The organism is Cellulomonas taurus (genome assembly GCF_012931845.1).
GTDB classification, from domain to species: Bacteria; Actinomycetota; Actinomycetes; order Actinomycetales; family Cellulomonadaceae; genus Cellulomonas; species Cellulomonas taurus.
On the sequence record NZ_CP051884.1, the window covers coordinates 742514 to 1203886 of the forward strand.

Here is a 461373-nt window from a genome sequence, read left to right on the forward strand (position 1 = left end):
GTGCGCTCCTGGTCATCGCCAGCATCGCGGTGGACTTCATCTACGCGGCCCTCGACCCCCGGATTCGAGTGAACTCATGAGCATCAACCCCCCGATCGAGCCGACCGGAGGCGCGGGCGCCCCGGTCGACCCCGCCGAGAGCGTCGAGAACGCGATCGAGCTCAAGGAGGTCGAGGGCCTCTCGCAGGGCCGCATCGTCCTGCGCAGGTTCCTCCGCCACCGCGGCGCGATGATCTCCTCCGTCGTGCTGGTCCTGATCATCCTGCTGGTGACCACGTCCATCGGCTGGGGCCCGATCCCGGGCTGGTGGACCTACGGCTACCGCGACCTGGACACCATCGTGAACGCCGGTGGCGCGCCGACGATGGGCTTCAAGGACGGTGGCTTCGTCTTCGGACAGCACCCGTTCGGCCAGGACAACATCGGGCACGACGGTTTCGCCATGGTCATGCGCGGCACCCAGCAGTCGCTGACCGTGATGTTCGTGATCGGCCTGCTCTCCACCGTGATCGGCGTGATCATCGGTGCGCTGGCCGGGTACTTCCGCGGGTGGCTGGACGGCCTGCTGATGCGGCTCACCGACATGTTCATCACCATCCCGGTGATCATGGTCGGCTCGATCCTCGGTGTGCTGGTCGGTGGCGCGAGCCCGTGGTCGCTGGCCATCGCCCTGTCGCTGGTCTCCTGGATGAACATGGCCCGTCTGGTGCGTGGTCAGTTCCTCGCCCTGCGCGAGCGCGAGTTCGTCGACGCGGCCCGAGTGGCCGGGGCGAGCGACTTCCGGATCATGTTCAAGCACATGCTCCCGAACGCCGTCGGCGTGATCATCGTCAACGCCACCCTGCTGATGGCGTCCGCGATCCTGCTGGAGACCGCGCTGTCCTACCTGGGCTTCGGCATCAACAGCCCCGAGGTCTCCTTGGGGCAGCTGATCAACGAGTACCAGACGGCCTTCGCCACCCGGCCCTGGCTGTTCTGGTGGCCGGGTCTGTTCATCGTGATCATCGCGCTCTGCGTGAACTTCATCGGTGACGGTCTGCGCGACGCCTTCGACCCGCGTCAGCGTCGCATCCCGACCGCTCGTGCGCTGGCCAAGGCCGACCGCCGCAAGCAGCGCGCCGAGCAGCGGGCCGCGGCGAAGGCCTGAGGCTCCGGATGTCAGAGCGCCAGCGCGAGCACGCTGGCCGCGATCAGCACCACGATCGCGGCCAGCGTGCCGACGTGCCAGCGAACCCGGGGGCGCTCACGCTCCAGTCGGGCATCGTCGAGCACGCCGGCGTCGCGCAGCGCCTCCCAGCGCGCACGGACCAGCAGGGCCGCCTGGCCCGAACCGGTGGACGCCAGATCACCAGCCTGGACAGTGCCGCCGGAGCCGTAGGTCGAGGAGGGCAGGTCGCGCATGTCGGCGGGACCCGCCATCCGGACCTGGACGCGACCGGGAGCGGGAGCGGCCCACGCGGCGTACTGCCCGTAGGGCGTGTGCAGGGTCAGCGCGAAGCGGGTGTCGATCCGCTGGACCGCCGGCCAGGGCAGTTCGATGGTGCGGGTCACGTTGCGCAGCTCCACGGCTGCCGGGGTGACGATCACCGCCGGACGCCAGTAGGTCGCCCACGCGGCAGTGCCGAGCAGTGCCAGCAGCGGGAGCCAGCGCAGGGTCAGCCCGGCGTCGGCCACCAGACCGGAGACGGCTCCGCCCACGCAGAGCACGATCACCACCACAGCCAGTACCCGGCCGAACACCGGTCGGAACACCACCACATCTGCCGAGCTGTCAGCCGCACTCATGCGGCCATCGTCGCAGACCGGCCGGACATCAAGACGCTGGGAGCCCGCCTGACCGGCGGACACCACGTGACACGGAAGGATCACCACCGTGACCACTGACACCACTGCTGCCGGGGTTCCCGCGCAGCCGGCCGCCAAGGCCCCGATCCTCGAGGTGCGGGACCTGTCGGTCGAGTTCTTCGTGGACGGCGAGTGGTTCCCCGCCGCGATCGACGTCAACTACGACGTGCGTCCGGGTGAGGTCCTCGCCATCGTGGGTGAGTCCGGCTCCGGCAAGACCCAGTCGTCGATGTCGCTGATCGGCCTGCTGCCCGCGAACGGTCGTGCCTCCGGCTCGGCGAAGCTCGCCGGCAAGGAGCTGCTCGGGCTGAACCACAAGCAGCTGTCCAGCGTGCGCGGCAAGGAGGTCGCGGTCATCTTCCAGGAGCCGATGACCGCCCTGAACCCGGTGTACACGATCGGCTTCCAGATCGCCGAGACCCTCCGGGTGCACTTCGAGATGTCCCCGAAGCAGGCCCGGGCGCGTGCGATCGAGCTGCTGAGCATGGTCGACATCCCGGACCCCGAGGGTTCGGTCGACAAGTATCCGCACCAGCTGTCCGGTGGTCAGCGTCAGCGCGCGATGATCGCCCAGGCGCTGGCCTGCGACCCGAAGCTGCTGATCGCCGACGAGCCGACCACCGCGCTCGACGTGACCGTGCAGGCCGAGATCCTCAAGCTGATGCGCGACCTGCGGAACCGGATCGACTCCGGGATCGTGCTGATCACCCACGACATGGGTGTGGTCGCGGACCTGTCCGACCGCGTGATGGTGATGAAGAACGGGCGCGTCGTCGAGGCGGGCACCTCCGACACCATCTTCAACCACCCCGAGCACCCGTACACCCGGCAGCTGCTGGACGCGGTGCCGCACCTGGGGTCGGAGACTTACGCCGCCCAGGGTCTGCACGGTGAGCACCCGGTCGCGGAGGACGAGGGCACGGTGCACGTCACCGAGCCGCCGCGCACGGAGGCCAAGGTCTTCACCGAGTTCGCGCTCGAGGCCAAGGACCTGATCATCGAGTACCCCGGCCGCGGTCGGGTGCCGGCGTTCCGGGCGATCAACGGCCTGGACCTGACCATCGGCAAGGGCGAGGTCGTCGGCCTGGTCGGCGAGTCGGGTTCCGGCAAGACCACCGTCGGTCGTGCGGCCGTCGGTCTGCTGCCGGTCGCCGGTGGTTCGCTGAAGATCAACGGCGTCGAGCTGGCCGGCGTGAAGGCCAAGGACCTGCGCGCCGTGCGTCAGGACGTCTCGATCGTCTTCCAGGACCCGGGCTCCTCGCTGAACCCGCGGATGCCGATCGGCGAGTCCATCGGTGAGCCGCTGAAGCTGCACAAGATCGCCGACGGGGCCGAGCTGAACAAGCGGGTCGAGGACCTGCTGGACCAGGTGCACCTGCCCCGGGCGATGCGGAACCGCTACCCGCACGAGCTCTCCGGCGGTCAGCGTCAGCGCGTGGGCATCGCCCGTGCGCTGGCCCTGTCGCCGAAGCTGCTGATCGCCGACGAGCCCACCTCGGCGCTGGACGTGTCGGTGCAGGCCCGCGTGCTGGAGCTGTTCCAGCAGCTGCAGGCCGAGTACGGCTTCGCCTGCCTGTTCATCAGCCACGACCTCGCCGTCGTGGAGATCCTGTCCAACCGGATCGCGGTGCTCAACCACGGTGACCTGGTCGAGATCGGCTCCCGGCAGCAGATCCTGCGCGAGCCGAAGGAGCTGTACACCCAGCGCCTGCTGGCCGCGGTGCCGGTGCCGAACCCGGCCGAGCAGAAGCTGCGCCGCGAGACCCGCGACCGTCTGCTGGAGCAGGCTGCCGATGAGGCAGCCGGTCGCGACCGCGGCCTGAGCTCGGCCGCTGCCACCAGTGCCTCCCAGGAGTCCGAGGACAGCCACGACACCGACCGTGGACGCGGATACAACGGCCCGCGACCCGGGCAGGCTTGATACCTGACCTGCACTGACACCGATGCGGTGCGGAGCGTGACGAACGCCTCCGCACCGCATCGGTGCGTCTGCGCGTAGAATTGATCGGCGCTCGACGACGCTGCGCCCCCCACACCCCTCTTCCGGATCGGAAACCTCTATGTCCGTGCCCTCCGGCACCAGCGTGCGCGGCGACCTGCGTAACGTCGCCATCGTCGCCCACGTCGACCACGGCAAGACCACCCTCGTGGACGCCATGCTCTGGCAGGGCGGTGCCTTCGGCGCGCACGCCCACGTCGACGAGCGGGCGATGGACTCCGGTGACCTGGAGCGCGAGAAGGGCATCACGATCCTCGCGAAGAACACCGCCATCCGGTACTCCGGTCCGGCCGCGGTGGCCGCGGGTCAGGCCGACGGCATCACGATCAACGTGATCGACACCCCGGGTCACGCCGACTTCGGTGGCGAGGTCGAGCGCGGTCTGTCGATGGTCGACGGTGTGGTGCTGCTGGTGGACGCCTCCGAGGGGCCGCTGCCGCAGACCCGGTTCGTGCTGCGCAAGGCGCTGGCCGCCAAGCTGCCGGTGATCCTGGTGGTGAACAAGGTCGACCGCCCCGACTCCCGGATCTCCGAGGTGGTGGGCGAGGCGACCGACCTGCTGCTCGGCCTGGCGTCCGACCTGCACGACGAGGTCGAGGACCTGGACCTGGACGCGATCCTGGACGTGCCGGTGGTCTACGCCGCCGCCAAGGCCGGCCGTGCGTCGCTGAACCAGCCCGCCGACGGCGGCCTGCCGGACAGCGAGAACCTGGAGCCGCTGTTCGCGACCATCCTGGAGAAGATCCCGGCGCCGACCTACACCGAGGGCGCTCCGCTGCAGGCGCACGTGACGAACCTGGACGCCTCGCCGTTCCTGGGTCGTCTGGCGCTGCTGCGCATCTTCAACGGCACCCTGACCAAGGGCCAGACGGTCGCCTGGGCGCGGGCCGACGGCACCATGCAGAACGTGCGGATCACCGAGCTGCTGGAGACCAAGGGCCTGGAGCGGGTCCCCACCGACCAGGCGGGCCCCGGTGACATCGTCGCCGTCGCCGGCATCGAGGACATCACCATCGGTGAGACCCTGACCGACCCGAACAACCCGCAGCCGCTGCCGCTGATCACCGTGGACGACCCGGCGATCTCGATGACGATCGGGATCAACACCTCGCCGCTGGCGGGCAAGGGTGGCAAGGGCCACAAGGTCACGGCGCGCCAGGTGAAGGACCGCCTGGACAAGGAGCTGATCGGCAACGTCTCGCTCCGCGTGCTGCCCACCGAGCGGCCGGACGCCTGGGAGGTGCAGGGCCGTGGTGAGCTGGCGCTGGCCATCCTGGTCGAGCAGATGCGCCGCGAGGGCTTCGAGCTGACCGTCGGCAAGCCGCAGGTGGTCACCAAGAAGATCGACGGCAAGGTGCACGAGCCGGTCGAGCGGATGACCATCGACGTCCCCGAGGAGTACCTCGGCGCCGTGACGCAGCTCCTGGCCCAGCGCAAGGGCCGGATGGAGACCATGTCGAACCACGGCACCGGCTGGGTGCGGATGGAGTTCCTGGTCCCGGCCCGTGGCCTGATCGGTTTCCGGACCCGGTTCCTCACCGACACCCGAGGCACCGGTATCGCCTCGTCGCTCGCCGAGGGCTACGAGCCGTGGGCCGGCCCGATCGAGACCCGGGTCGCCGGTTCGCTGGTCGCCGACCGTGCCGGTGTGGTGACGCCGTTCGCGATGATCAACCTGCAGGAGCGCGGCAGCTTCTTCGTCGACCCCACGCAGGAGGTCTACGAGGGCATGATCGTCGGCGAGAACTCCCGTGCGGAGGACATGGACGTCAACATCACCAAGGAGAAGAAGCTCACCAACATGCGGTCGGCCACCGCCGACAACTTCGAGAACCTGGTGCCGCCGCGGCACCTGACCCTCGAGGAGTCGCTGGAGTTCGCGCGTGAGGACGAGTGCGTCGAGGTCACCCCCGAGGTGGTCCGGATCCGCAAGGTGGTGCTCGACCAGTCCGAGCGCGCCCGGATCACCGCGCGCAACAAGAAGTCCTGACCCGTGCAGAGCGCCCGAGGCGGGCTCGTGGCGGTGCATGCGCACCCCGATGACGAGACCCTGACCTCGGGCGCTCTGCTGTCCAGCGCGGTGCGCGCCGGTCGACCGGCGACCGTGGTCACCTGTACCCGGGGCGAGCGCGGTGAGGTGATCGGTGCCGCGCAGCACGCGCTGGAGGGTGACGGCCCCGCCCTCGGTCGCCACCGTCAGACCGAGATCGCCGCGGCGATGACGGCGCTCGGCGGGGTGGACCAGGTGTTCCTGGACGCGCTGCCCGGCCCGGCGACCCGGTACGTCGACTCCGGGATGGCCTGGGTCGAGGGGCTGTCCCACGCCGGGGCCGCCGCCGAGCTGCCCCCGGGGGCGTTGGTCGCCGCGGAGCTGGACGAGACCGCCGGGCGACTCGCGACCTGGCTCGCCGTGCGTGCTCCGGACTTGCTGGTCACCTACGAGCCGGGTGGCGGATACGGGCACCCCGACCACATCCGGACGCACCAGATCGTGCTGCGGGCGGTCGAGCTGCTCGGTGACGATGCCCCCGCGCTCGCCTTCGCGGTGTCGTCGGCGCAGGAGCTGCGTGCTGCCTACCGTGCGCTGGCGAACGATCCGACGGTCGCCGCGCTGATCGACGCGCACCGTGACCCCGCGCTGGTCGCCACCCGGGAGGGTCCGTTGACCTTGCCGGACGGCACCCTGCCGGTGATGGCACGGGAAACGGTGCCGCCCGGCTTCGCGGTCCCGGTCGCGCCCGTGCGCGCGCAGGTGCTCGCCGCCCTGGCCGCACACGCCACGCAGGTGCAGGCGGTCACCGCGCTCGACCTGCCCGAGGCGCTGGGCTGCTACGCGCTGTCCAACGGCGCACTGGCCCCGGTGCTCCCGGTGGAGCGGTACCAGTGGGCGGACCCTGCGCGCACCGTTCCACAGCCGTACGCCGTAGCCTGACCCGCGTGCGCGTACTCCTCCGCCTGCTGGGCGTTCTGGTGATCGGTGTCGTTATCGCGGTCGCCGGGACCGTGATGCACCGGTCGAGTCAGCCCTGGGGCCTGGTGCTGGCGCTCGCCCTGGTCTTCACCTCCGGGGTGGGGGTGCGTGCCGCCCTCGGCCGAGCAGCGACCCTGTTCTACCTCGCGGTGCTGCTGCTGACCCTCGGCGGGCTGTCCCGGTACGGTCCGGGCGGTGACGTGCTGATCCCCGGCGGCGACCACTGGGGCTGGTACTGGCTCGGCGGGGCGAGCGCGGTGATCCTGCTGGTCCTGGCGCTCCCCGGCTCCTGGTTCAGCGACCGACCCCTGCGCCGTCGAGTCACCGGATGACCGTCGACCCGGAGCAGTTCCGGTCGGCGATGGCCCGATTGCCGGGCGGTGTCGGCGTGGTCTCCACCCGGTGGCGGGACGCGGACCACGCGGCGACGGTGTCCGCGCTGATGTCGGTGTCGCTCGAACCGCCCATCGTGCTGGTCAGCCTGCACGCCGACAGCCGGATCCGGGACGCACTGGACCAGGTCGACGGGTGGGCGGTCAGCGTCCTCGCCGACGACCAGGCACCGACCGCCGACTGGTTGGCGTCGCCCGGTCGGCCGGTGATCGGACAACTCGCGCGGGTCCCGCACCACCGGGCGCCGGAATCAGGGGCCGCGTGGGTGGACGGTGCCGCGGCCTGGCTGGATTGCCGCACCCGGGAGATCGTCCCCGCGGGCGATCACGACCTGGTGCTCGGCGACGTGGTGGCAGTGCGGGAGGGCAGGTCGGAGGCCGGAGGCCTGGTGCATCTGCGCCGGCGCGTGCATCCGGTGCGGTGATTGGGAGCAATTCGCTCGAATCGCACCGGTGGTCGTGGAATGCGAAGGCTCCTGTCGGAATGCGCCCGTAGAATCGGCGACTGTGCCCGCAGCTGCGGGCCACACCTGTGCGAGAGGACCAGCAGATGGGCCAGGGGACATCGGAGGGCACCGTGCCGGAGGACAACACCCCCGACACCGGGCGGGACGAGGCGGACGACGCCCGTACCGCCGGCCCGGACGCCCCGACGCCGGTTGAGGCGGACACCGCCACCCGGCAGACCCCGGTGGTCCCGGAGGGCGACGACGGCGCCGTGTCGGACGAGGGTGACGACCGCGCTGGGTTGGCCGAGGATGACGACGCCGCTGCGTCGACCGAGGGTGACGACGGCGCAACCGAGGCGGTGGACGGAGACCGGGCGGCCGCGGAGAACGGACCGGTGGGCGACGACGTGACCGGCAGCGACGGCGGTCCCGCCACTGACGACGCACCAGCCACCGACAGCGGTCCCGCCACTGACGACTCGAGCGGCACCGACGGCGGTCCCGCCACTGACGACTCGACCGGCACCGACGGCGGCCCCTCCGCAGATGACACGCCCGCCGCCGACGGACCCGCTCCGGACCGCGCCACCGTCACGGACGATGCGCCTGCGGGCGACGACGCGCCCGATGGCCACAGCCGACCGTCCCGAGACAGCGGGCCCGCCGACCAGGTGCCCAGCGACGACCCCGCGCCGGTGATCGCCCGGTCCGACGCCGATGTGGCCGAACCGGACACCCCGTCGCCGTCCGCTGCGACCGCTCAGCCCACGAAGTCGGGTGCGGACGCCGCACCGGCGAGCGCCGAATCCGCTGCCGCCGCGCCGGGGGTCTCCGCGACCACGACGCCCACCGACGGCGTCCCGCGCACCCGCGCCTCCGCTGTGGACCCGGCGAACGACCCGCGTGCCCGCGCGGTCGCGACCCTGACCGCCGCCGCAGCCGCGGCAGCCGCCGCGGAGGACGCCCGGATGGCGGCCGCGTCCGAGCGCGCAGCCACGGCGCAGGGTGCGGCGCCGGTCGTCGACGACGCGACGGCGGGCACCCAACCCCCCACCGACACCGACGGACCCTCCGCCGAACGCATTCCGGTCGCCGAGCGCACCCCGCTCGCTGCCGCCGCACCGTCCCCGGCGGACGTCACGGCACCCACGCAGCGGATCGCCTCGACGGACCCCGCGGCTCAGGACAGCGGCGCGCAGCCGGTCGCTGGACAGTCCGACGCGACCACTGTCCTCCCGGCTGTCCCCGGTTCGACCCCGACCGCCGCCGGGACACCGGGCGACGGCACCCCGGCCGCCGCGGTGGCCGGTCACCCGGAGGAGGGTTCCCCGCTGGACGTCTTCGAGTCGGAGCCGGACCGGAAGCGTCGCTGGTGGCGTCCGGTGCTGATCGTGGCCGGTGTCGTGGTCGTGCTGGCCGGGGCCTATGTCGGCGGTGCCTACGCATTGGCCGAGCGGGTGCCGCGCGGGACCACCGTGGCCGGGATCGAGGTCGGCGGGATGTCCGCCGACGACGCCCGGGCCGCGCTGACCGAGGGGCTGGCCGAGCGCTCGTCGCAGCCGATCACCGTCACCGCCCGTGAGGTGAGCGGCACGGTGGACCCGGCCGCCGCCGGGCTCACCTTCGACGTGGACGCGACCGTCGACTCCCTGACCGGGATCGACCTGAGCCCGCAGCGGATGTGGCGACACCTGACCGGCGGCACCGAGGAGACTCCGGTCACCGAGGTGGACGACACCAAGCTGACCGCCGCCGTCGAGGACCTGTCCGGTGCGCTGACCCTGGCACCGGTGGACGGGTCGGTGGTCTTCGTGGACGGCAAGCCGCAGGGTGTAGCCGCCGTCGACGGGTGGTCGCTGGACACCGAGGGTGCCCGGGACACGCTGGCCGACGGCTGGCTGACCGAGGCGCTGCCGATCGAGCTGCCGAGCGACACCGTGGCACCGACCATCACCCAGGACGAGGTCGACCGGGTGGTGCGGGATGTGGCGAGTGCCGTGGTCTCCGGCCCGGTGACCGTGACGGTCGCGGACCAGTCGGCGGAGCTGCCGGTCGACGTCCTGACGGGGGCGGCGAGCTTCGTGCCGCAGGGCGCCGAGCTGGTGTTGACGATGGACGGGGCCGCCCTGGTCGACCAGGTGGTCGACCGGACGTCGAACCTGTTGACCACCGCCGCCGACGCGACGTTCGAGTTCGCCGACGGGGCACCGACGATCGTGCCCGGCACACCGGGGACCACCCTGGATCCGGCTGCCCTGGCCACGGCCGTGGCCACTGCCGCCGCCAGCACCTCGGATCGGACCGCGCCGGTGGAGCTGGTCGAGTCGGACCCGTCGCAGAGCACGGAGGCCCTCCAGGCGCTCGGCGTCACGACGGCGGTGTCGGAGTTCTCCACCCCGTTGACCAGTGAGCCGAAGCGCACCCAGAACATCACCGCCGGGGCCGCCGCGATCAACGGCACCCTGATCCGGCCGGGGGAGACCTTCTCCCTGACCGAGGCGCTCGGACCGATCGACTCCGCGCACGGCTTCGTGCAGGCGGGGGCGATCGTGAACGGCGAGCACTCCGACGCCTGGGGCGGTGGGCTGTCCCAGCTGTCCACCACCACCTTCAACGCCGCCTTCGAGGCCGGCATGGAGGATGTCGAGCACCAGCCGCACTCAGAGTGGTTCACCCGCTACCCGGCCGGTCGGGAGGCGACCCTCTACACCGGGTCGATCGACATGAAGTGGAAGAACACCACGCCCTACGGAGTGCTGGTGCAGGCCTATGTCGCGGACGGCAAGACCTGGGTCCGGCTGTGGAGCACCCCGTACTACGAGGTGGCGATCACCTCCGGCGCGAAGACCAATGTGGTGTCGCCGACGACGGTCTACAACACCTCGCCGACCTGTTCCGCGTCCTCGGCGGGCAACCCCGGGTTCAGCATCACCGTGACCCGGACTGTCTCCCTCAACGGGCAGGTGCAGGACACCGACAACCTGTCCTGGCGGTACAAGCCGCAGAACAAGGTGGTCTGCGGTCCGGACCCCGCGACCGCGGCACCCCCGGCGGGCTGAGCCGGGTCCGGCGCGGACGCAGGGCCCGGCCGAGGGCGGACCCGGTCGGGTCGAATCGGATCGGGTCGAATCGGGTCGGCGGAGGCCGACTCAGCGGCGTGGCCGGGGGACGAGCTTGCCGATGGCGATCTCGGACCCCGGCACCCGCACGTCGCCGTGCCGCCGGGTGCGGAGCAGGACACCGTCGTCGTCCACCGCGAGCAGGTCGCCCACCACGTCGGTGAACAGGTGGCTGTCACCCGCCGGGAGTCGGCGTCGGACCATCGCCCTCGACCCCACCGGCCAGGTGCGCCAGAGGTCCTCGGCCATGGTCGTCTCCTCGCCGCGTCGTGAACCGTGCCGGTGAGCGATACTAGGCCGAGCTGACCTGAACGAACGTGCGACCGCCCGGCTGTCGAGGGCGTGTGGAGGACAAGTCGTGACCTATGTGATCGCCCAGCCCTGTGTGGATGTCAAGGACAAGGCCTGCATCGAGGAATGCCCGGTCGACTGCATCTACGAGGGCAAGCGCTCGCTCTACATCCACCCGGACGAGTGCGTGGACTGTGGCGCGTGCGAGCCGGTGTGCCCGGTGGAGGCGATCTACTACGAGGACGACGTCCCGGAGCAGTGGTCCGAGTACTACAAGGCCAACGTCGAGTTCTTCGACGGGATCGGCTCGCCCGGGGGCGCCGCCAAGATGGGCCAGATCGAGAAGGACCACCCGGTGATCGCCACCCTTCCGCTGCAGGTGCACGGCGACTGATGGGTCTGTTCACCGCCGCCCTGCCGGACTTCCCCTGGGACACCCTGACCCCGTTCGCCGAGCGCGCCCGCGCGCACCCGGACGGCATCGTCGACCTGTCGGTGGGGACCCCGGTCGACCCGACGCCGGAGCTGGTGCGGCGTGCCCTGGCCGAGGCGGCCGACTCGCCGGGCTACCCGCAGACCTGGGGCACCCCCGCGCTGCGCTCGGCGGTGACCGACTGGTTCGCGCGTCGTCGTGGCGTGCCGGGGCTGGACCCGGCCGGGGTGTTGCCCACGGTCGGATCCAAGGAGATGGTCGCGCTGCTGCCGGCGCTGCTGGGTCTCGGCGACGGCGACCTGGTGCTGCACCCGGCCGCCGCGTACCCGACCTACGACGTCGGCGCGCGACTGGCCGGTGCGACGCCGGTGCCGACCAGCGACCCGGTGGCGGTGCTCACCGGTCCGGAGGGGCCGCGGGTCCGGCTGGTCTGGCTGAACTCGCCGGGCAACCCGGACGGCAGCGTGCTGGGCGTGGACCAGCTGCGCGCCGTGGTGGAGGCGGCCCGAGCCGTCGGCGCCGTGGTGGCCTCCGACGAGTGCTACGCCGAGCTGCCCTGGGCCGCGCCGTGGGTCACCGACGGCGTGCCGAGTCTGCTGGACCCCCGGGTCTGCGGCGGCGACCACGGTGGCCTGCTGGTGCTCTACTCGCTGTCCAAGCAGTCGAACCTGGCCGGGTACCGGGCGGCCTTCGCCGCGGGCGACCCGGAGCTGATCGCCGGTCTGCTGGCCACCCGCAAGCACGCCGGGATGATCGTGCCGGGGCCGGTGCAGGCCGCGATGACCGTGGCCCTGGGCGACGACACGCATGTCGCCGAGCAGCGCGAGCGGTACCGGAGCCGCCGGGACACGCTGCTGCCCGCACTGACCGCCGCCGGCTACCGGCTGGAGGGCTCGGAGGCCGGGCTGTACCTGTGGGTGACCGCCGACGACGACTGCTGGGTGACCGTCGAACGACTGGCCGAGCGGGGCATCCTGGTCGCGCCGGGATCGTTCTACGGCGCGCCACGGCATGTGCGGGTGGCGCTCACCGGCACCGACGAGCGGATCGCGACCGCCGCGGAGCGCCTGACCAGCATGTGAGGCGGGTCACACCACCCGGTCTCGCCTCGGGATGGTCGCGGCCCCACACGTCACGTACGGTGCTGGCGGGCCGTCACCCGGCCACCGGGCGAGGCGCCGCAACGTAGCCGCAGCCGTACCCCGCTCCGGGCGATCTGATCGTCGCCCGACCACCCCGCCCGAGGAGGAGCGCCATGTCCGACCCCACGACCGTGCAGTTGTCCGTGGACGGCAGCACCCGCGAGCTGCCGGTGGTCCCGGCCACGGAGGGCAACTCCGGCATCGAGGTGTCGTCGCTGCTGCGCGACACCGGCCTGGTCACCGTGGACCCCGGGTTCATGAACACCGCGTCCTGCGAGTCGCAGATCACCTACATCGACGGCGATGCCGGGATCCTGCGCTACCGCGGGTACCCGATCGACCAGCTGGCGGAGAACTCCTCCTTCCTGGAGGTCGCGTATCTGCTGTTCAACGGCGAACTGCCCAGCGCCGACGAGCTGGAGAACTTCGTCGAGCGGGTGAACCGGCACACCTTCGTGCACGAGAACTTCCGCACCTTCATGGGCACCTTCCCCTCGGGTGCGCACCCGATGGCCGTGATGAGCTCCGCGATCAACGCGCTGGCGACCTTCTACCCGGAGTCGCTGGACCCGTTCGACCAGGAGGCGGTGGAGCTGGCCACCGTGCTGCTGCTCGCCAAGACTCGGACCATCACGTCCTATCTGCACCGCACCTCCCGGGGTGAGCCGCTGCTCTACCCGGACTACTCCCGCGGCTACGTCGAGGACTTCCTGCGGATGACCTTCGCGGTGCCGTACCAGCAGTACGACGTCGACCCGACCGTCGTGCGCGCGCTGGACAAGCTGCTGATCCTGCACGCCGACCACGAGCAGAACTGCTCCACCAGCACGGTCCGTCAGGTCGGGTCGGCGCACGCCAACCTGTACGCCTCGGTCGCGGCCGGGATCAACGCGCTCTCCGGCCCGTTGCACGGTGGGGCGAACGAGTCGGTGCTCCGGATGCTGGCCGAGATCAAGGCCAACGGCGGCGACGCGACCGACTTCATGCGGCGGGTCAAGGACAAGGAGCAGGGCGTCCGGCTGATGGGCTTCGGCCACCGGGTCTACAAGAACTACGACCCGCGCGCCGCCATCGTGAAGGAGAGCGCCGACGCCGTGCTCTCCGCCCTGGGCAAGGACGACGAGCTGCTGGACATCGCCCGGACGCTGGAGGAGATCGCGCTCAACGACGACTACTTCGTCTCGCGCAAGCTCTACCCGAACGTCGACTTCTACACCGGCCTGATCTACAAGGCGATGGGCTTCGACTCCTCGATGTTCACGCCGCTGTTCGCCCTTGGCCGGATGCCCGGCTGGATCGCGCAGTGGCGGGAGATGATGCTCGACCCGAAGACCAAGATCGGTCGTCCGCGCCAGGTCTACACCGGCTCCGGCGAGCGCGACTACCGGGACGTCTCGGACCGCTGACCGGCCAGGGTGACCGCGACCGTCCCGTCCGCCACGGGCGCGGCGGCGGTCACCCAGCCGTCGGCCTCCCGATCCCAGAGCTGGTCGCCGACCTGTACGTCGACCACCTGCTGATCGGCCGCCACCGCGACGGCCCACTGGGCCACTGCCCACCCCGAGCGGGCGGGGTCGCCCCCGGAGGCGGTGGTCAGGGCGTCGGTGGACAGCAGCATCCGGCTGCCGTCACCGGTGCCGTCGACGGTGGCGACCACCGCGCTGCCGAAGTCGCGTTGCACCCGCTGGCCGAAGGTCTCCGGCGAGCCCGGTCCGTCGGTGGGGGACAGGTCGCAGGTGAGGGCGGCGGTCGACCATCCGGTGAGGGCCGAGGCCCACGCCCGGGCGCGCGGCTCGTGCTGGGCGTAGGCGTCCGGGAAGCCCGAGCGCTGCACCGCCTGGGCGGCCTCGGTCACCTCCATCTCGGTGTAGCCGCTGACGTCGGCCAGGCCCTCGTAGAACTTCCCGGTCGCGTACACCGGGTCCATGATCTGCTCGACGGTGCCCCAGCCCTGCGACGGTCGCTGTTGGAACAGCCCGATCGAGTCGCGGTCGCCGTAGTCGATGTTGATCAGCCGGGACTCCTGCAGCGCGGTGGCCAGGCCGATGGTGGCGGCACGGGCCGGCATGCCGCGCTCCATCGACGTGACGGCGATCAGCGCCGCGTTGTCGGCCTGCGCCGTCGACAGCTCCCACGAGGTGCCGTCGTTCACGGCCACGCACCGGTTGCTCGCGGTGTCGGCGGTGCTCGCCTGCCGGATCAGCCACAGCCCGGCTGCGACCGCCGCGACCAGCAGCACCAGGGCGGTCAGCCCCGCACAGCCCAGCCGGTTGCCGCGTCGGGACATCAGTTCGCGTGCAGGGCGGCGTTCAGGGTGATGCCGGTGCCGGAGCGTGCGACGACCTCGACGCCACCGGTCAGCGAGTTGCGGCGGAACAGCAGCCCGTTCACCCCGGACAGCTCGCGGGCCTTCACCACGGTGCCCGCCGCGTCGCCACCGACGAGGGTCACCTTGGTGCCGGCTGTGACGTAGAGGCCGGCCTCGATCACGCAGTCGTCGCCCAGGGCGATGCCCAGACCGGCGTTCGCGCCCAGCAGGGACCGCTCACCGATCGAGACGACCTCGCGCCCGCCGCCGGACAGCGTGCCCATGATCGACGCGCCGCCACCGATGTCCGACCCCTCGCCGACCACCACACCGGCGGAGATCCGACCCTCCACCATCGAGGTGCCGAGCGTCCCGGCGTTGAAGTTCACGAAGCCCTCGTGCATGACGGTGGTGCCCGGTGCCAGGTGGGCACCCAGCCGCACCCGGTCGGCGTCGGCGATCCGGACCCCGGTGGGCAGCACGTAGTCGACCATCCGCGGGAACTTGTCCACGCCGAAGACGGTGATCCGCTGGCCCGAGACCAGGTGCCGGGCGCGGACCTCCTCGAAGCGGTCCACCGCGCAGGGCCCGCGGTCGGTCCACACCACGTTGGGCAGCACCCCGAAGATGCCGTCCAGGTTCAGGCCGTGCGGCTGCACCAGACGGTGGGAGAGCAGGTGCAGGCGCAGGTAGGCGTCGGCGGTGCTCGTGGGGGCGGTGTCCAGGTCGATCACGGTGCGCACCAGCTCGATCCGGACGCCGCGCAGCGGGTCCTCGCCCTCCGCGGCACGGAAGGCGGGCGCCACGGCGTCGTCCTGGGGCTCACCGAGTGTCGGCTCGGGGTACCAGCTGTCCAGCACACTGCCGTCGGCAGCGATCGTGGCAAGGCCCCAGCCCCAGGCGGTTCGCATCGCGGTCATGACCGAAAGCCTACGGTGCGGTCGGACTAGGGTCGGGGACCATGACTGCCGTCCTGGACCTGAACGCCGATCTGACGACGCTGACCGCGCAACTGTGCGACCTCCGCTCGGTCAGCGGCGAGGAGCGGGCGTTGGCGGACGCGATCGAGACCGCGCTGCGCGCGCTGCCGCACCTGACAGTCGACCGCGACGGCGACGCGGTGGTCGCCCGGACCGAGCTGGGTCGCAAGAGCCGGGTCGTGATCGCCGGGCACATCGACACGGTCCCGGTCGCCGACAACCTGCCCACCCGGGTGGAGCAGGGCGTGCTGTGGGGTCGCGGCACGGTGGACATGAAAGGTGGCGTGGCGGTGCAGCTCGCCCTCGCCGCCGAGCTCGTGGCCCCCAGCCGCGACCTGACCTGGGTTTTCTACGACCACGAGGAGGTCGACGCCTCGCTGAACGGTCTGGGCCGGATCGCCCGGAACCACCCGGAGTGGCTGGCCGCGGACTTCGCTGTGCTGTGCGAACCCTCAGACGGGGGCATCGAAGGGGGCTGCAACGGCACCCTGCGGGCCGAGGTCGAGGTGCCCGGGATCGCCGCGCACTCCGCCCGCGCCTGGACCGGCCGCAACGCGATCCACGACACCGCCGAGGTGCTGAACCGCCTGGCCGCCTACACCCCGGCCGAGGTCGAGGTGGATGGTCTGGTCTACCGCGAGGGGATGAACGCGGTGCTCATCTCCGGCGGCGTCGCCACCAACGTGATCCCCGACCGCACCGTGGTCACCGTGAACTACCGGTTCGCGCCCGCCCGCTCGGTCGACGAGGCCGAGGCGCACGTCCGGGAGCTGTTCGACGGCTTCACGGTGCGGATCACCGACTCGGCCGCCGGCGCCCGCCCGGGGCTGGACGACCCGATCGCCGCCGACTTCGCCGCCGCCGTGCTGGCGGTCACCGGTGGGGTGCCCGCCCCCAAGTACGGCTGGACCGACGTGGCGCGGTTCTCCGCCCTGGGCATCCCGGCGGTGAACTTCGGCCCGGGCGACCCGCTGCTCGCGCACAAGGACGACGAACGTGTGCCGGTCGAGCAGCTGGGCCAGTGCCGGGACGCGCTGCGGGAGTGGCTGACCCGCTGAGGTCCGACCCGTACAGTCGGGCCCATGAGCGACGACGGCATCTCCGTCCCCGGTACCGGCTACCGCAAGGGTCCGGTGCTGCTGCGCCGGGACCAGATCCCGACCACCACCACGGATCAGCGTCTGCTGGCGGGCGGTGACGGCGCGAACTGGCTGCACGGCGACCCCTGGCGGGTGATGCGGATCCAGAGCGAGTTCGTCGAGGGCTTCGGTGCCCTGGCGGAGGTCGGTCCCGCGGTCAGCGTCTTCGGCTCGGCGCGGGTCAAGCCGGAACACCCCGACTTCGCCCTCGCCGAGGAGGTCGGCCGCCGGTTGGTCGAGGCCGGTTACGCGGTGATCACCGGCGGCGGCCCGGGCATCATGGCCGGCGCGAACAAGGGCGCCTCCGAGGCCGGTGGGCTGTCCATCGGGCTGGGGATCGAACTGCCCTTCGAGCACGGGATGAACCCCTGGGTCGACCTCGGGGTCAACTTCCGCTACTTCTTCGCCCGGAAGACCATGTTCGTGAAGTACGCCGAGGGCTTCATCGTGCTGCCCGGTGGCTTCGGCACCTTCGACGAGTTGTTCGAGGCCCTGACCCTGGTGCAGACGCACAAGGTCGTCGAGTTCCCGATCGTGCTGGTCGGCACCGACTACTGGCGGGGCCTGCTGGACTGGGCGCGGGGACCGGTGCTGGAGCGCGGCATGATCTCCGAGGCCGACCTGGCGCTGATCCGGCTGGTGGACGACCCGGCGGAGGCGGTGCAGATCGTCGCCGACCGCGGGGTGGAGCTGCGGGCCGCCGAACAGGCGGTGCGGGAGGAGCAGGAGAGCGAGCAGGACGCGGCCGCCGACGCCGCGTACACCGCGGAATGACCGGAGTCGACCTGGTGCTCCGCGGCCGGCGCTTCGGCCCGGAGCACCCCGTGGTGATGGCCGTGGTGAACCGCACCCCGGACTCGTTCTACGCCGCCGCCCGCTACGACGACGCCGGGGCCGACGACGCGGTCGCCCGGGCCGCGGACGAGGGCGCCGACCTGGTGGACCTCGGCGGGGTGCGGGCCGGGCGCGGGCCGGAGGTCACCGTCGCCGAGGAGATCGCCCGGGTGGTGCCGTTGGTCGCACGGGTCCGTCGTCGCCACCCGGACCTGCTGGTCAGCGTGGACACCTGGCGCGCCGAGGTGGCCCGGGCCGCCGCCGACGCCGGGGCCGATCTGTTGAACGACACCTGGGCCGGGCACGACCCGGAACTGGTCGAGGTCGCCGCCGAGCTGGGTCTGGGGGTGGTCTGCTCGCACACCGGCGGGCTGCCACCGCGCACCGATCCGTTCCGGGTCGTCTACCCGCTGCCCGCCGACGCGCCCGCGGGCACCGACCCGCTGGACGGCGTGCTGCTCGACGTGCTGGACACCCTGCGGACCGCCGCCGCCCGGGCGGTGTCCCTCGGGGTGCCCCGGGAGTCGGTGCTGGTCGACCCGACCCACGACTTCGGCAAGAACACCTGGCACTCCCTGCACCTGGTGCGCCGGACCGCGGCGCTGGTCGAGTTGGGCCACCCGGTGCTGGTGGCACTGTCCCGCAAGGACTTCGTCGGGGAGACGCTGGACCTGCCGCCCGAGGACCGGTTGGAGGGCACCCTGGCGGCGACGGCGCTCGCCGCCTGGCACGGCGCACGGGTGTTCCGGGCCCACGACGTCCGCGCCACCCGCCGCACGGTGGACATGGTGGCCTCGATCCGGGGTGACCGGCCGCCCGCCCGCGCGATGCGGGGTCTGGTGTGAACAGGGCTGCGCTGGGGGACCTGCTGTGAACGGCTCGGCACTGGATCCCCGTCGCTGGCCGTGGTGGGTGCAGTGCCTGGCCGTCTACGCCGCCGCCCGGCTGTTCTCCGGGATCGCGTTGGTCGTGGTCGCGGGACACCAAGCGGCGAACGGGTGGACCGGCGAGCACCCGAGCTACACCGACTACACCGGGCTGATGTGGGACGCGACCTGGTACCGCCAGATCGCCGAGACCGGCTACCCGGACACGCTCCCGGTCGGCACCGACGGCCAGGTGGTCCAGAACGCCTGGGCGTTCTTCCCGTTGTTCCCGATGCTGTGTCGCGCGGTGATGGCGGTGACCGGTGGGTCGTGGGCGGTGGTCTCCTCGACCCTGGCGCTGCTGCTCGGTGCCGCCGCGATGCCGGTGATCCATCGCCTGATCGAGCGGGGTGCACCCCGGGCGGTGGCCGCGCGTCCGGGCCTGCCGCTGGCGACCGTGCTGCTGGTCAGCGTGTTCCCGACGTCGGTGGTGCTCCAGGTCGGGTACACGGAGTCGCTGGCACTGCTGCTGATCGCGCTCACCCTGCTGGCCGTCGTCACCCGGCACTACGGCTGGGCGACGGCCGGGGTGCTGGCCCTGGGGCTGACCCGGGCGGTGGCGCTGCCGATCGCCGCCGTGGTGCTGGTGCACGCCTGGTCGCGGTGGCGCGAGCACCGGTCGCTGCCCCGTCCCGCCTGGCTGTGGTTGGCGGGATTGACGCTCGCCTCGGCGGTCTCCGGGGTGCTGTGGCCGCTGATCTGCGGCTGGGTGACCGGCGTGCCGGATGCCTACCTGCAGACCCAGGGCGCGTGGCGGGGGAGTCGGCACATCGCCCCCTTCGGCGCCTGGGGGTACATCCTGCCGTTCTGGTTCCACGACGCCTGGCCGCTGGTCGCGGTGGGCATCCTGGTCCTGCTGGCGGTGGTGCTGCTCGCACCGTCCACCCGGCGGTTGGGTGGTGAGCTGTGGGCCTGGGGTGCCGCCTATCCGCTGTACATCGGTGCCGCGATCGAACCGGGCAGCAGCCTGGCCCGGTTCCTGCTGCTCGCGTTCCCGCTGGGCGCCGCCACGGTGGGGGTGCTGAGCCGCCCGCGGTGGGCGGCCCGGGTGTGGACCGGCGCGGTCGTGGTCGTGATGCTCGGACTGCAACTGGTGTGGTTGTGGCAGATCTGGCGGTTCGTCCCACCCTCCGGGTGGCCGCCGTGAGGGTGGCCGTGGGCCGCTGACCGGCGATGACCCCGCACCTAGTCGGTGCCGTGAACTAGACTGCTCCCAGGTACAACCACGATCAGAAGGAGTGCCACGCATGGCCGCGATGAAGCCCAGGACTGGTGATGGTCCCCTCGAGGTGACCAAGGAGGGGCGTGGCATCGTCATGCGGGTTCCGCTGGAGGGCGGCGGCCGACTGGTCGTCGAGCTGAACGCCACCGAGGCGCAGGAGCTGGGCGAGGCCCTCACCTCCGTCGTCAGCTGACGACCCACCGCATGGCTCGCACCCCCACGCACTCTGTGCGGATCGGACGCCCGGTGCCCGCGATCTCGCTGGCACCGGGCTCGTTCGCGTCCTCGGCCCTGCTCGATGCGCAGGACGTGGACGCCGTCACCGTCCCGGTGGCTCCGGCCGCCCCGGACGACACCGACCTCCAGCCCCGGCAGGGCACCGCGGAGGCGGCCGCCCGCTACGGCATCGACCTGGCCGAGCTCGCCGAGCGCGCGCACCTGACCGGGTCCGCCGGTGAGGCCTGGACCCTGCTGCTGCCCCGGCCGGTGGGCAGCGGGAGCGCCGCACTGCCCTGGCAGTCGTTGCCGCGCCGGGTCGTCCTGGTCGGCGTGGGCGACTCCTCCCCGCTGGCCATGCGCCGCGCCGGTGCCGCCCTGGCCCGGGCCACCCGTGGCCTGCGCCGGGTGCTCACGACGGTCGGGACCGAGTCGCCGGAGTCGGTGCGGGCCCTCGCCGAGGGCTACCTGCTGGCCAACTACCGCGTGCAGCGGATCGGCGCGCCGGTCCCGGCGCGGGAGTTGCCCGCCGGCGAGCTGGTGCTGGTCGGTCGGGACGACGACGCCACCGCCGATGCGCTGGACACCGCCGTGCGCGGCTCCACCGCCACCTGGCTGGTCCGGGACCTGGCGAACACCCCGTCGAACATCAAGAACCCGGAGTGGATGGCCGATCGGGCCGCCGAGCTGGGTCAGGCGGCCGGGCTGACGGTCACGGTCCGGGGGCCCAAGGAACTGGCGGCGCAGGGCTTCGGCGGCATCCTGGCCGTCGGTGCCGGTTCCGCCTCCTCGCCCCGACTGGTCACCGTGGAGTACCGGCCGGAGCACGCGACCGGACGCCACGTCGTGGTGGTCGGCAAGGGCATCACCTACGACACCGGTGGGATCTCGATCAAGCCCCGCGAGGCGATGGTCACGATGAAGACCGACATGGCCGGGGCCGCGGTGGCGCTGGCTACCGTCCTCGCGGCCGCCGACGCCGGTCTGCCGCACCGGGTGACGGCGGTGCTGCCGCTGGCCGAGAACCACTTCGGTGCCGCCAGCTTCCGTCCGGCCGACGTGCTGCGGATGTACGGCGGGCGCACGGTCGAGGTGGCGAACACCGACGCCGAGGGCCGCCTGGTGCTGGGGGACGCGCTGGCCTTCGCCGACGCCACCCTGGACCCGGACGTGCTGATCGACGTGGCGACCCTGACCGGCGCTGCCAGCATCGGGTTGGGCAAGCAGCACGCTGCCCTGTACGGGACGGATCGGCCGCTGGTGGACGCACTGACCGCGGCCGCCGACATCAGCGGCGAGCCCGCCTGGGAGATGCCGCTGGTCGCCGACTACACCGACGCCACCCACTCGGACGTCGCGGACCTGCGGCACGTCGCGCAGGACCTGAAGTACGGCGCCGGGTCGATCACCGCGGCACTGTTCCTGCGGGAGTTCGTCGGCTCGCGTGCCTGGGCCCACCTGGACATCGCCGGTCCGGGTCGCTCGCCCGCGGACAAGCACGAGCTCACCGAGGGTGCCACCGGCTACGGCGCGCGCCTCCTGCTCAGCTACCTGAGCGCACTGCGGTAGGCGCTGGTTCGGCGGTCCGGTCTCAGCGCCGGACCGCCACCAGCAGCCCGTCGCCCACCGGCAGCAGGCTGACGATCAGGTCGTCGTCGTCGCGCACGATCCGGCCGGTCTCCCGCACCAGGGTGGTCGCCTCGTCCCGCCGGGCGGGGTCGGCGACCCGGTCGTGCCACAGCGCGTCGTCCACGGCCAGCACGCCGCCGGGGCGCAGCAGCCGGACCGCCTGCCGGACATAGGCCGGGTAGTTCTCGATGTCGGCGTCCACGAACACCAGGTCGTAGGCGGCGTCGGTCAGCCGGGGCAGCACGTCCAGCGCGCGGCCGGAGATGGTCCGGGTGCGGGCGGGCCGGATGCCCTCCTCGGCGAACGCCTGCTTCGCCGCCCGCTGGTGCTCCACCTCCACGTCGATGGTGGTCAGCACGCCGTCGGCGGGCATCCCGCGCAGCAATCGCAGCGACGAGACGCCGGCACCGGTGCCCAGTTCGACCACCGCTCGTGCCTTCGAGGCCGCTGCCAACATGCTCAGCGCCGCCCCCGTGCCCGGAGCAACCGCGGTGCAGCCCAGTTCCGCCGCCCGTTCCCGCGCACGCAGCAGGGTGTCGTCCTCCGGCACGAAGCCCTCGGCGTAGACCCAGCTCCCGGCCTTGTCGGTGGCGATGGTGCCCTCCTGGATGCGATGCGGTTGATAGCGCTGCTCAGCCTAGTGCCCGGGAACTTCTCCGCCTTCGTTCACGTTGGCATGGAACACTGGTTCTCCGGCCCGCATCGCGTGGGTCGCTGATACGAAGGACGTCGATTGGCCACTTCGGCACCCGACACGGACTGGCAGCCGCCGAGCTGGGAGTCCATCGTGCGCGAGCACTCGGCGCGCGTGTACCGCCTGGCCTACCGCCTCACCGGCAACCGGCAGGACGCCGAGGACCTCACCCAGGAGACCTTCATCCGGGTGTTCCGCTCGCTGTCCAACTACACCCCCGGCACCTTCGAGGGCTGGCTGCACCGCATCACGACCAACCTGTTCCTGGACACCGCCCGGCGCAAGCAGCGGATCCGGATGGACGCGATGGGGGAGGAGTCCGACCGGTTCCCGGCGGCCGAGGGCCTCGACCGACCGGAACGGGCCTTCGAGCACGAGAACCTGGACGTCGACATCCAGGCGGCGTTGGACGAACTGCCGCCGGACTACCGCGCCGCGGTGGTGCTGTGCGACATCGAGGGCCTCTCCTACGAGGAGATCGCGGTGACCCTCGGCATCAAGCTCGGCACCGTGCGGTCCCGGATCCACCGTGCGCGTGCCCGCCTGCGGGTGTCGCTGGAGCACCGTGCGCCCCGCGCCGTCGAGGCGGTCGAGCCGGCCGAGGCGGTCGTGCGGTGAGCGCGCACCTCGGGGACCTGGTCAGCGCCGTCGTCGACGGTCAGCTCAGCCCCGCCGCGAACGAGCGGGCGCTCTCGCACGTCGCCGGGTGCCAGCGCTGTGCGACCGAGCTCGCCGACGCCCGGCGGGCGCGACAGCTGATGGCCCAGGTGTGCGACGTCCGCCCGGACGGCGACCTGACCGCCCGTCTGCTGGCGCTCGGCTGTGCGCCGGGCGGATTCGCGCCGCCCTCGTCACCGCGGCCGGAGGCGGCACCGGCGCGCCGGGTGTCGACGTCGACCCATCGTGCGCTGACCGGGGAGATCGCCCCGCCCCGCCGTGGCCTGCGCGTCCTGGTCGGGTCGGTGACCGGGGTCGGGGTGGTCGCCGTCGGGCTGTTCGTGCTCGGTGGCCGCCCGGTCGCCGTCACCCCGTCCGCGCAGCCGCAGGAGGCGTTGTCCCTGCTGGGGCAGACCGAGGTCGCCGCGACCACCGTCTCGGCCGCCAGCACCGAGGGCTCCAGCACCGAGGAGTACCTGCGGTGGATCCGGCAGTCCGGCTGGACCTCCCCGACCGAGATCCCGGCGGGCTGGTCGGTCACCTCGGTCAGGTTGCAGGACGGCGGTGAGACCCTGCGGGTCGGCCTGAGCGGTCCGCTGGGCGAGTTGGTGGTCACCGAGCAGCACGGGCAGCTCGACGCCGCCGCGCTGGTCGGTGCCGATCAGCTCACCCTGGACGACCGCACCGTCTACCTGCTGTCACGTGCACCGTGGCACCTGGCCTGGCAGGACGGCGACACCGTGGTCGAGGTGGTGTCGGCCGACGACGGCGCGTCGGCGACCGAGGTGGTGTCGGCCTTCCCGGGCAACGGTTACGACGACGGGGTGCCCGCACGGTTGACCCGTGGCTGGGACACCCTGGCCGCCGCCGTCTCGTTGCCCTGACACCGGGCGCTCCCGCTCGGTCGGTTCGGCGGGTAGCCTGGCCAGATGTTCGGGATCAATGGCGGCGAGTTCCTCGTGATCTTGCTCGTCGCCGTGATCGTGATCGGCCCCACCCGGCTGCCGAAGTACGCGGAGCAGCTGGCGCGCCTGACCAAGCAGGCCCGGCACTTCCTGCAGGACGCGCGGACCAAGGTCGACGAAGAGCTCGGCGAGGACGTCAAGGACATCGACTGGGCGGCCCTCGACCCGCGCCGCTACGACCCGCGCCGGATCGTGCGTGACGCCCTGCTCGACCCCGAACCGGTGCGGCCCGCTACAGCCGGTGCTGCCGGTGCTGCCGCCGTCGGCGGTGCCGCCTCCGCCTCGACCGCCTCCACCTCGGTGGCGGCCCCGGCGATCACCCGCGCCCCCTTCGACGACGAGGCGACCTAAGCCTCCTCGACCTCCCCCTCCCCTCCGACAAGCAAGAATGGACCCATGGCTCCAGGTATGCCGCGCATCTTCTCCGGGATGCAGCCCACCAGCGATTCCCTCCACCTCGGCAACTACCTGGGCGCGCTCACCCAGTGGGTGGCCCTGCAGGACTCCTACGACCCGATCTACTGCGTGGTCGACCTGCACGCGCTCACCGTGGCCCCGGATCCCGCGGTGCTGCGCGAGCGCACCCGGCGCACCGCCGCGCAGTACCTGGCGGCGGGTGTCGACCCGGAGCGGTCCATCCTCTTCGTGCAGTCGCACGTGGCCCAGCACGCCGAGCTGGCCTGGTTGCTGTCCTGCCAGACCGGGTTCGGCGAGGCCGGTCGGATGACCCAGTTCAAGGACAAGTCCAGCAAGTACGGTGCCGAGGGCACCACCGTCGGTCTGTTCACCTACCCGATCCTGATGGCGGCGGACATCCTGCTCTACGACACCGCCTTGGTGCCGGTGGGCGAGGACCAGCGCCAGCACCTGGAGCTGACCCGCGACCTGGCCCAGCGGCTGAACTCTCGGTTCGGCGAGGGCACGGCCGTGGTCCCCGAGGCGCACATCGTCAAGGCGACCGCGAAGATCTACGACCTGCAGGACCCGACGTCGAAGATGAGCAAGTCGTCCTCGAGCGCGAACGGCATCATCGAGCTGCTCGACCCGCCGAAGACGGTCGCCAAGCGCATCCGCTCGGCGGTGACCGACGCCGGCTCGGAGATCCGTTACGACCGGGAGAACCAGCCCGGGATCGCGAATCTGCTCAGCATCTACTCGGCGCTCACCGGTCGTGAGATCGACGCGATCGTCGCCGACTACGCGGGCAAGGGCTACGGCCACCTCAAGGTGGACCTCGCCGACGTGGTGGTCGACTTCCTGACCCCGTTCCAGGAGCGGGTGAACCACTACCTGTCCGATCCGGCACAGCTGGACGCGGTGCTGGCGGACGGAGCCGACAAGGCGGCGGAGATCGCCGCGCCGGTGTTGCGGCGGATCGCGGACCGCTTCGGGCTGCTCCCGCGCCGGACGGCATGACCGACCACACGCAGGCGATCCCGATCGTCCGCCGCGACCCGGGCACGCTCCGGATCGGGGTGGCGGTCGGGATCCCCGAGCCGTGGGCGACCGCCCTGCACGACGCCCGGGCGCGGGTGGGTGACCCGGCGGCCGACCTGATCGCGCCGCACATCACCCTGCTCGGGCCCACCACGGTGCGCGAGGACGAGCTGCCCGCTGTGCACGAGCACCTGGCCCGGGTCGCCGCGAGCCAGGGGCCGTTCGTGGTGCACCTGCGCGGCACCGCGAGCTTCCGACCGGTGTCACCGGTGGTGTTCGTCCAGGTCGCCGAGGGGATCGCCGCCTGCGAGGCACTCGAGGGACGGATCCGGACCGGCGTGCTGGCCCAGGAGCTGCGGTTCCACTACCACCCGCACGTGACGATCGCGCACGACGTGCCGGACCCGGCGCTCGACCAGGCATTCGCGGAGCTGGCCGACTTCGACGCCCGGTTCCCGGTGACCGACATCCAGGTCTACGAACACGGCGACGACGGCCGGTGGCGGGTGCTGGCAGCACACCCGCTCGCCCCCGGCGACCAGCCCGTTCGGGATGCCGGGGAACCCGCCGACTCCTAGGGTCACCTGCATGAGTCCGGCGGCAGAACCACGAGGATCGGGGCAGATTCACGCGAAGGTGGCCGGCCGTGCCGACACCGCCGCCGGTGATCGTAAGGACGTCGGTGCCCGGACCTATCCCGGCGGCATCGGCGGCGTCGTGGCCCGGGTGCAGGCACTCCTGGCCTGGTGGCAGCGGACCCGGCCGGCGCGGGCCAACGCGCGCTTCGGCGAGGCGGGTGGCGGTGTGCTCACCGGCGGCATCGCCTATGCGGCGCTGTTCTCCGTCTTCGCCGGGCTCACCATTGGCTACACCGTCTTCATGGCGGTGCTCGGCGGGAACGAGAGCCTGCGGCAGAGCGTGCTCGACGCCATCGACGCGAATCTGCCCGGGCTGGTGGACACCGGCGGCGACTCCTCCGGACTGATCGACCCGGAGTCCCTGCAGTTCAGCGCCGGACTGGGGCTGGCGTCGATCATCGCGTTCGTGGTGCTGCTGATGTCGGCGATCTCCGCGATGGCGGCGCTGCGCACGGCGGTGCGCGCGATGTTCGGCGAGCCGGCCTCCGGCGGTGAGAACGCGGTCCTGGACAAGGCGCGACAGCTCGGTGCCTTCGTCGGTCTCGGAGTGGCGATCCTGCTCTCGGCGGTGCTCGGCATCGCCACCACCACCGCCGCCGACTGGCTGCTCGGCCTGGTCGGGCTGGAGGACTCCACCGCCGGGGCGATCACCGTCCGGGTGTTGGGCATCCTGGTCGCCTTCGTGGTGGACGCGGCGACGTTCTGCCTGATCGTGGTGCTGCTGGCCGGGATCCGACCGCCGTGGAAGGACCTGCGCGGCGGCGCGATCATCGCCGGGATCGGACTCGGCGTCGTCCGGGTGCTCGGCACGTCGGTGGTGGCCGGGTCGGCGAGCAAGAACGCGCTGCTGACCTCCTTCGCCTTGATCGTGACGCTGCTGGTCTGGATGAACCTGATCTCCCGCATCGTCCTGCTCGCCGCCGCCTGGACCGCCGACCCGCCCGCCCCCGACGACGAGGCCTGATCGGCGCGCACCCCGCACCGCTCCCGGCATGTGCCCGCCGGCTCGGCCAGGCCCGGCCCCGCTCACCCAAGGCTCGGCCATCGGCGCCGAGGCTACGGAAAGCGACGCTTGACGACTGCTGGAGCGTCGTTTTCCGTAGCCTCGGCGTGGGGCGTGGGGCGTGGGGCGTGGGGCGTGGGGCGTGGGGCGTGGGGCGTGGGGCGTGGGGCGTGGGGCGTGGGGCGTGGGGCGTGGGGCGTGGGGCCTGGGGCCTGGGGGTCAGGGGGCGGCGCGCCAGAGGTGGGTGACGGCGTAGGAGCGCCAGGGTGCCCACTCCGCTGCGCGGGCGGTGAGAGCCCGGTGGGCGGCCCCGCGGGGGAGTGCCGGGTCGAGGACACCGTGCGCGCGGGCGGAGGTGAGGAGCGCGGCGTCGCCCGGCAGCCAGACATCGGGATCCCCGAGCACCCGCATGGCCACATAGGCGGCGGTCCACGGCCCGATCCCGGGGCGCTCGACCAGGGCTGCGGCCAAGGGCGTGGTGTCCGCGCCGACGTCCACCTGGAGTGAGCCGTCGGCGAGCGCGGCGGCGGTGTCTCGGATCGTGGTGATCGATCGGCCCGGCAGCCTCAGCGGACGGTCCGGGTCGAGCTGTGTGCCCGGAGCCGGGATGCCCGCGGCGACCTGCGCGGCGGTCGGGAACAGTCGATCCAACCCGGCGAAGGAACTGACCACCGGCGTGCCGATCAGGTCGGTCAGTCGGCTCAGGTGTCCGCGCGCGGCGGCGACGCTGATCTGCTGCCCGACCAGGGCGCGGACCACGAGTTCGTGCGGGTCGACGGCACCGGGTACCCGGATGCCCGGGGTGGCGGCGACCAGCGGCGCGAGGGCCGGGTCGGCGGACAGGGCGGCGTCGATCGCGACCGGGTCCGCATCCAGGTCAAGGAGTCGGCGGATCCGGGTGGTGGCGACGGCGACGTCGGCGAGCGAGGTGAGCTCCAGGACTGCCCGAAGTCGCCAGCCGCTCGGAGTGCGCTCGGCGGTCACCTCGGCCGCGCCCGGACCATGGGGCAGCGACAGGGTGCGGGCGTAGCGCAGCACACCGCCGTGCGGCTGTCCGGTGGATGCGCGCGGGGCCGATGCGGGCGTGGTCGAGCCCTCCGCTGCCGAGCGGGTCGCTGTCGGCCCCAGGTCGACCGATTCCACACCCGCGACCGCGCGCGCGGCGAGGAAGCCGAACACCCCGGGCGCGTCGTACGGCTGTCGTACCGGCAGCGCGATGGTGAGCCCGACGGTGGGGGCGGTGCCGTTCCGGCGCTCGCGCAGCGCGCGGGGTGTGGTGTCGAAGACCTCCCGCACCGTGTCGTTGAACTGCCGCACCGACCCGAATCCGGCGGCGAAGGCGACATCCGCCAGCTTCAGATCCGTGCCGACGATCAGGCTGCGGGCGGTCTGGGCGCGTCGGGCCCGGGCCAGCGCCCCCGGTCCGGCGCCGAGTTCGGCGGTCAGGGTGCGGCCGAGTTGCCGCACCGAGTACCCGAGACGGGCCGCGAGCCCGTCGACGCCCTCGCGGTCCACCACCCCGTCCGCGATCAGGCGCATCGCCCGGCCGGCCAGGTCGCGGCGCAGGTCCCACTCCGGGGTGCCGGGGGCCGCCTCGGGCAGACACCGCTTGCAGGCCCGGAACCCGGCCTCGTGCGCGGCGGCGGACGTGAGGTAGAAGCTGACGTTCTCCCGGCGCGGGGTGCGCGCCGGGCAGGACGGGCGGCAGTAGATGCCGGTGGAGGACACCGCGGTGAAGAACTGGCCGTCGAACCGGGCGTCCCGGGCGTCGATGGCGCGGTACCACCGGTCGAAGCGGGGATCTCCGGGAACACAACGGGCGAGGGTCACCTCGGTAGTGTGACCCTCGCCCGGCGCTGGTTCTCGCGGGATTCGGACATCAGAACGCGCGGGTGATCATCGCGCGCTTGACCTCCTGGATCGCCTTGGTGACCTCGATGCCCCGCGGGCAGGCCTCGGTGCAGTTGAAGGTGGTCCGGCAGCGCCAGACGCCCTCCTTGTCGTTGAGGATCTCCAGGCGCTGCGCGCCACCCTCGTCGCGGCTGTCGAAGATGAACCGGTGCGCGTTGACGATGGCCGCCGGGCCGAAGTACTGCCCGTCGGTCCAGAACACCGGGCACGAGCTGGTGCACGCGGCGCACAGGATGCACTTGGTGGTGTCGTCGAACCGCGCCCGCTCCTCCGGCGACTGGATGCGCTCGCGGGAGGGCTGGTGCCCGGTGGTGACCAGGAACGGCATGATCTCGCGGTAGGAGGCGAAGAACGGCTCCATGTCGACGACCAGGTCCTTGATCACCGGCAGGCCCTTGATCGGCTCCACGGTGATCGGCTTGCTCGGGTCCAGGTCCTTGAGCAGCGCCTTGCAGGCGAGGCGGTTGCGGCCGTTGATGCGCATCGCGTCCGACCCGCAGACGCCGTGCGCGCAGGACCTGCGGAAGGTGACCGACCCGTCCAGCTCCCACTTGATGGTGTGCAGGGCGTCCAGCAGCCGGTCGGTGCCGTGGGCGGTCACCGTGAAGTCCTGCCAGTACGGCTCGTCGCCGTGCGTCTCCGGGGTGTAGCGGCGGATCCGCAGCGTGACCTGGAAGGAGGGGATCTCGGCGGGCTTGGCCTCCGCCTGCGGCTGATCGAGGGTGGCAGTCATGTCAGTACTTCCGCTCCATCGGCTGGTACACGGTGGTGATGACGGGCTTGGTGCCGAGCAGGACGCTGGGCCGGTCGGCCGGGAACTCCGGGATCTCCTCGCCGGACGGCGCGGGGGCCACCGGGTCGTCGATGTGGGCACCGGCCGGTCGGCGGTAGGCCATCGTGTGCTCCATGAACTCGGCGTCGTTCCGGTCCGGGTAGTCCTCCCGGAAGTGCCCACCGCGGGACTCGCGCCGGTTCAGCGCGCCCACGACGACGACCTCGGACAGGTCCAGCAGGAAGCCGAGCTCCAGCGCCTCGATCAGGTCGGTGTTGAACGCCTTGCCCTTGTCCTGCACCGAGACCCGGGCGTAGCGGTCCTGCAGCGCGTGGATGTCGGAGAGGGCCTGGCGCAGGGACTCGGCGGTGCGGAACACCTGCGCGTTGGTGTCCATCGTCTGCTGCAGCTCGCGGCGGACGTCGGCGACCCGCTCGCCCTTCGGCCGGGCGCGCATCTCCTCCAGCTCGGCCACCGTCGCGGACTCCGGGTTCTCCGGCAGCTCGACCCAGGGTGCGGTCATGGCGTACTCGGCGGCCGAGGTCCCGGCCCGCTTGCCGAAGACGTTGATGTCCAGCAGCGAGTTGGTGCCCAGTCGGTTGGAGCCGTGCACGGAGACGCAGGCCACCTCACCGGCGGCGTAGAGGCCACGGACCACGTCCCGCGGGTTGCGCAGCACCTCGCCGTCGACGTTGGTCGGCACCCCGCCCATGGCGTAGTGCGCGGTCGGGTAGACCGGGACCGGCTCGGTGTAGGGCTCGATCCCCAGATAGGTGCGGGCGAACTCGGTGATGTCCGGCAGCTTGGCGTCGATGTGCGCCGGGTCCAGGTGGGTCAGGTCGAGCAGCACGTAGTCCTTGTTCGGACCGGCGCCGCGACCCTCGCGCACCTCGTTCGCCATCGACCGCGCCACGATGTCGCGCGGTGCCAGGTCCTTGATGGTCGGGGCGTAGCGCTCCATGAAGCGTTCGCCGTCCGCGTTGCGGAGGATGCCGCCCTCACCGCGGGCCGCCTCGGAGAGCAGGATGCCGAGCCCCGCCAGGCCGGTCGGGTGGAACTGGAAGAACTCCATGTCCTCCAGCGGCAGCCCGCGACGGTAGGCGATCGCCATCCCGTCGCCGGTCAGGGTGTGGGCGTTCGACGTGGTCTTGTAGATCTTCCCCGCGCCACCGGTGGCGAGGACGACCGACTTGGCGCGGAAGACGTGGATCTCCCCGGTGGCCAGCTCGTAGGCGACGACCCCGGCGACCGCGACCTCCTCGCCGTCCGCGACGTCACTCTGCCCGCGCTGCTCGCCGGACAGGTCGCGGTTCATCAGCAGGTCGAGGACGTAGAACTCGTTGAAGAACTGCACGTCCTGCTTCACGCACTGCTGGTACAGGGTCTGCAGGATCATGTGGCCGGTGCGGTCGGCGGCGTAGCAGGCACGACGGACCGGGGCCTCGCCGTGGTTGCGGGTGTGCCCGCCGAAGCGGCGCTGGTCGATCCGGCCCTCCGGGGTGCGGTTGAAGGGCAGCCCCATCCGCTCCAGGTCGAGCACCGCGTCGACGGCCTCCTTCGCCATGATCTCGGCGGCGTCCTGGTCGACCAGGTAGTCCCCGCCCTTCACGGTGTCGAAGGTGTGCCACTCCGGGTTGTCGTCCTCCACATTGCCGAGGGCGGCGCACATGCCGCCCTGCGCGGCACCGGTGTGCGACCGGGTGGGGTACAGCTTCGAGATCACCGCGGTGCGGGTGCGGGCCGAGGACTCCAGGGCCGCACGCATCCCGGCACCGCCGGCTCCGACGATGACGACGTCGTACTGGTGGATCTGCATCGGGGGCGATGCCTTTCTGTTCGACTCTGTTCGACGTGCGGGTGGTCAGGCCGTGCAGAACGACGGCAGCAGGTCCGCCGGGCTGTTCACCGGGCACGGGTCGAAGGTGAAGATCACCAGGGTGCCGAGCACCACGACGACGGTGAACGCGGTGTAGAGCGCGAGCTTGAGGGCCAGGCGAGTGCCGTTCCGCTCGGCGTAGTCGTTGATGATCGTCCGGACGCCGTTGGTGCCGTGGATCATCGCCAGCCAGAGCATCAGCAGGTCCCAGATCTGCCAGAACGGGGATGCCCACTTGCCGGCGACGAAGCCGAAGTCGATCGCGCTGATCCCGTCACCGGCGACCAGGTTCACGAACAGGTGCCCGAAGATCAGCACCAGCAGCACGACGCCGGAGGCGCGCATGAACACCCAGCCGTAGAGCTCCCAGTTGCCGCGGGTCGTGCGGCGCGAGGGACGGGCGACCGGCGAGTTCGGGGCGGAGATGGTGCTGCTCATGGTCACTCGCCTCCGAAGACGTGCATCAGGTGCCGGGGCAGGAAGCCGGCCATCGTGACGACGAACAGGCCGACCACCACCCAGAGCATCACGCGCTGGTACTTCGGACCCTTGGCCCAGAAGTCCACCAGGATGATCCGGATCCCGTTGAAGGCGTGGAAGACGATCGCCGCGACCAGACCCGCCTCACCGAGGCCCATGATCGGGTTCTTGTAGGTGCCGATCACGTCGTTGTACGCCTCGGGGGAGACCCGGACCAGCGAGGTGTCCAGGACGTGCACCAGCAGGAAGAAGAAGATCAGCACGCCGGTGATCCGGTGGGCGACCCAGGACCACATGCCCTCACGGCCCCGGTAGAGGGTGCCTGCTGGCTTGCGTCGTGGTTTCTTCGTGGTCTGCGTGGGTGACGCTGACGCAGTAGACACGGAATGCCTCCTGGGCGGTTCGGGACTGCGGTGTCCGGTGGGAGCACTCTAGGCATCGTCCGCCGTAGGGGTGACACCGGGGGGCCCGATCGGGCCGAGTGTGACGAACCGCACATCAGCGCTGGGACCCAAGTCCCGGGACGCCGGCCGCTGGTGGACCGGCCGCTAGCCTGTCCGGCATGGCTGAGATCCCCGGTTTCCACGCTGTCATTCCCGCGGGCGGCGCGGGTACCCGGCTGTGGCCGCTGTCCCGGCAGGGGGCACCCAAGTTCCTGCACGACCTGACCGGCACCGGGCGCACCCTGCTGCAGGGCACCGTCGACCGCCTGACCCCCCTCGCAGGCCCGGGTGGGGTGCTGGTGGTGACCGGTCGGCGGCACGTCGAGGCGGTCGCGGAGCAGCTCCCGGAGCTGTCGGACGCCCAGGTGATCGCCGAACCGTCGCCGCGCGACTCGATGGCGGCGATCGGATTGGCCGCGGCGGTGCTGGCCGAGCGGCACGGGCCCGAGGTGGTGCTGGGCTCCTTCGCCGCCGACCACGTGATCGGCGAGCTGCCCCGGTTCGAGGCAGCCGTCCGCTCCGGGGTCGAGGCCGCCCGCGCCGGGTACGTCGTGACGATCGGGATCGAGGCCACCGAACCGTCCACCGCCTTCGGCTACATCCACGCCGGGCAGCCGCTCGGGGTGGACGGTGCGACCGATGCCCGCCACGTGGTCGCCTTCACCGAGAAGCCGGATGCCGAGACCGCCGCCGACTACCTGGCCACCGGCGAGTACTGGTGGAACGCCGGGATGTTCATCGTCGCCGCCGGGGTGCTGCTGGACCACCTCGCCACCCAGCTGCCGCCGCTGGCCGCCGGTCTGCGCTGGATCGCCGGGGTGTGGGACGACCCCGCGCAGCGGGACGCCGTGCTGGCCGAGGTGTGGCCCACCCTGACCAAGATCGCCATCGACCACGCGATCGCCGAGCCGGTGGCCGCCGCCGGGGGAGTGGCCGTGGTCCCCGGCGACTTCAGCTGGGACGACGTCGGCGACTTCGCCTCGCTGGCACCGCTGCTCGCCCCGGTCGGTCAGCCGGACGACGGTGCCCGCACCCTCGGTGACGACGCCCTGGTGCAGCGGCTCGACGCGCCCGGTGCGTTGGTGCTCACCGGGCAGCGCACCGTGACCGTGCTCGGAGTGCCGGACGCCGTGGTGGTGGACACCCCGGACGCGGTGCTGGTGACCACCCGGGCACACGCCCAGCAGGTGAAGGGCGCGGTCGACGGCTGGCGGGCCCGGGGACGCGACGACCTGCTCTGACGTGCAACGCTGGGTACTGTCGGTCGGGTGATGGTCGACGCTTCCCGAGTGCAGGAGCTGGTCGGATCGCTCTCCGACGAGCTGATCGCGATCCGGCGGGACATCCATGCCCACCCGGAACTGGGCCGCACCGAACAGCGCACCACGCGGGTCGTCGCCGAGCGGCTGCGGCAGGCGGGCCTGGAGCCGCGGCTGCTGCCCGGCACCGGACTGGTCTGCGACATCGGCCCCAACCCGGTGACCACCGGGCGGCGCTGGATCGGGCTGCGAGCCGACCTGGACGCGCTGCCGGTGCCCGAGACCACTGGCCTGCCGTTCGCCTCCACCGTGGCGAACGTGGCGCACGCCTGCGGTCACGACGTGCACACCGTCGCCGTGCTCGGCGCCGGGCTGGTGCTCGCCGCCCTGCACGCCGAGGGGCTGCTGCCGACCGGGGTACGGCTGGTGTTCCAGCCCGCCGAGGAGGTCCAGCCCGGCGGTGCGCTCGACGTGCTCGCGGCCGGTGGTCTGGACGGCGTCGGCCGGATCTTCGCGGTGCACTGCGACCCGAAGGTGGACGTCGGCCAGATCGGCAGCCGGATCGGTCCGATCACCTCGGCCTCCGACGAGGTCACCGTCCAGCTGACCGGCCCGGGTGGGCACACCTCGCGCCCCCACCTGACCGGCGACGTGGTCTACGCCCTGGGTCAGGTGATCACCCAGGTGCCGGCGATCATCGGTCGCCGGCTCGACCCGCGCTCCGGGGTGAACCTCACCTGGGGTGCCGTGCAGGCGGGTCAGGCGCACAACGCGATCCCGTCCTCAGGGTCGGTGCGGGGAACCCTGCGCTGTCTGGAGGTGCGTGCCTGGGAGCGCGCGTCCCAGGTGTTCCACGAGGCGGTGGAGCAGGTGGTCGCGCCCTACGGCGTCACGGTGGAGATCCGGCACCAGCGCGGCGTCCCGCCGGTGGAGAACGACGAGCGTGCCGTCGCGGTGATCGAGGCGGCGGCACGGGACGTGCTCGGTGCCGAGTCGGTGCAGCTGACCGAGCAGTCGCTCGGCGGCGAGGACTTCGCCTGGTACCTGACCAAGGTGCCCGGCGCGATGGCCAGGCTGGGCACCCGCACCCCGGGCGGCCGGTCCTACGACATCCACCAGGGGAATCTGGTGATCGACGAGCGAGCCATCGCCGCCGGTGCATCGTTGCTGGCCAGGACCGCACTGCTGGCGGGACGGGTCTGAACGGCGGCACCCGAACGGCGCAGCCCAACATTCCAAGTCCGTAACGGAACCGGGTGAGGTACGCCTCGGTAACACCAGCGTTACCTGGCGCTGGCTAGGGTGCTCCCGAAGCCGGACGAACCACCCGGACCGAGGGCAATGGCGCCCGCGGCCCGGGTGCACCTCGCGGGCCGGCGCTTACCCAAGAGCAGGAGTGCAGTGTGAAGAACATCGTTCGTGCGGCCGCCCTCGGCGGGGCCGTCGCCCTCGCCCTGGCTGCCTGTGGCAGCGCCCCCGAGGAGTCCGGTTCGACCGGCGGCTCGGACAACGCGGCGTCCGACTTCAAGGCCTGCATGGTCTCGGACTCGGGTGGCTTCGAGGACAAGTCGTTCAACCAGTCCGGTGGCGAGGGCCTGGACCGCGCGGGTGACGAGCTCGGCGTCGAGGTCGTCAAGGTGGAGTCCTCCGCCGAGACCGACTTCGGCCCGAACGTCGACCAGCTGGTCGCGCAGGACTGCAACCTGATCATCGGCGTCGGCTTCCTGCTCGCCGACACCCTGACCGAGGCCGCCGCCGCGAACCCGGACATCGAGTTCGCCCTGGTCGACTCCGGTTTCAACGAGGAGTCGGACAACGCCAAGCCGCTGCTGTTCAACACGCAGGAGGCCGCGTACCTGGCCGGCTACGTCGCCGCCGGCACCTCGACCACCGGCACCGTCGCCACCTTCGGTGGCATCTCGATCCCGTCCGTGACCATCTTCATGGACGGCTTCGCCGACGGTGTCGCCAAGTACAACGAGGACAACAGCGCCGACGTCCAGCTGCTCGGCTGGGACAAGGAGGCCCAGACCGGCTCCTTCACCGGTGACTTCGAGGACCAGACCAAGGGCCAGAACCTGGCCAAGGGCTTCATCGACCAGGGCGCCGACGTGATCATGCCGGTCGCCGGCCCGGTGGGCCTGGGTGCCGCCGCCGCCGCGAAGGAGGCCGGCAACGTCGCCATCGTGGGTGTCGACGCCGACTGGTTCGAGACCTCGCCCGACTACTCCAATGTCATCCTCACCTCGGTGATGAAGGAGATCGGCCAGGCGGTCTACGACACCGTCTCCGAGGCTGCCGACGGCAACTTCTCCTCCGAGCCGTACGTCGGCACCCTGGAGAACAAGGGCCTCGGGCTGGCGCCGTTCCACGACTACGACTCCAAGGTTCCGGCCGAGGTGAAGACCGCCGTGGAGGACCTGCAGCAGCAGATCATCTCCGGTGACCTGGTCGTGGAGTCCCCCAGCCAGAACTGACGTCACTCGAACGGCGGCCCGGGCAGGGGTTACTGCCCGGGCCGCCGTCGTGATGGCACCCTCGCGCGGGCTAGTCTGCGCGGGACGATTCGACGACGATCGAGGAGCAGGCCCACCGTGAAGCTGGAGCTGCGCGGGATCACCAAGCGTTTTGGGACGCTGGTGGCCAACGACCACATCGACCTGGTGGTCGAACCCGGTGAGATCCACGCCCTGCTGGGTGAGAACGGTGCCGGGAAGTCCACCCTGATGAACGTGCTCTACGGGTTCTACGACCCGGACGAGGGCGAGATCCTGGTGGACGACCAGCCGGTGGAGTTCGCCGGGCCCGGCGACGCGATGGCCGCGGGGATCGGCATGGTGCACCAGCACTTCATGCTGGTGCCGGTGTTCACGGTCGCGGAGAACGTGGTGCTCGGCTACGAGCCGACCAAGAGCGCCGGGCTGATCGACCTGCCGGAGGCGCGCCGCCGGGTGAAGGAGATCTCCGACCGGTTCGGCTTCGACGTCGACCCGGACGCGATGGTCGAGGACCTGCCGGTGGGCGCCCAGCAGCGGGTGGAGATCATCAAGGCGCTGTCCCGGGACGCGAAGGTGCTGATCCTGGACGAGCCGACCGCGGTCCTCACCCCGCAGGAGACCGACGAGCTGATCGCGATCATGCGCCAGCTCAAGGCCGCGGGCACCTCGATCGTGTTCATCACGCACAAGCTGCGCGAGGTGCGTGCGGTCGCCGACCGGATCACGGTCATCCGGCGCGGCAAGGTGGTCGGCTCCGCCGACCCGCAGTCGGCCGAGACCGAACTGGCGTCCCTGATGGTCGGCCGCTCGGTGTCCCTCGGGGTGGACCGCGCACCGGCACAGCCCGGCGAGGTCGCCCTCCAGGTGCGCGACCTGAGCGTGCTCGACGACGCGGGCGTGCGCCAGGTGGACGCGATCTCCTTCGACGTGGCCCGGGGCGAGATCGTCGCCATCGCCGGTGTGCAGGGCAACGGCCAGACCGAGCTGACCGAGGTCATCCTGGGTCTGCAGCCGGCGCTGGCCGGATCGGTCCGGCTGGACGGCAAGGAACTGCTCGGCCGCTCGGTCAAGCAGGTGCTCACCGCCGGGGTCGGCTTCGTGCCCGAGGACCGGACCGAGGACGGCATCGTCGCCGAGTTCTCGGTCGCGGAGAACCTGATCCTCGACCTGTACGACACCCCGGCGTTCGCGAAGGGCATCTCGCTGGACCCGGCGAAGGTGCGCGCGAACGCCGAGCAGCGCACGGTCGAGTTCGACGTCCGCACCCCGTCGATCGAGGCACCGGCCGGCACGCTGTCCGGCGGTAACCAGCAGAAGGTCGTCCTGGCCCGGGAAATGTCCCGGCCGTTGCGGCTGCTGATCGCCTCCCAGCCCACGCGTGGTCTGGACGTCGGCTCGATCGAGTTCGTGCACAAGCGGATCGTGGCGGAGCGTGATTCCGGGACCCCCGTGATCATCGTCTCCACCGAGCTGGACGAGGTCCTGGACCTGGCCGACCGGATCGTGGTCATGTACCGCGGTCGGATCGTCGGCACGGTGCCCGGAGGTACCGACCGGGACGTGCTCGGCCTGATGATGGCCGGCGTTCCGCAGGAGGAGGCCGTGAAGCAGGCAGCCTCGCATCACACGGTGCTCGGCGAGGCCGACATCGTCGCCGAGAAGGAGAGCGAGTGAACGCCGCACCCGACGTCCCCGCCACGGACGCGAAGGACGAGCGGCTCGAGCCGCGACTCCAGGGCGCCCTGCGGGAGATGCTGACCAGCAACTGGCTGGTCACCGTCGCCGCCCTGCTGCTGGCCCTGGTGGTCTCGGCGGTGCTGATCGCCGCCGCCGACGAGGACGTGCACACCACCGCGGGCTACCTGTTCGCGCGGCCCGCCGACTTCCTGTCCGCGGTCTGGGACTCGGTGTGGGGCGCCTACGTGGCCCTGTTCCAGGGCGCGATCGTCGACCCGACCGCCGCGACCTTCACCAAGGCGATCCGGCCGCTCACCGAGACGATGACCTGGTCGGTGCCGCTGATCCTGGCCGGTCTCGGTCTGTCCGTGGGCTTCCGCGCCGGACTGTTCAACATCGGTGCACAGGGCCAGATCATCCTGGGCGCGATCTTCGGCGGGTACATCGGCTTCGCCTTCGGGCTGCCGCCGGTGCTGCACCTGCTGCTCGCGATCATCGCCGCCGCCCTCGGTGGGGCGATCTGGGCCGGGATCGCCGGTTTCCTCAAGGCGCGCACCGGCGCGAACGAGGTGATCGTGACGATCATGCTGAACAACATCGCGGTCTACCTGGTCGCGTACCTGTTGACGCTGACCGCGTTCAAGCGTCCGGGCAGCAACAACCCGCAGTCGCCGGCGATCGAGGGCACCGCGGTGTACCCGCAGCTGCTCGGTGACGGCTTCCGCCTGCACGCCGGGTTCCTCCTGGCGATCCTGGCCACGGTGTTCGTCTGGTGGCTGATGGACCGCTCGACCCTGGGCTTCCAGTTCCGGGCCGTGGGTGCCAACCCGTCGGCCGCTCGCACCGCGGGCATCAACATCAACCGGATCTACCTGCTGGTGATGCTGACCTCCGGTGCGCTGGCCGGTCTGGCCGGTTCCGCCCAGGTGCTCGGCACCGAGAAGGTGCTCACCGCCGGTGTCGCCGCGTCCTTCGGCTTCGACGCCATCACCGTCGCCCTGCTCGGCCGGTCCAAGCCGCTGGGCACGTTCCTGGCCGGTCTGCTCTTCGGCGCGCTGCGTGCCGGTGGCTTCGCGATGCAGGCCCGGACCGGCACCCCGATCGACATCGTGCTGGTCGTGCAGTCCCTGGTCGTGCTGTTCATCGCCGCGCCGCCGCTGGTCCGGGCGGTGTTCCGACTGCCGAGCCCGGGTCGTCGCAAGCAGGTCAGCCCCACCCCCGCGCCCGTCACCAAGGAGGCCGCCGCGTGAGCGCCGTGACCGCACCCGCCCCGGCTGCTTCGGCACGCTCGGCGGCCCAGCCGTTGCCGCCGATCTCGTACAAGGGCCCGATCGCCTACGTCGTGATCGCGCTGCTCGCCCTGATCGCCTTCGGCATCGTGCCCGCCTCCGGCAAGAAGACCGGCTTCACGGTGTCCACCGCCACCGACTTCTTCCAGATCGACCGGTTCGACGTGCCGAGCAAGTCGACCGCGATCGTGCTCTGCCTGATCGCCCTCGCCCTCGGTGGCCTGAGCGCCTGGTACGCCCGCAACCGCCGCAAGGCCGGGGTGTGGCTGCCCGCCGTCTACGCCGTGGCACTGGTGCTCGCCCTGCTGGTCTGGGCGGTCGCCGGCAAGAGCTCGCCGCTGCCGCTGACCGGTCTGCTGCAGGGCGCGCTGTTCCTCGCGGTGCCGCTGGTCTTCGGTTCGCTCGCCGGTGTGCTGTGCGAGCGGTCCGGCATCATCAACATCGCGATCGAGGGCCAGCTGCTGGCCGGCGCGTTCCTGGCGGCGGTGGTCGCCACCCTGACCCAGTCCGCGTACCTCGGTCTGCTCGCGGCGCCGATCGCCGGTGCCCTGGTCTCGGCGCTGCTGGTCGCCTTCGCGGTGAAGTACGTCGTGGACCAGATCATCGTCGGCGTCGTGCTGAACGTGCTGGTCGTCGGGGTGACCAGCTACCTGTTCTCCACCGTGCTCAAGGTGAACGCCAGCACGCTGAACACGCCGCCGCGGCTGCCGACGCTGCCGATCCCGGTGCTGAGCGAGATCCCGGTGTTGGGGCCGGTGCTGTTCCGGCAGACCGCGCTGGTCTACATCATGTACGTGGTCGTGATCGTGCTGCAGATCCTGCTGTTCCGCTCCAAGTGGGGCCTGCGTCTGCGCGCCGTCGGGGAGCACCCGAAGGCCGCCGACACCGTGGGCATCAAGGTCAACCGGACCCGGATCCGCAACACCCTGCTGGGTGGCGCGGTCGCCGGTCTGGGCGGGGCGTTCTTCACGGTGGCGAACGGTCTCGCGTTCAACAAGGAGATGACCGCCGGCAAGGGGTACATCGCCCTGGCCGCGATGATCCTCGGTCGGTGGAGCCCCAAGGGTGCCCTGGCCGCCGCGTTGCTCTTCGGCTTCGCCGACAGCCTGCAGCAGGCATTCGGGATCATCGGCACCTCGATCCCCAGCCAGCTGATGCTGATGCTGCCCTACCTGGTCACCATCTTCGCGGTCGCCGGTCTGGTCGGGAAGGTGCGAGCCCCGGCCTCCGAGGGCATCGCCTACGTGAAGTGAGGAACGACATGACCGACACCATCGACTGGGACGGCCTGCGCGCCGCCGCCACCGAGGCCATGCGGCACGCCTATGTCCCGTACTCGACGTTCCCGGTCGGCGTCGCCGCCCTGGTGGACGACGGCCGGGTCGTCACCGGCTGCAATGTGGAGAACGCGTCCTACGGCCTGACCCTGTGCGCCGAGTGCGCGCTGGTCTCCGGCCTGCACCTGTCGGGTGGCGGGCGGCTCGTCGCCTTCACCTGCGTCGACGGTCAGGGCAACACGCTGATGCCCTGCGGCCGCTGCCGTCAGCTCCTGTGGGAGCACGGTGGCGCCGACCTGGTGCTGGACACCGTCAGCGGATTCAAGACCATGCGCGAGGTCCTGCCGGATGCTTTCGGCCCGGACGACCTCGTCGAACGGAAGGTGCAGGCGTGACCGAGAGCTTCGACGCCGTCGACGTCATCGTCGCCAAGCGGGACGGCCACCGGCTGTCCGACGCCCAGATCGACTGGGTGATCGACGCGTACACCCGCGGGGTGGTGGCCGAGGAGCAGATGTCCGCCCTCAACATGGCCATCCTGCTGAACGGGATGGACCGCGCCGAGATCGCCCGGTGGACTGCGGCGATGATCGCCTCCGGCGAGCGGATGGACTTCTCCGGTCTGCGCCGGCCCACCGCCGACAAGCACTCCACCGGTGGGGTCGGCGACAAGATCACCCTGCCGTTGGCCCCGCTGGTCGCGGTCTTCGACGTCGCCGTCCCGCAGCTGTCCGGTCGCGGCCTCGGCCACACCGGCGGCACCCTGGACAAGCTGGAGTCGATCCCGGGCTGGCGCGCGGCGCTGTCCAACGAGGAGATGATGGCCCAGCTGGACGACGTGGGCGCCGTGATCTGTCAGGCCGGTTCCGGTCTGGCACCGGCCGACCGCAAGCTCTACGCCCTCCGGGATGTCACCGGCACCGTCGAGGCCATCCCGCTGATCGCCTCCTCGATCATGAGCAAGAAGATCGCCGAGGGCACCGGCGCGCTGGTGCTGGACGTCAAGGTCGGCTCCGGTGCGTTCATGAAGAACGTGGACCGGGCGCGCGAGCTGGCCCGCACCATGGTCGACCTGGGCACGGACGCCGGTGTCACCACCGTCGCCCTGCTGACCGACATGGACACCCCGCTCGGACTCACGGCGGGCAACGCCCTGGAGGTCCGCGAGTCCCTGGAGGTGCTCGCGGGTGGCGGCCCCACCGATGTGGTGGAGCTGACCGTGGCGCTGGCCCGGGAGATGCTGACCGCCGCCGGGAAGCCGGACGCCGACCCCGCCGCGGCGCTGGCCGACGGTCGAGCGATGGACGCCTGGCGCCGGATGATCGAGGCCCAGGGCGGCGACGCCGACGCGGAGCTGCCGGTGGCACAGCACACCGAGCAGATCCTGGCCCCGGCCGACGGCACCCTCAGCCGCCTGGACGCCTACGCGGTGGGCATCGCCGCCTGGCGACTGGGTGCCGGTCGTGCCCGCAAGGAGGACCCGGTGCAGGCAGGTGCCGGCGTCGAGCTGCACGCCAAGCCGGGCGACACCGTGCGGGCGGGACAGCCGTTGATGACCCTGCACACCGACACCCCGGAGCGGTTCGCGCGGGCGACCGAGGCGCTGGCCGACGCGGTGGACGTGACCGACGGTGCGTACCAGCCGACCCCGCTGGTGATCGACCGGATCGTCGCGGGCTGATTCCCGCGCAGCACGGATGAAGGGCCGGACACCGCGTGGTGTCCGGCCCTTCGGTCATGCCGGGCCCAGTTCCTGGAACACGGTCAGTTGCAGACCCGCCGGGGCGTCCAGCCGGGAGTTGAGCGACCGCCAGGGCGTCTCGCGGGGCGCGGCGACCAGCTCGGCACCGGCATCGGTCAGGCGCCGCGTGGTCCCCTCCGCGTCGGTCACCTCCAGTGCCACCCGGAGCCGGGCACTCGGCCGGCCCTCCGCCTCCACCTGGTCGATCATCGCCACCTGCTGGGGGTTGGCGAGTTCCAGGGTCGCGCGTCCGGCGTCGAGGATCGTCACCTGCGCACCTCCGTCGCCCTGGAAGGCTGCCTGTTCCGGCATCCCGAGCACATCGCGGTAGAAGGTCAGGGCCGCCTCGTAGTCCTCCGCGTGCACGACGAGTCGAAGCTGTCGGACCGGGTTCGGTGTGGTCATCCCCGCAGCATCGCCCGAGGCTCGACCGTCCACAAGGGCCGCGTCCCGCCGTGGTCCCCAGGAGGTCGGACCCGGCCTGGCGAGGAGCGCGCGGTCGCGCCACGATGGAGGGGACCCAGCAGCCCGAGCGAGGGAGGATCCCATGAGCACGATCCCCGGCCACGAGTCCTGGCGGGACGCCGGTCTGACCGGCCCCGAGGTGACCGACCTGCCCGAGGTGGAGCCGTCCGAGGACCTGAGCGACGAGGGCGTGTACCGCCCGGGCGACCCGCGTCCGGACCTCGACGACCGGGCGAACCCGGCCGACGTGGCTGAGCAGCTGGTCGAGGTGCCGGAGGACGAGGAGGAGGGCTACTCGATCTGATGCCAGGTCGGTGCTCCGGGACCAGTACCGTTGCGGCATGACCCCGGAGCAGATCGCCGCGCTGCCCAAGGTCGTCCTGCACGATCACCTCGACGGCGGGCTGCGGCCCGCGACGGTGGCTGAGCTGGCGGCCAGGAACGGCCACCACTTGCCGGTGGACGACCCCGACGAGCTGGCCGACTGGTTCTACCGGCAGGCGACCTCGGGCAGCCTGGAGGCGTACATCGCCACCTTCGAGCACACCCTGGCCGTCATGCAGGACACCGAGGGACTGACCCGGGCTGCCCGGGAGGCGGTGCTGGACCTGGCAGCCGACGGGGTGGTCTACGCCGAGCAGCGGTTCGCCCCCGAGCAGCACCAGCGCGGCGGCCTCACCCTGCAGCAGGTGGTGGACGCCGTGCGGGCCGGTGTGGCCGAGGGGGAGGCCGAGGCCCGTGCCGCAGGCCGGGAGATCCGCACGAATCTGCTCCTGTGCGCGATGCGGCAGACCGACCGTGCCGAGGAGGTCGCCGCCCTGGCACTGGCGAACCGCGACCGGGGAGTGGTCGGCTTCGACATCGCCGGGCCGGAGGCCGGGTACCCGGCGCAGGGCATGGGGGCGACCTTCGCCCGGCTCCGCGCCGCGCGGTTCCCCGTGACCGTGCACGCCGGTGAGGCGGCAGGCGCCGAGTCGGTGGACCAGGCGGTGGAGGTCGGCGCGCTGCGGCTCGGCCACGGGGTCCGGCTCACCGAGGACCTGCACGACGACGGCTCGGGCGGCACCCGGCTGGGTCGGCTCGCGCACTGGGTGCGGGACCGCCGGATCGCGCTGGAGGTCTGTCCCACCTCGAACCTGCAGACCGGTGCCGCCACCTCGATCGCCGAGCACCCGGTGACCCGGTTGCTCCGGCTCGGCTTCGCGGTCACCGTCAACACCGACAACCGGCTGCAGTCCCGCACCAGCATGACCACCGAGCTGCACCGCCTGGTCGAGGACGCGGGCTGGACCCGCGACGACCTGCTTGCGGTCACCCTCACCGCCGCACGACACGCGTTCTGCCACCAGGACGAGCGCGAGGACCTGATCCGCCGGGTGATCGCGCCCGGCTTCTCCACCTCCGAAGGAAGGCACCGATCATGACCGCCTCGTTGGACGCCGCCGGGCTGGCGCAGTTCGTCGACCACACCCTGCTCAAGCCGGAGGCCACCCGCGCCGACGTCGAGGCGCTGATCGCGGAGGGCGTCGAGCTCGGCGTCTACTCGGTCTGCATCTCGCCGTCCTTCCTCCCGGTGGACGCGAAGGGGCTGAAGGTCGCCACCGTGTGTGGCTTCCCCTCCGGCAAGCACCACTCGGACGTCAAGGCCGCCGAGGCCGCCCGGTCGGTGGCCGACGGCGCCGACGAGGTCGACATGGTGATCGACGTCGGTGCTGCCAAGGCGGGCGAGTTCGCCGCCGTGCAGGCCGACATCGCCGCGGTGCGGGCGGCTGCCCCGGCTCCGACCGTGCTCAAGGTCATCATCGAGTCCGCCGCCCTCACCGACCACGAGATCGTCGAGGTCTGCCGGGCCGCCGAGGCCGCGGGGGCCGACTTCGTGAAGACCTCCACCGGGTTCCACCCCAGCGGCGGCGCCAGCGTGCACGCCGTCGAGGTGATGGCCGCGACCGTCGGTGGACGACTCGGGGTCAAGGCCAGCGGCGGGGTGCGTACCGCCGCCGACGCGCTCGCGATGATCGAGGCCGGCGCGACCCGGCTGGGGCTGTCCGGCACCGCCGCGGTGCTGTCCGGCTTCGAGGCCGACGGCGGCTACTGAGTCCTGACACCCGGCCGCACGCACGAACGCCCCCCGATCCGCGAGGATCGGGGGGCGTTCTGCTGTCGATCAGAGGCCGAGGGCGTCCGCCACGTCCGCGCGCACCCGGTCCAGCCGGTCCCGGGCTGCGGTGCGGGCCTCGCCCACGGTCTCGAACGGGGCCGTCGCCTCCACCGGCAGCACCACCTCCAGGTAGCACTTCACCTTGGGCTCGGTGCCGGAGGGCCGGACGATCACCCGGGTGTCGTCCTGCGCCAGCAGCAGGATGCCGTCGGTCGGCGGCAGGCCGTCGTAGCCCTCGGCCAGGTCGATCACCGACGTGACCGGCGATCCGGCGAGCAGCACCGGCGGGTGCTCCCGCAACCGGGCCATCACCTCCGGGATCTTCGCCAGGTCGGTGAACCGGGCCGACAGCTGATCGGTCAGGTGCAGGCCGTGCTGCCGGGCCAGGTCGTCCAGCACGTCGACGATCCCGCGACCCTCGGTCTTCAGCCGTGCGGCCAGACCGGCGAGCAGCAGGGCGGCGGAGATGCCGTCCTTGTCCCGCACCCCGGCCGGGTTCACGCAGTAGCCCAGCGCCTCCTCGTAGCCGTAGACCAGGCCCTCCACCCGGGAGATCCACTTGAAGCCGGTCAGGGTCTGCACGTGCGCCAACCCGGCACCCTCCGCGATCCGCGACAGCAGCCGCGAGGACACGATCGAGTTCGCCAGGACCCCGCCGCTTACACCGGCCGAGCGCTCGGCGGCGACCGTGCCGAGCAGAGCGCCCACCTCGTCCCCGTGCAGCATCCGCCAGCCGTCGGAGGCGGCGGCACCGGGGCCGGTGTGCGTGCGCCGACGCGGGTCGACGAAGGCGGCACCACAGCGGTCGGCGTCCGGGTCCAGGGCGATCACCAGGTCGGCGTCCAGCTCGGCCGCCAGGGCCACCGCCAGATCGATCGCCCCCGGCTCCTCCGGGTTCGGGAAGGCGACGGTGGGGAAGTCCGGGTCGGGCTCCGCCTGCAACGGCACCAGGTGCAGGTCGGTGAAGCCCGCGGCGGTCAGCACCTGCCGCGCGGTCTCGCCACCGACACCGTGCATCGGGGTGAGCACGATCCGCAGGTCCTTCGCCATGGCGGCGTCCACCCGCGGGTCGGCCAGCGCCCCCACCGCCGCGCGGTAGTCGTCGTGGATCCGCTGGTCCAGCTGGGTCCACCCGTCGGCGGCGCGCGGGACAGCCGAGACCGACGGCACCCGGGCGATCTCCGCGGCGATCGCCGCGTCCATCGGCGACACGATCTGGGCGCCCTGACCGGCGTCCCGCACCACCCGGCCACCGAGGTAGACCTTGTACCCGTTGTCCTGCGGCGGGTTGTGGCTGGCGGTGACCATCACCCCCGCGTCGGCGTTCAGGTGCCGGACGGCGAAAGCCAGCACCGGGGTCGGCAGCTGCGGCGGGAGCATCAGCACCTCGATGCCGACGGCCGTCAGCACCGCGGCGGTGTCCCGCGCGAAGTCGGCCGACCCGTGCCGGGCGTCGTGGCCCACGACCACCCGGGGGGCGGGGGTCACCCCGTCCAGCTCACCGAGCAGATAGGCACCCAGGCCGGAGGCGGCGCGGATCACCACGGCGCGGTTCATCCGGTTCGGACCGCCGCCGATCGCACCGCGCAGCCCGGCGGTGCCGAACTGCAGCAGGCCGAGGAAGCGGTCGGCCAGGTCCTGCCGGGCCCGCTCGGCGTGGGTGGCGGCGGACTCCTGCTCCAGCGGGGAACCCTCGTCGGTGGGCGCCTCGGCGCGGGCGAGCAGCGCGGTCAGCTCCGCCGCCGTCCGGGGGTCCGGGTCGTCCGCGATCCAGGTGCGCACCTCGTCGGCGAGCTGGTCCCACGTCTTCTGGACGGTCATGTTCTTCAGGTCCCCTTGGTCGGCGATGCTCAGATGTAGGTGACGATCTCGGCCAGCAGCTTGCTGATCCGCGGCCCGGCGGCGCGACCGGCCTCCAGCACCTCCTCGTGGGAGAGCTTGTCGGCGCTGATGCCGGCGGCCAGGTTCGTCACCAGGGAGATGCCGAGCACCTCCATCCCGGCGTGCCGGGCGGCGATCGCCTCGATGGTGGTGGACATGCCGACCAGCGAACCACCGAGCACGCCGGCCATCTTCACCTCGGCCGGGGTCTCGTAGTGCGGGCCGCGGAACTGCACGTAGACGCCCTCGTCCAGCGAGGGGTCCACCTGGTGCGCGACATCCCGCAGTCGCTGGCTGTACAGGTCGGTCAGGTCGACGAAGGTCGCGCCCTCCAGCGGGGACACGGTCGTCAGGTTGATGTGGTCGTTGATCAGCACCGGGGTGCCGGGCGTCCAGTTCGGGTTCAGCCCGCCGCAGCCGTTGGTCAGCACCACGGTCGAGCAGCCGGCGGCCGCCGCGGTCCGCACCCCGTGCACCACCCGGCGCACGCCCTTGCCCTCGTACAGGTGGGTGCGCGAACCGAGCACCAGCGCGTGCTTCGCGGTCTCCGAGTCCCCGGCGATCTTGATCGACCGGATCGTGCCGACGTGGCCGACCACCGCGGGCTTCGCGAAGCCGGGCACCTCGTGCGCCGGGATCTCGGCCACCGTCTCGCCCAGCAGGTCGGCGGCGCCGCCCCAGCCGGATCCCAGCACCAGGGCGATGTCGTGCCGCTCCACCCCGGTCAGCTCGGCGAGGGCCGTGGCGGCCTCCGCGGCGATCTGCATCGGGTCAGCGGTCAGGTCGTCCAGGCGGGCGTCGTCGGCCATCGGGGGGTCCTCCGGGGGAGTGTTCGGCAGCGTGTGCAGGCAACACTCGAGACTACTCGGCATGATGGGTCCGTGACACAGCCGCCGCAGCAGCCCCCCGCGCCCGTGGTCCACGACGACGACCGCCCCCCGCAGCAGGTGGTCGTGATCGGTGGTGGACCCGGCGGCTACGAGGCGGCGTTGGTCGCCCGCCGACTCGGCGCCCAGGTGACAGTCGTCGAACGCTCCGGACTCGGCGGCGCCGCCGTCCTCACCGACGTGGTGCCGTCCAAGACCCTGATCGCCACCGCCGAGTGGATGACCATCGCCGAACGCGCCCCCGAACTCGGCATCCGGGTCGACGTCCCGGCCGGCACCGAGGAGGGCCCGGTCGCCGCGGGGGAGCGACGCCACTCCATCGACATGGCCCAGGTCAACTCCCGGGTCCGCGACCTGGCAGCCGCCCAGTCCCGGGACATCCTCACCCGCCTGGAACGCGAAGGCGTCGAGGTCATCACCGGCCACGGTCGCCTGGCCGGACCGGACCGGGTGGAGGTCGACGGCCGCACCCTGAGTGCCGACGCCGTGCTGCTCGCCACCGGCGCCACCCCGCGCACCCTCCCCGATGCCCAGCCGGACGGTGAACGCATCCTCACCTGGACCCAGCTGTACGGGCTCGACGCGCTGCCCGAGCGCCTGATCGTGGTCGGCTCAGGAGTCACCGGTGCCGAGTTCGCCGGGGCCTACGTCTCCCTCGGGTCCCAGGTGGTGCTGGTGTCCAGCCGCGACCGGGTGCTGCCCGGCGAGGACGCCGACGCCGCCGAGATGCTGGAGGAGGTGTTCCGCTCCCGTGGCATGGAGGTGGTGCCGCGCTCCCGCGCCGTCGCCGCCGAACGCACCGCCGACGGGGTGCTCGTCACCCTGGCCGACGGGCGGCAGATCGAGGGCTCGCACGTCCTGCTCGCCGTCGGGTCGGTGCCGAACAGCGCCGACCTCGGCCTGGACACCGCCGGAGTGCGGGTCGGTAAGGGCGGACACATCGAGGTCGACAAGGTCTCCCGCACCGCCGCGCGGGGCGTCTACGCCGCCGGGGACGTCACCGGTGTACTGCCGCTGGCCTCGGTCGCCGCCATGCAGGGCCGGATCGCGATGTCGCACGCCCTCGGCGACGCCGTCAGCCCGCTGTCGCTGCGCTCGGTGGCCGCCAACATCTTCACCGCTCCGGAGATCGCCACCGTCGGCGGCAGCGAGGTGTCGCTCACCGCGCGCGGTGCGCACTTCGTGACCAACACCCTGCCGTTGGCCCGCAACCCGCGCGCCAAGATGCTCGGCGTCCGGGACGGATTCGTGAAGCTGTTCGCGCACCCGGTGTCCGGCACCGTGCTCGGCGGGGTCGTGGTCGCGCCCCGGGCCAGCGAACTGATCTTCCCGATCACGCTGGCCGTGGCCCACGGGCTGACGGTGGACGACGTGGCATCGGCGTTCACGGTGTACCCGTCGCTGTCCGGGTCGATCGCGGAGGTGGCGCGGGTGTTGCACCACCCGGAGGAGTAGGGAACCGAGGTTGTAGAGCCGAGCTACGAGTAGTGCCCGATGGGTGCGTGCTCGCGCCAGTCGGTGAAGTGCTGCACGGTGGCCGCCGATGGGTCGCAGTCGACGCCGTAGACCGGATGGTTGTCGCGTGCCCACAGGGCGGGCGGGTCGAGACCGAGGTCGGTGAGGCGAGCGATCTCAGCCTCCGTCAATGGGCTGAGGGTGGTATCGACGATGAGGCCCTGCCGCTGGGCGCTGACGTACTTCCGTGGCTCACCGGTGTCCTTGCTCACTTCGTCGGTCGTGTAGCTGCAATAGCGCACCACGGTTGAACCGTCGGATTCGTCTGTCACCGACAGGATGACCCTCGGGGCGGGCCCGGTTGCGACCCACTGATAGCTGTCGTGAGTGGGACGGTGATCGAGTCCGCGTGCAGGGTCGAAGTACTGGGTGAACTGGGCGAACTCCCGAGTGTCGGTCAGGGCAGCCCATGCCCCGATCATGCTGGTCGTGCGCAGGACCTGCACGGCGGGGTGGTCCTCGAACGGGGCTGTGGCATCCAGGGCCGGTTCGAGCGGGGCGATGTCCGCGACCGGGTACGGCGGGCCCGTGGGCGAAGGCTCAGCTGTCGTGTCATCGGTGCACGCAGCCAGCACGAGCGCGGCGATCACGGCCACGACGGTGAGCGCTCGTCGCCCCCCGCGCGGTGGAAGGGGCCGGGTCATGAGTAGTGCCCGATGGGTGCGTGCTCGCGCCAGTCGGTGAAGTGCTGCACGGTGGCCGCCGATGGGTCGCAGTCACCGGTGACGGTCTGGTTGTCGCGCACCCACAGGGCTGGCGGCTCGAGACCGAGGTCATTCAGGCGCGCGATCTCCTCGTCGGTGAGGGGGCTGAGGGTGGTATCGACCAGGAGACCTCGCTGCTGGGCACTGATGTAGTCGCGTGGTTCACCGGTGTCTTTGCTGACCTCGCCGGTGGTGTACCCGCACGAACGCACCACGGTTGAACCGTCGGCATCATCGGTCACCGACAGGATGACCCGGGGCTCGGGGCCGATGGCGACCCAACGGTAGTCCCGAGGGGCGGGATGGAGGTCCGGCTCTCGCGCGGGGTCGAAGTACTGGGTGTACTGGGCGAACTCCCTGGTGTCGGTCAGCGTCGACCACGCCCAGATGGTGTTGGTGGTGCGCATGATCTGCACGGCGGGGTGGTCCTCGAATGGTGCTGTGGTGTCCAGGGCTGGTTCGAGTGGGGTGATGTCCGCGACCGGGTAGGGCGGGCCGGTGGGTGTGGGGTCGGCGGTCGTGTCGTTGGTGCACGCGGCCAGGACCAGAGCGGCGGCGAGCGTGAGGGCGGCCAGGGCCCGTGCTCGGGTGCGGGTGGTCATGGCATATCTCCCCGGTTCACCGAGTGGTGCCTCCCGTTGTCGTCGATGGTGGTGACGTCGTACATGTCGTCGGTGGTGGGGCTGTTGAGCGCGGTGGCCTTGTCTCCGTACTCGGTCATCGCCGCTTCCATCAGGGTCTGGGCGGTGGTGGGGTAGGCGGGGTCGATCTGCTGCCACGGGCCGACCAGTCCTTGGTCGAGGGCGTTCTGCAGGGTGGCGTGCCCTCGGTCGATCCCGGCCTGCTCGGTGATGTCTCCGGTGGCGGATTCGCGGATGGCGGTGATCTCCTCCGGGGAGAGCATGTCGCCCCAGTGGTCTTGGGCCAGCAGGTCGAGGTTCCCGGCGGCGATGTCGATCAGCCAGTCCACGGCTGCTGAGCCCGTGCTGACCCCGGGGATGATCCCGATGATTCGCATCATGGTGTCCAGGTCCTGACGGGACTGGGCGTCGAGGGCTTCGGCGTGGTGGGCTGCCTCGGCGGTACAGGACGCCTGGGTGAGTCCGTACACGCCGCCCACACCGCGCAGCAGCTTCTCGGCCGTGGCCTGATCGGGGTGACCCGCCCCGGTGACGTGTGCGAACACCTGTTGTCCGTAGTCACCGACGCCCGCACCGATCGCCCCCAGCGCGGCCAGGTCAGTGGTCGCGATGCCCAACAGCCGCGACAGGTTCCCCAACGGCACCCCGAACGCCGGGACCTCCACCAACCGGCCATCGATCAACACAGTCGCGACGTCCCGTCCGTTCTCCCCAGCCTTGTACGCGACATTCCCGCCCAGCGTGGCGGCGATCTCTGGCACGAAGGTGGCCAGTGCTTGGGCGATGTCGAGTTGGGCGGGGCTGGACATGGTCCCGACCTGCAGGTGCTCGTTCCCGCCGAGCCGTTCGGTGGCCAGGGCAGCGAACTGCACGATCTCGGTCCACGTCTTACCCAGTGGGTCTTGGGCGCGCGCCTGAACACCCTCGGGACTGTTGACGATCGCGTCGATCAGCGCCGCCGGCCCTTCGAACCCGTCATCCTCCCAGTCGTAGCGCCCGAACCAGTAGTCACTGACCCCGCCCGCGCCCAGCAGGTCCAACGCTTGACCGGGGATGGCCGTCAGTTGGTCGAAGATCGCGCCCATCAAGGTCGGCACCGACCCGCCGAGGTTCCGGCGCACCTCGGCGTCGTAGTCGGCGCGGGTGTACCCGTAGAAGTCGATGGTCGGCAGTGAGGCCCGGGTGATCAGCGCGAACCGCTCGGGGTCATCGGCCCGGATCTGCTCGACCCGGGTGAACGCGCCCACGGCGACCTGGGGGTTCAGTCCGGGGGTCCCCAGCAGGGACGGGACGATCATCGAGCGGGCGTAGCCGTCCATGGTGTCCACCAGGCCGGTGCCCCAGCCCTGCGCGGTCGGGGCGTCCCAGGTGGTCGACGCGGTGGCCAGCCCCACACCGAGCAGCCCGGAGAGCGTCGCGGCACTGACCCCGCCGCGGAATGCGTGGTGCAGATCGTCGGCGGTGGCGAACTCGGCCATGAAGCCGGTCAGACCCTCGGGTCCCAGCCCGTCGTAGAACCGGGCCATCACCTCATCATCGGCGGAGTACATCATCAGGAACTGCGCGACCAGGTCGTAGTCGGCAGCTGTGCGCTGGTCGGTGTCGATCCGGTCCAGCAGGTCGTCGACCACGTCGTCGACATCCCGCGCCGACCCACCGGGCCGGTAGGCGATCTGGGTCCACGCGGTGGCACCCGGTCCCGGAGCTGTCTGCAAGGCGGCGATGATCCGCGCGTCCAGCGCCCGGCGCCGCTCCCCGAGCTCCTCCAGCAGTCGTTCCTGGAACCGGACGGCGGTCCGCGCCTCAGCTGTCTCTCGCTCCAGGGACGCCGCCCGGAGGTGACCCGCGGAATCGGCGAGGTCCACCGTCGAGCGAGCCGACGTCAGCTGCGCCTGATACGCGACCACTTCCTGCTCCGCGTTGCTCAACCGCCACCGGATCGCATCGCCTTCCTCTTGCAGCAGGAACAGCCCGTTGGCGTAGTCGAGCAGCGCCTGCGACACCCGCGCCCACCCCTGCGCCGTGGCCTCGGCCAGCTGCTCGGCTGACTGGCAGGACAGCAGCATCGCCTGCGCGCCCTGACCGGCCCACACCTGATCGCTCACCCGGCCCCGCGCAGCACCAGCGATCTGACGACGCTCCAGCACCTCGGCCGCGACATCCTCGAGCTGCCACCCGGCGCTCCGCACCACCGACACATCACCCCGGTCCGGGAACCGCTCTCCCCCGCTCACGACCCGGCACCCGCCAACGCCGCATCCGCCTGCTGCATCACCGCGACAGCCGCACGCGCCTGAGCACCCAACCCGGTCCAACTCTCAGCCAGGTTCGACTGCTGGTCGTACACCATCGTGAACGCCTGCCCGAACGCCTCCGCGACACCGGCCGACCCGCACGCACCGATCCCGGGACGCAGCACCGACATCCCCATCCCGGCCCGGGACAGCTCACCCGCCACCGCTGTCATCTCGCCCGAGTCCAGCACCAGCTCGCCCACGACACGCCCTCCTGCCTGCGCACTGAATCGGCTCAACGCGCGCGAGGAAGCTATCGCCGCACGGTCGGTGATGGGCGCTGAACAGCAGGAATTGAGTACGCGACGAGTGGATTTGAGTGGTGCTACTCAGTGACCCCTACCACCACGGCCCGGTGGTCCGAGCTGGCGTCGTCCAGCACGGTGGCCGCACTGAACGAGACCCCGCGCCCGAACACCCAGTCGATCCGCACCTGCGGGTCCACGCTGGGGTAGGTGCGTGCGTCCGGATCACCGGCGTCGTCGACGGCGCTGGTCCAGCCCTGGTCGAGCAGCAGCTCGGGTTCAGCCCACCCCGGTTCGGCGTTGAAATCGCCGGCGATCACCTGCGGCCCGTCCTCGGGGAGGGCCGCGAGCAGGGTGTCCAGCTGCGCGAGCCGGGTGTCGGTGTTCCGGTCCCGGTGTTGCAGGTGCACGCTGGTGACGCGCACGGAGGTGCCGTCGTCGGTGGTGACCAGCGCGGTCAGGGCGGAGCGCTGCTGCGGCCCGTCGCCGTAGGGCAGCTCGATCACCTGGACGTCGGTGAGCGGGGTGCGGGACAGCAGGACGTTGCCGAACTGGCGGTCGGCGGCCGGGGCGAAGGCGACGTGCATGTCGAGGCGTTCGGCGAGCCAGGTCGCCATGTCGGCGCCGCCGCCGAGCACCCAGCCACGGGAGACCTCCTGCAGGGCGACCACATCGGGCTGCTGCGCCTCGATGGTGCGCGCGATCTGCTCCAGGTCGACCCGGGTGTCCGGGGCGACGCCGTAGTGCAGGTTCCAGTCCATGATCCGCAGGCCGTCGTCCTGGGTGACGGTGACGTCCGGCGCCCAGGGCCGCCACCAGCCGACCAGGAGCAGCAGCACCGAGGGCAGCACCAGCAGGCGCAGGGCGTTGGCCCGCAGCGGCGGGGCGACCGGGCCTTCGCCGGTGGAGGGGTCGATGCCGGGGGTGGTGCGCCGCAGACCGGAGAGGGCGAGCAGGACGGCACCGGCGACCACGATCCAGGCGTTGTCGATGCCGAGCGGGAGGTCGTAGTCGAGCAGGTAGACCAGCAGGATCACGACCAGGAGGCCGCCGACCCCGGAGGTGGCGATGGCGGTGCGGGCGATGCCGGGGGGTGCCGGGCGCCGGGTGCTGAGCGACCCGGCGAGCACCACGCCGGTGGCGATCTGGGCGAGGCCGGCGGCGATCAGCGCCACCACATCCGGCAGCATGAACGCCAAGGCGATCAGGATCGGCAGGGCGACGGCGCAGAGCACGCGGATCACCGGGGTCAGGACGTCGGGGACCAGCAACACCCAGACGGTCCCGGCCGCGGCGAGGATCAGGACGGCGGCGGCGGGCACCAGGGCGACCCCGGACTGCGCGGCGACGAAGGCCGGATTGGCCAGCACCATCAGGATCAGGGCCAGCGCGGGGCCGAGCGCCCAGGTCCGGCGGGGTCGGCCCTCGGAGGTCTCGGCTCGGGTGAGCACGCCCAGACCGATCGCCGGGAGCACCAGGAGCAGTGCCCACGCGATGCCGCTGAGCCCTGGGTGCCACAGCGGATCCCAGGTGCGCAGGACGGTCTGGATCCCCACCGAGAGTCCCACGCCGAGCAGGATGCCGATCGCGGCCTGTCGACCCCCGGCGGTGCGGCCGGAGGCGCGGGCGACGGTGAGCACCAGGGCGGTGACCGCCAGCGCGGCGGTGAGCAGCCCGGCGACGACGCGCGCCTGGTCGGTGAGCAGCTGCGCGGCGAGCCGGGCGATGCCGGCGGCGGTGACCGCGACCAGCACGGCGGAGCCGCGGGTGGCGCGGAGCCAGAGCGCGGCGAACAGTCCCGGTGCCAGCAGGTAGGTGCCCACCGCGGTGAGCGCGACCGGCAGGGTGCCGACGGCGAACGCGCGGTCCAGCACCGGCCCGGAGGCCCGGATCGCGTCGATGGCCAGCAGGGTGACCAGCGCGACCAGGCCGACCCGGGTGGCGATCCCGGCGTCGGGCGGTTGAGTCGAATCGACCTCGGGTGTGCTCACCGGAGCAACCTACCGTCGGCTCAGGCGAGCAGGTCCTCGATCCGCTGCCGGAGTGCGGGCCAGGCGGTGCCGAAGGCGGGCAGCAGCGGGCGCTGCTCGACCTGGTCCAGCGGCACCCAGCGGATCTCGGCGCTCTCCGCATCGGTGGGACGCACGTCGAGGTCCGCCACCGTCAGCACGGCGAGCACGGTGGTGTAGCTCCAGTCGACGTGGTCGAGCACCCGCTCATCGACGACTTGGACGACGGTGGGGTCGATCCCGGCTTCCTCGGCGGCCTCCCGCAGGGCACCCTGGGCGGCGGACTCCTGCGGTTCGCGCGCACCGCCCGGGATGCCCCAGGTGCCGCCCTGGTGGGTCCACTCCGACCGGTGTTGCAGCACCACGGCCGGTTCCGGTCCCGGGCGCACCAGCAGCAGACCGGCGGCGCCGTGCAGCCCCCAGTGCCGGTGGCCGCAGCGGCAGTCCACCCAGCCGTCGCCGGGTCGAGGGGTCATGCGATGTCGCAGATCACCGCGCCGGCACCCACGGTCGCACCGACCGCCGCGCTCAACCCGGAGACGGTGCCGGCCTTGTGCGCGACCAGCTGCTGCTCCATCTTCATCGCCTCCAGGACGACGATCAGGTCACCCTCGGCGACCTCGGCGCCGTCGGCGACCGCGACCTTCACGATGGTGCCCTGCATCGGCGAGGTGAGGCTGGTGCCGGAGACGCCGGCGGCGGCCCGGGCACCGGAGCGGCGCGCTGCCGGACGCTTCGGTGCGGCGCGGCGACCGGCGCGGGCGGCCAGCGCGGCGGGCAGCACGACCTCCAGCCGCTTGCCGCCGACCTCGACGACGACCCGCTCCAGCTCGGTCGGTTCGTCCTCCTCCTCGGACGCGGTGCCGGTGGTCGGCGCTGCCTCGGCGAGGGCCGCGAGCTGGTCGACGAACTCGGTCTCGATCCACCGGGTGTGCACGCTGAACGGCGTGCCCTCGTCGGCGGGCACGAAGGCCTCGGAGTCCATCACCGCGCGGTGGAAGGGCAGCACGGTCGGGATGCCGGCCACCTCCATCTCGGCCAGGGCGCGGCGGGCGCGCTGGGCGGCCTGGGCGCGGGTGGCACCGGTGACGACCAGCTTGCCGATCATCGAGTCGAAGGCACCGGAGACGGAGTCGCCCTCGATCACGCCGAAGTCGGCGCGCACCCCCGGGCCGCTGGGCAGCCGCAGCGTGCTGATCCGGCCGGGCGACGGCAGGAAGTTCGCCGCCGGGTCCTCACCGTTGATCCGGAACTCGAAGGAGTGGCCGCGGGTCTCGACGTGGTCGTAGCCCAGGGGCTCACCGGCGGCGATCCGGAACTGCTCGCGCACCAGGTCGATGCCGCTGATCTCCTCGGTGACCGGGTGCTCGACCTGCAGGCGGGTGTTGACCTCCAGGAAGGAGATGGTGCCGTCCACCGCGACCAGGAACTCGCAGGTCCCGGCGCCGACGTAGCCGGCCTCGCGCAGGATCGCCTGGGAGGACTCGACCAGGCGGGCGCGCTGGTCGTCGGTCAGGTAGGGCGCGGGCGCCTCCTCGACCAGCTTCTGGTGCCGGCGCTGCAGGGAGCAGTCACGGGTGGAGACCACGACGACGGTGCCGTGCTCGTCGGCGAGGCACTGGGTCTCCACGTGCCGGGGCCGGTCGAGGTACCGCTCCACGAAGCACTCGCCGCGGCCGAAGGCGGCGGTGGCCTCCCGGACGGCGGAGTCGTAGAGCTCGTCGATCTCCTCCGAGGTGCGGGCGACCTTGAGGCCACGACCGCCACCGCCGAAGGCGGCCTTGATGGCGACCGGCAGGCCGTGTTCGGCGACGAAGGCGTGCACCTCGGCCGCCCCGGAGACCGGGTCCGGGGTCCCGGCGACCAGCGGGGCACCGGCGCGCTGGGCGATGTGCCGGGCGCTCACCTTGTCACCGAGCGACATGATCGCGGCGGGGGGCGGCCCGATCCAGGTCAGACCCGCGTCGATCACCGCCTGCGCGAACTCCGCGTTCTCGGACAGGAAGCCGTAGCCGGGGTGCACGGCGTCGGCACCGGAACGGCGGGCGACGTCCAGCAGCTTCGCGATGTCCAGGTAGGTCTCGGCCGCGCGGGCGCCGTCCAACGCGTACGCCTCGTCGGCCAGACGCACGTGCTGCGCCTCGCGGTCGGGGTCGGCGTAGACGGCGACGGAGGCGAGGCCGGCGTCACGGCAGGCACGGGCGACACGGACGGCGATCTCACCACGGTTGGCGATCAGCACCTTGGAGATACGGGGCACGGCTCACGGTAACGCGCGCCCACCCCCGGAGGGCGACCCGGCGCGGCACCGGTGACGAACTCTGGCAGAACCGTCCAAGTGCCCCCGGACCCGCCTTGTCGGATTCCTCAGCTGACGTGGTTCCACAGGTCGGTGATGGACAGTCCGAGCCGCCCGAGCAGCTCGCGCAGCAGCGGCAGGCTGAGCCCGACCACCCCGTGATGGTCGCCCTCGATGCCGGTGACGAACGCCCCGCCGAGCCCGTCGACGGTGAAGGCCCCGGCGACGTGCAGCGGCTCACCGGTGGCGACGTAGGCGGTGATCTCGGCGTCGGAGACCTCGGCGAAGTGCACCGTGGTCGAACTGGTGGCACCGAGCTGGGTCTCACCGCGGATCAGCCAGTGCCCGGTGTGCAGCACCGCCGACCTGCCGCGCATCTCCTGCCAGCGCCGGACCGCGTCGGCGGCGTCGACCGGCTTGCCGAGGACCTGGCCGCCCAGCTCCAGCATCGAGTCGCAGCCCAGCACCAGGGCGTCCGGGTACCCGGCGGCCACGTCGCGGGCCTTGGCCCGGGCCAGCAGCAGGACGGCCTCGGCCGGGGCGACCTGTCCGGCGGCCGCCAGCACGGCGGGCTCGTCCACGGCGGAGACGGCGACGGTGGGGTCGATCCCTGCGGACCGCAGGGTGGCGCGGCGGGCGGGGGAGGCGGAGGCGAGCAGCAGGTCCACGCGGCGAGCCTAGGCGCAGTCAGGACATTCGTCCGGCGCGTGCGGGCCGAGCGATCCGCCACGATTGTCCGGGATTCCCCAGGGGAGGGTGCGACCATGACCGCTGTGACCGACGACGAGCTGACCGACGACCGGCCCGAGGCCCTGATCGTCGACGACGACCCCGCCTCCGAGAGCCGCTACCGCTGGCGCCGCCGGACCGCGATCGAGATGGCGATCTCCGGCGCGATCGGCCTGTTCACGTCCTTCGTGCTGTCGATCGAGGCGTGGCGGATCGCCAAGGACCCGGACACGGTCCTCGGCTGCGACCTGAACGCCGTCATCTCCTGCGGGACGGTCGCCAAGACCTGGCAGGCGAACCTGCTCGGCTTCCCGAACGCCTTCCTCGGGATCGCCTTCGAGGTCGTGGTGATCACCATCGCGGTCGCCGCCATCGGCCGGGTGCGCTTCCCGCGCTGGTTCATGCTCGGCACGCAGCTGCTCTACACGATCGCGCTGTTCTTCGCGTACTGGCTGTTCCTGCAGGCCTACTTCGTCATCGGGGTGCTCTGCCCGTGGTGCTTGCTGATCACGGTGACCACCACGCTGGTGTTCGCCGGGCTGACCCGGTGGAACATCCGGGACGGGCACCTGCGGATCGGCCAGTGGGCGCGGGACCTGGTCGCGGCCGGAACCGACTGGTACCTCACCATCGCGTGGCTGGTGCTGTTCGCGGCGATGGTCCTGTTCAAGTACGGGCCGTCGCTGATCGGTTGACACATGACGAAGCCCCCACCGGATCGGCCGGTGGGGGCTTCGTCATGTCCGGCACTCAGGCCAGGGTGTCCCGCAGCACGTCCAGCGGCAGCGCGCCGAGGTTCAGCGCCCGCTCGTGGAAGCTGCGCAGGTCGAAGGCGGCACCCTCGCGGGCGGCCACCGCGTCCCGGGTCTGCTCCCAGATCCGCTGGCCGATCTTGTAGGACGGTGCCTGGCCCGGCCAGCCCAGGTAGCGGTTCAGCTCGAACCGGATGAAGCCCTCGTCCATGTTCACGTTGGCCTTGAGGAACTCCCACGCCTTGTCGGCGTCCCAGGTGCCGCCACCCCACTCGGCGGGGGCGGGCAGACCCAGGTGCACGCCGAGGTCGAGGACGACGCGAGCGGCGCGCATCCGCTGGCCGTCCAGCATGCCGAGCCGGTCACCGGCGTCGTCCAGGAAGCCGAGGTCGGCCATCAGGCGCTCGGAGTACAGCGCCCAGCCCTCGCCGTGGCCGGAGACCCAGCAGGCCAGCCGACGCCAGGAGTTCAGCTGCTCGCGCTGGTACACCGCCTGGGCGATCTGCAGGTGATGCCCCGGCACGCCCTCGTGGTAGACGGTGGTCTTCTCCCGCCAGGTGTTGAAGGTGGTGACGCCCGGCGGCACCGACCACCACATCCGACCGGGACGGCTGAAGTCGTCGCTCGGGCCGGTGTAGTAGATGCCGCCGTTCTGGGTCGGGGCGATCATGCACTCGATGGCGTGCAGCGGCTCGGCGATGGTGAAGTGCGTGCCGTCCAGGGCGGTGATCGCCTCGTCGGCGGTGCGCTGCATCCACTCCTGCAGCGCGGCGGTGCCCTCCAGGCGGCGGGCCGGGTCGGCGTCCAGGGCGGCGACCGCCTGCTCGACGGTGGCACCCGGTCCGGCGATCTCGGCGGCGACCTGCTCCTGCTCGGCGACCACCCGGGCCAGTTCCTCCAGGCCCCACTGGTAGGTCTCCTCCAGGTCCACGGTGGCACCGACGAAGTAGCGGGACCAGAGCGCGTAGCGGTCGCGGCCGACGGCGTCCTGCTCGGGTGCCTGGGCGGCCAGCTCGTCCTTGAGGAACGACGCCAGCTCGGCGTACGCCCCCCGGGCGGCCTTGGCTCCCTGGTCGAGGGCACCGGCCAGCGCCGCGTCCTGGGCCACGGCGGCGTGGGCCTGCTCGCCGTCGATGTACTGGGTGAAGAAGGAGGTGGCCGGGTTCGCCAGCTCCTCGGCCTGCTCGATGGCCTCGCGCACCTGGCGGATGGCCGGGACGTCGCCCCGGGCGGCGGCGGCGCGCAGCGACTCGACGTACCCGGCGGCCGCCTGCGGCACCCCGGACAGTCGACGGGCGATGGTCGCCCAGGCCTCGGTGCCCTCGGTGGGCATCAGGTCGAAGACGTCGCGCATGCCCTGCACCGGGGAGGCGATGTTGTTCAGCTCGCGCTGCAGCTCACCGGCCTCGTGCAGCTCCAGCTCCAGGCCGAGGCGTTCGCGCATCGCGGCGAGCGTCACCGTGTCGGTGTCGTCGGCGGGGGTGGCGGCGTCCAGCTCGCGCAGCGTCTGCCGGGCGGCGTCGGCGCGGGCCTGGAGCCCGGCCGGGGAGTGGTCGGTCATCTCGTCGTCGTGGCCCGGGATGCCGAGGGCGGTGGCACCCTCCGGGTCGAGGGCGGCGAGGGTCTGGACGTAGGCGTCGGCGATCCGGTCGATCGCTGTCTGGGGACGAGGGTTCACCCGTCCGACTTTAACGCCCGCTCCACCGCCAGGCGGTCGGACCCGGCTGCCACCGGCCACGGCCGCCCCGGAGCGAGCGCGACCGGTCCGACCAGGCACTGGGCGTCACCGGCTCCGGCTCCGGATCGGCGCCGCCGGCGCTCGCGGCGACCAGTCCGGCGACCAGGGCGGCGAGTTCGACGTCGTCCGGCGTGCCGCGCACCACGCGCACGTGCGGCAGGTCGGTCATCGGTCGCCGTCCTCGTCGGTGTCGTCGTCCTCGTCGTCGAAGCCCACCGGGCCACCGCGGGCGCTGCCCCACTCCTGGACGGTGAACCCGGCCTCGATCAGCCGCTCGACCAGGTCGGCACCGCCGTCGTCGATCAGCCCGAGGGCCGCCTCCGCGGTCTGGTCGGTCGGCTCCGGCGGCAGCCCGATCACGAAGCCGAGGTGGAACTCGTCCACGGACACCCGGCGGTCGGGGTCGTGCGAGACCGGCTCGTCGCCCTCCCAGATCATCCCGGTCAGCTCCGGGTGCAAGCCGAGCTGCTGGTGCAGCAGGTCGTAGAGCTGGGCGTTCAGCCCACCGACCTCGGTCTCCAGCGCGAGCACCCGGGGGTCCTCGTCCGCCTCGGTGGAGCCGAACTCGGCGCGGACCCCGACGGCGGTGTCCACATAGCTGTGCAGGCGGGCCGCCAGCTGGTCCACCAGGTGGTGGAACTGTGCGGCGTCGACCCCGGACAGCGGGCTCTGGTCGTGGGACTCGGTCACAGCGGGATGTTCCCGTGCTTCTTGGCGGGCAGCTCGGCGCGCTTGGTGCGCAGCAGTCGCAGCGAGCGCACGATCTGCGACCGGGTGTCGGCGGGGGCGATCACCGCGTCCACGTAGCCGCGGTCGGCGGCGTCCCAGGGATTCACGATGGCCTCCTCGTACTCGCTGGTGAGGCGGGCCCGCTCGGCCTCGACGTCACCGCCGGCCTCGGCGACCTGCTTCAGTGCGCCACGCTGGAGGATGTTCACCGCACCACCTGCCCCCATCACGGCGATCTGCGCGGTCGGCCAGGCGAGGTTCACGTCGGCGCCGAGCTGCTTGGACCCCATCACGATGTACGCGCCACCGTACGCCTTGCGGGTGATGACGGTGACCAGCGGGACGGTGGCCTCCGCGTAGGCGTAGATCAGCTTCGCGCCGCGGCGGATGATGCCGTTCCACTCCTGGTCGGTGCCGGGCAGGAAGCCGGGCACGTCGACGAAGGTCAGCACCGGGATGTTGAAGGCGTCGCAGGTGCGCACGAACCGGGCCGCCTTCTCCGCGGCGTCGATGTCCAGGGTCCCGGCCATGGTGAGCGGCTGGTTGGCGACGATGCCGACCGAATGGCCCTCGACCCGGCCGAAGCCGATCAGCACGTTGCGGGCGAACAGCGGCTGCACCTCCAGCAGCTCGCCCTCGTCCAGCACGTGCTCGACCACGGTGCGCATGTCGTAGGGCTGGTTGTCCGAGTCCGGGATCAGGGTGTCCAGTTCCCGGTCGGCGTCGGTGACCTCGGTGGCGTCGTCGGCGTCCTCCACCGGCCAGGCGGGCGGGTCGGAGAGGTTGTTCTGCGGCAGGTAGCCGACCAGCTGGCGCACGTAGTCCAGCGCGTCGTCCTCGTCGTGAGCCAGGTAGTGCGCGACGCCGGACCGGGTGTTGTGGGTGGTCGCGCCGCCCAGTTCCTCGAAGCCGACGTCCTCACCGGTGACGGCGCGGATGACGTCCGGGCCGGTGATGAACATGTTCGAGGTGCCGTCGGCCATCACGATGAAGTCGGTCAGCGCGGGGGAGTAGACGGCGCCGCCCGCCGACGGGCCGAGGATCAGGCTGATCTGCGGGATCACCCCGGAGGCGGCCACGTTCCGGCGGAAGATCTCGGCGAACTGGGTCAGTCCGGCCACGCCCTCCTGGATCCGGGCGCCACCGCCGTCCGAGATGCCGATCAGCGGGACCCCGGTGCGGAGCGCCAGGTCCATCACCTTGGTGATCTTCTGGCCGTGCACCTCGCCCAGGCTGCCGCCGAAGACGGTGAAGTCCTGGGAGTAGACGGCGACCGGCCGACCGTCGACGGTGCCGTGGCCGACGACCACGCCGTCGCCGGGGATCCGCTTGGCGTCCAGGCCGAAGTTCGTCGACCGGTGCCGCACGAAGGCGTCGATCTCGGTGAACGACCCCGGGTCGAGCAGCGACTCGATCCGCTCCCGGGCGGTGCGCTTGCCCCGGGCGTGCTGCTTGGCGGCGGCGGTCTCCTCCGGCTCGGTCACCGCCCGGCGCTGTCGGTCGGCGAGGTCGGCCAGCTTGGCGGCGGTGCCGCGTGGCACGGGGTGCGTCATGGGCGCGGTGGGCTCGGTCACCCGCACGAGAGTAGTTCGACCTCGGTCGTCGGTCAGTGCGTTCCCGATGCAGGGCTGACCGGACCGACCTGTGGGATTGCCACAATGAGCAGCATGACCGGGTCGCCTGCCACGCGCACACCACTGGACACCGCCGCGCTGACCGCGCGGCTGGCACCGACGATCACCGGCGGCCTCGTGCTGCGGGACGAGGCCGGGTCGACCAACACCGAGCTGCGCGAGCTGCTGCGCGACCGACCGTGGACCGGGCCGGTGTTGCTGAGCGTCGAACACCAGCAGGCGGGACGCGGGCGGGCCGGGCACGGCTGGCAGACCCCGCGCGGTGCGGCGCTGACCCTCTCCCTCGCGGTGCGGCCGGAGCGCGAGCGCGCCGACTGGGGTTGGTTGCCGCTGCTCACCGGGTTGGCGGTGGCCCGCGGCATCGAGGAGGTGGCCGGATTGCGGGCGGGGATCAAGTGGCCGAACGACGTCCTGCTGCCCGCCACGGAGTCGGTGCCGGGCTGGGGGCCGTGGCGCAAGGCGGTCGGCATCCTGACCGAGGCGGCCGGGGACGCGCTGATCGTCGGGATCGGGATCAATGTCGACCAGGACACCGCCGAGCTGCCGGTGCCGCACGCCGGGTCGCTGCGCACGGCGGGCGTCGTCGGCGTGGACCGCACGGCCCTGCTGATCGCGGTCGTCCAGCAGGTGATGTCCCTGGTCGCCGCGCCCCGCGACCCGGCTGCCGAGCATCAGGTGCGCGAGCGCTGCGTGACCCTGGGCCTGGAGATCGAGGCCGAGCGGCCCGGGGGTGATCGGCTCACCGGCCGCGCCACCGGGATCGCCGCCGACGGCTCCCTGCTGGTGGAGACCCCGACCGGCACCGCGTCGCTCAGCGCGGGTGACCTGCGTCACGTCCGCCCGCGCGGTGAACTAGGCTCCACCGCGTGACCGACGCTACGACCTCCACCCAACGGGCCGCTCGGCTGGATGCCGCGTTGCTCGGGGGCCAGCGCACCCTCACCCTGCGTGACCTGGCCGAGCGCTCCGGTGTCGAGCTGGACCTGGTCCGGCTGTACTGGCGCACCCTGGGGCTGCCGCACCCCGACGCCGACGACGTGGCGTTCACCGACGCCGACGCCGAGGCGGTGGAGCGCACGATGGCGCTGCTGCGGGACGGCAAGGTCGATCAGCACACGATGATCTCCCTGACCCGTGCGCTGGGGCACACCGGCGACCGGCTCGCGCTGTGGCAGGTCGAGGCGCTGGTCGAGGACATGGCGACCCGGCGCGGGCTGGACGACCCGGCGGCCCGGCGCGCGGTGCTGGACGAGCTGGACGAGCTGGCCCCGGTGCTGGTGGATCAGCTGGTGCACTCCTACCGCCGACAGCTGGCGTCGATCGCGAGCCGGTACGCGGTGGAGTTCGCCGACGGCGGGACGGGGGAGACCGATCCGACCGCGCTGCCGCTGGCCCGGGCGGTCGGCTTCGCGGACATGGTGTCCTTCACCCGGCGCACCGCCGGGCTCGGGTCCACCGACCTGTCGGACTTCGTGCAGCGCTTCGAGACGGTGGTCCGGGACGTGGTGACGGCGACCGGCGGGCGGGTGGTGAAGACCATCGGCGACGCGGTGCTGTTCGTGGCCGACGACATCCGCACCGGCGCCACGGTGGCGACCGAACTGGCCCGGGTGCTCGGCGGTGACCTGGACGTGGAGCGGGAGCGGGCGGTCGGCGGTCTGGCCGAGGGTGCTCGCGGTGTCACGCCGGTCCGGGTGAGCGTGGTGTGGGGCCGGGTGCTCTCCCGGTTCGGTGACGTGTTCGGGCCGTCGGTGAACGTGGCGGCGCGGCTGACCGACATCGCCGAACCGTCCACGGTGCTGACGGACCCGGCGACCGCGCGGCTGCTGGCGGGCGAGCCGGGGATGCGGCTCACCGAGCTGCCGGAGCGCGAGCTGGCGGGCATCGGCCGGATGGCACCGGTCCGGGTCGAATCGATTCGCTGACCCCCTGGACGCCGTGGGACCATGGCGGACGAGATGAACTCCCACACCCCCGTCAGTCGGAACACCGCCAAGTACGTCCTCATGCTCGGTGTGATGACCGCCCTCCCGGCGATCTCCACCGACATCTACCTGCCCTCCCTGCCGGATGTGGCCCGCGACCTGCACACCAGCGGGACGATGGCGCAGCTCACCATCACCTGCATGATGGTCGGCGGCGCGGTCGGCCAGCTGGTGGTCGGCCCGCTGTCCGACCGCTTCGGCCGCCGGCTCCCGGTGCTGGTCGGGGTGGCGCTGCACGTGCTGACCTCGGTGCTGTGCGCGATCTCCCCGGCGATCGTGCCGCTGATCGTGCTCCGGGCGGCCCAGGGCTTCTTCAACGCCTCGGCCACGGTGGTCGCGATGGCGGTGATCCGGGACCGGTTCGTCGGGCCGGACGCCTCCCGGCTGCTGTCCCGGCTGATGTTGGTGATCGGGGTGGCGCCGCTGTTCGCCCCCTCGGTCGGCGGGCTGATCGCCGGGCAGTGGGGATGGCGGGCGGTCTTCGGCGCGCTCGCGCTCTACGGCGTGGTGCTGTGGTTCGTCGTGCTGGCCCGGCTGCCGGAGACCCTGCCGGCCGAGCGCCGGATCGGGTCGGTGGGCGGTGCCTGGCGCGGCTACCGGGTGCTGGTCCGGGACCGGCACTTCGTGGCGCTGGCCGTGATGCCCGGCCTGGGCCAGGCGGTGCTGATGAGCTACGTGGTCGGATCGCCGTTCGTGCTGCGCGAGGGCTTCGACCTGAGCGCCAACCAGTTCGCGCTGATCTTCGCGGTGAACGGGCTGGGCCTGGTCGGTGGCGCGCAGATCAACGCGGCCCTGGTGCGCAAGGTCGCGCCGATCCGGATCATCCGCGCGGCGCTGCCCGCCTGCGTCGCCCTCACGGCGGTGCTGCTCGCCCTGGTGCTGACGGACGTCGGCGGGCTGTTCGGCCTGCTGGCGGTGCTGTTCCTGCTGCTGACGGTGCTGAACTTCATCCCGCCGAACGCCTCGGCGATCGCGCTGTCCCGGCACGGTGAGCGCGCCGGGACCGCTGCCGCCTTCATCGGTGCCTGCCAGGCGGGGGTGGCCGGTCTGGTCAGCCCGCTGGTCGGTCTGCTCGGTGAGGACGCCCCGGCGATGGGCACGGTGATGTTCGGCGCGGCGGTCACCGCGCTGTTGGTGCTCGCGCTGGCGACCCCGGCGTACCGGCGGGGCGGCTGGTCGCACGCGGTCTAGCGCGACCGCCCGGCGTGCGCCTCGGGTCGCCTGGTGCCGGTCAGTCCAGCGGCAAGACGAAGTGGTGCGAGGAGATGTGCAGCCGCTCGCGCAGGTAGAACCGGTGGGCGTCGAACCGCTGGACGCCGGAGTCCAGGTCGAGGCGGGTGCAGCCGAGCGCGCGGCCACGACGGGCGAGCTCACCGAGCAGCGCCGAGCCGTAACCGCGGGACCGGGCGTCGGCGGCCGTGCTGAGGTCGTCGACGTAGAGCTTGCGCAGGGCGTGCGTGTTCGCCAGCACCCGCCACCCGGCCACCGCGCGCACCGCCCCGTCGTCGACCGCGGCGGTGAAGCGCAACCCCTGCGGCGTGCCCTCGGCCAGCACCTGCTCCAGCTGCTCGGCGGTCAGCTCCGGCCGCAGCTCCTGCAACACCGGCAGCGCCTCGGACCACAGCGGGTGCCCGGCGGGGAGGTCGACGAAGGTGGTCATGGCCGCAACTCTGCCAGGCGACGCACCGCCTCGTGCAGCACCGCCTCCTGCTTGACGTAGGTGAACCGCACCGCCGACCGGAGCAGGCCGGGGGCCCGGGTGAACGCGCTGACCGGGACGCCGACCACCCCGGCGCGCTCCGGCAGCTCCCGGCTGAACACCGCGGCGTCGTCCACCCCGAGCGGGGCGGCGTCGGCGATCACGAAGTAGGTGCCCCGGGCCGGGACCACGGTGAACCCGGCATCCGCGAGTCCGGCGCTGAGCAGGTCACGGCGGGCCGCCAACGACGCGGTCAGGCCGGCGATCCAGCCGGAATCCGGATCGGTGAGCGTCTCCAGGGCGAGGGCGTGCGCGATCGCGGGCTGGAAGGGGGCGCCGGTGGTGAAGGTGAGGAACTGCTTGACGGTCCGCACGGCGTCGACCAGGGCCGCCGGTCCGGTGAGCCAGCCGATCTTCCACCCGGTGAAGGAGAACGTCTTGCCCGCCGAGGACACGGTCAGCGTGCGCTCGGCGGCTCCGGGCAGGGTCGCGACCGGGATGTGCCGCAGTCCGTCGTAGACCAGGTGCTCGTAGACCTCGTCGGTGAGGATCAGCGCGTCGTGCCGGTGCGCGGCCGCGACCACCCGACGCAGTTCCTCGGCGGTCAGGACGGCGCCGGTCGGATTGTGCGGGGTGTTCACCAGGATGATCCGGGTGCGGTCGGTGACCGCGGCGTCCAGCTCGTCCGGGTCCAGGCGGAACCCGTCCGCGGTCGCCCGCAACGGCACCGTGGTGTGCCGGGCACCGGCCAGCGCGATCACCGCGGCGTAGGAGTCGTAGAACGGCTCGAGGGTGAGCACCTCGTCACCCGGTCCGGCCAGCGCGAGGATGCTCGCCGCCAGCGCCTCGGTGGCACCGGTGGTGATCAGCACCTCGCGGTCCGGGTCGACATGCAGGCCGTAGTGCCGCTCCTGGTGCGAGGCGACCGCCGCGCGCAGCTCCGGGATGCCGGGGCCGGGCGGGTACTGGTTGGCCCCGGCGGCGATCGCCTCGGCGGCCACCCGCTTGACCGACTCCGGGCCGTCCACATCCGGGAAGCCCTGGCCGAGGTTGATCGCCCCGGTGCGGGCGGCGAGGGCGGACATCTCGGCGAAGATCGTGGCGCGGGGCGTGCCGTCGTCGCCGAGCAGGCCGGTGGCGTGGGCGACGTCGCGCCAGCGCCCGGAGGGCAGGTCGTGGGTGCTCATCCCCGCCGAGGGTAGCCGGTCACAGCCCCGCGGCCGCGAGCAGTCCGATCAGCACCAGGATCAGGATCGACGACCACGCGCACACCACCCACCAGGCGGCGTGCTGCCGCTTGCGGAGGGTGGTGCGATGGGTCGCCATACCCCACGGATCGGCAGGACGGTGCCGAGCGACAAGGATTCCGCGCGGGCGATTCTCAGTTCTGCGCCGACTGCACGTCCCCGGCGACCTGTTCCAGCTTGTCGGAGAGCGCCTGCAGGGCCTCGGCGGTCGCGCCGTCCACCGATCCGGCGGCGGCGTCCAGCGCGCTGCGAGCCTCCTCCAGGTCGGTCTGGGCCTGGGCGAGCTGGTCCTGGGCGGCGGCGGAACCATCGGCCGCGGCGGCGTCCACGGCGGCATCGGCCTCGTCCAGGGCGGTCCCGGCGCGGGTCACCGCGTCCTGGGCGGCGGCGGTGGTGCCGCTGACCCGCTCCCGGGCGTCGTTGAGGGTGGCACCGGCGTCGTCGATGGCGGCGGCCGCCCGGTCGGCGAGCTCACCGAGCTGATCCACGGTGGCACCGGCGGATTCGACGGCCGACTGGGCCTGGTCCACGGCGTCCCGGGCCTCGGCGCAGCCCACCAGGAGCAGGCCGGCCAGCGGCAGGACGGTCAGGGCGAGGGCGGCAGGGGTGCGTCGCATGGCGTCAGTGTGACATCCCGCCCTGGGCAGGACCTGGGACGCAGCAGTGCCCCGTCCGCTTGCCGCAGCGGACGGGGCACTGGTCGTCGGGTCACCGTGGGCGACCCGTGGTCGGACGACTCACTCGGCGGCGGGGGCCACCTTGCGGGCCTTCACCTCCTCGACCGAGGTGCCGTAGTACGCGGCGGTCATGATGTCCTTCATGTCCTCGCGCATCGGCATCCGCGGGTTGGCCGGGGCGCACTGGTCCTCGTAGGCACCCATCGCCACCTCGTCCAGGCGGGACAGGAAGTCCTGCTCGTCCACGCCCTGGGCCTGGAAGGAGTTCGGGATGCCGACCTTGGCCCGCAGCGCCTCGATGGCCAGGGCGTAGGACTCGACGCCCTGCTCCGGGGTCTCGGCCGGCAGGCCCAGCATCTGGGCGATCTGCTGGAACCGCTCCGGGGCGACGTAGTGCTCGTACTTCGGCCAGCTGGTGAGCTTGGTCGGGATCTGGCCGTTGTACCGGATCACGTGCGGCAGCAGGGTCGCGTTGGTCCGGCCGTGCACCAGGTGGAAGGTGGAGCCGATCACGTGGGCCATCGCGTGCACGATCCCGAGGAACGCGTTGCCGAAGGCCATCCCGGCGATGGTGCCGGCGTTGTGCATCTTCTCCCGGGCCGCCTTGGTCTCCGGGTCGGCCGGGTCGCCGTTCACCGACTGGGCCAGGTTGTCGAAGATCAGCCGGATCGCCTGCAGCGCCATGCCGTCGGTGAAGTCGTTGGCGTAGACCGCGACGAATGCCTCGGTGGCGTGGGTCAGGGCGTCGAAGCCGGAGTCCGCCGCCAGCGAGCGCGGCATCTTCGAGGTGAGCACCGGGTCGATGATCGCCACGGTCGGGGTCAGGGCGTAGTCGGCCAGCGGGTACTTCTTGCCCGCCTCCGGGTCGGAGATCACCGCGAACGGGGTGACCTCGGCGCCGGTGCCCGAGGTGGTCGGGATGCAGACCAGCTTGGCCAGGTCACCGAGCACCGGGAACTTGAACGCCCGCTTGCGGACGTCGAAGAACTTCTGCTTGAGGTCGCTGAACACGATCTCCGGGTGCTCGTACAGCAGCCACATCACCTTGGCGGCGTCCATCGGGGAGCCACCGCCGAGGGCGATGATCGTGTCCGGGCGGAAGTGCCGCATCTGGGCGGCGCCTGCCTGCACGGTCTGCACGGAGGGCTCCGGCTCGACCTGGTCGATGATCTGGACCGAGACCTTGTTGGACCGGCGGTTCAGCACGTCGAGCACCTTGTCGACGAAGCCGAGGGTGGTCATCGTGGAGTCGGTGACGATGGTGACGCGCTCGACGTCGGCCATGTCGGAGAGGTAACGGATCGCGTTCGGCTCGAAGTACGTCTTGGCCGGGACCTTGAACCACTGCAAGTTGTTGTTCCTCCGGCCCACTCGCTTGATGTTCACCAGGTTGATCGCCGACACGTTGTTCGACACCGAGTTGTGGCCGTAGGAGCCGCAGCCCAGGGTCAGCGACGGGATGAAGGCGTTGTAGATGTCGCCGATGCCGCCCAGCGACGACGGGGCGTTGCAGATCACGCGGATCGCCTTGACCCGGCGGCCGTACTCGACGGTCAGGGCCTCGTCCTGGGTGTGGATCGCGGCCGAGTGACCCAGGCCGTCGAACTCGACCATCTGCTCGGCGAGCTGGATGCCCTGCTCGGTGCTGGTGGCGCGCAGCACGGCGAGCACCGGGCACAGCTTCTCCCGGGTGAGCGGCTCGTGCGGGCCGACCCCGGTGACCTCGGCCAGGATGATCGAGGTGTCGGCCGGGACGGTGAAGCCCGCCTGCTCGGCGATCCACTGCGGGGACTTGCCGACCACGGTCGGGTTCAGCTTGGCGTCGGCGCAGTTCTTGCCCTTGGCCTCGACCCCGAAGATGAACTTCTCCAGCAGCGCCTTCTCCTTCTTGGAGACCCGGTAGGCGTGCAGCACGGCGAACTCGGCCAGTGCGGTGTCGTAGATCTCGTCGTCGATGATGACGGCCTGCTCGGAGGCGCAGATCATGCCGTTGTCGAAGGACTTGCTCAGCACCACGTCGTTGACGGCGCGCTTCAGCTTGGCCGACTTCTCGATGTAGGCCGGGACGTTGCCGGCGCCGACACCCAGGGCGGGCTTGCCGCAGGAGTACGCCGCCTTCACCATCGCGTTGCCGCCGGTGGCCAGGATGGTGGAGACCCCGGGGTGGTTCATCAGGGTGCTGGTGGCCTCCATCGACGGCGCCTCGACCCACTGGATGCAGTGCTCGGGGGCGCCGGCGGCGATCGCCGCGTCCCGGACGACCTTCGCCGCCGCCACCGACGACTGCTGCGCGTTCGGGTGGAAGGCGAAGATGATCGGGTTGCGGGTCTTCAGCGCGATCAGCGACTTGAAGATCGCGGTGGAGGTCGGGTTGGTCACCGGGGTCATGGCGCAGATGACGCCGACCGGCTCGGCGATCTCGGTGATGCCGTTGATCTCGTCCTCGTTGATCACGCCGACGGTCTTGAGGGCGGACATCGAGTTGGTGACGTGCTCGCAGGCGAAGATGTTCTTGACGGCCTTGTCCTCGAAGACGCCGCGTCCGGTCTCCTGGACGGCGAGCTCGGCGAGGTGGCCGTGCTGGTCGAGGGCGGCGACGGCTGCCTTCTTCACCAGGCGGTCGACGTCCTCCTGAGTGAAACGTGCGTACTCCGCCAGTGCCTTGGTGGCGCCTGCGACCAGCTGGTCGATGGCAGCGGCGACGCCGGTGTCAGTGCTCGTGGTGGTGGTCACGCGGGACTCCCGGGTGTATCCGATGGAATGGGGTGAGGGCGACGGTGACCTCGTGAGAACGAGACTACGTGACTGCATTCACAAAGTCTGGGTCACACGTCCCACGGACCTTGGGCCCGGGCGCGCTGTCCGGTTCGGGCGCTATGCGCAGACGGCTAGATCCGGTTGATCGGCGCGGCGTCCAGTGATTCGTCCTCCAGGTCCAGTTCGCGCAGCACCTGGCGGATCACCACCTCGTCGACGTGCCCGGCGTCGCGCTCCTCGATCAGCACCGCGCGCTGGGCGGCGACCACGTCCCGGCGCAGGTCCTGCAGGGCTCGGCTGCGGTCGGTGCTGACCTTGGCCAGATCCTCGTCGCTGGCGATCGTCGGGTCGAGCATCACGACGGTGGCCCGCTCACGGCGGGCGATGCCCTCGGCCAGCCCCCGGGTCAGCACGGTGGCGCGGGCGGCCCCGAGGGTCGGTTCCCACCGGCGGCGCCGCTCCTCGATCACCTGCTGGGCGGCGCGGCCGGTGGCCATCCGCAGCTGGGCCTCCTGGGCACGGTCCCGGACGGCGTCCTCGGACCGCACCCCGAGCAGCCGGATCAGCCAGGGCAGGCTCAGGCCCTGCAGCAGCAGGGTGCCGATCGCGATGCTGTAGGCGACCAGCTGCAGGGTCGCCCGGTCGGGGAAGTCCGTGGCATCGGCGACGGCGGGGATCGCCGCGGCCGCGGCCAGGGTGACCACCCCGCGCATCCCGGCCCAGGACACCACCGCGGACTCCTTCACCGAGAGCGAGTCCGAGGTCTCCCGGTGTGATCCGGGCAGGCGCAGGTTGTCCACCCAGGTGGTGGCGAAGACGTACAGCGGCCGGACCAGGAGCACGGTGCCGAACACCGCGACGGCCAGTACCAGGGCGGGGCGCAGGCCCTCGTTCGACGCGCGCACGTCGGCGATCAGCCAGGGCAGCTGCACCCCGATCAGGGCGAAGGTGAAGGACTCCAGCAGCAGGTCCAGGGTCTCCCAGATCGGGTCCTGCACCAGCCGGGTCGCGTACCCGGCGCGCGGGGCGGTGTGGCCGAGGTAGAGCCCGGCGGCGACCACCGCCAGGACGCCGGAGCCCCCCAGGTGCTCGGCGCCCCAGTAGCAGGCGAACGGGGTGAGCAGCGCGACCGTGGACGACACCACCGAGTCGTCGAAGCGCAGCCGCAGGGCGTGCACCACCCCGCCGATCACCAGGCCGAGCGAGACGCCGACCAGCACCGCCAGCGCGAAGGTCTCCAGCCCGGCCGACCAGGCCCAGGCGCCGGAGGCGACCCCGGCCAGCGCCACCTTGTACAGGGTGAGCGAGGTGGCGTCGTTGATCAGGCTCTCGCCGGACAGCACCGTCATCAGCCGACGCGGCAGACCCAGCTTGCGTCCCACCGCCGTCGCGGCCACCGCATCCGGCGGGGCGACCACGGCGCCGAGCACCAGGGCGGCGGCGAACGGCAGTTCCGGCACCAGTGCCCAGGCGACGAAGGCGACCGCCACCGCCGACACCACTACCAGGCCGACCCCGAGCCGGACGATCGAGTTCAGCGACCGCCGCATGTCCTGGTACGACGACGACCGGGCCGCCGAGAACAGCAGCGGCGGCAGGACGAACTCCAGGATCAGCTCGGGGTCGATGTCGTACTCGGGCACGCCGGGGATCGCCGAGACCACCAGACCGGCAGCGACCAGCACCAGGGGCGCGGGCCACCCCTTGCGACGGCAGATCGCGGTGATCATGACGGCCCCGGCGATCAGGGCGAAGATCTGGGCGCGGTCCATCGGCCGACTGTAGGCCGACGGGGCTGTGCTCAGGCTGAGGCGTCAGCTCCCCGGCGGTGTGACGGCGATGGCCGGGTGGTCCGGCACGCTGGCGGTGATGACCGTGCCGTCGGCGCGGCGGCTGCCCTCGATGTCCCGCACCGTCGGCGTGCCGATCAGGCGCGGGGCCGGTGCCAGGGCGATGGTGACCGGCTCGCCGGCGCGGACGGTGACCGGACGGTCCCGCACCACGAGGTTCGCCTGGTCGCCGTCCTCCACGGTGAGCCGCAGCTCGGTGTGCCGGACGTCGACCCGCACCCGGGTGCCGCGGATCGTGATCCGGAAGGTCAACCCGTCCCACACCTCGGGCAGTCGCGGGTCGAGGGAGATGACGCCGCCATGGTCCCGCATGCCGCCGAAGCCGCAGGCCAGTGCGCTCCACACCCCACCCAGAGAGGCGACGTGCACCCCGTCCGAGGTGTTGTGGTGCAGGTCGGCCAGGTCCACGTAGGCGGCCGAGGTGAAGTACCGCAGCGCGAGCTCCTGGTAGCCGACCTCGGAGGCGATGATCGACTGGACGACCGCTGACAGCGTGGAGTCACCGGTGGTCAGCGGGTCGTAGTAGTCGAAGTCGGCCAGCTTCTGCTCCGCGGTGAACTGGTCGCCCTGGAGGAAGAGCGCCAGCACGACGTCGGCCTGCTTGAGCACTTGGAACCGGTAGATCACCAGCGGGTGGTAGTAGAGCAGCAGCGGGCGCTTGGACGGGTCGGTGTTCGCCAGGTCCCACAGTTCCTTCTCCAGGAACTGGGCGTCCTGCGGGTGGATGCCGAGCCGGTCGTCGAAGGGGATCGCCATCCGCTCGGCGGCCCGGGCGAACTCGTCCAGCTCGTCCTGGGTCAGGTGCAGCCGCTCCATCAGCGCCGCGTGCGAGCCCGGGTCGTCCTGGGCCAGCCGGGTCACCGCGTCCACGGCGGCGCGCAGGTTCGCCCGGGCCATCACGTTGGTGAACAGGTTGTCGTTCACCACGGTGGTGTACTCGTCCGGGCCGGTCACGCCGTGGATGTGGAAGCTGCTGTCACCGTTGTGCCCGCGCCAGAAGCCCAGATCGGCCCACATCCGCGCGGTCTCCACCAGGATGTCGACCGCCTCGCGGGCCAGGAAGCCCTCGTCCCCGGTCGCGGCGACGTACTGCTTGACGGCATGGGCGATGTCCGCGTCGATGTGGTACTGCGCGGTCCCGGCGGCGTAGTAGGCGCTGGCCTCCTCGCCGTTGATCGTCCGCCACGGGAACAGCGCGCCGTTCTGGTTCAGCTCGGCGGCCCGCTTCCGGGCGTCGTCCAGCATCGTGTACCGGAACCGCAGGGCGTTCCGGGCGATCCGCGGCGAGGTGTAGGTCAGGAACGGCAGGACGTAGATCTCGGTGTCCCAGAAGTAGTGACCCGAATAGCCGGAACCGGTCAGGCCCTTGGCCGGGATGCCGTTGCCCTCGGCGCGGGCGGTGGCCTGCGCGATCTGGAACAGGTTCCACCGGACCGCCTGCTGCAGCTCGGGCTGACCGGGCACCTCGACGTCGCTGCGCGCCCAGAAGTCGTCCAGCCAGCACCGCTGCTCGGCGAACTGCTGCTCGATGCCCTCGGCCTGCACCCGGTCCAGGGTGCGACGGCAGCGGTCGACCAGCTCCTTCGCCGGGACGCCCCGCGAGGAGTGGTAGGTCACCGCCTTGGTGATGGTGACGGTCTGCCCCTGCTTGGCGTCGATCCGGTAGACGTGCTTGGCCAGGTCCTCCTCCACCATCGTCCGCTCCTCGAAGGAGTTCTCGGTCTCGATGGTGTGATCGGCGGCCACGGCGAGGGTCATGCCGGAGTCGGCGACCCGGTAGCCCAGCACGTAGCGACCGTCCTTGGCCCAGTGCAGGCTCGGCACCAGCACCCGGTCGGCGAGCGTCTCGGCCTTGCGCGGGTCGAAGCCCTCACCCATCGCGGCGGCGCGCACGTGGTACTCGTCCTGGCCGTCCTGCCGGTTGAGCATCTGGCTGGAGACCACGATCGGGGCGTCGGCGTCCAGCAGGGTGACCTCGTAGGTCATCACCGCCAGGTGCCGTTCGGTGAAGGAGACCATGCGGCGGCTGCGCACCCGGACCGTCTTGCCCGAGGGGGTCTGCCAGATCAGCTCACGCCGCAGCACCCCGTCCCGGAAGTCCAGGGTGCGCTCGTACTGGTGCAGGTCGGCGACGGTGAGCAGCAGCGGCTCGTCGTCGACGTACAGCCGCAGGACCTTGGCGTCCGGCACGTTGACGATGGTCTGGCCCACCCGGGCGAAGCCGTAGGCCTCCTCGGCGTGCCGGATCGGCCAGGTCTCGTGGAAGCCGTTGATGAAGGTGCCGTGGGCGAAGGAGTCGCGGCCCTCCTCGACGTTGCCGCGCATGCCGAGGTACCCGTTGGCCACCGCGAACAGGGTCTCGGTGCGGCCCAGGTCGCCGGCGTCGTAACGGGTCTCGCGCAGGCCCCAGGCATCCGGCGGGAACCGGTGCCGATCGATGGGGTCGGGGGTGAACAGGGAGGAGGGGTTCACAGGGAGGTGCTTCCTTCGAGCAGTTCGGCCAGGTCGTCGACCACCAGGTCGGCGCCGTGTGCGATCAGGGTCTCGGCCCCGGCGCCCCGGTCCACTCCGACCACCAGGCCGAAGTCGCCGGCCCGGCCGGAGGCGACCCCGGACTCCGCGTCCTCGACCACGACGGCCTGGGCGGCCGGCACGCCGAGCTGGGCGGCGGCATCCAGGTAGGTGTCGGGGGCGGGCTTGCCGGGCAGGTGCCGTGCGGCGGCGACCAGGCCGTCGACCACCACCGGGAACCGGTCGGTCAGACCGGCGGCTGCCAGCACCGGCACCGCGTTGCGGGAGGAGGACACCACGGCGACCCGTCGGCCGTCGGCGATCAGCGCGTCCACCAGGGCGACCGAGCCCGGGTACGGGGTCACGCCCTCGGTGCGCAGCACCTCGGTGAACACCGCGTTCTTCCGGTTGCCCAGACCGCACACGGTCTCCGCCTCCGGAGCGTCGGTCGGGTCGCCCCAGGGCAGGTCGATGCCTCGGCTGGTCAGCAGGCTGCGCACCCCGTCGTACCGGGGCTTGCCGTCGATGAACGCGAAGTAGTCGGCGTCGGAGTAGGGGGCGACGCCGTGCTGGTCGAGCACCGGGGTGAACAACCGGGCCCAGGCATGCATGTGCACGACGGCGGTCGGGGTCAGCACACCGTCCAGGTCGAACAGGACGGCGGTCATGCCGTCGAGGGTGCTGCTCGGGCGCGCGGTGGTAGGGGACACGATGCTCCAGGGCGGGTCACGGGCAGGGGGGCGAGAGCACCGGTCGAGCCGGTGGTATCACCAGTCTGGCGGCTGCGTCGGCGCTGTCAACGTGGCGAAACGCTCACCGGACTAGGGTGAACGCCATGACGTGGCTGACGGCGCCCGCGCATCATCGCTGGCTGGAGTCCGAGACCGACCGGTTGCTCGCCTTCGGGCGTGGGGCCGCCGACCCCGCCGGAGGTTTCACCCGGCTCGACGACGACGGGTCGCCGCAGGGCGGTCCGGCCGAGCTGTGGATCACCTGTCGGATGACCCATGTGTATGCCCTCGGCACCCTGCTCGGTCGGCCCGGCTGCGCGCCGCTGGTCGACCACGGGCTGGCAGCGCTCACCGGACTGTTCCGGGACGCCGAGCACGGCGGCTGGTTCACCGAGGCGGGGCCGGACGGGCCGACGGACGACGCCAAGGGCGCGTACCCGCACGCCTTCGTGGTGCTGGCATCGGCCTCGGCGACCGCGGCCGGGCGGCCCGGTGCGGCGGAGCTGCTGCGCGAGGCGCTCACCGTCTCCGAGCAGCGGTTCTGGGACGAGGAGGCCGGGATGGTCGTCGAGTCCTGGGACCGGTCGTTCAGCACCCTCGACCCCTACCGCGGGGTGAACGCCACCATGCACACCGTGGAGGCGTACCTGGCGGCCGCCGACGTGACCGGCGAGCGGATCTGGCTGGACCGGGCCGTCCGGATGATCACCCGGGTGGTGCACGACTTCGCGCGCGGGAACTCCTGGCGGATCCCCGAGCACTTCGACACCGACTGGAACGCCGACCTGGAGTACAACGCCGACACCCCGGCACACCCGTTCCGGCCCTACGGCGCCACCATCGGGCACTGGCTGGAGTGGGCCCGGCTCACCCTGCACGCCCGCGCGGCGATCACCGCTGCCGGGGTGGTCGCGCCGGCCTGGATGCTGGACGACGCGATCGCGCTGTTCGACGCCGCCGTGCGCGAGGGCTGGGACGTCGACGGCGCGCCGGGCTTCGTGTACACCGTGGACTGGTCCGGGCAGCCGGTGGTGCGCGAGCGGATGCACTGGGTGGTCGCTGAGGGGATCGCCGCTGCGGCCGCGCTGCACGCCGCCACCGGGGACGCGCGCTTCGAGCGGTGGTACGCCACCTGGTGGGACTACGCGGAGGAGTTCCTGATCGACCGGGTCGGCGGGTCCTGGTGGCACGAGCTGGGCACCGACAACCGGGTGTCCCGGACCGTATGGGCGGGCAAGGCGGACCTGTACCACGCGGTGCAGGCGACGCTGATCCCGCGGCTGCCGCTGACGCCGGTGCTGGCGCCGGCGCTGGAGCGGGGGTTGCTGGACTGACGGGCGCGCCCGGGCGATCCCGGGTGAACGACAGTCGGTCGGTGCGCCGGTCCCGGGCGACGGCCCTACAGTCGGCGGGTGCTGAGTGTGTTGCGTCGGGTGCCCTGGTGGGCGGTGGCCGTGGTCGTGGCGGCCGGGTTGCTGGTCAGTGGGCTGCTGCCGGGGTCGGACGCGGAGGCGCTCGCGGGGCGGGTGCTGCCGGTGCTGGGCTTCGTGGCGGCGCTGACGATCGTCGCCGAGTGCTGCGCGGTGGCGGGGCTGTTCGATGCGGCGACCGACGGTGCGGCGCGGTTGGCCCGGGGGCGACGCTGGGCGCTGTGGGCGCTGCTGGTGCTGGTGGCGGTCGCCTCGACGGTGGTGTTGTCGTTGGACACGACGGCGGTGCTGCTGACCCCGTTGGCGATCCGGGCCGGGCGCCGGGTGGGCGGTGGCGACGAGCGGACGGCGGTGTTCTACGCCCTGACCGTGGTGGCGCTGGCGAACACGGCGTCGCTGCTGCTGCCGGTGTCGAACCTGACCAATCTGCTGGCCGATCACCGGTTCGCGGCGGCGGGGGTGAGCTACCTCGGGGTGATGTGGCTGCCGGCGCTGGTGGTGGTCGCGGTGACCGTGGTGGTGTTGGCGGTCCGGGGCCGGGACCGGTTGCGCGGCGGGTTCGAGGCCGGGGAGCGGTACGTGCCGCCGGACCGGGTGCTGCTGGGTGTGACGGCGGCGGTGGTCGGCGTGATGGCGGTCGGCTTCGTCGCCGGGCTGCCGGTGTGGGCGGTGGCCGGGATCGCGGCGGTGGCGCTGCTGGTGGTGGGTGCCTGGCGGCGCGGCGGGCTGCCGACCCCGGTCGGACAGCTGGTGCCGTGGCGGATGCTGCTGGTGGTCGGCGGGCTGTTCGTCGCGGTGGAGACGGCGCAGGTGCGCGGGCTGGGTGACTGGGTGGCGGGGCTGGCGCCGGACGGGACCGGCACCGGGCCGCTGCTGGTGCTGGCGGGGCTGGCGACCGGGGCGGCGAACCTGCTGAACAACCTGCCGGGCTACCTGGTGGTGGAACCGGCGGCGGGCGGCGATCCGACCCGGTTGGCGGCGGTGCTGATCGGGGTGGGGGCCGGGCCGTTGCTCACCCCGTGGGCGTCGCTGGCGACGGTGCTGTGGTGGCAGCGGTGCCGTCGGATGCTGACCCATGTGCCGGTGCGCGGGCTGCTGGTGCAAGGGCTGTGGCTGGCGCCGCTGTGCGTGCTGGCCGGGGTGCTGGTGCTCGGCTGAGCCCTAGGCGCTCGGCTTCTTGGGTCGGGCGCGGACGTGCATCCGCTCGCCCTGCGGGCCGAACAGGGCGAGGGTCTCGGTCGGGGTGGTGAGCGCGTTGTCGATCAGGTGCGGAGTGCGGGTGTCGAATTCGGCGACCTCACCGGGGCCGAGCGTGATGTCGTGGTCGCCGAGCCGCAGCCGGATCGCGCCGGAGAGCACGTAGAGCCATTCATACCCCTCGTGCACCCGCAGCTCCCGCGGCGGTGCGGCCGGGTCGGCGCCGGGCATGATCATCTTGTACGCCTGCACCCCGCCCGGGCGGCGGGTGAGCGGCAGGAACGTGACGCCGTGCCGCACGGTGGGGCGTGGATGGACCCGCGGGTCGCCGGTGTCGGCGTCGGGCACCAGGTCGTCGAGCGGGACCTGGTGGGCGCGGGCCAGGGGAAGCAGCAGCTCCAGGGTGGGTCGGCGCTGCCCCGACTCCAGCCGGGACAGCGTGCTGACCGAGATGCCGGTGGTCGCGGACAGGTCGGCCAGGGTCGCGCCCGCGCTCTGCCGGAGGGCGCGCAGCCGGGGGCCGACCCCGTCCAGGATCGGGGTGTCGTCGTCGGTCACCCGCCCAGTTTGCCGAACCGGCAACAGATGTTGTCAAGCGGACGCTTCGGGCGGGACGCTCCAGGTCCACGACGAACGGAGCGAGAGATGCACGAGGTGGACGTCCTGGTGATCGGGGGCGGCGCGGCCGGGCTGAGCGGTGCGCTGACCCTGGGGCGGGCCCGACGGTCGGTGCTGGTGGTGGACGCCGGGGAACCGCGCAACGCCCCGGCGGCGCACATGCACGGCTTCCTGGGGCACGACGGGCTGCCCCCGGCCGACCTGCTGGCGCGCGGTCGCGCCGAGGTCGAGGGCTACGGGGTGCGGCTGCATCACGGGCGGGTGACGGCGGCTGTGCCAGAGGGCAACGGCTTCCTCGCCACCCTGGACGGCGGGGCCGAGGTCCGGGCTCGCCGGGTGCTGGTCGCCACCGGGCTGGTCGACGAGCTGCCGGAGGTCGACGGCTTGCGCGCTCGCTGGGGCCGGGACGTGGTGCACTGCCCGTACTGCCACGGCTGGGAGGTGCGCGACCGGCGGATCGTGCTGCTCGGCTCGATGCACCAGGCACTGCTCTGGCGGAACTGGACCGCCGCGCTGACCTGGGTCACCCCGACCACCCCCGAGGCCGACGACCGGGCGAAGCTCGCGGCGCTGGGGATCACCGTCGTCGAGGATGCCCCGGCCGAGGTGCTGGTCGAGGCGGATGCGGTCACCGGGATCCGGTTGGCCTCCGGTCGGGTGCTGGAGGCCGAGGTGATCGCCACCGGTGCGCCGATGCGCCCGCGTCTGGACGGACTCGACGGGCTGGGACTGGTCGCCGAGGAGGGGCCGTTCCCCGGATCGAGCTTCCTGCCGACCGGTGATCGCGGCCAGACGGTGGTGCCGGGGGTGCGTGCGGCGGGCAACGTGACCGACCTCAGTGCGCAGGTGGTGGTCGCGGCAGCCGAAGGGCAGATGGCCGCGGCGATGCTGAACATGGAGCTGATCGAGGAGGACACCACCCGCGCGATGCACCGTCCGCCCACCGGCCGGGACTACTGGGAGGACCGGTACGCCGGAACCGAGCGGGTCTGGTCCGGGCGGCCGAACCGGGTGCTGGAGACCGAGGCGGCGACCCTGACCCCGGGAACCGCCGCGGACATCGGTGCCGGCGAGGGCGGGGACGCGGTGTGGCTGGCGACGCGCGGCTGGGACGTGACGGCGGTCGACATCGCGCAGGGCGCCCTGGACAAGGTGGCGGCGCTCGCGGCCGAGCAGGGCGTGGCGGTCCGCACCGAGCGCGCCGATGTCGGGGAATGGGACGACGGACGGCGCTACGACCTGGTGACCTCGCACTTCCTGCACCCGGAGCCCGGTATCCGGGACGACCTGTTCCGCCGGATGGCCGCGGCGGTGGCACCGGGGGGCACGCTGCTGATCGTCGGCCATCACCCGCACGACCGGCACCTGCGGGACGGCCTGGGCGCTCTGGAGGACTGGTTCGTCACCGCGGAGCAGGTGGCGGCGCTGCTGGATCCGGACGAGTGGCAGATCGAGGTCGCCGAGTCACGGCCCCGGACGGAGGAGCACGCGGGCCGTCAGCACGAGGTGGCCGATGCCGTGCTGCGGGCGCGCCGCCGGGGCTGACATGCTGGCGGGATGAGCGAGGACCTGAGCCGCCTGGTGGCGGAGGTGGAAGCACAGGAGCGCGAGCTGCGGTTCGCGACCTTCACGAATGACGACGCCTGGGAGCTGGGCTGCCTGCTGGTCGCCCTCGCCGCCGGGCGGCAGCTGGCGGTCACGGTGGACATCCGCCGCGGCCGTCAGCAGCTGTTCCACGCCGCACGGCCGGGCACGACCCCGGACAACGACAGCTGGATCGAGCGCAAGACCCGGGTGGTGGAACGCTTCGGCACCTCCTCCTTCCTGGCCGGTCTCCGGCACCGGGCGGCGGGGACCACCTTCGCGGAGAAGCAGGGGCTGTCGGTGCAGGAGTACGCGGCGCACGGCGGGGCGTTCCCGGTGCACGTCGAGGGGGTCGGCGTCGTCGGCGTGGTCACGGTCTCTGGGCTGCCGCAGGCGGAGGACCACGCGCTGGTGGTGGAGGCGGTCCGCCGGTTCCTGGACGGCTGAGCCGTTCCCGACGGGTGTCCCGCCCGGACGGGTGTGCTGCCAGGACGGTGGGCTGCCCGCGCCGGGATGCGAGGCGCCGCGCTCCGGCGCACAGTCGACAGGGACACCCGAAGGAGGCTCACCATGCCGGAACGCGATCCCGGTCCCAGCGTCAAGGACAAGGAGCTCTACGAGGAGCTCCGGGACGAGGGGAACAGCAAGGAGAAGTCGGCCCGGATCGCCAACGCCGCCGCGGCGCGAGGACGCAGCGACGTGGGCAAGAAGGGCGGCGAGTCCGGGTCCTACGACGACTGGACGGTCGACGACCTGCGCAAGCGGGCGGCCGAACTGGACATCGAGGGCCGTTCGGAGATGAAGAAGGACGAGCTGATCGAGGCACTGCGCTCGCACTGAGCGCAACGACGACGGCCCGGCCCCGCGGTGGATGCGGGGTCGGGCCGTCGTCGTGTCGGACTCAGTGCTCGTGGTCCTCGTGGTCGTGGTCCTCGTGGTCGGCCCCGTGCGCGGCGCCCTCGCCGGTGGCGACGGTCAGCTCGTTCGGGGTGACCGACAGGTCGGTGGTGTTCCAGACCTCGCCGGTGAGCACATCGACGGCCAGCAGTCGGTCGTTCGCCGGGTCGGTGATGTAGGCGGTGCCCTCGTGCACCCGGATCGCCGGGCGCGGCTCCTGCCAATTCTCCGGCTCCTCCCACGCGTCCAGCACCGGCATGGATCGGACCAGGGTGCCGGTCTCCGGGTCGATCACGTGCAGGTTGCCGTCGGTGCCGAGCACCAGGGCCTCACCGTCGTCGCCGCGGGCCAGCGAGCGGAAGGTGTAGGAGGACGGCAGGTCGACCAGGGTCAGGGCCGCCGTTCGGGTGTCGATCAGGCTGACCCGGGTCGGGCGCTCCAGCTCGGCGTCCGGGTCGGACTTGTAGTCGCCGAGCACGACCGGGGACTCCTCGGAGCCGGCCTGGTTGCCGATCCGGCCGTAGGCGTCCGGGCTGGTGACCTTGGTGATCTGCCCGTCGGCGACCACCAGGGCGCCGTCCTCGCAGCCGATCACCACGGTCTCCTCGGCGGCCATCGCCTCACCGTGCACGCCGGGGCACTGGTCGTTCACGGCGGTCTCGATGCCGTCGGCGGCCAGCAGTCGGATGCCGGTGCGGGCGTCCTCGTCGCCCTCGGAGACCACGACGCTGCCGTCGTGCAGTTCCACCGCGACGCCGTGGTGCGCCTCGGGGGTGGTGAACTCGCGCCGCTCGGCGTCGGGATCGGCGATCGCCGCGGAGTCGACGACGGTGACCTGGCCGGTGCCGTCGTCGAACAGGGCGGTCCGGCCCTCGTGCACGACGACGTGGCCGGGGGTCTCGGCGCTGTAGGTGAGGTCGGTGAGGGTCGGGTCGGCGGTGAAGAAGTGCGAGTGGTCGCCGTGTGCCTGACCCCAGGTCCCGGCGTCGAGCACCTGGAAGCCTCCCGCGGTGGACACCAGCACGTGCCGACCGTCGCCGGCCGGGTTGACCCGGTTGAAGCCGTCCAGCTCCAGGTCGGCGACCAGGTCCAGGGTGGTGGCGTCGAGGACCTGGATGCCGCCGTCGTAGGTGAGGACCAGGCGCGGCTTGAGGCTGGCCGACTCCTGCGCGGTGGCGGTCGGCTCGGGGGTGGTGGTCGCGGCGGCGGTCGTGGTGTCGTCGGACTGTCCGCAGGCGGCCAGCAGCAGGGCGGCGGTGAGGCCGGCGCCGAGGGCGGCGAAGGGTCGGGTGCGGGTGTTCATGGTTGAGGGCGCGGACGGGCCGCGCCGACTCCTTCCCAGGTGGGTCGATGTGGTGGGAAGGAACTTAGCACGTAATGAGAATCATTCCAGCTAGTCGCCGGCGCGGACTGATCCACCCCTGCGGCGGGTGGCCGCGTTCGCTCATCGGTCGGTGGCCAGTGGCTGGTCAGTCCTGCGGCGTGAGCGCGTAGTACGCCCGATCCCGGTACACCAGCGGCTCGGCCTCCGGGCGGGTGGCATGGTCCAGCGCTCGCACCGAGACCAGGAAGCTGGTGCCCACCGGGGTGCGCTGCACCACCCGTCCCCGCACCCAGGACTGCACGCCGTCCAGCACCGGCTCACCGGTGGGCAGCTGCGACCAGCCACCCTCGGCGAACCTGTCCACCCCCCGGGCGGCGAACCTGCCGGAGAGCGCCGCCTGGTCGTGCGCCAGGAAGCTCACCACCAGGGTCTTCGCCCGGGACAGCGCGGGCCAGGACGAGGAGCCGGAGTCGATGCTGAACGCCAGCAGCGGCGGGGACGCCGAGACCGAGATGACCGAGGTGGCGGTGAAGCCGACCGGACCGGCGTCGTCCAGCAGTGTCACCACGGCGACCCCGGCGGCGTGCTGCCGGAACACCGTCTTGTACTGCTCCGGGGTGAGCTGCGGCTCGTCCTGCTCGATCAGGTCGGCCTCCAGCTGGTGCAGGGTGGTCATCGGATCGCCTCCACGGTCACGGTCCGGCGCAGCGCCGGTTCCTCGGTCGCCCACCAGGCGGCGAGCTGGTCGTCGATGGCGGTCAGCTGTCCGGCGGTGACCACCAGGGAACGGGTGGGCACGATCGCCCCCAGCTCGACCAGCACCGGGCGCAGGTGGGCCTCGCCGACCAGGGCGTGGCCCGGGTCGCCGGGCACCACCAGCGGGACGGCGACGACCCCGGCGAGGCCACGGGGGCCGTAGAGGTCGAGGAACGCCTTGAGCAGTCCGGTGAAGGACGCCTTGTGCACCGGGGTGGCGACGACCAGGACCCCCGCGTCGGCGGCGCTGCGTAGGGCGACGTCGGCACGGGGGTGCTCGGCGGCGAACAAGTCGGCGGCCAGGCCGCTGAGGTCGATCGAGTCGCCCGGTGTCAGGTCGAGGCGGTTGGCGAGGAAGGCGGCGGTGGTGTCGGCGGCACCGGCGGTGCGCGAGCCGGGGCGGGGATTGCCGATCAGGGTGACGACGGTGGTCATGGTTCGGTCCTCTCAGATCGCCTTGCCGGGGTTGAGCACCCCGGCCGGGTCGAGTGCGTCCTTGATCCGGTGCAGGGTGGTGCGGGCGACCGGGTCCAGCTCGTCGGCCAGCCAGCGGCGCTTCAGGACGCCGATCCCGTGTTCGCCGCTGAGAGTGCCGCCGAGGCGCAGCGCCAGCGCCACGATGGCGTCCACGGTCTCCTGCACCCGAGGGGTGACGGCCCCGTCGTCGGTGAGCACCAGGGGGTGGATCACCCCGGCGCCGGCATGGGCGAAGGTGAACACCGGGACCCCGGTGCTGTCGGAGATCGCGGCGATCCCGGCCAGCGTCTCGGCGAGTGCTGTCCGGGGCACCGAGACGTCCTCGATCAGCACCCGCCCGAGTCGTTGCACCGCGGGCAGCGCACCCCGGCGGGTCGCGATCAGGCGCTCGGAGCGAGCGGGGTCGTCGGTGATGTCCACCCGCACCGCCGTGGGCCGGATCCGGTCGGCGAGGGCGGCGGCCTCGGCGAGGGCGGAGGGTCCTTCCAACTGGATCAGCAGGAAGGCGGCTCCGTCGGTGGCCAGCACCGGGTCCACGGCGGCCAGCGTGGCGCCGTCCAGCAGCTCCAAGGTGTCCGCGGCCGGGATGGTCAGCGCGGCCGCGGCGGCGGTGGCGACATCGGGGAACAGGGCGGCGACGGTGGCGGTGGACACCGGCAGCGGTTGCAGCCGGACGGTGGCCCGGACCACGATCCCGAGCGTCCCCTCCGAACCCACGAACAGGGAGGTCAGGTCGTATCCGGTGACGCTGCGCGGCCCGGCGGTGCCGGTGCGCAGCAGCTCGCCGTCGGCCAGCACCACGTCCAGGCCCAGCACCGCCTCCCGGGTGCCGCCGTGCCGGGCGCAGCGCAGCCCGCCGGCATTGGTGGCGATGGTGCCGCCGATGCTGGCGATGGCGACGCTGCCCGGGTCCGGGGCGTAGCGCAGGCCGTGGGCGGCGGCGGCCCGGTCCAGGTCGGCCACGATCACCCCGGGCTGCACCACGGCGGTGCGGGTGACCGGGTCGATCGACTCGATGGCGTCCAGCCCCGACAGATCCAGCACGACCTGCCCGGCGGTGGCCGAGGCGCCCCCGGTCAGGCCGGTCCCGGCGCCGCGCGGCACCACGGTGACCCGCTCGGCGGTGGCCCAGCGCAGCACCGCCTGCACCTCGGCGATGCTGCCCGGGCGGACCACCGCATCCGGCGGCGTTCCCGGTGACCAGCCGGACCTGTCGCTGTGCGCGGCGGTGCGGGCGGCGACCGACCGGTCCGTGGGGGCGAGGTCGTCCAGGGTGACCGTCATGCCGGGCGCACCACGGTCGACCCGGAGCGCAGGCGCTCCAGGAACAGGATCACGGTGGCGGCGACCGAGCGGTGCTGGACGTCGTTGAGCACGTCGTGCAACCCGTCGGTGACCACGGTGACCTCCGCGCCGAGCCCTGCCAACACCGGCAGCGCGTCGGCGGCCGGGCTGATCGGATCGGCGGCCCCGTGCACCGCCAGGGTCGGCACGCCCAGCACGCCCGGGGTGACCGGCGCGATCGGCAGCACGAGGGTGTCGGCGCTGCCGCCGAGACCTCGTCGGGCGCTGCGGGCCAGCACGCCGCGGTGGTTCGGGCAGGCGGTGCGGGCGGCGATCTCGGTCTCCCAGCTGCCGCCCCAGGCCTGACCCAGCGGACCGGGGACCACCGGCAGCCCGGCCAGGACCACAGCATCGGCGGCCGCACCGGAGCGGACCAGCTCGACGGCGGTGAGCGCACCGGCGTCCACCCCCACCAGGACGCGGGGCCCGGGCAGGGTGTGGTCGGCCAGCAGTGCGGCGGCCGTGGCCGGGGCGCTCGGGTCGTCGTCCACCGCGATCACCCGGTAGGCGTCCGCGGCGATCCGGCTGCCGAAGCGCTGGTACACCTCCGGGGTCTCGCCCCGGCCGACCACCAGGATCAGGGTGCCGCGGGGTGCGAGGTGTTCCGGCTCGGACCAGGTGCGGATGGCGGCGGCGGTGGGGGTGGTGGGATCGGTGACGGTCATCGCAGGGCCTCCTCGGCCGTGGGGTGGGGTCCCAGGACGACGGGACGGGTGGGATCGGCGGACCAGGCGGACCAGGAGCCGGGGTAGAGCACCGGGTCGAACCCGGCGACGGTGAGCGCGAGCGCCTGATGGGCGGCGGTGACCCCGGAGCCGCAGTAGACCCCGGCCGGGCTGCCGGGCCGGGCACCGAGGGCGCTGAACCGGGCGGCCAGCTCGGCGACCGGTCGGAAGGTGCCGTCGGCGGTGACGTTCGCTGCGGTGGGGGCGCTCACCGCACCGGGGATGTGTCCGGCCCGGGGGTCGATCGGCTCGGACTCCCCGCGGTAGCGCTCGGCCGCCCGGGCGTCCAGCAGCAGTGCCGCCTGCACCGCACCGTCGGCGTCCAGGGTGGGCAGGTGCCCGGCACTGAGGGTGACGTCGCCGGGCAACGGGGCCGGATCGTCCTGGCTCACCGCCAGCCCGGCGGCGCGCCACGCGGCGAGTCCGCCGTCGAGCAGGCGCACGTCGGCGACCCCGGCCCAGCGCAGCAGCCACCAGGCCCGGGCGGCTGACTGCCCGGCGTTGTCGTCGTAGACCACCACGGTGTCCCCGGTCCGCAGACCCCAGCGGCGGGCCGCCGCCTGCAGGTCCTCGATGGCGGGCAGCGGGTGGCGTCCGGCGTGCGACGGCGGGGCCGCGAGCTCGGTGTCCAGGTCGACGTAGACCGCCCCGGGCAGGTGGCCCGCCCGGTAGGCCGGTCGGCCGTCCGGCACCGGGAGGGTCCAGCGGACGTCGAGCAGCCGGACCGGCGCACCGGAACCGAGCAGGCGGTCGAGTGCGACGGCGTCGATCAGGTGGTCAGTGGTCATGGACGGTGCTCCTGGTGAGAGTGGTGAAGAAGAGCTCGAGGGCGCCGAGCGCGGCGGCTTCCAGGTCGACGTCCAGCCCGCGGCGCACCGCCAGATGGATCGCGGCGACCCCCAGCGGCGGCAGGTCGGTGCGCTCCACCAACCCGGCGGGCACCGCCCCGGCGCTGGGCAGCACCGCCACCCCGAGTCCGGCCCGGGCGGCGGCCATCACGCCCTCCAGGCTGGTGGACTCGGCCGCCAGCAGGACCCGACGGCCGGCCTCGCCGAGTTCGGTCATCGCCCGCCGCCGCATGCCGCACGGCTCGGAGTAGGCGACCAGCGGGACGGTGTCGTCCAGGGACAGCCCCGGCCGGGCGAACCAGCGCAGCGGCAGGGTGCCGACCGGGCGGCCCGGTGTCTGCGGACCGAGGGCGAGCAGCACCGCCACGTCGATGGAGCCACGGTCGATCGCCTCGGCCATCTGGGTCGAGCGGTCGATGCTGAACTGCACCGGCCGGTCCGGGTAGGCGTCCTTGAGCGCGGTGAGCAGTCCGGGCAGCACCTGGTCGGCGGCGGTCTCGGTGGAGCCGATCACCACGGTGCGCCGACCGGCGGCGTCCAGCCGGGCCAGGGCGTCGTCGTGCACCGCGAGGATGCGTCGTGCCTCGGCCAGCAGGCGCTCGCCGGCCGGGGTGAACCGGGTGCCACGGCCCTGCCGTTCGACCAGGGGGGTGTGCAGCCGCCGTTCCAGGCTGCGCACGTGCTGGCTCACGGTGGGCTGACTCAGGTGCAGCGCGACCGCCGCCCGGCCGAAGCCACCGCAGTCGGCGATGGCGACGAAGGAACGCAGCTGCACCAGGTCGAGGGCGGCGGTCATCGGGTCACCGCCAGGCGGCCCGGCACCGCGTCCAGCAGGTCGCGGGTCCGGTCGTGCCGCGGCGCGGTGAACACCTCCGCCGTCGGGCCCGACTCCACCAACCGGCCGCGGTGCAGCACGGCGACCCGGTGGGCGACCTGGGCCACCACCGCCAGGTCGTGCGAGACCAGCAGGTAGGACACCCCGAGGTCGCGTTGCAGTTCGGCCAGCAGATCGAGGATCTGCGCCTGCACCGACACGTCGAGGGCCGACACCGGTTCGTCCAGCAGCAGGATCTCCGGGTCCAGTGCCAGTGCCCGGGCGATGGCGACCCGCTGCCGCTGCCCACCGGAGAGTTCGGCCGGCAGCCGGGACAGGGCGTCCGAGGGCAACCCGACCCGCTCGATCAGCTCGGCCGCCCGGGTGCCGCGCGAGCGGCGGTCGCCGATCCCGAAGGACACCAGCGGTTCGGCCACCGACTCGGCCACGGTGAACCGTGGGTCCAGGGCGGCGAACGGGTTCTGGTGCACCAGCTGGATCCGGCGGCGCAGCGGTCGCCACTGCTTCCACCCGGCGTCGGTGAGGTCCTGCCCGTCCAGCTCGATCCGACCGGCGGTCAGCCGCTGGAGACCCAGGGCCACCCGCAGGGCCGTGGTCTTGCCGGAACCCGACTCACCGACCACCGCCAGGGTGCGGCCGCGCTGCACCGCCAGGTCCACCCCGTCCAGCACCCGGCCCGAGCCGGGGAAGTCGACGGTGGCCCCGGTGAGCCGAAGCACCTCGGGGGCCGGGTCGTCGGCCCGGAGCCGGAAGCCGCGCAGACCGGGTGCCGCGGCGATCAGCCGGCGGGTGTACGGCTCCTGCGGGCGTTCGACCACGGTGGCGGTAGGCCCGTGCTCCACCACCCGACCGTCCTGCATCACCACGATCCGGTCCGCCCGGTCGGCGGCCATCGCCAGGTCGTGGGTGATGATCAGCAGCGCGGTGCCGGTGTCCCGGACCTGTCCGGTGAGGTGGTCCAGGATCCGGCGCTGCACCGTCACGTCCAGCGCGGAGGTCGGTTCGTCGGCGACCACCAGGCGTGGCTTGCCGGCCAGGGCGAGGGCGATCAGCACCCGCTGCCGCAGCCCGCCGGACAGTTCGTGCGGGTACTGCCGGGCACGCAGCTCGGGATCGTCCACCCCGGCCTCGTGCAGCAGCTGCAGTACCTCCACCTGGGCCGCCCGTCGCGGGACCCCGCGCAGGCGCACCGCCTCGGCCAGCTGGCTGCCGACCCGGCGGGTCGGGTCCAGGCCGACCATCGGGTCCTGCGGCACCAGACCGACCACCCGGCCGCGCAGCCCCCGGCGCACCCGCTCACCGGCATGCGTCACGTCCAGGCCGTCGACCTCGATGCGGCCGCCGGTGATCCGACCGGCGGCGGGCAGCAGCCCGAGCAGCGCGGCGGCGGTGGTGGTCTTGCCGGAGCCGGATTCGCCGACCACCGCCAGCACCTCGCCGGGGGCGATGTCGAGCGAGACACCCCGGACGGCGGGGGCGTGCTGGCCGTAGGTGACCTCCAGCCCGGTGAGCCGGGCGACGGCGGTCATCGGCCGACCTCCTCGACCGTGCGGGCCAGGTGGTTCAACGCCAGGACCAGCAGGCCGACGAACAGGCCCGGCAGCAGGCTCAGCCACGGGCTGGTCACTAGGTAGTTCCGCCCGGCGGAGATCAGCGTCCCCCACTCGGCGGCCGGCGGCTCGGCCCCGAACCCGAGGAAGGACAGCGCCGCCACCGCGATGATCGCCGCGCCGAAGTCCAGCACCGCGAGCACCGCCACCGGGCCCCAGGAGTTCGGCAGCACATGCCGCAGCAGCACCCGGCCCCAGGAGCCGCCGCCGGTGCGGGCCGCCTCCACGTAGGGCAGCGTCTTGACCCGCAGCACCTCGGCGCGGGTGGTGCGGGCGAAGCCCGGGATGATCCCGACCCCGACCGCCACCGCGACCGGCACGGTGCCGAAGCCGACGGCCGTCACGATGGCCAGGGCGAGCAGCAGACCGGGGATGGCGAGCAGCACGTCCACCGCCCGCATCACCAGGGCGTCCACCCAGCCGCCGACGAACCCGCTGAGCACCCCGAGGCCGAGTCCGCCGACCAGCGCGATGCCGATCGCCAGCGCGGTGGCCTGGATGGTGAGCGCCCCGCCGTGCAGCACCCGGGAGAACAGGTCGCGGCCCAGCTCGTCGGTGCCGAACAGGTGGGCGGCACTCGGCGGCAGCAGCTTGTCGGCCGGTGCCGTCGCATAGGGGTCGGCCGAGGTGAACCAGGTCGGCGCCAGGGCCGACAGGATCACGAAGCCGGTGAACGCCAGCGCGATCAGGAAGCCGGGCCGGCGCAGCAGCGCCCGCGCGGTGGCCCGGCGTCGGGCCGCCCGGCCGGTGGTGCCGCGGGCGGGCAGGTCGACCACCGGTGCGGCGGTGGCGACCCGGGGCTGGGTGAGGGTTGTCATCGTGACCTCGCGATCCGGGGGTCGAGCAGCGGGTAGAGCAGGTCGACCAGCAGGTTCACCAGCACGAAGGCGGCGGCCGCCAGCACGACGATCGCCTGCACCACGGGGACGTCCTGGTTCAGCACCGACTCCTGGGCGAGGGTGCCCACCCCCTGCCGGGCGAACACCGTCTCGGTGACGATCGCGCCGGTGACGGTGCCGCCGACCAGCAGACCGAGGATGGTCAGGGTGGGCAGGGCGGCATTGCGCAGCGCGTGCCGCCCGATCACCGCCGCCCGGCTCAATCCGGTGGCGGTGGCGGTGGTGATGTACGGCTCGGCCAGCGTGTCGGTGAGGCTGCGGGTGAGCACCTGGGCGAAGGCGGCACCGGTCGGGATCGCCATCGTGACGGCGGGCAGGATCAACGCCTGCGGGCCCGCCGACCCGGTGGACGGCAGCCAGCCGAGGCTGAAGGCGAAGACCTGGATCAGCAGCAGGCCGATCCAGAACGACGGGAACGCCACCCCGGCGGACGGCAACCGGGTCAGCAGCAGGCGCAGCGGCGACCACCGGACGGAGGCGGCCAGCCAGGCGACCAGTACCCCGCCGCCGAGCGCGATCAGGATCGCCAGGCCGGAGAGTTGCAGCGTGCCGGGCAGGCGCTGGGCGATCAGCTCGGTGACCGGGATGCCCTTGGTGGTGGAGGTGCCCAGATCGCCGTGCAGTGCCCCGGTGAGCATCGACCAGTACTGCCCGAGCACCGGCTGGTCCAGGCCGTACCGTGCCTGGGCCTCGGCGAGCTGGGCCGGGGTGAGCGAGTCCAGCTCGACGTTGTTGGCCGACAGCACCATCGCCAGCGGGTCGCTGGGCAGCAGCCAGAGGATGGCGAAGGTGACGGTGTAGGCGGCCCACAGCACGCCGACCGCTTGCAGCACCCGGCCGGTGATGTACCCGGCCGGGCCCCAGCGCAGGGACCTGACCCGGGGCGGGGCCAGGACCGCCGCGGCGGTCACGGGGTGATCCAGGTGCCGGCGAAGTCCCCGAAGGACTCCGAGGTGAACCGGAAACCGTGCACCGCGGCCGACACGCCGGCGGTCTGCACCCGCTCGAAGGTCGGGAACGCCAGCGCGTGGTCCAGGTAGTACTGCTGGAGCTCGGCGTAGACCTCGGCCCGGGCGGTGGTGTCCAGCGTGGTGGTGCCCTGGTCCAGGAGTGCCTGCACCTCGGTGGTCTGCTCCGGGGTCAGGGCGTTCACCGCCTGGGCCTGCGATCCGGCGTACCGGGCGTCGATGATCCACTGGATCACACCCGGGTCGGCGCGGGTGTAGTAGGTGCTGATCAGGTCGTAGTCACCGGCTGCCAGCACCTCGGAGCGCTGGGCCTGGGTGATCACGTTCAGTTCCAGGTCGATGCCGACCGCCTTGAGCTGGTCCTGGATCAGCTGGTCGCCGGCGGAGAACTGGGCGATCACCGGCGTCGAGAGGGTCAACTTCTGACCGTCCTTGTGCCGGTAGCCGTCGTCCCCGAGCGTCCAGCCCGCCTCGTCCAGCAGCTCGGCGGCACCGTCGGCGTCGTAGGCCAGGTCGTCGCCGTGGTCCTGGTAGGCCGGGGTGGTGGTGTCGTAGATGCTGGTCACCGACGGGTACTCGGTGCCGAAGATGGTCGAGGCGTAGCTGTCCCGGTCGATCGCCTGCTGCAGCGCGTGCCGGACCCGCTCGTCGGCCAGGATCTTGCCGTCCGCGACATTCGGGTAGTAGTTGTTCGCCGGGCCGGGCAGCGACCGACTGACCACCGTGTCACCGGAGGACTGGATCAGGGCGGTGTCGTTCTCGCTGATCGGGTTGCGCGGCCAGGCGATGTCGATGGCGTCCGAGGTGAGCTGACCCACCCGCACGCTGTCCTCCGCCACGTAGGTGAAGGTGATGCCGTCCAGGTACGCCTCGCCGGTGTTCTCCCGCAGCTCGGAGCCCCAGGCGTAGCCGTCCCGCTTGGTCAGCACCGTGCTCTGGCCGGGGGAGTAGCTGTCCAGCACGAAGGGCCCGGAACCGACCACGTCCCCGAGGCAGCGCTCCTCCGGGGTCGCCTGGTACGACGAGGCGGCCAGGATCGCCAGGTTGGTGGTCGAGGTGCCCTGCAAGAAGGCGGAGTTCGGGGTGCTGAAGTGCACCACCACCGTGTCGTCGTCCACCACCTCGGTGGAGTCGTAACCGGCCAGGTACACCGCGCCGTAGGCGGTCGGCAGCTGCTCCAGGGTGGCGGCACCGGAGTCGAACGCCAGCTTCACCGACTCGGCGGTGAACGCGGTGCCGTCGGAGAACGTCACGTCGTCGCGCAGGTCGAAGGTGTAGGACAGCCCGTCGTCGGCGACCTCCCAGTCGGTCGCCAGCCACGGCACCAGCTCGCCGGTCTCCGGGTCCTGGTCGGTCAGCGAGTCGGCGAAGTTCCTGATCACCGTGCGGTGCTCGATCCAGTAGGTCTGGAACGGGTCGACGCAGGCGAAGGCGGCGTTGTCCGGGAAGAACGCGACGTCGAGGGTGCCACCGGAGACCGGGTCGCCGGTCGGGCTCTGGCCGCTGTCGGCCGCCCCGGCGGTGGAGCAGGCGGACAGGGCGACGACGAGGGCGAGGGTGGGCAGCGCCGGGCGCAGGGTGCGGGTCATCGGGTGTCCTCAGGGGGTCTCGGAGAGCAGGCGGCGGCCGGTGGCGAGCAGCGCGGCGTCCTCCTGCGGCGGGTGGACGCGGCTGGCGAGCACGTCGCGCAGGTGTCGCTCCAGCGGGTGGTGGCGGGTCAGGGCGGGATTGCCCAGGGCGGCGACGGCGGTCTGCACCGCCTCGATGGCGCTGCGGGTGGCGAGCACCTTGGCCAGACCGAACCGGGCGGCGACGGCGGGGTCCCCGGCATCGGCCCGGGCCGCCAGGCCGAGCAGCAGTTCCTCGGCCTGGACCAGCAGCGCTTCGACCTGACCGGCGGTCTGCTGGATGTGCTCGGTGGTGGCGATCGGCCGGCCCAGCGAGGTCGGCACCCGGTCCCGGGCGAACCGGTGCAGGAACGACTGGGCGGCCCGGCCGACCCCGACGTACAGCGCGGGCAGGCCGAGCGCGATCACGCCGGGGAAGTCCTGCCGGGCGAGCTGGGACCGCGGGACGCCCCGGAAGTGGTCCAGCGGCAGCCGCACATCGGTGTAGTGCACGTCGTGGGTGCTGGTGGCGCGCTGACCCAGGTGGTCCCAGGTGCGCTCGACCCGGACCCCCGGGTCGTCACCGGGGACGACGGCGTGCGCCAGCTCCGGTTCGCCGGACGGACCGTCGTGGTCGACCGCCCACACCAGGTGGTAGGCGAGGCCCTCCGAGCCGGTGGCGAACCCCTTGCGGCCGGACAGCAGCCAGCCGTCGCCGTCCCGCCGGATCGTGGTCGCGGGCAGGCCGCCCCGGGCGGGTGCGCCCCACTCGGGTTCGGCGCGGACGGCGTTCAGCAGCACCGGGGCGTCCACCGAGCGGGTGACCACCTCGCGGTACAGCGGCTCCGGCCACCAGGGTGCGCGGTCCTGGGCCGCGTGCTGGCCGACGGTCATCGCGACGATCAGCGCCACCGCCGGATCGCCGGCACCGAGGGCCTCGAACACCCGCACCGCGTCCACCGCCGACAGGCCCGGTCCGCCGTAGCGGCGGCCGATGCCCAGGGTGAGCAGCCCGGCGTCGTGCACGGTGTGGATGCCCGCCCACGGGAACTCGGCGGTCCGGTCGTGCTGCTCGGCGGTGGTGGCCAGGGCGGCCGTGACCTCGGCCAGTGCCGCATCCGACAGGTCGGGCAGTGCGGGCGCCTCGACGGTCATGCCGACACCGCCACGGACTCCAGCGGCGGCTGGGCGACGACCTGGCCGCGCTCGCCGGTCGCCTCCCGGTGGGCCAGTTCCTCGCGCACCAGCGGGATCAGGTAGCGGCCGTAGTCGATGGCGTCGTTCAGGTTGTCGTAGCCCCGGATCGAGATCAGGTCGGCACCCAGATCGACGTAGTCCAGGATCGCGGCCGCCACGGTCTCCGGGGTGCCCACCAGGGCGGTGGAGGCGCCGCGTGCCCCGGTGGCGCTCGCGGTGGGTGTCCACAGCGCGCGGTCGTGCCGGTCACCCCGGGCGGCGATGTCCAACAGCCGCTGCGAACCGACGTTCGCCGGTGCCTGACCCGACGACTTCTGCACCCACAGCCCGGACCGGCCGCCGTCCTGCAGGATCGACAGGATGCGCTCGGCCTTCTCCCAGGCGAGTTCCTCGGTCGGCGCGATGATCGGCCGGAAGGTGACCCAGGTGCGCGGGGTGTCGGTGCGGCCCGCCGCCCGGGCGGCGTCGGCGATCCGGTCGATCTGCTGCTGGGTGTCCGCCAGCGGTTCGCCCCACAGCCCGAAGATGTCGGCCAGCGCGCCGCCCTGGGCGTAGGCCTCCGCCGAGGACCCGCCCACCGACACCGGGATGGTGCCGTGCACCGGCCGCACCCGGGAGACGAAGTCCTCGAAGGAGTAGTACGTCCCCGCGTGGTCGAAGGGCTCGGTCTCGGTCCACACCCGGCGCAGGATCCGGATGTACTCCTCCTGCCGGGCGTAGCGCTCGACCTTGGTCAGCCGGTCGCCCTCGCGGGCCTGCTCGTGGTCGTCGCCCCCGGCGATGAAGTGCACCACCGCGCGGCCGTCGGACAGCTGGTCCAGGGTGGCCAGGGCCTTGGCGGCGACCGTCGGGTAGATCGTGTTCGGCCGCAGCGCCACGATCGGACGCAGATGCTCGGTGACCTGCGTGAACGCGGCGGCGATGGTGAACGGGTCGTGGCCCGAGGAGCCGTAGGGCACCAACGAGTAGTCGAAGCCGCCCTCCTCCAGGATCCGGGCGTACCGACGCAGGTAGGTGGGGTCGATCGCGCTGTCGCGGCGACCGTTGACCTCGTTGGCGGGGTTGACGTTGATGGCGGAGATGAACTCAACGGGCATGGCTGTCCTCCGGGACATGGGTGCACGGGGGTGCACGGTGGGCGCAGGTGAGTGCACGGCAGGGCGCACGCGGGCAAGGGCGTGCAGGGGGAACTCCGGCCAAGGGATCGACCCGGGGGCGGGATGCGGCGAGGACGGCCCGAGCGGGCGTCAGGCAGGCAGGCGCATGGGGCTCACGGGCCCCACGGCAGGACGGTCAGCGACGACGCGTCAGCGACAACAACACAGGCGCGCGGCGACCGTGCCGGAACAACGACCGAACACCGGTGCGCTCAGCGCCCGGTGTGCGAGGGGTCGGTTCCTTGTCATGTCGGACACGCTAGGCGCGACGGTGCGCGGGCGTCCAACAGTGTTTTGCCATCTGGACCGATCGGCGTTCTTGATCGGTGGGACGGAAGTGTCCGTCAGGCGGTCATTCGACCGGGCCGCCACGGGCGCCCAGCATGTCGTGCAGGACGGTCAGCTCCTTCTTCTGGAACGTGACGATCCCGTTCGCCAGGTCCCTGACCTGCGGCATCCGGGCGTGGTCGACGGCGTACTCGGCCATCTCCACGCCGCCCTCGTGGTGCGGGATCATCAGCTGGAGGAACAGCCGGTCGGCCTCGGCACCGTCGGCCGCGGTCAGTCGGGCCAGATCGTCGGACGACACCCAGCCGGGCATGTCGGCGTAGGAGCCGGTCGCCGCCGAGGCGTGCCCGTGCTCGCCGGCGGTCATCCAGGCCATCGGCGCGGCGCTGCTCGCGGCCGGCAGCGCCCAGGTGCTGAGCCACCCGGCCATCTGGCCGATCTGGTTCTGCTGGGTGAGCAGGATGTCCAGCGCGACGGTCCGGACCTCCTCGTCGGTGGACCGGTCCCGGACCAGCACCGCCAACTGCACCGCCTGGGCGTGATGCGCCTGCATGTCCCGGGCGAAGCCGACGTCCACCGACCCCTCGGCGGGGACCGCCAGCGCCGGCTGCCGGGCGAACAGGGCGCCGACCAGGGCACCCACCGCCAGGGTGGCCACCAGCAGGACGGCGATCACACCCCGGCGGGGCAGGCTGGGGGACGTCACGCAGGCACACCCACGCCGTTGGAGCAGGGCGCGCCGACCTCGGCCAGCTCGGGGTTCAGCAGGTACTTCTGCAGGAAGGTGGGCAGGCGCGGGTCGGAGGCGTCGTCGACCTTGAGCTGGTAGCCCCAGGCGCTGATCGCGATCGGCGAGTCCATGTCCTCGAACGGGCTGACCACGACGTACGACTGGCCCTCCGCCATCGCCTGCAGGGTCTTCACCTGGTCGGCGGGCAGGTCGGGGGAGTAGGTGATCCAGACCGCGCCGTGCTCCAGGGCGTGCACCGCGTTCTCGTTCGGGACCGGTTCGGTGTAGACGCCGCAGTTCAGCCAGGCGGCGTTGTGGTCACCCCCGGCGGGCGGGGTCTGCGGGTAGTCGACCGTGGTGCTGACGTGGTTGAAGGTCAGACCTTCGATCACCTCGACCCCGTCGATGTCCCGCTCGACCGCGGCGTTCTGGGCGGCCTGCTCGCGGCCGGCGTCCCAGATCACCGCGATGCTCACCCCGATCAGGCCCAGGACCAGGACCCCGGCGATGGAGCCGAACAGCCAGGTGCGACGGTTCTTCGCGCGCTGCTGCTCGGCACGGATGGCGGCCAGGCGTTCCTGGCGCTCGGCCGCTGTGGGTCGGCGGTCGGGCATGGCGTCTCCTCGAGATCGGGGGGTGCGTCCACCGAGGGTACTTGAAACATCAACGATCCGACAGCCCCGGATGCGCGTCCGCCCGCACGCACGCTCGCCCGCACCTGCACCCGCCCACGCCCGGACTTGCACGACCCGCAACCACGAACCCGCAACCGCCCGCACCCGCACGCACCGCACGGCACATGCACCCGAACTCGCACGCACCCGGACTCGCACGCACCCGGACTCGCACGCACCCGCAGCGCCGAGGCTACTGAAATCGACGCTCCCAGCTGGGGCTACGCGTCGGTTTCAGTAGCCTCGCGCTCGACCGGCCTCGCGTCCGACCGGCTTCGCGTCCGACCGGCTTCGTGCCCGACCGCGACCGAGGGGGCGGCTCCCGGGTGGGATGCGCGCGCTCGGTCGCGGTCGGCGGGTCAGGCGTTCCGGCGGCGGGTGAGGGCCACGGCCAGGGCGGCCACGCCGGCGAGCAGCCCGAGCCCGCCCAGCCAGCGGCCGAGGGTGTCCGGCGTCGCCCCGGCCGTGGTGCCGGTGGACACCGGGGCGGCGGTCGGCTCGTCGTCCGCGGCATCCTCCGCGGCACCGTCCTCGGCGACCGCCGCGGTGGTGGTGAACTCCGGCGCCGGGTTCTCCGGCTCGGTGCCGTCGGTGCTCACCTCGTCCCAGTCGACGACCGAGCCGTCGCTGTAGGCCTGGTGGGTGGGCAGTACCAGGTCGACGCCCTCCTCCGGCAGCGGTCCGGTCGAGATCTCGAACTGCTGGAACTCGCCGTCGCCGATCCCGCCGTCGGTGGCGGTCCACACCACCTGCAACGGTGCCTGGGTGAGGGTGGCACCGTTGACCTCGACCGGCTCGGGCAGGGCGCCGTCGACGACCTCGGCGGTCCAGCCGGGGGTGGGCTGCACCGAGACGTAGGTCAGCGGGGTGTCGGTGGGCAGGTCGACGGTGACGCCGACGGTGTTGGCGTCCGCCGACTCGTTCGGCACCCGGACGGTGAGCACGGCGTAGCCGCCGGCGGCGGTGGTGTCCGGGGTGATGTGCACATGGGCGGACGCCACCGTGGCGGTGAGGGCGATGACGGCGCCGGTCGCGGCGGTGGTGGCGAGCAGGCGGGCGGTGCGGTGCGTGGTCATGAGGGTCCTTCGAGGGTGGGCCGCGGCATCGCGGCGGGAACGGGCGTCGGTCGGCGTGGACCCGGGCGCGGAGCCGACCCGGACGCGCACAGTTCGGCGCGGACGGGTGGTGCGGATGGGTCCCGGACCGCTGGCGGGGTCACGGGGGTGCGGCAGTGCGCTCTGGCGTCGAGGGCGGCAGCCGACGATCGGGTATTGCCACCGGGAGAAGCCGTGCGCCGCTCAGGCCGCGCCGTGCACGCGGGGTGGTCCGCGCAATCCCTGCGCGCCGGTCGACCACACCGCGATCGTCCGTCGCGGCGCGGATGGCACGGCGCCGACCGGACGGTGCGCGATCGGCGCGGTGCCGCCGAGCAGGGGCAGCAGCGCCAGCCAGCGTCGGTGCAGCCCGAGCAGGCCGCGCTCGACCGCGAGCAGCAGGGCGACCGTCAGCCCGGCGGCGATCAGGTGCGCCGCGAGCATCAGCCCGTGGTCGGCGGTAGCGGCGGAGGCGTGCTCCGGCATCAGGGTGCGGAGCACGGCGGGGTGATGGCCGCTGCCGGGGGTGATCGACGTCGGACCGGACAGCCAGGTGCTGCCGTGGTGCAGCCCGAGCTGGGCGGCGACCGCGAGCGGCAGCAGCGTCCGGGCGCGCAGCCGGCGCCGGGCGAGGGCGGCGGAACCGATCAGCACGGGCACCCCGAGCAGGGTGAGAGCCGCCGGTCCGGGGATCGCGCCCCCGGCCAGACTGTGACCGGCCAGGGCGAGGGCGGTGACCGTGCTGGCCACCGCGAGCAGTCGCCAGCCGCGCAGAACGGCGTCGGCTGCGGTGGTCATGGCGGGACGGTACCCCGCGAGCGGGACCTACGTCCCGGAGTCGAAGGCCCCGGCCACCGGTGACAACGCGCGGTCCAGTACCTCGGGCAGGCTGGTGCGGGCGGCTCCGGCGCGGGACCAATCCTGGACGGCGGCGATCAGCGCACCCGCCCATGCCGTCCCCGCGACCCGGGCGTGCAACGGATCCAGTCGGGTCGCGGCGGCGGCCAGGGCATCGGCGACGGTGAGGGTGCGGCGGGCGGCGGCCACCCGGAGCTCGTCGCCGAGTCCCATCGCGTCGCCCTGGGTGAAGGCGAGGGCCACATGGTCGGCGGGCAGGTCCCGCGCCAACCGGAGCAGGGCGACGCGGGGGTCGGCGCCGGAGCCGAGGTCGGCGCGCAGGCGGTCGGCCAGGTCGTCGAAGCTCGCCCACAGCAGATCGCTCTTGCCGCCGAAGTAGTTGAAGAAGCTGGAGCGGCTGACCCCGGCCCGGCGGGTGATGTCGGCGACCGACGTGGCGGCGTAGCCCTGCTCCAGGAACAGCTCGCCGGCCGCTTCCTCCAACATGGCGCGGGAGGAGGCGTGCGGCCGGCCAGCTCGTCGTGTGGGGATCGTCACGGCAACCATGCTAGTCAGCCCGGCTATTGTTGGACTCAGTTCAACAACGCGCCGACCTGGGCCCTCCGCCCGACCCGGCCCGACCCCGACCAGCTGAAAGTGGGACCCCGGTGGCCCGTCAGTCGCTCGTTGCCCTCGCCCTCGCACCGGTGCTGCTGGTGGCCGCCTGTTCGGGCGGGTCCACCGACAGCGCCAGCCCGCAGGACGGCGGCACCCTGACCTACGCCACCGGCGACGCCGAGCCGACCTGCCTGGACCCGCACGTCGGCGGCAACTACCCGCAGGCGCTGATCAGCACCCAGTACCTCGAGCCACTGGTCGGCCGGGCCGCCGACGGCACGATCCTGCCCTGGCTGGCCCGCGACTGGCAGGTGAGCGACGACGGTCTGACCTGGGACTTCACCCTCGCCGACGGGGTGACCTTCACCGACGGCACGCCCTTCGACGCCGAGGCGGTGCGGGTGAACATCGAGCACCTGCAGGACCCGGACACCGGATCGTCCACCGGCTACCTCGCGGTGCAGAAGGTCGCGTCGGTGGAGGCCGTGGACGCCACCCACGCCCGGTTCCACCTCACCGAACCGGACTCGGCGCTGCTGGAGTCCCTCAGCCAGCAGTGGACGGCCATCGAGTCGCCGACCGGGATCGAGCGCGGCACCGACGCCAACTGCGCCGCCCCGGTGGGCACCGGGCCGTTCGTGGTGGAGAGCTGGACGCCGCAGCAGCAGGTCGAGCTGGTCCGCAACGACGACTACGCCGGGCTGGACCCGGAGGCCGACCACGACGGTGCCGCCTACCTGGACCGGATCGTGTGGCGGTTCATCCCGGACGCCGCGACCCGGTACGCCGCGCTGCGCTCCGGTGAGGTGCAGATGATCGACAACCCGCAGCCGGATGCCGTGAAGGCCGCGGGCCAGGGCGGGGACATCACCCTGATCGACGCCCCACGACCCGGTGCCTCGAACCGGATCGAGCTGAACGCCGCCCAGGCGCCCTTCGACGACATCCGGGTGCGCGAGGCCTTCGTGCGCGCCGCCGACGTCGACGCCGGGATCGAGACCCTGTTCGCCGGGACCGTGCAGCGCTCCTCCTCGGCGCTGTCCAGCGTGGAGCCGGACGTCTACTCCGACCCGGACCTGTTCACCGCCGACCTCGACCGTGCGAACGACCTGCTCGACCAGGCGGGATGGACCGAGCGGGACGCCGACGGCTACCGGACCAAGGACGGCGCGCGGCTCACGGTGCGGTTCCCGGTGAGCACCAACCAGTCGGTGGCGGCCGAGCAGTCGCTCTTCGAGCAGATCCAGGCCGGTGCCAAGCAGGCGGGCTTCGACGTGGTGCTCACCCCGCTGGACCTGTCCGGCTGGTACGCGGCGCTCGGCGCACACGAGTACGAGGCGGTCTCCGCGCCGTACACCAAGGTCGGCCCGGACGTGCTGCGGATCCTCTATCACTCCGACGGCACGGTGCCCGCTCCCAGCGGCTACTTCGCGAACCACGCGCAGCTGAAGGACCCGGCGCTGGACGACCTGCTGGACCGGGCCGTGGCGACCGCCGACCCGGACGAGCGCGCCGACCTCTACCAGCAGGCGCAGACGATCATCCTGGACAGTTACACGGTGCTGCCGTTGTACGACCAGCTGAACCGGTTCCTGGTCCGGGACGCCGAGGGGGTGCGCACCCTGAACACGGTGTCGACGCCGACCTTCCTCGACGCCCGCGTCCTGTCCTGACCCGTGCTGGTCGGGGTGCTGCGCTGGCTGCTGGCCAGGATCGGGTCGGCGCTGCTGGTCGCCTGGGTGGTCGCCACCGTGGTGTTCTTCGCGCTGCGGGCGGCCGGGGGCGACCCGACCGAGGCGATCCTCGGCGGCCCCGGGTCGCAGGCGGGGCCGGAGGCGGTGGCGGCCGCCCGGGCCGAGTACGGGCTGGACCGGCCGCTGGTGGTGCAGTACCTGAACCAGCTCTGGCGGGTGCTGACCTTCGACCTGGGCGACTCCTACGCCCGCCGGATGCCGGTGGCCGAGCTGCTACGGGAGCAACTGCCCGGCACCTTCCTGCTCGCGGTCGTGGCGCTCGCCCTCGCCTGGGTGCTCGCGTTGGGGATCGCCACCGCGACCAGCAGCGCCCGGCCGTGGGTGGGCGGGCTGCTGCGCGGGGTGGAGGTCGTCGCCGCGGTGGTCCCGCATTTCTGGCTGGGCGCTGTGCTGATCCTGCTGTTCTCCACCACGCTGGGCTGGTTCCCGGCGACCAGTGCGGGCAGCGACCCCGCCGGGCTGGTGCTGCCGACCGTGACGCTGGCGGTGCCGGTCGCGGGGTTCCTCGGCCAGCTCATCCACGACTCGGTGGCCGAGGCGGAGGCAGCCCCCTTCGCGGTCTCCGCACGCGCCCGAGGTGGCTCCGCGATCGGGGTGCTGTGGCGGCACAGCCTGCGGCACGGGGTGCTGCCGGCGGTGTCGCTCTCCGGCTGGGCGTTCGGGTCGTTGCTGTCCGGCGCCGTGGTGGTGGAGACCCTGTTCGGCCGGCCGGGCCTGGGTCGACTGCTGCTGGACGCCACCCTGAGCCGGGACGTGCCGGTGGTGATCGGTGCGGTGCTGGTGGTCGCTCTGGCGTATGTGGTCGTGATGGCGATCGTGGACCTGATCGAACGGGCACTGGACCCGCGCGGCAGCACCCCGACGGCGGTGGTGCTGTGAACGGCAAGGTCGGCACCGCGGTCGCCGCGGTGATCGTCGGACTGATCCTGCTCGCCGTGGTGTGGCCCTCGCTGCTCGCCCCCGGCGACCCGACCGCCATCGACCCGCTGGCGGCCTTCACCGCGCCCGGTCCGGGTCACTGGCTGGGCACCGACGAATCCGGCCGCGGCCTGTGGACCCGGGTGGTGCACGGCGCCGCCGCGTCGGTGGGGATCGGCGCCGCCGCGACCGGGATCGGGGTCGGCGCGGGACTGGTGCTCGGGCTGGCGGCCGGGCTGGGCCCGCGCTGGCTGGACGCCGCGATCGGCCGGGTGATCGAGGTGCTGTTCGCGCTGCCGACCCTGGTGCTCGCGCTGCTGCTGGTCGCGGTGCAGGGGGCCGGTGTGCGGTCGTCGGTGCTGGCCGTCGGCGTGGCCACCGCACCCGGCTACGCCCGGATCCTGCGCGCCCGGGTGCGGACGGTAGCGGCCTCGGGCTACGTGGAAGCGGCCCGGATCGAGGGCCACGGCAGGGGCCGGGTGCTGCTGCGGCACATCCTGCCGAACACCCTCTGGCCGCTGGTCTCGGTGGCGACCCTGGGCGTCGGGCAGGCGGTGGTCTGGGTGTGCGCACTGAGCTTCCTCGGCCTCGGGGCGCTGCCGCCGTCGCCGGAATGGGGCGCGATGCTGAACGCGGGCCGGCTGTACCTCGACAGCGCCTGGTGGCTGACCGTGGTGCCCGGCACCGCGATCACGCTGACCGCCGCGTCCCTCACGGTGCTGGGCCGACGGATCGGGCGGGTGGCGGGATGACGACAGCGGACCCGACGGACGTGCTGGACGTCCGCGGCCTGCGGGTCGCCTTCGACCGACCGGTGCTGCGTGGCGTCGACCTGCGGATCGCCCCGGGGGAGTGCGTGGCGGTGGTCGGTGGCTCCGGTGCCGGGAAGTCGGTGCTGGCCCGGGCGCTGCTCGGCCTGGAAGCGGCACACTCCGAGGGCATCACCCTGCTCGGCCGTGACGCCCGGCGGTTCTCCGCGCGGCAGTGGCGGGCGGCGCGCGGCCGGGACGTGGGGCTGGTGCTACAGGACGCCCTGGGCTCTCTGGACCCGCTGCGCACGGTGGGCGCGGAGGTGGGCGAGGCACTGACCATCCGTCGCCCCGGTGCCGCCCGACCCACCGCGAAGCAGCGCGCCGACCGGGTGCAGGACCTGCTGCGCCGGGTCGGACTGCCGGACCCGGAGCTGCGCGCGCGCCAACGGTCGGGGCAGCTGTCCGGCGGGATGCGACAGCGGGCCCTGATCGCGGCGGCCCTGTCCGCGGCACCGCCGCTGCTGATCGCCGACGAACCGACCACCGCCCTCGACGCCACCGTCGCCGCACGGGTGCTCGACCTGCTGGCCGATCTGCGCGACGGCGGCACCGCGATCCTGCTGATCAGCCACGACCTCGGGGCGGTCGCCCGGGTCGCCGACCGGGTGCTCGTGCTGGACGAGGGGGTCGTGGTCGAGTCCGGGACGGTGGCCGAGGTGGTGGACGCGCCCCGGCACGAGGTGACCCGACGCCTGGTCGCCGCCGCCCGACTGCCGGAGGGACCCGGTCCGATGCCACCGCCCGGCGCGCCGGTGCTAGTCGGTCGCGGCCTGCGCCGGGTCTTCTCCCTGCCCGGGGGCGCTGCCGTGACCGCGGCGGACGACGTGGACGTGGAGCTGCGCGCCGGAGAAGCGATCGGGCTGGTCGGCGAGTCCGGGTCGGGCAAGACCACCCTCGCCCGGTTGCTGCTCGCCGCCGACGCCCCCGATGCCGGGACGGTGGAGTTGGACGGTGCCGCCTGGTCCACGGCGTCGGAGGCACAGCGCCGCGGGCGACGGACGGCGATCCGCTGGGTGCCGCAGGACCCGCTCGGCTCGATGGACCCCCGGCTCACGGTGCGCGGGGTGCTCCGCGACGCCGGGGCCACCGATGTCGCCGCCCTGCTGCGCACCGTGCACCTGGACCCGGCGCTGGCCGACCGGCGGCCGCGCACCCTGTCGGGCGGGCAGCGCCAGCGGGTCGCCATCGCCCGGGCGCTCGCGGCCGACCCCCGGGTGCTGATCCTGGACGAGCCGGTGTCGGCGCTCGACGTTCAGGTGCAGGCGGCAGTGCTGGATCTGCTGGTGGAGCTGCGCCGGGACACCGGCCTGGCGCTGGTGCTGGTGTCGCACGACCTCGGGGTGATCCGCCGGGTGTGCGACCGGGTGCTGGTGATGAGCGGGGGCCGGGTGGTGGAGTCCGGGCCGGTGGGCGCCGTCTTCGACCGGCCCGAGCACTCAGTGACCCGTGAGCTGCTCGCCGCGCGGGGGGTATCGACCGAGCGTCGCGGCTGATCACCACTCACATCTCGGCCCTCGACCACTCAATTCCCGCCCGGCCCGGCCCGGACCACCCCTCGGCCCGGCACGATCGAACGCATGAGCAGGCAAGGGATGCAGGGGATGTGGGGGCGGGGGGTCCGGGTGGTCGCGCTGGTCGGTGTGTCGCTGCTGGCGGGTGGGGTGGCCACCGCCGCGGCGGCGGTGGGTGTGGTCGAGCCACCGGTGCCCGGCGCGGTGGAGGTGACGACGGTGCCGACCGCGGAACCGTTGTCGGCCGGTGCCGAGCCGGGGACCGGTGAGTCCGGAGCGGCTGAACCGGGGACCGCTGAGTCCGGCACCGCTGAGTCCGGCACCGCTGAGTCCGGCACCGTAGAGTCCCGCACCGCCGAGTCCGGCACGCCCGAGTTCGGGACCGCCGATCCCAGCGAGACGGTCGATCCCGCCGGGAATGCCGCCTCGAGCGGGGCGGACACGCCGATGAGCGAGCCGCCGATGGTAGGGAGCACCTGGTACGCCGTCGTCCTGGGTGAGACCAGGATCGTGGACTGGTCCGAGCTGGCCAGCCAGCTCTACCCCGATGCCGGGCCGTGGACCCTGGTGGGGGTGAGCCAGCCGGAGGTCGGCACCATGGCGGTGGACTTGACCACCGGCATCGTCTCCTACACCGCCCCGGACGCCATGCCGGAGATCAGCGGAGCGTTCACGATCACCGTCCGCGACGCCAGCGGCCAGGAGCTCGAGATCGTCTGTTCCCTGGACCTGTTCCGCCCGACCGTGGCCGGGACCACCACGCAGGTGACCGCCGCCGGAGTCCCGATCACCTTCGGCTACGTGCCGGTCGACCAGCGGCCGATCCCGGACCTGACCATCGCCTCGGCCATCCCGGACGCGGCAGTCGACGACACCCGACCACGGGAGCTGGCAGCGCTGACCAGCTACCTTCCGGACCGATTCGTGGCGGTCGGTCCGATCGACCCGGCGCAGGGCACGGCGCTCCTGGACACCGCGACCGACCAGGTGACCTTCACCCCGGCGACCGGATTCATCGGGGCGGCGGAGTTCTCCGCCACGGTCGGCGGGCCCGGGGGCGAGGCGACCGAGACGATCCGGGTCGACGTGCTGCATCCGCTCAGCGACACCACCCTGCGGCTCACCACATCGGAGGCCGCCGCGGTGGACATCGACGCAGTCACCGCGGCCGGAGGCGCCGACCGGGCCTTCGCCGGTGACTGGTCGGCCGCGCAGCACGGCACCCTCGCCATGGCGCTGCCGCTGCACGGATTGCGGTACACCCCGGACCCGGGTTTCACCGGCGTGGACACCCTCACCGTCACGGTTGCCGACGACGCCGGGCAGAGCGCCACGGTCACCGTGCGGGTGCAGGTCGGTGAGTTGGCGCGCACCGGGGTCCCGGCAGGTTCGGTGCTGAGTGCCGCGGGGGGCACGCTGCTGCTCGGTCTGGGGCTGGTGGTGCTCCGGCGGCGGACCGCCACTGCCTGATCGCCGAGCGGGTCCACCTTGGTCGGCCGCAGGGCATCCGCAGGCGGAGGCCGAAGGGGCGCCCTGCCGGCCGCTCGGCTGAGGCCGGGTGAGCGCCGGGTCTGGATCGTCGTGTCCGCGCGGAGACCCGTCGCTGAGCGGACCCAACCTTTCAGTCTCCCCGTGCGTCTTCCTCTGTGACGCGGCAGTGAGCCGCGCGAGGCACGCCGGCTGCCGCACCGGCACAGATGAAGGGGAACTCTCATGCGAGGGTCGATGAGGACCGGTCGGGGGCTCCGGATCGCGGCTGCGACCGGGGTGTTGGTGCTCGGAACAGGTGGCCTGACTGCGATGGCGGCCGAGCCGGGTGCGGCGGATGCGGACGCCTCGGTGGTGGTGACCGGCCCGGAGCCGCGTGACGGCGGGGCCGGGGTCACGGACCCGGCAGCGCCGTCCAGCCCGCGGGACGGTGCGGCGGCCCCGGGCGTCGCGCCCGAGCCGGAGGCCGGATCGGCGTCGGGCCCAGGGTCGTCGGTCACCCCGGCGCCTGACACCGCGCCAGCACCTGAGACCGCATTCGAGACCGCGCCGGCACCCGAGACAGCACCCGAGACCGCGCCGGCGCCGGATGCCACGCCGGGCGCCACGCCCGGGTCGGGGACCACGCCCGCTGCCGACGGCATGACCGAACCGGCGGCGGGCGATCTGGACGAACCGGACCCCGACGCCCAGGATGACGTCCCGTGGGGAGTGCTGGAGCAGCAGGTAGCCGCCGGTGCGAGCATCACGCTCGATTACCGGTCGGTGCTGGACGTCGATCTCCCGGCCGGAACCGTGCCGGTGCCGGGGGTGAGCGCCTATCCGATGGAAGGCGACCTGTCGATCCAGGGCGAGACGGTCACGTACACCGCCGCCACCTATCCGACCCTCACCGCACTGGACTTCCTGCTGCACGTCGATGTGGGCGGGGAGCGTTACCTGGTCGAGGTCATGCTCCAGGTGGCTCCGGCGCTGGAGGCCCCGGCGCTCTGGGGGGCGACGGCTCCGGGATTCCCGGTGACCTTCGACCTGGCGACCCAGTTCGACGTGGACCCGAGCAGCTCGTTGTTCCCGGCGCGGATCGTGGCGATCGACCCGATCGCCGCCACGGTGGGCACCGCGGAGATCGCCGCGGACGGGCAGTCGATCCGCTTCAGCCAGAACGATCACGCCCGGGGGTACTTCACCTTCGGCTACACCCTGGAGGACGGGCAGGGACGTCGGACGACCGGCACGGTCAACGCCCTGCGCCTGCCCACGCTGACCCCTGCCCGGGTCGACCTGCGCACGACGGTGGATCAGCCGGTCACGGTGTCGGCGGTCGAGGCAGCCGGGGGCGAACCCGTCTACAGCTACCAGCGGACCGGTCAGATCAGCGACGCGGGTGGTGCGGTGCGTTCGGTCGACGTCCGCACGCTGTCGTACACACCTCCGGCCGGGTTCGTCGGCACCGACACCTTCCGAGTCGATGTCGTCGACGGCATCGGGCAGGTGGCCCGGGTGGACGTGGTGGTGACGGTCGAGGCGCCCGCACAGGCCCCGGTGCCGCCGCAGGTCCCGGTCCCGCCGGTCGCTGCGGAGCCGGTGGTCGCCATGGCGGGGACCAGCAGCCTCGCCACCACCGGCGCCGACCCGGCGGGCGGCCTGCTCGCGGTGGTCGCCAGCGTGGTCGGCGGGGCCGGTCTGCTGGCCTTGCGTCGCCGACTGACCCGCCGAGGCTGAGCCGGAGGGTCCGGCCGGAACCCCGGTTCGACCGTCAGGGTCGACCGGCGACGATCCGGCAGTTCCCGTCGCCGGGGGTGGCGGTCACGCGATGAGCGCGTCCACCGCCTCCGGCGACAGCACGTGGTCGACGGCCATCGCGCTGGCCCCGAGGATGCCGACCTGGGACCGCGCCTGCGAGGTCACGATCCGCAGGTGCTGGGTGGCCAGCGGCAGGGTGCGGGAGTAGACCACCTCGCGGATGCCGGCGATCAGGTGTTCCCCGGCCTCGGCCAGGATGCCGCCGATCACGATCATCTGCGGGTTGAGCAGGCTGACGCAGGCGGCGAGCACCGCGCCGATCTCCCGCCCCGCCTGGCGCACCGCCCGGCTGGCCGCCAGATCACCGGCGCGGACCAGCGCGACGACGTCGGCGCCGCTGCGGGCGCTCAGACCCTGGCGGGTGAGGGAGTCGGCGACCGCCTGACCGGAGGCCACCGCCTCCAGGCAGCCGACGTTGCCGCAGCGGCAGGGCACCCCTTCGGCACCGGGGACGGCGATGTGGCCGATGTCCCCGGCCGTGCCCTGGGCGCCACGGCGTAGGTCGCCGTCGCAGATGACGCCGGAGCCGATGCCGGTGGCGACCTTGACGAACAGCAGGTCGTCCACCTCCGGCCAGGCGGTGCGGTGCTCGCCGAGGGCCATCAGGTTGACGTCGTTGTCGACCAGCACCGGGACGTGCAGCTGGGCGGCGAGGATGCCGGGCACGTCGACGTCGTCCCAGGCGGGCATGATCGGCGGGTTGATCGGACGGCCGGTGGAGTGCTCGACCGGTCCGGGCAGGCCGACGCCGACTCCGGCGAGGTCGCTCAGGTCGCGTCCCTGGTCGGCGAGGAGCTGGTGTGCGCTGGACACCACCCAGTCCAGGACCACCTGCGGGCCCTCGGCGATGGCCAGGGTGGCGTCGGTCTCGGCGAGCACGGTGCTGGACAGGTCGGTGATCGCGGCGCGGGCGTGGGTGGCACCGAGCTCGACGGCCAGCACGACCTTGGCGGTCGGGGCGAAAGCGAAGGTGGTGGGTGGGCGTCCACCGGTGGAGCTGGCCTCACCGGCGGGGGCGATCAGTCCCGCGGACATCAGCAGATCGACCCGGGCGGCGATGGTGGACCGCGCCTGCCCGGTGGCACCGGCGAGGTCGGCACGGGTCCGGGGACGACCGTCCCGGAGGAGTTGGAACAGCTCACCGGCCCCGGTGTGCCGCTGGGGGAGCTTCACGACGTCCTGCACCCGGCTAGTGAACCACGAAGTCCAGGACCGGAAGTCAGCTTTCGTCGAACCTGTGCGGAACTTGTGCTTGGCAAGTGGCAAAAGGTCCCGTACGGTCCTGGTTGTCCGACTTCGTCACACTTCGACTGCCAGTCACGGCCGCAATGACGCGCGCTGTCACCTCGCCGGACCCATGAACGCCTCAAGACCTGGGGCGAACTCCCTCCCGCTTCTGTCGGTCACGATCACATAACGTGCCGACCAGCTTCCAACTTTTGATTGACAGCCGACAGAACTCTGGTCAGGATCACCACATGGTCAACGCCGACCCCCAGCCGCTGCTCCAGATGCGCGGCATCGTCAAGGAATTCCCGGGTGCCCGGGCGCTCGACGGAGTGGACCTGGAGGTCCTCCCCGGAGAGGTGCACTGCCTGCTCGGGCAGAACGGCGCCGGGAAATCCACCCTGATCAAGATCCTCGCCGGTGCGCACCAGCCCACCGACGGCACCGTGCTGGTCGACGGGCAGCCCGTCACCATCACCACTCCGGTCGCCGCCCTCTCCCTCGGCATCGCCACCATGTACCAGGAACTGGACGTGGTCGGCGGGCTGACGGTGGCCGAGAACATCTACCTCGGGCACGAGCTCGCCACCGCCGGGGTGCAGCGTCGCCGCGAGGCCCGCCAGCGCACCCGCGAGCTGCTGCGCCGGCTCGGGCACGCCGAGCTGTCGCCCAACCGGGAGGTCGGCACCCTGTCGGCCGCCGCCCAGCAGGTGGTGTCGATGGCCCGGGCACTGTCCCACGACGCCCGCGTCATCATCATGGACGAGCCGTCCGCGGTCTTGGACTCGGACGAGGTGCAGAACCTGTTCCGGGTGGTGCGCGAGCTGACCGCCGCCGGGGTCGCCATCGTCTACATCTCGCACCGGATGGAGGAGATCCGCGCGATCGGCGACCGGATCACCGTGCTGAAGGACGGTCGCACCGTCGCCGCCAACCTGCCGGTGGCCGAGACCCCGACCGCCGACCTGATCCGCCTGATGACCGGCCGCAGCGTCGAGTACGCCTTCCCGGCGGCACCCCCGGCCGACCCCGCCGCCCCGGTGGTGCTGGACGTGACCGACCTCGCGCTGCGCGGGACCTTCCGCGATGTCAGCTTCCAGGTGCGGGCCGGGGAGATCGTCGGGCTCGCCGGACTGGTCGGCTCGGGTCGCTCCGAGATCCTGGAGACCATCTACGGGGCGCGCAAGGCCAGCGCCGGGACGGTGACCGTCGGTGACACCCGACTGCGCGCCGGGTCGGTCGGCGCCGCGGTGAAGGCCGGGATCGGACTGGCCCCCGAGGAACGCAAGAGCCAGGGTCTGCTGTTGGACGAGCCGGTCTACCGCAACATCACGCTGTCCACCTTCGGTCGCTTCGCCAACGGCGGGCTGCTGAACGAGAAGGCCGAGCGGGACGCGGCACAGGAGCAGGCCGAGTCGCTGGACCTGCGCCCCACCGGCGTCGACCGGGCGATCCGCACCCTGTCCGGCGGCAACCAGCAGAAGGCGATGCTGGCCCGCTGGCTGGTGCACGGCTGCCGGGTGCTGCTGCTGGACGAACCGACCCGGGGTGTCGACGTCGGTGCCCGGGCCGAGATCTACGCCCTGGTGCGCCGACTGGCCGATTCCGGGGCCGCCGTCGTGGTGGTCTCCAGCGAGATCCCGGAGGTGCTCGGTCTGGCCGACCGGGTGCTGGTGGTGTCCGAGGGCCGGGTGGTGCACACCGGGCCGACCGATCAGATCGACGAGCACGCCGTGCTCGACATGGTGATGGAAGGAAGTGCGGCGTGAGCCACCAGACCGCAGCGGCGCCGCCGGCGCCCAACGAGCAGGCCCGGGTCGAGAAGCAGGCAGCGGTCAAGTCCCGCTACTCCTTCGGCGGCGCCGGGACCCGGAACATCGGACTGATCATCGCCCTGGTGGTGCTGTTCGTGATCGGGTACGCCACCTCCGGCACCCGGTTCGCCAGCCTGGACAACCTCACGGTGATCGTCTCCACCGCCTCGATCATCGGGGTGCTGAGCATCGGGATGACCTTCGTGATCACGGCGGGTGGCATCGACCTGTCGGTGGGATCGGTGCTCGGACTGGCATCGGTGTGGGCGACCACGCTCGCCACGCAGACCATGGCCGGGCAGTACGGCTGGATCGTGATGGTCGGCTGCGCGCTGCTGGTCGGCGTCGGTGCCGGTCTGATCAACGGTGTGCTGATCGCCTACGGGAAGGTGGTCGCCTTCATCGCGACCCTGGCCATGCTGGTCGCCGCCCGCGGCCTCGCCGAGCTGATCGCCCAGCGCCGCACCCAGCTGGTGAACGTCGACAGCTTCAACTCCACCTTCAAGGGTGACCTGCTCGGGGTGCCGAAGATCGTCTGGATCTTCGCCCTGGTCGCGGTCGCCGGGTGGTTCCTGCTCAACCGCACCACCTTCGGTCGCCGCACGGTGGCGGTGGGGGGCAACCCGGAGGCGGCGCGCCTGGCCGGCATCCCGGTCAAGCGGCACACCATGATGCTGTACGCCCTGGCTGGTCTCGCCGCCGGGATCGCCGCGGTGATGATGCTGGCCCGCACCGGTGCCGGGTCCTCCACCAACGGTCAGCTGTACGAGCTGGACGCCATCGCCGCGGTGGTGGTCGGCGGCACGCTGCTGGTCGGTGGTCGCGGCACCATCGTCGGCACCGTGCTCGGTGTGCTGATCTTCGCCACCCTGACCAACCTGTTCGTGCAGAACAACCTGGACTCCTCGGTGCAGTCGGTGGCCAAGGGGGCGATCATCATCGCCGCCGTCCTCCTGCAGCAGCGCTTCGTCTCCCGCGGCCGAGCGGGCTAACCCCCAGCAACCCCACCCCACCCCCACCCCCGGTCGAGGTCGGCAGTTCCCGCCCGAGGTCGGCAGTTCGCCCACCCGCGGACGGCCGGAAGTGCCGACTTCGCGCCAGCCCCCGTCCCTGCTCAGGTTCGTCACCGCGCTACCCACCCCTGCCCTGATACCTGGAATCAAAGGAGATTTCATGTCCATCCGACGTTTGATCCCGTTGGCCGCCGTTGCCGGTCTGGCACTGGTCGGCTGCACGTCGAACACCCCGGCCGAGAACAACGACGGCACGGGCAACACCGGCACTTCGGCCAACCAGGCGGTCTCCGACAACGACGAGCCGGGGGACACGGTGGTCATCGGGTTCTCCGCCCCGGCCGCGGACCACGGCTGGATGGGTGCGATCACCACCGCTGCCCAGGCCGAGGCCGAGCAGTACGAGGACGTCGAGCTCCGGGTCGCGGAGGGCACCAACGACGTCAACCTGCAGATCAGCCAGATCGAGCAGTTCATCAACGACGACGTCGACGCGATCGTGCTGCTGCCCTTCGACGGCGGTGCGCTCACCGATGTGGCGACCAAGGCGATGGAGGCCGGGATCCCGGTCATCAACGTCGACCGCGAGTTCTCCAGCCCGTTCGCCTCCCGGAGCACCGTGCTGGGCGACAACTACGGCATGGGGGTCAGCGCCGGCACCTACGTCTGCGAGCAGCTCGGCGACCAGCCGGACGCCGTGGTGGCCGAGATCGCCGGGATCGACTCGCTGCCGCTGACCCAGGACCGCTCGCAGGGCTTCGCGGATGCGCTGGACGGCTGCGGGCTGGAGGTCGCCAACCGGGTGGCCGCCGACTTCACCGTCCAGGGCGGCGAGCAGGCGGCGGCGAACCTGCTGCAGGCGGCGCCGGAGATCGACGCGATCTGGAACCACGACGACGACCAGGGTGTCGGCGTCCTGGCGGCGATCGAGAACGCCGGGCGGGACGAGTTCTTCCTGGTCGGCGGCGCCGGCTCCGCGAACATGATGCGGGAGATCCAGGACCCGGAGTCGGTGGTCAAGGCCACGGTCATCTACCCCTCCACCCAGGCGGCCGACGGGATCAAGCTGGCCCGCCTGGTGGCCCATGGTGACCGGTCCCTGAGTGACCTGGCCTCGTTCAGCGTGCCGCGCACGGTGCAGCTGTTTGCCCCGGTCGTCACCGAGGACAACGTCGACGACTACATCGACTCGGCCTTCGAGTCCTGAGCTGGTGACCCGGGCCGGGGAGGGACCGGCCCGGGTCACCGACCACGGAAGGAGCCCGTCGATGAACGAGGCACGCACACTCGGTGTGGGGATGATCGGCTACGCCTTCATGGGCGCCGCGCACTCTCAGGCATGGCGCACCGCCCCCCGGTTCTTCGACCTGCCGCTCGCCCCGCGGATGCGGGTGCTGGCAGGACGTGACCCGGGTGGGGTCAAGGCAGCCGCCGAACGACTCGGCTGGGAGCAGACGGTCACCGGCTGGTCCGAGCTGATCGAGCGGGACGACGTGGACCTGGTGGACATCTGCACCCCCGGCCACACGCACGCCGAGATCGCGATCGCCGCGCTGGACGCGGGCAAGCACGTGCTGTGCGAGAAGCCGCTGGCCAACACGCTCGCGGAGGCCGAGGCGATGGTCGCCGCCGCCGAGCGGGCAGCCGCCCGTGGGGTCAGGTCGATGGTGGGCTTCACCTACCGTCGGGTGCCCGCGGTGCAGTTGGCCCGGCAGCTGGTCGACGACGGACGACTGGGCGACCTGCGCCACGTGCGGGTGCAGTACCTGCAGGACTGGCTGACCGACCCGGAGGCGCCCCTCACCTGGCGACTGGACAAGCAGTTGGCCGGATCGGGTGCCCTCGGTGACATCGGCTCGCACGCGGTGGACCTGGCGCAGTTCATCACCGGAGAGCGGGTGACCGGGGTGGCGGCGACGCTGGAGACCTTCGTGACCGAACGCCCCTACCCGGCGGGCGGGCCGTCCGGTGGGCTGGTGAGCGCCGCCGGTGACACCCGCGGCCCGGTGACGGTGGACGACGCGGCGGTGTTCCTCGGTCGGCTCACCGGAGGGGCGCTGGGCGTCTTCGAGGCCACCCGGTTCGCCACCGGCCGCAAGAACGCACTGCGGATCGAGGTCAACGGGTCGCGTGGTTCGCTGGCCTTCGACTTCGAGGACATGAACGTGCTGCAGTTCCTCGACGCCGAGGACGACGTGCAGGGCTTCCGCCGGGTGCAGGTCACCGAACCGGAGCACCCGTACGTCGCCGCCTGGTGGCCGGCCGGCCACGGGCTGGGCTACGAGCACGCCTTCACCCACCAGGTCGTCGATCTGGTGGACGCGATCTCCGCCGGCACCGACCCGGCACCGTCCTTCGCGGACGGGCTGGCGGTGCAGCGGGTGCTGGACGCGGTGGAGCGTTCAGCCGCCGACGACAGTCGCTGGACGACTGTCTGACCTGACTCCCGAGGAACACCACAACGACGTGGAAGGAGAGGGCGTTCGTTCCCTGTCATGACGAGGTCGGGTGCCGTTGCCGCTGCACGGATCCGGACCCGACCCCGGTGATAAGACCCCCTGAGGAGCTGCATCACCCATGAAGGATATCCAGCCGCGCACTCATCGCGGCAGACGACCGATCGCCGCGGTGCTGGCGACGGTCCTGGCGGGGACGGCGTTCGCGCTGATCAGTGCCCCCGCGCAAGCCCACGATGGCGTGGACCACGGTGCCGAGCCGGGTGCGGAAGCTGCACTCGATTGGACCAATTACGAGAAGGTGACGCTGACCAAGGACGTCGGCGAGCCGATCGATCTGGCGGTGCTGCCCGATGGTCGAGTGCTGCACACCGCCCGCAACGGTGACGTCCGGCTGACCGACCCGGGCACCGGTGTCACCACGATCGTCAACAGCATCCCGGTGTACGCCAACTCCGAGGACGGCCTGCAGTCCATCGGGATCGACCCGGACTTCGAGGAGAACGGCTGGGTGTACCTGGTGTACGCCCCGCCCGGGAACACCCCCGCCGGGAACGCCCCGAACACCCTGCCTGCCGGTGCCGACGAGTCCTACTGGGACCAGTGGGTCGGCGTGAACCGGCTGTCCCGGTTCCAGTGGACGGGTGAGGCACTGGACCTGAGCAGCGAGCAGAAGATCCTGGACGTCGAGGTGCAGCGCGGTCAGTGCTGCCACGTCGGCGCCGACTTCGACTGGGACGCCGACGGGAACCTGTACCTGGGCACCGGCGACAACACCCCGGCCGGGACCCCGGGTGCCAACGGCTTCGCGCCGAACAATGACGCCCCGGGGATGAACCCGGGCTTCGACTCCCGCCGTGGCGCCGGGAACACCAACGACCTGCGCGGCAAGATCCTGCGGATCCACGTCGAGGAGGACGGCAGCTACACGATCCCGGAGGGGAACCTCTTCCCGGAGGGCACCGAGGGCACCCGCCCGGAGATCTTCGTGATGGGCGTGCGCAACCCGTTCAAGCTGGACGTGGACCCGCAGACCAACTCGCTGTCCTGGGGTGACTACGGTCCGGACGCGACCAAGGCCGCCGCGGCGACCGCCGGTCGTGGCCCGATGGGTCTGGTGGAGTGGAACGTCACCAGCCTGGACGAGCCGCACAACTCCGGCTGGCCGTTCGTCACCGGTGACAACTTCGCTTACAACGACTGGGACTTCGCCACCGGCACTCCGGGGGCGTTCTTCGACCCGGAGAACCTGGTCAACGACTCGCGCTGGAACACCGGTCTGACCGAGCTGCCGCCGGCCAAGCCCGCCACGCTGTACTACGGCGACGAGCCGGGCGACCAGCCGTGGGACGAGCTGGTCACCTTCGGCACCGGCAACGGCCAGGGCCCGATGGGCGGGCCGGTCTACCACTACGACCCCGACGCAGGGGAGTCCGCGTGGCCGGAGTACTGGGACAAGAAGGCCTTCTTCGGTGAGTTCTCCCAGGACTACATCGCCGCCTTCACTGTGGACTGGGACACCTTCGAGGTGACCCACATCGAGGACGTCACCCCGAACGCGGAGATCGGCTCGGCGGACTTCCCGCCGATCGACAACCCGATGGACATCGAGTTCGGTCCGGACGGCGCGATGTACGTGCTCGACTACGGTGACGGCTTCTTCCGGGCCAACCCGGACGCCGGGCTGTACCGGATCTCCTACGCCGAGGGGAACAAGTCGCCGCGGGCCGCCTTCACGGCCACGCCGAACTCCTCCTCCGCCGCACCGCTCGAGGTCGAGTTCGACGCCTCGGACTCCGCGGACCCGGAGGGTGAGGCCCTCACCTACCAGTGGGACTTCGACGGGAACGGGACCTGGGACGCCGAGGGCGTCTCCGCGTCGTACACCTACACCGAGCTGGGCCTGTACACCGCCCGGCTGCGGGTGACCGACCCGCAGGGCAAGTTCGCGCTGACCAGCCACCCGATCTCGGTCGGGAACCAGGCACCCGAGGTCACCCTCGACTACCCGGCGAACGGCGGGTTCTTCGACTGGGGGCAGGCCGTCCCGTTCAAGGTGACGACCACCGACGCCGAGGACGGCGCCGAGACGGTGTGCAGCCGGGTGTCCTGGACCTACGGTCTGGGCCACGACGAGCACGCCCACCCGGAGAGCTCCGGCACCGGTTGCCAGGGTGCCTTCGCCACCGACCCGAACTCCCCGGAGCACGGGCCCGGCGCGCTGCTGTACGGCGCCGTGGTGGTCAACTACACCGACAACGGGGCGAACGGGGTCCCGGCCGCCCGCGGTGAGGCCACCGCCCGGCTGAACCCGAAGACCCAGGAGCTGGAGCACGGGGTCAAGAAGGGCGTCACCGTCTACGGCGACGCCTCGGCCTCCGGTGGCAACGCGATCCGTGGCCTCGGCAACGGGGACTCGGTGACCTTCACCCCGGTGAACTTCACCGGGATCACCGGCGCCGTGGTCCGGGCGAACGGCGGCGGTGAGATCCAGCTGCGCTGGGGCACCGCCGACGCCGCGCCCTTCGCCACCGCGACCATTCCCGCCGCCGCCGGGTGGCAGGACGTGGAGATCGCCTTCACCGCCCCCGAGGGCACCGGCGACCTGGTGGTCACCAGCGCCGACGAGCTGGCGGTGGACTCGATCACCATGGTGGGGGCGGGCGTCGCCGATGTCACCGCACCGACCGTGGCGCACACCCTCACCCCGGCGGAGCCGACCGGTGTGGGTGGCGTGTTCACCGAGCCGGTCCGGTTCGCCGTCCAGCCCACCGACGACGGTGCGATCCGTTCGGTGGAGTACAGCCGGGACGGTGGCGCCACCTGGATCGCCCTGGCCGCCAACCAGCAGTACGGCGTGACCTTCGGCGAGAACGGGGCCTACGACCTGCGGTACCGGGCGACCGACACCGCGGGCAATGTCTCCGAGCTGGGCCAGGTCGCCTTCACCGTCGACCTGGACGCGCCGCAGGAGCCGACCGTCGACACCACCCTGGCGGCCACCGTGCCGGCATCGCGGGTCGGCTTCGGCAGCCCGGGTGTGGTGAACGTGTCGGTCACCGCCGGGGAGCAAGCCCCCGACGGCGAGGTCGCGGTGCTGCTCGGTGAGACCGAGGTCGGCCGGGCACCGCTGGGTGCCGACGGCACGGCTGCCGTGCCGCTGGCCGCCGACCTCGCGGTGGGCAGCCACACCCTGCGGGTGGTGTACGCGGGCGGCGAGGTCTTCAAGCCGTCCGAGTCCACCGTGCGGCTGACCGTCGCCCGCACCACCTCACTCGTCACCGCCACGGCCCCGCAGGTGAAGCCCGCGGTCGCCGCCAAGGTGTCGGTGCAGGTGGCGTCGGCGACCGGGATCGTCCCGGCCGGCGACGTGACGGTCACGGTCAAGCGGAACAACGCCACGGTGGCCACGGCCGCCGGGACCCTCGACGCCGCCGGCGCGAGCGTCGTCACCCTCGGGAAGCTCCCGGAGGGCACCTACCAGGTCCAGGTCGCCTACAGCGGCTCGGCCGGTATCGCAGCGAGCACCACGAGCACCACCCTCACTGTCCGCAGCTAGTGGTCCCGTGGGGCCGGGCACGCGGCCCGGCCCCACGGCACCCCGCGAGTCTCGAAGGAGAGACATGCACCAGCACGAGACACTCCCGGCACGGCCCATGAGCCGTCGCTCGGTGATGAAGGCCCTCGCCGCATCCACCGTGGCCGTCGGCGTGGGCACCGCCCTCGGTGCGCAGTCCGCCGGGGCGCTCACCCCGACCGCCGCCGCCCCCGGTCGTGGCGGCAGCAAGCTCGTCCCGGCCAACCGGATCGGCATCCAGCTGTACACCGTGCGGGACAAGGTGGCCTCGGTCGGCTTCCGCACCGTGTTCGAGCAGCTGTCCGCGATGGGCTACTCGGAGATCGAGTTCGCCGGGTACACCCAGGGCAACGTCGGCCCGATCACCCCGCAGGAGATCCGCACCCTGCTGGACGACAACGGACTGCGCGCCGTCGGCAGCCACGTCAGCACCAGCCTGCTGCGCACCGACCTGGCCAACCAGATCGACATCGCGCACACCCTCGGCACGCCGCACCTGGGCACCGGGAACGCCCCGACCAACGACGCCACCAAGGAGGGCTACCTCGCGGCGGCCGAGGAGTGGAACGGGTGGGGCGAGCAGGTCAGCGCCGCCGGACTGAAGCTCTACCAGCACAACCACGACGGCGAGTTCCGCTTCGACCCGGTCGACCCCTCGGTCCGGCTCTACGACGTGTTCTACGACAACACCGACCCGAACCTGGTGTTCCTGGAGATGGACATCTACTGGGCCTACGTCGGCCAGCACAAGTACCCCGGGTTCGAGCCGATCGACTACATCCTGCGCAACCCGCGGCGCTACCCGCTGCTGCACCTGAAGGACGGCAAGGCCAACGAGGCCAGCGGCAACGGCTACGACATCATCGAATTCGGTGCCGGTGACCTGCCGTACCAGTCCTTCCTGTCCCAGCTGCGCACCCGTGGCCAGCACTTCGGCCTGTACGAGCAGGACAACGCCGCCACCACCGCGGTGCCGCCCAACCCGCTCGACTCCTTCGGCAACGCCGACCGGAGCTACGACGCCATCGCCGGGCTCCGCGGCTGAGGCGGGGAGAGGAAGCCATGAAGCGCATGTGGAAGATCCCGGCCGTGCTGGTCGGGACGTTCGCCCTCACCGCGGTCGGCATCCCGATCGCCCAGGCCGCCGGGACCGACTGCACCACCGACCTCGGCGACCAGACCGTCACCGGTGACCTGGTGGTCCCGGCCGGTGCCGACTGCACCCTCGGCGGCGCGACCGTCGAGGGGTCGGTGATCGTCGAGGCCGGTGGCTGGCTGGACGCGACATCGGCCACCATCACCGGGGACGTGCTCGCCACCGATCCCTACGGGGTGCTGATCGACGGCACCACCGTCGGCGGTGACATCAGCGTCTACGCCACCGACACCCGGGTCGGCTTCCTCTACCTCAACGACCTGGAGGTGGCCGGTTCGGTCGCCACCGGAGGCGTGGACGTGGAGATCACCGACTCCCAGATCACCGGCGGCGTGCTGGCCCAGGCGCCGACCTACGTCGATCTGGTCCGCACCGGCGTGGACGATGACGTGTCGATCGCCGACGCGGACTTCGGCGCGCTGGTCGCCGGGGCGGTGGTCGGCGGCAACCTGTCGGTGACCGGGTCCTCCCGTGACGTGCTGATCGGCGCCAACGCCGACGGCTCGGCGGCCGCGTGGGGCAACACCGTCGGCGGGAACCTGGTGCTGAGCGGCAACACCGCGAATCTGCGGGTCGCCCAGTCCACCGTCTACGGCGCGATCACCCTGGACGGCAACGACCCGGCCGCCGCCTTCGGCCCCGGGATCACCGCCGGATCGGTCGACGGCGACTTCACCGGCGAGCAGCCGGGCGAGGCGGTCGCCGGTGACCAGGCCATCGCGGTCACCGTGCCGGAGCAGCGGGCGGGTGAGCTGACCTGGTCGCTGGAGGGCGGCAACGGCCTGGTGAACCTCGGGGTCGCCGAGGAACTCCAGGACCGGTACCAGGCCACCGGCGAGATCGTGCCGGTCCGGGTGCAGGACACCCGGGCGGGTGACCCGGTGTGGTCGATCACCGCGCAGGTCTCCGACTTCCAGGCCGGGGGCCAGGCGCTGTCCTCCTCCTTCCTGGGCTGGACCCCGCAGGTCCTGGAGAACGCGGGCGACGCGGTGGCCGGTGCGCCGGTGCCGAGCGCCCTGGAGGGTGGCGGCGAGGGCCTGTCGGTCGCCCGCACGCTGGCCTCCGCCGAGGAGGGTCACGGCCGTGGCTCGTCGCTGGTCGGTGCCGACCTCGACCTGCAGCTGCCGCTGGACGCCCCGTCGGGCACCTACACCGCGACGCTCACGCTCACCGCGCTGAGCTGACCGGCACGCCGTCGTCCCGCCCGGTCCTCATCCCGGGCGGGACGGCGGCCCCCACCCCCGCCCACTCCCTCATCAGGCGGTTGCCATGTTCACCAGCTCCACCCGCGGCCACGACGACGTGACCGCTCCGCTCCCACTCCCACGTCCGTCGAGCACCGCCGTGCGCGTCGTGCTCCGGGCCCTGATCCTCACCCTCACCCTGGTGCTCGCGGGCATCTTCGCCTTCGCCCCGCGCGCCGACGCCGCCACCGATCCGCAGCAGGTGTCCTGGGGTGTCCGTCCAGCCAACACCGTGCACGGCACCGACCGGCCCAACTTCGCCTACCGGCTGCCGCCCGGGGGCACGGTGCAGGACGCGATCGTCGTCACCAACCGGGGCGGCGAGCCGCTCAGCCTGGACGTCTACGCCGCCGATGGCTTCCTGACCTCGGACGGCACGCTGGACCTGGTCGCGGCGGGCGAGCAGTCCGAGGCGGTCGGCGCCTGGACCGTCGCCGCGGGCAGCCCGGTCACCGTCCCGCCGAACGAGTCGGTGGAGGTGCCCTTCACCCTCACCGTCCCGGCCGACGCACAGCCCGGCGACTACGCCGGTGGGGTGGTCTCCACCCTGCGCGTGGAGAACGCCGAGGGCGTCACCGTCGACCGCCGCCTCGGCTCCCGGGTGCACCTGCGGGTGACCGGTGACCTCACCCCCGCACTGACCGTCGACGACGTGCAGGTGCAGTACCTCAGCGCCGGCGCCAACCCGCTGACCCCGGGCACCGCGACCGTGAGCTTCGCGGTGACCAACACCGGCAACGCCCGGATCGCGCCGGGGGAGACCGTGACCGTCGGCGGTCCCTTCGGCTGGGGCAGCACCCCGGCCGCACAGGTCGACCTGCCGGAGCTGATCCCCGGCGCCACCGTGCAGCGCACCGCCACCCTGGAGGACGTCTGGCCGCTGGTGCTCGCCACCGCCGAGATCAGCGTCGGCGGCACCGTGGTCGCCCTGCCCGGTGGAGACGCCGAGCGGGTCGCCGTGCCGACCGCCTCCGCCTCCGCGAATGCCTGGGCGGTGCCCTGGACTCAGATCGCCGGCCTGCTGCTGCTGGTCGCGCTGATCGTGTGGCGGGCCGGGGCCGGACGCCGGCGCAAGGCAGCCCAGCAGCGCGCGGTCGACGCCGCCGTCGCCGACGCGCTGCGCACCGCTTGACCCATCGCTGCAAAGGAGAAGACATGCGACCGATCACCCTGTTCACCGGCCAGTGGGCCGACCTGCCGTTCGAGAAGGTGGCCGAGCTGGCCGCCGGGTGGGGCTACGACGGTCTGGAGATCGCCTGCTGGGGCGACCACCTGGACCCCTGGCGCTGGGACGACGAGGAGTACGTGCAGTCCCGCCGCGACATCCTGGACCGGCACGGGCTGAAGGTGTGGGCGATCTCGAACCACCTCAAGGGCCAGGCGGTCTGCGACGACCCGATCGACCAGCGGCACCAGGACATGCTCTCGCCCCGGGTGTGGGGCGACGGCGACCCGGAGGGCGTCCGCCAGCGGGCAGCGGAGGAGATGCAGCACACCGCCCGGCTGGCCGCCAAGCTCGGGGTCGACACAGTGGTCGGCTTCACCGGCTCGGCGATCTGGAAGTACGTGGCGATGTTCCCGCCGGTCCGCGCCGAGACCATCGAGGCCGGGTACCAGGACTTCGCGGACCGGTGGAACCCGATCCTGGACGTCTTCGACGAGGTCGGCGTCCGCTTCGCCCACGAGGTGCACCCGAGCGAGATCGCCTACGACTACTGGACCACCGTGCGCACCCTGGAGGCGATCGGCCACCGGGAGGCCTTCGGCCTGAACTGGGACCCGAGCCACATGGTCTGGCAGGACCTGGACCCGATCGGCTTCCTGATCGACTTCGCCGACCGGATCTACCACGTCGACTGCAAGGACACCCGCAAGCGGATGACCAACGGCCGCAACGGGCGGCTCGGCTCGCACCTGCCCTGGGCCGACCCGCGCCGCGGCTGGGACTTCATCTCCACCGGACACGGCGACGTGCCGTGGGAGGACGCCTTCCGCACCCTGAACGCCATCGGCTACGACGGCCCGATCTCGGTGGAGTGGGAGGACGCCGGGATGGACCGCCTGCTCGGTGCGCCGCAGGCACTGGAGTTCGTGCGGTCGCTGGCCTTCGACGCCCCCGACGCGGCCTTCGACTCCGCGTTCTCCACCCGGGAGGAGGCGTGAGCACCGGCCTGTGGCTGATCGGCGCGCGCGGCTCGGTCGCCACCACCGCGGTGCTCGGCCTGGCCGCGATCGCCCGTGGTCACGCCGGCGCCGAGGGCTGCGTCACCAGCGGCTGGCCCGGCCTGGTGGACTTCGCCGACATCGTGGTCGGTGGTCATGACGTCAGCCACGTGTCGCTGACCAAGCGCGCCGAGACCCTGGTGGACGCCGGGATGATCCCCGCCGCGCTGCTGGCCGCCAGCCACGACGACCTGGAACTGGCCGACGCCGAGGTCCGCCCCGGCTACGCCACCCTGCCGCCCGGGCACAGCCAGCAGCAGGAAGCGGAGCGGCTCGCGGCCGACATCGTGGACTTCCGCGACCGCCACGGCCTGGAGCGGGTGGTGGTGGTCGATCTGTCGTCCACCGAGCCGCCGCAGGACATCGATGACGTGGACGTCGAGCAGCTGACCGAACCGGACCGGGTGCTGCTGCCCCCGTCGTCGGTCGCCGCCTGGGCAGCGCTGATCGCGGGCAGCCCCTACGCCTGCTTCACCCCGTCCACCGGGATGCGACCGCTGCTGGAGCTGGCCCGCGAGGCCGGGGTGCCGGTGGCCGGGCAGGACGGCAAGACCGGGCAGACCTGGCTGCGCACGGTGCTGGCCCCCGCGTTCACCGACCGTGGTCTGCGGGTGCTGTCCTGGGCCGGGGCGAACCTGCTCGGCGGCGGGGACGGTGCCACCCTGGCCGACCCGGAGGCGGTGCGCTCCAAGCTGGCCTCCAAGACCCGGGGGCTGCGCGACCTGACCGGCTCCGACGTCACGCCGTTGCACATCGACAACGTCCCGGACCTGGGCGACATCAAGGTGGCCTGGGACCACGTGCACGTGCAGGGCTTCCTCGGCTCCCGGATCACACTGCAGACCACGTGGAGCGCCTACGACTCCATGCTGGCGGCGCCGATGGTGCTGGACCTGACCCGGTTGCTGGCCCTGGCCGACCGGGCCGGGATCGGTGGCGTGGTGCCGGAGCTCGGGTTCTTCTTCAAGGACCCGTGGGGCAGCGACACCCACGGCGCCGCCGAGCAGGCCGACGCCCTGCGCGCCTGGGCGGAGCGGACGGCGGCCCCCCTGTGACCCCCACCCCCCACCCCACCCCCACCCACCCCCCCGCCCCAGGTCGGCAGTTCCCGCCCAGATCGGCAGTCCGCGCCCGAGGTCGGCAGTCCGCCACCTCGGATCGGGCCGGAACTGCCGACCTCGCGACCGTCGCCGACTACCTGGAACTGGTGCGGGCACCGGCGGTGCTGACGGTGCTGGGCGACACGGTGGCGGGGGGCTCTGCGGCGGGGCACGCGTGGACGCCGCGGCGCGCGGTGCTGCCGGTGGCGTCGGCGTGCCTCTACTCGGGGGGCATGGCGCTGAACGACTGGGCGGACCGGGAGCTGGACGCGGCCGAACGCCCGGAGCGGCCGATCCCCTCGGGCCGGATCACTCCGGAGCGGGCGCTGGCGGTCGCCGGGGGACTGGGCGTCGCGGGTCTGGCGCTCGCCGCCGTCGGCGGGGGTCGGCGGTCCCTGGCCGTCGCCGTCCCGCTGGCGGCCGGGGTGTGGCTCTACGACGCCGTGCTGAAGGACAGCCCGGCCGGTCCGGTCGCGATGGCCGCCTGCCGCGGTCTGGACGTGCTGATGGGCGCCGGGGTGGGTCGGCTGCGCGCCGCCGCCTCGGCTGCCGCCACCATCGCGGCGCACACCGCCGGGGTCACCTGGCTGTCCCGCGGCGAGGTGCACGGCACCAGCACCGGGGTGGCGGGCGCGGCCCTGGCGACCACGGCCACCGTCGCCGCCGCCACGCTGCTGGGACCCACGATCCCCGCCCATCTCACCAGCGCTGCCGCCCCGGCCCAGGCCACTGGCTCCGGCCGCGCCCGCTCGGCGGCCCGGCGCCCCGCCACCACCCCCGCACTGGCGGCGGCCGCCCTCGCCACCGCCGCCTACCTCGCCACCGTCCTTCCGCCGCAGCGCGCGGCCGTGCGTACCCCTGGTGCCGCCCAGGCCCGCACCGCCACCGGCGCGGGCATCCGGGCGATGATCCCGCTGCAAGCAGCCTGGGCTGCCCGCTCCGGGTCGCCGGTCGCCGCCGCACTCGTCGGGCTGGTCGGCGTCGCAGGGGTAGCGCTGCGTCGTGGCCGCCGGACGGTGAGCGAGACATGACCTGGACCCTCGGCTACGGCACCAACGGCCTCGGCGACCACCCGCTGCCGCAGGCTCTCGACCTGATCGCGGAGACCGGCTACGGCGCCGTCGCCCTGACCCTCGGCTTCCCGCACCTGGACCCCTGGGCCGAACCGGACGAGCTGCATCGGGTGCATCGGCGGGTGGACGCCCTCGGCCTGACCCTGGTGATCGAGACCGGCACCCGGTTCCTGCTCGACCCCCGGCGCAAGCACGCCCCGGCGCTGGTCGACGCGGAGGCGGACGCCCGGGTGGCCTACCTGCGGCGCGCGGTGCAGGTCGCCGAGGAACTCGGGGCGGACACCGTGCAGTTCTTCTCCGGTGTGCTCACCCCGGGCGACGACGCGGCGGCCGCCCGCGACCGGCTGCTGCACCGCCTCGGATCCCTGGTGGACGTCGCCGACCGGCACGGGATCCGGCTCGCCCTGGAACCCGAGCCCGGGATGGTGGTGGAGACGGTCGCGGACGCGCTGGCGATCCGGGCGGCCCTCGGCGACCCGACGGCGCTGGGCCTGACCGTCGACATCGGGCACTGCCTGGTGGTCGAGTCCGGGGGAGTGGCCGGGGCGCTCGCCGCCGCCGCGCCCGCCCTGGCGCACGTCCAGATCGACGACATGCCGAGCAGCCACCACGAGCATCGGCCCTTCGGTGACGGCGACCTCGACCTGCCCGCCGCCCTGATCGCCCTGGACGCCACGGGCTACACCGGCGTGGTCTCGGTCGAGCTGCCCCGGCACTCCTGGGACGCACCCCACCTGCTGCGGCACAGCCACGACGCCATCGCCCGCGCCCGTCCCTCAACCCCCACCCAAGGAGCAGCCATGACGTCGACGACGCCGTCCCCGGCCAGCACCGCCCCACCGGGCAGCATCTCCCGCACCGATCCCACCCCGCCGGTGGTCGCCGCCGCCCTGGCCCCGCCCACCGATTGGCTCGCGGAGGCGATCGGGGTCGTCCACCAGGACCCGCGTCGCCTCGGCGCGCCGTTCGCCCTCGCGGCCCGTCGGGTCGGCCGCGACGCCCTGCGTGCGGACCACGACCCCGGTGGCGTGGTGTTCGGCACCGTCGCCGACGCCGCCCGGGCCGCCCTGGTGGTCGCGGCCGTGCCCGCTGCGGACACCGGCTCGGCGCGCCGCCCCGACCCGCACACCGGCGGTGTCGACCTGGTCGACACCCTGCGCACCCTCTACCAGCAGGGCGACACCGGCGAGCGCCGGGGCGTGCTGCGCGGCCTGGACGCCCTCACCGTGGTGGACGCCCTGTCGCCGGAGCTGATCGCGCTGGGCCAGGAGCTGGCCGCCGACGCCCTGCGCACCAACGACCCGTCGCTGGTCGCCGCCGCCACCGGCCCGTTCGCCGCCGCTCACCTGGACCAGCACACCTGGCGGCACGCGGCGGTGAAGCTGGTGTTCCAGCAGGTCAGCCTGGACGCCGTGGCGGGACTGGCCGATCGCGCCGATGCCGAACTCGCCCGGATGGCCGGTGACCTCGCCGCCGAGCGTCGCGCCGCCGGGCGCCCCGTCCCCGACGACCTCGCCCGGATCGCCGGGCAGCAGAAGGAGTCCTGATGCGCATCCTCGACCCGCACATCCACATGACCAGCCGCACCACCGACGACTACGAGGCGCTGTACGCCGCCGGCGTCCGGGCCGTGGTCGAACCGGCGTTCTGGCTCGGCCAGCCCCGGACCAGCGTCGGTTCCTTCGTTGACTACTTCGACGCGCTGATCGGCTGGGAACGGTTCCGGGCCGCCCAGTTCGGCATCCGGCACCACGCGACCATCGGCCTGAACCCCAAGGAGGCGAACGACCCGCGCTGCCGCGAGGTGCTCGAGGTCATCCCGCGTTACCTGACCAAGGAGGGCGTGGTCGCAGTCGGCGAGCTGGGCTACGACGCGATGACCCCGCAGGAGGACCAGGTCTTCGCCGCCCAGCTCGCGATGGCCCTGGACGCCGATCTGCCCGCGCTGGTGCACACCCCGCACCGGGACAAGCTGGCCGGGACGCGGCGCACCCTGGACGTGGTGCGCGAGGCCGGGCTGACCCCGGACCGGGTGCTGGTCGACCACCTGAACGAGACGACGGTCGGGCTGGTCCGGGACGCCGGTGCCTGGGCCGGGTTCTCGATCTACCCGGACACCAAGATGGACGAGGTGCGGATGGTCGCCATCCTGCGCGAGTACGGCCTGGACCGGATGATCGTGAACTCCGCCGCCGACTGGGGGCGCTCCGACCCGCTGAAGACCTGGCGCACCGGCGTCACCATGCTGGAGGCCGGGTTCACCGAGGACGAGGTGGACCAGGTGCTCTGGCGCAATCCGGTGGAGTTCTTCGGGGCGAACCTGATCCTGGACCCGGTGCCCGGCTTCATCGCCGGACAGGCCCCCGCACCCGCCGAGTTCGCCGGGTCCTCTGTGCTGCGCGGCGTCCGGGCATGAGGGGGCAGTCGATGTTGCTGTCCTACTGCACCAACGTGCACCCGGCGGAGGACCTGGACGGCGTGATCGCCCAGCTCGAACGCTATGCCGGGCCGGTGCGCCGCGCGGCGGGCCTGGACACCCTCGGCGTGGGGCTGTGGCTGCCCGCCACCCTGGCGCACCGGTTGGACGAGTCGACCGCCGACCGCCAGCGGCTGCGCACCGTGCTGGCCGAGCAGGGGCTGACCGTGCACACCCTGAACGCGTTCCCCTACGGCGGCTTCCACGCCGAGGTGGTCAAACTCGCCGTCTACACCCCGACCTGGGCCGATCCCGCTCGCGCCGACTACACGCTGGCCTGCGCCCGGGTGCTGGCCGACCTGCTGCCGGAGGGCGTCGCCGGGTCGATCTCCACCCTGCCGCTCGGCTGGCGGGACGGGTGGACCGCCGACCACGATGCGCTGGCCACCGCCGCCCTGTCCCGGGTCGCCACCGAGCTGCGCCGGTTGCCCCGCACCGTCCGGCTGGCGGTCGAACCCGAGCCGGGCTGCATCCTGGACACCGTCGACGACGTGGTCGACTGGCTGGCGGCCCGGACCGACCTCATCGACCCGGAACACGTCGGGATCTGCCTGGACACCTGCCACCTGGCGACCAGCTTCGCCGACCCGGTGCAGGCGGTGCGCCGGATCCGGGACGCCGGACTGCGGGTGGTGAAGGTGCAGGCGTCGGCGGCACTGCAGGTCGACGACCCGGCCGACCCGGTGGCCCGCGCCGCCGTCGCCCGGTTCGCCGAACCGCGCTATCTGCACCAGACCCGCGAGCAGGGACCTGAGGGCGTCCTCCGGGTGGACGACCTGCCGGAGGCATTGGACACCCTGCCCGCCACCGGACCGTGGCGGGTGCACGTGCACGTCCCGCTGCACGCCCGGCCCGCCGCCCCGCTGTCCGCCACCACCGAGGTGCTGCGCACGGCGGTCGGTGCCGTGGCCCGCACCCCGCACGGCGACGAGGCCCACCTGGACGTGGAGACCTACACCTGGGCGGTGCTGCCCGACGACCTGGCCGCCCGCGCCGAGTCCGACCTGGTCGCCGGGATCGCCGCCGAGCTGCGCTGGGCGGTCACCCACCTGCTGCCCGCCGATCTGTGGTCGGCCGACCGCCCCACCCGCCCGCTCGCTGACCTGCCCACCCGCCCGCTCGCCGACTCGCCCGCCGACCTGCCAGGCTCCCCGCCCCAGGTGCCGGAGGCACCGGCCGACACTCGTTCCGTCCGGAGGTCCGCATGAAGCCCGTCCTGCTGCTCGACGTCGTCGGGCTGACCCCCCGGGCACTGCGCCAGATGCCCCGCCTGAGCCGCCTGGCCTCGACCGGGTGGCAGGCACGCCTGGACACCGTCCTGCCCGCCGTGACCTGCTCGGTGCAGTCGACGATGCTCACCGGACTCGCCCCCGCCCAGCACGGCGCGGTCGGCAACGGGTGGTACTTCCGCGACCTGGGCGAGGTGCACCTGTGGCGGCAGCACAACCGGTTGATCACGGGGGAGAAGCTCTGGGAGACCGCCCGCCGCCTCGACCCCGACTACACCGCCGCCAACATCTGCTGGTGGTACGCGATGGGCATGACCACCGACGTCACGGTCACCCCGCGCCCGATCTACCACGCCGACGGGCGCAAGTCCCCGGACGCGTACATCCGTCCGCCCGCACTGCACGACGAGCTGACCGACCGCCTGGGGGACTTCCCGCTGTTCACCTACTGGGGGCCGACCGCCTCGATCACCTCCACCCGGTGGATCGTGGACGCCACCCGGCATCTGCTCGCCACCCGCACCGACGCGCTGACCATGGCCTACCTGCCGCACCTCGACTACGACCTGCAACGCTTCGGGCCGCTCGACCCCCGGGCCGATGCCGCCGCCGCCGACCTCGACGCCGCCCTGGGCCCGCTGCTGGACGACGCCGAGGCCCGCGGCATCACGGTCATGGTGGTCTCCGAGTACGGCATCGAACCCGCCACCACCCCGGTCGACGTCAACCGCGTGCTCCGCTCGGCCGGGCTGCTGGAGGTCTACGTCCAGGATGGCCGCGAGCAACTGGACCCGTGGACCTCCCGGGCGTTCGCGGTCGCCGACCACCAGGTGGCGCACGTCTACGTCCGGGACCCGGATGATCTGCCGCGGGTCGGCGCGCTGCTGCGCGACCTGCCCGGGGTCGATCTGGCGCTCGACCGGCAGGCCCAGGCAACCTTCGGGCTCGACCACCCCAACGCGGGCGAACTGGTCCTGGTCGCCGAGCCGAGTGCGTGGTTCACCTACTACTTCTGGCTGGACGACGACCGGGCGCCCGACTACGCCCGGGGTGTGGACATCCACCGCAAGCCCGGCTACGACCCGGCGGAGCTGTTTTTCGACCCGGCCGACCGCCTCGCCAAGGCCCGCGCCGGACTCAACCTGGTCCGCAAGAAGCTCGGGCTGCGCTACGCCATGTCCACCACCCCACTGGACCCGACGTGCGTGCGCGGCACCCACGGCCGGTTGCCGGAGTCGCCCACGGATGCGCCGGTCGTCCTGTGCTCCGACCCGGACCTGTCCACCGCCGATGCCGTCCCCGCCGCCGCGATCAAGTCCCTGGTCCTGCAACTCCAGGGCCTGGCCGCACGAGTCTGACCCCACGCGCCCCCCATCCACCCCGCCGCCCCGCACCCGCCGCCCCGCACCCGCCGCCCCGCCGAGGTCGGCACTCCACGCCCGAGGTCGGCACTCCGCCCACCCGCTGGTGGCGCGAGGTGCCGACCTCGGCCCGCCTCGGCCCGCCTAGGCCTGTAACGGATTCGGCCCGAATCCACGGATCGGGCCGGTGGTTTCGTCCGGATTCGTCCGATGATGTAACGCCCCTTGTCGACCCCTGTTTCGCCTGGTTAACGTCCTGGGAATCCCCGGCTGCCGCACAGGTTCCCGGGCATCCCCCTGCGACGAAGGAGTCGATGTGGCGTACCGCCCCTGCCCACCGAGATGGACGCGCTGGTTGCCCGCCACGCTGGCAGCCCTGGCCCTGACCGGCACCGGGCTGGCCCTCCCCGCCACCGCTGACGACACCCTCCCACCCGCTTCGACGGCGGCCCCCGCCACCCCGGCGGGCACCACCGCGACCCCCGCCGAGGCCACCCCAGCCGACCCGGCCGCCGCCCCCGCCGAGGACACCGAGGCGGACCCGGCCGCCGCCCCCGACCCCACGGAGGCAGCACCCGAGCGGACCGACCCGGCACCCACCGACCGCACCGCCGGCCCCGACCGCGCCACCGCCGCCGCGCTCACCGTGGTCGCCGCCGGCGACTTCCAGCAGCAACTCGGCTGCTCCGGCGACTGGGACCCGTCCTGCCTGGACACCGCCCTCGCCCCCATCGCCGACACCGTCTACCAGCTGACCACCGACGCCCTGACGGCGGGCAGCTACCAGACCAAGGCGGTCGTGGAACGCGACTGGTCCCGCTCCTACCCGGCCAGCAACCTCGGCTTCGACGTGCCCCGCGACGGCGCGCTCGTGGTCATGACGCTCGACCTCAGTAGTGGGGAGTTCGCCGTGGACGTGGAGGGTGCGGTGGCCGGATCCGGCGCGACCGCGTACTGGCTGGACGCCACCACCGTCGCGGTGCCGCCGAGCATCGGGTCCGCCGACGGCTGGCAGCTGCACACCGCCCCGACCGGCGGCATCGCGGTCGCCGAGGCCGGGGTCACCCTGCCCGCCGACGGCCGGAGCATCCCGCTGACCGCCCGCGCCGAGCCGATCCCGGCCGGGACCCCGCGCACCGCCGGTTACCGCGCCCTGACCCTGCCGGACGGCCTGGACACCGCGGCGCTGCTCACCGGCGAACTGCGGCTGACCCACACCGGCGACGACGGCATCGACTACGCCACCGGCCTGCAACTCGCCGGGGTGATCGACAGCCTGTTCACCGTCGCCGCCGACATCCCGCTCGGCGTCACCTGGGCGGCCGGGTCACCGACCCTGCGGCTGTGGGCACCCACCGCGAAGACCGTCACCCTCGACCTGGCCAGCGGTCGGCAGCCGATGACCCGGGCCGTCGACGGCACCTGGTCGGTCACCGGTGACCCGTCCTGGGCCGGGCAGACCTACCGCTACGACGTCGAGGTCTACGTCCCGAGCACCGGGGCGGTGGAGCACAACCTGGTCACCGACCCGTACGCGGTGGCGCTCACCCTCAACTCCGAGCGCTCGGTGCTGGTCGATCTGGCCGACCCGGCCTTCCAGCCGGCCATCTGGACGGACACCGCGGCCCCGGTGGTCGAGAACCCGGTGGACCACACCATCTACGAGCTGCACGTCCGCGATTTCTCGATCAACGACGCCACCGTGCCGGAGTCCGAGCGCGGCACCTACCGGGCCTTCACCGAGTCCGGGTCGGACGGCATGCGCCACCTGCGCGACCTGGCCGAGGCCGGGCTGACCACCGTGCACCTGCTGCCGACCTTCGACATCGCCTCGATCGAGGAGGACCGCAGCAAGCAGGCGACCACCGGTGACCTGTCCGGCTTCGCGCCGGACTCCACCGAGCAGCAGGACGCGGTGAACGCGATCAAGGACGCCGACGCCTTCAACTGGGGCTACGACCCGTTCCACTTCTTCGCCCCGGAGGGTTCCTACGCGACCACCGGGAACCAGGACGGCGGCGCCCGGGTGGCCGAGTTCCGCTCGATGGTCGGCGGACTGCACGACGCCGGGCTCCAGGTCGTCCTGGACCAGGTTTTCAACCACACCGCCGCCGCCGGGCAGGACCCGAAGTCGGTGCTGGACCGGGTGGTGCCCGGCTACTACCACCGCCTGACCCCGACCGGCGCGATCGAGACCTCGACCTGCTGCCAGAACCTCGCCACCGAGAACGCGATGGCCGAGCGGCTGATGGTCGACTCCGTGGTCACCTGGGCGCGCGACTACCGGGTGGACGGCTTCCGCTTCGACCTGATGGGGCACCACTCCCGCGCGAACATGGAAGCGGTCCGAGCGGCGCTGGACGAGCTCACCCTGGCCGAGGACGGCGTGGACGGTGCCTCGATCTACCTCTACGGCGAGGGCTGGGACTTCGGTGAGGTGAGCGGCAACGCGCTGTTCACCCAGGCCACCCAGGGCCAGCTCGACGGCACCGGGATCGGCACCTTCTCCGACCGGCTGCGCGACGCCGTGCGCGGCGGCAGCCCGGTGAACGGCGGGTCGCTGTTCGAGCAGGGCTTCGGCACCGGTCTGGCGACCGACCCGAACGGTCGCCCGGCCCAGCTCGACGACCCCGGCACGGTGAACGACGGCTCGGCGGATGAGTTCGCCGATCTGGCGCACGCCACCGACCTGGTCCGACTGGGCTTGGCGGGCAACCTGCGCCAGTTCAGCTTCACCACCGCCGACGGCACGCTGCGCACCGGTGAGCAGATCGACTACAACGGCTCGCCCGCCGGGTACGCCGAGTCGCCGGAGGAGGTGGTGTCCTACGTCGACGCGCACGACAACGAGACCCTGTTCGACGTCCTGACCACCAAGCTGCCCGCCGAACTGCCGATGGCCGAGCGGGTGCGGATGAACACGCTCTCGCTCGCCACCGCGACCCTGTCCCAGTCGGTCAGCTTCTGGCACGCCGGCACCGACCTGCTGCGCAGCAAGTCCCTGGACCGCGACTCCTACAACTCCGGCGACCACTTCAACGCGGTGGACTGGACGGGTCAGGGCAACAACTTCGGCGTCGGACTGCCTCCGGCGGAGAAGAACCAGGAGTTCTGGCCGGTGCAGGGACCGCTGCTCGCCGACGCCGCGCTGGCCCCGGCACCGCAGGACATCGCCGCTGCCACCGCCGCCGCCCAGGACCTGCTCCGGCTGCGGCACTCCACCCCGTTGTTCCGACTCGGCGACGCCGCCCAGATCGAGGCGAAGCTGTCCTTCCCCGGCTCCGGCCCGGACGCCACCCCCGGCGTGATCGTGATGCGGGTGGACGACACCGTCGGCACCGAGGTCGACCCGGCGCTGGACGGCCTGCTGGTCGTCTTCAACACCACCGGCGCCCCGGTGACCGAGACGGTGGACGGTCTGGCCGGGCACGTCCTCACCCTGTCCGACGTCCAGGCATCCGGTGCCGACGGCCGGGTGCGGGACACCGCCTGGGACCCGGCCACCGGCACCGTCACCGTGCCGGCCCGGACGGTCGCCGTCCTCACCGAGGCCCAGGGCGCCACGCTGCCCACCCTGGTGCTGTCGGCCGGGGAGGTCCGTGCCGGTGAGTCCCTCACCGTGACCGGTGCCGGCTTCGCGGCGGGGGAGCCGGTGCAGCTCTGGTTGAACTCCGAGCCGGTCCAGCTGTCCACCGTGACCGCCGACGCGGCCGGGTCGTTCAGCGCCCCGGTGACCATCCCGGCCGATACCGCTCCCGGCGCACACACGCTGCGTGCGCTCGCGGGGCCGGTCGAGGCGAGTGCCGCACTGACGGTGCTGGCGGCGGCCCCGGTGGTCGCACCCCCGGACCCGGGATTGACGGACGGTCCTGCTGCCGGATCGGGCACGGGGTCGACCCCCCGTGGGTCGGGTGCGCTCGCCACCACCGGCGCGGGTGTCCTCGGCCTGCTGCTCGCGGCCGGTGCCCTGCTCGGCGCGGGCCTGATCGTCCGCCGACTCCGGGCGGTCTGAACCGCGGTTCGGGCCTCGCCGGCCCCGCGCCGCACTCTCGCGGAAGGCGGACGCGTGCACGCTTCCCGACTCAGGGAGCGTGCACGCGTCCGCTCTCGATGCGGGACCGCGGGCGGTTCGGGGGCGGCGCCTGGGTCAGATGCGGACCAGCATCTTCCCGGTGTTCGCGCCGTTCATCATGGCGATGAACGCGTCCACGGTGTGGTCGATGCCGTCGACCACCGTCTCGTCGTAGGTGAGCTCGCCCGCGGTGAACCAGGGGGCCACCCGCTGCTGGAACTCGGAGGCCAGGTGCAGGTACGACCCCAGGGTGAAGCCCTCCAGTCGCAGGCCACGGGTGATCAGGTTGCTCATGTTGTCCGGTCCGGCCGCCCGCTCGGTGGCGTTGTACCGGGAGATCGCGCCGCACAGCGCGGCCCGGCCGCCGGTGTTGAACACGTCCAGCGCCGCCTCCAGGTGGTCGCCGCCGACGTTGTCGAAGAACACGTCGATGCCCTCCGGTGCGGCCGCGGCGAGCTGGCCGCGCACGTCACCGTCCTTGTAGTTGAACGCCGCGTCGTAGCCGTACTTCTCGGTCAGCAGCGCGACCTTCTCCGGCGACCCGGCCGAGCCGATCACCCGGGAGGCGCCCAGCAGGCGGGCGAGCTGACCGGTGGCGGTGCCGACCGCCCCGGCAGCACCGGAGACGAACACGGTGTCGCCCTCGCGCAGCCCGGCGACAGCCGTCAGGCCGACATAGGCGGTCATCCCGGTCATGCCGAGGATGTGCAGGTGCACCGACAGCGGCGCGTCGCCCAGCTCCGGCACCGCGCGGAACTCGGTGGCCGGGCCCTGGGCCAGGTCCGACCAGCCCTGCTGGTGCAGCACCGGGGTGCCCACCGGCAGGTCGGCGCTGGTGCTCTCGACCACGCGGCCGACGGCGCCGCCGGTGATCCGCTCACCGATCTGGTACGGCGCCACGTAGCTGCGCGCGTCGCTCATCCGGCCGCGCATGTACGGGTCCACCGACACGAACTCGTTCGCGACCCGGACCTCACCCGGTGCCAGCGCGGGCAGCTCGGCGGTCTCGACGCGGAAGTCGTCGGGGGTTGGCCAGCCGGAGGGGCGCTGGGCGAGGGTGATCTGGGTGCGGGTGGACGACGTCATGCGTACTCCAAGCTAGAATTCTGGACTGATCGGTACACAATAAGCAGATCCCGACGCCAGGAGCACACCGTGGGCAGACCCCAGACCTTCGACCACGACACCGTGGTGCGGGCCGCCCGGGACGTGTTCTGGCAGGTCGGCTACGAGGGCGCCTCGCTCAGCGAGCTGGAATCCGCCACCGGCCTGAAGCGATCCAGCCTCTATCACGCCTTCGGTTCCAAGCGGGGGCTCTTCGACGCCGCCGTGGAGCACTACCTGGACCAGGTGGTCCGGCCCCGGCTGACCGGCCTGCACCCCGACGCGGCGCCCGATGCCCTGCTCGACTACCTCCGGGGCCTGCGCTCGGCGATCCTCGACGACCCGCTCCGGGGGGCGCGCGGATGCCTGCTGATCGGTGTCGCCGGTGCTGCGATCGGCACCGACCGCGCCGTCGCCGAGGTGGTGACCCGCTACCGCGCGGAACTGCGTACGGCGATCGGGCACGGGATGGACGCCCGACTGCCCGGCCATACGCCCGCCGACCGGCACCGCCTCGCCGAGGTCTGCACCGGGCTGGTGGTCGCCGCCCTCGCCCTGGCCCGCACCGACCCGGTCGGCAGTGCCGATCAACTGGACGTCGCCGCCGACCTGATCGGCACCGAACTGCCCTAGCCCGCCGCACCGGCACCAACACCCCGCAGGCGCGCGCCGACAGCCCGCTCACTCCCCGGGCAGGGACGGACGCAGCGCGCCGACCCGGGCGCCGACGAACCGCACCGTGAGCACCCCGACGACCGCCTGCGCCGCGAGCAGCCCGACCAGCACCAGCAGCTGGACCTGCGCCGCCACGGCCGGTGAGGCCCCACCCAGCAGCAACCCGACGAACGCCCCCGGCAGCGTCACCAGTCCGGCGCTGCGGGTCTGGTCGATCCCCGGCACCAGAGCCCAGCGCACCGCCTGCCGCGCCTGCTCGGCCACCGCCCGACCGGGACCGGCTCCCAACGCGATCCAGCCTTCGACCTCGGCCCACTGGGTGCGTGCGTCCTCGCGCAGTCGGCCTCCGGACACCGCCGCCGCCGACATCGCGCCGCCGATCATCTGCGCGGTGAACGGCAGCACGGTGGACGCCTCGGCGGCGAGCGCCCCACTGCTCAGCACCACCGCGACGGTCAGCCCCGCCCCGGCGCTGATCGCCAGCACCAGCCACCCGAGCACGCCGCGCCCCAGACCGATCCGCCGGGCGGCGGTGAACGCCGCCGCCAGCACCATCACCGGCAGGTAGACGGCGATCCCGGCCGGATGCCGGAAGATCCACGCGATCACCAGCGCGACCAGCACCAGCTGCACCGCTGCCCGGGCGGCCGCCCACAGCGTGTCCCGGCCCACGGGCACCCGACCGATCCGGGTCGCCGCCAGGAAGACCGCCAGCAGCGCGGCGGCGGCCAGGACGGTGCGCAGCGTCTCGGCCCAGGTCACCACCGCACGTTAGCCGAGGGGGGCGGTCGACCCCCGTCGGACCAGCGTCGTGTCCAGCCGGACGTGGTTCGCCGCCGGGCGCTCGTCCAGCAGGGCGAGCAGCAGGGTGACCGCCTCCGCCCCGAGGCGCTGGATCGGCTGCCGCACGGTGGTCAGCGGCGGAACCGCCCCGGCCGCCTCCGGCACGTCGTCGAAGCCGACCACCGACAGGTCCTCCGGCACCCGGAGTCCGGCCGCCTGGGCGACCTCCATCGCGGCGATCGCGGAGATGTCGTTCGCGGCGAACACCGCCGTCGGTCGGTCGTCCAGGGCCAGCAGCTCGGACATCGGCGCCCGGGTGGCCTCGGAGCGGTAGTCGCCGACCCGGATCAGCGCGGGGTCCACGGTCAGTCCGGCCGCGGCCATCGCCTCGCGGTACCCGGTCTCGCGCAGGTGTGAGGATTCCAGGTCGGGCCGCCCGGCCAGGAAGGCGATCCGGCGGTGTCCGAGGCCGATCAGGTGCTCGGTGGCCAGCCGTGCGCCGGTGAGGTTGTCCGAGTCGACGGTGGGCAGCCCGGTCGGGCCGGTGTGCGGGTCGACGGCGACCACGGGCACCTGGGCGTCCACGTCGACCACCGAGGGGGTCACCAGCACGGCGCCGTCGATCAGGGTGCCGCTGAGCCGGGACAGATAGCGCCGTTCCCAGCCCGGCCCGCTGCTCGCGCCGGTGTAGGCCAGCAGCTCGTAACCGGCGTCGGACACCGCCGCCGCCGCGCCCTTGAGGATCTCGGTGCTGAACGGCTCGAACTCGGCGACGAGGATCCCGATCACGTGCGTGCGGTGCGACCGCAACGACCGCGCCACCAGGCTGGATTCGTAGCCGAGATCGTCGATCACCTGCTGCACCCGGGTCGAGGTGGCCTGCGCCACGCCGTACCGGCCGTTGATCACCTTGGACACGGTCGCCACCGAGACGTCGGCGGCCCGCGCCACATCCGTGATCGTCACTCGACGGGTCATAGACCGCAGCGTACCCGGTTGCGAAAACGTTATCGATAACGGTTGACATGCCGCGAGCGCCCCTGCCACTGTTGCGGCGCAACCGGGTCGAGGACGACATGGGGGTCAGGCCCGCAACCGCACTGGTCAACTCAACGAAGAGGACGATCTGATGATTGCTCGTAAAGCGATGGCCGCATCCGCCGCCGTCCTGGCCGGACTGCTCGCGCTGACCGCTTGTGGCGGCGGCTCGGACAACGGCTCCGACGGCTCCGACGGCGGGGACGTCTCGATGACGTTCTGGCACAACTCGACCACCGGTGACGGCAAGGCCTACTGGGAGGACATGGTCGCCCAGTTCGAGAAGGCCAACCCCGGCGTCACCATCGACGTCCAGGCGATCCAGAACGAGGACATGGACGGCAAGCTGCAGACCGCCCTGAACTCGGGCGACGCACCGGACATCTTCATGGCCCGTGGTGGCGGCAAGCTCGCCGACGTGGTCGAGGCCGGACAGGTCAAGGACCTCACCGACCTGGTCTCCGACGACGTGAAGTCCGAGCTCGGCGATGCGGCGTTCAACGCGTTCAGCGTCGACGACAAGGTCTACGGCATGCCGGTCGCCGTGCTGCCCGGTGGCATCTACTACTCCAAGGACCTGTTCGCCCAGGCCGGGATCACCGAGACCCCGAAGACGATGGACGAGCTGAGCGAGGCGGTCACCAAGCTCAAGGCGGCCGGGATCGACCCGATCGCCCTGGGCGCCAAGGACGCCTGGCCGGCCGCGCACTGGTACTACTTCTTCGCCCTGCGGGAGTGCGGCAAGGACACGCTGACCGACTCCGCCAAGTCCAAGGACTTCTCGGACGACTGCTGGACCAAGGCAGGGGAGGACCTGGCCGACTTCGCCGGGACCGAGCCGTTCAACAACGGCTTCCTGACCACCACCGCGCAGCAGGGCGCCGGATCCTCGGCCGGTCTGCTGGCCAACCACCAGGCGGCGATGGAGCTGATGGGTGCCTGGGAGCCCGGCGTGGTCGCCTCGCTGACCCCGGACGAGCAGCCGCTGGCCGACCTCGGCTGGTTCCCGTTCCCGGCCGTCGACGGTGGCAAGGGCGGTGAGGGCGCGATGATGGGCGGCGTCGACGGGTACTCCTGCTCGGTGAACGCTCCGGACGCGTGCGCGGACTTCCTGAACTTCGTGCTCAGCAAGGAGAACCAGGAGGGGTACGCGGACGCGTTCCAGACGCTGCCCGCCAACAAGGAGGCGCAGAGCGTCGTCACCACCCCGGCGCTGCAGGACGTGCTGGCCGCCTACAACGACGCCCCGTACGTCGAGGTCTGGCTGGACACCCTCTACGGCCAGAACGTCGGCAACGCGCTGAACACCGGCGTGGTCGACCTGCTGGCGGGCAAGGGTGACGCGCAGGGCATCGTCGACGCGGTCAGCGCAGCCGCAGCGAAGGAATGACGACGCTGACGCAGGGCACCCGGGCCGGGGTCACGGCGACCCCGGCCCGGCGTCGCCGGTCCGCCGACTGGCGCAAGCGTGCGGAGATCACCCTGCTCTCCGGCCCCGCGATCGCGATCTTCGTCGCCTTCGTGATCTTCCCGGTCATCATGGCCGCGTACTACGGCTTCTTCAGCTGGAAGGGCTACGGCGTCCCGACCGACTTCGTGGGCCTGAAGAACTACCTCACGATCCTCAAGGACCCGACCTTCCACGACGCGTTGAAGCACAACGGCTTCATCGTGATCATGTCGCTGATCCTGCAGGGCCCGGCGGCGGTGCTGCTCGCCCTGCTGCTGAACCAGAAGCTGCGCGGTCGCAGCCTGGTCCGGGTCCTGATCTTCGTGCCCTACGTGGTCTCCGAGGTCATCGTCGGCACCGGCTGGAGCCTGATGCTGGCGACCAACGGCGCGGTCAACGACCTGCTGACCAAGATCGGCCTCGGCTCCTGGACCACCGACTGGTTGTCGAACCCGAGCATCGCGATCTGGTCGCTCATGCTCATCATCAGCTGGAAGTACATCGGCTTCGCGGTGATCCTCTTCCTGGCCGGCTTGCAGTCCATCCCGGAGGAACTGTCCGAGGCCGCCGCCATCGACGGTGCCTCCTACTGGCAGACCCAGCGCCGGATCACCCTGCCGCTGCTCGGACCCACCCTGCGGATCTGGGCCTTCCTGTCCATCATCGGCTCGCTGCAGCTGTTCGACCTGGTCTACATCATCTGGGGCCAGTACGTGGCGTCCACCGCCGGCACCTCGACCATGGCGACCTACATGGTGACCAACGGTCGTAACTCCGGGAACTACGGCTACGGCAACGCGGTCGCCGTGGTGCTGTTCCTGATCTCGCTGGTGATCGCGCTGACCTACCAGCGCTACGTGCTCCGCCGGGACACCGCGGGCGCCATAACCGAGGGGAAGAAGTGATGGCGGCGATCACGATGGGCCGACTGCCCCGCACCACGGCGCGCGGTCCGGTGAGCAAGGTCAATCCGCTGGTGTACGTGGTGGCGTGGCTGTTCGTGGGCCTGTGCATCGCCCCGGTGGTGTACATCATCCTGGGCGGTTTCCGCACCAACTCGGAGATCACCCAGGACCCGTCCGGGCTGCCGACCAGCTGGCGCCTGACCAACTTCTCCGAGGTGCTCGGCTCCTCCGGCTTCTGGCAGCAGGTGGGCAACTCCACCATCGCCGGGCTGGGCACCACCGCCGGGGTCGTCGTCCTCGCCCTGATGGTCAGCTACGTGCTGGCCCGGTACCGGTTCGCCGGGCGCGGGGCGATGTACGCGCTGTTCGCCGCCGGGCTGATGTTCCCGATGACCGTGGCGATCACTCCGCTGTACATCCTGATCAAGAACCTCGGCCTGATGAACTCGCTCGCCGGGATCATCCTGCCGCAGATCGCCTTCGCCCTGCCGCAGGCGGTCATCATCCTGGTGCCGTTCCTGGCCGCCATCCCCAAGGAGCTGGAGGAGGCGGCCGCCATCGACGGCGCGAGCCGACTCGGCTTCTTCTTCCGGATGGTGCTGCCGCTGTCGGTGCCCGGTGTGGTGACCGTCGGCATCCTCGCCTTCGTGGCGAGCTGGAACAGCTACATGCTGCCGCTGTTCATCCTGAACGACTCCTCGGCGTTCACCCTGCCGCTCGGTGTGCAGGCATTCGCCTCCGAGTACTCGGTGGACACCGCACGCGTGCTGGCCTTCACCTCGTTGTCGATGATCCCCGCGCTGATCTTCTTCTCGCTGTTCGAACGCCGGATCGTCGGTGGCCTGACCGGCGCCGTGAAGGGCTGATGTACCCATGACACAGAACGAACCGTCCGTACCCGCGACGCCCGCGATGCCGGTGGTCTCCGCCCGGGTCCGCGATCTGCTGGACCAGATGACGCTGGAGGAGAAGCTCGCCCAGATCGTCGGGTACTGGCTGGACCAGAACGGCACCGTCGCCCCGATGCAGTCCGAGATGGCCTCCGGGCAGCAGGCATCCAGCGAGCTCACCGACATCACCCGGCACGGCATCGGCCACTACACCCGGGTCTACGGCACCCGGCCGGTGGATCCGGTCGAACGCGCGTCCTGGCTGTGGACCGAGCAGCGCCGGCTGAAGTCGGAGACCCGGCTCGGCATCCCGGCCCTGGTGCACGAGGAGTGCCTGACCGGCCTGGCCGCCTGGCAGGCGGCGACCTACCCGACGCCATTGGCCTGGGGCGCCAGCTTCGACCCGGAGCTGGTCGAGCGCGCCGGGCACCTGATCGGCGAGTCGATGCGGCGCCTCGGGGTGCACCAGGGACTCGCCCCGGTGCTGGACGTGATCCGGGACCCGCGCTGGGGCCGGGTGGACGAGTGCATCGCCGAGGACCCGTACCTGGTCGGTACGGTCGGCACCGCCTACGTCCGCGGCATGCAGGACGCCGGAGTGCACGCCACCCTCAAGCACTTCGTCGGCTACTCCTACTCGCACGCGGGCCGCAATCACGCGCCGGTGAGCGTCGGGAAGCGCGAGGTGGCCGACGTGCTGCTGCCCCCGTTCGAGATGGCGGTCCGCGACGGTGGTGCCCGCTCGGTGATGAACGCCTACGTCGACCTGGACGGGTTGCCGATGGCGGCCTCGGACGAGTACCTGACCGGCGTGCTGCGCGACGGGTGGGGCTTCGACGGTGTGGTGGTCGCCGACTACTTCGCGGTCGCCTTCCTGGAGGTCATGCACCGCGTGGCCGCCGATCGCGGCGAGGCGGCCGAGCTCGCTCTCACCGCGGGCATCGACGTCGAGCTGCCCACCGGTGACGCCTACCTCACCCCGCTGGCGGACCGGATCCGCGCCGGACTGACCGATGTCGCGATCGTCGACCGGGCGGTGCTGCGGGTGCTGGCGCAGAAGGAGGAGCTGGGGCTGCTGGACCCGGAGGCCTACGCCGACGAGCCGCCGACCAGCATCGACCTGGACGACGCCGCGCACCGGGAGCTGGCCCGCCGCCTGGCGGAGGAGTCGGTGGTGCTGCTCAGCAACGACGGTGTCCTCCCGCTGCGCACCCGGCGGGTCGCGGTGATCGGTCCCAACGCCGACCGGTCCGACGCCCTGATGGGCTGCTACGCCTTCGCGAACCACGTGCTGCCGATGTACCCGGAGGTGCCGATCGGCATCGACGCCCCCTCGGTGGCCGAGTCGCTGCGCCGCGCGGGCTTCGACCTCACCCTGGTCGAGGGCTGCACGGTCGAGGGGGAGGAGACCGACGGCTTCCCGGCAGCGGTCGCCGCCGCCGAGGCCGCCGAGGTGGCCGTGGTGGTCGTCGGCGACCAGGCAGGGCTCTTCGGTCGCGGCACCGTGGGCGAGGGCAACGACGCCGAGTCGCTGGACCTGCCCGGCGTGCAGCGCCGCCTGGTCGAGGAGCTGGTCGCCACCGGCACCCCGGTCGTCCTGGTGCTGCTCACCGGCCGTCCCTACGTGCTCGACTGGGCGCTGGGCGACGGACCGGTGCCGGCCGCCGTGCTCCAGGCGTTCTTCCCCGGCGAGGGCGGCGGTCTGGCCATCGCCGACATCCTCACCGGTGCGGTGAACCCCTCCGGCCGGCTGCCGGTCAGCCTGCCCCGGTCCGCGGGCGCGCAGCCGTTCAGCTACCTGCACCCGGTGCTCGGTGGGCCGTCCGACGTCACCTCCGCGGACTCCACCCCGGTGCGGCCGTTCGGCTTCGGCCTGTCGTACACCTCGTTCACGCACACCGACCTGGTGGTGGACAGCGAGGTGGACGCCGGCGGGGTGTTCCACGCCGAGGTCACGGTCACCAACACCGGTGATCTGGCGGGGGAGGACGTGGTGCAGCTCTACGGCAACGACCTGCACGCTTCCGTCGTCCGGCCGGTGGTCCAGCTGCTCGGCTACCACCGGGTGGCGCTGCAGCCCGGTGAGTCGGCGCGGCTGCGGTTCGCGGTGCCCACCGCGCGCTTCGCGTTCAGCGACCGGTCGATGACCCGGATCGTCGAGCCCGGGGACGTGCAGGTCTGGGTCGGTGACCACGCCGCGGCTTCCGGTGGCGGCACCGACGCGGCACGGGACACCACGTCCGGCACGATCACCAACCAGCGCGCGACGGTGGCCCGGGTGGTGCCGGGCACCGCCACCGAGCGGGCAGTCCTGGCGATCACCGGCACGGTGCACCCGGTCACGGCGGCCGACGGTCGACTGGTCGAGGTGACCCGGCTCGACGTCCCCGCGCGGGCATGACGGCGATCGGCAACCCGGTCCTGGCAGGCTGCTTCCCCGACCCGAGCGTGTGCCGGGTCGGGGAGTGGTTCTACCTGGTCAACTCGACCTTCGAGTACCTGCCCGGGTTGCCGATCCACCGCAGCCGCGACCTGCTGCACTGGGAGCCGGTCGGGCACGCGGTCACCGACCAGATCGACTTGTCCGGCCTCCCCTCCTCCCGGGGGCTCTACGCCCCGACCCTGCGCCACCACGACGGCCGGTTCTGGTTGGTCTGCACGGCGGTCGACGCGGGCGGCCACTTCCTGCTCACCGCCGACGACGCGGCCGGTCCGTGGTCCGACCCGGTGTGGCTGGACGGCGAGGGCATCGACCCGTCGCTGTTCTTCGACGACGACGGCCGGATCTGGTTCCACGCCACCCGGCCCGCCGCCGACCCCGAGTGGCCCGGCCAGACCGAGATCTGGCTGCGCGAGCTCGTCGACGGAGCGCTGGTCGGACCCGAGCACGTGCTCTGGACCGGAGCGCTCCGCGGCGCCGTCTGGGCCGAGGGCCCGCACCTCTACCGGATCGACGGTCGCTACTACCTGCTCGCCGCCGAGGGTGGCACCGAGTTCCACCACGCCGTGACCGTCGCTCGCGCCGACGCGGTCACCGGCCCCTACCTCGGCGACCCGGCGAATCCGGTGCTCACCCATCGGCACCTCGGCCGGTCGGTGGACGTGGCGGCGGTCGGACACGCCGATCTGGTGCAGGCGGCCGACGGGTCGTGGTGGGCGCTGCTGCTCGGCGTGCGGCCCTACGGCGGCTTCCACCACAACCTCGGCCGCGAGACCTTCCTGGTCCCGGTCACCTGGGAGGACGCCTGGCCCGTCTTCGCCCCCGGCCAGGGCCGCGTCCCCACCACCCCGACCACCCCCACCACCCCCACCCCCACCCCCGCCCCCGCCCCCACCGTCGAGGTCGGTACTTCCGCCCCGAGGTCGACACTTCGCCACCAGGATCCGGTGCCGAACTGCCGACCTCGGCCCCGCGACGGGGGCGGTGCGCCGGGTGGCGGTGTGCCGGGGGGTGGGGGGATGGGTGGGGTGGTTGGTTCTGCCGACCTTGGGTGGTGCGCGCCGCGTCATCTGCCGACCGATCTCGCCATCCCGGATGGTGACGGCTGGCTGCTCCCGGTCCGTGACACCACCCTCGCCGACACCGCCCCCAGCTCGTTCCTGGGTGTGCGGCAGCGGCACATCGACTGCGAGGTCGTCGTCAGCGTCGCCGCCGACCTCGCGCCCGGCGCCCACGGCCACCCGTCGCCTGGCGACCCGGCGACGGACCCGGCGCTGGACCCGGCGCTGGATTTCGACACCTGGGTGGGCCTGGCCGTCCGGCAGTCGGAATCCGATCACCTCACCCTGCTGACCAACGGGGTCGAGACCCGCGCGACCCTCACCCGATCGGGCCGGGCGACGCCGCTGGGCACCGGGCCGGCCGGCACCACCCTCGCCCTGCGCACCCACGGCCAGGACTACACCCTGCTGGTCGACGGCACCGAGGTCGCCACCGCCGACGGTCGCAGCCTGGACTCGGTCAGCGCGGGCGGGTTCCTGGGCCTGTGGATCGGCCCCTACACCACCGGCCGACCCGACCGCGATCCGGTGCGGGTGGTCTGCCACTACAGACCGATCGGTAGGGATTCGGCGCCGGCAGGCTAGACTCCCCGGTGATGACTGGGAACCCCGCACGCAGCCGGATCATCTTCCTCGATGTGGACGGCACCTTCGCCGACCACGGTGACGTGCCCCCGGGTCATGTCGCCGCGGTCCGCGCCGCCCGTGCCGCCGGACACCGGGTGCTGCTGTGCACCGGTCGTCCCAAGTCGATGCTCCCCGAGCGCATCCTCGCCGCCGGATTCGACGGCATCGTGGCCAGCGCCGGCGGCTACGTCGAGGTGGACGGCGAGCTGATCGCCGACCGCCGCTTCCCGGACGAGGTCGCCACCCGCGCGGTGCAGGTGCTGGCCCGACACGATGCCGCTTACGTGCTCGAGGCACCGGGCGCGCTCTACGGCCCGCCGGACGTCCGCGAGCGGTTGCAGGAGGCGTGGTCGGCCCGGCTGGCGGCGGACCCGGACGAGTCCCGGCACGACGGGCCCCTGGACATCCTGGACAACCTCACCACCGACGCGGACCTGTCCGCTGTCTCCTTCGCCAAGATCACCTGCTTCTCCGCCGACGTGCCGGTCGCCCAGCTCGCGCAGGAGATGGGCCCGGAGATCACCGCCCTGCCGAGCTCGATCCCGGGTCTGGGTGACGGCGCGGGGGAGATCTTCGTCGCCGCGGTGGACAAGTCGATCGGTATCCGGGACGTCATCGCCCACCTGGGCGTCCCGCGCGAGGCCACCATCGCCTGCGGGGACGGACTGAACGACCTGGAGATGATCGAGTACGCCGGGATCGGGGTCGCCATCGACGACGGTCACCCGGACGTGATCGCCGCCGCCGACCGTACGGCGCCGAGCCCGCGGCACGAGGGCCTGGTGACGGCCTTCGTGGACCTGGGCCTGATCGACGGGATCTGAGCCGGGACCGACCCGCCGGGGTCGGTCCCGCTCCACCGCGGATCAGCCGCGCGGCACCAGGTAGGACCGGCCGTCCGGCCCGACCACCCGGACGAAGTCGTCCTGCAACGCCTGATCGCGCTCGCGGTCCTCGTCCGGGATGTCCCGGTCCGGCGCCAGCGGGTCGCCGACCTGCGCCGGGCCCAGCACGCTCAACAGTGCCCGGGTCCTGCCGTCCTCGGCCTGTCCGATCACACCCATGACTACCTCCCGTGACTCGATCGCACCAGCCTAGGTGATCGGGTGAAACCCGTGGCGGGTCCCTCATCGTCGCAGGTGAGGCACCCGATGGGAGAGGGGACATGACCACCGCCCTCGACCCCACCCCGGCGCTGCCGCCGGTCTACTGGGACGCCGCCGTCGACCAGCTCGCCCTGCTGGCCGACTCCGACGCGGGCGCGTGTGTCCGGCTCGCCGACGAGCTGCTGCCGGCCGCGGCGGCGCAGCGCGCCGGAGGTGCCGAACTCCGGCTGCGCTACTACGCGGCGGTCGCCCATCAGGCGCTCGGCGACGACCAGCGGGCGATGGCTCAGGCGTCCCGGGCCGCGCAGCTGGCGGCGGAGCGCGGCGCACTGGTCTGGCAGTCGCGCGCGCTCGCCCGGCAGGGCCAGGTGCATCACGACCTGGGTCAGCTGGAGGACGCGGTCGACCTGCTGACCCGGGCTGCCGAACTGCGACGCGAGGCGGAGGACACCGCGGGCACCGCGGACGTGCTCACCATCCTCGGCACCGTCTACACCTCGATGCCGCATTTCGCCCCGCAGGCCGCCGGTGTGCTCACCCAGGCCCGCCGGTTGTGGCTCGCCGCCGGTGACCCGGACCGGGCCTCCATCGCGTTGGCGCACCTGGCCCGCACCTTCGTGGAGTCGAGCCGTCGGCTGCTGCTGGACAACCCGCGCGGGGCGAAGGCCGCCGCTCGTCGCGCGTTGGCCCTGGCACTGGAGTCGGTGGACGAGGCCGACGCCGCGGGGCTGAGTCGCACCAGTGTCGACGCCCGGCTGACCACCGCCGTCGCACACCAGCTCGCCGGGGACGCCGCCTCCGCCGCGGATGTGCTGGACGCCGCCGAGGACATGCTCGACCGGTTCCCGTCCACTCAGCAGCTGCTCACCCTGCGCCGGATCCGCGCCGACCTGCTGCTGTCCATCGGGGCGTCCGCGGAGGCGGTGCTCGAAGCCCGGTCGGCGATGACCCTGCTGGACGAGCTGACCCGGCCCGCCGAACGGATGGAACTGCTGCGGGTGCTGGCCGACAGCCACGAGGACCTGGGGCAGATCCCGGAGGCCTTCACCGCGCTGCGGGAACTGCACCAGCTGACGGTCCGACTCGGTGACGCCCAGGCGGGTCGCCGCGCCGCGCTGCTCGGCGCCCGGATGGAGATCGAGCAGGCGGAACGCCAGGCCGAGGCCGAACGCCGTCGCTCCGAGGCGCTGGAGGAGCGCAATGCCGCCCTCGCGCACCAGGCGACCCACGACGGGCTGACCGGCCTGGCCAACCGCCGTGCGCTGGATGCCGAACTGGCACAGCGGGCCGCCGACTGCGCGCCCTTCACCCTGGCGCTGGTGGACATCGACCACTTCAAGCGGGTCAACGACACCTGGTCGCACCAGGTCGGCGACGCAGTGCTGGTCCGGGTGGCGGACGTGCTGCGCCGTGCCCTGCGCAGCGGCGACCGGGCGACCCGTTACGGCGGCGAGGAGTTCGCGGTGGTGCTGGAGGGCCAGCCGCCGGTCGAGGTCTGCGAACGGCTGCGCGCGACGGTGGCAGCGCTGCGCTGGGACGACCTGATGCCGGGTGCACGCCTCACGGTCAGCATCGGTGTCGCCTGTCGCCGCCCGGACGAGCCGATCGCCGAGCTCCTGGCCCGGGCCGACGCCGCGCTCTACCGGGCGAAGGCGGACGGCCGCGACCGGGTGTGCCCCGCCGCCTGAGTCTGCGCCGCCGGGACAGCTGCCCGGCGGACTCGATCCGGCCGGCGTCAGCTCCGCCGCGTCACGATCGCCCGGACCGCGACCCGCGCGACCCGGCGCAGCACCAGCCCGACCAGCGCCGCCACCCCCGCGATCGCCAGCACCCGGCCGTCCGTCGGATCCAGTTGGAACATCCGCTGCCCGAGCGGGATCACCACCACGGCGGTCATCGCGCCGATCATCGCCACCAGGAGACCGACCTTCCACGGCCGCAGCGGCCGGGCGACGTCGATCAGGATGTCGAAGGCCACCACCACCAGCGCGAGGAACGCGGCGGTCGCGGTCAGTACGGCGGTCCCGGTCCCGGTGCCGATCACCGAGCGGGCCACCGCGTAGCCGCCGTACGCGGCGACCGCCACCGCCAGGCCGCCGGGGATCGCAGCGGTCAGGACCCGGCCGACGAAGCCGTCCCGGGCGGGCTCGCGGTTCGGCGCGAGGGCCAGCACCGCCGCGGGGATCCCGATGGTAAACCAGGCGATCAGGGTGATGTGCCGGGGCAGCAGCGGGAACGGCACCGCGGTGACCGCCACCACCAGGGCGAGCAGCACCGAGTACACCGTCTTGGACAGGAACAGGGTGGCGACCCGTTCGATGTTCGCCACCACCCGGCGACCTTCGGCCACCACGTGCGGCAGCGTCGCGAAGGACGAGTCCAGCAGCACCAACCGGGAGACCGCCCGCGCGGCCGGGCTGCCGCTGCCCATCGCGACGCCGACATCCGCCTCCTTCATCGCCAGCACGTCGTTCACGCCGTCGCCGGTCATCGCCACCGTGTGCCCCTGGGCGGTCAGGGCGCGCACCAGTTCCCGCTTCTGATCGGGACGCACCCGGCCGAAGACGGTCGACTCCTCGGCCACCCGGCCCAGTGCCTGGTCGTCGGTCGGCAGGTCGCGGCCGTCCACGGTGTGCTCGGTCGGCAACCCGACCTGGGCGGCCACCGCGCCGACGGCCACCGGTGCGTCACCGGAGATCACCTTCAGCGTCACGCCCTGCTCGGTGAAGAAGCGCAGCGTGTCGGCCGCCTCCGGTCGGACCCGCTGGTCCAGCACCACCAGGGCGACAGCGTGCAGGTCACCCGGCAGCGTGTGGTCCGTCAGGGGTTGCGCCGACCGGGCCAGGGCGAGCACCCGCCGGCCCTGTGCCGATTCCTCCGCCGCCCGATCCAGCGCCGGGTGCCCGGGCAGGACCACGTCCGGTCCGCCGACCACCCAGGTCGTCGTCGCCGTCTGCGCCGCGGCCCAGCGCCGGGCCGAGGAGAACGGCACCCGGGCCTGGGTCGGTGCGGGATTCGGGTCGGTCGCCTCCAGGATCGCCTGCATGCTCGCGTTCGGCCGGTTCTCGCCCGCCCCGATCAAGGCCAGGGCCGCGCGGGCGTCGGCGTCGTCGCCGTCCAGCACCACCAGCTCCCGGACCCGCATCCCGTCCTCGGTCAGCGTCCCGGTCTTGTCCAGGCAGACCACATCCACCCGGGCCAGCGCCTCCATCGCGGGCAGATCCTGAACCAGGCACTGGCGCTGCCCGAGCCGGATCACGCCGACCGCCATCGCCACACTGGTCATCAGCACCAGACCCTCCGGCACCATCGGCACCAGCGCCGCCACCATCCCGCGCAGCGCGTCGCTCCACGGCAGGTCGGTCTGGGTCAGCTGGTTCCAGATCATCAGCGCGCCGACCGGGATCAGCACCCAGGTCAGGTATTTCAGGATGGTGTCGATCCCGGCGCGCAGACCGGAGGACGGCGCCGAGTAGGCCGCCGCCTCCCGGGCCAGCTGCGCGGCATAGGCGTCCGCACCGACTCGGGTCGCCCACAGCCGACCGCTGCCCGCCACCACGACGCTGCCGGACAGCAGCCGGGAGCCGACCGCCGGGGCCAGGGCGTCCGACTCCCCGGTCAGCAGCGACTCGTCGACCTCCAGGCCGGCGCTGGCCAGCAGTTCGCCGTCCACCGGCACCTGGTCACCGGCCGCCACCTCGACCACGTCGTCGACCACGATCTCGGCCGGGTCGAGCTGCACGGCGCCCTCGGCCCGGCACACCGTGACCGTCGAGGCGTTCAGGATCGCCAGCCGGTCCAGCGTTCGCTTGGCCCGGATCTCCTGCACCATCCCGACCGCGCTGTTCACCACGATCAGCAGGCCGAACAGCCCGTCGAACCAGTGCCCGGTCGAGGCGACGACTCCGAACAGGATGAAGTAGATCGCGTTGACCCGGGTGAACACATTCGCCACCACGATGTCGCGCGCGCTGCGGCTGGTGACGCGTTCGACCCGGTTCACCGCACCCCGGGCGACCCGGTCGGCGACTTCGCTGCTGGTCAACGGCTGCTGCACCGGGCCAGCCTAGACAGGTCAGCTGTCGGCGGCGGCGGCGCTCTCGACCAGGGTGAACACGCTCGCCGGGCTGGACGGGTCGGCCGCCACCGTCACGCCACCCTCCGGGTCGGACACCAGGTAGCCGTTCTCGTTGGAGATGTTCACCTGCTCCGGCTGATCGAGCTCCCCGAGCCGCAGCCACTGTCCGGCATCGGCCGGGTCGCACGGGTTCACCGACACCACGTCGGCGCCCGGAAGGGTCAGGCACATCTCCTGGTCGTCGGTGGTCGCGCTGGACACCAGCTGCACCATCCCGTCGGTGCCACCGGAGGCGATCGTCCAGGTGCTGGGCACCTCGGACACCGACGGGTCGTCCACCGTGGTGACGGCGCCCTCGGCGGTGGTCACCAGCCAGGTCGCCTCGTAGGTCTGGATGTCGTAGGCGGTGTCCTGCTCGCTGCCGCCGGTCGGCGTCGAGGTCGCCGTCGACTGCGGCGTGGTTCCCTCCGTGTCGGCCGGTGCCGGGTACACATCGGTCGCGCTGTCATCGTCGTCGGCCGGGCCGCACGCGGCCAGCGACAGGACGGCGGCGGCAAGGGTGGCGGTGATCACATGTGCGGTACGCATCCATCGAACGTACTGGGGCTGAGCAGGGATGCAACAGGGCACGGGACGACGAAGGCCCGGCATCAGTCGATGCCGGGCCTCATGCGCGGGTGCCCTCGATAGGATTCGAACCTACGACCTTCTGCTCCGGAGGCAGACGCTCTATCCACTGAGCTACGAGGGCGGAACGAGGCATGACACTACCAGCACGTCAGGGGTCCTCGTGTCACTCCTCGCCGAGCAGCCCGGACAGGTAGTCGGAGGTCTCGTTCACCGCTGTGGCCACGTCGCCGCGGACGATCGCGTCGACCAGCCCGTCGTGGTTGTCGCCGTCCTGCAGCACCTGAGCGAAGTTGAACCGGATGTTCTCCGAGATCGCGTCGATCAGGCTCTCGTACAGCGACAGCAGCACCGGGTTGCGGGCCGCGCGGGCGATCGCGCGGTGCAGGGCCAGATCGGCGGAGACCATCCGGTCCAGGGCGTGCGCCGCGTACGCCTCGGCACGGGCCTCCCGCAGCGCGGTGATCGAGGCGACGTCCGAGGTGGTGCGGCGCTTGGCGGCCAGGCGCGCCGCCTCCACCTCCAGCGACCGGCGGACCTCGACCACGTCGCGCTGCCGGGCGTCCGCGATCTGCCGGGAGAAGGTCACCGCCAGCTCGGAGGCGCTGAGCACGTAGGTGCCCGAACCCTGGCGGCGCTCGACCAGACCCGAGTGCACCAGGGACTGCACCGCCTCGCGCACCGTGTTCCGACCGACCCCCAGCAGCTCGACCAGGGCGGGCTCGGCGGGGATGCGGGTGCCGACCGGCCACTCACCGGTGGAGATCCGCTCCCGGAGCTGGGCCACCGTCGAGTCGATCAAACCGGTGCGACGCATCATGCGGGTACTCTCCCAGGTCAGGTGTGCGGCGATTCAACACGACGGCCGCCCCCAGCCGCCACCTTGAGCCAGATCCCGGAGCATCGATGAGCACGCAACCCGAGCTGCGTCCGTGGCGTGGGCGGTTCGTGGTCCTGATCGGCGTGCTGCTGGTCGCCCTGAACCTGCGGATCGCCGTCGCGTCGGTGTCGCCGATCCTGGAGCTGGTCCGAGCGGACGTCGCGCTGTCGGCCACCCAGGCCGGGCTGCTCGGCACCATCCCGGTCGCCTCCTTCGCCGTCTTCGGCGCGCTGACCCCGCTGCTGGCCCGCCGGGTCGGTCTGGAACCGCTGCTGATCGCCGCGATGGCACTGTCGGCGGCGGGGGAGATCGTCCGGTCCACCGCGCACTCCTCCACCGGGTTCCTGGTGTGGACCCTGGTCGCGCTGGCCGGGATGGGGATGGGCAACGTCCTGCTGCCCCCGCTGGTGAAGCGGTACTTCCCGGATCGGGTCGGCGTGGTGACCTCGGCGTACTCGGTCACCCTGAGCGTGAGCACCGCCCTGCCCGCCGCCGTCGTGGTGCCGGTGGCCGACCGGGTGGGCTGGCGTCCGGCGCTGTCGATCTGGGCGGCGGTCGGCATCCTGGCGGCGCTGCCGTGGTTGGTCGTGGTGATCCGCTCGGCGGCCACCCGCGCCGAACTGTCCGGGCTGCTGCGCCGTGGCCCGGCCACCACCCCCGCGCTGACCAGTCGGCACCGCTCGGGCGGCCGGGTGTACCGCAGTCCGCTGGCCTGGGGGATGGGCGTCACCTTCGCGATGAACTCCCTGGGGTCCTACGCGATGTTCGCCTGGCTGCCGCAGATCCTGATCGACTCGGGCACCTCGCCGCACTCGGCGGGGACCTGGCTGAGCATCTACGCGATCCTCGGTCTGCCGCCCGCGCTGATCGCCCCGATCGCCGCCACCAAGATGCGCAACCCGATCGGCATGGTGATCTTCTTCGTCGCGTGCTGGCTGTTCAGCTACATCGGGCTGCTGGTGCACCCGTCCGGGCCGGTGTGGCTCTGGGTGTTGGTCGGCGGCCTCGGGCCGGGTGCCTTCCCGCTGCTGCTGGCGCTGATCAACCTGCGCACCCGCACCTCGGCCGGTGCCGCCTCGCTGTCCGGCTTCACCCAGGGGATCGGGTACGCGATCGCCGCGGTCGGGCCGCTGCTGATCGGGGTGCTCTACGACGCCACCGGCGAGTGGACCTGGCCGCTGATCTTCCTGATCGGCACCCTGGTCGTCCTGCTCGCCGGCGCGGTGGTCGCCTGCCGCCCGGTGTTCCTCGAGGACTCCTGGGCGCCGAAGCCGCACGAAACGGCGTGATCGCACCGGATATCCTGCTCCGGTGACTCCCGCTGAACTCTCCGCCTCCCTGCACGCCGCCCTCACCGCGGCGGTGGCCGACGGCACCTTCGCCCTGGCCACCGACGACCTGCCCGACACCGTGCACGTGGAGCGACCCCGGCAGCGCGAGCACGGCGACTGGGCGACCAACGTCGCGCTGCAGCTCGCCAAGAAGGCCGGGATGAACCCGCGGGCGTTCGCCGAGGAGCTGACCCGTCGGCTGGCCGAGGTGCCGGGCATCGCCAAGGTCGACATCGCCGGACCGGGCTTCCTCAACATCACCCTGGACGCCGCCGCCGCCGGTGAGCTGGCCCGCTCCATCGTGGACGCCGGTGCCGCCTACGGTCGCAGCGAGAGCCAGGCCGGTCAGAAGGTGAACCTGGAGTTCGTCTCCGCCAACCCGACCGGACCGATCCACATCGGCGGCGCGCGCTGGGCGGCGGTCGGCGACAGCCTGGCGCGGATCCTCACCGCGGCCGGCGCCGACGTCACCCGCGAGTACTACTTCAACGACCACGGCGCGCAGATCGACCGCTTCGCCCGGTCGCTGCTGGCCCGCGCCCAGGGCCAGGAGGCGCCGGAGGACGGCTACGGCGGTCAGTACATCCAGGACATCGCCGACCGGGTGATCGCCGACGAGCTCGCCGCCGGGCACACCGACCCGCGCGAACTGCCGGACGACCAGGCGCAGGAGGTCTTCCGCGCCCGCGGCGTCGACCTGATGTTCGACGAGATCAAGAAGGCGCTGCACGACTTCGGCGTCGACTTCGACGTCTACTTCCACGAGGACTCCCTGCACGAGTCCGGCGCCGTCGACCGTGCGGTGACCCGCCTGCGCGAGCTGGGCCACATCTTCGAGTCCGACGGCGCGATCTGGCTGCGGACCACCGACTTCGGTGACGACAAGGACCGGGTGATCGTGAAGTCGGACGGGGAGGCCGCGTACATCGCGGGCGACCTGGCCTACTACCTGGACAAGCGCGAGCGGGGCTTCGACCGGGCGATCATGATGCTCGGCGCGGACCACCACGGGTACATCGGCCGGATGATGGCGGCCTGCGCCGCCTTCGGCGACACCCCGGGGGTCAACCTGGAGATCCTGATCGGCCAGATGGTCAACCTGGTCAAGGACGGGCAGCCGGTGCGGATGTCCAAGCGGGCCGGCACCGTCGTCGCGCTCGACGACCTGGTCGAGGCGGTCGGTGTCGACGCCGCGCGCTACTCCCTCGCGCGGTCGTCGGTGGACTCCAGCATCGACCTGGACCTGGACCTGCTGTCCACCGCCACCAACGAGAACCCGGTGTTCTACGTCCAGTACGCCCACTCCCGCACCGCCAGCGTGGGCCGCAACGCGGCCGAGGCCGGGGTGCGCCGGGAGGACGGCTTCGACGCCGCGCTGCTCGACCACCCGGCGGAGTCCTCGCTGCTCGGGCTGCTGGCCGAGTTCCCGCGGGTGATCGCCCAGGCGGCCGAGCTGCGCGAGCCGCACCGGGTGGCCCGCTACCTGGAGACCGTCGCCGGTGGCTACCACAAGTGGTACGACCAGAAGCGGCGCGTGGTCCCCTTCGGCGACGAGCAGGTCTCCGACGAGCACCGCACCCGGCTGTGGCTGAACGACGCCACCCGCCAGGTGCTCGCCAACGGTCTGGACCTGCTCGGCGTCTCCGCTCCGGAGCGGATGTGACCGCGGGTCTCGGCCTGCCCTGGCCCGCCTCGGCGGTCCGTGGACAGGACGGGGCCGTCTCGGTCGCCGGGATCGACCTGCGCGAGCTGGCGGCGAGCCACGGCACCCCGGCGTACGTGCTGGACGAGGACGACTTCCGCACCCGCGCCCGCACCCTGCGCACCGCCTTCGAGGCGGCGTTCGGGGAGGTCGACATCTACTACGCGGGCAAGGCATTCCTGTCGGTCGCGGTCGCCCGCTGGGCGCACGAGGAGGGGCTGCGGGTGGACACCTCCACCGGCGGCGAGCTCGCCGTGGCCCTCCGGGCGGGGCTGCCCGGCAGCGACATCGGGCTGCACGGCAACAACAAGTCGGACACCGAGCTGGTGCGGGCACTGGACGCCGGAGTCGGCCGGATCATCGTCGACTCCCTGCCCGAGCTGGACCGGATCGCCGCGCTGGTCCGCGAGCGTGGCGGCGACCCCGCCCCGGTGATGATCCGCGTCACCACCGGGGTGCACGCCGGTGGGCACGAGTTCATCTCCACCGCCCACGAGGACCAGAAGTTCGGGCTGTCCATCGCCGGGGACGACTCGCCCGCCCTGACCGCCCTGCTGCGTGCGGTCGAGCTGCCCGAACTGCGCCTGCTCGGCATCCACTCGCACATCGGGTCGCAGATCCTCGATCCCGAGGGTTTCACCGTCGCCGCCCGGGCGGTCCTCGCCCTGCGCGCCGAACTGGCCGCCCGCACCGGCGTCCTGGTGCCCGAGGTCGATCTGGGTGGTGGCTTCGGCATCGCCTACCTGCCGGGCGAGGTGCCGTTGGATCCGGAGCGGATGGCGAAGGACATCGCCGCCGCCGTCACCGACGCCTGCGCCGAGCTGGGCACCCCCGCCCCCCGGCTGTCCTTCGAGCCGGGCCGGACCATCGTCGGCCCCACCACCCTGACGCTCTACCGGGTCGGCACCGTGAAGCCGGTCCGGATCGACGACGGACGGGTCCGCACCTATGTCTCCGTCGACGGCGGGATGAGCGACAACATCCGTCCGGCGCTCTACGGCGCGCACTACACCGCCGCGCTGATGAACCGCCCCGGCTCCGCCGACACCATGCTCGCCCGGGTGGTCGGCAAGCACTGCGAGAGCGGGGACATCGTGGTGCACGAGGTCCAACTCCCGGTCGACACCCGCGCCGGAGACCTCCTAGCGGTCGCGGCCACCGGCGCCTACGGCCGATCGATGGCGTCCAACTACAACCACGTGCCCCGGCCCCCGGTGGTCGCCGTGCGCGAGGGTGCTGCCCGGGTGCTGATCCGACGCGAGACCGAAGAGGACCTGTTGGGCCTCGACCTCGGTTGATATCATCTCCTATCACGGAGGAGGTGCACCATGCCCGAGCCAGTGGACCCGGCGCTCGATCCCGGGGTGGACGGCGCGCTGTTCGACTACCTGCAGGACGTCGACGACTACGTCGCACGGCTCCGCGCCGAGGCGAACCGCGCGCTCACCCGAGCCGTCCGGCAGGCATCGACGTTCGGCTGGAGCCAGCGCAGGATCGCGGCGGCGGTCGGACGCAGTCAGCCCGAGGTCGCCCGGCTGCTGCGGGCGAACCCACCGGTGCTGGTGGACTACGCGGTGGGCGATCCGCACGGCATCGATCCCGCGGACGAGGGGACGCGCGCCCGCCAGCAGGCCGATGAAGACGTCCCGGAGGCCACCGCGGCCGAAGGGCCGCCTGGTGCGGATACCGCCCCGGCTGCGCTTGTGGCTCCCGCAGTCGAGGCCGCTGCTACCGCAGGTCCGGACGGCGCGGCCATCGCGGCTCCGGCTCGGGTGCGACGCCGCCCCAGCAGCACTCTCACCTGGGTGCTGCGGGACAAGCGCGAGCAGATCGTGCGGATCGCCGAGGCGCACGGCGCCAGTAACGTCCGGGTGTTCGGGTCGGTGGCGCGAGGCGAGGACGACAACGACTCGGACATCGACCTTCTCTTCGACTACGGCCCGACGATGGGGTTGTTCGAGGTCTCCGGGTTGAAGTTGCAGCTGGAGGAGGAGCTCGGGCGACCGGTCGACGTGGCGAACGCTCGCTCGCTGTGGCCGCGGATCGCTCGCAAGGCGTTGGCCGAGGCGGTGCCGCTGTGAGCCGGAACCCGGTCGACAACCTCGGCCTGACGCTCGACCACCTCGCCGTCCTGGAGCAGTACTTGGACGGGAGTGACCTCAGTGCATCGATGACGTTCGACGCCGTGTGCATGCGCCTCTCGGCCGCCATCGAGGCGCTGTCGCGGGTTCCAGCGGAATGGCTGGTCGCGGAGTTCGGCGCGGAGTGGCCGCGCATCCGCGCTACCCGGAATGCCATCGCGCACGTGTGCGACGAGGTGGACGAGACACAGATCCACCGGGTGGTCTCCTTCGCGCTACCCCGATTTACCGCGGGCGTCTGCAACCTGGTCGACCGCCACGCCCCCGGCCTCAGACCCGAGCTCCCGTAACCCGCCCGCCCACGCTGTGGATACCCGCCTCGACCGCCACCCGGCCCCCCTATCCTGGGCGACGGCCACTCGTGCCCGCACCGGACCAGCGCGACCCCGGTCGGCGCGGACCCGGCTCGGCCCGATCTGAACGGAGACCCGGTGACTGCTCAGTACCCGCCCGCCGCCGCACCCGACCGCACCCCGGTGCGGGTCGCCCTGCTCGGCTGTGGGGTGGTGGGCACCGAGGTGGTGCGGCTGCTGACCACGCAGGCCGACGACCTCGCGGCCCGGGTCGGCGCGCCGCTGCACCTGGTCGGGATCGCGGTCCGGAACACGGCGACGCCGCGCGACCCCGTGGTGGACCCGGCGCTGGTGACCGAGGACGCCGAGTCCCTGGTGGACGCCGCGGACGTCGTGGTCGAGGTGGTCGGCGGCATCGAACCTGCCCGCAGCCTGCTGCTGCGTGCGATCCGGGGCGGCGCCTCGGTGGTCACCGCGAACAAGGCGCTCCTGGCCGAGGACGGTCCGACCCTGTACGCGGCCGCGGACGCCGCCGGGGTCGACGTGTACTTCGAGGCGGCCGTCGCCGGGGCGATCCCGCTGGTCCGACCGGTGCGGGAGTCGCTGACCGGCGACCGGGTGCGCCGGGTGCTCGGCATCGTGAACGGCACCACCAACTTCGTCCTCGACCGGATGGCCTCCGACGGCCTGGACTTCGACGCCGCGGTGGCCGAGGCGCAGCAGCTCGGGTACGCCGAGGCCGATCCGACCGCCGATGTCGAGGGGTACGACGCCGCGGCGAAGGCCGCGATCCTGGCGTCCCTGGCATTCCACACCCGGGTGTCCCTCGCCGACGTCGACCGGCAGGGCATCACCGCCGTCACCGCCGAGGACGTCGCCTGGGCCGCCCGGACCGGCCACGTGGTCAAGCTGCTCGCCATCGCCGAGCACCGCCCCGCCGACGGTGACGGTCCCGAGGGCGTGCAGGTGCGGGTGCACCCGGCCCTGGTGCCGACCGCGCACCCGTTGGCGGGGGTGCGGGGTGCGTTCAACGCGGTCTTCGTCGAGGCGGAGGCGGCTGGGGAGCTGATGTTCTACGGCCGCGGCGCCGGGGGTGCGCCGACCGCGTCGGCGGTGCTCGGTGACCTGGTGTCCGCCGCCCGGCACCGGGTGCACGGTGGCCGCGGCCCGGCCGAGTCGTTCTACGCGGACCTGCCGGTGCTCCCGGCCCGCTCCGCCCGCACCCGGTACCAGATCCGGATCGACGTCACCGACCGCCCCGGGGTGCTGGCGCAGGTGGCCACCGTGCTCGCCGAGCACGGGGTGTCGATCGAGGCGGTCCGGCAGAGTGCCGAGCCCGCCGAGGCAGGCCGTGCCACGCTGGCCCGGCTGGTGATCACCACACATGAGGCGACCGAGGCCGCGCTGTCGGCCACCGTCGCCGCGATCGCCGAGCACGACTCCGTGCGCGAGGTCGTGTCCGTCCTGAGGGTTGAGGGAGTCTGATGGCACAGCAGTGGCGTGGCGTGATCGCGGAGTACGCCGACCGGTTGCCGGCGCATGTGCGCGAGCGCGTGATCACCCTGGGGGAGGGCGGCACGCCGCTGGTCCCGGCCCTGGCGCTGTCGCAGCTCACCGGCGCCGAGGTCTGGGTCAAGGTCGAGGGCATGAACCCGACCGGGTCGTTCAAGGACCGCGGCATGACCACCGCGATGTCCGCCGCCGCCGGTCGAGGAGCGAAGGCGGTCGTCTGCGCGTCCACCGGCAACACCTCCGCCTCGGCCGCCGCCTACGCCACCCACGCCGGGATGCTGTGCGCGGTGCTGGTGCCGGACGGCAAGATCGCGATGGGCAAGCTGAGCCAGGCAGTCGCGCACGGCGCCCGGCTGCTGCAGGTGGACGGGAACTTCGACGACTGCCTGATCGCCGCCCGCAAGCTGGCCGAGGCGTACCCGGTGGAGCTGGTCAACTCGGTGAACCCGGACCGGATCGAGGGCCAGAAGACCGGTGCCTTCGAGGTGGTCGACGCCCTCGGCGACGCGCCGGACATCCACGCGCTGCCGGTGGGGAACGCCGGGAACATCACTGCGTACTGGAAGGGCTACCGCGAGTACGCCGGGCTGGACGCCGGTGCCGATCTCCCGGCCGTGGCCACCCGGACGCCGCAGATGTGGGGTTTCCAGGCCGCCGGCGCCGCCCCGATCGTGGCCGGGTACCCGATCACCGAGCCGGAGACCATCGCCACCGCGATCCGGATCGGCAACCCGGCGTCCTGGGCGCAGGCCGAGCAGGCGCGGGACGTCTCCGGTGGTCTGATCGAGGCCGTGAGCGACGAGCAGATCCTGCAGGCGCACCGCATCCTGTCCTCGCAGGTCGGGGTGTTCGTCGAGCCGGCCTCCGCCGCCGGGGTCGCCGGGGTGCTGGCCGCCGCCGAGCAGGGTCGGGTCCCCGCCGGTGCCCGGATCGTCATCACGGTCACCGGTCACGGCCTGAAGGACCCGCAGTGGGCGCTGCGCACCGCGGACGGCACCGAGGTCGAGACCGTGCGGGTGCGGCCGGACGTGATGGAGATCGCCGCCGCCCTGGATCTCGGCTGAGGCCCTCGATGCGACTGGGAGCTGACCGGGCCCGGGTGCGGGTGCCGGCGACGAGCGCCAACCTCGGCCCGGGATTCGACACCGCCGGGATGGCCCTGGGGCTGTACGACGACGTCGAGGTGCGGGCGCTGGGGGCCTCCGAGGTGCAGGTGGATGTGGTCGGCGAAGGGGCGGACGACCTCCCGACCGGAGCCGATCACCTGGTGGTGCGGGCGCTGCACCATGCACTGGACCACGTCGGTGCGCCGCGCACCGGGGTGCACCTGGTGTGCCGGAACCGGATCCCGCACGGCCGCGGCCTGGGATCGTCGGCGGCCGCGGTGGTCGCCGGTCTGCTCGCCGCCCGTGCGCTGGTCGCCGAGCCGGAGGCATTGGACGACGACGTGGTGCTGCGCCTGGCCACCGAGCTGGAGGGGCACCCGGACAACGCCGCCCCGGCACTGCTCGGCGGCGCCACCCTGGCCTGGTCCGAGGGGCAGGCCGTGCGGGCCACCCGGATCGACGTGCACCCGACCGTGGTCCCGATCGCGGTCGTCCCGCCGAGCCGCCTGTCCACCAGCCATGCGCGCGGCGTGCTGCCCGCCGAGGTCGCGCACGGGGACGCCGCGTGGCAGGCGGGCCGGGCGGCGCTGCTGGTCGAGGCGCTGGGCCGGCGACCGGAGCTGCTGTTCGACGCCACCGGTGACCGGCTGCACCAGCAGCAGCGCCGGTCGGTGATGCCGGAGTCGTTGGCGTTGGTCGACGCGCTGCGTGCGCACGGGGTGCCCGCCGTGGTCTCGGGTGCCGGGCCGACGGTGCTGGTGTTCGGGCGTACCGCCGCCGGTGACGAACGACCGGTGGATCACCGGGTGACCGACGCCGATCGGGCCCTGGACGAGGTCTTCGGGGGCGCGATGGGTGGCTGGCGGATCCTGCGGCTGGGCCTGAGCGACGACGGCGCCCTCTGGCGACGGCTGCCCTGAAAACCCGCGGTGCTATGCTCGCGCTGTTCCCCGGACATCGTCCGACGGACCCCACCGATTCTCTCCCGGCAATCTGCTGCCGCAGGAGGGGTGGGACACCGCGTGCCACGGCCGGGAACATCACGCCCCACATACCGCGTCGCCCCTGACGTGTGCTGTGCGGCCTTCCGTTGCGATCCGCCCCGAGTGAGGTGGACGCCGACCGTGTCCCAGAGGCGGACACCGGTCCTGACGAGGGGGAAGGGTCCTTCGTGACAGACACCATCGAGTCCGCGTCGAGCGCACGCTCCGGCGGCTCCATCTCCGGCCTGCGGGTGCCGGAGCTCAAGGCACTGGCGGCCCAGCTGGGCGTCAAGGGTGCGTCCAAGATGGCCAAGAGCGACCTGGTCGCCGCCATCCAGTCCCGATCCGGTGGCGGCGACGGTGCCGCTGCCCGGAGCGCGAAGGCTGCCGCGCCGCAGCAGTCCGCCGAGTCGGCCCCGAGCCAGGCGGCTGCCCCGTCGTCGAACGACGCATCCGGACAGCAGGGGACCGGTCCCGCCCCGAAGCGCAGCCGCCGGGCCACCCGCCCCGCCGACGCCCCGGCCACCGAGGACTCCGCCGCGCCGCAGGAGACCGGCCGCGGAGCCGGGTCGAAGCGGTCGGCCGCCGCGACCCAGGACGCTCCGTCCCAGCAGGACGCCCTCGCCGGGCTCGAGGCGGCCCTCGACCGGCAGCAGGGCACCCACGGTCAGAACGCCGGCACCGAGGGTGGCGAGCGTCGCTCCCGCCGTGCGGGCCGGGGCACCGGCGCACCGGTGATCGACGTGACCCTGCCGGAGGGACCGACCGGTGGCGACCGTCGTGACCGCCAGGACCGCGGCGCCGAGGACGGCGAGCAGCGCGGCCAGCGCCAGCGGCGGCAGGGCGACCAGTCCCCGCGCGACGGCCAGCAGCGCGACAGCCAGAACGACGGCCAGGGCAACCAGGGCCAGTCGAACCAGGGTCGCAACCCGAACAACGCGCCGGGTGGCGATGACGACGACGAGCGCGGTGGCCGTCGTCGCCGGTCCCGTGACCGGTACCGCGACCGCGACCGCACCAAGCGCAACCGCCGTGGCGGAGGCGGCCAGGACTCCTACGACGAGGTCGAGCTGACCGAGGACGACGTGCTGGTCCCGGTGGCCGGCATCCTCGACGTGCTGGAGAGCTACGCCTTCATCCGGACGTCCGGCTACCTGCCGGGTTCCGGGGACGTCTACCTGCCGCTCGGTCAGGTGCGCAAGTCCGGCCTGCGCCGCGGTGACGCGATCACCGGCGCCGTCCGCGCCCCCCGCGAGGGGGAGCAGCCGCAGCAGCAGAACAACCGACCGAACAAGGCGAACGCCCTGGTCCGGCTGGACACCGTCAACGGCATGTCCCCGGAGCTGGCCAAGCAGCGGCCGGAGTTCAGCAAGCTGACCCCGCTGTACCCGCAGGACCGGTTGCGGCTCGAGCACGACCAGACGCACATCACCCCGCGGGTGATCGACATCGTCGCGCCGATCGGCAAGGGCCAGCGCGGTCTGATCGTGGCGCCGCCGAAGGCCGGCAAGACGATCATCATGCAGCAGATCGCCAACGCGATCACCGCGAACAACCCCGAGGTCCACCTCATGGTCGTGCTCGTCGACGAGCGCCCCGAGGAGGTCACCGACATGGAGCGGACGGTCAAGGGTGAGGTCATCGCCTCGACCTTCGACCGCCCCGCCTCGGACCACACCATGGTCGCGGAGCTGGCCATCGAGCGCGCCAAGCGCCTGGTCGAGCTGGGCCAGGACGTGGTCGTGCTGCTGGACTCGCTGACCCGCCTGTCCCGGGCGTACAACCTGGCGGCCCCGGCCTCCGGGCGCATCCTGTCCGGTGGTGTGGACGCCTCGGCGCTCTACCCGCCCAAGCGGTTCTTCGGCGCTGCCCGCAACATCGAGAACGGTGGCTCGCTCACCATCCTGGCCTCCGCCCTGGTGGAGACCGGTTCCAAGATGGACGAGGTCATCTTCGAGGAGTTCAAGGGCACCGGGAACATGGAGCTGCGGCTCTCCCGGTCGCTGGCCGACAAGCGGATCTTCCCGGCGGTCGACGTGAACGCCTCCGGCACCCGGCGCGAGGAGATCCTGATCGCTCCGGACGAGCTGAAGATCATCTGGAAGCTGCGCCGCGTGATGGGGGCGCTTGACCAGCAGCAGGCGATCGAGCTGCTGCTCGGCAAGCTGCGCGAGACCAAGTCCAACGTGGAGTTCCTGCTCCAGGTGCAGAAGACGACACCGAGCGCGAACGGCAAGTCCGAGGACTGACCTGCGACGACGGAACGGCGGTGGCCCCTCGGGTCACCGCCGTTCCGTCGTTCAGTGCCGGCGCCGGGCCGCCAGCGCCTCGTCGTACCAGGCGAGTGTCCGCTCGGTGATCGCCCCGGCCTCGAACCGCTGCGCCGCCGCCCGCTGGGCGGGCACCACCGCCGACCGGCCGGCCGGGTCGTCCAGCCACCGCCCCAGCAGCCGCGCGAACGCCGTCGTGTCGCGCGGGTCGACCAGCTGCGACTCCAGCCCGGCCATCGTGGTCCGGTAGCCCGGGTTGTCCCCGGCGATCACCACACCGGTCGCGGTCGCCTGGGCCTCGACCACCGAGATGCCGAAGCTCTCCCCGCCGAGCGAGGGCAGCACCACCAGATCGGCGCCGGCGAGCAGGGCGTCCTTGTCCTCTTCGGCGACGAACCCGGGGAAGTCCACCCGGTCGCCGATCCCCTCCTGCTCCGCCGCTGCGCGCAGGTCGTCCAGCAGCGGCCCGCGACCGGCCAGAGTGAGCGTCCACGGCCGCTCCGGGTCGCCGCGATGCAGCGCACCCGCTGCGGCGATCAGCTCCCGGGGGCCCTTCCGCTCCACCAGTCGACCCAGGAACACCAGGCGCGGCACGGTCGCGGGGGTGACCGCCACCGGCTCGGGCAGCTCGACCGGCGCTCCGATCACCGGCACCGGACGGTGATAGGCGCCCTCCGCCGACTCCTGCGCCGCCTCGGAGAGCGCCGACAGCGCGTCGAACCGCCGCAACCGGGAACGTTCCAGGCCGCCGAGCGCCCGGATACCCCACCGGGTGAGGGCGTCCTGCGGGTAGATCATGAACTGGCCGACCACCGCCGTCCGGGGCCCGGCCGCCGACACCAGCTGTCCGGCCAGGAACGGGCTGTACGGCATCGCCACGTGCAGCACGTCCAGATCCAGCCGGTTCAGCAGCGCCCGGGCTGCGGACCGACGCAGCGGCAGCGGGGTGCCGAGCCGGTTGCCGTTGAACTTCACCGCCACGGTGCGGGACAGCACGTGCAGGTGCGGCAGATCCGTGCGCTCAGTCGCCGACGTCAGGTAGTGCACCTCGTGCCCGAGCGCCGTCAGCCGCCGCCCCAGGGTCAGGATGATCTGTTGCACCCCGTCCGGTCGGTCCAACCCGTCGTCGATGGCCAGACCGATCCGCAGCATGGCCGCCATCGTAGGACGTGCCGAGGTCAGGCAGCCGCCTCGTGCACTCCGTCGGCCTGCATCGTGCGGGTGCCGCAGGTGATCGCGTGCGCTGTGTCCGCGGCGTCCTGGCCGCCGGTCACGGTGTCGGTGGTCCCGGCCGCGGCGACCGTGCCGGTCAGCGTGATCTGGGTCCGGGTGATCGAGCCGTCCACATCGTTCAGCCCGACCAGGTCGGGCTCGCCGTCGCCGGTGATGTCCACGCAGCCCACCCCGGTGCCGTTCCCGGCGAAGCCCTGGTCGAACTGCCACGGCTTGCCCTCGGCGTCGGTCACGTCCACCAGCCCGCAGTCCTGGACCATCAGCAGGTCGGCCACCCGGTTGTCGGAGAGCAGCACCAGGGCCGGGTCGGTGGCGGCGGGGCGCAGCGCGAACGCGGAGGCCCCGGCCGGGCCCGCCAGGTCGATCGGGTGGGTGAAGGTCGCGCCGGAGGCGGTGGTCACGCCCAGGGTGCGGGCGGCCCCGTCGTCGTCGATCCAGAGCTGGTCGTCGGCGCCGTCACCGTCCAGGTCGATGGTCGTGATCGCCTGCGCGGTGGCGGGCACCCCGTCGCCGCCGGGCGCGCAGCCGATGGTGGTGGCCGTCGGGCTCGGAGAGGTGGCCGCCGGGGTGCTGGGTGCGACAGGCGGCTCGGAGGTGGTGCCGGTGGCGTCGCCGCCGCCGGAGCAGGCACTGAGCAGCAGGATCCCGGTCAGGGCGACGGTCAGGTGCACACGACTCATGCCGTCGACGCTAGGACCAGCGGAGCGATCGCGCCCGGCGGGAAGATTTCACCACCCGGCGCTGTTCTGGCATCATGTTCCGTCGGTCTGCGGTTCACGTGCGCACCCCGCGTACGACCCGGAGACACTCTGACTAGGAGAGCACCCCATGAAGTCTGGTATCCACCCCGAGTACGTGGTGACCACGGTGACCTGCACCTGTGGCAACACCTTCACCACCCGCTCCACCGAGACCTCCGGCGAGATCCGCGCCGACGTCTGCAGCGCCTGCCACCCGTTCTACACCGGCAAGCAGAAGATCCTCGACACCGGTGGCCGCGTGGCCCGGTTCGAGGCTCGCTACGGCAAGCGCTCCAACTGACGACCCTGGCGCCGGTGATCACCTCCGTGGTCACCGGCGCTTGTCATGTCCGGACCCGGGAGTGCAGATGAGTGAGTCCTTCGCGGCAGCGCGACCGATGCTGGACGAGCACGCCCGGATCGAGCAGCAGCTCGCCGACCCGGCGGTGCACGCGGACCCGGTCGAGGCGCGCCGCCTGGGCCGCCGCTACGCCGAGCTGGGCCGGGTGGCCGCCGCCTACCGCGAGTGGTCCGCCGCCGAGCAGGACCGCGCCGACGCCACCGAGCTCGCCGAGGTGGACCCGGCCTTCGCCGCCGAGCTGCCCACACTGACCGAGGCCGCCGCCCACGCCGCCGACCGGCTGCGCCGGGTGCTGGTGCCCCGCGACCCGGACGACGCCCGCGACGTGATCCTGGAGATCAAGGCCGGTGAGGGCGGCGAGGAGTCGGCGCTGTTCGCCGGCGACCTGCTGCGGATGTACCTGCGGTTCGCCGAGCAGCGCGGGTGGAAGACCGAGGTGCTGGAGTCCACCGGTTCCGACCTGGGCGGCTACAAGGACGTCCAGGTCGCGATCAAGGCGCGCGGCACCGTCACCGACCCGGCCGAGGGGGTCTGGGCGGCGCTGAAGTACGAGGGCGGCGTGCACCGGGTCCAGCGGGTCCCGGTGACCGAGTCGCAGGGCCGCATCCACACCTCCGCCGCCGGGGTCCTGGTCTTCCCCGAGGTGGAGGATCCGGGTGAGGTGGAGATCGACCCGAACGACCTGCGGATCGACGTGTACCGCTCCTCCGGCCCCGGTGGTCAGTCGGTGAACACCACCGACTCGGCCGTGCGGATCACCCACCTGCCCACCGGCATCGTGGTGTCGATGCAGAACGAGAAGTCGCAGCTGCAGAACCGGGAGCAGGCGATGCGGGTGCTGCGCGCCCGACTGCTCGCCGCCCAGCAGGAGGCCGCTGCCGCCGCCGCGAGCGAGGCGCGCCGGTCCCAGGTGCGCACGGTGGACCGCTCCGAGCGGATCCGCACCTACAACTTCCCGGAGAACCGGATCGCCGATCACCGCACCGGTTACAAGGCCTACAACCTGGACGCGGTGCTGGACGGTGATCTGGCCCCGGTGATCCAGTCCGCGATCGACGCCGACGAGGCGGCCCGGCTGGCGTCCGCGGCGGAGCAGGCATGACCGCCCCCACCCTGCGTGCCCTGGTCGACGGGGCCACCGCCCTGCTGGACGAGGCGGGCGTCGGCTCGCCGCGGCACGACGCGCTGGCCCTGGCGGCGCACGTGCTCGACCTGCCGCGGGTCGACCTGGTCCTCCCGCCGCCGGTGCCCGAGGGCTTCGCGGCCGAGTACGCGGCGGTGGTGGACCGGCGGCGGCTCCGCGAGCCGTTGCAGCACATCGTCGGCAGCACCGTCTTCCGCTACCTCACCATGCTGGTCGAGCCCGGGGTGTTCGTGCCCCGGCCGGAGACCGAGACGGTCGCCCAGGTGGCCGTGGACGAGGCGGCGCGGCTGACCGTGCTCGGCCAGGACCCGATCGTGGTCGACCTGTGCTGCGGCGCCGGGGGGATCGCCCTGTCGGTGGCGACCGAGGTGCCGGGCAGCCGGGTGACGGCGGTCGACGCCTCCCCGGCGGCCGTCGACCTGACCGGGCGCAACGCGGCGCTTGCCGGTGCCGAGCTGACCGTGCTGACCGGTGACGTGCGCGACCCGGAGCTGTTGGCGGAGCTGGACCACCGGGTGGACGTGCTGGTGTCCAACCCGCCGTACATCCCGCCGGACGCGGTGCCGGTCGACCCCGAGGTGCGTGACCACGACCCGGACCTCGCCCTGTACGGCGGGGGAGCGGACGGTCTGGACGTGCCCCGGGCGGTGATCGCCGCGGCGGCCCGACTGCTGGTGCCCGGCGGGCTGCTGGTGATGGAACACGCCGAGGTGCAGGACGCCCAGGCGCGGGCCGCTGCCATCGAGTGCGGCGGATTCGAGGACGTGCGCACGGTGGCCGATCTGACCGGTCGGCCCCGGATGCTGGTCGCCCGGCGTTCGACCGTCGTGGGCGAGCCGTCCCCGGCATCCAGCCCGACGTGACAGACTCCCATCCCGTGAGTGCCGATTCGATTCTGGACGCCACCGACCCTGCTGCCTGGGGACCGGCGATCGACGCGGCGGTGCACACCGTGTCCCGCGGCGGACTGATCGTGCTGCCCACCGACACCGTGTACGGCATCGGCGCGGACGCCTTCACCCCGGAGGCGGTCGCCGCGCTGCTGGCCGCCAAGGGCCGGGGACGCCAGCAGCCGCCGCCGGTGCTGATGCCGGACGTCGCCACGCTGGACGGCCTCGCCACCTCGGTGCATCCGGCCGTGCGCGACCTGGCCGCCGCGTTCTGGCCCGGGGGCCTCACGATCATCGTCCGCGCGCAGCCCTCCCTGATCTGGGACCTGGGCGAGACGCACGGCACCGTGGCCCTGCGGGTGCCCGACCACCCGGCCGCGCTGGCCCTGCTGCGTCGCACCGGCCCGCTGGCGGTGTCCTCGGCGAATAAGACCGGACAGCCGTCGGCGCTGAACGTCGCCGACGCGCACGAGCAGCTCGGCGACGCGGTCCAGGTCTACCTGGACGGTGGCCCGACCCCCGGTGGGGTGGCCTCGACGATCATCGACGCGACCGGCGACGACCTCACCGTGGTCCGCCAGGGCGCGATCAGCATGGAGGACCTCCGGGCGGTGGCCCCGGTGGAAGGCGACGCCGGCCGGTGAGGGTCTACGTCCTCCTGCTGCTGGTCGCGGCGGCGTCCACCTACCTGCTGACGCCGCTCGCCCGGTGGTGCGCCCTGCGTTGGGGCGCGATCACCGCGGTGCGTTCCCGGGACGTGCACACCATCCCGACGCCCCGACTGGGTGGGATGGCGATGCTGGCCGGGATGTTGGTCGCCCTCGCCTTCGCCACCCAGATGCGGTTCCTGGCGGACGTCTTCGTCAACCCCCGCCCGGTCCTCGGGGTGATCGCCGCGGCGATCATGGTCTGCCTGCTCGGGATCGCCGACGACATCTGGGACCTGGACTGGATCACCAAACTGGTCGGTCAGGTGCTCGCCGCGCTGATGATGGCCTCCCAGGGGTTGCAGCTGTACCAGCTGCCGATCGGCGGCGTCGTGCTCGGCTCCAGTCGCCTGTGGCTGGTGCTCACCGTCCTGACGGTGGTGGTCGCGATGAACGCGGTGAACTTCGTCGACGGGCTCGACGGGCTGGCCGCCGGGCTGATCGCGATCGGCGGCGCCGGGTTCTTCCTCTACTCCTACTGGCTCACGGTCAGCGCCGGATCCACCAGCTACGCCAGCCTCGCGACCCTGATCATGGCGTTGCTGGTCGGGGCGTGCCTCGGCTTCCTGCCGCACAACTTCCACCCCGCGCGGATCTTCATGGGCGACTCCGGCTCGATGCTGATCGGGCTGATGATCGCGGCCGCCGCGATCCGGGTCACCGGGCAGATCGACACCGGCACCCTGCCGCGGCAGTCGTTCCCGGCGTTCCTGCCGATCCTGCTGCCGGTGGCGGTGCTGATCCTGCCGCTGCTCGACATGGGCATGGCGGTGATCCGGCGGGTCGGCTCCGGCAAGTCGCCCTTCCACCCGGACCGGATGCACCTGCACCACCGGATGCTCGCGCTCGGCCACAGCCACCGGCGCGCGGTGATCATCCTCTACGTCTGGACCGCCGTGTTCACCGGCACCGCCGTCGCGCTGGTGTGGTTCTCCACCACCGCCGTGCTGATCGGCATGGGCGTCGGGATCGTGGTGGCCCTGTTGCTCACCCTCGGCCCGCTGCGTGGTTCGCGCGGCACCCCCGGTGACCCGGACGTCACCGCCGACGACCCCGGCCCCGACCGGCCGACACCGCTGGCCCGCACCGCCCTGAGCGCCGACGGCACGCGGCCCTGAGTCGCCTCCCGACCCACCCCACCCCTGAGCACCCGAGGACCCAGCCGTGAGCACCGACGCCACCCAGCCCGAGCCGAACGGCACCGACCCCGAGTCCGTCGCCGCGGCACCGGACGCCGGGCAGCAGCCGGTCCCAGCACAGCAGACCGCCGAGCAGCGGCGCGCGGCGCGGGAGCGGGAGATCCTGGCCGCCACGGCCGCGCCGCAGACCGCGCCGGTGTTCCGCACCGCGCTGCGCGACACCCTCCTGCTGACCGGTGCCCTGGTGGTGCTCGGCGGCGGGATCGGCCTGGCGGTGGCCGGGACCCCCGGACTGTGGGGTGCGCTGATCGGCGCCGGTCTGGCCCTGGTCTTCTCCGGTGCCACGCCGCTGTCCATGCTGCTGACCGCCGGGTCCACCGTGCAGCGAATGACCGCCGTGGTGATGGTGACCTGGCTGGTCAAGGTGCTGCTGGTGATCGTGGTGCTGGTCGTGCTGCGCGGCCTCGACTTCTACGACCACCGGGTGTTCGGCATCGTCCTGCTGGTGGGTGTAGCCGCGTCGGCACTTCTCGATTACCGTGCAGTCGTGCGTCATCGCGTGCCCTACGTCACGCCCGATTCGCCCAACTCTGAGCAGATGTGATGTACGAGTCATCCTGTGAGTTAGGCTGCACGACGTCCGACAGCCACTACGGTGCCGGCTGCGCCCCTTTGACCCCAGGAGCCTGAACCTTTGTTCAACCTCGTGCCTTCAATGTTGTCCGCCGCGGGGGACGAGTCCGGCTTCCACGTGCCCACGATCGCGGAGTTCTTCCCCGACGCGATCCTGTTCGGAGGGACCCCCTTCGAGCTGAACCGGATCATGATGGTCCGGATCATCGCGGCGATCGTGCTGTGCGGGCTGTTCCTGCTCGCCGCGCGTCGGGTGCGGTTGGTGCCGGGCCGTGGGCAGAACATCGCCGAGCTGGCACTCGACTTCGTCCGCGTCCAGATCGCCGAGGAGATCCTCGGCAAGCAGGGCGGCCGCAAGTACCTGCCGCTGCTGACCATCCTGTTCTTCACCGTGCTGGCGATGAACATCACCGGCGTCATCCCCGGCCTGAACATCGCCGGTAGCTCGGTGATCGGCCTGCCGCTGGTCCTCGCGATCATCAGCTGGATCGCCTTCATCATCGCGGGCATCAAGGCCCACGGCGTGACCGGCTACCTCAAGGAGTCGCTGTTCCCGGCCGGTGTCCCGTGGCCGGTGTACATCATCCTGACGCCGATCGAGCTCATCTCGACGTTCATCCTGCGGCCCGCCACGCTGACCATCCGTCTGCTGGTGAACATGATCTCCGGCCACCTGCTGCTGGTGCTGTGCTTCGCCGCGACGAACTTCCTGTTCTTCGAGGCGGCCTCGGCCCTCAAGGCGGTGGGTGTCGTCACCTTCGCCGCCGGCCTGGCGTTCACCCTGTTCGAGATCTTCATCGCCGCCCTGCAGGCGTACATCTTCACCCTGCTCAGCGCGGTGTACATCCAGCTGTCGGAGTCGCACCACTGATCCGACCGCGCCTCACCCCCGAGGACAACCGGCCTCGGCCGGTCCCGTAGTGCCTGTCCCGACCCGGGACATCAACGGAAGGAAACATGATCGTGGAGATCACCGGAGACCTCGCCACCATCGGCTACGGCCTGGCTGCCATCGGCCCCGGCATCGGTCTGGGCATCATGGTCGCGAAGACCCAGGAGGCGACCGCTCGCCAGCCCGAGATCGCGGGTCTGCTGCGGACCAACATGTTCATCGCGCTGGGTGCCATCGAGGCCCTGGCCCTGATCGGCTTCGTCGCCGGCTTCGTCTTCTGATCTGATGCACGCCTTCGTCACAGCCGCCGAGGAGTCGACGCACAGCGTCCTGCTCCCGGCGACCTACGACATCGTCTGGTCCCTGGTGGTCACGGCGATCATCGCCGCGGTCTTCATCAAGGTCCTGCCGAAGTTCCTCAAGGTGCTCGACGAGCGCACCGCGAAGATCGAGGGCGGCCTGGAGAGCGCGGAAGAGGCGCAGGCCGAGGCCCAGCAGCTGCTGGACGAGTACAAGCAGCAGCTGGCCGACGCCCGTGCCGAGGCGGCGCGCATCCGCGAGGACGCGCGCACCGAGGGTGGTGCCATCGTGGCGGAGCTGCGGGCGAAGGCCCAGGCCGACGCCGCACGCATCGTCGAGACCGCCCAGCGCCAGATCGAGGCCGAGCGTCAGCAGGCAGCCGAGTCGCTGCGTCAGGACGTCGGCGAGCTGGCGGTCGAGCTGGCATCCCGGATCGTCGGGGAGTCGCTGGCCGACCAGGCCCGCCAGTCCCGCGTGGTCGACCGCTTCCTCGAGGAGCTCGAGACCGAGACCGCGGTCGTCGACCCGTCCAGCACGGCGGCTGAGCGCTGATGCGCGCGGCGAGCCAGGCATCCCTGACGGCGGCTGCCGAGCGTTTCGAGACGCTCTGGCAGCAGGTCGGCGCGGACGCGGCCCAGCTGGGCGCCCAGGTGTTGGCCGTCGCGGACGTGGTCCGTGCCAACGGTCAGCTCCGTCGCGCGCTCACCGACCCGGCCGCCCCCGGTGAGGCCAAGGCCGCACTGGTGACGACCCTGCTGGGCTCGTCGACCGACGGCCGCGTGGTCGACCTGCTCGCCGGTGTGGTCCGTTCGCGCTGGTCGCACGAGTCCGATCTCGCCGAGGCGCTCGAACAGCTCGGCCGTGAGGCAGTGCTGGCCGGGGCCGAGGCGGAGGGGGTGCTCGACACCGTCGAGGAAGACCTGTTCCGCACGCAGCGGTTCCTGGTCGCGCAGCGGGACGTCCGGGAGGCGCTCGTCGCCCGGGTGACCAACGCCGCTGCACGCGAGGAGCTGATCCGGCAGTTGTTCGGCCCCGCGGTGCACCCGCTGACGCTGATGCTGCTGGAGCGGATCACGCACCAGATCGATCGCGCCGGTTCGGTGTCGGCCGTCGGCGCTCTCGCGGACGCCGCCGCGCAGCGCCGGTCGCGCACCGTCGCCGTCGTCACCAGTTCCACCCCGCTCACACGGGAGCAGGAGGACCGACTGCGGTCGGGCCTCGCCCGTGCCTACGGCCGCCAGGTACAGCTGAACATCACCGTGGACCCGTCGGTCCTCGGCGGGATGCGTGTGCAGGTCGGTCCGGACGTCATCGACGGCACCGTGTCGGCGCGAGTCGCCGACGCCCGCCGCCGTCTGGCCGGATGACCCGGCGCAACCAAGACTTGACCGGTCGCACCCGCGCATCGGTCTCGACAGGAGAGAACAATGGCTGAGCTGACCATCGGGCCGGACCAGATCAAGGCTGCGCTCGACAGCTTCGTGAAGTCCTACGAGCCCACCGCCGCCGCCTCTGAGGAGGTCGGCCGCGTCACCCTGGCCGCCGACGGCATCGCGCAGGTCGAGGGCCTGCCGGGTGTGATGGCCAACGAACTGCTCCGGTTCGCCGACGGCACGCTCGGCCTGGCCCAGAACCTGGACGTCCGCGAGATCGGCGTCGTGATCCTGGGTGAGTTCTCCGGGATCGAGGAGGGCCAGGAGGTCCGTCGGACCGGCGAGGTCCTCTCGGTGCCGGTGGGCTCGGGCTTCCTCGGCCGCGTGGTGGACCCGCTGGGTCAGCCGATCGACGGCCTGGGCGAGATCGAGGCCGAGGGTCGCCGTGCGCTGGAGCTGCAGGCACCGGGCGTGATGGCGCGTAAGTCGGTGCACGAGCCGCTGCAGACCGGCATCAAGGCGATCGACACCATGATCCCGATCGGCCGTGGCCAGCGTCAGCTGATCATCGGTGACCGCCAGACCGGCAAAACGGCGATCGCGATCGACACGATCATCAACCAGAAGGCGAACTGGGAGACCGGCGACCCGACCAAGCAGGTGCGCTGCATCTACGTCGCCATCGGCCAGAAGGGTTCGACCATCGCCGCCGTGCGTGGCGCCCTGGAGGACGCCGGTGCGCTGGAGTACACCACCATCGTGGCCGCTCCCGCCTCGGACCCGGCCGGGTTCAAGTACCTGGCGCCGTACACCGGTTCGGCCATCGGCCAGCACTGGATGTACGAGGGCAAGCACGTTCTGATCGTCTTCGACGACCTGTCGAAGCAGGCCGAGGCCTACCGTGCCGTGTCGCTGCTGCTGCGTCGTCCGCCGGGCCGCGAGGCGTACCCGGGTGACGTCTTCTACCTGCACTCCCGTCTGCTGGAGCGTTGCGCGAAGCTGTCGGACGAGCTCGGTGCCGGTTCGATGACCGGTCTGCCGGTGATCGAGACCAAGGCGAACGACGTCTCGGCCTACATCCCGACCAACGTCATCTCCATCACCGACGGTCAGATCTTCCTGCAGTCGGATCTGTTCAACGCGGACCAGCGCCCGGCGGTCGACGTCGGTATCTCGGTCTCCCGTGTCGGTGGTGACGCGCAGATCAAGGCGATGAAGAAGGTCTCCGGCACGCTGAAGCTGGACCTCGCGCAGTACCGGTCCCTGGAGGCGTTCGCGATGTTCGCCTCCGACCTGGACGCGGCTTCCCGCGCCCAGCTGACCCGTGGCGCCCGGCTGATGGAGCTGCTCAAGCAGCCGCAGTACTCCCCGTACCCGGCCGAGGAGCAGGTCGCCTCGGTGTGGGCCGGCACCAAGGGCAAGCTGGACGACGTCCCGGTCGCGGACGTCGCCCGCTTCGAGTCCGAGCTGCTGGACCACCTGCGCCGCAACACCGACGTGCTCTCCACGATCATCTCCACCGGCAAGCTGGAGGAGGACACCGAGGACGCCCTGGCGGCCGCGGTCGAGGAGTTCCGCAACGGCTTCCTCAAGGGCGACGGCACTCCGCTGGTGGGTGGCGACGACGAGGAGTCCGAGACGCCGGTCGAGCAGGAGCAGATCGTTCGTCAGAAGAAGGGCTGAGCATGGCCGGACAGCAGCGGGTCTACCGCCAGCGGATCAGGTCGACCCAGTCTCTGAAGAAGATGTTCCGCGCCCAGGAGCTGATCGCCGCCTCGCGGATCGGTCGCGCCCGGGACCGGATGGCAGCCGCCAGCCCCTACGCCACGGCCATCACCAAGGCGGTGTCGGCGGTGGCGACCCACTCGGACGTGCGGCACCCGCTCCTGGCGGAGCGCCGTGACACCAACCGGGTCGCGGTGCTGCTCATCGCCTCGGACCGCGGCATGGCGGGCGCCTATTCGGCGAGCGTCATCCGCGAGGCCGAGGCGCTGATCGAGCGGTTGCAGGGTGAGGGCAAGGAGGTCGCGCTCTACGTCTCCGGGCGGCGGGCCGAGGCCTTCTACACCTTCCGGCACCGCGAGCTCGCGGCGTCCTGGACCGGTCAGTCGGACGCGCCGACCGCGGACCTCGCCGAGGAGATCGCCGGCCGACTGCTGGCGGACTTCGCGGCCCCCGCGGACGAGGGCGGGGTGGGCGAGCTGCACATCGTGTCCACCCGGTTCCAGAACATGGTGAGCCAGCGTCCCCAGGTGATCCGGATGCTCCCGCTGGAGGTCGTGGACGGCGTCGTCGAGCACGACTCCGGCGAGACCCTCCCGCTCTACGAGTTCGAGCCGAGTGCGGAGGAGGTGCTGGACGCGCTGCTGCCGCGGTACGTCCGGACCCGGATCTACTCCTGCCTGCTGCACGCGGCGGCCTCGGAGCTGGCTTCCCGGCAGCGTGCGATGCACACCGCCACGGAGAACGCCGAGGACCTGATCCGCATGTACACCCGACTGGCCAACCAGGCCCGTCAGTCCGAGATCACCCAGGAGATCAGCGAGATCGTGTCGGGCGCCGACGCGCTCGCCTCCTGATCTCGACAGATTCCGCAGACAGAGACATCCCCACGCCGCCGCACGCGGCGGCAAAGCAAAGTGAGGCAGACATGACCGCCACCACCGTCGACGCGAAGGACACGGCCGCCGCGCCGGGCGTGGGCCGCGTCGCACGCGTGATCGGGCCCGTCGTGGACATCGAGTTCCCTGCGGACCAGATCCCGGAGATGTACAACGCGCTGACCGTCGACATCGACATGTCCGGTCAGGGCGAGGGCGAGAGCTCGTTCACCATGACCCTCGAGGTCGCCCAGCACCTGGGTGACTCCCTGATCCGGGCCATCGCGCTGAAGCCGACCGACGGCCTGGTCCGTGGCGCCAAGGTCACCGACACCGGCGCGCCGATCAGCGTGCCGGTCGGCGACATCACCAAGGGCCACGTGTTCAACGTGACCGGTGAGGTGCTCAACCTGGCCGAGGGCGAGAAGCTCGAGATCACCGAGCGCTGGCCGATCCACCGCAAGCCGCCGGCCTTCGACCAGCTCGAGTCGAAGACGACGATGTTCGAGACCGGCATCAAGGTCATCGACCTGCTCACCCCGTACGTCCAGGGTGGGAAGATCGGCCTCTTCGGTGGTGCCGGTGTGGGCAAGACCGTGCTGATCCAGGAGATGATCCAGCGCGTCGCCCAGGACCACGGTGGTGTGTCGGTGTTCGCCGGTGTCGGCGAGCGCACCCGTGAGGGCAACGACCTGATCGGTGAGATGGAGGAGGCCGGGGTCTTCGACAAGACCGCCCTGGTCTTCGGCCAGATGGACGAGCCGCCGGGCACCCGTCTGCGGGTGGCCCTGTCCGCTCTGACCATGGCGGAGTACTTCCGCGATGTGCAGAAGCAGGACGTGCTGCTCTTCATCGACAACATCTTCCGGTTCACCCAGGCGGGGTCCGAGGTCTCGACCCTGCTCGGCCGGATGCCCTCCGCGGTGGGCTACCAGCCGAACCTGGCGGACGAGATGGGTCAGCTGCAGGAGCGCATCACCTCGACCCGTGGTCACTCGATCACCTCGCTGCAGGCGATCTACGTTCCGGCCGACGACTACACCGACCCGGCTCCGGCGACCACCTTCGCCCACCTGGACGCGACCACCGAGCTCTCCCGTGAGATCGCCTCGCGTGGTCTGTACCCGGCCGTGGACCCGCTGGCCTCGACCAGCCGGATCCTCGACCCGCGGTACGTCGGCCAGGAGCACTACGACGTGGCCACCCAGGTGAAGTCGATCCTGCAGCGCAACAAGGAGCTGCAGGACATCATCGCCATCCTCGGTGTCGACGAGCTGTCGGAGGAGGACAAGACCGTCGTGGCCCGCGCCCGCCGGATCCAGCAGTTCCTCTCCCAGAACACCTACATGGCCGAGAAGTTCACCGGTGTGGTCGGTTCGACCGTGCCGGTGGCCGAGACGGTCGAGGCGTTCAAGAAGATCGCGGCCGGCGAGTTCGACCACATCGCCGAGCAGGCGTTCTTCAACATCGGTGGTCTGGAGGACCTGGAGCGCAACTGGGCCCGGATCCAGAAGGAGTACGGCGTCTGATGGCCAAGCAGCTGGAGGTCGACCTGGTCGGCACCGACGGGACCATCTGGTCCGGTGCCGCCCGGTCGGTCAGCGCGCCCGCGTCGGACGGCGAGATCGGCATCCTGCCCGGTCACACCCCGGTGCTCTCCGTGCTCGCGCACGGCCGGGTCCGGGTGACCGTCGAGGGCGCCGCCTCGGGTTCCGATCTGTCGTGGGTCGTCGAGGGCGGCTTCCTGTCCGTCGACGACGACCAGGTCACGGTGGTGGTGGACGGGCTCGACGAGTCCGCCACCCCGGCCGCCTGATCCACCCGTGCACGGGGTCGGCTGGCTGCTCGCGCTGCTGGTGCTGGCCGCTCTCGTCGCGGTGGCCGGCGTGGCGCTGTCCCGCTGGCACACCCTGACCCGTCGGGTGGGTTCCTTCTCCTGTGCACTGCGCGCCGGGGGCCGTCAGGTCCCCGGCGTCGCGCATTACGGGGCGCGCAGCCTGTACTGGTTCAAGCTCCGCTCGCTGTCCTTCCGGGCCACCCGCACCTGGACCCGCTCCGGGCTGAGCGTGCTCGAACGCACGCCGGTGCACCCCGACCGCCCGGGGTCGCCGTTGATGGTGCGCTGCCGGGTCGCGGGCGGGCCGGTCGGTCTGGAGGAGCAGGTGGAGCTGGTGATGTCCCGCGAGGCCTACGCTGGTCTGACCTCCTGGCTGGAGGCCGGACCCTCCGCCCCGCACCTGGTGATCTGAGTAAGGAAGTCCATGCGTCTGCTCGTCGCCCGCTGTGCCGCCCGGTACAGCGGCCGCCTGAACGCCCACCTGCCGCTGGCCACCCGGCTGGTGGTGGTCAAGGCCGACGGTTCGGTGCTGCTGCACTCCGACGGCGGGTCGTACAAGCCGCTGAACTGGATGAGCCCGCCGTGCACGCTGCGGACCGCCCCCGCCGAGGGTGAGGCGGTGGAGCGCGGCGTCGAGCAGGTGTGGACGGTGCAGCACACCAAGAGCGACGACCGCCTGGTGATCGAGATCCACGAGGTGCTGCACGACTCCGAACACGACCTCGGTGTCGACCCGGGTCTGATCAAGGACGGGGTCGAAGCACACCTGCAGGAACTGATGGCCGCCCAGATCGAGGTGCTCGGCACCGGGCACACCCTGGTGCGCCGGGAGTACCCGACCGCCATCGGGCCGGTCGACATCCTGGCCAAGGACCCCGGCGGCGGCACGATCGCCGTCGAGATCAAGCGCCGCGGCGACATCGACGGCGTGGAGCAGCTCACCCGCTACCTCGAGCTGCTGAACCGGGACCCGCTGCTGGCCCCGGTGCGGGGCGTGTTCGCCGCACAGGAGATCAAGCCGCAGGCCCGGGTGCTGGCCACCGACCGGGGGATCAGCTGCCTGGTGCTGGACTACGACGCGATGCGCGGCGTCGACGACGTGGACTCCCGGTTGTTCTGACCTGCACACCCGTGACCTCCGGCCATGGCCCCGCGCCGACCGGTGGGGCCACAATGGCACGGTGAGCGAGCACACCCCGACAGTCCTGCGTGGCGAGGTCGTCACCCCCACCGAGGTCATCACCGACGGCGTCGTGGTGCTGACCGGCGACGTGATCGCCTGGGTCGGACCGGTGACGGCGCTGCCCAGCCAGTGGCGGGACGACCTGCCGGACGACCCGACGCCGGGCACCACGGTGCTGCCCGGCCTGATCGACATCCACGACCACGGCGGCGGCGGGGAATCGTTCCCGGACGCCACCAGCGTCGAGCAGGCCAGGACCGCCGCCCGCGAGCACCTGCGGCACGGCACCACCGGTCTGGTCGCGTCCCTGGTCACCGCGCCCCGGGACGTGCTGCTGGCCCGCGCGGCGCTGCTGGCGGACCTGGTCGACGGCGGTGACCTGATCGGCATCCACGCCGAGGGCCCGTTCCTGTCGGCGGACCGGTGCGGCGCGCAGAACCCCGGCGACATGCTCACCGGCGACCCGGAGCTGGTGGCCGAACTCTCGGCGGCCGCCCGTGGCCACCTGGTCACCATGACCATCGCCCCCGAGGTGCCCGGCGTCGCGGACGGTGGCCCCGGCCGCCCGGACGCGATCGCCGCCCTGGTCGCCGCCGGCACCGTGCCCTCCATCGGGCACACCGACGCGCACGCCCCCGTGGTGGAGGCCGCGATCGAACGCGGCCGCGCCCTGCTGGCCGGCGGTGCTCGGGCCGAGGCCGTCGGTGGCGGAGCGCAGCCCGGCCGCTCGCCGCGCCTGACCGCGACCCACCTGTTCAACGGCATGCGCCCCCTGCACCACCGCGACCCAGGACCGATCGCCGCCTGTCTGGCCGCGGCTGCCCGGGGCGATCTGGTGGTCGAGCTGATCGGTGACGGCACCCACCTGGATCCGCACACCGTCCGCAGCATCTTCGACCTGGTCGGGCCGGAGCAGATCATGCTGGTCACCGATGCGATGGCGGCTGCCGGGATGCCGGACGGTGACTATCGACTCGGGCCGATGGCGGTCCGGGTCGGCGGGGGAGTGGCCCGGCTGATCGAGGCCGACGGCAGCGCGGGGGCGATCGCCGGTGGCACCGCGCACCTGATCGACGTCGTGCGCGCCACCGTGGACGCCGGGGTCGGGCTGCTCGCCGCGGTCCGGTCCGCCGCCACCACCCCGGCGGCGGTGCTGGGCCGGGCGGACCTGGGAGCGCTGATCGCCGGTCGGCGGGGCGACGTCCTGGTCACCGACGCGGAGCTGGCGCCGGTCGCGGTGTACCGGGCCGGGGTGTTGGTCGAGGACTGACCCGGCAGCCTGACCCGCTCAGGCGTCGGCCGGCGAGGGAACGTCCCGGCCGTGGACGCACCGGTCCGCTGACTCGCGCCCGAGCACGATCAGTGCGGCACACCCCGTGGCGCCGGCGATGATCGCTGCCAGTAGCCACGTGGCCCGGGACGCCCCGAGCGTTGACTGCAGCCACGGCGCGGCCAGATACCCGAACGGGATGAGTCCGAACGATCCCACGTAGTCGAAAGACGAGACCCGGCCCAAGATGTCCGCGGGTACGCCGGTCTGCAGGGCGGTCGTCCACCAGATGCCGGCAAGGTCGAGAGCCGCGCCCGCGATCCCGGCTGTCACCATCAGGATGGGGAGAGAGGCGTTCGACGCCACTGCCGTCAGCGGCACCACGGTGACCGACTGGGCCAGGACGGACGCGACGGTGAGGTTCCTCGGCTTCCATCGCAACCCAGCGACGGACCCGAGCAGGTAGCCGACGGCCATCGTCGACCCCACGAGCCCCCATGAGCGGGACGTGCCACCGTTCGCCACGACAGTCGCCGGTGCGAGCACCCCGAAGCCCGCGGTCCACGCGAGCAGGGCGAGCGAGAATGCGGGGATGCACACCAGCAACCAGGTGCGTCGGCGGACTTCGCGCCAGCCTGCCGCGAGCTGCCGCCACGTCCCCGAACTCGTCGCTGCCGAACCGACGATCGGGACCGTCATCAGCACCAACGTCGAGATCAGTGCACTCGCCGAGTCGATGGCGATGACCCAACCCGAACCGGCCGCAGCGACGACCAGACCTCCCGCGGCCGGGCCGATGACCGAGCTCGCGTTGCGGACGACCCGCATGAGTGCCTGTGCCGGTTGAATCAAGTCAGCCGGGACGAGCGCCGGCGTGGTGGCGTAGATGGATGAGGCTGCCAGCGCCTGCGCGGAACCCAGGACGAGCACGGCGCACACCAGGAGGACGAGCGTGGCGTGATCGGTCAACAGCGCCGCCGCGACGCAAGCCTGCACTGCGGCGCCGACCGCGCTGCAGATGACCATGATCGTTCGACGGTGGTAGCGATCGGCGAACACACCCCCGATCAACCCGAACACCACCGACGGTAGGGCGCGCGCACCGAGGAGCGTTCCGGCGCCTCCGATCCCGTAGTCCGATCCCAACATCGCGAAGAGCAATGCGACCGTGGTGCCGGCCGAGCCCCACCACACCAACGCTTGAGCCGCGAAGAAGCGCATGAACGCTCGGTGGGCGGCCAGCGCGCGCAGATCGGTGATCATCACACCTCCCGTGAAGATCGGAGGGGTGGGCCCTCGCGGATGTATGCCCACCCCTCCGGTGCGTTCGGCTGCGGTCAGACGATGGCTACCGGCGTCTCGCGTCCGAGCCCCGCGTACTCGGTGGTATCGACCAGGCCGGCACCGGCGAACGCCCGGCGACGGATGCCGCAGGCGAGACACTCTCCGCAGTGGGTCGTGGAGCCCTCGGTGCACGACCACGTGGCCGCCAGATCGACGCCGAGCTCGACGCCACGCGCGAACACCTCGGACTTCTCCATGCCGAGCATCGGTGTCAGGACGGCGAAGTCCTCGCCGAGATCGATCGAGATCGCGCGGGAGAGCGTCGCGAAGAACTCCGCGCAGTTGTCGCGGAACATGGTGTCGCCCTTGTGTACGCCGTAGTACAAGGTGCGAGCGCCCATCGAAGCGGCCACCGAGGCGACAATGCTCAGTGCGACCCCCGAGCCGAACGGCTCGGTGACACGGCACATCATCGGGGCGCGCAGGACGGCGGGGAGGGGCTTCCGGTAGATGTCCCGCAGGCCCTGCGACAAGTCGATGGTGTGCAGCTCCGCGCCGACGGCGGCCGCCTGCGCGGCGGCGCGCGGTGCGTCCGCGGGGGACTCGAGCTCGCCGAGATTCAAGTGGATCGGGAGCGGACGCTCTCCGCGGGCGTACAGATCGTGCAGGAGCACCGCGGAATCGGGGCCTCCGGAGACGAGGACAGCGCTGTGCGACATCGAGCTTCCCTTCTTCACTCGTGGGTGTGACAGGCAGTCACGCTAGATGTCACTCGTTTGGCGCAATGGGACCTCGGCCTCTGGCGCTGGTGGCGGCACTCCCGGAGCACTCTCGGAGAAGCCGGAAGCCTCGGTCGGCGTGGTGCTGTCGCGACGGCGGCGGTTCGCGGCGAAGTCGAACCGTTTCGCCTACCGGACTGCGTCGTACCGCTCCACGCCGCTCAGTCCGTTATCGAAGCGTTTCCGCGCAGCGCTGGACCTCGGATAAATTCGGCGGCTAGAGTAACGCCGCGCGAAGCGCTTCGACTCTCCAACGACGGAGGGCCGTGCCGTCGAGGATGAGGGCAGTGACGTGGTGGTGACGATGCAGGACGTGGCGCGGCACGCGGGTGTCGCCCTGTCCACCGTCTCGGCCACCCTGACCGCCGCCCGACCGGTCTCCGCGGACACCCGCGCCCGGGTCGAGGCATCGATGGCGGTCCTCGGGTACCGGCCCAATGCGCTCGCCCGAGGTCTGGCCACCAAGCGCAGCCGGGTGCTCGCGCTGGCCTTCCCGATGGGACCGGCCGGGCTGTCCCGCACGTCGGCCGAGTTCGTGCTGGGAGCCACCGAGGCCGCTCAGGATCGTGGTTACCAGCTGGTGCTCTGGCCCTTCGCAGCTGACGCCGCCGGGGCGCTGCTGGACGTCGCGCGGCAGGGGCTGGCGGACGGTGTGCTGCTGATGGAGGTCGGGCTCGCCGATCCGCGGGTGTCGGCGCTGCTGGCGGCAGGGATCCCGCTGACGTTGATCGGCCGCACCGCGCAGGACGGCCTGCCGGTGGTGGATGTCGATTTCGACGCCACCCTGACGGCCGCGGTGCAGCACCTGGCCGGTCTCGGCCACCGCCGGATCGCGCTGGTCAACCACGACGCGCACCGGGTCGCCGACGGTCACGGGCCCACGGTGCGGGCGGGCCGCGCCTTCCATCGGGTGAGCGCGTCGCTCGGGCTCGATGTCCGGGAGCTGTTCGCGGCGGAGTCGGTGGCCGGTGGCCGCCTCGCCGCCGAGGACCTGCTCGACGTGCCCGAGGCGCCGACCGCCGTGATCGTGATGAACGAGGAGGCGGCGTTCGGGCTGGCCGCCGAGTTCGCCGCCCGCGGTGTGCGCATCCCGGCCGATCTGTCGGTGGCCGCGGTGGTCTCCACCCCCGCGGTCGCCGGGCAGACGGTGCCGCCCCTGACCACCTGGCACGCGCCGGGCGCCGACCTCGGCCGGGCAGGGGTCGACACCCTGCTGACCGTGCTGGACACCGGCGAGGTGCCGGAACCGGTGCTGATCGGCTGCGGGCTGGTCGACCTCGGCAGCACCGGCCCGGCCACCGGACCCGCGCACGCACCCCAGACCCCCGGTGAGTCACCGGCGCACGACAACCCAGCAGTCACTCGATGAGGAGGAACGACGTGAAGTCTCAGCGCACCCGGTACGTGGCCGGCGCGATGGCGCTCGCCCTGCCCCTGGCCCTGGCGGCCTGTGGTGGCGACAACGGTGGCGGTGGTGGGGGCTCCGACGCCGACACGCTCACTGTCTGGCACTACGAGAACGACGAGTCGGCGATGGGGCAGGCATGGGCCCGCGCCATCGAGATCTTCGAGGACGAGCACCCGGACGTCACGGTCAAGGTCGAGAACCAGACCTTCGAGCAGATCCAGAAGAACGCCTCGATCTTCCTCACCGGCGACGACGTGCCGGACGTGATGGAGTACAACAAGGGCAACGCCACCGCCGGTCAGCTCGCCTCGCAGGGGCTGATCAGCCCGCTGACCGACGAGGCCGAGTCGCGCGGCTGGGACCAGAAGCTGCCCGCCTCGATCCAGACCACCGGGATGTACGACGAGCAGGGTCTGATGGGCTCGGGCGACTGGTTCGGCGTCGCCAACTACGGCGAGTTCGTGGGCAACTACTACAACGACGACATGTTCGCCGCGAACGGCATCGAGATCCCGACCGACTTCGACTCCTTCGAGGCGGCGCTCGCCGCGTTCAAGGACAAGGGCATCACGCCGCTGGCCGAGGCCGGATCGGAGTACCCGATGGGCCAGCTCTGGTACGAGCTGGTGCTGCACTACGGCGACCGCGACCTGGTCGACGACTACCAGCTGTTCAGCAACGACGTCGACTTCCACGACCAGGCGTTCACCCAGGCCACCGAGAAGCTGGACGAGTGGATCAAGGCGGGTTACATCGCCTCGGACTCCGCTGCCCTGACCGCCGAGGACATGGGCGTCTCCTTCATCAACGGGACCTACCCGATCATGGTGTCCGGCTCCTGGTGGTTCGGTCGCCTCAACGAGGAGATCCCGTTCCAGTGGAGCCAGGGGCTGTTCCCGGGCAACGACCTGCACCCGGGCTCCTCCGGCAACCTCTGGGTGGTCCCGGAGAACGCGGCAAACAAGGACCTCGCCTACGACTTCATCGACATCACCCTGAGCGATGAGGTGCAGGAGATCCTCGGCCAGGCCGGTGGTCTGCCGGTGGCCGCCCCCGACTCGTTGGACATCACCGACGAGAAGACCAAGGCGATGACCGACAACTTCACCGAGATCCTCGACGAGGACGGTCTGGCCTTCTACCCGGACTGGCCGGTGGCCGGCTTCTACGACGTGCTGGTCTCGGAGATGCAGTCGCTGATCAACCAGTCGAAGACCCCGGACCAGGTGCTCGACGCGCTGTCCAGCGCCTACGAGCAGGGGAAGACGGACCTGCTCGAGGGCTGATCCGCTCCGCCGGCCCCGTCGTCGCTGGCGGCGGGGCCGGTTCCGCTCCCACACCCCCACCCCCTGCGGAGATCTGATGTCCACCACGACCGCCACCCCGCGCCGACGGAAGAACCGTGGCCGGTGGGGTTATCTGCCCTACCTGCTGCCGGGTCTGATCGGCTTCACCGTCATCATCCTGATCCCGTTCGGGATGAACATCTACTACTCCCTGCACAAGTGGAAGGGCGGCAACGCCCCCATGCGCTGGTACGGCCTGGGCAACTACGCCGACCTGATGCGGGACGAGCAGTTCTGGACCTCGTTCAAGAACTCGATCGCCATGATCGGCGCCATGGTGATCGTGCCGACCGTCGTGGGTCTGCTGCTCGCCACCGTGCTCTTCGACGTGCTCGGCAAGCGGTTCGGCCCCCGGGTGGCGTCCACCCTGCGCGCGCTGTACTACCTGCCGCAGATCCTCCCGGTCGCGGTGGCCGGTGTGCTGTGGAACTGGATCCTCAACTCCCAGACCGGCGCGGTCAACGTCATCCTGCGCGGGATCGGTCTGGACAACCCGCCGAACTGGCTCGGCTCGACCGACACCGCGCTGCCCAGCGTGATGCTGGTGCTGATCTGGATCCAGATCGGCTACCCGGTGGTCATCTTCATGTCCGCGTTGCAGCGGGTGGACCCCGAGCTGTACGAGGCCGCCGAGCTGGACGGTGCCGGGTGGTGGCACCGGTTCCGGGCGATCACCCTGCCGCAGATCAAGCCGGAGACCTTCGTCATCACCCTGACCTGCACGGTCGCGGCGCTGAAGGTCTTCGGACCGATCTACGTGCTCACCCGCGGCGGCCCGGAGAGCTCCACCCTGGTGCCGAGCTACTACTCGTACCTGAACTTCTTCGACAAGTCGAAGGTCGGCTACGGCGCCGCGATCGCGAACGTCCTGACGTTGCTGATCATCCTGGTCGCCGTCGTCATCATGGTGTTGCAGGCCCGCAGCGCCCGTCGTGAGGAGGAGGGGCACTGATGGCCACCCAGATCGAGACGCTGCCCGGCACCGGATCCGGGGTCGGCGCCGGCAAGCTCCCGCGCAAGCCCAGGACCCGCGACCTGGACCGTCGGCACCGTCGTGGCGCCGCACGCTGGTTCGTGCTGGCGGCGGCGATCATCGTCGCGGTGTTGATGATGATCCCGTTCGTCATCATGGTGCTGAACGCCTTCAAGTCGCCCGCCGACTACTCCACCAACGGACCGCTGAGCATTCCGCAGGAGCTCTACACCGACGGCCTGGTCAACTTCTGGGAGCGGGTCAACTTCCCGCAGAAGCTGCTGAACTCGGTGTGGATCTCGGGTTTCGTGGCGATCTTCGCGGTGTTCGTCTCCCTGTTGAGCGCCTATGCGCTGGGCGTGGGCAGGATCAAGGGCCGGATGTCGATCGTCACCCTGTTCCTGCTGGCGAACATGCTTCCGCAGGAGGTGCTGGTCTACCCGCTGTTCCAGATGGCCCAGCGGGTCGGGCTGAGCAACAACCAGTGGTCGATCATCATCATCTTCACGGTGATCCAGGCGGCGTTCGGCACCTATCTGCTGTCGTCGGTGCTCGGCACGTTCCCGAAGGCGTTGCTGGAGGCGTCGGCGCTGGACGGGGCGGGGAGGTGGCGCACGCTGTGGAGCGTGGTCTTCCCCGTGGTGCGGCCGACCATGTCCGTCCTGGTGATCTTCTTCTTCATCTGGACCTGGAACGAGTTCTTCATCCCGCTGGTCATGCTGACCACCAATGCGACCCAGACCATCCCGGTGGCGCTGGCATCGCTGCAGGGCGACCGGATGATGGACGCGCCGACGACCAATGCCGGTGCGCTGGTGTCGATGATCCCCGCGATCATCTTCTTCATCCTGTTCCAGCGGACCCTGACCCGGGGGATCACCGCGGGTGCCGTGAAGTGAGCTGATCGGTCGCGGGGGGAACGGGGCGGGTGCCGGAGGGTGCCCGCCCCGTCGCGCGTTCGGGTGCGGGTCGGCCGTGGCGCGCCCAGCCCCGCGCCCCATGTCCGGAGTTGCGCGGTCGTGTCCGCACCTGAGCGCATGGGGGTTGTCACACCTGGCGCACAGCCCGTAAGGTCACCCCAGCGAGACCGTCGAAGCGCTTGCGCGTCGAGGGCAGTGACGACCTCCCCCGCGGTGGTCCCGCGGTGCCGAGGAACCGAGCACATCGCGGTGCCACGCCTAAGTCGACACTCCCTGGTCGCACAATTTCGCACACGCAAGATCGAAGCGCTTCGCCGACTCGCCCAGGTGAACAGCGCCCCGGCTGTCACCCCACCCCCCGGTGGCTTCAGAGAGGAACGCCAACGATGGCACGTGGAAGCAAGAAGCGGCTGCTCGCGGCAGCAGCGACGGTCGGTGCGCTGAGCCTGGCGGTGACCGCCTGCTCCAGTGGTGGCGACGACGGCGGCTCCGGCTCCGCGGGCGAGCCGGTCACCCTCCAGTTCTGGGGCTGGGTCCCCGGCCTGGAGGACACCGTCGCCGAGTGGAACGCCGCGCATCCCGACATCCAGATCGACTTCTTCCGGATGACCGGCGACGACGGCGACAAGATCCCGGCGGCCATCGACGCGGGGACCGCCCCCGACATCGTGCAGATGTCCAGCCACTCGTTGCCGGGCCACATCATCAACGACCGGCTGACGGATATCACCGAGTACGCGGGTGACCTGGCCGACGAGTTCACCCCGTCCTCCTGGGGCACCGTGGTCTTCGACGACGCGGTGTACGCGATCCCGCAGGACTCCGGCCCCACGGGCCTGCTCTACCGCACCGACATCTTCGCCCAGTACGGCATCGAGGTGCCGACCACCTGGGACGAGTACCTGGACGCCGCCCGCGCCCTGCACGCGGCGAACCCCGAGGTGTACATCGCCCAGTTCTCCCCGAACGAGACGGGGTTCTGGATCCAGACCGTCTGGCAGAACTCCGGCTCCTGGTACGGCATCGACGGCGACTCCTGGCAGGTCAGCGTCAACGACGAGGCCAGCATGGAGGTCGCCGAGGTGTGGCAGACCCTGCTGGACGAGGACCTGGTCAAGACCGTCGAGATGTGGACCCCCGAGTACTGGGCCGAGGTCAACGCGGGCACCATCGCCACCATCAACTACGGCGCCTGGTTCCCCGCCCTGCTGAAGGAGAGCGCCGCCGGCCTGTCCGGTCAGTGGGGGATCGCCCCCACTCCGACCTTCGCCGGTTCCGACGCCGCCGGTGAGTCCGGTGGCTCGGTGAACGTCGTGCCGCGCGGCACCGAGCACGTCGAGCAGGCGGTCGAGTTCATCAGCTGGCTGAACGCCACCGAGGAGGGCACCAGCCACCTGATCGACGGGGGTGTCTTCCCCTCCGCGACCGTCGGACAGGAGAACAGCGACCTGCTGGTCGAGGACGAGTTCTTCGGCGGTGCGGTCGCCAACCAGGTCTTCGCCGACGCGGCCGTCACGGTGCCCGACTCCTGGGTGGACGGGCCGACCTACGACCTGACCCAGGACGCGTTGAAGGACGCCTTCGCCCAGGTCGCCAACGGGCAGCTCACCTTCGCCGAGGCGCTGGACCAGGTGCAGGCCAAGACGGTGAAGGACCTGAAGGACATGGGTCTCGAGGTGCAGGGGTGAGTTCCACCACCTCGGCCACCTCGGCCAGCGCGGCTCTCCGCTCCCGGCGCCCCCGTGGTGCCCGGAGCGGGGGGCTGCGGGCCGCGCCCTACTTGTTCATCGCGCCGTTCGTCGCGCTGTTCCTGGTGTTCCTGGTGCTGCCGATCGTGATCGCGGTCTACAAGAGCTTCTTCGCCGTGCAGCGCTCGGGGCTCGGCTTCGGCGGTGGGGAGGAGGCGTTCGTCGGCCTGGACAACTACGTGCAGGCATTCGGGAACGCGGAGTTCCTGCGCTCCTTCGGCCGCGTCCTGGTCTTCGGTGCCGTGCAGGTCCCGGTGATGCTGCTGATCGCGCTGGCGCTCGCCCTGCTGTTCGACTCCGCGATGGTCCGGGGTAAGAAGTTCTTCCAGCTCGCCGTGTTCCTGCCGTACGCCGTGCCGTCGGTGGTCGCCGCGCTGATCTGGGGCTTCCTCTACCAGCCCAAGGTCAGCCCGATCGTGGAGCTGCTGCGTGGGATGGGGGTCGACCCGCAGTTCCTGGCCCCCGGGACGGTGATGTGGTCGCTGGTCAACGTGGTGATCTGGTCGGTGACTGGCGTCAACATGATCATCATCTTCAGCTCGCTGCAGACCGTCCCGCGCGAGATGTACGAGGCGGCACGGATCGACGGCGCCAGCGAATGGCGGCTGGCCTGGCAGATCAAGGTGCCGATGATCATGCCCGCCGTGCTGCTCACGACGCTGTTCTCGATCATCGGGACGCTGCAGCTGTTCAACGAGCCGATGACCCTGCGGTCGATCACCTCGAACATCTCCGGCTCCTACACGCCGAACATGGCGATCTACCAGACCACCACCCTGGGCGGGAACCTCAACCTCGGTTCCGCGATGGCCGTGCTGCTCGGGATCGCGACCATGATCCTGTCCATCGCGCTGTCCGCCGCCTCCAACCGGAAGAAGGGCGGTGCGCGATGACCGCCCCGACCGTCGTCAGCGGCCGGCCCGCCGCGACCACCCCCGGCAAGCCGACCAGGCTGCGCACCACCGCCGAGGGCGAACGGCCCAGCCGGGCAGCCCGGGCGATCGGCTGGGCGGTGATGATCGTGACCGCCGCGTACTTCCTGGTCCCGGTCTACTGGCTGATCGTCGCCTCCACCAAGAGCACCGGCGACCTGTTCTCCACCCCGGGGTTCTGGTTCGCCGACCTGCACCTGTTCCAGAACCTGGCCGATCTGACGGCCCGGGACGGCGGCATCTTCTGGCGTTGGCTCGGCAACTCGGTGATCTACTCCGGTGTCGGCTCGATCCTGATGACGTTCATCTGCGTCATCACGGGCTACGCGCTGGCCGTCTACCGGTTCCGGGGGCGGTCGGTCGTGCTCGGCGCGGTGCTCGGATCGATGCTGGTCCCGCAGACGGTGCTCGCCCAGCCGATCTACGTCCTGCTGGTCGAGATCGGCCTGAACAACACCATGCTCGGTGTGCTGCTGCCGCAGCTGGTCTACCCGTTCGGGGTGATGCTCGGCTTCGTGTTCGCCGGTTCCGCGGTGCCGGGGGAGATCCTGGAGGCCGCCCGACTGGACGGCGCGAGCGAGTGGCGGATCTTCCGGTCCATCGCCTCGCGCCTGCTCAGCTCGGGTTCGGTCACGATCCTGCTGTTCGCGTTCATCGGCTCCTGGAACAGCTACATGCTGCCGCTGCTGGTGCTCACCGACACCCGGTTGCAGCCGGTCACCGTCGGCCTGTCCGGCTGGAGTCAGGCGGCCATCACGATCCCGGGTCTGCAGACCCTGGTGATCATCGGTGCCCTGGTGTCGATCGTCCCGATCATCGTCATCTTCATCTCGCTGCAACGGTTCTGGCGTTCGGGCCTGGCCGCGGGCGGCGTGCGGTTCTGAGGTGACGACCGATCGTCCCGGGCGGGAGCTGCTGTACCGCCGACCGAGCTCCGGTTGGCTGGACGGGCTCCCGCTCGGGAACGGTCGGACCGGCGCGATGGTGCAGGCATCGGCCGATCGGCTCCACCTCAGCCTGAACGACGTCACGGCGTGGTCCGGCGGGGTGGGGTCGGCGACCCGACGAGGCGCGATCACCGCCGAGCGGGCGGCGGCAGCGCGTGCCGAGGCGGCCGCGCTCTGGGACCAGGGGCGGATCGTCGCCGCCGAGCGCGCGCTCGCGGCGCTGCAGCAGGACTACGTGCAGGCGTTCATGCCGTTCGCCGACCTGGTGCTGCGGATCGACGGGGTGGACGGGCCGCTCACGCGCCGCCTCCGGCTCCGGGACGGCGAACACGTGGTCGTCGCCGGGGGGATCACCCAGCGCACGCTGGTCTCCGCCGTCGACGGGATCCTGCTGCACCGGCTCACCGCGGACCGGCCGGTGGAGATCGACCTGTCGCTCGGCACGCGGCTCGGCGATCCGCGGGTGACGGCGTCGGCCGACGGCGCGGTGCTCACCCTGGCGCTGCCCGCCGACGTGGCCCCCGGTCACGAGCCGACCGAACCGGCGCTGCGCTGGCGGGTGCCGGGTGTGCAGCCGCTGACCGGGGCGCTCGCGGTCTCCTGGCGGCACGACGGGCGGCTGGACGATGGCCAGTGCGACGGGCCCTCGCACGACGGGTGTCCCCGGCTGCGCTTCACCGGGGTGCGGCACCTGGAACTGCGCCTGGCCACCGCCACCGACTTCGACGGCATCGGCCGACCGCCCCGGGGCAGTGCCACCGAGCGGGCGACATCGGTGCTGGCCGGCGCCGCGGCGCTCGACGCCGACACGCTGCACGGCCGACATCTGGCGGATCACCGCGCGCTGATGGACCGCTTCCGCCTGGACCTCGGCCCCGCCACCCATGCCGGGTGCCCCGCCGCCCCCGATCCGCGACCCGTCTGCCGCGACCCGCGCCCCGGCCCGGACGCCCCGCGCTCCGCCCCTGACCCGGACGCCCGGGGCCGAGCAACCGACCCGGGGTCGGCCGCCCTCGACACCGACGAGCGCGTCCTGGCCGCTCACGCCCACCCGGACGGCCCGCTCACCGCCGACCCCGACCTGCTGGCGCTGCTGGTCGACTACGGCCGCTACCTGGTGATCGCCTCCTCGCGACCCGGCGGGCTGCCCGCCACCCTGCAAGGGCTGTGGAACGCCGACCCCCGCCCGCCGTGGTCCAGCGCCTACACCCTGAACATCAACACCGAGATGAACCTCTGGGCGGCAGGTCCCACCGACCTCGCGTTCACCGCCGATCCGGTGCTCGACCTGGTCGAGGCGCTCGCCGACCGGGGGGCCGACACCGCCCGGCGGCTGTACGGCGCTCGCGGCTGGGTCGCGCACCACAACACCGACGCCTGGGCGAACACGCTGCCGACGGCGGGCGACGCATCCTGGGCGCTCTGGCCGATGGGTGGGGTCTGGCTGGTGCGGCAACTGGACGAGCTGCGCCGACTCGACGCGGTCGACGACGCCTGGTGCCGACGGTTGTGGCCGGTGGCGGTGGGGGCGACCGAGTTCGCCCTCGACCTGCTCACCGAGCGACCCGACGGCAGCCTGGCGACCTGGCCCTCGACCTCACCGGAGAACACGTTCGCCACCGACGCCGGTCCGGCGGCGCTGACCCGGGGCACCGGGATGGACCGTGTCCTCTTGCACGAGCTCGCCGCCTCGGTGCGCGGACTCGCCGACCGCCTGGCCCTGACCCACCCCGTCCTCGACGAGCTGGACGTCGCGTTGCCCCGGGTTCCCGGGCCTCGGGTCGCGGCCGACGGCACCGTCCTGGAATGGGACACCGACCGACCGGCGACCGAGCCCCGGCACCGGCACCTGTCGCACCTGATGTTCGCCTACCCCGGCGCCGGACCGGGGGAGCACGCGGCGGCGGTCGCGGCCACCCTGGACCAGCGGGGCGACGACTCCACCGGCTGGTCGGTGGTCTGGAAGGCGGCGGTCCGGGCGCGGCTCGGCGACGGCGACCGTGCCGGGACCCTGCTTGCCCTGGCGCTGCGTCCCGCCTGGGACGCCGAGCGGGGTCCGCATGCCGGTGGGTTGTACCGCAACCTGCTCGCCGCGCACCCGCCGTTCCAGATCGACGGCAACCTGGGGCTGCCCGCCGTGGTCGCCGACCTGCTCGCCAGCGGGGTCGACGGCACCGTGCATCTGCTCCCCGCGCTCCCTGTGGCGCTCGCGGACGCCGGTGCGGTCGGGGGGCTGGTGGTGCATCCGGGGATCGTGGTGGACCTGCGCTGGTCGCAGGGGCGGCCGACCGCCGTCTCGCTGACGGCCCGGTCGGATCGATCGTCGGGGCATCGCCTGGTCCGCTGGCGGGATCGTCGCTGGCTGGTGCAGTTGACGCCGGGGGTCCGGACATCCGTCCCGCTCTGATATCGACATCGTTCTCCACGGCTTGGTACAGTCGAACAGACGCAATCGAAGCGCTTCGATATCGGAGCCCGAACCCGAGGCAATGACGCACGGTGCACCCTGATACCCCTCGCCGGAACGCCCGGAACGCCTTCAGCACCCTGGTGCGGGAGCGCGGCCTGCTGTACGGCGGCGACTACAACCCCGAACAATGGCCCGCCGAGGTATGGCCGGAGGACGTCGCGCTGATGTCCGCCGCCGGGGTCAACCTGGTCACGGTCGGCGTGTTCTCCTGGGGGCGACTGGAGCCGCAGCCCGGCGAATGGAACCTGGGCTGGTTGGACCAGGTGCTCGACCTGCTCGCCGCCGCCGGGATCGCCGTCGACCTCGCCACACCGTCGGCCTCCGCGCCACCGTGGCTCGCCGTCGACCACCCGGAGACTTCGGCGGTGAACCAGGACGGGGTGCGGATGAGCCACGGCTCGCGCAACCACTTCTGTCCCACCTCCCCGGTGTACCGGGAGCACGTCCTGCGCATCGTCCGGGTGCTGGCCGAGCGCTACGCCGACCACCCGGCGCTGGCGATGTGGCATGTCGGGAACGAGTTCGGCCAGGTCTGCTACTGCGATCTGTGCGCCGATGCCTTCCGCGCCTGGTTGCAGCGGCGCTACGGCGGTCTCGACGAGCTGAACCGGGCCTGGGGCACCGCGTTCTGGTCGCAGCACCACGGTCGCTGGTCGGAGGTGATCCCGCCGCGCAGGGCGCCCTACCTGCACAATCCGACCCAGGAGCTGGACTACCGGCGGTTCGCGTCCGACCAGCTGCGCGATCTCTACCGGGTCCAGGCCGAGCTGCTCCGGGACGCGACCCCCGCCGTCCCGGTGACCACCAACTTCATGGGCTTCTTCCCGCTGGTGGACTACCAGAGCTGGACCGACGACCTCGATGTGGTCGCCGACGACTGGTACGCCGACCCCGCCGACCCGCGCAGCCCGGCCCGCGCCGCGCTGACCCACGACCTGATGCGCTCGCTCGGCGACGGCCGCCCCTGGGTGCTGATGGAGCAGGCCACCAGTGCTGTCAACTGGCGACCGCACAACCTGCCCCGATCGGCCGGGACCATGCTGGTGGACTCGGTGCGGGCGGTCGCCCACGGCGCCGACGCGATCTGCTACTTCCAGTGGCGGGCGTCGCTGGCCGGGGCCGAGCGCTTCCACTCCGCGATGCTCCCGCACGCGGGGCCGGACACCGACCTGCACCGCGCGGTGATCGAGCAGGGAGACGTGCTGCGGCGGCTGCGCCCGGTCGCCGGCACCCGGGTGGAGGCCCGCGCGGCGCTGGTCTTCGACTGGAGCTCCTGGTGGGCGGGCCGCGCACCCGGCAGCCCCAGCGACCGGATGGACGCGGTCGACCGTCTGCTCGACGCGTACGAGCCGCTGTGGCGTGCCGGTGTCGCGGTGGACGTGGTGCCGCCCGGTGCCGATCTGGACGGCTACTCCCTGGTCGTCGTCCCCGGGCTGTACCTGGTGTCCGACCAGGACGCGGCGAACCTGGCGCGGGTGCCGGAGCGTGGGGGAGTGCTGCTGGTCGGACCGTTCTCCGCCGTCGCCGACCCGGATGCGCACATCCGCGCCGGGCGGTTCCCCGGTCCCTGGACCGAGGTGCTCGGGGTGAGCGGAGAGCAGCATCGCCCGTTGCCCGAGGTCGGGGTCGAGGTGCGCAGCGAGCTGATCGGCGACTTCACCGCGCACACCTGGTCCGAGCTGCTGCGCGCCGACGACGCCGACGTGCTGGCCCGTTACGCCGGTGCCGGACTCGCCGGCCGCCCCGCCCTCACCCGACGCACCCACCCCGGCGGCGGCAGCGCCTGGTACCTGTCCACCGTGCCGCCCGCCGACGCGCTGAACCGGATCGTGCTGGCGGCCGCCGAGGCCGCCGGGCTGCGGGCACCGGTGGACTGCCCGCCGGAGGTCGAGGCGATCCGGCGCGGTGACGTGCTGTTCCTGCTCAACCACGGCACGCGGCCGCGCACTGTCCGTCTGCCGTACCCGGCCACCGACCTGATCGGTGGCACCCGCACCACCGGCGACCTCGTGCTGCCCGCCGAGTCCGCCGCCGCCATGATCGAGGAGGATCGATGAAGTTCACCGACGGCTACTGGATGACCCGACCAGGTGTGAGCCTGCTCAAGCCGGTCGGCGTGGACGAGGTGGTGGCCGGCGACGGCTCGCTCACCGTCTACGCCGCCAGCGCGCCGCTCACCAAGCGGGGCGACACCCTCAACCGGCCGCTGATCACCATCACGCTGGACTCCCCGGCCGAGGGTGTCCTGGGTGTCACCGTCGAGCACTTCCGCGGCGCGAACGATCCCGGACCGCACTTCGAGCTGACCGGCTCCGGCGGCCCGGTCGCGAAGGTCGACGTCCCCGCGACCGGCCCGGCCACCCTCGCCACCGGCAACCTCACCGCCACCGTCGCCACCGAGGGCGGCTGGTCCCTGGACATCGCCGTCGACGGCCGCCGGGTCACCGGGTCGGACGCGCGCGGCCTGGCGATCGTCAACGCGGACGGCACCCCCTACGTCCGCGAGCAGCTCGACCTGGGCGTCCGCGAGCACGTCTACGGCCTGGGCGAGCGGTTCACCGCCTTCGTGAAGAACTCGCAGACCGTCGATGTCTGGAACGCCGACGGCGGCACCTCCTCCGAGCAGGCCTACAAGAACGTGCCCTTCCTGCTCTCCGACAAGGGCTACGGCGTCTTCGTCGACCACCCGGAGCACGTCTCCTTCGAGATCGGCTCGGAGGCGGTGTCGCGCACCCAGTTCAGCGTCGCCGGCCAGCGGCTGCGCTACTACGTGATCGCCGGGCCGGATCCGAAGGACGTGCTGCGCCGGTACACCGCGCTGACCGGGCGACCGGCTGCCGTGCCGGACTGGTCCTACGGGTTGTGGCTGTCCACCTCCTTCACCACGTCCTACGACGAGGGCACCGTGATGTCCTTCATCGACGGCATGGCCGAGCGTGGGCTGCCGTTGAGCGTCTTCCACTTCGACTGCTTCTGGATGCGGCAGTTCCACTGGAGCGACTTCGTGTGGGACCCGGCGACCTTCCCGGACCCGGAGGGGCTGCTGCGCCGGCTGCACGAGCGCGACCTCAAGGTCTGCGTGTGGATCAACCCGTACATCGCCCAGCGCAGCCACCTGTTCGACGAGGGTCGCGAGCTCGGGTACCTGGTGAAGAACCCGGACGGCTCGGTCTGGCAGTGGGACATGTGGCAGGCGGGGATGGCCCTGGTCGACTTCACCAACCCGGAGGCGGTCGCCTGGTACCAGGGCAAGCTGCGCACCCTGCTCGACATGGGGGTCGACTGCTTCAAGACCGACTTCGGCGAGCGGATCCCGACCGACGTCCGCTGGCACGACGGCGGCGACCCGCAGGCGATGCACAACTACTACACCCAGCTCTACAACAAGGCGGTCTTCGACCTGCTGGTCGCCGAGCGCGGCGAGGGCGAGGCCGTGCTGTTCGCCCGGTCGGCGACCGCCGGTGGTCAGCAGTTCCCGGTGCACTGGGGTGGTGACTGCGAGTCGACCTTCGTGTCGATGGCCGAGTCGCTGCGCGGCGGCCTGTCTCTGTCGATGAGCGGCTTCGGCTACTGGTCGCACGACATCGGGGGCTTCGAGGGCACCCCGGACCCGGCGGTGTTCAAGCGCTGGCTCGCCTTCGGTCTGCTGTCCAGTCACTCCCGGCTGCACGGCTCCGACTCCTACCGGGTGCCGTGGGCCTTCGACGACGAGGCGGTCGAGGTCACTCGCCGGTTCACCGAGCTCAAGCTGTCCCTGATGCCGTACCTGGCCCGGGTCGGCCGCACCGCGCACACCGAGGGCCTGCCGGTGATGCGACCCATGGTGCTCGAGTTCCCGGCGGATCCGGCCACGGCCACCGTGGACACCCAGTACATGCTGGGCGAGAGCCTGCTGGTCGCCCCGGTGTTCTCCGCCGACGGCGAGGTGGACGTCTACGTGCCGGAGGGCACTTGGACCAGCCTGATCGACGGCAGCCGGATCACCGGACCGCGTTGGCACCGCCAGCGGCACGACTTCCTGTCGGTGCCGTTGCTGGTCCGACCGGACTCGGTGCTGCCGGTGGGTGCCCGGACCGACCGGCCGGACTACGACCACGCCGACGGTGTCACGCTGCGGCTGTTCGACCTGGTCGACGGGCACGCGTCCACCACCACCGTCGGCCAGGTGTCGTTCCGGGTCACCCGGACCGGCGACACCATCACGGCGACCGCCACCGGTGCCACCGCCCCGTGGTCGATCCAGCTCGGCGACCGGGTCGTGGCCGCCGAGGGCGACACCGCCACCCTGGCGATCTGACCCGCGTCGGCCGCACTCCCGCGACCCCGGGGAGTGCGGCCGACCCGCCTCCGCCCACCCGCCTCTGCGTCGAAGTCGGCACTCCGCGCCCGTCGACCCGGCTCCACCCACTCGCCTCTGCGTCGAAGTCGGCACTCCGCGCCCGTCGAGGCCGGGCGAACTGCCGACCTCGGGCGCGAACTGCCGACCTCGGGCGCGAACTGCCGACCTCGCGTGGTGACCTGCCGACCGCCCCGCCCCTGGGCGCCTGGGGGCGGCTCCGCCCACCCCGGCCCGGCTCCGCCCACTCGTGGCTGCGTCGAAGTCGGCACTCCGCGCCGATCGAGGCCCGGCGAACTGCCGACCTCGGGCGCGAACTGCCGACCTCGGGCCCGAATTGCCGACCGCGCCCGCGCCTGCGCGCCGGGGGCGTCAGACCGCCGGTGCCGACACCGATCCGCGGTCGGTGACCTCCGGGGACACCAGCCGGGTGGTGGACAGCGCGTCCCCCTCCAACTGGGCCATCGCCATCTCCAGCGCCACCCGACCGATGTCCTCGCCCGGGACATCGATGCCGGTGAGCGGCTGGGGCAGGCCGGTGCCGGTGTCGGCGGCGCCGATCGCCACCACGGAGATGTCCTCCGGGACGCGCACCCCGCGCCGCTCCAGCGCGGACATCACCCCGGGCAACGCCAACTCGTTGTGCACCACCAGACCGGTCACGCCGGGTGTCTCGTCCAGCACCCGCTCCAACGCCACCACGCCACCGGCGAAGTTCGGCTCGCAGGGCAGCATCGTCAGCTCGGCGCCGCGCAGCTCGGCCTCCTCGGCGACCCCGGCCCGCATCCGGATCGCGTAGTTCGCCCGGCGGTCGATCCGTTCCTGCGATGCCCCGATCAGGGCGATCCTGTGGTGTCCGGCATCGGTCAGGGTCCGGACGGCCGAGCGCCCGGCGGCGGTGAAGTCCAGGTCCACGCAGCACAACCCGCTCGGGTCGGAGGGCACGCCGATCAGCACCGACGGCTGCTTCAGGGACCGCAGGGCCGGCAGTCGCTCGTCCTCCGCCTCGACGTCCATCACGATGATCGCGTCCGCCATCGACGACGACGCCACCCGGTCCACCCCGTTGCTGTCGTCCTGGGTGAGCAGCAGCACGTCGTGGTCGTGCGAGCGGGCGGCCGTCACCACGCCGCCGACGAACTGCATGATGATCTGGACGTTGATCCCCGGCCGGAACGGCACCATCAGCGCGATGATGTTGCTCCGGCTGGACGCGAGCGCCCGCGCCCCGGCGTGCGGCCGGTAGCCGAGTTCACGGATGGTGCGCTCCACCCGCTCCCGGGTCCGGGGCGAGATCGGTCGCTTGCCACTGAGCACGTAGCTCACCGTCGAGGCCGAAACCCCTGCGGCCTTCGCCACGTCGTCGATCGTCGCCATGACGCTCACCCTAGTGCGCGCCGAAGCGGTTCGATCCCTGCTTCCCGGCCGCGGGTGCCCCCAGCGGCGGCGATCCGTCGAAGCCGCCGTCGAACGGGGTTAGCGGGAGCGTTCCCATCGCGGTATCGTATCGTTTCGACAAGCGCCGACACCGTCGTCTGCACCGGCCAGCCCCGCGTGCCGTCGACCGGATCCCGATCGACCGAAGGACTCGCATGCCCGCCACCCGCCCGTCCGGCCGCCAGTTCCCCGCCGACTTCGTCTGGGGCTCCGCCACCGCCTCGTACCAGATCGAGGGCGCCGCCACCGAGGGTGGTCGCGGTCCGTCGATCTGGGATACCTTCGCCACCGTCCCGGGCGCCGTGCTCAACGGTGACACCGGCCTGGTCGCCGACGACCACTACCACCGCGTCCCCGAGGACGTCGCCCTGATGCAGGAGATCGGGCTGGAGGCCTACCGGTTCTCGATCTCCTGGCCGCGGGTCCAGCCCACCGGGTCGGGGGAGTGGAACGAGGAGGGCATCGCGTTCTACGTCGACCTGGTCGACCGCCTGCTGGCCGCCGGGATCAACCCGGTCGTCACCCTCTACCACTGGGACCTGCCGCAGCCGCTGGAGGACGAGGGCGGCTGGACCAACCGGCGCACCGCGTACCTGTTCGCCGACTACGCCCGCAAGATGGCCGAGGTCCTCGGCGACAAGATCGAGATCTGGACCACCCTGAACGAGCCGTGGTGCTCGGCCTACCTCGGCTACGCCTCCGGGGTGCACGCCCCGGGTCGCCAGGACCAGGCAGCCTCCCTGGCGGCGGTGCACCACCTCAACCTGGCGCACGGTCTGGCGTCCACCGCCATCCGCGAGGTGCTGGGCGAGGACGCCACGGTCTCGATCACGCTCAACCTGCACGTCACCCGGGCCGACAGCGACGCCGCCGAGGACCTGGCGGCGCGGCACAAGATCGACCTGATCGCCAACGAGGTCTTCCTGCAGCCGATCCTCGAGGGCCGCTACCCGGAGGAGATCTTCGCCCAGACCGCGGCGGTCTCCGACTGGTCCTTCGTCCAGGACGGCGACCTGGAACTGATCCACCAGCCGCTCAGCCTGCTCGGCGTGAACTACTACTCCACCGGTCGGGTGCGCAAGCTGCACGGCGAGCCGAAGGTCGGCGACGGCAGCCCGGGCGTCGACGGTCACAAGTCCTCGGTCGTGAGCACCTGGGTCGGTGCCGAGGACGTCGAGTGGCTGCCCCAGCCCGGTCCGCACACCGCGATGGGCTGGAACCAGGAGCCGCAGGGTCTGACCGACCTGCTGGTCTCCCTGCACCAGCGTTACCCCGAGCTGCCGATGGCCATCACCGAGAACGGCGCCGCCTTCGCCGACCAGGTCTCCGCGGACGGCCGGGTGCACGACGAGGACCGGGTCAGCTACCTGCACGACCACATCGACGCCGTGGGTGCCGCGATGGACCAGGGTGCCGACGTGCGCGGGTACTTCGTCTGGTCCCTGTTCGACAACTTCGAGTGGGCCTACGGCTACGACCGCCGGTTCGGCATCGTGCGGGTCGACTACGACACGCTGGAGCGGATCCCCAAGGACTCCGCGTACTGGTACAGCGAGCTGATCCGCACCGGCACCATCGCCCCGGTCGAGACCGCGCCGCAGCTGGGCTGAGCCCGACCGACCGGCACCCCCGCCCCCGCACGTCGGGCGCGGGGGTGCCGTGCCATGGGTGAGGATGGGACGGTGCCACGTTCACGTCGATCCGGTAAGCGGCCGTACAACGCCGAGCACGTCCCGCTCGACCTCGACCGGGTCGGCGGTATCCGGCGGGCCGAGTCCGGCCCGGACGGGGAGTGGACCACCCAGCGGGTGCGCGGCTCGGACCGCACCTTCCGCTGCCCGGGCTGCGACCAGCTGATCGCCACCGGCACCGCGCACGTGGTCGCCTGGCAGGCGGACAGCATCCTCGGCGACGCCGCTGCCCTCGACAATCGGCGGCACTGGCACACCTCCTGCTGGGAGGCCCGGCACCGCCGCCGACCCACCCGCTGACCGGCGGGTCGAGCCGCGGACCCGCGCGTACCCTCGGAGTCGATGAGCACCGAGATCCGATCCCTGACCGTCCTGCCCGCGCATCGGGAGGACATCGAGCTGCACACCGCCGACGGCCTGACCCTGGTCGGCGAACTCGCCCGGCCCGCGAACCCCGACGGCAGCCCGCGCACCCCCGCCGCCACCCTGGTGACGCTGCACCCGCTGCCGACCCACGGCGGCTACATGGACTCGCACGTGCTGCGGAAGGCGTCCTGGCGGCTCCCGGCGCTGGCCGACATCGCGGTGCTCCGGTTCAACACCCGGGGCACCAGCAGCCCGCGCGGCACCAGCGAGGGCAGCTTCGACGAGGGCCGCGCCGAGCGCTTCGACGTGCACGCGGCCATCGAGTTCGCCGAGTTCCACGACCTGCCGAACCCGTGGCTGGTCGGCTGGTCCTTCGGCACCGAGCTCACCCTGATGCACGGCCTGGACCCGCTGGTCCGCGGCGCGATCCTGCTCTCCCCGCCGCTGCACCGGGCCACCGACGCCGACCTCGACGCCTGGGACGCCGACGGCCGACCGCTGACCGCCCTGGTCCCCGAGCACGACGACTACCTGCGGCCCGAGGAGGCCCGGCGACGTTTCGCCCAGGTGCACCAGGCCGAGATCGTCGGAGTCGACGGGGCTAAGCACCTGTGGGTCGGCGAGCCGTACGTCCGCCGGGTCCTGAACGAGATCGTCGCGCGGGTCCGGCCCGGTTTCCCGACCCCGCTGCCGACCACCTGGGACGGCCCCTCCGAGCAGGCCGATCCCGACCCGCGACCCGAGGACGCCTGATGGTCACCGTCGTCCCGCACGTCCTGCGACCCGGCGTCGCGGGGCACACCCCGTTGGTCCTGCTGCACGCCTTCCCGGTCGACTCCCGGATGTGGTCCGCCGTCGGTCGGCTGATCACCGCCGGCACCCCGGTGATCGCCATCGACCTGCCCGGCATGGGCGCCGCCCCGGCACCGGATGCAGCACCCGCGCTGGAAGCGGCCGCGGACGCGGTCGCCGCGTTGCTGTCCGGGGCCGCACCGACCGAGTCCGCGGACCCAGACCGTCCCACTGACTCGGCCCCTACCGCCGACCCGGCCCGGCCTGAGGTGCCAGCAGGTCCCGCCGTGGTCGCCGGGCTGTCGATGGGCGGGTACGTCGCCCTCGCCCTGGCCGAGCGCCACCCCGAGCTGGTCGCCGCCCTCGCCCTGCTGGACACCAAGGCGGTCGCCGACACCCCGGAGGCAGCCGCCAACCGTCGCCGGATCGCGGACGAGGCCGAGCGCACCGGCAGCGTCGACCCGGTGCGCCCGATGGTGGACGCCGTGCTCGGCGACACCACCCGCGCCACCCGCCCGGACCTGGTCCGGCAGCTCGCCGGCTGGATCGACGAGCAGCACCCGGCCGGCATCGCCTGGTCCCAGCGCGCGATGGCCGCCCGGCCCGACCGCAGCCACGTGCTGCGCGGGTGGACCCGGCCCGCCCTGGTCCTGGTCGGCGCCGAGGACGGCCCGACTCCGCCGGAGCAGGCAGCCGCGATGGCCGGCCTGCTGGGCATCGAGCCGGTCGTGATCCCCGCCGCCGGTCACCTGACGGCGATCGAGCAGCCCACGGCGGTCGCGCAGGCACTCACCACCCTGCTGATCCGCGCGGACCGCTAGCGCACGCCGCCGGTCGTCTGGGCGTCAGCCCTCGCCCAGCACCCGAGCCAGTGCCAGCGGCAGGTCCAAGGACTCGCCGTCCTTGCCCCCGGCGCCGATGACGAGCGGCGGGTCCTGCGGCGTCACGCTCACCCCGCGCCACCGGGCTGTCAGCGACCCCGGCACGGTGAGCACGTAGAACTCGCCGTCCGTGCCCACGGCGACCGTGCGGTCACGCCGCAGGTACCAGCCCGCCAACCCGGTGCGGAACGAGCCGCGTCCGCCGTACCCCTGCGCGCGCAGCGGCTCCGGTGCCACGCCCCGCTCGCGGGCCGTCACCAGGAACTCGTGGATCAGCGCCCGGGCGCGGTCCGACTCGGCGCGTTGCCGGGCGACCAACGCCGCCTCGTGCGCCGCGGCCGCCTCCCGGCGCTGATCCCGCCAGTCGGCGGCCGCGGGCCCGGTCACTTCTGCTCGACCTCGCCGTCGGCGCGCTGCTCGGCCGGAGTCGCCTCGGCGCTCGTGTCACCGTCGGCCGAGCCGGTTCCGGTGCCGGCGTCGCTCCCGGCTGCATCGGCAGCAGTGGTCGCCTCGACGTCGGCCGGGGTGCTTCCGGTGCCGGAGTCGTTCCCGGTCGGTGCCGCCGTGGTCCCTGCGTCCGCACCGGTCGACCCGGTGTCCGGGGTGCCCGAAGCGCCGTCGGTCGTCGACTCCACCTCCGTCGCGGCACCGCCCGCAGCCTTCTTCGGCCCGGCGGCCGAGACCGGTGCCGGTCGCGCCTTCGCCTTCGCCGGGGTGCGCCCGGACTTGCCCGCGGCAGGCGTCGCCTCGCGCTCGAACTTGGCCTGCGCCTTGTCCGCCCGCTCCAGGGTCTGCCGGTTCGGCACCGGGTCCGAGCCGAGCAGGTTCCGCAGCTCGTCCAGGTACGTGGTGATCGACTCGCGCTGGCGGTTGAGGTCCTCGACCTGCCGCTGAGCGGTGGTCCGCTCCCGCTCGGCCTCACTCATCGACTCGGACAGCGTCTTCTCGGCGTGCTCACGGGCCTCGGCGACCACCCGGTCGGCGTTCTGCCGGGCGTTCGACAGCAGCTCCTTGGCCTGGTTCTGCGAGTCGAGCCGCACCTTCTCGGCCTGCTCCAGCGCCTTCGCCACCCGCTGCTCGGCGGCGGCGGCGTGCGCCTCGGCGTCGGAGACCAGCTTCTCGGTCTCGGCGCGAGCGACGGCGTGCCGCTCGGCGTCCGCGCGCTCGGCCTCCTCGCGCTGGGTGGCGATCGTCAGCTCCGCGTCGGCGAGCGCCTGTCGGGCCTGCTGCTGCATCGCCTCGGCCTCGGTCCGGGCCGCCGTGGTCAGCTCCTCGGCCTGGCGCGCCGCCTCGGTCAGCTGGCGCTCGACCTGCAACCGGGTCTGCTCGCGCAGTTCGTCGGTCTCACGCTGGGTGGTGGCGCGCAGCTCCGCGGCGGCGCGCTCGGTGTTCTCCCGCAGCTCGGTGGTCTCGCGCTGGGTGTTCTCCCGCAGCTCGTCCGTCTCCCGCTGGGCGGCGTCCCGCAGCTCGCTGGTCTCCCGCTCGGCGGTGGCCCGGAGGTCGGCCGCGTACTGCTCCGCCTCCGCGCGCTGGGTGGTGGTCTCGTGCGTCACCCGGTCGCGCAGTTCCGTGGTCTCCCGCTCCACGGAGGCGCGCAGCTCGGCGACGTACTGCTCGGCCTCGGTACGCACCGCGGCGAGCTCCTGTTCGGCCTGCTGACGGGTGGCGGCGATCTCCTCGGCGACCTGTGCCCGCAACTCGGCGGTCTCCCGGTCGGCGGTGGCCCGCACGAACCCGGAGTACTGGTCGGCCTCGGCCCGGACCGCGCTGGTCTCGGCGGCGACCTTCTGCTGCAGCTCGGTGGCGGACCGCTCGGCGGCGGAGCGCACCTGGTCGGCGTAGGCGGCTGCCTCGGCGCGGACCCGGTTCACCTCCTCGCCCGTGGTGCGGCGCAGTTCGGCTGCCTCGGCTGCGGCCGACGACCGCTGCTCGGCGGCCCAGCGCTCGGTCTCGGTGCGCAGCTCGGCGATCTCGGCCGCGGTCTGTCGGCGCAGCTCGGTGGTCTCGGCCTCGGTCCGTCGACGCAGTTCGGCGGTGTCCGTCTCAGCCTGCTGACGCTGGGCGGAGGTCTCGGCCTCGGCGAGCTGCCGCTGCGCGGAGGTGTCGGCGTCGGCGCGCTGGCGCAGGTCCTGGGCGTAGTGCTCCGCCTCGGCACGCAGTGCGGAGGTCTCCGCCTCGGTGGTGGTCCGCAGCTGCTCGGCCGCCTGCTCGGTGCTGATCCGCAGTTCGGTGGTCTCGCGCTCCACGGTCGCCCGCAGGGTGCCCAGCTCGCGTTCCAGGCTGGCGCGGCGCTCGCTCGCCTCGGTGGCCTGCGCGGTCTGGATCCGGGCCGCCTCGCGCTCGGCGGAACCCACCATCTCCTCGGCCCGTCGCTGGGCCGCGGTCAGGACGCTTTCCGCCTCGGCGTGCGCGGTGGTGCGCTCCTCGGTGGCCTCACGCTTAGCGGTGGCGATCAGCTCGGCGACCTCGTTCTCCGCGCGGGCCCGGAGCTGACCGGCGGCGAGCCGAGCGCGGGCCAGCGCGTCGGAGGCCTGCGCGTTGGCCTGCTGCACGACGTCCGACGACTGCTCCTCCGCCGACCGCAGCAGCATCTCGATCCGCGATCCCAGACCCGAGTACGTCGGCCGCTCGGCCTCGCGCAGCTGACGGTGCGCCTCGGAGAGCTCCCCGGAGATCTGCAGCACCCGCTCGTCCAGCGATGACACCTGCGAGCGGGCCTCGCCGAGTGCGCGTTCCAGCTCGTTCATCCGGGTGTCGACCTGCTCGCGGTCGTAACCACGGAAGTTGACGACCGGGAACAGCATGCGGTCCTCTGGCACGGAAGATCCTCCTGGGGGCATGGCAGCGATGGCTCCCGACGATCGGGAGGGACGCGCGGCTGCGGCCACGGCCGACGTCCGCCAGCCAGGGTATCGGGCGGGAGCGGTCGGCTGGCAGGGGGCCCGCGTCACCCCGGGTGCCGTGGTGAGCACCCGAAGTGTCCGGATGCTGCTCAGCTGCCTATCCTGTGGCGTCACGTCAGGAAGGAAGATGCGTGCTTCAGCGACTCATCGCGGCCCTGCTCGGGCTGCTGGGCCTGGCCGCCGCGGCTCTCGGTATCGCCTCGGCGACCGCGTGGCGCGCGGACGACCCTCTGATCGCCACCGCCACCGCCGACACCCCGATCCTGGTCACCGAGCCCGGGGTGCTGGAGGTCGCCGGTGAGCCGGTGACGGTCACCGTCCGTGCGTCCGGTTCGCCGGTCGTCCTGGCGGTCGGCCGCGACACCGACGTGGCCGGGTGGGTCGGCGACGACCCGCACCAGCTGGTCACCGGGCTCGCCGACTGGCACGACCTGGCGCTGCAGGACGCCGACGCCGACGCCGCCCCGAACCCCTCGGCCACCGCCGACCCCAGCGGGTCTCCGGCAGCCGCCGAGGCCAGCGAGCCCGCGGCACAGCCCTCGCCGTCCGCCTCGGCCGACGGCGCCGACCCGCAGACGACCGCCGCGGCCGACCCGACCGGTTCCGACATGTGGGTGACCGAGGTGACCGGCGACGGCTCGGCGACCCTGGAGTGGACGGCACCGCCGGACGGTCGCTGGTCCCTGCTCGCGGTCAGCCTTGGCGACACCGCGCCGACGCTCGAACTGTCCTGGCCGCAGGAGGTGACCACGCCGTGGCTGTGGCCGGGCGTCGCCGCCGGTGTGCTGCTGCTGGCGATCGCGGCGATCCTGGCGATCAGGATCCGGCGCTCGCGGACCGGTGCCGACTGGCACGACGTCAGCACCGGCATGATCGCGGTGGTGACGCCGCAGACCGCCGACGGCACTCCGCTGGCCGTGACCGGCCCCCCGACGACCGGCACCATCCCGCTGATCGACCCGACCACGGGACTGCCGCTCACCCGCCGCCAGATCCGGGAGGCCGAGGCCGCGGCTGCCGCGGCCCGGCGTGGTCGGCGCGGTGCCACCGGCGCCGTGCCTCTGGTCACCGGAACGATCCCGACCGTCCCCGCTCCCGCTCCCGTCGCCCCGAGCGAGACGGCGGACGGCAGTCGCACCCCGGAGACGCCAGCTTCGACCACCGGCTCCCCCTCGGACCCCGCCTCGCCGTCCGCGGCGACCCCGTCCTCGCGGACGCCGGATTCCTCGACGGCGGGGGAGCCGACCACGGCCACTCCGTCCCCGCAGACCCCGGTTCCTTCGACGGCAGGGGAGCCGACCACCGCGACCCCCTCGGACAGCCACCAGGGCACCGAGGACAAGCCCCGACGGACCCTCTTCGGCCGTCGCCGCGCGAACCGCGCCGAGCAGACCGCGGACGTTCCGGTGGTCTCGGACCGCGATCGCCCGGCCTCCGGCTCGGCTCCGCAGGAGCCGTCCTCGCCCACCACCGGCGCCACTGCCTGGACGCCGACGCCGCCGACGGTCGCCCCGTCGACTGCGCCCACGGCCGCCCCGTCGTCCGCGACGACCGACCGCCCCGCCGCCGACGGACGACACCCGGCTCCGCCGTCGACGAATCCCGCCACCACCGGGACGACGCCGACCCCGGACACCGCCGGACCGGCATCCCCCGCCACGGCGAGCCCCGCGCCCGCCGCGCATCAACCCTCCGGCGCGCAGCATCACCCAGCCGCCGGTGCGGGCGTCACGACGACTCCGGACGTGTCGACGCCCGCCGCGTCGGGGAACGCACCGACCGAGGGATCGCCCTCGCCCACCGACGGACCCACCGAGGGACGCACCGACGCCGAATCCGGCCGACGTGGCTTCGCCGACCGCCTGCCGTGGCGTCGTCAGCGCGAGCAGCAAGCGGCCGCCCCGGCGGGGTCGACCGGCCCGACCGGCAGCGAGCGCGACCCCGACGCCCCGCACTCCTCCGACGACGACGTCCCCGCGGTCCCGGGCGTCGACGAGGACGACGACAGCATGTCGACCACCCAGCGCGCGGACTCCTGGCGTCGGATGTGGGGCTTCCCGGCGGATGCCGAGCCCGACGGTTCCGGAGCCGCACAGCCCGAAGCCGACACCACCGACCGGGAGGAGGACCGATGAGCGCCCGCCGTCGCCACGGAGCCGTCGCTCTCGCACTCGCCGCCGTGATCGCGCTGGCCGGGTGCGCCAACCCGGTGCCCGAGCCGCAGCCCGAGGCCGTGCCCGCCCAGGCACCCCCGGTCCTCGACCAGACCCAGTCCGCCGACATCCTGGCGCAGGTGGGCGAGGTGCTGGCCGCCGGTGACACGGCGCTCGACCCGAGCGGGCTGAGCGCGCGCCTCAGCGGTCCGGCCCTCGCCATCCGCGCCGCCGAGTACACCCGCGCCAAGGCCACCGACGGACAGCGCCCGCCGATCACCATCCCGACGAACGCGCAGACCACGATCACGCCGGACACCACCTCGTGGCCGCGCACCCAGATGGTCGTCACCGAACAGCCGGCCGACCTCCAGGCACCGCTGCTGCTGGTGCTGATCCAGGAGTCCCCGCGCGACGACTACCACCTGTGGGGATGGGCGCGGCTCGGTGAGGGTGTCCAGATGCCCGCCACCGCCGAACCCGAGACCGGCAGCCCGATGCCGACACCGGACGACGCCTCGCTGCTGGTCACCCCGCAGGACGTGGTCGGTCAGTTCGCGGATGTGCTCACCAACGGTGACGCCTCGCCGTATGCCGCCACCTTCGGCACCAGCTTCTTCCGCACCGCGATCGAGTCCGCGCGGGCGCAGACGGTCCAGAGCCTGCAGGCGGTGGCGACGGTGAGCGAGACCGTCTCACCGGAGGCCGGTGCGGTGACCGCGTTGGGCACCGTCGACGGGGGAGCGATCGTGGTCGGTCAGATGACCACCGTGACCACCGCGACCCTCAGCCAGGGCAGCATCACCCTGAACGACCCGCTGGACGCGGCGTTGGCCGGCAAGGACAGCGTGAGCCAGAACCTGGTCCGCACCTGGACCGATGTCGTCGCCTTCTACGTGCCGCCGGCGGGCAGCGACACCGGTGTGCAGGTGCTGGCAGCCGAGCACGCCCGGACCGCCGTCACCGGCGAGTGACCTTCCACAGCAGAGCAGGAGCGAGAGCAGCATGAGCCAGAACCCGGCCGGGGACCCCCGGTTCAACATGCGGGGTGCGGTCGACCTGTCGAGCCTGGCCCGTCCGGCCACCCCGGCACCCGGCAGCCCCGGTGGCCTTCCGGCACCCGGCCCGTGGGTGGTGGACGTCGACACCGAGGGCTTCCCCGCGCTGGTCCAGTCGTCCACCGGTCACCCGGTGATCGTGCTGTTGTGGGCGTCCTGGAGCGAGGCCAGCACGGCCCTGGCCACGACCCTCGGCACACTGATCGGGGAGTACGGCGGCCGTCTGCAGCTCGCGCGGATCGACGCCGACGCCAACCCGCAGGTGGCAGCGGCCTTCCAGAGCCAGTCGGTGCCCACCGTGGTCGCGGTGCTCGCGGGGCAGCCGCTGCCGCTGTTCCAGGGCGCACCCGACGCGGCCCAGATCAAGGACGTGCTGGACCAGGTGCTCCAAGCCGCGGAGGCCAACGGCATCACCGGTTCCGCGCCGGGCGGCGAGGGTGCCCCGGCCACCGCGCCCGAACCGGAGGAGCCGCCGCTGCCCCCGCTGCACCAGGCGGCGTACGACGCCATCGAGGCCGACGACTTCCCGGCCGCGACCGCCGCCTACGAGCAGGCCCTGCGAGAGAACCCCAAGGACGACCTGGCACGGGCGGGACTGGCGCAGGTCGGTCTGCTCACCAGGACCCGTGGTGTCGACCTCGCCGCCGTGCGCAAGGCGGCCGCCGACGCCCCGACCGACATCGACGCGCAGCTCGCCGTGGCAGACGTGGACGTGCTCGGCGGTCAGATCGAGGACGCCTTCGCGCGCCTGATCGACACGATCCGCACCACCTTCGGCCCCGACCGGGAGCGACTGCGCACCCGGTTGGTCGACCTGTTCGAGGTGGTCGGCGCCGACGACCCGCGGGTGCAGGACGCGCGACGCGCCCTCGCGAGCGCACTGTACTGAGCCGCCCTGCACGCCCCTGCTGGTTCCGCGCGGAACCAGCAGGGGCGTCGTCGTATCCGGACGCTGACCTGCGGCTGTGTGGTCGCCGTCACCCCGGACCAGGTTGACTCTCCGTCCGGGCGCTGCGTAATGTTCTCGACGTCGCCCGGCAGGGAGGAACGGACACCGAGTCAGATCGGTGGCTGGTCCCCGCGGGTGGCCACCCCCTCGGTAAGTCCTCGGGAGCTTCGGCTGCCGGTCAGGGTCGTGCCGGGATGGATTCCGCTGGTTCGGAACGGTCCACACGGACTTGACCGGCTGGGGCGGGTCCGCTAAGTTTGAACGGTTGCCTCCGGTCAGGCGCTCGCAAGAGCGGTGAGGGATGCGCGTCTGTTCTTTGAGAACTCAACAGTGTGCCTAAGTAGTTGATGCCAAATGGCTCGGCTTGCTTGGAGTCTACTACCAGCATGGTGGTGGGTGAAGGGTGGTCGAAACTTTTGGTTGATATGCATGATCCGGACCCCGTCCGGGTTGTGTTATACAGCCGAATCTGATTGGTGCCACATTCGTCAGCGTGTGTGGTGCCGCTTTGTGTGTCGGTTGCTCGCTGCCTTCGGGTGGTGGGTGCCAATGAGACATTCACGGAGAGTTTGATTCTGGCTCAGGACGAACGCTGGCGGCGTGCTTAACACATGCAAGTCGAACGGTGAAGCCCAGCTTGCTGGGTGGATCAGTGGCGAACGGGTGAGTAACACGTGAGTAACCTGCCTCTGACTCTGGGATAAGCCTTGGAAACGGGGTCTAATACTGGATACGAGACGCTCGGGCATCCGAAGTGTCTGGAAAGATTTATCGGTCAGAGATGGACTCGCGGCCTATCAGCTTGTTGGTGGGGTAATGGCCTACCAAGGCGACGACGGGTAGCCGGCCTGAGAGGGCGACCGGCCACACTGGGACTGAGACACGGCCCAGACTCCTACGGGAGGCAGCAGTGGGGAATATTGCACAATGGGCGCAAGCCTGATGCAGCGACGCCGCGTGAGGGATGACGGCCTTCGGGTTGTAAACCTCTTTCAGCAGGGAAGAAGCGAAAGTGACGGTACCTGCAGAAGAAGCGCCGGCTAACTACGTGCCAGCAGCCGCGGTAATACGTAGGGCGCAAGCGTTGTCCGGAATTATTGGGCGTAAAGAGCTCGTAGGCGGTTTGTCGCGTCTGGTGTGAAAACTCAAGGCTCAACCTTGAGCTTGCATCGGGTACGGGCAGACTAGAGTGCGGTAGGGGAGACTGGAATTCCTGGTGTAGCGGTGGAATGCGCAGATATCAGGAGGAACACCGATGGCGAAGGCAGGTCTCTGGGCCGCAACTGACGCTGAGGAGCGAAAGCATGGGGAGCGAACAGGATTAGATACCCTGGTAGTCCATGCCGTAAACGTTGGGCACTAGGTGTGGGGCTCATTCCACGAGTTCCGTGCCGCAGCAAACGCATTAAGTGCCCCGCCTGGGGAGTACGGCCGCAAGGCTAAAACTCAAAGAAATTGACGGGGGCCCGCACAAGCGGCGGAGCATGCGGATTAATTCGATGCAACGCGAAGAACCTTACCAAGGCTTGACATACACCGGAAACTTCCAGAGATGGTTGCCCCGCAAGGTCGGTGTACAGGTGGTGCATGGTTGTCGTCAGCTCGTGTCGTGAGATGTTGGGTTAAGTCCCGCAACGAGCGCAACCCTCGTCCTATGTTGCCAGCGGGTTATGCCGGGGACTCATAGGAGACTGCCGGGGTCAACTCGGAGGAAGGTGGGGATGACGTCAAATCATCATGCCCCTTATGTCTTGGGCTTCACGCATGCTACAATGGCCGGTACAAAGGGCTGCGATACCGCGAGGTGGAGCGAATCCCAAAAAGCCGGTCTCAGTTCGGATTGGGGTCTGCAACTCGACCCCATGAAGTCGGAGTCGCTAGTAATCGCAGATCAGCAACGCTGCGGTGAATACGTTCCCGGGCCTTGTACACACCGCCCGTCAAGTCACGAAAGTCGGTAACACCCGAAGCCGGTGGCCCAACCCTTGTGGGGGGAGCCGTCGAAGGTGGGACTGGCGATTGGGACTAAGTCGTAACAAGGTAGCCGTACCGGAAGGTGCGGCTGGATCACCTCCTTTCTAAGGAGCATCTGGCACCCGCGAAGGTGGGTGTTCAGGGGCCATGCCCAGGCCGTACGTGTCTGGGGTGGTGCTCATGGGTGGAACATCAACTGCGGTCACTGTTTCGTGGCTGGCGTCTAGTACAACTCCTGTGGGGGTGTGGAACGAGGCTGGTGATGGGGTGGTGGCCTTGGGCGCACTGTTGGGTCCTGAGGGAACAGCCCGCGAGGGTGGTGACTTCAGTACGGGCCTGGTTGACCGTGTCAAACCGTTCACACTGTTGGTGTGGGTAGGTGCGGGTTGTATCTGGGGATCGTTCGTTGTTTGAGAACTGCACAGTGGACGCGAGCATCTTTGTATGTCTTTGTGGTCAAGTTTTTAAGGGCACAGGGTGAATGCCTTGGCACTAGGAGCCGAAGAAGGACGTTGTAGCCTGCGATAAGCCTCGGGGAGTTGGCAAACGAACCGTGATCCGAGGATTTCCGAATGGGGAAACCCCGCACGAGTCATGTCGTGTGACCTGCACCTGAATATATAGGGTGTGTGGAGGGAACGCCGGGAAGTGAAACATCTCAGTACCGGCAGGAAGAGATATTCCGTGAGTAGTGGCGAGCGAAAGCGGATGAGGCCAAACCGTATGCGTGTGATAGCCGGCAGGCGTTGCGTATGCGGGGTTGTGGGACCTTTCGGGTTGTTCTGCCGAGCAACCAAGGAGTTACAAAGTCGTGTCATAGTCGAAGGGCATTGAAAGGCCCGGCACAGAGGGTGGTACCCCCGTAGACGAAATGGCATGGCCTCCTGAAGGGGATCCCAAGTAGCACGGGGCCCGAGAAATCCCGTGTGAATCTGGCAAGACCACTTGCTAAGCCTAAATACTACCTAGTGACCGATAGCGGACAAGTACCGTGAGGGAAAGGTGAAAAGTACCCCGGGAGGGGAGTGAAATAGTACCTGAAACCGTGTGCCTACAATCCGTTGGAGCCTCCTTAGCAGGGGTGACAGCGTGCCTTTTGAAGAATGAGCCTGCGAGTTAGTGGTACGTGGCGAGGTTAACCCGTGTGGGGAAGCCGTAGCGAAAGCGAGTCCGAATAGGGCGATCATAGTCGCGTGCTCTAGACCCGAAGCGAAGTGATCTAGCCATGGGCAGGTTGAAGCGCGGGTAAGACCGCGTGGAGGACCGAACCCACTTGGGTTGAAAACCGAGGGGATGACCTGTGGTTAGGGGTGAAAGGCCAATCAAACTTCGTGATAGCTGGTTCTCCCCGAAATGCATTTAGGTGCAGCCTCGCGTGTTTCTTGCCGGAGGTAGAGCTACTGGATAGCCGATGGGCCCTACCAGGTTACTGACGTTAGCCAAACTCCGAATGCCGGTAAGTGAGAGCGCGGGAGTGAGACTGCGGGGGATAAGCTCCGTAGTCGAGAGGGAAACAGCCCAGACCACCAGCTAAGGCCCCTAAGCGTGTGCTAAGTGGGAAAGGATGTGGAGTTGCACAGACAACCAGGAGGTTGGCTTAGAAGCAGCCACCCTTGAAAGAGTGCGTAATAGCTCACTGGTCAAGTGATTCCGCGCCGACAATGTAGCGGGGCTCAAGTACACCGCCGAAGCTGTGGCATTCACACATACTGCTAGGCCTTCGTGGTCCAGGCGTGTGGATGGGTAGGGGAGCGTCGTGTGGCGGGTGAAGCTGCGGGGTAACCCAGTGGTGGACGCTACACGAGTGAGAATGCAGGCATGAGTAGCGAATGACGGGTGAGAAACCCGTCCGCCGAATGACCAAGGGTTCCAGGGCCAGGCTAATCCGCCCTGGGTAAGTCGGGACCTAAGGCGAGGCCGACAGGCGTAGTCGATGGACAACGGGTTGATATTCCCGTACCGGCGAAGAACCGCCCATACCGAGCCCGGTGATGCTAAACGCCCGAGCCCGCACATCGACCACTTCGGTGGTCACCGTGTGGGGGAGCGCGTGACCCGATCCGGTAGTAGGTAAGCGTATTAACAGGAGTGACGCAGGAAGGTAGCCCAGCGTGGCGATGGTTGTCCACGTCCAAGGTCGTAGGGCGAGTGGTAGGCAAATCCGCCACTCACATAGCCTGAGAACTGATGGTGACAGCGTATGCTGGAAGAGGGTGATCCTATGCTGCCGAGAAAAGCTTCGACGCGAGGTTCTAGCCGCCCGTACCCTAAACCGACTCAGGTGGTCAGGTAGAGAATACTAAGGCGATCGAGTGAATCGTGGTTAAGGAACTCGGCAAAATGCCCCCGTAACTTCGGGAGAAGGGGGGCCTGAAGCGTGAACCGACTTGCTTGGGGAGCGTGGAGGGCCGCAGAGACCAGGGGGAAGCGACTGTTTACTAAAAACACAGGTCCGTGCGAAGTCGCAAGACGATGTATACGGACTGACGCCTGCCCGGTGCTGGAAGGTTAAGAGGACGGGTTAGCCGTAAGGCGAAGCTCAGAATTTAAGCCCCAGTAAACGGCGGTGGTAACTATAACCATCCTAAGGTAGCGAAATTCCTTGTCGGGTAAGTTCCGACCTGCACGAATGGCGTAACGACTTCCCCGCTGTCTCAACCGCGAACTCGGCGAAATTGCACTACGAGTAAAGATGCTCGTTACGCGCAGCAGGACGGAAAGACCCCGGGACCTTTACTATAGCTTGGTATTGGTGTTCGGTGCGGCTTGTGTAGGATAGGTGGGAGACTGTGAAGCGGGCACGCCAGTGTTCGTGGAGTCAACGTTGAAATACCACTCTGGTCGCTCTGGATATCTAACCTCGGTCCGTAATCCGGATCAGGGACAGTGCCTGGTGGGTAGTTTAACTGGGGCGGTTGCCTCCTAAAATGTAACGGAGGCGCTCAAAGGTTCCCTCAGCCTGGTTGGCAATCAGGTGGCGAGTGCAAGTGCACAAGGGAGCTTGACTGTGAGACTGACAGGTCGAGCAGGGACGAAAGTCGGAACTAGTGATCCGGCGGTGGCTTGTGGAAGCGCCGTCGCTCAACGGATAAAAGGTACCCCGGGGATAACAGGCTGATCTTGCCCAAGAGTCCATATCGACGGCATGGTTTGGCACCTCGATGTCGGCTCGTCGCATCCTGGGGCTGGAGTAGGTCCCAAGGGTTGGGCTGTTCGCCCATTAAAGCGGTACGCGAGCTGGGTTTAGAACGTCGTGAGACAGTTCGGTCCCTATCCGCTGCGCGCGCAGGAAACTTGAGAAGGGCTGTCCCTAGTACGAGAGGACCGGGACGGACGAACCTCTGGTGTGCCAGTTGTTCCGCCAGGAGCACGGCTGGTTAGCTACGTTCGGAAGGGATAACCGCTGAAAGCATCTAAGCGGGAAGCCTGCTTCAAGATGAGGTTTCCATGCCCCTTGTGGGTGAGAGGCTCCCAGCTAGACCACTGGGTAGATAGGCCGGATGTGGAAGGCAGGACTAACGACTGCCGCAGCTGACCGGTACTAATAAGCCGACAACTTCACCACAACATCATTGCTACGCGTCCACTGTGCGGTTCCCGAACCGCGAACACCCCTGACCCGACCGGGTTGCAGGAGAGGTGTTTGATAGTTCGATAGAGTTACGGCGGTCATAGCGAGGGGGAAACGCCCGGTCCCATTCCGAACCCGGAAGCTAAGCCCCTCAGCGCCGATGGTACTGCACTCGCCAGGGTGTGGGAGAGTAGGACGCCGCCGGACATCTTTCCACGAAAGGCCATCCCCATCAGGGGATGGCCTTTCGTCGTATCTGGGCACCTGTCGGGTCGAGAGCCGGCACCCGGCAGAGCGCACCGCCCGGCGGTAGCTGGGCGGTCTGTGGTTGTGGCTGGCCGGGCGCACTGGGCCGCGGCTGTCCGCTCGGCCTTACTGTGCGGCGCGAGGCGGCTGCGCCCCACGGGGTGCGAGCGGTGCGGCGGACGTGGTCGGTCAATCGAAGTACCGGCTTGTCAGCGTTGGGTCATGCATTGGGGAGCCGTGGGTGCGGCGCGCGAGCTCCGGGCGTGGCTCGGTCTCGTGCGGAGCTTCGGGCCGAGGGGTGGTGGGCCGTGACGGCTGGTGTGCTGCCGCGTCCGATCGATGGCTGTTCCCCTGCGCGTCGTGCCGCGTGAGTCCGTGGCCTTCGGGTGCGTCCTGCGGGGATCGGCCTGCCCGCAGATGCCGTTGACTCGCGGCTGCATGGTTTCTGGCGCAAAGTACGGCCACCGGCCACCGGTCACCGCCCGCCTCCGCGGGGGCCGGGGCGCCGGGCTGTCACGTGGGTCCGGTGGGGAGCCGCCGCGGTCGCGGGCCACACGAAGCCGCCCACCCCCGGCGGGGATGGGCGGCTTCGGAGGCGGGGCGGCGACGCTGCGCAGAGCCTCCCGGTTCAGGCGGGGGTGAGGAAGAGGACGCCGAGCGGCGGCACGCGCAGCACAGTGGAGAACGCGCGACCGTGGTACGGCTCGGGGCGGGCCTCGACCTGGCCGAGATTGCCGACACCGGATCCGCCGTACTCGGTGGCGTCGGTGTTCAACGCTTCGGTCCAGGTGCCGCCCTGGGGGAGCGCGAGCCGGTAGCCCTCGTGCGGGACACCGGAGAAGTTGACCACCACGGCCACCACGTCGCCCTTGTCGTCGCGCCGGAGATAGGCCAGCACGTTGTGGTCGGCGTCGTTGGCATCGATCCACTCGAAGCCCTGCGGTGAGTGATCGAGTGCCCAGAGCGCGGGATGGCGACGGTAGAGGGCGTTCAGGTCACGGACGACCGCCTGGACACCGCGGTGCTCGGGGTGGTCGAGCAGGTACCAGTCGAGGGAGCGGGATTCGGCCCACTCGGTGCCCTGCGCGAACTCGGTGCCCATGAACAGCAGTTGCTTGCCGGGATGGGACCACTGGTAACCGAGCAGCGCCCGGACACCGGCGCGCTGTTGCCAGTCGTCCCCGGGCATCTTGCGCATGATCGATCCCTTGCCGTGCACGACCTCGTCGTGGGACAGCGGCAGGACGAAGTGCTCGGAGAAGGCGTACACCAGTGAGAACGTGGCTTCGTGGTGGTGGTAGCGACGGTTGATCGGCTGCTCCGCCAGGTAGCGGAGCGTGTCGTTCATCCAGCCCATGTTCCACTTGAGACCGAAGCCGAGTCCGCCGTTGTCGGTGGGCGCGGTGACGCCGGGCCAGGCGGTGGACTCCTCGGCGATCATCATGACGCCGGGGGTGCGGCGGTAGGCGGTGGCGTTGGCCTCCTGCAGGAAGGCGATCGCCTCCAGGTTCTCGCGTCCGCCGTGCACGTTCGGGCGCCACTGCCCGGGCTCGCGGGAGTAGTCGAGGTAGAGCATGGACGCGACGGCATCGACGCGCAGACCGTCGGCGTGGAACTCCTCCAGCCAGTAGGTGGCGTTGGCGACCAGGAAGTTCCGCACCTCGCTGCGACCGAAGTCGAAGACGTAGGTGCCCCAGTCGAGCTGCTCGCCGCGCATCGGGTCGGGGTGCTCGTAGAGCGGGGTGCCGTCGAACCGGGCCAACGCCCACTCGTCCTTGGGGAAGTGCGCTGGGACCCAGTCGATGATCACCCCGATGCCGGCCTGATGCAGGGTGTCGACCAGGTGGCGGAAGTCGTTCGGGTGCCCGAAGCGGGAGGTCGGCGCGTAGTACGAGGTGACCTGGTAGCCCCAGGAGCCGCCGAACGGGTGCTCGGCCACCGGAAGGAACTCGACGTGCGTGAAGCCCATCTCGACCACGTACTCGGTGAGCTGGGTCGCCAGGTCGCGGTAGGACAGGCCCTTGCGCCAGGACCCGAGGTGCACCTCGTAGATGCTGACCGGTCCGGCGTGCGGGTCGGTGGCGGCTCGGCGGGCGAGCCATGCGTCGTCGGACCAGGTGTACTCGGACTCCACGACCACGGAGGCGGTCGACGGCGGCACCTCGGTGCCCTTGGCGAGCGGGTCGGCCTTCTGGCGGGCGTGGCCGTCCGGGCCGATCACCTCGAACTTGTACCGGGCACCGGCGCCGACGCCGGGGACGAACAGCTCCCACACCCCGGAGCTGCCGAGGGACCGCATGGCGTGGGAGGCGCCCTGCCAGTGGTTGAAGTCGCCGACCACCCGGACGGCGCGGGCGTTGGGTGCCCAGACCGCGAAGGCGGTGCCGTCGACCGGGCCCAGCGCTCCGGGGTAGTGCTGGACGTTGGCGCCGAGCACCTGCCACAGCTGCTCGTGCCGACCCTCGGAGATCAGGTGCCGGTCGAGCTCGCCGATGGTGGGCAGGAAGCGGTACGGGTCGTCGACGGTGCTGGTGTCGGCACCGTAGGTGACCTCGATCCGGTAGTCCGGCACGTCGCTGTCCGGCAGCACGGCGGTCCAGATCCCGTCCTGCTCGTGCTCGGCCGGGGTGCGCCCGGTCGGGGTGACGATCACCACCGCGTCGGCGAGCGGGCGCAGGGTCCGCACCACCACGCCATTCGGGGTGCGGTGCGGCCCGAGGACGGCGTGGGGCTCATGGTGGGTCCCGGCCGCGACGGCGCGCAGCGTGTCCGGGTCGACGGTGACGGGCGACGGTCCGCGGCTCATGGACCTACCCAACCACCACCGGGGCATTCGTGCAGCGACTAGGGCCCCGGCGGCGGCCGGACGGGTGCGTCAGGCGAGCAGGCGCTCGATGCCGTGCAGCGGGATCGGCAGCCAGTCGGGGCGGTTGCGCGCCTCGTAGACCGCCTCGTACAGCGCCTTGTCGAGCTCCAGGGTGCGCAGCAGCACGGCGGCGAGCGCCGGGTCGAGGACGGAGGACTCGGCGGTGTAGCCGGCCCAGAACGCCTCCCGGGCGACCCGGGTCCAGGCATCGGGTGCGCTGCCGACGGCGGCGGCGTAGTCGAAGGAGCGCAGCATCCCGGCGGCGTCGCGCAGCGGCTGGTCGGGACGGGTGCGCTCGGACATCGGCCGCAGTGGTTCGCCCTCGAAGTCCAGGACGTACCAGGTGTCGTCGCCGCGCAGCACCTGACCCAGGTGCAGGTCACCGTGGACGCGCTGCCGATCGGGCAGCCCGGTGAGGATCCGCACCCGGTCGGCGAGCGAGTGCACCGCCTCCCGGTATTCGGCGAGCTGGGGGACGATGCCCGCGGCCCAGGCATAGCGCTCGGTCAGGGACCGGGCCAGGTCGTGGGCGGCCGGTGACCCGTGCTCGGCGGCGGAGCCGTGCTCCGGCACCTCGGCGTCCAGCTCGGGGTCGCGGACGGTGGTCCCGGGGCCGACGCCGGTGGGGTCGCTCGGGTCGGGGTGCGCGGGGGAGTGCGCACGGGAGTGCGTCGGGGCGTCGGTCGGATCGGGGTCCCGGGTGGCGTCGTCGTCGTCGACCGGGAGGGCCTTGGCCAGTGCGACGTGCATCTGGGCGATCACCTCGCCGAGTTCCCGGGACAGGTCGGCGAAGGACTCACCGCGACCGGCCACCTCGCAGGCGAGCTCGAAGCCGTCCTGAGCACCGGGGACGAAGGCGCTGAGCACCTCGAGGTGGCCGTGCACCACGCCCTGTCGGTCCGGCCACCGGGCCGACATCCAGGCCAGCGGTCGGGGCACGTGCTCCCACCCGACCCGGGCCAGGGCGCGCGGGACGTCGACGTCCGGGTTCTCGCCCGCGGACAGGCCGCGGAACACCTTGAGCATGGCGGTGCGTCCGCCGGGGCCGGCCCCGGGCAGGATCACCGAGGTGTTCGACTGCTCACCGGAGATCACCCGCGGGTCGCCGAGCTGGTCGGAGCGCACCGGGGAATCCGGGTCGGACTCGGCGTCGGCCAGCCAGGCGCGCAGGAACGCGGGGTCACCGGCACCGTCCCGGACCCGGGTGCCGTCCGGCAGGGTGCCGACCAGCAGGGCCGGGTCGTCGGGGGCGTCCGGACTGTCCACCGCCGGGCGCAAGGTGAGCGGCACCTGGAGCACCGACTCACCGGAGCCGGACTCGACCCGGAGCAGCAGCACCCGGACATCGGCCTCTGCCTGCGGGTCCGCCAGGCTGGTGCCGCCCAGGGCGCTCACCCGGGCGTCGGTCCCCTTGGCCGGGAACCACCGGCGGTGCGGCAGCCAGGGACCCAGGAGCGCCGCCAACGCGTCGTCGCGCGGCTCGTGCGATACCTGTCGGTCGGACATCACTGCACCGCCAGCCAGTAGAAGTCGCGCGACCCGAGGGTCAGGGTCAGGGTCCCGTCCTCGGACACCGCGGGGAAGTCGCCGCCACCGAAGACGTCCCGCAGGGTGCGGCCGGCCAGGGCGGGGGCGGTGATCGTCGCCGACCGGGCGGTGGACGCGAGGTTGGCCACCACCAACAGCCGCTGGTGACCGTCGTCCCGGGTGAAGGCGAGCACTGCCTCGTTGTCGGCTGCCACCGCCTGGTAGTCGCCGCGGCCCAGGGCGGGGTAGCGGCGGCGCACGGCGAGCATGCCGCGCACCCAGTGCAGCAGCGAGGTGCTCTGGGCGAGCTGCGCCTCGACGTTCACGTTGTTGTAGTGGTGCACCAACGACTGGTTCACCGGCAGGTACAGCTTGCCGGGGTCGGCGGTGGAGAACCCGGCGTTCCGGTCCGGGGTCCACTGCATCGGGGTGCGGACGGCGTCCCGGTCGGGCAGCCAGATGTTGTCGCCCATGCCGATCTCGTCGCCGTAGTACAGGCAGGGGCTGCCGGGCAGGGAGAGCAGCAGCGAGTGGGCGAGTTCGATCTCCTTGCGCGAGTCGTCCAGCAGGGGCGCGAGCCGACGGCGGATGCCGATGTTCGCGCGCATCCGGGAGTCCGGCGCGTACCAGCCGTACATCGAGGCGCGCTCCTCGGTGGAGACCATCTCCAGGGTGAGCTCGTCGTGGTTGCGCAGGAAGGTGCTCCACTGGGCACCGGCGGGGATCCGGGGGGTGTCGGCCAGGATGTCGACGATGGCGGTGGCCCGCTGGTCGCGCAGGGCGTAGAAGATCCGCGGCATCACGGGGAAGTGGAAGCACATGTGGCACTCGGGCTCGGCCTCGGTGCCGAAGTACTCGACCACGTCCTCCGGCCACTGGTTCGCCTCGGCCAGCATGATCCGGCCGGGGAACTCCTCGTCGATCGCCGCCCGCAGCCGGCGCAGGAACTGGTGCGTCTCCTGCAGGTTCTCCCCGTTGGTGCCGTCCCGTTCGAACAGGTACGGCACCGCGTCCAGGCGGAAGCCGTCCACCCCGAGCCGGAGCCAGAACCGGGCGACGTCGATCATCGCCTCGGCGACCCGGGGGTTGTCGAAGTTCAGATCGGGCTGGTGGCTGAAGAACCGGTGCCAGAAGTACTGCCGGCGCACCGGGTCGAAGGTCCAGTTCGAGGACTCGGTGTCCACGAAGATGATCCGGGCGTCCGGGTAGCGGGTGTTGTCGTCGCTCCAGACGTAGAAGTCGCCGTAGGGGCCGTCCGGGTCGGAGCGGGACGCCTGGAACCACGGGTGCTGGTCGCTGGTGTGGTTCATCACCAGGTCGACCACCACCCGGATGCCCCGGTCGTGCGCCGCCTGGATCAGTGCGGTGAAGTCCTCGATGCTGCCGTACTGCGAGGCCACGGCGGTGAAGTCTGCGACGTCGTAACCGCCGTCCCGCAGGGGCGAGGGGAAGAACGGCGGCAGCCACAGGCAGTCGACGCCCAGCCAGTGCAGGTAGTCCAGGCGCTCGGTCAGCCCGCGCAGGTCACCGGACCCGGCGCCGGAGGAGTCGGAGAACGACCGGATCATCACCTCGTAGAACACCGCGGTGCGGTACCACTCCGGGTCGTCGGACAGCCCGCTGACCTCGGTGCGTTCCGGCACCTCGGGCTGGCGGCGGGGCGGCAGCGCGGAGATCGCGATCGCCTGGGTGCTCGGCGCGCCCGAGTCGGAGGCCGGGGCCACCCTCACACCCGCTCGACCTGGATGACGTGCGCCACCCGCTGGTAGGGATCGAGCCGGACCCAGGGGTGGGCGTCCCAGGCGTAGACCTCCTGGGAGAGCACGTCGTGGGCCACGAACCGGGACTCGGCGTCGGTGATGCCGAGTGCGTGCAGGTCGAGGTCCAGGGTGCCGTCGTGCGCGCCGTGCGGGTCGAGGTTGACCACCACCAGCACGGTGTCGGCGCGCCCGGTGGGGGACAGGTCGGCGGGCAGGTGTCGGGAGAAGGCCAGCAGGTTCGGGTCGCTGGTCGGGTGCACGGTGAGATTGCGCAGCTGGCGCAGGGCCGGGTGCGCGCGTCGGATCGTGTTGAGGTCGCGCAGCAGGGCGGCGATGCCGATCGGCTCGGCCTGCGACCAGTCCCGCGGCTTGAACTCGTACTTCTCGTTGTCGATCTGCTCCTCGACACCGGGGCGGGGAACGTCCTCGACCAGCTCGTAGCCGGTGTAGATCCCCCAGGTCGGGGAGCCGAGGGCTGCCAGCACCGCGCGGATCGCGAAGCCGGCGGCGCCGCCGGTCTGCATGAACGGGGTGAGGATGTCGTGGGTGGTCGGCCAGAAGCTCGGCCGCATCCAGGAACCGTGCTCGCCGGAGACCTCGGTGAGGTACTCGGCCAGCTCCTCCTTGGTGTTGCGCCAGGTGAAGTAGGTGTACGACTGGTGGAAGCCGATCCGGGCCAGGTTGAGCATCATGGCCGGACGGGTGAACGCCTCGGAGAGGAAGACCACCTCGGGGTGGGCGGCCCGGATGTCGGCGAGCAGGCGCTCCCAGAAGCTCAGCGGCTTGGTGTGCGGGTTGTCCACCCGGAAGGCGGTCACGCCGTGGTCGATCCACACCTGCAGGACGGCCCGGACGGCGGCGTAGATGCCCTCCGGGTCGTTGTCGAAGTTCAGCGGGTAGATGTCCTGGTACTTCTTCGGCGGGTTCTCGGCGTAGGCGATGGTGCCGTCCAGCCGGGTGGTGAACCACTCCGGGTGCTCGGTGACCCAGGGGTGGTCGGGGGAGCACTGCAGCGCCAGGTCGAGGGCGATCTCCATCCCCAGGTCCTTGGCCCGCGCGACGAACGCGTCGAAGTCCTCGAAGGTGCCCAGGGTGGGGTCGATGGCGTCGTGACCGCCGTCGGGCGACCCGATGGCGTAGGGCGAACCCGGGTCGCCGGGGCGGGTCTCGAGGGTGTTGTTGCGGCCCTTGCGGTGGGTGGTGCCGATCGGGTGGATCGGGGTCAGGTAGACCACGTCGAAGCCGAGGTCGGCGATCCGGGGCAGGTCCTCCGCGGCGGTGCGCAGGGTGCCGGAGCTCCACGCGCCGGTGGCCTCGTCATAACGGGCGCCGATCGAGCGCGGGAAGATCTCGTACCAGGCGCCGGACAGGGCCAGGGTGCGGTCGACCACCAGCGGGTAGGTCGGCGAGGCGCTGAGCAGCTCGCGCACCGGGTGCTCGGCCAGCACGGCGCGCACGGCGTCGGTCAACCCGGCAGCGAGGCGGGCCTGGGCCGGTCGGGCACCGTCACGCAGCGCGGTCGCGGCATCGGTCAGGGTGGTCGCGGCGGCACCGACCAGCGGCTCGGCCGCGCGTTCCAGCAGCCGGGCGCCCTCCGCGAGCATCAGCTCGACGTCGACCCCGGCCTCCACCTTCAGCGGCGCGCCATGCGACCAGGTGCCGTACGGGTCGGACCAGCCCTCGACCCGGAATCCCCAGCGACCCGGCCGGTCCGGGACCAGCCGTGCCTCGTAGCGGTCCAGGCCCGGGGCGATGTCGACCATCAGGGCCTTCGCGTGGTCACGGCCGTCCGGGTCGACCAGGACGGCGGTGGCGGCCACGGCGTCGTGCCCCTCGCGGAACACGGTGGCCTGGATCGGCACCGCCTCGCCGACCGCCGCCTTCGCGGGCCAGCGTCCGGCCTCCACCACGGGGGAGACGTCCACCACCGGGATCCTGCCCATCGGGGGCTGCCCGAGGACGGCGGCCGGTGCGGTGTTCTTGGCCGCGGGGGCGCGGCGGGATCGGCGAGGGGCCGGAGTCGTCGAGGTCACATCCGCGAACCTATCCACTGGTCGGGGTGCTGGGCATCCGGTGGCGCGAATTCATCTGAAGGCCCTGGTCGTGACCCAGGTCACCTGCGTAGGGTGAATCGGGTGAGAGCGATCCGTCGATTCACCGTCCGCACCTCCCTGCCCGCCGCGCTCGCCGATCTGGACGAGCTGGCGCACAATCTCCGCTGGTCCTGGCATGCGCCGACCCGCGACCTGTTCGCCCGCATCGACCCGGAGGTCTGGGCCCAGGTGCACGGCGATCCGGTGGCCCTGCTCGGCGCACTCGCCCCCGAACGCCTGGCCGAGCTGGCGGCCGATCCGGCCGTGGTCACCGCCGTCAGGTCCGCCGCCGCCGATCTGCGCGAGTACGTGACCGAGCCGCGCTGGTACCAGCGGCGGCAGGAGAGCGAGAACCTGCCCAGCTCGATCGGCTACTTCTCGCCCGAGTTCGGGATCACCGCCGTGCTGCCGCAGTACTCCGGCGGCCTCGGCATCCTGGCCGGTGACCACCTCAAGAGCGCCTCCGACCTGGGGGTGCCCATCATCGGCGTCGGGCTGCTCTACGGCGCCGGGTACTTCCGGCAGGCGCTGACCCGGGACGGCTGGCAGGTGGAGAGCTACCCGGTGCTGGACCCGGACGGGATGCCGCTGACCCTGCTGCGCGAGGCCGACGGCACCGCCGCGACGGTGCGGATCGCGCTGCCGGGCGACCGGACCCTGCACGCGCACATCTGGGTGGCGACCGTCGGCCGGGTGCCGCTGCTGCTGCTCGACTCCGACGTGCCCGAGAACGACGAGCAGGCCCGCAAGGTCACCGACCGGCTGTACGGCGGCGGCGGCGAGTACCGGTTGCAGCAGGAGCTGCTGCTCGGCGTGGGCGGTGTGCGTGCGCTGCGGGTGTGGTCCCGACTGAGCGGCGCACCGGCGCCGGAGGTCTACCACACCAACGAGGGCCACGCCGGGTTCCTCGGGGTGGAGCGGATCCGGGAACTGGTCACCGGCGCCGGGCTCGGCTTCGACGAGGCACTGGAGGCGGTGCGGGCGGCGACGGTGTTCACCACGCACACCCCGGTGCCCGCCGGGATCGACCGGTTCGAGGCCGGGCTGGTCGGGCAGTACTTCGGTGGCGCGCACGCCGACGCCGGGGTGCCGGTGGACCGGGTGCTGGCGCTGGGTGCCGAGGACTACCCGGGCGGCGACCCGCTGATGTTCAACATGGCGGTGATGGGTCTGCGGCTGGGCGGTCGGGCCAACGGCGTCTCGCTGCTGCACGGCGAGGTCTCCCGCGGGATGTTCGACGGGCTGTGGCCGGGCTTCGACGACTCCGAGGTGCCGATCACCTCGGTGACCAACGGGGTGCACGCGCCGACCTGGGTCGACCGGCGACTGAGCGACCTGGCGGCCGAACGCCTGACCGAGGACGACGACTGGCTGCGCCCGGACGCGATCAGCGACGCCGAGCTGTGGGGGGTGCGGCACACCCTCCGCGAGGCGCTGGTGACCGAGGCGCGGCGTCGGGTCCGCAAGTCCTGGGGCGAGCGTGGTGCCAGCCCGGCCGAGCTCGGCTGGGTGGACGGGGTGCTCGACCCGGATGTGCTGACCATCGGCTTCGCCCGGCGGGTGCCGACCTACAAGCGGCTCACCCTGATGCTGCGCGACCCGGAGCGACTGACCCGGCTGCTCACCGACCCGGAGCGGCCGATCCAGCTGGTGATCGCGGGCAAGTCGCACCCGGCGGACGAGCAGGGCAAGCGGCTGATCCAGCAGCTGGTGCGGTTCGCCGACCAGGCCGACGTCCGGCACCGGATCGTCTTCCTGCCGAACTACGACATCGCGATGGCCCAGTCCCTGTACCCGGGCTGCGACGTATGGCTGAACAACCCGCTGCGCCCGTTGGAGGCCTGTGGCACCTCCGGGATGAAGGCGGCCCTGAACGGCGGGCTGAACCTGTCGATCCTGGACGGCTGGTGGGACGAGTGGTTCGACGGCGAGAACGGTTGGGCGATCCCGACCGCGGACGGGGTGGAGGACGCCGACCACCGGGACGACCTGGAGGCGGCGGCGCTCTACGACCTGATCGAGAACCAGGTCGCCCCCCGGTTCTACGACCGTGACGCGCACGGGCTGCCGCAGCGCTGGTTGGCGATGGTCCGGCACACCCTGGCCACACTCGGCCCGAAGGTGCAGGCGACCCGGATGGTCGCCGAGTACGTCGACCGGCTGTACGCCCCTGCAGCGGCCGCCGGGCGGGAGCTGGCGGCGGCCGACCTGACCGGTGCCCGCGAACTCGCGGCCTGGAAGAGTCGGGTGCGCGCCGGCTGGCAGGGCGTCCGGGTGGACCACGTCGAGTCCGCCGGCCTCGGCGAGGTGCCGCAGGTCGGCGACACCCTGCACGTGCGGGCCTACGTCTCCCTGGGCGACCTGGACCCGACGGACGTCGAGGTGCAGGTGGTGCACGGGCGGGTGTCGGAGAGCGACGAGCTGGACGCGTTCAGCACCGACCCGCTGACCCTGACCGAGAGCTACGAGGCCGGGCGGCACGCCTTCGCCGGCGACGTGACGCTGGAGGCGTCCGGGCCGTTCGGGTACAGCGTGCGGGTGGTGCCGCGGCACGCCGGGCTGAGCTCGGTGGCGGAGATCGGCCTGGTGGCGAACGCCTAACCGACGTACAGCCGCAGGCTCAGCGGTTCCATCACCTCGTCCCCCGGGGTGGCCTCGTCCGGGTGCTCCCACACGGAGTCCCAGGCGAGTCGCCAGTCGGCCCCGGGGGCGAGGGCCACCTGCTGCGGTTCCAGCGCGCCGTTCAGCACCAGGAGCGCCTGGTCGTCGCCGCTGATCCGCAGCATCTGGAGCGTGCGGAGGTCGCCGTCGTGCCAGCGGTCGTGGGTGAACGGCTCGCCCTGCGGGTCGAACCAGGACAGGTCCGGGCGGTCCAGCGGTCGGCCGGTGTAGAACCGCTCACCGCGCAACGCCGGATGCGTGCGGCGCAGGGCCGTCAGATGCCGGGTGGTGGCCAGCAGGTCCTGCCGCCACGGTGCCAGCTCCCAGGGCAGCCAGGACAGGTCGCCGTCCTGGCAGTAGGCGTTGTTGTTGCCCTGCTGGGTGCGGCCCATCTCGTCCCCGGCGGTGAGCATCGGGGTCCCGGCGGACAGCAGCAGGGTGCCGAGCAGGTTGCGGATGGACCGGCGCCGGATCGGCAGGATGTCAGCGGCGACGGCGGTGGCCTCCACCGGGCCCTCGATGCCGTGGTTCCAGGAGCGGTTGTCGTCGGTGCCGTCCCGGTTCTGCTCGCCGTTGGCCTCGTTGTGCTTGTGCTCGTAGGCGACCAGGTCGGCCAGGGTGAAGCCGTCGTGCGCGGTGACGTAGTTGACGCTCGCCCGGGTGCCCCGGCGCAGCTGGGGATCGGAGTGCCCGAACAGGTCCACCGAGCCGGACAGTCGGGTCGCCAGGTCACGGACCCGGTGACCGGCGTCGCCATGCGTGGCCCGGGCCGGGTCGGCGAGCCAGAACGACCGCGCCGAGTTCCGGAACTTGTCGTTCCATTCCGACCAGGGCACCGGGAACTGGCCGGTCCGCCAGCCACCGGGGCCGATGTCCCACGGCTCGGCGATCAGCTTCACGTCCTGCAGCGCCGGGTCGGTGGCGGTGGCGACCAGGAACGGGTGGTCGGGGTCGAAGCCGCCGTGTCCCCGGGCGAGGGTCACGGCCAGGTCGAAGCGGAAGCCGTCCACCCCGACCTGCTGGACCCAGTGCCGCAACGAGTCCAGGGCGAGGCGGACCACCTCGGTCCGCCGGAAGTCCAGGGTGTTGCCGCAGCCGGTGACGTCCGCCAGCGCGGCCGGGTGCGCGCCGTCGTGCAGGTAGTAGACCGCCGAGTCCAGCCCGCGCAGGCTCAGGTGCTGACCACCCAGCCCGCCCTCCGGCGTGTGGTTGTAGACCACGTCCAGCAGCACCTCGATCCCGGCCTCGTGCAGGCGGTGGATCGCGGTGCGCAGCTCGGCCAGCACGGCGGCTGGTCCGGCCGCCCGGGCGGCCGCCGATGCCCAGCGCGGGTCCGGCGCGAAGAAGCCGAGCGTGTTGTAGCCCCAGTAGTTGGTCATCCCGCGCGAGACCAGGTGCGGTTCGGGCGCGCAGGCCTGGAGCGGCAGCAGTTCGACGGCGGTCACACCCAGGCGGTGCAGGTGCTGGATCAGCGCCGGGTGGCCGAGGGCGGCGTAGGTGCCGCGCTCGTCGGCCGGGATCTCCGGGTGCCGGGCGGTCAGGCCGCGGACGTGCGCCTCGTAGATCACCGTGTCCGACCATGGGACGTGCGGCCGGTTGGTGGTCGGGTCGGCCGCGTCGTCCTGGTCGAGGTCGAGCACGACGCCGTAGGGCACGTGCCCCGCCGAGTCCCGGTCGTCGGCCGGCCCGTAGGGGTCGCCGTCCTCCACCCGGTGCCCGTAGGTCTCCGGGCCGTACCCGAGCTCACCGGTCAGCCCCACCGCGTACGGGTCGACCAGCAGCTTGGCCGGGTTGTAGCGCAGACCGTTCACCGGGTCCCACGGTCCGTGGGCACGCAGTCCGTAGCGCTGACCGGCCCGGATGCCGGGCACCCGGGCGAAGAACACGCCGAGTTCCGGACCCTCGAGCCGGATCCGGCGCTCGGTGCCCGCGTCGTCGAACAGGCACAGGTCGATGGCGTCGGCGTGCGGGGCGAGCACGGCGACCTCGACGCCGTCCTCGACCACGTGCACGCCGAGTCGGGTGGGGGTGGGGGCGCTCACGGGTCCATTCTGCTGCCTGTCGCGGGCGGGTAACGTTCACCGGGTGAAGATCGTGGTGTGCGTCAAGCATGTGCCCGACATCCAGGCCGATCGTGAACTGGGTCCCGACCACCGTGTGGTCCGGACCGGCGGGGACGGGACGATCAACGAGCTGGACGAGAACGCGTTGGAGGCGGCGGCCCAGATCGCCGAGGGCAGCGACGAGGACGTCGAGGTCGTGGTGATCACCGTCGGACCGGACGACGCCGAGGACGCCGCCCGGCGCGGGTTGCAGCTGGGCGCCGACGCCGGGGTGCACGTGCTCGACGACGACATCGCCGGGTCGGACGTGTTCGCCACCGCGCGGGTGCTGGCGGCGGCGATCCGGCGGGTGGGGGACGTGGACCTGGTGCTGACCGGGATGGCCGGGCTGGACGGCCTGACCTCGCTGCTGCCCGCCACCCTGGCCGATCTGCTGGACCTGCCCGCGCTGACCCTGGCGGCGGAGGTGACGGTCGCCGACGGTGAGGTCACGGTGCGCCGCGACCTGGACCACGCCACCGAGGTGCTGGCCGCGCCGCTGCCCGCCCTGGTGTCGGTCACCGATCGGGCCAACGAGCCGCGCTACCCGAACTTCCAGGCGATCATGGCCGCGCGCAAGAAGCCGGTGGAGACCATCGCGCTCGCCGACCTGGGCCTGGAGCCGGGCGAGGTCGGGGCCGCCGGGTCGCGGACCGCGGTGCTGACCGCCGCGCCGCGGCCGCCGCGCGAGGACCGGGTGCTGGTCACCGGGGGAGCCGATGCGGGGCGGGAGCTGGCAGCGTGGTTGGTCGAGCAGGGTCTGGTGCGGGAGGACGTGCGATGAGCGAGGTTCTGGTCCTGCTGGACCACACCGAGGACGGCGACCTGCGTCCGGCGGCCCTGGAGGCGGTCACCGCCGGACGGGCGCTCGGCGACGTGCAGGCGGTGTGGATCGGTGAGCGGATGTCCGCCGACGTGCCGGAGCAGCTCGGCCGGTACGGGGCGAGCGTGCTGCACCGGGTGCGGGTGACCGACGCCGACGCCCGACTGACGGCGGTGCAGGGTGCTGCCCTGGTCGCGGTCGCGACGCACGACGTGGTGCTGGGCACGTCGAGCTTCGTCGGCAAGGAGGTTGCCGCGCACCTGGCGGTGGCCACCGGCGCGGGCGTGGTCTCGGACGCGACCGCGGTCCGGCGGGACGACTCCGGCCGGATCGTCGCGGACAAGACGGTGCTCGCCGGGACCTGGACCACGCAGTGCGCGGTGCTGACCAGCCCGGCGATCGTCCTGCTCAAGGCGGGCGCCGTGGTCGCGGAGCCGGTGGACGGTCCGGCGGCGACGGTGCGGGAGCACACCGTGTCGGCGGCGGCCGCGAGCCGTGGCATCCGCGTGGTCGAGCACACCCCGACCGCCGCCTCCGACCGGCCGGACCTCGGGTCGGCGGATGTGGTGGTGGTCGGCGGGCGGGGCACCGACGGCGACTTCGGCCCGTTGGAGGAGCTCGCGGACGTCCTGGGCGGCGCGGTGGGGGCCACCCGGGTCGCCACCGACGAGGGCTGGATCGGGCACGAGGCGCAGATCGGCCAGACCGGGGTCACCGTGACGCCGCGGCTGTACATCGGCGCCGGGGTCTCCGGCGCGGTGCACCACCGGGGCGGCATGCAGGCATCCGGCACGATCGTCGCGATCAACCCGGACCCGGAGGCACCGATCTTCGAGATCGCCGACTACGGGATCGTGGGGGACCTGTTCGAGGTGCTGCCGGCGGTCAGTGCCGAGCTGCGGGCCCGGCGAGGCTGAGCCTCAGCCCAGGTCGCGCAGCCAGAGGAGCGCCTGCTCGGCCTGGGCCTGCTGGAACCGGCGCAGGTTCGGGATGCCGGGCGGCGGGGGCTGCAACGCCCCGTGGGTGAAGTACCCGGCCAGCCCGGCGACCGCCGCCCGCAGCCGTTCCGGCTCCAGCCCGGCGGACATCGGCTGGGCCCAGAAGATCTCCTGCGGTCTGCCACCGCCCTGCATCGCGATGCTGGGCACCATGAAGGCCAGGTCCGCCCAGGCGGCACCGACGCTGGCGTGCGGCCAGTCGATCAGGGCGACGTGCTCGACGTCGATCATCACGTTGTCCGCCCGCAGGTCGCCGTGCACCAGCCGGTCGCCCACCAGCGCGGCGGTGGCGTCCTCGGACCAGGTGCACAGGGTGTCCAGGTGCGCGCGCAGCCACTCGCCGGTGCCCTCCGCCCAGTCGGCGGTGCGGTCGAGGGCGCTGCCCGGGCCCTCGGCCAGGGTGTGCCAGCCCCGGAAGTCGGCGGCGAAGTGCTCATCCGTGGCCGGCAGCCGGTGACCGGGCAGCGGCGTCGCCTCGGACAGCACGGCCATCGCCTCCAACACCCGGCGGAGCTCGGCCGGGCGCCAGGGCAGCAACGGCGGGCGACCGGTGGCGACCTCGAAGCCGAGCAGCACCCAGTCGCCGTCGTCGTCGTGCCAGAGCAGCCGGGGCGCGGGCACCTGGGCCGGGATGGCCTGTGCGGCGCGCACCTCGGCCCGGGCCAGCTCGGGCGACTGCGGGTTCTGTTCGGGGGAGACCGCCTTGACGAACACCCCGCGACCGTCGGCGAGTTCGAGCACCGCGGCGAAGCCGGGGCTGAAGCCGGTGGTGGCGCTCATCTCGGCGGTGACCTGCGCGCCGGCCAGCTCCTGGATCCGGGTGCGGACGCCGCGCGGCAGGTCGCGCCAGTCCAGGCGTTGCCCGCTGAAGGCCAGCGGGGCCGGGGTTGGCGTCGTCGCGTCGTCGGCACTCACGCGCACATCCTGCCAAACCCGTTCGTAGACTCGTGGCGTGAACGCGTATCTGGACCATGCGGCGACCACGCCGATGACCCCGGAGGCGGTGGCGGCGCTGACCGCACACCTGGCCGCCGGGAACCCGTCATCGCTGCACACCGCCGGTCGGGCGGCCCGCCGGGTGGTCGAGGAATCGCGGGAGCGCCTGGCGGCGGCGGTCGGCGCGCGTCCGTCCGAGGTCATCTTCACCAGCGGCGGCACGGAGGCCGACAACCTGGCGATCAAGGGTGTCTACACCGCTCGGCAGGCCGCTGACCAGCAACGACGCCGGATCATCGTGTCGTCGGTCGAACACCACGCTGTGCTCGACCCGGCCGAGTGGCTGGCCGCGCACGAGGGGGCCGAGCTGGTGTTCCTCGGGGTGGACGGCGAGGGCAGGGTCGACCCGGCGGAGCTGGCGGCCGAGCTCGCGGCCCACGGCGAGCGCACGGCGCTGGTGTCGGTGATGTGGGCGAACAACGAGGTCGGCACGGTGCAGCCGGTGACCGAGATCACCCGGATCGCGGCGGCGCACGGGGTGCCGGTGCACTCCGACGCGGTGCAGGCGGTCGGCCAGCTGCCCGTCGACTTCGCCGCCTCCGGCCTGGACGCGCTGACACTGACCGGGCACAAGCTGGGCGGCCCGGTCGGTGCCGGGGCGCTGCTGGCCCGGCGCGGACTGGACCTCACCCCGGTGCTGCACGGTGGCGGGCAGGAGCGCGGGGTGCGCTCGGGCACGCTGGACGTGGCCGGGATCGCCTCGTTGGCGGTGGCGGTGGAGCAGGCGGTGGCCGAGCGCGAGCAGACCGCGGCACGGCTCGCGGCACTGCGGGACCGGCTGGTCGCCGGGGTGCTGGCGGCCGTCCCGGATGCCGTGCCGCGGGGTGCGACCGGGGCCGACCGGCTGCCGGGCAACGCCCACCTCACCTTCCCCGGCTGCGAGGGCGATTCGCTGCTGTTCCTGCTGGACAGCGCGGGGGTCGAGTGCTCGACCGGATCAGCCTGCCAGGCCGGGGTGCCGCAGCCCTCGCACGTGCTGCTGGCGATGGGGCTGGACGAGCCGACGGCACGGGGTGCGCTGCGGTTCAGCCTGGGCCGGACCTCGACCGAGGAGGACGTGACGGCGCTGCTGGAGGCGCTGCCGGGTGTGGTGCAGCGGGCGCGGGCCGCCGGACTGGTGGGGGTGCGCTGATGCGGGTGCTGGCGGCGTTGTCCGGTGGTGTCGACTCGGCGGTGGCCGCCGCACGCGCCGTCGACGCCGGGCACGAGGTGGTCGGGGTGCACATGGCGCTCTCCCGGAACCGGGCGCAGATGCGGACCGGGTCCCGGGGCTGCTGCTCGATCGAGGACGCCGGTGACGCCCGGCGCGCGGCGGACGTGCTCGGCATCCCGTACTACGTCTGGGACCTGTCCGAGCGGTTCGAGGACACCGTGATCGCGGACTTCCTGTCCGAGTACGAGGCGGGGCGTACCCCGAATCCGTGTGTGCGCTGCAACGAGCACATCAAGTTCGACGCGCTGCTGGACAAGGCGCTGGCGCTGGGCTTCGACGCGGTGTGCACCGGTCACTACGCCCGGGCCGGGGTCGACGACGCGGGTCTGCCCCTGCTGCGCCGGTCGGTGGACCCGCTCAAGGACCAGTCGTACGTGCTCGCGGTGATGGGCCCGCAGCGGTTGGCCCGGGCGATGTTCCCGCTGGGGGAGGTGGAGTCCAAGGAGCAGGTGCGCGCCGAGGCGGCCGCCCGGGGGCTGAGCGTCTCCGCCAAGCCGGACTCCTACGACATCTGCTTCGTCGCCGACGGCGACACGCAGGGATTCCTGCGGGACCGGCTCGGCTCGCGGCCCGGGGAGATCGTCACCGCCGACGGGACCGTGCTGGGCGAGCACGACGGCGCGTACGGCTTCACGGTCGGGCAGCGCAAGGGGCTGCACATCGACCGGCCGGCGCCGGACGGCAAGCCGCGCTACGTGCTGTCCATCGAGCCGGTGCAGAACCGGGTGGTGGTCGGCTCCGCCGAGGACCTGACCGTCGGGGCGGTGGACGGCGAGGACACGGTGTGGTTCGTGCCCGCGCCGGAGGACTGGATCGACTGCCTGCTCCAAGTGCGGGCGCACGGCGGCGCGGTGCCGGTCCGGGCGTTGGCCACCGCGGACGGCGGGCTGCGGATCGAGGTGGACGACGACCGACTGCGTGGCGTCGCGCCGGGCCAGTCGGCGGTGCTCTACGACGGCGACCGGGTGTTGGGGCAGGCCACGGTGTCGGCGACCCACCCGCGCGGCGCCGCACCGACCCCGGCCGGCCCGACGGCCTTGACCGCATGAGCGTCGAGGTCTCCGGGGTCGGCCCCTGGCCGGGTGACGACCAGCTGGAAGCGCAGAGCGCGGTCACCGGCGAGATCGCCGAGACCCCCGATCCGGCGGTCGGCATGCCCTGGGCGGTCCGCCTCCCGGACCGCGGACCCGAGCACACCGGGGTCGGTGCCGGACTCGGACTGCTGCTGGACCTGCCCGCCGAACTCGGACCGCACGGCTGGCGGTTCGCCGACCGGCCCGGTCACGACGCGGCGCGTCTCGATGCAGCCCGGCGGGAGCAGGTCGACGCGCTCGCGGTCGCGGCGCACGGCTGGTCGGGGCCGTTGCTGGTGCCGGTGTGCGGCCCGCTGACCCTGGCCGGATCGGTGTACCTGGCCCGCGGCGACCGGGCGGTGGCGGACCGGGGCGCGGTCACCGAGATCGTCGAGTCACTGGCCGCCGGGATCGGCGATCACCTGGCGGCGATCGGCCGGGTGCTCCCGGAGGCCGCGCCGACGGTGCTGCTGCACGAGCCGCTGCTGGCAGCCGTGGTCGCCGGGACGCTGCCCACCTTCTCCGGCTACGCCCGGCTGCGGTCGGTGCCCGCCACGGAGGTGGCGGAGCGGCTGACCCGGGCGGTCGACCTGCTGCGGGCGGCGGGCGCGGCCCGGGTCGCCATCCACCTGGGCGCCGGGGCGACGCTGGCACCGGTGGTGCGACGCTCCGGCGCGGACGGGATCGGGGTCACGGCGTCGAGTCTGGACGAGCGGCGCTGGGAGCCGGTCGCCGAGGCGGTGGAGGCCGGACTGCGGCTGTTCGCCCAGGTCGAGCCGCCGCGGACCTCGCAGTGCGCGGGGCCGGACGTGCGCGGGGTCGCCCAGCCGGTGCTGGACGGGTGGCGGCGGGTCGGCCTGCCGAACGATCGGCTCGGGGCGGTCACGCTGCTGGCGCCCGCACCGGAGATCGGGGCACCCGAGGCGGTGCGGACGGCACGGGCCACCCTGGCGACCGTGGCGCGGGCGGCGGAGCTCGTCGCCGAACGAGCGGAGGACTGAACGTGGCGGGACGTGCGGTGCAGGACGACCCGGCCGGGACCGGACCGGCTGGTGGCGCGACCGGGGGGATGCCCGGGGCCGGGGGTGGTGCGACCGGACCGGGGTCCGACGGGGCGGCTGGTGGTGCGGTCGCGCGGGCGTCCGGCGGGGCCGCTGGTGGGCGGGGCGGGGTGTGGTCGGCGCTGCTGCTGCTGATCGGCTCCGGGCTGGCACTCGCCGGACTGCTGACCCTGATCGTGTTCTGGGTGCAGGTCGCCACCGGCTCGATGCTGACCGGTGCGGGCACCGAACAGCCCTGCGTGGCAGCGGCGGCCGCCGGGACGGACGACGCCGAGGTGACGTACGCGGTGCTGCCGGCATCGGCGGTGTGCACCTGGACGCCCTCCGGGGCGACCGAGTCCGTGCCGCTCGCCGCCGCGTCGGTGGCGGGCAGTTGGGCGGCCGGTGCGGCGGTGCTGATCGGCCTGATGGTGGTCGCCTGGGTCGGCTGGACGCGGTGGCGTCGGCGCCGTTCCGGCGAAACCGCTGGTCACCAGGGCTCTGCTACCCATCGGTCTGTCGACGGATAGGTAGCGACCCCCTCACGCTGGCGGTCATGGGAAGGGAACTCCACCACACGTTGGGTTCCTCGCTGCGGCGGATTCGGCAGGATCGTGGTCTCAGCCAGGAGCAGCTCGCGCACTCGATCGGCTACCACCGGACCTTCGTCGGGGCGGTCGAACGCGGCGAGCGGAATCTCACGCTGAGCACGGTGACCGAACTCGCGGACCGGCTCGGTGTCGGCTGGCGGGAGTTGCTGTGCGGCACCGGGGAGCCGGGTGCGGATCCGGCGGAGGGTGCCGAGTCGGGGGCTGAACGGGGCTGACCCGCCCGGCGCGGTGCGGGCGGGCGCCGCGGGTACCGGGACCGGATAGTGGACCGGCCATCGACTCGGCGCAACACCCTGTGCTACTGATAAGTATGTAGACGGATCAGTAGCGAGGCTCGACCGTTGGTCGGGTGAAGGGAGAGCTGCAGCGCCGTGTCGGCCAGGAACTGCGCCGATTCCGCGAGGAGCAGGGGTTGAGCCAGGAAGCGCTCGCCGATCGCCTGGGCGTGCACCGGACGTACATCGGCGGCGTGGAGCGCGGTGAGCGCAACCTGACGTTGCAGTCGGTGGAACAGCTCGCCGACGACCTGCAGGTGACCCCCGGGGAGTTGCTCGGATTCTCGTGAGCACGGCGGCCCGCGGCCGCGTCGCCCCGATGTCAGTGGGCCTCGTGACACTGGTCCGGGACGGGGGGCGGGCCCTCGTGATCGACCTCAGGAGGAGCCATGCACCCCACGACCCCACCCCCCTGGTTGGCCGAGGCGTGTCCACCGTGGTGCGTGGTCATGCACGAGCAGCGTGATCACGTCCGCGACCGTCGCCATGTCAGCGCCTCGCTCACCGTCCCGGTGACCGAGCTGCGCGGGATCGGGGACGCGACGACCCCCGAGGAGGACCAGGCGCTCGCCGAGGAGCTCGCCCTGTGCCTGCACCGCCGGGTGGGGTCCCGGGACACCTGGCTGTACGTCGGTGACGGACGGCACCAAGGGCTGGAACTGTCCACCGACTCGTGGGCGCGGGTGGTCCCTGCCGTGGATCGGATGGTCGCGACCGCCCTGTCCTGATCGGCGGAGGGGTGGATGTCAGCCGGTCGCGGCATGATGGCCGACGTGACTGCGACGCCGGACCCCCGCCGTGACCTGGACCCCGACGACCGGGGGCTGTCCACCGATGAGGTGGCGGCCCGCTGGGAACTGCTGGCCGACCAGGTGCGCGCGATGCGCGAGGCGTACTACGTGCAGGATTCGCCGCTGGCGGACGACGCCGCCTACGACCGACTGATGCTCCGCCTGGAGGCACTGGAGGACGCCTACGGCTACGGCGGGCCGGAGTCGCCGACCCGCACCGTCGGCGGGGCCGTCGCCAGCGGGTTCCGGTCGGTCGACCACGTCGAGCGCATGCTCTCCCTGGACAACGCGTTCTCGGCGGAGGAGATCGCCGCCTGGGCGCAGCGGGTGCACCGGGATCTGGAACTGCCGGAGGACGCCGGGCTGCACTACCTGGCCGAGTTGAAGATCGACGGCCTGGCGATCGCGCTGCTCTACGAGCGGGACGGGGACGGCCCGGCGCGGCTGGTCCGGGCCGCCACCCGTGGCGACGGCCGCACCGGCGAGGACGTCACCGCGAACATCCGCACCATCGACGTGATCCCGGCCGAACTCGGCGGCGACCCGTCGACCCACCCGGAGCAGATCGAGGTACGCGGGGAGGTCTTCTTCCCGGTCGCGGAGTTCGAGAAGCTGAACGCGGCGCAGGTCGCGGCCGGGAAGGCGCCCTTCGCCAATCCCCGGAACGCCGCCGCGGGGTCGTTGCGGCAGAAGGACCCGGCGATCACCGCCAGCCGACCGTTGCGGATGTACGCCCACGGCATCGGGGCGCTGCGCTGGGGCGCGGGCAGCGGCAGCACCGGGCTGGAGCGGCAGTCCCAGATCTACGACCTGCTCGCGGAGTGGGGCGTCCCGGTCTCGCCGTACACCGAGGTGGTCTCCGGTCTGTCGGGCGTCCAGAAGATGATCGACCACTACGGCGAGCACCGGCACGACGTCGTGCACGAGATCGACGGCATCGTGGTCAAGGTGGACGAGATCGCGTTGCAGCGGCGGCTCGGCGCGACCAGCCGTGCTCCGCGCTGGGCCATCGCCTTCAAGTACCCGCCGGAGGAGGTGAACACCCGGCTGCTGTCCATCGAGGTGAATGTGGGCCGCACCGGCCGGGTCACCCCCTACGGCGTGATGGAGCCGGTCCGGGTGGCCGGATCGACCGTCTCGATGGCCACCCTGCACAACAAGGACGTGGTGGCCGCCAAGGGGGTCCAGCCCGGCGACATGGTGGTGCTGCGCAAGGCCGGGGACGTGATCCCGGAGATCGTCGGCCCGGTGGCCGCGCTCAAGGACGACGGCTACCCGCGGACCCCGTGGGTGATGCCGACGCACTGCCCTGAGTGCGGGGCGGAGCTGCGCCCGATGCGGGAGGGCGAGGTCGACCTGCGCTGCCCGAACGCGCGTACCTGCCCAGCACAGGTCCGTGGCCGGGTCGAGCACATCGGCTCGCGCGGTGCACTGGACATCGACGCGCTGGGCGAGGTGACCGCCGCCGCGCTGACGCAGCCCGTCGTGCCCGAGCGCCCGCCGCTGATCAACGAGTCGGAGCTCTTCGATCTGGTGCTGTACCCCGCCGACGCCTCGGCGGAGGACCGGCGCCGGGTGCGGGAGGCGAGCCTGGCCACCCTGATGCAGGTCGAGGTGATCGTCCGGGACGCGGAGACCGGCGAGCCGAAGGCGGACGAGGACGGGGTAGTGCGTCGGCGCGCCCCGTTCCGGCGGAATCGCACGGCCGCCGAGCGCAAGGCGTCGGGCGGGGACTACACCTACTCCAAGCAGGCCGTCACCCTGCTGGACGAGCTGGACCTGGCCAAGACCAAGCCGCTGTGGCGGGTGCTGGTCGCGCTGAGCATCCGCAACGTCGGGCCGACCGCCGCCCGGGCGCTGGCCCAGGAGTTCGGGTCGATGACCGAGCTGCGGGCCGCCCTGGCCGAGGACGACGCGGTGGCCCGGCTCAGCGAGGTCGAGGGCGTCGGCCCGACGATCGCCGAGTCGATCCGGGACTGGTTCGCCGAGGACTGGCACACCGAGATCGTCGACCGCTGGGCGCGGGCGGGCGTCGTGATGCGCGACGAGCGGGACGAGTCGGTGCCGCTGACCCTCACCGGCCTGACCGTGGTGGTGACCGGCAGCCTGGCCGGGTACAGCCGTGACCAGGCGAAGGAGGCGATCCTCGCCCACGGTGGGAAGGCCGCGGGGTCGGTGTCCAAGAAGACCGACTTCGTGGTGGTGGGGGAGAACGCCGGCACCAAGGAGGCCAAGGCCCGGGACCTGGGGCTGCGGATCCTGGACGAGGACGGGTTCACCGCCCTGCTCACCGGCGGGCCGGATGCCCTGCCGCCCGCGCCGGAGGCGGCGAACGAGGACGCGTCGGAGGGCGGCGCATGACGGGGGCGGTCCCGCCCGCCACCGCCCCGGGTCTGGCCGTCGAGCGAGACACCTGGCGACCGATCCGCACCGACCAGGTCGGTGGCTGGCTGCTCGGCTTCACCGATGGCCTGACCCGGCGTGCGAACAGCGCGGTCCCGGCGGTGCCGGGTGCGGAGCTGAGCGACGACCACCTCGCGGAGATCGAGCGGCGCTACACGGCAGCGGGTCAACCGACCGTGTTCCGGATCTGCTCCGCGGCGCCCGACGGGCTGGACGACCGGCTGGCCGCCCGGGGATACCTCGAGGGGTCGATCACCGAGGTCTGGGTCCGCGAGATCGCCGACCGACCAGGTGACAGCGCCGCGACCGACCACCGGGTCGCGGAGGCCGACCGACCGGATGCCGCGTGGCTGGACGGGTGGCTCGGGGTGAAGACCGCCGCCGCGGCCGCCGACCGGTCCGACGTCGCCACCCGTCTGCTCACCGCCAGCCCGGCTCGCTACCTGACCGCCCGGGCCGAGGACGGCGCGGTGCTCGGCGTGCTCCGGGTCGCGTTGGCCGGCGACTGGGCGGGTTTGTCCTGCCTGGCCGTCACCCCGGCGGCCCGGCGACGCGGCATCGGTCGGGCGTTGACCGTCGCGGGCCTGGACGCGGCTGCCCGCTCGGCGGCGACCAGGGCGTTCCTCCAGGTGGAGGTACACAACACGGCGGCGCTGGCGCTCTACCGGGCGCTGGCCTTCCGGCCCGCCGCGCGGTACAGCTACTGGGAGCACTGACCGCGCTCAGCTCTCGATCAACCCCCGGCGGTGCCCGATCGACACCGCCTCCGCTCGCCCGGACGCACCGAGCTTGTCCAACACCCGGGACATGTGCACCGAGACGGTCTTGGCGCTGATGTACATCCGTTCGCCGATCTGTCGGTTGCTCAGCCCGGCAGCGGCCAGGGCCAGCACCTCCGACTCGCGCGCGGTCAGCACGGACCCGGCGCCGACGGCCATCCCCGGCAGGTCGAGTCGCCCGCGCCTCGCCAGGTCGGCCACGGCGGTGACCAGCGGACCGGCGGCGATCGCCCGGGCGGTGGCCCATGCCTCGGTCGCCTCCCGCTGGGCGGCCTCGCGGTCGCCGCTGACCAGCAGTGCCTCGGCCCACCGCCACCGGGTGCGTGCCTCCTCGTAGCGGTAGCCGTAGCCGAAGGACGCGGTCGCCGTGGCCCAGGGCGTGGGGTCCCGGTCCCCGTGCAACCGGGCATGTTCGGCGTGCGCGCGGGCCAACCAGGCACGGCCCTCGGGTCCCAGTGGTCCACCGCGGGGTCGGCCGCGCTCGGCGGTGCGGTCGGCGCGCCCGAGCAGGTCGTCGCCCAGGGTGAGCCGAGCCGTCGGGTCACGTCCGGCGAGGCGGTCGAGTGCTGCCAGATCGGCGAGGGCCGCCAGCGCGAGCGCCGAGAGCCAGATGCCGCCGAGGAACACATGCGACCAGACCCGGCCGATCTCGTCGATCAGCCGCCGAGCGAGGGCGACGGCTTCCTCCGGTCGTCCCGCCCAGGTGAGCGCATCCACGGCGCAGCCGCCCGCGATCAGGGTGATCATCGTGTCCTCGTGCGGACCGTGCAGCAGGTCGAGGGCCCGTTCGACGGCGCCTGCGTCGCCCCGCGCCACCGCCGCGTACATCCGCACGCCCTCCAGGGCGGCGGTGGCGGGCACCGGGCCCGATCCCGCCGGGTCGCCGGGCGACAGGTCGCCCCGCGCGTAGCGCACGATCTCCTGGAACAGGCGCAGTTCGAGCCCGTAGGGACTCCAGCTCAGGCCGGTGCGGACCGCCAGAGCCAACCCCGCTTCGGTGACGGTCGCCGCCTCGACGAGCTCGCCGGCGTAGAACCGGTTCGCCGCGAGGTTGTAGGTGCAGCGCAGCTCGGTGCCCCGGTCACCCGACCGACGAGCCAGGTCGAGGGCGGAACGCAGCAGCTCGGCGGCCCGCTCGGGGTCGTCGACCACGAGCACCGCGAGCGAGATGAGCGCGTCGGCCTCGGCGTCGACCGCCCCGGCGGCTCGGGCCTCGGTGACCGCGGCGGCGGCGGCCGCCTCGCCCAGATCGTCCTGGTCGGCGTTCAGTGCGGCGCGGGCCCGGGTCGCGAGGACCCAGGCGCGAACGGCTCCGAGCGCGTCACCGGCATGGGCGATCGCCGCCTCGGCCCGGGTGGTCGCGGCCAGGGCGTCGTCGGCGCGTTCAGCAGCGAGCAACTGCCGGGCCAGGGCGATCTCGGCGGTCGCCATCAGTTCCGGGTCGTCGGTGACGGAGTCCACCGCCTCCCGGGCGAGCTGCACCGCCCGGGTGGTCAGGCCCGCCCGGCCACCGGCCGCGGCGGCGGTCAGCAGGAGGCGCACCCGATCGGTGCCCAGCTCGTCGGCGGCCGACGGCACGGCCGGCCAGAGCCGGAGCACGGTCTCCAGGTGCCGCAGCTCCTCGTCCGGTGCCAGGAGTCGTGCCGCCTCGGTGGCGGCCTCGCGGGCGGCCGACAGCGCCGAGCGGTCGTCCCGGGCGAGCAGCGCGTGGTGGGCGCGTTCGGCGGCAGTGCCCAGAGTCGGCTGTTCCGCGATCGCGCGCAGATAGTCCCGGTGCAACGCCACCTGTTCGCCAGGCAGCAGATCGGCGTACACCGCCTCGGCCAGCAGGGCGTGCCGGAACGCCACCCGGTCGTCCTCACCGACCAGCACGTGGTGCGCGACGGCCTCCCTCAGCGCGGCGTCCACGTCGTCGCCCGGCAGCGCCACCGCGCGCAGCAGGGGCTCGCTCACCCGCCGTCCGGCGGCCGCCGCCGTGCGTACCAGGCGCCGGGTGGCGGGTTCCAGATCCTCGACCCGGGCGCGCAGCACCTCGGCCAGGGTCTCCGGCAGCTCGGCGCCGGTGGTGCCCGCCTCAGTCAGCTCCTCGGCGAAGTACGCGTTGCCCTCCGATCGGCGTTCGATCCGGCGCAAAGCCTCCTCCGGTAGCGGCGCACCGGTCAGGGCGGTGGTGAACGCCCGCAGTTCGGCGGTGTCGAACGGGGCGAGATCGATCCGTTCCACCCGAGGATGGCGTCCGAGGTCGGCGAGCACCGGGCGCAGCGGGTGGCGTCGGTGCAGGTCGTCGGCGCGATAGGAGCCGACCAGCAGCACCGGCTCGGTCCGCAGCCGGGCGACCAGGAAGCGCAGCAGGTCCCGACTGGACGCATCCGCCCAGTGCAGGTCCTCCAGCACCACCACCAGCGGTCCGTGGGCGCGACCGGCCGCTGCGAGCAGTGCGGCGACTCCGTCGAAGAGCTGCAGGCGCTCGGCGGGTTCCTCCGGTCCGGTGCCACCGGGGAGCAACCGACCCAGGGCGGGACGTTCGGTGACGACCGCCGAGACCTCCGGCGCCGGGTCCTCGGTCAACCGCCGCAGCACCTCGACGAACGGCAGGTAGGGCAGTCCGATCCCGCCCAGGTCGATGCAGTGTCCCGTGACCACCCGGCCGCCGTCGGCGGTGACCAGGCGGGACACCTGATCCAGCAGTCGGGTCTTGCCCACCCCCGCGTCCGCGCCCAGCAGCACCAGGCCGGGCTCGCCGTCCGCCGCCCGACCGACCGCGGCGAGCAGCGAGGCGATCTCCGCCTCGCGTGCGATGAACGGCATCCGGGCCGCCGACCAACTCATGGGGTCGATGGTCGCAGCAGCCGCCGACACCTGCGGCACCGATCGGGTCACCGGCGGCGACGCCAGCGCCAGTGCAGCCCCGCGTCATGCGCCGTGTCCCGGACCACCTGCTGCCGGTAGCGCACCTCGGCATCGGGTGCCGGTCCCCAGATCAGATCCATGATCGTCCTCCTCCACTGCGCTGCCGGTCCGTCCGGCACGTTCCACCCTGCTGCTGAGGGGGTGCGGTGCGGATCGGTCGGTCGGGCCGTCCCACGGTGCGGGTCGCGGCTGAGGTGGTGCTGAGGTGGCCGCCGGTGCACGCTGAGCCGATGACGACCTCCTCGACCGCCGGGCTGCTCGCACTGGACCGTGCCGAGATGCTGCGGGCCGCCGGGGTGCGGTGGACCCCGGCCTCCGGTGACCGGTTCGTGATCCGGCAGCCCGCGATGGCCGACGAGGTGTTCACGATCAGTGAGATGACGATCGAGGCGCACGACTACCCGACCGGCACCGTGCTGGGCTTCAACGGGACCACCGAGTGGGCGGTGGACTCGGTGACCCAGGAGGACGCGGTGTGGCTGCCCCGGGAGGACCAGTTGCGCGAGCTGCTCGGCGGCACGTTCAGGTCGCTGGCCCGGTCGCTGGACGGCCGGTTCCAGGTGGTGGTCGAGCTCCCGGGGCAGCCGGAGCGGTCGTTCGTCGCCGACCGTGCGGCCGACGCCTACGGCGACGCGGTGCTGGCACTGGTCTCGGCCGCGCGGGTATGACCCCGGTGCCGGGCGTGGCACCACTAGACTCCCCGGCATGTCCTCTCTTTCTCGTGATGAGGTCGCGCGCGTCGCGGGCCTGGCGCGCATCGACCTGAAGCCGGAGGAGGTCGACCGGCTGGTCGGCGAACTCCAGGTGATCGTCGACTCGGTCGCCCGGGTCAGCGAAGTCGCCACCCCCGATGTCCCGGCCACCAGCCACCCGCTGCCGATGACGAACGTCTTCCGTGCCGACGTGCCCGAGCAGCCGCTGTCGCAGGCCGACGCGCTGTCCGGTGCGCCCGCGGCGGAGGACGGGAAGTTCCTCGTGCCGCAGATCCTCGGGGAGGAGTGATCGTGACCGCATCGTCCGACCTGACCCGACTCAGTGCCGCCGACCTGGCCGAGAAGCTGGCCGCAGGCGAGGTCTCCAGCGTGGAGGCCACCCAGGCGCACCTGGACCGGATGACCGCCGTCGAACCCGCCGTGCACGCGTTCCTGCACGTCTCGGCGGACGAGGCGTTGGCCACCGCCGCCGACATCGACACCCGCCGGGCCGCCGGGGAGCAGCTGCACCCGCTGGCCGGAGTCCCGATCGCGGTGAAGGACGTCGTCGTCACCCAGGGGCTGCCCACCACCGCCGGCTCGAAGATCCTCGAGGGCTGGGTGCCGCCGTACGACGCCACCCTGGTCGAGCGGATCAAGGCCGCCGGGCTGCCGATCCTGGGCAAGACCAACATGGACGAGTTCGCCATGGGGTCCAGCACCGAGCACTCCGCCTACGGCGACACCCACAACCCGTGGGACCTGGACCGGATCCCGGGTGGTTCCGGTGGTGGTTCGGCGGCAGCCGTCGCCGCCTTCGAGGCGCCGCTGGCGATCGGCACCGACACCGGTGGCTCGATCCGGCAGCCCGCCGCGGTCACCGGCACCGTCGGGGTGAAGCCGACCTACGGCTCGATCTCCCGTTACGGCCTGATCGCGATGGCGTCCAGCCTGGATCAGGCGGGCCCGGTCACCCGGACCGTGCTGGACTCCGCGTTGCTGCACGAGCTGATCGGCGGCCACGACCCGCGCGACTCCACCTCGATCCCGGAGCCGCTGCCGTCCCTGGTCGCCGCCGCCCGGCAGGGTGCCACCGGTGACCTGTCCGGTCTGCGGGTCGGTGTCATCACCGAGCTGCAGGGCGAGGGCTACCAGCCCGGCGTGCTGGCGCGCTTCCACGAGTCGCTGGAGCTGCTGCGCTCGGCCGGTGCCGAGATCGTCGAGGTGTCCTGCCCGCACTTCGAGTACGCGCTGGGCGCGTACTACCTGATCATGCCGTCCGAGGCGTCCAGCAACCTGGCCAAGTTCGACGGGATGCGCTTCGGTCTGCGGGTCGAGCCGGAGGACGGTCCTCTCACCGCCGAGCGCGTGATGGCCGCCACCCGTGGCCAGGGCTTCGGTGACGAGGTCAAGCGCCGGGTGATCCTGGGCACCTACGCCCTGAGCGCCGGGTACTACGACGCCTACTACGGCAGCGCCCAGAAGGTCCGCACCCTGATCCAGCGGGACTTCGCGAACGCCTTCGCCGCCGCCGACGTGCTGGTGTCGCCGACCACGCCGACCACCGCCTTCAAGCTCGGTGAGAAGCTGGACGACCCGCTGGCGATGTACCTGAACGACGTCGCGACCATCCCGGCGAACCTGGCCGGCATCCCGGGTCTGTCGCTGCCGAGCGGTCTGTCCGACGACGGCCTGCCCGCCGGGTTCCAGGTCCTCGCCCCGGCGAAGGCCGACGACCGGCTGTACCGGGTGGGCGCCGCCCTCGAGGCGCTGCTGGAGAAGTCCTGGGGCGGCTCGCTGCTGTCGCAGGCGCCTGAGCTGGAGGTGGGCAAGTGAGCGTCGTCGATCTGGTCGACTACGACGAGGCGGTCAGCCGCTTCGACCCGGTGATCGGCATCGAGGTGCACGTCGAGCTCGGCACCGCCACCAAGATGTTCGACGCCGCGCCGCAGACCTTCGGCGCTGAGCCGAACACCGCCGTCACCCCGGTGTCCCTGGGCCTGCCCGGCGCGCTGCCGGTGGTCAACGGGGTCGCCGTGGAGTACGCGATCCGGATCGGTCTCGCGCTGAACTGCGAGATCGCCGAGACCTGCCGCTTCGCCCGGAAGAACTACTTCTACCCGGACGTGCCGAAGAACTTCCAGACCTCGCAGTATGACGAGCCGATCGCCTTCGACGGGTGGATCGACGTCGAGCTGGAGGACGGCACGGTGTTCCGGGTGGACATCGAGCGGGCGCACATGGAGGAGGACGCCGGGAAGAACACCCACGTGGGTGGTTCGACCGGTCGTATCCAGGGTGCCGACCACTCGCTGGTCGACTACAACCGCGCCGGGATCCCGCTGGTGGAGATCGTCACCCGGCCGATCACCGGTGCCGGTGAACGTGCGCCGGAGGTGGCCCGCGCCTACGTGCAGACCCTCCGGGACATCTTCCGCGCGTTGGAGGTCTCCGAAGCACGCATGGAGCGCGGCAACGTCCGTGCCGACGTGAACGTGTCCCTGCGGCCGACCCCCGAGTCGCCGTTGGGCACCCGCACCGAGACCAAGAACGTGAACTCGTTCCGGTCGGTGGAGCGGGCGGTCCGGTATGAGATCAGCCGCCAGGCGGCCGTGCTGGACGAGCAGGGCACCGTCATCCAGGAGACCCGGCACTGGCACGAGGACACCGGGATCACCACCTCGGGCCGGATCAAGTCCGACGCCGAGGACTACCGGTACTTCCCGGAGCCGGATCTGGTGCCGGTCGCCCCGTCCCGGGAGTGGGTGGAGGAGATCCGGTCGAACCTGCCCGAGCTGCCCGCGGCCCGTCGTCGCCGGTTGCAGGGCGAGTGGGGCTACTCCGACCCGGAGATGCGCGACGTGATCAACGCCGGTGCGGTGGAGCTGATCGAGTCCACCGTCGCCGCGGGTTCCAGCCCGGCCGCTGCCCGCAAGTGGTGGATGGGTGAGCTGGCCCGGACCGCGAAGACCCAGGAGGTCGAGCTGGCCGAGCTGCCGATCACCCCGACGCAGATCGGGCAGCTGCAGCAGCTGGTCGACGCCGGTCGGATCAACGACAAGCTCGCCCGCCAGGTGCTGGAGGGCGTGCTGTCCGGCGAGGGCGACCCGGAGCAGGTCGTGGTGGCCCGTGGACTGGAGGTCGTCTCCGACGACGGCCCGCTGCTCGAGGCGATCGACGCGGCGCTGGCCTCGCAGCCGGACATCGCGGACAAGATCCGCTCCGGCAACCTCGGACCGGTGGGCGCGATCATCGGTGCGGTGATGAAGGCGACCCGGGGCCAGGCGGACGCCGGTCGCGTGCGCGAGCTGGTCCTGGAGCGCGTCCAGGGCTGACACGGCAGGTCGACGGCGCGGGCGGATGCATCGCCCGCGCCGTCGCCATGTCCGCGTAACACGCCGGTCCTAGCATCGACCTCGGTACCGACACAGGAGGAGTCATGGACAAGCCCACCCTCGAGGGGGAGATGGTCCGGCTGCGCCCGGTGCGGGCCGACGACGCTGCGCACATGTGGGAGATGGTGAACGACCCGGAGGCGATGCGGACCACCGGCACCACCGACACCTTCACCCGGCAGCAGATCGACCGCTGGTGCGCGACCGTCGCCGACCAGCCGGGGCGGATCGATCTGGCGATCACCGCGAACCGGTCGGACGACTTCCTGGGCGAGATCGTGCTGAACGACATCGACGACACCCTGCGCAGTGCGAACATGCGGCTGGTCATGCGCCCGGGATATCGCGGTCGCGGCTACGGGACCGAGGCGATCGAGCTGGTGCTCGGCCTGGCGTTCGACGGTATCGGCACCCACCGGGTGGAGCTGGACGTGCTCAGCATCAACGCCCGTGCGCACTCGCTGTACGAGAACATCGGTTTCCGCCACGAGGGCCGACGCCGGGACGCCTACCGCGACGGCGACGGCTGGTGCGACGCGATCATCATGTCGATGCTGGAGGACGAGTACCGCGCACTGCGCGGGGTGTGAACACGGCGAAGGGCCGACCCCATCGGGGTCGGCCCTTCGCCGATGTCAGCAGGTGCTCAGCGCAGCCACTGGTTCTTCTGGACGATCGGCAGGCGGCTCCACATCTTGCCCAGGCCCCAGGTGTCGCCGGCGTAGGTCAGGGCGACCAGGATCAGGACCAGCGCGTAGATGACGTGGTAGTCGACGAACGGGTTGGTGCCGGTGCCGCTGGCGCCGACCGGCCACTCGGCCAGCCACATCATGGCCATCACCAGGGTGCCGGAGACGGCGGCCACGCGGGTGCCGATGCCGAGCATCACGGCCAGGCCGATCGCGAGCATGCCGAGCATGAACAGCACGTCGCTGGCGGGGCTGGCGATGCCGTTGAAGAAGCCCTGCAGCGGGCCGGTGGCGGCGAAGGTCAGGAAGCCCTGCGAGGGCTTGCCGCCGTGGATCCAGGCGTCGGCCGACGCGGTGGAGAAGTTCAGACCGAAGGTCTTGTCCAGGAAGGCCCAGAGGAAGATGAAGCCGGTCGCGTAGCGCAGGACGGCCAGAGTCCGGCGAGCCGGAGCAGAGGTGAGCACGTCCTCCTGAGTACGGACGGCCGGCGTTGCGGCGACGGGGGCGGCGGCGCTGGGTGCGGTGGTGGCGGTCATGTCTCGGCTCTCCGGTTCGTTCGGTGCCATCTTTGTGATGGTTTTCCCAATGTGCTGCATCGAACGCGCGGATGTCCGGGTCGAAGGTCCCGAGGTGGTCCCGGGAGGGCGACTGATCGGGTGAGACAAGGCGACTGAGGCGATTTCCGTGGGCCGTTGGTCCCAGGAAAACGCCCAGCCGGGTCGGCGAGGGCCGGGCGGACCGGGAGAGCGGTGCTGGACGGGTAGGACCTAGTACCTATCGGCGTCGATGCTCCTGGTAGGCGTCCAACGTGGCGGCCCGCTCGGCGGCGTGATCGACCATCGGTGCCGGGTAGTCCGGGGCCGCCGACTCGGGCAGCTTCCACGGCTCGTGCACCGCCTTGCCCGGGATGTCGCGCAGCTCGGGCACCCAGCGGCGGACGTACCGACCCTCGGGGTCGTAGGTGAGTCCCTGCCGCACCGGGTTGAACACCCGGAAGTACGGCGCCGCGTCGCGTCCGGTCCCGGCCACCCACTGCCAGTTCAGCTGGTTCTGCGGCACGTCCCCGTCCACCAGCCAGGCCATGAAGTGCTCCGCGCCGCGCTGCCACCGGACGTGCAGGTCCTTGACCAGGAAGGAGGCGACCACCATCCGCACCCGGTTGTGCATCCAGCCCTCGGCCAGCAGCTGCCGCATCCCGGCGTCGACCAGGGGATAGCCGGTCCGCCCGGCGGCCCAGGTCTCCAGCGCATGGCGTTCATCGGCACCCTCGGCCCAGGAGTCCTCGGGCAGCACGGTGGTCAGCGAGGTGTCCCGGGCCGACGGACTGTGGAACAGCACATCGGCGTGGAAGTCGCGCCAAGCGATCTGACCCCGGAAGGTATCGGCGGCCACCGACCGGCGATGCGCCAGGTCGGCCAGGATGGTGCGCGGGTGGATCTCGCCCCACTTCAACGGCACCGACAGGCGCGAGGTGCTGTCCAGGTCGGGTCGGTCGCGTTCGGCCTTGTACTGCGCCAGCGGGCCGGCCAGCATCTGCGCCCACCGGTCCAGCGCCGCCTCCTCACCGGCCTCCGGCAAGGTCAGACCCTCCGGCGGCTCGGCCCGCGGCAGGTCATCGGAACGCACCCCGTCGACCAACTGCAACCGCCGCCGCGCCGCGTGCTGATCCGGGGCGGGGGAGTGCCAGCCGTGGTCCTGCCACGCGCGCCGGAACGGGGTGAACACCTTGTAGCCCTCGCCGCCCCCGGTACGCACCCGGCCCGGGGTGACCGCATAGGGCGACCCGGTGCGGATCAGCGGCACGTCCAGCGCGTCCTCCACCCGGCGGTCGCGCCCGCGGCCGGTGGGCGCCGCATCGGTGGCGATGTGCACCGCCTCCGCCTCGACCTCCGCGGCCAGCGCCGGGATCACGGCATCCGGACGGCCGTGACGGACCACCAGGTGCCCGCCGAGCTGCTCGTCCAGCGCCCGCAGGCTGCTGACCAGGTAGGCGCGCCGCGGCGTCCCGGCGGACTCCCACAGGTCCGGGTCGAGGACGAACACCGGGAGGACGTCACCGGAGTCGGCCGCCGCCATCAGGGCGGGGTTGTCGCCGATCCGCAGGTCGCGGCGGAACCAGTGCAGTGCTGTCACCGCGGTCACGGTAGCCAGCACCGACCTGGACGGCGACCCGGGCGCGGGTGAACGGGCCCGCACGAGTCGAGGCACCACCGGCCCGGGCGATGAGCCGATGATGCCTCGACGTTCGTTCCCCGGGAGCGGGTCGGCGTCCCCGGGAGTCAGCGGGCCGCCGAGCTCGTGGCTCGCGTGATCCGCGACGCCAGACTGCCCTGGGCCCGAGCCGGTCACCTAGGCCGCAAGTCCCACCGGGCGGCCCGCGCGAACCCGCCGATCACGCCACCTGGTCGGCGTGCGCGCTGATCGCGTCCCGCAGGTAGCCGGCCAGGCCGGGGGCCACCGCGTCGTAGGTCGCCGCGAACCGGGTGTCCTCGACGTACATCGCCCCCACGCAGCGGTACGTCGCGGCGTCCGGGACCCAGAACGTGCTCAGCCATGCGTGGTGCCGGGCCACCAGGGCGCGGGTGCGCTGGTCCTCGGCCGGGACCCCGCCGGTCATCAGCTCGGCCAGCTCCCGGTTCACCGCGTCGGCCTCGGCGACGTTCGCCCGGCGCTCGTCCTCGGTCATCGCCTCCCAGCGGGCGGCGCTGTGATCGACCTCGGGGCCACCCCAGCGGTCGCGGGCCTCCTGCTCGTACCGGCGGTGGTCGAATCCCTCGTACAGGGCATCGGCGGTCATGGTGGTGCCTCCTTCCAGGGCGGTGAGCGTGTCGGCGACGGTGCGCGCGAGGCGGTCCAGCTGGTCACGCTGGGCCAGCAGCCGGTCGAGGTGCGCTCGCAGCGCGGTGACCCGGTCGGTGCCGGAATCGAGCGCAACGGCGATCTCGGCCAGCGGCAGTCCCAGGTGCCGCAGCACCAGGATCTCCTGCAGGCGCAGGAGCTCCGCCGGCCCGTAACTCCGCTGGCAGCCCGACCCGATGCCGAGCGGACGCAGCAGCCCGATCGCGTCGTAATGCCGCAGCGTGCGCGAAGTCACCCCGGACAGACGGACCACCTCGCTGGTGGTCCACGGGCCGCCGTCGACGTGCACGTGCTCATCCCCCTTCGTGGTGATGTGGACGCGGATCACCGTTCCAGTTGACGCTACGTCAAGGGCAAGCGGATGTCGGTGGCCGCTGTCACCCTGGTCGCATGACCGAGCGCATCGACTCCGCCACCGCCACCCGGTACGCCGACCCGCGGCACTGGCGGGTGCTGCTGCGCACCCTGGCGGCTGCCTTCCGGCCCGCCGACTACGCCACCGGCGCGAGCTTCGCCGCCGAGGTGGCCGCGTTGGCCGAGGCCCAGCAGCACCATCCCGAGCTGACCCTGTCCTGGGGGCGGGTCGGTGTCGTGGTGACCAGCCACGACGCCGGAGGGCTGACCGTCAAGGACCTGCGGCTCGCGACCGCGATCAGCGACCTGGCCGACCGGATGGGCGTTCCGGGCGCCCCGGAGACCCTGAGCGTGCACGAGGTGGCGATCGACGCGCTGGACATCCCGTCGGTCCGGCCGTTCTGGCGTGCGGTGCTCGGCTACGTCGACGACGGGGAGGACGCGCTGGTCGATCCGACCGGTGTCTCGCCCGCGTACTGGTTCCAGCAGATGGACGAGCCCCGGCCGCAGCGCAACCGGATCCACCTGGACGTCACGGTGCCGCACGACCAGGCCCAGGCACGGGTGACCGCAGCGCTCGCGGCGGGTGGGGTGCTGGTGTCCGACCGGCGGGCACCAGCGTTCTGGGTGCTGGCCGACCCGGAGGGCAACGAGGCGTGCATCTGCACCTGGCAGGCGCGGGACTGACGCCGCGTCTCACCGGCTGGTCGATCACTGGCCGGACGGCTGTCACCAGAACCTGCGTCTGCGTCGTACCGTGACGCCATGAGTCGTCCGCTGCGCTCTCGTACCTCCACCCACGGCCGCAACATGGCCGGTGCCCGCGCCCTCTGGCGTGCGACCGGCATGGGGTCCGAGGACTTCGGCAAGCCGATCATCGCGATCGCCAACTCGTACACCCAGTTCGTCCCGGGTCACGTGCACCTCAAGGACATGGGCGACCTGGTGGCCTCGGCGATCCAGGATGCCGGGGGCGTCGCGAAGGAGTTCAACACCATCGCGGTGGACGACGGCATCGCGATGGGCCACGCCGGGATGCTCTACTCGCTGCCCAGCCGCGATCTGATCGCGGACTCGGTGGAGTACATGGTGCAGGCGCACTGCGCCGACGCGCTGGTCTGCATCTCCAACTGCGACAAGATCACCCCGGGCATGCTCAACGCGGCGCTGCGGCTGAACATCCCGGTGATCTTCGTGTCCGGCGGGCCGATGGAGGCCGGCAAGGCGGTGATCACCGACGGCGTCGCGAAGACCCCGCTGAACCTGATCAACGCGATCAACTACTCCGCCGACGACAACGTCTCCGACGAGTCGCTGGCGCGGGTGGAGGAGAACGCCTGCCCGACCTGTGGCTCCTGCTCCGGGATGTTCACCGCCAACTCGATGAACTGCCTCACCGAGGCCCTCGGCCTGTCGCTGCCGGGCAACGGCTCCACCCTGGCGACCCACACCGCCCGCCGCGAGCTGTTCCTGGAGGCCGGACGCACCATCGTCGACCTGGCGCGCCGGTACTACGACGACGAGGACGACACCGCCGCCCCCCGCGGGATCGCGACCCGCGCCGCGTTCAGCAACGCGATGGCCCTGGACGTGGCGATGGGCGGTTCGACCAACACCGTGCTGCACATCCTGGCGGCGGCGCAGGAGGCCGAGGTCGACTTCACCCTGGCGGACATCGACGCGATCAGCCGTCGGGTGCCCTGCCTGGCGAAGGTGGCGCCGAACCACCCGGATTACCACATGGAGGACGTGCACCGGGCCGGTGGCATCCCCGCGCTGCTCGGCGAACTGGACCGCGGCGGTCTGCTCGACCACGACGTGACCAGCGTGCACACCCCGACCCTGCGCGCCTGGCTGGACGACTGGGACATCCGGGGCGGCAGGGCCACCGACCGGGCGCAGGCACTGTTCCACGCCGCGCCGGGCGGGGTGCGCACCACCCAGGCGTTCTCCACCTCCAACGTCTGGGACTCCCTGGACACCGATGGCGCCGGCGGCTGCATCCGGAACGTCGAGCACGCCTACACCGTCGAGGGTGGGCTGGCGGTGCTGCGCGGCAACCTCGCCGACGACGGGGCGATCCTCAAGACCGCGGGCATCGACCCGGACGTGTTCCACTTCGTCGGGAAGGCCCTGGTCTGCGAGTCGCAGGACGAGGCGGTCGAGAAGATCCTCACCAAGCAGGTGGAGCCGGGCCACGTCGTGGTGGTCCGCTACGAGGGTCCGGCCGGTGGCCCCGGCATGCAGGAGATGCTCTACCCGACCTCCTTCATCAAGGGTCGCGGCCTGGGCAAGGTGTGCGCACTGATCACCGACGGCCGGTTCTCCGGTGGGTCGAGCGGCATCTCGGTCGGGCACATCAGCCCGGAGGCGGCCGCCGGTGGCACCATCGGGCTGATCGAGGACGGCGACGAGATCGAGATCGACGTCGAGACCCGCCTGATCCGGGTGAACGTCCCGGACGAGGTGCTGGCCGAGCGCCGCGCCAAGATGGAGGCCAGCGAGAACCCGTGGCAGCCGAAGGACCGGGACCGCTACGTCTCGCCCGCGCTCCAGGCCTACGCGGCGATGGCGACCAGCGCCGACCGCGGCGCGGTGCGTGACGTGAGCCGGATCCGCCGCTGAGCACCGACCGCGCAGGTCTCGGGACCCGCACCCGTAGCTGACCGGGCGGTTCGTGCCTAGAGTCGGCGCATGAGCCCGGACATCAAGCCGCGGTCGCGGCAGGTCACCGACGGAATCGAGGCCACCGCCTCGCGCGGCATGCTCCGCGCGGTGGGGATGGGTGACGACGACTGGGACAAGCCCCAGATCGGCGTCGCCTCGTCCTGGAACGAGATCACGCCGTGCAACCTGTCGCTGCAACGCCTGGCCCAGGCGGTCAAGGGCGGAGTGCACGCGGCCGGTGGCTACCCGCTGGAGTTCGGCACCATCTCGGTCAGCGACGGCATCTCGATGGGTCACGAGGGCATGCACTTCTCCCTGGTGAGCCGGGACATCATCGCCGACTCGGTGGAGACCGTGATGTCCGCCGAGCGGCTGGACGGCTCGGTGCTGCTGGCCGGCTGCGACAAGTCGTTGCCCGGCATGCTGATGGCCGCCGCCCGGCTCGACCTGGCGAGCGTCTTCCTCTACGCCGGATCGATCATGCCCGGCTGGGTGAAGCTGGAGGACGGCACCGAGAAGGACGTCACGCTGATCGACGCCTTCGAGGCCGTCGGCGCCTGCGCCCGTGGCCTGATGAGCACGGGCGACCTGGACCGGATCGAGCGGGCGATCTGCCCCGGTGAGGGTGCCTGCGGTGGCATGTACACCGCCAACACGATGGCGTCGGTGGCCGAGGCGATGGGCATGTCCGTGCCGGGTTCCGCCGCCCCGCCCAGCGCCGACCGCCGCCGCGACCACTTCGCGCACAAGTCCGGTGAGGCGGTGGTCGAGCTGCTGCGGCAGGGGATCACCGCCCGGCAGATCATGACCAAGGAAGCGTTCGAGAACGCGATCGCCGTGGTGATGGCCTTCGGTGGCTCGACCAACGCCGTCCTGCACCTGCTGGCCATCGCGCACGAGGCCGAGGTCGACCTCACCCTCGACGACTTCAAGCGGGTCGCGGCGAAGGTGCCGCACCTCGGCGACCTCAAGCCCTTCGGCCGGTACGTGATGAACGACGTGGACCGGATCGGCGGCGTGCCGGTGGTGATGAAGGCCCTGCTGGACGCGGGTCTGCTGCACGGCGACTGCCTCACCGTCACCGGGAAGACCGTCGCGGAGAACCTCGCCGACATCGACCCGCCGGACCCGGACGGCAAGATCCTGCGCGCACTGGACAACCCGATCCACCGCACCGGTGGCATCACCATCCTGTCCGGCAGCCTGGCGCCCGAGGGCGCCGTGGTGAAGTCGGCCGGCTTCGACTCCGACGTCTTCGAGGGCACCGCCCGGGTGTTCGAGCGCGAGCGCGCGGCCCTGGACGCCCTGGAGGACGGCACGATCACCGCGGGCGACGTCGTGGTCATCCGCTACGAGGGCCCCAAGGGTGGTCCCGGCATGCGCGAGATGCTCGCCATCACGGGTGCGATCAAGGGCGCGGGCCTGGGGAAGGACGTGCTCCTGCTCACCGACGGCCGGTTCTCCGGCGGCACCACCGGCCTGTGCGTGGGCCACATTGCCCCCGAGGCGGTTGACGGTGGTCCGATCGCCTTCGTCCGGGACGGCGACCGGATCCGGCTGGACGTGGCGAACGCGACCATCGACGTGGTTGTCGATGCCGCAGAGCTGGCGGCCCGGCGGGAGGGGTGGGCGCCGCTGACCCCGAAGTACACCCGGGGAGTACTGGCGAAGTACGCCAAGTTGGTGCAATCGGCGTCGACCGGGGCCGTGTTGATTTAGGTCTTTTAGACGATTTCGGCGCTGTTTGACAGCGTTGTTAGATTGAGCGCGAGCCGCAGCCTTTCCCTGTTCCCTGGTGAAAGGTCGGCCACGGCATGCCCACACTCGATGTCGACCTGCACTCGATGGAGTTGGCCGGTGACGTGGTGGCCTACGCGGCCTCCGACTGCGACCCGCATCGGTCCATGGTGGAGGTGGACGCCGGGGACGACCGACTGACAGCGGCGCTTCGCGCGTTCGGGGCGGACGGGGTGACGGTCGGGCGGCGGTTGCGGGACGCCAGTACGGGGGTATCCGACGGGCTGCGCGGTGCTTTGCGGGTGTATCAGGCGGCGGACGAGGCGCTGGCCCGGGCGGCTGCCGGATGACGGTCACCAGCCTGCGCGGCATCCACGCGCCGGACGACCTCCTGCCCGGGGACCTGTTCGGCCTCCAGGACACCGCCGACCGGCTGCGAGCCCAGGGTCAGCTCTACGATGTCATCGGTGACGATGTGGCCCGCGCCTGCGCGCAGGTCGAGTGGCACGGTGCAGCAGGGGAGCAGTTCCGGGCGAGTGCCACGGTGTTGCCCGCCGCGTACCAGGCGACGGCGTGGGCGCACCACCGAGCCGCCAGAGCCGTCGACGACCATGCCGAGTGTCTGGCGCACGCCCGTCGGCGCGCGGACGAGGCGATCGGGCTGTGGGAACACGGTGACCGGCTGACGGTTCAGGCCGGACTGCCGCTGCCCTCGTCCCGGGGAGACGTCGTTCCCCGGCGCCGTGGATCCACCGACACCTGTCCGGCACAGCATCGGCCCATCGTGCCCGACCCCGGTGCCCCGCTCCGGGACGAGGCGCTGATCATCGCCACCAGCGCGCAACGTCAGGTCGAGGAGTCCGCTCAGGCGGCCGCCGCCCAGATCCGGGCAGCGAGCAACGAACTGCCGCAGGACGATCCGAGCTTCTGGGACCGGGTCGGCGGCGCGTGGTCGGACGCCTGGCACGGCGCGAGCGATGTGGGTGCGGCGCTCGGCAACGCGGTGCTGTCCTTCGGGAATGCGCTGATGCAGAACCCTGATCTGGTCGGCGAGATCCTCGCCGGGTTGGCGCTGATCCAGGGCGGCATCGCGGCCGAGGGCGGTGGCCTGGTGCTCGACGCCACCGGGGTCGGCGCACCCGGCGGCGTTGCGGTCGGCGCGGCGGGATTGGCAGCGATCGCGGCGGGGGCGGGGCTGGTCGCGCATGGGATCGGGCGGGCGGCGACCGAGGCGGCGGGGGAGAGTGCCGTCGCTCCGTTGCAGGGGGCGGCGCGGGGCGCGGGGACACCGGCGACGTTGGACGCGGCGGAGGTGAGGCGGCGGGCCACTGCGGCGACGAAGGCGAGCACCGGTCGTGACGTACGGGTGGTGGAGACTGAGGACGAACTGCGGGCGCTGTACGACGAACTGAGCGTCGGTGGCAAGGATGTGACGCCCACGACGGGTGCGTACGCAAAGGACGGCAAGATGGTGCAACTGCCGGATACGACGCGCGTGGGATTGCGGGAAACATCGACCAGTGGCGGTCCGACATTGGATATAACATTCCCGAACGGAACGAAGATCAAGGTGCATATTGAACAGTGAGATGCTGAAGAATATCGAAACGGCGACCCTGCAAGTCGGCCTTGACGACTGGATTGCACTAGGAGACGTGGTGGCTGTCGCAATCTTCTACGGGGCGCCCAGGATTCCGTCGCCGGACCGGTTCGTGATGATCTCTGAGTCGTACGTCATTCCCGTGATCGCGCGCCTTGTGGGCGACGGGCTGGTACGGATCGGTGACGTGTACACGCAGGGTCGATTCGTTCGCTTCGACGGTAGCGATGAGGAAGCGCTCGCGTGGGTGGCCAAGATCTACCGCGAGAGGCAGGGTGCGTGGGATTACGCGGTGTGGATGGAACTCACTCGCAAAGGCAAGGCGCTCGCCGAATCGCTACCGACCGCCCGCTACCACATCCGCGAGAGCGACGACGACGCATGACGGAACATCTCGGTGATCTTCAGGACGAGGTTCTGATCGCGGCAGTCCAGGGAGGTCTGGATGATTGGGTCTCCCTCGGCGACCTCGAAGCGATGGCGATCTACTACGGTGCCCCGAGTGTCCCGTCGCCCTCGGGCGAACAGATGGCGCCCGAGGAATACGTGCTGCCGGTGATCGTCCATCTGCTCGAGAACGAACTGGCTCGGATCGGGGACGTGTACACCCAGGGTGAGTTCGTGCCCTACGACGGTTCCGACCAGGATGCGCTCGCCTGGATCAGCCGTCTCTACCGCGAGCACGAAGGGGTGTGGCATTGGCTGGCCTGGCTGGATCTGACTCCGGCGGGCGTGGCGCTCGCGAAGTCCCTGCCCACGGCCGCGTACCACCTGCACGAGGAGGGCGACCCCCGATGACCGCCAGCGCCCCCCGGATCGTTCGGCAGCCGGACGGCACCGTGATCGGCAAGCGCCCGTCGTCCAAGTCGGGCGGGCCGGTGGTCGACATCCGCTACCCCGACGGTCGGGTGACCCGCATCCGGGTCGAGGGCGCGAAGCCCTGACTGGCGCGCAATTCTCCCGCCGCCGCAGCTGTCGTCCCGGGTGGGTCGTGACCTGCGACTCTCGCTGCCCCGTGCGCAGCTCTCACGCGTGCGACGCTCGGCACCGACGGGCGGCGGAGTCCATCGGGTCAGCGCGGTGTCACAGCCGCGGATCGACCGGCTCCGTCTCCAACGCCAGCACCCCGAACACCGCCTCGTGCACCCGCCAGATGGGCTCGTCCGCCACGAACCGTTCCAGCGCCTCCATGCCGAGCGCGTACTCCCGCAGCGCCAGTGACCGCTTGCGGCCGAGACGCCGGGACCGCAGTCGATCCAGGTTGTCCGGTTCGAGATAATCGGGGCCGTAGATGATCCGCAGGTACTCGGCGCCGCGGACCTTGATCCCGGGCTGCACGAGCCCGTGGCCACCACGCACCTGGTTGTCGAGCGGCTTGACCACCATGCCTTCGCCACCGGCCTCGGTCAGGGTGGTCCACCAGTCGATTCCGGCGGCGACCGAGGCGTCGTCGGAGGTGTCCACCACCAGTCGCCGCGTGGTCTGCAACACGCCGGTGTCGTCGGCGGCGACCAAGCGGTCGGCGTAGGTGCGCCCCGCACTGGCGAGCAGCTGGAACGGGGCCAGATGCACACCGTCGAGTCCGTCCACCGGCCAGACGTAGCGGCGGTAGGCGGCGGTGAACGCGTTCGCGTTGTGGGCGCGGGATCGGGTGCGTTCGAGCAGCGGTGCGAGGTCGGGCACGGCGGCGGCCGCGCGGTGCAACACCTCGACTGCCACAGGCAGTGCTGCCCGCGCGGCGGCACCCACTGCTGCGTACTGGGTGCGCACGAGGTCGTGGGCCTTGACCGACCAGGGCATCAGCTCGCCGTCGAACAGCAACCACCCGGAGTCCTGCCACAGACCCGCTCGGGTGACGGCGTCACGCAGGATCGCCACCAGTGCTTCGGTCCGCTCCGGGTCGAAGAACGGTCGGCCTGTGCGGGTGTGCACGGCGCCGGTGACGCCGGTGGGCATGCCGAAAATCGTGCTGGCGGTGTCCTGGTCGCGGCAGAGCAGCACCACCGCCCGGGATCCCATGTGCTTCTCCTCGCAGATCACGGTGTCCACCCGGTCGGCACGGAACTGGTCGAAAGCGGCCGCCGGGTGCTCGAGGAGGTCGCCCGTGGTCGCTGTCGCGCACGGGCTCATGGTGGGCGGCAGGTACAGCAGCCAGCGGGGGTCGACGGCGAACCGGCTCATCACCTCCAGGGCCCCGGTCGACTGATCGGCACCGATGGTGACGCGGCCGTGCAACCGGGTCTCGATCACCCGCTTGCCGAGGACGTCCTGGATGTCCAACAGATTCGGGTCCCGGCGAGCGGGGTCGGGTGCGACCTCCTGTCCTGCGACCGGGAACGGGCGGCCGGGGTCGGCGTACACCTGCGCTGCGGCGACCTGAATCAGGTCCTTCTCCGGGTAGCGCAGCGCCGACAGATGACCACCGAAGACGCAGCCGGTGTCCAGGCACAGGGTGTTGTTCACCCAGGTCGGTACCGGGGTCGGCGTGTGGCCGTACAGCACCATCGCGCGTCCGCGGTAGTCGTCGGCCCAGGGCAGGCGAACCGGCATGCCGTACTCGTCCCGCTCGCCGGTGACGTCGCCGAACAGGGCGAAGCTGCGCACCCGACCGGAGGCGCGACCGTGGAACTGCTCGGCCAGACCGGCGTGCGCGACCACCAGGTGGCCGTCGTCCAGCACCAGGTGGGCCACGAGTCCGTCGCAGAAGTCCCGCACCTCGCGGCGGAACTCATCGGTCTCCCGGGACAGCTGGTCCAGGGTCTCCGCCAGACCATGTCCGGTCTGCACCTGCCGCCCGTCGAGTGCGCGGACCAGTTTGTGCTCGTGGTTTCCGGGCACTGCGAGCGCGTGACCCGCCCGCACCATGCCCATCACCAGGCGCAGCACACCGGGAGAGTCGGGTCCACGGTCCACCAGATCGCCGAGGAACAGCGCGCGACGCCCATCGGGGTGGCTGGCATCGACCGGACGGCCCTGGTCGTCGCGAAGCAGGGTCCACCCGAGGCGGGTCAGCAGTGCTTCCAGCTCGGTGCGGCACCCGTGCACGTCACCGATCACGTCGAGCGGCCCGTGTTCGCTTCGCCGGTCGCTGCGCAGCGGGGTTCGGACGAAGGTGGCCGCCGCCACCTCGGCCTCGTCGGTCAGATGGTGGATGTGCCGGAAGCCCTCTTTGCGCAATCCGCGCAGGCCGCGGTGCAGCTGGCTCACCTGGCGGCCGACAATGCGTGCGCCGAGCTGGCGATCGGGACGGCTGGCGTCACGCTCGAGGCAGACCCGCTCCGGGAGGTCCAGCACCACGGCGACTGGCAGTACGTCATGCGCGCGGGCCAGCGCGACCAGCGAGCGCCGGGCTTCGGGCTGCACATTCGTCGCGTCGACGACGGTCAGCAGACCCGCGTCCAGTCGCTTGCCGGCGATGTGGTGCAGGACGTCGAAGGCGGCAGCAGTGGCAGCCTGGGAGTTGATGTCGTTGGACACCAGGCCGCGACAGAAGTCGGATGACAGGACCTCGAACGGTCCGAAATGCTGCGCGGCGAAAGTGGACTTCCCGGAACCGGAGGCACCGATCAGGACGACGAGCGACAGATCGGGAATGGCCAAATCGGTCATGCTGTCGCTCCCTGGCTGCGGCTGAACACTGCCATCTGGGTGGCGGGTCCGACCTCGGGATCGTCGGGTCCGATCGGGCGGAAGTCGACGGTGTAGCCCTGGCGGTCGGCGACCGCGTGTGCCCAGTCCTGGAACTCGGCGCGAGTCCACTCGAAGCGGTGGTCGTGGTGGCGGACGTGACCAGCGGTCAGGGAGGGGTAGCGCACGTTGTGCTCGACATTCGGGGTCGTGACGATCAGGGTGCTCGGGCGGGCGTGCTCGAACACCGCGCGTTCGAAGGCACCCAGGCGCGGCGGGTCGACGTGTTCGATCACTTCCATCAGCACGCCGGTGTCGAATCCGGTGAGTCGGTCATCCCGGTAGGTCACCGATGACTGGATCAGGTCGATCCGGCGGCGTCGGGCCTCCGGCAGCGTGTCCAGGTGCAGACGTCGGGCAGCTCTCGACAGCTCGCGCGGTGCGACGTCCACCCCCAGGAGGCGGTCATACCGAGGATCGTCCAGCAACTGCGACAGCAAGCGACCCTCCCCGCAGCCCAGATCCACGACGCTGCGCGCTGACGACTCCGCCACCACCGCCAGCACCGCGTCCAGTCGGTGCCGGGCCAGGGAAGGGATTAACGGCCGATCGGGCTCCGGTTCGCCGACATCGGTGATGTCGGCATCGGCGCCATCGGACTCGGTGATGCGATCCAGCGCCGAGTCCGCCAGCGAGCTGCGGTTGGCCAGGTAACACCGTGCGATCTCCGCACGGTGAGGGTGCCCGGCGAGCCACCGCTCTCCGGCGCGCAGCAGCTTGTCGACCTCGTCCTCACCGACCCAGTAGTGCTTCGCCGAGTCCAGAGCCGGGAGCAGGACGTAGAGGTGGCTGAGGGCGTCGGCCACGCGCATCCGGCCGGACATCCGCAGGTCGACGTAGTGTGAGTCGCCCCATTCCGGCATCGCCGGGTCCAGCGGGATTGGGATGGCGGAGACCTGCCATCCGAGCGGCTCGAACAGTCGCTTCGCCGCTGCGGCACCGCCTCGGCACGGCGCCGAGGGCACATGCACGTCCAGATCCAACTCCCGTTCGGGCAGCTCCGGGCGCGCAGGGCAGCGCCCGGCGATCGCGGTGCGGAACACCCGTCCGAGGGCGACAGCGAGCATCGAGGAGGCGGCATACGGTCGGTCGTTCACATACTCGGACAAGCTGATGCCCGAGTGGCCACGGACCAGAGCGATCGGGTCCACCTCCAGCAACAGGGCGACCTCGCACCGCGTGGGTGTGGCCTCGGGGTAGAAGACGTGCGCGGTCCCGACCGACAGGTCGAACGACTGCGCCCGCGCCGGGTGCTTGTGCAGCAGGTAGCCGAGGTCGGTCGCGTCCGGTGTGGTCGACGCGAGGGTCAGGAGCATGGACGGAACCGTATCGATGCTGTCCAGGGACTTTCTGGGACGGCAGGCTCGTGCCAAGCTCGTCCGCATGAGCTTCACCGTCGAAGACGCCCCCTGGTGGACCCGTGCCACCGTCTATCAGATCTACCCCCGCTCCTTCGCCGACTCCAACGGTGACGGCATCGGCGATCTGCGCGGCATCATCGCGCACCTGGATCACCTGACGGCGCTCGGGGTGGACGTGGTGTGGCTGTCGCCGATCTATCGGTCGCCGCAGGACGACAACGGGTATGACATCAGCGACTACCAGGACGTGGACCCGAGCTTCGGCACGCTGGCGGATCTGGACGAGTTGATCGCCGCGTTGCACGGGCGCGGGATCAAGCTGGTGATGGACCTGGTGGTGAACCACACCTCGGACGAGCACCCGTGGTTCGTGGCCAGCCGGTCGAGCGCGGACGACCCGAAGCGCGACTGGTACTGGTGGCGGCCGCCGCGCCAGGGCATGGAGCTCGGGCAGCCGGGGGCGGAGCCGACCAACTGGCACTCGTTCTTCTCCGGTGGCACCTGGGAGCCGGACCCCGCGACCGGCGAGTACTACCTGCACCTGTTCAGCGTGAAGCAGCCGGATCTGAACTGGGAGAACCCGGAGGTCCGCCAGGCCGTCTACGCGATGATGCGCTGGTGGCTGGACCGCGGGGTCGACGGCTTCCGGATGGATGTCATCAACCTGATCAGCAAGGACACCGCGCTGCCCGATGGCCCGGTGATCGCCGGGGTGTGGGGCGACGGCAGTCCGCACTACACGGACGGGCCGCGGGTGCACGAGTTCCTGCAGGAGATGCACCGGGAGGTGTTCGCCGGCCGGGACGCCCAGTTGCTCACCGTGGGGGAGACGCCGGGAGTGACCCTGGAGGAGGCGCTGCGGTACACCGACCCGGCGCGGGCCGAGGTGGACATGGTGTTCCAGTTCGAGCACGTGGGGCTCGACCATGGTCCGGGCGGGAAGTTCGACCCGCGCCCGCTGCGGTTGACCGACCTCAAGGCGACCTTCGGCCGGTGGCAGACGGGTCTGGCGGAGGCCGGGTGGAACAGCCTCTACTGGGACAACCACGATCAGCCACGGGTGGTCAGCCGGTTCGGCGACGACGGGGTCTACCGCCGGGAGTCGGCGAAGGCGCTGGCGACCCTGCTGCACCTGCACCGGGGCACGCCGTACGTGTATCAGGGCGAGGAACTGGGCATGACCAACGCCCACTTCACCCGGTTCGACCAGTACCGGGACATCGAGTCGGTGCGGCACGTGGCGCAGAGTCGCGCGTTGGGCACCGCGACCGACGAACAGTTGCTGGCCGGGTTGGCGTACATGAGTAGGGACAACGCACGCACCCCGGTGCAGTGGGACGACGGCCCGCAGGCGGGCTTCACCACCGGTACCCCGTGGCTCGCGGTCAACCCGAACCACACCGAGATCAACGCGGCGGCCGAGCGGGCCGATCCGGACTCGGTGTTCCACCACTACCGGCGGCTGATCGAGCTCCGGCACCGGGACGACACCGTGGCGCTGGGTGCGTTCCGGATGCTGCTGCCGCAGGACGAGCAGGTCTACGCCTTCACCCGGACCCTCGGTGACGACAGTCTGCTGGTGGCGGTCAACGTCTCCGGCGAACCGGCGGCCGTCGACCTGGGCGACGACTGGCCGGCGGTGGACGGGTCCTGGGGCGACCTGGTGCTCGGCACCCACCCGGAGGAGGGTGCCGAGCCGACGGTGCTCCGGCCCTGGGAGGCTCGCGTCGTGCGTGCGGTGCGCTGAGTCAGGACACGGAGCGGTCGACCTCGATCACCAGCCGGGTCGGGTCGGTCAGGGTGCTGACCCGGTACGGCGCCTCGGGGTCGGTCAGGCCGAGCCAGAGGATCGCCTCGCCCTCGGTGACCCCGGAGAAGGCCGTGCCGGTGACCACGGTCCCGCCCAGGCCGGTGCTGCCGGGCTGGAGTCCGCCGGTGGGTGGGGTGGTCAGGCCTGTGATCACCACACCGAGGTAACTGTCGGCGGGCAGGTCGACCGGTGCGCCGCTGCTCGGGTCGGCTGCGGTGGCGGTGCGGGTCGTCATGGCGCCGGGGGTGCCGCTGCCGGAGAACTCGACCGTGACCACATCGGTGCCGGTCGGGGTCTCGACGGTGACCCCGGTGACGGTCAGGGCGGCGTCGGCGCTCGCGGCCGTGCTCTCGGTGCCGGACTGGCTCGCCGATGCCGATGCCGGTGCCGATGCCGGTGCCGTGGGGGTGGGATCCGGCGAGGGTGAGACGGTCGGGCGTGCGGCGGAGGTGGTCGACGGCGCGGACGCCTCGGGCTGCGAGGCGCTCCCGCACCCGGCCAGGACGACGACGGCGACGACGCCGACCGCTACCCCTGCTGATGTCTTCATCCGTCGAGCCTAGTGACGTCCATGCTCCGGAACCGTGCTCCACGATGTGAGACGGAATCGGTCGGGGCGTGACACCCGACAGCGGGGGGCGTAACGTGCCGGACATGCAGACGATCTCCCTCGTAGTACTTCCCGGGCGCGCTGGCTGAAGCCCCGAGGTCCTCGTCAGCGCGCACCCCTCGATCGGCCCTCATCGGAGGACCCGAGGGGTTTTTTGTTGCCGACGAGCCGCCGGTGACATCCCCCGCACCGCCCCCCACCGCCAGGAGAGATTGATGGTCCAGGGTCCGCACCCGGCACCGCCCCGCCGCCCGGCCGCCACGGCCGCGAGCACCGCGGAGTCCCGGCTCGCCGCCGCCCCCGCGCCGAGCTCACCCCAGCCCGTGATCACCGAGCAGGTGACCGGTGCCCAGTCGATCGTCCGCTCCCTCGAGGAGGCCGGAGCCGAGGTCGTCTTCGGCATCCCGGGCGGTGCGATCCTGCCGACCTACGACCCCCTGATGGACTCCACCCGGATCCGGCACATCCTGGTCCGGCACGAGCAGGGCGGCGGCCACGCGGCGCAGGGCTACGCGCACGCCACCGGTCGGGTCGGCGTCTGCATGGCGACCTCCGGCCCGGGTGCCACCAACCTGGTGACCCCGATCGCGGACGCGAACATGGACTCGATCCCGCTGGTGGCGATCACCGGTCAGGTCGCGGCGCCGCTGATCGGCACCGACGCCTTCCAGGAGGCGGACATCGTCGGCATCACGCTGCCGGTGACCAAGCACAACTTCCTGGTCACCGACCCGGCCGAGATCCCGCGCACCATCGCCGAGGCGTTCCACATCGCCAGCACCGGTCGTCCCGGTCCGGTGCTGGTGGACATCGCGAAGTCGGCGATGCAGGCGAACACCACCTTCTCCTGGCCGCAGCAGCTCGATCTGCCCGGCTACCACCCGGTGACCAAGCCGCACGCCAAGCAGATCCGCGAGGCCGCCCGGCTGCTGGCCACCGCCCGCCGCCCGGTGATCCTCGCCGGCGGCGGCATCATCCGCTCCGGCGCCGCCGACGCGCTGCGCCGCCTGGTGGACGCCTCCGGTGCGGCGGTGACCACCACCCTGATGGCGCGTGGCGCGCTGCCCGACACCCACCCGCAGCACCTGGGCATGCCCGGGATGCACGGCACGGTGGCCGCGGTGGCGGCGCTGCAGAAGGCCGACCTGGTGGTGGCCCTGGGCGCCCGCTTCGACGACCGGGTGACCGGCCGGTTGGACTCCTTCGCGCCGAACGCGGCCATCGTGCACGCCGACATCGACCCGGCGGAGATCGGCAAGAACAAGATCGCCGACGTGCCGATCGTCGGTGACCTGCGCGAGGTGATCGCCGACCTGCTGCCCGAGCTGGAGGCGGCACACGCCCAGCACGGCAAGCCGGACCTGGCCGCCTGGTGGCACCAGCTGGACTCCTGGCGGGAGACCTTCCCGCTGGGCTACGACGACACCGCCGACGGCCTGATGGCCCCGCAGCAGGTGATCAGTCGGATCGGTGCGATCAGTGGCCCGGAGTCGATCTTCGTCTCCGGGGTGGGTCAGCACCAGATGTGGGCGGCGCAGTTCATCCGCTACGAGCGGCCGAACTCCTGGATCAACTCCGGTGGTCTGGGCACCATGGGCTTCTCGGTCCCGGCCGCGATGGGTGCCAAGGTCGGCGACCCCGACCGCACGGTGTGGGCGATCGACGGCGACGGCTGCTTCCAGATGACCAATCAGGAGCTGGCCACCTGCACGATCAACGACATCCCGATCAAGGTCGCGGTGGTGAACAACTCCTCGCTGGGCATGGTCCGGCAGTGGCAGACCCTGTTCTACGACCAGCGGTACTCCAACACCGACCTGCACACCGGTCACGGCACCCGTCGCGTGCCGGACTTCGTGAAGCTGGCGGACGCCTACGGCGCCGTCGGGCTGCGCTGCGAGTCGCCCGCCGATCTGGACGCCACGATCAAGCGCGCGATGGAGATCGACGACCAGCCGGTGGTGGTGGACTTCACCGTCTCCCGCGACGCGATGGTCTGGCCGATGGTGGCCGCCGGTGTGAGCAACGACGACATCCAGTACGCCCGGGGCATCAGCCCGGCCTGGGACCGCGAGGACTGATCACGATGACCCGACACACCCTCTCCGTCCTGGTGGAGAACAAGCCCGGCGTGCTCACCCGCGTCGCCGGCCTGTTCGCCCGCCGATCCTTCAACATCCACTCCCTGGCGGTGGGCCCGACCGAGCACGAGGAGATCTCCCGGATCACCGTCGTGGTCGACGTGGACTCGCTCTCCCTGGAGCAGGTGACCAAGCAGCTGAACAAGCTGATCAACGTGATCAAGATTGTCGAGCTGGAGGACGCCGCCTCGGTGCAGCGCGAACTGGCCCTGATCAAGGTCCGGGCCGAGGGCGCGACGCGCACCCAGGTCCTGGAAGTGGTCGACCTGTTCCGGGCGCACGTCGTCGACGTGGTGCCGGACACCGTGACCATCGAGGCCATCGGCAGCCCCACCAAGCTGAGCGCCCTGCTCGCGGCCCTGGAGCCCTACGGTGTCCGGGAGATCGTCCAGTCCGGCATCGTGGCCATCGGCCGCGGCTCCCGGTCGATCACCGACCGCGCCCTGGAGCGGGTCAGCCGCACCGCCTGAACCTTTCATCCGAATTCCCAGCACCGAACCAGAGGAGACCCATCGTGGCCGAGCTGTTCTACGACGACGACGCCGACCTGTCCGTCATCCAGTCCAAGAAGGTCGCCGTCATCGGCTACGGCAGCCAGGGGCACGCCCACGCCCTGAACCTGCGTGACTCCGGTGTCGACGTGCGGATCGGCCTGCGCGAGGGCTCCGCCTCCGCCGCCAAGGCCGAGAACGAGGGCCTGCGGGTGCTGCCGGTCGCCGAGGCGGTCAAGGAGGCCGACGTCGTGGTGATCCTGGCGCCGGACCAGGTGCAGCGTCACCTGTACCGCGACGAGATCGCGCCGAACCTGGCCGAGGGCGCCGCCCTGGTCTTCGGCCACGGCTTCAACATCCGCTACGGCTACATCAAGCCCGAGGCCGGCCACGACATCGTGATGATCGCCCCGAAGGGCCCGGGCCACCTGGTCCGTCGTGAGTACGTCGACGGCCGTGGCGTGCCGGTGATCGTCGCGGTGGAGCAGGACGCCTCCGGTTCCGCCTGGGCGCTGGCGCTGTCCTACGCCAAGGGCATCGGTGGCCTGCGCGCCGCCGGGATCAAGACCACCTTCACCGAGGAGACCGAGACCGACCTGTTCGGTGAGCAGGCGGTCCTGTGCGGTGGTGTCTCCCAGCTGATCCAGTACGGCTTCGAGACCCTGACCGAGGCCGGTTACCAGCCGGAGGTCGCGTACTTCGAGGTGCTGCACGAGCTGAAGCTGATCGTCGACCTGATCTTCGAGGGCGGCATCACCAAGCAGCGCTGGTCGGTGTCCGACACCGCCGAGTACGGCGACTACGTCTCCGGCCCCCGGGTGATCGACCCGCGGGTGAAGGAGAACATGAAGGCGGTGCTGGCCGACATCCAGAACGGTGCCTTCGCCGAGCGCTTCATCGGCGACCAGGACGCCGGTGCGCCGGAGTTCACCGAGCTGCGGGCCAAGGGCCAGAACCACCCCATCGAGCCGGTCGGCCGCGAGCTGCGCAAGCTGTTCGCCTGGGTCAAGCCCTCCGACACCGACTACGTCGAGGGTTCGGCGGCGCGCTGAGCCACCCCCCCACAGGGGCCGCATCCCGATCCGGGGTGCGGCCCCTGTCGCGTTCTCTGCCAGGATCGGTGCCATGACCGACGACACCGCTGCCGCCGACGAGATCCTGCGCTTCTGGGAGGCCGCCCGGCACCGGGCCGGGGTGTCGCGCACCTCGGTGGTGACCGGCCTGGGGGTGAGCGGGTCGATGGTGCCGCCGACCTGGTCCTTCGGCGACAACCCGGCGCTGGCCGACCACCTGCTCGAGTTGGTGCTCAGCGGTGAGAAGACCGGCACCTCCACCGCGCTGATCGAGTTCGAGCACAACGACGAGCCGATGCCGGTGCCCGGTGATCTGCAGATCGTGCTGGATGCCGCCGGTCACCCGCGGGCGCTGCTGCGCACCACCGAGGTCACCACCGTGCCGTTCGGCGAGGTGCCGGTCGACCACGCCGTGGCGGAGGGGGAGGACGACCGCACCCTGGAGTCCTGGCGGGTGGAGCACGAGACGTACTGGCGCCGGGTGCTGGCGCCGCTGGGGGTCGAGTTCAGCACCGACCTGCCGATCGTGATGGAGCGGTTCGAGCTGCTGTACCCGCGTACCGGCGACCGATGAGGGGCGACTCGGCGCTCAGGATCGCGGTCCGGGTGCTGAGCGTGCTGCTCGGCTCCCTGTTCGTGCTCGCGGTGGTCCCGTCGGACTATCGATGGCCGGTGGCGGGGATCGGCGCGCTGGCGCTGCTCGTCACCGCCGGACTCGTGACCGGTCTGGCAGGGCGGCCGCGGTTGCTCGCGGCGAAGGTGTCCCGGCTGCGTCCGGGTGCGACGGTGATCGCCGGGATCACCACGATCGAGACCCGTGGTGACGCCCGGGTCTCCGGTGCCGTCGACCGGCGCTGGGACGAGCTGGGCGGGTCGCCGGTGGTGTTGGCGGCGCTGCCGGACCGGATCGAGGTGTGGGCGCCGGGGGAGGACCGGCCGCGCTGGGCGATCACCCGGCGACCGGACTTCCCGCCGGTGGCGGTGCTGGCCTCGATGCCGACCGGCGGCATCGCCCAGGTGCAGCCCACCCCGGCGCTGCTGATCACCGACGGGGTGTCCCGGGTGACGGTGATCCCGGTCTACTCGGGGTTCAACGCCTCGGCGCCGCACCGGGCGCAGGCCGGGGTGCAGCGCGCGCTCGGGGAGCTGGTGGGGGCATGAGGGATCCGATCCGGGTGATGCGGGTGGTCGCCGTCCTGCTCGGGGTGGTGGCGGTGGTTCGGCTGCTGTCCGTCGCGCTGGACCCGGAGCAACGCGGGATCGTGCTCGCCGCGGTGCTGTTCACCGTGCTGCTGGTCGGCGGGGTGGTCCTCGGGGTGGCGCGCCGGGTCCGCAGGCTGGCCGACCGGGTCGCCGAGCTGCGCCCGGGCGCGGTGGTGATCCCGGCCTACACCACCGCCGAGACCGCCCTGGAGGCGCGCGCCCTCGGGGTGTCGTCGCGGAAGTGGAACGACATGGGCGGCACGCCGGTGGTGCTGGCGGCCCTGCCGGATCGGGTCGAGGTCTGGGCGCGCGGTGAGGACCGGCCACGATGGTGGGTGATGCGGGTGGCCCAGTTCCCGCCGCAGGCGGTGCGCGGCTCGATCGGTGTGCGGCGGCCGCCGTCGTTGCGGGTGGTGGACGGTCACGCTCAGGTGACGGTCGCCCCGGCGTACTCGGCGGTCCGTGCGACGTTCAGCGGGTCGCAGGCCGATCTGGCCCGGGCGATGACGGAGCTGGGCGTGCCGGTGACCGGGTTCTGAATCGTCCATCATGTGAGCACCGGGTCCCGAAGAATGGGACGCGCGGCTAGGGTCAGGGGCATGGCGCAGCAGATCGACCTGGCAGTCGTCGCGGGTGACGGCATCGGCACCGAGGTGGTGGAGCAAGGGCTCCTCGCGCTGGAGGCGGCCCTCGGCGGCACCGGCCACACCCTGGCGACCACCGACTTCGACCTGGGCGCGCGGCGCTGGCACGCCACCGGCGAGACCCTCACCGACGAGGACCTCGCCGCGATCCGCACCCACGACGCGATCCTGCTCGGCGCGATCGGTGACCCGTCGGTGCCCTCCGGGGTGCTGGAGCGCGGTCTGCTGCTCAAGCTCCGGTTCGCGCTGGACCACTACGTGAACCTGCGTCCGGCCAAGCTGTTCCCCGGCGTGACCTCGCCGCTGGCGAACCCGGGCGAGATCGACTTCGTGGTGGTGCGCGAGGGCACCGAGGGCCCCTACGTCGGCAACGGCGGCGCGATCCGGCTCGGCACCCCGCACGAGGTGGCCAACGAGGTCAGCGTCAACACCGCCTTCGGCGTGGAGCGGGTCGTCCGGGACGCCTTCGCCCGCGCCGCCGCCCGGCCGCGCAAGAAGCTCACCCTGGTGCACAAGCACAACGTCCTGGTGCACGCCGGGCACCTGTGGCGGCGCACCGTCGAGGCGATCAACCCGGAGTTCCCGGACGTCACCGTCGACTACCTGCACGTGGACGCCGCGACCATCTTCCTGGTCACCGACCCGGCCCGCTTCGACGTGATCGTCACCGACAACCTGTTCGGCGACATCCTCACCGACCTGGCGGGTGCCGTGGTCGGCGGCATCGGGCTGGCCGCCTCGGCCAACATCAACCCCGATCGCACCGCGCCCAGCATGTTCGAGCCGGTGCACGGCTCCGCGCCGGACATCGCCGGTCAGGGCAAAGCCGACCCGACCGCCACCGTGCTGTCGGTGGCCCTGTTGCTGGACCACCTCGGTCTGCCGGAGGCCGCCGCCAAGGTCGAGGCGGCCGTCGCCGCCGACGTGGTGGAGCGCTCGCGAGTACGCACGACGGCCGAGGTGGGCAAGGACCTCGCCGCGCGCATCGCCGGCTGAGGTCCCGCCGAGTCCACCGTTCGGCCGTCGCCCCGGGTACCGTCATTCCGTTCCACGTGCGCGCCCGCTGAAAGGCCCTCCGATGACCAGCTCCGACCCCGCCCTCAGCACCTTCCAGGTGCTCCCCACCGACACCCCGACCACCGGCGCCGACCTCGAGGCGCTCCTCGCGGCACCCCGGTTCGGTTCGGTGTTCACCGACCACATGGCCCGGATCTCCTGGTCGCAGGACGCCGGGTGGCACGACCACCGGGTGGAGAAGTACGGCCCGCTCCAGCTCGACCCGGCGACCGCCGTGCTGCACTACGCGCAGGAGATCTTCGAGGGCCTCAAGGCGTACCGGCACGACGACGGCTCGGTGTGGACCTTCCGTCCCTGGGCCAATGCGGCCCGGTTGCAGCGCTCGGCCCGTCGGCTCGCCCTCCCCGAGCTCAGCGTCGAGGACTTCCTCGGGTCGATCGAGGCCCTGGTGCGCACCGACCTGGACTGGGTGCCCAGCGGCGAGGAGACCAGCCTCTACCTGCGGCCGTTCATGTACGCCTCCGAGCCCTTCCTCGGGGTGCGCGCCAGCCTGGAGGCCGAGTACCTGGTGATCGCCAGCCCGGTCGGCTCCTACTTCGCCGGTGGCGTCCGGCCGGTGTCGATCTGGGTCGCACAGGACTACCACCGTGCCGGCCCCGGTGGGACCGGTGACGCCAAGTGCGGTGGCAACTACGCTGCCAGTCTGCTCCCGCAGCAGGAGGCCTACGCCAAGGGCTGCGAGCAGGTCTGCTTCCTGGACGCGAAGACGAACACCCTGCTCGAGGAACTCGGCGGGATGAACGTCTTCCTGGTCCGCGCCGACGGCACCGTGGTGACCCCGCGGCTGACCGGCACCATCTTGGAGGGCGTCACCCGTTCCTCCATCCTGTCCCTGCTGTCCGACCGTGGGCACGCCATCGACGAGCGGGACGTCCCGCTGACCGAGGTCCTCACCGGACTCGCCGACGGCAGCATCGCCGAGGTCTTCGCCTGCGGCACCGCCGCCGTGGTCACCCCGATCGGTCGCCTGGCCGGTGAGGGCTTCGACCAGACGATCGGCGACGGCGAGGCGGGCCCGACCACGATGGCCATCCGCCAGCAGCTGACCGACATCCAGTACGGCCGGGCGGCCGACCCGCACGGGTGGATGCACCGGCTGGCCTGAGAACGCCCGCCCCCGCCGGGGTGTCAGGTGCGCAGGCACCGCGACACCTCGGCGGCGTCGAGAGAAGAGTGATCGTGACTGAAGTGCATGGCTGGGCGCACCCCGCGGGGGCCGGGGCGTTCGACGTCTACGACACCACGCTGCGGGACGGCGCTCAGCAGGAGGGGATGAACCTCTCCGTCGCCGACAAGCTCGCGATCGCCCCGCTGCTCGACGAGCTCGGGGTCGGGTACATCGAGGGCGGCTGGCCCGGTGCGATCCCGAAGGACACCGAGTTCTTCGCCCGCGCCGCCAAGGAGCTCCGGCTGCGCCACGCGGTGCTCGCCGCCTTCGGCTCCACCCGCAAGCCGGGTGTGCGCGCCTGGGACGACCCGCAGGTCCGGGCGCTGCTCGACTCCGAGGCGCCGGTGGTCACCCTGGTGGCCAAGAGCGACATCCGGCACGTCGAACGCGCGCTGCGCACCGACGGCGCGGAGAACCTGGCGATGATCGCGGACACCGTGGCGGCGCTGCGGTCCGAGGGCCGCCGGGTGGTGATCGACGCCGAGCACTTCTTCGACGGGTACGCCTACGACCCCGAGTACAGCCTGAGCGCCGTCCGTGCGGCGGTGGACGCCGGAGCGGAGACCGTGGTGCTGTGCGACACCAACGGCGGGATGCTGCCGACCGGTGTCTTCGCCACGGTGACCGCCGTCCGCGACCTCCTGCCCGAGGCCCGACTGGGCATCCACGCGCACAACGACTCCGGCTGCGCGGTGGCCAACAGCCTGGCGGCGGTGGAGGCCGGGGCCGTGCACCTGCAGGGCACCGTGAACGGCTACGGCGAGCGCACCGGGAACGCCGACCTGCTCGCGACGGTGGCCAACCTGGAGCTGAAGACCGGCCGCAGCGTGCTGGTCCCGCCGCCGGACGGGTCCGGTGGACTGTCCGAGCTGACCCGGATCGCGTACCAGATCAGCGAGATCACCAACATCGCGCCCTTCGCCCGTCAGCCCTATGTGGGTGCCAGCGCCTTCGCCCACAAGGCCGGGCTGCACGCGTCGGCGATCAAGGTCGACCCGGACCTGTACCAGCACATCGACCCGACGGCGGTCGGCAACGACATGCGGATGCTGGTCTCGGACATGGCCGGGCGCGCGTCGATCGAGCTCAAGGGCCGCGAGTTCGGCCTGGACCTGACCGGGCAGCACGACCTGCTCGGGCGGGTGACCCAGCGGGTCAAGGACGCCGAGGCGCAGGGCTACACCTACGACGCCGCGGACGCGTCCTTCGAGTTGCTGCTGGTCGAGGAGGTCGAGGGTCGCCGTCCGGGCTACTTCCGGGTCGAGTCCTGGCGCACGATCATCGAGCGCGCCGGTTCCCGGGGCACCGAGGCCACCGCCGAGGCGACGGTGAAGCTGCACGCCGGAGGGGAGCGGATCGTCGCCACCGGTGAGGGGAACGGTCCGGTCAACGCCCTGGACGCGGCGCTCCGGCTCGCCCTGCTGCGGGTGTACCCCGAGCTCGCCGACTTCGAGCTGATCGACTTCAAGGTCCGGATCCTCGACACCGCCCACGGCTCGGACGCCATCACCCGGGTCCTGATCGAGACCACGGACGGCAACACCGCCTGGAGCACCGTGGGGGTGGGGCCGAACCTGATCGAGGCGTCCTGGGAGGCACTGACCGACTCGGCGATCTGGGGCCTGCGGAACCGGGGGATCGCGCCGCGCTAGCTGAGCCGAACGCGTGTCGCCGCGCCGGTCACGGGCCTAGGATCGATCCCGTGCGAGGCGAGTACAAGGTTCCTGGCGGCAAGCTGGTCGCGGCGGAGGTCGAGGTCACCGACGGTGCCCTGTCCACCGTCCATCTGAGTGGAGACTTCTTCCTGGAGCCGGATGCGGCTCTGGAGGTGATCGATCGGGCGCTCACCGGTCAACCGGCCGACGCCCGGGTTCCCGACCTGACCGAGGCGATCGAGGCGGCGCTGCGCCGGGCCGAGTCGGATGGCACCCTGGACGAGCCGGTGGCGATGGTCGGCTTCACCCCGGAGTCGGTGGCGATCGCCGTGCGGCGCGCGTTGGGTCACGCCACGAGCTGGCAGGACCACACCTTCGAGGTGATCCACCCCGGACCGCTGGCGCCCGCGATGCTGGGTGCGCTGGACCAGGTGCTGACCGAGGAGCTGGCAGCCGGGCGCCGCGGGCCCACCCTGCGGTTCTGGGAGTGGAACGAGCGCGCGGTGTTCATCGGCTCGTTCCAGTCGCTGCGCAACGAGGTCGACCCGGAGGGCGTGGCCAAGCACGACGTCACCGTGGTGCGCCGAATCTCCGGTGGCGGTGCGATGTTCATGGAGGCCGGCAACTGCATCACCTTCTCCCTGGTGGTGCCCGCCTCGCTGGTCGACGGCCTGTCGTTCGAGCAGAGCTACCGCTTCCTGGACGACTGGGTGATCGGCGCGCTCGCCGAGGTGGGGGTCACCGCCACCTTCGCGGGGCTGAACGACGTGGCGTCACCGGCCGGCAAGATCGCCGGATCCGCGCAGAAGCGGCTCGCCGGCGGTGCGGTGCTGCACCACATGACGATGGCCTACGACATCGATCAGGACAAGATGCTGGAGGTGCTGCGGATCGGGCGGGAGAAGCTCTCCGACAAGGGCACCACCAGCGCGAACAAGCGGGTGGACCCGGTGCGCTCGCAGACCGGCATGGCCCGGGCCGATGTGATCGCCGCCTTCGACGCCTACTTCCGCAGCCGGTACCGCACGGTCGACTCCGAGCTGCGGCCGGAGGAGATCGCCCGCGCCGAGCAGCTGGTGACCGAGAAGTTCGGCAACCCGGAGTGGACCCACCGCGTGCCCTGACGCGCGTCCCGACGTCAGAGCAGGGCGACCAGCGCAGCGGTGAAACCCAGGGCCAGAGTGCCCGCCGCGCAGAGCGCCAGGGTCCGGCCGCCGGGGCCGGGGACCCGGCGTGGCTCGGCCGCCAGCACCGTCGCCCAGCGGGCCGCGCGGCGGTCACCCGCTCGGGTCAGCCCGACCGCCGCCAGCGCCCCCACGGCGGCCACCAGCCACACCCAGGGACCGGTCACCGGTTGCAGCAGCCGTCCGCCCGCCAGCGCACCGATCGCCAGCGACAGTCCGGTGCGCCGCCAGGCCAGCGCTGTCCGCTCCGCCTGCACCCCGGGCGGCGGGTCGGTCGCCGCGCTCATCGCAGCACGATGCCGATCAGGACCAGCGCACCCGCCAGCAGCACTCCGACCGCGAGCGGCCCGCTCAGCACCGGCGCGGGCAGCGGCCGACGCTCCCGGAGCGCACGTTCCGCCCGGGCCCAGCCGCACCACGCCTGCACCGGCGCGACGATGCCCGACACGATCAGCAGGATCGACGCCGCGAGCCGCCAGTGCGGTGCGACCGGCAGATCCAGCGCCTCCAGCGCCACACCCGCGGCGAGCAGCGCCAGCGCCGTGCGGATCCAGGCCAGGAAGGTGCGCTCATTCGCCAGGGAGAACCGCGCGTCCGGCTCCGTGCCGCGGCGGAACACAGCGCGGGGGAACCGGCGGTCGGCGGGGTCACCCGGCTCGGTGGGGTCCGGCACCGGCCGCTCCGCCGTCATCCGCGCGTCCCGAACACCGCGGTCCCGACCCGGACGATGGTGGCCCCCTCGGCCACCGCCGCCTCCAGATCCCGGCTCATCCCCATCGACAGCTCCATGGTCCCGAGCCGCTCGCCCAGCTCCCGCAGTCGGGCGAAGCCGGAGCGCACGAGTGCCTGATCGGTGCTGTTCGCGCCGATGGTCATCAGCCCGCGCAATCGCAGCCGGTCCAAGGAGCGCACGGTCTCGGCCAAGGCCAGGGTGTCACGCGGGGCCACCCCGCTCTTGGTGGGTTCGCCGGACACATTGACCTGGACGAACACGTCCAGCGTCCTGTCCAACACCGCGCAGCGCCGGTGCAGGCGCTCGGCGAGCTCGGCCGAGTCCACGCTCTGCACGCAGTCGGCCCAGCGCAGTGCGGCGTTGACCTTATTGGACTGCAGCGGCCCGATCAGGTGCAGCTCGGGTCGCAGGTCGGTCAGCTCGGGTGCCTTCGCCACCAGTTCCTGCACCCGGTTCTCGCCCAGCAGCACCGGAGGCACGGTCTCGTCGGTGGTGGCGGCGGCATCGGCCAGCAGGGCGGCGCGGACGGCGGCGGCGTCCTGGGTCTTGGTCGCGAGCAGCAGACGCACCGATCCGGTGGGTCGCCCGGCGGCGGACTCGGCGGCGGCGATCCGGTCCCGCACCCGGGCGAGACGCTCGTCCAGGCTCATCGGACGGCCCGAGCGGCTCGGAACGCGATCGGGGGAGCGGACTGTGATGCCATCGCTCAGTCCCGCGCGATCGGAGCGACGACGGCCGAGGTCATCCGCACCAGGTCGTCCGGGGACAGCTCCACGTCCAGGCCCCGACGACCGCCGGAGACGAACACCGTGTCGAACAGCCAGATCGTCTCGTCCAGGACGGTGGGGTGGGGCGTCTTCTGACCCAGCGGCGAGATGCCGCCGACGACGTACCCGGTGGCGCGTTCGGCCACGGCCGGGTCGGCCATGCTCGCCTTCTTCCCGCCGACGGCGTGCGCCAACGCCTTGAGGTCGAGCTTGCCGGTGACCGGGACCACGGCGACGGTGAGCGTGCCGTCGACGTCGGTCATCAGGGTCTTGAACACCCGCTCGGCCTCGACGCCGAGCACGGCGGCCGCCTCCAGACCGTAGCCGAGGGTGGACGCCGGATCGTGCTCGTAGGGGTGGGCGGTGTGCTCGACCCCGGCGGCGGTCAACGCGACCAGGGCCGGTGTCCCGGATGACGAGTGCTTCGCGCGGCTCACCCCACCCAGCCTACCGACGCCCCGCGGGGGGCCGGGTGCGGGCGGATCGGCCGCGGCGGAGGTCAGACCGCGAGGCCGACCAGCGCGCCGATGCCGTAGGTGATCACCATCGCCGCCGACCCACCGATCACATTGCGCAGGATCGCGCGGCCGGCGGGGGCGCCGCCGAGCCGGGCGGAGACCGCTCCGGTCAGCACCAGCGCCAGCACCACCGCCCCGAAGGTGGCCGGGATCCGCGCGGCACCCAGGGGGGCGAGCACGACCAGCAACGGGATCACGCCGCCGACCACGAAGGACAGCAGCGAGGCCAGGGCGGCGTGCCACGGGTTGGTCAGCTCCGCGTCCTCCGGCAGGGCGCCGTGGGCGCGCATGCTCCGCTCGGCGTCCCGCTGGCTGCTGACCGAGACGTACTCGCCGGCCGCCATCGACAGCGCCCCGGCGACCAGGGCGGCGACACCGGCGGCGATCAGCGCGGTGGTGCCGACCGAGGCACCGGCGACGCCGACCACGGTGGCGGCGACCGACACGATGCCGTCGTTGGCACCGAGGACTCCGGCACGCAGTTGGTTGAGGCGCTCGGCGGAGGGTGGCGGCGGGGTCGATCCGGTGCCCGGCTGCTGCGATCCGGTTCCCGCTCCGGGACGCGACGGCGTGCGCGGGCCGGAGTCGAGGGGGCGGCCGATCAGGTGCTCGGACAGAGTGCTCATACCGGTACGGTAGGCCGCGATCGGCGGCCTGTCATCGAAGGAAAACCTTGCCTGACCTGCACAAACGTAGGCCAGCCTCACCTCACGGTGGCCAGCCTCACCTCACAGTGGTCCGACGGCGAGCACCCGGAACCGCACCTCACCCGCCGCATCGGAGGCGGCCAGATCGACCACCGCGTCGATCCGCCAGTCGTGGTCGCCCTCCGGGTCGTCCAGGATCTGGCGCACCTCCCAGCGACCGGCCTTCTCCTCGACCTGGAAGTGCCGCGGCCCACGCGCCGCCGGGCCGGTGAGGATCTCGTCGTGGTCGTCGTAGAACGGGTCGAGCGCGTCGCCCCACCGGTCCTCGGTCCACGGTGCGTCGTCGGCGTCCAGGTCCCCGAGCGCCGCCAGGGCGCGGTAGTCCTCGCGGGACGCCAGGTCGACCCGGCGGAACATCGCACCGCGCACCAGCGCCCGGAACGCCCGGTGGTTGGCGGTGATCGGCGGGGGAGCGTCGTCCTCGGGCCGGGACTCGGTGACGGTGGCGTCGTCCAGGTCCTCGGGGTGGGCCAGTCGCTCCCACTCGTCCAGCAGCGAGGAGTCGGTGCCGCGCACCAGTTCGCCCAGCCACTCGATCAGGTCGCGCAGGTCCTCGGTCCGGGCGTCCTCCGGCACGATCTGACGCAGCGCCCGGAACGCGTCCGCCAGGTAGCGCAGCAGCACGCCCTCGGTGCGGTCCAGCTGGTAGAGCGAGACGTACTCGGTGAAGGTCGCCGCCCGCTCGTGCATGTCCCGGACCACCGACTTGGGCGACAGCTCGTGATCGGCGACCCACGGGTTGGTCTTCCGGTAGGTGGCGAAGGCGGCGTTCAGCAGCTCGGCCAGCGGCTGCGGGTAGCTGATCTCCTCCAATAGGGCCATCCGCTCGTCGTACTCCAGGCCGTCGGCCTTCATCTGGGCCACCGCCTCGCCCTTGGCCTTGTTGAGCTGCGCGGAGAGCACCTGGCGCGGCTCGTCCAGCGTGGCCTCGATGACGCTGACCACGTCGTGGGCGTAGCCCGGGTCCTCCATGTCCAGCAGGTCCAGGGCCGCATAGGCGAACGGCGACAGCGGCTGGTTCAGCGCGAAGCTCTGCGGGATGTCCAGGGTCAGGCGCACCGTGCGACGACCATCGGGCAGGGTCACCCGCTCGACGACCCCGGCGGTGCGCAGCGACCGGTAGATCGCGATCGCCTGGCGGACCAGCCGACCCTTGACCGCATCCGGTTCGTGGTTGTCCAGCAACAGGTGCCGCATCGCCGCCACCGGATCGCCCTCCGGGCGGGCCAGCACGTTCAGCACCATCGCGTGCGAGACGGTGAAGGAGGAGGTCAGCGGCTCGGGGTCGGCGTCGCGCAGTCGCTCGAAGGTCTTGTCGGTCCAGTTCACCGACCCGGCGGGTGCCTGCTTGCGGACGATCTTCTTCAGCTTCTTCGGGTCGTCACCGGCCTTGGCCAGCGCCCGGCGGTTCTCGATCACGTGCTCCGGCGCCAGCACCAGCACCTCGCCGACCGTGTCGTACCCGGCGCGCCCCGCCCGTCCGGCGATCTGGTGGAACTCGCGGGCGGTCAGGTGCCGCATCTTCACGCCGTCGTACTTGACCAGGCTGGTGAGCAGCACGGTGCGGATCGGCACGTTGATCCCGACCCCCAGCGTGTCGGTGCCGCAGACCACCCGCAGCAGGCCCTTCTGGGTCAGCCGCTCGACCACCCGGCGGTACTTGGGCAGCATGCCCGCGTGGTGCACGCCGACGCCGTGCCGCAGCAGACGGGACAGGGTCTTGCCGAAGCCGCTGCCGAACCGGAAGTCACCGAGCTCGTCGGCGATCGCCGCCTTCTGCTCCTTGGTGGTCAGCGTCATCGACAGCAGCGCCTGCGCCCGCTCCACCGCCTCCTTCTGGGTGAAGTGCACGATGTAGACCGGCGACCGGTGGGTGCTGACCAGTTCCTCGACCAGCTCGTGCAGCGGCTCGACCACGTAGCTGAAGGTGAGCGGCACGGGCCGTTCGGCACCGGCGACCACGGCGACGTCGGTGCCGGTGCGGCGCTCCAGGTCGTCCACGAAGAACGACACATCACCCAGGGTCGCGCTCATCAACAGGAACTGGGTGCTCGGCAGCTCCAGCAGCGGCACCTGCCACGCCCAGCCGCGCTGCGGGTCCGCGTAGAAGTGGAACTCGTCCATCACGACCTGGCCGATGTCGGCGCCTCGTCCCTGGCGCAGGGCCTGGTTCGCCAGGATCTCGGCGGTGCAGCAGATGATCGGCGCGTCCGGGTTCACCGCGGAGTCGCCGGTCATCATCCCGACGTTCGCCGATCCGAAGGCCTCCACCAGCGCGAAGAACTTCTCCGACACCAGGGCCTTGAGCGGGGCGGTGTAGTAGGTGCGTCGCCCCTGGGCCAGCGCGACGAAGTGCGCCGCGATCGCCACCAGCGACTTCCCGGACCCGGTCGGGGTGGCCAGGATGACGTGCTGACCGGTGACCAGCTCGAGGATCGCCTCCTCCTGGTGCGGGTACAGGCTCAGCCCGCGGTCCTCGGCCCAGCCGGTGAAGGCCGCCACCAGTGCATCGGGATCAGTGGGGTCGGCGGGGACGCGGTCGGCGAGGGAGAGCACCGAGTGATCCTGTCACGCCGCATAGGGTGCAGCCCATGAGCGAGGACACCCCCACGGTGGAGATGTGGACCGACGGCGCCTGCAAGGGCAACCCCGGGGTCGGCGGCTGGGGGGCGTTGCTGCGGTCGGGCAGCCACGAGCGCGAGCTGTTCGGTGGTGAGGAGCTGACCACCAACAACCGGATGGAACTCACCGCGGTGATCGAGGGGCTGCGGGCGCTGAACACGCCCTGCCAGGTCACCCTGCACGTCGACTCGCAGTACGTGATGCAGGGCGTGACCAAGTGGATCGCGGGCTGGAAGCGCAACAACTGGCGCACCGCCGACAAGAAGCCGGTCAAGAACCAGGACCTGTGGCAGGAGCTGGACGCCGAGGTCGCCCGGCACGCGATCACCTGGCAGTGGGTAAAGGGGCATGCGGGCGACCCCGGCAACGAGCGGGCCGATCAGCTCGCCAACAAGGGCGTCGACCAGATCCGGGCAGCGGGCTGAGCTGACCGGCGCACCGGACTGCCCAGTCCGGTGCGCCGGGCGTCAGCGCCGGGTCAACTGCGGCCGGGCGCCGCCTGATCGGCCGCCGGACCGACCGCCGCACTGGCGTCGACACCGGTGTCACCGGCACGGGCGGCGGCGGTCTCCACCCGCTGCTCGTCCGCGGCCTCGGTCGCCGGGTCGTCCTCGCGGCCGGGGGTCTTCATGTTGAACTTCACGATCGCCCACCGGAACAGGAAGTAGTAGACGAGCGCGTAGCCGAGGCCGATCAGGATCAGCCACAGCGGCTGCTCGGCGATCCGGAAGTTCAGCACGTAGTCGATCGCCCCGGCGGAGAACCCGAAGCCGTCCCGGATCCCGAGGGCGTTCACCAGGGCCAGCGAGGTGCCGGTCAGCACGGCGTGGATCGCGTACAGCGGGTAGGCCACGTAGACGAAGCTGAACTCCAGCGGCTCGGTGACACCGGTGACGAAGGCGACCAGCGCGGCCGAGCCCATCACACCGGCGATCACCTTGCGGTTCTTCTTCTTCGCGGTGTGCACGATGGCCAGAGCCGCGGCGGGCAGGGCGAACATCATGATCGGGAAGAAGCCGGTGGTGAAGGTACCGGCGGTCGGGTCGCCCGCCAGGAAGCGCGGGATGTCGCCGTGGGCGACCACGCCGGCCGCGTTGGTGTACTCACCGAACTGGAACCAGGGCAGCGAGTTCAGCAGGTGGTGCAGGCCGAAGGGCAGCAGCAGCCGGTTCAGGGTGCCGAAGATGAACCCACCCAGCACCGCCGATCCGGTCACCCATTCGCCGACCGAGTTGAACGCGCTGTTGAACCAGGGGTAGATCAGCGAGAAGACCACACCGATGATGACCGCGGCGCCGGCGGTGACGATCGGCACGAACCGCCGTCCGCCGAAGAACGCCAGATACGCGGGGAGCTTGATCCGGGAGTACTTCTGGAACAGCAGCGCGGCGGTCAGGCCGATCACGATGCCGCCCAGGACGCCGTAGTTGATCAGCTCCTGGGTCTCGCCCTCCGCTGGGGTGCCGAGGATCGTGGGGGAGAGCGCGTCGGTGACGCCGGTGAACACCAGGTAACCGACCAGGGCAGCGAGGCCGGTGGAACCGTCGGCCTTGCGGGCGTAACCGATCGCCACACCCAGGGCGAACAGGATCGGCAGGTTCCCGATCAGGGCGTTGCCGGCGGCGGCGAAGACGTCGGCGACCGGCTGGACCCAGGACCAGGTCCCGGCGACCCCGTCGGCGCCGAGCATGTCCGGCTGGCCGAGGCGGAGCAGGAGGGCAGCGGCGGGCAGGGAGGCGATCGGCAGCATCAGCGAGCGGCCGATGCGTTGCAGCTGGGCGAAGCCGGGGATGCTGCGCTTGCGCTTCGCTTCCGGTGCGGCCGGAGAATCGGCGGTGGTGGTGGTCATGGCACTCCTCATGGCATGCGGCGTCGCGTGCGGGTGTCCGCGGGGATGTGACCTGGCTAACTTGTCTGGACCAGTTGCGTCAGAGTGGTCTGGACCAGCAGGATGTGTCAAGACTTCGAGGAGGACCCGCAATGACGCAGCCGTCCGGGTACAAGCACCAGACCGTGCGTGCATTTCTCGCCGATCTGGCAGCTGAGCTGGGCGTCGGCGACCCGATCCCGTCTGAGCGCGCGCTGTGCGAGCGGTTCGGCGTGTCGCGGATGACGGTGCGGCAGGCGGTGGACGCGTTGGTGGCCGACGGGACGCTGCGCCGGGAGCAGGGCCGCGGCACCTTCGTCGCCCCGCGCCGGATCGACTTCGAGATGCGCCTGACCACCTTCGGCGAGGAGATGCGCTCGCGCGGGATGGAGCCGGACACCCGTGTCCTGTTCGCCGGGCAGGTCCCGGCCACCGCGACCATCGCCGAGTCGTTGCAGATCGACGCCGGCGACCCGCTGCACCACCTGGAGCGGGTGCGCAGCGCCGACGGCCTGCCGATGAGCGTCGAACGACTCTGGATCCCGGTGGCGCTGGTGCCCGAACTCCTGGACGACGGCGCGCCACCGAGTGTGTACGCCGCGCTGCGGGAGCTGGGCTGCGCGCCGTCCTGGGGCGAGGACACCCTGACCGCCGGGGAGGCCACCGAGCACGAGACCCGGTTGCTCGGCCTGGCGGTCGGCAGCCGGGTGGTCATGCGCGCCGAGCGTCGCACCTACGCCGACGCCGGTCCGTGCATGTACTCCACCGCCTCCTACCGCGGCGACCGGTACAGCGTGCTGGTCCCGCTGCGGGCACCCGGCGAGGTGCTCGTGCCACGCGCCCGCACCGACGAGCAGGTCAGCGCATGACCGCCCGTCGGCTCCGCCTCGCCCCCGACCCGCGTGAGCACAGCCAGGCCGCCGACATCCTGGCCGGACTGGGCGGGGTGGCGAACATCGTCGAGATCGAGCCGTGCACCACCCGGCTGCGCTGCCTAGTCACCGACCCGAGCCTGGTCGACGTGCCGGGCCTGCGGGCGGCCGGGACCTTCGGCGTGATGACCCAGGGTCGGGTGGTCCAGGTCGTGGTCGGCCCGCAGGTCGACACCCTGGCCTCCGACCTCGACGACCTGCTCTAGTACCTGCACCACCCACGAAGGAGACACCCATGAGCAAGGCAGCCCAGATCCTCGCGGCCCTCGGCGGCGACGACAACATCGTCGACCTGGAACCCTGCATCACCCGGCTGCGGGTGGAGGTCAATGACCCGGACCAGGTGAACGAGGCAGCGCTCAAGGCGGCCGGCGCCATCGCGGTGGTCTTCGGTGGCGACGGGGTGCAGGTGATCGTCGGCCCCGAGGCCGACACCCTGGCCTCCGACATCGAGGACCTGCGCTGATGGCCGCGCTCGCCGTGGTGGCCCCGGTGGCGGGCACCGTGGTGGCGCTCGCGGACGTCGACGACCCGGTGTTCGCGCAGGAGATCGTCGGCCCCGGGCTGGCCATCGAGCCGGACCCGGGCACCGGGGGCCGGGTGATCGCCCCGGTCGCCGGGACCGTGGTCAAGATGCACCCGCACGCCTTCGTGCTGGCCACCGACGATGGCAAGGGCGTCCTGGTCCACCTCGGGATCAACACGGTGCAGATGGGCGGCGAGGGCTTCACGCTGCACGCCACCGAGCAGGACCGGGTCGAGCCCGGGCAGCTCCTGGTGGAGTGGGACCCGGCGGCGGTGACCGCCTCCGGTCGACCCGCCGTCTGCCCGGTGATCGCCCTGGACGCCGACCCGTCGACCGTCGAACGGCTGGCCGTCCCGGGCAGCACGATCGCACCAGGGGACCCTTTGCTCACGATCGGGTGAGATCGGGCGCGAATACTGGGTGGGTGTCCTCCCTCGCTGCGCGGTTGCGCACTCTCCCGGCCCTGACCGGCGACCTCCCCGACGTCGATCCGTTCAGCCTGTCACCGGACCCGGCCACGGCGTTCGTCGACTGGTTGCAGACAGCGATCGACGTCGGGGCGCCGGAGCCGCACGCCGTGGGGGTGGCGACGGTGGACGCCACCGGGCAGCCGCGTTCGCGGGTGGTGCTGCTCACCGACGTGGTCGACGGCTGTTGGCGCTTCGCCACCGACGGACGGTCCGAGAAGGCACGGGATCTGCTGCACGACCCGCGGTGCGCGCTGACGGTGTACTGGCAGCCGCTGGGCCGTCAGGTGCGGATCGTCGGGCGTGCCGCGCAGGTGTCGGAGGCCGAGCGGCGCGCCGACTTCCTGTCCCGGTCGCCCAGCGCCCGCGCCACGCTGCTCGCCGGGGTGCCCGGTCAACCGCTGTCGTCGGTGGACGAGATGCACCACCAGGTGCGCCGCGCCCGCGACCGGGTGGACCGGGAGCCGGGGTTGGTCGCCGACGACTGGCAGGTGTGGTCGGTCCGGGCGGAGGAGGTCGAGTTCTGGCAGGGGGTGTCGGACCGGGCGCACATGCGGCTGCACTACCGCTGGGACGGGGTCAGGTGGGATCGCCGACTGGTGTCGCCCTGACCTCACCGGTGTCCGCCGCGCGCGCCGCGACCCGGTGCAGCGCCCACTCCGCCGGACCACGGCCGACGGTCGCCCGCGAGGCCCAGCAGGCGCCCACGATCACGACCATGAAGGCCAGCCACCCGCCGACCGTGGGCAGCCACACCACGTCGGGACCGAGCAGCCAGATCACCAGCAGGTGCCCGACGTAGGCCGTCAGCGCCAGCGCCCCGGTCGCCGCCAGCGGTGCGACCAGCCGGGGCAGACGCTCGGCCAGCCACAGGCACGCCACCAGGGTCAGCAGCGCGACCCCGATGTTGCCCAGCACCTCCGGCGTGCTGGAGCTGTGCGGCTCGGCGGTGATCAGCCGGCTCAGCGTCGGCCCGGCGTCCAGCACCCGGGTGAGCACCGCGGCCGACCCGTAGCCGAGCACGGTGGCCACGGCTCCGCCGATCAGCAGCGCCGCCCGGGTCCTCGGTGCCCGCAGATCCGCCCGGGTGACCGCCAGGCCCACCAGCAGATACGCGATCCAGACCAGCGCCGGGTAGTACTCGCCGATCACCAGGTCGATGATCCCGCCGCCGTTCAGCTCCGCCGTGATCCGCCCCTCCAGCAGCACCCGCAGCGCGGGTGCCAGCAGGACCACCACCCCGGCGCCGACCAGGAGGGTCGACACCCGGGTGCGCAGCAGGCAGGCGGCGACCGCGAACAACAGGGCGTAGGTCGGCAGGATCACCACCACCGGGGTGTTGAGCGCCGCCAGGGCCACCCCCACGCCGAGCAGGATGAACGCCCGGGACAGCACCTTCACCCGTGCCTGCACCCGGCGGACCCCGTCCACCGGGCGGGCGCCACCGGACATCAGGGCGACCGACACACCGGACAGCACCACGAACAGTGCGGCGGAGCGCCCGTCGGCGATCTCCAGCCACCGGCTGTCGGGTCCGACATGGGCGGTCACCATGCCCAGGACCGCCAGGCCCCGGGCCAGGTCGATCCCCTCGATGCGTCGCATGGCGTCACGGTACTGGCGCGGCACCCGGTCTCAGTGAGCAAGACACCATGTCCTACTCAGTGAGCAGCGGGCCTAGCGTGGTCCCCGTGACCACTCCTGCACCCGAGGTCTACACCCACGGACACCACGAGAGCGTGCTGCGTTCGCACCGCTGGCGCACCGCCGAGAACTCCGCCGCCTACCTGCTCCCCGCGCTGGAGCCGGGACAGCGGCTGCTCGACGTGGGTTGCGGCCCCGGCACCCTGACCATCGGCCTGGCGAGCCGGGTGGCGCCGGGTGAGGTGATCGGAGTCGACCGCTCCGACGCGGTGGTCGAGCTCGCCCGCGACGAGGCCCGCCGGGCCGGTGCGCAGAACGTGAGCTTCACCACCGGCGACGCCTATGCGCTGCCCTTCGAGGACGACAGCATGGACGTCGCCCATGCCCACCAGCTGCTGCAGCACCTCACCGACCCGGTCGCCGCCCTGCGTGAGCTGCGCCGCGTGGTGCGGCCCGGGGGACTGGTCGCGGTCCGGGACGCCGACTACGCCGGGATGACCTGGTTCCCGCAGGACCCGGCACTGGACGAATGGTCGGCGCTCTACCACGAGGTCACGCAGGCCAACGGGGCCGAGGCCGACGCCGGGCGCCGCCTGCACTCTTGGGCGCTGGAGGCGGGTTTCAGCGAAGACGCGGTCGTGCCCACCGCCGGGGTCTGGTGCTACGCCTCCGAGGAGGACCGCCGCTGGTGGTCCGGACTGTGGGCCGAGCGCTGCACGGAATCCGACTTCGCCCGTCAGGCGGTGGCCCACGGTCTGGCCGATGAGGTGGGCCTGGAACAGCTGGCGGTCGGCTGGCGGGAGTGGGGCGAGCAGCCCGGCGGCTGGTTCGCCGTGCTGCACGGCGAGGTGCTCGCGCGGGTGTGAACGTTAGGGTTGGCTCCGTGCGCATCGCGAGATTCACCACCGGAGACGACCCCCGCTACGCCATCGTCGAGGGCGAGCCCGGCCAGGAGCAGCTGGTGGTCATCACCGGCGACCCGATCTACACCCCGGTGCAGCCCACCGGTGAGCGGATCCCGCTGGGCGACGGCGTCCGGCTGCTCGCCCCGGTGATCCCGCGCTCGAAGATCGTCGGCGTCGGGCGCAACTACGCCGACCACGCCGCGGAGATGGGCAATGACGTCCCGGTGGCGCCGCTGCTGTTCTTCAAGCCGAACACCGCGGTGATCGGCCCGGACGACCCGATCGTGCTCCCGGACTGGACCGAGGAGGTCTCCTACGAGGCCGAGCTCGCGGTCGTGATCGGCAAGGTGACCAAGGACGTCACCCCGGAGAACGCCCTGCACTACGTCTTCGGCTACACGGTCGCCAACGACATCACCGCCCGGGACGCCCAGCGCACCGACGGCCAGTGGGTGCGGGCCAAGGGCTTCGACGGCGCGTGCCCGATCGGTCCGTGGGTGGTGCCCGGCCTGAACGTCGAGGACCTGGCGGTGCGCTCGCGGGTGAACGGCGACCTCAAGCAGGACGGTCGCACCTCGCAGATGATCTTCGACGTGCCCAGCTTGATCGCGTACATCTCCGAGGTGATGACGCTGCTGCCCGGCGACATCATCCTGACCGGCACCCCGGCCGGGGTGGGTCTGCTGGACTCGCGCGACGTGGTGGAGGTCGAGGTCGAGGAGATCGGCACCCTGCGCAACCCGGTGCTGCGCCGGAACTGACTAGTCTGATCGGTGTGACTGCACCGACCATTCGCGTTCGCTTCTGCCCGTCCCCGACCGGTACGCCGCACGTCGGCCTGATCCGGACCGCCCTGTTCAACTGGGCGTACGCCCGGCACACCGGCGGCACCTTCGTGTTCCGGATCGAGGACACCGACCCCGCCCGCGACTCCGAGGAGAGCTACCAGCAGCTCCTGGACGCGCTGCGCTGGCTCGGCCTGGACTGGGACGAGGGCGTCGAGGTCGGTGGCCCGCACGAGCCGTACCGGCAGTCGCAGCGGATGGATCTGTACCGCGACGTCGCGCGCCGACTGGTCGAGGGCGGGTACGCCTACGAGTCCTTCACCACGCCGGAGGAGGTCGAGGCCCGGCACCGTGCCGCCGGCCGTGACCCGAAGCTGGGCTACGACGGTTACGACCGCGACCTGACCGACGAGCAGAAGGCCGCCTACCGCGCCGAGGGCCGCGAGCCGGTGCTGCGGCTGCGGATGCCGGACGAGGACGTCACCTTCACCGACCTGGTGCGCGGCGACGTGACCTTCAAGGCCGGGTCGGTGCCCGACTACGTGATCGTCCGGGCCAACGGCCACCCGCTCTACACCCTGGTCAACCCGATCGACGACGCGCTGATGAACATCACGCACGTCCTGCGCGGCGAGGACCTGCTGTCCAGCACGCCGCGTCAGGTGGTGCTCTACCGCGCGCTGCTCGAGCTGGGCGTGGCCACCGTGATGCCGCAGTTCGGTCACCTGCCCTACGTGATGGGCGAGGGCAACAAGAAGCTGTCCAAGCGCGACCCGGAGTCCAACCTCTTCCTGCACCGGGAGCGTGGCTTCACCCCCGAGGGCCTGCTGAACTACCTGTCGCTGCTCGGCTGGTCGATCGGGCCGGACCGGGACATCTTCACCGTGCCGGAGCTGGTCGAGGCCTTCGACATCCACGACGTGAACCCCAACCCGGCGCGCTTCGACCTCAAGAAGGCCGAGGCGATCAACGCCGACCACATCCGGATGCTCGCCCCCGACGACTTCCGGACGCGCCTGGTGCCGTACCTGCACCGCGCGGGCCTGGTCCCGGCCGACTCCTACGCCGACCTGGAGCCCGCCCACCGCGAGCTGCTGGACGCCGCGGCGCCGCTGATCCAGACCCGGATCAAGCTGCTCGGCGAGGCGCCGGACATGCTGGGCTTCCTGCTCACCGCCGACGCCGACCTGGTGATCGAGGAGGACGCCCGGGCAGCGCTCAAGGGCGAGCCGGCCGCCGCCCTCGACGCCGCGATCGCCGCCCTGGAGCCGCTGACCGAGTTCACCGCCGCGGAGGTCGAGCAGGCGCTGCAGGCGGCGCTGGTGGAGGGTCTGGGCCTCAAGCCCCGGTTCGCCTTCACGCCGCTGCGGGTCGCTGTCTCCGGTCGCCGGGTGTCGCCGCCGCTCTTCGAGTCGCTGGAGCTGCTCGGCAAGGAGTCGTCGCTGGCCCGGCTCACCGCGCTGCGCGCCACCCTGTGACCGCGATCGACGGGGTCCTGTTCGACATCGACGACACGCTGGTCGACACCCGGGGCGCCTTCGCCCGGGCGTTGGCCGCGGTCGCCGAGGCGTGGCTGCCCGATCTGACGCCCGACCGGGTGCCGGAGCTGCTGGCGCACTGGCGGGCGGACGCCCACGGCCGCTACCGGCAGTACACCCGCGGGGAGGTCGGCTACGACGCGCAGCGGATGGCCCGCGCCAACGACCTGCACCGGGACTTCGGCGGCCCGCAGCTCGACGCCGTCGGGTACGCGGAGTGGAACGCGCTGTTCGAGCGCCGGTTCACCGAGTCCTGGGCGGCGCACCCCGATGCCTCGGCGGCGGTCGACGCCCTGCTGGCGGCCGGGGTGCGGGTCGGCGCGCTGTCCAACGCGGCCACCGACTACCAGGTGCGCAAACTCGCCGCCGCGGGCCTCGGTGACCGGGTGCCGATGCTGGTCGGGGTGGACACCCTGGGCTTCGGCAAGCCCGACCCCCGGGTGTTCACCGCGGCGTGCGCCCGCCTGGGCACCGATCCCGCGCGGACGGTCTACGTCGGGGACGAGCTGGACGTGGACGCCCGGGCGGCCACCGCGGCCGGGCTGCACGGGGTGTGGCTCGACCGGACCGGGACCGGCACCGCCGTGCACGCCGGAGCGGTGCTGACGGCGGGGGAGCAGGACCGGGTGATCGGGTCGCTGACCGAGCTGCCCGGGGTGTTCGGGCTGCTCTGAGGGACGCTGGCTGGTGTTCCCGAGCCTGGCCGCCTTCACGGCTCCTGACGGGCGTCGCGATGTGTGCGCCCCTGGTCCGACCCGGCGTGATCGGGCGCACAGCGGAGCCGGTTTGGTGCCGAGGCCCTCGGTCCGGTAATGTTCCCGGTCGGCAAGGCGTCCACTTCCGGCGCCGGTCCTCCTCCCTCCCGATGCTCGTCATCGCGGTGGAATGCGGGCCGGACCAGGGGAAACGCAAGCCATTGGGGTATGGTGTAATTGGCAGCACGAGTGATTCTGGTTCACTTAGTCTAGGTTCGAGTCCTGGTACCCCAGCGCGAGTCCCGCGAGAGATGCCTGACAGGGCGGATTTCGCAGGGCGAGCAAGTTGAGGTAGAGTAGTTCCCGGTCAGCCCGCAAGGACCTGATCACTTAGGCCCCCATCGTCTAGCGGCCTAGGACGCCGCCCTCTCACGGCGGTAACAGGGGTTCAAATCCCCTTGGGGGTACAGAAGAAAGGCCCGATCGCAGCAATGCGGTCGGGCCTTTCTGCTATGTCGGCAATGGACGGGTCGGTGCCCGGTGCACGCTGGGGTCGTGACCCTCCCGACCCTCTGCGGCGTGCGCGTGAGCGTCGTGCGGGCGCCGCGGAGGACGACGTTCCGGGCTGGGGTGCCTCGACTCCGACGTGGCGAAGTCCGACGGTCCGCGTCGTACGCGTCCCCGTCGTGGCGACACGGTCGTACGTGTCCTCGTCGTGCCGACACGGGCGTACGCGTCCCCGCCGTGGCGATACGGCGGCGGTCGACCTGCGGGCGGTCGACGGCTCTACTCCGACACGGCGGAACCCGACCGTGCGCGGCAGGCACGCCTGGCCGTACCGAGACGACAGAGGCCGACCACCCGTGCGGGGTGGTCGGCCTCTCGTCGCGCAGGCGCGGGTCGGTTCACTCGGCGGTGCGGCGCAGGACCTCGGTGAGGCGGTTCGCGGCGGAGACCACCGCGGCGGCGTGCAATCGACCGGGCTGGCGGGAGAGGCGTTCGACGGGCCCGGAGATGGACACCGCGGCGACGACCCGGCCGGACTGGCCGCGGACCGGTGCGGACACCGACGCCACACCGACCTCGCGCTCGGAGACCGACTGGGCCCAGCCGCGGCGCCGGACCCCGGACAGGATCGTGGCGGTGAACTTCGACCCCTGGAGGCCGCGGTGCAACCGGTCCGGCTCCTCCCAGGCGAGCAGGATCTGTGCCGCGCTCCCGGCGGTCATGGTGAGGGTGGCGCCGACCGGGATCGAGTCGCGCAGGCCGATCGGACGCTCGGCGGCGGCGACGCAGATGCGCTGGTCGCCCTGGCGGCGGTAGAGCTGGGCGCTCTCGCCGGTGTGGTCGCGCAGCGCGGTGAGCACCGGTCCGGCGGCGGCGAGCAGGCGGTCCTCGCCGGCGGCGCTGGCCAGTTCGCTGAGTCGGGGGCCGAGGACGAATCGTCCCTGCATGTCCCGGCCGACCAGGCGGTGATGCTCCAGCGCGACGGCCAGTCGGTGGGCGGTCGGTCGGGCCAGATGGGTGGCGTTGACCAGCTGCGCGAGGGTGGCGGGGCCCGCCTCGAGGGCGTTGAGCACGGCCGCGGCCTTGTCCAGAACGCCGACTCCGCTAGAGTTGTCCATAGGTCGATATTGGCGTCTCATTCGCTGAGACGCAAGTGCGACACCCGAGAAGCATCTCAGCGAGCCCCCACGCGAGAGGAACAGACATGGCAGGCACCCTGGCAGAGAAGGTGTGGGACGCCCACATCGTGCGACGAGGCACGGACGGCGCCCCGGACCTGCTCTACATCGACCTGCACCTGGTGCACGAGGTCACCAGCCCGCAGGCGTTCGAAGGTCTGCGACTGGCCGGGCGCCCGGTGCGTCGCCCCGACCTCACCATCGCCACCGAGGACCACAACACCCCGACGCTGGACATCGACCTGCCGATCGCGGACGAGACCAGCCGCACCCAGATCGACACCCTGCGCCACAACGCGCAGGAGTTCGGGGTCCGTCTGCACTCGCTCGGCGACGCCGACCAGGGGATCGTGCACCAGGTCGGTCCGCAGCTGGGCCTGACCATGCCGGGCCTGACGGTGGTCTGCGGCGACTCGCACACCTCCACGCACGGCGCCTTCGGTGCCCTGGCCTTCGGGATCGGCACCAGCGAGGTCGAGCACGTGCTGGCCACCCAGACCCTGCCGCTGGCCCCGTTCAAGACGATGGCCATCACGGTGAACGGCGCACTGCCGCTGGGGGCGACCGCCAAGGACATCATCCTCGCGGTGATCGCCAAGATCGGCACCGGCGGCGGCCAGGGCTACGTCCTGGAGTACCGCGGCGAGGCGATCCGGTCGCTGTCGATGGAAGGCCGGATGACGATCTGCAACATGTCGATCGAGGCCGGGGCCCGTGCCGGGATGATCGCTCCGGACCAGACCACCTTCGACTACCTCAAGGGCCGGCCGCACGCGCCGGAGGGCGCCGACTGGGACGCCGCCGTCGAGTACTGGTCCACGCTGCGCAGCGACGACGACGCGGTCTTCGACACCGAGGTCGTCATCGAGGCCGCCGAGCTGGAGCCCTTCGTCACCTGGGGCACCAACCCCGGTCAGGGCCTGCCGCTGTCCGGCAACGTCCCGGTGCCGGAGCAGATCGCGGACGCCAACGAGCGGGTCGCCGCCGAGCGCGCGATCGAGTACATGGGTCTGACGCCGGGCCAGCCGCTGCGGGAGATCGCGGTGGACACCGTGTTCATCGGCTCGTGCACCAATGGCCGGATCGAGGACCTGCGGGCCGCCGCCAAGCTGATGCGCGGTGCACACAAGGCCGACTCCGTGCGCGTGCTGGTGGTGCCGTCCTCCGCGCGGGTGCGGATCCAGGCCGAGGAGGAGGGTCTGGACCGGATCTTCCTCGACTTCGGCGCCGAGTGGCGCAACGCCGGTTGCTCGATGTGCCTGGGCATGAACCCGGACCAGCTGGCGCCGGGGGAGCGGTCGGCCTCCACCTCGAACCGCAACTTCGAGGGCCGGCAGGGCAAGGGCGGGCGCACCCACCTGGTGTCCCCGCTGGTCGCCGCCGCCACCGCCATCCGCGGCACGCTGTCGTCGGTCTCCGACCTCGGCGAGGGTGTCGAGGTGCCGGACGGCTCCCCGCTCACCGACCTGCAGCCCGCCTGAACCCCGATCGAATCGAGCACTGACGATGGAAAAGTTCACCCAGCACACCGGCGTCGGGGTCCCGCTGCGGCGCAGCAACGTCGACACCGACCAGATCATCCCCGCCGTGTACCTCAAGCGGGTCACCCGGACCGGGTTCGAGGACGCGCTGTTCTCCGCCTGGCGCAACGACCCGGACTTCGTGCTGAACCAGGACGCGTACCGCTCCGGTTCGGTGCTGGTCGCGGGGCCGGACTTCGGCACCGGCTCCTCGCGTGAGCACGCGGTGTGGGCGCTGAAGGACTATGGCTTCAAGGCCGTGCTGTCCTCCCGGTTCGCCGACATCTTCCGCGGCAACTCCGGCAAGCAGGGGCTGCTCGCCGCCCAGGTCGCGCAGGAGGACATCGAGCTGATCTGGAAGGTCCTGGAGACCCACCCCGGCACCGAGGTGACCGTGGACCTGGCGACCCGCACGGCCACCTGCGAGGACGTCGTGGTGCCGATCCACGTCGACGACTACACCCGCTGGCGCCTGATGGAGGGCCTGGACGACATCGGCCTGACCCTCCAGCACGAGGACGAGATCACCGCCTTCGAGCAGACCCGCGCCGCCTGGCGACCCAAGACCCTCCCGGCCAAGCACCTGCCGCCGGCCCCGGTCCGCCCGGCCCGCCCCATCGAGCTCACCCTGGGCCGCCGCCCCGCCTGACCCCGGCCCGCGCGGCCCCGGGGGCCACCCCGCTGACCCCGGGGCGGCACCCCGCGGAACCCGACAGCTGACCCGCGCAACCAGCCCCGCGGACCTCGGCCCGCCGCCCCGCGCAACCCGCCCCGCGCGCGCCTCGGCCCGCCGAGACTACGGAAACCGACGCTGAACAGACCGTTCAGCGTCGGTTTCTGTCATCTCAGTTGTCTCGGCCGTCTGAGCCATCCGGCCAGCTTGGCCACGCGGTCAGCTTGGCCATGCGGCCATGCGGCCATGCGGCCAGCTCGGCCATGCGGCCAGCTCGGCCATGCGGCCAGCTCGGCCATGCGGCCAGCTCGGCCATCTGGCCATCTGGCCATCTGGCCATCTGGCCATCTGGCCATCTGGTCAGCTCGGCCATCCGGTCATCCGGTCATCTGGATATCCGGCCAGCTCGGCCGTTCGGCCGTTCGGCCGTCTCGGCCATCCGGCCGTCGGGTCGGCCGGGCATCTCGGCCGGCTCGACGCGGGCGTTTCTGCGTGGTGCGCGTGCGTGGGGGACGGCGTGCGCGAAGATGGTCGGATGAGCGATCTGTTGTACGTGAATGGTGGCACCCCGCTGAGTGGGGAGATCACCGTGCGCGGGGCGAAGAACTTCGTCTCCAAGGCGATGGTGGCGGCGCTGCTGGGCGAGACCCCCAGTGTGCTGCGCAACGTGCCGCAGATCCGCGACGTCGGCGTGGTGACCGGGCTGCTCGAGCTGCACGGCGTGCGGGTGCAGTCCGACCCGGAGGCCGGGGTGCTCACCCTGGACCCGTCGGCGGTGGAGTCGGCCCACGTCGCCGACATCGACGCGCACGCCGGGTCGAGCCGGATCCCGATCTTGTTCTGCGGACCGCTGCTGCACCGGCTGGGCGAGGCGTTCATCCCGGATCTGGGTGGCTGCCGGATCGGCGACCGCCCGATCAACTACCACCTGGACATCCTGCGGCAGTTCGGCGCCGTGGTGGACAAGCGGGAGAACGGGATCCACATCCGCGCCCCGCGCCGCCTGCAGGGCACCAAGATCGCGCTGCCGTACCCCAGCGTCGGGGCGACCGAACAGCTGCTGCTGACGGCGGTGCGCGCCGAGGGGATCACCGAGCTGGCGAACGCCGCCATCGAGCCGGAGATCATGGACCTGATCAACGTGCTGCAGAAGATGGGCGCGATCATCTCGGTCGACACCGACCGGGTGATCCGGATCGAGGGCGTCGACCGACTCACCGGCTTCCAGCACACCGCCCTGGCCGACCGGATCGAGGCGGCGTCCTGGGCCTCCGCCGCCCTGGCGACCGGTGGGGACATCTACGTGCGCGGGGCGACCCAGCCGGAGATGACCACCTTCCTCAACACCTTCCGCAAGGTCGGCGGCGAGTTCACCATCGACGACCACGGCATCCGGTTCTTCCACCCCGGCGGCGACCTGAACTCGATCGTGCTGGAGACCGACGTCCATCCCGGGTTCATGACCGACTGGCAGCAGCCGCTGGTGGTGGCGCTGACGCAGGCCAAGGGCCTGTCGATCGTGCACGAGACGGTGTACGAGAACCGGTTCGGCTTCACGGACGCCCTGCGCGGGATGGGTGCCACCATCCAGGTCTACAAGGAGTGTCTGGGCGGTCGCCCGTGCCGGTTCGGTCAGCGGAACTTCTATCACTCGGCGGTGATCTCCGGCCCGACCCCGCTGTCCGCGGCGAACATCGAGGTGCCGGACCTGCGCGGCGGGTTCAGCCACCTGATCGCGGCGCTCACCGCCAAGGGGACCTCCCAGGTGCGCGGGATCAGCCTGATCGACCGCGGCTACGAGCGCTTCACCGAGAAGCTGACCGCCCTCGGCGCCGAGTTCGACCGGGGCTGACACCGGATCCACGCGGGGGCTGACACCGGGCCGACGGCGGGCTGACGGCGCGCTGACACCGGGCCGACGGCGGGGCTGACCGGGCCGACGGCCGGGCTGGGACCGGGCCGACGGCGGGCTGACAGCGGAGCCGCCCGGCACCCCCGGGTAGCATCCAGTCCCGTGCATCCCGCCCGATCGTCCCGTGCCTACCGCAACGTCGCCCGTGTGGCGCGGCCGCTGCTCTACGCCATCACCCGCCGTGACTGGCGGGGCGCCGAGCACCTGCCGACCGACACCGGCTTCATCGCGGCCGGGAACCACCTGAGCAACATCGACCCGCTGACCTTCGCGCACTACCTCTACGACAACGGGGTGGCACCGAAGATCCTGGCGAAGTCCTCGCTGTTCTCGGTCCCGGTGCTGGGCTGGATCCTGCGGGTCACCGGTCAGATCCCGGTGTTCCGCGGCACCTCCGACGCCGGGAAGTCCTTACAGGCCGCCGAGGTGGCGCTGGGCGAGGGGGAGTGTGTGGCGGTGTTCCCCGAGGGGACGCTGACCCGGGACCCCGACCTGTGGCCGATGCTGGCCAAGACCGGTGTCGCGCGGCTGGCGCTGGACACCCGGGTGCCGGTGATCCCGATCGCCCAGTGGGGCGCGCAGGACCTGCTGGCTCGGTACGGCAAGGTGTTCAAGCCGATCCCGCCCAAGCGGGTGGTGGTGCTGGCCGGTCCGCCGGTCGACCTCTCCGACCTGTACGACCTGCCCCGCGACGCGGCGACCCTGCGCGAGGCCACCCGCCGGGTGATGGCGGCGATCACCGCCCAGCTCGCCGAGCTACGCGGTGAGGAACCGCCGGAGGGCGTCTACGACATGCGCAAGCAGGCCCGCGGATGACCCGCGCCACCGTGCTGGGCGCCGGAGCGTGGGGGACCACCTTCGCCGCCGTGCTGGCCGACGCCGGATGCGAGGTGACGATCTGGGGACGCGACGCCGCGGTCTGCGCGCAGATCACCGCCGAGCACCGCAACGAGCGCTACCTGCCCGGGGTGGAGCTGCCCGCCGGCGTGACCGGTGAGCCGGACCTACGCCGTGCGGTCGCCGACGCCGAGGTGATCGCGGTGGCGGTGCCTGCCCAGTCGGCGCGGGCCGTCCTGGCGCCGCTGGCCGGGACCCTGGGACCGGACACGGTCGTGGTGTCGCTGATGAAGGGCGTCGAGCTGGCCACTCAGCAGCGGATGAGCCAGATGCTCGCCGAGGCGCTGGACCTGCCCGAGCACCGGGTCGCGGTGCTCTCCGGCCCGAACCTCGCCGACGAGATCGCCGTCCGGCAGCCCACCGCCACCGTGGTCGCGGCCAGCGACGAGCGCACCGCCGAGCGGGTCGCCCAGGCCTGTGCCAACCAGTACTTCCGGCCGTACACCAACGACGACGTGGTCGGCGTGGAGCTGTGCGGTGCGGTGAAGAACGTGATCGCCCTCGCGGTCGGCATCTCCCAGGGCCGCGGCTTCGGCTACAACACGATGGCCACCGTGATCACCCGCGGCCTGGTCGAGATCACCCGGCTCGGTCAGGCGCTCGGCGCCCGGGCGGAGACCTTCGGTGGGCTGGCCGGGATGGGTGACCTGATGGCGACCTGCGCCTCGCCGCAGTCGCGGAACCATCGCCTCGGCGTGCACATCGGCCAGGGGCTGACCCTGGACGAGGCGATCGTCGCCACCGGTGGCACCGCGGAAGGCGTCAAGACCTCGCGCTCGGTGCTGGACCTCGCGGAGCGGGTCGGGGTCGAGATGCCGATCACCGCCGCCGTGGTGCAGGTGCTCTACGAGGGTCTCCCGGTGGATGCCCTGGCCCCGTTGCTGCTGGAGCGCCCCCGCAAGGCCGAGGGCGCCTGACCGGTCAGCTGGTCGGCAGGCTCCGCAGCGCCCGATCCAGGTCCTGCCACAGGTCCTCGACGTCCTCGATCCCGACGCTGAGCCGGAGCAGGTCCGCCGGAACGGTCACCGACTCGGTGCCGAAACGGCGGCGGCGCTCGATGCTGGACTCCACGCCACCGAGGCTGGTCGCGGGGACCCAGAGCCGCAGGGCAGCCACCACGGCATCGGCGCCGGCCGCGCCGCCGACGGGTCGCAGCCCGATGATCGCGCCGTAGCCGGACATCTGTGCGGTGGCCCGCGCATGACCGGGATCGCCGGGCAGGCCCGGGTGCCGGACCTCGGCGACCGCGGGGTGCTCGGCCAGCCGCCGGGCGAGCTCCAGGGCGTTCGCCTGCGCCCGCTCGACCCGCAGCGCCAGCGTGCGCACCCCGCGCAGCGCCAGGTAGACCTCCGCCGGGCCGGCGATCGCGCCGTGCAGGGTCCGGTAGGCCAGCAGCCGGGCGTGCAGCTCCGGGTCGTTCGACAGCGCGGCGCCGAGCACCACGTCGGAGTGCCCGGCCAGGTACTTGGTCACCGAGTGCACCACCACATCGGCACCCAGGCCGAGCGGCCGCTGCACCAGCGGCGTGGCGAAGGTGTTGTCCACGACGGTCAGGGCGCCGACCGCACGTGCGGCGGCGATCAGCGCGGGCAGGTCGGCGACCTCCAGCATCGGGTTGGTCGGCGACTCGACCCAGAGCATCGAGGTCTCCGGGGTGAGCGCCGCCACGACCTGCTCCGTCTCGGCGATGTCGACCACCACGACCTCGACCCGGGAGCGGGTGGTCAGGTCGGCGAGGTAGCCGTGCAGCACCTGGTACGCGTGCCGGGGCACCACCACCCGGCCGCCGTGCGGGATCAGCGACAGCGCCGCCGCGATCGCCGCCATCCCGGAGCCGTAGACCAGCGCGGGCAGCTCGGCGCGCTCCAGGGCCGCCAGCGTCTCCTCGAAGGGCACCCAGGTCTCGGTGCCGCTGCGCGCGTACAGCAGCTCCGGTGCCGGACCCGGCTCGCCCTGGGACACGTAGGTCGAGGACATGACCACCGGCGGGTTCACCGGGGCGCCCTGCACGCGGGCGGGACGCCCGGCCGACACGGCGACGGTGGCGGGGGACAGCGAGCTCAGATCATGGTCGTGGCGCACGGATCGCACACTAAACCCGCCGACTCCGGTGCCGGGAGGTCGTCCCACGGATCGGTAGGCTCAGCGCCGATGTCCACTTCACCCGACCCCGTGTCCCGTCCCCGTGTCCTGATCCTGTTCGGTGGTCGCTCCGGCGAACACGCGATCAGCTGCGCCACCGCCGGTGGCGTTCTGCGCGCCATCGACCGCGAGCGGTACGACGTGCTGCCGATCGGGATCACCCCGAGCGGGCGCTGGGTCCGGGTGGCCGACGACCCCGACCTGTGGCGGATCACCGACGGCGTGCTGCCCGAGGTGATCGAGGCGCCGGAGCGGGTGCTGCTGCCGCAGGAGGCCGGTTCGCGCGAGGTCCGGGTGATCGAACCCGGGCTGCCCGCCGCCGACCTGGGGACCGTCGACGTCGTGCTGCCGCTGCTGCACGGACCGTACGGCGAGGACGGCACGCTGCAGGGCATGTTGGAACTGGCCGACGTGCGCTACGTCGGTGCCGGGGTGCTGGCCTCCGCGGTCGGGATGGACAAGCACTTCATGAAGATCGCCCTGGTCGCCGCCGGGCTGCCGGTCGGTCCGTTCGAGATGCTGCGCGGCGACGACTGGGCGACCGACAAGGCCGGTATCCGTGCCCGGGTCGAGGCCCTGGGTCTGCCGCTGTTCGTCAAGCCCGCCCGCGCCGGATCGAGCCTGGGCATCACGCGCGTCACCGACCTCGCCGAGCTGCCCGCCGCCATCGCCGAGGCGCAGCGCCACGACCCGAAGGTCGTCATCGAGGCCGGGATCGTGGGACGGGAGATCGAGTGCGCCGTCCTGGGCGGCCGCGGTGGCGCACCGGCCCGGGCCTCCCTGCCGGGCGAGATCGTGGTCACCGACGCCGAGCACACCTTCTACGACTTCGAGGCGAAGTACCTGGACGAGTCGGCGGTCTCCCTGCAGTGCCCGGCCGACCTGCCGCAGGATGTGATCGAGCGGGTGCAGGACGTCGCGGTGCGCACCTTCGAGTCGATCGACTGCGAGGGGCTGGCGCGGGTGGACGTCTTCGTGACCGAGGGCGGTGAGGTGATCGTGAACGAGATCAACACCATGCCCGGCTTCACGCCGTACTCGATGTACCCGCGGATGTGGCAGGAGTCGGGGATCGCCTACCCCGAGCTGCTGGACGAGCTGCTGCAGCTGGCCCTGGAACGCCCCACCGGCCTGCGCTGAGGGCCCGGGTCAGACGCAGGACCGGTCGGCGACCACCTTCAACACCGCGGGGACCAGCGCGTCCAGGAACGACGTCGATCGATCCGCGACCACCGCCGCCGGGACCGTGACCTCGATCGCCGGGTCGCGGCCGTAGGTCAGGAACGTCCAGTCCGAGCCGCCGGGGTTCACTGCCGGGTCGGCCATCGGAGCGGGGCTCGCGCCGGAGGTCGCCGGGTCGGAGGTCGCCGCATCGGCGGGCGCGGAGTCGGCCCGCACCAGCCAGTCGACCGTCGCCCCCGAGGCGGTCTCCAGGGTGACGCACTGTTCGGTGGTCGGCCCGGGCGGCTCCACCCCGCAGCGCAGCACCACGGCATCGTTCGCCGTACCCCAGGCGGCGGTGGCCTGGCTGGTGGTGTCCACCCGCTCCAGCCCGTCGCCGAGCGACTCGGGCAGCGCCAGGATCACGCTCGCGCACTCCGGGTCCTGAGCGTGCGGGGCCGCCTGCACCCCGACGGCGGAGGAACAACCGGCCAGGACGAGGACGCCTCCGAGTGCGAGGAGATGACGCGGGCTCATCGGGCCAGGCTAACCGCACCGACTACCGTGACCAGGGTGAACGACGCCACACCCCCGACCCGACCCGACCTGTCACCGGCTGAGGGCGCTTCCAGCCCGACCCGGCCCGGCTCGTCGTTGGGTGAGGGCGGGTCCAGCCCGACCCGGCCCGACCCGTCGCCGGGCGCTGCGGAGATCCCCCCAACCGTCGCCGACCTGGGCGAGGAGCGGTTGCTGGCCCGGATCTTCCCGATCCTGCCCGCGGGGGACAGCACGCTGCTCGGCCCCGGGGACGACGCGGCGGTGATCGCGGCACCGGACGGCAGATTCGTGGTGTCCACCGACGTGCTGGTGCAGGACCGACACTTCCGGCTCGACTGGTCCGACGGTCGTGCGGTGGGTCGCCGGGCCGCCGCGCAGAACCTGGCCGACATCGCGGCGATGGGCGCCCGGCCGACCGCGATGGTGGTCTCCCTGGTCCTGCCAGGTGAGCTGCCGGTGTCCTGGGTGACCGACCTCGCGCAGGGGCTCGCCGACCTGTGCGGCCCGGTGGGCGCGGGGGTGGTGGGCGGTGACCTGTCCGGTGGCGACGCGGTGGTGGTCGCGGTGACCGTGCACGGCGACCTGGCGGGTCGGGCACCGGTGCTCCGTTCCGGGGCGCGACCCGGTGACGTGGTCGCGCTGGCGGGAACGGTCGGCAGGTCCGCGGCGGGCTGGGCGCTGTTGAGCGACGGAGCGCTGACCGAGGCGGACGACGAGCTGATCGAGGTCTTCCGCGCCCCCCGACCACCGCTCGACGCCGGACCGCGAGCCGCCGACGCGGGGGCCACCGCGATGCTGGACGTGTCGGACGGGCTGCTGCGGGACGCCGGACGGATCGCCCGGGCCTCCGGGGTGGTGCTGGACCTGGGGCGGCCGGAGCAGGTGTTGACGGACGACCTGGCAGCGGTGGCCGGCGCCGCCCATCGACTCGGGATCGACCCGGTGGGGTGGGTGCTGACCGGGGGCGAGGACCACGGACTGCTGGCGACTTTCCCGGAGTCCACGCCGGTGCCCGCGGGGTTCCGGGTGATCGGCCGCGTGCGCTCGGCGGAATCGGCCCCGGGGGTGCTGGTCGACGGCCGTGCCCCGGGCGCCCTCAGCCCCGGATGGGACCACTTCGGCGGCTGACCGCACGGCGGGCCCGATCCGACCGGTCACCACAGGGCGATCGCCCGGCAGTGGGTGGTGCTGGCCCGTTGTCGAGGTCGGCACTTCGGGCCAGTTCCGGTGCGGCGAACTGCCGAACTCGGGCGTGGACTGCCGACTTCGGGCGTGGACTGCCGACTTCGGGCGGGGACTGCCGACTTCGGGCGCGGACTGCCGACTTGGGGCGTGGACTGCCGACTTGGGGCGCGGACTGCCGAACTCGTCGCGGGCGTCGCGGGGTGTGGCGGGCGACGCGGGCGCGCGGGCGTCGGGTGGCCGGGGCGCGGCGGGGCCGCCGGGTCGCTGCGGGGCTGGCGGGGCGCGGCGGAGTGGGCGGGGTCGCGGCGGCTCAGCCGCGGCGGTAGCGCACCTCGGGCAGCTCGGTGCCGCCGATCTCCTCCGTGCGCTCGGTGCCGTCCGGGCTGAAGCCGTGCCGACGGTAGAAGTGCCGGCTGCGCTCGTTCTGCGCCGCGGTCCACAGGGTGACCACCGTGCGCGGGGGCACCTCGGCCAGTGCCGTGCGCATCAGGTCGCGCGCGACCCCGCTGCCGATCAGCTCCGGCTCCAGGTACACCGAGTAGATCTGCAGCGTGCGGGGGTTGGCGTCCTCGTCGAGGGACGGGCCGAGGCTCAGGAACCCGACCACCGCGTCGTCGATGCTGGCGACCCAGGTGGTACCCCGGTCCGGGTGCCGCAGCTGGTTGCGCCACCACTCGGCTCGGGTGTCGGGGTCCAGGGCGTCCAGGTAGTCGTCGGGCAGCATGCCCCGGTACGCGGTCTGCCAGGAGCGGACGTGCACCCCGGCGATGGCGTCGGCATCCGTCACTGCTGCGGGACGGACGGTGTGTTCGGCGCGCTCGGTCGACATGCGCACCAGCGTGCCACAGGGGTCGGACAGCGCGAAGACCCGGGCAGGAACGAATCACACGGGCATGAACAGCACGAAGCCCGGGAGCGCATCACACGGCCCAGGACAGCACGAAGGCCCGCACCGGGAATCCGGGCGGGCCTTCGCGAAGCGTTGCGTCAGATGGCGCGCTGCACCTTGCCGGCCTTGAGGCACGAGGTGCACACGTTCATCCGCTTGGCGGTACCGGCGACCACCACGCGCACGCGCTGGATGTTCGGGTTCCAGCGGCGCTTGGTGCGGATGTGCGAGTGCGAGATGCTGTGCCCGAAGGACGGGCCCTTGGCGCAGACGTCGCAGTTGGCAGCCACGGTCTTCTCCTGAAATTCGAATGATGCGTCGTGACGGGTCGACGCATGCTGGTCGGATGGGGCGGTCCGCACCGCTGGCCGAAGGCCGGGGCGGAGCTGCCACCGTGCTCGAGCGCGACGCATCAACGAATACGCTCGGGCAACCGGGACAGACTAGCTCACCGGCGGCTCAGGTCTCAAACCCGCGCGGGTTTGGCACAGTAGCCCCGTGGCTCGCGTGCTGGACGGACAAGTGGTGCACCGGTGGCTGGTGTGCGCGGTGGACGCGCTGGCCCAGGCCAGACCGCGGATCGACGCGGTGAACGTGTTCCCGGTCGCCGACCAGGACACCGGCACCAACTGTCTGCTCACCCTGCGCGGCGCCACCGCCGAGCTCGCGGCGCTGGACCCGGCCGCCGAGACCTCCACCGTGCTCGGCGCGGCCGCTCGGGGTGCGCTGCTGGCAGCGCGCGGCAACTCGGGGATCATCCTCAGCCACTGGTTGGCCGGGCTGGTCCGGGGAGCCGACGCGGGGCTGGCGGGTGCGCTGTCCGCCGCCGCCGACTCGGCCCGGTCGGCGGTGCTGGACCCGCAGCCGGGCACGGTGCTCGACCTGGCGGCGGAGGTGGCACGTGCCGCCGACCGGACGGAGCGGGGCGGGAGCGATCGTGCGGTGCTGGCCGCTGCCATCGACGCCGGGCTGGCCGCCGTGGACGCGATCAGCGAGCGACACCCGGTGCTGCGGGACGCCCGGGTGCTGGACGCCGGTGCCTGCGCGCTCCTGGTCGTGCTGATCGCCTGGGCGGCGGCCACCGACGAGCAGTCGCCGCCGAGCGGGGTGGACCTGTCGTGGCTGCCCGCCTCACCCGCCGTCGCCCTGCCCGATCGGGACGAGACCGGCTTCGAGGTGATGGCGGTGCTGCCCGCCGGGGACGACGACGCCCTGCGTGCCGCTCTCGCCACGGTGGGTGAGGCGGTCGCGGTGGTCTCGGAGCCCGGGGAGGGCGCCGGCCGACTGCGGCAGTCCCACGTCCATGCCGAGGACCCGGCCGCCGCCCTCGCCGTGCTGCGCTCGGTGGCGGGCGACACCCCGGTGCTGGTCACGGTGCAGGCGCTCAGCGGTGTCACGGTCCCGGCCGTGGCGATCACCGGGACGCCGGAGCGGGTCGCCGAGCTGGCACGGGCGGGTGCGGTGGTGCTGGTCGCCGACGCCGCGCCGCCGCCGGTCTGGCGAACGGCACTGGAACGTGCGGTCGGGGATGCCGGGACCGGGGGCGCCCATCGCGACGACGCACTGTCCGCCGACCTGATCGCCGTGCTTCCCGGGGCGTGGGCGGACGCCTGCGCCGCGATGCCGGCCGGCGGCACGCTGATCGCGGAGGCGGACGACGACGACCGGGTGCTGGCGGTGCTGCGCTCGTTGACCGGTGGGACGGAGGCATGACCGGCCTGGAGGACGCCGTCGTCCGGCCGGGCCCTCTGCTGGGTCAGCAGATCGGCACCGTGCTGGGGGCGACCACGGGCGCGCGCCTGGCCAAACTCGACCTGCACACGGTCGGTGAGCTGCTGCGGCACTACCCACGTCGCTACGCCCGGCTCGGGGAGATGACCGACCTGGCGTCGTTGACCCCGAAGGAGCACGCCACCGTGATGGCTCGGGTGGCGCAGGCGACCGTCCGCACCACCCGCACCGGCGGCGCGATGATGAATGTGGAGATCACCGACGGCCGCAGCACGCTGGGGCTGGTGTTCTTCGCCAAGCACAAGGGGGCGCTGCGCTTCCACGAGGGCCGGTTGAAGCCGGGGGTCGAGGGGCTGTTCTCCGGTGAGGTCGGCACCGACAAGTTGAACGGCCGACCGCAGCTCGCCCACCCGTCGTACCGGCTGTTCGGCATCGACGTGGAGGACGAGGCGGCGGCGGTGGAGGAGGCCAAGCGCCCGATCCCGCTGTACCCGGCCAGCGCCCAGGTGCCGACCGAGCAGATCCAGAAGGCGGTCGGCGCGATCTTCCCCCTGCTCACCCCGGCCGACGTCCCCGACCCGCTGCCCGCCGAGCTGCTGACCCGCCGGAAGCTGCCCGAACTCCTCGGCGCCCTGCGCAGGCTGCACCAGCCGGAGAACGACGAGGAGATCCGCAGCGCCCAGGAGCGCCTGAAGTTCGAGGAAGCCTTCGTGCTGCAGGCCGAACTCGCCCGCCGCCGGTCCCGAATCGCCCGCGAGGGTGCGGTGGCCCGACCGCCGCGGGACGGCGGGATCCGTGCCGCCTTCGACGAGCGGCTGCCCTTCACCCTCACCGAGGGGCAGCTGCGGGTGGGTGCCGAGCTGTCGGCCGAGTTGGCCGGGGAGCGCCCGATGCAGCGGCTGTTGCAGGGCGAGGTCGGCTCCGGCAAGACCGTGGTGGCGTTGCGGGCCATGTTGCAGGTGGTCGACGCCGGGGGACAGGCGGCGTTGCTGGCCCCGACCGAGGTGTTGGCGGCCCAGCACGAGCGCACCCTGCGTCGGATGCTCGGTGAGTTGGCCGAGGCCGGGATGCTCGGCGGCGCGGACGACGCCACCCGGGTCACCCTGTTGACGGGTTCGCAGTCGACCGCCGTCCGCCGACAGGCGCTGGCCGAGGCCGCCTCCGGCGCTGCCGGGATCGTGGTCGGCACCCACGCCCTGCTCTCCGAGCACGTGCAGTTCGCCGACCTCGGCCTGGTGGTGGTGGACGAGCAGCACCGCTTCGGGGTGGAGCAACGCGACCTGCTGCGCGCCAAGGCCCGCACCACCCCGCACCTGCTGGTGATGACGGCGACGCCGATCCCGCGCACGGTGGCGATGACCGTCTTCGGGGATCTGGAGACCTCGATCCTGGACCAGGTGCCCGCCGGTCGCGCCGAGGTCGTCACGCACGTGGTCCCGGCCGGGAACGACCGTTGGATGCAGCGCACCTGGCAGCGCGTGCGCGAGGAGGTCGACAAGGGCGGGCGGGCCTACGTCGTCTGCGCCCGGATCGACCCGGACGCCAAGGACGGTGCCGACGGTGCTGACGGTGCGGAACTGGTCCCGGACGAGGGCCCGGCCAAACGTCCCCTGCGCGCGGTGATGGAGGTCGCCGAGCAGCTGGCGGCGTCGCCGGAGCTCGGCGGGCTGCCGGTCGGGGTGCTGCACGGCCGGATGACGCCGGAGGAGAAGGAGCGGGCGCTGGCCGACTTCGCCGACGGCACCGTGCCGGTGCTGGTGTCCACCACCGTGGTGGAGGTCGGGGTCGATGTGCCGGACGCCACCGTGATGGTGGTGCTGGATGCCGACAGGTTCGGGGTGTCCCAGCTGCACCAGCTGCGCGGCCGGATCGGCCGGGGGACCCGTCCGGGCGTCTGCCTCTTGGTCGCCGACGCGTTCCCGGGCAGCCCGGCCGACACCCGGCTGCGCTCGCTGGCCGAGACCCGGGACGGCTTCCAGCTGGCCGCGGTCGACCTGGAACTGCGCCGGGAGGGTGATGTGCTCGGTGCCGCCCAGTCCGGTGGCGCCACCTCCCTGCGCCTGCTGCGGGTGACCCGGGACGCCGACGTGATCGAGGAGGCCCGGATCGAGGCGCGGTCGGTGGTGCGGGACGATCCCGACCTGGACCGGCACCCGGATCTGCGCACGGCGATCGACCTGCTGCTGGACGGCGAACGCGAGGAGTACCTGGACCGGACCTAGGGCATGCCGGGACAGGGGGAGCACCTGCGTAGGCTGACCCCCGTGTCGAAGCCGTCTGTCATCCGCGCCGTCGATCTGCTGGTCGGATACGGCGGTGAGCCGGTCTGCGCACCGGTGTCCTTCGTCCTGCCGCCCGGCCGGGTGCTCGCCCTGGTCGGCGCCAACGGCTCCGGCAAGTCCACCGTGCTCCGCGCGGTGCTCGGCCTGATCGAACCCGCCGGCGGCAGCCTGCAGGTGCTCGGCCGGGACGTCGACGAGCGCGAGATCGGCTTCCGCACCCGGGTGTCCAGCGTGTTGGACGACGACGCCTACTTCCCGGCGCTCACCGTCGCCGAGCACCTGTACCTGACGGCGCGGGGCCACGGGGTGTCCGGCGCGGACGAGGTGGTCGGGGAACTGCTGGACGAGTTCGGTCTGGCCGAGCACGCGGACTCGCTGCCGGTCGCGCTGTCCTCGGGGCAGCGCCGCCGACTGCTGTTGGCCGCCGGACTGGTCCGCCCGCGCTCGCTGCTGGTGCTGGACGAGCCGGAGCAGCGCCTGGACGTGGCGATGCGCGACCGGCTGGCCGACCGCCTGGTCGCGGAGAAGCAGGCGGGCGGCTCGGTGCTGCTGGCCACCCACGACCCGGATCTGCTGCGCGCCTGCGCCGACCGGGCCGTGCTGATCGCCGACGACGTGTGCCGGCTGCTCAGCCCCGACGACGCCGCGGAGGCCCTGCGGCCGGGTGTGCTGTGAGCACGATCGACTCCCCGGTGATCGCCCCCGGGGACGGCATCGGTGCTGTGCCCGGCGCCCGGTCGATCCGCCGGTTCACCGCCGCGGTCGCCAAGACCAAGGCCGGTGCCAGCCTCGGCTCGGTGCTGAACGACGCCTACTACGCCGCGATCATGCTGGCGATCGGCCTCGGGGTCGCGCTCGGTGTCTCCGGTCAGCTGCGGGCATCGCTGCCGCCGCAGGACGACGCCTCGCTCGGCGACGGGATCAGCCTGCCCACCGTGGTCGCGGTCGGGGCGGTGGCACTGCTCGGTGCGGTGCTCTCCCTGGCCGGACGACTCGGTCCGGTCGGTGCCGAGGGGGCCGAAGCGACCTGGTGGCTGGGGCTGCCGGTGGACCGTCGCGGCCTGCTGCGGCCCGCCTCGCTGCGCATCCCGGTGCTCGCGGCGCTGGCCGGTGGGCTGGTGCTCGCCCTGCTGGACGGCGGGTTGCTGGCCGACCACGGGATCGGGCACGTGTTCCGGATCGGGGCGCTCGCTGCCCTGACCTGCGCCGCCGTCGTGCTGCTGGCCGGGCTGGCGCAGACCGTGCAGTTCCCGCGCCGGACCGTGGCGCTGATCGGTGACCTGGTGATCGCGCTGGCCCCGATCATGGCGCTGATCGCCGCCTTCACCGACTGGCGGCTGTCGGCGCTGCCCGACCTGCCGGTGTGGACCCTGGTGGTGTACGCGCTCGCGGTGATCGCCCTGGGCTGGTGGCAGGACCGCCGGCTCGGCCGGATCCGCGGCCGCCACCTGCGCGAGAGCGGGTCGGTCGCCTCGCAGGCAGCCGGTGCCGTGGTCTCGCTGGACTCCCGGGAGCTCGGCCGCGCCCTCTCCGAGGCGTCGGCCCGGCAGCGGCGGCGCCGGTCGCTGCGGCTGCGGCTGGTGCGGGGCCCGAAGAGCGCGATCATGGTCGCGGACCTGATGGTGTTGATCCGCTCGCCCCGGCACCTGGTGCAGCTGGTGGTCTCCGCCCTGGTCCCGGTGCTGGTGGTGGTCACCCCTCGCCTCGCGGGCGCGCTGGGTGTGGGCCTCGCGGTGCTGGTCAGCGGGTACATCGGCATGCTGGCGACCGCCGAGGGTGCGCGCCGGGCGGAGATGGCCCCGATCCTGGACCGGCTCCTGCCGATGTCCGCGCAGGCCACCCGGCGCACCCGACTGCTGGTCCCGGCGGTGGCGATGCTGCTCTGGTCCGTGGTGGCCTTCAGCGCGGTCGGCCTCTGGCACGGCGACGTGTGGAGCTGGATCGCCCTCGGTGTCGCCTCCACGCCGGTATGGGCCGGCGCGGCCCTGCGCTCGGCCTTCCGTCCGGCGCCCAACTGGCAGGGTCCGCTGGTGTCGACCCCGGCCGGCGCGCTGCCCGGTGGGGTGCTGGCGGTGCTGGCCCGGGGGCCGGATGTCGCGGTGCTCGGTCTGATCCCGGTGATCATCAGCGTGGCCCTGGGCAAGGTGCTGCTGCCGGTGCTCGCGGTGCAGCTGGTGTTCTCGCTGATCGCCTGGACCGTCGGTGCCAGCACGAACACCAAGTCGTTGATGGAGCGGATGATGGACAGCCAGGAGCAGCTGGAGAAGAAGGCCCGGTGACCAGGATCGTGGCGGGGACGCTCGGCGGCCGGACCCTGGCCGTGCCCCCGGCGGGCACCCGACCGACCTCGGAACGGGTGCGGGAGGCGCTGTTCTCCCGGCTCGACCACCTGGACGCGCTGCGGGACGCCCGGGTGCTGGACGGCTATGCCGGGTCCGGCGCCCTGGGGCTGGAGGCGATCAGTCGGGGTGCCGCCTCGGTGACCCTGGTCGAGCTCGGCCGCGCGGCGGCGGAGGTGTGCCGCCGCAATGTCGCCGACCTCGGGCTGCGGGACCGGGCGCAGGTGGTCAAGGACACCGTCGAGGCGTTCGTCGCGCGCCCGGTGACCCAGCCCTGGGACCTGGTGCTGCTCGACCCGCCCTACGACGTGCCCGCCGCGACGGTGGACGCGATCCTGCTCGCCCTGGTGCCCGCCCTGGCCGAGGACGCGGTGGTCGTGGTGGAGCGCTCCGCCCGCAGCACCGCGCCGACCTGGCCGGACGGCCTGGCCGACCTCGGCACCAAGACCTACGGCGAGACCGTGGTCCACCTGGCCGAACGGGTGGCCGACGACCCCCGACGGTAGGTTGGTCGGGTGACCATCGCCGTCTGCCCCGGTTCCTACGACCCGGTCACCCTCGGGCACCTGGACGTGTTCCGTCGTGCCCGTGCGGTGGCCGACCAGGTCGTCGTCCTGGTGGCGCACAACGCCGCCAAGCGCCCGCTGCTGTCGGTGGAGACCCGGGTCGAGCTGATCCGCGCCGCCGTCGCCGATCTGGACGGGGTGCGGGTGCAGGCCACCTCCGGGCTGCTGGCCGAGACCCTGCGCGAGCTGCGCGCCGACCTGGTGGTCAAGGGCATCCGCGGCGGTGCCGACTTCGACGCGGAGCTGCCGATGGCCCTGATGAACCGACACCTGTCCGGGGTGGAGACGGTGTTCGTCCCGGGCGACCCGGCGCTGGCACACGTGGCGTCCTCGCTGGTCAAGGACGTGGCACGGCATGGCGGTCCGATCGACGACCTCGTCCCGCCGGGGGTCGCCGACGCGGTCCGCGCGGCACTGACGGCAGGAGAGACCCGATGAGTGAGCGCACCGACAGCCTGATCGGGGTGCTGGACGCCCTGGAACAGGCGCTGACCACCGCGCGGCCGATGCCGATGTCCTCCTCGGTGCTGGTCTCCCGCGCCGAACTGCTCGCCCTGGTGCAGCAGGCCCGGGAGAGCATGCCGGCCGAGATCGGGGACGCCGAGCGGGTGCTGGCCGAGGCCGACGCCGCCCGGGAGCGCGCCCGCCAGGAGGGCGAGCGGATCGAGGCGGCGGCGCGTCGCCGCGCGGAGGAACTGGTCGGCGAGCAGTCGGTGGTGGCCCAGGCGGAGCAGCGTGCGGCGGAGATCGTCGCCGCCGCCCAGGCGAAGGCCGCGGAGCTGCGCCGGGAGGCCGACGACTACTGCGACCGTCGGCTCGCCGAGTTCGAGATCGACCTCGGCAAGGTGCTCGCCCAGGTGCAGGCGGGCCGGGCGAAACTGGCGCAGCGGCTCGACGACGGGGTGTGACGCACTCGATTCGGTAACCGGGCTCGGGTGCCGTACGCTTGGTCGCTGGTCCTGCCGATCGCAGCTGCGAGGCATTCGGGACCGAGACCCCTCACTGTAAGGACCGTGGACCGTGGAGCGCGCGACTCACCTCGATCCCCGTTCGCCGTTCGTGCTCGACACCCACGAGCTCGGCCGACGTCCGGGATCGATGCGACGTGTGCAGCGCACGGTGGCGGCTCCTGAGGATCTCGGCGCCGAGGTGATCGGTGTCCCCACCGGGACGGACGTCGAGCTGGATCTGCAGCTCGAGGCCGTGATGGAGGGGGTGTTCGTGTCCGGCTCCGCTCGGGCGCGGGCGGTCGGGGAGTGCGTGCGCTGCCTGGATGAGGTCGTCGAGGACGTCGACGTCACCCTCCAGGAGCTCTACGTGTATCCCGAGCGCGCCGCGGCCGCCACGGATGCCGGGGACGAGGAGGACGAGGACCTGCGCGAGCTGGACGGCGAACTTCTCGACGTCGAGCCCGCATTGCGGGATGCGGTGGTGATTGCGCTACCGTTCCAGCCGTTGTGTCGGGACGACTGCCCGGGGTTGTGCTCCATCTGTGGGGCCCACCTGGCTGAAGACCCGAACCACGGGCATGAGACCCTAGACCCTCGATGGGCCGCGCTCAGTGGCCTGCCGAGCACGTCTGACGACCAGAAAGAGAGCTAGCCGTGGCTGTTCCGAAGCGCAAGATGTCGCGCAGCAACACCCGTGCGCGTCGGTCGCAGTGGAAGACCACTGTCACGACGATGAGCACCTGCCCCCGTTGCAACGCGGTGACCCGGCCCCACCAGGCCTGCCCCACCTGCGGTACCTACAAGGGCCGGGTGTACGCGGACGCCATGCGGACGGAGCACGCGGGCTGATTGCCCGTCGTCGACCGTCATCCACGGTCGTCAGCACCGCATGAGCACCACCGCAGCACAACTTGCCGACCAGCTCGGGATCCACCTGGACCCCGAGCTGCTCGTGTTGTCCCTGACGCACCGCTCCTTCGCCCACGAGGCGGGTGGCATCCCCACCAACGAGCGGCTCGAGTTCCTCGGCGACACCGTCCTCGGACTGGTGGTCACCGAGGAGCTGTACCGCCGGTTCCCGGACCTGTCCGAGGGCGAACTGGCGAAGATGCGCGCCGCCTCGGTGTCCCAGCGCGCCCTGGCCCAGGTGGCCCGCGGCCTGGATCTGGGTGCCTACACGCTGCTCGGCAAGGGTGAGATCGCCACCGGCGGCCGGGAGAAGGACTCGATCCTCTCCGACACCCTGGAGGCGCTGTTCGGCGCGGTGTACCTGGCGCACGGGCTGGAGACCTCCCGGGAGCTGGTGCTGCGGCTGGTCGGCCCCACGCTGACCGCCGCCTCGCACCTGGGTGCCGGGCTGGACTGGAAGACCAGCCTGCAGGAGCTCACCGCCCACCTGGGCCTCGGTGCGCCGACCTACCAGGTGACCAGCGACGGCCCCGACCACGCGCGGGTGTTCTCCGCCGAGGTGATCGTCGCCGAGCAGGTCCGCGGCACCGGCACCGGTTCCGCCAAGAAGCTCGCCGAACAGCAGGCCGCCGAACGGGCGTGGACCACGCTGTCCGAGCAGGTCCCCAGCACCACCTGATCGAGGCGGTTCAGCATGCCCGAACTGCCCGAGGTCGAGACCGTCCGCGACGGCCTCGCCCGGCATGTGATCGGCCGTCGCGTCGCGGGGGTCGAGGTGCGCCGACCCGCCAGCGTCCGTCGACACCTGGGTGGGGCCGCCGACCTGACCGGTCGCCTGGTCGGCCGGGAGTTCACCGCCGCCGCGCGACGGGGCAAGTTCCTCTGGTTGCCGCTGGGCCACCCGGAGTCGGACGACGCCCTGCTGGCCCACCTGGGGATGAGCGGACAGCTGCTGGTCCGGGCCGATCCGAGCGAGGGCGGCGACCACCGGCACCTGCGGGTGCGGCTGCTGCTGGACGACGGCGGCACCCTGGACTTCGTCGACCAGCGCACCTTCGGCCACCTCGCGGTGGTCGACCTGGAACCGACCGCCGACGGCCGCCCGGGCGGTGCCGGCACCGACGCGGCCCTGGTGCCCGCCCCCGCCGCGCACATCGCCCGTGACCTGCTCGACCCGGCCCTGGACCGGGACGCCCTCACCCGTGCCCTGCGTCGCAAGCGCACGGTGGTCAAGCGCGCCCTGCTCGACCAGACCCTGGTCTCCGGGGTGGGCAACATCTACGCCGACGAGGGTCTGTGGCGGGCCCGGATCCACCCCGAGCACCCGACGCCGGAGTTGAGCGTCGAGCAGGCGCACCGGGTACTGGACGGGGTGGCCGAGGTGATGACCGCCGCGCTGCGCCAGGGTGGCACCAGCTTCGACGCGCTGTACGTGAACGTGAACGGCGCCAGCGGCTACTTCGACCGGTCGCTGGCGGTGTACGGCCAGGGTGGCCGGGCGTGCCCGCGTTGCGGTGCGCCGGTGGTGCGGGAGAAGTTCATGAACCGGTCGAGTCACTTCTGCCCGGTGTGCCAGCCCCGCTGAGCCGGTGCAGCAGCGGGGTGTTGACCCGCCGGGTGAAGAAGTCGATCAGCGGACCGGCGAAGAACGCCGTCATCACGGTGCCGATCCCGACCGGTCCACCCAGGACGATCGCCAGCGCGACGAAGATCAGGTCCTGCGCCACCCGGATCACCCGGTACCGGACCCGGCTCCGGTCCACCACGATGGGTGCGATCGCGTCATAGGGGGCGGTGCCGATCCCGGCGGTCATGTAGGCCGACGCCCCGGCGGTGAACAGCACGATGCCGACGACGAACAGCCCCGCCTGGGTCAGCCGGGTCGGGTCGGCGGGCACCAGGGGAGCGAGCAGCGCGCTGAACCACTGGACGAAGAAGCCGGTGAGCACCATGTTCAGCACGGTGCCCAGTCCGATGTAGCGCCGACCCCAGATCAGCACCGGCACGAACAGCAGCAGGTTCACCACGAGCTGGTAGAGCCCGAGGTCGATCCCGAGGCGGGAGCTGCCGCCGATGTTGGCGGCGGTGAACGGGTCCACCCCGACCGAGGCGCTGAGCAGGGTCGCCGATCCTGCCGCCAGCACCGCGATGCCGAGCACCGCCCAGACAGCCCGACGGACCAGATCGCCGCCGGTGGGCCGCTGCGGCCGGTCGTGCGACGTGAGATCGCGCGGCCCGCCCGTGTCCGAGGGCCGGGGGCTCGGCCCGCCCGTGTCCGGCATCAGCGCTCGACCGTGTTCCGCAACGGCTCGCCGCGGTGGAAGGCGGCGATGTTGTCGGACAGCAGGGTGTCCGCGCCGACCGGTCGGCCACCCGCGGCGTGCGGCGTGATCAGCAGGTTCGGCAGGTCCCAGAGCGGGGAGTCCGACGGCAGCGGCTCGGTGGCGGTGACGTCCAGGGCGGCCGCCGCCAGTCGTCCTTCCCGCAGGGCGTGCAGCAGGGCGCCCTCGTGCACCGTGCTGCCCCGCCCGACGTTGACGAACACGGCGTGGGCCGGCAGGCGGCGCAGCACGGTGTCGTCGACGATCCGTCGGGTGGCGGTGGTCGCGGGCAGGATGTCGATCAGCACATCGGTGCGGGGGAGCAGCTCCTGGGCCTCCTCGCGGGTGACGACCGGGTAGCCGGCCCGGTGCCCGGCGGTGGAGGCGATCCCCACCACCTGCGCCCCGAGCAGGGTCAGCGCGGGAGCCAGCCGTGCCGCGATCGACCCGAAGCCCCAGATCAGTACCCGGGCGCCGGAGAGCGACCCGAAGCCGGATCCGGCGCTGCCCGGGATCGGCTGCAGCCCGCCGATCTCGCTGGACCAGTCCCGCCGCTGCTGAGCACGGATCGCCTCCGGCAACCGGCGGGCCAGGGCGAGCAGCAGCGCGAGGGTGTGCTCGGCCACCGGACCGTCGTGCAGCCCGCGCCCGGAGCTGACCACCACCGCCGGGTCGAACCCGGCGGCCAGCACCGCATCCGGTCCGGCCGCCAACGACTGCACCCAGCGCAACCGGGTCAGGTCCCGGGCGGCCTCGGCGAGCCGGTCGGCGGGGTTGCCCCACACCACCAGGGCGTCGGCGTCGCGCAGCTCGGCGGGGATCGGTTCGCGGACGTCGTAGCGGGCCGCCCGCACCCCGTCCGGCAGGGTCGGGTCGAGCGCGATCGTGTCCGGGAGCAGCACCAACGTCATGGCAGGAGAGTGGCGCAGCCGGGTCCCGGGCGCCAGCGGCGACGGTGCGGGCTTTGGTCCCGGGTGTTGGCTACGATGACCGGGTGTCCGCCACGAACACCACCCCCGAGCCCGCCCACACCCCTGAGATCTCCGTGATGATCGTCGACGACCACGAGGTCGTGCGACGGGGTATCGCCGAGGTCGTCGAGCGCGCCGACGGCATGAAGGTCGTCGCCGAGGCGGGATCGGTGGCCGACGGCGTGCGCCGGGCCGGTCTGGTGCACCCCCAGGTGCTGCTGGTCGACCTGCAGTTGCCGGACGGCACCGGCATCGACCTGATGACCCAGGTGCGGCCGCTGCTGCCCGACGCCCGGGCGATCGTGCTGACCTCCTTCGACGATGACGACGCGCTGGCCGCCGCGCTGGAGGCCGGGGCCGCCGCCTATCTGCTCAAGAGCGTCCGCGGCGCGGAGATCACCGACGTGATCCGTGCCGTCGCCGCCGGCCGCACCCTGCTGGACGAGCGCACGGTCACCCGCCGCCGCGCCGGGCACGAGGACCCGACCGAGAACCTCACGCCGAGCGAGCTCAAGGTGCTGGACCTGATCGGCGACGGGATGTCGAACCGGGAGATCGCCGAGAAGCTGGGCGTGGCCGAGAAGACGGTGAAGAACCACATCACCTCGCTGCTGTCGAAGATGGGCCTGCAGCGTCGCACCCAGGTCGCCGCCTGGGTCGCCGCCCGCCGGCACAGCAGCTGGCGCGCGGACACCGGCCAGCACTGAGCCCGCACCCGCCGGGCGTCAGCCCAGCGGGACCTCCCAGCTCAGCAGCGTGCCCGGCCCCTCCGGCGCGGCGCCGAGGGAGAACGTCCCGCCGTGCTGCCGCGCCCGGGTGGCCAGGTTCCCGGTGCCGGAGCGCCGGTCCCGCACCGCGGGCAGTCCCAGCCCGTCGTCCCGGACCTCCACCCGGACGGTGCCGGTGGGGCCGGTGCCGGTGACGCAGACCTTCACCGACACCGACGACGCGTGGGCGTGCCGGGCGGCGTTCGCCAGGCCCTCGCGCACCACGGCGACCACGTCGTCGCTCTTGTCCGGGCCGATCCGCTCGTCCACCAGGTCGGCGATGATGTAGTCGCTGTCGGCGACGGTCTCACCGTCCATCTCCACGATCAGGGACGGGGCGAAACCGAGGCCGGTGCGGGCGAGGGACGCCTCGCGCCGGAGCCGCTCGATGATGCCGGTGGCGGCGTCCGGGTCGCGCAGCGCGTAGACGATCTGCCGGATCTGTCGCACCGAGGCGTCGACGTTGTCCAGCGCTTCCTCGACGATGCTGGTCAGCTCCGCGGGATCGACTCCCCGGGCGGAGCGGCGACGGACCGTCTCCAGCTGCATGCCGGTGGCGAACAGCTGCTGGATCGCCAGGTCGTGCAGATCGCGGGCGATCCGCTCCCGCTCGTCCAGCAGCGCCGCGACGTCCTGCGCGTGCCGGGCCTCGGCGAGCACGAACGCCAGGGCGGCCTGGGCGGCGAAGGACTCGGCCGTGGCCAGGTCATGCGGCGCGAACACCGGCGCGCCGACCCGGCGCAGCAGGATGAGCACACCGACGCCGCGGCCCGAGGTCTGCAACGGCGCGAAGATCGCCGACCCGAAGGCCCGCATCGCCGGGATCTTCACCTGCCGGGACGCCGAGATGGACTCGACCAGCATCCCGGAGCCCTCGGTCAGCACCGCCCAGGAGCTGCCGTCCCGGGGGAGGACGGCGCCGATCAGACTCTGCGCGTTGTGCCCGTCGGCCAGTTCGATCAGCAGCTCGTCGCCCACTCCTGGCAGGGCCAGGGCGGCGGCATCGGCGTCGGCGACCTCCCGGGCGGTGGCGGCGATGTGCGCCAGCGCCTCCTCCTCGTCGGCGCCGGACAGCAGCATCGTGGTGATCTCCTGGCCGGCCCGCAGCCAGTGCTCGCGGCGGGCGCCCTCGGAGTAGAGCTGCGCATTGGCGACCGCGACACCGGCGGTGGCGGCCAGCGCGATCACCGTGGTCTCGTCCTGGTCGGTGAACCCGCCGGACTTCTCCGCCAGGTACAGGTAGCCGTACACCTGATCGCGGACCCGGACCGCTGCGCCGAGGAACGACCCCATCGGCGGGTGCTCGCGCGGCCAGCCCTCGAACGCCGGGTGCTGGGTCAGGTCGGCCAGCCGCAGCACGCCGGTGTCCGGGATCCGGCTCAGGACACCCCGGGCGTGCGGCGGGTGGCCCATCATCGCGGCGAGCTGTGCGGGCACGCCAGCCTGGACGAAGGTGGTGGACTCGCCGCGGGAGTCGAGGACGTTGATCGCACCGTAGGTGGCGCCGGTCAGCTCCACGGACACCCGGACGAACCGCTCCAGCACGGTGGGCAGCTCCAGGTCCGATGCCACCGACAGCACGGCGTCCAGCAGGTCGCTCAGGTGGTCGCCGGAGTCGACACCGGAGACCACCTCGACCCGGGGCCGACCGTCGGGGTCGGTGAGGTGGATCGTCGTGGTGACGCCGTGGCCGGGGTGCCTGGTCAGGTTCTCGGTCATGCGTCGTCCTGCCCTCGTCTGGTGTGTCAGCCGGCGGCGCGGATCAGCTCGGCGGCGTGGGCCTCACGGTACTGGGGATTGTCGGCCACCAGCTGCTGGTGCGTCCCGCGTGCCGCGACCCGGCCACCGTCCAGCAGCAGCACCTCGTCCGCCGCCGCCAGGGCCGCCAGCCGGTGCGTCACCACCAGGACACCCCGGTCGTCGGTGGCCCGGCCCAGCAGGTCGCCCACCAGCCGGTCGGCGGTGCCGGGGTCGAGGTGCTCGGCGGGTTCGTCGATCAGCAGCAGCGGGGCCGGGGACAGCAGTGCCCGGGCCAGCAGCAGCCGCCGTCGTTCACCGCCGGAGACGGTGCGTGCGTCCGAGCCCAGTGCCGTCTGTACCCCGTCCGGCAGCCCGGTGAGCCAGTCGCCCAGTCCGGCGGTCCGGAGGGCCGCGCGTGCCTCGTCCTCGGTGGCCGACCCGCGGGCCACCCGGAGGTTCTCCAGCACCGTGGTCTCGAAGACGTGGGCGTCCTCGGTGGTCAGGGACAGCCGTGCCAGCCGGGCACCGGCATCGGTGGCGCTCAGCGGCACCCCGTCGAGCAGCAGGTCGCCGCCCCGTGCCGGGAGGAATCCGGCCAGGGTGAGCAGCAAGGTGGTCTTGCCGATCCCGGAGGGACCGACCACCGCCACCGATCGTCCCGGTCGCAGGTCCAGGTCCAGCCCGGTCAGCAGCGGCTCGCGGCCGGGCCAACCGATGGCGAGGTCACGGGCGATGAGGGTGGGACCGTCGCCCGCCGGGACGTCCACCGGCAGGGGCTGTTGGTCGGCGACCGGCTCCGGCGCACCGTCGGCGGCGTCGAGCAGCGCCATCAGCCGGGCGGCGGCGGTCCGGGAGCGGTGCACCTGGATCGCTGCGGCCGGCAGCACGCTGGTCGCCTCGAAGGCCGCCAGCGGGGTCAGCACCAGCACCGCGAGCTCCACCGGGGCGATCTGTCCGGCGGTGAGGGCGGGGATCCCGGTCAGGAGGGCGCCGAGCACCGCGATGCCGATCGCCAGGTTGCCCAGAGCGGCGGCCAGAGCGGCGGGCCCGGCACCGGCGTCGGTGGCGTGGGCCAGATCGGCGTCCGCGGCGCGCAGCCGGTCGAGCTCGTCCGAGGTCCGGCCCTGGACCGCCAGGGGCCCGGCATCGTCCAGGAGCCCGAGCGCGGTGGCGGCCATCCGGGAGCGGGCGTCGGCGGCGCGCTCCTCGGTGGCGCGGGCGGCCCGCTGGGCGAGCCACGGGGCGACCACACCGGCGAGCACCAGGCAGAGCGCGAGGATCGCGGCCGACACCGGCAGGAACGCCGCCATCGCGGCGACCGTGCCGACCCCGAGCACCAGCGCGACGGTGGCGGGGAGCAACCCGCGCACGACCACATCGCCCACCGCGTCCACATCCGCACCGACCCGGGCCAGCAGGTCCCCCCGGCGCACCGCGAGGGTGGCCTCCGGTCGACCGGTGGCGAGCCGCTGGTAGAGCGTGGTGCGCAGGGTGGTCATCCCGCGCAGCGCCACATCGTGCGAGACCAGGCGGTCCAGGTAGCGGAACAGGCCGCGGCCGATGCCGAACGCCCGCACCCCCACGGTGGCGACCGACAGGGTGAGCACCGGCGGCATCTGGGACGCCCGGGTGATCAGCCACGCGGACACGGCCGCCAGGGCGACGGCGCAGCCCAGGGCCAGCGTGCCGAGCAGAGCGGACAACGCGAACCGGCGACGGTCCACGTCCAGCAGGGCGACGGCGCGCCACAGCGGATCGGTGCGGCGACCGGCGCTCATCGCCGCTCCTCCGGGGTGGCGGGCGCAGCCGAGGTCGGCGACGGGGTGGCGGGCGCAGCCGAGGTCGGCGACGGGGTGGCGGGCGCAGCCGAGGTCGGCGACGGGGTGGTGGCCGACGGCGCGGGTGAGCCGGGCGCGACGGTCTCGGCGTGCACGGTCACGACGGTGTCCGCCAGCGCGATCAGCGAGGGTCGGTGGGCGACCAGCAGCACGGTGCGGCCCTCGGCGCGCAGGCGGCGCACGGTGTCCAACACCACCCGCTCACCGGCGGCATCCAGGTGCGCGGTCGGCTCGTCGAGCACCACCACCGGGGCGTCGGACAGCAGGGCCCGGGTCAGGGCCACGCGCTGGCGTTGGCCGACGCTCAGCCCGGCTCCGCCACGACCCAGGTCCGTGTCCCAGCCGTACGGCAGTCCGGCGACCACGGAGTCCAGGCCGGTCAGGGCGGCGGCCCGGTCGCGGCCGGCGGTGTCGGTGGTCGTGTCGCCCCGGACCAAGCGGTCCAGGGTCGCGGGCTCCAATACGGGACGCTGCGGCAGCCAGGCGATCTGGGACCAGTAACCGCGCTGGTCGATCTCGGCCAGCGGGTGCACGGTGCCGTCGGCGTCGATCAGCTCGGCGGACCCGGAGTCGGGGCGCAGCAGTCCGAGCAGCACCTCGATGGTGGTCGACTTCCCGCCACCGCTGGGGCCGGTGACCGCCACCGTGCTGCCCGGGGCGAGCGTCAGGTCCAGATGCGCGGGTGCGAGCTGGTCCCGGCCGGGGGCGCGCACCGTGACGTCGGTGAGTCGGATCGTGGTCGAGCGCAGGTCGGGGGCGGGACGGCTGCCGGTCGGCGGCAGGGGGGTCTCCAGCACCTCGAAGACCTGCTCGGCCGCCGCCACCCCGTCGGTGGAGGCATGGAACTGGGCACCGACCTGCCGCAGCGGCCAGTACACCTCGGGCGCCAGGATCAGCACCGCCAGCCCGTCGACCAGGGTCATGTTCCCGTAGACCAGGCGCAGGCCGATGCTGACAGCGACCAGGGCGACCGACAGGGTGGTGAGCAGTTCGAGCGCCATCCCGGAGAGGAAGGCGATCCGCAGCGTGCCCATCGTCGCCTTGCGGTGGGCGTCGCCCAGCGCCTGCACCCGGCGCGCCGGGCCGCGCTCGCGTCCGAACGCGCGCAGCGTGGCGATCCCGGCGATCAGGTCGAGCACCTGGGAGCCGAGGCGCTGCATCACCACCAGTCCGCGCTCGGAACGGCCCTGGGTGAGCTGCCCGATCAGCACCATGAAGATCGGGATCAGCGGCAGCGTGCCCGCGGCGATCACCGCGCTCAGCCAGTCGAGCCGCAGGATCACCACCAGGGTGGCCGGCGTGACGGTGGCGGACAGCACCAGCTGCGGCAAATACTTCACGAAGTAGGCGTCCAGGGCGTCCAGTCCGCGGGTGGACAGCGTGACCACCCGCGGACCGGCGCCCTCGGCCAGCCAGCGCGGACCCAGGACGGCGGCCCGGGCCACCACCTGTTCCCGCAGCTCGGCGACGGCACGGGTCGCCGAACGATGCGCGTACCGCTCCTGCACCCCGGTGGCCAGGGCGCGCAGGGCGATCACGACGGTGAGCCACCCGATCCTCGGCAGCAGCTCCGACAGCGGGGCACCGTCGTGCGCCGCCGCGGCGAGCACCTGCGCGAGCAGGATCGCCTGGGCGACGACGAGCGCCGCGGTCAGGATGCCGAGCGCGACCGTGAGGGCCAGATAGCCCCGGGCGGCCCGGGCGTAACGCAGCAGACGAGGATCGAGCGGCTTCACAGGGTGAGTGTCTCCGTCAGACCTGAGCGGTGGCGGACGGCTCGTCCTTGCGCGCGGTGACCTGCGCGAAGGTCAGGCCGGTGTGCTCCGGGATGTGCTCGGCGGAGATCCGCTTGCGGAACACCCAGTAGGTCCAGCCCTGGTAGAGCAGCACCAGCGGGGTGAGGAACCCGGCGACCCAGGTCATCACGGTGAGGGTGTACGGGGTGGAGGACGCCTCGGCGATGGTGAGCGAGTTCGCCGGGTCCAGCGCGGGCATCACGTCCGGGTACATCGACCCGAAGATCAGCACCACGGCCGCCACGATCACGACGGCGGAGGCGATGAACGCCCAGCCCTCGCGCCGCATCCGGGTGGTGACCACCACCGCGACCAGGCCCAGGGCGGCGACCACGACGGCGGCCCAGGTCCAGGCGACCGAGAAGGCCAGCTGCGCCCAGATCGCCCAGGCGGCGGCGACCACCAGGGTGACGACGGAGAGCGAGGACGCGACCTTGCCCGCCTTCTCGTGGATCTCACCGGAGGTCTTCAGTGCCAGGAAGATCGCGCCGTGCGTGACGAACAGCAGGGCGGTCGTCGCACCGCCGAGCAGGGCGAAGGGGTTGAGCAGGGCGAAGAACCCGCCGACGTACTGGTGGTTCGCGTCCAGCTCGACGCCGCGCACCAGGTTCGCGAAGGCCACGCCCCACAGGATCGCCGGGGCGTAGGAGCCGAAGACGATCGCCCGGTCCACCCACGCGCGCCAGGTGTCGGAGTTGATCTTCCCGCGCCACTCGAAGGCGACCACTCGGACGATCAGCGCCGCCAGGATCAGCAGCAGGGCCAGGTAGAAGCCGGAGAACATCGTGGCGTACCACTCCGGGAAGGCCGCGAAGGTGGCACCACCGGCGGTGAGCAGCCACACCTCGTTGCCGTCCCACACCGGGCCGATGGTGTTGATCATCACGCGACGGTTCTTGTCGTCTTTGCCGAGGAACGGCAGCAACATGCCCACGCCGAAGTCGAAGCCCTCCAGGACGAGGTAACCCGTCCACAGGACTGCGATCAGCACGAACCACAGGATCGAGAGGTCCATGTCGGTACTCCGGTCTCAGTAGGCGAACGACAGCGGCCGGTCGGCCGAGGCGGGGTCGTTCGGGTCGGGCTTGTTGTCCGGGTTGTCCGGCGAGACGTCCTTCTCCTTGTCGGCGACGCCCTCGACCGCGTAGCGCTTCATCAGGCGGAACCAGGCCACCGCGAGCACGCCGTACAGCAGGGTGAAGACGACCAGGGAGATGACCACCTCGGTGGGGGAGACCACCTCGGAGACGCCGCGCATGGTGAGCAGCCGGATCTCGTCGATGCCGCTCGGGTTCGGGGCGACCACCCAGGGCTGACGGCCCATCTCGGTGAAGATCCAGCCGAAGGCCGAGGCGAGGAACGGCGTCGGGATCGCCCAGATGCCGATCCGGGCCAGCCACGTGTTGCCGGAGACCCGGCCGTTGCGGGTGAGCCACATCGCGGTCAGGGCCAGCGCCGCCGAACCGAGGGCGAAGCCGATCATCAGACGGAACGACCAGTAGGTGATGGTCAGGTCCGGGATGTAGTTGACGTCGGTGCTGCCGTCGCCGTAGCGGGCGGTGTACTCGGCCTGCAGGTCCTCGACGCCACGCAGCTCGGAGGAGAAGTCGTTGTTCGCGAGGAAGGACAGCAGACCCGGGATCTCGATGTAGTGGGTCACGCCCTCGCAGTTGTTGGTCAGGTCGCCGATCGCCAGCAGGGAGAACGACGCGCCGTCGGTGGTGGTGCACAGTGCCTCGGCGGCGGCCATCTTGGTCGGCTGCTGCTCGAACATCAGCTGGCCCTGGGCGTGCCCGGAGATGCCCAGTCCGACACCGGCGATCAGCATGGTGATGACGCCGAGCTGCACGGCGGGGCGGTAGACCTCGCGGGCCTTCGCCTCCTGGCCCTTGCGGACCAGGCGCACCATCCACCACGCGGCGATCCCGGCGACGAAGGTGCCGGCGGTCAGGAAGGCGGCGGTGATGGTGTGCGGGAAGGCGGCCATCAGGGTGTTGTTGGTCAGCACCGCCCCGATGTCGGTCATCTCGGCGCGGCCGGTCTCCAGGTTGAACTCGGTGCCCACCGGGTGCTGCATCCAGGAGTTCGCGGCCAGGATGAAGAAGGCCGACAGGTTGGTGGCCAGCGCCACGGCCCAGATGCAGGCCAGGTGGATCTTCTTGGGCAGCTTGTCCCAGCCGAAGATCCACAGTCCGAGGAAGGTCGACTCGACGAAGAACGCCGCCAGGGCTTCCATCGCCAGGGGAGCGCCGAAGACGTCACCGACGAAGCGGGAGTACTCGGACCAGTTCATGCCGAACTGGAACTCCTGGACGATGCCGGTGGCGACGCCGATCGCGAAGTTGATCAGCATCAGCTTGCCGAAGAACTTGGTCAGCTTGAGCCAGTTCTCGTTCTGGGTCCGCACCCAGATGGTCTGCATGATCGCGACCAGGGGGGCGAGCCCGATGGTCAGCGGCACGAAGATGAAGTGGTAGACGGTGGTGACACCGAACTGCCAGCGTGCCAGGTCGAGGGCGTCCACTCTGGGGCTCCGTCCGAGGGGGTGCTGAGGGGATGGGGAGGGTCGAAAGTCCGGGGGTTCGACCCACCATGGAAGGTATTGCGCCTTCGTTCACAAGCATAGGACGTAGGTCCCCCGAGATGACACCGTGTCGGCAAGTCGTGACGTGTCGCACACGCGTGATCTAGGGCACTGTGCGATACTCGCTCCGGCAGCAGGACCTCACACAGCCTGCGCTGGACGACGAGTACGCCTGACCGGCGCGCCGAGTACGCCAGCCGCCGCCCGACCGCCCGCGTCGAGATGACCGCGGGGTGAGGGCAGGCGATGGCGCCGAGCGCACGGGGCGGGCGACCGACATCGACTTCCGTCAGCGCGGAGACGCGGATGACGACCGAACCGCCCACGGGGGCACCGGATGTGTGGCCGGGGTACCCGTGGCACCCAGGAGCACACGCACTGTGACATCCGAGAACCTCCCGAACGGCGAGAGCAGCACCGAGGCGCCCGCAGCGTCGAAGCCCGCCGCCAAGCGCCCCCGTCGCGCCACCCGTGCGGTGACCACCACCGGGGCGGCGCCCGCCAACGACGCGGCACCGGTCGCCGAGTCCACGACCCCGGCCGTGGAGCCGACCGCGGGCACCGCGGCCCCCGAGGTCGCCGCTGAGACGCCCGCCTCGGCACCCCGCCGGCGCACCCGCAAGGTGACCACGACGTCCGACGCCGGGACCGCCTCGACCACCGACGCGGCCACTGCCGCGACCCCCGACGCCCCGGCCGACGCCGCGCCGGTGAAGAAGGCCACCCGGAGCCGGAAGAAGGCCGTGGCGCCGGTCGCCGACCCGTCGACCGCCGAGGCCGCTGTCGCCGAGGCCGCTCCCGCCGAGGCCACTCCCGCCGCCGAGGCGCCGGTCGCCGACGCCGCCGCGCCGAAGAAGCGCGCCACCCGTAGCCGCAAGAAGCCGGTGGAGAGCGACATTGCCGCCGAGCCCGCCGCCCCCTCCGATGCTGCTGCGTCCGACGCCGACGCCGCTGCCTCGACCACCGCTGCCTCGACCACCGCTGCCGAGGCCCCGGCTGCCGCACCCAAGCGCCGTCGTGCGACCCGCAAGGCCGCCGCGCCGACCGACGCCGACACCCCCGCGACGGACTCGACCGGTGCCGGGTCGACCAGCGCCCGCTCCACCGGCGCCGAGTCCACTCCGGTCGAGCCGACCTCCGCCGAGTCCACCGCAGCCCAGTCCACCGGGTCCGAGACCTCGGCCGCCGAGGCCTCTGCCGAGACTCCCGCCGCCCCGGCCCGCCGCACCCGATCCCGCCGTGCGACCCGCCCGACCGCCGCTGCCGACTCCGCATCGGCGACGTCCGAGGCCGCCGACGCCGCGCGGGCGGTGCCCGCCGTCGAGCAGCAGACGGCCCCCGGTCAGTCGGTCGTCGACCCGGAGGACGCCGAGCTGGACGAGGAGTCCACCGAGGAGGAGTCCGCCGAGGTCGCCGCCGCGTCGACCGACGCCCCGCTGGACGTGCTCGCCGCGTTCTCCGGTGTGACCCCCGAGCCGCAGAAGCCCAGTGGCGGTCGCCTGGCCACCACCGCGCTGCTGTTCCAGGCCCCGGAGGCGACGCCGCGTCGCCGCCGCCGGGCCTCCGCACCCGCCGGTTCCCCGGAAGAGATCGCCGCCGCCGCGCACGCCGAGCAGCTGAACGCACCGGCCGAGTCGACCGAGCAGGACGCCGACGCCCGGACGACCGACGAGCAGACCGAGTCCACCGGCTCGACCGGCGGCAACCGCCGTGGCCGTGGTCGCCGTGGCGGTCGCAAGCGCGGCGGTCAGTCCAGCGAGTCCCAGACCACCGACGAGCAGACCACCGACGAGCGGCCCGCCGACGAGGTCGAGGACGACGCGGCGGTCGAGGCCGTCGACGAGTCCGCCGAGGACCAGACCGACGAGCGCACCGAGGGCGAGGACACGGAGGACTCCGAGGGGTCGCCGCGCCGTCGCCGCCGCCGGGGTGGCCGTGGCCGTCGCTCGCGCAGCAAGGACGGCGACGACTCCGCCGAGAACGCCGATGACGACGCCGCCGGTTCCACCGATGACGAGTCGGCTGACGACACCGACACCGAGTCCGACTCCGAGGATGAGGGCGGCAGCAGCAGCCGTCGTCGCCGTCGCCGTCGGCGGTCGTCCCGCTCGGGTGAGGGCGAGACCGCGACCAAGAGCAGCAGCCGGGACGAGGTGACCGCTCTGCGCGGGTCCACCCGCCTGGAGGCCAAGCGTCAGCGCCGCCGGGAGGGCCGGGACGCCGGTCGTCGTCGCCAGATCATCACCGAGGCCGAGTTCCTGGCCCGCCGCGAGTCGGTCGAGCGCAGCATGATCGTGCGCGAGCAGGGTGGCCGGACGCAGATCGCGGTGCTGGAGGACGGGGTGCTGGTCGAGCACTACGTCTCCAAGCAGGAGCAGGCGTCGATGGCCGGGAACGTCTACCTCGGCCGGGTGCAGAACGTGCTGCCGAGCATGGAGGCCGCGTTCATCGACGTCGGCCGCGGTCGCAACGCCGTGCTGTACGCCGGTGAGGTCAACTGGGACGCCGCCGGGGTCGAGGGCGGCAAGACCACCCGTCGGATCGAGCAGGCGCTCAAGTCCGGCGACTCGGTGCTGGTGCAGGTCACCAAGGACCCGATCGGGCACAAGGGTGCCCGCCTGACCTCGCAGATCACGCTGGCCGGTCGCTACCTGGTCTACGTGCCCGGTGGCGGCATGACCGGGATCAGCCGCAAGCTGCCCGACACCGAGCGCAGCCGTCTGAAGAAGATCCTGCGCGAGGTCGTGCCGGACTCCGCCGGCGTGATCGTGCGCACCGCCGCCGAGGGCGCCTCGGAGGAGGAGCTGCGCGCCGACGTCGTCCGGCTGCAGGCGCAGTGGGAGGCGATCGAGAAGAAGGCGAAGACCGCCTCCGCGCCGTCCCTGCTGCAGGGTGAGCCGGACATGGCGATCCGCGTCGTGCGCGACATCTTCAACGACGACTTCAGCTCGCTGGTCGTGCAGGGCGACGAGGCATGGGCGACGATCTCCGGTTACATCGGGGAGCTGGCGCCCGACCTGGTCGAGAAGATGAGCAAGTACACCGGCACCGGGGACGTGTTCCACGACCACCGGGTGGACGAGCAGCTCGCCAAGGGGATGGATCGCAAGGTGTGGCTGCCCTCGGGTGGCTCGCTGGTGATCGACCGCACCGAGGCGATGACCGTCGTCGACGTCAACACCGGCAAGTTCACCGGCGCGGGCGGCACCCTGGAGGAGACCGTCACCCGGAACAACCTGGAGGCGGCGGAGGAGATCGTCCGCCAGCTCCGGCTCCGGGACATCGGCGGCATCATCGTGATCGACTTCATCGACATGGTGCTGGAGTCCAACCGCGACCTGGTGCTGCGCCGCCTGGTCGAGTGCCTGGGCCGGGACCGCACCAAGCACCAGGTGGCCGAGGTCACCTCGCTGGGCCTGGTCCAGATGACCCGCAAGCGGGTGGGCCAGGGTCTGGTCGAGGCGTTCTCCGAGACCTGTGAGCACTGCCACGGCCGCGGCTTCATCGTGCACACCGAGCCGGTGGAGAAGAACGGCTGCGGTCAGCACCAGCACCCGGCACCGGAGAAGGACAAGGCTCCGACGGCCGAGGGCGAGTCCAAGCGGTCGCGTCGCAAGCGCGGGTCCGGTGCGGCGGCCTCGGCCCAGGCGGCGGCGGAGAAGGAGTCCGCCGTGCCGGTGCTGCCCGAGGCACGCGAGCAGGTGAACGCGACCCTGGCCACGATCGCGGCGGCCGCGGCGCACGCCCACCAGCACGACGAGGAGTCCGAGGGCACCGCGGTGGTGACCGAGGCCGTGGCCGAGACGGTCACCGAGTCCGCGGTGGAGGTGGCCGACGGTGAGCGTCCGTACCTGGACGTGTTCGCGGCGCTGGGCGAGCTGAACGGTGCCGAGAGCGCGCAGGCCGAGCCGGAGCCGGGCCTGGCCCTGAATCCGGTCGACCCGAGCGTCTTCGAGGACGGTGAGCCGATGCCGGAGAACGATCTGGCGGAGCTCGCCCAGGCCCCGGAGCAGCACGAAGAGTGATCGACGGGTACGCGGGCCCCGCGGCGGTTTGACCCCTGCCGAGCGGCCCGCGTATCCTTGAACGTCGGTGCGCTCTGGCGCGTGCCTCACCATCAGGTGGGGCAGGTCGGAGAGCGCCGTTCGTGTGTGAAGCCGTTGACTTCCCGATCCGCCGCCCTTGGCGCGTGTGGGACCGACAGGCTGCGGCACACGCCCTTGAACCTGTAGTTCGACGAGCAGAGATGAGCAGCAACGTGGTGTACGCGATCGTGAAGGCCGGCGGCCGTCAGGAGAAGGTCGCCGTTGGCGACATCGTCGTGGTCGACCGCCTCGCGGCCGGTGCCGGCGACACCGTCGAGCTGCCTGCGCTGCTGCTCGTCGACGGGGAGAAGGTGACCTCGGACGCAGCGGCGCTGGCCAAGATCACCGTGAGCGCGGAGGTCGTCCGGGACGAGCGTGGCCCGAAGATCGACATCCTGCGCTACAAGAACAAGACCGGCTACCGCCGTCGCCAGGGTCACCGCCAGGCGCTGACCCGTCTCAAGGTCACCGGCATCAAGTGACCTGCCGCGGGTTCGCCCGCGTCGTGATAAATCGGATCTAGAAAGCAGGCCTTGAGATGGCACACAAGAAGGGCGCGAGCTCCTCGCGCAACGGTCGTGACTCGAACGCTCAGCGTCTGGGCGTCAAGCGCTTCGGCGGCCAGGTCGTCGGCGCCGGTGAGATCATCGTGCGGCAGCGTGGCACCCACTTCCACCCCGGCGTGAACGTCGGTCGTGGCGGGGACGACACCCTGTTCGCCCTGGCCCCGGGTGCGGTGCAGTTCGGCACCCGCCGCGGTCGCAAGGTCATCGACGTCGTGACGGCCGACTGACCTCAGTTTCTCTGGTCGAAGGGGCGTACCGCGTCGGCGGTGCGCCCCTTCGCCATGTTTCGGCAGTATCCAGCAGGTCCCGGGGACTTCTCCCGGGAGTAGAGGAGTGAACCATGGCCGCCTTCGTCGATCGGGTGGTGCTGCACGCCAGTGGCGGAGACGGCGGCCACGGCTGTGCCTCGATCCGCCGGGAGAAGTTCAAGCCGCTGGCGGGTCCCGACGGCGGCAACGGCGGCAACGGCGGCTCGGTGATCCTGGTGGTCGACCCGCAGGTCACCACGCTGCTGGACTACCATCACTCGCCGCACCGGCACGCCCCCTCCGGTACGCAGGGCATGGGCGACTACCGCGCCGGCTCGACCGGTGCCGACCTGATCCTGCCGGTGCCGGACGGCACCGTGGTCAAGAGCCTCGACGGCGAGGTGCTGGCCGACCTGGTGGGCGTCGGGGCGACCTACACGATCGCCGAGGGCGGTCACGGTGGCCTGGGCAACATGGCGCTCGCCTCGCAGCGGCGCAAGGCGCCCGGGTTCGCGCTGCTCGGCGAGCCCGGCGACACGGCCGAGGTGGTCCTGGAGCTGAAGACCATCGCCGACGTGGCGCTGGTCGGTTACCCGAGTGCCGGCAAGTCGAGCCTGGTCGCGGCGATGTCCGCCGCCCGGCCGAAGATCGCCGACTACCCGTTCACCACCCTGGTGCCGAACCTCGGTGTGGTGCAGGCGGGCGACGCGCGCTACACCGTCGCCGACGTGCCGGGTCTGATCCCCGGCGCGAGCGAGGGGCGCGGCCTGGGCCTGGAGTTCCTGCGGCACATCGAGCGCTGCGCGGTGATCGTGCACGTGCTGGACTGCGCCACCCTGGAGTCCGACCGGGACCCGATCCGCGACCTGGACGTGATCGAGGCGGAGCTCGCCGCGTACAGCGGTGACCTGCAGATCGAGGGCGGCCGGGTGCCGCTGAACGAGCGCCCGCGCCTGATCGTGCTGAACAAGATCGATGTGCCGGACGCCCGGGACATGGCCGAGATGGTACGGCCCGAGCTGGAGGCCCGCGGTCTGCGGGTGTTCGAGATCTCCACCGCCAGCCACGAGGGTCTGCGGCCGTTGAGCTTCGCGCTGGCCGAGCTGGTCGAGCAGGCGCGCCGGGATGCCCCGGCCCCGGAGGCGGCACGCGTCGTGCTGCGGCCCAAGGCCGTCGACGCCAGCGGCTTCACCGTGACCCGTCAGCAGGACGGCGACCACGAGTTCTTCCAGGTCCGCGGTGCCAAGCCCGAGCGCTGGGTGCGGCAGACCGACTTCACCAACGACGAGGCGGTGGGCTACCTGGCCGACCGGCTCGCGCGGCTGGGTGTGGAGGACAAGCTGCTCAAGGCCGGTGCCGTCGCCGGCGCCGAGGTCGTGATCGGCGAGGGCGACCGCGCGGTGGTCTTCGACTGGGAGCCGACGCTGATGACCGGCTCGGAGCTGCTCGGCGGCCCGCGCGGCACCGACATGCGCCTGGACGACCACAGCCGGCCCACCCGCGGAGAGAAGCGCCGCGAGTACAAGGACCGGATGGACGCCAAGACCGAGGCCCGCGAGGAGCTGTGGCAGGAGCGTCAGGCCGGGCACTGGGCGGACCCGGACGAGGCCTGAGCTGTCCGGGTTCCGGATGCCGGTGACGGCCGGTCGCCCGGACGCGGGAGGATGGTGCCCGTGAGTGCCGCACCCCTGACCGATCGTCGCCTGCTGCCCGAGGTCCACCGTCTGGTGGTGAAGGTCGGATCGTCCTCGCTGACCGACGACTCCGGCAAGCTGGATCCGCGGCGGCTGCACGACCTGGTGGACGTGCTCGCGGCCCGGGTCAGCTCCGGCCACCAGGTGGTGCTGGTGTCCTCCGGCGCGATCGCCGCCGGGATGGACCCGTTGGGTCTGGCGCGGCGCCCACGCGACCTGGCGACCCAGCAGGCGGCCGCCTCGGTGGGGCAGGGCCTGCTGGTGGCGCACTACACCCGGGCCTTCGCCGACCATGGGCTGCGGGTGGGGCAGGTGCTGCTCACCGCGGACGACACGATGCGGCGCGGCCAGTACCGGAACGCGCAGCGCGCGCTGGACCGGCTGCTCGACCTCGGCATCGTGCCGATCATCAACGAGAACGACACGGTCGCCACCGACGAGATCCGGTTCGGCGACAACGACCGGCTGGCCGCGCTGGTGTCGCACCTGGTGCACGCCGACGCGATGACCCTGCTGACCGACGTCGACGGGCTCTACACCGGCCCGCCGAGCCACCCCGGGTCGCGGCGGATCACCGAGGTGCGCGGACCGAAGGACCTGGACGGGATCGACGTCACCGCCAAAGGCAGCGGGGTCGGCACTGGCGGCATGGTCACCAAGCTGGAGTCGGTGGCCATCGCGACGGCCTCCGGCATCCCGGTGGTGCTGACCTCGGCGGCGCAGGTCGCCGGAGCGCTGGCCGGCGAGGACGTCGGCACCTGGTTCGCCGCCACCGGTCGCCGCACCTCCACCCGCCTGCTGTGGCTCGCCTACGCGGCCCGCACCCGGGGTCGCCTGGTGCTGGACGACGGCGCCGTCACGGCCGTGGTCGAACGCGGGAAGTCGCTGCTGCCCGCCGGGGTCACCTCCGCCGAGGGCGACTTCCACGCCGGCGACCCGGTCGAGCTGGTGGACACCGCCGGGACGGTGATCGCGCGCGGACTCGTCGCCTACTCGGCGGAGGAGGTGCCCGACCTGCTCGGCCACTCCACCTCCGAGTTGCGGGCCGAGCTCGGCAAGGGCTACGACCGCGAGCTGGTGCACCGTGACGACCTGGTGCTGGTGCGCCGACGTCGCTGAGACGGCGCTCGTCGTCGTCGACGCCCCGGACTAGGCTGGGTGGATGACCACCACTGCCGCCCGTCCGGCCGCCGAGGTGAGCGAGCAGGTGCTCGCCGTGGCCCGCCGTGCCAAGGACGCCTCCCGTGCGCTGGCCGTCGCCACCCGAGGAACCAAGGACGCCGCCCTGCACGCGCTGGCCGACGCCCTGGTCGCCCAGTCGGCGCGGATCGTGGCCGCCAATGCCGAGGACCTGGAACGCGGACGGGCCAACGGCACGTCCGCCGGATTGCTGGACCGGCTCGCGCTGACCCCGGAGCGGATCGGTGCGATCGCCGCCGCCCTGCGCGACCTGGCGGCGCTGCCCGACCCGGTCGGCGAGGTGGTGCGCGGATCGACGCTGCCGAACGGTCTGCGGCTGCGGCAGGTCCGGGTACCGATGGGCGTGGTCGGGATGATCTACGAGGCGCGGCCGAACGTGACCGTGGACGCCGCCGGCCTCGCGCTGAAGAGTGGCAACGCCGTGATCCTGCGCGGTGGTTCCGCCGCCGCCCGGTCCAACGAGGTGATCGTGGACGTGCTGCGCGAGGCGCTGACCGCTTGCGAGCTGCCCGCCGATCTGGTGCAGTCCATCGACGCGTGGGGACGTCCGGGCGGGGTCGCCCTGATGCACGCTCGGGGGCTGGTGGACGTGCTGGTCCCGCGCGGTGGTGCCGACCTGATCCAGACGGTCGTCCGTGAGGCGACAGTGCCGGTGATCGAGACCGGGGTGGGCAACTGCCACGTGTACGTCGACGCCTCCGCCGACCCGGCGATGGCGCTGCCGATCCTGCTCAACTCCAAGACCCAGCGGGTCGGGGTGTGCAACGCCGCCGAGACGCTGCTGGTGCACCGGGACGCCGCCGCCGAGTTCCTGCCGTCAGCGCTCGCGGCGCTGGATGCGGCCGGGGTCACCGTGCACGCCGACGACGCGACCGCCGCCCTGGCACCGGCCGAGGTGACCGTGGTCCCGGCCACCGACGAGGACTGGGCGACCGAGTACCTGTCGCTGGACATCGCGGTGCGGGTGGTCGACGACCTGGACGCGGCGATCGAGCACATCCGGCGCTGGACCTCCGGGCACACCGAGGCCATCGTCACCCGGGACCTGGCGTCCTCCGAGCGGTTCGTCGCCGAGCTGGACTCGGCCGCCATCATGGTGAACGCCGCCACCCGGTTCACCGACGGGGGAGAGTTCGGGCTCGGCGCCGAGATCGGGATCTCCACCCAGAAGCTGCACGCCCGTGGCCCGATGGGGCTGGCCGAGCTGACCACCACCAAGTGGATCGTGCACGGCGACGGGCACATCCGACCCTGACCGAACGTGCGACACTGGACCATCCCGACGACCATCCCCAGGAGGACCTGTGAACACTGTGCTGCGCGCCGCTGAGGCTGCTGCCGAGCACGGGAACGAGCTGCCCTTCCCGCCCGCCGTGTTCGGGCTGGCCGGCTTCGGTGCACTGATCGCACTGCTGCTCGTCACCTACGCGTTCCGGAGCGTCGGCACCCGCCACTAAGCGGGGGCGAGGGCGACGGCATGACGCGACGACGGACCCGACTGGGCGTGATGGGTGGCACCTTCGACCCCATCCACCACGGTCACCTGGTAGCCGCCAGTGAGGTGGCAGCCCGGTTCGACCTGGACGAGGTGGTCTTCGTCCCCACCGGGGCACCGTCGTTCAAGCAGGACGTCGACGTCACGCCGGCCGAGCACCGCTACCTGATGACCGTGATCGCCACGGCATCCAACCCGAGGTTCACCGTCAGCCGGGTGGACATCGACCGACCGGGCCTGACCTACACCGTGGACACTCTGCGTGACCTCGCGGCGGAACGGCCCGACGCTGATCTGTACTTCATCACCGGCGCGGACGCCATCACCCAGATCCTCACCTGGAAGGACTCGGCGGAGCTCTTCGACCTGGCCCAGTTCGTCGCGGTCACCCGACCGGGACACCAACTGATCCTGGACGGACTGCCCACCCATCGGGTCAGCCAGTGGGAGATCCCCGCGCTGGCGATCTCGTCCACGGATGTGCGGGCCCGCGCCCAGGAGGGCCGACCGGTCTGGTACCTGGTGCCGGACGGCGTGGTCCAGTACATCGCGAAACACCACCTGTACGAAGGTCATCAGTCATGAGCACACCCGGCACCCCGCTGACCCGGCGGCAGCTGCGCGAACTCGAGGCGGCCCGGCTGGCCGCCCAGGGTGGCGCGAGCGGCACCGACGACGGACCCGCGGAGGGTCGCGGCGGCGGTGGCGCGGACGGTGCGGGGTCGGGTGCTGGCGGCGCTGGCGGTGCTGCCGGTGCCGGTGCTAAGTGGGGCGCGGCTGGGGCTCGCACGGCAGGTATGGCGCCGGGATCGGCCCGGGCTGGCGCGGCAGGTGCTGCGTCGGGGTCGGTCGGGGCTGGCACGGCAGGTGCTGCGCCGGGATCGGCTGGGGCTTCGGGTGCGGCGGGGGCTCCTGCTTCGAGGACCGGTGCTGCCGCGACCTCACGGCGGGCGCTGCGGGGTGGCCCGGTGGCGGCGCTGGGGCCGGACGGCCGGACCGCTGCCGAGCAGGGCAGCGCCCCGTACCAGGTACCCGGGATGCGCAGCGACGCCCCGGCGCGGACGCGACGGTCGATCCGGTCGACCGATGTCGGTGGCCCCGGGGTGGGTGCGGCGTCGGGTGGACCGACGGGTGCGACGTCGCCCCGTGTGGTTTCCCCGGGCGCGACCCCTCCCGGCGTGACGTCCCCGGGTGCGACGTCTCCGGGTGCGATGTCTCCCGGCGTGACCTCTTCCGGCGCAGGGAGCATCAGCGCGGCCGGACGGACCGCTGCGGCCGGGCAGACCGGTGCCCCCGGGAACGCCGGTCCGGTTCGGGCCGCTGGTGTCGCGGGTGCCGGAGCCGCGGCCGAGGCCGCACCGGGTACCCCCGGAGCGCGACCCGGTCAGCCCGCTGCTGGTGCCACCGGGCGCGGTGGCGACGCCGCGCGGGCAGTCGGCGGGTCGACGGGCGAGCCGTCGGGTGCCCCGGCGCGGGGTGCCGGGTGGGCGCCGACCGGGCTTGCCGGTGCAGGTGGCGCGGCGGCCCAGGAGGCGACCACCGGGACGGCCTCCTCGGGGACGGACGCCGGGGTGTCGCGCCCCGGGACGGCGCCGCTCGGAACGCGGGGCGTGCGGCCTGCTGGTGCTGGTCCTGCCGCCACTGGTCCTGCCGCCGCCGTGGGCGGTGCCGGGACGGGCGCGCGGGCGTGGACCCCGGCCGGGACGACGCCGAGCGACGCCGACTCGTCCCGGGGGAGTGCGCCCGGTCTCGCCACGCGGACGCCGGGTGCCACCGGCGCGGGCACACAGGGGACTGACACCCGCTCCGCTTCGGGCGCGGCCCTGGCGACCGGTGCCACTGCGGCCGGTGCCATTGCGACCGGCGCCCCTGCGACCGGCGCCCCTGCGACCGGTGCCGCCACGACCGGGAGCGACCCCGCCGCCGACGATGCCGAGACCCCCGACTGGCGCTCGCTGCTGAAGGCGATGGCCCCGCCGCCCGGTCCGGCGCAGGAGTCCGCCGAGACCGGGAGCATCCCGGTGGTGGAGGCGATGGCGGTGTCCGGCGGCGCCGCCGATGAGCTGCCGGAGCGGATCCGTCGCCCGCTGCCCTTCACCTGGTTGCAGTGGATCATCCTGATCGTGGTGTTCTTCGTGCTCGGCTTCCTGATCGTGCTGGTGGCGAAGACCGCCACCGGTGCGACGGGTGACATCACCCCGACGGTGGCGCTGGCCACCTCGTGGCTGCCACCCACCCCGCTCTGACCCCGACCTGTTGCACCGACGCCGTCCTGGCGTCCTACCCCGAGGAGACCCGTGTCGGCATCCGACCGCGCGATCGACCTGACCATCGCGGCCGCCCGCGCCGCAGCCGAGCTGAAGGCCGAGGAGATCATCGCGCTGGACGTCAGTGAGCAGCTGGTGCTCACCGACTCCTTCCTGATCGCCTCCGGTTCCAACGAGCGCCAGGTGAACGCCATCGTGGACGCGGTGGAGGAGGCGCTGCACAAGCAGGGCGCCAAGCCGCTGCGCCGCGAGGGCCGGTCCGAGGGCCGCTGGGTGCTCCTCGACTTCGGCGAGATCGTGGTGCACGTCCAGCACGCCGAGGACCGGGTGTTCTACGCCCTGGAGCGGCTGTGGAAGGACTGCCCGGTGATCGAGCTGCCCGAGGACATCCGCTCCGGCGAGGGCACCACCACCGACGAGGCAGGGGAGTGACCGCCGGGCGGGTCGTGCTCTGGCGGCACGGACGTACCGCCTGGAACGCCACCGCCCGGTTGCAGGGCCAGTCGGACATCCCGCTGGACGAGGTCGGCGAGTGGCAGGTGCGGACGGCGGCGCAGGCGCTGGCGGCCCAGCACCGCCCGGCCCGGATCGTCAGCTCGGACCTGGGCCGAGCACATGCCACGGCGCGGGCGCTGGGCGACGTGACCGGGGTGCCGGTCTCCACGGACCAGCGGCTGCGCGAGCGGTCGTTCGGGATCTGGGAGGGCATGACCGGCGACCAGATCGCCGCGGGCTGGCCGGAGGAGCAGCGGATCTGGCGAGCCGGTGGGCAGCCGGAGGGCATCGGCGCCGAGTCGCGTGCCGTGGTCCAGCGCCGGATGGTCGAGGCGGTGCAGGAGCACGCCGCGGACTTGGGTCGCGAGGACGTGCTGGTGCTGGTGTCGCACGGTGCGGCGATCGGTGCCGGGCTGACCGGGCTGCTCGGGCTGCCCGCCGAATGGCGTGGGCTGTCCGGGATGTCGAACGCGCACTGGGCCGAGGTGGTGCCGACCCGTGGTGACGCCGAGCCGGCGTGGACCGTGCAGGTGCTGAACTTCGGTCCGGTGTGGGCGTCGTCGGACTGGAATGCCGGACCGGACACCGAGGTCGAGACGCTCGACGACGAGGTCCGCGATCCGGCGTGAGGCGGGTCACCGGAGCCGATTGGTGTTTCGGCTCGTGGATCGCCTATAGTCGTACTCGCCCGCACGGCGGGTGATGAGGGAAAATCCTTCGGGATCCAGCCTCATGGGGCTGTGGCGCAGCTGGTAGCGCACCTGCATGGCATGCAGGGGGTCAGGGGTTCGAGTCCCCTCAGCTCCACCGGAAAGATCGAGAAGGGGCCCGTTCCGAGTCATCGGAACGGGCCCCTTCCGCATGTCACCCCACCGATCCGTGTTCGGTACAGCTTTCCTCTGGCGTCGAACGACGTAGCGGCCTATAGTCCACGTTGACTACTCAAGCTTGGCTACTCCACCGGGGTGCCGGGCGACTCGTTCCAGGGAGGACCGCATGCCGCACGGACCCCGGCTGACACCACTGGATGTGGCGACGCTGGCGCTGTTGGTGGAGGGCCCGACGCATCCCTACGAGCTGCATCGGGTGCTGCTCCAGCGCGGCACCGAGAAGGTGGTCAAGATGCGGGCCAGCTCGGTCTACAACTCGATCAACCGCCTGCTCCGGGACGATCTGATCCAGGTAGTGGAGGTGGACCGGGACGGCAATCGCCCCGAGCGCACGGTCTACGGGATCACCGACGCCGGGCACCAGGCGCTCTCGCTGTCCATCCAGTCGATGATCGCCGGGCCGGTGAACGAGTTCCCGGTGCTGCCCGCGGCGATCTCCCAGGCGCACCACGTGCCGAAGGAGACGGTGCTCGAGCTGCTACGTGACCGGGTCGACCGGCTGGAACAGGAGATCGCCGAGCTGCGGTCCGGCGTGGACCAGGTGGTCGCCAAACAGCTGCCCGACCGGTACTGGATCGAGTGGACCTACCAGATCGCCATCTATGAGACGGAGTCGCGCTGGATCGCGACCGTCATCGACAGGATCACCTCCGGCGACATCGCCTGGTGAATCCTCCTCAAACCCCCACTCCTCGAAGGAAACGCTATGTCTGCCACAGTGCGTCCCTGGCCTGCCCTCTGGGCATTGGTCGTGGGCTTCTTCATGATCCTGGTCGACACCACGATCGTGTCGGTCGCGAACCCGGCGATCATGGCCGGTCTGCACACCGACATCGACGCGGTGATCTGGGTGACCAGCGCCTACCTGCTGACCTACGCCGCCCCGCTGCTGGTCACCGGGCGGCTGGGTGACCGCTTCGGTCCCAAGCCGGTGTACCTGGCCGGGCTGACCCTGTTCACCCTCGCCTCGGCCGCCTGCGGTCTGTCCGGGTCGATCGGTGCGCTGATCGCCGCGCGGGCGGTGCAGGGTCTGGGCGCGGCCCTGATGACCCCGCAGACCATGGCGGTGATCACCCGGATGTTCCCGCCGGACCAGCGCGGCAAGGCGATGAGCCTGTGGGGTGCGACCGCCGGGGTGGCGACCCTGGTCGGCCCGATCCTGGGCGGCGTCCTGGTGGACGGTCTGGGCTGGGAGTGGATCTTCTTCGTCAACGTGCCGGTCGGGATCATCGCCTTCGTGCTGGCCTGGCGGCTGGTGCCGACCCTCCAGACGCACCCGCACCGGTTCGACCTGGTGGGCGTGACCCTGAGCGCGGTCGGCATGTTCCTGCTGGTGTTCGGCATCCAGGAGGGCGAGAGCTACGACTGGGGCCTGATCGGTGGCTGGCTGCCGGTCTGGGGTGTGGTCGGCGCGGGTGTCGTCGTGCTGGCGCTGTTCGTCTGGCACCAGTCGCGGATGCGCGGTGAGCCGCTGCTGCCGCTGGGGCTGTTCCGGGACCGCAACTTCGCGCTGGCGAACGGGGCGATCAGCACGCTCGGCTTCGCGGTGACCGCGATGTCGCTGCCGTTGGTCTTCTACTACCAGCTGGTGCTCGGCTTCTCCCCGACCCGGTCGGCGCTGATGCTGGTGCCGATGGCCGTGATGACCCTGCTGCTGTCGCCGGTGACCGGCCGGCTGGTGGACAGCTGGAACCCGCGCAACATCGCCCTGGCCGGGATGCTGATGCAGGCGATCGCGCTGGTCTGGTACTCGCTGTGGCTGACCCCGGATGCCGACCAGTGGGCGCGGTTGCTGCTGCCGTCGGCGCTGCTCGGGGTGGCGAACGCCTGCCTGTGGTCGCCGATCTCCTCCACCGCGACCCGCAACCTGCCGCGGGAGCTGGCCGGTGCCGGGTCCGGGGTGTTCAACACCACGCGCCAGATCGGGTCGGTGCTCGGGTCGGCTGCCATCGCCGCCCTGATCCAGGCCCGGCTGGTCGCCGCCTTCGGGGCGGAGGCGGCCGGTCAGACCGGTGCCGCCGAGGCCGCCGGTGCACTGCCGGACGCGTTGAAGGCCGGGTTCAGCGATGCGATGGCACAGTCGATCCTGCTGCCCGCCGCGCTGGCGGTGGTCGGTGCGCTGATCGTGGTCTGGTTCGCCCCGCCGAAGCGTGGCGGCCAGTGGGCCGGTGCGGCGCAGCCGGAGAGCACTACCGCGGTGCCGACGGCACGCTGATGACGGCGCCCCCGGAGCCGGCCGAGCCGACCGAGCGGGCAGAGTCGACGGAGCCGCCAGAGCCGACAGAGCGGGCGGAGTCGTCGAGCTGACGACGGGGCACGAACGACGAGGCCGGGACGATCCCTCGGGGGCGTCCCGGCCTCGTGCGCGCGGTCAGTCCTCGGAGCCGCGCCTGCCCGGTCGGACCCGGCGGTCGGCCACCGCGGCGAGGGTGGCCTCCAGGGCCGCCTGACTGCGGTCGTAGGTGCGCTGGGCGACGGCGACGAAGACGCAGTCGACCACGGTCAGCTGGGCCAGCCGTGAGGCGGTGGCACCCGAGCGGAAGGTGGTCTCGCGGGCGGCGGTCCGCAGCACGTGGTCGGCGACCCGGGCCAGCGGGGAGCGGGGGTTGTTGGTGATCGCCACGGTGGTCGCGCCGCGCTCGGAGGCGATCCGCAGCGCGTCCAGGGTGTCGATGGTGGTGCCGGTGTGGGAGATGGCGATCGCGACGTCGCCGGGGCCGACCAGCGCGGCGCTGACCAGTGCCATGTGGGCGTCCGGGAACGCGAAGGCCATCCGGCCGATCCGGTGCAGCTTCTGCTGTAGGTCGGCGGCGACGAATCCCGAGGCGCCCACCCCGTACAGGTCGACCCGGTGCGCGGTGACCAGGGTGTCGACCACGGCCTCCAGCTCGGCCACGGACAGCGAGCGGGCGGTGTCCTCCACGGCGCGGGCGTCGGCGAAGGCGATCTTCTCGATCACGGACGCCAGGTCGTCGCCGGGGGCGATGTCGCCGGTGGGCGAGGGGCCGTCGCTGTGCTCGCGGGACCCGAGCTCGGTGGCCAGCGCCATCCGGAGCTGGGGGTAGCCGCGCAGACCGAGTCGACGGCAGAACCGCACCACGGTCGCCTCCGAGGTGTCGCAGGCGGCGGCCAGGTCGGTGATGGTCAGGGTGGAGGCGCGGGCGGGATCGGCCAGCACGTAGTCGCCGACCCGGCGCATCGCGGGTTGCAGGTCGGCGAGCTGGCTACGCAGCGTGTCGGTGAGCTGATCGGTCATGTCACCGGTGATCCTGCCGTGTCGGCGGCGCCGATGGGGCGGTTCGAGGGAGCGTTTCCTCCCGGTGCGGTGGATCCGGCGTGGTCGGCGACCGGGAACGGGGTGCCGGTCAGCGCGGCGACGGCGGTGCGCACCCCCGACGGGTCGGGGCCACGATCCGGGTCGACGGCCCGATCGAGCGCCGCGCGGGCGGTGTCGGGGTCGACGTCGGCGAGCAGGGTGACCAGCGCGGTACGCACGTCCTGACCGGCGTCGAGCAGGGCGCGCTCGCAGTCCGGTGCTGGTCGACCGGTGGCCTGGACCAGCATCCGCACGGTGCGGGCCCGGAGCTTCCGGTTGGTGGCCCGGACGTCGATCATCAGGTTCGAGAACGTGCGGCCCAGCCGGACCAGGGTGGCGGTGCTGAAGGTGTTGAGCACCAGCTTCTGGGCGGTGGCGGCCTTCATCCGGGTGGAGCCGGTGACCACCTCCGGGCCGGTGTCGACCAGCACCGCCACATCCGCCAGCCGCGCCAGGGTCGCCCCCGGGTTCGCGCTCACCAGGGCGGTCCGGGCGCCGACCGCCCGGGCGTGCTCCAGCGCACCCGCGACATACGGGGTCCGGCCGCTCGCGGCGATCCCGACCACCAGATCGGTGGCTCCGATGTCCGCCACGGCGGCGGCACCGAGCGCCGGGTCGTCCTCCGCGCCCTCGACCGCGGTGACCATCGCCGAGGGCCCGCCGGCGAGGTGCGCCACGAACCACTCGGTGCCGACGCCGTAGGTCGGGGCGAGTTCGGCGGCGTCCAGCACCCCGAGCCGCCCCGAGGTCCCGGCGCCGACGTAGTGCACCCGACCCCCGGCGCGGATCGCCTGCACCGCCAGGTCGACCAGGGCGGCCAGTGGTGCCTGGACGGCGGCCACCGCCTCGGTGACGGTGCGGTCCTCGGCCGTGATCAGGCGCACCAGCTCGGCGCTGTCCAGCAGGTCGATGGTGCCGGTGCGCGGGTTGCGCTCCTCGGTCGGTGACGCCAGGGAGAGCAGCGAACGCCAGTCGTCCTCGGTGGGGCGCGATGCGTTCATGACAGGGTCCTCTCGGGGTGGTGCAGCACCAGCCGGTGTACCGGGGTGTCGGGCATCGTGGTGCGGGTCAGCGGATGGGGCGTCGGCGGGGTGAGCGAGCCGAGCGCGGCCGGGCGGCGGGCGCCGGTGGTCCGTCGGCCGCCGGGTCCGGTCGCGGTGCCGGGCAGACCGGCGACGGACAGGAACCCGAGCAGGGCGAACAGGTACGCCTCCTTGGCGTCGACCGGCAGGCCCGCCGCGTCCGAGGTGGCGACCCCCGGCAGCAGCGCCGCCAGCCGGCGCATCAGCACCGGGTGGTGCGCGCCGCCGCCGGAGACCAGCACCCGGTCGGGTCGGTACTCGGCGAGCTGATCGGCGATGGTGCGGGCGGTCAGCTCCACCAGGGTCGCGGCCAGATCGGCGCCGGTCGGGGCGTCGCTGCCGAGCGTCCGGGCGACATAGCCCGCGTCGAACAGCTCCCGGCCGCTGGAACGCGGCACCGGGCCGCGGTAGTACGGCTCGGCGAGCAACCGGTCCAGGGCCACCGGATCGACGGTCCCGGCGGCGGCGAGGGCGCCGTCCCGGTCGTACGGTTCGCCGGTCAGGTCGCGGATGGCGGCGTCCAGCAGACAGTTCCCCGGCCCGGTGTCCCAGGCGACCACCGGGTCACCGGGGCCACGCACCACGGTGGCGTTCGCGATCCCGCCGATGTTCACGGCGACCGACACGCGCTCGGGATCGGCCAGCCAGAGAGCGTCCAGCACGGACACCAGCGGTGCGCCCTGCCCGCCGGCGGCGATGTCCGCGGAACGGAAGTCGTGCACCACGGGTCGTCGGGTGGTCTCGGCGATCCAGGCGGGCTGACCGAGCTGGAGCGAGCCGAGGGCGGTGCCGTCCGGGTCGACCCAGTGGAACAGGGTCTGGCCGTGCGAGGCGACGACGTCGCTGCGGCCGTCGGCCAGGTCGGCGTCCGCTGCCCGGGCGACCGTGCCCAGGTGGCGCCCGATCAGGGTGTCCAGCGCGGCGACCTCGCCGACCCCGATCGGGGCGGGTGGCATCGCTGCCTGGATCCGTGCCCGCAGGTCGTCCGGCCACGGGTACTCGGCCTGGCCGAGCAGGGTCAGGTGCAGGGTGCCGTCGGGGTCGAGCCGGAGGTCGGCGGCGGCGGCGTCCACCGCGTCCACCGAGGTCCCGGAGGACAGGGCGAGCACGATCATCGGGTCAGCACCTCCACGGCGGCGGTCGCATTCGCCCGCCCGACGCCCCAGGTGAGCAGGACGTGTCGGGCCGTGGGCGCGGAGTCGGCGGTCCCGGCGTGCAGCACGATCGCCTCCGGGACGGCCGCCAGTACCCCGCGCAGCCGTTCCGCCTCGCCGGGGTCGGAGGCGGCATCACGGGTGATCACCAGGAGCGGCCCGGGGACGTCGGCCGGCTCGGATGCCGCGGTGGTGGCGGTGGGCCACCGATCGAGCACCGCGCGGCTCAGGTGGGTGGCGACTCGTCCGGCCGCGTGGTCGAGGCGGGTGCGCAGGTCGATCAGCAGCGGGGGAGCGGTGACGGTGACCGGGGTCGAGCCGTCGGCCCAGCGCACGGCACGGCGCGCCGCCCGCAGTCCGACCTCGGTCAACCGGGCCTCCGCCGCCGCCAGGGCGTCGGGACCGGCGATCCGACGACGCACCGCGCGGCTCTCGCATCCGAGCCGCGCGGTGCGCGCCACCGACTCGACCAGAGGTCCGGTGTCGAGTCGGCCCGAGCGAACGGCGGCCGTGACTGCCGCGTGCGCGCTGCGGTACAGGGCCTCGTCATCACGGTCGACCGTGGTGCCGAGGCAGAGCAGGTCGGCCCCGGCGAGCAGCGCGCGCACGCACGCCTCGCCGAAGCCGGGGTCCCGGGCGACCGCACCCATGTCCAGGGCGTCGGTGATCACCGGGCCGGTCAGGCCGAGATCGCGGGCGCGGGCGGTGACCGCGGGGTCCAGGGTCGCGGGCAGGTCCGAGCCGAGGGCGGGCAGCACGACGTGGCCGGTCATCAGCGCGTCGATGCCCGCCGCTACCGCAGCCTGGAACGGGGGCAGGTCGCGGCGCTCCCAGGTCGGGAGGTCGTCCGGCACCACCGGTAGCGACAGGTGCGAGTCGACGCGGGTGGCGCCGTGCCCGGGGAAGTGCTTCCCGCAGGCCGCGACCCCGGCCTCGTGCAGCCCGGCCAGGAACGCGGTGGCGTGCCGGGACACCCGCTCCGGGGTGTTGCCGAACGCGCGCACCCCGATCACCGGGTTGTCGGCCGCGGAGTTCACGTCCAGCACCGGCGCCAGATCCAGGTCGACCCCGGCGGCCGACAGCAGGTCGCCGAGCGCCCGTCCGGCCTCGCGGGTCAGCTCCGGGTCGTCGACCGCGCCGAGCGCGCCGGCCCCGGGCAGGGCGGAGCCGGTGGTGGCCTGGAGGCGGGTCACGTCGCCGCCCTCCTCGTCCACCGCGACCACCAGCCCCGCGTCGTGCAGCGAGCGGGTGAGTGCCGCGGTGGTGGCCAGGTCCGGGGTGTTGTGCGCGAACAGCACCACCCCGGCCAGCCCGTCGGCGGCGGCGTCGCGCAGCCAGTCCGGCATCCGGGTGCCGGAGAACCCGGCGAGCAGGACGCCGTTGACCAGGCGGTCCAGGTCCGCGGTCATCCCTTCACCGCCCCGGCGGCCAGCCCGGAGGTGAGGTTGCGCTGCACCAGGACGAAGAACACCAGCACCGGCACCGTGATCAGGGTCGACGCGGCCATGACCGCACCCCAGTCGGTGGCGTTCTCCCCGAAGAACTTCTGCAGTCCGACGGCGACGGTGTAGTTCGCCGAGTCGGACATGAAGGTCAGCGCGAAGATGAACTCGTTCCAGGCGGTGATGAAGCTGAACACGCTGGTGGCGACGACGCCCGGGGCGACCAGCGGCACCAGGATCGACCAGAACATCCGGCCCCAGGAGGCGCCGTCCATGTAGGCGGCCTCCTCGATCTCCTTCGGCACGGCGGCGACGAACCCGCGCAGGGTCCAGATCGCGAACGGCAGCGAGAAGGCCAGGTAGACGATGGACAGCCCGAGCAGGGAGTTGAGCATCTGCAGGGTGCGGGCCTGGAGGAACAGCGGGATGACCAGCGCCTCCAGCGGGACCATCTGCACGATCAGCACCAGGACCAGCACGGCGGTGCGGAACCGGAACCGGAACCGTGCGACGGCCACCGCGGCGAGCAGCGCCACCAGGGCGGAGACGACCACGGTCAGGCCGGCCACGACGATCGAGTTCCGCAGGTAGACGCCGAAGCCGCCGTCGTCGATCACCCGGATGAAGTTGTCCAGGGTCAGGTGGGTGGGCACCAGCTGGGCACCGCGCCGGGCGGCATTGGCGTCGAAGGCGGTGGAGATCATCCAGTACGCCGGGAAGATCGCCACCAGGATCACCGCCGCCACTCCGACCGCCTTGGCGATCCGGGCGGTCGTGTGTCGCCGGGACGGCCGGCGGGCGGTCAGGACGTCGGCGCTCACAGCTCGTCCTCCTTGAACAGGGTGCGCAGGTACACCACGGTGATGCCGAGCAGGATCAGGGTGAGCAGGACGGCGATCGCCGAGCCCATCCCGTACTTGCCCTGGGCGAAGGACTGGATGTACGACCACACGCCGAGGTTGAACACCTCTTTGTTGCCGCCGTTGCCACCGGGCATCAGGTAGATCTGGGTGAAGACCTTGAAGTCCCAGATGGTCGACAGGATGGTCACCACCGCGAACACCGGGCGCAGGACCGGCACGGTGATCGCCCGGAACCGGCGCCAGGCCCCGGCCCCGTCCATCGTGGCCGCCTCGTACAGCTCGGTCGGCACGGTCATCAATCCGGCCAGCACGGTGATCGCGACGAACGGGAAGCCGTGGTGCACCACGTTGAGGGTGGCGATGGCGTAGAAGGTGAACCGGTCGGTGAACCAGTTGGTGGTCGCCGGGTCGATCAGGCCGAGCCCGTCCAGCACCGAGGACACCAGGCCGTTCAGCGGGTCGAACAGCCAGATGAACACGTAGGTCCCGGTGACCGCCGGCACCGCCCAGGCGACCATGATCGCGGTGGAGCAGATGGTGCGCCAGGTCCGTCCCAGGGTGTTCAGGAACAGGGCGACCGCGGTGCCGAAGGTGACGGTGAGCGCGACGCAGACGGCCGCGAAGCCGACGGTGTTCGGCAGCACCACGGTCCACAGGAACCGGTCGCCGAGCACCTCCCGGTAGTTGTCCAGGCCGATGTAGTTGTCCTCGCCGGAGGCGATCTGGCGCAGTCCGTAGTCCTGGAAGGACAGCAGGACCACCCGGATCAACGGCCAGAGCAGCAGCACCGCCAGGACCGCGAGCGCGGGGGCGAGCAGCAGCCAGGGCCGCCCGCGGGTGAGGCGCCGACGCGCGCTCACCCGCGGACGTGCCGTGGGGGGAGTGGTGACGGTGGTCATCCGGCGAAGGTGGCGTTCATGTCGTCGGCGGCGGTGCTGGTGGCCTGCTCCACGGTCTGCTTGCCGGAGAGGATCGACTGCAGCATGGTCTCCACCGTCTTCTTGCCCTGGATCTGGCCGTACAGCGGGGTGACCGGCAGCGAGGCGCCGCCGTCGACCATCTGCTGCGCGAACGGCGCGACCAGCGGGTCGTCCGACTCGGCGGCTGCCTCGAGCAGCGACGCCTGACCCGGGAAGTAGTTCGCCTCGTCGGCCCAGCGCTGGGCGAACTCGCCGGTGGACATCATCTGGACGAACTCCCAGGCGAGGTCCTGCTTGTCGCTCTCGTTGAAGATGCCCAGGTGCGAGCCGCCCAGGAACGACGGCGAGATGCCCTCGTCCTGACCGGGGATCGGGAAGGCGCCGATCTTGCCCTCCAGGTCGGGGGCGTCGGTGAGGATCGTCTTCGGGGTCCAGGACCCGGTGATCATCATCGCGGCGTCGCCCTGCTCGAAGGCCTTGAGGAGGTCGGTCTCCTTCCAGGTGGTCGCGGCGGCGGTGGAGACGCCGTCCTGCAGCGCCATGTCGGTGTAGAACTCGATGCCTTCGCGCGCGGCGTCCGAGTCGATGCCCGAGGTCCAGGTGTCGCCGTCCTGCTCCGCGATCTGCCCGCCCGCGCCCCAGACGAACGGCATGACGCCGTACTGGCTGTCACCGGCGATCGGCCACGCGGTGGTGTCCGGGAAGGTCTGCTTCAGGGTGAGGGCGGCCTGGCGGAGCTCGTCCCAGGTGGTCGGCACCGCGATCCCGGCCTGCTCGAACAGGTCGGTCCGGTACACGAAGGAGCGCACGCCCGCGTACCAGGGCATGCCGTACAGCGCGCCGTCCACGGTGCCCGCTTCCTGCAGGCCGGGCACCAGGTCGTCGTCCAGGCCGGCGTCCGCTACCAGGTCGGTGAGGTCGGCGAGCGCGCCCACCTCCGCGAACTCCGGCGTCCAGGTGGTGCCGATCTCGGCGACGTCCGGCGTCGTCCCGCCCGCGATGGCGGTGGTGAACTTGTCGTGGGCGGAGGCCCAGGGCTGGAACTGCACGTCCAGCGTGGCACCGGTCTGCTCCTCGAAGGCCGTGGCGACCTCGTCGAAGAACGGATCGGCGTCCGGGTTGGTGCCCTCCATGATCCAGACCGTGAGCGTCTGGCCGGACCAGTCGCCGTCGGTGCCGGAGCTGGCGGCGGCGTCGCCACCGCCGGAGCCGCAGGCGGCCAGGGTGAGCGAGAGGCCCAGGGTGAGGGCGGCGATGGGCAGAGATGAGCGTGTCATGCTCGGACTCCTCTTCGAACCGATCGGAAGGACACGTCAGGGGGTACGCGTCCACGCCGCCGATGTCGCTCCGGCGGCCGTGGCTACGACGGTAGAGAATCTACATTGCGAGTCTGTTGCATGTAAATTACCAACATGGGTGAACGGAGACCATGCGTGGACCTCGTCCTGGGTGCGGACATCGGCGGTACGTCCACCCGCGTCGCCGTGCTGGCGGCCGACGGGCGCGTGCTCGGCACCGGTCGCTCCGCGGGCGGGAACCTGCGCTCCGTCCCCGCCGACCTGGTGCGCGAGCGGCTCGGCGAGGCGCTACGGCAGGCGGCCGCCGGGCTGCCGACCGGCGCGCGCATCGTGGCGGCGCACCTCGGGATCGCCGGTGCCGGGGGCGCGGGACGGGCGGCGGCGGAGTCGGTGGTCCGCGAGGCGTGGCCGCTCGGTGAGGTCTGGGCGGCTGCCCCGACGGTCGGTGACGACCTGTCCATCGCCTTCGCTGCCGGATCGACCGGAGGTGACGGGCTGCTGCTGCTCGCCGGGACGGGTGCCGTCGCGTGCCGGTTCGCCGCGGGGCGGCCGGTGGCCCGGGCGGACGGGCTCGGCTGGCTGCTCGGCGACCGTGGCTCGGGGGTGTGGTTCGGACTCGGGGCGCTGCGGGCGGTGGCCGGGGAGCTCGACGGCACCGGGCCGTCGACGGCGCTCACGGCGATCGTCCTGGACGAGCTGGGGCTGCGGGACGCCGACCCCCGGCAGGGCCTGATCGCGGCGGCGCACGACGTCCCGGTGGCGGCGCACGGTCGGTGGGCGCCCGCGGTGATGACGGCGGCCCGCGCCGGGGACGACGTCGCGGTCGCGCTGGTGCAGGAGGGCGTGGCCGCCCTGCTGCGGACCGCCGGGGCGATCGGATCGCAGGTCCCGGAGGTCGTCCTGGCGGGCTCGTTGCTGGTCGAGGACACGCCCGTGCGGGCCGGTGTGCTGGAGGGGTTGACCGTTCCGGCGCTGGATGCGCGCGCACCGGTGGTCGGGGCGCTGGCCCTCGCGGCCCGGGCGGCCGGCTGGCCCGAGGTCGATCGCGCCGCGCTCACCGCGGGCCTGTCGGGCGATCGCCGCACCTCCTAGAGTCGGCCCATGCCCACACCTCCCTTCGTGCTCGCGCTGCGCGAGAAGATCGGCCACGACCTGCTCTGGATGCCGGGGGTGAGCGCGGTGGTGTTCCGGGCCGCCGAGCACAGTCCCACCGGCCGGGAGCAGGTGCTGCTGGTCAAGCGTGCGGACAACGGTCAGTGGACGCCGACCACCGGGATCATCGATCCGGGGGAGGAGCCGGCGGTGGCCGGTGCCCGCGAGGTGCTGGAGGAGACCGAGGTCGAGGCGGTGGCCGAGTCCTTGGTCTGGGTGCACACGCTGCCGCCGATGCGATACCCGAACGGCGACGCGTCGCAGTACCTGGATCTCACGTTCAGGTTCCGGTGGGTGGCGGGGGAGCCGGGCCCCGGCGACGGGGAGAACTCGGCGGCCGCCTGGTACCACCTGGACGAGCTGCCGGCGATGTCGGCGGAGATGGTCGCCCGGATCGAGCACGCCCGCACCCCGGAGCTGGGCTGCCGGTTCACCGGCTGAACCCGAGGTCATCACCAGCCTGTCGAGCACGGCCGACGACTGTCCCGGTTCCGCGCGGGCGCGTGAGCAGCGGTGATGTCCGGCGCGGGCGATTCGGGCGGCTTCGGGGAGATGTCCGGTTCTAGGTTAGGGTAGCCAAACCTTCCCAGCCCGACCGGGGCTGCCCCCTGAGCGAAAGTGACCCTGTCGATGCGTGTCGCACCGATCCGCCGCCCCGCCGCCCTCGGCGCCGCTGCCCTCGTCCTCGCCCTGGCCGTGGCCGGGTGCTCCACCGCCGACGGCGGCGCAGCCGACCCCGGCACCGCCGACTCCGCCGCATCCGGCGAGGCCGGCGAGCACTCGGTCGAGCACGCCCGGGGCACCACCGAGGTGCCGGACGACCCGCAGCGGGTCGTCGTCCTCGAGCCGGTCGAGCTGGACACCGCGGTCGCGCTCGGCGTCACCCCGGTGGGGGCGGCCGTGGCCAGCAACGTCGCGGGCATCCCCGCGTACCTCGGCGTGGAGGGTGTGCAGCCGGTCGGCACCGTGCCGGAGCCGGACCTGGAGGCGATCGCCGCCCTGAAGCCCGACCTGATCCTCGGCACCGAGTCCCGGCACTCCGCGCTCTACGACCAGCTGGCCGCCATCGCCCCCACCGTGTTCATGGCGACCCAGGCCGACCCCTGGCGGGAGAACGTCCTGCTGGTCGGCGAGGCGCTGAACCAGCGCGACGCCGCCGCCGAGCTGGTGGACGGCTTCGACCAGCGGTGCGAGCAGATCGCCGCCGAGTTCGACGTGGCCGGTAAGACGGCGAACCTGATCCGGCCCCGGGACGAGACCACCCTGAGCCTGTACGGCCCGACCTCCTTCGGCGGCGGCGCGCTGGAGTGCGCCGGTCTCACCATCCCGGAGCAGGACTGGGAGGACGGGCTGCAGGCCGACCTGTCGCCGGAGAACGTGCAGCAGGCGGCCGCCGACTACGTCTTCGTCACCACGACCGACGTGAACGACCCGAGCACCATCCCGGCGGCGATCAGCCAGAACAGCGCCGTCTTCGGTTCGGTGACGCCGGTGGACACCAGCTACTGGGTCTCCGGCGTCGGGCCGAAGGGCGGCGAGCTGGTGCTCGACGACATCGAGCAGTTCCTCGCCTCGCAGCAGTGACCACCGCCGTCGCGGACCGTGCCCCGGTCCGGCCGCATCTGCGGTCGGGCTGGGGCCTCCTCGCGCTGCTGGTGCTGCTGCTGGTCGCCGTGGCACTGTCGCTGATGGTCGGGTCCAACCCGCTCGGCCCGAGCACCGTGATCGAGGCGCTGCGCGGCCACGGGTCGGCGGAGGCGGGCTACGTGGTGCACGAGCTGCGGATCCCGCGCACCCTCACCGGCCTGGTGGTCGGGGTCGCCCTGGGGGCGGCGGGCGCGCTGATCCAGGCCTTCACCCGGAACCCGCTGGCCGACCCGGGCATCCTCGGGGTCAACGCGGGTGCCGCCTTCGCCATCGCGGTCGGGGTGGCGTTCTTCGGGCTGCACAGCGCCACCGCCTTCGTGGCGCTCGCGGTGACCGGGGCACTGGTGGTGACCGTGGCGGTCTACCTGATCGGCTCGGCCGGTCGTGGTGCCGCCGACCCGATCCGGCTGGTGCTCGCCGGGGTGGCCCTGGGCGCACTGTGCTCGGGGATGACCACCGGGATGACGCTCAGCGACCCGGACGCCTTCGACCAGATGCGGTCCTGGCACGCCGGATCCCTGCTCGGCCGGGGCTTCGAGCTGCTGGTGCCGATGCTGCCCGTCGTCGGGGCGGCGCTGCTGGTCGCCTTCCTGCTCGCGCCGGGGCTCAACGCCCTGGCCCTGGGGGAGGACGTGGCCCGGGCGCAGGGCGCGAACATCCGGCTGATCCGCGGCGGGGCGGTGGCGGCGGTCACCGTGCTGGCGGCGATCGCCACCGCGCTGGCCGGGCCGATCTCCTTCGTCGGATTGATGGTGCCGCACGTCGCCCGGTGGGTGTTCGGCGTCGACCAGCGCGCCATCCTGACCGGCTCGGTGCTGCTGGCGCCGGTGATCGTGCTCTGTTCCGACGTGCTCGGCCGGGTGCTGATCGCCCCGGCGGAGATCCCGGTCGGCATCGTGACCGCGCTGGTCGGCGCCCCGGTGCTGATCGCGCTGGTGCGGCGGCGACGGGCGAGCGCGCTGTGACCGCCGTCGACGACCTGGACGTCGGCTACCGGCGGGTGACGCTGCGTGCCGCGGGGCGGAGCGTGCCGATCCGGGCCCGGTCGGTGCTGGTCGGCGTGCTGCTGGCGGCGGTGCTGGTGGTGCTCGCGGTGCTGGCCCTCGGCCTCGGGTCGTACCCGCTGTCACCCGGTGCCGTGCTGCGCGTGCTCGGTGGCGGCGGCGAGGGCATCGACCGCACGGTGGTGCTGTCCTGGCGGCTGCCGCGGACCCTGGCGGCCGTCCTGCTCGGCGGCTACCTGGCGGTGGCCGGTGCGTTGTTCCAGACCGTCACCCGCAACCCGTTGGCCAGTCCGGACATCCTCGGCATGTCCAACGGTGCGTTCACCGGCATGTTGCTGGTGACGGTGGCCGGTGCCACCGCCTGGCCGGTGGTCGCCACCGGTGCGGTGGTCGGGGGACTGGCCGCGGCGGCGCTGATCTGGCTGCTGGCCCGGCGCGGTGGGGTGCAGGGGTTCCGGCTGATCGTGGTCGGGATCGGGGTCGCGGCGCTGCTGGCGTCCCTGAACACCTGGATGCTGCTGGAGGTCGAGCTGGACACCGCCATGTTCGCCTCCGCCTGGGGAGCCGGTTCCCTGAACGGGGTGACGGCCACGCCGCTGACCGGTGCGTTGCTGTGCGGACTGCCCGTCTTGGCGGTGCTGGCGCTGCTCGGCCCCCGGTTGCGACAGCTCGACCTCGGCGACGACGTCGCCAGCGCCACCGGATCCCGCCCGGCGGTGGTGCGGACGCTGGCACTGCTGCTCGCGGTGGTGCTGGTCTGCGTCGCTACCGCGGTGATCGGCCCGGTGGCCTTCATCGCGCTCGCGGCGCCGCAGATCGCCCGCCGCCTGGCCCGCACGCCGACCCTCTCGCTCACCCTGTCCGGCCTGGTCGGCGGTGTGCTGCTGCTCGGCTCGGACCTGATCCCCCAGCATGTCCTGCCGGTCACCCTCCCGGTGGGTGTGGTGACCGTGTCGGTGGGCGGCCTGTACCTCGTGACCACCCTGATCCAGGAGATCCGCCGTCGTGTCTGAACCTCGTCCCCAGACCGCCCGACTCCGCGCCGAGGCCCTCACCCTGGGCTACGACGGCGCGCCCATCGTCGAGGACCTCACCGCGAGCATCCCGGACGGCTCCTTCACCGTGATCATCGGGCCGAACGCCTGCGGCAAGTCCACCCTGCTGCGTGCGCTCTCCCGGCTGCTGGCGCCGCGCTCGGGGCAGGTGGTGCTGGACGGCAAGGCGATCGGCAGCCTGCCCGCCAAGGAGGTCGCCCGGCGGCTCGGCCTGTTGCCGCAGACGGCGCTCGCCCCCGACGGCATCACGGTGGCGGACCTGGTCGCCCGCGGCCGGTTCCCGCACCAGGGGCTGCTCCGCCAGTGGTCGGAGACCGACCGGGACGCGGTGATCGCCGCCCTGGACGCGACCGGTACCCGGGAGCTGTCCGGCCGCCGGGTCGAGGACCTGTCCGGTGGGCAGCGGCAACGGGTCTGGGTGGCGATGGTGCTCGCCCAGCAGACCGACCTGATCCTGCTGGACGAGCCGACGACCTTCCTGGACATCGCGCACCAGGTCGAGCTGATGGAGCTGTTCGCGCACCTGAACCGGGAGGGCCGCACCGTGGTCGCCGTGCTGCACGACCTGAACCAGGCGGCCCGGTACGCCGATCACCTGATCGCGATGCGGGCGGGGGAGATCGTCGCCGCCGGGCCGCCCGCCGAGGTGGTCACCAGCGAGCTGGTCGAGCAGGTCTTCGGCCTGCCGAACGTGATCATCGCCGACCCGGTCACCGGCGGGCCGCTGGTGGTCCCGCGCGGCGTGCCGGTGCCGCAGTCGGCCGGGGTCGCCGGATGAGCGGCGAGTTCCCCTGGGAGTACCGCGCGTTCCGGGTGCGGGTCGGCGCGGTGCGTCAGCTGTCGCCCGGCTTCCTGCGGATCACCCTGACCGGTGACACCCTCCGGTTCTTCGCCCCCTGGGGTCTGGACCAGCGGATCAAGCTGGTGCTGCCGATGCCGGACGGCAGCACGCCGGACTTCGGGTTGCTGAACGAGCCGACCCCGCACCCCCGCGAGTGGTACGCGCGGTGGAAGGCGCTGCCCGCCGACCGGCGCAATGTGCTGCGCACCTACACCCCGTCGGCGATCCGGCCCGAGGCGGGCGAGATCGACGTCGACCTCTACCTGCACGAGCCCGCGGGCCCGGCCTCCCGGTGGGCGCGTGCGGCACGGCCGGGCGACGAGCTGGTGATCACCGGACCGGAGGTGCGGCTCGGGCGCACCGGTTACGGCATCCACTACGTGCCGCCCAGCCCGCCGGAGCACCTGCTGCTGATCGGCGACGAGTCGGCGCTGCCCGCGATGGCGAACATCCTGGCGGCGCACCCGACCCTGCCCGGCGATGTGCTGCTGGAGCTGACCGACCCGGCGGACGACCTACTGTCCGGGGCCGGACACCGGGCGACCGTGCACCGCTTGCAGCGCGGAGCGGTGGCGGGCGCCGCGTTGGAGCGCGCGGCACACAGCTGGGCGGCCGACCACCCCGAGCTGACCGCGCACCCCGGCCTCTATGCCTGGATCGCCGGGGAGGCGGCGGCGACCACCGCGATCCGGCGGCACCTGACCGGGACGCTCGGCGTGGACAAGGACCGGGTCGCGTTCCTCGGGTACTGGAAGCTCGGCGGCCCGCTGGTCGGCTGACCGCCACGCTCCCGGCCGGTAGGGTCGCGCGTCATGGAACTGCGCCGTTTCGCCCGCTGCGACCTGCCCGGCCTGTACCGGGTCTGCCTGCGCACCGGGGCCGTCGGACAGGACGCCACCGACCGGTACACCGACCCGGACCTGCTGGGTCACCTCTACGCCGGGGCCTACCCGACCGCCGACCCCGCCCTGAGCTGGGTGGTGCGGGACGATCGCGGTGTGGCCGGGTACCTGGTCGCCACCGCCGACTCGGCCGCCTTCGCCGCCTGGCAGGAGGAGCACTGGTGGCCCGAGTTGCGCGAGCGTTACCCGCTGCCCGGCACCGGCACCGAGGACGACCTGCGCGCGATCAGCACGATCCACGCCGGTCAGCCGCCCCGGACGGCCGTCCTCGACCGGTATCCGGCGCACCTGCACATCGACCTGCTGCCGCGCGCCCAGGGCAGCGGGATGGGCCGCCGCCTGATCGACGCCGTGGTCACCGAGCTGCGCGCGCGGGGCGTGCCGGGCCTGCACCTGGGGGTGGCCGAGGCCAACACCGGGGCGATCGCCTTCTACGATCGGGTCGGCTTCAGCACCGAGTCGCGCGACGACGCGGGCCGGTTGCTGGTGATGGACCTGACCACCGCGTAAATTCGGCGCATGGACACCGGCTACGGCGACTTCGAGTTCGAGCGGCGGTTCTTCGTGCGGGATCTGCCCGCCGAGGTGCTGGCCGAACCGGACCCGGTGCTGATCGTGCAGAGCTACTTCCTGGCGTCGGAGGGTTACGCGCTGCGGTTGCGGGTGCAAGCCGACGACGTGCGGGTGCCGCTCGGGGCGGACACCGACCCGCTGGACGTGCTGGACGAGGTCGGCGACCGCTTCGACTTCTGCGCCGTCAGCCTCAAGGGACCGATGAACACCGGCACCCGGTACGAGGCCGAGCGCGAGATCGACGTGACCGTCGGGATCGAGATGATCCGGCGCGGCGGCGACCGGCTGGTGAAGAACCGGTACGCCACCTGGTGGGGTGAGGACGGCTGGGTGATCGACGTCTTCGGTGGCGCGAACGCCCCGCTGGTGATCGCCGAGTGCGAGCGCGCCCGCCCGGTCACCGACCTGCAGATCCCGGCGTTCTGCGTCACCGAGGTGACCGACGACCCCCGGTTCGCGAACGACGGGCTGTCCGGCACGCCGTACCGCGGCTGGGCGATGACCTACGAGCGTGAGCTGGCGGCGACGGGTCCCCGGTTCCTGACCAGCTTCGGCCACAACGACATCCAGCGCTGAGCGGTCAGCGGGTCAGCACTCCACCACGTTCACCGCCAGGCCCGCCTCGCTGGTCTCCTTGTACCGGGCGGACATGTCGGCGCCGGTCTGCCGCATGGTCTCGATCACCGTGTCCAGGCTGACCACGTGCTGGCCGTCGCCGAGCAGGGCGATCCGCGCGGCGGTCAGGGCGGTCGCCGCCGCCACCGCGTTCCGCTCGATGCACGGGATCTGCACCAGGCCACCCACCGGGTCGCAGGTCAGCCCCAGGTGGTGCTCCATCGCGATCTCGGCGGCGTTCTCCACCTGACGGGGGGTGCCGCCGAGCACCGCTGTGGTCCCGGCCGCCGCCATCGCGCAGGCGGAGCCGACCTCGCCCTGGCAGCCCGCCTCGGCGCCGGAGATGGAGGCATTGGCCTTCACGATGGAGCCGATCGCCGCGGCGGTGAGCAGGAAGGTGTGCACGGTGTCCCGGTCGGCTCCGTGCTCGGCCACCAGGTAGTGCAGCACCGCGGGCAGCACCCCGGCCGCACCGTTGGTCGGCGCGGTGACCACCCGGCCACCGGCGGCGTTCTCCTCGTTGATCGCCATCGCCCACACCGCGAGGCGTTCCTCCGCCGCGACCCGCTCGCCGCGTGCGGCTCGGGCGTCGAGTGCCTGCTGGGCGGCGGCAGCGCGGCGCCGGACCCGCAGCCCGCCGGGCAGGACGCCGTCGGCGCTCACCCCCGACGCGACGCAGGCGCTCATCGCGGCCCAGATCGCGTCCAGTCCCCGGGTGGCCTCGGCCTCACCGTGCAGGGCGACCTCGTCTGCCCAGGCGATGTCGGCGATGCTCCGCCCGTCCAGGCTGTCCAGCAGCTGGGTGGCGGTGCGGTAGGTGGAGGGCACCGGGGTCGGCTCCGGCGGACGCGAACCGGCGCGCAGGATGAAGCCGCCACCGATCGACAGGTAGCAGCTGGCCCACAGTTCCTCGCCCTGCCGGGTGGCCGCCAGGGTCAGCGCGTTCGGGTGGCCCAGGTCGCGGGCGAAGGGCTCGAAGGCGACATCCGCCGCGGTGACGGTGATGCCCTCGACCTGCATCGCGCCGCCCGCGGACAGCTCGGCCCACCGCCCGTGCACCTCGGCCGGGTCGCAGGTCTCCGGCGCCAGACCCCGCAGGCCCGCCAGCACCGCGTCCGGGGTGCCGTGGCCGATGCCGGTCGCGGCCAGGGACCCGTGCAGCCGGATGTGCAGCCGGTCGGCCCGGTCGAGCAGTCCGTGGTCCCGCAGCTCGGCGACGAAGGCCGCGGCGGCCCGCATCGGCCCGACGGTGTGCGAGCTGGACGGTCCGATGCCGATGGAGAACAGCTCGAGGGCGGAGACGTAGACGCCACTCACGGTGCACCTACTTCCAGACGGTCAGGGCGAGCTGGGCAACGGTCGATGCCAGCAGGTAGGCCGAGGTGATCGACACCAGTCCGACCGGGATGATCTTCCACCCGATGGCCTTCAGCATCGGCAGGTCCTTGCCCAGGCTCAGGCCGGCGACGCTCAGCACCAGGGTACAAACGCCGAGGAAGTCGACCTGGTTCACCAGGGTCAGCAGCGGCTCCTGCACCGGCGACCAGGGGGTCGAGATCAACGCCCCCAGCGTGATGACCACGAACATCGCGCCCACCCGGCCCCGGCTGAGCTTCGACACCCAGATCCCGACCGCGACCAGGGCCGCCAGCACCAGGAATCCGCCGAGCGCACGCAGGTCCAGGTGCAGACCGACGCTGCGCGGGACGACGGCGTTCACCACGAATCCGACCAGCACCAGGACGCCGAGGGCGGTCCAGGTCGGGACGCCGACCCGGGGGGCCGCCACCACGGCGAAGGCCGGGGCGTCGGCATCGGGCCGTGTCTTCTGGCGCCGGGTGAGCACCCGGTAGTACTTCTCGGCCAGCGGGAGGGCCACGTACATCCCGACGTAGACCCCGAGCAGGCTGGTGATCACGTTCGAGGTCGCCGCCAGGGCCAGCACCTCGTCGGCCAGCTCCGGATGAGCGGTGGCGACGGCACCCGAGGCGGCGGCCATCATCGATCCGGACCCGACCCCCGACCCCATCGCCAACGCCCGCGGGTCGAAGACGTCCAGGGCGGACAGCACCGAGGCGACGACGGTGATGATGATCGCGCCGAACAGGGTGCCGAAGGCGTACATCGACAGCACGCCCCGGTACTGGGGTGAATCGGGTCCGTAGCGCTCGCTGACCATCGCGAACGCGCCTTCGCGGTCGATGGAGAAGGTCGCGCCGACCGTGGCCGGGCCCATCCGCAGCAGCACCGCGAGCGGCAGCGCCAGGGCCAGGGTGCCGAACAGGTGCCCGACCTCCTGCAACAGCAGCGCGGGGCCCGCGTCGAAGAGCATCCGGATGTTCGGCCCCATCGTGAACGAGAGCCGGGCGACCAGCAGCAGCACCGCCACGCCCATCACGGTGGCGGCGGTGGACTGCAGGTCGAGCGGGAACCGGCGCCACGGCTGCGCGCTGATCGCGCCGCCGATCAGTAGGCCGAACACCAGCGGGAGCACGGTGATCGTCGCCAGGCTGCCCACCGGGATCGACTGCGCGCCGACGAACTGCGCGGCCCCGGCGATCACCAGCACGCTGCCGGCCACGATCCACAGCCGCGGCGAGCGCCAGGTGTAGGTCAGGGGAGCGGACTCGACGGGAGCGGTGGTCCGCTGGTCGGCAGTCACGGCTGCAGGGTGGTGCGGGTGGCACCGGTCGGGCGCTCGGCCTGGCGACGCAGCAGGTCGGCGCGGACGTCGGTGTCCAGGGCGGCTCGTGCGACCGTCATCGCCAGGGCGGCGGCGCCGTCCAGGGCCGCCTGGTCGCCGGCCGGGGTGGCGGCGGCGGTGGCGAAGTCCGGCGTGTGCGGCGCGGCGTCGCTGCCGAGGATGGCGATCGTCGGGTGGATCGACGGCACCACCTGGGAGACATTGCCCATGTCGGTGGATCCGCCCCGGGTGCCGGCGGAGTCGTCGATGGTCCGACCCAGTTCGCCGAGCGCCGCGTCCCAGAACCGGGACAGGTCCGGATCGGAGGCCAACGGTGCGTAGGGATGCTCCGTCGCATCGACCGTCCACGAACACCCGGTGGCGATCGCCGCGCCCTCGAAGCAGGCCAGCACCCGTCGGTAGGTCTCACGCCACACGTCCACCGTCAGCGCGCGGACCTCGAGCTGGACCACGCTGCGGGCCGGGATGATGTTGGTGACGTCGCCACCGTGCTCGACGAAGCCGTTCACGCTGGTGCCGATCGGCAGGTGCTGACGCAGCAGGCCGATCGCGGTCAGGGCGAGGGTGGCAGCCGCCCCGGCGTTGATCCCGTGCTCCGGAGCCGCCGCGGCGTGGGAGGCGCGGCCGGTGTAGGTGATCGCCACCCGCTGCACCGCCTGGGCGGCGAAGGCGCCGGAGGGGGCGTCGATGCCGGACATGCCGTGCACCATCAGGGACAGGGTGCTGTCCTCCCAGGCACCGGCCACCAGCAGGTCGACCTTGCCCCCGCCGTGCTCCTCGGCGGGGGTCCCGAGCAGCTTGACCCGCAGCCCGAGCTCGTCGGCGAGCGGGGCCAGGGCGAGGGCCGCACCGACCCCGGCGGTCGCGATGATGTTGTGTCCGCAGGCGTGGCCGATGCCGGGCAGCGCGTCGTACTCCGCGCAGAGCGTGACCGTGAGGTCGCCGGTGCCGATCACGGCCTCGACGGCGGTGTCCAGGCCGTAGGCGCCGACCGTGGTCGCGAAGCCGTGGGCGCTCAGCAGCTCGGCGACCCGGGCGGCGGAGCGGTGCTCGGCGTAGGCGAGCTCGGGGTCGGCATGGATGGCCCGGCTGAGCGTGAGCAGCTGCTCGCGGTGCTGATCGAGCGTGCTGCGGATCCGGGTGCTGGCGTCGGCGGGGGTGAGACTCATGCCGACACTGTGGCAAGTGCTTGAATTCTCAGATGTTAACTCGCACGGATTCCGCGGAGACCGACTCCGACGGGCACGGATATGTGCCGGACCGGGTCGACATGCGGCTCCTGCATGCGTTGCAGGTGGAGCCGCGGGCGAGCTGGGCGGACCTGGCGCCGGTGGTGGACGTCGACCCGGCGAACCTGTCCCGGCGCTGGTCCCGGCTGCGTTCCGCGGGGGTGGCCTGGGTGACCGGGCTGATGGACGACGGTGAGCGGGTCGGTGGTGCCCTGGTCGAGATCGAGTGCGGCCCGGGCGACCTGCACACCACCGCCCGCGCGCTCGCGGAGCATCCCGAGGTCGCCACCCTGGACTACACCGTCGGCGGTCGGGACCTGCTGGCGACGGTGCTGGCGGACTCGCCACGCCAGGTGGCCGACTTCGTGCTCGGCCCGATGTCCCGACTGCCCGGCATCCGCGCGGCGCACACCCACCTGATCAGCGAGCGGCTCCTGGACGCCCGGCGCTGGCGGCTGCGGGAGCTCACCGCGGCCGAGGTGGCCCGGGTGCCGCGGTTCCGCCCACCCCGCGCGCGGGCCGCCCGGAGCGTGTCGCCGGAGCTGTGCGCGGTGATCCGGCGGGAACTGGCGGCGGACGGCCGGGCCAGCGCCGCGGCGATCGCCGAACGCAGCGGGTTCTCCGCCCAGCGGGTGACCGACGCCATCGCCACGCTGCGGACCGACGGGCAGCTGTACCTGCGCACCGATCTGGTCCGGGAGCTGTCCGACTGGCCGGTCTACACCTGGTACTTCCTCCAGGTCCCGGCGCCGGTGGTGGCTCAGGCCCGGGTGACCCTGGCGCAGGTGCCGGAGATCCGGTTGGCAGCGCTGTGTGCCAGTCGGTACAACCTGATCCTCGCGGTCTGGCTGCGCAGCGTGCAGGACGTGCAGGCGTTCGAGGTGGCGCTGGCCCGGGCGCTGCCGGGTGCGGTGATCGCCGACCGGTCGGTGGTGGTCCGGGTGGCCAAGCACCTCGGGCACGTGCTGGACGAGGACGGCCGGGCGACCGGGGCGGTGGTGCCCCTGGTCAATAGTTGAACACTCAACTAGTATCGGGGCATGACTTCGCTTCAGGACCGTCTCGCCGCCGACACCGCCATGGGCCCGGTCACCCTGCTGGTCGGCAATCTCGACGTGCAGCTGCACTACTACCGCGACGTGCTCGGCCTGACCGTGGTCGAGCGTCCGGACGAGCGGATCGAGGGCGTCGGGCGCCCGGACGTGGTCGTGCTCGGCCGGGGCAGCACGCCGCTGCTGGTGCTCCGCCACTTCCCGGACCTGCCGCCCACCCAGCGGTCGCAGGCCGGCCTGTTCCACACCGCCATCCTGTTCGACACCCGGGAGGACCTGGCCGCCACCCTCGCCTCGGTCGCCCACCAGGCACCGCAGTCCTACGTGGGCAGCGCCGACCACCTGGTGTCCGAGGCGTTCTACCTCACCGACCCGGAGGGCAACGGCGTCGAGCTGTACTGGGACCGGGCGCGCAGCGACTGGCAGTACGACGCCGAGGGGCATGTGGTGATGGACGCGCTGCTGCTCGACCCGAACGACTTCATGGCGCGCTACGACGGCCGCGCGGCGAACGCCGGTGGCGGTCGCCCGGTGGTGGGTCACGTGCACCTGCAGGTCGGTGACGTGCCCAGTGCCCGCTCGTTCTACGTGGACGCGCTCGGATTCGATGTGATGGCCGAGTGGCACGGGGCGCTGTTCGTGTCGGCCGGCGGGTACCACCACCACCTCGCGGTCAACACCTGGAACTCGGCTGGTGCCGGGCCGCGCGCGTCCTCGCTGGGGCTCGGCGAGGTCACGCTGACCGTGCCCGGCACCGACGACATTGGCGCGTTGCGCGAGCGGCTGGCCCACCACCGGATCGGTGTGCAGGACGACGGCGCGACCGTCGCCTTCACCGACCCCTGGTTGAACGTCGTGCGGGTGCGCACCGCCGCCTGAACCTCAGCCGCGCATCGCCTCCGCGGTGTGCGCCGGGTCGACCGGCTCGCGCGGCGGCGCCGGAGGAGTGCCGTCACCGAACGGCCGTCCGCCCAGCGACCCGCGGCCGTGCGGGGTGAGCCACCCGCTCAGATCCGGCCCGGCCGGGACGATCTGGGTCGGGTTCAGGTCCTCGTGCACCACGTAGTAGTGCTGCTTGATGTGCTCGAAGTCGATGGTGTCGCCGAAGCCCGGGGTCTGGAACAGGTCCCGGGCGTAGGCCCAGAGCACCGGCATCTCGGTCAGCTTCGCCCGGTTGCACTTGAAGTGGCCGTGGTAGACGGCGTCGAAGCGCACCAGGGTGGTGAACAGCCGGATATCGGCCTCGGTGATCGTGTCGCCGACCAGGTAGCGCTGCCCGGCCAGCCGGTCGCTCAGCAAGTCCAGGCGGCTGAACAGCCGTCGGTAGGCCCGGTCGTACGCCTCCTGCGACCCGGCGAAGCCGCAGCGGTAGACCCCGTTGTTCACATCGACGAACACCAGCCGGGCGACCTGGTCGATCTCGTCCCGCAGCGGCTCCGGGTACAGGTCCGGCGCGCCCTCGCGGTGGAAGGCGGTCCACTGGGTGGAGAAGTCCAGCGTCATCTGCGCGTAGTCGTTGGTCACCACCTGGCCGGTCGGCACGTCGACCATCGCCGGGACGGTGATGCCCCGCGGGTACTGCGGGTCGCGCTTGAAGTAGGCGTCCTGGATCCGCGGGATGCCCAGCACCGGGTCCACGCCGCCCGGATCCAGGTCGAAGGTCCAGGAGCGCACGTCGTGGGTCGGGCCGCAGATCCCCATCGAGATCGCGTCCTCCAGCCCGAGCAGCCGACGCACGATGATCGCCCGGTTCGCCCAGGGACACGCCCGGGAGACCACCAGGCGGTAGCGCCCGGCCTCGACCGGCCAGCCCTCCTCGCCGTCGACGGTGATCCGGGTGGTCAGGTAGTTCTGGTCCCGGACGAACTCGCTGCCCTGCGTGACATAGGCGCCGGCGGTGCTGTGCTCGGTCATGTCGGCATTCTCTCTGTTTACAGTGGCGGGTGCCTGTTCAGCCCCGCCCTCGTTCCGTCCTGCTCGTCATCGGCGCCCTGCTCCTGGCCGGCTGCACCGCCGACCCCGCGCCGGAGGAATCGCCCGCGCCGGTCCGGTTGAGTGCCACCGTCGCCGACCCGCGCACCTCGCCGCTGCGGATCGACACCGAGGACCCGGTCCGCACCGCGATCCGGATGAGCAAGCAGGTCTTCGGCAGTTCCTCGCTGGTCGTGCTGTCGCCCCCCGACGAGGCGAACCTCACCACCGCGGCCTCGCTCGCCGTCGCCGCCGGGGTGCCGCTGCTGGTCGACGGCGAGGCCACCGGCGACGACGATCCGCTGCCGGTGGAACTGGATCGGTTGGGGGCGACCCACGCGATCACCGTCGGGCAGGTGCGGGACGTCGACGGCGTGTCCGCGGCATCCGTGACCGACCCCGCGGCACTGCACGGGCTCCTCGACCTGGGCGAGACCCACCAGGTGACCGCCGAGTCGGTGGTCGAGGCCGTCACCGCCCTGGACCGCCCGACAACCGCTGTGCTGTCCCTGGGAACCGACCCGACGGCCGATCGATCCGGCAGCACGATCGACCCGAGTGACACGCCCGACGACTCCTGGCTGGACGAGGCGATCATCGACGTCGACATCACGGCCCCGGCGCACACCGCCGTGCTCACCGACCCACTCGCTGACGACGACCCGCTCGCCCTGATCCCGGCCATCGCCACCGCACGCGCCGCCGACATCCCGGTGGTCGAGGTGCCCGGCGGCGACCCGCGCGCCACCAGCGAGACGGTGCAGGCGCTGACCGGGGTGGTCTCCGGGTTGGCGCTCGGGCTCAGCTTCGGCAGCACCGAGCGGCTCACCCCGCGGCTGGAGTCGGCGGCCACCGGCGTGGAACTGCCCGGCGGCGGCCAACTGGTGTTCCCGCAGGGCGAGCACCTGACCGGCAAGAAGTACGTCGCGCTCTACGGCACCCCGGGCACCCCGGCACTCGGCGTGCTGGGCGAACAGGACGTGCCCGGCACCATCGCCCGCGCCGAGGAGACCGCCCGCGGCTACCGCGCGCTCACCGACGACACCGTGATCCCCACTCTGGAGATCATCGCCACCATCGCCTCCAGCGGTCCGGAGGCCGACGGCTCCTACTCCCGGCCACGCAGCATCGACGACCTGCGCCCCCTGATCGAGGCGGCCGCCGACGCCGGGCAAGCCGTGGTGATCGACCTGCAACCCGGCCGCACCGACTTCCTCACCCAGGCGCAGCAGTACGCCGAACTGCTGGCGTACCCGAACGTCGGACTCGCCCTCGACCCCGAGTGGCGGCTCAAGCCCGACCAGGTCCATCTGCGCCAGATCGGCTCGGTGAGCGTCGACGAGGTGAACCAGGTGTCCGACTGGCTCGCCCAGTTCGTCCGCGATCACGACCTGCCGCAGAAGATGTTCCTGCTGCACCAGTTCTCGCTGCGGATGATCACCGACCGCGACCGGCTGGACGTCAGCCACGACGAGCTCGCCACGATCATCCACGCCGACGGTCAGGGCTCACAGCCCGCGAAGACCGGTACCTGGAACACCCTGCGCCAGGGGGCGCCGGAGGTGCACTGGGGGTGGAAGAACTTCTACGACGAGGACCAGCCGATGCTGACCCCGGAGCAGACCTACCAGGTGTCGCCGGTGCCGGACCTGGTGACGTACCAGTAGCAGGTCAGGCGACGGCCTCCGTGCTCACACCGGCCGCGTCCGCTCGGACGTACACCCGCTGGTGCTCGGTGATCGCCGCCAGCCGGAACGGCGAGCGGCTGGTCACCGGGATCGGGTGCTCCCCGCCGTCGACCGGGTTCGCCGGGGCCACGATCCGCAGGTACTCCTCGTGGCTCACCCGCCGACGGTCGTCGATCCGGCGCTGGTGCTCGGCGGTGCGCAGGTGCTCCCGGTAGCCGGGGACCACGGTGCCGGTGAAGAACTCCCCGACGGCGCCGGACCCGTAGCTGAAGAAGCCGATCCGGTTCCCGGCCAGGTCCTCGGTGGCGTGGTCGAGCAGGGAGATCAGACCGATGTACATCGAGGCGGTGTAGCTGTTGCCGATCTGCTTGTTGTAGCGCAGCGAGTCGCCGATCTGGGCGTCCAGCACCTCGGGGTCGCGGGGGGCGCCGACGATCTTGGTCAGGTGCTGGTGGGCCTTCACCGCCATCTTGGTGAACGGCTGGTGGTAGCAGAACGTGTCGATGTCGGCGAAGCCCGGGCCGCCCTGCGCCTGCAGGTCCGCCCACGCACCGGAGAGCGAGTCGGTGTACGCCCGCAGCGAGAGCCGACCGTCCACCATCGCGGTGGTCCGGTAGTTGGGCCGCCAGAAGTCCATGATGTCGTGCGTGTTCAGGCCGGACAGCGGCTCGATCGCCACCAGGCGCGGGTCCGCGGTGATGAGCATCGCCACCGCGCCGGCGCCCTGGGTCGGCTCACCGGAGGAGCCGATGTCGTAGCGGGCCACGTCCGAGCAGATGACCAGCACCTTCTGCTCCAGGTTCCGGGCGACCAGCGCCAGGGCCATCTGCACCGCGGAGGTGCCGGAGTAGCAGGCCTGCTTCAGCTCGACCACCCGGCAGGCGGGGTTGAGGTCCAGCAGGTGGTGGACGTACACGCCCGCGGACTTCGACTGGTCGATGCCCGACTCGGTGGCCAGCAGCACGGTGCGGATCGCCGCACGGCCTGCCTCGTCCAGGTCGGCGACGATCGGCTGGGCGGCGGCCGCGGCCAACGTGACGACGTCCTCGTCCGGGGCGGCGACGCTCATCCGCTCCTGGCCCAGCCCGACGTAGTACTTCGCCGCTTCGACGCCGTGCACCGGCGCCAGGTCGGCCAGGTCCAGGTACTGGTCCGCGGTGGCGAAGGACAGGTCGTCGATGCCGAGCTGCATGCTGGGTCCTTGAGGATGTCGCTGACACCGCCGGTCGGAGGGGCCGACGGTGACCCACCCCGGTGTCCGACCGGTGCTGCGGGCCGGGCCGACTGTAGTCCGGTGGTTGAGCGCTCACCAACGGGCTTCACGACCCCCGCACGCAACCGTGACCTGGGCGTGGCCCGAGGCGGTCAGTTCTGGCCGCGCTCCAGGGTGAGGTGCGCCTGCATGAGCTCGCCGGGGTTGGTCTGCGCCGCCATTAGCGACAGCTCGCCGCAGAGCACCGTCGCCGCGCACAGCACGGCCAGCCGACGGGCGTTCGCCCCGGGCTCGCGCTCCTCGCGGCAGCCCAGCCGGGTCAGGTTCTCCTCCACGAAGTCCAGCCCCTTGCCGTTGCCGACCGAGCCGACGATCAGGTTCGGCAGCGTGCAGGAGAAGTACAGGTCGCCGTCGCGCACCTCCGCGTGGGTCAGCCCCTGCGACCCCTCGACGATGTTCGCCGCGTCCTGCCCGGTCGCCAGGTAGAACGCCAGCAGCATGTTCGCGTAGTGCGCGTTGGCCGACCGCAGGCCACCGGCGAGCATGGTGCCGATCAGGTTCTTGCGGACGTTCAGCTGGACGATCGCCTCCGGCGTGGTGTGCAGGAAGCGCTCCACGATCCGGCCCGGCAGCACGATCTCGGTCACCACGTTCTTGCCGCGGCCCAGGATGCCGTTCACCGCGGTCGCCTTCTTGTCCGAGCAGAAATTGCCCGACACCGACCCGTACCGCAGCCCCGGCACCCGGCCCAGGATGTGGTCCATCAACCGGTCCGAGGCATTGGTCACCATGTTGTGCCCGGAGGCGTCACCGGTGCTCAGCTCGAACCGCACGAACAGCAGGTTCGCCGCGATCTGCACGTGCAGGTCGATCAGGCGGGCGAACCGGCTGCTGCTCGCCACCACCTGCGCCAGCTCGTCCCGGTGCTCGGTCAGCCACTGCCATCCGGCCAGCGCCACCCCGGCGTCGTCGGCCTCGAACAGCACCGACCGGCTCATCCGCTCGTCGACCAGGGTCGCCCGGATGCCGCCCTCGACCATCGTGGACAGCCGGGCACCCCGGCGGACGCTCGGCCACAGCGGCGACTCGTAGGTCGCCAGCGGCACCTCCGACTCACCGGTCATCACGTTCCCGCTGATCCGCAGCGGTCCGACCCACTTCAGCGGGACCGGTGCGGCGGAATCGGGGGTGATGGCGGTGGACATGGGACCTCCGGGTGCGCGGGGCAGGACCGGGACAGCGTAGTCAGGCCGGCCGGACGGTCGTAGCGTGTCGCCCATGACGCGACCCATCCGCATCGGAGTCCAGCTCCAGCCCCAGCACGCCGACTACGCGCAGATCCGCGACGCGGTCCGCCGCGCGGAGGACATCGGCGTGGACGTGATCTTCAACTGGGACCACTTCTTCCCGCTCTACGGCGACCCGGACGGCAAGCACTTCGAGTGCTGGACGATGCTGGCCGCATGGGCGGAGCAGACCAGCCGGGTCGAGCTCGGCGCGCTGGTCACCTGCAACAGCTACCGCAATCCCGAGCTGCTGGCCGACATGGCGCGCACCGTGGACCACATCAGCGGTGGCCGGCTGATCCTCGGCATCGGCGCGGGCTGGTTCGAGAAGGACTACGACCAGTTCGGCTACGAGTTCGGCACCGCCGGCAGCCGGATCGCGGAACTGGGTGCCGCCCTGCCGCGGATCAAGGCGCGCCTGGCGGCGGGCAACCCGGCACCGACGCGGGAGATCCCGATCCTGATCGGTGGCGGCGGGGAGAAGAAGACCCTGCGGATCGTCGCGGAGCACGCGGAAGTGTGGCACTCGTTCGGTGACCTGGAGACCCTGACCCGCAAGAGCGGGATCCTGGACGAGCACGGGGCGGCCGTCGGGCGGGACACCGCGTCGCTGGTCGAGCGCAGTGTGGCGGTGTCGACGCCGCCGAGCGAGGACGGTCAGCCGCTGCTCGACGCCGGGGTCACCCTGTTCACGGTCGGCACCAGCGGTCCGGACTACGACCTGTCCTTGGTCGAGGAGTGGGTCGCCTGGCGCGACGCCCAGGGCTGACAGCTGCGGAGGGCCCCGGGACGCGCGTCCCGGGGCCCTCCGTCGTCTGGTGGTCAGCCCACGTCCTGGCCCGGCACCGTCGGCAGGACGAGGGTCTGGTCGATCAGGTCCTGGAGGTCGGCCAGCTGTGCGTCCGACCAGCCCGGCACCCGGGTGGCGTCGGCCCAGGCGGTGACGATCTGCGAGGCGTAGTTGTGTCCGTGCCCGTTCGGCACCGAGACGCCGAAGAACTGGTCGACGGTGACCTGCAGGAAGGTGATCCCGGGGAACCAGTGCACCCGGCCGGAGACGTCCGGGCCGCGCGGTTCGGACAGCCAGTCGGGCTGCCGGGTCAGCAGGTCCCAGCTCCACCACACCACCGGGTCGGAGGCGTGCTGGAGGTAGACGACCCGGGGTGCGTCCCACCGGCTGCCCGGCACCCCGAGGTCGGTCGGGTCGGCGGCGAAGCGCACGGTCACGCCGTCGTCGACGATCGGCTGCCATTCCGGACTGCCCGGATCGCGCCCGTCGACGATGGTTCGCCACAGGCCGGTGAAGTTCGGGGTGCCGACGTAGAGCGCGCCGTCGGTGCGGGTGGTCAGGTCGCCGACCGAGCCGAAGGCCGACTGGGCGGCATAGGACCCGAGGCTGAGGCCGTAGGAGATCAGGCGGGGCCGGTCGTCCTCGGGGAGCTGGGCCCAGCGGGCGTGCACCGCGTCGAAGAGCTCACGCCCGGCCTCGCTGGCCCGGTCGGCGTCGACCAGGAAGGACAGCCAGGACGGCAGATACGAGTACTGGATGGTCGCGACGGCGGTGTCGCCGCCCCACAGGTACTCCAGCGCGGCGAGCTGCTGCGGTTCGGTCCAGCCGGTGCCGGTGGCACCCGCGACGACCAGGACCGAGCGATCGAAGGCACCGGTGCGTTCCAGCTCCTGCACCACCAGGTCGGCGCGTGCGGCCGCGGTGTCGGCGGAGTCCAGCCCGGCGTACACCCGGATCGGCTCGGTCGCGTCCCGCCCGGTCACGTCGGCGATCTCCCGCACCGTGGGTCCACCGGCGACGAAGCTGCGGCCGTACCGCCCCAGCGACTCCCAGCTGACCACCGACTCCGGCGACCCGGAGCGCAGCGCCGACTCGGGTCGCTCGACCCCGGCCTCGGTCTGCGCGTTGGTCCCGGCGTAGACGTGATCGGAGACGGTGATGACGCCACGGAACAGCACCCCGGCGGCGAGCCAGTAGACCAGCGCGCCGACCACGACCACCCCGGCCAGCGAGGCCACCGGCGCCGGGACCCACCGGCCGAGCAGCCGGGCCACCCGCCTGGCGGCTCGCCGCAGCGCCCGGAACAGGGTGAGCAACGCCGCGAACACCAGCAGCGCGATCACCCCGACCAGGAACCCCGACGAGCGGTGCCGCTCCTCGCCGACCAGCGCGCGGACGTCGTCCTGCCAGTCGGCCCCGACCCCGACGGCGACCAGGGCGAGCAACGGCCCGATCAGGCACAACAGGTGCCAGGCGGTGCGTCGGACCCCCAGTGGTGGCATCGGGACACCGACCTTGCGCAGGATCCAGGCGATCAGCACACCCCAGCCGTAACCGATCAGCGCACCGACCCCGGCGATCGCACCCAGGTACAGCGTGGGCCGGGGGAGCAGAGACGGGGTCATCGCGGCGGCCAGGCCGAACAGTGCCCCGAGCATCCCGGCCCAGGGCAGCCGGCGTCGGCGCAGCCACTCGCCGGCACCGATCAGCGTGGTCGAGGCGAGCGTGCGCAGGGAGTCGAGGGCCACGGGTCGATGTCCTATCACGCGGCCCCCCTCTCAGCGGAGGAACGCCCGCAGGCCGCGTTCACCCCGGCGCATCGCGTGCGCGTGGGCGAACCGGAAGATCGGTGCCAGCACCCGGCCGCCGCGCACCATCCAGGGCTTGGTGGTCCGCACCCGCCAGTCGAGTTCCAGGATGCTGCCGCCGGGGGTCGGCTCGATGCCGACCAGACCGGTGCCGACCAGGTCGCCGCTGACCGCCATCGTCGCCGCACGGGGCGGGTCGGTGTCGGTGATCAGGAGCGAGAAGTGCAGGGCGTAGGCGAAGCGGGCAGGGCGCAGCGCGAACGACGCCCGGCTGCCGACATCGCCGTCCGCCTCGGGTCGTCCGTCGGCGCTCAGCCCCGGCCACCAGGCGGGCCAGTTCAGGTCGGGATCGGCGAGCACCTCCCACACCCGGTGCGGTGGCGCGGGCAGCTCCCAGCGGGTGACCAGGCGGTAGTCCGGCGGGATGGGCTGCTGCACGCTGGTCACGCTAGGCCGGAAGCAGCCCCGGCGCGCCCCGTACCCTGATCCTCGTGAGCGAGACGAGTGAGCTGACCGCCGTCGCCCAGGATTACCTCAAGGTGATCTGGACGGCGGGGGAGTGGTCGGACAGCACGGTGACCACCAAGATGATCGCCGACCGGCTCGGCGTCGGTCCGTCCACCGTCTCGGAGACCGTCCGTCGACTCGCGGACCAGGGTCTGGTCGAGCACGTCCGCTACGGCGCGATCGCGCTCACCGACGAGGGCGTCCGGCACGCGGTGCAGGTCGTCCGCCGCCATCGCCTGATCGAGACCTTCCTGGTCAGCGAGCTGGGCTACGCCTGGGACGAGGTACATGACGAGGCCGAGGTGCTGGAACACGCGGTGTCCGACCTGATGGTCGAGCGGATCGACATCCGCCTGGGGCACCCGACCCGGGACCCGCACGGCGACCCGATCCCCGCCCCGGACGGCACGGTCCCGGCGCCGCCCGCCGACATGCTCTGGGAGCTGCACGCAGGTTCCGGCACCGTGGCGCGGATCTCCGACTCCGACCCCGGTCTGCTGCGCTACCTGGCCGAGATCGGCGTGGTGCTCGACGCCCGGGTCGAGGTGGTCGAACGACGCGACTTCGCCGGGATGACCTCGGTGCGGCTGACCCCGCCCGGGGGTGAGGGACGGCTGCTGGACCTCGGTGAGCTGGCGGCCCGGGCGATCTGGGTGCTGCTCGACGGCGCGGGTGGTGACGACGGGAACGACGGCGTGGGTCGTTCGTCCCGGTAGGCTGGCCCGACCCGCACAGCGACGGCGCTCGACCGCGGCACCACCGACCGCAGGAGCGCGTGACATGTCCCCCGAGAGCACCGGCACGAGCGCCGCCGGCCCCGACAGCGCCGACGTCCTCGACCCGAACCCGATCGTGCGCCGCGCCCGGCTGCCCCTGCTGGCCCTGGCCCTGGGCGGCTTCAGCATCGGCACCACCGAGTTCGCCACGATGGGCCTGCTGCCGCTGATCAGCGACGACCTGGACGTGACGATCCCGCAGGCCGGGCACGTCATCACCGCGTACGCCCTGGGGGTGGTGGTCGGTGCACCGCTGCTGACCACCCTCGCGGCCAAGGTCGACCGGCGTCGGCTGCTGCTGGTCCTCATGCTGGCGTTCACCGTCGGCAACCTGCTGTCCGCCCTCGCGCCGACCGCCGGGTGGCTGGTGGTCGCACGCTTCGTGGCCGGACTGCCGCACGGTGCGTTCTTCGGGGTCGGCGCGGTGATGGGTGCCCATGTCGCCGGACCCGGCCGTCGGGGTCAGGCGGTCGCCACGATGATGGCCGGTCTCACCATCGCGAACGTCGTCGGGGTGCCGCTGTCCACCGTGCTCGGCCAGCTGCTCGGTTGGCGGGTCGCCTTCGTCGCGGTCGGGGTGCTCGGCGGCCTGACCCTGCTGGCGCTGTGGCGGTGGATCCCGGGACTGGCGGTGCCCGACCACGCGTCGGTGCGCTCCGAACTCGGCGCGCTGCGCAACCCCCGCCTGTGGGTCGCCGCCGGGGCCGGGGCGATCGGCTTCGGCGGGATGTTCGCCGTGTACTCCTACATCTCCCCGCTGCTGACCGACGTCACCGGGCTGGCCGAGGCGACGGTGCCGATCGTGCTGGCGCTGTTCGGCGTCGGGATGACCATCGGCACCCTGCTCGGCGGCAAGCTGGCCGACCGGTCGGTGATCCGCACCGTGCTGGTGGGCTTCGTGGCGACCATCGTCACGCTGGTGCTGATCGCGCTGCTCGGCCAGTGGGTGGTGCCCGGGGTGCTCGCGGTCGTCGCGCTCGGTGTCGCCTCCCAGGTGCTGGGTCTGGCCCTGCAATCGTGGCTGATGGACCTGTCCCCGGCCGCACCGTCGCTCGGGGCCGCGCTGTGCCACTCGGCCCTCAACGCGGGCAACGCCTTCGGTGCCTGGTCCGGCGGTCTGGTCATCGCGGCCGGGCTCGGTTACCTGGCACCGGCATGGGTCGGTGCCGGGCTGGGCGTGATCGGCTGCACGGTCGTGGCGGGCACCGTGGTCGTGGGTAGGAAGAGCGCCTCCGCTCGGTAGACTCCGGCGGGTGACCACGCCCGTTCCCCCCAGCAGCCATGACTCCACCGCGCCCGCCGAGGTGCCCTTCCGCTACACAGCGGCGCTCGCGGAGCAGATCGAGCTCAAGTGGCAGCAGGAATGGCTCGACCGGGGCACCTTCCACGCCCCGAACCCGGGCGGCGAGCTGACCGACGGCGACGGCGGGCACGCGAAGCCCGGCGCGAAGCCGTTCTTCGTGATGGACATGTTCCCGTACCCCTCGGGCGCGGGCCTGCACGTCGGCCACCCGCTGGGCTACATCGCCACCGACGTGGTCTCCCGGCACCGCCGGATGCAGGGCGACAACGTGCTGCACGCGCTGGGCTACGACGCCTTCGGCCTGCCCGCCGAGCAGTTCGCCGTGCAGACCGGTGCGCACCCGCGCACCACCACCGAGGCCAACATCGAGATCATGGCCCGGCAGCTGCGGCGGCTGGGTGTCGCCCACGACCCGCGCCGGTCCTTCGCCACCATCGACCCCGGGTACGTGCGCTGGACGCAGTGGATCTTCCTGCAGATCTTCGAGTCCTGGTACGACGAGGACGCGGTCCGCCCGGACGGTGGCCGCGGTGCCGCGCGCCCGGTGTCGACCCTGGTCGAGGCGTACGAGAACGGTCGTCCGCTGCCGGACGGCGGTTCCTGGGCCGATCTGGACGAGGTCGAGCGACGCCGGGTGGTCGACTCCCAGCGCCTGGCCTACGTCTCCGAGACCCCGGTGAACTGGTGCCCCGGACTGGGCACCGTGCTGGCGAACGAGGAGGTCACCAGCGAGGGTCGCTCCGAGCGCGGCAACTTCCCGGTGTTCCAGCGCACGCTGCGGCAGTGGAACATGCGGATCACCGCCTACGCCGACCGGCTGGCCGACGACCTGGAGTTCATCGACTGGCCGGAGAAGGTCACCGCGATGCAGCGGAACTGGATCGGTCGCTCCGAGGGTGCGCACGTGCACTTCGAGGTGACCGACGCCGACCAGCCGCTGACCGTGTTCACCACCCGGCCGGACACCCTGTTCGGCGCCACCTACGTCGTGCTGGCACCCGAGCACCCGCTGGTCGACCAGATCGTCGCCGGTGCCGGGGAGACCTGGGGCGAGGACGTGCCGGAGGTGTGGCGCGGAGGCGCCGCGACCCCGGCCGAGGCGGTCGCCGCCTACCGCCGTGAGGCCGCCGCCAAGACCGCCGTCGAGCGGCAGGCCGACGCCGGTCGCAAGACCGGGGTGTTCACCGGCGGCTACGCGCTGAACCCGGTGAACGGCGAATCGCTGCCGGTGTTCATCGCCGACTACGTGCTGATGGGTTACGGCACCGGCGCGATCATGGCGGTGCCCGGTGGCGACGCCCGTGACTTCGCGTTCGCGCAGACCTTCGAGCTGCCGGTGGTCTACACCGTGGCCACCCCGGAGGACTTCGCCGGGGACGCCGCGTGGACCGGCGACGGTGCGGTGGTGAACTCGGCGAACGAGACGCTGGACCTGAACGGCTTGTCGGTCGCCGAGGCGAAGTCGCGGATGATCGACTGGCTGGAGGCCGAGGGCGTCGGCGAGCGCACCATCACCTACCGGCTGCGCGACTGGCTGTTCAGCCGGCAGCGCTACTGGGGCGAGCCGTTCCCGATCGTCTACGACGAGAACGACCTGCCGGTGGCCCTGCCGGATTCCGCGCTGCCGGTGAACCTGCCGGAGGTCCCCGACTACGCGCCGCGCACCTTCGACCCGGAGGACGCCGACTCCTCGCCGGAGGCACCGCTGAGCCGGAACACCGACTGGGTGGAGCTGACCCTCGACCTGGGTGACGGCCCCAAGACGTACCGCCGCGACACCAACACCATGCCGAACTGGGCCGGGTCCTGCTGGTACTACCTGCACTATCTGGACCCGGAGCACCGCAGCGGCCAGGTCGTCGACCCGGAGCTGGAGCAGTACTGGATGGGCCCGGGCCACAACCCGAGCGACACCCACGGCATCGGTGGCGTCGATCTGTACGTCGGTGGCGTCGAGCACGCGGTGCTGCACCTGCTGTACGCGCGGTTCTGGCACAAGGTGCTCTACGACCTGGGCCACGTCGCCAGCCGGGAGCCGTTCTACAAGCTGTTCAACCAGGGCTACATCCAGGCGCACGCCTACACCGACGCGCGCGGTGCCTACGTCCCGGCGGCCGAGGTCGTCGAGGGTGCGGACGGCGGCTTCACCTGGAACGGCGAACCGGTCACCCAGGAGTACGGGAAGATCGGCAAGTCGCTGAAGAACGTCGTCTCCCCGGACGAGATGTACGAGGCGTACGGCGCGGACACCCTGCGGGTCTACGAGATGTCGATGGGCCCGCTGGACCTGTCGCGGCCGTGGGAGACCCGCGCGGTGGTCGGTGCCCAGCGGTTCCTGCAGCGGGTGTGGCGCAACGTGGTCTCCGAGACCAACGGTGAGCCGACCGTCACGGACGACGCGCCCACGCTGGAGACCCTGCGGGTGCTGCACCGGACCATCGCCGGGGTGGCCGAGGACATGGCGCAGATGCGGATCAACACCGCCATCGCCAAGCTCATCGTGCTGAACAACCACCTGACGTCGCTGCCGACGGTGCCGCGGTCGGTGGCCGAGCCGCTGATCCTGATGACCGCGCCGATCGCCCCGCACCTGGCCGAGGAGCTGTGGCAGCGTCTGGGCCACGAGCGGTCGCTGGGCCACGAGCCCTACCCGGCGCTCGACCCGCAGTACCTGGTCGAGGACACCGTGACCTGCGTGTTCCAGGTGCAGGGCAAGGTGCGCGGCCGTGCCGAGGTGGCCCCGGACATCTCCGAGGACGACCTGCGGGCGGCTGCCCTCGCCGACCCCAACGTGCAGCGGGCGCTGGACGGTCGTGGTGTGCGCACGGTGATCGTGCGGGCGCCCAAGCTGGTCAACGTGGTGCCGGCCTGAGCGGTCTGCCGGGGCTGATCGGACGGCTGCGACTGCCACGGCGGTCGCAGCCGGACCCGGTCGCGCCTCGGGTCGCGGTGGTCACCGACTCCACTGCCGCCCTCACCCTCGAGCAGGCCGCCGAGTGGGGGATCACCGTGGTGCCGCTGGACGTGGCGGCCGGAGACCGCCGGTTCCGCGACGGCGTCGACCTCGGACCCGCCGATCTGCTGGACCTGGTCGGCAGCGGTACCCGGGTGACCACCTCCCAGCCCGCGCCGGCCGCCTTCGCCGAGGTCTACCAGGCGCTCGCCGACCAGGGCGTGCGCGAGGTGGTGTCGGTGCACCTGTCGGGTGCGCTCTCCGGCACGGTCCGGGCCGCCGGGATCGCCGCCCAGCTGGCCCCGCTGCCGGTGCACGTCGTCGACTCGCACAGCGCCGGGCTCGGACTCGGCTTCGCCGCCCGGACCGCCGCCCGGACCGAGGGCGACGGTGCCACGGTCGCCGCCGAAGCCGCCCGGGTCGGACATTCCACCTCGGCCTGGTTCGTGGTCGACTCCCTCGACCACCTGCGCCGCGGCGGCCGGATCAGCGCGGCGGCGGCCGCCCTGGGCACGGTGCTCGGCCTGCGACCGATCCTCACCCTGCGCGACGGCCGGATCGACGTGCTGGAACGGGTCCGTACCCGACCCGCCGCCCGGGACCGCCTGGTGCACCTGGCGTTCGAGGAGGCGGCGCGACGGGGACGACCCGTCCGGGTCGCGGTGCACCACCTGGGCAACGCCGAGGTCGCCGAGGCGCTGGCCGAACGACTGCGCGACGTCGACGGTGCGGTCGAGATCCGGGTCGCCGAGGTCGGGGCGGTGCTGGGCGGCCACCTGGGTGCCGGAGCGCTGGCCGTGGTGGTGGTCGACGCCTGATCCCCGGGCGGCCGACTGTCCACAGGTCGGTCCCGGTCACCGGGGTCCCCACGGTGGGCGAGCGCGGGTGGTGGGGTCGGCTGGCGCGTTCCTAGCGTGCCGCCATGACCAGGGACGACGTGCGGCAGCGGGTGGCGAGGGCGGTGCCGACCTGGACGGTCGGTGCGGGGAACGAGGTCGTGACGGCGGCCCGCGGCGTGCCGCGGGTGCGGGACCCCGCCGCCCTGACCCGGGCCGCGCGGGCGCGATTCGGCGCAGCGGCGGCCGACGCGGCGCCGATCGCGGACGAACCACCCACTCGACGCCGCCGGGCACGACGCCGATGGTCGATCGCGCCCCGTGCGGCCGTGGTCGCCCTGCTGGTGCTGGCGACGGTCACCGGGGCGGTCACCCTGCGCTCGCTCGCGGCCACCACCGGCACCCCGGTCCGGTTCACCGAACCCGGTGGCACGTCGGCGCCACGCGCCGTCGTGCCCAGCTCCGACCCGAGCATCACCACCACAGACCCACCGCTGCTGGTGCATGTGGTCGGCCAGGTCGCCGCGCCCGGGCTGGTCGAACTCTCCGCCGGCGCCCGGGTGTCCGACGCGCTGACCGCTGCCGGTGGTCCCCTGCCGGACGCCGACCTGGCAGCCCTGAACCTCGCGGCGCCCGTCCAGGACGGTGAGCAGGTCCGGGTACCGGCACCGGGGGAGTCGGCGGCGCCGCCGGAGTCCGGCTCGGCGAGCACCGGCGGCGGCTCGACCGGCCTGATCGACATCAACCGGGCGAACGCGACCGAGTTGCAGGAGCTGCCCGGGGTGGGACCGGTGTTGGCCGATCGGATCGTCGCCGAACGGGAGGCCAGCGGTCCGTTCGCCGAGGTGGACGACCTGGACCGGGTGTCCGGGATCGGACCGGCGGTGCTGGCGAAGCTGCGCGACCGGACCACGACATGACCTCGTCCTCGACCGCCCTGCACCACGACCCGGCCGACCGCAGCCGCGTCGACCTGCGGCTGTTGCCCGCGGCGATGGTGGCGTGGCTCGGGGCGCTGCTGCTGACCCCGGGCCCCGCCTGGATCCCGCTCGTGGTGGCCGGATGCCTCGCGGGCCTGATGATCGCGGGGTGCGGGGCGCTGCGGCCTCCCGGCTCACGTCCGCGACATCCGACCGTGGCCGGTCGGCGGGCGCGTCATCGCCGCCCCGTGTCCTCCCACGGCCGCCGGGTCACCCCCACATCCCGGCCCATCTGCGGCGCCCTGCCGGGTGCGCTGCTCGCCGGTGGCGCGCTCCTGATGCTCTGCCTCAGCTGCGGCAGCCGCCTGATCGCCCGGGAGCATGGCGGCATACGCGACCTCGCAGCCGCCCACGCCACGGTCGAGCTGCGCGGCAGGGTGACCGCCAGCGCCGCGCTGAGTTCGGCCCCTGGCACGTTCCGCGTGCTGCTGGCAGTGGCCTCCTTCACGCCTGCTGACTCCCCGCCGATCGCCTCCGGTGCCGCGGTGCAGCTCTTCCTGCCGGAGCGGCTCACCCCGGGCGATCGGATCGTCCTGACGGCCCGCCTCGCCCCAGGGCGCGGTGCTCACGACCGGGCGCTCGCCACCGCACGCCCGACGGGTGAGGTGAGGGTCCGTGCTGGGCCCGATCCGGTGTCGGCGGTGCTCGCGGGGCGTCGCACCGCCCTGTCCACCGTCGCCGTCTCGCTGCCCGGCGACGCCGGTGCGCTGCTGCCCGCGGTGGCGGTGGGCGACACGGCGGCGGTCGGCGACCTCGACGCCGCGATGAAGACCGCGGGCCTGGCCCATCTCACCGCGGTCTCCGGTGCGCACTTCAGCATGGTCGGCGCAGTGGTGCTCGCAGTGGCCTCGCGGTGCGGGGTGTCCCGACGATGGCGGTGGCTTCCAGTGGGCGGCGTGAGCATCGGATTCGTGCTGCTGGTCGGCCCGGGCCCGACGGTGGTCAGGGCGGCGGTGATGGGAGCGGTCGGGGTGCTCGGGGTCGCTGTCGGCCGTCCGTCCCGGGCGGTGCCGAGCCTGCTCGCGGCGGTGCTGGTCCTGCTCATCGGTGACCCGTGGCTCGGCGCCGACCTGGGTTTCGTGCTGTCGGTGGTCGCCACGGCGGGCATCGCGACCCTGGCGGCGCCACTGGCGGATCGGTGGCAGGGACGATGGCTGCCACCCTCCGTGGCAGTGGCCCTGTCCGTCCCCGTCGCGGCACAGGCCGCGTGCGCGCCCGTGTTGCTGCTGCTCGATCCCTCGGTGTCCCTGTACGCGGTCCCAGCCAATCTGGCCGCTGCTCCGGCGGTGGAGGTCGCGACCATCGGCGGCCTGGTCAGCGCCTGCTGCGCCGGGTGGTGCCCCTGGGTCGCGGACTGGTCGGCGGCGGTCGCGGGCTCCGGCTGCTGGTGGATCGCCACGGTGGCGCGAGTCAGCGCCGGCCTGCCCGGTGCCCGGGTGGCGTGGCTGTCCGGATGGCCGGGGCTGATCGACCTCACGGTGGCCACCGCCGCCGGGCTGGCGCTCCTGCTGAGGTGTCGGCGTGGCATGGCACCCTAGGGGCGTGCCTGCTGCCTCCACCTCCCGCCGACCCGCCCGTGGCGGCTCGCGATCGGCCCCGGCCGGACCGACCTGGGACGAGGTCGAACTGGCCCCCGTGGTCCTGGTCACCGGTCCGGAGGCGCTGCTGGCCGAGCGCGCCGTGGACCGGCTGATCGGTCTGGCGCGGGACCAGGACGCCGAGGTCGAGGTGACCAGGATCGACGGGTCCGCCTACACGACCGGGGAGCTCGCGCTGGCGACCAGTCCGTCCCTGTTCGCCGAGGATCGCCTGCTGGTGGTCGAGAACGTGGAGAAGGGCACCGACGACCTGATCGCCGACGCGATCCGGTACGTGGGAGCACCCGAGTCCGACGTGGTGCTGATCCTGCGGCACGGCGGCGGTCAGCGCGGCAAGAAGCTGCTGGACACCGTCAAGCAGTCGGGCGCACCGGTGGTCAGCTGCGAGGCGATGAAGCGGGACGCCGACAAGGCCACCTTCGTCACCCAGGAGCTGCGTCGTGCCGGTCGCCGCATGGACGCCCGCGCCGTCCGAGCCCTGGTGGACGCGGTCGGCTCCGACCTGCGCGAACTGGCCGCCGCCTGTGGACAGCTGATCGCCGACACCACCGGCGTCATCGGCGTCGAGGTGGTCGAGAAGTACTACGGCGGGCGGATCGAGGCGACCGGGTTCCGGGTGGCGGATGCCGCGGTGGCGGGCTCGGCCGGCGAGGCGGTCTCCCTGCTGCGGCACGCGCTGGCAACCGGTGTGGACCCGGTACCGCTGGTCGCGGCGCTCGCCGCCCGGCTACGGATGCTCGCGAAGGTGTCGACGGTTCGTGGCCGGGGGGCCGGTGCCGAACGCGACCTCGGGCTGGCACCCTGGCAGATCGACCGCACCCGCAAGGAACTGGCGCACTGGACGCCGGAGAGCCTGGCGACCGCGATCACCGCGGTGGCCCAGGCCGACGCGGAGGTGAAGGGCGCGAGCCGAGACCCGCGGTTCGCCGTCGAGCGCGCGGTGCTCAGGATCGCCCACGCGGCTGCCCAACGCGGCTGACCGATCGACGGCTGCGTCCCAGCCCGCGCTCGCCCGCCGGGACCGGAACCGGCACTCGCCTCCCGGCCACACCAGCCGGAGCGTCGCGCAGGACCAGCTCCGTTGTCAGCGGCTCAGATCAAGCGGCCGATGTTGTCGTGATCGGGTCCGACCAGGGGCGCCGCACTGCGGTCCAGCAACAGGCACTTCTCCAACAGGTTCCCCTGGTAGAGGTCGAACCCCAGCTCCCGCGCACCGCGCAGTTCCACGCTGGACTCGACGAACTCGGCCACCAGCAACGCACCGTGCGACCGAGCCAGCTCCACCACCGGCTGACCCTCGACGTCGAGGTCGCGGGCGTCGATCTTCACGAAGTCGGCCTGGGGCAACAGCATCCGCTGATCCGGGCGGGAGACGAAGCCCGACATGGCGACCCGGAAACCGCGCTCCCGCAGGCGCCGGACACCGCGCAGGATCTCCTCGTCGATCCGGGTGGCCGCCGGGATCTCCACGACCAGGCGGTCCGGCCGTGCGGGCAGGGGCAGCGCCCCGGTCAGGAAGGCACGCGGGCAGCGGACGAACAGCCACCGCCCGTGACCCACCTCGTCGACGTCCGCCCGGCCGAAGGTCGCGCGGAGCACTGCGCTGGTCGCCCGCTCGTGCTGCAGATCGGTCCAGCCCGCCGCGTCCACCCCGTGCGTCGACTCGGAGGTGCGGAACGCCAGTTCGTAGCCGAACGGATGCAGGCGCGGGGAGAAGATGCCCTGCCGTCCGACCACCGCACGCTCCGTCGCGACGTGGGCGTGCCACTGCTGACGCAGCTGCGTCGGGAACGCTGACTCCACGTCGGCGGTGAGGAGCCGGTCGAGCTCACCCTCGGGTCGTGTCATGTCGGCTATGACAACACAGGAGAGTCGGGCGTGACACCCCAGTGCGGCAGAGGTGATGCGGCTCACCGCATGGTTGTGCGGCGGATCGCATCCGATTTCACCCGTCCGGGCGCATCGAAGCCCGCACACGAGGGGTGCTGCGGCGGTCAAGGGAAAGCTGACTCGCGGGCACGGACTCCTTGGTAGCGTGCCCGACGACCGTGGTCGAGACGCCGCCGTGACCCACTGCGACACAGGAGAACGAGAGCACCGTGAGCACCCTGGGGGAGCGTCTGCGCCAGGCGCGCCGGGCAGCGGGTCTCACCCAGGCCGACCTCACTGACCCGGGCGTGTCGGTGAGCATGGTGTCCCGGATCGAGTCGGGGTCACGGCAGCCGAGCACGGAGACGCTGCACGCCCTCGCACGACGGCTCGGCGTCAGCCCGGCGTGGTTGCGCTGGGGGCGCGCGGACGACGCTCCGGTGGACATCGCAGCGGTCACCGCACAGGCCGAGTCCGATCTGGCTCATGGTGATCCGCGGGCCGCCCTGGAACGCCTGTCGGTCGTCGACCTCTCCCAGGTGCCCGCCGAGCGACGGGCGGCCACCGCGGTCCTCCGGTCACACGCCCAGGAGCGATGTGGCGACTTCGACGGGGCGCGGGCGGGGTTGGAACCGCTCTGGCGGGACGCGGTGGCCGAGCGACGGCCGGCGGACGTGCTCGCCCTGACCCGGGGGCTGCTCTACCTCTATCTCGTCGAAGGTCGTAGCGCGGTGGCCGTCGATGTCGGGACGCGCGCGCGGGCGCTGCTGGACGACACCGATCTGGACCCGGAAGAGCTGACGCGGCTGGAGGCGACGGTCTGTTGGGCGCTGCTCGAGCGCGGCGACCGCGTGCATGCGTGGCAGCGTGCTGTCGGTCTGCACGCCTGGGCCTCCCGTGCGTGCGGGAACGGCGGGCAGGCGGTGGCCCTGTGGAATCTGTCCTCGGTCGAGGAGGCGCTCGGGCGGTACGACCTCGCCCGACGTCACATCCAGCAAGCAGTCGACCGCATGCCCGAGAGCAGGGGTGAGGACGGGCGCGATTACTTCCGCGCGCGGGAGCAGCTCGCCTGGACGCTGCTGGTCGACGGGCGCCGGGACCAGGCGGCTGCGGCGCTGGACGAGCTGTTGATCGCGCGGGACGGGCTCGACCTGGTGGGCGGGCCCGACGATCTGGTCGAGCTGGATCTCAACCAGTCCCGCGCTCACTTGTTGCTCGGGGATCTGTCGTCGGCCGAGCACTGGGCCGAGTCGGCGCTGCATCGTGGTGACCTGCCGACGGACGTCGGACGGGCCGGTGCGCTGTTGTCGCTGGCGGACGTCCGGATCGCTCGGGGCGGCCGTGTGGCGGCGGTCGAGCTCACGCGGTCGGCTCTCGACCTGCTGGTGAACGCGTCGGCCGGCCGCGAGGTGACGCGCATGCTGCGCGAGACGGGTGTCCGGCTGCTCGCGCTCGGTGAGGGCGACGGGGCGAGCGTGGCCTTCCGGCGGCTGCTGGCCGGTGTCGGCGTCACCGACGGTGTGAGCGACGCCTCAGTGGCCTAGTCAGAGCCGGGGATGACGCCTGGTCGCTTCGGCGGCTGACTTCGCCATGCCTCTGACCAGGTCCGAGACTCGGGCAGGGGCTCGGTGGCTGAGGCGGTTTCACCCGTTTAGGGCTGAAACGCCGGAGTTTCGATACCGGCTTGGCGAGTCTTGCAGGTCGTTGTCATGCTTGCGTTGACAAAAAGTCAACCCCTGTGTCGAGGAGAAGATCATGCGTCGTTCGGTGAAGGTCGTCGTCGTCACTGCTGTTGCCGTGCTGCTGTCGATCGGCGGGAGTGGGGTCGCCACCGCGGGCCCGGTCAAGCTGATGGGGAACGGTGGGTGCTGCCTGATGGTGCAGTGACCCGCCGTGCGTGCGTTCGCCCAGGCTGAGTTCTGGGCGCCTGAACGGGTGAGTCCCTCGCCGCTCGATCCAGTAACAGCTAGTCTGACTGGCATGACGACCATTGGTGACCGCGTTCGTGAGGCGCGGGTCGCGGCGGGGCTCTCCCAGACAGCGCTGGCGGGCGAGAAGCTCTCGCCGAGTTACGTGTCGCTGATCGAGTCCGGGAGGCGGGAGCCGACCGACTCGGCGCTGGCGATCCTGGCCGAGCGCCTCGGATCGACGGTCGAGTTCCTGAAATTCGGCGACGCCGGGCCGGTGGAAGCCCAGACCCGACTGGCTCTGGACTATGTCCAGCTCGACCTCGTGTCCGGCGAGTTCGCCGCCGCGCGTGACCGGTTGCTGGACCTGGACCTCGGCGCTGTGACGCGCCCGGTGCGGGTCAAGGCGTTGATCGCGCTCGCCAACGCACACGAGAAGCTGGGTCACCTGGAGCAGGCGGTCGAGGTCCTTGAGCCTCTGGTCCAGGAGCTGGACGCCGACGGGGAGATGCTGGACCTCGCGCAGACGGCGACATCCCTGGTCCGGAACTACCTGGAAAGCGGCGACCACGCCCGCGCCGCGGAGGTAGGTGACGCGGTGATGGCACGGCTCGACGCGGCAGGGTTGGCCGGCACCGACGAGTATCTGCGGCTCGGTTCGACGCTTCTGTGGGTCACCGCCTCGCGGGGGGACCTGCTGTTCGCCACGCATCGTGCCGCTGAGTTGGTGCGGGAGGCCGAGGCTGCGGGCACCAACCGCGGCCGTGGCTCGGTGTACTGGAATGCTGCGATCGTCGCCGAACAGCGCGGCGACTTCGGTCTGGCGAAGCGTTACACCGAGCGCGCCCTCGCACTGTTGGACAACGGGGAGGTCAGCCGAGAGATCCCCCGGCTGCGGATGAACTTCGCTCACCTGGTGCTGCGCGCTGACCCGGCGGACCCGATGCTGGCCCTCCAGCAGCTCGATCTGGCAGAGCCGGAGCTGAGGTTGCTCGGTTCCGAGCTGGAGTTGACCACGGTCGACATTGAGCGGTCGCGGGCTCAGGTGCTGCTGGGGAATGCGTCGGCAGCGGTCGATTACGCACGCAGTGCGCTGGATCGTCTGGCCGGTCAGACCCGACTCGAGAACGCTGACGCGCAAGTCGTCCTGGGTGATGCGTTGTACGCCCTCGGCGACAAGGAGGCGGCGGCGCGCGCGTACAGCTGGGCCGCGGAGATGCTCAGCATGATGACCGCGTCCCGGCAGTCCGCTGCGGTCTGGCGCGACCTCGGCGACCGGTTCTACGGCAGCGGCGAGACCGAGCGTGCGGCGGTCGCCTACGACCGGGCGCTGCGCGAGGCCGGCTACCCGGCGAACGTGCCCACCCCGATCCGCGAGCTCTGGACCGCCGCGATCGGCTGACCGGGAACGCACCGGCTCGTCCGAGCCGCCACGCACTCGAGGGCGTCATCCTGCAGGGGGGATGACGCCCTCGTTCCCTTCCCGCACCCGATGCGGTCCACGCCGGGCAGACGCACGAAGGGGCGCCATCCTGACCGGATGGCGCCCCTTCGTGAGGTTCAGCGTCGCGTCAGAGCGCGTGCACGGCCTTCGCCAGCGCCGACTTCTTGTTGGCGGCCTGGTTGGCGTGGATGACGCCCTTCGACACGGCCTTGTCGAGCTTCTTGGAGGCGACGGTCAGCGCGGCGGTCGCGGCGTTCTTGTCGCCACCGGCGACGGCCTCGCGCACCCGGCGGACGTAGGTCTTCAGCTCGGACTTCACGGCCTTGTTGCGCAGCCGGGCGGTCTCGTTGGTGCGGATACGCTTGATCTGGCTCTTGATGTTGGCCACGTTGTGGACTTCCTCTGGTGTTCGCCGAAGCGGTTGGACAGGTCGTAGAGGGCGCGTCCGACTCCGGGACTGGGGCGTGGGGACACCCGCGGAGAGGAATCGAACTAGTGCCCGCCGACCCGGGCGGACACGCGACTGACAAGACTACCAGGCGCCCGGGGCATCCCAGTAGTCAGCCGGACATGGGACCATGGTGCCAGTCCCATCCCGCGAAGCCGAGAGTGATCGTGTCCCCGATTCCGACGCCTGCCCAGTCCCAGCGCATCGCGCCTGCCGCGACCCCGCCGGAGCTGCTGCGCAACTTCTGCATCATCGCGCACATCGACCACGGCAAGTCCACGCTCGCCGACCGGATGCTCCAGCTGACCGGGGTGGTGGACTCGCGGGCGATGCGCGCTCAGTACCTCGACCGGATGGACATCGAGCGCGAGCGCGGCATCACGATCAAGTCGCAGGCGGTCCGGATGCCGTGGGCGGTGGCCGAGACGCCGTACGCGCTGAACATGATCGACACCCCGGGGCACGTCGACTTCACCTACGAGGTGTCCCGGTCGCTGGCGGCCTGCGAGGGTGCGGTGCTGCTCGTGGACGCGGCGCAGGGCATCGAGGCGCAGACCCTGGCGAACCTGTACCTGGCGCTGGAGAACAACCTCCAGATCATCCCGGTGCTGAACAAGATCGACCTGCCCGCCGCGCAGCCGGAGAAGTACGCCGAGGAGCTGGCGAACCTGATCGGCGGCGACCCGGCCGACTGCCTCAAGGTCTCCGGCAAGACCGGTGAGGGCGTCGAGGCGCTGCTGGACCGGATCGTCGAGCTGGTGCCCGCACCGGTGGGCAACGCCGACGCCGAGGCGCGGGCGATGATCTTCGATTCGGTGTACGACACCTACCGCGGCGTGGTCACCTACGTCCGGGTGGTCGACGGCGACCTGAACCCGCGCGAGCGGATCACCATGATGTCCACCAAGGCGTCGCACGAGCTGCTGGAGATCGGTGTGATCTCCCCGGAGCCGGTGCCGACCAAGGGGCTGGGCGTCGGCGAGGTCGGCTACCTGATCACCGGGGTGAAGGACGTCCGGCAGTCGAAGGTCGGCGACACGGTGACCAACCAGCACCGGCCGGCCGCCGAGGCGTTGGGCGGCTACTCGGACCCGAAGCCGATGGTGTTCTCCGGGCTGTACCCGATCGACGGGTCGGACTACCCGGCGCTGCGTGAGGCGCTGGACAAGCTGAAGCTGAACGACGCCGCGCTGAACTACGAGCCGGAGACCTCGGTCGCCCTGGGCTTCGGCTTCCGGGTCGGGTTCCTCGGCCTGCTGCACCTGGAGATCATCCGGGAGCGGCTGGAGCGCGAGTTCGGGCTGGACCTGATCTCCACCGCGCCGAACGTGATCTACGAGGTCACGATGGAGGACCGGTCGGAGGTGCTGGTCACCAACCCGAGCGAGTTCCCCGGCGGCAAGATCCGGGAGGTCCGCGAGCCGGTGGTGAAGGCCACGATCCTCGCGCCGACCGAGTTCGTCGGCGCGATCATGGAGCTGTGCCAGACCCGGCGCGGTGACCTGCAGGGGATGGACTACCTGTCCGAGGACCGGGTCGAGATGCGGTACACCCTGCCGCTGGCGGAGATCGTCTTCGACTTCTTCGACCAGTTGAAGTCCAAGACCCGTGGCTATGCCTCCCTGGACTACGAGCCCATCGGCGATCAGGCGGCCGACCTGGTGAAGGTCGACATCCTGCTGCAGGGCGAGCAGGTCGACGCGTTCAGCGCCATCGTGCACAAGGACAAGGCCTATGCCTACGGCGTGATGATGGCCGGCAAGCTGAAGGACCTGATCCCGCGCCAGCAGTTCGAGGTGCCGATCCAGGCGGCCATCGGCTCCCGGATCATCGCCCGCGAGACCATCCGCGCGATGCGCAAGGACGTGCTGGCCAAGTGCTACGGCGGTGACATCACCCGTAAGCGCAAGCTGCTGGAGAAGCAGAAGGAGGGCAAGAAGCGGATGAAGACCATCGGACGGGTCGACGTGCCGCAGGAGGCGTTCATCGCCGCGCTGTCCTCCGACGCGGCTCCGGCCAAGGACAAGGACGCCAAGAAGAAGTGAGTCGGGACGCTGCACGGCGACGGTTCGCCGAGCTGCACGCGCGGTCCGGGGTGTGGGCGCTGCCCAATGCCTGGGACGCCGGATCGGCGCTGCTGCTGCGGTCGGCCGGGTTCGAGGCGGTGGCGAGCACCAGTTCGGGGCTGGCGTGGTCGCTGGGCACCGAGGACCAGCGGCTCACCCGCGAGCAGCTGCTGGCCCATGTCCGGTCGGTGACGGCGGTGCTCGACCTGCCGTTCAGCGTCGACGCCGAGGACGGCTACGCACCGGACCCGGCTGGGGTCGCCGACACGGTGAGCGCGCTGGCCGAGGCCGGGGCGGCCGGGGTGTCGATCGAGGACTACGACGCCACCACCGGCACCGTGCGGGACCTGGACGTGGCGACCGAACGGCTGGCGGCGGCCATCGAGGCGGCGCATGCGGTCCCCGGTGCCCCGCTGGTGGTGACCGCGCGGTGTGAGAACCCGTTGTACGGCATCGCCGATCTGGACGACACCATCGTGCGGCTGCGGGCGTACGCGGCTGCCGGTGCCGACTGCGTCTACGCCCCGGGGCTGCGCAGCCTGACCGAGGTGCAGACCGTCGTGTCCGCCGTCTCGGTGCCGGTGAACGTGCTGGCCTGGCCGGACGGTCCGACCGTGGCCGAGCTCGGCGCGGTGGGGGTGCGCCGGGTGTCGGTGGGTGGCGCGCTGGCGTCGACCGCCTATGGTGCGCTGCTGCGAGCGGCGACCGAACTGCACGATCGGGGCACGACGACCTTCCGCGCCGGGGGGCTCACCGAGCTCGACCGCGCGGCCTTCGACCGGTGATGGCCCCCGCACTGCCGGAGGGCGAGCCGGCACCCGCGGACGGGCGGCTCCCGGAGACGGTCCGGGACGGTGCCGACGACCGCGGGTTCGGGATCTACCTGCACGTCCCGTTCTGCACGGTGCGCTGCGGGTACTGCGACTTCAACACCTACACGGCGACCGAACTGGGTGGCGGTGCGAGCCAGTCGTCCTATGCCGACACCGCGCTGGCCGAGATCGCGCTGGCCCGTGAGGTGCTGGCCGACGCCGGGCTGCCGGAGCGTGCCGTGGGCACGGTCTTCGTCGGCGGCGGGACGCCCACGGTGCTCCCCGCCCGCGACCTGGCCCGGATGCTGACCGGGGTGCGGGACGCCTGGGGACTGGCACCGGACGCCGAGGTCACCACCGAGGCCAATCCCGACTCGGTCACGCCGGAGTCGCTGGCCGAACTGGCCGCTGCCGGCTTCACCCGGGTGTCGTTCGGCATGCAGTCGGCGGTGCCCCGGGTGCTCGCGACGCTGGACCGGACGCACGACCCGCGCCGGATCCCGGACGTGGTCCGCTGGGCGCGGGACGCCGGGCTGGCGGTGTCGTTGGACCTGATCTACGGCACCCCGGGGGAGAGCCTCGACGACTGGCGGGCCAGCGTGGAGTCGGCACTGGCGACCGGGGTGGACCACATCTCGGCCTATGCGCTGGTGATCGAGCAGGGCACCCGGATGGCGGTCCAGGTGCGGCGCGGCGACCTGCCCCTGCCGGAGGAGGACGACCAGGCAGCCAAGTACGAGCTGGCCGACGACCTGTTCACCGCGGCCGGGCTGACCTGGTACGAGGTGAGCAACTGGGCGCGCACCCCGGCGGACGCCTGCCGGCACAACCTCGCCTACTGGCGCAACGACGACTGGTGGGGGATCGGCCCCGGCGCGCACAGCCACGTCGGCGGCACCCGGTGGTGGAACGTCAAGCATCCCCGGGCCTACGCGGACCGGCTGTCGTCCGGGGTGAGCCCGGCCGCCGGCCGTGAGCTGATCGAGCCGGAGAGCGCCCAGCTGGAGCGGGTGATGCTGGGTGTCCGGCTGCGCGAGGGGCTGCCGCTGTCGCTGCTGTCCGCGACCGCCAGGACCCGGGTGGCGGCGCTGGTCGCCGACGGGTTGGTCGACGGGATGGCGGCGCTGGGTCGTGGCGTGGACGTGCCGCGGGTGGTGCTGACCCGACGCGGTCGGCTGCTGGCCGACGCCGTGGTGCGTGACCTGACCGACTGAGACGTCGTTGTCGTTGTCGTCAGGGGAGCGGCGGGACGCGCCGACATCGGCCGTCGCGCCGGGCAGCCACCCGGCGCGACGACCTCGGTGTCACTTGATGAAGCGGATGCACACCGGGTAGCGGTACCAGGTGAACTTGTTCGCCGCGACGGCGGCGATGATGCCGAAGATCAGCGCCGCGACGCTCACCAGCGGCACCAGCGGGCTGAGCAGGCCGAGGGTGACGGCGGCCAGGATGCTGGTGCCGACGTAACCGATCAGCACGGTGAGCGAGAAGTTCAGCGCCTCCTTCGCCTGGTCCTCCAGGTACGGGCCGCGGCCGCGGTAGACCAGCCAGACGATCAGCGGGACGACGAAGCTGAACAGGATGGCGCCGATGTGGCTGAGGATCGCCCAGGTCTTCTCATCCTGCGGCGACAGCGGAGCACCCTGCGGGGCGCCGTACTGCTGACCCGGTGCGCCGTACTGCTGACCGGGCGCCCCGTAGGGCTGTCCGGGAGCGCCGTAGGGCTGGCCGGGCGCGCCGGACGGCTGGCCGGGCTGACCCGGTGCGCCGTGCTGCGGGTCGCCGGAGCCGGTCCACGGCTGGTCGGGCTGCGGGGGGTGCGTCATGGGTACTCCTGATCGGGGTGGGGCACGGATGGCTGCGCTGAGACAGTAGCGGGTGTCCAGTGCGTCGTCTTGACACCGTTTGTGTGGTTTCGCTTCGCTGTGCCCGCTGGGCGAATCGCGCCCGGAACGAGGAGGCCTGCGATGACTGACCCCACCGGCGCGAATCCGCCCCGCGACGACGACCCGAACGCTGCCGGACAGCAGCCGCCCTACGGCGCGCCGCATCAGCCGCAGTACGGCGCTCCCCAGCCGCCGCCCGCCGGTTCGCCCTACGGGGAGCAGCCCCCGGCCGGAGCACCCTACGGTCAGCCCTCGGGACAGCCCTATGGCCAGCCCGCCGGCCAGCCGTACGGCCAGCAGCCCTATGGCCAGGCGCAGCCGCCCTACGGCGCCGGGCAGCCGAACGCCGGCTCCGCGATCGGTGACGGTTTCAGCTGGGCGTGGAGCAAGTTCACCCAGAACGCGGGCCCGCTGATCGGCGGTCTGGCGGTCTACGGTGCCGCGTTGGCCGTCCTGGCGATCGTCTTCTTCGCGATCTTCATCGGCGGGGCGGTCGCCGCCACCGACCAGTACGGCAATGTGCGGCCCGGTGCTGCGGGGGCCGCCGTCGGCGCGTACCTGATCTTCATCGCGCTGGTGCTGCTGTTCTCGGTGTTCGTCCAGGCCGCGCTGGTCCGGGTGACGATGGAGATCGCCCAGACCGGACGCACCACCTTCGGCAGCTTCTTCCGCTTCGAGCGGCTGGGCGCCCTGGTGCTGGCGGCCCTGCTGGTCGGCATCGGCACTGCGGTCGGCACCCTGGCGTTCTACGTCGGTGCGATCGTGTTCGGGTTCTTCGCCCAGTTCACGCTGTTCTTCGTGGTCGACAAGCGCATGGGCGCGATCGACGCGATCAAGGCGAGCTTCCAGCTGGCCTACCGGAACTTCGCCACCGCCGCGCTGCTCTACCTGGTGGTGCTGGTCGCGTCCTCCATCGGCGGCTCGCTGTGCGGGATCGGTGCGCTGGTCACCACCCCGCTGGCCACGCTGGTCTCCGGCTTCGTCTTCCGTCGCCTGCACGGCGAGGGCGTCGCCGCCTGATCGGATCCACCCGGAGCGCCGTCATCCCCGCGGGGGTGGCGGCGCTCCGTCGGTCCGTCGGCGCGCTGGCGCGTCGGCCCCCGCTGGCCCCCGGTGGCCCCGTGACGCGAAGGCCCCGTCGGCGAGGTCGTGCGTTCGGGCCACGAACCGACCGGCGAAGTGCCGACTTCGGGCGCGGACTGCCGACTTCGCCCCGCTGGCGCGTTGGCCCCGTTGACCCCGGTGGCCCCCGGTGGCCCCCGGTGGCCCCGCTGGAGCCCGGTGGCCCCGTGACGCGAAGGCCCCGTCGGCGAGGTCGTGCGTTCGGGCCACGAACGGGCCGGCGAAGTGCCGACTTCGGGCGCGGACTGCCGACCTGGGGCGCGGACTGCCGACCTGGGCGCGGACTGCCGACCTGGGCGCGGACTGGCGGCTTCGGGCGGGGACTGCCGACCCGGCGCGGGGAGTGCGGACGCGACGCGGGTACCGGGGGAACGCCGCTCAGGCGGTGACGAAGTCGATCAGCTCCTCCACCCGCCCGAGCAGCGACGGCTCCAGGTCGGCGTAGGAGCGCACGCTGCGCAGGATCCGCTGCCAGGCCCGGGCGACGTCGGCCTGCTCGTCGGCCGGCCATCCCAGCTCGCGCAGGATGCCCCGCTTCCACTCGGTGCCGCGCTCGATCACCGGCCAGCGCTCCAGCCCGATCCGCTGCGGCTTCACCGCCTGCCACACGTCGACGTAGGGGTGGCCGAGCACCAGGACGGTGCCAGGCCGGACGGTGCGCAGGGCGGCGTCGGCGATCCGCTGCTCCTTGGAACCGGGCACCAGGTGATCGACCAGCACGCCCACCTTGCGCTCGGCACTGGGCGCGAAGTCCCGCAGCGCCTCCTCCAGGTTGTCCACCCCCTGGAGCAGCTCGACGACGACCCCCTCGGCGCGCAGGTCGTCGCCCCAGACCTTCTCCACCAGTTCGGCGTCGTGTTTGCCCTCGACCCAGATCCGCGACCCGCGGGCGACCCGCGCGCGCTGGTCCGGGGCGGCCAGCGACCCGGAGGCGGTGCGCTGCGGGCCGGTGGGGGTGGTGGGGCGGTGCGGCACCAGCTCGACCGGCTTGCCGTCGATCCAGAACCCCGGGCCGAGGCGGAAGGTGCGGGTCCGGCCCCGGCGGTCCTCCAGGACGACCACGTGCTCGCCGCCGGACTTCTCCACCCGGGTGATCGCCCCGACCCAGCCGGTGGTCACCTCCTCGACGACCAGACCGCGCTCCGCGGGCACCGGACGGGAGGTCGGGCGCCGGTGCGCCGACCGGGAGTCGGCGGACAGGACATCGTTGCCATAGCGGTCGTTCACGTCCGGCAGCGTAGGTGTGGGCGTCGCCGACCCGTGGTAAGACACGTCGGTGACATCCGCTGCCGCCCCTGACCTGGATCCGAACCGCTGGCGTGCCCTCGGGGTGTGTCTGGCGATCGGGTTCATCACCATGCTGGACGTCTCGATCGTGAACGTGGCGCTGCCGTCGATCGAGAACAGCCTCCACGCGTCGGCGAGCCAGCTGCAGCTGATCGTGGCCGGGTACACGCTCGCCTTCGGGCTGGTGCTGGTGCCCGCCGGACGACTCGGCGACGCCCGTGGTCGCCGACGCCTGTTCCTGATCGGCCTGACCGGCTTCGCGCTGACCAGCCTGGGAGCCGGGCTCGCGCCGTCGGATGAGGTGCTGGCGGTGATGCGCCTGTTGCAGGGTGCCAGCGCGGGCATGGTGAACCCTCAGGTCGTCGGGACGATCCAGCAGCTGTTCTCCGGGTACGAGCGGGGCAAGGCGTTCGGGTACTTCGGCGCCACCATCGGGGTCTCCACCGCGATCGGCCCGGCGCTCGGCGGGCTGATCATCCAGGCGTTCGGCGCCGAGAGCGGGTGGCGGTGGGTGTTCTTCGTCAACGTGCCGGTGGTCGCGGTGGTGCTGCCGCTGGCGCTGCGCTGGCTGCCCCGGGGCACCGGGAACGGGCGCGGGCCGGCGGCGTCGCTCACCCCGAGCGGGCGGCCGCGACTGGACGGGGTCGGGCTGGTGCTGATCGCGCTCGCGGCGACGGCGGTGATGCTGCCCTTCGTGATCACCACCGGCAGCGGTGACGACCCGACCCGGTGGTGGTGGCTGCTGGTCGGGGCGGTGATCGCGGCGGGCACCGTGCTGTGGGAACGCTCGTACCAGCGGCGGACCGGTGCGGCGGTGCTGGACCCGCGGGTGATCGGCGACCCGGCGTTCCGCAACGGCGCGCTGCTGGGGATGGCCTACTTCGCCGGGTTCACCTCGGTGTTCCTGGTGGTGACCATCTACCTGCAGCAGGTCGCCGGGTACACGCCGCTGCAGGCGGGGCTGGTCGGGATGCCGTTCGCGATCGGATCGGCGATCGCCGCCCAGCGCTCCGGGAAGCTGGTCGCCGAACGGGGCCGGGCGCTGGTGGTGATCGGACTGGCGCTGGTGCTGATCGGTCTGGCCGGGACGGACCTGGTGATCCGGATCGTCGACCCGCCCGCGGTGGCCTGGGCGGTGGCCGGCACGCAGATGATCGCGGGCGTCGGCTCCGGGCTGGTCATCTCGCCGAACCAGACCCTGACCCTGGCGAACGTGCCGGTCGAGCGGGCCGGGGTCGCCGGGTCGATGCTGCAGGTCGGTCAGCGGATCGGGTCGGCACTGGGTGTCGCGGTGGCGCTGTCCACCTTCTACTCCGGGCTGGCCGCGGGTCTGGACGGCGGACCGGCCGCCGGGCGCGCGCTGCTGGTCTCCGTGGTCCTGGTCGCTGTGGCGCTCGTGGTCGGCCTGGTCGATCTGCGGGCCCGCCGACGCCCGCAGGAGAGCGCTCGACCCGGGGCGTAGCATTGGCACTCGGTGTCCGAGAGTGCTACTTCCCGGACCCGTGTACGCACGCCCGCGACCAGGAGGAGGTGGACCATGGCCGAGGACCGCAGGCTCGACGTGCTGCGCGCGATCGTCGAGGACTACGTCGCCACCAAGGAGCCGGTCGGCTCGCGTGCCCTGGTCGAACGGCACTCGCTCGGGGTCTCCCCGGCGACCATCCGCAACGACATGGCCGCTCTGGAGGACGCCGGGCTGATCGTCCAGCCGCACACCTCCGCGGGTCGGGTGCCCACCGACAAGGGCTACCGGTTGTTCGTCGACCGCCTGGCCACCATCAAGCCGCTGTCGACCCCGGAGCGCCGGGCGATCGAGACCTTCATGCAGGACGCGGTGGACCTGGACGACGTGGTGGACCGCGCCGTGCGGCTGCTGGCCCAGCTGACCCATCAGGTCGCGGTGGTGCAGTACCCGTCGCTGCGTCGCACGGCCCTGCGGCACGTGGAGCTGGTCCCGGTGTCCGACCGCCACCTGCTGGTGGTCATCATCACCGAGCACGGCCGGGTCGAGCAGCGCACGCTGGAACTGGCCGACCCGTTGGACCTGGCGGCGGTCGCCCGGCTCCGGATGCGGCTGAACGTCGCGGCCACCGGCCGTCGACTGCCTGACCTGGACGCCGCCCTGGCCGGGATCGCCGACGAGGTGGAGCCGGAGTCGAGCGCCCTGCTGCGTGCCGTGGTCGGGGTGATCGAGGACACCCTCGCCGGGGAGAGCGAGGAGCGGGTGGTCGTCGCCGGCACCGCCAACCTGGTGCGCGGCAACACCGACGTGGCCCGCACGCTCAGCCCGGTGCTGGAGGCGCTGGAGGAGCAGGTCGTGCTGCTCCGCCTGCTCACCGACGCCGCCGAGGACGAGGGGGTGTCGGTGCGGATCGGCCGCGAGACCCGGCACGAGGGCCTGGTCGACGCCAGCCTGGTCAGCTCGGGCTACGGCGCCGACGGGGCGGCCGTCGCCCGGATCGCCTCGCTCGGCCCGCTCCGGATGGACTACCCCGGCACCATCGCCTCCGTGCGCGCCGTCGCCCGTTATCTCTCGCGCATCCTTGCCAACTGATTGAGGAAGCTCTTTACGTGAACGATTACTACGAGGTCCTGGGCGTCCCGCGCGATGCCACCGGCGAGCAGATCAAGAAGGCCTACCGCCGGCTGGCGCGGGAGTTCCACCCGGACGTCGCCGGGTCCGACAGTGCGTCGGAGGAGAAGTTCAAGGACGTCCAGCGTGCGTACGAGGTGCTGTCCAACCCGGACAAGCGCCAGATGTACGACCTCGGTCAGGACCCGACCGCCCCCGGTGGCGGCGGTGGCGGTCAGGCGGGTGGCTTCGGCTTCCAGGACATCTTCGAGACCTTCTTCGGGGCGGCCGCCGGTGGCGGGCACCGCGGTCCCATCCCGCGTGCCCGGCGCGGTCAGGACGCGCTGATCCGGCTGGACATCGACCTGGCCGAGGCCACCTTCGGCACCCACCGGCAGGTGCCGATCGACACCGCCGTGGTCTGCCCGACCTGCTCCGGCACCTGCTGCCGCCCGGGGACCTCGCCGCGCACCTGTGAGGTGTGCGGCGGTCAGGGCACCGTGCAGCGGGTCGCTCGTTCCTTCCTCGGCCAGGTGATGACCACCCAGCCGTGCGCCGCCTGCCACGGTTTCGGCACCGTGATCCCGGAGCCGTGCACCGAGTGCGCCGGTGAGGGACGGGTCCGCTCCCGCCGCACCCTGGAGGTCGACGTCCCGGCCGGTGTGGACACCGGCACCCGGATCAAGCTCACCGCCCAGGGTGAGGTCGGCCCCGCCGGTGGCCCGGCCGGTGACATCTACCTGGAGGTGCGCGAGCGGCGGCACGAGACCTTCCTGCGCGAGGGCGACGACCTGCACTGCACGCTCACCGTCCCGATGACCGCCGCCGCCCTCGGCACGGTGCTCACCCTGGACACCCTGGACGGCCCGCAGGAGGTCGACCTGCGACCGGGCACCCAGCCGCAGCAGGTCGTCACGCTGAAGAACCTGGGGGTCGGCCATCTGCACGCCGGTGGCCGCGGCGACCTGCACGTGCACGTGGAGGTCCAGGTGCCGACCGGTCTGGACGACGAGCAGGCGGCCCTGCTGCGCCAGCTGTCCGCCCTGCGCGGCGAGGAGCGGCCGGACGCCCGGTTGCAGGCGGCGAGCACCGGGGTGTTCGCCAAGCTGCGCGACAAGCTCTCGGGTCGCTGATGACCGCGCCGGTCTTCGTGACCGACCCGGGTCAGCTGGACGGCTACCACGCCGGTGACGTGTACCTGCTGCACGGTGCCGAGGGGCGGCACGCCGGGGTGGTGCAGCGCCGGACGGCCGGGGAGCGGATCGACGTGGTGGACGGTGCCGGGGTGCGCCTGGTCGGGGAGATCGCCGCGGTCGAGCCCGAGGGTGTGCGGCTCACCGTGCGGCAGCGGGTCACCGAACCGCCGTCCACGCCCCGCCTGGTGCTGGTCCAGGCCCTGGCCAAGGGTGACCGGGACGAGATGGCGATCGAGGCGGCGACCGAAGTCGGCGTGGACGCGGTGATCCCGTGGCAGGCCGAACGGTCGATCGTGATCTGGCGCGGCGACCGGGCGGCCAAGTCCCGTGCCCGCTGGTTGGCGACCGTGCGGGCCGCCGCCAAGCAGTCCCGCCGCGCCTGGGTGCCGGAGGTCGAGCCGCCGGTGGACCGCCGTGGGCTCGTCGCCCGCACCGAGGCGGTGGTCGCCGCCGGTGGCGCCGTGCTGGTGCTGCACGAGGAGGCGACGGTTCCGCTGTCGGCCGCCGCGCTCCCGGCCGAGGGCACGCCGGCGGAGGTGCTGATCGTGGTCGGTCCCGAGGGCGGCATCTCCGCGCAGGAGACAGCGGCGCTGGAGGCCGCCGGTGCCCGGACCGTGCGGCTCGGCCCGCACGTGCTGCGCACCTCCACCGCCGGGACGGTCGCGCTGAGCCTGCTGGCAGCGGGGCTCGGTCGCTGGGTCTGAACCGACGGCTCCGTTCACGGCTGCGCGACCATCACCGACGTCGGCCTGCTGGTCGGGATGAAACGCCGCCGTCGGGCGGTTGGGTCCTCGGGCGGGGTGTCACCACCGCCCGGTAAAGTTGGACATCCATCGCCCGCACCATCGAAGGAGCGCGACGGCGCAAGCCGAGCACATGGTCGAATCCACCCCGCAGTCGCAGCGTTCAGCCCACCCGTCCGCCGCCGTGCCCGCCCGGGTCGAACACCGGATCACGGTTCCCACGCAGGTGTCGATGGTGGAGCTGCTCGGGCTCCAGGACCAGGTGCTGCGCGCCATCGAGTCCGGTTTCCGCACCGTCGACCTGCACGTGCGCGGCAACGAGATCCGGATGTCCGGACCCGCGGGTGACGTGGCGCTCGCCGCCCGCCTGGTGGACGAGCTGATCGAGATGGCCGCCGCCGGTACCCCGCTGACCCCGGAGGTGGTGACCCGGTCGGTGGCGATGCTGACCGCGGGCACCGGCACCCGCCCGGCCGACGTGCTGAGCATGAACATCCTGTCCGGCCGCGGCCGCAACATCCGGCCGAAGACCACCGGGCAGAAGTCCTACGTGGACGCGATCGACCGGAACACGATCACCTTCGGCATCGGCCCGGCCGGAACCGGCAAGACCTACTTGGCGATGGCCAAGGCGGTGCAGGCGTTGCAGGCCCGGGAGATCAACCGGATCGTGCTGACCCGCCCGGCGGTCGAAGCGGGGGAGCGGCTCGGCTTCCTGCCCGGCGGGCTGTCGGAGAAGATCGACCCCTACCTGCGCCCGCTGTACGACGCTCTGCACGACATGGTGGACCCGGACTCGATCCCGCGGCTGATGGAGGCCGGGACGATCGAGGTCGCGCCGCTGGCCTACATGCGCGGGCGCACGCTCAACGACTCCTTCATCATCCTGGACGAGGCGCAGAACACCTCGGCCGAGCAGATGAAGATGTTCCTCACCCGACTCGGATACGGGTCGAAGATCGTCGTCACCGGCGACGTGACCCAGGTGGACCTGCCCTCGGGCACGCAGTCCGGTCTGCGGGTGGTGGAATCGATCCTGGCGGACGTCGACGACGTCGCGTTCTGCCGGATGTCCTCCTCCGATGTCGTCCGTCACCGCCTGGTGAGCGACATCATCGACGCCTACGCACGCTGGGACACGAACAAATGAGCATCGAGGTCAACAACGAGTCCGGGCACCCGGTCGACGAGGCGGAGTTCGCCGCGCTGGCCCGGTTCGTGCTGGACCAGATGCACGTCCACCCGCAGACCGACCTGTCCATCCTGTTCGTCGACACCGACGTGATGACGGACCTGCACGTCAAGTGGATGGACGAGCCGGGCCCGACGGACGTGCTGTCCTTCCCGATGGACGAGCTGCGGCCCGGTCGCGCGGACGAGCCGACCCCGCCCGGCCTGCTCGGTGACGTGGTGCTCTGCCCGGAGGTCGCGGTGGAGCAGGCCCGCACCGCCGGTCACTCCACGGTGGAGGAGATGCTCCTGCTCACCACGCACGGCATCCTGCACCTGCTCGGCTACGACCACGCCGAGCCGGAGGAGGAGAAGGAGATGTTCGCGCTGCAGCGACATCTCCTGCTGACCTTCCTCGCCGGGCGATGAGCGAGGTCCCGATCGGCCTGCTGGTCACACTGGCGGTGCTGGCCCTGCTGGTGGCCGCGCTGCTGTCGGCGGGCGAGGCGGCGATCCTGCGGGTCTCGCGCGGGCAGGTGGCCGACCTGGCCGCCACCCGGCACCCGGCCGCCGAGCGGATCGAGGCGCTGTGCGAGGACCGGGCACGGGTAGCCTCCTCGGCGGGCACCCTGCGACTGCTCTGCGAGATGGTCGCCGCCGTCTGCATCACCCTGGCGATCGCCGCGAGCACTTTGAGCTGGTCGGTCGAACTGGTGATCGCCGTGATCGCCTGCGCCTTCCTCACCGTCGTGCTGGCGCGGTTGAGCCCGCGGTCGGTGGGGCAGCGGCGCGCGATCTCGGTGCTGAAGCTCACCGCCCGGTCGCTGGCAGGGGTGCGCCGGGTGATCGGCCCGCTGCTGCGGATCGCCGAGCCCTCCGGTGATCTGGACGAACGCGAGCTGCGCGAGATGGTCGAGCGCGACGGCCGGGAGCCGATCGACGACGAGGAGCGCGAGATGCTGCGCTCCGTGCTCGGCCTGGGCGAGACCCTGACCCGCGAGGTGATGGTGCCGCGCACCGACATGATCACCACCGGTGAGCAGACCCCGCTGCGCAAGGTGCTGTCCCTGCTGCTGCGGTCCGGCTACTCCCGGGTGCCGGTGATCGGTGAGCAGGTGGACGACCTGCGCGGGGTGATCTACCTCAAGGACCTGGTGCGCCGGCTGGAGGAGGACCCCGCCGCCGCCGACGCCCCGGCGCTCAGCGTGGTCCGGCCCGCGGTGTTCGTGCCGGAGTCCAAGCCGGTGGACGAGCTGCTGCGCGAGCTGCAGGCCGGTGCCTCGCACATCGCGATGGTGGTGGACGAGTACGGCGGCATCGCGGGGCTGGTCACCATCGAGGATGCGCTGGAGGAGATCGTCGGCGAGCTGACCGACGAGCACGACCCGTCCGCACCGCAGGTGGAGGACCTGGGCGGCGGGACCTTCCTGGTCCCGGCCCGGCTCGGCCGCGACGAACTCGGCGAGCTGTTCGGCATCGAGGTCGAGGACGACGACGTCGACACCGCCGGTGGCCTGCTCGCCAAGTCGTTGGGCAAGGTCCCGATCCCCGGTTCGGCCGGTGAGATCCACGGGCTGCGGCTGGTGGCGCAGGGCACCGAGGGACGCCGCAAACGAGTGGCTAGGGTTCTGGTCAGTCGGGTTCCCGACGAGGAAGCGTCAGAAGATGCCGCGGAGAACGCGGTGATGAGCTCAGAAGAAAGGCCCTGATGGTGACCCATCGATCCGGCTTCGCCTGCCTGGTGGGACGGCCGAACGCCGGCAAGTCCACCCTGACCAACGCCCTGGTGGGCCAGAAGGTGGCGATCACCTCCGGTCGCCCCCAGACCACCCGGCACACCATCCGGGGCATCGTGCACCGGGAGGACGCCCAGCTGGTGCTGGTCGACACCCCGGGGCTGCACCGGCCGCGCACCCTGCTGGGCGAGCGGTTGAACTCCCTGGTCAAGGACACCCTGACCGAGGTCGACGTGATCGGCTTCTGCCTGCCCGCTGACCAGAAGGTCGGCCCCGGTGACCGGTTCATCGCCGAGCAGCTGGCCGAGCTGAGCCGCGGCCGCCGGGGCACCCCGGTGATCGCGATCGCGACCAAGGCCGACCTGGTGGGCAAGCAGCGTCTGGCCGAGCATCTGCTGGCCATCTCCGAGCTGGGCGACTGGGCGGAGATCATCCCGGTGTCCGCGCAGGACGGCTACCAGGTCGAGGAGCTGGAGCGTCTGCTCACCGGGTACCTGCCGGAGGGCCCGGCGCTCTACCCCGAGGGCGAGCTGACCGACGAGCCGGAGTCCGTCATGGTCGCCGAGCTGGTGCGTGAGGCGGCGCTGGAGGGGGTGCGGGACGAGCTGCCGCACTCGCTGGCGGTGCAGGTGGAGGAGATCCTGCCCCGTGAGGTCGGCGAGGGCGAGGCCCCGATGGTGGACGTCCGGGTCAACCTGTTCGTCGAGCGGGACTCGCAGAAGGCGATCGTCATCGGTCGTGGCGGGTCGCGGCTGCGGCAGGTGGGCACCGACGCGCGCCGGGGCATCGAGGCACTGCTCGGCACCCGGGTCTACCTCGACCTGCACGTCAAGGTGGCCAAGGACTGGCAGCGCGATCCGAAGCAGCTCGGCCGCCTGGGCTTTTGATGGCGGCACGTGACGAGTCGTCCCCGCGTCCGGGGGAGAGCCCCGGGCGTCGTCGGCGACGGCTGGTCCGCGACGCCGAACGAGAGGCGGGGGCGCATCGACCGCGGTCGGCGCGCCGGGACGCGGTCTACCGGCTGATCGGTGGCGTGCTGGCCGGGGCGATCCTGCTCGCGGTGATCGGCTCGCTGATGGGGCCGGAATGGCGACCGTTGCCGGTGACCGATCCACTGACCGTGCAATCGTCGTCCACCGCCATCGGGGACGCTCCGGAGCTGTCCCACTACGACGTGGACACCCACGTGGTGGAGGTGCAGCTGGACGGGGCGACCGTGCAGGCCAGGGTCCTGACGCCGATGGATGCGCCGGACCCGGTGCCCGCGGTGCTGTTCGTGCACGGCGCCGGGACCGGCAAGTTCGAGGACGCCTTCGTCGCGCAGGCCTACGCGCTGGCCGAGGCCGGGGTGGCGACGATGGTGCCGGACAAGCGGCTGGACACCTACTCGATGCGGCACCGCGACTACGTGGCGATGGCCCAGGACTACCTGGCGTCCTTCGACCTGCTGCGTTCGTTGCCGGAGGTCGACTCGACCCGGGTCGGGATCTACGCCGAGTCCGAGGGCGCCTGGATCGCCCCGGTGATGGCGGCCGAGCGGGCGGCGGTGGACTTCGTGGTGCTGGCCTCCGCGCCGGTGGTGCCGCCCCGGCAGCAGGCGGGCTTCGCCGTGGACCAGTACCTGCGCAACACCGGGGTGCCGGACCAGGTGTTCCGGGCCATCCCGCGTGCTGTCGGCATGCGGCTGCCCGGGGGTGGCTTCGAGTACGTGGACTTCGACGTGGCGCCGTACCTGCGGCAGACCACCCAGCCGGTGCTGATGGTCTACGGCACCGCCGACCAGTCGATGCCGATCATCCAGGGCGCCGAACAGGTGATCCGGGACATCGGCATCGCCGGGAACGGCGACTACACGCTGCGCTACTACGGCGGCGCGGACCATGGCATCCGGATCGACGGCACCGTCTCGCCCGCCTTCCTGCGGGACCTGTGCGGCTGGGTGCTCGGGCTGCCGGACACCGCCCGGGCGGCACCGCGGATCGCCGGAGCCCAGCCCGAGCAGCTGTACCTGGCCCAACCGGTGCCGCAGCCGCGCTGGCTCGGCGACGGTGATCTGTTGCTGGTGCTCATCATCGGCGCGGTCGGCGTGGCGGTGCTGCTCCCGGCGACCCGGTGGGCGGCGGTCGGCTGGCGGCACTGGCGTGGGCAGCCGGCCCTGCCCGGCCGGGACGTGCCGCTCACCCGGCGACTGACCCTGCTGAGCGCCGCCACCGTCGCGACCGTGATCGCGCTGGTCTGGTACCTGGTCTCGGTGGCCCGGCTCGCGTTGGACTACGAGCGGAACGGCTGGGTGGTGCAGGGTGGGTGGCTCGGCGTCCGGCTGCTCGGCCTGTCGGCCGTGCTGGCGGCTGTGCTGGTGATCGATCGGATGCGTACCCTGCGGCGGATCGGTCGACCGCTGGTCAACGGGGTGTTCGGACATGTGGCGGTGTGGGGGACGACGGTCGCCTGCGCCATCCTGTTGGTGGTGCTCGCCTACTGGGGCGTCTACCAGCTGGGAATCTGACCGGCGATCAGCCGGGGACGGGGGAGTGATGCGGACGACCTGGGGTTCGGCCACCGATCGCGGCCGGGTGCGCGCGTTGAACGAGGACGCGCTGCTGGCCCATCCGCCGGTGTTCCTGGTCGCCGACGGGATGGGCGGCCACGAGGCGGGTGACGTGGCCAGTCGGCTCGCGGTGGAGGAGTTCGCGCAGACCGCCGGGTTGACCAGCGTCGAGCCCGCCGACCTGCAGGGCTGCTTCCAGCGCGCCGCCGCCCGGATCCGGGGCACCTTCGAGCGCCGGGAGGGGGGCACCACGGTCGCCGGGGTGGCCCTCGCCGACCAGGACGGGGTGGCGCACTGGCTGGTGTTCAACGTCGGCGACTCGCGGGTCTACCGCTGGTCGGACCGGGAGCTGACCCAGCTCAGCGTGGACCATTCGGTGGTGCAGGAGCTGATGGACACCGGCCGACTCAGCGCCCAGGACGCCGAGCAGCACCCGGAACGCCACGTGCTGACCCGCGCGCTGGGCACCGGCAGCGACCCGGAGCCGGACTACTGGCTGCTGCCCGCTCAGCCCGGTGACCGGCTGCTGCTCTGCTCCGACGGTCTGACCAACGAGTTGACCCCGGAGCAGATCGCCCTGGTGCTGGCGGACGGATCCGACGCGTCGGAGGCGGCTGCCGCCCTGGTCCGGCTCGCCGTGCAGGCCGGTGGCCGGGACAACACCACCGCTGTGGTGGTCGATGCGCACGCCGGACCGGAGAATGCTCCCGGATGGCTCGCGTTGGCGGGGGTTCCGACCGATGGGAAGTGGGACGACAGCGTCGACGGCGCGACCATCCCGCGTCCGCGTCACCAGGTGGAGGATCGATGAGCGTGCCCGAGTACACCCCAGGCGAGTGGTTCGGGGTGGTCGCCGGCGACATGGCCGTGCTCCTGCACCCGGAGACGCCGGAGCCGGTGGTGCTCGCGGTGTGGTCCACGCTGCGCGCCCGCGAAGGACTGAGCCGACCGCTGGAGGCCCTGCTGGTCGACGGGATCAGCGGCCTGCACGCCTTCGCCGCGGCCCGGGTCTCCGGGGGAGTGCACACCGCGCTGCGGGGCGACGTGACGATCGTGACCACCCGGGACGGCGAGCGCCATCAGCGCACCGCGCCGCAGGTGGTGCTGTGGACCGAGGACAGCGACGACGCGGCGGAGCGAGTGGAGCTGCGTGCGCCGGGTGCGTCGACCGCCGGCGCGCTGCCGATCACCGAGGGCGTGGTGCGCGCGTCGTCCATCGTGCTGGACGGGACGTTGGAGGCGGAGGACGTGGCGGTGCCGCGCACTGCCGCTCCGCGCACCGCTGCCCCGGTCGGCCCGGTCGCCCCGGCCCGCCCGACGCGACCGGTGCGCCGTCGTGACCGCGAGGCGGAGCTGCCCCCGCGACCGACTCCGCCCACTCCGGCCCCGGTCTCGACTCCGGTCCCGGCCTCGGCCGCCGCCACCGAGGTCCTGCCCGCGATCCCGACGCCGAAGCCCGAGCCCGCCCCCGAGCCCGCCCCCGGGACCGGCCTCCCGCCGGTCGACGGCCCGCGCTCCTGGCCCGCCGTCGCGCCCAGCCCGCAGCCGGCGCCCACCCCGGCTCCGGCCACGCCGGTGGCCACCGCTCCGGCGCCCGCCCTGCCCGGCCCGGCCTCCGACGACGACCACGACGGCATGACGATCCTCAGCGGCGAGCTGGCCAGCATCCGGCAGAACCTGCCGTCCTGGGCGGTCTCCGACTCCGGCCAGTGGCCGTCCGCCACCTCCACCGGCTCGACGCCCACCGCGAGTGCGGGGCCGTCCACCGGTGGCACCGCGGCGGTGCCGTTGACGCCTCCGGCACCGGCCCCCGACTCCTTCCCCCGGGTGGCGCTGTCCACCGGCGTGGTCGTCCCGGTGGACGGTGTGCTGCTGATCGGTCGCGCGCCCCAGGCGGCGCGCGCGGCCGAGGGTGTCCGCACCCGGCTGGTGGCGGTGCCGAGCCCCACCCAGGACATCTCCCGGACCCACGCCGAGATCCGGGTCGAGGCCGACCGGGTGCTGGTCACCGACCTGTTCTCCACCAATGGCGTCTCGGTCTCCTCCGGCGGGCTGCCGCCGCGCAAGATCCCCGCCGGGGAGCCGGTCGCGGTGCGGCCCGGTGAGCTGGTGGACCTCGGCGACGGGATCACGTTCACGGTGGAGCCGCCTGCATGAGTCCACGGGAAGCCGCGCAGCCGCCGCGACTTCCGGGCTACACCTTCTCCCGGGTGCTCGGTGGTGGTGGTGCCGCCGACGTCTACGCCTACCAGCAGCAGCTGCCCCGGCGGGACGTGGCGATCAAGGTCCTGCTGCCCACGGTCGACGACGCCGAGCGGTCGGCCTTCGAACGCGAGGCGGACCTGACGGCACGGGTGTCGCACCACCCGTCGATCGTCACCGTCTACCAGGCGGGGGTCACCGACGACGGGCGCGAGTTCCTGGTGATGGAGCTCTGCCCGCGCGCCACCCTCGGTCAGCGCTATCGGGCCGAGCGGATCGCCATCGCGGAGGTGCTGCGGATCGGGGTGCAGCTGGCCTGCGCCGTGGAGACCATGCACCGGGCCGGGATCGTCCACCGGGACATCAAGCCCGCGAACGTGCTGTTCAACGACCTGGGTCGGCCCGTGCTGAGCGACTTCGGCATCGCCGCCCCGGTGGACGACCACGCACCGGCTGTCGGCATGTCGATCCCGTGGGCGGCCCCCGAGCTGCTGACCGCCTCGCCGCAGGCGGGTCCCCGCGCCGACGTCTACTCGCTCGGCGCGACCCTGTTCTCCGCGTTGGCGGGTCGCTCACCGTTCGAGCGCCCGGGCGGCTCCAACGAGGCCGCCGAGCTGGTGGGTCGGATCGAGCGCGGCACCCCGACGCCGATGGCCCGGGACGACCTGCCACCCCGGCTGCGGACGGTGCTGGCCCGCGCGATGGCGGTGGACCCGGCTCGTCGGCACGCCCACGCGGTGGACCTGGCGATGGACCTGCGCGCGGTGGAGGCCGACCTCGGCCTGCCGTTGACCCCCCTGGACCTGGGCGAGGACACCGCCGCCGCCACGACGGCCGCCGATCCCGACGCGACCCGGATGCGGCCGGTGCACGCGGTGTCCCCGGGCCCGGTCGCAACCCCGGTTCCCACCCCGGCGAGCCCGGTCGACCACGACGCCACCAGGATCCGCCCGGTGCACGCGGTGCCATCGGCACCACCGGGAACGGTGCCCCAGGGAACCGCTGTACCCCCGGGAACCGCTGTGCCCCCGGGAACCGCTGTGCCCCCGGGAACCACCCCGGCCGTGGACGTCCGGGTGTCCGTCGACCCCGAACCGCGACGCCGCCGCACCGGCCGCCTGGTCGCGGGCCTGGTCTCCGGTGCCGTGGTGGTCGCCGCCGTGGTCGTGGTGCTGCTGGTCACCCAGAACCCGGATCGCGGGCAGAACCGGGACGACGACCCGCTGGCGAACCCGGCACCGACCGTCGGCCTGACGGTGCCCACCCCGATCGGCCTCACCGGCACCCGGCAGGCCGACGGCAGCGCGGTCTTCAGCTGGCGCAACCCGGACCCGCAGGACGGCGACACCTACCTGTGGGGCCTGCTGCGCAGCACCGGGCAGACCCAGGTGCAGCCGGTGGACGAGCCGGGGATCGTGATCCCGGCCGCCGACCTCGCCGACATCGAGGGCCAGGTCTGCATCGAGGTCTCCGTGGTGCGCGCCGATCGTCGCGCCTCCACCACCCCGGCCGAGGGGTGCACGCAGTGAAGTGGCCCTGGGACCGCAAGCGCACCGCCTCCACCGCCGCCGTGGTGACGGTGCCCGCCGTGCTGGCCACCCTCGCGGTGGTCAACCCCGGTTTCCCGCTGGCCCAGGTCGAGCTGAACGACGGCGCGGTGTGGCTGACCGCGACCAACACTCTGCAGCTGGGCCGGTACAACGCCCAGGTCGAGGAGCTGAACGCCGGGCTGGTCGCGAAGAGCGGTGACTTCGACGTGCGGCAGGAGGGGTCGGACGTCCTGCTGGTCGAGCCGGGCACCCTGACCGTCGTCGACCCGGCCTCGGTCGCCGCCGCCGCCGAGGTGCCGGTGCCCGCCGGGTCGCAGGTGTCGATGCAGGCGGGCACGGTCGCGGTGCTGGACGCCGACGGCCAGCTGTGGGTGCGCACCCTCGCTGACCTCCCGCTGTTGCAGACCGGCACCGACCCCGCCGACGCCACCGTGGACGGTGACGCGCGGGTCGTGGTCGCCGACTCCGGAGACGCCTTCCTGGTCGCCGCGCAGACCGGTGACGTCACCCGGGTCACGCCGCACACCGGCGGCGCGTCGACCACCAGTGCCGAGACCGCGCTGGGCGGAGGCGTCGACGCGGTGACCGCGGTGGGGGACACCGTGGTCGGACTGGACGGCGACACCCTGCGCACCCCGGGCGGTTCCGCCTCCCTGGGGCTGAGCTCGCCGGTGCTGCAGCAGCCGGGCCCGCGTGCCGACACCGTGCTGGTGTCCGGCAGCAGCGGGCTGGTCGAGGCGTCGGTGGCGAACGGGTCGGTCACCGCCGAGTACCAGGCCGGGGGCGGCGGCACCCCCGCGGCGCCGGTCCGGGTGGGCGAATGCGCGCACGCCGCCTGGCCGTCGGCCCGGGACAACTACCTGATGCTGTGCGACGGCCAGGACGAACAGCTGCTCACCCTGGACGGTATGACCTCCGCCGCCACCCTGGTCTTCCGGGTCAACCGGCAGGTGGTCGCCCTGAACGAGACCCGGGACGGACGGCTCTGGCTGCCGCTGCAGGACACCGAACTGCGCGAACCCGACTGGTCGCAGGTGATCCCGGAGGAGGAGACCCAGGACGAGAGCGAGCAGGCCGACGGCGACCGCACCACCCACGAGCTGGTCGCCGAGTGCTCCACCAACAGCGCCACCCCCTCCGCGGTGGACGACGACTTCGGGGTGCGACCCGGCCGCTCGGCGATCCTGCCGGTGATCGACAACGACACCTCCTCGGACTGCGGCATCCTGGTGATCACCGAGTTCGACCCGCTGCCGGAGAGCTTCGGCACCCTGGAACCGGTCTACGGCGGCCGGGCGTTGCAGGTCCGGGTCGCCCCCGGGGCCAGCGGCAGTGCGACCTTCAGCTACTCGATCAGCGACGGTCGCGGCACCAGCTCCCCGTCCACCGCCAGCGTGACGCTCACCGTCCGGGACACCCAGAACGACCCGCCGGTGCAGGAGCGCACCGGCAGCATCCTGGTCGAACAGACCGCCAGCGCCACCTACCCCGTGCTGGCCGACTTCATCGACCCGGACGGCGACGAGCTGACCCTGGTCAGCGCCACCGCGGAGAAGGGCACCGCCCGGTTCCGGCAGGACGGCACGCTGACCTACGTCGCCGACGGCGGTGACCTGGGTCCGACGACGGTGCACGTCCTGGTGTCGGACGGGACCAACACCACCGAGGGCACCGTCGACGTGGACGTGCGCGCCGCGGGGTCGTTGGACCTGCAACTGGACCCGGTGCACGCCGAGACCTACGTGGGCCGCACGGTGGAGCTGCGCCCGCTCACCGCGGTGCGCACCCACGGTGCGGAGACGCCCCGGCTCGCCGGGGTGGACCAGGTGGGCGGCACCACCGTGACCCCGGACCTGGAGCAGGGCACGATCGCGTTCAGCGCGCCCCGCGCCGGGACCTACTACGTCTCCTTCACCATCACCGCCGCACCCCAGCAGGCGACCGGGCTGGCCCGGATCGACGTGGTGGACCCGCCCGAGACCCCGCAGCCGCCGACCGCCGTGCTGGACCGCGCCTGGCTGCCCACCGGCGGGACCATGACCGTGGCGCCGTTGGCGAACGACACCGACCCGGCCGGCGGGGTGCTCGTCGTGCAGTCGGTCAGCGCCCCGGAACAGCTGAAGGTCGCGGTGCAGAACCACGAGCTGGTGGAGGTCGCCGCGGTGGGTGCCCTCACCGAGCCGGTGGTGCTGGAGTACGTGGTGACCAACGGCAGCGCCAGCGCGGTGGGGGAGATCCTGGTCCAGCCGGTGCCCCCGGCCAGCACCTCGCAGCCGCCGGTGGTGCCCAACGCCGTGGCCGAGGTCCGCACCGGCGGGGTGGTGACCATCCCGGTGCTGGCCGACGCCTACGACCCGGACGGCGACACCATCTCCCTGGTCACGGAGTTCGCCGAGCCGCTGGGCGAGGGCCAGGGGCTGATGTTCGTCTCCGGCGACGTGCTGCGGTACCAGGCACCCGACACCGCGATGACCGTGCGTGCCACCTTCATCGTCCAGGACGCCACCGGCAACCAGACCGCCGCCACCGCCACCGTGCGGGTGCACGACTCGGACCCGGCCACCAAGGTCCCGCCCCGCCCGAAGGACGTCGTCGCCCGGGTGTTCATCGGTGACACCGTGCGGATCGCGATCCCGCTGGTCGGCATCGACGTGGACGGCGACGGCGTCAGCCTGCTCGGGGTGGACACCGCCGGCACCAAGGGCCGGGTCACCGCGGTCGGCGCCGACTGGCTGGAGTACGAGGCGCTGCCCGGCGAGTCCGGCACCGACGAGTTCACCTACGCCGTCGAGGACTGGACCGGCCAGCGCGCCGTCGGCACCGTCCGGGTGGGCATCGCCGACCGTCCCGAGGACAGCAACCGGGTGGTCGCGCGCGACGACCAGGTCACCGTGCGACCGGGGCAGCGGGTCGAAGTCCGGGTGCTGGACAACGACGTCGACCTGGCGGGCGGTGACCTGAGCGTGGACCCGGCGCTGGAGCTGCCGGAGCAGGTCGAGGCCGAGGTGCAGGGCAGCCGGATCGTGGTGGACGCGCCCGGCGCCGAGGGCACGTTCGGGATCGGGTACACGGCGGTGAACGAGCGCGGTGCCAGCAGCGGTGCGGTCCTGACGGTCCAGGTCGACGCCGACGCGGCCCTGCTGCCGCCGGTCGCCAAGGACATCGTCGTGCCGCCCGCCGACACCATCGACAAGACCGCCGTGGACGTCGACGTGCTGGAGGTCGCCCAGAACCCCAGCGGACCGATGTCCGACCTGGAGGTCTCCGTGCCGACCAGCGCGCAGGACGTGGCGACGGTGCTCGCCGACGGCACCGTGCGGGTCACCCTGGCGGACACCGCGCAGACCCTGCCCTACCGGCTGACGAACACCGCCGACGACACCGGCACCGCCACCGCGTACGCCTTCATCACCGTGCCGCCGCTCGGCTTCTTCCCGCCTCAGGTGCGCCCCCGCGCGGACGAACTGCGCGTGGCCAGTGGCGACACCCTGACCATCCCGCTCGGCGCGCAGGTGCAGGTGGCGCCCGGCCGCACCGCGCAGATCGCCGACCCGACCGCAGTCACCGCCACCCGGTCGAACGGGGGTCCGCTGGTGGTCGACGCCAGCACCCTGCAGTTCACCTCCGAGGCCGGGTACGCCGGGCCCGCGTCCATCACGGTCCCGGTCACCGACGCGACCGGCCCGGACGACGCCAACGCCCGGACCCGGACTCTCACGCTGCCGATCACCGTCTTCACCGAGGACGACTACCCGCCCACCTTCTCGCCCAGTCGGATCGAGGTCGCCCCCGGCGAGGCACCGGTGTCGGTCGACCTGCGCACCTTCACCCAGGGGGTGGAGGGATCGACCGGCGACCAGGCCTACGGCTTCCGGCTGGTCTCCGGCGCACCGGCCGGGTTCTCCGCGAGCCTGGACGGCACCCGGCTGAGCGTCTCCGCCGCCACCGGCACCGCCAAGGGCAGCGCGGGGACGATCCAACTGGAACTGAGCTACGGCCGCTCCGGCACCATGGACGTGCAGGTCGAGGTCCGGGCGATCGCCAGCACCCGCCGCCTGGCCAGCGTGCCCGACCGGGTGATCAACGACGCCGTGCAGGGACAGGACTCCGTGGTGGACGTCCTCGCCGGGGCGTACAACCCGTTCCCGGACCAGCCGCTCACCGTGATCGGTGCCAGCGTGCAGACCGCCGGGACCGGCACCGCCAGCGTCTCCGGCAGCAACGTCGTGGTCCGGCCGAATGCTGACCTGACCGGGCAGATGGTCGTGCAGGTCCGGGTGCGTGACGCCACCAACGACGCGGCCCGTGAGGTCGCGGCGACCATCTCGCTCCGGGTCCGTGGCAAGCCGGCCGCGCCCAAGGCGCCCCGGGTGGGCGCGGAGGTCCTCGATTCGCGGGCGATTCTGAGCTGGGACGCGCCAGACGCACGAGGTGAGCCGATCACGGGGTATCGAGTGACGGTGAGCCCTGGTGGACAGCAGCGCGCATGTGTTTCAACTACGTGCACGATCGACGGGCTCACGAACAACGTTGGCTATACCTTCACCGTGGCTGCGCAGAACGCAGTGGGGTGGTCTGATCCGAGCCCTGCCTCCACGGTCGTCACACCGGACGCTGTGCCGGATGCGCCGTCGCGCCCAACTCTGGTGAGAGGTGACGGCACCATCACCGCGAGGTGGGAAACGCCAGCATCCAAGGGTTCTCCCGTCGATTCGTACACCGTTACTCTGCTCGGCGGGCGGGGCGGATCAAGTACACAAACTACGTCGGGAACGTCATTCAGCTGGTCAGGGCTGCAAAACGGAACCGAATATACTGTGCAAGTTCGTGCCCACAATCGGGCTCCCCAGCCCAGTCCATGGAGCCTGGCCGCCTCAGCCACTCCGGCTGGACTGCCGGGACGACCCGCCGTGACAGCGAGTCGGGTGGACACGCCGCTCGGTGGCCAAATCACCGTCGAGTGGACGCCGGTCGACCCGAACGGATCGCAGGTTCTTGAGTATCAAGTGTCCATCAGTCCGGAAATCGGTGTTCGTTCTGTCGGGGGTGCCGAAACCGCGCTGACTTTCGATGCTGTGAATGGCACGCCCTACTCTATTTCGGTGGCAGCTCGCAACGACGTGGGTGTGGGACCGAGTGGCCAGACGACCGCAACTGCCTACGGCTCGCCTGAGAAGGTAGGTCAGCCGACGGTGCGGGTTTCGGGGGATCCAGGTTCAGGTGTTGTGCCAGAAGCGGGACAGGGTACTGCCGACATCTCATGGCCGCCCGCGAGTGGCCGAGGCTCATGGGTTCGCTATCAGGTTTCCCTCGATGCGGGAACTAATTGGCGCGACGTGAGCGGTACCTCTCTTCATCTCAATCGACTGACGGGTGGACAGACCCTCACCGTTGTGGTGCGTGCCGTAAACACCGTTGGTCCGGGTGAGTCGTCCGTCGCTACGACGGTGGTTCCCAAGACCCTCCCCGGACAGGTTGACGGGTCGCGGGTTGCTGTGCGAGCTGATGACCAGCCCGCTGGTGCTCAGCCACAGAACGCCCAGGTGAGTTGGGGATCCGTTGAGTCGGGTGACGGCTCTCCGATCACGTACGAGGTCAAGCTGACCGCGCGCAACAACGGCGCGACCACGAGCGCCGTCAGTTCCGAAACGTCAGTTGTCCTGACCGTTCCCACAGGCCTTTCAACTGACGGTGCATTGGACGTCACGATCACCGCGCGCAACGGGCTCGGCGAGACGACCCAAAAGGTCCAGCGAGACGTGCCCTGGACAGCAGCCCCCGCGCCGCAGCCCACGAGCACTGGCTGATGACCAGCCATCGACCTACCCCACCCACCACCACCCGCGACAGGAGCCGCACGCGATGACCCCCGACGAGTCGACCTGGTTCGCCCAGACCTTCGCCGCGCTCACCCGGAACGTGTCCCAGGCGGTGCTGGGCGCCGACGCCCCGGTGCGCCTGGTGCTCACCGCGATGATCGCCGAGGGGCACGTCCTGCTGGAGGACGCCCCGGGCACCGGCAAGACATCCCTGGCCAAGGCGATCGCCGCCTCGGTGCACGGCAGCCACCAGCGGATCCAGTTCACCCCCGACCTGCTGCCCAGCGACGTGACCGGCGTGACCATCTGGGATCAGGGCACCCGGCGGTTCGAGTTCCACACCGGCCCGGTCTTCACCTCCGTCCTGCTCGCGGACGAGATCAACCGTGCCTCGCCCAAGACCCAGTCGGCGCTGCTGGAGGTGATGGAGGAGGGGCACGTCACCGTGGACAAGGACACCCATCCCGTGGGCCGCCCGTTCATCGTGATCGCCACCCAGAACCCGGTGGAGCAGGCCGGGACCTATCGGCTGCCGGAGGCGCAGCTGGACCGGTTCCTGATCCGCACCTCCCTCGGCTACCCGGACCGCACGGCGACGGTGGAGATCCTGGCCGGGCAGCGGGACCGGACCGCCGCCCTGCACCCGGTGATCGGCACCGAGGACGTGGTGCGGATGGCCGATCTGGCCCAGGGTGTGCACGTCGACGGCGCGGTGCTGGACTACGTGGCCCGGCTGCTGGAGGTCACCCGCGACGACCCGCAGACCTCGCTGGGCGCCAGCGTCCGTGGCGGTCTGGCGCTGGTGCGCTGCGCCCGGGTGCTGGCCGCCGCCTCCGGCCGTGGCTATGTGGTGCCGGACGACATCAAGGAGCTGGCGATCCCGGTGCTGGCCCACCGACTCGTGCTGGACCCGGAGGCCGACTTCCTGGGCGCGACCACCCGTGACGTGGTGCAGCGGGCGCTGGACAGCACCCCGCCGCCGGTGGCCCGGGCCTGAGATGACCGGACGTTCGCGGACCCGACTGTCGGCGGTGGGCTGGGGTGCACTGGCACTCGGCCTGCCGCTGCTGGTCGTGGGTCTGTGGCAGGGCTGGGCCGAGCTGACCGCGCTGGGTGCGGTCGCCGTCGCCGCGGTGCTGGTCGCCCTCGCGACCACCCTGGGTCGACTGCCGCACCGGGTGCGCCTGGACCTGGCCGACCGGCGGGTCCGGGTGGGCGAGCGGGCGTTCGGCGGCGTGCTGGTCACCGCGCCGACCCGCCGCACCCGGGCGATCGGGCTGGAGCTCCAGGTCGGACAGGGCCGGGCCGAACTGGACGTACCGCCGCTGGCACCCGGCCAGACCCACGAGGAGCTGTTCGCGGTGCCCACCCACCGGCGCGCCGTGGTGACCGTCGGTCCGGTGCGGGCGGTCCGCGCCGACCCGCTGGGGCTGGCGGTGCGACACGCGACCACCACCGGCGCCGAGGAGTTGTTCGTGCACCCGCGGATCGTGCTGCTCACCGGCGCCGACTCCGGGCTGCTGCGCGACCTGGAGGGCGGATCGACCCGCGACCTGTCCGACTCCGACCTGGCCTTCCACGCCCTGCGCGACTACGTGGTGGGCGACGACCGGCGCTCGATCCACTGGCGCACCACCGCCCGGCGCGGAGTGCTGACCGTCAAGCAGTACGAGGACACCCGGCGCACCCAGACCGCCGTGGCCCTGTCCACCGACCCGCGCGACTACGACCGGGACGAGGACGATCTGGAGCTCGCGGTCAGCGTGCTGGCATCCCTCGGCGTCCAGGTGATGTCCGAGGAGCATCCGCTGGCGGTGCTGGCCGGCACGAACCGGGTCCGGACGACCGCGCGCCGCCCGTTCCTGGACGACTGCTCGGCGGTCGCCACCACCCCGGACGGTTCCGGCAGCAGCCTGCTCGGCCGCCGGGTGGCCCGGGAGGTGCCGGATGTCACCCTGGCGTTCCTGGTCACCGGTTCGACCACCACGGATGCCGAGCTGCGTGCCGCCGCTCGGCACGTTCCGGAGGGCACCCGCACCCTGGCGATCGGCTGCCGACCGGGCGCCGAGGTCCAGGTGCGCACCCAGCGCGGGCTGAGCCTGGTGCAGCTCGGTTCCCTGGACGACCTGCCCCGGGCGCTGCGACTGGCGGCCCGCGGATGAGCGCCCCCGTGGCACCGGCCCCGGCGCCGACCGCCGACCCGACGTCGACCCTTCGTCGTCCCCGCGCCGCCGCCGACATCGCCGTCCCGGCGCTCGCCGTGCTGGCAGCGCTCACCCCGCTGCTGCCGGTCTACGGCGGTCTGACCGTGCTCCGCCCGGTGGTCGGCGGCGTGCTGGTCGGCACGTCGCTCGCGGTCGCGATGGTGCGCTGGCGGTGGAACGGCCTGATCGGCACCGCCGTCACCCTGGCGGTCGCGGCGATCGTCGGCGGCCCGTTGGCCACCCCGGACACCACCGTCGCGGGCATCCTGCCCACCCCCGCGTCCCTGGCCCAGGTGGTGCGCGGTGCGGCGCTGGGCTGGAAGGACATGCTCACCCTGCAACCACCGCTGGGGGACGCGGGCTGGCTGTTGGTGCCGGCGTTCCTGCTCGCCCTGATCGGTGCGCTGGTCGGGGTGCGGCTGGCGTTGGCCGCCGACCGGTGGGCGCCGCTGGCCGCGATCCCGGCGCCGGTGGTGTTCGCCGTGGCCGTGCTGCTCGGCGCCCGGGATGCCGTGGCGCCCGCGATGGTCGGCGCGGTGCTCGGGCTCGGTCTGCTGCTCTGGGCGTCCTGGCGGGCGGGACGGTTCCGGTTGCGTCGACCGGCGGTCCTCGCCCTGCTCCTGGTGATCGCCCTGGCTGCCGGGATCGGTGGCGGCGCGGCGGTGCAGGCGGCGGACGACCGCTTCGTGCTGCGCGAGCGGCTGATCCCGCCCTTCGATCCCTACGACTACCCGAGCCCGCTGTCGGCCTTCCGGAACTACGTGAAGCAGGACGACACCCGCGACCTGTTCACCGTCACCGGCTTGCCCCAGGGTGGCCGGATCCGGTTGGCGACCTTCGACCGCTACGACGGCGTGGTCTGGAACGTGGCGGGGGACGGCAGCTCGCGGTCCTCCGGCCAGTTCCGCCGGGTCGGCGCGGTGGTGGACGAGACCGCCGGTTCGGTGGCCGGGGAGCGCGCGACCGTGGACTTCCGGATCGACGGGCTGACCGGTGTGTGGCTGCCCACCGTCGGCGCGGCCGAGGCGATCGACTTCGACGACGCCGCCGCCCGGTCCGAGCTGCGCTACAACGACGCCACAGGCTCCGCCGTGCTCACCGGGGGACTGACCTCCGGCACCCATTACACCGTGGACACCGTGATCCCGGCCGAACCGGACGACGACCAGATCGGCTCCGCTCCGGCCGCCGCCACCGACCTGCCCGAGCCCGACGGAGTGCCGGACGCGGTGGTCTCCGCCGCCGGTGACGCCGCCCGGGACGCCGAGACCCCGCTGGCGGTCGCCCGGGCCATCGAGCAGGAGCTGTCCGAGGGCGGCTACTTCTCGCACGGACTGACCGCCGCAGGCGACTACCCCTCGCTCTCCGGGCACGGTGCCGACCGCCTGACCAGCCTGCTCGGCGGTGACCTGATGGTCGGCGACGACGAGCAGTACGCCGCCGCGATGGCCCTGATGGCCCGGGAGATGGGTCTGCCCTCCCGGGTGGTGCTCGGCTTCGTGCCCGGCATGACCGACGACGGCGACATCACCGCCCGGGACGCGGACGAGCCGGTCACCGTCACCGGGTCCGACATCCACGCCTGGGTCGAGATCCAGTTCACCGGCTACGGCTGGATCACCTTCGACCCCACCCCGCCGGAGTCGCAGACCCCGCAGGAGGACGACCAGACCAGCCCGTCCGAGCCCGAACCGCAGGTCGCGCAGCCGCCGCCCCCTCCCGCCGACCCGGTCGACCCGCCGGACGACGACGCCGAGGACCCGCAGACCGACGACCCCTCCGACACCGGGGCGCTCACCGTCTGGCAGACCGTGCTGCTCGCGGTCGGTGCCGGATCCGGGCTGCTGGTGCTGCTCGCCGCGCCGTTCCTGGCGATCATCGCGCTCAAGGCCCGCCGTCGGCACCAGCGGCGCAACGATCCCGAACCGGTGCGCCGGGTGGTCGGCGGCTGGCAGGAGGTGCTCGACCTCGCGACCGACCTGCGGCTGAGCACCGACCCGCTCGCCACCCGCCGGGAGACGGCGCAGGCGCTGGTCGCCGCCTTCGCCACCGGCGGCACGGCGACCAGCGGGCGGAAGGCCACGGGTGCGACCGCTGAGCTTCCGGATGGCCACCGGACCGCCCGGACCGACAGCAGCGACCAGCCCGCCACCCGGCGGGCCCGTCGCGCCGAGACCCGCCCCGACGCCTGGCGTGACACCCGGCAGGACACCGCTGCCGACGCGCTCGCCCCGGCGGTGCGCGACCTCGCGGCCCAGGCGGATGCCGCGGTCTTCGGCGCCGACGACCCCACCGTCGACCAGGCCCAACGGTTCTGGGCCGACGTCGACGCCACCCTGGCCCGGATGCGGGCCGCCACCCCTCGTCGGGCACGATGGCGGGGCAGGATCACCACCCGGTCGCTGCGCGCCCGCGCCGCCGAGCGCCGCCGCCGCCGGGTGATCAGGACGAGGAGACAGCAGCGATGAGCACCGCAGCCGTGATCGGCGCACCCCCCGCCCCGGTGGGTCGGCGCGTCCTGGCCGCCCTGATCGACGGTCTCGGCACCGCACTGTGCGCCGTCCCGATCTGGCTGTCCGCCGTCACCGCCGGTCTGGACGCCCGGGGGAGCGGGGCCGCGCCGGTGCTCTCCACCGTGCCCACGCTCATCGGTGGCGGTCTGCTCCTGGTCTGGGGTGTCGTCCAATGGGTGCTGCACGGCACCAAGGGCTGGACCGTCGGCCGTCGACTCCTCGGGCTGCGGGTGGTGGACGCCCTCACAGGTCGGCCGATCGGGCTCGGTCGGGCCCTGGTACGTGCGCTGATCGTCGCCCTCGGCTCCCTCGCCTGCGGGGTGGGCCAGTGGGTGGTGCTCGCCTCCGTGTTCTGGGACCCCACCGGTCGCCGGCGCGGCTGGCACGACCGGATCGCCGAGGCGATCGTCGTCGACCTGCGCGCGGCGCCCGCCGCGGGCCGGATGGACGGCTACCGGGCGCGCCCCGCACCGAGCGGTGCGCCGTCCGGTCCCGGCCTCGGCGACCGCACGCCACCGCACCCGAACGCGGCCCCGTGGCCCAGCTCCGGGTCGGCGACCGTGCCGTCGATCCCCGCATCCCCGACACCGAGCCCGGCACGGCCATTCCCGGCCCCGTCGTCGCCCGCCCCGAGCCCGGCGTCCCCGACCGGGCAGCCCACGCCTGCGCCCGCGACCCAACCGACGCAGGCGTCCCCGGCCCCGTCGCAGGCAGCCTGGCCGCCCGCCTCGTCGATCGGCACCGGCCCGCTGTCCGGTGCCACCCCGGCCGTCCCGCGCCGCCCCGGCGACCCGGTGCCCCCGGAGCAGACCCGGTGGGCGGGCATGGTCGCCGCCGGTGGCACGATCCCCGAGCCCGGCCTGGTCCTGCCGCCCCTGCGGACCCCGTACCCGGCCACGCCGGCCCCCGACCCGCAGGCGGTCACTGCGCAGACGCCGGACCCCGACGCCCCACGCCCGGAGTCACCGGGCCCGGATGTGCCGTCCCGGGAATCGACGCCCGATGACCTCGCAGTCGGGGTTCCCCATCCAGGCGCCGCCACCGACGGCACCCCCGCGGACCGCCCGGATCTCGACCACACGGTCGACGACCTCCCCGCGTGGACCGGCCGCCCGACGCCCGCCATCCCGCACGCCACCGTCCCGCCGCGCGCCGATCAGCCCAGCGGCAGTCAGGGCCGCAGCGACCAGCCCGCCAGCCACCAGCTCCGCCCTGGCCCGGTGACCGATCCCGCGCCGAGCACCATGCGCGACACCACCCAGATCCCCACGGTCCCCGCCGCCCCCGCGATCCCCGCCATTCCCGCTGTCGGACCCACGCCCGACCCGGACGTCCCGCCGATGGACTCGTTCTGGTCCGACCCGACCCCCACCGGTTCCGCCCCGGTGCCGACCGCCGCCCAGCACGCCACCGGCGCCGCCCGTCCCGCCAGCCCCCGCGCGGGGTCGACCTCGGAGACCCCCGCCGGGTGGGCCGTCCGCCTCCCGGACGGCAGCGTCCTCGACCTCGACCCGGGTCCGGTGCTGATCGGCCGCAACCCCGCCGGGCTGGTGGGGTTGCGCACGGTGGCCGTGCAGGACCCCGGGATGTCGGTGTCCAAGACCCACCTGGTCGTCGGCGCTGACGCCGCTGGTGCCTGGGTGATGGACCGCGCGTCGACGAACGGCACCCTGGTCACGCTGCCGGACGGGGAGAAGATCGTCTGCCTGCCCGATCAGCGGGTGCGGGTCGCCCCGGGATCGGTGGTTTTCTTCGGTGACCTGTCACTGACCGTCGGCCTGGTCGACCCCGCCTGACGGCGAGTGCGACCCTCGCGGGCACGACAGTCCGGTCCGGTTGACCGCATGACGGACATCACGTGCGCCCGCACCCGCCCGGAGTATGGTGGCCGCATGCTCATGAGCGGCAGCCTCCTCCTTCGCCGCCGCGGCGGGGTCCACTAGACCGGGTCCCTCGTCGCGGCGTTCGGCATGCCCGGCTCACCCGCAGCGACCAACGAGGGACCATCTGATGAGCACGTACAGCGAAGCCACCGCCCAGCGCCCGTCCGGGATGCCGGTGCACAAGTACCGACCGTTCGCCGACCAGATCCGGGTCGAGCTGCCGGATCGCACCTGGCCCACCCGGCAGATCACCACCGCCCCGCGCTGGTGCGCCGTGGACCTGCGCGACGGGAACCAGGCCCTGATCGAGCCGATGAACGCCGCCCGGAAGCTGGCGATGTTCGAGCTGCTGGTCCAGATGGGCTACAAGGAGATCGAGGTGGGCTTCCCGTCCGCCTCGCAGACCGACTTCGACTTCGTGCGGATGCTGATCGAGGAGGACCGCATCCCGGACGACGTCGTGATCCAGGTGCTGACCCAGGCCCGTGAGCACCTGATCGAGCGCACCTACGAGGCGATCGCCGGCGCCAAGCGCGCGATCGTCCACCTGTACAACTCGACCTCGGTGCTGCAGCGCGAGGTGGTGTTCCGCAGTGACCCTGAGGGAATCATCGGGATCGCCGTTGACGGCGCGCACCTGTGCAAGAAGTACGAGGAGACCATCCCGGACACCGAGGTCTTCTACGAGTACTCGCCGGAGTCGTACACCGGCACCGAGCTGGAGTTCGCCGTCCGGATCTGCAACGCGGTGATGGACGTCTTCCAGCCCACCGAGGAGCGTCCGGTCATCATCAACCTGCCGGCCACGGTGGAGATGGCGACCCCGAACGTCTACGCCGACTCCATCGAGTGGATGAGCCGGCACCTGCACTACCGCGAGCACGTCGTGCTGTCGCTGCACCCGCACAACGACCGGGGCACCGCGGTCGCCGCGGCCGAGCTGGGTTACCTGGCGGGCGCCGACCGGATCGAGGGCTGCCTGTTCGGCAACGGGGAGCGCACCGGCAACGTCTGCCTGGTCACGCTGGGGATGAACCTGTTCAGCCAGGGCATCGACCCGCAGATCGACTTCAGCGACATCGACCACATCCGGCGCACCGTCGAGCACTGCAACCAGATGCCGGTCCCCGAGCGCCACCCCTACGGCGGCGACCTGGTGTTCACCGCGTTCTCCGGCTCGCACCAGGACGCGATCAAGAAGGGCCTGGACGCGATGGAGGTCCGGGCGACCGCCGAGGGCACCAGCGTGGACGACATCGTGTGGGCGGTGCCCTACCTGCCGATCGACCCGAAGGACCTGGGCCGCAGCTACGAGGCGATCATCCGGGTCAACTCGCAGTCCGGTAAGGGCGGCATCAGCTACCTGATGAAGTCCGAGAAGGACCTGGACCTGCCGCGTCGTCTGCAGATCGAGTTCTCCCAGGTGGTCCAGCACCACACCGACGACTCCGGCACCGAGGTCACCGCCGACGCGCTGTGGCGGATCTTCACCGATGAGTACCTGCCGGTGGACGCGGCGAGCGACCTGGCACCGTGGGGCCGGTTCGCGCTGCGCGGCACCAGCATCACCACCACCGAGGACGGCCGCGCCGACCTGACCGTCGAGCTGGTGGACAACGGCGTCGAGCGCACGGTGCACGCCGCCGGCAACGGCCCGATCGCCGCCTTCGTCGCGGCGCTGGGCGAGGTCGGGGTCCAGGTGCAGGTGCTGGACTACGCCGAGCACGCGCTGTCCGCCGGTGGCGACGCGACCGCCGCGGCCTACGTCGAGTGCGCGGTCGGCGATCAGACGCTCTGGGGTGCCGGCATCGACCCGTCGATCAGCACCGCGTCGCTGAAGGCGATCATCTCGGCGGTCAACCGCGCGCTGCGCTGATTCCCTCGCTGCAGCCGATGCGGTGACGATCCGCCACCCGGCCCCGGGGTGCTACCACCCCGGGGCCGGGTGACTTCGGCCCGGCGTCCGGGTGAAAAGGCCCAACCACCTCCCCGGAGCCGGGCGCGTTGGTCGATCCTCAAAGGCACATCAGCAGGCCGATCGGGGGAGGGGCCATGGGCAGACAGCTCGCCGTGGTGCCCGAATTCGGCCCGTTGCACGCGTTGGCCCAGGGTGGCTTCGACGCGTTGCAGCACGGGAGCCCCGAGTTGGCCGAGGCCCGGTCGCGCCGGGTCGCGGCGCTGGCGGTCGCCGCAGGTGATCACGCGACATGGCGGTACGCCCAGTTCGTGCTCGCCCGGGCGCTGGTCGCCGAGCACCGGCCGTGGGAGGCGCTGGAGGTGGTCGACGAACTCCTTGCCGTCACCCGCGACGACCCGCGGCCGTTCTGGCGCGCCAAGGCGCTCGGTGTCCGTGCCGTGGCCCTGCGGGGCACCGGGGTCGAACACGAGGTGATCGACGTGCTCGCCGAGGTCTGGGTGCTGACCGATGCCGCCGACGGCACCGTCTACAACCAGGTCTCCGCCACCGTGATGCTGGCGAACGCGCTGCGCACCGTGGAGCTGTACGAGCAGGCCGACCGGCTGCTGTCCGGGCTGTGGCGGGTGGTCCAGCCCGAGATCGTGCCGATGGTGGTGCTGGACGGTGCGCGCGCCCTGGCCGAGTGGTCGCTGCATCTGGCGCTGATCGCGGACCCGCGGGCCGGTGAGGTGCAGCAGCGGCTCGCCTCCCGGGCGATGCTGCTGCGCCGGGTCGCACCGGCCGACGACGAGCTGCAGTCGTTCGCCCTGGCCTTCGAGGCGCTGGCGACCTACCTGCTGCAGGACATCCGGGGCGCCACCGGGCTGATCGAGGCGTTGCGGCGCCGGTCGTGGCCGCGCCGGGGGAGCGTCGAGTGGCTGGTCGCGACCTTCGTGTCGGGGATGCTCGCCTGCACCGCCGCCCGGTTCGAGGAGGCCACCGAGGACCTGGAGGACCTGCGCGAGGTGGCGGCCGATCACGGTCAGGACCTGTGGACGGTGGTGGCCGACGAGGCCCTGGTGCGGATCGCCACCGAGCGGTTCGGACCGCACCCCGCCCTGGGGCACGCCCGGAGCATGTTCCGCCGGGCCGTCTCCCGGTGGGCGGCGCAGCAGGCAGACCGCTTCGAGGCGGTGCGCACCCGGATCCGGCTGCACGAGCTGCTGGCCGAACGCGACCGTGCCACCCGGCTGACCCGGGTCGACCCGCTCACCGGGGTGGGCAATCGCCGCGCGTTGCAGCAGCGGTTGGAGGGCTCGGGGCCGGTGAGCGCGATCTTCGTCGACGTGGACGACTTCAAGCTGGTCAACGAGCAGTTCTCTCATGTCACCGGCGATGCGGCACTGGTCGAACTCGGTCGGCTGCTCGGCTCGGTGGCCGGGCCGGGGGACCTGCTGGCGCGGTACGGCGGGGACGAGTTCGTGCTGATCCTGCCCGGCCGGGACGCCGATGTGGTCGAGCTGGACCGTCGGGCGGCGGATCTGGTCCGCCTGGTCCGGCAGCACGACTGGTCGGTGCTGGCCCCGGGGCTGCGGGTCACGGTGTCGGTAGGGGTCGCGGTTGCGCTCGATGCGGCGGTGGTGCTGACGGAGGCGAGCACGGCGGTGCTGACCGCCAAGCGGCTGGGCCGCGATCGGGTGACGGTCGCCGGGTTGCCGGTCTGACCTGTGCGCGTTCTGTACCGGTCCGGCGGGTGTCGCGCGCGGTGTCGGCGCCATGGCGGACAATGGTCGGGTGAGCCTCTACCGCGATGAGGCGATCGTGCTCCGCACCCACAAGCTGGGTGAGGCGGACCGGATCGTCACGCTGCTGACCCGCGGCAACGGCAAGGTCCGTGCCGTCGCCAAGGGGGTCCGGCGTACCACCTCGCGGATCGGCTCCCGGCTGGAGCCGTTCATGCACGTGGACCTGCAGCTGAGCACCGGCCGGAACCTGGACGTGGTGAGCCAGGTCGAGACGCTCGGCTCCTACGGTCGGCAGGTCAGCGAGGACTACGCCCTGTACACGGTCGGCGCGGTGATGCTGGAGACCGCCGACCGGCTGGTGGAGGCCGAGCACGAACCTGCGCTGCCGCAGTACTGGCTGTTGGTCGGTGCCGTGCGGTCGCTGGCAGGGCGCGAGCACGCCCCCGGGCTGATCCTCGACTCCTACCTGCTGCGCGCCCTCGCGATCGCCGGGTGGGCACCGAGCTTCACCGACTGCGCCCGGTGCGGCCGTCCCGGGCCGCACCACGCGTTCAACGTCGCGGCCGGTGGCGCCGTCTGCTCCACCTGCCGTCCACCCGGGTCGCCCGCCCCCGCCCCCGAGACCTTCGCGTTGCTGTCCGCGCTGATCACCGGTGACTGGTCGGTGGCGGACGCCTCCGCGGAACGGCACCGCCGCGAGGGCAACGGCCTGGTCTCCGCGTACTCACAGTTCCACCTGGAGCGTCAGCTGCGCTCCCTGCCCCTGGTCGAGAGGATCTGATGACCCCCCAGCCCCCGCCGCCGCACCCCAGTGGCGCCCGCCCGCCGGTCATCCCCTCCGCGCTGGTCCCGAAGCACGTCGCGATCGTGATGGACGGCAACGGTCGCTGGGCCAACGCCCGTGGTCTGCCCCGCACCGAGGGCCACAAGGCCGGCGAGGCGGCGCTGCTGGACGTGGTCGCCGGGGCGATCGACCTGGGGATCACGCACATCTCCGCCTACGCCTTCTCCACCGAGAACTGGTCCCGGTCGCCGGAGGAAGTGCGGTTCCTGATGGGCTTCAACCGGGACGTGATCCGCCGTCAGCGTGACACCATGCACTCCTGGGGCGTCCGGGTCCGCTGGGCCGGACGCCGGCCTCGGCTGTGGCGATCGGTGATCACCGAGCTGGAGGAGGCCGAGCGGATGACCGCCGGCAACACCACCTGCACCCTGACGATGTGCGTCAACTACGGGGGCCGGGCCGAGATCGCCGACGCCGCCCGTGCCATCGCGCAGGACGTCGCCGCCGGGCGCCTCAAGGCCGACCGCATCTCGGAGAAGACGATCGCCCGCTACCTCGACGAGCCGGACATGCCCGACGTCGACATGCTCTGGCGCACCGGTGGCGAGCAGCGCACCTCCAACTTCCTGATCTGGCAGTCCGCCTACGCGGAGATGGTGTTCACCCCCGAGCCGTGGCCCGATGTCGACCGCCGTGCGCTGTGGCGCGCGGCCGAGACCTACGCCCGACGCGACCGACGTTACGGCGGTGCCGTGGACACCCCGGAGGTCGCGGGATAACCCCTGGTGGCGGTCCGGTTCGGCCCTCTACGGTGCTGGCATGAGCATCACCGTGGGCATGATCACCATCGACTCCGCCGACGCCGCCGCGCTGTCCTCCTGGTGGGCCGACCGCCTCGGCGGTGAGGCGGTGGACGAGAGCGGCGGCAGTGGCCGCTTCTTCACCGTGGCGACCCCCGGTGGCAGCACCTTCGGTTTCCAGCAGGTCGCCGACCCCACGCCGGGCAAGAACCGACTGCACATCGACTTCACCGTCGATGACCGGGCCGCCGTGGTGGCGTCGATGCTCGCCGAGGGCGCGACCCTGGTCGCCGAGCGGGACCTGAGCGAGTTCGGCGACGACTTCGGCTGGACCGTGCTGGCCGACCCGGACGGGAACCAGTTCTGCCTGGCCCAGCACGAGGGCGCCTAAGGCAGCCGGCTGACCGACGGCGTGACCGCGCGCGGCTGAGGTCAGTTCGGCGCGGTCACGGCGTTCGCCGCGCGTCGACGCCGGACGGTCACCACCCCGGCCACCGCGGCGACCAGCAGCACCAGCACACCCACCAGCGCCCACGGCGACGCCAGGGCCAACTGCGCGGCCGCCCAGACGGCGCCCAGCCCGACGGTGCCCCAGATGAACGCCCAGGCGATCGACCCCGGGATCGAGGCCACGACGAACCGCGGGTAGGGCATCCGCACCAGACCCGAGCCGACGAAGATCGCGGTCTGGATGCCGACCGTGACGTAGGCGAAGGTGACGGCCAGCGGTCCCCAGCGGTGGATCAGGGCGAGCGCTCGCCGAGCGGTGGGGGTGGTCATCAGTCGCTGGGAGTGGGCGCGCAGGACGTGCAGGCGACCCGGCTGTGGTGGCTGGTCGGTCGGCTGGACGGTCGGGTGGTCGACCCGGTCGGCGAGGCGACCGGCGCCGGAGAACACCCCGCGCCCGAGCCAGTAGAGCAGGTGCGAGCGAGCCAGGACGATCACGAACAGGGCGCCGATCACGGCGGCGAACGGCCACCCGGCCATCCCGTACGCGGCCGCCATATCGGTCATGCGTTCATCCTACGAGTCGCGCTCTCGCGTCCAGACCGCGGGTCGACCGCCCCGATCGCCTGACGGGCGCAGATCACCAGGGGTGGCGACCGGTCAGTGCTGGTGGGCCAGGTCGAGGTCGTCCGGCAGTTCGGGATGCGGGTCGCGGTCCACGGCCGGGCGGCGACCGAACAGCGGCCGCAGCACCGCGGTCCCGGCGTACAGCGCGATGGCCAGCAGCACGATGGTGGCGCCCGGGGGGTAGTCCTCCCAGTAGGTGATCGACAGCCCGACCACGCTGACCGCGACGCCGATCCCGCTGGCGATGCCCATCGTCCGGCTGAACGACCCGGCGAACAGCTGAGCCACCGCCACCGGGACGATCATCAGCGCGGAGACCAGCAACAGACCGACCACCCGCATCGCGACCGTGACGGTCAGCGCCGACATCACCGCGACGATCATGTTGAGGAAGGTGACCGGCAGCCCGGACCCGCGTGCGAACTCCTCGTCGTGGCTGACGGCGAACAGCACCTGCCGCAGCCCGAGTCCGATCGCCAGCACCCCGACGGCCAGGCCGACCGTCCACCACAGGTCCTGGGTGGTCACGGTGGCGATGGAGCCGAACAGGTAGGACATCAGGTTGGCATTGGTGCCGCCGGCGATCTTGATCAGCAGCACACCGCCGGCGATGCCGCCGTAGAACAGCAGCGCGAGCGCCAGGTCACCGGAGGTCCGGCCCCGAGCGCGCACCCATTCGATGATGACCGACCCGATCACCGCGGCGACGACGGCGCCGGGGATCGCCAGGGTGTCGGCGGGGGACAGGCTGGCCCAGGTGCCGACCAGCCAGCCCATCGCGACCCCGGTCAGCGCCACGTGGCCGATCCCGTCGCCCATCAGGGCCAACCGGCGCTGCACCAGGAAGGTGCCGACCACCGGGGCGGCGGCGCCGACCAGGACAGCGGCGATCAGGGCGCGCTGCATGAGCGGGGAGCTGAGCATGTCGCCCAACGTGCTGATCCAGCTCACGGCAGGACCTCCATCGACAGACCGGTGCCGGACTCCGGCGGGGAGTCAGCGTGCGGGTGGGTGTGGTCGTGACCGGGTTCGGCGTGTTCGCCACGCGGGGTCGGCGGCGGACCGTCGTGCACCACCCGGCCGTGTCGCAGCACCACCGCCCGGTCGATCAGGGTGGTGAAGGATCCGATCTCGTGCAGGATCACCAGCACCGCGGTGCCTCCGGCGTGCAGGCGGCGCACCGTCTGGACGAAGGTCTCCTGAGTGGGCAGGTCGATGCCGGAGGTCGGCTCGTCCAGCACCAGCAGCTCGGGGTCGCGCACCAGCGCACGGGCGATCAGCACCCGCTGCTGCTGGCCGCCGGACATCTCCAGCACCGAGCGCTTGGCCAGGGCGGTCATCCCGACCTGCTCCAGCGCGGCCATCGCCCGGCGATGTGCGCCCCGGGGCGGCCGCAGCCGCCGACCGTGCACCAGCCCGGAGACGACGACCTCGACCGCGGTGGCCGGGATGCCGCCGCCGACCGGGAGGCGTTGCGGGACGTAGCCGACCCTCGCCCACGGCACGGCCGGACCCAGCGGCTTGCCGAGCAGGGAGACGTCTCCGGCGGTGTGCGGGGTGATGCCCAGCACGGTGCGCACCAGGGTCGACTTGCCGGAGCCGTTCGCCCCGAGCAGTGCCACGACCTCCCCGGCGCCGACGGCCAGGTCGACGCCGAACAGGATCTGCTGGCCGCCCAGGTGGACGTCGATGCCGTGCGCCTCGACGGCGGGGGTGACGGCGGGTGCGGAGTTCACGAGCACGACAATGCCGTGCGCAGCGCCTCGAGGTTGGCATCCGCGATCGAGACGTAGTCCTGCGTGTCGTCGGTCAGACCCTCGATCGGGTCCAGCACGGCGGTCTTCACGCCGAGCTCGTCGGCCAGGGTCTCGGCAACCTTCGGGCTGGCCAGCGTCTCGAAGAAGATCGTGTTCACGCCCTGGTCCTGGACCAGGGTGGAGATCTCCCGCAGGCGGGCGGGGGAGGGTTCGGCCTCGGGGTCGACGCCGGAGATACCCACCTGGGTCAGGTCGTACTGCTCGGCCAGGTACCCGAATGCCTCGTGCGTGGTGACGATCGTGCGGTCGGTGCAGGTGGCCAGGCCGTCGGTGTAGCGCTGGTCCAGGTCGGCCATCGCGTCGGCGAAGGTGGCGGCGTTGGCGGTGTACTCGTCCGCGTGCTCCGGGTCGATCTCACCCAGGGCGGAGGCGACGTCGTCGGCGACCTTCGGCAGCAGCGTCGGGTTCAACCAGAAGTGCGGGTCCTCGGAGCCGTGCTCGTGCTCGTCGCCGTCCTCGTCCGCGCTGTGCTCGGCGGTGTGCAGCGTGACGTCGTCGGCCGCGTTCACCACGTGCGCCGGCGGATTGGCGTCCACCGCCTCGTCCACCGATGCCTGGAAGTCGGACAGGTAGACCACCAGGTCCGCTCGGCCGAGCTGGTCCACCTGCGAGGGGGACAGCTCCAGGTCGTGCGGTTCGGCGCCGGGCGGGGTGAGGGAGGAGACACTGACGTGGTCGCCGCCGATCTGCTCCGCGATGTACTGCAACGGGTAGAACGAGGCCATCACCGCGATCCCGTCGCCGTCACTGCCGCCGCTGCCCCCACTGCCACTGCTGCCACCGCTCGCCGAGGAGCAGGCGGACAGGGCCAGGCCGGTGGCGGCGAGGCCCGCGGTGAGCACGAGGGCGCGGCGGGAGGTTCTCATGACATCGATTCTCATCTAGTTGAGAATCGATGTCAAAACACCAGGACGGGTAGCCTGGGGCGGAACGTCCCCGGGTCAGCCAGACGCGGGATCCTCGGCCCCTCAGGAGAGCAGTCACTGTGGCAGCACCGTCCCGTCTCGATTCCGTCGTCTCCCTCGCCAAGCGCCGCGGGTTCGTGTTCCAGAGCGGGGAGATCTACGGCGGTTCCCGCTCGGCCTGGGACTATGGGCCGCTCGGTGTGGAACTGAAGGAGAACATCAAGCGGCAGTGGTGGAAGACCGTCGTGCAGAGCCGGGACGACGTGGTCGGCCTGGACTCCGCCGTCATCCTGCCGCGCAAGGTGTGGGAGGCATCCGGGCACGTCGGCGTGTTCACCGACCCGCTGACCGAGTGCCTGTCCTGCCACAAGCGGTTCCGCGAGGACCAGATGATCGAGGAGTTCGAGGAGAAGAAGGGTCGCGCCCCGGAGGGTGGCCTGGCCGAGATCGCCTGCCCGAACTGCGGCACCCGCGGTCAGTGGACCGAGCCCCGCGACTTCAACATGATGCTCAAGACCTACCTCGGCCCGGTCGAGGACGAGTCGGGGCTGCACTACCTGCGCCCGGAGACCGCGCAGGGCATCTTCGTGAACTTCGCCAACGTGCTGACCACCTCGCGCAAGAAGCCGCCGTTCGGCATCGGCCAGATCGGCAAGTCCTTCCGCAACGAGATCACCCCGGGCAACTTCATCTTCCGCACCCGCGAGTTCGAGCAGATGGAGATGGAGTTCTTCGTCGAGCCGGGCACCGACGAGGAATGGCACCAGCACTGGATCGACGCCCGCACCGACTGGTACGTCGACCTGGGGCTGTCCCGGGAGAACCTGCGGCACTACGAGCACCCGGCCGAGAAGCTGTCGCACTACTCCAAGCGCACCGTCGACATCGAGTACCGCTTCGGGTTCTCCGGCTCCGAGTGGGGTGAGCTGGAGGGCATCGCCAACCGCACCGACTTCGACCTGAGCACCCACACCAAGCACTCCGGGCAGGACCTGTCCTACTTCGACCAGTCGAAGAACGAGCGCTGGGTGCCCTACGTCATCGAGCCGGCCGCCGGTCTGACCCGGTCGCTGATGGCCTTCCTGATCGAGGCCTACCACGAGGACGAGGCGCCGAACGCGAAGGGCGGCGTGGACAAGCGGGTCGTGCTGCGCCTGGACCCGCGGCTCGCCCCGGTGAAGGCCGCCGTGCTGCCGCTGTCCCGCAACGAGCAGCTGTCCCCGGTCGCCCGGGAGCTGGCCGCCAAGCTGCGCAAGAACTGGAACGTCGACTTCGACGACGCCGGGGCGATCGGCCGCCGCTACCGTCGCCAGGACGAGATCGGCACCCCGTTCTGCATCACCGTCGACTTCGACAGCCTGGAGGACAAGGCGGTGACCATCCGGCACCGGGACGACATGTCGCAGGAGCGGGTGCCGCTGGACCAGGTGGTGTCCTACCTGGCGACCCGGCTGATCGGCGCCTGACCCTGGCACGCTTCTGGCGGTCCGGTCCCCGGGATGTGACCCCGGTGGCCGGACCGTCGTCGTCTGCGGCCCCCGTGCCCACATCGCGCCACGACGGTCACGGGCACGGCCACTCCCACGGCTCGTCCGGCCTGCCGGACGTCCCGGTCGGCCCTCGCGCCCGTGCCGTGGTCTACGGCTCGCTGCTGGTCGCCCTGGTGGTCACCGTGATCGGCCTGATCGTGCTGTGGCCGCGCGGCGAACTGCCGGTGCTGCAGACCGCCCCCGACGGCGCGAGCTACCAGCGGATGACGGTCACCGCCGTCGACCCGGACTCCGCGGACGCCACGATCAGCGCCGAGGACGGTGCGGGGACGACCGTCACCGTCCAACTCGGCGCCGAGTACCTGGACGTGCTGCACCCCGGCGACGCGATCCGGGTGCTGGTGCTCGACCCCACGCTGACCGGCGGCACCCCGACCGCGATCTTCGTCGACCTCGTGCGCGGACCGCCGATGCTGCTGATGGCCCTGGTGCTGGGCGTGCTGGTGCTGGTGGTGGCCCGGCTGCGCGGCCTCGGGGCATTGCTCGGCCTGGCCGTGTCGGTGGTCGGCGTGCTCTGGTTCACCGTCCCGGCGCTGGCCGAGGGGCGCCCGGCGCTCGCGGTCGCCCTGGTCACCTCGGCCGCGCTGATGTTCGTACTGCTGTACCTGGCGCACGGGGTCTCCCTGCGCACCTCGACCGCGCTGCTCGGCACCCTGGGCGGGCTGCTCGCCACCGGCCTGCTCGCCGCCTGGGCCACCGGTGCCACCCATCTGACCGGGCTGAGCGGGGAGAACGCCCTGGATCTGCGCCAGCTCGCCCCGGAGGCGAATCTGCGCGGCATCCTGCTGTGCGGCATCGTGCTCGCCGGGCTGGGGGTGCTCAACGACGTCACGATTACCCAGGCAGCCGCGGTCTGGGAGATGCGCGCCCTGTCACCGGCCGCCGCACGGTGGGACCTGTTCCGCGGCGGGATGCGGGTCGGGCGGGACCACATCGCCTCCACCGTCTACACCGTGGCCTTCGCCTACCTCGGCGCCGCCCTGCCGCTGGTGATGCTGGTCGCGATGTCCGACCGGACCCTGCTGGACACCCTGACCAGCGGCGAGATCGCCGAGGAGATCGTGCGCACCCTGGTCGGGTCGATCGGCCTGGTGTTGGCGATCCCGCTCACCACGGCGGTCGCGGCGGTGCTCGTGCCAGGTCCTCAGCGTGCCGAGGTCCCCGCCGTCGGGTGAGGGTGTGCGTGTCCGGCCGGATCCCGATGCCGTCCGGTCGCGGCCCCCGGCACCCCGGCCACCACGGCGGCCACGGCGGTGGTCAGTGGCACCGCGAGCACCAGGCCGATGGACGACACGCAGGTCCGCACGATCTCCTCGGCGAACTCCCCACCGGTGAGGGTGCTCCACAGCGGCATGCCGTACAGCTGCAACAACATCAGGATCGGCAGCGCCGCCCCCGAGTAGGCGAACGCGATGGTGTACACCGTGGACGCGATGTGGTCCCGGCCGATCCGCATCCCGCCGCGGAACAGCTCTCGCCGGGTCGCCGTGGGGGAGGCGGTCCGCAGCTCCCACACCGCCGACGCCTGGGAGATCGTCACGTCGTTGAGCACCCCGAGCCCGGCCAGCACCAGCCCGCACAGGAAGATGCCGCGCAGCGAGGTGGCACCGGAGTCGCCGAGCAGCTGCGCCAGCCGGTAGCTCTCCTCCGAGTTGACGGTGCTCAGCCGCGCCCAGTGCACCGCCAGCACACCCAGGCCCGCGGTCAGCCCGAGCCCGGCCAGCGTGCCGAGCAGCGCCGTTGAGGTGCGCAGGGACACCCCGTGCGCCAGGTACAGCACCGCGGTCATGATCACGGTGGCGGCGCACAGGGCCACCAGCAGCGCCGGTCGGTCGGCGAGCAGGGCCGGCAGCACGTAGCCGCCGATCGTGACGAACGCCAGCACCAGGCCGACCAGCGCCCGTGCGCCCCGAGCCCCGGCCACGAGTACCACGGCCAGCGCGAAGGCCAAGGCGATCGCGACCAGTGGCAGGGTGCGTTGGTAGTCGTGCCAGGCCCACACCTCCGCGTCACCGTCGGTGCCGGGGTAGTGCTCCACCACGATCCGGGTCCCCGGCGTGAGCTCGCCGTCGGTCGCCGCGTTCGGCGCCCACAGCTGGATGGTCCGACCGGCCTCCGGTCCGCTGGTCACCTCGGCGGTCAGCCGCAGGCACTGCACCGACTCGGGAATGGTGCCGTCGGCCAACCGGTCCTCGGGCAGTCCCTGGCACTGCTGCTGCTCGGCGGCGGTGACCGTGGCCGAGGGGTAGTCGACGTCGACGTCGCTGAGCACCCGTCCGCCGCTCGGCGTGCTGCCGTCCGGCCAGGTGAGGGCGATGCCCAGTCCAGCGGCGAGCACCAGCGGGATCAGGATGGCGGCGACGATCAGGCTGGCACGGGTGGCACTACGGGCACTACGAGCACTACGAGCACTGCGGGCACTACGGGCACTGCGGGCACTACGGGCACTGCGAGCCGAGTTCACCCGGGCGATTGTGCCGTTTCGCCTCACCGAAGAATCGGTGGACGCGCCGAGTGGACCGGCGAGGGACAATGGGTCGGTGACCGCCCCGACCGCGACCCCCGTGCTGCCCCCGCTCCGGATCGGCAACCTGACCATCGACACCCCGGTGGAGCTGGCCCCGATGGCGGGCGTGACGAACGCCGCCTTCCGCCGACTGTGCCGCGAGGCGGGGTCCGGGCTGTACGTCGCGGAGATGGTCACCAGCCGAGCCCTGGTCGAACGGACGCCGGAGTCGATGCGGATCATCGAGCACGACCCCACCGAGACCCCGCGCTCGGTGCAGGTGTACGGCGTCGACCCCGCGACGGTCGGTGCCGCCGTGCACCTGATCGCCTCGGAGGACCGTGCCGATCACATCGACCTGAACTTCGGCTGCCCGGCCCCCAAGGTGACCCGGCGCGGCGGTGGTGCGGTGCTGCCGTGGAAGAACGAGCTGTTCCGCGCGATCCTGACCGCCGCGGTCTCGGCCGCCGCGCCCTACGGCGTGCCGGTCACGATGAAGATGCGCAAGGGCATCGACGACGACCACCTGACCTACCTGGAGGCCGGTCTGGTCGCCCAGGAGCTCGGGATCGCCGCGGTGGCCCTGCACGGCCGGACCGCCGCCCAGCACTACTCCGGTCAGGCCGACTGGGAGGCGATCGCCCGGCTCAAGGAGACGGTCACCGACATCCCGGTGCTGGGCAACGGCGACATCTGGTCCGCCGAGGACGCCGTGGAGATGGTGCGCCAGACCGGGTGCGACGGGGTGGTCGTCGGTCGTGGCTGCCAGGGTCGGCCCTGGCTGTTCGCCGATCTGCAGGCGGCGTTCAACGGGTCGGACGTCCGGATCACCCCCGGGCTGCGCGAGGTGGCGGCGACCATCCGGCGGCACGCGGAGCTGATGATCGAGCACTTCGGCGAGGAGCTGAAGGCGATGCGCGAGCTGCGCAAGCACATGGCCTGGTACTTCAAGGGCTACCCGGTCGGCGGCGTGCAGCGGCAGGGGCTGGCGATGGTGTCCACCCTCGCCGAACTGGACGACAAGCTCGGCGCCCTGGACCTGGACCAGCCGTACCCGGGTGCCGCGGCGGAGGGCCAGCGCGGGCGCGCCGGGTCGCCCAAGCGCCCGATCCTGCCCGAGGGCTGGTTGGACTCCCGCGAGCTCTCCGACGACTTCCGCCGCCACCTGCACGAGGCCGAGCTGTCCATCTCCGGCGGCTGAACCGGCCGACTCCGCCGAGGCCCCGACCGTCTCAGGCCCGACCGACTCAGGCCCGACCGACTCAGACCCGACGGACTCAGGCCCGGCGGACCCGCACTCCGGCGGCGGCGAGTGTCTCGCGGGTCAGATCGGGCGCGCCCAGCTCGGGCGACGACACCGCGGCGGCCCCGGCAGCCGAGGCCCAGCCGAGTGCGCTCGGGGTGTCCCGGCCCGCGAGCAGTCCGGCGAGCAGACCCGCCAGGAACGCGTCCCCGGCACCGTTGCTGTCGACCGGAACGGCCGGTGCCGGATCCACCTGCCACAGTCCGTCGGCATCACAGGCCAGCGCCCCCTCCGCCCCGCGCGTGCACACCGCCAGCGCGCAGCCGCGCGCCACCCGGTCGCGCAGGTAGGCCACCGGGTCGGCGAGGCGGTCGGCGCTGACCAGCACCAGGTCGGCGGCGTCGGCCCAGGGGCGTTGGAACGCCGCCAGGCCGTCGTCGTCGTGCACATCGCAGATCACCGGAGTCCCGGCGGCACGGGCCATCGCGAGCACCGGCATCGTCCACTCGGCCAGGTCGACCACCACCGCGCCGGCCGCCGCGATCTGCTCGGCGGTCGGACCCGCACCCGGCGCGGCGGTGGGCAGCTCCAGGTACACCGACAGGCGACCGCCGTCGTCGGACATCAGATTCAGATGCTGCTCACTGCGCCCGGCCACGGCGGGCCAGGCGGTGACGTCGACCGGGGCCAGCGCGGCACGGATCCGTTCAGCCGCGGCGTCCATGCCCAGCACCGTGTGCAGCCGGGTCGGCACCCCCAGTGCTGTCAGGGTCACCGCCTTGCCGGCGGAGGTGCCGCCCAGCGCGGTGCGGTGCCCGGTGGCGAACACCGTCTGCGAGCCGCCGGTCGGCAGCGTCGGCACGCGCACCAGGGTGTTCCACGACGCGGGGCCGACGACGATCACGTCACCGGCCCCGCGTCCGTGGTCGAGCAGGGTCACCCGAGGCGCAGCCAGACCGTGGTGTCACCGGCCAGCTCGGCACCCGGGGCCGGGTCGCCCGGCAGGCCGGAGGCCAGCAGCACCTGCGCGCCGTCGGGCAGCGGCACCGGGGTCGACCCGAGGTTCGCCACCACCAGCACGTCGCCGTTGCGGAAGGCGATCACCTGGTCGGTGTCGGTGTACTTCTCGGCCCAGGTCATCCCGCCCAGTCCGAGGTTCAGGTCGCGGCGCAGACGGAGGGTGGCGCGGTACAGCTCCAGGGTGGAACCGTCCTGCCCGGTCTGGACGTCGGCGGCGTAGGCCTTCCACGACTCCGGCTGGGGCAGCCAGGTCGCACCGGTGGGGGAGTAGCCCATCGCCGGGGCGTCCGCCTCCCAGGGCAGCGGGACCCGGCAGCCGTCGCGGCCGCGCTCGGCGCCGTTCGTCCGGAAGAACGCCGGGTCCTCGCGCAGTTCGTCGTCCAGGGCGGTGTGCTCTGGCAGGCCGAGCTCCTCGCCCTGGTACAGGTAGGCCGAGCCGGGCAGGCCGAGCAGCAGCAGGGTGGCAGCCCGGCCGCGGCGCAGGCCCAACTCCTCGTCCGGCTGCGGGTCGCCGTGACCGATGCCGTTCGGCCGGTCGCCGGGGGTCGGCAGGCCGAGCCGCGACGGGTGCCGGACCACGTCGTGGTTGGACAGCACCCACGTGGTCGGGGCCCCCACCGAGTCGTTCACCCGGTAGGACGCGGTGATGATCTCGCGCAGCGCCGGGGCGTTCCAGCCGGTGGCCAGGAAGGCGAAGTTGAACGCCTGGTGCATCTCGTCCGGACGGACGTAGCGCGCCAACCGGGACAGCGGGTCCACCCAGGCCTCGGCGACCAGCATCCGGTCGCCGTCGTAGGCGTCGAGGATCTTCCGCCAGGAGCGGTAGATCTCGTGCACGCCGTCCTGGTCGAACATCGGCCCTTGGTTGCCGCCGCCGCCGCTGGCGTCACCGTCGGTGCCCTCGATCATGGAGACGTGGCCGTCCCAGTCCGGCAGTCCCTCGGCCTTGACCATGCCGTGGGCCACGTCGATCCGGAAGCCGTCGACGCCCCGGTCCAGCCAGAACCGCAGCACCGACTCGAACTCGGCGCGCACCTCCGGGTTGGTCCAGTCCAGGTCGGGCTGCTTGGAGTCGAACAGGTGCAGGTACCACTGCCCGTCCGGCACCCGGGTCCAGGCCGGGCCGCCGAAGATCGACTGCCAGTTGTTCGGCGGCTCCTCGCCGTGCTCGCCCTTGCCCTCGCGGAACAGGTAGCGGGCGCGCTCCGGCGACCCCGGCTCGGACCGCAGCGCCTCCTGGAACCACACGTGCTCGTCCGAGCTGTGGTTCGGCACCATGTCCACGACGACCTTCAGACCCAGCTCGTGCGCCCGGTGCAGCAGCGCGTCGAAGTCGGCCAGGGTGCCGAACAGCGGGTCGACATCCCGGTAGTCCGACACGTCGTACCCGGCGTCGGCCTGCGGGGAGCGGTAGAACGGCGACAGCCAGACCGCGTCGATGCCGAGGGCCGCCAGGTGGTCCAGGCGCGCGGTGATACCGGGCAGGTCGCCGATGCCGTCGCCGTTCGCGTCGGCGAAGGAGCGCGGGTACACCTGGTAGATCACCGCGTCACGCCACCACTCGCCGTGGTCGGGTCCGGGTGCGTGCACGGCGAGCGTGCGGGAGTCGAGCGTGGTCACAGGGGGAGTGCCTTCCGGGTCTTCGTGACTATGGAGCGGAGCTGGTCGACCCACGGACGATCAGCTCGGGGTGGAACAACAGTTCGTTGCGGGAGGTCGGGGTGCCGGACATCTCGCTCATCAGGGCGGCGACGGCCGCGCGGCCCATCGCCTGCACCGGCTGTCGCACGGTGGTCAGCGGGGGGTCGGTGAAACCGATCAGCACCGAGTCGTCGAAGCCGACCACCGACAGGTCCTCCGGCACCCGCAGCCCGCGCTGCCGGGCGGTGCGGATCACGCCGAGCGCCATCAGGTCGGAGCCGCAGATGATCGCAGTGTGCCCGCTGTCCAGCAGCTCGTGTGCGGCGGTGGCACCGCCCTCGACGGTGAACAGGGTCGACACCACGTGCTCGGCGTCGTCGGCCACGTCCAGCCGCTCACGCAGTGCCTCGGCGAAGGCGCGCCGCTTGCGCTGGGCCGGGACGAACCGCTCCGGACCGATCGCCAGACCGATCCGGCGGTGCCCGAGGGACAGCAGGTGCCGCATCGCCTGGTCGATCGCCACCGTGTCGTCGGCGGCCACGGTGGGTGCGTCGATGCCGGGGGCGGAACCGTTCACCAGCACGATCGGCAGCCCGCGGCCGCGCAGCGCCTGATAGCGGTCGACTGGCTGCTGGGTGTCGGCGTGCAGGCCGGACAGGAAGATGATCCCGGCCACGTCGTGGTCGAGCAGGATCTCCACGTACTGGTCCTCGGTGGTGCCGCCCGGCTGCTGGGCGCACAGCAACGGCGTGAAACCGCGCTGGGTCAGCACCGACTCGATCACCTGCGCGAAGGCGGGGAACACCGGGTTGGACAGTTCGGGCACCACGAGTCCGACCAGGCCGGTGGAGCGGGGCCGCAGCTTGTCGGGTCGCTCGTAGCCGAGCAGGTCCATCGCGGTGATCACCGCCTGCCGGGCCTGCGAGGAGACTCCCGGCTTGCCGTTGAGCACCCGGGAGACGGTGGCGGTGGACACCCCGGCTTGGTCGGCGAGGTCGGTCAGGCGAGTACGCACGCCTGGCAGCGTAGAAGCCACCGGACCTCCTCGTCATCGTTGTCGATCGGTCGGTTTCCGCGCCGCCCTTGCAAGGCCTTGCAACCGATGCCTGAAAGTTACCGTAACGGCTTGCAACGGCTGTGGCAACGACGTTACGGTCCGGTACACCGAGCCAGCGCGGGTGGGATTCCAGCGCTGGACCCCCTCAACATTCGGGAGACTCACGATGCGACGGAGCATCTCCGCCGTGGCCGTCATGGCCGGCCTGGCGCTCACCCTCACTGCGTGCTCCTCCGGCGACGACACGTCGTCGGACGACTCCTCGACCGCCGCCGCGGGCGACGGCTCCAGCCTCACCATCTGGGTCGACGAGACCCGGCAGGACGCGGTCGAGGCCGCCGCAGCCGACTTCACCGCCGAGACCGGCACCAAGGTCGAGACGGTGCTGAAGAACTACGACGACATCCGCACCGACTTCATCGCCCAGGTGCCGACCGGCAAGGGCCCGGACATCACCGTCGGCGCCCACGACTGGCTCGGTGAGCTGACCAAGAACGGCGTCGTCGCCCCGATCGAGCTCGGCGACCTGGCCGACCAGTTCGAGCCGGTGTCGGTGGAGGCCTTCACCCAGGACGGTCAGGTCTACGGCCTGCCCTACGCGGTGGAGAACATCGGCCTGATCCGCAACACCGCCCTGGCCGCCGACGCGCCGACCACCTGGGACGACATGATCGCCGCCGGTCAGGCAGCGGGCACCCAGTACCCGGTGCTGATCCAGACCAGCGAGGACGGCGACCCGTACACCTACTACCCGCTGCAGACCTCCTTCGGCGCCCCGGTGTTCGAGCAGAACGAGGACGGCTCGTACAACTCCACCCTGGCGATGGGTGGCGCGAACGGTGAGGCCTTCGCCGGCTGGCTGGCCCAGCAGGGTGCCGCCGGCACGCTGGACACCGCGATCACCTACGACATCGCGCTCGAGGCGTTCAAGAACGGCCAGTCGCCGTTCATCGTCGGTGGCCCGTGGATGCTGGACTCCTTCGAGGGCATGGACCTCGCTGTCTCCGCGATCCCGTCCGCCGGTGGCCAGGAGGCGCAGCCCTTCGCCGGTGTGCAGGGCTTCTACGTCTCCGCGCAGAGCGAGAACGCGCTGCTCGCCAACGACTTCCTGCTGAACTACATGTCGACCGAGGACGCGCAGCTCGCGCTGTACGAGGCCGGCCACCGCGTCCCGGCGCTGACCGCCGCGGCCGACACCGCCTCCGAGGACCCGGTCACCGCCGGCTTCCGTGAGGTCGGGGCCACCGCCGTGCCGATGCCCTCCATCCCGGAGATGGCGTCCGTGTGGACCTACTGGGGCGTGACCGAGGCCGCGGCGATCAGCGGGTCGCAGGACCCGACCGCCGTCTGGCAGAAGATGATCTCGGACATCCAGGGCGCCATCGGCGGCTGACCTGCCTGACACGTGACCGGTGCGGGGGCGACCCCGCACCGGTCGCGCACGCTCCCCCTGCTCGTGAACCGCCCCGGAGGCACCGATGCCCACCCCTGAGTCCACCGCGGTCGCGCCCCAGCGCCGCGGCCGCGATCTCTCCCACGCCCGCGACTTCCGCCCCGGCTTCATCGTGAAGCTCGTGCTGGTCGCCCTGATCGACGCCTTCGGGGTGTACGGCATCCTGGCCGCCTGGAACCAGGAGGCGTGGGGCATCCTCACCTCGATGGTGATCCTGCTGGCGATCACCAACTGGGTGTACTTCGCCAAGAAGACCCTGCCGCTGAAGTACGTCCTGCCCGGCCTGGTGTTCCTGCTGGTCTACCAGGTGTACGTGATGGCCTACACCGGCTACGTCGCGTTCACCAACTACGGTGACGGCCACAACTCCACCAAGTCGCAGGCCGTCGAGGCGCTGCTGGTGCAGAACGAGCGCCGGGTGGAGGGCACCGAGACCTACCAGCTCACCGTGGTCGGCGACGGCGACGCCCTGGGCTTCGCGGTGCAGGACGGCGACGGCGATGTCCGGGTGGGCACCGCCGACGACCCGCTGCACGAGGTCGACGCGACCGTCGATTCCGGTCAGATCACCGCGGTGCCCGGCTACGACGTGCTGGACCGGACCACGGTCCTGGAGCGCCAGGACGAGGTGACCAGCCTGCGGGTGCCGGTCTCCGACGACCCGAACGACGGCTCGATCCGCACCCAGGACGCCCGCACCGGTTACGTCGCCGAGTCGACGCTGGTCTACGACGCCGACGCGGACACCATGACCGACACCACCACGGGCACCGTCTACACCCCGAACGACCGCGGTCAGTTCGAGGCGCAGGACGGCAGCACGCTGGCGGTCGGTTGGCGGGTGTTCGTCGGCGCGGAGAACTTCACCACCGCCTTCACCGACAGCCGGTACGCGGCGCCGTTCTGGAAGATCCTGGTCTGGACCTTCGCCTTCGCGTTCGGGTCGGTGGCGACCACCTTCCTGCTCGGCCTGTTCCTGGCCGTGGTGTTCAACGACGTGCGCCTGCGCGGCCGGAAGATCTACCGCACGCTGCTGATCCTCCCGTACGCCATCCCGGGCTTCCTCGGCGCGCTGCTGTGGGCCGGCCTGCTGAACCGCAAGTTCGGCTTCATCAACGAGGTGATCCTCGGCGGCGCGAACATCGGCTGGCTGACCGACCCGGTGCTGGCGAAACTCGCGGTGCTGGGCGTGAACCTCTGGCTCGGCTTCCCGTACATGTTCCTGATCTGCACCGGTGCGTTGCAGTCGCTGCCGGGCGACGTGATGGAAGCGGCCAAGATCGACGGCGCCAGCCCGTGGCGGGCCTTCCGCTCGGTGACCATGCCGCTGCTGCTGGTCTCCACCACCCCGCTGCTGATCAGCAGCTTCGCGTTCAACTTCAACAACTTCACGTTGATCTACATGCTGACCGGCGGTGGGCCACGGTTCTCCGACGCCTCGGTGCCGCTGGGCCACACCGACATCCTGATCTCGATGGTCTACAACATCGCCGGGGTGGACGGGAACGCGTCCAAGAACTACGGCCTGGCCAGCGCGCTGTCGATCATGATCTTCGTGATCGTCGGCGGGATCTCGGCCCTGGCCTTCCGCAAGACCCGTCAGCTGGAGGAGATCAACTGATGTCCGCGACGACTCCCGAGCACCCCAAGCTGTCATTCGGTCGCTGGACCCGGGAACTGGGCTGGCGGCACCTGATCGGCGTGATCTTCGTGGTCTACGCCGCGTTCCCGCTGGTCTACCTGGTGTCGGCGGCGCTGTCCTCCGGCGGCACGCTCACCGGCTCCAACAGCCTGTTCAGCGACGTCACCGGCTCGAACTTCAGCACCCTGTTCGACAGCACCAAGTTCTGGACCTGGCTGGGCAACTCGCTGGTCATCTCGGTGACCAGCTCGGTCGGCGCGATGCTGCTCGGCGCGGCCGCCGCCTATGCGTTCAGCCGGTTCCGGTTCCGCGGTCGTCGGTCGGGGCTGACCGGGCTGCTGATCGTGCAGATGTTCCCCCAGATGCTGGCCTTCGTGGCGATCTTCCTGCTGCTGCTCGGCCTGGGAGACGTCTTCCCGGCGCTGGGGCTGAACGGCAAGCTCGGCCTGATCGCCGTCTACCTCGGTGGCGCGCTGGGCTCGAACACCTTCCTGATGTACGGCTTCTTCAACACCATCCCGCGTGAGCTGGACGAGGCGGCCAAGATCGACGGCGCCACCCACGCGCAGATCTACTGGACGATCATCCTGCGGCTGGTCGCGCCGATCCTCGCCGTGGTCACGCTGCTGGCCTTCATCAGCACCTTCGGCGAGTTCATCGTCGCCCGGATCGTGCTGCCGGCCGAGTCGTCCTGGACGGTGGCCGTGGGGCTGTACTCGTTGGTCTCCGACCAGCTGGCCGCCAACTGGGGGGTGTTCGCCGCCGGTGCGGTGATCGCCGCGTTCCCGGTGCTCGCCCTGTTCCTGTTCCTGCAGAAGTACATCGTCGGTGGCCTGACCGCCGGCTCCGTGAAGGGCTGACCCGCCGTGCACCTGTTCCTCCCGCCGCACCACGACGGGTCGGCGCTCTACGTCCCGACCCGGACCCCGCGGCTGGGGGAGCAGGTGCCGGTGCGGCTGCGGGTCCCCGGCCCGGCACCCGAGGCGGTCTGGCTCCGGGTGGTCGAGGACGGTGAGCCCCGGGTCTACCCGGCCACGCTCACCGACACCATCGACGACGAGCACTGGTTCACCGCCCACGTCCCGATGACCAACCCGGTGACCAGCTACCGGTTCCTCCTGGTCGGCGAGCAGTACGACGGCGGGCAGGCATGGCTGAACGGCGAGGGACTGATCGCCCGGGACGTGCCCGACGCCAGCGACTTCCGGCTCACCACCACGGAGCCGGGCCCCGCCTGGGCGCGCGACGCGGTGGTCTACCAGGTGTTCCCCGACCGCTTCGCCCGCTCCGCCGCCGCCGACCAGCGCGCGACGCCGGACTGGGCGCTGCCCGCGCAGTGGGGCGACGAGCCGATCGGCGGCGGGCCGGGCACCGGCACCCAGTTCTACGGCGGCGACCTGACCGGCATCGAGGAACACCTCGACCACCTGGAACGCCTCGGCGTCACCACGCTCTACCTCACGCCGTCGTTCCCGGGCCGGTCCAACCACCGCTACGACGCCGCCACCTTCGACGCGATCGACCCGCTGCTCGGCGGGGACGACGCGCTCGCCTCGCTGGCGGACGCCGTGCACCGACGCGGGCTGCGGATCGTCGGTGACCTGACCACCAACCACACCGGCGACGCGCACGACTGGTTCACCCGCGCGCAGGACCCCGCGTCCGTCGAACGCTCCTTCTACTACTGGACCGACACCGCACCGGGCTACGTCGGCTGGCTGGGTCACGCCTCCCTGCCCAAGCTCAACCACAACGACCCGGCACTGCAGGACCGGATGGCCCGAGTCGTCACCCGCTACCTGGACGCCCCCTTCCACCTGGACGGCTGGCGGATCGACGTCGCGAACATGACCGGTCGCCAGGGCGCCGACGACCTCACCCACGAGGTCTCCCGCCGGGTGCGGTCCACGATCGAGTCGGTGCGCCCGGACGGGGTGCTGATCGCCGAGCACTTCCACGACGCCGGGGTCGACCTGACCGCCGGTGGCTGGCACGGCACCATGAACTACTCGGCCTTCACCCGACCGGTGTGGAGCTGGCTCGCCGCCGACTCCGACCTGCGCTACGTGGAGATGCCCAGCCCGATCCCGCACCGTCGCGGCCCGGCGGTGGTCGCCGCGATGCGTGACTTCGGTGCCGCCGTCCCGTGGTCGGTCACCACCCGGCAGTGGAACCTGCTCGGCTCGCACGACACCCCGCGGATCCGCACCGTGCTCGGCAGCCGGGACCGGGTCGAGGTCGCCGCCGGACTGCTGTTCACCTACCCCGGCACGCCGGTGCTGTTCGCCGGGGACGAGGGCGGCGCCGTCGGCACCAACGGCGAGCACGCCCGGGTCACCATGCCCTGGTCGCAGATCGAGGCCGGCGGCGGTCCCGACTGGGACGCCGAGACCTTCGAGGTGTACCGCTCGCTGATCGCCCTGCGCGCCGCCCACCCCGCGCTGCGGGAGGGCGGGCTGCGCTGGGTCGTGATCGAGGACGACGCGATCGGGTATCTCCGGGAGACCGCCGACGAGCGGCTGTTGGTCCTGGCGACCCGTGCGCCCTGGGCGGGGGCCGAGCTCCCCGCGTCGCTCGGCACCGCGCTGAACGTCTACGGCGGAGCCGAGCTCGGCTCCGCCCGCGCCCTGCCCACCCACGGGCCGACGTTCCAGGTGTGGACGCTGGGCTGAGCGCGTCCTCACTTAGGCTGGGACCGTGAGCAGCAGCGACCTTCCCGACGGCTACACCGAGGCTGATCGGGAGCGTTGGGTGCCGGAAGCCCCCAAGTCGCGCGCCCGCAGCCCCTTCGAGCGCGACCGCGGCCGCCTGGTGCACTCCTCCGCGCTGCGTCGGCTCGGTGCCAAGACCCAGGTGCTCGGCCCCAGCTCCGACGACTTCATCCGCACCCGCCTCACCCACACCCTGGAGGTGGCCCAGGTCGGTCGGGAGATCGGCAAGATCCTCGGCTGCGACCCGGACGTGGTGGACACCGCCTGCCTGGCGCACGACCTCGGTCACCCGCCGTTCGGGCACAACGGCGAGCGCGCGCTGGCGCACCTGTCCCGCGACATCGGCGGCTTCGAGGGCAACGCCCAGACCCTCCGGCTGCTCACCCGGCTCGAACCCAAGGTGATCACCGAGGACGGCGGCAGCGCCGGGCTCAACCTGACCCGGGCCAGCCTGGACGCCTCGGTGAAGTACCCGTGGGCGATCGGGCAGGGGCCGGTCAGCGCGACCAGCGGGCGACCGACGCACAAGTTCGGCGTCTACGCGGACGACCAGCCGGTGTTCGACTGGCTGCGCGGCGACGCCCCCGTCGGGCGCAAATGCCTGGAGGCCCAGGTGATGGACCTCGCCGACGACATCTCCTACTCGGTGCACGACGTCGAGGACGCGGTGGTCGGCGGCCGGTTCGACCTGGGGGTGCTCGGCCAGCCGGAGGAACGCGCGCGGGTCGTCGAGGCGATCCAGACCTGGTACGGCGACGCCATCGACGCGGCCGGACTCGAGGCCGCGATGGACCGCCTGGTGCGCGCCGACCTGTGGCGCACCGGATTCGACGGGTCACGTCCGGCCCTGGCCGCGCTGAAGAACACCACCAGCCAGTTGATCGGCCGGTTCGCCCGCGCCGCCCAGCTCGCCACCCGCGAGGTCTACGGCCCGGGACCCCTGACCCGGTACGCCGCCGACCTGATCGTGCCCACCGCGACCACCGCGGAGATCCTGGTGCTCAAGGGCCTGGCCGTCGCCTACGTGATGGCCCCCCGCGAACTCGAACCGCTGTACCAGCGCCAGCGCGAGATCCTCGCCGATCTGGTGCACGTCCTCGCCGACCGCGCCCCGGTCAGCCTGGAACCGCCGTTCGCCGCCGACTGGCGGGCCGCCGCCGACGACGGTGCGCGGCTGCGGGTGGTGATCGACCAGGTCGCCTCGCTCACCGACGTCTCCGCGGCCGCCTGGCACGCGCGGTTGGCGCCGCCGCCGCGGTACTGAGTGGCGACCACCTAGTTCCCACGGTCGACTACTCGGTAAACCCGACAGTCGCCACCTAGTGCCGGCTTCCTGGGCGTGAACTGACCGGAGCGCTCACCCGCGCTGACCGAACGTCCGCTGGGAGGAAACACCATGAGCACGATGAAGGCAGCAGTCGTCCACGAGTTCGCGCAGCCGCTGACCGTCGACGAGATCCCGGTCCCCACACCCGGACCGCAGCAGGCGCTGGTGAAGGTCAGGTTCTCCGGCGTGTGTCACACCGACCTGCACGCGGCGCACGGCGACTGGCCGGTGAAGCCCAGCCCGCCGTTCGTCCCCGGCCACGAGGGTGTCGGCGAGGTCGTGGCGATCGGTGACCAGGTCACCCGGGTGGCCGTCGGCGACCTGGTCGGCAACGCCTGGCTGTGGAGCGCCTGCGGCGAGTGCGAGTACTGCGAGACCGGCTGGGAGACGCTCTGCCCCCGGCAGGAGAACGGCGGGTACTCGGTGGACGGGTCGTTCGGGCAGTACATGCTGGTCGACGCCCGGTACGCACCGCTGATCCCGGCGGGGGTCGACCTGGCGGCGGTCGCCCCGATCCTGTGCGCCGGGGTCACCGTCTACAAGGGCCTCAAGCGCACCGACACCCGGCCCGGCCAGTGGGTGCTGATCTCCGGCATCGGCGGCCTCGGCCACATCGCGGTGCAGTACGCGGTGGCGATGGGGCTGCGGGTGGTCGCGGTGGACGTCGACGACGAGAAGCTGGCACTGGCCCGCACCCACGGCGCCGAGATCACCGTCAACGCCCGCACCAGCGACGACCCGGCCGCCGAGATCCAGCGGCTGACCGGGGGCGGCGTGCAGGGCGGTCTGGTCACCGCCGTCAACGGACACGCGTTCCCGCAGGCGATCGGCGCCCTGCGGCGCGGCGGCACCGTCGCCCTGGTCGGGCTGCCGCCGGAGCAGTTCCCGCTGGACATCTTCAGCACCGTGCTGCTGGGGCTGACCGTGCGCGGCTCGATCGTCGGCACCCGCAAGGACATGGCCGAGGCGGTGGACTTCTTCGCCCGCGGCAAGATCCAGCCGACCTATACCGTGCGCCCGATGTCGGACATCAATGCGATCTTCGGCGAGATGGAGCGCGGCGGGATCGACGGCCGGATCGTGATCGACCTGGACGCCTGATGCGCGACCGGCTGGGCGCCCGAGCCGGGACCGACTGCGCGCCCGAGCCAGGACCGACTGCGCGCCCGAGCCGGGACCGACTGCGCGCCTGAGCTGGGACCGACTGCGCGCCTGAGCTGGGACCGGCTGGGCGCCTGAGCTGGGACCGGCCGGGCGCCTGAGCCGGAGTCGATTGCGCGCTTGAGCCGTGACGGGCCGGCCGTCGTCCCGACCAGGGGGCGGCGGCCGTCGGGCCGTCCGGCGGCACTAGGATCGTGGCGTGGCAGGACGGATCCGGCGGGAGGACGTGGAGGCGGTCCGCGAGCGCGCCCGGATCGAGGACATCGTCGGCGAACAGGTGGCGCTGAAGACCGCCGGCGTCGGCTCGATGAAGGGCCTGTGTCCTTTCCACGACGAGCGCACCCCCTCCTTCCACGTCCGGCCCCAGGTCGGGCTGTACCACTGCTTCGGCTGCGGCGAGGGCGGCGACGTCATCGACTTCGTGCAGAAGGTCGACGGCCTGCCGTTCAGCGAGGCGGTCGAGTACCTGGCCGGGCGGGTCGGCATCCAGCTGCGGTACGAGGAGGGCGGCGGCCCGCGGCCCGGGATGGAGCCCGGCACCCGACAGCGGCTGCTGGAGGCGCACCGGGTGGCCGGTGAGTTCTTCGCCGAGCAGCTGCTCACCCCCGGCGCCGCGGCTGCCCGCGACTTCCTCGCCGGGCGCGGCTTCGACCGGTCGGCGGCCGAGCAGTTCGGCATCGGGTACGCGCCGCAGAGCTGGGACCAGCTGCTCCGGCACCTGCGCGGTCGCAGCTTCACCGAGAAGGAACTGATCGCCAGCGGGTTGATGAGCCAGGGCAACCGGGGGATCTACGACCGGTTCCGTGGTCGCCTGGTCTGGCCGATCCGCGAGGTCACCGGCGACACCGTCGGCTTCGGGGCGCGGCGGCTCTACGACGACGACCAGGGCCCCAAGTACTTGAACACCCCGGAGACGGCGCTCTACAAGAAGTCCCATGTGCTGTATGGCATCGACCTGGCCAAGCGGGAGATCGCCCGCACCAAGAAGGTCGTGGTCGTCGAGGGCTACACCGACGTGATGGCGATGCACCTGTCCGGGGTCGGCACCGCCATCGCGACCTGCGGCACCGCCTTCGGTCCGGAGCACGCGCGGATCGTGCGGCGGTTGATGGGCGACGTCGGTGACAAGGGTGCCGTCGTCTTCACCTTCGACGGCGACGAGGCCGGGCAGAAGGCGGCGATGAAGGCGCACGAGCAGCAGGGGACCCTGGGCGTGCCCGCCTACGTCGCGGTCGCCGATGAGGGCATGGACCCCTGCGACCTGCGCCAGCGCAAGGGCCCGGACGCGGTGCGCGCGCTGGTGGACTCCCCGCCGCCGCTGTTCCGGTTCGTGCTGCGCCGTCAGCTCGCCGAGTACGACCTGAGCACCGTCGAGGGCCGGGCCGGTGCGCTGCGCGAGTGTGCGCCCACGGTGGCCGGGATCCCGCGGCCGGACCTGCGCGAGGGGTACACCCGCGAGCTCGCCGGGTGGTTGGGGATGGACCTGCCCACCGTGCAGCAGGCGGTGCGGGCGGCCGGTGCCGCGGCACGGTCGGCGGCGAACGGTCGCGGCAGCCAGGACGGTCGGCCGGGAACCGACGGCCGCGGGTCCAGCGCGGATGGTCGGGGCGGGATGGACGGTCGGGGTCTGGAATCGCGCGGTCGGACCGGCCAGGCGGCTGGACCGGGCGAGCGCGGCGCGGATCCGGTGCCGGTGCTGCAGATGCCGATGCCCGACCCGCGCGACCCGGTGGCCACCACCGAGCGTCGTGCCCTGGAGGTCGTGCTCCAGCTGCCGGACCTGGTGCCGGTCGAATTCGATCAGCTCGAAGCGGAGACCTTCGGCGCACCCGCCTACCGGGCCGTGCACGCCGCGATCCGGGCCGCCGGTGGGGCGACCCGAGCCAAGGTGCTGGCCGCCGATCACGGCACCGCCGCCTGGGTGGAGGCCGTGCGCGAGCAGTCGGCGGGTCCGGTGCACTCGCTGATCACCCGACTCGCCGTCGAACCCATCCCGGAGGACCGACCGGACAAGCTGCCCGGCTACGCCCGTGGCCTGGTGATGGCGCTGGTCGAGCTGGCGCTCACCCGGCACATCGCGGACCTGCGCGGCCGGTTGCAGCGACTGGACCCCAGCGCCGAACCGGATGCCCAGCGCGAGGTGTTCCAGCAGTTGCTCGCCGCCGAGGACCAGCGGCGAGCGCTGCGGGAGAGCGCCTGAGTGGTGGCGGTGCGGGCGACGTCGGATCGCCATCGGTGCTCCGACGTGCCAGCCGTCGATCGCCACCGGCGCCGCAAACAGGCCGGCAGCCGGACCGTGACTGGTGCTGCCGACGTGCTGGCCCGGGTTGCGGCGGGACGGGCGCCGCGCGCGCACCGGGTGCGCGCCCCGGTTGTGCTCCGAGGCGCGCACCCTGTCGCTCAGTAGTCAGTCAGCGGAGCCCGCGCCCCCGGCCTCGGTGCGACGCCGACGGACCATGATGAGCGTGCTCCCGGTGACCACCAGCGCGAGTCCCACGGCCGCGCCGAGGCGGAGGGGACTGCCGGTCAGGGCGAGGAGCAGCGCGACCGGTGGCGCCGGAGCAGGGGCAGGGGCGGCCACGGTCAGCGTCTCCGAGCTGTCGCCGCAGGTCCCGGTGCTGAGCACCGTGCCGTCCGGGGCGCGGGTGGTCTCCACGAAGCCGTAGCTCCCGGTGGCGTCGACCCGGTGCCGGTCGGTGTCGCCGGTTCCGGGGCTGGTGGTGATCGTGATCGGCGCCGAGGTCCACACCAGGGTGTCGGGCGAACAGACCAGTGGCCGTCCGGCGGGGGAGCGGAACAGCGCGGCGGTGGTGGTCGCACCCTCGGGGATGTCGCCGGCCCAGCTGATCGTGTCCCACAGCTCGTCGCCCACCGTCGGTGTGTCGGAGTCGGCGTGCGCGCTGGTCGTCACCTCGGCGGGGGCGGGGACCCGGACCGTCTCGGTCTCGGCGCCGCACACCCCGCGGTGCACGACCTGCCCGGAGGGGTTCCGCAGGGTCTCGACGTAGCCGTAGGACGCGCCGGGCTCGGCGGTGACCGGTACCTCGGCGGAGATGAACGCACCCGCCTCGGTGACGGCGATCGGGTCACCCGGTGCGAGCAGCGTCTCCGGTGAGCAGATCGGCTCGTCCCCGGTCCAGTGGAACAGATCGTTGGTCAGGGTCAGCCCGCCGTCGGGAACGGTGCCGAAGACGTCGGTGGCGTCGCTGAACGTCACGCTGTCGCCCGCCGCGACGTCGCCCATCGGTTGGATCGTGGTGGTGACCCGCAGCGGTTCGTCCTCCGGCCTCGGGGGCACGACCGTGAACTGTTCGGTGGTATCGGCGACGGAGGTGGTCAGGGGACCGGTCCGGTCGTCCCCGGCGAAGACGGTGCGGGCCACGACCGTGCCCGGCAGCGGGTCGAGCACCCCGTCGCCGTCGCCGTCCCGCTCCGATGCCGGCCACCGCAGATCGGGGGAGGACAGGGTCTCGAAGCCGTTGTCGGCGTCGCGGCGCACCGTGCCGATCAACGTGGCAGCACCCTCGTCCAGCCCGGCGTCCGTCACCGGGACGTCCGTCGGGAAGAACCACACCTCGGTGAGCTCGTCCGGCCGGTCGCCGTCGAAGCCCGCGCCGCCGCCGAACGTCCCGTGATCGCTCGGGTAGCCCTCCGCCCACAGGTCGTCGACCAACCGCAGACCGCCGCCGGTGGCACGCACACTCAGGCTGGTCACCACAGTCGGGGTGTGGCGGACCGACGTCGTCTCGGCGGGCAGCCCGAAGCTGTCCTCCCACGCCTCCAAGAGCGCACGGCGTTCCACCGGGGGCATCGCCGACCGATCGACCCGCCACCGCCAGGTGAGGAAGCCCGGTGCGGTCTCGGCCAGCGCGGCCGGGTCGGCGCAGGCGCGGTAGGTGCCCGGGCCGTTCGCTGCCACCTCGACCTCGGTGACGAGGACGGCGGTCGGCGGGGTGGTCTCGCTCGTGGTCGCCGGCTGCTCGCCCGCCCACCACAGCGTCGCCGTCAGCGGGACCTCCACCGGAGTCGTGCCGATGGACAGCCACGGATAGCCCGCTGCCGGCTGCAGGTCCAGCGTGTCGCACACCGGCTCACCCGGGTCGACCACCGCGTCCTCGACCGCCGACACCCCGGTCACCCGGAACCCATGGGCCACCAAGAAGGAGACCGTCGGCCCGGTGCGCTCGGTCGGCCCGCCCGACCGGCCCGGGTGCAGAGCCAGGTTGTCCTGCCGGCTCGGGTCCATCGCCTGCAGCTCCAGCTGCGCGGTGCGCAATCCGGCGAACCGAGGCCGCACCACCACCTCACCGACACCGGTCGCCACATAGCCCAGGGTCAAGGGCCCGTCCGGTGTACTGCCGGTCCACGTGTTCGACTCGTCCGGGTCGGCCCGGTGGTTGCCGTTCAGATCGAAGACGGCGCGGTCGCTCGGCACCAGGGCGCCGGAGTCGTCGGCGGTGAGCAGCTCCACCGTCGCGTCCAGGCCGGACACCCACGCACCCGCCGCACTCACCACCCCGAGGTCGCTGATCGTGCCGTAGCGCAGATCGTGCGGGCTCACCGCCGGGGACGAGTCCCGATACGGACCCGCCTGCGCCGTCGCGGTCGCCACCATCGCCGCCGAACGCTCCCGCACCTCCACCGGTGCGGCGGCCGCCAGCAACTGCTTGGCCGCCTCGACGTCACCGCCCGCGACCACCCCGGGCACCTCCGCCCGCTGGTGCACCGTGTAGGCGATCGCCGCCTGATCCAGGGCATTGGACGGGTCGGCGAAGGTCTCGATCACCCACGCCAGCACTGGGTCGTCGTGCAGGGTCACCGACACCGGCGGCGCACCGACCCCCGGGGCCACCCACATCTGCAGGCACCACGACATCGCGGCATCCACCCCGGTGGGGACCTCGAACGCGCCCAACCAGGTCTCGCCGTAGCCCGGGATCGGGACGTGGATGCCCTGCCCCACGGTGCCCTGGGTGGCGGCCGCCCGTGGCACCGCCGGGGCGGACGCCAGCAGACCGGTCAGGAAGAGCAGCACGCCGATCAACAGGCTCAGGCGTGGCTGGCAAGGGGTTCGTGGTCGCATGGGTGTGGTCCTCCGTCGCTGGGTGCTGATGGCGGAGGAGTCAGCCAGAACCGGGTGGCGGGCGGCGAGGGGGAGAGCGGGTCGGCTGTGGACCACGGCGGCGGTGCGTCACCTGTGCACAGTCGGAGGGCGGTTGGTGGAACGGCGCCGGAAGGTGGGGCGCGGCCACAGGGTGGGGGCCCGCGCGGAGAAACAGAAGACCCCCAGCGGCCTGGGCCACTGGGGGTCGGATGCTCCCTCGACTGGACTCGAACCAGTAACCGTCCGATTAACAGTCGGATGCTCTGCCAATTGAGCTACGAGGGATCGTGCGGGCAAAACTCTAGCAGCACTCAGCCGGTGCTGATGACACCCGTGCGGGTCAGGCTCGCAGACCGGCCGCCGACCGCACCTCGCGCTCGGCGGAGTCGATCAGTGCGGCGACGCCCGGGTCGGCCAGGTCGACCTGCGGCGATCCGATCACCTGGGTGAGCAGGGCACCCGCCGGGTCGCGCCGCAGGGCGATCCGGACCGTCCCGGCACCCGGGATCTGCACGTTCTGGACGTGCACGACCGACGACTGGACGCGCTCGCGGAAGGTCTGCGTGAAGCGCGCCGGGCGCTGCTCGGCCAGCGGGAACTCCTGGGCGTGTCCGGTGACCCAGTGCACGGTGATCGCGGGGGTCTCCGGGTCGAAGCTGCCCCGGTCGACGTCGGACCAGGGGTGGGCCTCGTGCTCACCCGCGAGAGGCAGGATGTGCAGGGCGAGGCGGGTGGCGACGAGCCAGCCCTGGTCGTCGGCCAGCCTGGTCGCGGACAGGACCTTGTCGCCGGCGGGCAGATCGAGGCCGCGGCGCAGGGAGTCGGGCAGGCTGGGGCGGCGGGTGAAGAGCGGCACGGTGCCACGGTAGTCCGCTGGTGCTGAGGTGTAGGCCAGGTGGGGCTTGAACCCACGACCGACGGATTATGAGTCCGCTGCTCTGACCGGCTGAGCTACTGGCCCTTGGTGCCGAGCCAGGCTAGCGGACCCGGCACCCGTGCCGTGGCAGGTACCGGGTCCGGTGTAGTGCTCAGGCGAGGCCGTTGGGGTACCCGCCGAAGACCTGCACGCCGTAGTACCGCCCGTTGTACTGGACGACGCCGATGCCGATGTGGGTGAAGGACGGGTTCACCATGTTGGCCCGGTGCCCGGCGGATTGTTCCCACTGGGTGGCGAGGGCGGCGGGGTCGTAGCTGTTCCAGGCGATGTTCTCGCCTGCTGCCCGCCAGCCTGCCGGGATCTGGGTGCTGTAGTTCGGGTTGTGCCGGAAGTCGCCGGTGGTGGCCATCTGGGTGGCCCAGGCGGCGGCGACGGCGTCGAGGCGGGTGTTGCGGGTGAGGGCGGTGCGGCCGTCGGTGGCGCGGACGGCGTTGGTGCGTTGCAGGATCATGGCCTCGGCGGGGTCCTGGTCGACCACGGCGGGGGCGGGGGGCTGGAGTTGGCCGTTGACGTAGTGCTGGGCCTGGCCCCATCCGCTGCTGGGCCCGACGCTGCTCTGGGCGGTGGCGGGGGCGGCGAGGGCGAGGGTGAGGCCGACCAGGGTGACGGTCGTGCCGAGGGCGATGCGCTTCATCGTGGGACTCCTCACGGTTCGGTCCTGGGTGTTCCGCACCTGGTGCCAGGGGAACCCACCGCCCTGGTCGGCGCATCCGGAAGCGCGCCGACCAGGGCGGATGGGGTCAGAGCCCGAGGGTCTCCCGCAGCCAGGCGGCCTGCCGCTGCCAGTGGTGTCCGCCGCCGCCCTCGTGCTGGTTGTACGGGTAGACCTCGATGGTGGAGGGTCCGCCCCAGGCGTGGTGGGTGGCGAAGACGGTGGACGGCGGGCACACGGTGTCCAGCAGCCCGACCGAGAACAGCGACGGGGCGGTGGCCCGGGCGGCGTGGTGCAGGCCGTCGAGGTAGGACAGGGTGCGGAACACCTGCTCGACCTGGTCGCGGTGCACGGACAGGTAGCGGGGGATCTCGCCGTAGGGGTCGGTGTCGGAGACCTCGATGCCGCGGGCGATGTGGCACAGGAAGGGCACGTCGGGCATGGCGGCGGCCAGGCCCTCGACGAGTCCGGCGACGGCGACGGTGAGTCCGCCGCCCTGGGAGCCGCCGGCGACCACGATCCGGTCGTGGTCGATGCGGTCCAGGGTGCGCACGGCGTCGATGGCCCGCACGCAGTCGGTGATCAGGCGCCGGTAGTAGTGCTGCTCCGGGTCGAGGATGCCGCGGGTCATGAAGCCCGATCCGGCGGGCCCGGAGCCGTGCGGGTCGGGGGTGTCGCCGCCGCTGCCCCAGCCGGAGCCCTGGCCCCGGGAGTCGACGAACAGGTGGGCGTAGCCGCTGGCGGCCCAGGTGAGGTGCTCGTGCGGGAAGCCGCGACCGCCGCCGTAGCCGTTGTACTCGACGACGATCGGCAACGGTCCGTCGGCACCCGCCGGGCGGACCAGCCAGGCGCGCACCGGGTCACCGGCGAAGCCGGGGAAGGTCACGTCCTGCACGTCGAGCAGGCTCAGGGGACTGTCGACGGGTCGCAGGGTGACCTGCATCGGGTGCCGGCGCGCCTCGGCGAGGGTGCGGGACCAGAAGTCGTCGAAGTCCGCCGGAGCGGCGACCTCGGGTCGGTAGGCGCGGAGTTCGGACAGGGGGAGATCGACCTGGGTCATGCGGTGGCCTCGACATCGTGGCTGATGGGAACGGGTGCAGTCTGCACCAGAGGACCCTGGTCGGGGGAGTGCGTCGTGGCGACCGATCGCAGGTCGTTGGCGGTGCGCAGCACGGGGGAGCGGGTCAGTGCGGCCGGGTCCAGCTCCGCGGTGGTGCGCACGGTGAAGGTGACCGAGTCCCCGGCCGCCAGGTCGACCAGCGCCTCGTCGACCACCGCGTCGGCCGCCAGGCGGTCCGGCAGCAGGGTGACGTCGCGGGCGGTGGAGTGGGCGGTGACCTCCACCCGGTAGCCCCCGTCGATCCGGGTGGCGGTGGCGGTGACCGGGTCCGGGTCGAGGGTGGAGTCGATGTCCTCGACGTGCACGTGCAGGTGCCGGACCCCGGTGAGTTCGGCGACCAGGATCTCGGTGCGCGGGTCGGTCGGTGCGGGGATCGGCAGCCGGGTCACGGCGCGCGGGGCGACCTCGACCGGGTGCACGTCCTCGGCGAGCACGGTGCCGTCGTGGCGCTGCCGCCGCAGGTGCAGGTCACCGGTCCAGGGCCGGTCGGTGTCGTTCACCAGTACCGCGTCGGAGTCCAGCACGGTCAGCAGCCGGTCGGCGCCGGCGTTGCGCAGGGCGTACCAGAGCGGCTTGCGGCGCTCCTCGGAGTCGACGGCCGCCCAGGAGGTGACCGGCCAGCAGTCGTTGAGCTGCCAGACGATCCACCCGGCGGTGTGCGGCCAGTGCCCCCGGTAGTGGGTGACGGCGTGCTCGACGGCGCGGGCCTGGTTGAGCTGGGTGGCCCAGTGCCAGTCGGTGAAGTCGGCCGGGATCCCGAGGTGCGGTGCCAGGCCGCGGTCGAGCTTGCCGTTGCCGTCGTCGGCCTTCTGGTGGATCAGGAAGACCGGGTCGGTCTTGGGGTCGTCGCCGGTGTGCACCCAGTCGGTGAGGGTGCGCCAGGTCGGCGGGCCCTGGAAGCCGAACTCGGAGCAGAACCGTGGCGTCTCGGAGCGGTACTCGCGGTAGTCCACCCGGTTCCACACCTCCCACTGGTGGTGGCTGCCGTGGTCGGGGTCGTTCGGGTGCAGGTCAGCCCGGCCCGGCGTGAAGGGACTGTTGTCGGTGTACGGCCGGGTCGGATCGAGCTCGGCGACGATGTCGCGGAACAGCTCGACGGCGTAGTGCTCGCCCCAGGTGGCGTCACCGAGCAGCTGCTGCCAGCCCCAGTCCTGGTAGCCCCAGAGGTTCTCGTTGCCGCCGTTCCAGATCACCAGGGACGGATGCGGGGCGAGGCGCACGACGTTCTCCCGCGCTTCGGCCTCGAACTCGGCGGCCAGTGGCTGCTCCTCCGGATAGGCGGCGCAGGCGAGCAGGAAGTCCTGCCAGACCAGCAGCCCGCGCTGGTCGCAGGCGGCGTAGAAGTCCTCCGACTCGTAGATGCCGCCGCCCCAAATCCGCAGCAGGTTGAGCCGGGCGCCGAGGGCCTGGTCGAGTCGACGGTCCAGGCGCTCGCGGGTGATCCGGGTCAGGAAGTGGTCGTCGGGGATCCAGTTGGCGCCCTTGACCGCGATCGGCCGACCGTTGACGTGCAGCACGAAGCCGTCGGTCAGGTCGAGGCGGACGTTCCGGAAGCCGATCTGCCGGGTCCAGGAGTCGAGGCCGTCGCCCAGGGTGACCGTGAGGGTGTGCAGCGGGTGGTCGCCGTACCCGACCGGCCACCACAGGTCGGCGTCCGGGACCGCCAGGTGCAGGACGGTGTGCTCGTCGGTGATCTCGCCCTCGACCCGGACGCCGCAGACCTCGGCGCTGACCGGCAGCGGTGCCGCGTCGACCAGGCCGGAGCGCTCGACGGTGACGTGCACCTCGACCCGACCGGTGCCGTCGTCGTCCACGGTGATCAGCGGACGCACCTCGGCCAGGCGGGCCGTGTGCCAGCGTTCGATCCGGACCTGCTTCCACAGGCCGACGGTGCGCAGGTCCGGCCCCCAGTCCCACCCGAAGGAGCAGGCCATCTTGCGCACGAAGTTGAACGGCACCGGCCAGTACGAGTTCGGTCGGTCGCCGAGCTGTGCGCGCAGTTCGTGGGCGTAGGCGGTGGCCGAACGCAGGTCGACGGTGAGCGGGTGGGCGGTGCCGTCGGCCAGGTGGCGGACGTCCACCCGGTAGGAGCGGTGCATGTTGGCGGTGCGCAGCAGTTCGGCTCCGGCGTAGCCGACGGTGCCCACGGTATCGATGCCGTCGAATGCCAGGTCGATGCGTTCACCGGCGGCGGGCGGGTCGAGGGTCAGGTCGCGGGTGTACCGCCAGTCGGTGTGGTGGAACCAGCGCAGGTCTTCCTCGTGCGCGTCCAGGTAGGGGTCGGGGATCAGGTCGAGGGCGAGCAGGTCGGTGTGCACGCTGCCCGGGACGGTGGCCGGGACCGGGCCGGCGGTGGTGATCGCGTCCGGGACGGGCCCACCGGTGGGCGTGATCGTCCAGCCGTCGATGAGTGGGGTGTGGTGCATGGTGGCTCCTGGGGTGCGGCCGAGGTCGGCAGTGTCGGACGGCATCGGGTCGGCGAAGTGTCGACCTCGGGGCGGACGTGCCGCCCTCGGCGGGGGTGCGGGTGTGGCGGGCGGGGTCAGGTGAGCTCGGCGAGGCGGCGGTCGGGGTCGGGGGCGGCCTGGGCCAGGAGCTGGGTGTAGGCGTGCTGGGGGTGCAGGATCACGTCGTCGGCGGGGCCGCGTTCGACCACCTGCCCCTGGAACAGCACCAGGATCTCGTCGGAGAAGTGCCGCGCCGTGGCGAGGTCGTGCGTGATGTAGAGGACGCCGAGGTTCTCCTCGCGCTGCAACCGGGACAGCAGGTTGAGCACACCGAGCCGGATCGAGACGTCCAGCATGGACACCGGCTCGTCGGCGACCAGGATCCCCGGCTCGGGTGCCAGTGCCCGGGCGATGGCGACCCGCTGCCGCTGCCCGCCGGAGAGCTCGTGCGGACGACGGTCGGCGTAGTCGGTGTCGAGGCGGACCCGGCGCAGCAGGTCGAGCACCCGTTCGCGCACCTGGGCGGCGGAGAAGCCGGGGTGGTGCAGCGCCACCGGCCGGGCCAGGTGGTGACCGATGGAGTGGTACGGGTTCAGCGAGGCGAACGGGTCCTGGAAGACCATCTGCACCGCCTTGCGGTACTCGCGCAGGCCGCGGCCACGGCGGGCCACCGGACTGCCGTCCACCAGGATCTGCCCGGAGGTCGGCCGCTCCAACTGCATCAGCAGTTTGGCGATGGTCGACTTGCCGGAGCCGGACTGCCCGACCAGCGCGATGGTGCGGCCGGGTTCCAGGGTGAGGCTCACCCCGTCGACCGCCCGCAGGGTGCGCCGGGCGAGCCGGTACTCCTTGACCACGTCACGCAGTTCCAGGGTGGTCATGCCACGTCCTCCTCGGTGGGTCCGGTGCGCAGGAAGTCGCCCCGTTCGCCGGTCAGGCTGGGGAAGGAGTCGAGCAGGGTGCGGGTGTACTCGTGCTCCGGGCGGGTGTAGAGCGTGACCGCGTCGGTCAGTTCGACGACCTCACCGGCGCGCATCACCGCGATCCGGTCGCTGATCTCCAGCAGCAGCGGCAGGTCGTGGGTGATGAAGACGACGGCGAAGCCGAGTTCGGCCCGCAGCCGGGTGATCTCCCGCAGGATCTCGCGCTGGACCACCACGTCCAGGGCGGTGGTCGGCTCGTCCATGATCAGCACCTGGGGTTCCAGGGCCAGGGCCATCGCGATCATCACCCGCTGCCGCATCCCGCCGGAGAGCTCGTGCGGGTAGGCGCGCAGTCGATCGGCGTCCACCCCCACGCTCTCCAGCAGCTCGCCGCAGCGGCGTCGACGGTCGGCCTTGGACATCTGCGGGCGGTGGGTGCTGAGCACGTCGGCCAGCTGGGCCTCGATCCGCAGCACCGGGTTGAGCGAGTTCATCGCGCCCTGGAAGACCATCGCCACCTTGTCCCAGCGGAAGGCGCGCAGGTCCTCGCCGTCCAGGGTGGACAGATCGACGGCGTATCCCTCCCGGGAATGGAACACCACCCGGCCGCCGACGATGGACGCCGGGGGCTTGAGCAGTCGGGTGATGGCGTAGGCCAGGGTCGACTTGCCGCAGCCGGACTCGCCCGCCAGGCCGAGGATCTCGCCGCGGTACAGGTCGAGGGACACGTGCCTGACCGCATGGACGGGCGGGTCGACCAGGTAGTCGACGCTCACGTCCTCGATCGACAACACCGGATGCGCGCTCATACCGTCGCCTCCTCGGCGGCCGCGAGCTGGGACCGGGACATCCGCCACTTCTTGCGGGTGGCCCGGGTCTGGGCGCGCAGCTTGGGGTTGATGATCTCGTCGATGGAGAAGTTGATCAGCGACAGCGCGGCCCCGAAGACCGCCAGCAGCAGACCCGGCGGCACGAACCACCACCAGGCGCCGAGCCGGAGCGCCAGTCCGTTCTGGGCGTAGAACAGCATCGTTCCCCAGGTGAAGGACCCGGTGGCGCCCAGTCCGAGGAAGGACAGCCCTGCCTCGCCGAGGATCGCCGCGATGATCGCCAGCACGACCTGGGACGCCAGCAGCGGGATCAGGTTCGGCAGGATCTCGACCGCGAGGATCCGCCAGCGCTTCTCCCCGGCGACCCGGGCGGCCAGGACGTAGTCCCGGTTGCGCAGACTGAGCGTGTACCCACGCAGCACCCGCGCCGACCCGGCCCAGCTGGTGATCGCCAGCACGACGGCGATCAGCCAGATGCTCTTGTCCGGCACGTAGGAGCTGATCACGATCACCAGCGGCAGGCCGGGGATCACCAGCATCACGTTGCTGAACAGGCTGAAGCTCTCGTCCCACCACCCGCCGGCGAAGGTGCCGACGATGCCGAAGAACGCGCTGAGCACCAGGGTCAGCACGCCGACCACCAGACCGATGGTGAGCGAACCGCGGGTGGCGTGGGCGAGCTGGGCGAAGACGTCCTGCCCGGTCTGGGTGGTGCCGAGGACGTGCTCGCCGGACGGTCCGGTGAGCCCGATGTCGCGGACGGTGGAGGGATTGCCGACCAGCAGCGGGCCGAGCACGCCGAACAGGACGATCGCCCCGGCCAGCACGAGTCCGATGATCAGCTTCGGGGTGACGCGCAGGGTGACCCGCTTGCGGGTCTGGACGACCTGCTCCGGGGGTGCGGTGATGACAGCCATGAGTCCTCCTCAGGTGCGCGCACGGGTGCGCGGGTCGATGAGGCCGTAGAGCAGGTCGACGATCAGGTTCGCGCCGAGCACGGACAGGGTGATCACCAGGAACACGCCCTGCATCAGGGCGTAGTCGTTGCTGTTCACCGCCATCAGCAGCGCCGATCCCACGCCGGGGTAGCTGAAGACCGCCTCGGTGACGATCGACCCGGCGACCACGAAGCCGAGGGAGATCGCGAAGCCGGACACCGAGGGCAGCACGGCGTTGCGGGCGGCGTAGGCCATCCGGATCCGGGCCGGGCGCAGCCCCTTCGCCTCGGCGGTGACGATGTAGTCCTCCGACAGGGTGGACACCATCATGTTGCGCATCCCGAGCATCCAGCCGCCGATGGAGCTGATCACGATGGTCAGCGCCGGCAGGGCACCGTGCTGGATCACCGAGCCGACGAATCCCCAGCTGAGTTCCGGTCCGGCGTAGGTCCAGACGTCGTAGCCGCCGTTCAGCGGGAAGACCGACCACACGCTGCCGAACAGGAAGAGCAGCAGCAGGGCCAGCCAGAAGTAGGGCACCGACTGCAGCATCGTGGTGAACGGGATCAGGTTGTCCAGCCACGAGCCGCGCTTCCAGCCCGCGAAGGTGCCGAGCCCGACACCGATCACGAAGGACAGCACCGTCGACAGCCCGATCAGCCCCACCGTCCAGGGCAGGGTCTGGCCGATGATCTCGCCCACCCCGGCCGGGAAGTACGCCACCGAGGTGCCGAGGTCACCGGTGACCAGGGCGTGCAGGTAGTCGACGTACTGCTGCCACCAGGAGGCGGAGGAGTCGGCGCCGAGCAACGCCTCCACCGCCTCCCGGGTGGCCGGGCTGACCGGTCCCTTCGTCGCCAGTTTGGACAACATGATGTCCACCGGGTCGCCGGGCATCAGCCGCGGGATGACGAAGTTGATCGTCAGCGCCGCCCACAGTGCCACGGCGTAGAAGCCGAGTTTCTGCAGGAAGTAGCGCACGGGTCACCCCACCGGCGTGATGGTCTTCAGCACCTGGCCGTTGTCCCAGGACTTCCAGGACGCGGGCATGGCGTAGGTGTCCTCCGCCGTCGGCCAGCCGGTGGCGCGGGAGGTGTTGAACTCGGTGAGCATCGAGTTGGTGTAGATCGGGATGTACGGGAACTGCTCGGTGATCACGCTCTGGATCTGGGCGTAGGCCTCCTGCTGCACCGCCTCGTCGGAGGTGGAGCGGGCGGTCTCCAGCGCGGCGTCGACCGTCGGGTCGGAGAACCGGGACGCGTTGCCCGCGGAGGCCGACTCACCCACCGGCACCGTGTTGTCCGTCGCGTAGAACTTGTTGTAGACGAAGTACGGGTTGCTGGACGCGCCCAGGCCGATCGAGTCGAGGGACAACTGGAAGGTGCCGCCGGTCTGCGCGGCGCTCCACTCGTTCCAGGACACCTGGCTGGGCTTGAGCTCGATGCCGACATCCGCCAGCTGCTGGGTCATCGCGTCGTTCAGCGAGATGTAGTCCGACCAGCCGGTGACGGTCTGGATGGTCAGCGACAGCCGCTGGCCGTCCTTGCTGCGGATGCCGTCGGAGCCCGCGGTCCAGCCCGCGTCGTCGAGGATCTGCGCCGCGGTGTCGGTGTCGGCCGCCTGCGGGATCGACACCTGGTCGGGGTCGGCGATCCACTTCTTGTCCCGGTCCGGCAGCAGCATGGTGGGCGAGGCGGGGGCCGCGAAGCCGCCGCCGGCCAGGTTGTTCAGCTGGTCGCGGTTGAGCGCGTGGTAGATCGCCTGCCGCACCGCCGGGTCGGTCTGGGGTCCCTCGCAGCCGAGGTCGGCGTTGGCGCAGGCGACCATCACGGTGGTCAACGCCGGGGTGTTCACATAGGAGATGTCCTGGTTGCCCTTGATGATGTCCTCCAGCCCGGGCAGGAAGGCGCTCATCCAGTCCACGTCCCCGGCGACCAGCGAGGCGCTCGCGGCGTCGGCGTTGTCCAGGGAGACGTACCGGACCTGCTTCAGCTTCGGCTCGCCGCCCCAGTAGTCGGGGTTGGACTCCAGCACGTAGGACTGGGCGGAGAAGGACTTCACGGCGAAGGCGCCGGTGCCGACCGGGTCCGAGTTGACCTCGGTGGTCGGGTCGGCCACGTCCTTCCAGATGTGCTCGGGGACGATCGCCTGGTTGCCCAGCACCTGGGGCTCCTGCATGAAGGAGGTCTCCGGGAAGGTGAGCACGGCGGTGGTGTCGTCGGTGGCCTCGGCGGTGGCGGCGATGCCGCCGGTGTTCAGCGCCGGGGTCTGCTGGATCAGGTTGAAGGTGAAGGCCACGTCCTCGGCGGTGAAGGGCTCGCCGTCGGACCAGGTCACGTCGTCCCGGGTGGTGATGGTCAGCTGGGTGCCGTCGTCGTTCCAGGAGAAGTCGGTGGCCAGCAGCGGCTCGGGGTCCACGTCGGCGGCCAGGTTGTAGTAGTACAGCGGCTCGAAGATCACGCCGAGGGTGGGCTGCAACGCGGTGGTGGAGAACGGGTTGAAGTTCTCCGTGATGGTGCCGGTGGCGCCGTTGAAGATCGTGATCGACCCGTCGCCCCCGCCGGTGGAGCCGCCGCCGCCACCTCCGCCGCAGGCGGACAAGGCGAGTGTGGCGGCCGCGAGGGCTGCGGTGGCCGTGACGGCCCGGGTCGAGCGACTGAGCGTGTGCAGGAACATCGTTGGTCCTCTCCCGACAGTGGTGGGTGAGGAGATTCTTGCCCTACTAAATTTAGTACGTCAAGATACCCGCATGTCACCGACGACACGGGCCAGGGTGCTGGACCAGCTCCGCGCCACCGGCACGCTCAGCCGGGTCGAGCTCGCCGACCGGACCGGCCTGACCGCCGCCACCATCACCCATGCCGTCCGTGACCTGATCCGGGACGGGCTGGTGCACGAGGTGGGCCGGGCACGGTCGAACGGCGGGTCGCCGCGGCGACTGCTGGAGCTGGTCGCCGACGCCCGCTACGCCGTGGGGGTGCAGCTCGACCGGTGCCGGATCACCGTCGTGGTCACCGACTTCCTGGGTCGACGACTCGCCGGTGCCGTCCTGCCCGGGGTCGGGCGCGGTGAACCGGCAGCGACCCTGGCCACCCTGGCCGCCGAGGTGGAACAGGTGCTCACCGCGGCGGCGGCGCCCCGCGACCGCGTGCTCGGCGTCGGACTGGTCACCCACGGACCGCAGGACCGCCGCCGCGGCGTGATCCGCACCGCGCAGCCCACCCCGGCCTGGCGCGACTTCCCGCTGACCAGCACCCTGTCGGCGCTGCTCGGTCTGCCGGTGCTGCTGGAGAACGACGCCACCGCCGCCGCCGTGGGGGAGCAGTGGGCCGGGGACGCCGGGACCGACACCTTCGGGGTGCTGTACCTCGCCAGCGGCATCGGCGGCGGGGTGATCCTCGCCGGGGACGTCTACGGCGACGCCGCCGCGAACGTGGTCGAGGTCGGGCACATCCCGCTCGACCCGACCGGGACCGGTGCCTGCGGCTGCGGCAACATCGGCTGCACCGAACAGCTCGCGGGGCCCGCCGCCGTGGTCCGGGAGGCGATGGCGATGCCCGGTGTCGCCGACCGGCTGTCGCTCGGTGGGGACCGGGACCGGCTGCTGGACGACTTCGACGCGCTGGCCCGCGCCGCGCTGGACGGTGACCTGGCGATCCGACGGGTGCTCGACCGGGCCGCGGCGCACCTCGGAGCGGCGGCCGTCACCCTGATGAACCTCTTCGACCTGGACACCGTGGTGCTCGCCGGGCCGGGCTGCGCCGTGGCCGGTCCGCTGGTGCTGGCCGGGGCACGGCCGGTGGTCGAGCGCGGCGCGCTGGCCCGGTTGCTCCGGCCCGTGCACCTGCGGATGTCGGTCGACCCGCAATCCGTGGCGGCCGTGGGCGGTGCACTGGTGGTGCTCCGGGGATCGCGGGGCGAGGCGCTGTCCACAGCCGGGGTGACGGGGGAGTCGTCCCCAGAACCGGTGGCGGGGGAGGTCTGGGGGGCGGGGGTGGTGCCAGCATGAAACGGGGCGGCTGGCCTGCCTGCTTGCCCGACCCGCCTGCGTTGCCCGACCTGACCGTACGTCCCGATCCGACCGCATATCCCGACCCGACCACGCTGGGAGCCGTCTCGTGAGTGCCACCCCCGCCCGCCCGCACCCCACCGCCCCGGTGCTGCTCCGCCGCGACGGCGTGGCGCTGCTCCTGGACCCGCAGCCCGAGGGTCTGCCCGCCGTCCTGCACTGGGGCGCCGACCCGGGCGAGCTGTGCGACGCCGACCTGCGGGCCTGGCGGGACGCGGTGGGTCGACAGTCGCCGCCGCGCACCCTGGACGCCGCCTGGCAGGTCAACCTGCTGCCCCAGGAACAGGACGGCTGGGCCGGACGCCCCGGTGCGCAGCTGATCCGGGACGGGGTGCCGCTCAGCCCGCGGTGGTCCGAGGTGCTGATCGAGTCCGAGGGGCCCGAGGCCGCCGTGGTGCATGCCGTCGCCGACGAGCTCCGCCTGCGCATCGAGCTCGGCATCCGACCCGGCGGGCTGCTCACCCTGCGACACCGGCTCGCCCTGACTCCCGGCGCCGACGCACCGGTGGAGATCGGGTGGCTGGAACCGACCCTCCCGGTCCCCGCCCGCGCTCAGCAGCTCACCTCCTTCACCGGCCGCTGGACCCGGGAGAAGACACCGGTCACCGGCACCCTGCCCGCCGGGTCCGTGGTCCGTCAGAGCCGCCGGGGCAGGCCCGGGCACGACCACCCGTGGCTGGCGGCGCTGAGCGTCGAACCGCCGCGCTCCCGCACCGGGGAGGTCTGGGCGGTGCACCTCGGCTGGCCCGGCGACGCCAGCCTCCGCACCGACAACGGCCCGGAGTTCCCGACGTTGCTCGGTGCCGGCGAGCTGCTGCGACCGGGCGAGCTGGTCCTGCGACCCGGCCAGGCGTACACCACCCCGACCGGCTACTTCGCGTGGTCCGACCAGGGACTGGACGGCCTCAGCGCCCGGTTCCACCGCCATCTGCGCAGCCGACCGCAGCACCCGCGGCGGCCGCGACCCCTGGTGCTGAACACCTGGGAGGCCGTCTACTTCGACCACGACCCCGCCACCGTCATGCGCCTCGCCGACCGAGCGGCGGAGATCGGCGTCGAACGATTCGTGCTGGACGACGGCTGGTTCCCGGCCCGCCGCGACGACACCCGGGGGCTGGGCGACTGGACCGTCGACCGTGCCGTCTGGCCGGAGGGCCTGCGGCCGCTGGCCGACCACGTGCGCGACCTCGGGATGGAGTTCGGGCTCTGGGTCGAACCGGAGATGATCAACCTCGACTCCGACCTGGCCCGGGCGCATCCCGACTGGTTGCTGCACGACCCGGCGGCGGTGCCCGAACCCGACGGACTGTCCTGGCGTCGCCAGTGGGTGCTCGACGTCGCCCGCCCCGAGGCCTACCGCTACCTGTTCGACAGCCTGTCGGCGCTGGTCGGCGAACTGGGCATCGCGTTCCTCAAGTGGGACCACAACCGCGACCTCGTCGACGCCCGGCACGACGGCCGCCCCGGCGTGCACGCCCAGACCGAGGCCGTGCTGCGCCTGATCGGCGAACTGAAGGCCGCCCACCCCGGGCTGGAGATCGAGTCCTGCTCCTCCGGCGGTGCCCGCAGCGACCTCGGCATCCTGGAGGTCACCGACCGGGTGTGGGCATCGGACTCCAACGACGCCGTCGAACGCCAGGACATCCAACGCTGGACCGGCCTGCTGCTGCCCCCGGAACTGGTCGGCAGTCACGTCGGCCCGCCCACCGCGCACTCCTCCGGCCGCACCGTCGACCTGTCCTACCGGCTCGCCACCGCACTGATCGGATCGGCGGGCTTCGAATGGGACATCACCACCTGCCCGCCCGAGGAGGTGGACACCCTGCGCCGGTTCGGCGCCCTGTACCGCGAACTCCGGGACACGCTGCACCACGGCGAGCTGGTGCACGGCGACCTGCACGACCCGGCCTGGCGGCTCACCGGCACCGTGCTGCCCGACCAAGGGGTGTACGTCCTGGCCACCGTCGCCAGCCTCGCCGACTCCCGCCCGGAGCCCATCCGGCTGCCCGGCCTCGACCCCGACCGCCGCTACCGGCTGCGGGTCCGCGACGAGGTCGGCACGCCGCGCTGGACCCCCGGCACCCCGCCGTGGATCGCGGTGGGCGAGATCACGCTGCCGGGGCGGATGCTGACCGAGGTGGGGGTGCAGGTGCCGTGCCTGTGGCCGGTGCAGGCCCTGGTGCTGGACGCGGTGGCGGTGGACGGGCCAGCGGCCCTGTGACGACGGCCCACGATGGACCGGGGCCGCGGATCGCGCTACGCGCTCACGATGACATCCCTGCGCACACCGAGATGCTCATGCACATGGGCGCTGGGGACCCGGATTCCATGCTCGACACGATCCTGCGCACGGTGGACGACTACGCCGAGGTGGCCCGACACCTCGGCGTAGCGCAGCCGGGCCTGTGCGCGGTGAGCGTGTTCGCTCTGATCCGCGGTGTCACCCACGGTGACGTCTTCGACGCGATGCCCCAGAGACAATTCGGCGAGGCCAGCTACGGCGAGGTGCGGTCGGTCTTTCCCGTGCTGCCCACGACGATCCTGGATCCGGCCGTGCCGCAACCGGTGCGCGACCTGCAATCGGTGCACTTCGACGTCGTGCTGCCGCCACCGCCCGCGTTGATCGGGCGCCGCGCGCCGGTGGCCGACATGACAACCGTCGACCGAGCCGACCTCCGGGCGGCCCTCCGACCTGACCTGATGACGCTGATCGACCTGTTCGCGCCGCGTTACCGGAAGTACCATGGCTGAGCACTGTCATCACGGGAGGGGAGCCGCGCCGATGAGCATCGAGGCGCTACGCAGGGTGACGGTCGACTTCACGCGGTTCGGTCACGGGAGGACCGTCAGCACGCGGCTGTTCCCCGAGGAGCGCGCCCAGATCGAGGTCGGAACGCACGTGATCGTCCAAGGTGACGACGTGGAGCCGCGCGAGGCGGTCGTGACGTCTGTCCACCCTGACGGTCGCACGGTGGACCTGCAGCTGCTGGATCCTGCTGTCGTCTGACGCCCGGGCACTGTCGTCCGACCCCCGGGACCGGGCGCGTAGCTATCCGGCCACCAGCACCGGCGCGGCCCCGGTCGACCCGCGCACCACCACCCGCACCTGCGGCGCCCGCCCCGGTCGCGGCACCCGGCCGGCGGCGGTGTCCAGCAGCGCCGCGGCGCTCGCGGCGCCCAGGTCGTGCACGTCCCGGCTCACCACCGACAGCGCGGGTTCGGCGAGCCGGCACAGGTCGGAGTCGTCCCAGGCGAGCAGTGACAGAT

396 protein-coding genes, 6 tRNA genes and 3 rRNA genes (2 of these 405 only partly in view) are annotated in these 461373 nt (G+C 72.1%); 264 read left to right on the forward strand and 141 right to left on the reverse strand.

Going from position 1 to position 461373, the window contains the following annotated elements; translation table 11 throughout:
• Positions 1–80 carry the final stretch of an ABC transporter permease gene (locus HGK68_RS03400; RefSeq protein WP_169164688.1) on the forward strand. The gene continues 1537 nt to the left of window position 1, outside the view, so 80 of the gene's 1617 nt are visible here — the last part of the coding sequence; the start codon falls outside the window, past its left edge; it ends in the stop codon at positions 78–80.
• On the forward strand, positions 77–1147 hold the full coding sequence (locus HGK68_RS03405) for an ABC transporter permease (RefSeq protein WP_169164689.1): 1071 nt from the start codon (positions 77–79) through the stop codon (positions 1145–1147). Before HGK68_RS03400 ends, HGK68_RS03405 begins: the two co-directional genes overlap by 4 nt.
• An 11-nt stretch (positions 1148–1158) precedes the next feature.
• Here the strand turns inward: HGK68_RS03405 and HGK68_RS03410 are convergent, their stop codons facing one another.
• A complete protein-coding gene (locus HGK68_RS03410; RefSeq protein ID WP_169164690.1) occupies positions 1159–1785 on the reverse strand; it encodes a PH domain-containing protein in 627 nt (208 codons plus the stop codon).
• Positions 1786–1873: 88 nt separating this feature from the next.
• Between HGK68_RS03410 and HGK68_RS03415 the strand changes: the two genes are divergently transcribed.
• The 6 genes from HGK68_RS03415 (at position 1874) to HGK68_RS03440 (ending at position 10715) form a co-directional block, all read left to right on the forward strand.
• Positions 1874–3766 (forward strand): ABC transporter ATP-binding protein, encoded by a 1893-nt coding sequence (locus HGK68_RS03415; protein ID WP_169164691.1) that lies wholly within the window; start codon positions 1874–1876, stop codon positions 3764–3766.
• 139 nt (positions 3767–3905) lie between these two features.
• On the forward strand, positions 3906–5834 hold the full coding sequence (gene typA, locus HGK68_RS03420) for a translational GTPase TypA (RefSeq protein WP_169164692.1): 1929 nt from the start codon (positions 3906–3908) through the stop codon (positions 5832–5834).
• A 3-nt stretch (positions 5835–5837) separates the two neighbouring features.
• Positions 5838–6776, forward strand: a complete 939-nt coding sequence (locus tag HGK68_RS03425; RefSeq protein ID WP_169164693.1) for a PIG-L family deacetylase — start codon at positions 5838–5840, stop codon at positions 6774–6776.
• Positions 6777–6781: 5 nt separating this feature from the next.
• On the forward strand, positions 6782–7147 hold the full coding sequence (locus HGK68_RS03430) for a hypothetical protein (RefSeq protein ID WP_169164694.1): 366 nt from the start codon (positions 6782–6784) through the stop codon (positions 7145–7147).
• Positions 7144–7632 (forward strand): flavin reductase family protein, encoded by a 489-nt coding sequence (locus HGK68_RS03435; RefSeq protein ID WP_169164695.1) that lies wholly within the window; start codon positions 7144–7146, stop codon positions 7630–7632. The genes HGK68_RS03430 and HGK68_RS03435 overlap by 4 nt, the downstream gene beginning before the upstream one ends.
• Positions 7633–7757: 125 nt before the next feature.
• Positions 7758–10715, forward strand: coding sequence for a VanW family protein (locus HGK68_RS03440; RefSeq protein ID WP_169164696.1), 2958 nt, complete (start codon positions 7758–7760; stop codon positions 10713–10715).
• A gap of 90 nt (positions 10716–10805) precedes the next feature.
• Here the strand turns inward: HGK68_RS03440 and HGK68_RS03445 are convergent, their stop codons facing one another.
• Positions 10806–11024: a putative acetyltransferase gene (locus tag HGK68_RS03445; protein WP_169164697.1), complete on the reverse strand. Its 219-nt coding sequence runs from the start codon at positions 11022–11024 to the stop codon at positions 10806–10808.
• A 109-nt stretch (positions 11025–11133) separates the two neighbouring features.
• On the opposite strand from HGK68_RS03445, the gene fdxA reads away from it, so the two are divergent.
• The 3 genes from fdxA (at position 11134) to HGK68_RS03455 (ending at position 14047) form a co-directional block, all read left to right on the forward strand.
• Entirely contained in the window at positions 11134–11460 is a 327-nt protein-coding gene (gene fdxA, locus HGK68_RS15915; protein ID WP_206155792.1) for a ferredoxin, read from the forward strand.
• A complete protein-coding gene (dapC, locus tag HGK68_RS03450; protein WP_206155793.1) occupies positions 11460–12581 on the forward strand; it encodes a succinyldiaminopimelate transaminase in 1122 nt (373 codons plus the stop codon). The genes fdxA and dapC overlap by 1 nt, the downstream gene beginning before the upstream one ends.
• 173 nt (positions 12582–12754) lie before the next feature.
• Positions 12755–14047, forward strand: a complete 1293-nt coding sequence (locus HGK68_RS03455) for a citrate synthase (RefSeq protein ID WP_169164699.1) — start codon at positions 12755–12757, stop codon at positions 14045–14047.
• Here HGK68_RS03455 and HGK68_RS03460 read toward each other — a convergent pair.
• Positions 14023–14928 (reverse strand): hypothetical protein, encoded by a 906-nt coding sequence (locus HGK68_RS03460; protein ID WP_169164700.1) that lies wholly within the window; start codon positions 14926–14928, stop codon positions 14023–14025. The genes HGK68_RS03455 and HGK68_RS03460 overlap by 25 nt on opposite strands.
• On the reverse strand, positions 14928–15869 hold the full coding sequence (gene dapD / locus HGK68_RS03465) for a 2,3,4,5-tetrahydropyridine-2,6-dicarboxylate N-succinyltransferase (RefSeq protein ID WP_169164701.1): 942 nt from the start codon (positions 15867–15869) through the stop codon (positions 14928–14930). Before dapD ends, HGK68_RS03460 begins: the two co-directional genes overlap by 1 nt.
• 41 nt (positions 15870–15910) lie before the next feature.
• Here dapD and dapE point away from each other — a divergent pair, with 41 nt between their 5' ends.
• The 6 genes from dapE (at position 15911) to HGK68_RS03495 (ending at position 21835) form a co-directional block, all read left to right on the forward strand.
• Positions 15911–16987, forward strand: coding sequence for a succinyl-diaminopimelate desuccinylase (dapE, locus tag HGK68_RS03470; protein WP_169164702.1), 1077 nt, complete (start codon positions 15911–15913; stop codon positions 16985–16987).
• 24 nt (positions 16988–17011) lie between these two features.
• Positions 17012–17842, forward strand: a complete 831-nt coding sequence (locus HGK68_RS03475) for an LOG family protein (protein ID WP_169164703.1) — start codon at positions 17012–17014, stop codon at positions 17840–17842.
• Complete coding sequence (gene folP, locus HGK68_RS03480; RefSeq protein WP_169164704.1) at positions 17839–18747, forward strand: dihydropteroate synthase; 909 nt, start codon at positions 17839–17841, stop codon at positions 18745–18747. Before HGK68_RS03475 ends, folP begins: the two co-directional genes overlap by 4 nt.
• 25 nt (positions 18748–18772) lie before the next feature.
• A complete protein-coding gene (locus HGK68_RS03485) occupies positions 18773–19975 on the forward strand; it encodes a hypothetical protein (protein ID WP_169164705.1) in 1203 nt (400 codons plus the stop codon).
• Positions 19976–20075: 100 nt separating this feature from the next.
• The gene (locus HGK68_RS03490) at positions 20076–20243 is read left to right on the forward strand and encodes a DUF3117 domain-containing protein (protein WP_082812748.1); all 168 of its coding nucleotides are present in this window, start codon (positions 20076–20078) and stop codon (positions 20241–20243) included.
• Between the two features lie 11 nt (positions 20244–20254).
• Positions 20255–21835: a leucyl aminopeptidase family protein gene (locus HGK68_RS03495; protein WP_169164706.1), complete on the forward strand. Its 1581-nt coding sequence runs from the start codon at positions 20255–20257 to the stop codon at positions 21833–21835.
• A 22-nt stretch (positions 21836–21857) separates the two neighbouring features.
• Here the strand turns inward: HGK68_RS03495 and HGK68_RS03500 are convergent, their stop codons facing one another.
• A complete protein-coding gene (locus HGK68_RS03500; RefSeq protein ID WP_169166925.1) occupies positions 21858–22490 on the reverse strand; it encodes an O-methyltransferase in 633 nt (210 codons plus the stop codon).
• A gap of 138 nt (positions 22491–22628) precedes the next feature.
• On the opposite strand from HGK68_RS03500, the gene sigE reads away from it, so the two are divergent.
• Genes sigE through HGK68_RS03530 form a run of 6 tightly spaced genes read left to right on the forward strand, consistent with a single transcriptional unit; the run spans position 22629 to position 27250 of the window.
• On the forward strand, positions 22629–23207 hold the full coding sequence (sigE, locus tag HGK68_RS03505; RefSeq protein WP_169164707.1) for an RNA polymerase sigma factor SigE: 579 nt from the start codon (positions 22629–22631) through the stop codon (positions 23205–23207).
• On the forward strand, positions 23204–24130 hold the full coding sequence (locus tag HGK68_RS03510; RefSeq protein ID WP_169164708.1) for an anti-sigma factor family protein: 927 nt from the start codon (positions 23204–23206) through the stop codon (positions 24128–24130). The genes sigE and HGK68_RS03510 overlap by 4 nt, the downstream gene beginning before the upstream one ends.
• A gap of 45 nt (positions 24131–24175) precedes the next feature.
• Positions 24176–24562, forward strand: coding sequence for a twin-arginine translocase TatA/TatE family subunit (locus HGK68_RS03515; protein ID WP_169164709.1), 387 nt, complete (start codon positions 24176–24178; stop codon positions 24560–24562).
• Positions 24563–24607: 45 nt separating this feature from the next.
• A complete protein-coding gene (gene trpS, locus HGK68_RS03520) occupies positions 24608–25627 on the forward strand; it encodes a tryptophan--tRNA ligase (RefSeq protein ID WP_169164710.1) in 1020 nt (339 codons plus the stop codon).
• Positions 25624–26226: a 2'-5' RNA ligase family protein gene (locus tag HGK68_RS03525; protein WP_169164711.1), complete on the forward strand. Its 603-nt coding sequence runs from the start codon at positions 25624–25626 to the stop codon at positions 26224–26226. The genes trpS and HGK68_RS03525 overlap by 4 nt, the downstream gene beginning before the upstream one ends.
• Positions 26227–26284: 58 nt before the next feature.
• Entirely contained in the window at positions 26285–27250 is a 966-nt protein-coding gene (locus HGK68_RS03530) for a YihY/virulence factor BrkB family protein (protein WP_246260556.1), read from the forward strand.
• 258 nt (positions 27251–27508) lie between these two features.
• Here the strand turns inward: HGK68_RS03530 and HGK68_RS03535 are convergent, their stop codons facing one another.
• From HGK68_RS03535 to sdhC, 5 genes are read right to left on the reverse strand one after another with little or no spacing between them, the layout of a single operon-like run.
• Positions 27509–29119, reverse strand: coding sequence for an AlkA N-terminal domain-containing protein (locus HGK68_RS03535; RefSeq protein ID WP_169164713.1), 1611 nt, complete (start codon positions 29117–29119; stop codon positions 27509–27511).
• 49 nt (positions 29120–29168) lie between these two features.
• Positions 29169–29933: a succinate dehydrogenase iron-sulfur subunit gene (locus HGK68_RS03540; protein ID WP_169164714.1), complete on the reverse strand. Its 765-nt coding sequence runs from the start codon at positions 29931–29933 to the stop codon at positions 29169–29171.
• 1 nt (position 29934) lies between these two features.
• The gene (gene sdhA, locus HGK68_RS03545) at positions 29935–31788 is read right to left on the reverse strand and encodes a succinate dehydrogenase flavoprotein subunit (protein WP_169164715.1); all 1854 of its coding nucleotides are present in this window, start codon (positions 31786–31788) and stop codon (positions 29935–29937) included.
• A 45-nt stretch (positions 31789–31833) separates the two neighbouring features.
• Positions 31834–32286, reverse strand: a complete 453-nt coding sequence (locus tag HGK68_RS03550) for a succinate dehydrogenase hydrophobic membrane anchor subunit (protein ID WP_169164716.1) — start codon at positions 32284–32286, stop codon at positions 31834–31836.
• A 2-nt stretch (positions 32287–32288) separates the two neighbouring features.
• Entirely contained in the window at positions 32289–32624 is a 336-nt protein-coding gene (gene sdhC, locus HGK68_RS03555; protein ID WP_246260558.1) for a succinate dehydrogenase, cytochrome b556 subunit, read from the reverse strand.
• Between the two features lie 266 nt (positions 32625–32890).
• On the opposite strand from sdhC, the gene HGK68_RS03560 reads away from it, so the two are divergent.
• From HGK68_RS03560 to HGK68_RS03595, 8 genes are all read left to right on the forward strand, one after another.
• Positions 32891–34012, forward strand: coding sequence for a mannose-1-phosphate guanylyltransferase (locus HGK68_RS03560; protein ID WP_169164718.1), 1122 nt, complete (start codon positions 32891–32893; stop codon positions 34010–34012).
• 30 nt (positions 34013–34042) lie between these two features.
• The gene (locus tag HGK68_RS03565; protein ID WP_169166926.1) at positions 34043–35233 is read left to right on the forward strand and encodes an amidohydrolase; all 1191 of its coding nucleotides are present in this window, start codon (positions 34043–34045) and stop codon (positions 35231–35233) included.
• A gap of 200 nt (positions 35234–35433) precedes the next feature.
• Positions 35434–36507 carry a BMP family lipoprotein gene (locus tag HGK68_RS03570; RefSeq protein WP_169164719.1) on the forward strand — a complete coding sequence of 358 codons (1074 nt, stop codon included), beginning with the start codon at positions 35434–35436 and terminating at the stop codon, positions 36505–36507.
• Positions 36508–36624: 117 nt separating this feature from the next.
• Positions 36625–38202 carry an ABC transporter ATP-binding protein gene (locus HGK68_RS03575; RefSeq protein WP_169164720.1) on the forward strand — a complete coding sequence of 526 codons (1578 nt, stop codon included), beginning with the start codon at positions 36625–36627 and terminating at the stop codon, positions 38200–38202.
• On the forward strand, positions 38199–39455 hold the full coding sequence (locus HGK68_RS03580) for an ABC transporter permease (RefSeq protein WP_425483661.1): 1257 nt from the start codon (positions 38199–38201) through the stop codon (positions 39453–39455). Before HGK68_RS03575 ends, HGK68_RS03580 begins: the two co-directional genes overlap by 4 nt.
• On the forward strand, positions 39452–40747 hold the full coding sequence (locus HGK68_RS03585) for an ABC transporter permease (RefSeq protein WP_169164721.1): 1296 nt from the start codon (positions 39452–39454) through the stop codon (positions 40745–40747). The genes HGK68_RS03580 and HGK68_RS03585 overlap by 4 nt, the downstream gene beginning before the upstream one ends.
• A gap of 8 nt (positions 40748–40755) precedes the next feature.
• Complete coding sequence (locus tag HGK68_RS03590; protein ID WP_169164722.1) at positions 40756–41166, forward strand: cytidine deaminase; 411 nt, start codon at positions 40756–40758, stop codon at positions 41164–41166.
• The gene (locus HGK68_RS03595; RefSeq protein ID WP_169164723.1) at positions 41163–42452 is read left to right on the forward strand and encodes a thymidine phosphorylase; all 1290 of its coding nucleotides are present in this window, start codon (positions 41163–41165) and stop codon (positions 42450–42452) included. The genes HGK68_RS03590 and HGK68_RS03595 overlap by 4 nt, the downstream gene beginning before the upstream one ends.
• 54 nt (positions 42453–42506) lie before the next feature.
• Here the strand turns inward: HGK68_RS03595 and HGK68_RS03600 are convergent, their stop codons facing one another.
• Positions 42507–42917, reverse strand: coding sequence for a VOC family protein (locus HGK68_RS03600; protein ID WP_169164724.1), 411 nt, complete (start codon positions 42915–42917; stop codon positions 42507–42509).
• Between the two features lie 142 nt (positions 42918–43059).
• On the opposite strand from HGK68_RS03600, the gene HGK68_RS03605 reads away from it, so the two are divergent.
• Genes HGK68_RS03605 through deoC form a run of 3 tightly spaced genes read left to right on the forward strand, consistent with a single transcriptional unit; the run spans position 43060 to position 45072 of the window.
• Complete coding sequence (locus tag HGK68_RS03605; RefSeq protein WP_169164725.1) at positions 43060–43281, forward strand: hypothetical protein; 222 nt, start codon at positions 43060–43062, stop codon at positions 43279–43281.
• A gap of 37 nt (positions 43282–43318) precedes the next feature.
• On the forward strand, positions 43319–44401 hold the full coding sequence (locus tag HGK68_RS03610; protein ID WP_169164726.1) for an adenosine deaminase: 1083 nt from the start codon (positions 43319–43321) through the stop codon (positions 44399–44401).
• Positions 44398–45072, forward strand: coding sequence for a deoxyribose-phosphate aldolase (gene deoC, locus HGK68_RS03615; protein WP_169164727.1), 675 nt, complete (start codon positions 44398–44400; stop codon positions 45070–45072). The genes HGK68_RS03610 and deoC overlap by 4 nt, the downstream gene beginning before the upstream one ends.
• Positions 45073–45141: 69 nt before the next feature.
• Here the strand turns inward: deoC and HGK68_RS03620 are convergent, their stop codons facing one another.
• Together HGK68_RS03620 and HGK68_RS03625 are read right to left on the reverse strand one after the other, a co-directional pair.
• The gene (locus tag HGK68_RS03620; protein WP_169164728.1) at positions 45142–46956 is read right to left on the reverse strand and encodes a phospho-sugar mutase; all 1815 of its coding nucleotides are present in this window, start codon (positions 46954–46956) and stop codon (positions 45142–45144) included.
• Positions 46957–46985: 29 nt separating this feature from the next.
• Positions 46986–47825: a purine-nucleoside phosphorylase gene (locus HGK68_RS03625; RefSeq protein ID WP_169164729.1), complete on the reverse strand. Its 840-nt coding sequence runs from the start codon at positions 47823–47825 to the stop codon at positions 46986–46988.
• Between the two features lie 72 nt (positions 47826–47897).
• Between HGK68_RS03625 and HGK68_RS03630 the strand changes: the two genes are divergently transcribed.
• A complete protein-coding gene (locus tag HGK68_RS03630) occupies positions 47898–49358 on the forward strand; it encodes an NAD(P)H-quinone dehydrogenase (RefSeq protein WP_425483662.1) in 1461 nt (486 codons plus the stop codon).
• A 23-nt stretch (positions 49359–49381) separates the two neighbouring features.
• On the opposite strand, the gene HGK68_RS03635 is transcribed toward HGK68_RS03630, so the two are convergent.
• From HGK68_RS03635 to HGK68_RS03670, 8 genes are all read right to left on the reverse strand, one after another.
• Positions 49382–50008, reverse strand: a complete 627-nt coding sequence (locus HGK68_RS03635; RefSeq protein WP_169164730.1) for a hypothetical protein — start codon at positions 50006–50008, stop codon at positions 49382–49384.
• Positions 50009–50058: 50 nt separating this feature from the next.
• Positions 50059–50724: a hypothetical protein gene (locus HGK68_RS03640; protein ID WP_206155794.1), complete on the reverse strand. Its 666-nt coding sequence runs from the start codon at positions 50722–50724 to the stop codon at positions 50059–50061.
• Positions 50721–52997: a hypothetical protein gene (locus tag HGK68_RS03645; protein ID WP_169164732.1), complete on the reverse strand. Its 2277-nt coding sequence runs from the start codon at positions 52995–52997 to the stop codon at positions 50721–50723. The genes HGK68_RS03640 and HGK68_RS03645 overlap by 4 nt, the downstream gene beginning before the upstream one ends.
• Positions 52994–53260: a hypothetical protein gene (locus HGK68_RS03650; RefSeq protein WP_169164733.1), complete on the reverse strand. Its 267-nt coding sequence runs from the start codon at positions 53258–53260 to the stop codon at positions 52994–52996. Before HGK68_RS03650 ends, HGK68_RS03645 begins: the two co-directional genes overlap by 4 nt.
• Before the next feature lie 122 nt (positions 53261–53382).
• Positions 53383–55293, reverse strand: a complete 1911-nt coding sequence (locus tag HGK68_RS03655) for an endonuclease/exonuclease/phosphatase family protein (RefSeq protein WP_169164734.1) — start codon at positions 55291–55293, stop codon at positions 53383–53385.
• A gap of 20 nt (positions 55294–55313) precedes the next feature.
• Positions 55314–55787, reverse strand: a complete 474-nt coding sequence (locus tag HGK68_RS03660) for an NUDIX hydrolase (RefSeq protein WP_169164735.1) — start codon at positions 55785–55787, stop codon at positions 55314–55316.
• A complete protein-coding gene (locus tag HGK68_RS03665; protein ID WP_206155795.1) occupies positions 55784–57571 on the reverse strand; it encodes an acetyl/propionyl/methylcrotonyl-CoA carboxylase subunit alpha in 1788 nt (595 codons plus the stop codon). The genes HGK68_RS03660 and HGK68_RS03665 overlap by 4 nt, the downstream gene beginning before the upstream one ends.
• 107 nt (positions 57572–57678) lie before the next feature.
• Complete coding sequence (locus tag HGK68_RS03670) at positions 57679–58278, reverse strand: Maf family protein (RefSeq protein WP_169164736.1); 600 nt, start codon at positions 58276–58278, stop codon at positions 57679–57681.
• A 96-nt stretch (positions 58279–58374) separates the two neighbouring features.
• Between HGK68_RS03670 and HGK68_RS03675 the strand changes: the two genes are divergently transcribed.
• Entirely contained in the window at positions 58375–59034 is a 660-nt protein-coding gene (locus tag HGK68_RS03675; protein ID WP_169164737.1) for a vitamin K epoxide reductase family protein, read from the forward strand.
• A 55-nt stretch (positions 59035–59089) separates the two neighbouring features.
• Here HGK68_RS03675 and HGK68_RS03680 read toward each other — a convergent pair whose 3' ends face one another.
• Genes HGK68_RS03680 through HGK68_RS03695 form a run of 4 tightly spaced genes read right to left on the reverse strand, consistent with a single transcriptional unit; the run spans position 59090 to position 63111 of the window.
• Positions 59090–60769: a DUF885 domain-containing protein gene (locus tag HGK68_RS03680; protein WP_169164738.1), complete on the reverse strand. Its 1680-nt coding sequence runs from the start codon at positions 60767–60769 to the stop codon at positions 59090–59092.
• A 10-nt stretch (positions 60770–60779) separates the two neighbouring features.
• Positions 60780–60998, reverse strand: coding sequence for an acyl-CoA carboxylase subunit epsilon (locus tag HGK68_RS03685; RefSeq protein WP_169164739.1), 219 nt, complete (start codon positions 60996–60998; stop codon positions 60780–60782).
• Positions 60995–61519 (reverse strand): hypothetical protein, encoded by a 525-nt coding sequence (locus tag HGK68_RS03690; protein ID WP_169164740.1) that lies wholly within the window; start codon positions 61517–61519, stop codon positions 60995–60997. Before HGK68_RS03690 ends, HGK68_RS03685 begins: the two co-directional genes overlap by 4 nt.
• Positions 61516–63111, reverse strand: a complete 1596-nt coding sequence (locus HGK68_RS03695) for an acyl-CoA carboxylase subunit beta (protein WP_169166930.1) — start codon at positions 63109–63111, stop codon at positions 61516–61518. Before HGK68_RS03695 ends, HGK68_RS03690 begins: the two co-directional genes overlap by 4 nt.
• Before the next feature lie 114 nt (positions 63112–63225).
• Between HGK68_RS03695 and HGK68_RS03700 the strand changes: the two genes are divergently transcribed.
• From HGK68_RS03700 to HGK68_RS03710, 3 genes are read left to right on the forward strand one after another with little or no spacing between them, the layout of a single operon-like run.
• Positions 63226–64062, forward strand: coding sequence for a biotin--[acetyl-CoA-carboxylase] ligase (locus tag HGK68_RS03700; protein ID WP_169164741.1), 837 nt, complete (start codon positions 63226–63228; stop codon positions 64060–64062).
• Positions 64059–65117, forward strand: coding sequence for an adenylate/guanylate cyclase domain-containing protein (locus HGK68_RS03705; RefSeq protein WP_169164742.1), 1059 nt, complete (start codon positions 64059–64061; stop codon positions 65115–65117). Before HGK68_RS03700 ends, HGK68_RS03705 begins: the two co-directional genes overlap by 4 nt.
• Positions 65118–65138: 21 nt before the next feature.
• On the forward strand, positions 65139–66368 hold the full coding sequence (locus HGK68_RS03710) for a multidrug effflux MFS transporter (RefSeq protein WP_169164743.1): 1230 nt from the start codon (positions 65139–65141) through the stop codon (positions 66366–66368).
• A gap of 40 nt (positions 66369–66408) precedes the next feature.
• Here HGK68_RS03710 and HGK68_RS03715 read toward each other — a convergent pair whose 3' ends face one another.
• From HGK68_RS03715 to HGK68_RS03750, 8 genes are all read right to left on the reverse strand, one after another.
• A complete protein-coding gene (locus tag HGK68_RS03715; RefSeq protein ID WP_169164744.1) occupies positions 66409–66837 on the reverse strand; it encodes a GNAT family N-acetyltransferase in 429 nt (142 codons plus the stop codon).
• Positions 66834–68063 (reverse strand): pyridoxal phosphate-dependent aminotransferase, encoded by a 1230-nt coding sequence (locus HGK68_RS03720; protein WP_169164745.1) that lies wholly within the window; start codon positions 68061–68063, stop codon positions 66834–66836. The genes HGK68_RS03715 and HGK68_RS03720 overlap by 4 nt, the downstream gene beginning before the upstream one ends.
• 19 nt (positions 68064–68082) lie before the next feature.
• On the reverse strand, positions 68083–68202 hold the full coding sequence (locus HGK68_RS03725; RefSeq protein ID WP_169164746.1) for a molybdopterin oxidoreductase: 120 nt from the start codon (positions 68200–68202) through the stop codon (positions 68083–68085).
• 55 nt (positions 68203–68257) lie between these two features.
• The gene (locus HGK68_RS03730) at positions 68258–68740 is read right to left on the reverse strand and encodes a hypothetical protein (RefSeq protein ID WP_169164747.1); all 483 of its coding nucleotides are present in this window, start codon (positions 68738–68740) and stop codon (positions 68258–68260) included.
• Between the two features lie 120 nt (positions 68741–68860).
• On the reverse strand, positions 68861–71533 hold the full coding sequence (gene adhE / locus HGK68_RS03735) for a bifunctional acetaldehyde-CoA/alcohol dehydrogenase (RefSeq protein ID WP_246260560.1): 2673 nt from the start codon (positions 71531–71533) through the stop codon (positions 68861–68863).
• A gap of 155 nt (positions 71534–71688) precedes the next feature.
• Positions 71689–73329, reverse strand: coding sequence for a Na+/H+ antiporter (locus HGK68_RS03740; RefSeq protein WP_169164749.1), 1641 nt, complete (start codon positions 73327–73329; stop codon positions 71689–71691).
• A gap of 42 nt (positions 73330–73371) precedes the next feature.
• On the reverse strand, positions 73372–75879 hold the full coding sequence (locus tag HGK68_RS03745; protein ID WP_169164750.1) for a glycoside hydrolase family 65 protein: 2508 nt from the start codon (positions 75877–75879) through the stop codon (positions 73372–73374).
• Positions 75876–76586: an HAD family hydrolase gene (locus HGK68_RS03750; protein WP_169164751.1), complete on the reverse strand. Its 711-nt coding sequence runs from the start codon at positions 76584–76586 to the stop codon at positions 75876–75878. Before HGK68_RS03750 ends, HGK68_RS03745 begins: the two co-directional genes overlap by 4 nt.
• A gap of 167 nt (positions 76587–76753) precedes the next feature.
• Here HGK68_RS03750 and HGK68_RS03755 point away from each other — a divergent pair, with 167 nt between their 5' ends.
• Positions 76754–77983: an AGE family epimerase/isomerase gene (locus tag HGK68_RS03755; protein WP_169164752.1), complete on the forward strand. Its 1230-nt coding sequence runs from the start codon at positions 76754–76756 to the stop codon at positions 77981–77983.
• 78 nt (positions 77984–78061) lie between these two features.
• Complete coding sequence (locus tag HGK68_RS03760; protein WP_246260562.1) at positions 78062–79237, forward strand: SLC13 family permease; 1176 nt, start codon at positions 78062–78064, stop codon at positions 79235–79237.
• A gap of 3 nt (positions 79238–79240) precedes the next feature.
• Here HGK68_RS03760 and HGK68_RS03765 read toward each other — a convergent pair whose 3' ends face one another.
• A complete protein-coding gene (locus tag HGK68_RS03765; protein WP_169164753.1) occupies positions 79241–79834 on the reverse strand; it encodes a helix-turn-helix domain-containing protein in 594 nt (197 codons plus the stop codon).
• Between the two features lie 87 nt (positions 79835–79921).
• Between HGK68_RS03765 and HGK68_RS03770 the strand changes: the two genes are divergently transcribed.
• The 3 genes from HGK68_RS03770 (at position 79922) to HGK68_RS03780 (ending at position 82318) form a co-directional block, all read left to right on the forward strand.
• Positions 79922–81439 (forward strand): bifunctional NAD(P)/FAD-dependent oxidoreductase/class I SAM-dependent methyltransferase, encoded by a 1518-nt coding sequence (locus HGK68_RS03770; RefSeq protein ID WP_169164754.1) that lies wholly within the window; start codon positions 79922–79924, stop codon positions 81437–81439.
• A gap of 12 nt (positions 81440–81451) precedes the next feature.
• Positions 81452–81925 (forward strand): heme-degrading domain-containing protein, encoded by a 474-nt coding sequence (locus HGK68_RS03775; RefSeq protein WP_169164755.1) that lies wholly within the window; start codon positions 81452–81454, stop codon positions 81923–81925.
• A gap of 123 nt (positions 81926–82048) precedes the next feature.
• The gene (locus HGK68_RS03780; protein WP_169164756.1) at positions 82049–82318 is read left to right on the forward strand and encodes a DUF7218 family protein; all 270 of its coding nucleotides are present in this window, start codon (positions 82049–82051) and stop codon (positions 82316–82318) included.
• A gap of 61 nt (positions 82319–82379) precedes the next feature.
• On the opposite strand, the gene aztD is transcribed toward HGK68_RS03780, so the two are convergent.
• From aztD to HGK68_RS03870, 18 genes are all read right to left on the reverse strand, one after another.
• A complete protein-coding gene (aztD, locus tag HGK68_RS03785) occupies positions 82380–83678 on the reverse strand; it encodes a zinc metallochaperone AztD (RefSeq protein WP_169164757.1) in 1299 nt (432 codons plus the stop codon).
• 166 nt (positions 83679–83844) lie between these two features.
• A complete protein-coding gene (locus tag HGK68_RS03790; RefSeq protein WP_169164758.1) occupies positions 83845–84375 on the reverse strand; it encodes a flavin reductase family protein in 531 nt (176 codons plus the stop codon).
• Positions 84372–84890 (reverse strand): NADPH-dependent FMN reductase, encoded by a 519-nt coding sequence (locus HGK68_RS03795; RefSeq protein WP_169164759.1) that lies wholly within the window; start codon positions 84888–84890, stop codon positions 84372–84374. The genes HGK68_RS03790 and HGK68_RS03795 overlap by 4 nt, the downstream gene beginning before the upstream one ends.
• Positions 84891–84902: 12 nt before the next feature.
• The gene (locus HGK68_RS03800) at positions 84903–86216 is read right to left on the reverse strand and encodes an FAD-binding oxidoreductase (RefSeq protein ID WP_169164760.1); all 1314 of its coding nucleotides are present in this window, start codon (positions 86214–86216) and stop codon (positions 84903–84905) included.
• Positions 86213–86941, reverse strand: a complete 729-nt coding sequence (locus HGK68_RS03805) for an alpha/beta hydrolase (RefSeq protein WP_169164761.1) — start codon at positions 86939–86941, stop codon at positions 86213–86215. Before HGK68_RS03805 ends, HGK68_RS03800 begins: the two co-directional genes overlap by 4 nt.
• Positions 86938–87789 carry a sulfurtransferase gene (locus tag HGK68_RS03810; protein ID WP_169164762.1) on the reverse strand — a complete coding sequence of 284 codons (852 nt, stop codon included), beginning with the start codon at positions 87787–87789 and terminating at the stop codon, positions 86938–86940. Before HGK68_RS03810 ends, HGK68_RS03805 begins: the two co-directional genes overlap by 4 nt.
• Positions 87779–88645, reverse strand: a complete 867-nt coding sequence (locus HGK68_RS03815; RefSeq protein ID WP_169164763.1) for a LysR family transcriptional regulator — start codon at positions 88643–88645, stop codon at positions 87779–87781. Before HGK68_RS03815 ends, HGK68_RS03810 begins: the two co-directional genes overlap by 11 nt.
• The gene (locus tag HGK68_RS03820) at positions 88642–90213 is read right to left on the reverse strand and encodes a dipeptide ABC transporter ATP-binding protein (RefSeq protein ID WP_169164764.1); all 1572 of its coding nucleotides are present in this window, start codon (positions 90211–90213) and stop codon (positions 88642–88644) included. Before HGK68_RS03820 ends, HGK68_RS03815 begins: the two co-directional genes overlap by 4 nt.
• Complete coding sequence (locus HGK68_RS03825; protein ID WP_169164765.1) at positions 90210–91112, reverse strand: ABC transporter permease; 903 nt, start codon at positions 91110–91112, stop codon at positions 90210–90212. The genes HGK68_RS03820 and HGK68_RS03825 overlap by 4 nt, the downstream gene beginning before the upstream one ends.
• Positions 91109–92104 (reverse strand): ABC transporter permease, encoded by a 996-nt coding sequence (locus tag HGK68_RS03830; protein WP_246260563.1) that lies wholly within the window; start codon positions 92102–92104, stop codon positions 91109–91111. Before HGK68_RS03830 ends, HGK68_RS03825 begins: the two co-directional genes overlap by 4 nt.
• Positions 92101–93750, reverse strand: a complete 1650-nt coding sequence (locus tag HGK68_RS03835) for an ABC transporter substrate-binding protein (RefSeq protein WP_206155796.1) — start codon at positions 93748–93750, stop codon at positions 92101–92103. Before HGK68_RS03835 ends, HGK68_RS03830 begins: the two co-directional genes overlap by 4 nt.
• A 9-nt stretch (positions 93751–93759) precedes the next feature.
• Positions 93760–94923, reverse strand: coding sequence for an acyl-CoA dehydrogenase family protein (locus tag HGK68_RS03840; RefSeq protein ID WP_169164766.1), 1164 nt, complete (start codon positions 94921–94923; stop codon positions 93760–93762).
• The gene (locus HGK68_RS03845; protein WP_169164767.1) at positions 94920–96062 is read right to left on the reverse strand and encodes an LLM class flavin-dependent oxidoreductase; all 1143 of its coding nucleotides are present in this window, start codon (positions 96060–96062) and stop codon (positions 94920–94922) included. Before HGK68_RS03845 ends, HGK68_RS03840 begins: the two co-directional genes overlap by 4 nt.
• A 412-nt stretch (positions 96063–96474) precedes the next feature.
• Positions 96475–97116 carry a DUF305 domain-containing protein gene (locus HGK68_RS03850; RefSeq protein WP_246260565.1) on the reverse strand — a complete coding sequence of 214 codons (642 nt, stop codon included), beginning with the start codon at positions 97114–97116 and terminating at the stop codon, positions 96475–96477.
• Positions 97113–97754 (reverse strand): thioredoxin-like domain-containing protein, encoded by a 642-nt coding sequence (locus tag HGK68_RS03855; protein ID WP_169164768.1) that lies wholly within the window; start codon positions 97752–97754, stop codon positions 97113–97115. Before HGK68_RS03855 ends, HGK68_RS03850 begins: the two co-directional genes overlap by 4 nt.
• Before the next feature lie 419 nt (positions 97755–98173).
• Positions 98174–98890, reverse strand: a complete 717-nt coding sequence (locus tag HGK68_RS03860) for a YcnI family copper-binding membrane protein (RefSeq protein ID WP_169164769.1) — start codon at positions 98888–98890, stop codon at positions 98174–98176.
• A gap of 222 nt (positions 98891–99112) precedes the next feature.
• Entirely contained in the window at positions 99113–99706 is a 594-nt protein-coding gene (locus HGK68_RS03865; protein ID WP_169164770.1) for a hypothetical protein, read from the reverse strand.
• Between the two features lie 27 nt (positions 99707–99733).
• Positions 99734–100303, reverse strand: a complete 570-nt coding sequence (locus tag HGK68_RS03870; protein WP_246260567.1) for a TetR/AcrR family transcriptional regulator — start codon at positions 100301–100303, stop codon at positions 99734–99736.
• A gap of 110 nt (positions 100304–100413) precedes the next feature.
• On the opposite strand from HGK68_RS03870, the gene HGK68_RS03875 reads away from it, so the two are divergent.
• From HGK68_RS03875 to HGK68_RS03900, 6 genes are all read left to right on the forward strand, one after another.
• A complete protein-coding gene (locus tag HGK68_RS03875) occupies positions 100414–102036 on the forward strand; it encodes an ABC transporter substrate-binding protein (RefSeq protein ID WP_169164772.1) in 1623 nt (540 codons plus the stop codon).
• A 3-nt stretch (positions 102037–102039) separates the two neighbouring features.
• Positions 102040–102996, forward strand: coding sequence for an ABC transporter permease (locus HGK68_RS03880; protein WP_246260569.1), 957 nt, complete (start codon positions 102040–102042; stop codon positions 102994–102996).
• On the forward strand, positions 102993–103787 hold the full coding sequence (locus tag HGK68_RS03885) for an ABC transporter permease (protein WP_169164773.1): 795 nt from the start codon (positions 102993–102995) through the stop codon (positions 103785–103787). The genes HGK68_RS03880 and HGK68_RS03885 overlap by 4 nt, the downstream gene beginning before the upstream one ends.
• Entirely contained in the window at positions 103784–105340 is a 1557-nt protein-coding gene (gene nikE, locus HGK68_RS03890) for a nickel ABC transporter ATP-binding protein NikE (RefSeq protein ID WP_169164774.1), read from the forward strand. Before HGK68_RS03885 ends, nikE begins: the two co-directional genes overlap by 4 nt.
• Before the next feature lie 84 nt (positions 105341–105424).
• Positions 105425–106828: an Ig-like domain-containing protein gene (locus HGK68_RS03895; RefSeq protein ID WP_169164775.1), complete on the forward strand. Its 1404-nt coding sequence runs from the start codon at positions 105425–105427 to the stop codon at positions 106826–106828.
• A gap of 330 nt (positions 106829–107158) precedes the next feature.
• Positions 107159–108568, forward strand: a complete 1410-nt coding sequence (locus HGK68_RS03900) for an Ig-like domain-containing protein (protein WP_169164776.1) — start codon at positions 107159–107161, stop codon at positions 108566–108568.
• A gap of 84 nt (positions 108569–108652) precedes the next feature.
• On the opposite strand, the gene HGK68_RS03905 is transcribed toward HGK68_RS03900, so the two are convergent.
• Positions 108653–109834 carry an ROK family transcriptional regulator gene (locus tag HGK68_RS03905; RefSeq protein ID WP_169164777.1) on the reverse strand — a complete coding sequence of 394 codons (1182 nt, stop codon included), beginning with the start codon at positions 109832–109834 and terminating at the stop codon, positions 108653–108655.
• Positions 109835–110127: 293 nt separating this feature from the next.
• Here HGK68_RS03905 and HGK68_RS03910 point away from each other — a divergent pair, with 293 nt between their 5' ends.
• The 16 genes from HGK68_RS03910 to pulA all read left to right on the forward strand — a co-directional run bounded on the left by HGK68_RS03910 (position 110128) and on the right by pulA (position 134610).
• Positions 110128–111645, forward strand: coding sequence for a sugar ABC transporter ATP-binding protein (locus tag HGK68_RS03910; protein ID WP_169164778.1), 1518 nt, complete (start codon positions 110128–110130; stop codon positions 111643–111645).
• Positions 111642–112682 carry an ABC transporter permease gene (locus HGK68_RS03915; RefSeq protein WP_169164779.1) on the forward strand — a complete coding sequence of 347 codons (1041 nt, stop codon included), beginning with the start codon at positions 111642–111644 and terminating at the stop codon, positions 112680–112682. The genes HGK68_RS03910 and HGK68_RS03915 overlap by 4 nt, the downstream gene beginning before the upstream one ends.
• A 181-nt stretch (positions 112683–112863) precedes the next feature.
• The gene (locus tag HGK68_RS03920; protein WP_169164780.1) at positions 112864–113910 is read left to right on the forward strand and encodes a substrate-binding domain-containing protein; all 1047 of its coding nucleotides are present in this window, start codon (positions 112864–112866) and stop codon (positions 113908–113910) included.
• Positions 113911–113971: 61 nt separating this feature from the next.
• Positions 113972–115141: a Gfo/Idh/MocA family protein gene (locus tag HGK68_RS03925; protein ID WP_206155797.1), complete on the forward strand. Its 1170-nt coding sequence runs from the start codon at positions 113972–113974 to the stop codon at positions 115139–115141.
• Between the two features lie 139 nt (positions 115142–115280).
• The gene (locus HGK68_RS03930; RefSeq protein WP_169164781.1) at positions 115281–118718 is read left to right on the forward strand and encodes a PQQ-dependent sugar dehydrogenase; all 3438 of its coding nucleotides are present in this window, start codon (positions 115281–115283) and stop codon (positions 118716–118718) included.
• A gap of 97 nt (positions 118719–118815) precedes the next feature.
• Positions 118816–119781: a sugar phosphate isomerase/epimerase family protein gene (locus tag HGK68_RS03935; RefSeq protein ID WP_169164782.1), complete on the forward strand. Its 966-nt coding sequence runs from the start codon at positions 118816–118818 to the stop codon at positions 119779–119781.
• 17 nt (positions 119782–119798) lie between these two features.
• Entirely contained in the window at positions 119799–121076 is a 1278-nt protein-coding gene (locus tag HGK68_RS03940) for a WxL domain-containing protein (protein WP_169164783.1), read from the forward strand.
• A 160-nt stretch (positions 121077–121236) separates the two neighbouring features.
• A complete protein-coding gene (locus tag HGK68_RS03945; RefSeq protein WP_206155799.1) occupies positions 121237–122268 on the forward strand; it encodes a COG1361 family protein in 1032 nt (343 codons plus the stop codon).
• 23 nt (positions 122269–122291) lie between these two features.
• Positions 122292–123299, forward strand: a complete 1008-nt coding sequence (locus HGK68_RS03950) for a sugar phosphate isomerase/epimerase family protein (RefSeq protein WP_169164785.1) — start codon at positions 122292–122294, stop codon at positions 123297–123299.
• A complete protein-coding gene (locus HGK68_RS03955) occupies positions 123296–124414 on the forward strand; it encodes an inositol-3-phosphate synthase (protein WP_246260571.1) in 1119 nt (372 codons plus the stop codon). Before HGK68_RS03950 ends, HGK68_RS03955 begins: the two co-directional genes overlap by 4 nt.
• Positions 124411–125490, forward strand: coding sequence for an SCO3242 family prenyltransferase (locus tag HGK68_RS03960; RefSeq protein WP_246260573.1), 1080 nt, complete (start codon positions 124411–124413; stop codon positions 125488–125490). The genes HGK68_RS03955 and HGK68_RS03960 overlap by 4 nt, the downstream gene beginning before the upstream one ends.
• Positions 125487–127079, forward strand: coding sequence for a TIM barrel protein (locus HGK68_RS03965; RefSeq protein WP_169164786.1), 1593 nt, complete (start codon positions 125487–125489; stop codon positions 127077–127079). The genes HGK68_RS03960 and HGK68_RS03965 overlap by 4 nt, the downstream gene beginning before the upstream one ends.
• Complete coding sequence (locus HGK68_RS03970; protein ID WP_169164787.1) at positions 127079–127948, forward strand: TatD family hydrolase; 870 nt, start codon at positions 127079–127081, stop codon at positions 127946–127948. The genes HGK68_RS03965 and HGK68_RS03970 overlap by 1 nt, the downstream gene beginning before the upstream one ends.
• Positions 127945–129216: a metabolite traffic protein EboE gene (gene eboE, locus HGK68_RS03975; RefSeq protein ID WP_246260574.1), complete on the forward strand. Its 1272-nt coding sequence runs from the start codon at positions 127945–127947 to the stop codon at positions 129214–129216. The genes HGK68_RS03970 and eboE overlap by 4 nt, the downstream gene beginning before the upstream one ends.
• Entirely contained in the window at positions 129213–130595 is a 1383-nt protein-coding gene (locus tag HGK68_RS03980) for an alkaline phosphatase family protein (RefSeq protein ID WP_169164788.1), read from the forward strand. The genes eboE and HGK68_RS03980 overlap by 4 nt, the downstream gene beginning before the upstream one ends.
• Positions 130596–130953: 358 nt before the next feature.
• Positions 130954–134610: a pullulanase-type alpha-1,6-glucosidase gene (gene pulA, locus HGK68_RS03985; protein ID WP_246260576.1), complete on the forward strand. Its 3657-nt coding sequence runs from the start codon at positions 130954–130956 to the stop codon at positions 134608–134610.
• A 135-nt stretch (positions 134611–134745) separates the two neighbouring features.
• Here the strand turns inward: pulA and HGK68_RS03990 are convergent, their stop codons facing one another.
• Positions 134746–135756, reverse strand: coding sequence for an NADP-dependent oxidoreductase (locus HGK68_RS03990; RefSeq protein ID WP_169164789.1), 1011 nt, complete (start codon positions 135754–135756; stop codon positions 134746–134748).
• Positions 135757–135825: 69 nt separating this feature from the next.
• Here HGK68_RS03990 and HGK68_RS03995 point away from each other — a divergent pair, with 69 nt between their 5' ends.
• A complete protein-coding gene (locus HGK68_RS03995) occupies positions 135826–136407 on the forward strand; it encodes a TetR/AcrR family transcriptional regulator (protein WP_169164790.1) in 582 nt (193 codons plus the stop codon).
• Between the two features lie 48 nt (positions 136408–136455).
• On the opposite strand, the gene HGK68_RS04000 is transcribed toward HGK68_RS03995, so the two are convergent.
• Together HGK68_RS04000 and HGK68_RS04005 are read right to left on the reverse strand one after the other, a co-directional pair.
• On the reverse strand, positions 136456–137211 hold the full coding sequence (locus HGK68_RS04000; RefSeq protein WP_169164791.1) for an ABC transporter permease: 756 nt from the start codon (positions 137209–137211) through the stop codon (positions 136456–136458).
• A 9-nt stretch (positions 137212–137220) separates the two neighbouring features.
• Positions 137221–138210, reverse strand: coding sequence for a LacI family DNA-binding transcriptional regulator (locus HGK68_RS04005; protein ID WP_169164792.1), 990 nt, complete (start codon positions 138208–138210; stop codon positions 137221–137223).
• Positions 138211–138361: 151 nt separating this feature from the next.
• On the opposite strand from HGK68_RS04005, the gene HGK68_RS04010 reads away from it, so the two are divergent.
• From HGK68_RS04010 to HGK68_RS04035, 6 genes are read left to right on the forward strand one after another with little or no spacing between them, the layout of a single operon-like run.
• Complete coding sequence (locus tag HGK68_RS04010; RefSeq protein ID WP_169164793.1) at positions 138362–139660, forward strand: extracellular solute-binding protein; 1299 nt, start codon at positions 138362–138364, stop codon at positions 139658–139660.
• Positions 139657–140625 carry a carbohydrate ABC transporter permease gene (locus HGK68_RS04015; RefSeq protein WP_169164794.1) on the forward strand — a complete coding sequence of 323 codons (969 nt, stop codon included), beginning with the start codon at positions 139657–139659 and terminating at the stop codon, positions 140623–140625. The genes HGK68_RS04010 and HGK68_RS04015 overlap by 4 nt, the downstream gene beginning before the upstream one ends.
• Positions 140626–140639: 14 nt before the next feature.
• Positions 140640–141491, forward strand: coding sequence for a carbohydrate ABC transporter permease (locus HGK68_RS04020; RefSeq protein ID WP_246260698.1), 852 nt, complete (start codon positions 140640–140642; stop codon positions 141489–141491).
• Positions 141492–141498: 7 nt separating this feature from the next.
• Positions 141499–143916, forward strand: coding sequence for a beta-xylosidase/alpha-l-arabinosidase (locus tag HGK68_RS04025; protein WP_169164796.1), 2418 nt, complete (start codon positions 141499–141501; stop codon positions 143914–143916).
• The gene (locus HGK68_RS04030; protein WP_169164797.1) at positions 143913–145601 is read left to right on the forward strand and encodes a glycoside hydrolase family 43 protein; all 1689 of its coding nucleotides are present in this window, start codon (positions 143913–143915) and stop codon (positions 145599–145601) included. Before HGK68_RS04025 ends, HGK68_RS04030 begins: the two co-directional genes overlap by 4 nt.
• An 11-nt stretch (positions 145602–145612) precedes the next feature.
• Entirely contained in the window at positions 145613–146467 is an 855-nt protein-coding gene (locus HGK68_RS04035) for an HAD hydrolase family protein (RefSeq protein ID WP_169164798.1), read from the forward strand.
• Between the two features lie 42 nt (positions 146468–146509).
• Here the strand turns inward: HGK68_RS04035 and HGK68_RS04040 are convergent, their stop codons facing one another.
• A complete protein-coding gene (locus HGK68_RS04040; protein ID WP_169164799.1) occupies positions 146510–146707 on the reverse strand; it encodes a hypothetical protein in 198 nt (65 codons plus the stop codon).
• A gap of 101 nt (positions 146708–146808) precedes the next feature.
• Between HGK68_RS04040 and HGK68_RS04045 the strand changes: the two genes are divergently transcribed.
• Positions 146809–148437 (forward strand): GGDEF domain-containing protein, encoded by a 1629-nt coding sequence (locus HGK68_RS04045; RefSeq protein ID WP_169164800.1) that lies wholly within the window; start codon positions 146809–146811, stop codon positions 148435–148437.
• A 47-nt stretch (positions 148438–148484) separates the two neighbouring features.
• Here the strand turns inward: HGK68_RS04045 and HGK68_RS04050 are convergent, their stop codons facing one another.
• The 4 genes from HGK68_RS04050 to HGK68_RS04065 all read right to left on the reverse strand — a co-directional run bounded on the left by HGK68_RS04050 (position 148485) and on the right by HGK68_RS04065 (position 152274).
• Entirely contained in the window at positions 148485–150806 is a 2322-nt protein-coding gene (locus HGK68_RS04050; protein WP_169164801.1) for an HAD-IC family P-type ATPase, read from the reverse strand.
• Positions 150807–150824: 18 nt separating this feature from the next.
• Positions 150825–151415, reverse strand: coding sequence for a hypothetical protein (locus HGK68_RS04055; protein WP_169164802.1), 591 nt, complete (start codon positions 151413–151415; stop codon positions 150825–150827).
• Positions 151416–151505: 90 nt separating this feature from the next.
• Positions 151506–151578, reverse strand: a tRNA-Arg gene (locus HGK68_RS04060).
• A gap of 42 nt (positions 151579–151620) precedes the next feature.
• Complete coding sequence (locus HGK68_RS04065) at positions 151621–152274, reverse strand: FadR/GntR family transcriptional regulator (protein ID WP_169164803.1); 654 nt, start codon at positions 152272–152274, stop codon at positions 151621–151623.
• A gap of 86 nt (positions 152275–152360) precedes the next feature.
• Between HGK68_RS04065 and HGK68_RS04070 the strand changes: the two genes are divergently transcribed.
• From HGK68_RS04070 to rho, 9 genes are all read left to right on the forward strand, one after another.
• On the forward strand, positions 152361–153623 hold the full coding sequence (locus tag HGK68_RS04070) for a CynX/NimT family MFS transporter (protein WP_169164804.1): 1263 nt from the start codon (positions 152361–152363) through the stop codon (positions 153621–153623).
• Between the two features lie 22 nt (positions 153624–153645).
• Positions 153646–155328 carry an arginine--tRNA ligase gene (gene argS / locus HGK68_RS04075; RefSeq protein ID WP_169164805.1) on the forward strand — a complete coding sequence of 561 codons (1683 nt, stop codon included), beginning with the start codon at positions 153646–153648 and terminating at the stop codon, positions 155326–155328.
• Positions 155325–156665, forward strand: coding sequence for a diaminopimelate decarboxylase (lysA, locus tag HGK68_RS04080; RefSeq protein WP_169164806.1), 1341 nt, complete (start codon positions 155325–155327; stop codon positions 156663–156665). Before argS ends, lysA begins: the two co-directional genes overlap by 4 nt.
• Positions 156666–156695: 30 nt before the next feature.
• Complete coding sequence (locus HGK68_RS15920; RefSeq protein ID WP_206155801.1) at positions 156696–157448, forward strand: nucleotidyltransferase family protein; 753 nt, start codon at positions 156696–156698, stop codon at positions 157446–157448.
• The gene (locus HGK68_RS04090) at positions 157445–157798 is read left to right on the forward strand and encodes a HepT-like ribonuclease domain-containing protein (RefSeq protein WP_169164807.1); all 354 of its coding nucleotides are present in this window, start codon (positions 157445–157447) and stop codon (positions 157796–157798) included. The genes HGK68_RS15920 and HGK68_RS04090 overlap by 4 nt, the downstream gene beginning before the upstream one ends.
• 141 nt (positions 157799–157939) lie before the next feature.
• A complete protein-coding gene (locus HGK68_RS04095) occupies positions 157940–159286 on the forward strand; it encodes a homoserine dehydrogenase (protein WP_169164808.1) in 1347 nt (448 codons plus the stop codon).
• Positions 159286–160377: a threonine synthase gene (thrC, locus tag HGK68_RS04100; RefSeq protein WP_169164809.1), complete on the forward strand. Its 1092-nt coding sequence runs from the start codon at positions 159286–159288 to the stop codon at positions 160375–160377. The genes HGK68_RS04095 and thrC overlap by 1 nt, the downstream gene beginning before the upstream one ends.
• Before the next feature lie 8 nt (positions 160378–160385).
• Positions 160386–161339 (forward strand): homoserine kinase, encoded by a 954-nt coding sequence (gene thrB, locus HGK68_RS04105; RefSeq protein WP_169164810.1) that lies wholly within the window; start codon positions 160386–160388, stop codon positions 161337–161339.
• A gap of 251 nt (positions 161340–161590) precedes the next feature.
• Positions 161591–163651 carry a transcription termination factor Rho gene (gene rho / locus HGK68_RS04110; RefSeq protein ID WP_169164811.1) on the forward strand — a complete coding sequence of 687 codons (2061 nt, stop codon included), beginning with the start codon at positions 161591–161593 and terminating at the stop codon, positions 163649–163651.
• 51 nt (positions 163652–163702) lie between these two features.
• On the opposite strand, the gene HGK68_RS04115 is transcribed toward rho, so the two are convergent.
• Both HGK68_RS04115 and HGK68_RS04120 read right to left on the reverse strand, forming a co-directional pair.
• Positions 163703–164824 (reverse strand): glycosyltransferase family 4 protein, encoded by a 1122-nt coding sequence (locus HGK68_RS04115; RefSeq protein WP_169164812.1) that lies wholly within the window; start codon positions 164822–164824, stop codon positions 163703–163705.
• Between the two features lie 26 nt (positions 164825–164850).
• Positions 164851–165585 (reverse strand): hypothetical protein, encoded by a 735-nt coding sequence (locus HGK68_RS04120; RefSeq protein WP_169164813.1) that lies wholly within the window; start codon positions 165583–165585, stop codon positions 164851–164853.
• A 148-nt stretch (positions 165586–165733) separates the two neighbouring features.
• On the opposite strand from HGK68_RS04120, the gene rpmE reads away from it, so the two are divergent.
• From rpmE to HGK68_RS04205, 17 genes are all read left to right on the forward strand, one after another.
• Entirely contained in the window at positions 165734–165946 is a 213-nt protein-coding gene (gene rpmE / locus HGK68_RS04125; RefSeq protein ID WP_169164814.1) for a 50S ribosomal protein L31, read from the forward strand.
• Positions 165947–166013: 67 nt separating this feature from the next.
• A complete protein-coding gene (gene prfA / locus HGK68_RS04130) occupies positions 166014–167108 on the forward strand; it encodes a peptide chain release factor 1 (RefSeq protein WP_169164815.1) in 1095 nt (364 codons plus the stop codon).
• Positions 167105–168013, forward strand: coding sequence for a peptide chain release factor N(5)-glutamine methyltransferase (gene prmC, locus HGK68_RS04135; protein ID WP_169164816.1), 909 nt, complete (start codon positions 167105–167107; stop codon positions 168011–168013). The genes prfA and prmC overlap by 4 nt, the downstream gene beginning before the upstream one ends.
• A gap of 14 nt (positions 168014–168027) precedes the next feature.
• Positions 168028–168684 carry an L-threonylcarbamoyladenylate synthase gene (locus tag HGK68_RS04140; RefSeq protein ID WP_169164817.1) on the forward strand — a complete coding sequence of 219 codons (657 nt, stop codon included), beginning with the start codon at positions 168028–168030 and terminating at the stop codon, positions 168682–168684.
• Positions 168681–169865 (forward strand): MraY family glycosyltransferase, encoded by a 1185-nt coding sequence (locus tag HGK68_RS04145; RefSeq protein WP_169164818.1) that lies wholly within the window; start codon positions 168681–168683, stop codon positions 169863–169865. Before HGK68_RS04140 ends, HGK68_RS04145 begins: the two co-directional genes overlap by 4 nt.
• A 46-nt stretch (positions 169866–169911) precedes the next feature.
• The gene (locus HGK68_RS04150; RefSeq protein ID WP_246260578.1) at positions 169912–170490 is read left to right on the forward strand and encodes a Cg1360 family ATP-synthase-associated protein; all 579 of its coding nucleotides are present in this window, start codon (positions 169912–169914) and stop codon (positions 170488–170490) included.
• A gap of 111 nt (positions 170491–170601) precedes the next feature.
• Positions 170602–171390: a F0F1 ATP synthase subunit A gene (gene atpB, locus HGK68_RS04155; RefSeq protein WP_169164819.1), complete on the forward strand. Its 789-nt coding sequence runs from the start codon at positions 170602–170604 to the stop codon at positions 171388–171390.
• 86 nt (positions 171391–171476) lie between these two features.
• Positions 171477–171692 carry an ATP synthase F0 subunit C gene (gene atpE / locus HGK68_RS04160; RefSeq protein WP_203767609.1) on the forward strand — a complete coding sequence of 72 codons (216 nt, stop codon included), beginning with the start codon at positions 171477–171479 and terminating at the stop codon, positions 171690–171692.
• Positions 171693–171696: 4 nt separating this feature from the next.
• The gene (locus HGK68_RS04165; RefSeq protein WP_169164820.1) at positions 171697–172263 is read left to right on the forward strand and encodes a F0F1 ATP synthase subunit B; all 567 of its coding nucleotides are present in this window, start codon (positions 171697–171699) and stop codon (positions 172261–172263) included.
• Entirely contained in the window at positions 172263–173078 is an 816-nt protein-coding gene (locus tag HGK68_RS04170) for a F0F1 ATP synthase subunit delta (RefSeq protein ID WP_169164821.1), read from the forward strand. Before HGK68_RS04165 ends, HGK68_RS04170 begins: the two co-directional genes overlap by 1 nt.
• A 60-nt stretch (positions 173079–173138) precedes the next feature.
• Positions 173139–174767 carry a F0F1 ATP synthase subunit alpha gene (atpA, locus tag HGK68_RS04175; RefSeq protein ID WP_169164822.1) on the forward strand — a complete coding sequence of 543 codons (1629 nt, stop codon included), beginning with the start codon at positions 173139–173141 and terminating at the stop codon, positions 174765–174767.
• Between the two features lie 2 nt (positions 174768–174769).
• The gene (locus tag HGK68_RS04180; protein WP_169164823.1) at positions 174770–175663 is read left to right on the forward strand and encodes a F0F1 ATP synthase subunit gamma; all 894 of its coding nucleotides are present in this window, start codon (positions 174770–174772) and stop codon (positions 175661–175663) included.
• A gap of 71 nt (positions 175664–175734) precedes the next feature.
• The gene (gene atpD / locus HGK68_RS04185) at positions 175735–177213 is read left to right on the forward strand and encodes a F0F1 ATP synthase subunit beta (protein ID WP_169164824.1); all 1479 of its coding nucleotides are present in this window, start codon (positions 175735–175737) and stop codon (positions 177211–177213) included.
• The gene (locus tag HGK68_RS04190) at positions 177213–177500 is read left to right on the forward strand and encodes a F0F1 ATP synthase subunit epsilon (protein WP_169164825.1); all 288 of its coding nucleotides are present in this window, start codon (positions 177213–177215) and stop codon (positions 177498–177500) included. The genes atpD and HGK68_RS04190 overlap by 1 nt, the downstream gene beginning before the upstream one ends.
• 7 nt (positions 177501–177507) lie before the next feature.
• Positions 177508–177933 carry a DUF2550 family protein gene (locus HGK68_RS04195; protein WP_169164826.1) on the forward strand — a complete coding sequence of 142 codons (426 nt, stop codon included), beginning with the start codon at positions 177508–177510 and terminating at the stop codon, positions 177931–177933.
• A gap of 12 nt (positions 177934–177945) precedes the next feature.
• Complete coding sequence (gene nucS / locus HGK68_RS04200; protein WP_169164827.1) at positions 177946–178641, forward strand: endonuclease NucS; 696 nt, start codon at positions 177946–177948, stop codon at positions 178639–178641.
• A gap of 61 nt (positions 178642–178702) precedes the next feature.
• On the forward strand, positions 178703–179974 hold the full coding sequence (locus HGK68_RS04205; RefSeq protein ID WP_169164828.1) for an N-acetylglucosamine-6-phosphate deacetylase: 1272 nt from the start codon (positions 178703–178705) through the stop codon (positions 179972–179974).
• A gap of 18 nt (positions 179975–179992) precedes the next feature.
• Here HGK68_RS04205 and HGK68_RS04210 read toward each other — a convergent pair whose 3' ends face one another.
• A complete protein-coding gene (locus HGK68_RS04210; RefSeq protein WP_169164829.1) occupies positions 179993–181237 on the reverse strand; it encodes an MFS transporter in 1245 nt (414 codons plus the stop codon).
• A 74-nt stretch (positions 181238–181311) separates the two neighbouring features.
• Complete coding sequence (locus tag HGK68_RS04215; protein WP_169164830.1) at positions 181312–181977, reverse strand: 7-cyano-7-deazaguanine synthase; 666 nt, start codon at positions 181975–181977, stop codon at positions 181312–181314.
• Positions 181978–182341: 364 nt separating this feature from the next.
• On the opposite strand from HGK68_RS04215, the gene HGK68_RS04220 reads away from it, so the two are divergent.
• The 10 genes from HGK68_RS04220 to yicI all read left to right on the forward strand — a co-directional run bounded on the left by HGK68_RS04220 (position 182342) and on the right by yicI (position 197078).
• Entirely contained in the window at positions 182342–183406 is a 1065-nt protein-coding gene (locus tag HGK68_RS04220) for a LacI family DNA-binding transcriptional regulator (RefSeq protein ID WP_246260699.1), read from the forward strand.
• Positions 183407–183417: 11 nt separating this feature from the next.
• On the forward strand, positions 183418–184731 hold the full coding sequence (locus HGK68_RS04225) for an ABC transporter substrate-binding protein (protein WP_206155802.1): 1314 nt from the start codon (positions 183418–183420) through the stop codon (positions 184729–184731).
• Positions 184732–184807: 76 nt separating this feature from the next.
• The gene (locus HGK68_RS04230) at positions 184808–185743 is read left to right on the forward strand and encodes a carbohydrate ABC transporter permease (protein ID WP_169164833.1); all 936 of its coding nucleotides are present in this window, start codon (positions 184808–184810) and stop codon (positions 185741–185743) included.
• Positions 185740–186663, forward strand: coding sequence for a carbohydrate ABC transporter permease (locus HGK68_RS04235; RefSeq protein ID WP_425483674.1), 924 nt, complete (start codon positions 185740–185742; stop codon positions 186661–186663). Before HGK68_RS04230 ends, HGK68_RS04235 begins: the two co-directional genes overlap by 4 nt.
• Positions 186664–187070: 407 nt before the next feature.
• Entirely contained in the window at positions 187071–188372 is a 1302-nt protein-coding gene (locus tag HGK68_RS04240) for an ABC transporter substrate-binding protein (RefSeq protein WP_169164835.1), read from the forward strand.
• Positions 188369–189325 (forward strand): carbohydrate ABC transporter permease, encoded by a 957-nt coding sequence (locus HGK68_RS04245; RefSeq protein WP_169164836.1) that lies wholly within the window; start codon positions 188369–188371, stop codon positions 189323–189325. The genes HGK68_RS04240 and HGK68_RS04245 overlap by 4 nt, the downstream gene beginning before the upstream one ends.
• Positions 189322–190248: a carbohydrate ABC transporter permease gene (locus HGK68_RS04250; protein ID WP_169164837.1), complete on the forward strand. Its 927-nt coding sequence runs from the start codon at positions 189322–189324 to the stop codon at positions 190246–190248. The genes HGK68_RS04245 and HGK68_RS04250 overlap by 4 nt, the downstream gene beginning before the upstream one ends.
• A gap of 1 nt (position 190249) precedes the next feature.
• On the forward strand, positions 190250–192718 hold the full coding sequence (locus HGK68_RS04255) for a glycosyl hydrolase family 95 catalytic domain-containing protein (RefSeq protein WP_169164838.1): 2469 nt from the start codon (positions 190250–190252) through the stop codon (positions 192716–192718).
• 92 nt (positions 192719–192810) lie between these two features.
• A complete protein-coding gene (locus tag HGK68_RS04260) occupies positions 192811–194838 on the forward strand; it encodes a beta-galactosidase (RefSeq protein WP_169164839.1) in 2028 nt (675 codons plus the stop codon).
• Complete coding sequence (gene yicI, locus HGK68_RS04265) at positions 194835–197078, forward strand: alpha-xylosidase (RefSeq protein ID WP_169164840.1); 2244 nt, start codon at positions 194835–194837, stop codon at positions 197076–197078. The genes HGK68_RS04260 and yicI overlap by 4 nt, the downstream gene beginning before the upstream one ends.
• A gap of 411 nt (positions 197079–197489) precedes the next feature.
• Here yicI and HGK68_RS04270 read toward each other — a convergent pair whose 3' ends face one another.
• Positions 197490–198494 (reverse strand): LacI family DNA-binding transcriptional regulator, encoded by a 1005-nt coding sequence (locus HGK68_RS04270; RefSeq protein WP_169164841.1) that lies wholly within the window; start codon positions 198492–198494, stop codon positions 197490–197492.
• 215 nt (positions 198495–198709) lie between these two features.
• Here HGK68_RS04270 and HGK68_RS04275 point away from each other — a divergent pair, with 215 nt between their 5' ends.
• From HGK68_RS04275 to HGK68_RS04290, 4 genes are all read left to right on the forward strand, one after another.
• On the forward strand, positions 198710–200164 hold the full coding sequence (locus HGK68_RS04275; RefSeq protein WP_169164842.1) for a GH1 family beta-glucosidase: 1455 nt from the start codon (positions 198710–198712) through the stop codon (positions 200162–200164).
• Positions 200165–200236: 72 nt separating this feature from the next.
• Entirely contained in the window at positions 200237–200545 is a 309-nt protein-coding gene (locus tag HGK68_RS04280; RefSeq protein ID WP_169164843.1) for a hypothetical protein, read from the forward strand.
• 42 nt (positions 200546–200587) lie between these two features.
• Positions 200588–201364, forward strand: coding sequence for an alpha/beta hydrolase (locus tag HGK68_RS04285; RefSeq protein ID WP_169164844.1), 777 nt, complete (start codon positions 200588–200590; stop codon positions 201362–201364).
• Positions 201364–202224 (forward strand): alpha/beta fold hydrolase, encoded by an 861-nt coding sequence (locus HGK68_RS04290; protein WP_169164845.1) that lies wholly within the window; start codon positions 201364–201366, stop codon positions 202222–202224. The genes HGK68_RS04285 and HGK68_RS04290 overlap by 1 nt, the downstream gene beginning before the upstream one ends.
• Positions 202225–202248: 24 nt before the next feature.
• Here the strand turns inward: HGK68_RS04290 and HGK68_RS04295 are convergent, their stop codons facing one another.
• A complete protein-coding gene (locus tag HGK68_RS04295; RefSeq protein WP_169164846.1) occupies positions 202249–202671 on the reverse strand; it encodes a hypothetical protein in 423 nt (140 codons plus the stop codon).
• On the reverse strand, positions 202668–205103 hold the full coding sequence (locus HGK68_RS04300; protein ID WP_169164847.1) for an apolipoprotein A-IV repeat region-like domain-containing protein: 2436 nt from the start codon (positions 205101–205103) through the stop codon (positions 202668–202670). Before HGK68_RS04300 ends, HGK68_RS04295 begins: the two co-directional genes overlap by 4 nt.
• Positions 205104–205318: 215 nt before the next feature.
• Between HGK68_RS04300 and HGK68_RS04305 the strand changes: the two genes are divergently transcribed.
• From HGK68_RS04305 to rrf, 6 genes are all read left to right on the forward strand, one after another.
• Positions 205319–207322: a hypothetical protein gene (locus tag HGK68_RS04305; RefSeq protein WP_169164848.1), complete on the forward strand. Its 2004-nt coding sequence runs from the start codon at positions 205319–205321 to the stop codon at positions 207320–207322.
• A complete protein-coding gene (locus HGK68_RS04310; protein ID WP_169164849.1) occupies positions 207319–208314 on the forward strand; it encodes a DUF8094 domain-containing protein in 996 nt (331 codons plus the stop codon). Before HGK68_RS04305 ends, HGK68_RS04310 begins: the two co-directional genes overlap by 4 nt.
• Before the next feature lie 31 nt (positions 208315–208345).
• Complete coding sequence (locus HGK68_RS04315; RefSeq protein WP_169164850.1) at positions 208346–209287, forward strand: tetratricopeptide repeat protein; 942 nt, start codon at positions 208346–208348, stop codon at positions 209285–209287.
• A gap of 617 nt (positions 209288–209904) precedes the next feature.
• Positions 209905–211425 (forward strand): 16S ribosomal RNA (locus HGK68_RS04320).
• A gap of 350 nt (positions 211426–211775) precedes the next feature.
• Positions 211776–214886 (forward strand): 23S ribosomal RNA (locus tag HGK68_RS04325).
• 96 nt (positions 214887–214982) lie between these two features.
• Positions 214983–215099: ribosomal RNA gene (gene rrf, locus HGK68_RS04330) — 5S ribosomal RNA — on the forward strand.
• The 16S, 23S and 5S rRNA genes sit together here, the layout of an rRNA operon.
• 667 nt (positions 215100–215766) lie before the next feature.
• Here rrf and glgB read toward each other — a convergent pair.
• The 4 genes from glgB to HGK68_RS04350 form a co-directional block, all read right to left on the reverse strand.
• A complete protein-coding gene (gene glgB, locus HGK68_RS04335; protein WP_169164851.1) occupies positions 215767–217944 on the reverse strand; it encodes a 1,4-alpha-glucan branching protein GlgB in 2178 nt (725 codons plus the stop codon).
• Positions 217945–218013: 69 nt separating this feature from the next.
• The gene (locus tag HGK68_RS16215; RefSeq protein WP_281358411.1) at positions 218014–219510 is read right to left on the reverse strand and encodes a maltokinase N-terminal cap-like domain-containing protein; all 1497 of its coding nucleotides are present in this window, start codon (positions 219508–219510) and stop codon (positions 218014–218016) included.
• On the reverse strand, positions 219510–221255 hold the full coding sequence (gene treS, locus HGK68_RS04345) for a maltose alpha-D-glucosyltransferase (RefSeq protein WP_169164852.1): 1746 nt from the start codon (positions 221253–221255) through the stop codon (positions 219510–219512). The genes HGK68_RS16215 and treS overlap by 1 nt, the downstream gene beginning before the upstream one ends.
• Positions 221256–221257: 2 nt before the next feature.
• The gene (locus tag HGK68_RS04350) at positions 221258–223234 is read right to left on the reverse strand and encodes an alpha-1,4-glucan--maltose-1-phosphate maltosyltransferase (protein ID WP_169166943.1); all 1977 of its coding nucleotides are present in this window, start codon (positions 223232–223234) and stop codon (positions 221258–221260) included.
• Between the two features lie 192 nt (positions 223235–223426).
• On the opposite strand from HGK68_RS04350, the gene glgP reads away from it, so the two are divergent.
• A complete protein-coding gene (gene glgP / locus HGK68_RS04355) occupies positions 223427–225985 on the forward strand; it encodes an alpha-glucan family phosphorylase (protein ID WP_169164853.1) in 2559 nt (852 codons plus the stop codon).
• Here glgP and glgX read toward each other — a convergent pair.
• Positions 225982–228087 (reverse strand): glycogen debranching protein GlgX, encoded by a 2106-nt coding sequence (gene glgX, locus HGK68_RS04360; RefSeq protein WP_169164854.1) that lies wholly within the window; start codon positions 228085–228087, stop codon positions 225982–225984. The two genes, glgP and glgX, sit on opposite strands and share 4 nt — an antisense overlap.
• Before the next feature lie 43 nt (positions 228088–228130).
• Here glgX and HGK68_RS04365 point away from each other — a divergent pair, with 43 nt between their 5' ends.
• The gene (locus HGK68_RS04365) at positions 228131–228931 is read left to right on the forward strand and encodes an electron transfer flavoprotein subunit beta/FixA family protein (RefSeq protein WP_206155803.1); all 801 of its coding nucleotides are present in this window, start codon (positions 228131–228133) and stop codon (positions 228929–228931) included.
• On the forward strand, positions 228928–229887 hold the full coding sequence (locus tag HGK68_RS04370) for an electron transfer flavoprotein subunit alpha/FixB family protein (RefSeq protein WP_169164856.1): 960 nt from the start codon (positions 228928–228930) through the stop codon (positions 229885–229887). Before HGK68_RS04365 ends, HGK68_RS04370 begins: the two co-directional genes overlap by 4 nt.
• Positions 229888–229890: 3 nt before the next feature.
• Here the strand turns inward: HGK68_RS04370 and HGK68_RS04375 are convergent, their stop codons facing one another.
• Positions 229891–230883, reverse strand: coding sequence for a phosphotransferase family protein (locus tag HGK68_RS04375; protein ID WP_169164857.1), 993 nt, complete (start codon positions 230881–230883; stop codon positions 229891–229893).
• A 37-nt stretch (positions 230884–230920) separates the two neighbouring features.
• On the opposite strand from HGK68_RS04375, the gene HGK68_RS04380 reads away from it, so the two are divergent.
• The 9 genes from HGK68_RS04380 to HGK68_RS04420 all read left to right on the forward strand — a co-directional run bounded on the left by HGK68_RS04380 (position 230921) and on the right by HGK68_RS04420 (position 239086).
• Positions 230921–232096, forward strand: a complete 1176-nt coding sequence (locus tag HGK68_RS04380; RefSeq protein WP_169164858.1) for a cysteine desulfurase family protein — start codon at positions 230921–230923, stop codon at positions 232094–232096.
• On the forward strand, positions 232096–233226 hold the full coding sequence (gene mnmA / locus HGK68_RS04385) for a tRNA 2-thiouridine(34) synthase MnmA (protein WP_169164859.1): 1131 nt from the start codon (positions 232096–232098) through the stop codon (positions 233224–233226). Before HGK68_RS04380 ends, mnmA begins: the two co-directional genes overlap by 1 nt.
• Complete coding sequence (locus tag HGK68_RS04390; protein ID WP_169164860.1) at positions 233223–234251, forward strand: uroporphyrinogen decarboxylase/cobalamine-independent methonine synthase family protein; 1029 nt, start codon at positions 233223–233225, stop codon at positions 234249–234251. Before mnmA ends, HGK68_RS04390 begins: the two co-directional genes overlap by 4 nt.
• A 2-nt stretch (positions 234252–234253) precedes the next feature.
• On the forward strand, positions 234254–234820 hold the full coding sequence (locus tag HGK68_RS04395; protein ID WP_169164861.1) for a hypothetical protein: 567 nt from the start codon (positions 234254–234256) through the stop codon (positions 234818–234820).
• A 26-nt stretch (positions 234821–234846) separates the two neighbouring features.
• Positions 234847–235116 carry a helix-turn-helix domain-containing protein gene (locus HGK68_RS04400; RefSeq protein WP_169164862.1) on the forward strand — a complete coding sequence of 90 codons (270 nt, stop codon included), beginning with the start codon at positions 234847–234849 and terminating at the stop codon, positions 235114–235116.
• Between the two features lie 134 nt (positions 235117–235250).
• The gene (locus HGK68_RS04405; RefSeq protein WP_169164863.1) at positions 235251–235466 is read left to right on the forward strand and encodes a helix-turn-helix domain-containing protein; all 216 of its coding nucleotides are present in this window, start codon (positions 235251–235253) and stop codon (positions 235464–235466) included.
• A 159-nt stretch (positions 235467–235625) separates the two neighbouring features.
• The gene (locus HGK68_RS04410) at positions 235626–235904 is read left to right on the forward strand and encodes a hypothetical protein (RefSeq protein WP_169164864.1); all 279 of its coding nucleotides are present in this window, start codon (positions 235626–235628) and stop codon (positions 235902–235904) included.
• Between the two features lie 15 nt (positions 235905–235919).
• Positions 235920–238328, forward strand: coding sequence for an NAD-dependent DNA ligase LigA (gene ligA / locus HGK68_RS04415; protein ID WP_169164865.1), 2409 nt, complete (start codon positions 235920–235922; stop codon positions 238326–238328).
• Positions 238325–239086 (forward strand): GNAT family N-acetyltransferase, encoded by a 762-nt coding sequence (locus HGK68_RS04420; RefSeq protein ID WP_169164866.1) that lies wholly within the window; start codon positions 238325–238327, stop codon positions 239084–239086. The genes ligA and HGK68_RS04420 overlap by 4 nt, the downstream gene beginning before the upstream one ends.
• Positions 239087–239092: 6 nt before the next feature.
• Here HGK68_RS04420 and HGK68_RS04425 read toward each other — a convergent pair whose 3' ends face one another.
• On the reverse strand, positions 239093–241978 hold the full coding sequence (locus HGK68_RS04425; RefSeq protein ID WP_246260581.1) for a helix-turn-helix transcriptional regulator: 2886 nt from the start codon (positions 241976–241978) through the stop codon (positions 239093–239095).
• Between the two features lie 311 nt (positions 241979–242289).
• Here HGK68_RS04425 and HGK68_RS04430 point away from each other — a divergent pair, with 311 nt between their 5' ends.
• The 5 genes from HGK68_RS04430 to HGK68_RS04450 all read left to right on the forward strand — a co-directional run bounded on the left by HGK68_RS04430 (position 242290) and on the right by HGK68_RS04450 (position 246736).
• Entirely contained in the window at positions 242290–242727 is a 438-nt protein-coding gene (locus HGK68_RS04430) for a pilus assembly protein CpaE (RefSeq protein ID WP_425483663.1), read from the forward strand.
• A gap of 37 nt (positions 242728–242764) precedes the next feature.
• Complete coding sequence (gene gatC, locus HGK68_RS04435; protein WP_169164867.1) at positions 242765–243061, forward strand: Asp-tRNA(Asn)/Glu-tRNA(Gln) amidotransferase subunit GatC; 297 nt, start codon at positions 242765–242767, stop codon at positions 243059–243061.
• A 2-nt stretch (positions 243062–243063) separates the two neighbouring features.
• Positions 243064–244587: an Asp-tRNA(Asn)/Glu-tRNA(Gln) amidotransferase subunit GatA gene (gene gatA, locus HGK68_RS04440; protein WP_425483664.1), complete on the forward strand. Its 1524-nt coding sequence runs from the start codon at positions 243064–243066 to the stop codon at positions 244585–244587.
• Positions 244584–246086 (forward strand): Asp-tRNA(Asn)/Glu-tRNA(Gln) amidotransferase subunit GatB, encoded by a 1503-nt coding sequence (gatB, locus tag HGK68_RS04445; protein ID WP_169164868.1) that lies wholly within the window; start codon positions 244584–244586, stop codon positions 246084–246086. Before gatA ends, gatB begins: the two co-directional genes overlap by 4 nt.
• 104 nt (positions 246087–246190) lie before the next feature.
• Complete coding sequence (locus HGK68_RS04450; protein ID WP_169164869.1) at positions 246191–246736, forward strand: GNAT family N-acetyltransferase; 546 nt, start codon at positions 246191–246193, stop codon at positions 246734–246736.
• Between the two features lie 56 nt (positions 246737–246792).
• Here the strand turns inward: HGK68_RS04450 and HGK68_RS04455 are convergent, their stop codons facing one another.
• The 3 genes from HGK68_RS04455 to HGK68_RS04465 form a co-directional block, all read right to left on the reverse strand.
• The gene (locus tag HGK68_RS04455; RefSeq protein ID WP_169164870.1) at positions 246793–247371 is read right to left on the reverse strand and encodes a DoxX family protein; all 579 of its coding nucleotides are present in this window, start codon (positions 247369–247371) and stop codon (positions 246793–246795) included.
• 238 nt (positions 247372–247609) lie between these two features.
• A complete protein-coding gene (locus HGK68_RS04460; protein ID WP_169164871.1) occupies positions 247610–248968 on the reverse strand; it encodes a cryptochrome/photolyase family protein in 1359 nt (452 codons plus the stop codon).
• A 259-nt stretch (positions 248969–249227) separates the two neighbouring features.
• Positions 249228–250022: a MerR family transcriptional regulator gene (locus HGK68_RS04465; protein ID WP_169164872.1), complete on the reverse strand. Its 795-nt coding sequence runs from the start codon at positions 250020–250022 to the stop codon at positions 249228–249230.
• A 62-nt stretch (positions 250023–250084) separates the two neighbouring features.
• Between HGK68_RS04465 and HGK68_RS04470 the strand changes: the two genes are divergently transcribed.
• From HGK68_RS04470 to HGK68_RS04505, 8 genes are all read left to right on the forward strand, one after another.
• Entirely contained in the window at positions 250085–250735 is a 651-nt protein-coding gene (locus tag HGK68_RS04470; RefSeq protein WP_169164873.1) for a VOC family protein, read from the forward strand.
• A gap of 78 nt (positions 250736–250813) precedes the next feature.
• On the forward strand, positions 250814–252673 hold the full coding sequence (gene ilvD, locus HGK68_RS04475; RefSeq protein ID WP_169164874.1) for a dihydroxy-acid dehydratase: 1860 nt from the start codon (positions 250814–250816) through the stop codon (positions 252671–252673).
• 69 nt (positions 252674–252742) lie between these two features.
• Positions 252743–254434, forward strand: a complete 1692-nt coding sequence (gene ilvD, locus HGK68_RS04480) for a dihydroxy-acid dehydratase (protein WP_169164875.1) — start codon at positions 252743–252745, stop codon at positions 254432–254434.
• Positions 254435–254529: 95 nt separating this feature from the next.
• Positions 254530–254802 carry a type VII secretion target gene (locus tag HGK68_RS04485; RefSeq protein ID WP_169164876.1) on the forward strand — a complete coding sequence of 91 codons (273 nt, stop codon included), beginning with the start codon at positions 254530–254532 and terminating at the stop codon, positions 254800–254802.
• Positions 254799–256040, forward strand: a complete 1242-nt coding sequence (locus HGK68_RS04490; RefSeq protein ID WP_169164877.1) for a putative T7SS-secreted protein — start codon at positions 254799–254801, stop codon at positions 256038–256040. Before HGK68_RS04485 ends, HGK68_RS04490 begins: the two co-directional genes overlap by 4 nt.
• 1 nt (position 256041) lies before the next feature.
• Positions 256042–256437: a hypothetical protein gene (locus HGK68_RS04495; RefSeq protein ID WP_169164878.1), complete on the forward strand. Its 396-nt coding sequence runs from the start codon at positions 256042–256044 to the stop codon at positions 256435–256437.
• Positions 256434–256850 (forward strand): hypothetical protein, encoded by a 417-nt coding sequence (locus HGK68_RS04500; protein ID WP_169164879.1) that lies wholly within the window; start codon positions 256434–256436, stop codon positions 256848–256850. The genes HGK68_RS04495 and HGK68_RS04500 overlap by 4 nt, the downstream gene beginning before the upstream one ends.
• Positions 256847–256996 carry a hypothetical protein gene (locus tag HGK68_RS04505; RefSeq protein WP_169164880.1) on the forward strand — a complete coding sequence of 50 codons (150 nt, stop codon included), beginning with the start codon at positions 256847–256849 and terminating at the stop codon, positions 256994–256996. Before HGK68_RS04500 ends, HGK68_RS04505 begins: the two co-directional genes overlap by 4 nt.
• A gap of 139 nt (positions 256997–257135) precedes the next feature.
• On the opposite strand, the gene HGK68_RS04510 is transcribed toward HGK68_RS04505, so the two are convergent.
• On the reverse strand, positions 257136–259661 hold the full coding sequence (locus tag HGK68_RS04510) for a polynucleotide kinase-phosphatase (RefSeq protein ID WP_169164881.1): 2526 nt from the start codon (positions 259659–259661) through the stop codon (positions 257136–257138).
• Positions 259658–261055 carry a 3' terminal RNA ribose 2'-O-methyltransferase Hen1 gene (locus HGK68_RS04515; RefSeq protein ID WP_169164882.1) on the reverse strand — a complete coding sequence of 466 codons (1398 nt, stop codon included), beginning with the start codon at positions 261053–261055 and terminating at the stop codon, positions 259658–259660. Before HGK68_RS04515 ends, HGK68_RS04510 begins: the two co-directional genes overlap by 4 nt.
• Positions 261056–261122: 67 nt before the next feature.
• Here HGK68_RS04515 and HGK68_RS04520 point away from each other — a divergent pair, with 67 nt between their 5' ends.
• Positions 261123–262847, forward strand: coding sequence for a glycoside hydrolase family 13 protein (locus HGK68_RS04520; RefSeq protein WP_169164883.1), 1725 nt, complete (start codon positions 261123–261125; stop codon positions 262845–262847).
• Between the two features lies 1 nt (position 262848).
• Here the strand turns inward: HGK68_RS04520 and HGK68_RS04525 are convergent, their stop codons facing one another.
• A complete protein-coding gene (locus HGK68_RS04525) occupies positions 262849–263460 on the reverse strand; it encodes an AMIN-like domain-containing (lipo)protein (protein ID WP_169164884.1) in 612 nt (203 codons plus the stop codon).
• Between the two features lie 275 nt (positions 263461–263735).
• Here HGK68_RS04525 and HGK68_RS04530 point away from each other — a divergent pair, with 275 nt between their 5' ends.
• The 10 genes from HGK68_RS04530 (at position 263736) to lplAB (ending at position 274096) form a co-directional block, all read left to right on the forward strand.
• Entirely contained in the window at positions 263736–265601 is a 1866-nt protein-coding gene (locus HGK68_RS04530) for an acetolactate synthase large subunit (protein WP_169164885.1), read from the forward strand.
• Positions 265602–265606: 5 nt separating this feature from the next.
• On the forward strand, positions 265607–266131 hold the full coding sequence (ilvN, locus tag HGK68_RS04535; RefSeq protein WP_169164886.1) for an acetolactate synthase small subunit: 525 nt from the start codon (positions 265607–265609) through the stop codon (positions 266129–266131).
• Positions 266132–266175: 44 nt separating this feature from the next.
• Positions 266176–267204 (forward strand): ketol-acid reductoisomerase, encoded by a 1029-nt coding sequence (gene ilvC / locus HGK68_RS04540; protein WP_169164887.1) that lies wholly within the window; start codon positions 266176–266178, stop codon positions 267202–267204.
• 73 nt (positions 267205–267277) lie between these two features.
• Positions 267278–267799 carry an ASCH domain-containing protein gene (locus tag HGK68_RS04545; protein WP_169164888.1) on the forward strand — a complete coding sequence of 174 codons (522 nt, stop codon included), beginning with the start codon at positions 267278–267280 and terminating at the stop codon, positions 267797–267799.
• Positions 267796–268386: a hypothetical protein gene (locus HGK68_RS04550; RefSeq protein ID WP_169164889.1), complete on the forward strand. Its 591-nt coding sequence runs from the start codon at positions 267796–267798 to the stop codon at positions 268384–268386. Before HGK68_RS04545 ends, HGK68_RS04550 begins: the two co-directional genes overlap by 4 nt.
• Entirely contained in the window at positions 268383–268967 is a 585-nt protein-coding gene (locus HGK68_RS04555) for a hypothetical protein (RefSeq protein ID WP_169164890.1), read from the forward strand. Before HGK68_RS04550 ends, HGK68_RS04555 begins: the two co-directional genes overlap by 4 nt.
• A gap of 60 nt (positions 268968–269027) precedes the next feature.
• The gene (locus tag HGK68_RS04560; RefSeq protein ID WP_169164891.1) at positions 269028–270068 is read left to right on the forward strand and encodes a 3-isopropylmalate dehydrogenase; all 1041 of its coding nucleotides are present in this window, start codon (positions 269028–269030) and stop codon (positions 270066–270068) included.
• An 82-nt stretch (positions 270069–270150) separates the two neighbouring features.
• Positions 270151–271254 (forward strand): branched-chain amino acid aminotransferase, encoded by a 1104-nt coding sequence (locus tag HGK68_RS04565; RefSeq protein ID WP_169164892.1) that lies wholly within the window; start codon positions 270151–270153, stop codon positions 271252–271254.
• A gap of 167 nt (positions 271255–271421) precedes the next feature.
• Entirely contained in the window at positions 271422–272969 is a 1548-nt protein-coding gene (gene cimA / locus HGK68_RS04570; RefSeq protein ID WP_246260702.1) for a citramalate synthase, read from the forward strand.
• 50 nt (positions 272970–273019) lie between these two features.
• Positions 273020–274096 carry a lipoate-protein ligase LplAB gene (gene lplAB / locus HGK68_RS04575; RefSeq protein ID WP_169164893.1) on the forward strand — a complete coding sequence of 359 codons (1077 nt, stop codon included), beginning with the start codon at positions 273020–273022 and terminating at the stop codon, positions 274094–274096.
• Between the two features lie 14 nt (positions 274097–274110).
• On the opposite strand, the gene HGK68_RS04580 is transcribed toward lplAB, so the two are convergent.
• The 6 genes from HGK68_RS04580 to HGK68_RS04605 form a co-directional block, all read right to left on the reverse strand.
• Positions 274111–274443 carry a DUF202 domain-containing protein gene (locus HGK68_RS04580; RefSeq protein ID WP_169164894.1) on the reverse strand — a complete coding sequence of 111 codons (333 nt, stop codon included), beginning with the start codon at positions 274441–274443 and terminating at the stop codon, positions 274111–274113.
• Complete coding sequence (locus tag HGK68_RS04585) at positions 274440–274847, reverse strand: YidH family protein (protein ID WP_169164895.1); 408 nt, start codon at positions 274845–274847, stop codon at positions 274440–274442. Before HGK68_RS04585 ends, HGK68_RS04580 begins: the two co-directional genes overlap by 4 nt.
• The gene (locus tag HGK68_RS04590) at positions 274844–275539 is read right to left on the reverse strand and encodes a YggS family pyridoxal phosphate-dependent enzyme (protein ID WP_169164896.1); all 696 of its coding nucleotides are present in this window, start codon (positions 275537–275539) and stop codon (positions 274844–274846) included. Before HGK68_RS04590 ends, HGK68_RS04585 begins: the two co-directional genes overlap by 4 nt.
• 56 nt (positions 275540–275595) lie before the next feature.
• Complete coding sequence (gene ybaK, locus HGK68_RS04595) at positions 275596–276093, reverse strand: Cys-tRNA(Pro) deacylase (protein ID WP_169164897.1); 498 nt, start codon at positions 276091–276093, stop codon at positions 275596–275598.
• Positions 276094–276155: 62 nt separating this feature from the next.
• On the reverse strand, positions 276156–276800 hold the full coding sequence (locus tag HGK68_RS04600) for a VIT1/CCC1 transporter family protein (protein ID WP_169164898.1): 645 nt from the start codon (positions 276798–276800) through the stop codon (positions 276156–276158).
• A 102-nt stretch (positions 276801–276902) separates the two neighbouring features.
• On the reverse strand, positions 276903–279437 hold the full coding sequence (locus HGK68_RS04605) for a DEAD/DEAH box helicase (RefSeq protein WP_169164899.1): 2535 nt from the start codon (positions 279435–279437) through the stop codon (positions 276903–276905).
• Positions 279438–279472: 35 nt separating this feature from the next.
• On the opposite strand from HGK68_RS04605, the gene rnhA reads away from it, so the two are divergent.
• Complete coding sequence (gene rnhA / locus HGK68_RS04610) at positions 279473–279928, forward strand: ribonuclease HI (protein ID WP_169164900.1); 456 nt, start codon at positions 279473–279475, stop codon at positions 279926–279928.
• 53 nt (positions 279929–279981) lie between these two features.
• Here the strand turns inward: rnhA and HGK68_RS04615 are convergent, their stop codons facing one another.
• Positions 279982–281352 (reverse strand): PTS transporter subunit EIIC, encoded by a 1371-nt coding sequence (locus HGK68_RS04615; protein ID WP_169164901.1) that lies wholly within the window; start codon positions 281350–281352, stop codon positions 279982–279984.
• 131 nt (positions 281353–281483) lie between these two features.
• Here HGK68_RS04615 and HGK68_RS04620 point away from each other — a divergent pair, with 131 nt between their 5' ends.
• The 5 genes from HGK68_RS04620 to HGK68_RS04640 are packed head-to-tail and all read left to right on the forward strand — an operon-like array spanning position 281484 to position 283906.
• The gene (locus tag HGK68_RS04620) at positions 281484–282239 is read left to right on the forward strand and encodes a GntR family transcriptional regulator (protein WP_169164902.1); all 756 of its coding nucleotides are present in this window, start codon (positions 281484–281486) and stop codon (positions 282237–282239) included.
• The gene (locus HGK68_RS04625; protein ID WP_169164903.1) at positions 282236–282508 is read left to right on the forward strand and encodes a PTS sugar transporter subunit IIB; all 273 of its coding nucleotides are present in this window, start codon (positions 282236–282238) and stop codon (positions 282506–282508) included. The genes HGK68_RS04620 and HGK68_RS04625 overlap by 4 nt, the downstream gene beginning before the upstream one ends.
• Positions 282509–282537: 29 nt before the next feature.
• Positions 282538–282768, forward strand: a complete 231-nt coding sequence (locus HGK68_RS04630; RefSeq protein WP_169164904.1) for a PTS sugar transporter subunit IIB — start codon at positions 282538–282540, stop codon at positions 282766–282768.
• Positions 282768–283229, forward strand: a complete 462-nt coding sequence (locus HGK68_RS04635) for a PTS sugar transporter subunit IIA (RefSeq protein ID WP_169164905.1) — start codon at positions 282768–282770, stop codon at positions 283227–283229. The genes HGK68_RS04630 and HGK68_RS04635 overlap by 1 nt, the downstream gene beginning before the upstream one ends.
• A 23-nt stretch (positions 283230–283252) precedes the next feature.
• Entirely contained in the window at positions 283253–283906 is a 654-nt protein-coding gene (locus HGK68_RS04640; RefSeq protein WP_169164906.1) for a pyridoxine/pyridoxamine 5'-phosphate oxidase, read from the forward strand.
• On the opposite strand, the gene HGK68_RS04645 is transcribed toward HGK68_RS04640, so the two are convergent.
• On the reverse strand, positions 283875–284900 hold the full coding sequence (locus HGK68_RS04645; RefSeq protein WP_169164907.1) for a heparan-alpha-glucosaminide N-acetyltransferase domain-containing protein: 1026 nt from the start codon (positions 284898–284900) through the stop codon (positions 283875–283877). The genes HGK68_RS04640 and HGK68_RS04645 overlap by 32 nt on opposite strands.
• A 47-nt stretch (positions 284901–284947) precedes the next feature.
• Between HGK68_RS04645 and HGK68_RS04650 the strand changes: the two genes are divergently transcribed.
• The 6 genes from HGK68_RS04650 (at position 284948) to HGK68_RS04675 (ending at position 289329) form a co-directional block, all read left to right on the forward strand.
• The gene (locus HGK68_RS04650; RefSeq protein ID WP_169164908.1) at positions 284948–285805 is read left to right on the forward strand and encodes a methyltransferase domain-containing protein; all 858 of its coding nucleotides are present in this window, start codon (positions 284948–284950) and stop codon (positions 285803–285805) included.
• A 17-nt stretch (positions 285806–285822) separates the two neighbouring features.
• Entirely contained in the window at positions 285823–286605 is a 783-nt protein-coding gene (locus HGK68_RS04655; protein WP_169164909.1) for a fumarylacetoacetate hydrolase family protein, read from the forward strand.
• 14 nt (positions 286606–286619) lie between these two features.
• The gene (gene gltX / locus HGK68_RS04660) at positions 286620–288107 is read left to right on the forward strand and encodes a glutamate--tRNA ligase (RefSeq protein WP_206155804.1); all 1488 of its coding nucleotides are present in this window, start codon (positions 286620–286622) and stop codon (positions 288105–288107) included.
• On the forward strand, positions 288104–288841 hold the full coding sequence (locus HGK68_RS04665; RefSeq protein ID WP_169164910.1) for an HAD family hydrolase: 738 nt from the start codon (positions 288104–288106) through the stop codon (positions 288839–288841). Before gltX ends, HGK68_RS04665 begins: the two co-directional genes overlap by 4 nt.
• A gap of 243 nt (positions 288842–289084) precedes the next feature.
• A tRNA-Gln gene (locus HGK68_RS04670) sits at positions 289085–289156 on the forward strand.
• 100 nt (positions 289157–289256) lie between these two features.
• Positions 289257–289329, forward strand: a tRNA-Glu gene (locus HGK68_RS04675).
• A 438-nt stretch (positions 289330–289767) separates the two neighbouring features.
• Here the strand turns inward: HGK68_RS04675 and HGK68_RS04680 are convergent.
• On the reverse strand, positions 289768–290487 hold the full coding sequence (locus tag HGK68_RS04680) for an IclR family transcriptional regulator (RefSeq protein WP_169164911.1): 720 nt from the start codon (positions 290485–290487) through the stop codon (positions 289768–289770).
• An 86-nt stretch (positions 290488–290573) separates the two neighbouring features.
• Here HGK68_RS04680 and leuC point away from each other — a divergent pair, with 86 nt between their 5' ends.
• The 5 genes from leuC to HGK68_RS04705 all read left to right on the forward strand — a co-directional run bounded on the left by leuC (position 290574) and on the right by HGK68_RS04705 (position 296466).
• Entirely contained in the window at positions 290574–292028 is a 1455-nt protein-coding gene (leuC, locus tag HGK68_RS04685; protein WP_169164912.1) for a 3-isopropylmalate dehydratase large subunit, read from the forward strand.
• A 25-nt stretch (positions 292029–292053) separates the two neighbouring features.
• Entirely contained in the window at positions 292054–292716 is a 663-nt protein-coding gene (gene leuD / locus HGK68_RS04690; RefSeq protein ID WP_169164913.1) for a 3-isopropylmalate dehydratase small subunit, read from the forward strand.
• A 559-nt stretch (positions 292717–293275) separates the two neighbouring features.
• Positions 293276–294592, forward strand: coding sequence for a UDP-N-acetylglucosamine 1-carboxyvinyltransferase (murA, locus tag HGK68_RS04695; protein WP_169164914.1), 1317 nt, complete (start codon positions 293276–293278; stop codon positions 294590–294592).
• A 162-nt stretch (positions 294593–294754) separates the two neighbouring features.
• A complete protein-coding gene (locus HGK68_RS04700; protein WP_169164915.1) occupies positions 294755–295468 on the forward strand; it encodes a lysophospholipid acyltransferase family protein in 714 nt (237 codons plus the stop codon).
• Positions 295465–296466, forward strand: a complete 1002-nt coding sequence (locus HGK68_RS04705) for an NAD(P)H-dependent glycerol-3-phosphate dehydrogenase (RefSeq protein ID WP_169164916.1) — start codon at positions 295465–295467, stop codon at positions 296464–296466. The genes HGK68_RS04700 and HGK68_RS04705 overlap by 4 nt, the downstream gene beginning before the upstream one ends.
• Positions 296467–296470: 4 nt before the next feature.
• Here HGK68_RS04705 and HGK68_RS04710 read toward each other — a convergent pair whose 3' ends face one another.
• Positions 296471–297631, reverse strand: a complete 1161-nt coding sequence (locus HGK68_RS04710) for a trans-sulfuration enzyme family protein (protein ID WP_246260583.1) — start codon at positions 297629–297631, stop codon at positions 296471–296473.
• Positions 297632–297700: 69 nt separating this feature from the next.
• Between HGK68_RS04710 and HGK68_RS04715 the strand changes: the two genes are divergently transcribed.
• Positions 297701–298831, forward strand: a complete 1131-nt coding sequence (locus HGK68_RS04715; RefSeq protein WP_169164917.1) for a D-alanine--D-alanine ligase family protein — start codon at positions 297701–297703, stop codon at positions 298829–298831.
• Positions 298832–298840: 9 nt separating this feature from the next.
• Here the strand turns inward: HGK68_RS04715 and HGK68_RS04720 are convergent, their stop codons facing one another.
• Complete coding sequence (locus HGK68_RS04720) at positions 298841–299389, reverse strand: DUF3515 family protein (protein WP_169164918.1); 549 nt, start codon at positions 299387–299389, stop codon at positions 298841–298843.
• A gap of 174 nt (positions 299390–299563) precedes the next feature.
• Between HGK68_RS04720 and HGK68_RS04725 the strand changes: the two genes are divergently transcribed.
• Positions 299564–300538 (forward strand): thiamine-phosphate kinase, encoded by a 975-nt coding sequence (locus tag HGK68_RS04725; protein WP_246260703.1) that lies wholly within the window; start codon positions 299564–299566, stop codon positions 300536–300538.
• A 367-nt stretch (positions 300539–300905) separates the two neighbouring features.
• Here HGK68_RS04725 and HGK68_RS04730 read toward each other — a convergent pair whose 3' ends face one another.
• Together HGK68_RS04730 and rpmB are read right to left on the reverse strand one after the other, a co-directional pair.
• On the reverse strand, positions 300906–301424 hold the full coding sequence (locus HGK68_RS04730) for a GNAT family N-acetyltransferase (protein WP_169164920.1): 519 nt from the start codon (positions 301422–301424) through the stop codon (positions 300906–300908).
• Positions 301425–301582: 158 nt separating this feature from the next.
• On the reverse strand, positions 301583–301774 hold the full coding sequence (gene rpmB, locus HGK68_RS04735) for a 50S ribosomal protein L28 (protein ID WP_169164921.1): 192 nt from the start codon (positions 301772–301774) through the stop codon (positions 301583–301585).
• 208 nt (positions 301775–301982) lie between these two features.
• Between rpmB and HGK68_RS04740 the strand changes: the two genes are divergently transcribed.
• The 11 genes from HGK68_RS04740 to mutM all read left to right on the forward strand — a co-directional run bounded on the left by HGK68_RS04740 (position 301983) and on the right by mutM (position 311846).
• Positions 301983–303197 carry a DAK2 domain-containing protein gene (locus tag HGK68_RS04740; protein ID WP_169164922.1) on the forward strand — a complete coding sequence of 405 codons (1215 nt, stop codon included), beginning with the start codon at positions 301983–301985 and terminating at the stop codon, positions 303195–303197.
• The gene (locus HGK68_RS04745) at positions 303194–305437 is read left to right on the forward strand and encodes an ATP-dependent DNA helicase RecG (RefSeq protein ID WP_169164923.1); all 2244 of its coding nucleotides are present in this window, start codon (positions 303194–303196) and stop codon (positions 305435–305437) included. The genes HGK68_RS04740 and HGK68_RS04745 overlap by 4 nt, the downstream gene beginning before the upstream one ends.
• A gap of 42 nt (positions 305438–305479) precedes the next feature.
• Entirely contained in the window at positions 305480–306172 is a 693-nt protein-coding gene (locus HGK68_RS04750; RefSeq protein WP_246260585.1) for an ABC transporter ATP-binding protein, read from the forward strand.
• Positions 306169–307776 carry a DUF6297 family protein gene (locus HGK68_RS04755; protein WP_246260587.1) on the forward strand — a complete coding sequence of 536 codons (1608 nt, stop codon included), beginning with the start codon at positions 306169–306171 and terminating at the stop codon, positions 307774–307776. The genes HGK68_RS04750 and HGK68_RS04755 overlap by 4 nt, the downstream gene beginning before the upstream one ends.
• Positions 307773–308342, forward strand: a complete 570-nt coding sequence (rsmD, locus tag HGK68_RS04760; protein WP_169164925.1) for a 16S rRNA (guanine(966)-N(2))-methyltransferase RsmD — start codon at positions 307773–307775, stop codon at positions 308340–308342. Before HGK68_RS04755 ends, rsmD begins: the two co-directional genes overlap by 4 nt.
• A gap of 9 nt (positions 308343–308351) precedes the next feature.
• Complete coding sequence (gene coaD / locus HGK68_RS04765) at positions 308352–308840, forward strand: pantetheine-phosphate adenylyltransferase (protein ID WP_169164926.1); 489 nt, start codon at positions 308352–308354, stop codon at positions 308838–308840.
• The gene (locus HGK68_RS04770; protein ID WP_169164927.1) at positions 308837–309310 is read left to right on the forward strand and encodes a hypothetical protein; all 474 of its coding nucleotides are present in this window, start codon (positions 308837–308839) and stop codon (positions 309308–309310) included. The genes coaD and HGK68_RS04770 overlap by 4 nt, the downstream gene beginning before the upstream one ends.
• Before the next feature lie 112 nt (positions 309311–309422).
• Positions 309423–310004, forward strand: coding sequence for a YceD family protein (locus tag HGK68_RS04775; protein WP_169164928.1), 582 nt, complete (start codon positions 309423–309425; stop codon positions 310002–310004).
• Between the two features lie 2 nt (positions 310005–310006).
• Entirely contained in the window at positions 310007–310201 is a 195-nt protein-coding gene (gene rpmF / locus HGK68_RS04780) for a 50S ribosomal protein L32 (RefSeq protein ID WP_169164929.1), read from the forward strand.
• A gap of 40 nt (positions 310202–310241) precedes the next feature.
• Positions 310242–310940, forward strand: a complete 699-nt coding sequence (gene rnc, locus HGK68_RS04785; RefSeq protein ID WP_169164930.1) for a ribonuclease III — start codon at positions 310242–310244, stop codon at positions 310938–310940.
• Between the two features lie 15 nt (positions 310941–310955).
• Positions 310956–311846: a bifunctional DNA-formamidopyrimidine glycosylase/DNA-(apurinic or apyrimidinic site) lyase gene (gene mutM, locus HGK68_RS04790; RefSeq protein ID WP_169164931.1), complete on the forward strand. Its 891-nt coding sequence runs from the start codon at positions 310956–310958 to the stop codon at positions 311844–311846.
• On the opposite strand, the gene HGK68_RS04795 is transcribed toward mutM, so the two are convergent.
• Complete coding sequence (locus HGK68_RS04795; RefSeq protein ID WP_206155805.1) at positions 311800–312543, reverse strand: YczE/YyaS/YitT family protein; 744 nt, start codon at positions 312541–312543, stop codon at positions 311800–311802. The two genes, mutM and HGK68_RS04795, sit on opposite strands and share 47 nt — an antisense overlap.
• The gene (locus HGK68_RS04800; protein ID WP_169164932.1) at positions 312543–313493 is read right to left on the reverse strand and encodes an NAD(P)-dependent oxidoreductase; all 951 of its coding nucleotides are present in this window, start codon (positions 313491–313493) and stop codon (positions 312543–312545) included. Before HGK68_RS04800 ends, HGK68_RS04795 begins: the two co-directional genes overlap by 1 nt.
• 137 nt (positions 313494–313630) lie before the next feature.
• Here HGK68_RS04800 and HGK68_RS04805 point away from each other — a divergent pair, with 137 nt between their 5' ends.
• Positions 313631–314260: a response regulator gene (locus tag HGK68_RS04805; RefSeq protein WP_169166952.1), complete on the forward strand. Its 630-nt coding sequence runs from the start codon at positions 313631–313633 to the stop codon at positions 314258–314260.
• An 18-nt stretch (positions 314261–314278) separates the two neighbouring features.
• Here the strand turns inward: HGK68_RS04805 and HGK68_RS04810 are convergent, their stop codons facing one another.
• The 5 genes from HGK68_RS04810 to HGK68_RS04830 are packed head-to-tail and all read right to left on the reverse strand — an operon-like array spanning position 314279 to position 322218.
• Entirely contained in the window at positions 314279–316039 is a 1761-nt protein-coding gene (locus HGK68_RS04810; RefSeq protein ID WP_169164933.1) for a GAF domain-containing sensor histidine kinase, read from the reverse strand.
• A 26-nt stretch (positions 316040–316065) separates the two neighbouring features.
• On the reverse strand, positions 316066–317838 hold the full coding sequence (gene cydC / locus HGK68_RS04815; protein WP_169164934.1) for a thiol reductant ABC exporter subunit CydC: 1773 nt from the start codon (positions 317836–317838) through the stop codon (positions 316066–316068).
• Positions 317835–319634, reverse strand: coding sequence for a thiol reductant ABC exporter subunit CydD (gene cydD, locus HGK68_RS04820; RefSeq protein ID WP_169164935.1), 1800 nt, complete (start codon positions 319632–319634; stop codon positions 317835–317837). Before cydD ends, cydC begins: the two co-directional genes overlap by 4 nt.
• A gap of 16 nt (positions 319635–319650) precedes the next feature.
• Entirely contained in the window at positions 319651–320709 is a 1059-nt protein-coding gene (gene cydB / locus HGK68_RS04825) for a cytochrome d ubiquinol oxidase subunit II (protein ID WP_169164936.1), read from the reverse strand.
• Positions 320710–320724: 15 nt separating this feature from the next.
• Positions 320725–322218 carry a cytochrome ubiquinol oxidase subunit I gene (locus HGK68_RS04830; RefSeq protein WP_169164937.1) on the reverse strand — a complete coding sequence of 498 codons (1494 nt, stop codon included), beginning with the start codon at positions 322216–322218 and terminating at the stop codon, positions 320725–320727.
• Positions 322219–322658: 440 nt separating this feature from the next.
• On the opposite strand from HGK68_RS04830, the gene HGK68_RS04835 reads away from it, so the two are divergent.
• The 14 genes from HGK68_RS04835 (at position 322659) to HGK68_RS04900 (ending at position 337433) form a co-directional block, all read left to right on the forward strand.
• Entirely contained in the window at positions 322659–326303 is a 3645-nt protein-coding gene (locus tag HGK68_RS04835) for a ribonuclease E/G (RefSeq protein WP_246260589.1), read from the forward strand.
• A 233-nt stretch (positions 326304–326536) separates the two neighbouring features.
• Positions 326537–326845: a 50S ribosomal protein L21 gene (gene rplU, locus HGK68_RS04840; RefSeq protein ID WP_206155851.1), complete on the forward strand. Its 309-nt coding sequence runs from the start codon at positions 326537–326539 to the stop codon at positions 326843–326845.
• A 56-nt stretch (positions 326846–326901) separates the two neighbouring features.
• Positions 326902–327156: a 50S ribosomal protein L27 gene (gene rpmA / locus HGK68_RS04845; protein WP_168631315.1), complete on the forward strand. Its 255-nt coding sequence runs from the start codon at positions 326902–326904 to the stop codon at positions 327154–327156.
• Positions 327157–327269: 113 nt separating this feature from the next.
• On the forward strand, positions 327270–328790 hold the full coding sequence (gene obgE / locus HGK68_RS04850; protein ID WP_169164939.1) for a GTPase ObgE: 1521 nt from the start codon (positions 327270–327272) through the stop codon (positions 328788–328790).
• 51 nt (positions 328791–328841) lie between these two features.
• Positions 328842–329990, forward strand: a complete 1149-nt coding sequence (proB, locus tag HGK68_RS04855) for a glutamate 5-kinase (RefSeq protein WP_169164940.1) — start codon at positions 328842–328844, stop codon at positions 329988–329990.
• A gap of 43 nt (positions 329991–330033) precedes the next feature.
• Entirely contained in the window at positions 330034–331326 is a 1293-nt protein-coding gene (locus tag HGK68_RS04860; protein ID WP_169164941.1) for a glutamate-5-semialdehyde dehydrogenase, read from the forward strand.
• A gap of 49 nt (positions 331327–331375) precedes the next feature.
• A complete protein-coding gene (locus tag HGK68_RS04865; RefSeq protein ID WP_168631324.1) occupies positions 331376–331528 on the forward strand; it encodes a hypothetical protein in 153 nt (50 codons plus the stop codon).
• A 20-nt stretch (positions 331529–331548) separates the two neighbouring features.
• Positions 331549–332151 carry a nicotinate-nucleotide adenylyltransferase gene (gene nadD / locus HGK68_RS04870; protein WP_169164942.1) on the forward strand — a complete coding sequence of 201 codons (603 nt, stop codon included), beginning with the start codon at positions 331549–331551 and terminating at the stop codon, positions 332149–332151.
• Positions 332152–333533: 1382 nt separating this feature from the next.
• On the forward strand, positions 333534–333812 hold the full coding sequence (locus HGK68_RS04875) for a hypothetical protein (protein WP_169164943.1): 279 nt from the start codon (positions 333534–333536) through the stop codon (positions 333810–333812).
• A 51-nt stretch (positions 333813–333863) separates the two neighbouring features.
• Positions 333864–334265, forward strand: a complete 402-nt coding sequence (gene rsfS, locus HGK68_RS04880) for a ribosome silencing factor (RefSeq protein WP_169164944.1) — start codon at positions 333864–333866, stop codon at positions 334263–334265.
• The gene (locus tag HGK68_RS04885; protein ID WP_169164945.1) at positions 334262–334957 is read left to right on the forward strand and encodes a histidine phosphatase family protein; all 696 of its coding nucleotides are present in this window, start codon (positions 334262–334264) and stop codon (positions 334955–334957) included. The genes rsfS and HGK68_RS04885 overlap by 4 nt, the downstream gene beginning before the upstream one ends.
• A 105-nt stretch (positions 334958–335062) precedes the next feature.
• Positions 335063–335135: transfer RNA gene (locus tag HGK68_RS04890), tRNA-Ala, on the forward strand.
• A gap of 189 nt (positions 335136–335324) precedes the next feature.
• On the forward strand, positions 335325–335888 hold the full coding sequence (locus HGK68_RS04895) for a PadR family transcriptional regulator (RefSeq protein WP_169164946.1): 564 nt from the start codon (positions 335325–335327) through the stop codon (positions 335886–335888).
• 36 nt (positions 335889–335924) lie between these two features.
• A complete protein-coding gene (locus tag HGK68_RS04900) occupies positions 335925–337433 on the forward strand; it encodes a DHA2 family efflux MFS transporter permease subunit (protein ID WP_169164947.1) in 1509 nt (502 codons plus the stop codon).
• Positions 337434–337589: 156 nt separating this feature from the next.
• Here the strand turns inward: HGK68_RS04900 and HGK68_RS04905 are convergent, their stop codons facing one another.
• From HGK68_RS04905 to HGK68_RS04935, 7 genes are read right to left on the reverse strand one after another with little or no spacing between them, the layout of a single operon-like run.
• Complete coding sequence (locus tag HGK68_RS04905) at positions 337590–338474, reverse strand: MurR/RpiR family transcriptional regulator (RefSeq protein ID WP_169164948.1); 885 nt, start codon at positions 338472–338474, stop codon at positions 337590–337592.
• Positions 338471–339535, reverse strand: coding sequence for an N-acetylmuramic acid 6-phosphate etherase (gene murQ / locus HGK68_RS04910; RefSeq protein ID WP_169164949.1), 1065 nt, complete (start codon positions 339533–339535; stop codon positions 338471–338473). Before murQ ends, HGK68_RS04905 begins: the two co-directional genes overlap by 4 nt.
• Positions 339532–340731, reverse strand: coding sequence for an anhydro-N-acetylmuramic acid kinase (locus tag HGK68_RS04915; protein ID WP_169164950.1), 1200 nt, complete (start codon positions 340729–340731; stop codon positions 339532–339534). The genes murQ and HGK68_RS04915 overlap by 4 nt, the downstream gene beginning before the upstream one ends.
• The gene (locus tag HGK68_RS04920) at positions 340728–342179 is read right to left on the reverse strand and encodes a glycoside hydrolase family 3 N-terminal domain-containing protein (protein WP_169164951.1); all 1452 of its coding nucleotides are present in this window, start codon (positions 342177–342179) and stop codon (positions 340728–340730) included. Before HGK68_RS04920 ends, HGK68_RS04915 begins: the two co-directional genes overlap by 4 nt.
• Positions 342176–343033 carry a carbohydrate ABC transporter permease gene (locus tag HGK68_RS04925; protein WP_246260591.1) on the reverse strand — a complete coding sequence of 286 codons (858 nt, stop codon included), beginning with the start codon at positions 343031–343033 and terminating at the stop codon, positions 342176–342178. The genes HGK68_RS04920 and HGK68_RS04925 overlap by 4 nt, the downstream gene beginning before the upstream one ends.
• On the reverse strand, positions 343030–343974 hold the full coding sequence (locus HGK68_RS04930) for a carbohydrate ABC transporter permease (RefSeq protein ID WP_169164952.1): 945 nt from the start codon (positions 343972–343974) through the stop codon (positions 343030–343032). The genes HGK68_RS04925 and HGK68_RS04930 overlap by 4 nt, the downstream gene beginning before the upstream one ends.
• Entirely contained in the window at positions 343971–345272 is a 1302-nt protein-coding gene (locus tag HGK68_RS04935; protein ID WP_169164953.1) for a sugar ABC transporter substrate-binding protein, read from the reverse strand. Before HGK68_RS04935 ends, HGK68_RS04930 begins: the two co-directional genes overlap by 4 nt.
• A gap of 156 nt (positions 345273–345428) precedes the next feature.
• Between HGK68_RS04935 and HGK68_RS04940 the strand changes: the two genes are divergently transcribed.
• The 9 genes from HGK68_RS04940 (at position 345429) to HGK68_RS04980 (ending at position 353043) form a co-directional block, all read left to right on the forward strand.
• Positions 345429–346385 (forward strand): N-acetylglucosamine kinase, encoded by a 957-nt coding sequence (locus HGK68_RS04940; RefSeq protein ID WP_169164954.1) that lies wholly within the window; start codon positions 345429–345431, stop codon positions 346383–346385.
• A gap of 9 nt (positions 346386–346394) precedes the next feature.
• Positions 346395–346886, forward strand: coding sequence for an NUDIX hydrolase (locus HGK68_RS04945; RefSeq protein WP_169164955.1), 492 nt, complete (start codon positions 346395–346397; stop codon positions 346884–346886).
• Positions 346887–347075: 189 nt separating this feature from the next.
• Positions 347076–348029 carry an ABC transporter substrate-binding protein gene (locus HGK68_RS04950; protein ID WP_169164956.1) on the forward strand — a complete coding sequence of 318 codons (954 nt, stop codon included), beginning with the start codon at positions 347076–347078 and terminating at the stop codon, positions 348027–348029.
• Positions 348026–349057 (forward strand): FecCD family ABC transporter permease, encoded by a 1032-nt coding sequence (locus HGK68_RS04955; protein WP_169164957.1) that lies wholly within the window; start codon positions 348026–348028, stop codon positions 349055–349057. The genes HGK68_RS04950 and HGK68_RS04955 overlap by 4 nt, the downstream gene beginning before the upstream one ends.
• Positions 349054–350109 (forward strand): FecCD family ABC transporter permease, encoded by a 1056-nt coding sequence (locus HGK68_RS04960; RefSeq protein ID WP_169164958.1) that lies wholly within the window; start codon positions 349054–349056, stop codon positions 350107–350109. Before HGK68_RS04955 ends, HGK68_RS04960 begins: the two co-directional genes overlap by 4 nt.
• Positions 350102–350929 carry an ABC transporter ATP-binding protein gene (locus HGK68_RS04965; protein WP_169164959.1) on the forward strand — a complete coding sequence of 276 codons (828 nt, stop codon included), beginning with the start codon at positions 350102–350104 and terminating at the stop codon, positions 350927–350929. The genes HGK68_RS04960 and HGK68_RS04965 overlap by 8 nt, the downstream gene beginning before the upstream one ends.
• Positions 350926–351771 carry a siderophore-interacting protein gene (locus HGK68_RS04970; protein ID WP_169164960.1) on the forward strand — a complete coding sequence of 282 codons (846 nt, stop codon included), beginning with the start codon at positions 350926–350928 and terminating at the stop codon, positions 351769–351771. The genes HGK68_RS04965 and HGK68_RS04970 overlap by 4 nt, the downstream gene beginning before the upstream one ends.
• A gap of 33 nt (positions 351772–351804) precedes the next feature.
• The gene (locus HGK68_RS04975) at positions 351805–352404 is read left to right on the forward strand and encodes a GNAT family N-acetyltransferase (protein ID WP_169164961.1); all 600 of its coding nucleotides are present in this window, start codon (positions 351805–351807) and stop codon (positions 352402–352404) included.
• 9 nt (positions 352405–352413) lie between these two features.
• Positions 352414–353043 (forward strand): CYTH domain-containing protein, encoded by a 630-nt coding sequence (locus HGK68_RS04980; RefSeq protein WP_169164962.1) that lies wholly within the window; start codon positions 352414–352416, stop codon positions 353041–353043.
• A gap of 12 nt (positions 353044–353055) precedes the next feature.
• Here the strand turns inward: HGK68_RS04980 and HGK68_RS04985 are convergent, their stop codons facing one another.
• The 3 genes from HGK68_RS04985 to HGK68_RS04995 are packed head-to-tail and all read right to left on the reverse strand — an operon-like array spanning position 353056 to position 356955.
• Positions 353056–354399, reverse strand: coding sequence for an L-serine ammonia-lyase (locus tag HGK68_RS04985; protein WP_169164963.1), 1344 nt, complete (start codon positions 354397–354399; stop codon positions 353056–353058).
• A 7-nt stretch (positions 354400–354406) separates the two neighbouring features.
• A complete protein-coding gene (locus HGK68_RS04990; RefSeq protein WP_169164964.1) occupies positions 354407–355744 on the reverse strand; it encodes a DUF3100 domain-containing protein in 1338 nt (445 codons plus the stop codon).
• Positions 355741–356955 carry a M20 family metallopeptidase gene (locus HGK68_RS04995; protein ID WP_169164965.1) on the reverse strand — a complete coding sequence of 405 codons (1215 nt, stop codon included), beginning with the start codon at positions 356953–356955 and terminating at the stop codon, positions 355741–355743. The genes HGK68_RS04990 and HGK68_RS04995 overlap by 4 nt, the downstream gene beginning before the upstream one ends.
• 32 nt (positions 356956–356987) lie before the next feature.
• Between HGK68_RS04995 and HGK68_RS05000 the strand changes: the two genes are divergently transcribed.
• Together HGK68_RS05000 and HGK68_RS05005 are read left to right on the forward strand one after the other, a co-directional pair.
• The gene (locus HGK68_RS05000; RefSeq protein WP_169164966.1) at positions 356988–358034 is read left to right on the forward strand and encodes an Lrp/AsnC family transcriptional regulator; all 1047 of its coding nucleotides are present in this window, start codon (positions 356988–356990) and stop codon (positions 358032–358034) included.
• Positions 358035–358055: 21 nt separating this feature from the next.
• The gene (locus HGK68_RS05005; RefSeq protein ID WP_169164967.1) at positions 358056–358946 is read left to right on the forward strand and encodes a VOC family protein; all 891 of its coding nucleotides are present in this window, start codon (positions 358056–358058) and stop codon (positions 358944–358946) included.
• A 3-nt stretch (positions 358947–358949) separates the two neighbouring features.
• Here the strand turns inward: HGK68_RS05005 and HGK68_RS05010 are convergent, their stop codons facing one another.
• Complete coding sequence (locus HGK68_RS05010) at positions 358950–359981, reverse strand: glutathione S-transferase family protein (RefSeq protein WP_169164968.1); 1032 nt, start codon at positions 359979–359981, stop codon at positions 358950–358952.
• A 29-nt stretch (positions 359982–360010) separates the two neighbouring features.
• On the opposite strand from HGK68_RS05010, the gene HGK68_RS15925 reads away from it, so the two are divergent.
• Complete coding sequence (locus HGK68_RS15925; protein ID WP_206155806.1) at positions 360011–361705, forward strand: hypothetical protein; 1695 nt, start codon at positions 360011–360013, stop codon at positions 361703–361705.
• Between the two features lie 4 nt (positions 361706–361709).
• On the opposite strand, the gene HGK68_RS05020 is transcribed toward HGK68_RS15925, so the two are convergent.
• Positions 361710–362918, reverse strand: a complete 1209-nt coding sequence (locus HGK68_RS05020; RefSeq protein ID WP_169164969.1) for a hydroxymethylglutaryl-CoA synthase — start codon at positions 362916–362918, stop codon at positions 361710–361712.
• 173 nt (positions 362919–363091) lie between these two features.
• Positions 363092–364144, reverse strand: coding sequence for a hydroxymethylglutaryl-CoA reductase (locus HGK68_RS05025; RefSeq protein WP_169164970.1), 1053 nt, complete (start codon positions 364142–364144; stop codon positions 363092–363094).
• Between the two features lie 73 nt (positions 364145–364217).
• Here HGK68_RS05025 and HGK68_RS05030 point away from each other — a divergent pair, with 73 nt between their 5' ends.
• Positions 364218–364994, forward strand: coding sequence for an LLM class F420-dependent oxidoreductase (locus tag HGK68_RS05030; RefSeq protein ID WP_169164971.1), 777 nt, complete (start codon positions 364218–364220; stop codon positions 364992–364994).
• Between the two features lie 53 nt (positions 364995–365047).
• Here HGK68_RS05030 and HGK68_RS05035 read toward each other — a convergent pair whose 3' ends face one another.
• Positions 365048–366763, reverse strand: coding sequence for an alpha/beta hydrolase (locus tag HGK68_RS05035; protein WP_169164972.1), 1716 nt, complete (start codon positions 366761–366763; stop codon positions 365048–365050).
• 30 nt (positions 366764–366793) lie between these two features.
• Positions 366794–367261: an SRPBCC family protein gene (locus tag HGK68_RS05040; protein ID WP_169164973.1), complete on the reverse strand. Its 468-nt coding sequence runs from the start codon at positions 367259–367261 to the stop codon at positions 366794–366796.
• A gap of 47 nt (positions 367262–367308) precedes the next feature.
• On the opposite strand from HGK68_RS05040, the gene HGK68_RS05045 reads away from it, so the two are divergent.
• From HGK68_RS05045 to holA, 7 genes are all read left to right on the forward strand, one after another.
• Positions 367309–368046, forward strand: coding sequence for a metal-dependent transcriptional regulator (locus HGK68_RS05045; protein ID WP_425483675.1), 738 nt, complete (start codon positions 367309–367311; stop codon positions 368044–368046).
• A 64-nt stretch (positions 368047–368110) separates the two neighbouring features.
• The gene (locus HGK68_RS05050) at positions 368111–369349 is read left to right on the forward strand and encodes an MFS transporter (protein WP_169164974.1); all 1239 of its coding nucleotides are present in this window, start codon (positions 368111–368113) and stop codon (positions 369347–369349) included.
• A 10-nt stretch (positions 369350–369359) separates the two neighbouring features.
• Complete coding sequence (leuS, locus tag HGK68_RS05055) at positions 369360–372281, forward strand: leucine--tRNA ligase (protein WP_246260594.1); 2922 nt, start codon at positions 369360–369362, stop codon at positions 372279–372281.
• 77 nt (positions 372282–372358) lie between these two features.
• Positions 372359–373180: a DegV family protein gene (locus HGK68_RS05060; RefSeq protein ID WP_169164975.1), complete on the forward strand. Its 822-nt coding sequence runs from the start codon at positions 372359–372361 to the stop codon at positions 373178–373180.
• A gap of 104 nt (positions 373181–373284) precedes the next feature.
• A complete protein-coding gene (locus HGK68_RS05065) occupies positions 373285–374118 on the forward strand; it encodes a ComEA family DNA-binding protein (RefSeq protein WP_169164976.1) in 834 nt (277 codons plus the stop codon).
• Entirely contained in the window at positions 374115–375716 is a 1602-nt protein-coding gene (locus tag HGK68_RS05070; protein ID WP_169164977.1) for a ComEC/Rec2 family competence protein, read from the forward strand. The genes HGK68_RS05065 and HGK68_RS05070 overlap by 4 nt, the downstream gene beginning before the upstream one ends.
• A 4-nt stretch (positions 375717–375720) precedes the next feature.
• The gene (holA, locus tag HGK68_RS05075) at positions 375721–376755 is read left to right on the forward strand and encodes a DNA polymerase III subunit delta (RefSeq protein WP_425483665.1); all 1035 of its coding nucleotides are present in this window, start codon (positions 375721–375723) and stop codon (positions 376753–376755) included.
• A gap of 113 nt (positions 376756–376868) precedes the next feature.
• Here the strand turns inward: holA and HGK68_RS05080 are convergent, their stop codons facing one another.
• Positions 376869–377624, reverse strand: a complete 756-nt coding sequence (locus HGK68_RS05080) for an EAL domain-containing protein (RefSeq protein WP_169164978.1) — start codon at positions 377622–377624, stop codon at positions 376869–376871.
• A 251-nt stretch (positions 377625–377875) separates the two neighbouring features.
• Between HGK68_RS05080 and HGK68_RS05085 the strand changes: the two genes are divergently transcribed.
• The 3 genes from HGK68_RS05085 (at position 377876) to HGK68_RS05090 (ending at position 380954) form a co-directional block, all read left to right on the forward strand.
• Complete coding sequence (locus HGK68_RS05085; RefSeq protein WP_169164979.1) at positions 377876–379189, forward strand: helix-turn-helix transcriptional regulator; 1314 nt, start codon at positions 377876–377878, stop codon at positions 379187–379189.
• Positions 379190–379400: 211 nt separating this feature from the next.
• Positions 379401–379532: a hypothetical protein gene (locus tag HGK68_RS16220; RefSeq protein WP_281358417.1), complete on the forward strand. Its 132-nt coding sequence runs from the start codon at positions 379401–379403 to the stop codon at positions 379530–379532.
• Between the two features lie 93 nt (positions 379533–379625).
• Positions 379626–380954 carry a helix-turn-helix domain-containing protein gene (locus HGK68_RS05090; RefSeq protein WP_169164980.1) on the forward strand — a complete coding sequence of 443 codons (1329 nt, stop codon included), beginning with the start codon at positions 379626–379628 and terminating at the stop codon, positions 380952–380954.
• A gap of 169 nt (positions 380955–381123) precedes the next feature.
• Here HGK68_RS05090 and rpsT read toward each other — a convergent pair whose 3' ends face one another.
• On the reverse strand, positions 381124–381384 hold the full coding sequence (gene rpsT, locus HGK68_RS05095) for a 30S ribosomal protein S20 (protein WP_169164981.1): 261 nt from the start codon (positions 381382–381384) through the stop codon (positions 381124–381126).
• Positions 381385–381611: 227 nt separating this feature from the next.
• Here rpsT and lepA point away from each other — a divergent pair, with 227 nt between their 5' ends.
• The 3 genes from lepA to hemW are packed head-to-tail and all read left to right on the forward strand — an operon-like array spanning position 381612 to position 385536.
• On the forward strand, positions 381612–383489 hold the full coding sequence (gene lepA / locus HGK68_RS05100) for a translation elongation factor 4 (RefSeq protein WP_246260596.1): 1878 nt from the start codon (positions 381612–381614) through the stop codon (positions 383487–383489).
• The gene (locus HGK68_RS05105; RefSeq protein WP_169164982.1) at positions 383486–384295 is read left to right on the forward strand and encodes an isocitrate lyase/PEP mutase family protein; all 810 of its coding nucleotides are present in this window, start codon (positions 383486–383488) and stop codon (positions 384293–384295) included. Before lepA ends, HGK68_RS05105 begins: the two co-directional genes overlap by 4 nt.
• Positions 384295–385536, forward strand: coding sequence for a radical SAM family heme chaperone HemW (gene hemW / locus HGK68_RS05110; RefSeq protein ID WP_169164983.1), 1242 nt, complete (start codon positions 384295–384297; stop codon positions 385534–385536). Before HGK68_RS05105 ends, hemW begins: the two co-directional genes overlap by 1 nt.
• A 90-nt stretch (positions 385537–385626) precedes the next feature.
• On the opposite strand, the gene HGK68_RS05115 is transcribed toward hemW, so the two are convergent.
• Positions 385627–386148 carry a DUF4870 domain-containing protein gene (locus HGK68_RS05115; protein ID WP_169164984.1) on the reverse strand — a complete coding sequence of 174 codons (522 nt, stop codon included), beginning with the start codon at positions 386146–386148 and terminating at the stop codon, positions 385627–385629.
• A gap of 141 nt (positions 386149–386289) precedes the next feature.
• On the opposite strand from HGK68_RS05115, the gene HGK68_RS05120 reads away from it, so the two are divergent.
• A complete protein-coding gene (locus HGK68_RS05120) occupies positions 386290–387228 on the forward strand; it encodes a hypothetical protein (RefSeq protein ID WP_169164111.1) in 939 nt (312 codons plus the stop codon).
• A gap of 480 nt (positions 387229–387708) precedes the next feature.
• Here the strand turns inward: HGK68_RS05120 and HGK68_RS05125 are convergent, their stop codons facing one another.
• On the reverse strand, positions 387709–388557 hold the full coding sequence (locus HGK68_RS05125) for a DUF3097 domain-containing protein (protein ID WP_246260598.1): 849 nt from the start codon (positions 388555–388557) through the stop codon (positions 387709–387711).
• 49 nt (positions 388558–388606) lie between these two features.
• Between HGK68_RS05125 and HGK68_RS05130 the strand changes: the two genes are divergently transcribed.
• From HGK68_RS05130 to HGK68_RS05235, 22 genes are all read left to right on the forward strand, one after another.
• Complete coding sequence (locus HGK68_RS05130; protein WP_246260600.1) at positions 388607–390079, forward strand: MFS transporter; 1473 nt, start codon at positions 388607–388609, stop codon at positions 390077–390079.
• A gap of 75 nt (positions 390080–390154) precedes the next feature.
• Entirely contained in the window at positions 390155–391171 is a 1017-nt protein-coding gene (hrcA, locus tag HGK68_RS05135; protein ID WP_169164986.1) for a heat-inducible transcriptional repressor HrcA, read from the forward strand.
• 17 nt (positions 391172–391188) lie between these two features.
• On the forward strand, positions 391189–392322 hold the full coding sequence (gene dnaJ / locus HGK68_RS05140; RefSeq protein WP_169164987.1) for a molecular chaperone DnaJ: 1134 nt from the start codon (positions 391189–391191) through the stop codon (positions 392320–392322).
• Positions 392322–393089: a 16S rRNA (uracil(1498)-N(3))-methyltransferase gene (locus tag HGK68_RS05145; RefSeq protein ID WP_169164988.1), complete on the forward strand. Its 768-nt coding sequence runs from the start codon at positions 392322–392324 to the stop codon at positions 393087–393089. Before dnaJ ends, HGK68_RS05145 begins: the two co-directional genes overlap by 1 nt.
• Before the next feature lie 172 nt (positions 393090–393261).
• Positions 393262–394278, forward strand: coding sequence for a PhoH family protein (locus tag HGK68_RS05150; RefSeq protein ID WP_169164989.1), 1017 nt, complete (start codon positions 393262–393264; stop codon positions 394276–394278).
• A complete protein-coding gene (ybeY, locus tag HGK68_RS05155; RefSeq protein WP_169164990.1) occupies positions 394275–394727 on the forward strand; it encodes an rRNA maturation RNase YbeY in 453 nt (150 codons plus the stop codon). Before HGK68_RS05150 ends, ybeY begins: the two co-directional genes overlap by 4 nt.
• Positions 394724–396007 carry a hemolysin family protein gene (locus HGK68_RS05160; protein ID WP_169164991.1) on the forward strand — a complete coding sequence of 428 codons (1284 nt, stop codon included), beginning with the start codon at positions 394724–394726 and terminating at the stop codon, positions 396005–396007. The genes ybeY and HGK68_RS05160 overlap by 4 nt, the downstream gene beginning before the upstream one ends.
• Complete coding sequence (era, locus tag HGK68_RS05165) at positions 396007–396921, forward strand: GTPase Era (RefSeq protein ID WP_169164992.1); 915 nt, start codon at positions 396007–396009, stop codon at positions 396919–396921. Before HGK68_RS05160 ends, era begins: the two co-directional genes overlap by 1 nt.
• Positions 396921–398540 carry an alpha/beta hydrolase family protein gene (locus HGK68_RS05170; RefSeq protein ID WP_246260602.1) on the forward strand — a complete coding sequence of 540 codons (1620 nt, stop codon included), beginning with the start codon at positions 396921–396923 and terminating at the stop codon, positions 398538–398540. Before era ends, HGK68_RS05170 begins: the two co-directional genes overlap by 1 nt.
• Before the next feature lie 28 nt (positions 398541–398568).
• Positions 398569–399393, forward strand: coding sequence for a PP2C family protein-serine/threonine phosphatase (locus HGK68_RS05175; protein WP_169164993.1), 825 nt, complete (start codon positions 398569–398571; stop codon positions 399391–399393).
• Entirely contained in the window at positions 399390–400739 is a 1350-nt protein-coding gene (locus tag HGK68_RS05180; RefSeq protein WP_169164994.1) for an FHA domain-containing protein, read from the forward strand. Before HGK68_RS05175 ends, HGK68_RS05180 begins: the two co-directional genes overlap by 4 nt.
• Positions 400736–402313 carry a serine/threonine-protein kinase gene (locus HGK68_RS16225; RefSeq protein ID WP_169164995.1) on the forward strand — a complete coding sequence of 526 codons (1578 nt, stop codon included), beginning with the start codon at positions 400736–400738 and terminating at the stop codon, positions 402311–402313. The genes HGK68_RS05180 and HGK68_RS16225 overlap by 4 nt, the downstream gene beginning before the upstream one ends.
• Positions 402310–408141, forward strand: a complete 5832-nt coding sequence (locus tag HGK68_RS05190) for an Ig-like domain-containing protein (RefSeq protein ID WP_169164996.1) — start codon at positions 402310–402312, stop codon at positions 408139–408141. Before HGK68_RS16225 ends, HGK68_RS05190 begins: the two co-directional genes overlap by 4 nt.
• A gap of 55 nt (positions 408142–408196) precedes the next feature.
• Positions 408197–409150, forward strand: a complete 954-nt coding sequence (locus tag HGK68_RS05195) for an AAA family ATPase (RefSeq protein WP_169164997.1) — start codon at positions 408197–408199, stop codon at positions 409148–409150.
• Position 409151: 1 nt separating this feature from the next.
• Positions 409152–410315: a DUF58 domain-containing protein gene (locus HGK68_RS05200; RefSeq protein ID WP_169164998.1), complete on the forward strand. Its 1164-nt coding sequence runs from the start codon at positions 409152–409154 to the stop codon at positions 410313–410315.
• Positions 410312–412825, forward strand: coding sequence for a transglutaminase-like domain-containing protein (locus tag HGK68_RS05205; RefSeq protein ID WP_169164999.1), 2514 nt, complete (start codon positions 410312–410314; stop codon positions 412823–412825). Before HGK68_RS05200 ends, HGK68_RS05205 begins: the two co-directional genes overlap by 4 nt.
• A complete protein-coding gene (locus HGK68_RS16230; protein ID WP_169165000.1) occupies positions 412822–414666 on the forward strand; it encodes an RDD family protein in 1845 nt (614 codons plus the stop codon). The genes HGK68_RS05205 and HGK68_RS16230 overlap by 4 nt, the downstream gene beginning before the upstream one ends.
• Before the next feature lie 214 nt (positions 414667–414880).
• The gene (gene leuA, locus HGK68_RS05215) at positions 414881–416629 is read left to right on the forward strand and encodes a 2-isopropylmalate synthase (RefSeq protein ID WP_169165001.1); all 1749 of its coding nucleotides are present in this window, start codon (positions 414881–414883) and stop codon (positions 416627–416629) included.
• A 176-nt stretch (positions 416630–416805) separates the two neighbouring features.
• On the forward strand, positions 416806–418374 hold the full coding sequence (locus HGK68_RS05220; protein ID WP_169165002.1) for a GGDEF domain-containing protein: 1569 nt from the start codon (positions 416806–416808) through the stop codon (positions 418372–418374).
• A 70-nt stretch (positions 418375–418444) separates the two neighbouring features.
• On the forward strand, positions 418445–419176 hold the full coding sequence (gene recO, locus HGK68_RS05225; protein WP_169165003.1) for a DNA repair protein RecO: 732 nt from the start codon (positions 418445–418447) through the stop codon (positions 419174–419176).
• Positions 419176–419958: an isoprenyl transferase gene (locus tag HGK68_RS05230; protein ID WP_169165004.1), complete on the forward strand. Its 783-nt coding sequence runs from the start codon at positions 419176–419178 to the stop codon at positions 419956–419958. The genes recO and HGK68_RS05230 overlap by 1 nt, the downstream gene beginning before the upstream one ends.
• A gap of 40 nt (positions 419959–419998) precedes the next feature.
• Positions 419999–420370 carry a VOC family protein gene (locus HGK68_RS05235; protein WP_169165005.1) on the forward strand — a complete coding sequence of 124 codons (372 nt, stop codon included), beginning with the start codon at positions 419999–420001 and terminating at the stop codon, positions 420368–420370.
• 41 nt (positions 420371–420411) lie between these two features.
• On the opposite strand, the gene HGK68_RS05240 is transcribed toward HGK68_RS05235, so the two are convergent.
• From HGK68_RS05240 to HGK68_RS05255, 4 genes are all read right to left on the reverse strand, one after another.
• Positions 420412–420993: a DedA family protein gene (locus HGK68_RS05240; RefSeq protein ID WP_169165006.1), complete on the reverse strand. Its 582-nt coding sequence runs from the start codon at positions 420991–420993 to the stop codon at positions 420412–420414.
• A 93-nt stretch (positions 420994–421086) separates the two neighbouring features.
• Positions 421087–421977 carry a metal ABC transporter permease gene (locus HGK68_RS05245; protein ID WP_169166961.1) on the reverse strand — a complete coding sequence of 297 codons (891 nt, stop codon included), beginning with the start codon at positions 421975–421977 and terminating at the stop codon, positions 421087–421089.
• A 23-nt stretch (positions 421978–422000) separates the two neighbouring features.
• A complete protein-coding gene (locus HGK68_RS05250) occupies positions 422001–422789 on the reverse strand; it encodes a metal ABC transporter ATP-binding protein (RefSeq protein WP_169165007.1) in 789 nt (262 codons plus the stop codon).
• Positions 422786–423736 carry a metal ABC transporter substrate-binding protein gene (locus HGK68_RS05255; RefSeq protein ID WP_169165008.1) on the reverse strand — a complete coding sequence of 317 codons (951 nt, stop codon included), beginning with the start codon at positions 423734–423736 and terminating at the stop codon, positions 422786–422788. Before HGK68_RS05255 ends, HGK68_RS05250 begins: the two co-directional genes overlap by 4 nt.
• Before the next feature lie 119 nt (positions 423737–423855).
• Here HGK68_RS05255 and HGK68_RS05260 point away from each other — a divergent pair, with 119 nt between their 5' ends.
• Entirely contained in the window at positions 423856–425241 is a 1386-nt protein-coding gene (locus tag HGK68_RS05260; RefSeq protein WP_169165009.1) for a glycine--tRNA ligase, read from the forward strand.
• 74 nt (positions 425242–425315) lie between these two features.
• Positions 425316–426500, forward strand: a complete 1185-nt coding sequence (locus HGK68_RS05265) for a YibE/F family protein (protein ID WP_246260604.1) — start codon at positions 425316–425318, stop codon at positions 426498–426500.
• Here the strand turns inward: HGK68_RS05265 and HGK68_RS05270 are convergent.
• Positions 426470–427663: a YibE/F family protein gene (locus HGK68_RS05270; RefSeq protein WP_246260606.1), complete on the reverse strand. Its 1194-nt coding sequence runs from the start codon at positions 427661–427663 to the stop codon at positions 426470–426472. The genes HGK68_RS05265 and HGK68_RS05270 overlap by 31 nt on opposite strands.
• Before the next feature lie 202 nt (positions 427664–427865).
• Here HGK68_RS05270 and dusB point away from each other — a divergent pair, with 202 nt between their 5' ends.
• Positions 427866–429032: a tRNA dihydrouridine synthase DusB gene (gene dusB, locus HGK68_RS05275; RefSeq protein ID WP_246260608.1), complete on the forward strand. Its 1167-nt coding sequence runs from the start codon at positions 427866–427868 to the stop codon at positions 429030–429032.
• 76 nt (positions 429033–429108) lie between these two features.
• Here dusB and HGK68_RS05280 read toward each other — a convergent pair whose 3' ends face one another.
• From HGK68_RS05280 to HGK68_RS05290, 3 genes are read right to left on the reverse strand one after another with little or no spacing between them, the layout of a single operon-like run.
• The gene (locus HGK68_RS05280; protein WP_246260610.1) at positions 429109–430014 is read right to left on the reverse strand and encodes a carbohydrate kinase family protein; all 906 of its coding nucleotides are present in this window, start codon (positions 430012–430014) and stop codon (positions 429109–429111) included.
• A complete protein-coding gene (locus tag HGK68_RS05285; RefSeq protein ID WP_169165011.1) occupies positions 430011–431714 on the reverse strand; it encodes a glycoside hydrolase family 13 protein in 1704 nt (567 codons plus the stop codon). The genes HGK68_RS05280 and HGK68_RS05285 overlap by 4 nt, the downstream gene beginning before the upstream one ends.
• Positions 431715–431742: 28 nt before the next feature.
• A complete protein-coding gene (locus tag HGK68_RS05290) occupies positions 431743–432750 on the reverse strand; it encodes a LacI family DNA-binding transcriptional regulator (RefSeq protein WP_246260612.1) in 1008 nt (335 codons plus the stop codon).
• Between the two features lie 208 nt (positions 432751–432958).
• Here HGK68_RS05290 and HGK68_RS05295 point away from each other — a divergent pair, with 208 nt between their 5' ends.
• The 7 genes from HGK68_RS05295 (at position 432959) to dnaG (ending at position 443286) form a co-directional block, all read left to right on the forward strand.
• Positions 432959–434185: a sugar ABC transporter substrate-binding protein gene (locus tag HGK68_RS05295; protein WP_169165013.1), complete on the forward strand. Its 1227-nt coding sequence runs from the start codon at positions 432959–432961 to the stop codon at positions 434183–434185.
• A gap of 85 nt (positions 434186–434270) precedes the next feature.
• The gene (locus HGK68_RS05300) at positions 434271–435866 is read left to right on the forward strand and encodes an ABC transporter permease subunit (RefSeq protein WP_169165014.1); all 1596 of its coding nucleotides are present in this window, start codon (positions 434271–434273) and stop codon (positions 435864–435866) included.
• Positions 435866–436747, forward strand: coding sequence for a sugar ABC transporter permease (locus tag HGK68_RS05305; protein ID WP_169165015.1), 882 nt, complete (start codon positions 435866–435868; stop codon positions 436745–436747). Before HGK68_RS05300 ends, HGK68_RS05305 begins: the two co-directional genes overlap by 1 nt.
• A gap of 6 nt (positions 436748–436753) precedes the next feature.
• Positions 436754–438559, forward strand: coding sequence for a glycoside hydrolase family 13 protein (locus tag HGK68_RS05310; RefSeq protein ID WP_169165016.1), 1806 nt, complete (start codon positions 436754–436756; stop codon positions 438557–438559).
• A 25-nt stretch (positions 438560–438584) separates the two neighbouring features.
• On the forward strand, positions 438585–439862 hold the full coding sequence (locus HGK68_RS05315; RefSeq protein ID WP_169165017.1) for a deoxyguanosinetriphosphate triphosphohydrolase: 1278 nt from the start codon (positions 438585–438587) through the stop codon (positions 439860–439862).
• Between the two features lie 141 nt (positions 439863–440003).
• Positions 440004–441026 carry an alcohol dehydrogenase AdhP gene (gene adhP / locus HGK68_RS05320; RefSeq protein WP_169165018.1) on the forward strand — a complete coding sequence of 341 codons (1023 nt, stop codon included), beginning with the start codon at positions 440004–440006 and terminating at the stop codon, positions 441024–441026.
• Positions 441027–441285: 259 nt separating this feature from the next.
• Complete coding sequence (gene dnaG / locus HGK68_RS05325; RefSeq protein WP_169165019.1) at positions 441286–443286, forward strand: DNA primase; 2001 nt, start codon at positions 441286–441288, stop codon at positions 443284–443286.
• 207 nt (positions 443287–443493) lie between these two features.
• On the opposite strand, the gene HGK68_RS05330 is transcribed toward dnaG, so the two are convergent.
• The 12 genes from HGK68_RS05330 to HGK68_RS05385 form a co-directional block, all read right to left on the reverse strand.
• Positions 443494–446169 (reverse strand): hypothetical protein, encoded by a 2676-nt coding sequence (locus tag HGK68_RS05330; protein WP_169165020.1) that lies wholly within the window; start codon positions 446167–446169, stop codon positions 443494–443496.
• A 233-nt stretch (positions 446170–446402) separates the two neighbouring features.
• Positions 446403–446475, reverse strand: a tRNA-Asn gene (locus HGK68_RS05335).
• A gap of 55 nt (positions 446476–446530) precedes the next feature.
• Positions 446531–447046 (reverse strand): hypothetical protein, encoded by a 516-nt coding sequence (locus HGK68_RS05340; protein WP_169165021.1) that lies wholly within the window; start codon positions 447044–447046, stop codon positions 446531–446533.
• A 31-nt stretch (positions 447047–447077) separates the two neighbouring features.
• Positions 447078–447151, reverse strand: a tRNA-Ile gene (locus HGK68_RS05345).
• A 67-nt stretch (positions 447152–447218) separates the two neighbouring features.
• Entirely contained in the window at positions 447219–447761 is a 543-nt protein-coding gene (locus tag HGK68_RS05350; protein WP_169165022.1) for a CAP domain-containing protein, read from the reverse strand.
• A gap of 106 nt (positions 447762–447867) precedes the next feature.
• A complete protein-coding gene (locus HGK68_RS05355) occupies positions 447868–448839 on the reverse strand; it encodes an acetylxylan esterase (RefSeq protein WP_169165023.1) in 972 nt (323 codons plus the stop codon).
• Positions 448836–451325: a glycoside hydrolase family 2 protein gene (locus tag HGK68_RS05360; RefSeq protein WP_246260614.1), complete on the reverse strand. Its 2490-nt coding sequence runs from the start codon at positions 451323–451325 to the stop codon at positions 448836–448838. The genes HGK68_RS05355 and HGK68_RS05360 overlap by 4 nt, the downstream gene beginning before the upstream one ends.
• Before the next feature lie 116 nt (positions 451326–451441).
• Positions 451442–452227 (reverse strand): ABC transporter ATP-binding protein, encoded by a 786-nt coding sequence (locus HGK68_RS05365; RefSeq protein ID WP_169165024.1) that lies wholly within the window; start codon positions 452225–452227, stop codon positions 451442–451444.
• The gene (locus HGK68_RS05370) at positions 452224–453078 is read right to left on the reverse strand and encodes an ABC transporter ATP-binding protein (RefSeq protein ID WP_169165025.1); all 855 of its coding nucleotides are present in this window, start codon (positions 453076–453078) and stop codon (positions 452224–452226) included. Before HGK68_RS05370 ends, HGK68_RS05365 begins: the two co-directional genes overlap by 4 nt.
• Positions 453075–454016, reverse strand: coding sequence for an ABC transporter permease (locus tag HGK68_RS05375; protein ID WP_169165026.1), 942 nt, complete (start codon positions 454014–454016; stop codon positions 453075–453077). The genes HGK68_RS05370 and HGK68_RS05375 overlap by 4 nt, the downstream gene beginning before the upstream one ends.
• A gap of 9 nt (positions 454017–454025) precedes the next feature.
• Positions 454026–455018 carry an ABC transporter permease gene (locus HGK68_RS05380; RefSeq protein ID WP_169165027.1) on the reverse strand — a complete coding sequence of 331 codons (993 nt, stop codon included), beginning with the start codon at positions 455016–455018 and terminating at the stop codon, positions 454026–454028.
• A gap of 3 nt (positions 455019–455021) precedes the next feature.
• Positions 455022–456713: an ABC transporter substrate-binding protein gene (locus HGK68_RS05385; protein WP_169165028.1), complete on the reverse strand. Its 1692-nt coding sequence runs from the start codon at positions 456711–456713 to the stop codon at positions 455022–455024.
• A 73-nt stretch (positions 456714–456786) separates the two neighbouring features.
• Between HGK68_RS05385 and HGK68_RS05390 the strand changes: the two genes are divergently transcribed.
• The 4 genes from HGK68_RS05390 (at position 456787) to HGK68_RS05405 (ending at position 461113) form a co-directional block, all read left to right on the forward strand.
• A complete protein-coding gene (locus tag HGK68_RS05390) occupies positions 456787–458046 on the forward strand; it encodes an ROK family transcriptional regulator (RefSeq protein ID WP_169165029.1) in 1260 nt (419 codons plus the stop codon).
• A 109-nt stretch (positions 458047–458155) separates the two neighbouring features.
• Complete coding sequence (locus HGK68_RS05395; protein WP_206155807.1) at positions 458156–460327, forward strand: alpha-galactosidase; 2172 nt, start codon at positions 458156–458158, stop codon at positions 460325–460327.
• Positions 460328–460434: 107 nt separating this feature from the next.
• A complete protein-coding gene (locus tag HGK68_RS05400; RefSeq protein WP_169165030.1) occupies positions 460435–460857 on the forward strand; it encodes a hypothetical protein in 423 nt (140 codons plus the stop codon).
• A gap of 31 nt (positions 460858–460888) precedes the next feature.
• Positions 460889–461113: a hypothetical protein gene (locus HGK68_RS05405; protein WP_169165031.1), complete on the forward strand. Its 225-nt coding sequence runs from the start codon at positions 460889–460891 to the stop codon at positions 461111–461113.
• A 42-nt stretch (positions 461114–461155) separates the two neighbouring features.
• On the opposite strand, the gene HGK68_RS05410 is transcribed toward HGK68_RS05405, so the two are convergent.
• Positions 461156–461373, reverse strand: partial view of a LacI family DNA-binding transcriptional regulator gene (locus HGK68_RS05410; RefSeq protein WP_169165032.1) — the final stretch only. Its footprint extends 646 nt past the window's final position; only the last 218 of its 864 coding nucleotides appear in the window; its start codon lies off the right edge, out of view; its stop codon occupies positions 461156–461158.

Coding starts and splice junctions, on each gene's coding strand:
- HGK68_RS03405 (WP_169164689.1), top strand. CDS start 77: ATGAGCATCAACCCCCCGATCGAGCCGACCGGAGGCGCGGGCGCCCCG.
- HGK68_RS03410 (WP_169164690.1), bottom strand. CDS start 1,785: ATGAGTGCGGCTGACAGCTCGGCAGATGTGGTGGTGTTCCGACCGGTG.
- typA (WP_169164692.1), top strand. CDS start 3,906: ATGTCCGTGCCCTCCGGCACCAGCGTGCGCGGCGACCTGCGTAACGTC.
- HGK68_RS03435 (WP_169164695.1), top strand. CDS start 7,144: ATGACCGTCGACCCGGAGCAGTTCCGGTCGGCGATGGCCCGATTGCCG.
- HGK68_RS03440 (WP_169164696.1), top strand. CDS start 7,758: ATGGGCCAGGGGACATCGGAGGGCACCGTGCCGGAGGACAACACCCCC.
- HGK68_RS03445 (WP_169164697.1), bottom strand. CDS start 11,024: ATGGCCGAGGACCTCTGGCGCACCTGGCCGGTGGGGTCGAGGGCGATG.
- dapC (WP_206155793.1), top strand. CDS start 11,460: ATGGGTCTGTTCACCGCCGCCCTGCCGGACTTCCCCTGGGACACCCTG.
- HGK68_RS03455 (WP_169164699.1), top strand. CDS start 12,755: ATGTCCGACCCCACGACCGTGCAGTTGTCCGTGGACGGCAGCACCCGC.
- HGK68_RS03460 (WP_169164700.1), bottom strand. CDS start 14,928: ATGTCCCGACGCGGCAACCGGCTGGGCTGTGCGGGGCTGACCGCCCTG.
- dapD (WP_169164701.1), bottom strand. CDS start 15,869: ATGACCGCGATGCGAACCGCCTGGGGCTGGGGCCTTGCCACGATCGCT.
- dapE (WP_169164702.1), top strand. CDS start 15,911: ATGACTGCCGTCCTGGACCTGAACGCCGATCTGACGACGCTGACCGCG.
- HGK68_RS03475 (WP_169164703.1), top strand. CDS start 17,012: ATGAGCGACGACGGCATCTCCGTCCCCGGTACCGGCTACCGCAAGGGT.
- folP (WP_169164704.1), top strand. CDS start 17,839: ATGACCGGAGTCGACCTGGTGCTCCGCGGCCGGCGCTTCGGCCCGGAG.
- HGK68_RS03490 (WP_082812748.1), top strand. CDS start 20,076: ATGGCCGCGATGAAGCCCAGGACTGGTGATGGTCCCCTCGAGGTGACC.
- HGK68_RS03495 (WP_169164706.1), top strand. CDS start 20,255: ATGGCTCGCACCCCCACGCACTCTGTGCGGATCGGACGCCCGGTGCCC.
- HGK68_RS03515 (WP_169164709.1), top strand. CDS start 24,176: ATGTTCGGGATCAATGGCGGCGAGTTCCTCGTGATCTTGCTCGTCGCC.
- trpS (WP_169164710.1), top strand. CDS start 24,608: ATGGCTCCAGGTATGCCGCGCATCTTCTCCGGGATGCAGCCCACCAGC.
- HGK68_RS03525 (WP_169164711.1), top strand. CDS start 25,624: ATGACCGACCACACGCAGGCGATCCCGATCGTCCGCCGCGACCCGGGC.
- HGK68_RS03540 (WP_169164714.1), bottom strand. CDS start 29,933: ATGACTGCCACCCTCGATCAGCCGCAGGCGGAGGCCAAGCCCGCCGAG.
- sdhA (WP_169164715.1), bottom strand. CDS start 31,788: ATGCAGATCCACCAGTACGACGTCGTCATCGTCGGAGCCGGCGGTGCC.
- HGK68_RS03550 (WP_169164716.1), bottom strand. CDS start 32,286: ATGAGCAGCACCATCTCCGCCCCGAACTCGCCGGTCGCCCGTCCCTCG.
- sdhC (WP_246260558.1), bottom strand. CDS start 32,624: ATGTGGTCCTGGGTCGCCCACCGGATCACCGGCGTGCTGATCTTCTTC.
- HGK68_RS03560 (WP_169164718.1), top strand. CDS start 32,891: ATGGCTGAGATCCCCGGTTTCCACGCTGTCATTCCCGCGGGCGGCGCG.
- HGK68_RS03565 (WP_169166926.1), top strand. CDS start 34,043: ATGGTCGACGCTTCCCGAGTGCAGGAGCTGGTCGGATCGCTCTCCGAC.
- HGK68_RS03590 (WP_169164722.1), top strand. CDS start 40,756: ATGACCGACACCATCGACTGGGACGGCCTGCGCGCCGCCGCCACCGAG.
- HGK68_RS03600 (WP_169164724.1), bottom strand. CDS start 42,917: ATGACCACACCGAACCCGGTCCGACAGCTTCGACTCGTCGTGCACGCG.
- HGK68_RS03605 (WP_169164725.1), top strand. CDS start 43,060: ATGAGCACGATCCCCGGCCACGAGTCCTGGCGGGACGCCGGTCTGACC.
- HGK68_RS03610 (WP_169164726.1), top strand. CDS start 43,319: ATGACCCCGGAGCAGATCGCCGCGCTGCCCAAGGTCGTCCTGCACGAT.
- deoC (WP_169164727.1), top strand. CDS start 44,398: ATGACCGCCTCGTTGGACGCCGCCGGGCTGGCGCAGTTCGTCGACCAC.
- HGK68_RS03620 (WP_169164728.1), bottom strand. CDS start 46,956: ATGACCGTCCAGAAGACGTGGGACCAGCTCGCCGACGAGGTGCGCACC.
- HGK68_RS03625 (WP_169164729.1), bottom strand. CDS start 47,825: ATGGCCGACGACGCCCGCCTGGACGACCTGACCGCTGACCCGATGCAG.
- HGK68_RS03640 (WP_206155794.1), bottom strand. CDS start 50,724: ATGACCACCCGCACCCGAGCACGGGCCCTGGCCGCCCTCACGCTCGCC.
- HGK68_RS03660 (WP_169164735.1), bottom strand. CDS start 55,787: ATGACCCCTCGACCCGGCGACGGCTGGGTGGACTGCCGCTGCGGCCAC.
- HGK68_RS03675 (WP_169164737.1), top strand. CDS start 58,375: ATGACCGCTGTGACCGACGACGAGCTGACCGACGACCGGCCCGAGGCC.
- HGK68_RS03685 (WP_169164739.1), bottom strand. CDS start 60,998: ATGACCGACCTGCCGCACGTGCGCGTGGTGCGCGGCACGCCGGACGAC.
- HGK68_RS03695 (WP_169166930.1), bottom strand. CDS start 63,111: ATGACGCACCCCGTGCCACGCGGCACCGCCGCCAAGCTGGCCGACCTC.
- HGK68_RS03700 (WP_169164741.1), top strand. CDS start 63,226: ATGACCGGGTCGCCTGCCACGCGCACACCACTGGACACCGCCGCGCTG.
- HGK68_RS03710 (WP_169164743.1), top strand. CDS start 65,139: ATGGCGGACGAGATGAACTCCCACACCCCCGTCAGTCGGAACACCGCC.
- HGK68_RS03715 (WP_169164744.1), bottom strand. CDS start 66,837: ATGACCACCTTCGTCGACCTCCCCGCCGGGCACCCGCTGTGGTCCGAG.
- HGK68_RS03720 (WP_169164745.1), bottom strand. CDS start 68,063: ATGAGCACCCACGACCTGCCCTCCGGGCGCTGGCGCGACGTCGCCCAC.
- HGK68_RS03725 (WP_169164746.1), bottom strand. CDS start 68,202: ATGGCGACCCATCGCACCACCCTCCGCAAGCGGCAGCACGCCGCCTGG.
- HGK68_RS03730 (WP_169164747.1), bottom strand. CDS start 68,740: ATGCGACGCACCCCTGCCGCCCTCGCCCTGACCGTCCTGCCGCTGGCC.
- HGK68_RS03740 (WP_169164749.1), bottom strand. CDS start 73,329: ATGGACCGCGCCCAGATCTTCGCCCTGATCGCCGGGGCCGTCATGATC.
- HGK68_RS03750 (WP_169164751.1), bottom strand. CDS start 76,586: ATGACCGCCGTCCTGTTCGACCTGGACGGTGTGCTGACCCCGACCGCC.
- HGK68_RS03755 (WP_169164752.1), top strand. CDS start 76,754: ATGACGTGGCTGACGGCGCCCGCGCATCATCGCTGGCTGGAGTCCGAG.
- HGK68_RS03770 (WP_169164754.1), top strand. CDS start 79,922: ATGCACGAGGTGGACGTCCTGGTGATCGGGGGCGGCGCGGCCGGGCTG.
- HGK68_RS03775 (WP_169164755.1), top strand. CDS start 81,452: ATGAGCGAGGACCTGAGCCGCCTGGTGGCGGAGGTGGAAGCACAGGAG.
- HGK68_RS03780 (WP_169164756.1), top strand. CDS start 82,049: ATGCCGGAACGCGATCCCGGTCCCAGCGTCAAGGACAAGGAGCTCTAC.
- aztD (WP_169164757.1), bottom strand. CDS start 83,678: ATGAACACCCGCACCCGACCCTTCGCCGCCCTCGGCGCCGGCCTCACC.
- HGK68_RS03790 (WP_169164758.1), bottom strand. CDS start 84,375: ATGACCACCCTGCACCAGCTGGAGGCCGACCTGATCGAGCAGGACGAG.
- HGK68_RS03795 (WP_169164759.1), bottom strand. CDS start 84,890: ATGACCACCGTCGTCACCCTGATCGGCAATCCCCGCCCCGGCTCGCGC.
- HGK68_RS03800 (WP_169164760.1), bottom strand. CDS start 86,216: ATGACGGTCACCCTGGACGACCTCGCCCCCACGGACCGGTCGGTCGCC.
- HGK68_RS03805 (WP_169164761.1), bottom strand. CDS start 86,941: ATGACCGTCACCGATCCCACCACCCCCACCGCCGCCGCCATCCGCACC.
- HGK68_RS03810 (WP_169164762.1), bottom strand. CDS start 87,789: ATGACCACTGACCACCTGATCGACGCCGTCGCACTCGACCGCCTGCTC.
- HGK68_RS03815 (WP_169164763.1), bottom strand. CDS start 88,645: ATGACCGCCGCCCTCGACCTGGTGCAGCTGCGTTCCTTCGTCGCCATC.
- HGK68_RS03820 (WP_169164764.1), bottom strand. CDS start 90,213: ATGACCGCCGTCGCCCGGCTCACCGGGCTGGAGGTCACCTACGGCCAG.
- HGK68_RS03825 (WP_169164765.1), bottom strand. CDS start 91,112: ATGACAACCCTCACCCAGCCCCGGGTCGCCACCGCCGCACCGGTGGTC.
- HGK68_RS03835 (WP_206155796.1), bottom strand. CDS start 93,750: ATGACCCGCACCCTGCGCCCGGCGCTGCCCACCCTCGCCCTCGTCGTC.
- HGK68_RS03840 (WP_169164766.1), bottom strand. CDS start 94,923: ATGACCGTCGAGGCGCCCGCACTGCCCGACCTGTCGGATGCGGCACTG.
- HGK68_RS03845 (WP_169164767.1), bottom strand. CDS start 96,062: ATGCCCGTTGAGTTCATCTCCGCCATCAACGTCAACCCCGCCAACGAG.
- HGK68_RS03855 (WP_169164768.1), bottom strand. CDS start 97,754: ATGCCCGACCGCCGACCCACAGCGGCCGAGCGCCAGGAACGCCTGGCC.
- HGK68_RS03860 (WP_169164769.1), bottom strand. CDS start 98,890: ATGACCACGCACCGCACCGCCCGCCTGCTCGCCACCACCGCCGCGACC.
- HGK68_RS03865 (WP_169164770.1), bottom strand. CDS start 99,706: ATGACCACCGCAGCCGACGCCGTTCTGCGCGGCTGGCGACTGCTCGCG.
- nikE (WP_169164774.1), top strand. CDS start 103,784: ATGACGACAGCGGACCCGACGGACGTGCTGGACGTCCGCGGCCTGCGG.
- HGK68_RS03895 (WP_169164775.1), top strand. CDS start 105,425: ATGAGCAGGCAAGGGATGCAGGGGATGTGGGGGCGGGGGGTCCGGGTG.
- HGK68_RS03900 (WP_169164776.1), top strand. CDS start 107,159: ATGGCGGCCGAGCCGGGTGCGGCGGATGCGGACGCCTCGGTGGTGGTG.
- HGK68_RS03910 (WP_169164778.1), top strand. CDS start 110,128: ATGGTCAACGCCGACCCCCAGCCGCTGCTCCAGATGCGCGGCATCGTC.
- HGK68_RS03920 (WP_169164780.1), top strand. CDS start 112,864: ATGTCCATCCGACGTTTGATCCCGTTGGCCGCCGTTGCCGGTCTGGCA.
- HGK68_RS03925 (WP_206155797.1), top strand. CDS start 113,972: ATGAACGAGGCACGCACACTCGGTGTGGGGATGATCGGCTACGCCTTC.
- HGK68_RS03930 (WP_169164781.1), top strand. CDS start 115,281: ATGAAGGATATCCAGCCGCGCACTCATCGCGGCAGACGACCGATCGCC.
- HGK68_RS03935 (WP_169164782.1), top strand. CDS start 118,816: ATGAGCCGTCGCTCGGTGATGAAGGCCCTCGCCGCATCCACCGTGGCC.
- HGK68_RS03940 (WP_169164783.1), top strand. CDS start 119,799: ATGAAGCGCATGTGGAAGATCCCGGCCGTGCTGGTCGGGACGTTCGCC.
- HGK68_RS03950 (WP_169164785.1), top strand. CDS start 122,292: ATGCGACCGATCACCCTGTTCACCGGCCAGTGGGCCGACCTGCCGTTC.
- HGK68_RS03965 (WP_169164786.1), top strand. CDS start 125,487: ATGACCTGGACCCTCGGCTACGGCACCAACGGCCTCGGCGACCACCCG.
- HGK68_RS03970 (WP_169164787.1), top strand. CDS start 127,079: ATGCGCATCCTCGACCCGCACATCCACATGACCAGCCGCACCACCGAC.
- eboE (WP_246260574.1), top strand. CDS start 127,945: ATGAGGGGGCAGTCGATGTTGCTGTCCTACTGCACCAACGTGCACCCG.
- HGK68_RS03980 (WP_169164788.1), top strand. CDS start 129,213: ATGAAGCCCGTCCTGCTGCTCGACGTCGTCGGGCTGACCCCCCGGGCA.
- HGK68_RS03990 (WP_169164789.1), bottom strand. CDS start 135,756: ATGACGTCGTCCACCCGCACCCAGATCACCCTCGCCCAGCGCCCCTCC.
- HGK68_RS04005 (WP_169164792.1), bottom strand. CDS start 138,210: ATGACCCGTCGAGTGACGATCACGGATGTGGCGCGGGCCGCCGACGTC.
- HGK68_RS04010 (WP_169164793.1), top strand. CDS start 138,362: ATGATTGCTCGTAAAGCGATGGCCGCATCCGCCGCCGTCCTGGCCGGA.
- HGK68_RS04015 (WP_169164794.1), top strand. CDS start 139,657: ATGACGACGCTGACGCAGGGCACCCGGGCCGGGGTCACGGCGACCCCG.
- HGK68_RS04020 (WP_246260698.1), top strand. CDS start 140,640: ATGGGCCGACTGCCCCGCACCACGGCGCGCGGTCCGGTGAGCAAGGTC.
- HGK68_RS04025 (WP_169164796.1), top strand. CDS start 141,499: ATGACACAGAACGAACCGTCCGTACCCGCGACGCCCGCGATGCCGGTG.
- HGK68_RS04030 (WP_169164797.1), top strand. CDS start 143,913: ATGACGGCGATCGGCAACCCGGTCCTGGCAGGCTGCTTCCCCGACCCG.
- HGK68_RS04035 (WP_169164798.1), top strand. CDS start 145,613: ATGACTGGGAACCCCGCACGCAGCCGGATCATCTTCCTCGATGTGGAC.
- HGK68_RS04040 (WP_169164799.1), bottom strand. CDS start 146,707: ATGGGTGTGATCGGACAGGCCGAGGACGGCAGGACCCGGGCACTGTTG.
- HGK68_RS04045 (WP_169164800.1), top strand. CDS start 146,809: ATGACCACCGCCCTCGACCCCACCCCGGCGCTGCCGCCGGTCTACTGG.
- HGK68_RS04055 (WP_169164802.1), bottom strand. CDS start 151,415: ATGCGTACCGCACATGTGATCACCGCCACCCTTGCCGCCGCCGTCCTG.
- HGK68_RS04065 (WP_169164803.1), bottom strand. CDS start 152,274: ATGATGCGTCGCACCGGTTTGATCGACTCGACGGTGGCCCAGCTCCGG.
- HGK68_RS04070 (WP_169164804.1), top strand. CDS start 152,361: ATGAGCACGCAACCCGAGCTGCGTCCGTGGCGTGGGCGGTTCGTGGTC.
- HGK68_RS15920 (WP_206155801.1), top strand. CDS start 156,696: ATGCCCGAGCCAGTGGACCCGGCGCTCGATCCCGGGGTGGACGGCGCG.
- thrC (WP_169164809.1), top strand. CDS start 159,286: ATGGCACAGCAGTGGCGTGGCGTGATCGCGGAGTACGCCGACCGGTTG.
- thrB (WP_169164810.1), top strand. CDS start 160,386: ATGCGACTGGGAGCTGACCGGGCCCGGGTGCGGGTGCCGGCGACGAGC.
- HGK68_RS04115 (WP_169164812.1), bottom strand. CDS start 164,824: ATGCTGCGGATCGGTCTGGCCATCGACGACGGGTTGGACCGACCGGAC.
- HGK68_RS04120 (WP_169164813.1), bottom strand. CDS start 165,585: ATGAGTCGTGTGCACCTGACCGTCGCCCTGACCGGGATCCTGCTGCTC.
- rpmE (WP_169164814.1), top strand. CDS start 165,734: ATGAAGTCTGGTATCCACCCCGAGTACGTGGTGACCACGGTGACCTGC.
- prfA (WP_169164815.1), top strand. CDS start 166,014: ATGAGTGAGTCCTTCGCGGCAGCGCGACCGATGCTGGACGAGCACGCC.
- prmC (WP_169164816.1), top strand. CDS start 167,105: ATGACCGCCCCCACCCTGCGTGCCCTGGTCGACGGGGCCACCGCCCTG.
- atpB (WP_169164819.1), top strand. CDS start 170,602: ATGTTGTCCGCCGCGGGGGACGAGTCCGGCTTCCACGTGCCCACGATC.
- atpE (WP_203767609.1), top strand. CDS start 171,477: ATGATCGTGGAGATCACCGGAGACCTCGCCACCATCGGCTACGGCCTG.
- HGK68_RS04165 (WP_169164820.1), top strand. CDS start 171,697: ATGCACGCCTTCGTCACAGCCGCCGAGGAGTCGACGCACAGCGTCCTG.
- HGK68_RS04170 (WP_169164821.1), top strand. CDS start 172,263: ATGCGCGCGGCGAGCCAGGCATCCCTGACGGCGGCTGCCGAGCGTTTC.
- atpA (WP_169164822.1), top strand. CDS start 173,139: ATGGCTGAGCTGACCATCGGGCCGGACCAGATCAAGGCTGCGCTCGAC.
- HGK68_RS04180 (WP_169164823.1), top strand. CDS start 174,770: ATGGCCGGACAGCAGCGGGTCTACCGCCAGCGGATCAGGTCGACCCAG.
- atpD (WP_169164824.1), top strand. CDS start 175,735: ATGACCGCCACCACCGTCGACGCGAAGGACACGGCCGCCGCGCCGGGC.
- HGK68_RS04190 (WP_169164825.1), top strand. CDS start 177,213: ATGGCCAAGCAGCTGGAGGTCGACCTGGTCGGCACCGACGGGACCATC.
- nucS (WP_169164827.1), top strand. CDS start 177,946: ATGCGTCTGCTCGTCGCCCGCTGTGCCGCCCGGTACAGCGGCCGCCTG.
- HGK68_RS04210 (WP_169164829.1), bottom strand. CDS start 181,237: ATGATCACCGATCTGCGCGCGCTGGCCGCCCACCGAGCGTTCATGCGC.
- HGK68_RS04215 (WP_169164830.1), bottom strand. CDS start 181,977: ATGTCGCACAGCGCTGTCCTCGTCTCCGGAGGCCCCGATTCCGCGGTG.
- HGK68_RS04220 (WP_246260699.1), top strand. CDS start 182,342: ATGCAGGACGTGGCGCGGCACGCGGGTGTCGCCCTGTCCACCGTCTCG.
- HGK68_RS04230 (WP_169164833.1), top strand. CDS start 184,808: ATGTCCACCACGACCGCCACCCCGCGCCGACGGAAGAACCGTGGCCGG.
- HGK68_RS04240 (WP_169164835.1), top strand. CDS start 187,071: ATGGCACGTGGAAGCAAGAAGCGGCTGCTCGCGGCAGCAGCGACGGTC.
- HGK68_RS04250 (WP_169164837.1), top strand. CDS start 189,322: ATGACCGCCCCGACCGTCGTCAGCGGCCGGCCCGCCGCGACCACCCCC.
- yicI (WP_169164840.1), top strand. CDS start 194,835: ATGAAGTTCACCGACGGCTACTGGATGACCCGACCAGGTGTGAGCCTG.
- HGK68_RS04270 (WP_169164841.1), bottom strand. CDS start 198,494: ATGGCGACGATCGACGACGTGGCGAAGGCCGCAGGGGTTTCGGCCTCG.
- HGK68_RS04275 (WP_169164842.1), top strand. CDS start 198,710: ATGCCCGCCACCCGCCCGTCCGGCCGCCAGTTCCCCGCCGACTTCGTC.
- HGK68_RS04285 (WP_169164844.1), top strand. CDS start 200,588: ATGAGCACCGAGATCCGATCCCTGACCGTCCTGCCCGCGCATCGGGAG.
- HGK68_RS04290 (WP_169164845.1), top strand. CDS start 201,364: ATGGTCACCGTCGTCCCGCACGTCCTGCGACCCGGCGTCGCGGGGCAC.
- HGK68_RS04310 (WP_169164849.1), top strand. CDS start 207,319: ATGAGCGCCCGCCGTCGCCACGGAGCCGTCGCTCTCGCACTCGCCGCC.
- HGK68_RS04315 (WP_169164850.1), top strand. CDS start 208,346: ATGAGCCAGAACCCGGCCGGGGACCCCCGGTTCAACATGCGGGGTGCG.
- glgB (WP_169164851.1), bottom strand. CDS start 217,944: ATGAGCCGCGGACCGTCGCCCGTCACCGTCGACCCGGACACGCTGCGC.
- HGK68_RS16215 (WP_281358411.1), bottom strand. CDS start 219,510: ATGTCCGACCGACAGGTATCGCACGAGCCGCGCGACGACGCGTTGGCG.
- HGK68_RS04350 (WP_169166943.1), bottom strand. CDS start 223,234: ATGGGCAGGATCCCGGTGGTGGACGTCTCCCCCGTGGTGGAGGCCGGA.
- HGK68_RS04370 (WP_169164856.1), top strand. CDS start 228,928: ATGAGCGAGGTTCTGGTCCTGCTGGACCACACCGAGGACGGCGACCTG.
- mnmA (WP_169164859.1), top strand. CDS start 232,096: ATGCGGGTGCTGGCGGCGTTGTCCGGTGGTGTCGACTCGGCGGTGGCC.
- HGK68_RS04390 (WP_169164860.1), top strand. CDS start 233,223: ATGAGCGTCGAGGTCTCCGGGGTCGGCCCCTGGCCGGGTGACGACCAG.
- HGK68_RS04400 (WP_169164862.1), top strand. CDS start 234,847: ATGGGAAGGGAACTCCACCACACGTTGGGTTCCTCGCTGCGGCGGATT.
- HGK68_RS04410 (WP_169164864.1), top strand. CDS start 235,626: ATGCACGAGCAGCGTGATCACGTCCGCGACCGTCGCCATGTCAGCGCC.
- ligA (WP_169164865.1), top strand. CDS start 235,920: ATGTCAGCCGGTCGCGGCATGATGGCCGACGTGACTGCGACGCCGGAC.
- HGK68_RS04420 (WP_169164866.1), top strand. CDS start 238,325: ATGACGGGGGCGGTCCCGCCCGCCACCGCCCCGGGTCTGGCCGTCGAG.
- HGK68_RS04425 (WP_246260581.1), bottom strand. CDS start 241,978: ATGAGTTGGTCGGCGGCCCGGATGCCGTTCATCGCACGCGAGGCGGAG.
- HGK68_RS04430 (WP_425483663.1), top strand. CDS start 242,290: ATGACGACCTCCTCGACCGCCGGGCTGCTCGCACTGGACCGTGCCGAG.
- gatC (WP_169164867.1), top strand. CDS start 242,765: ATGTCCTCTCTTTCTCGTGATGAGGTCGCGCGCGTCGCGGGCCTGGCG.
- HGK68_RS04450 (WP_169164869.1), top strand. CDS start 246,191: ATGGACAAGCCCACCCTCGAGGGGGAGATGGTCCGGCTGCGCCCGGTG.
- HGK68_RS04455 (WP_169164870.1), bottom strand. CDS start 247,371: ATGACCGCCACCACCGCACCCAGCGCCGCCGCCCCCGTCGCCGCAACG.
- HGK68_RS04470 (WP_169164873.1), top strand. CDS start 250,085: ATGACCGAGCGCATCGACTCCGCCACCGCCACCCGGTACGCCGACCCG.
- ilvD (WP_169164874.1), top strand. CDS start 250,814: ATGAGTCGTCCGCTGCGCTCTCGTACCTCCACCCACGGCCGCAACATG.
- ilvD (WP_169164875.1), top strand. CDS start 252,743: ATGAGCCCGGACATCAAGCCGCGGTCGCGGCAGGTCACCGACGGAATC.
- HGK68_RS04485 (WP_169164876.1), top strand. CDS start 254,530: ATGCCCACACTCGATGTCGACCTGCACTCGATGGAGTTGGCCGGTGAC.
- HGK68_RS04490 (WP_169164877.1), top strand. CDS start 254,799: ATGACGGTCACCAGCCTGCGCGGCATCCACGCGCCGGACGACCTCCTG.
- HGK68_RS04495 (WP_169164878.1), top strand. CDS start 256,042: ATGCTGAAGAATATCGAAACGGCGACCCTGCAAGTCGGCCTTGACGAC.
- HGK68_RS04500 (WP_169164879.1), top strand. CDS start 256,434: ATGACGGAACATCTCGGTGATCTTCAGGACGAGGTTCTGATCGCGGCA.
- HGK68_RS04505 (WP_169164880.1), top strand. CDS start 256,847: ATGACCGCCAGCGCCCCCCGGATCGTTCGGCAGCCGGACGGCACCGTG.
- HGK68_RS04510 (WP_169164881.1), bottom strand. CDS start 259,661: ATGACCGATTTGGCCATTCCCGATCTGTCGCTCGTCGTCCTGATCGGT.
- HGK68_RS04515 (WP_169164882.1), bottom strand. CDS start 261,055: ATGCTCCTGACCCTCGCGTCGACCACACCGGACGCGACCGACCTCGGC.
- HGK68_RS04520 (WP_169164883.1), top strand. CDS start 261,123: ATGAGCTTCACCGTCGAAGACGCCCCCTGGTGGACCCGTGCCACCGTC.
- HGK68_RS04525 (WP_169164884.1), bottom strand. CDS start 263,460: ATGAAGACATCAGCAGGGGTAGCGGTCGGCGTCGTCGCCGTCGTCGTC.
- HGK68_RS04530 (WP_169164885.1), top strand. CDS start 263,736: ATGGTCCAGGGTCCGCACCCGGCACCGCCCCGCCGCCCGGCCGCCACG.
- ilvN (WP_169164886.1), top strand. CDS start 265,607: ATGACCCGACACACCCTCTCCGTCCTGGTGGAGAACAAGCCCGGCGTG.
- HGK68_RS04545 (WP_169164888.1), top strand. CDS start 267,278: ATGACCGACGACACCGCTGCCGCCGACGAGATCCTGCGCTTCTGGGAG.
- HGK68_RS04550 (WP_169164889.1), top strand. CDS start 267,796: ATGAGGGGCGACTCGGCGCTCAGGATCGCGGTCCGGGTGCTGAGCGTG.
- HGK68_RS04555 (WP_169164890.1), top strand. CDS start 268,383: ATGAGGGATCCGATCCGGGTGATGCGGGTGGTCGCCGTCCTGCTCGGG.
- HGK68_RS04560 (WP_169164891.1), top strand. CDS start 269,028: ATGGCGCAGCAGATCGACCTGGCAGTCGTCGCGGGTGACGGCATCGGC.
- HGK68_RS04565 (WP_169164892.1), top strand. CDS start 270,151: ATGACCAGCTCCGACCCCGCCCTCAGCACCTTCCAGGTGCTCCCCACC.
- cimA (WP_246260702.1), top strand. CDS start 271,422: ATGAACCTCTCCGTCGCCGACAAGCTCGCGATCGCCCCGCTGCTCGAC.
- HGK68_RS04580 (WP_169164894.1), bottom strand. CDS start 274,443: ATGAGCGCGGCGACCGACCCGCCGCCCGGGGTGCAGGCGGAGCGGACA.
- HGK68_RS04585 (WP_169164895.1), bottom strand. CDS start 274,847: ATGACGGCGGAGCGGCCGGTGCCGGACCCCACCGAGCCGGGTGACCCC.
- HGK68_RS04590 (WP_169164896.1), bottom strand. CDS start 275,539: ATGAGCCTGGACGAGCGTCTCGCCCGGGTGCGGGACCGGATCGCCGCC.
- HGK68_RS04600 (WP_169164898.1), bottom strand. CDS start 276,800: ATGAGCACTCTGTCCGAGCACCTGATCGGCCGCCCCCTCGACTCCGGC.
- rnhA (WP_169164900.1), top strand. CDS start 279,473: ATGAGCGAGGACACCCCCACGGTGGAGATGTGGACCGACGGCGCCTGC.
- HGK68_RS04615 (WP_169164901.1), bottom strand. CDS start 281,352: ATGACCACCACCACCGCCGATTCTCCGGCCGCACCGGAAGCGAAGCGC.
- HGK68_RS04620 (WP_169164902.1), top strand. CDS start 281,484: ATGACGCAGCCGTCCGGGTACAAGCACCAGACCGTGCGTGCATTTCTC.
- HGK68_RS04625 (WP_169164903.1), top strand. CDS start 282,236: ATGACCGCCCGTCGGCTCCGCCTCGCCCCCGACCCGCGTGAGCACAGC.
- HGK68_RS04630 (WP_169164904.1), top strand. CDS start 282,538: ATGAGCAAGGCAGCCCAGATCCTCGCGGCCCTCGGCGGCGACGACAAC.
- HGK68_RS04635 (WP_169164905.1), top strand. CDS start 282,768: ATGGCCGCGCTCGCCGTGGTGGCCCCGGTGGCGGGCACCGTGGTGGCG.
- HGK68_RS04645 (WP_169164907.1), bottom strand. CDS start 284,900: ATGCGACGCATCGAGGGGATCGACCTGGCCCGGGGCCTGGCGGTCCTG.
- HGK68_RS04650 (WP_169164908.1), top strand. CDS start 284,948: ATGTCCTACTCAGTGAGCAGCGGGCCTAGCGTGGTCCCCGTGACCACT.
- HGK68_RS04680 (WP_169164911.1), bottom strand. CDS start 290,487: ATGGACAACTCTAGCGGAGTCGGCGTTCTGGACAAGGCCGCGGCCGTG.
- leuC (WP_169164912.1), top strand. CDS start 290,574: ATGGCAGGCACCCTGGCAGAGAAGGTGTGGGACGCCCACATCGTGCGA.
- leuD (WP_169164913.1), top strand. CDS start 292,054: ATGGAAAAGTTCACCCAGCACACCGGCGTCGGGGTCCCGCTGCGGCGC.
- murA (WP_169164914.1), top strand. CDS start 293,276: ATGAGCGATCTGTTGTACGTGAATGGTGGCACCCCGCTGAGTGGGGAG.
- HGK68_RS04705 (WP_169164916.1), top strand. CDS start 295,465: ATGACCCGCGCCACCGTGCTGGGCGCCGGAGCGTGGGGGACCACCTTC.
- HGK68_RS04715 (WP_169164917.1), top strand. CDS start 297,701: ATGTCCACTTCACCCGACCCCGTGTCCCGTCCCCGTGTCCTGATCCTG.
- HGK68_RS04720 (WP_169164918.1), bottom strand. CDS start 299,389: ATGAGCCCGCGTCATCTCCTCGCACTCGGAGGCGTCCTCGTCCTGGCC.
- HGK68_RS04730 (WP_169164920.1), bottom strand. CDS start 301,424: ATGTCGACCGAGCGCGCCGAACACACCGTCCGTCCCGCAGCAGTGACG.
- HGK68_RS04745 (WP_169164923.1), top strand. CDS start 303,194: ATGACCGGCCTGGAGGACGCCGTCGTCCGGCCGGGCCCTCTGCTGGGT.
- HGK68_RS04770 (WP_169164927.1), top strand. CDS start 308,837: ATGAGTGAGCGCACCGACAGCCTGATCGGGGTGCTGGACGCCCTGGAA.
- rnc (WP_169164930.1), top strand. CDS start 310,242: ATGAGCACCACCGCAGCACAACTTGCCGACCAGCTCGGGATCCACCTG.
- mutM (WP_169164931.1), top strand. CDS start 310,956: ATGCCCGAACTGCCCGAGGTCGAGACCGTCCGCGACGGCCTCGCCCGG.
- HGK68_RS04795 (WP_206155805.1), bottom strand. CDS start 312,543: ATGCCGGACACGGGCGGGCCGAGCCCCCGGCCCTCGGACACGGGCGGG.
- HGK68_RS04800 (WP_169164932.1), bottom strand. CDS start 313,493: ATGACGTTGGTGCTGCTCCCGGACACGATCGCGCTCGACCCGACCCTG.
- HGK68_RS04805 (WP_169166952.1), top strand. CDS start 313,631: ATGATCGTCGACGACCACGAGGTCGTGCGACGGGGTATCGCCGAGGTC.
- HGK68_RS04810 (WP_169164933.1), bottom strand. CDS start 316,039: ATGACCGAGAACCTGACCAGGCACCCCGGCCACGGCGTCACCACGACG.
- cydC (WP_169164934.1), bottom strand. CDS start 317,838: ATGAGCGCCGGTCGCCGCACCGATCCGCTGTGGCGCGCCGTCGCCCTG.
- cydB (WP_169164936.1), bottom strand. CDS start 320,709: ATGGACCTCTCGATCCTGTGGTTCGTGCTGATCGCAGTCCTGTGGACG.
- rpmA (WP_168631315.1), top strand. CDS start 326,902: ATGGCACACAAGAAGGGCGCGAGCTCCTCGCGCAACGGTCGTGACTCG.
- obgE (WP_169164939.1), top strand. CDS start 327,270: ATGGCCGCCTTCGTCGATCGGGTGGTGCTGCACGCCAGTGGCGGAGAC.
- proB (WP_169164940.1), top strand. CDS start 328,842: ATGGTGCCCGTGAGTGCCGCACCCCTGACCGATCGTCGCCTGCTGCCC.
- HGK68_RS04860 (WP_169164941.1), top strand. CDS start 330,034: ATGACCACCACTGCCGCCCGTCCGGCCGCCGAGGTGAGCGAGCAGGTG.
- nadD (WP_169164942.1), top strand. CDS start 331,549: ATGACGCGACGACGGACCCGACTGGGCGTGATGGGTGGCACCTTCGAC.
- HGK68_RS04875 (WP_169164943.1), top strand. CDS start 333,534: ATGGCCCCGCCGCCCGGTCCGGCGCAGGAGTCCGCCGAGACCGGGAGC.
- HGK68_RS04895 (WP_169164946.1), top strand. CDS start 335,325: ATGCCGCACGGACCCCGGCTGACACCACTGGATGTGGCGACGCTGGCG.
- HGK68_RS04900 (WP_169164947.1), top strand. CDS start 335,925: ATGTCTGCCACAGTGCGTCCCTGGCCTGCCCTCTGGGCATTGGTCGTG.
- HGK68_RS04905 (WP_169164948.1), bottom strand. CDS start 338,474: ATGACCGATCAGCTCACCGACACGCTGCGTAGCCAGCTCGCCGACCTG.
- murQ (WP_169164949.1), bottom strand. CDS start 339,535: ATGAACGCATCGCGCCCCACCGAGGACGACTGGCGTTCGCTGCTCTCC.
- HGK68_RS04915 (WP_169164950.1), bottom strand. CDS start 340,731: ATGATCGTGCTCGCCCTGTCCTCCGGGACCTCGGTGGACGCGGTGGAC.
- HGK68_RS04920 (WP_169164951.1), bottom strand. CDS start 342,179: ATGACCGCGGACCTGGACCGCCTGGTCAACGGCGTCCTGCTCGCCGGG.
- HGK68_RS04930 (WP_169164952.1), bottom strand. CDS start 343,974: ATGACCACCGTCACCACTCCCCCCACGGCACGTCCGCGGGTGAGCGCG.
- HGK68_RS04935 (WP_169164953.1), bottom strand. CDS start 345,272: ATGACACGCTCATCTCTGCCCATCGCCGCCCTCACCCTGGGCCTCTCG.
- HGK68_RS04945 (WP_169164955.1), top strand. CDS start 346,395: ATGCCCACACCTCCCTTCGTGCTCGCGCTGCGCGAGAAGATCGGCCAC.
- HGK68_RS04950 (WP_169164956.1), top strand. CDS start 347,076: ATGCGTGTCGCACCGATCCGCCGCCCCGCCGCCCTCGGCGCCGCTGCC.
- HGK68_RS04970 (WP_169164960.1), top strand. CDS start 350,926: ATGAGCGGCGAGTTCCCCTGGGAGTACCGCGCGTTCCGGGTGCGGGTC.
- HGK68_RS04975 (WP_169164961.1), top strand. CDS start 351,805: ATGGAACTGCGCCGTTTCGCCCGCTGCGACCTGCCCGGCCTGTACCGG.
- HGK68_RS04980 (WP_169164962.1), top strand. CDS start 352,414: ATGGACACCGGCTACGGCGACTTCGAGTTCGAGCGGCGGTTCTTCGTG.
- HGK68_RS04995 (WP_169164965.1), bottom strand. CDS start 356,955: ATGAGTCTCACCCCCGCCGACGCCAGCACCCGGATCCGCAGCACGCTC.
- HGK68_RS05000 (WP_169164966.1), top strand. CDS start 356,988: ATGTTAACTCGCACGGATTCCGCGGAGACCGACTCCGACGGGCACGGA.
- HGK68_RS05005 (WP_169164967.1), top strand. CDS start 358,056: ATGACTTCGCTTCAGGACCGTCTCGCCGCCGACACCGCCATGGGCCCG.
- HGK68_RS05010 (WP_169164968.1), bottom strand. CDS start 359,981: ATGACCGAGCACAGCACCGCCGGCGCCTATGTCACGCAGGGCAGCGAG.
- HGK68_RS05020 (WP_169164969.1), bottom strand. CDS start 362,918: ATGCAGCTCGGCATCGACGACCTGTCCTTCGCCACCGCGGACCAGTAC.
- HGK68_RS05025 (WP_169164970.1), bottom strand. CDS start 364,144: ATGTCCACCGCCATCACCCCCGATTCCGCCGCACCGGTCCCGCTGAAG.
- HGK68_RS05030 (WP_169164971.1), top strand. CDS start 364,218: ATGACGCGACCCATCCGCATCGGAGTCCAGCTCCAGCCCCAGCACGCC.
- HGK68_RS05050 (WP_169164974.1), top strand. CDS start 368,111: ATGTCCCCCGAGAGCACCGGCACGAGCGCCGCCGGCCCCGACAGCGCC.
- HGK68_RS05065 (WP_169164976.1), top strand. CDS start 373,285: ATGACCAGGGACGACGTGCGGCAGCGGGTGGCGAGGGCGGTGCCGACC.
- HGK68_RS05070 (WP_169164977.1), top strand. CDS start 374,115: ATGACCTCGTCCTCGACCGCCCTGCACCACGACCCGGCCGACCGCAGC.
- HGK68_RS05080 (WP_169164978.1), bottom strand. CDS start 377,624: ATGACACGACCCGAGGGTGAGCTCGACCGGCTCCTCACCGCCGACGTG.
- HGK68_RS16220 (WP_281358417.1), top strand. CDS start 379,401: ATGCGTCGTTCGGTGAAGGTCGTCGTCGTCACTGCTGTTGCCGTGCTG.
- HGK68_RS05090 (WP_169164980.1), top strand. CDS start 379,626: ATGACGACCATTGGTGACCGCGTTCGTGAGGCGCGGGTCGCGGCGGGG.
- hemW (WP_169164983.1), top strand. CDS start 384,295: ATGGCCCCCGCACTGCCGGAGGGCGAGCCGGCACCCGCGGACGGGCGG.
- HGK68_RS05115 (WP_169164984.1), bottom strand. CDS start 386,148: ATGACGCACCCCCCGCAGCCCGACCAGCCGTGGACCGGCTCCGGCGAC.
- HGK68_RS05120 (WP_169164111.1), top strand. CDS start 386,290: ATGACTGACCCCACCGGCGCGAATCCGCCCCGCGACGACGACCCGAAC.
- hrcA (WP_169164986.1), top strand. CDS start 390,155: ATGGCCGAGGACCGCAGGCTCGACGTGCTGCGCGCGATCGTCGAGGAC.
- HGK68_RS05145 (WP_169164988.1), top strand. CDS start 392,322: ATGACCGCGCCGGTCTTCGTGACCGACCCGGGTCAGCTGGACGGCTAC.
- HGK68_RS05150 (WP_169164989.1), top strand. CDS start 393,262: ATGGTCGAATCCACCCCGCAGTCGCAGCGTTCAGCCCACCCGTCCGCC.
- ybeY (WP_169164990.1), top strand. CDS start 394,275: ATGAGCATCGAGGTCAACAACGAGTCCGGGCACCCGGTCGACGAGGCG.
- HGK68_RS05160 (WP_169164991.1), top strand. CDS start 394,724: ATGAGCGAGGTCCCGATCGGCCTGCTGGTCACACTGGCGGTGCTGGCC.
- era (WP_169164992.1), top strand. CDS start 396,007: ATGGTGACCCATCGATCCGGCTTCGCCTGCCTGGTGGGACGGCCGAAC.
- HGK68_RS05170 (WP_246260602.1), top strand. CDS start 396,921: ATGGCGGCACGTGACGAGTCGTCCCCGCGTCCGGGGGAGAGCCCCGGG.
- HGK68_RS05175 (WP_169164993.1), top strand. CDS start 398,569: ATGCGGACGACCTGGGGTTCGGCCACCGATCGCGGCCGGGTGCGCGCG.
- HGK68_RS05180 (WP_169164994.1), top strand. CDS start 399,390: ATGAGCGTGCCCGAGTACACCCCAGGCGAGTGGTTCGGGGTGGTCGCC.
- HGK68_RS16225 (WP_169164995.1), top strand. CDS start 400,736: ATGAGTCCACGGGAAGCCGCGCAGCCGCCGCGACTTCCGGGCTACACC.
- HGK68_RS05195 (WP_169164997.1), top strand. CDS start 408,197: ATGACCCCCGACGAGTCGACCTGGTTCGCCCAGACCTTCGCCGCGCTC.
- HGK68_RS05200 (WP_169164998.1), top strand. CDS start 409,152: ATGACCGGACGTTCGCGGACCCGACTGTCGGCGGTGGGCTGGGGTGCA.
- HGK68_RS05205 (WP_169164999.1), top strand. CDS start 410,312: ATGAGCGCCCCCGTGGCACCGGCCCCGGCGCCGACCGCCGACCCGACG.
- HGK68_RS16230 (WP_169165000.1), top strand. CDS start 412,822: ATGAGCACCGCAGCCGTGATCGGCGCACCCCCCGCCCCGGTGGGTCGG.
- leuA (WP_169165001.1), top strand. CDS start 414,881: ATGAGCACGTACAGCGAAGCCACCGCCCAGCGCCCGTCCGGGATGCCG.
- HGK68_RS05220 (WP_169165002.1), top strand. CDS start 416,806: ATGGGCAGACAGCTCGCCGTGGTGCCCGAATTCGGCCCGTTGCACGCG.
- HGK68_RS05230 (WP_169165004.1), top strand. CDS start 419,176: ATGACCCCCCAGCCCCCGCCGCCGCACCCCAGTGGCGCCCGCCCGCCG.
- HGK68_RS05235 (WP_169165005.1), top strand. CDS start 419,999: ATGAGCATCACCGTGGGCATGATCACCATCGACTCCGCCGACGCCGCC.
- HGK68_RS05240 (WP_169165006.1), bottom strand. CDS start 420,993: ATGACCGATATGGCGGCCGCGTACGGGATGGCCGGGTGGCCGTTCGCC.
- HGK68_RS05245 (WP_169166961.1), bottom strand. CDS start 421,977: ATGCTCAGCTCCCCGCTCATGCAGCGCGCCCTGATCGCCGCTGTCCTG.
- HGK68_RS05255 (WP_169165008.1), bottom strand. CDS start 423,736: ATGAGAACCTCCCGCCGCGCCCTCGTGCTCACCGCGGGCCTCGCCGCC.
- HGK68_RS05295 (WP_169165013.1), top strand. CDS start 432,959: ATGCGACGGAGCATCTCCGCCGTGGCCGTCATGGCCGGCCTGGCGCTC.
- HGK68_RS05300 (WP_169165014.1), top strand. CDS start 434,271: ATGCCCACCCCTGAGTCCACCGCGGTCGCGCCCCAGCGCCGCGGCCGC.
- HGK68_RS05305 (WP_169165015.1), top strand. CDS start 435,866: ATGTCCGCGACGACTCCCGAGCACCCCAAGCTGTCATTCGGTCGCTGG.
- adhP (WP_169165018.1), top strand. CDS start 440,004: ATGAAGGCAGCAGTCGTCCACGAGTTCGCGCAGCCGCTGACCGTCGAC.
- HGK68_RS05330 (WP_169165020.1), bottom strand. CDS start 446,169: ATGCGACCACGAACCCCTTGCCAGCCACGCCTGAGCCTGTTGATCGGC.
- HGK68_RS05350 (WP_169165022.1), bottom strand. CDS start 447,761: ATGAAGCGCATCGCCCTCGGCACGACCGTCACCCTGGTCGGCCTCACC.
- HGK68_RS05355 (WP_169165023.1), bottom strand. CDS start 448,839: ATGACCCAGGTCGATCTCCCCCTGTCCGAACTCCGCGCCTACCGACCC.
- HGK68_RS05360 (WP_246260614.1), bottom strand. CDS start 451,325: ATGCACCACACCCCACTCATCGACGGCTGGACGATCACGCCCACCGGT.
- HGK68_RS05365 (WP_169165024.1), bottom strand. CDS start 452,227: ATGACCACCCTGGAACTGCGTGACGTGGTCAAGGAGTACCGGCTCGCC.
- HGK68_RS05370 (WP_169165025.1), bottom strand. CDS start 453,078: ATGAGCGCGCATCCGGTGTTGTCGATCGAGGACGTGAGCGTCGACTAC.
- HGK68_RS05375 (WP_169165026.1), bottom strand. CDS start 454,016: ATGGCTGTCATCACCGCACCCCCGGAGCAGGTCGTCCAGACCCGCAAG.
- HGK68_RS05385 (WP_169165028.1), bottom strand. CDS start 456,713: ATGTTCCTGCACACGCTCAGTCGCTCGACCCGGGCCGTCACGGCCACC.
- HGK68_RS05390 (WP_169165029.1), top strand. CDS start 456,787: ATGTCACCGACGACACGGGCCAGGGTGCTGGACCAGCTCCGCGCCACC.
- HGK68_RS05400 (WP_169165030.1), top strand. CDS start 460,435: ATGCTCGACACGATCCTGCGCACGGTGGACGACTACGCCGAGGTGGCC.
- HGK68_RS05405 (WP_169165031.1), top strand. CDS start 460,889: ATGAGCATCGAGGCGCTACGCAGGGTGACGGTCGACTTCACGCGGTTC.